Origin of the sequence: Ochrobactrum sp. A-1 (assembly GCF_022488005.1) — a bacterium.
GTDB lineage: Bacteria > Pseudomonadota > Alphaproteobacteria > Rhizobiales > Rhizobiaceae > Brucella.
Window position 1 is genome coordinate 280,291 of record NZ_JAKVQC010000003.1, and the last position, 457,295, is coordinate 737,585.

Genomic DNA, 457,295 nt, shown 5'->3' on the forward strand with positions numbered 1-457,295 from the left:
TCTGGTATTGCCGCCTTGACGGTTTCGCCGATGATGTGCGCGCGCATGCTCAAGCATGGCGACCAGACACGGTTCCAGAAGTTCATCGACCGGACCTTCTCGCGCTTCGAGAAGTGGTACCATCGCCGCGTTTCCAACTCGCTCAACTATCGCGGCATCACGCTGATGATCGTTATAGCGCTGATGGGGCTGACTGGATTCCTGTTCATGAACACGTCGAGCGAACTGGCACCGGAAGAAGATTCCGGCGCGCTGTTCTCAATGTTCCAGGCTCCACAATATGCAACCTCGGCCTATACAAACCTCTACGCCGAACAGATCGATGAACTGACCAAGGATCTTCCGGAACTGAAGACCCGCTTCCAGATCGTCGGCATGGACGGCGGCACGACATCGGGTATCGCGCTGTGGGTTCTGAAGGACTGGAACGAGCGTACCCGTTCGCAGAAGCAGATTCAGGAGGACCTGACTGCACGCATATCCAAGGTCGCAGGTGTCGAAGCCTTCATCTTCGCGCCTCCATCCCTGCCGGGAACAGGCGGCGGTCTGCCGATCTCGATTGCCCTGCAGTCGACTGGCCCGGCCGATCAGGTCTTCGCACTGGCTGAAGAAATCAAGAACGAAGCGCAGGCTTCGGGCCAGTACATCATCGTGCAGAACTCGCTCTCCTTCAACGCACCGCAGATCACGATCACAATCGACCGTGACCGCGCGGCGACGCTGGGCGTGCAGATCAGCGATATCGGTTCGACACTTGGTCTTCTGACCGGTGGCGCATCGGTCGCGAAGTTCGACCGCGATTCGAACAGCTATGACATCATCACGCAGGTGCCAGATAGCTATCGTTCGAACCCGGAAAAGCTCGGCGATTTCTATGTGCGCAGCGTATCCGGCTCGATGATACCGCTGTCTTCAGTCATCACGATCAGCCAGAACGCTTCGCCTGCGGCAATCGAGCAGTTCAATCAGCTGAATTCGGCAACGATTTCAGCATTGCCGTTGCCGGGCGTCACAACAGGGCAGGGCCTGCAAACTCTGGTCGATCTGGCCAAATCCAAGATGCCGGAAGGCTTCTTCCTGGATTATTCCGGTCAGTCACGTCTGGAAGTGGAGCAGGGCAACACGATCCTGATCGCCTTCGGCCTCGCCGTCATCGTGATCTATCTCGTGCTGGCGGCGCAGTTCGAAAGTTTCCGCGATCCGTTCATCATCATGATGTCGGTTCCACTGTCGATCTTCGGTGCTATTGTGCCGCTGAATATCGGTCTCGGTACGCTCAACATCTATACGCAGGTTGGTCTTATCACCCTTGTCGGGCTGATTACCAAGCACGGTATTCTGATGGTGGAATTCGCCAATCAGCAACGCCGTCTGCATGGTCTTTCCCGCCGGGACGCGATCATCGTCGCGGCTGAAACCCGCCTGCGCCCGATCTTGATGACCACGGCGGCAATGGCGCTTGGCGTTGTGCCGCTCATCATCGCAACGGGTGCTGGCGCAGCCGCTCGTTACTCGATGGGTCTCGTGATCTTCACCGGTATCGTGATCGGCACGATCTTCACGCTGTTCGTGGTGCCGATGTTCTACACCTTCATCGCCAAGAAGGATGTGGAAGGCGAATATGTTGCGTCGCCGGAAGAGGGCGGCGAACCGACCGAAGCGGTTTCGACCCAACATCACTGAAACTTGCGTTGAACCAATAACGAAGGGCGGCCTAGAAATGGGTCGCCCTTTATTATTTCCGACGTTGCAAACGCTGCGTTCCAACCCATATGAGCCAGTATGATACCCTTATCCGTTCTCGATCTTTCGCCCGTTCCCGAAGGTAGCGATGCAGCGCAATCGCTGCACAACACGCTGGAACTTGCGCAACATGCCGAACGGCTCGGCTTTCACCGTTACTGGCTTGCCGAACACCACAATATGCCGGGCATCGCCAGTGCCGCCACATCCGTGGTTATCGGCTACGTCGCCAACGGAACCTCGACCATTCGTGTCGGCGCTGGCGGCGTCATGCTGCCCAACCACGCCCCTCTGGTGATTGCAGAACAGTTCGGCACGCTGGCTTCCCTGTTTCCGGGGCGTATCGATCTCGGTCTTGGGCGCGCTCCAGGCACCGACCAGATTACCGCTCATGCGCTTCGTCGCAACCTCGACAGTGACGCGAATGCCTTTCCGCAGGATGTGGTCGAGTTGCTGAATTATTTCAAACCGGCGGAACCCGGCCAGCGTGTGCGCGCAGTGCCGGGCGAGGGGTTGAACGTGCCCGTCTGGATTCTCGGTTCCAGCCTGTTCGGCGCGCAGCTTGCCGCCATGCTGGGGCTGCCTTACGCATTCGCCTCGCACTTTGCGCCTGCGGAGATGGAACGCGCCATTGCGCTTTATCGCGAGCGGTTCGAGCCATCGGAATATATGCAGAAGCCTTATGTGATGCTGGGCCTCAATGTGATTGCAGCGGATACGGACGAAGAGGCGAACTATCTCTTCACGTCGCAGCTGCAGGCTTTCGTCAATCTGCGCAGCGGTCGCCCTGGCAAGCTGCCTGCGCCAGTCGAAGGCTATATGGAGCGGCTTGATCCAGCGGCACAGGCACTTGTTCGCCAGATGTTGTCATGCCGCGTGGTCGGTGGACCGGAGACTGTGGCGAAGGGCATCAGGACATTTGCAGAGAGCACTGGCGCCGATGAACTGATGTTGACCGGCATGATCCATGATCACAAGAAGCGCCTGCATTCATACGAGATTGCAAGCCGGTCAATCGGCTAGCCCGTCACCTGACCGGTTGCTCTCGCCTTTGATTTCGGTCAGCAGCCAGTCCCGGAATGCAGATACTGCCGGAGTGCTCGAACGAGCCTTCGGCGTTACAAAATAATAGCTGCTCGGACTTTTGACCGTATGCGGACAGGCAACGACAAGCTGGCCGCTTTCTATCTCAGCACGAATGAGGAACAGCGGCATCAGCGCCACACCGAGACCGGCTATGCAGGCTTGAGATACATTCGAGAACTGCTCGAAGCGCATTCCCGGAGAAACCGGGGCCGCGATGTCGAGGCTTTTGAACCAGTGATCCCATGCGCCGGGGCGTGACGCCATGTTGAACAAAGGGAGCGGCAGAAGATCGGTCGGAGCCTGAACCGGGTTTCGCTGGAGAAAAGCGGGGCTGCAGACAGGCGCAACCGTTTCATCCATCAGAAAGACGCTATCGGCGTTGGGCCAGTCCGGCTTTCCGATATGGATCGCCGCATCCAGCCCTTCGCGATCAAAATCGAACTGTCCGATACGCGTCGCAAAATTGAGAATAATATCCGGATACTTTGTCACGAAACGCGGTATGCGCGGTATCAGCCAGCGTGTCCCGAATGTCGGCAGAAACGCGAGATTGAGTGTGGTGCCGCGCATCTGCGACATGACTTGTAGCGAAGCGGCACGAATGGAAGCAAGCGCTGGCCCCACGGACTTCAGATAGGCGCGGCCAGCATCGGACAGAACCACATGACGGCTTGAGCGGTCGAACAGCGCGGTTCCAAGCTGTTCTTCCAGCGCTGCAATCTGTCGGCTCACGGCGCCTTGCGTTAGCGACAGTTCCTCGGCAGCCGCCGAAAAGCTTTCATGCCGCGCAACCGCATCGAAGGCGGCAAGCGCACTGGTGGAGGGAAGCAGGCGTCGCGATATCGAAGTCATGATCCATTACTAAATGGAATAGATCGATGAGTAAACGTCGATTGCACCGAACTTCGGCACGGTTCATATTTCCTGCAAATTTTCATTGAGGAGAATACACTGATGTCACGTGCGGCTTTTAGCTGGGAAGACCCGTTTCTGCTGGATGACCAGCTGACCGAAGACGAGCGCATGATCCGCGACTCGGCCAAGGCTTTCGCGACGGATGTTCTGCTGCCCCGTGTTGAAAAGGCCTATCTGGACGAGACGACCGATCCGGAACTGTTCCGCCTGATGGGGCAGTCTGGTCTTCTGGGCGTGACGCTTCCTGAAGAATATGGCGCGGCCAATGCGGGCTATGTTGCCTACGGTCTGGTGGCGCGTGAAGTCGAGCGCGTCGATTCCGGTTATCGTTCGATGATGAGCGTGCAGTCGTCGCTCGTGATGTATCCGATCTATGCCTATGGCTCGGACGAACAGCGCAAGAAATATCTTCCGGGCCTTGTTTCCGGCGAATTGATCGGCTGCTTCGGCCTGACCGAGCCGGATGCTGGCTCCGATCCGGCGGGCATGAAGACCCGCGCCGAAAAGATAGACGGCGGCTATCGCCTCAGCGGCTCGAAGATGTGGATTTCGAATTCGCCAATCGCGGATGTGTTCGTCGTCTGGGCAAAGTCAGCCGCGCATGACAACGCCATTCGCGGCTTCATCCTTGAAAAGGGTATGAAGGGCCTTTCTGCGCCGAAAATCGGCGGCAAGCTTTCGCTGCGCGCATCGATCACCGGCGAAATCGTCATGGATGGTGTCGAAGTTTCGGAAGATGCACTTCTGCCGAATGTCTCCGGTCTCAAGGGACCGTTCGGCTGCCTCAATCGCGCCCGTTATGGCATTTCCTGGGGCGTCCTCGGCGCTGCAGAAGATTGCTGGTTCCGTGCCCGTCAGTATGGCCTCGATCGCAAGCAGTTCGACAAGCCGCTGGCCGGTACGCAGCTTTACCAGAAGAAGCTGGCTGATATGCAGACCGAAATCGCTCTTGGCCTTCAGGCAAGCTTGCGCGTCGGCCGTCTGTTCGACGACGGCAGGATGGCTCCGGAAATGATCTCCATCGTCAAGCGCAACAATTGCGGCAAGGCGCTCGATATTGCCCGTCAAGCGCGTGATATGCACGGCGGCAACGGCATCCAGATCGAATACCATGTCATGCGCCACGCACAGAATCTGGAAACGGTAAATACCTATGAAGGCACGCATGACGTTCATGCGTTGATCTTGGGCCGTGCCCAGACCGGCATTCAGGCTTTCTTCTGATCGCTGTACCGCAAGCCTTCCATTCGGGCCCGTTCGCAGTTCGCGGGCGGGCCTCTTTATTTTTGTACGGGATTGCTGAAAATGCAGAATACACCGCTTGACGGTCTCAAGGTGGTAGAACTGGCGCGCATTCTTGCCGGGCCATGGGTAGGGCAGACGCTTTCTGATCTTGGAGCAGATGTCATCAAGGTGGAAAGCCCTGAAGGCGACGATACGCGCAAATGGGGCCCGCCATTTATCGATGTGGAAGGCGAACAATCAGCGGCCTATTTCCACGCCTGCAATCGCGGCAAGCGCTCGATCACGGCCGATTTCCGCACCGACGAGGGCAGGGAACTGGTGCGCCAGCTTGTGGCTGACGCCGATGTGGTCATCGAGAATTTCAAGCTGGGCGGTCTCGACAAATATGGCCTCGACTATGAGAGCCTGAAGGCTATCAATCCACGCCTGATCTATTGCTCGATCACCGGTTTCGGCCATACCGGGCCATATGCGGAGCGCGCAGGCTACGATTTCATGATTCAGGGCATGGGCGGCATCATGGATCTCACCGGCGAGCCTGACGGTGAGCCACAAAAGATCGGTGTGGCTTTCGCCGACATTTTTACAGGGCTTTACAGCGTGATTGCGATCCAGTCCGCACTCATCATGCGCGAGCGCACCGGCACCGGCCAGCATATCGATATGGCGCTGTTCGACTGCATGTCTGCGGTCCTTGCCAATCAGGCCATGAATTTTCTGGCATCCGGTGTTTCGCCAAAGCGAATGGGCAATGCGCATCCGAACATCGCGCCATATCAGACGCTCCCCGTTTCCGACGGCTATTTCATCATCGCCTGCGGCAATGACGGACAGTTCGGAAAACTGACATCGTTGCTTGGCATTGGTAACCTCGCCACCGACGAGCGTTTCGTTAGCAACTCGGCGCGCGTGGCCAATCGAGCTGCTCTGACAGCACTTCTGGAAGAAAAGACACGTGCTTGGAAGCGCGACGATCTTCTGGCCGAACTCGCTAGAATCGGCGTGCCAGCCGGTCCGATCAATACGGTAGCCGATGTATTCGCAGACCCGCAATTCGAGGCAAGGGCAATGAAGATTGATCCGCAAGGCGTTCCCGGCCTGAGAACGCCCATTCGTTTCTCCGATGCAGAATTGAAGCTCGACAAGCGTTCGCCGAAGCTTGGAGAACACAGCAACATCATTCTTTCAGAAATCGGTAAAAACTGATCGGGAATAGTGTCATCAGCCAGACGCGCTCTTCATCGAAGGGCGCGTTTTTTGTTTGTAATGCATCGATAGGAAGCGAATATCTCTAATCAAGAAATAGCTGTAACCCCTTGCGGGGAAAGCATTTTAAATTGTTCTTGAAAGAAGATGGTGCGGTCGAGAAGATTTGAAAAGTCGCCGCATAGCCCGGAAAAGGTGGGTTTAGGTGTCCCACGTGTAATTAATTTCACGCAATACGTTTCAATAAGATAGCATCCCGGTGTCCCACGGACGGTTGGTATTATCCACGGGTTTCTTCGGCTGTGGAAAAGCCAGAAAAGCAGACCGGTAAAACGCAAAAAATCCCCGCCACCTTTCGGCAGCGGGGCGTATCCTTGGGAGGATTAAGAGAATTGCAGTTTTCCTACGGAGGGGCGTGAAGGGCACGGCAGGCATAACCCGCCGTTTCCGTCATGGCCCTGGGCACGAGTTGTATTACAAGCTCCTCACGGGTCATGCTGATATCCTCGATCAGTCGAAACACCGGCCGGTGAACGAGAAAAGCGAGGAAGGCGATCAGCACCACCCACCCGAAGACCTTGTCGCCAATGCGTGAAGATTCCGCAGGTGTCGTCATTTTCCACCTCTGAGCGCGCGAATGAAATCGAGCATCGTATTGCCGTCAATGTTCGCGGTGAACCGTGTGAGCGCGTAGCCCATCATTGCAAAAAGTCCAGCGACGCCGTTGCGATACGTCCCCGGTTCGAGCTGCATGAAATCAATAAATGGATCCGCCAAGACCGTCGCGCAGAAGAGACCGGCAGCCACGCGCGTGATGGCGACCACGAACGAGTGACGCTCCGACGACATGACTGAGACGATCAGCCCCCCGGCAGTCGCCAGGATGAAGCCCATTTGCTCTTTGAAAAAATCGCCCATTATTCCCGCGCCCTTCTTACACCTTCGTCGAGCCGCTCCCACTCAGTCGCCAGTACATCGAGCTCCTTGGAGGGCACGGCCTTTTCAAGGTAGCTGAGTATTGCCTGTTGCCTCGGCAGCGGCGTCGGGGCAGGACACGCCCGCCCCAATGCCAATTCACCCTGCGGTCCCGATGCGGTCACGCAGCCTGCGAGCGACATCAGAAGCAGTGCCCCTATCGGCCATGTCATTTTCATGTTGCTCATCGGCTTTGCCCTGCAACTGCTTTGATATTTCGCTCACGGCGACGGCGGCGCCGAGATCCTTCAGACTTCGCTCATATCTCCAGTCCTTAAACAGATCTCGGATCAGCGAGGCGAGAGCCCCGGCCAGTACCGAAAGAACGGCCTCAAGCACCGGCAGCTCCTTCGCCCTTTGACTTCTCGTCATATGGCACCAACTCGCCGACGGCCGGGTAGACTTGCAGCTTCGCCTCAAGGAGATCACCCAGGCGCTCTGGCGTCAGCCCGAAGAACTTGACCGCATCCGGCACGGACTTGAGAACGTAGTCGATCCCGGCGGCGAGCACGGCGCTCTTAACATCGATGGACGCCTTGTCGGCTTTATCTTCGAGCTTATTGAGACCGAAGTTCACCGCATTTTTGAGCGCAGTCTGCAGGGCGTCTCGATGGCTTGCCTCGATACTCAGACCTGTAAGCTTGGTCCATTTCACGAGAAGCCAGCCCACTGCGGCCGCGATGAGAGCGTAGGCAGCTTCCATCAGATACGGCATGAAGATGTCGACGATGGAGGAGACGGGGACTGAGGTGGAAGCATCCTGCGCCAAGGCACCGGCGACGGCACCAACGAGGATAATTGCTGCCCCTGCCATCGCGATGATGACATAGGCGGACAGTGCTTTGATGGAATAGTTCAAGGGAGTTACTCCTAATTGAGCCGCCATGGCAGCTGATTGGTCAGGCGAGGTCAGCTTCCAGATCATCGAGAAGCTTGCGGATATCTGCGATTTTCTGTCGCTTCGGGTCTGGCTTTGCGCCGTTCTCGACAGCCGGGCCGTTGACAACTTGGAAGTCTGCCCGGCTTGCCCACACGAGGTATCCGGCTGGCGTCTCGATTTGGATGCTGTTGCCGTCGACAGCGATGACCTCGACGGTCGTGCCAGAAGGAAGGCTGCCGTTGGCCGCCTGTCCCTTCACGCTACTCGTCTTCGCCCCGGTCGAGGTGATGGCAATGGCTCCTACGGGGATCGGCACGAGGACCACTTCCGGGGGTGCGGACATTGCAGCCAAGACCTCAGATCGCATCTTGCTGCCTACAGCGGCAGCGCCTACGACCGACGGCTCGAACACCAGCCGGGTGACGTCCCACTTATTCTTCTGCGTAATGCCGAGATTGCCCTGCACTTCCGCATGAAACAGGATGGTCTTGTTCGTGACTGCGATCTTGTAGAAGGCAGCCAGCTCGGCGACGACCTTGATGAACGCCGCCCACTGTTCCTTCGTGATCGGATATGAGCCAGGCTTGAACGGAGACTCGACCGCACCGGCCATGGCGCACATGGAGACGCCGATGGAATCCGTATTGCAATTCAGGGTGTGCGCCGCATAGCCATCCTTGAGAGAGCCGGAGTTGTCGGCGATGGATGCATTGCCCTTGACGACGGTGCCATCGCCTTCAATCAGAAGGTGGTAGGCTTTCTTGTCGGTGGCGTTCGCCTTGTTTGTTCCAGCCGTCCAGTGACAGATGATGCGTTTCATCGAGACAGCCGGCATCCATTGCGCCGATACGAGCGACATCTTGAAATCTCCGATTATATGAAAAGGTTCCCCACCTGCTCCGGGTGGAAAGGGGAGCAGGCAGGGACACGTCAGCCCATGAGGACGACGATCAGTCCCACAGGGTCTTGAACGACTGAGCCTGTTCTTCCTGCGAGATGGTGGGGAGGATGATCCTCAGCCCGGCCGGAAGCACCGGGCCGTAAGCGAAAAGATCTGGGTTGGCTTCCAGCAAAGCCTCGGTGTTCTTACCGTGCTTGCCGTAATATTTGTAGGCGATGGCGTCGACCACATCGCCGTCGATGGTGATGTAGACCTTCTCGCCGGTGATGCTCGTCACGATACGGTTGAGCATTGCCGCCTCCTATCCAATGTTGGACCCGGTATCTCCGGTCAGGCTTGGCGCACCAGTTTCGAGACCGGATCTCGGTACTGCGCCAGCAGGGTTTGTTTTCGTGGACGACGAAGCAGACGAGGAGGAAGACTTGCCGGAGCTGGAGCCAGAGCCGCTATTGTCATTCGGCTTCGTGCAGGACAGCGACGTTGTGTATGCACCGCTGGCTGAGAAGTTGTGAGTGACTGTCTTGATCGACCAGACCCCGTCCACATTCGAGCGGCACCCGCTGACGACAGCGTTTGCTTCCGCCTGGGCGAAAGGCTCACCGTTAATCTCGAAGGTGGCGTCACCGCTGTCCCGGTTGAGCTTCTTAGCATGGGCCTTCGCAGAACGCTCAGCTTCATCCTTGTCCTGACGCGGTGTACGGATTGTGAACGTCGGCCCATCAAGCCCGGTCGATACTTCGACGGACTCTTTCTTGTTCTTCTTCCGATCGTAGTAAGATGCTTCCACCTTTGAATGCCGGGGCTCATCTTTCTCCGTGACGGAATATTTCAAGAGGTTTAAACCGCGCGCCACTACCACATTCGGAAGAGCCACACCGCTCGCTGCCTGACCCTCTCCGCGAGCAATAACCACGAGACGTCCAGCCTTAACCGAAACCGATGCATTCAGCTTGTCGCCAATGCGGGCCAAGAACTCCAGCGAGTTCTCCTCGGTCTGGGCCTCGTAGACGTTGACCGTCGCTTTGACGCTATCGGAGATCATAAGGGATAGTCCGACTCTCCCGGCCACGTCCGAGAATATATCGCCGTAGGTTGCGAAGTCTTTCTTCGGATACGCCTTCGGGTCTCGCTGTTTGGCGAGCTCTTTGGCGGCAACGGATTTCGCCTGAATCGTGATCTGCTGAGGCCAGCCAGAGAAGACGACAGAGTCCACAGAGAATTGGCCGAAGTCTCTCATCTTGCCTTCATAGCCACCGACTGGATTCAGGATCGCTCCCGTTTTCGGTGCGGCGACAGATCCGTCAACGTCTGAAATCACAATGGACAGTGTGTCCGACTTGGACCCGACGCCGTCCGTAATCGTCATGGTTACGCCAGATCCGGCGATCCGACCTGTGATATCCACGCCATTGGCGCTGATCGAGAATTTAGGAACCGGCATTAGAACCCAAGCCTCAGAGATGCGCTGAACGAACCGCTCGATCCGATGCCAAGGCTGAGTGAGATCCCGCCAGCCGCCAGAGACAGCGCCGCCATGCGCGCCGCTGACTGATCGTATCTCTTCAGCTTCAAGCTGACCGTCACGGTCTGCGGCGTGCCTGCATTGTCGAACGTCGTCTCCTCATTGCTGATCGACGTCGCCAGCCACATGCCGAAGATGTTCTGTCCAGCTCCGTTAACATGGACAAGGTGAAGAGGGAGCTGCGCATTGACAGCCTCTCTTACACCCGCGAGCTGACTCAGCCCCCGACCATTGAAATGCCGGGGGTGAAAGGTTGAGCTGAGGGTTATCTCCTCAGCGCCGGGACCAAGGCGATGCATAAGAGGAGCGGCGCCAATGATAGGCTGCTCCTCCATGCGCGGCGACAGGGACCGGCTGATCGTTTCGACCGAGTAGTTCGGTACGGTGAACCGGAACGGTCCCCATGCCATAAGCATCATGCATCTCCGTAAGCGAGGTTGCTCCAGGTCGTTTCAAGTGAGCGGGAAAGCTTTGCGTCAAGCTGAGCAAGAGCCTGTTCAACGCCTTGCTGGACTGCGGCCTTAACACTGGCAGCATCTGCACCAGCTCCCACGGTGATACCGCCGAGGTTGATCGGAGCATGAACAGTGACAGCGCCCCCACCGATCTTGTGGTTCGGGATGATCGTCCCGTCCGCACCCGGCGCGAAAAGTTCCTGCCCCTTCTCGTTGATCTGGTACAGGCCACCTGCCTTCACACGGCCGCCGCCAGCGCGCTTGCCGTCAAGCTTTGGATCAAGTGACCCACCCGACGAGGAAACCGCTGCAGAGCCACCGCGTGCCACCGTGGCGAACTGACGGGCCAGACCGAGGGCTCTTTCAAGCTGGCTCGTGTCTATCGTCAGGGCACCGTTGACGGTCAGCGCTTCCTTGATCTGCTCACCCGTGGCCTGAGCTTTCGCTTCGGCCTCGGCACCTCCGGTCATCAGCACGCCGATGTATTCCCGGATTCCTTGCTGAGCAGCAATCGGCCACTGTGCGGTCTGCTGCGAGATGTCGACCTCGAGAGCTTCCTGCGGTGTGCGCTTGCGACCAAGCTGAACGTTCGACGGGTTGATGCCAGTGTGCTTTTCCACCCATGCGTCAACGCCGCTCGTCAGTCCCCACAGGTTGCCCTCTGGGTCGGTCTGGTTAAGAGCCGTAGCCGTAAGCGCACCGGCACCAAGCGGACTGGCTATTGCCCGTCCGCCAAGTCTGAGGGCTCCTCTCAGGAGTCCGCCGCCAGCCGCTCCAGCGGCCGCGCCACCTGCCGTACCTACAGCACCTCCGCCGCCGCCAAGGATTCGAGCGAGTAACCCTCGACCCGCACTCATGGCAGCGTAGCCACCGGCAGCAAGGGCGAGGGCACCTAGTGCTTCAATAACCCGGCGCGTGGTGGTGCTTAACTGAGTGAACTCAGAAGCAAGCCAGTCAACCGACTTGAGGACGCTGCTGATCGGCTTTTCCCAATCGCTCACGATCTTGATGAGCGCCGTTTCCACGGCACCCGTCGCGCGAGTGTAGTCACCGTAGAGACCTTCGTTCGCCTTAACCCCGATCTTGTTGGTGATGCCTTCCGGCGTGTTCTGCATGAGCCCGATGGTCTGCTGAAACTCGGGGAAGCGGTCAGACAGAACGCCAGCACGAGCACCCTGCCTCTGCGTAAAGAACGCATTGAGCTGAGCGATCGTCGGGTCTGACTTCAGGATGTCCATGAGTAGGCGCTCGGAGTCGATGCTCTCGGCACTGAACTTGTGGAAATCGCCAAGCTTCTTGGCAACGTCCTTCTTGTCCTTTGCCGACATCTTTCCGAACAACGGTTCCAGGATTTCCATGATGCCGGAGGTAAACATGCCGCGGTCACTGCCGACCGGCATCTCTTCACCGAGATCTTCATTGAGGAATGTGCCCTCATCGATGTACTTGGTGATAGCATCCTGCATTTCTTTGTTGACCCGGACACCGAAGTTTTCCTGAATCATCTTTGCAATGCCGCCCACCTTGAAGGCTTCCGGCTGCGTCACGTAGTCATCGAAATTAAGGCCCATACTCTGGAGAGCGATACGGCCGGGGTTGGTTGGTGCGCCGAGCTTCGCCGCTGCGGTACGCGAGAACACACCAGCTTCATCACCCTTGTAACCTGCGCGGCGGAGGACAACGCCCATAGCGTTGGCAACAGGCTCCGACAATCCGACGCTCTTCATGGCGCCGCCGCCATAGCGAACATATTGCCGGACGTCGCTGTCGTCCATGCCGCCGTTCTTCGCCATCCATACGAGGTTGTCCACGTACTTCTGCACGGCCTTCAGGTCGTTCATCGGGATCTGGCGGATCTGCGTCGAGCTTCGGATGGTTTCCGTTGCTTCTTCCAGAGTGACATTCATCGCCAGAGCATAGTCAGTGATCGGGCCGAGCAGATTCATGATAGTATTCGCATCACGGATACCGCCCTGCAGCACACCCACCTGAGATTGAACGACGTCGGCATTCGTGAAGCGGGTTTCGTAACCGATCTTCTCGGCCTGCGCATTCATCCTTGCCTTGTCCGCGGCGCTGAAGATGTCGTAGCCAAGAGCGTCACGGTAGGCTGTCGCCTGATCGTAGGACACTGTGTCCATGAACGCATTGCGTGCCACACCGCCAGCACGGACAGCAGCATAGCCACCAGCTGCGCCAGCGATCGTGCCACCTACCGAGGGGCCAGAGCGTCCAGGTCGTGGCGGCTTGGCCGGAGGCTGCTTGCGGTTTTCCCGCTCCATCTCGCGCATCTTGCGGATGGTCTGGGCCAACTGATCGCGGATAGCGCGCTGAGACTGACCAATGCCGTTCTTGCTGTTGATGCTAAATGATCTCAGCGATTGCTCTGCCGAACGTGCGGCGGCTCGCTGTTCCTGGAATGCTGTCGTCGCTGCCTTGAGTGCAGAACGTGCCGACCGCATGTCGGCATTCAGCTTTGCCGTGGGCTTGGTCACCGACGCGAGCGCGGCTTCCAACTCCTTAACGCGGGTGCGAGCTGTCCGAAATTCGCCGAACGCTGCCGCTGTGCCGCGCCGCAGGTCCTTGAAGTTGCCGACTGCTGCAGCCTTCCGGCGCAAGTAGTCGAGCTGGCTGCCGAGGTTCTTGGCCCCGGCAACACCGTTCTTCCCAAGCTTGGCAATCGAGGACTCGAGCCCCTTGAGTGCTTCAGTTGACTTCTTGGATGGGCCGCTGACGGAATCGATCAGCTGAAGACGAAGAGTGGCTACCCGAGATGCCATGACTATCCACCTACGTTATCTGGATAGCCTCTTCCCAAAGCCCGACAAGCTGAGGAAACGTCATTTCCAGAATGGATTCAAACGTTACCCCGCCGCTGGTTTCACGCATCACCTTGAAGGAGATAGCCAGCCAAGCGTCTATTCTTGCGGGGATGGGGTCTCCGTAGCCTCCTCTCGGGGCAACGTTGACTGTGCGAAAAAACCTTCTTGCGCCGCCTCCACACGGGATGCGTCGACAAAGTCGAGGCTCTCGAGGACAACGGCCGGCGCGCTCACCCATGGCATGTCGACCTTTTCGTCGGCCCCCTTGCCATGTTCCTTCACAGCCTCGGCGCACTCCTGAAGGTAGTCTCGCCACTCCCTCATGATCGGGCGGCGGACAGTAATTTCGCGGTAGACGACACCTTCGTATTCGACAGGGAAGTCGAGAGACACGACCATCTCCCGTCGTGCGCCGTCACCGACAAAGCGAGGAGGCTGCTTTGCAACGGCCTCCTGCAATGTCTTGGCTTCTGCATTGCGAGCTTCCACCCTCGCGAGTTCCTCTCGGCTGAGAGACTTCGTGACCTGGTTCATAACCACTCTCCTGAAAAGAAAACGCCCGGCTTAGTAGCCGAGCGCCTGATTGAGTTCGGCGAGCTGGTTCACGCCGTTGATGATGCGTTTCGGAGGCCACGCCTGAAGCTCGTGGACAACGTCGATGCCGGTCTCGTAACGCATGTACTTGATGCTGTTCATCACGAACTCGACACCGCCCTTTTCGCCACGCTGCCAGCGATCACGGGAGCTGCCGTTGATCTGACCTTCGACGATGCAGACGTGCGCGTCGATCCCGCCGTCCAGCTCACGGAGCACACCGCCACGGAACGTGACACGAGTGGTCCGGCCCGGACGGAGCGCCATGCGCTTCATGATGTCGGGATTATGGCCCGCCATCTTCACGGTGACTTCGAGCGCTTCGATAGCCGACATCGCCTGAGAGACGCCAAGGTCCATACCGCCGCCGCGATAGTCCTGAGTCATCGGGCGGGGAAGAGGCAGGTCCACCTCTTCCGTGTCGATACCGAAGTCGAGGCCATCCAGGAACATGGTGAAGCCTTGCAAAATATGCCGCATTGGAATTTCTCCTTATCGCGCGGGAGGTTGTGTTACGCCGTCTGAAGGGCGGTGCCAGCCAGACGGGCGATCTCACGAGCGGCATTCTCGGCAAGGACCGTGTAGTAGCCGGTGTTGCGCGAGAACATGAACGTGATGTGCTCAATCGGAGCAGGGGCTTCAGCGTCGTAGCTGATGTAGAGGTGACCGGAGGCCCAGGTTTCCTTGGTGTTCAGGCTGGAATCCAACCACACACGACCGCCGAGCGTTGCGCCCATAGCCGCCCAACGACGCAGTGCCGAGTTCACGGTCTCCGCAATGTCGGTCAGGTTCTGGAGGCTGAACGGCTTGTCGATGAAGGCTTCCGAAGCGATCTCGACCGAGTCGATGATCGTGTCGTGTGCACGGCGCACCGACCAAAAGTTCTTCAACGAGTCCGACGAAGGCACCCGGCTACCCCACAGCTTGAAGCCACCGCTCGGTGCACGCACGATTGCGGCAATGGCGTTCTTATTGAGGAGCTGCGATTCAGCCGCCGGGTCGGTGATCGAATGGTCGATCGGCCGGGAGATACCGACGATGCCTTCCACAACGTGGTTCGACGGGGAAACCCAGAAGCCTTCGCTGTAGTCAACACGGGCTTGCAGGCCAGCCACACGGGCCGAAGCGGGCTCGTTCACAGCCGCCGCATCCTTGAACACCTTGACCATTGGTTCGACGATCAGAAGGCGGTCGGTGTCGTAATCCAGGCGATCCTGAATGGCAGCCGAAGTGTTGGTCGCCGTGGAATCCTTGATCACGCCAGCGCGGAAACGGTTCGCCAGAGTCAGTAGCTCGACCGTTACCGGGTTTGCCACAGTACCAACCGTCGCAGTTGCGGTTGAGGCTTCCGTTGCGCCGCCACCGGTCAGGGTGACCGTAGGTGCGGACGTGTAGCCGAAGCCCGGCTTGGTGATGACGATCTCGTCGACAACGCCGGTCGTCGAATTGATCGTTGCAACGGCCTCAGCGCCAGAGCCAGCGCCACCGGTGATCGTCACAGTCGGGGCCGAGGTATAACCCGTGCCGCCTTCCGTAACCGAGATGGTCGCGATGCCATCGGTCGGACGGGACGAGGTGAAGCCCGGTGCAATCAGCAGCTTCGGCTTCAGGCCGTGCTCACTCTGCGCAGTGCGCAGTGCGTGCATGCCCTTGTAAGTCGTCGAGTTGCCGATGATGTTCGACATGGTCTCGTTGATGTTCGCGCCGGGTTCAACGCGGACAACAAGGATCGTCTGCGAAACACGAGACGCCTGATCAAAGATGCCATCGATGGCATCCTTCAGCGTACCGGCAGCGCCGAGACCCTCGACTTCGCCATTTGCGCCGTAGATCGGGACGACGGTATCAAGCGGCCAGAGATCATCGGAGGCGTCAGGCGCCGTGCCAATCAGGCCGATGATGCCGGTGTCGATGGTTTCAACCGGGCGAGGGCCGTTGTTCTGCTCGACCGTTTCGACGCCGTGAAGATAGATGTCTGTCATTGGATCAGCTCCGTGGAAATGACAAAGCCCGGCGCGATGGCCGGGCTTGCGAATAATGAGGACGCCCCGCAGCGGGGTCGGTTAGGGCAAAGAAAAAGCCGCCCGGAGGCGGCTAATGCAGATGGCTAGCTTGTAGCTGTCGGGCGGCTTTAACCAGCCGTCCTTCGGGATGGGAAAGCTACCTCCAATTGCGCAGCAACCCGCTTACCAAACAAACGAGTAGGAGTTTCTACGAATTTATGAAGCAACCATGCCAACGCGAAAATTGAGGGCGTAACGATAAGGAGTGCAAGCCAAGGTTCCGCACCCAGATCGGACAATATTCGCAGCGCGACATAGCCCGTGATCCCGTGAACGACATACAGCGGGTAGGAAATACTTGCAAAAAAATCGCCGACCGCATTAGACCGGAAGACACGCGGGAACAGCATTGCAAAGCCAAATAGAGGAATTGCATAGGCATAGCTCCAGCTCACGATTGCAAACTCAGGCTTTGGCCCGAGGCGTATTCCATAAACGAAGCAAATAAATATAGCCGATATGATTACCAAGCCCACCGGGACACTCAATACCTTGCGATAAAGGAAGTTAAACACAACCCCGATAAACATATACACCAGATACGGAGCGCCCATTATTACCTCATAAGCAAGGTGATAAGTAATGTAAGCCGTATCTTTCCATTCGGCTAGTTTAAGAGACAGCAGAAAACCAAAGACAGCGAGGCATATTGGGAAGGCAAACACCCACAGCGACGACTTACGCAGCCACGGCAAGAGCAAAACACACACGACATAAAACTTAATTTCAGTCTCAAGCGTCCAGATTATCCAATCAATGTTAGGAACGCGAAAGACTTCTCTCAAGCCAGGTATAAAATGCGGTGCGATACCCCAACCAAAGGGCCAAGCCAATCCGAAATATCTCGTGGAGAGATAGATCGATGCCACAGTTATTCCAAACCCCGCGATATAGGTCGGGTAGATACGAAAAATTCTGCTGATTGCAAAAGTCAACCTGGTTTCTCGCGCCAATGAAAGCGGGATCACAAAGCCACTTATGATGAAGAAAAGCGCAACCCCGAATGAGCCGTAAATTATGGTCGGCAAAATCGACGGCAATTCGAGGTAGGCGGGGACCGGAACCTCTTGCGTTGACAGTATCGGAGCGTGGATCATTTCAGAAAGAAAGCCACGATCTCCGATATAAAATCCCGCGTAATGGTCAATCATTACGCTTAAGGCGGCAACGCCCCTCAACGTATTGGGAAAGTCAATTCTGCCTCCAGAAGTGAGGTTCTTTTCGCCCGCCATTGTGCCCCGCCAGATTTTGTTTCCGATGTAGGTTTATAGGCGAAGGCCAGAAGCAGTCTACTGAATTGATGCCGCAGCCTATTCCAACGCCGCCGCAGCTTCCCACATTGCATCAATGTCATCTGGGTTTTTCGCAATGGTAGGATCGCTGCCAATCAGATCAAACAGCGGGTCGGTGCGATAAAATTCCATCACGCTCGCCAGTTTATTTCGGCTTATTGTTCTGTTCGGTTCTGGCATTCCCTCAATGGCAGCGCCTATTTTCTCTCGAAGTCCCGGCTCTAAATCGATGACTGTGTCGACACGCCATTTTTGCAAAGGTGGCATTGCGGCACGCTTCTCGTCCGGTGTCAGGTCTGGGGCAGGGGTAGCCACCCACTCGCCTTCTTTCCATTCATGCGGGCCGTCTGGCTTTTTGGGAATTACAACAGCATCGGCAATTGTCGTGACGGATTGCTCGCTTTCGTCGACGAGTTTGAATGTCAACACGCCGTTTTCCAGCGAGACAAGCTCGGCGCCGTCTGGCGCGGTGGCTTCGAAGTAACCGGCAGTTTGACTGAAAAGTCCGATTTCCATTTTAGAACCTCTGTAGCCGAAGGCTGTAATTGGTTGTGCCGCTCGTACTCAAGAATCGGAAGAACCAGCCCGGAGGGATCATGATTGCAAAATTCGCTCTCGATCCGCCTGACGAAACTGCGCCCGCAATTTGCTCATATGCAGAGCCCTGAGCGCTGATTTCAGCTTGTGCGGCCCCGGCAGCGACAATGCTTCCGGTTATCATTACAGGTTTGCCAGTAGCGTTCTGCCATACATACCCCTGATCTGCGATTGTGGTGCTGAAGAAGCCCGCCGCCTGAAACGGAACCCAAGCTTGTGCGACGGCTTGAACGCGAGCTTCAATCATCTGTCCGCTGAACACTTTATATGAAGCATTCGAACCGGAAATATCGGCAACCGCGCCCCCTGGCAGGTTGCCAGTGTTCCACACGGTAGCCCCGTTTATAAGCAAGTCGTTGTAGCCGCCCCCCTTTATCACAAGGGAACCCCACACTGCACCGGCGAACGTATACGTCTCAATTCGCGCGAAGTTAGTGGTAGTGTCAGCGTAAAAAGTTGCTGCAATGCCGCCCGCCGCGTTTACCAAACGCATTTGCGGATAGCCGCCCCCCTTGATCTGAATCTGCGCGCCGAAATCATTCAAGCCGGTGAAATTATTGTTTGCCGTTAGACGCGGATAGATCAAGTCAAAGGCTGCTCTGAGTGCGGCCTTGAGGTTGCCCCATGTCGCTTTGAACATGGTCGAGCCGCCAGCCAGAACACCGCCGAAGAAGTCGCTATCGTCGGGAACTGCCTTGCCGTTGGCTCCGGCCATTGCCGCACCAACGGTAGCGGTGGTTGTCAGGGCTGGCAGTTGAGCGGGAGGCACTTTGCCACCGTCGTCGAGGCCAGCGATGCCATTCGGCTCTCCGACCTTGTTGTCGACTTGTTCCTTAGTGTAATAGTCAACGGCGCTCGTGGAAAGATACGCCTCGATGAAATAACGATCCCCCTCTACGGCATTGAGTACAGTGATCGTGGGACTGTCAGACGTGTAATGTGTATCTTCGTCCAACAGTGTGCCGTTGACAAAAACCAATGCAGCGGTAAAGCCGCCAGCCACATTAATCACGCCATCGGGGTTAACACCGAAGATACCTTTTTCGTACCGCCGTCCACCTATGGACACCGTGACGGTCGGAACAAAGCCAACCCCGGACTGATAAACGCGCGTGACTTCTCCGTCCCACCACAACTGCCCCTCAACAGGGTTTGTTGGAATCACTACGGGTGCCGCTACCGCTTTGCGCATATCGGCGTACACTTGCTCGGCCGACGTTTTTGCCGACACAGCACCAGACCGAGCGTTGATAGATTCATCGCGGGCTGTTTCAGTCGCGTTCTTGTCGGCGGCGGTGCCAGACTTGTCTGTCGCCACCTGGGCACGAAGCGCAACGGTTTGCTCGTAGTAATATTTTTGGAGCATCGTTGCTCCAGGCAAACTCGTGATCACCCAATCGGTGTAAGGCCCGCCCGTGCCTTCCACTTTTTCGAGGGTGACGCTGAGTAGGCCGGTGGTTCGGTTAAAGCTATTGACTTTCCCGATAGCCCAATTGTTAACGGTTGATGCACGAGATATTGCAACATAAGGGGTGGTGGCAAAAAACTCTCGGTCAGCCGGGTCCAAAACAAGCGTGGCGACCCCACCCAATACAAGATTTGATGAGCTCGTGGAAAAGGCAACGACGGTCCCGCCTGTGACCTTTTTCTCAAAACGGATAGTCTTAGCATCTAGGTCCGCCTGAGCTTGACCGAAATACTCTTCCGCATTGTTGACGATAGGCGTCAGTTCCTGTTCGATCACAGTGAGGCCGCGAGCAATAATAGCGTCGGTGACCTCACGCTGGATACCAAGATTTTCTTCGAGGGGCGCAAGTCTAGCCCCGATTGCCTCGATGAGGCCGTCCCAAAGTTGCGTGCTCCACGCATTGTTCTGGGTTGAGAGGAAGCTAGACAGGTCAGACATTTTAAACCGCCTCGTAATTCTTTACTGCGTCTTTGTCCTGATCGATCAGGACAGCCAGTGTGTCACCACGTATGCGCGTGCTGTTAGACGGGTTGATAATCAACCGGCCAATCTTCACGCTCTTCGCAAGGGCGACCTTGTAGAGCGTAGACGGATCGATCTGCGCTTTTGCCATGTTGCTCTCTCCTATATGAAAAGCCCGACGCAATGGCCGGGCTTGATGATGGTGTAGGTCGGGTGACGATTACGGGTAGGACACACTTGTCGCAGATGAGACAAGAAAGACAGCAAGTGCCGAACTTGTTCCATATGTCGTCTTGCGCTTCCATGAGGTAATCGCGGTGCCGAGAGTCCAAGTGGAAACCCGGCGGATCGAACCGTCGGCCTGTACTTCGTCGGTGACTGCCGTAGGTGGGGTCTCCGTGCCGTAACCAGCTCCTGTCAGGATCGAGCATGACAGGTCATGGTTGGTCTCATCGTAATGCTCGAGCACGAGGATCTCGATGATCTCCGTAACCGGCCCCGGCGCCACCCGTTCCTTCGTGATGTGCACGCCATTCGTCCGTGGACGAGAGACTGTGACGTTGGACTGCCCGAGGTTAATGCCCGGCATCAGCTCGGTGGTGCCCAGAAGGACCATGCGAGCGTTGATGTTGGCCGGCAGATTGAACAGCGGCGAGGCTCCACTCGCAACCGCTTCAATCGTATGCCAGACCGAGCCAATCTGGATTTCGTACGAGATCTCGCAACCATCCGGTACGACCTGCTTGGTGAGAAGGTCGATACCGCAGATGCCGCCTGACAGATTCCAAGCCGTCAGATTGACCGTCACACGAGGAGCGCTGAACTCTGCTACGAGAACCTCGAAGCAAGCGTCCAGAGAAATGCTGCCCTGTGACCAGAGGCCGTCCGTCGACACGAAGAACGAACCCTGTGCGTACTTGTTGTTTTCCGCCACTGCCAGCCAGTGGTTACCGGAGGTGATGACGAACCAGCCGTAACGCTTACCGCCTTCAAGGAAGATCGGCTCGATTGCAAACTTGGTCGCAATCGGGTGAATCTTCAGATCGGCTGCTGCGACTGTCGTAACTCCGAGACAGCTTGCGTAGTTCGGTGCACCGTTTTCGAACAGCTCGCACAGAGCCATGCGAACGTCACCGCCGCCAGCGTCTACACGACTGAAGTAAAGGTTCACACCTGTCACCCAACCTGAACGAGGCATCATGAAGGTGTTGCCTGCCACCTGACCGGTGTAAGATGCCTGAACAATTGTCGCTGCCCAATACGGCTCTTCATAACTGTCGTAGAAAATCTGCCGGGCGCGCATCATAAAGTGCGCGGGGTCCGTGCCCTGTACAAACTCGACGTTATATTGCGAGCCGTCGTTCTGGTAGAAGATTCCTTTCGTCTGGTCGTAACGGCCAGTCGCCCACCAAGCCGCATTCGTACAAACGAGAAACGGGTCACCATAACGAATGCGCGTCTTCGAGATCGTCTTCAGCGTGTACTCGATAGTCTGGGAGCCGCCGTTTGCAAGGGCGTGCTCCGTCGACTTCGACGTGATTGAGATCAGGTTGTTCTCTGCGTAGCGCGGAAGCACCATACCACCCGTCGATACCTGAATACTGGTGTCAGACGGAGTCAGAAGGCCGAGGGCGATCTGCGCCGAATTATCGTCAGCGAAGCGAATACCTTCTTCAACCTTCGTTACCGACTGCAGGTGTTCGAGGTCGCTGTCCGTTTGGTCGAGGAAGTAATCCGACTTCGAGTAGGACTTTCCGTCTGGCATGCCGGTCATTTCCGCTACGCGCGCGAGCTGCTCGAGGATGTAGACCTGCATCTGGCGCGACAGCTTGTCGGCGTTCGATGCGACCAGCTTGGATACATCGGTCTTGAGACCTTCGACGACAGGCTGAGTTTCATCCATCCATCCTTCGAGCACCTGCACGCGGGAGTCCAGCGAGCGCATCGTAGTGATGCGATTGTCTGTGCTCTGCTCGACCAGTACGATTTCCGTCGAAGAGAGAGTCACCCAGGCGATGACCGTATTGGCACTGTCGACCACCGGCTTCGACGGGGACGGCGCCTGATCGCCGAGCTGGATTGCCACGTTGACCTTGCGCCATTCAACCGTCGCTGTCGGCTGCGGGTCCACTTGAGGCGGATAGACCGAACCATTGACCACGAAATCGCGAGGCTCAGTCCCGTCATTCGCCGTCTGTGCCTGAAGCAGGATCGCAACAATGCGGCGGTTGCCGGAGGTTGGCATGTGCGCCAGGAGATTGAGAACCGTCGCGTTGTCGCCGCCCGTGAAGAGCTTCCCGTCTTTGAAAAGGATGACAGGCGTTTCAACCGTGACCTGCGTCGTTGCCGTCTTGGCGACCGTTGCGCCTGAGTAGCAAGCATCGAGTGCGCCGCTGACTGCTGCCGAGATCAAGGTATCCATCGCATCGCGAGGGAACTCAGCGAGGTTCTCAAAATCGCTGAGGGTCGCGTTCTGGTTGGCGGTAAAGCGGGCAATCTTCATAATGAAGTCCTCTCAATGGGAACCATGCCGTCCCATTTCTGGTCGGCTGTGAAACTTAGATCGGCAATACGCATGGGGCGGTAGGTCGCCGTGGTGAACCAGATTTGGTCACGCAGGGAACGCGACTTGTAGATCGCTTCCCCGACGTCCTTGATGCGCTCAGTCGCGAGACCGATATGGCACTTGCCGACGAAAGCGTGACCGACGTAACTCCACATTCCCTCTCTGCGGTAGGTAGCCTTGACCCTGAGCAGCGCGGTGTATGAAGTGAGGCCGATGTAGCTGTAGTTGATGAACGGCGAGAACAGGCCAGCCGCCTGTCCGATCCGCGCCTTGGTCTCATCCAGCAACCGCCAGCGGTCATAGATGTAAAGTGCAGATGCATCGGAATAGACATGCATGTGGTTGACGCTGGTCTTGCATCCCGACTCCAGAAAGGCTTCGAGGTAGCGAGCGCTATGCCGTTCGTAGATTCGCTCCGGCGCGATACTCAGCGGGGTCACGCTCTCGACGCCGTGCGGGATCTGTCCAGAGCCGAAGGTTCCGTCCTGACCGATGGTTATCAGCCGGCCACGGTTCTTGTCGGAGACGTAGGAAAGACCAACGTAGCAATTGTCCACGACGGTATCGATCGGGTTGTAGTCTGCCGGTATGGCAAACGTCGTGACGTCGACCGCCGCATCGCTGCCCCATGTGCCGAGCTGGTCGAATGACCGAATCTCGGTTTCCACCCCGTCCTCGACGATAGTGGCCCGACGCCCGTAGTACCGGGCAGCCTCGTTCTCCATAACGAAGAACCCGCCGACGTAACCCGGCACTGTGCGCAGTCCGTCACCGGCAGCGAAGGCCGGGCGTTCACCCGGTATGCTGTAGGGATACAGCCGAAGCTCGGCGAACTGTTCCCGCCACTTGTCGAGCGCATCAGCCGAATAGTCCGTCAGGTACATGCCGACAGGCGGGATGACCGCGTCGTAAATGCTGGCGTCCATATAGGACAGATACTTATTGATCCCCGGCAGTGTGCCCTTCAGGCCCTTCATGCCGTAGATCTCAGCCGTTATCCGGCGTTTCTTCCACTCCGGCCAGTTGTCTCTCCAGAGATCAACGCCGCGTCCCCATGCAAGGAATGGAAGGTGCGAGACCGATGTGAGATACGGGTCGCGCATTCTCTTGACGAGATAGACATCCACCCGATTGACGGAGAAGGCAGCGAGTCCTTCAAGCGCCTTCTCAAAATCAGTCGCGTTCAGTGGGAGCAAAGACTCTCCGCTATCCATCACGCCACCTCGACGATTACCTCTGGTACATAGACCGTTCCGTATTTGCCCGGATCGACATCAGCCGCTGGCTCGATGACCACCACGCTCTCCAGCGCATTGCCGTTATGAGCGGCGGCGATAATCCCATCTGCGCGCAGCACCGTGCCGATTGCAGATCGCGAGCTGGCATAATCCTGAATCGAAGCCTTGGCCTTGGCGACGGTTGTGGATACGTCTGGCCCCGTCTGCGCCGTGACCTTTACCCGGATAACCTGGCTCACAATCGTGGCTGAGCGCACGTAGACATTGTCGGTTAGCGGTCGCCGGGTCTTCGGAGACAGCGCGCCGTAGACCTTCGTGACCACGTCCTGGCTGACAGTGCCGTCGGCTTCACGCCCGAGGAGGATGACGTCGCACCGATTGTTTTCGCCCTTGATCGCCTTGACCTGCTTGATGCTGCCATCGGCGGACCATGCGTAATATCGATAGGCATCCTCTGGACCGGCTGCCGCGTATCCATCTGGCGCAAGGTTGCGGCGCTGCCGGAACTCCTCGTCGCTTTCATAGACCGGGTTGCCTGTAATGCTGTACCCGATGATGCGGCGCGTCATGCCGAAGTCAGCTGCGAAGTTATCGAGATCCGTCCCGGTCGCCGTCGCGAGCATTACAGCGCGAGCCACCTGATTGGCACGAGCGCGCCAGAGGAGTTCTCGGTATGCGAATGCTTCGATGACGATCTTGACCGGGTCCGTTTCGAGCATCTCGACGTTGTACGCCGGGAGCTCCGGTTTCATTTCCCGCACCTTGGCCCACCGCTCTTTGAAGTCGGCGACCATCTCATTCAGGATGGTTTCGTAATCGAGAGTTTCGATAACGTCCGGCAGCGGGACAAGTGTCAGGTCGATAGCCACGTTCTAATCCTCTCGAATGGGAAGGCGTCATACCGTGCCGACCAGAAGCTTCCCTTCGGATTCCGTAAGGGAGAGATAGGCCGCACGTTCGACAGGGTTGGAATAGTCACCGAGATGGCCGTTCTCGAAGAACACGCCGCTCACCTGGAGCCTAACAATGCCGGGGGTTTCAACATCGAGATTGGCGCGCAGAAGAACGAAGCCCGGTTCCCCGAGCTGTCTGCCTTCCTCGACACGGGCTTCAAGCGCCTGTGCCGTTGCGACATACAGGTCGACGATAGTGTCGACGTTCTGCGGCCTGTCGATGATGCTCGGAAGATTCGAGCCAAACCCGCGCAGCTGGACTCGTTCGCCGAGTTCCGTTGTCAGTATGGTGACTATGCTCTGCAGGCAGTGGTCCCATCCGAAGAGGCATCGACCGGTTTTAGCGTCAATGCCGACCCGAGCCATTAGCGCGTCTTCTTATCCAGAACGACCGGGGATGGCTCAGCCTTCGGAGACTCCGCCTTAACGCTGGCCTCGCCAACCAAGCCCGAAAGCACAAGGTACTTGGCTTCACGGTCGGTCAACTGGATGCGTGCGCCCTTGGTGCGGTGTGCACCGGCGATGAACCCTTCGGCATTCACGACGTAGGTTTTCTTGCTGCTCATTGATCTGCTCCTTAATTGGACGGAACGTCGGTATTGGCGCCGCCTGGAACGACCCCGCCGTGGATGTGTGAGCTGCCGACATTCTTGCCGTCATGCTCCTGCTTCCCACCGGTCTGGGTGAATCCCTCGCCAGTGAACTGATAGGTGGTGCCGCCGACCTCGATGAAGAGACCTTCGGCCGTATGGGTGATGGTCGCCCCGCCGATCACTACGCGCTTCTCAGCGCCCTTGTTGTGCGGCTGTGGCGTATCGTCGGTGAACCCGCCCTTGATGATAAAGGACTTGCTCAGCTCACCGTCCGGCGAGACCAACATGACGCGCTGACCAACCGATGGCGGTGTCCATTCATTGATGTCGCCCGCCTGTTCCGACCATGACGTTGGCGGGGAGTCGATGCCATGAGCCGTCACGATGACTGTGCCGTTCTCGTAGTCGACTTCCTTCACCACGCCTTCACGGAACATATTGTTCTGTCGGATAGACATGCGCCGGACGACCATCTCCATAGACTCGAGGCGCTCGATCAGCCTGTCGAAGAAAGTGAAAGGGGTCATGTCGAAATCCCTTGATGATGCCATACGATAGGCGTCGTCAGGAGATACTGCACACCTGTCGGGGAACCGAGTTTCTCTGCAAGGTCGCGGGTATATCCGAGCGTCTTCATTGCCCGGTCATTCGGCGTGTCCGCTGCATTGGCCGTGAGCATGGCGACAATGTCGTCAACCCGGTCGCTGTAATCGGGGAAGGTCTGCAGCCTGTCGAGAAAACGTTGGATGTCACCGGGAATAACGCCTGCGGCATTCTCCCGGATCGCCTTCATTTCCACCGTGACCTGTCGTGCTGCGAGACGCAGGCCGCCTTCAACGGACGCACCACGGCGGCTCACCACTGTCTGATAAGAAGGGCAGAGGTAGTTGAAAACGTCGCTTGCGATAGTGCCCTTGGTCAGCGCGCGGAACATCTGAAGCTCGAGAGCATCCAGCGTCGTTTCGATCTCGCTGTCCGTGGACGGGCACTCGAGGCTGTACGGCTCCATGGCTCCGTCCTCGTCCTTCTTCACTGTCTGCACCACCAGCATTTCAAAGGTGAGCGACATGAGACGGTCCTCGTGGACGCGCCCGGCCTTCGGCCATGGGTCTTTATCGTAGTCGGTGTAGACGACGACACAGGGGAAAACCCTGTCGATCTTCATGTCCTCAACCGGCTCGATCTTGGAATCGAAAATGTAAGGGCCAGCCAGCGTGGGCCACGGCTTTTCCAGATAATTGTTAAGCGCGCATACAGCGGCCATGCGGGTGAGGCTGCGATAAACACTCATGCCTGACCTCCGAGTTGCACAAGCATCAGGACAACGCGGGATAGGCCGTCACGCTGCGAGGAGATGACTTGGAAGTCCGGCAGCTCTGGCCGGGTAGGGAAGGTGACCAGATCGCCCTGCTTCGGCTCCTCAGCACCAACCGGGAAATATCGCCGGTCAATCGACAGCTGCGGATCTCTACCCGACTGGAGCGAACGCAGATCATTCGCCTCACGGTAGGATCGACGCACGCCGAGCTGCACGCCGTATTCGACTGAGATGTAGTCGAAGATGCCTTTGCCGTTGACGACCTTGCGGGCCGCGTCAGGGCCGGATCTCCCGTTCGGAGTCGACGCTTGTGGCGTAAACACGAACGGGATCGCATTGACCCGGTCGACCGTCTTGCTAATCACTTTGTCCATACGGTCGAACATTGCCATGGCGATACCTCTTTATTTCCCAGCCTTCTTGTCCGACGCGGGAGCGGTGACTGATTTTACCAGCTCAGCAACCTTGGCCTCGACGATCAGCCCGGCATCCCGGTAGCCCTTTGCATCTTCATCGGAGAGGGAGACGACGTCCTTCTCGTAGACCGGGCGGCCCTTGAGAATGGTGTCCAGCAAGACGATGTACTGCTTCATTTGAATCTCCATGCGGAGAGCGGCGGCCTGTTACCAAGCCACCGCGCGCCGGATTAGAAGTTGTTGTTCAGGCGAACGCGACCAACACCGGAAGGATTGGCAGCGGCTTCGACAGCAACACCGATCTTCGTATTGTCGGTGGAGACAGTCGTGGCGATGCCGTTGGCGTCAGCGTAAATCTCCGCACCGACTGCCCAAGCCTGAGCCGAGGTTTTCGGCAGTTCGTATACGCCGCCGAGGGCGAGCTCGAACTCTTCGCCGTTTGCTGCCGAGGTGGCGGCGATGCCGAAGATCTTACCGGCGACAACGAGCGAACCGGAGGCAACGGCGGCTGCCGCGACAATGGTGATAAAATTGCCGGGCTGAATGAAATTGCGCATGGGGATACTCCCTTGTTTCGCACAAACAGAAAAAGGCGCTGAGGGTTAGTCAGCGCCCTTTGGTGAGGTGACCGGAGCCAATTACTTGGCGGTGCCTGCGTTCTTGTACGCGAAGCGATAATCGGTCAGGCCAACACCGAAGTCGTGAGCCAGCGTGTATTCGACGCCTTCGACATCGAAGCCGAGACGCTCGTTCGTACGCGGAGCTTCCGAACCGAGAAGGTGCAGGTAGTGGATACCGCGACCCATGGTCGACACCGCATCAGCGAACAGGAACCAAGCCTTGGTGCTCAGAGAATCAATGCGATGCTCGTAAACCGGCTGGATCGAACGGATAACCTGCGGGACAACGTCATCCGTGGTTGTCGGAACGGTGATGCCGGTGATCAGCTTCTGGGCAACGGTTTCATTGTCAGCGCCGACAAAGAGGTACTTCGGCGTGACGTTGATGGATTCACCGTCGATGTTCTTCTGCTTACGGAAGTCCAGACGAGCCGCTTCAAGGGAAGCCTGATCGATCGCAGCGCCGGTGGCAGCAAGGTTCTTATGGTCCGCGTGGAACAGAGCCTTGCCGTCCTTCAGCTTCATGGCGTTGCTGAGGATCGCGCCCCAGACAATGTCACCTTCAAGCTTGGCAGCCTTGAGGCCCCAATTCGCGACGAGCTGCATGAAGGCGTTGAGCTGGTCGTTGATCAGCATTTCACGGGTGAACCCGATCTTGCGACCATACGACTGGAGCTTCATGCCTTCTTCGGATTCCTTCACCGTGCCGGATACGAACTCGCCGTGCTCGTTCTTCGGCAGCAGGTCAGGAGCCGAGCCGATGTCGAGCACCTTCGTTTCACGGAAGTCGGAGAGGACCGTCCGGGTTGCGAAGAGCTGGAAGGTGTTTTCGTACAAGCCATACGCATTGAGAAGCGTCTGGGTCGTGATGTCCTGCAGAATGATCGGGAAGTCCGACGTGCTATGCAGAGCGCGCTGTGCGACGTCGTGCATCGAACCACGAGTGGACTCACCGCGAGCACGCAGCAGTTCCTTGGCGATGTCCATGGTCGACATGGCACGCCATTCACGAGCGCCGTCTTCGAGCTTCGTGACGACGTTGTTGCGATGCAAGATCGCGTTTGCCACCATACGGCGCATGGTTTCCTGGGCATCCTGCATTCCGCGGGTCTCCACGACGGGGAAGGTTGGAGACTGGTTCTGGCGCTCGACCATCTTGTCGAACAGCGCGTTGCGGAATGCTTCCACATCCGTGCCGCCGTCAACAGCCGTGCGAACCATCTCGTCAGTGACTTCGAAGCCTGCCGTGCGGGCAAGGTCGTTGATGTCCTTGACGCGCTTGCGCTCAGCGGCAACGGCAGCGCGGGACTGCTCGGCAACTTCACTCTGACTGACACCGGCCGGCTGCGTGACCGGAGCTGGCTGCTGTGCAGTGCGGGTCTGGACGGCCTCGGCTGCAGCGCGGGCGGCCGCATCGTCAGCTTCCTTGCGCTGCTTGTCTTCCTCGTCGTAAGCGGCGATGAGGCGAGTGCGCAGAGCGTCGTCGGTCTCGCCTTCGTTGCGGGAAAGACCAGCGCCGAGGGCCAATGCGTCGAGCTTGTCACCGTTGTAGGACTTGGCTGCGTCACGCTTATTCATTGGTGTTTTCTCCGTGAGAGGTGCGGCCTCGGCCGCGTCATGATTTTCCTGGCGAACCAGAACTTTTTCGACGTCCTTGCCAGTCGGCTCGGATCGAGAGATGGCTTCGGCATCCGCCGGCACAGGGACGACGGACAGCTCCAGCGGTTCCCAATCGATGGCCCGGAGGATAGGCAACTGCCCGTCCGAACCTTCGGTCTTTTCGTAGCGGTGGATCTTGTAGCCGACCGAAATGGACAGGGGGTGCCCGTCCTTGAGATCCCGGAGGATCGTCTCGGCTTTCTCATTGCGGGAGAACTTGATCGTGGCGTAGCCTCGGCCGTTCTCGATCTTCACGCTGCCCGGAATGACTGTGCCGAGACGTGAGTCCATGGACCACTGTTCGTGGGTGTCGAGCAGGGACATGGCGTTAAAGCGGTCCATACGGATCGCCTTCTTGTCCACGGCCAGCTCTTCCATGTAGTACCCTTCATCCCAGGAATACCGCTTGACCTTGGCGCCGGTTGTCCAGCAAACCTCGACCGTGCGGTCTTCCTCGTTGAAGGAATCCGAACGCACCTCACACGCCGCGAAGGGCTTGGGGATGCGGATCTCTTTCTCAAGAGCATCTCTAATGACTTTTGGCATTGCTGCCTCCGGTATTGGAATCGCCTTCCTGGACCCATTGAGACTGGCCTTGCGATGTGACCTTGCGTGGATCACTATCGAAGACGACCTTGCTCACCGTCTTGTCCACGGCTTGGTTCCATTGATCGAATTCATTAAGGACAGTCATCGGATCGCGTCCGGTGGAGGCGATAACCTCTTGCGGTGAACGCTTACCAATGCGCATTTCAATGAGGTCTGCCCGTGCGTCATCTAGACGGGTGATGCTCGCCACTTCTGGCGGAACCCACTCGACCTCTTCATTCCACGTTTTCGGGATGGACCCGTCCAGAATTGCAGCCTGGATAAACCAGCCCCAGATCTTCTGAAGCACCATCGGAATGATGAAATGCCACTGAACGATCTCCACAAAATTCTGGTATGCCAGTAGGCCAAGCTTGCCAGAGGCGAAGTTGGCCTGACTGAAATCGCCGGTCATGATCTCATACGGCATACGAACGCCAGCTGCGATGCTGCGCTGACGTGTACGGATATAAGCTTCAACGCCTGCCGAGATGGCCGGGCTGTTGAACTTGATGTCCTTGCCGCCACGTAGCACGCCGAACATTCCCGGCTCCATTCTCTCAAATGGGAAGCCGTAAATGTCAGTGACGCCGACAGGGTCCGCCTTATCCGCTGTCTCGTCGAGGCCGATATTCGGATCGCTTTCGTCAACATCCTCGTCGCCGGGGATCACCATGCCGACCATGCAGGACTCAACCTTCTTGCGGATGTTCTCTGCAAGCTCGTAATCCTTAAGGTCGCGGATCTCGTTCATCACAGAGTGCAGCCAAGGTACACCGTGCACCTGATTGTTCTGCGGCTCGTACAGGTGAGCGATCTCGTTTTCTGGGATGAACTTGCTCACCACACTGTCGAGCCCGCCGGTCAAATATGACAGGCCCGATTTCGGGTGATCGTTGAACATCCAGTAGCCGCGGCGGTTGCCGACAGCATCGAACTCGACGCCCTGAATAATCCGGTTGCCGGGGTTGCCGGGCGGGACGCCCTGCTTGGTCCAGTCGCAATATTCAGATTCCAGGATCTGGAGCTGAAGAGGGACGGGGAACCCGTCGCCACGACTGCGGACACGACGGCGAACATAGACCTCACCGTCCTGAACCATCATCCGGGCAAGCAGATAAACACCGCCGTCGAAGTCAAGGCCAGTGCCGGAGAAGCAAACCTTCTTCCACTTATTGAACAGCGACATCACCTTCTCGTCTTTGACGCGAGGGGTAATGCCGAAGCCAACGAAGTAGTCGGCGTGCTTTCCTACGATCGTTGTCGCGAGCGGATTATTGCGGACAAGCTCTCGCGATCGATCCCGGAGAGTCTGACCTGCTTTTCGGATTTCAGCATCCGCCGTGCCCGATACAACGTTGATGCCTTTAGCAAGGCGTCCGGTTGACGCCCCCTCGTATGAACGAGCACCATCCAGGATCTCCATACGTCGTCTGTGAGCAGCGCGCGCCGCTCCAGCCCTCGGGTTAAAATACCCGATGGCCTTATCCAGAAGGTTCGCCATTAGTACCCCCTGCTGAACGTTGTCAGGATCGTGTGCTTCCTGCGCCGCTGCGGGGTTGCTTCGGCTTCGAGCTCATCGATGATGGCCTTCATGTCCGCACGACTGCGGTAGGAAACGTCACGTTCCCGGAACTTCACACGGGTGGCGCCGAGGTAATACGCTTCCTTTAGATCCCGGAGAAAAGCGAGCTTCTCTTCCGGCGTAAACGACAGTGCGTCGTTTTCAGGTTCTTCGGCCATCACCAGATGCTCCCTCTGCTACCCCAAACGCTCGATGGCCGCGCAGGCCGGTTAGGGGCTGGACGGGTCGGTGTTTCTGGCGGCTCGGTAGGTTGAACTTCACGAACGACGCGCCTCGAAGGGTTCACGTCGTCTCGTAGCTTGGACAGGTTCAGGATCATTGCGCAGGCGCCCTGCATGGATTCACAGTCGAGGAAGTGGTTTTCCTTCGACCGTTGCACCCACTTCACCTTGCCGCCGGGAGCGCGCATGCGGCTCTCGGAAACGATCTGGCGGGCGTAGTCCTCGCTGATGTCCTCGGGCAGATACCACGCCCCAGGCGCATCATCGGCCCAACGGATCTTCTGCTGCACCCACGACTTGAAGTAGTCGGTGTCCAGCCGGAGCAGATCCAAACCTTTTTTGATTTCCTTGCCGCCGATCTGGATGTCGATCTTGTTTGCCAAGAGCGGCTTGCGCATCGGGTTAGACGACCCCTTCGTCGCCCGCACAAGATGTGGGAATCGACGAGCGAAGGCGTAAACCCGGTGCTCGGGAACAAGGAACTTCTTGCCGGGCCGATAGCCGGAGTCGACCAGAGCGAGTCTGATAGGCAGGCCGTCATAGGTATCCGTCAGCACATTGGCGAACGTGTCCCAGACTTCCTCACCTTCGGTCATACCGTACAGCTCGCGGGCTTCGACCAGCCATGACGTACCGCCAGCACCCCACCCACGGATGACATAGATAAGGCGGTCCAGCTGCACGTCACAGGTCAGTGTCAGAACCTTGACGGCTCCAGGAACTTCGCCCATGACGTAGTCGTCGGTGCATTCCATGACCTCGCTCCACTCGGGAGCTGCGCCACCACCCGGCGAATAAAGCTCGCCGAAGCCTTGGTTCTTTACCGACTGAACTGCCCGAGGATTACCGGAGCGCACAGCTTCGACATACGCTGCAGCACGCTCTCCCCACGATTTGAATGGAGAGCAGAGGCCGGACACCCAATAGCTGAGGGTCCATGCGTCCGGCGGCATTCCGATAACGTTGCCTTCTAAGTCAACAGACTGACCGGGTGCGACATAGACACCGCGATCATTCATCCATTCCTTAGTGGTGCGGTTGCTTCCCCCCGGTGCCGGGTCGTTATCAAAGATGAGGCAACCATTCTTCGGGCACATAAGATGCGCCGTCCTCTGCGCCAATGCAGGAGTCGACGGCAGTTCTCGGCCAGCCTCAGACATCGGCTTGTCCCACGCAAGGCAGGCAAACCGAGGAATGAAATACTCGCCACAGTGAGGGCAGGGCCATGCCCAATGGTATCGAGTCCCTGTCAGCCACAAGCGCCACACCGTGGACTTGATCTCATCCGGGTCAACCTCAGACCAGAACTCAAGGCCGCTCTCAGGGTCGGTTTCCACTTCGGCCACCCCCTCGCTTGGCGTTGACGTGATGGCGTGGACGAAGGCCGGATAGGTATCACCGCGTGCGTCGATCAGGCCGACTGGATCGCCTTGACCATTGAGGTTTCCAGCCAACTCGTCCACTTCGTCCGTGAGCGCCAGACCGAACGGGTCCGACTTCATCGCCGTGGATGACCCACCATGCGCCAGTCTGAGCGGCACACCGTTGATCAGCTTCTTGGTTTTCTTCTGCTTGGACTTGGCAGCGACGACATCCTTGAGGCAGGTGCTGCGCATGAGTTCGTCAATGCGCGGTTCCCACTGGTTGATGATGAAGTCCTTCGACGGGCCAACATACAAGGTCGGAACCGGATGTGTATCAAGGCGCTCGCCGATCAGATCGAGAAACGTCTCCGACTTGCCAGACTGAGCAGACACCACCATGACCACACGCTTGTGCGTCCGGCCGTGAACGGCCATCGCAAAAGGGATCATGTACGGGGTCTTGTGCGGATTGCGTGGGCCCGGATGACCAGCCGTGTCGGGATACTCACGGTTGTCTTTCGCCCATTGGACAGGGTCAGTCCTCGGCCTCGGCGTCAGAAGTTTCCTCACCCGAGCGTAGATCCGCGATTTTTTTGGCAAGACGATCTGCCAATCGGAGCCTTCCCTTGTCGATGATGTCATTCAATCTCTGCCGCTCTCGCGGCGCTCCCGTGATCTCGGCTGGCAGGCCGTTGAGGTAGGAAAGGAATAGACCAGCCAGCTCGTCCGCTACGGACAAGGCTTCATCGAGCGTGATCAGCTCACGGTCTTTCCTCATGCGGTTCATGCGGAGGTCGAGCGCCTTTTCTTCCCGGACCTTGTCCAGGCTTTCGCTCCCGGTCTTCTTGACCGCGCCCTCCTTGAGATGATCGGCATATGCCCGGACGGTATCGCCTATGGCGTAGCCAACACCCGTCTTCGACAGCACACCATCCGTCGTCATGATGCGAAGGAACCGGTCGCTCACCCGAAGAATCCGGGACATCTCCTGCTGGTTCACCACCTGATCGGCGATGTACGACTTCGGAGTTGGTGCCACCGCAACCTTCTTCGGCGCTGCCGCTTTCTTTGCCGCAGGTTTCTTTTTTGCTGCCGTCGCCATCATCTCACCCTTGCAAGTTTCTTATCTCGCCGCCGTGCTCGGCGGTTTCCCTGTTCCATCCATGGGGCAGGGGCCGTCGGTACATCGGGAGATATGCGTTGCTCGCCAGACACGACGAGCAACATCAATGCGGCGACCGCGATCAGCATTAGAACCTCATGAGTTTTTCGATGCGCTTGCCTACGTGCAGCTCAAGCTGCTGCGGGCCGACCACCAAGAACGTGTTCAAGGACTCGTCCTCTGGGATTTCCTTCATCAGTGCGGGGCCGAACAGCCGGCGGATCTTGCCGTACTTCACCCCCGAGGAGGCGAACTTGCCGCCTGCGCCTCGCGGCTGATTAGGCTTCCGGCCAAAGGTCCAAAGCGCTTTCGGTGCGCGACTTGACGTCCCGGCGCTCGGTGGCAGCATCGCGTAGAAATTTCCGTCCGCAACAAACGAGCGTTTGAAGATGCGCGGATTGTTCCACACTCCAGACCGGACGGTTCCCCGATCCAGTCCCTTGCGGCCAACATTCAATCGGCTGGATGATTTCACCGATCGAAGTCCCCGATACTTCTCAATGTCCGTGCCGCCCTTCACACCGAAGATGTCGAAGGCGAGAATTGCTTTGCGAGAGACGCCCCTCGTACCGGCCACGACGTAGCCCTGATAGTTGCCGGGCTTCAGGTTCATCTGTTTGGTGACTGCCTTCTGCACCTTCACTTTGGTGCGACGGCCAGCGTCAACAACGCCACGATGAAGCTCATCTTTGAAGGTGCCTTTAGCCAGGCGCTCCGACAATCGAGTGAAGCTCTTCAGCGAATTGATGTTTGAAGTGCCGAGCTTGATCTGCATTTCAGCCTCCAAACGATAGCTTTGTTCTAACGATGCCCCGGTGTTTCCGTGGTCGTACGCAAAATTATTTCTATCGGAGCTAGTCACACCGTAGAATTTTTTTCTCGAAACTGAGTGCCAAGATCACCCGGACCAAGAGGCCGACCGTCACGGAATCGGAACGGTAGAAACAAAATCTTCAAAACCGCTCGAATACTGCGCTGCGCCCGACCCGCGGTGCCCCACCCCCCTGCCAGAAGAACCTAACCGGCCACGTGGTCTAACCCATTGATATGCAATGACATTTGATGGCGGCTCACGTGGGCGTGCATGAGGCGTGCACGTGGGCGCATGGGTAGGCGCGTGGGTGGCGTGCACGTGGGCACGGGCATAGCGCGCCATGAGCGGGCAGGCATGGGCAGGCGCTGGCATGGCGTGGGGCATGGCAGGTGCCTTCCGGCTTCGCCTTCGCTTCGCTCTGCTAGTCCTGTTAGCGTATGTGGATTGTGGTTATGTGCACCATGCGCGGCGTCCGGCGTCTGGGCCGTACCTTATCGCCGCTGGCAATAATGGCTTATGGGCATTTGTTTGACTCGCCGATTTGAGTCCACGCAAGGGGAAAAGTGAAAAGCCTATCCGCTTTTGCACCATTGCCAGCGCCTGCCGCCTACCGGCCGCATATGCGGTTGACGGCCTATGGCGCGGCCTTCCTGCCGTCATGGCATGGCCGGGCACGTGATACCTGGGTGATGGTTTTTTTTAACTGATAACAAGTAAATTCATAAAAAAATCAACGCATTAGTATCCGTCTGGCTTCATATCGAATTTTCCGGCGGTCAAAAATCATAACAGCTCAAACGGTTTTTGAGCGCGCTAACATATTGTTTTTGTTTTGTTATTGCATCGACGATCCATTGAAAAACCGGCTTGAAAATGGCCTGTTTTTTGGGAGCTGTGGCGGAAATGTAATTCGTTTCGTATAAATTTGTTTTGTTTGTTTTCAATACGTTAGATACAAAACGTATAATTTATTAAAAATAGCGCTTGCGTTTAATACGCTCTGAATTATTCTATGTGTATCGAAGCAACGGCAACGGGGCAACGATACGCCAGACCGGCAACGGGCAGGCGGGTTCTTTGAAAACAAGACAACGGCTTTTGCCCTGTTACTTGCTAGGCGGACGTAAATCGTGACTGACTTGTCAGTGTGGATTAGCGGGGTTGAATAGGTTCTAGGGATCAACAAAGGCGCGGTTGCGAATCGGTGATTGATGCGTGTGAAGTCTTACAAGCTTTGCCAGTCAATCGGGGCCTATGTTCCGGCCTGACTTAACAATAGGACATTTGCAAATATGCGCCGCTGGAAACAGGACGGGCGATAAAGCAAAGCACAATAGGCAATATGCGGTTCGGTTGGGATAGTCCGATATGAAGCTCTGAAAAAGCGCCGCTCTATAAGGCTAGTCCCCGGCAAGCGCCGGATGTTTCGAGATAAACCATTCAAAGAATTTTCAATGTGAAAAGGCCGGAATTGCTGAAAAAGCTTTCCGGCTTTTTCCGTTGCGATAGCTTGGCAGATAAGGCCGGGCTTTTTCAACGGAAAGGCAAGGCAATGGATTTTGAAACTGCTATGGAAAGTAACGTCTCAATCAATGCGGCAATAGCCGAATTGGCACGGCACGGACACAAGGCAATCGACTTTGACGATTGCGAACTATTCGATTGTGTATCCGGCGAAACAATCGCCGTTATCAACGGCGGATGCATTGCAGGCAATGCCGTTCTGGCATGGCTTGGCTACTGAATTGCAGCATAAAGGGCAGGGAAAGCCTGCCTTTTGTGAAGCTATTCGGCTTCGACCCCCGCAATTATGCGACAAATGGAAAAGGAAATTCATCATGGCAAATTTCAAGGTTCTCAAAGGTAACGCGCTAGGTAAAGCTATCGAAGGCCGTGGCGAAGCCATTGCCACGTTCACGGAAAAAGAGCACCAACTCGCTTATTCGGCTATCGCTCATCTGGATGAGCACAACGATGCGAAGTATGTGAACGCGCTTTATGCCGTCACGCCGGTTAACTACCGTGCCGGATTGCGTGCATGGGTAGGCGCTTTTGCAAAGGCGAAGTTTGAAAAGGAATCGCAGACGTTCGTCTATGCGAAGGGCAAGGAATCGAACCTTGAAAAGGCGCTGGAAATCGCGCCGGCGAACTATGCCAAGGAAGCCAATGCCGGCGCGGGCAAGGCTGCTAAGTCGCTTATGGAACGCGTGGAGTCTGCCGCGAAAAAGGTTATCGAGGATGAATCGGCAAGCCGTGACGACAAGGCTTTCGCTCGCGCCTTGAATAACTTCCTTGCCATGCACAAGCGTGCCCTGACGCAGCCAAAGGCGGAAAAGCCTGCGAAGCCTGCCCCGCGCCTTATCAAGGCGAAGCCGGAAGCAACGGCGGAAGCGAAGGCCGCTTAATCTGAAAAATCGACAGGGCCGGGTCCGAATAGGGCCCGGCTTTTCCGTGAACCCCTGCAAGGGCGCTTTCGCGCGCCTTTTCACGGCTTCACGCCGATCACGCAATCATGCGCTCATGGAGAAAATGTCATGCTTTCACGCCCGGAATCCGTCCGGCGGCAGGCTGATTATGCGCCTTTCCGCCACCCACATTTTGAGACTGCCAAGGCCGCACAACGTGCCGCCTTCCTGCGCGAGCTCGAAGAGTCGGTCAAGCGGTCTGACGCCATGCGCGCACGCCTTTCAACCGCTCGCGTCTTGGAGTCACTGCAATGAAAACCATTCTCGCCGCACTCGCCTTCCTGCCTGTTTCGCTCCCGCATGATACGGCGCCCATTCCGCGCCCTGACATGCCTACGCAATATGTCGTGGTCGCGTTCGACAAGGGCTTCACAAAGGCAACTGTCATCGAAGAATTTCGCGACATTGACGACCTTGAAGCATGTGTCGACGTCGCGCAGTCGTCCGGTGAAGGCCAGTGGACTTCATGCGTTCCCGTAACAGGCGAGGCGGAAGCGTATGCACTCGCCGAACCCACGGACTCCATGGCCTGCCTTTTGGCCGCAATCCAGCCCACTGACGCGAACCTCGAAGCGTGCACCGGCATTCCTGTAGCGGAGTCGATCAATGAATAGCGTTTCAACCTGTCATCTCCCACTCGCCGCGCCGGGACTTATCAGCTTCCGGTGCCGGTCGCCTTTTGGCTGGATCATGATCGGCGCGCACGACCCTGACGACGCCATGAACCAAGCCCGACGCTCCAGCGATTCCGCGAGCCGCGAGACGTTGCAAGTCTGGAATGGCTCCCGCTATGTGCCGGTGTAACGCCATGCCGCGCCATTGGGAAACACACCTATACACCTACGCCGTCGCCTACCAGCAAGGCGACAAGATCAAGCCTGAAAACCTTGCCGGTATGCGCCGCAAGGCGCTTTTGCACGGCCATACAGAAGGCCAATGCCTGCGAGTCGAGCAAGATCCCGGCCTTTACATTCGCACCGGACGCCTAAGCCCGGTCTAACCCGCACCCCGCACCCTGCAACTATGCACGAAAGGAAACGCGCCATGAGCAACCCCGCTCAAGCCGCCCTGTCACGCGCCGTCAACCGCGCAATCGCCAATGGCTCGCCTGTTGTCGTGAACGTCCCGCCGCGTATTGCGCCTGGATACCGCGCCTTTACCGGCCATGTTTTCACGGCAACGCAAGCGGCGGCTTACAACGCCGCGCTTGACCGATTCGAGCGGTCGCCGAATGAGGCGAACCAGAATGGCGCGCACAATCTTTTCTATTCCATCGCCTTGACCGGAAAGGAAGCATGACCGTGCGCAAACTGAAAGCATTTCTGCTTGGGATGCGGGAGTTCCGCCTGTCCATTACATGGGCTGACCCCGCTCGCACCGACGACTGCGACTATACCGGGCTTGACGAATCCTACGACAGAGGCCGGGAATTTGCGCACCGTCTGACCCTGCGCGCCTTCGACGGCTGACTACGCCTTTCACCACCCGCAAACATGCGAAAAGAGGAGATCCGCGCCATGAAAGCGCCCGTTGCATACACATACGTCATATTGAACGAACGTCGCCGCTCGACGGCCCGCTGGTCGCTGGCAATCCAGTTCCCAAACGGAATCCTTGAGCGCCTCACGACATACAAAAGTCGTTACCGCGCCGTGTCCGCCGCAAAGACTCTCGCCGTCGGCTCCTGCCGCATAGAGGTGCGCGCGTGAAAGATGCACTCCGCGAACTGGCTGACTTCCTTTGTTACGACGTCATGCCTGCCGTGGTCGTTACGGCCTTCATGCTTGTTTTCTGGGCTGTCGCGATAGCGATCCTGCCACAATAGTTTGGCCTCTGCCCCCGAGGCTGACTTCCGATCCCTCAAAACCGGAGGTGTCCCATGCGCCGGGCTTTTAAAGCCGGCTGACTCAACTCGGCGGGAAATCCGCGTGACCGCCCGCCCTCGTAACCGGCGCGCACCCCCTCGCAATCATGCAACAGAGAAAATTATGTCTTTTGAGACCGTCTTTATCGCCATCGGCTTGATTTATATCGCCGCTTCGCTCGTCGCCTACCGCCTTTTGTTGCGGAGCAGGTAACGCTTTCACCCGCAACCATGCATATGAGGAGATCAACATGAATGCCGCCCTGCCGCTCATTGTGAGCCTGAATTGCGGGTGTTTCTTCCGTGGCCGGTTCCTGATCGAGACGCCCGAATGCGAAGAGCATCGCAAGCTCGAATGCCTCGACGACATCGACGACGAACCCGCCGAGTTCAAGTTCGACCAGTTGTCCGACCGAGCGAAAGAACGCGCTCGCGACAATTATCGCGAAGGCTACCCCGATCATGAGTGGTGGGACTCCGTCTATGACGACGCGGTCACCATCGCCGAAATGATGGGCATAGAGATAGATGGCACCGCGCGGCAACCATCAATACAGTTCTCCGGCTTCTGGTCGCAAGGTGACGGCGCGTCGTTTTCAGGGCGCTGGACCCCATTAGCCGATCCGCTCGCCTCGCTCAACAAGGTGATGGAATACGCGCCACTGGACAAGGAACTGCATTCACTCGCCTTCGATCTGGCGTTGCTCTCCGAAGGATGCCGCGATCTCATTCCCGATGCCTATGTCCGCGTCACCAACTCTGGATATTATTCACACTCCGGCAGCACGCATTTCGACATTGGCCTGCCGCTCCCCGACAACATCGACGAGGACAACGAACTGCAAGTCATGGTCTATGAAGCCTTGCTCAAGGCTCGCGATCTGGACTTCGACTCATTCGAGGACCGCATCAAGGCAAGCCTGCGCGGATTCATGGACTGGATATACGACCAGCTCGAAGCTGAACATGAATACCTCACGTCCGACCAAGTGGTCGACGAGGCGCTCGCCGACTACAACTTCGATGAAGATGGAGAATTGCTATGATAGCCGAGTTCTCAATCTATCTGCGCATCTTTGACGTGCCCACGCTTGTCACCGACGCACAAGAACGAGCCAGAAACGAAGGCGTCGACGAGAATGACGTCAAAGAAATGTACAACGAGTCCAACTTGGACAATTGCCTCATCATGTTGCTCGATCCATCCACGCTTCCCGGTTGCGAAATCCTCGAAAGTAACGCCGAGATTGCCTGACACCCCGCCAACTATGGCACCACAACGGAGACTCCCGTGAATATCATGACAAATCCTCAATCCGTTTCCTCGGTCCTCGCCAGCCGCGCGATGATCGTCTCCCTGTCCATCTCGCAATGGTCAGGCCGTCGCCTTGACCGGCAGATCACCGACGAGGTCAACCAGAACCACGGCGCTGCCGCCGACGCTGGCCGGTACAACAAGCTGCTCCTCCCGAAGGAAGCATTGGCGGAAATCGTATCCATCGTCGGCGAAACCCGCTCGGACTTCCTCAAGCGCACATTGCCATGGATGGACAACGGCAGTCGCATCATGGCGAGCGATGCATACTTGCAGCATATGTCATGGGTGCGTGGTCAGGTCGCCAAGTTCGACCGGGCCGTCGACAAATTCCTCGCCGACTACCCGCAATATGTGGCCGATGCCCGTGTCCGCCTGAACGGCATGTTCAAGGACGACGACTACCCGGACGCTCACATCTTGCGCAGCAAGTTCGGCGTTGCCTGCAAGGTTCTTCCGGTCCCCACCTCGGAAGACTTCCGCGTCCAGATGTCTGAATCCCAGGCAGACCGCATCCGCGAGGAAATCGAGCAGCAAGTCTCCGACGCCACCACGGAAGCGGTGCGCGATGTTTACCGCCGCGTGGCAGACGTCACCGGCCGCATGGTCGAGCGTCTCAACGCCTACAAGCCAGCCGGTCGTCCGGGTGACAAGACGGAAGGCGTGTTTCGCGACAGCCTTGTCGAGAATGTGCGCGATCTGATTAGCATCCTGCCAGCATTGAACATCACTGGCGACCGTGAGCTTTCCGCCATGGTCGAACGGCTCAAGCCACTGGCCGAGCACGATGCCTCGACTCTGCGCGATAGGCCAGCGATCCGCCGCGACGTGGCCGATGAGGCTCAGAAGATCCTCGACAGCGTGTCGGACTTTCTCGCATGAGTGAACGCAATCACCCATCGCCTGTTCGATTTCTCCTCATCCCGGTACTCGGCGACATCAAAGAGGAACGGTTTACGGTTGCGCGCGCCACGGTAGTTCCCCGTGCCAAACTATTGGAGCATGTGCGGACGTTCTTCGACGAACCGATAGAGCGCGTGAACGTGCTCTATCGGGGCGAGTACCGCGATATGTTCGTCGGCGAGACCAGTTCGATCAACGACCGTCACATCCGAAACATCCGGGCGACCGAGATTTACCGCAACAATGTGTTGTCCAATGGGTGGGAACCGTCATTCTCGAACCTGCCATTTATATGCGGTCCCGCCGTTCTCTTCCCGGACTATCAGGTGTGGAAATAACCACCCGCAATCATGCGAGAAAGGAAATGCCATGTTCATCGTAGCTTGGTCCATCAATCACGGCGGCAACAACATCGAAGATCATTGGATCGTCGCCGAGACACGGAAACAGGCAGACGCCGAAGCAGCAAAGCTGCAAAAGATCGGCAACCTGCATTGTTGGGCGGTATCTGAAATCAAGGCAGGCTCCGAACCACATTGGATAAAGTGAACACATGCCGACCGGCGTAATGTACGGCCCGTATGCACGACAGATCACAGAATACCACCTGAAATTCTGGTTTGTTCTTGTCCTCGATGACGGTCTGGGAACTCGCCGTTACGAGCTGACCTTCGACCGCCCGCCGAACACTAGACCAAGAGCACGGTATCGCGGCTACTTCGGTGAAGTGGCTCCGAGATACCGGTCGAACTTCAACAACTACTTACCGCCCAACGACCTGTCGCCATACAACCTCACACCTTTCCCACGCTTTGAGCGTGACACGCTCGCTGATGCGATGGCCTCACTTCTGCAAGGTGAAGATCTTGCTGATGCGGTCAGGCTGTCACGCTTCGGTGGGCTTCCCAACCTCGCCAGATATGGCAAACACGGAGACCTTCTATGAACCTCAAGTCCGCAACGACTCTGCTCAACCACTTCATTGACGCCGACATCCCGGCATTCATGTGGGGCCCTCCCGGCGTCGGCAAGTCCGCTTCGCTGCGCCAGATTGTGACCGAGCGCAAATGGGGAATGGTAGACTTCCGCGCTTCGACCCGTGACTCGGTGGCGTTGATGGGCCTGCCTGATATTTCCGGCGAGACCACCCGCTGGAAAGTGCCGGACGAGTTCCCGCAGACCGAACGTGACGGTGAGGAAGGCATCTTGTTCCTCGACGAGCTGAACGCCGCACCACCTTCGATGATGGCGGCAATGTTCGGCCTGGTCCTTGACCGCAAGGTCGGCGACTACGTACTGCCCAAGGGCTGGCGCGTGGTTGCGGCTGGCAATCGTCAGGCTGACCGTGCTGCGGCACAGCGTATGCCTACCGCTCTCGCTAACCGCTTCGCTCACATCGACGTCGATGCAGATACGAGCGCCGGACATGACAATGTCCACGTCGAATACTTCAACGAGATCGGCGTTGATCCGCAGCTCATTGCCTTCCTTCGGTTCCGTCCGGCACTGATCCATTCGATGCCGAAGAATGATGAGCGTGCGTTCCCAACGCCCCGTTCGTGGGAACAGGCGGCGAAGATCCTGAATCTTCCGACGGCACTCCGCCTGCAGGGTGTATCCGCTATCGTCGGTGAAGGCGCTGCGGCTGAACTGGAAGGATTCCTTCGTGTTTACCAGAACTTGCCTTCGCTAGATCTGGTACTCGCCAATCCGAACAGCGCGCCTATCCCGGAAGACCCGGCGGCTCGCTTTGCAATCTCCGCTGGCCTTGCCCGTAAGGTTGATGAGCGGTCTTTCGACAACGGCATGGCTTACATGCAGCGCTTGCCTCGTGAGTTCGAGATTATGATGTGCGTCGATGCGGTGCGTCGTGAGAAGAAGCTCTCTCACACCCAAGCCTTCGTCGATTGGGCGCACCGTAATCAGGACTTGACCCTTGGCTAGGGGCGGCATTCATTGGATTGCCGGGCCTGTCTCCTACAATACGACGGATACAGGGATGCATCCTGACCGCACCTTCCAGACATTAAAGTGGGGTTTCATCGGAGGCGATGCCTCTGGTGAACTTCGCCGCTGGAATCTGCTCTTCAGCCTCGAGACAAGGAAGTTCTCGAGCACATCCCTGTCGATTCCTCAGTGGGAGAAGGCGCACGCAAAAGATCTGGCGGACTTCTACCGCCCGATCGCAATCCTCCGTCACATGCTTCCGAAAGGCAGCATTGCCCTAGCCATGAAGGCGATGCTGAAACAGGAGGACATCGCCGATGCCATTGCCCTTTCAATCACGGGAGGTCAGTCTCATGGCGATCATTCGTAAGGTTTTCGGTCCTTTCAACCCAGAGCACATCCATCCGGGCACGCAGGCTGAGGAACTGCGGTGGCATTTCATCGGCATCAAGGACGACAAGACGACAGCACACTGGACATTGGTCTTCGACCCTCGCAAGCGAACTTACCGGGTCAACAACAATACCAGCAGCGGCGGCTTGATTGGCCGCAGTCGAAAGGCATTGATCGCCCAGAAGATAGATCCGGGTGTCAAGGGTGAGACTGCTCACCCCGACGCCTGGCTCGACGACTCTCCAGTCATGGAGGGCACCATCACCAGCATCCTGAAATCGAAACTCTCACCAGAGGATATTGCCAGGGCGACCGCGCTGGTAATCGCAAGGAGATGAATCGTGCTGACTACCGACGTCATCATGAACAACTTCAGGAAGAGCGACCACGCTGACAATCGCTGGAGCTTTGCTCCGCTTCCCGAAACCGTTCTCAACACCCACCTTTACTACCTTTCGTTCATCAAGCAGGAGCGGCGGTTCATGCTGTCTCGAAAGCAGATCGTGCCCTTCATCCCGATCGAAGATGACGAACTCCTGCAGGCGTTCAAGGCGACACTGCATGCAGACGAAGTGGCTGCGTGCATGAGATCCACTCTCGATCAGGGCGTCGACCCGGATGACATTCCATTCTGATACACGGAGGCCAACATGAAAACCGAAGACAAGATCCTCGCCGCTCAGACGGCGCTGCTGTGGGACCACCCATTCTTTGGCGTCCTCATGCTCCAGCTCAAGAAGGTGCAGGTGGATGACCCGAAAAAGGTCGATACGATGGCGACAGACGGCCGTCATCTCTTCTACCACCCGCCCTTCGTCGATGAGCTGAAGAAGGACGAGCTGGTTTTCGTGCTGGCCCATGAGGTCATGCACAACGCCCTGGAGCATCACATCCGACGCCAGTCCCGTAAGCCCGGCCGCTGGAACGATGCCTGCGACTACGCCATTAACGGCGAGCTGGTCGAATGCAAGGTCGGCAAGATGCCAGAGCGCGGCCTGCTCGAGGCGCGCTTCACCGGTCTTTCAGCCGAGGAGATCTACCGTATCCTCGACGACGAGAACAACGGCGACGACTCCGCTGAAGGGCAGGGCGATACCGGTGGTTGCGGTGGAACGATGGATGGCTGCGCACAGCACGACGAGGCAGCCAAGGCCGAGCTGCGTGCCGAGATGCAAACGCAGATCAGGCAGGCTGCCATGACCGCCAAGGCTGCGCAGGCTGGTAAACTTCCGGCTGGCGTGCAGCGTATCATCGACGAGCTGCTCATGCCGAAGGTCGACTGGCGGGCTGTTCTCCGCCGCTTCATCGACGAGTCCAGCACCCGTGACTTTTCCTGGGCGAAGCCGAACCGTCGTCTTCTGCCTCTCGGTCTCGTTACGCCCGGCACTGTTGCTGATGGCGTCAGTCACATTGTGATTGCGGTCGACACTTCCGGCTCGATCGATGACGAGATACTCCGTGACTTCGCCGCAGAGATTAACGGGGCCTTCGGAGAGGGCGCAGTTGACCGGCTCACCGTCATCTATGCCGACGCCACAGTGAACCACGTCGAGGAGTTTGAGACCGGCGACGAGCTGGTTCTTCACCCCAAGGGCGGTGGCGGTACTGCCTTTAGCGATACGTTCCGCCTCATCAATGCAGAGTACCCGGACGCAAAGGCCACGATTTACCTCACTGATTTGTACGTCGGTGATTTCGGTGATGAGCCTCCGCACCCTGTTCTGTGGGGCGTTTACGGTCGCAACCGTGACTTCGGTTCGCTGTCGGCTCCCTTCGGTGAAGCCATAAATATTTCGGTGTGATGAGATGCCGTTCATTGATCTCACGCACCGCCGCTTCGGCAGACTCACGGCGCTCGCCATTCAACGCGGCGGGCGCCGATCTTATTGGACGTGCCAGTGTGATTGCGGGAACACCAAAGTCGTCAGCATCAGCAAGCTCACCTCCGGCAACACCAAGTCGTGCGGTTGCCTCCGTTCCGAATTGGTCACCGCAAAGAACATGAAGCATGGGCAAAAACGGCATCCTCTTTACTCCGTCTGGAGGAGCATGAAAAACCGCTGCTACAACCCCGAGTTCAATCAGTTCAAGGATTATGGCGGTCGCGGCATAAAGGTCTGTCCCGAGTGGCTCGATGATCCCGCTGCCTTCATTGCGTGGGGTGAGGCCAACGGTTACCGCAAAGGCCTGGACATAGACCGCGAAAACAACGGTTGGAACTACTCCCCACAGAACTGCCGGTTCGTCTCCAGAAAGACGAGCAACCGGAACAGAAGGAACTGCCGATACATCGACACCCCGGCCGGGCGGATGATGATAGCCGAGGCAGTCGAGGTGTCCGGCCTAAGCCGGTCGCTAATCTATTACCGCATCGGCAAGGGCTGGCCCACCGATAGACTTTTCGAACCCGCCACCTATGGCAACAAGGAGAAGCCATTGTGTTTACCGATTATCGCTTCGTGATAGACGCGCTTGATCTGACGACAGGGCAGTCGCGATGGGTGTTCACGTCTGCCGGATTGGCAGAAGCCAACGCTGCCTTCGACAGGCTAACTGCCGTTGATAGATACCTGATGGTCGAGCTGTCTGAACTTCGTGACGGTGGCAGCACCATCGGGCAATTCGTCGTCATTAAACAAGCAGAGAAGACCGTAGACGGCGCCGTTATTATCCGGTCCGAGCCCGAGGCCATCGTCAAGACACGCGGCGATGATGCACGTCTCAAACTCCTAGAGTTCGGCTTTGCCGCAGGGCACCGTTAGCCTGAAACCAACCGCCGCGCATGGCAATAAGGAGATGAAAGATGAAGTGCCCGAAATGGATGAAGCGAGCGGACTTTGTCCGTATTCGGGAAATGGACGTTGAGGACGCCGAGGCTGCGCTTGCGAAGCTTTACGACGCGGAAAGAGAGCGCAAACGAGCGTGGCGTTTAGCCAACAAGGAAAAGGCTGCGGAAATGGCCCGCAATTGGAGGAGGAATAATCCAAAGAAGGCGCGAGCCGGTTATAAGCGACAGCGAGAGGCCATTAAAGCCGACCCGGAACGCCGCGCCCATTACGCCGAGGTCCGTCAAGCGTGGCTAAAGCGCGGCGGTCAAAAGAGCTACCCAAAGCAGAGAGAGCGAGAACGGCAATACGATGCCGATCGCTATCAACGTGGCAAGACGAAAAGGCTTGCACAAAATAAGCCGGGCGAATTGCGGAAGCTCATACAGCAACGTTTGCCGGGGTACCTCATTCCAGCGGCCCGGATGGACATCATTAATTCGGTGATGGAACTCGCGCTCGCTAATCGAGTGCGACACGACAGACTTGCGGAACACGTCAAGGCGTGTGTCACGGCCTACAACCGCCAGTTCGACCATTTCAAGAACGTTTCTATCGACGCCCCGATCGCTGGCACGGACAGCCTTACACGAGCTGACCTGATCGATAGTGAAGCGTTCCATTTTTAAACACCACCCGGCATGAAAGGATAATTCCATGCCCCACACACAAGGACCGTGGGCGGTCGACGACTTCCCGCTCGACGTCGAACACGCCTGCACCATGCTCAAGGTCGACGCCAATACGCCACGAGAATGGGTGGGTATCTGCACCCCTCGCGATGCGGACGGCAACTACGAGCACGTTGCTTACTGCCACATATCGAATGCTCCGGTGATCGCAGCCTCCACAGTGATGCTGGATCTCCTGCGCCGCAATCTCAATGCGTGGGAAGACGAAGAGGATTCCGTGCAGGAAGAGCACGAGGAACTGATCGTCGATCTGCGCCAGTTTCTGAAGGACAAGTGACATGCCTAGCTATCTCGTCACATGGGAGATCGACATCGATGCCGAGACCGCGCACGACGCGGCTCGGCAGGCACATGAGATCGTCCGCCGGCCGGATACATCGGCCAATGTCTACAAGGTCATCGAGCACGATGGCAACGGCGAGGCGGTGACCGTCGACCTCGAGGAGGAGACCAATGTCGAGTAAGTCGATCGGTGAAGCCTTGCGCGATGAAGCGCATAGAACGCTCATGTCAAACTTCGTACTGAAGGATTGGCAACTAGAAAATCCAACATCTGAACTACTTGCCTTTGTTGAACCAACACGGGCAATGCGAATCGAAGTCGAAGAGTTTTACCCGATGGTCAGCCTCCGCAGTGTCCGCCGTATGATCAAGGCCGTCGAAATAAATGAGCAGTTTTCATCATCCGCTCAGATCTACATCGACTTCCACGATCATCGAGGCCGGGCGAGGTGGTATCTATTTTACAGCATTAGAGACAGAACCTTCGGCGGCGGCCTCCTCGATGGCGACGGAATGGGGATGCAGATTCCTCTCCCCGCCAAACTGAGACGGCATCTCATCAATCTTACTCCGCCTGAAATTATCGCTCATTGCACAGCCGCCTCGCTCGGCGTTGGACAATGCATAGACCTGATGGTGAAACGAGACCCGCCCCCTTGGGGCTAACACCCGCAATTATGCGAAAGGATGTGGCCATGACGCCCGAGAGACCCGACGAACTGTTCAATTGCTGCACTGATTACAAAGAGCCGGACTGGTCGCAGTTCACACACCTCGAACTGGCCGGCTGCGTGAACGAGAACGACCCGGAGGACAACGAAACCTACATCAATGGGAACCAGTCCGGCGGAGTCGCGCAGTTCTTCACGGTCTACGGCCGCGATAAGGAAGGGCTGGCCGAAGCCATCACCGACACAGACGACGCTCTGTATGCTCTTCGGGTTGCAGCGGCGCTCGCTTACCGGTCGAAGCTGGCATGCCATGTCGCACCGTCATTGATGTGATGCCATGCCGGATTTCATCGTTCAGATCAGCCTGAAGTGTGTCGTTGAAGCCGACAACCCTGGCCGCGCTGCATCAGACATGGCGGAGAGATTGCGAAAACTTCTTGAAACTCACGACCCTATGCTGTTGAGTTACATGAAACGGGAAGTGACCGCGTATCAGGTTATCCAATCCACCACGAAGTATTAGCGGGCAAGGGAGGCTCAAATGGAAGAAGGCTTTTTCCATTCACCATTCAACATCTTCGCTGTTGGAATCATTCTCTTCTTCTATTTCATGCCGACGATCTTTGCTTTTCGCCACAGACGACCAGACTCGTGGGCTATATTGATTATCAATACAGCTTTCGGGTGGACTCTTATCGGCTGGATTGGCTCGATGTTCTGGTCGTTGGCTCCTGTCCATCGGCAGTAATACACCCCTCATAAACCCACCAAAGGCCGGGTCATTCGCCCGGCCTTTTCTTTTCTACCCCCTCGCAATCATGCGACCCCACGGAGATCTATATCATGAGCAATATCGACAACGTCACCGCCACTGTTTCGACCGCTTCTCTGGACTACTCGGTTTTCAGGAAGGCTATTGAGAACGCCTGCAAGGTCGTCGAACGTCGCAACACCATCCCCGTTCTCGATACCGTCTTCATCAAGGCGACGACGAATGGCGTCTATGTTCTCGGCACTGACCTTGACATCTGCACCACGACCTTTGTGCCGGGCAATGTATCCAAGGACTTCACCGCTCTGGTCGACGCTCACAAGCTGAAGGCCACAATGGATAAGGTGAAGGATGCTCCGGCCATCAACTTCGCCATGTCGCAGAAGAAGCTCACCGCCAACATCGGGAAGCTGAACCTGACATTGAAGCAGGACATCCCGGTCGAAGACTTCCCCGAAAGCCACGCCTTCCGGGACCGATTGAACGAGTCAAACCATACGTTCACGCTGCCGTCAGCCACGCTGCTCAAAATTCTCAACAAGGTCCAGTTCGCTATCTCTGCAGAAGAGACGCGCTACTATCTCAACGGCGTTTACATGCACGTCATCGAGAACTCGCACCACATCACCTTCGTCGCCACGGACGGCCACCGGCTGGCTCGATATGAGATGCCTGCGCCAGAAGGTGCAAACGGTATCCCCGCTGTCATCATTCCTCGCAAGACAATTGTTGAATTGATGCGGCTCCTCAAGCGTAAGGGCTGCCCAGAAGAAACGATGGTCACGGTTTGCAAGACCGGCGTTCGGTTCACAGTTGGCGAAGACGAGACCGTGGATAGCAAGGTCATCGACGGTCAGTTCCCGGATTACACCCGCGTCATCCCTATGAACAACGATCACCACGCCACGATCTATCCGGCTTCCTTCATTGATGGCGTCAAGCAGGCCAGCGCGGTTCTCCCTGCAAAGGGCGGCTCGGTCTCGGTCAACTTCCTGCCGGGGATGGCCTCTCTCACCTGTCGTGATGTCGACTTCGGTGAAGCATCCGTCGATGTCTCGATTGAAAACGAGCAGTCGCTGGAGATCGGATTCAACGCCCAATACCTGATCGACATCCTTTCTCACGTCGATGGTGAAGCGAAGTTCATGCTCATGGGCGCCGGAGATCCGGTAGTCATCCGCAACTCGGACGATGATTGCCTGACCTTCGTTCAGGTGCCGACGCGCATCTAACCATCCCGCCGAAAATGGCAACCACGGAGACAAGATATGAACGCAATCGTTCCTCGCGACACGGTCGAGCAGATCGTCAAGTACCGCAACACCGCGCTGGATATGTTCAGCGAAGCCCACAAGATCATCACGGCGGCGCACGACGCTGAGAAGGAAGCCATTGACATGGCGCGTAGAGCCTTCCCCGGCACCAATGCCTACAATGCAGCGCATGAGACGGCATCGAAGATCGCTATGCACCCGATCGCCAAGCTTCCCTTCGACGATTATATGAAGGAGAAGCGCCGGGTCATCGACCTAAATGTGTGGGCGTGGATCATCGAGCGCACCGACCTTGAGCACCTGATGGACAAGGAGGCCAAGGAGCAGCTCAAGACCCAGATGGGCCACATCATCGAGGAGCCGACCGAGCCTGGGCAGATCATCAGCGAGGAAGAGGCTGCCAAGGGTATGCCTCCCGTCACTGTCGAGAATATCGTTGCCACGCTTGAGGGCTTCATGCTCAGCGCTGAGACGATCTTCCGGCGCGGCATGGCTAACGCCTTCGCCAAGCTCGACCGGCGCTTCCGCTCCCATGACGGCTTCAAAGTTGGCTCCCGCATGATTCTGTCCCGCTGTTTCAACGAATATGGCAGCTGGAACTGGAACCGGGACGAACGCTCCACGCTGATCGACATCGAGCGCACCTTTACCATCCTCGACGGCAAACTGGACGAGGTGAAGAAGCAGGACGCCGAGATAGCGGAGGCACGCCGCACCCACCGGCCGATTGTCCACTTCACCAAGACCATCGGCGAGATTGATCTCGCACGGGCAGGCTCCAGCGGCGCACGCCAGACTGAAGTCGAGACCGAATACTTCAAGGTCCGGATATTCAAGAACGGCAATGCCCACCTCTGGTTCACCCGCAAGGATCTGGTGGCGAAGGTAAACAAGCTGCTGGCCGAATATTATGGCGAAGTTCTCGCCGACAGCCAGGTCAAGGAAGACGACCCGCTGGAGAATGTGAAGACATCTCCGGCTCGCTACTACGGCTTCTTCCCCACGCCTCCCGAGGCTGCAGAAAAGATGATCGGGCAGCTCGACCTGCGTGCTGGCAAGGATGGCTCGCGCCTTCGCATCCTCGAGCCATCGGCCGGCACTGGCAACCTCGCCCGGATGGCATTTACCAAGCCAGAGCCGGGTGTCCGTGCGGAATGGGACCGCCAGCGCTATCGCTTCGACAACATCGTCGACTGCATAGAGATCCAGCCGCACCTTGCCAATGAGCTGAAAGCTTCCGGCCTGTACGGCAAGGTGATCTGCGAGGACTTCCTGCACATCGACCCTGTCACGACGGGGCTTTACGACTTCGTGATCATGAACCCGCCGTTTGATCGGGAACGGGACATCGACCACGTCGTCCACGCCCTGAAATTCCTAAAGCCTGACGGAAAGCTGGCCGCTATTATGTCGGCCGGGACGGAGTTCCGGCAAACAGCCAAGTCGATCGCGTTTCGCAAACTAATGGAAGACATGGGTGCGGACTGGAGAGATCTGCCACCCAATTCCTTCTCCTCCGTCGGCACTCATGTGAATACTGGCTTCATTGTGGTGCAGAAGAACCGCCGCAAGAAGGACCGATATGAATGGCCGACTTGGCCGCAGGTAGGATAACAGAGTAAGTGTGAGTTAGTAACAACGAGGGATTCCCATGTCGCAGAAACCATCATCCAAGCTTATCGCCAAGGCATTACCGAAGGGTGAACGCTTCACTGGCCAGTTTTCACTGCCCGGTCTAATCCCTGATCTGGTGCGGGGTAGGGATGGTAACGTCCAGCTTTTCGATACAGAACAGCAGGCGTACGTTGCGGCAATGGAAGCGGTGATCCGTCTCTACGACAGCCGGACTATCGATACCCGCAAGGCTGGCGGCTACCGTCGCCTCACCGGCGCCGAGCTTGCTGTATTGCTCGATGAGGTTGACATCACACCTACCTACTTTGCTGAGATCGTTGGCGTTCCTCAGCACCGGGTCATGAAATGGCTGGACGGAGAGCAGGACATCCCGCACTCCGCCCATGTGTTGGTCAAGCTTATGAAATTGAACGACAACAATTTCCGTATCGCAGAAGAAATCACAGAAGAATATCGAGAGAGCTCATGAAAACGGCAATCAATCACTTCCGAGTCTGGGTCATTCGTATGGGCTTCAATCAGAAGCAGATAACGGCAGCAGCGAACACGATTGGCATCCAGAACTCGGTCACGGCGAGCCTTACTTTCAATGGTAAGCGCGAGCTCACCTTGACCGAGCGCCTTGCGATGTCAGCAAGGCGAGCTGGTTTGCAGCCCTGGACTCCCGACTACGACGCCGAACTGACGGAGGCATCTCCGGTACGTCACGATGCCAGCGCTGTTTGAAAGCAGCGTTGTTCATATAGCCGAGCTGCTTCCCTACCTTATCCAGACCGTAATGCAGGGCGAGAATCGTCTTCAGTCTCTGCTTCCGCTTGGTCCCTCGCTTGTCTGCCTTCCGGCTTTCCGGCCATAGATCAAGCCATTCATCCATAACGACAACCGCCTCGAGCATCTGGTAAACCCACTCGTCACCGATGGCACTCTTCAGTCGTTGCAGGATCTTGCGACAGTCCACTTGATAACTGACGATGTCCGTCGGGCCGAAGCCTCCGCCGCCTGTTCCTTCAAGGTTGGCTGACTTCAGCACCTTGACCTGCGCTCCCTGAACGAGATCCCTAAAGCGAATGGCGGTGTGAAACCGCACACCGCCCATTCCATCTTCGTCCGGTCCCAATTCCATTTCCCCATTCGATACTAGAAATTCGATGGGGCTGGCCTGCGCATTAAGAATCGTAACGGCGTCTCTTACATCGAGGAATGACCGGCGCTCCGGCATAGTGGCGACGACGTCATCCCCTAGCGTGTCGGATGCCATCACCCTGCCAATCATTTCATACATCCGCGAGCGCTGCTCATCGAGCTCCTCGCCTCGACCATAGAAGGCGACCAGTGGAAGGACACCTGGCTTGAGCGTTTCGCTCGCTTGTTCCTTCGCTGCCTTCAGCCGGCCCATCAGTCTCTTGCTGGCAGTCATGTCCGACTCCTTGCGCCCTTCCTCTGCGAACCACGCAGCGGGATAATCTTCATTGGTATCCGGTCGAGAAGCCCGCCATCGGTAAGCGTTCCGTCGTCTTGCTCCCGGATCTCCAGCAACTCGCTCAGTGCTTTGCTTCGCTCTGAATCTGTCATGGCTGAGCGGTTGGCGTAAGGGGAGCGGGTGACCAATCCAGATATTTGTTTCGGCCTTTTCATCAGGACGGTGGCTATGCTCCGCTCCGACATTCCGATGACCCACAGCACCCACGCCACATAAACATCGCGATCGGAGTGCTTGATAATCTTCAAGGTTTCTTCTTTGCGCATCGCTTTGCCCGTCCTTTGTAGGTTACTGAAATCGTGCGGGTCTTGCCCTTCTGCCTCACCGATTCCTTGAACGCGCCTTCCGCTTTAGCCATCTCGGCTCCGGCTATTTCACCGAACCGGTGGAGATGGCCGTTGACGTAGCGGACAAGGTGCTTGTTCAATGCTTCGAGTGCGCTCTCCCTTGTCGGGAAGATCTGCGGCTTGCCTCCGACCCCGAGAATGGGCTTGGCTTCGCCGTCCATTGATGTCCGCAGGAAGGCTTTGAACCCGCCGCTGAACTGCTTCTGCGTGTACGTTTCAAACTGGTTCATGACTGACCTCACATCCCTGCCGTGTCTTCCCACAAGGTGGTCTGTGTGACCTGATCCTTGAACAGGGTAAGCTTCCCATCCCAATCGAAGATGTGCCTGTCGCGCGGCGTCCCAAAGCGGTCCTTCAGTTTGTAGATTTCAATCTTCCCTCTCGAAACCTCGAGGTCTGAGTCCCACTTCTCCCGGCCTTTTCCGTTGGAAGAGGGTGGGTTTTTCTTCAGCCAGTCGTATCGGTTGAAGTTGGCGAGCATGATGTCCGCGTGTTCTTCGAGCGACCCACCGTAGAAGTCTTCCATCTCAGGCTCCGGGTGCTCCTTCTGACGAGCTGCCTTGGTGAACTGGCAGAGGCCGATCACAACGCAGTTAAGATCCTTCGCCAATGCCTTGAGATCACGAGCGTTTTCATATGCGCGTTCGACCGGGTCCATGCGGTTCTTCGTTACACGATCGACCAGCTTCAAGTGATCGACGCAGAGAAGATCAAGGCCGAACTTACGCTTGTGAGCGAAGGCTCGGCTGCGGATCTGCTGGATGGTCATCTTCGACGGCGACACAATGGTCAGCTTGCGGTCTTGGAAAAACTTCTCCGCCTGCATGAGAGATTCCATCTGCTTCTCGTCGATGCCGCGCAGGATGTCGCGCATGGAGACGCCGGTCTGCCCGGCCACCGAGCGCGCGACCAGCGCCATGTTGTCCATCTCCAGCTCGAAGAGAGACGTTGGGTGGGAGACGGAAGAGAACAGCATTTGCTGCATCGCCGCTGCCGTCTTGCCCGAGCCGGGGTTACCGCCCCACAAAACCAGCGATCCCTGCGGGAAGAGCCCGACCATCTGTTCCAGCCCCTTGAGGCAAGGGCGCAATGCCATGCCGCTTCCGTGCTGTGTCGCAGATGTATAGATCTGTCGGATCGTGCTCGACACGCTGGCTTCATGCTCAATGGCGGCGTTGCGCGACATATCCGCAAGGCGTTCGGATGCGCGGTCGATGATCTGATCAGGGTCGAGGTTGATGTCGTTGGCCGACTTCAGGATTCCTTCGGCCAGTGCCTTGATCTTGCGGCGGCTGGCTGTCTTGCGCAGCTCATAGGCATAGTCTGAAAGAGGCAGCTCTTCTTCACGGCTGGCAACGTGCAGGAGCATGGACAGATAGGCGTCCGGGTCTTGATCGTTGCTCAGCGAGCCGAGACGGCCTGCCACGATGGGAACGCGCACGGCTCGACCATCACTTGCCAGCTCATAGATCACAGCGAAGATCTTCTGATGATCGTTCGATGCGAACATCTCCATGTTCATCAGCTCCTGGATGTTCCAGTAGTTGGCTTCGTCCAGGAGGATGGCGCCGAGGATAAGCTGCTCGATCTTGATGTTGCTATAGGTATTGGACGTTACGGATTCGTTGCTCATCGTTCTTCCTCAAGGTCCACACGTCGAGCCAGTCATCAGGCTCCGGGGACGCATAAATCACTGCTTCGAGGCCAGCCTCTCTGGCCCTCTTCTGAAGTTTCTTGGCCGCGGCTATGCCGGGTGGATCCACGATCTCTCCGGTCCTCTGGTGCAGGCGATGCCTGTCTCCATCCGCGTAGATCTCAAGGCGCTTGACGCCTTCTGGGATCTCCAACCCCATCATTCCCGAGGTGGACAACGCGGCCCACACAGAAGCTGGCTTGCTGGACAGGAGCGCTACCCCGAGACCTGTCTCGATGCCTTCCGTCAGCCGCAGCGTCTCCGTTACCGGCCCCAACCGCACGGCCCCGCCATTTGCAGGACCGAGACCGAGCTTCACCTTCCGGCCGTCCTCATTCACGAGGGCCTTGCCATTCGGCTGAAGGAAGATTCGCCAGATGGCGATCAGCTTGCGGTCCTTGTTCTGCACGCCGCCAATCAGGGCAGGGTGCTTTGATCCTTGAAGCGAAAGCCCCGGATGAAACCGGAGGCTTGGCATCCACTCTGTCCCTTCCGGGAAGTCTGCCAGCTCGATCGAACGAGACCGGAGGTATTCCTCAGCCAGTGTGCCGACTATCGGCTTTGCTTCTGCCCAGATGGAGCGAACCGTTTCCGTCTTCCTCTCCATGTCTTTCTGATCTTGTCGGGCGCGCTGCTCGTCGCGCCTTTTGCGGTCTTGTTCACGCTGGAATCGCTCGCGGCGTTCCTTCTCGGTCTCTTCCCTGCCGGGGAGATTAACCCCGGCGAGAGAGGCCACCATTTCCACCGCCCGAGGGAATGAAACGCCGTCCAATTCCATGAGGAACTTGAAATGGTTGCCGGTAACGCCGCAGCCGAAGCAATGGTAGCGGCCCTTGCGATCCTCACAGTGGAACGATGGGCGGTTTTCACCGTGGAAGGGGCAGCAGAACCAATAATCTCCACGGTTCGGCTTGCTCTTCTTGTTGTCGACGCTGGCGCGGGTCCGAATGACTTCCGATATTGGGATGCGTTCTCGCAGATCTTCGAGGAAGCTGTCGGTAAACCGGCCGCTACCTCTCTCACGCATTACCCTGTGCCCCCGCCATATACAGATCGAGATTGGCAAATATCGCTGCCACCGCAGTGGAACGACGAGCATCGGCTTCCGAGCGCACGTCCTTGCTGAGCGTGTCGTCGTACATATCGGCGAGAGCGCGGAAGTAATCCACCGCAGCAGTCGCATTAACTTCGGACAGCTCCTCGAGGAACGTGCTGACGCCGACCAGAACGAAAACCATCCCAGAGATGCCGGTCTCCGCGCAGGCGCGGTTCGTGGCGTGGACCAGATGTCGGTGAACCGCATCGCGGATCGCCTGTTCCTGCTCTGGAGTGACGCGCACCACCGGCTTGATTGGATTGCTCATAGGAAATTCTCCTGCTGGAAAGACCGTCCGCGATCAAAGGCGTGGTCCGGTTCATTCATGATGCGGAGGGCGTCGAGCATGCACAGCGCTTCCGCCTCATCCTCAGTCGAGTAAGACCAGCCGTTCTTGTCGCAGTACGTTTTCGCCTGCAGCTTGAACCACTTGGATCTTTCGGCCTGCTTGGCCTTCTTCATGGCGTCAGGCACACGGAGCTTGCCGTGTGTCTTCGAGCGCCATGTCGAGATCGCTATGAACTGCGGATCCCGCAGCCCCATCGTGTGACACAGAGTCTGTGCATGGGTAGGCCAGCCCGACGAGAAGATGACCTGCTGCGCATCGATGGCTGACTTGCCACCGGGGGTGCCGTGATCGACGATGGTCATCAGCTCTATGCCAACGAGCGGGTCGGGCAGGGCGCTCAGCGTGCGCTTCAGGTACTGAACGAAGGTGGCATATGCCTCTCCCGCGCTCTTCTGATTGAACTTCCAGGTGCCGTGGCGGATGTTCTCTCCACCGGCCAGACAATAAGCAAAGCCCATTGACCGGCCCGGATCGATAACAAGGTAGCTTCCGGGTGAATCGCTCATGCCGGTCGCTCCGCATAGAGAAGACGGGCCGGGGCAGGGAACAGAGGTTTCGGCCCCCAGACGTACCAAGCATGGTCTTCGGTCCCTGTCTGGCCGTTGCCTTCCCAGCTAATGCGATCGACGAGAACGATCTTTGCGAGGAAGCGTGGGTTGTCAGCGAACAAATGTTTGCGGGTCTTGCCGCTGTCGAACTTCGCTGTCAGGAGCAGCGCCACATTGCCAGCGCAACGCGCCAGCGCCTTCTCTGCAAACTTGACCGCAGTACGGTTCTGCTTGCCGTAAGGTGGGTTGGTGACGATGGAGTCGTAGACCTCGTAATCATCCCGGTCAGACAGGAAGTCGAAGATCTCGTCGTGTTCGCGGTAGTAAGTCTCGATGTCAGAGGTGTAGACCTCCGCCCCGTTGGCCCTCAGCACGTCAGCCATCTTGTGATTTCCGGCCGCTGATTCCCAAACGTTGTATCCGCGCACGGGAAAGTATTTGAGCAGGGCTTCTGTCGCCCACGCCTCTGTTTCGTAAAGCTCGTTCTTCTTCAGGTCATATCCAGATGCGGTGACGGTCATTCTTTCCTCCCGACGGCGCGCATCACGCGCTTTTCCATCAGTGCTATTCGTTTGTTGAGCTGTCTGGAGAACCAGACGAGGCGGTACTTGATGGGTTCGCCGGACCTCGGCTCGCTGATGAGCCGCATGAATTTTCCGTATGGCGTTGAACCCTTGAGGCGGTTGCAGGGAGCACACGCTGCCGCGATGTTGTCCTTGCTATCGAGACCTCCGGCCGACCGCGGCTTGATGTGCTCGCGGGTTACCTGTTTGACTGTCAGTGGATCGAGACAGTAGATGCACTTGCCGCCCTGCTTTTTCAGCGCCGACTCCCTGTCGGCTCGGGCAAATGCTGCGTCCAGTTTGGACTGCTGGAATTTCGAAAGACGCCCCTTAGCCATGGTCTCACCATGGAATCCGAGGTCGTCCGCGTGGTGACGAAACCATCGCGAGAACCTTTCAGTATGATTGGGTGAGGTGTCCGGTCTTGCCGGTGAGCCACGGCGCCGTAGCGCCGGGCTTATCTCTCAGGTGGCATTATTGCCGGGTTGTAGTGATGGATCAGGCAGCGCGAAGAGCGCTCTCTCCCCACCAGGATTCTACCTGACGGCCGTCGCCTGCCTTATAGCGAATGAGGTAACGCGGCTCGTCTGTGGTATATTGCGAACGGCCGATGATCTCGCCAGTCTCTCCGCTTTCAGCGAGCTTGACACGGTCACGGAGATTAAAAACCAAAGTGTTCATTTCATTTTCCTTCTGTTGGCATTATTGCCGGGTTGAATGCGGAAGGCGTTTACACTTCGCCCTTGCGGATGCTGTCGTAATGTCGGGCCATCGCCTCGTCGAAGCGTTCGCCTTCGGAACTCATGTCCGCAACTGCGCGAAGCGCCATTGCAGCAGCCTCATCCAGCCGGTTTTCACGACGGCCTTTCTTGAGGCGGTAGTCAGCAGCGATGCGTTGATCGATCGGGGTGGCGCAACAGGTGAGGATACGAACAGGCTCGGCTCGCCCTTTCTGACCAGTCGGCTTGCGATAGGCCACGGTGAGGAGAGTGCCATACATCTTCTCCACCAGTCGGAACGGGTCTTCGTCGGTAGCCTCGCGGTTCACCTTCGCCATATCGTTTACCCATCGAGCGGCTTGCTCAGCCCGTTTCGACGGGCAGTACAGAAACTGACCGGCTGGCTCCAGCACCTTCCCAGATGCCTCGATGTTTTCGATCATCGCGGCTGCGATTTGCGCGGACACATCTCGCGTAATCTGAAGACGCCTGTCGCCAATGACGCTGTGACGAGGACGTCCGACCGCAGGTCTTCCAAGATCCGCTACGATCGAGACGTTCTCCTTGAACTCATCTCTAAATTCGGAAAGCTTCATTGCCACTTTGGGTCGCAAGAAATTCATTTGGCATACTCCCTGATTAATTGTCCGAGTTTTTCATTCACGAAAATGACCGCTTCGTAGGTCCGCTTTCCGTGGGTGCTTTTCTTGCCGATCCTTTTCCAGAAATCTTCGGCACCGAAATTAAGCCCTTCCATGGCCCCGAGTGCCCCGGCAAAGGCACCCATTGCAGCCTCTGGATTTGAGTAATCGTCGTCGTCGTCCGCATTTGCGGCTGTCGCCTGTGCGAAGTCAGGGCGCACGACGTTCGTCTCGTCAGGCTTTGCAGGCTTTTCTTCGAGCTTCTTCCTGAGCTCATTCGCCTCCTTACGTGCGGCCACATTCGCTTCCGACAACTCAGCAATGCGGGCAGAGAGTCTGGCTTCGACCTCGGCTACTGCTTCGGCACGGATCGCTTCGACGTCGACCGGCTTGGCGGGCTTGGCCTTGACCTTCGTGGCGAGCTCGGTATTCCGTGTCGCCAGCGCTTCCGCCCCTTCCCGCGCAGCCTTGGCGTCAGCCTTGAGCCGCTTCACGTCCGCCGCCGTTACCTTCTGGCCGTCAACGATAAGCTCTTCGACCTGTTCGCGGACGGATTGCGGAGTGGACGGGGCGGCGAGTTCGTAAAGAGCCTTCGGTGGCAAAACTAACACCGTGTTAGCTTTCGAGCCGTAAACCTCAGCCACGTTCATGAACCGCGTGGCTGTCATATGGCTCATCTCAAACTCAGCTTCGATCCATGGCAGGAACATGCCGTGCGGCAAGCGTTCCTTCTGCCGCTTGAGCGCCAAGCCTACTGCGATGATGCTTTCGGCTGCGGATTTCATATGAGCCTTGATAATCGCGGCGTCTTCCTTGGCCGCGACTTCGTCTTCCCGGCTCAATGCCGCGTAGGAAAACAGGTCAACCGACGTGCCCGTGAAATCCTCTAGGTCTGTTTGCTGTGGCATGGCGTTCATTCCGGCGCCTCCTCGCTCACAGCTGAGGAGAGATCCTTGTTGGCAAGCTCGGTGCCGTCATTGAAACCCTTCTGCCAGTTCTGGAACTCCTGCGAGCCCGGCTGGTACGGGTTGGTCGCGCTCTTGCGACGGCGCCCGGCTGCGAAGCCTTCGTCGTAGGCCCGGTCTTCCTGCGGTGTCCGATCCTTGTCGAGGATGTCGAGCTGGCGGCCGAGCTGGTGACCGAACATGCGGGCGATACGGAGCTTGCGTTCGAAGTCGGCAATAACTTGCCCGACGTCCTTGTCCTCGAGGGACTTGGCAAAATCGTAGTCCTTCTTGGACCAGCCGAGATCCTTCAGCCGCTTGTATTCGGCGTTCATGTCGCCCTTGGTGCCGGCCATATCCGACTCCATGCTCTTCAGGTTTGCGAAGCCTTCGAGGAACTTCTGCTCTTCGTAGAGCTCCTGTTCAGTCTTGGTGTTGTGGTCTCTGGTCATCATCATGCACCTCTATTTAGGTTGCTTCTTAATTTTGAGACGCTTTCGCGCCTCGTCTATCGAGACCCCTGATTTCAGGAGGTCGTAGTAAGCCGCCTCCTGATGAGGAGGTACGTAAAATCCCCTGCGGGATGTCTTGTAACTCTGGATATGAGGAGGAGCCTCGAATACTTTTTCGCCTGCATTATCAGCAGTTAGCTCAAGCTTTTTGATGCGTCGGATAACCTGTATCCGGTGCAGACCAAGGAGGTTGGCTATAGTACGAGTAGGAGTATTTTTGCGTACGAGGGACCGAAGTTCTCGATCGAGTTCAGCGGTCCAAATCAGGTTGCCTGTGCCAACCATCGGGGCTCACTCCCCAACAGGATCACGCAAAGTCTCATCACTCGGAATGTCGAACCCGAGCTCCTCCGCTGCCGCAAGGCAGGTGAGGACAATGAGACCCGTGCAAAGTTTTCCGTCTTTTTCTTCTGCTCTGAAGACGGAAACCTGCGTGCTTCCAATACGCTTGGCGAATGCCATCTGGCTTTCACCAAGTTCATTGCGGACGAACTTTATCTGACGACCAGTCAGGGTAAGCTGCTCAACTTCCGCCATAACTTGTTTGTATCGGGTCAGGATGTCGTGAAATTTGGTAGTGTTATCTCGCATTGTTATTCACTCCGTGTTGGATATGTAATACAATGCGAATTGGCTATGGTAAATACGAAACGTATTTAATTTGTCAGGAGACTTCGTTATGCATCAAGAAGAGCCGTTCCATCGCCTCAAGGTGGCACGAGTAAACGCTGGGTATAAGTCGGCAACGGATGCCGCCCGTAGCATGGGCGTGAAGGTTGTCACATACACAGCGCATGAAAATGGCACACGCGGATTTGATAAGGACGCCCTCTTATACGCAAAGCATTACGGCGTTGACCCTGCGTGGCTGCTATTCGGGACCGCCCCATTGGCCGATCCAGCCGATGACGAAGGGCAGGCTGCTCGTTTGAAGGCGAAATCCAACGCGGCAGAACTTATCAAATCCACAAACCTCGATGAGTTTTGGGATATGCCGAAGGACTTCCTCGAAGTCGGTCTTGATATTCACAATGACTGCGCGCGCGTCATGGAGATTGTCGGCGATTATATGTACGATCCGTATAATCCGACCGCTCCTGGCTCACTCTTTCCGGGTGACCGCGTCATCATCGACACGAACGACACTCGTCCAACTCCTCCCGGAGCATTCGCTGTGTATGATGGTGATGCAGTTGCGATCAAGATGGTCGAAGTCCTTCCTTCTGAAGGAACTCCGCTCGTTCGAGTAACCGGTCGTAACCCTCGATATGAAGGCTATGAACGGAGTGCCTTGGACGTGCCGATTGTCGGACGGGTTAAGGCGAAGGTGACTATGCTGTGACGCGCCAGCTTTCGTTTTTCTTCGATTCGCCATGCATTTTTTTGGAATGACATTTTAGCAATAATATTAAAGGCTTGAGCACTCCATAGGCTCATACCCAGAAACCAATCTACTTTACGATTCTATATAGATTCACCGTCTATGCTCGATGGAGAGATCGTCGTGACTCCCACAGACCAAGAACCCCGCCATGAAGATCATGGAAGGGCTCCTGGTGTAGGAGGGGTAGTCCATGCCCGACCGAGCCGACCGCCGCTTATCCCACAGGTAACGGCGGGGTTGCTCGCCTTACCATCTTGGCCTCTTTTTCGTGAGCACTCACGCCGATCAGGGCAGACCACCAGCTTTCGCCGCCAGAAACCCTTTGAGCCAGATCGAATCCCGTTCCTTGCTCAATCATCTACTGCACGGCCGAACCGGTTTCCGTCATACCTTGCAGCAGACTGGACGGCTCATTCATTTTGTCTTGAGGAAATACGTGACGTATGATATTCAATCGTCACTGGATTTCCTCGTCGGCTAAACGAACAATCTCTCCAGTCGCGGCCCCGTGCATTTGCTAGATGCAGCGGGGCCTTTTCTTTTATGCTCCTTTTTTTTGCGCTTCGTCAATACGTTTCGTATTTTATTTGTTGACACATACGATGCGAATAGTATTATGCAATTCATAGCGTAGATTTCGAGCCGACGAAATGAACACCAACATTCTGAATGCAGCACAACGTGCGTCTGACCGACGCGCGCAGATGGAAGTCGCTATTCGCGCCTGGCATCAGGGCCTCCCGCTCACGACAGAGCAGAAGGATCTGATCCACGAGGCAGGAGTGGTTTCTCTCGCCCACGACATGCGGCTTCCCGATGAATGACGAGTGGGAAATTCAGGCTGGCTTCGAGCTCTACAAGCAGTTCATCCGCGGCGGTTACGGCTCCTGCATGGAGGTCACCGTCAAGGGGAAGAAGGTCCGGGAAACACCGGAACAGGCATGCGTCCGAAGATGGCGCCGCCTCAGAGACACCGTCCGCGAAGGGTTCATTGCGGAAGGCCGGAAGCAGCAAGAAACTTGAGGTTCATATAATGAAAGTCATCTCTTTTCAGGCCGAGAACATAAAGAAGCTCGTTGCCGTTGAGATTAAGCCAGAGGGCAACCTCGTTGAAATCACCGGGAAGAACGGGCAGGGCAAGACTTCTATCCTTGACGCCATCTGGTGGGCATTGGACGGCAACAAGGTCATCCAGTCCAAGCCAGTGCGCGAGGGATCTGAGGCTGGCTTCATTCGCCTCGACCTCGGAGACTATGTCGTCACCAAAAAATTCAAGGTGAAGGCTGACGGCGATTTAACGATCTCGCTCACCGTAGAAAACCGGGACGGAGCGAAGTTTGGCAGCCCGCAGGAGCTGCTCAACCGCTTCCTCGGCGACCTTACCTTCGACCCGCTCTCTTTTTCCCGTATGCGAGCGCAGGATCAGGTCAAGGCGCTCCGGTCTCTGGTCAAGGACTACGACTTCGATGCCGCTGACAAGGAATCCAAGGAGCTTTTCACCGAGCGCACGGACGTCAACCGTTCGATCCGCGACCTGAAGGCTCGTATCGAGTCCATCGTCATCCCTGAGTGCGGAGTCTCTGAAAAGGTCAGCGTTGAAGACCTCGTGCAGGATCTTCAGAAGGCCATGGACCACAACGCCGCCGTGACCGCCGCCGAAAGCAAGGCGCAGGCCATCAACGGCGACATCGAGCGCACCCGCAACTCCATCGCCAACAAGAAACAGGCGATCAACGACCTCCAGCATGCGCTTAATCAAGAAGAGCTGCGGATCGAGGAGCTTAACGACGAGCTTGATGGCATCGAGATCGCAGACCGCATCGATACCAACCCGATCCGCGAGAAGATTTCGGAAGCGGATGAGATCAATGGCGCTCTGACCCAAATCAAGGCCCGCGAAGAGCTCGTCGACCAGATGAAGGCTCTCCAGCAGAAGAGCGACGAGCTCACCAAGGGCATCGATGCCATCAACCAGGCATCCGCAAACGCCGTCGTCGCAGCTAACCTGCCCATTGCCGGCCTTCAGCTCACGGACGAGGCTGTCATCCTTAACGGCCAGCCGTTTGAGCAGGCAAGTGATGCCGAGCAGCTCCGCGCATCTATCGCGGTGGCGGCTGCGATGAATCCGACGCTCCGGGTTATCCGTGTACGTGACGGCTCACTGCTCGACGCGGACTCGATGGCCTTGCTGACCGAGTTTGCACAGGAAAACGACACGCAGGTGTGGATCGAGACGGTTTCGTCCGGCCGCGAGACGGCTGTGGTGATCGAAGACGGGCACGTCGCCTCTGGTTTGGAGGCAGCAGAATGAAAATCAAGATCATCGCTGGCGCAGAGCCTCACCGTGAAGGCGAGTATCCTTGGTCCTATATGGTCGGATGCGACGGGGTTACCGAGATCGTCGAGGAAGACCAAAACCTCGGCACGTACGGAATCACTTGGTTCGTCGTGAAGAGTGGCGATGCCGTTATCGCAAAGATGAACGCGCTCTACGTCGCTAATATCACGCTCTTTCCTGTGGAAGGCGGTGCGAAATGACCGACCTCAACTTCATCCCGAACGCGGACGGAACTTACACGCTACCGCCCGGCATTTACTTTGATCTGCCAGAGGCGGTTTACCATGCTGATACTTCGCTCGGCTCGACGTCCATCAAGGATCTGGCGTCCAAGCCATGCAAGTGGCAGTACGACCGGCTCCGTCCTCGTCGCGAAGTCGAGCAGGAATACCTGATCTGGGGCAGCGCATGGCACTGCCGCGTTCTGGAAGGCAAGGAAGAGTTCGATAAGCGGTATGCGAAGCCGCCGCGACCGCATGACTACCCGGAAGCGTTGAACACGACCGACCAGATCAAGGACTTCCTTCGCATGCACGGCCAAAAGCTCACCGGCACCAAGCCTGAGCTGACTGCAAGGGCGCGCGAGCTTGATGAATGCCCGCCATTCTTCGACGAGATCCTCGCACGCTGGCAGGCCGAGCATCCGAACCATGTCGAGCTGACTGACCGGCAGGTGGTCGAGATCGAGGATGCCGTCGCGAACATGGAGCGTGATCCTATCCTCACCTCCGTCATGACGGCCGGCTCTCTGGTCAATGGTGCTGCTGAAATGTCCATCTTCTGGGTGGATGACCGTGGAATCCGTCGCAAGTGCCGCCTTGACTACTCGCTTGCCCCCGCCGGTGAGCGCGTCAAGTCTCTGATCGTCGACCTGAAATCGTTCAACTCGTTCAAGGGCGGCTCGGACGAAGAGGCGGCCGTGCTCAAGGTGCATGAGATGGCCTACGACGTGCAGGTCGCCGCGTATCTGGAAGGGTATGTGGCCGCACGCAAGCTTCTCGAGCAGGGAATGATCTTCGGCACGCCACCGCGAGGGGAATACCTGCATTCGTTCCTGCACTCGCAGGGGATCGATTGGGTTTGGGTGATGATGCGCCGCGACAACGGCATGGTGCCTGTCACGCTGTCCGTCGACACCGAGGACAAGATGTTTGTCCATGCGAAGAACATCGTCGGGGACGCTCTCGATACCTACCGCTTCTATCTCGACCGCTACGGGCCGGACCAGCTGTGGACTCCGCCGCCGAAGGTTCCGCTGCGCCTGAACCACTCCGTCATGCCTACCTACAACCGAGGAATACAATATGAGCAACCTAATCACCGTTGAAGCCGGGAATGTCCTGGATAGCATGGCATCCGACATCGCGCCTTTGCTGCGTGAGAACGGGCAAAGCTTCGACCGTTTGCGTTCCGTGTTCCTGATTGCTGTCCTTCAAGAGCCGAAGATCCTGGAATGCACCCCCGACAGTCTGCGCCGCGAGATTTCAAAGTGCGCTGCGGATGGCCTCGTGCCTGACTCCAAGGAGGCCGTCCTTCTTCCTTATTGGGATAGCAAAGAGAGGGTCATGCTGGCTAACTACCAGCCGATGGTGCAGGGCATCATCAAGCGTGTGAAGGAACTCGGCGGTGTATTCTCTATCGTGTGCAAATTGGTCCACGAGAATGACGAGTTCGTGCTCAACGAAGCCGACCCGGACTCACTCGTTCACAAGTCGGACCCGTTTGCCAAGCCTGAACAGCGCGGACAAGTCACCGGCGGATACGCGGTTTTTCGAGATGATCAAAAGCGAGTGATGCACCTCGAGACCATGTCACTCGAGGACATGCAAAAAGTACGCGATGCATCCAAGGCTCCTAACAGCCCTGCTTGGAACAAGTGGACGAACGAAATGTACCGCAAGGCGGTACTGAGACGCGGCTCGAAATACGTCCCGATCAACAACGACAAGATCCGTGCGCTGCTCGAGCGTCAGGATGAAATGTTCGATTTCAGCCAGCCACGTCAGACCGAGCGTGTGAACCCATTCACTGGCGAAGTCATCGAGCATGATCAGACCAAGGCCGTCACTGACCAAAGCCAGACTGGCGTCAAGATGGACGCAGGGGCGGCTCAGGAGCGCGAGAAGGAACCGGCAAAGCAATCGCAGCCAAAGTCGGAGCAAAGCGCTGAGCGGGCCAGCCAGACCGGACAGGGCAGCAAGCCGAAGCAGGAGGCCAAGAAGGAGGAACCGTCTGGCCCTCCGTCCGCACCTGACGACATCATGATTCAGCGTAAGGACCACGACATCATCCTCGAAGGTTGCGAAAAGCTGCTCGGTATCGCGCTCGACATGGGTATCGACGCCCGCGATCGCCGAGGTGTGCTGAAGCAGGCGGCTCAACATTGGGCATCTGCAACGCCGGACTACGCGAAGCCACTCATGAAGGCATGCATCGACATGACCGATTGGGCAATCAAGCGAGACGCCGACAAGCTGGCATGGTCCGCCGAGCACGCGATGTTCGTCCACAAGGTGAAGAGTCTTCTCGGCGTCGAGAAGCTGAACGTCGGGAAATACCCGTGACCGCATAGATCGTGGCGCCGACCTCTCGGCGTCACCCACCCTTCAAGCATGAAGTACGTAGTGAAATTGAGGAACACACCATGAAGACTTTCGGTGCTGAGGCCCGTGACCTCTCATATGAAATCTCCGAACGGGAGCTTGAGCTCCAACTGCTGACCGAGTTCCAGGAGAAGGGAGGGCAGTTTCGCCTTTCCATTACCTGCGACCACCCTGACGACTACGTCAAGAACCTCATCCAGCGAAAGGCGCGCGACGAGTTCATGCTCAGGACCGTCATGAATTACATGGTCAAGCAGGCCAAGCTGGACTTGAACGAGGCCGTGCTGAAGCTTCGCGTTCATGCCTCGTCACACAACAAGGCGAACGAAAGCGAGGCTCAGCCATGAAGATCCGCTGCATCGATTTCGAAACCACAGGGAAGATTGAAGAGCGGGAGAAGGGGAAGCCAGTTGGCATCTGCGAGTTCGGGTTCGCCGACGTCGACGGCAGCACCGGCGCTGTAAGCAAGCCAGTGTCTTCGCTCATCAACTGCGGAATCGCCATGCCGCCCGAAGCGCGCGCCATCCACCATATTTCAGACGAGGATGTTTCTGAATCACCAACGCCGGACTTCGCGTTCAAGTCTTTGATGGACGGCATGGAACCGGGCGACGTCTTCTGCGCACACAACGCAGCGTTTGAGCAGGCGATCTTCACCGGCAGCACGTTCCCCTGGATCTGCACCATGCAGTCGGCAAAGCATCTGTGGGAAGACGCACCGGGCTACAGCAACCAGACGCTGCGCTACTGGCTTGGAGTGGATGCCGATTTCGAGTGGCCTCCTCTGGCGATGCCGCCACACCGCGCCGGGCCCGACGCCTACGTTACGGCTCACATCCTGTCACGGATGGTCAAGGAAAAGCATCCATCGGTCCTCATTCAGCTGACCAATACACCGGTTCTCCTGAAAACCGTGGGCTTCACAAAGGATCATTACGGCAAGCTCTGGTCCGACATGGACCGAGGATTCCTCGAGTGGTGCGTCGACCCTCGCAGGGACAACCTCAGCCCCGAGATACGGCACACCGCACGTCACTGGCTCAACAAATTGACGATGTCCGGCACTCCATTCGCATAGGCACATTCCGATGACTTACCAAGTTCTCGCCGTCTACCTGCACGGCACACATGCTGAAACCCAATATTACGTGGCAAAGGATTCCGTCACGGTGCAACAGATCCTGCGGGGCGACGATAGTGGTGTCGTCTGCCTCGTCCTTCAGCCCGAGAAGGCAGGGTTGATTGCTCACTTGCTGAACACTTCCGATGAGCAGCCCAAAGGTTCGTAAGCGGATTCCAGACCGGGTGAAGCTCGAGGCCGCGCTGCGAAGGTTCGGCCTCACGATCAAAGAAGTCGAGTTCGATCACAGCCCGGCTCTGGCGCTCAGACCAATCAATCCTCTGACCGGCGACACGATCCCGCCGGCCAACGACCCGGACCACATCGACATGCTTCTCATCGATGAACACCGGGTCAAGACATTCGGCCGAGGTGGAGAGAAGCGGATTACCACCGCCGATGGAGACATCGGAAAGATCAAGAAACTCCGCAGGCTCACGAAACAGCAAGAGGCATTCCGGCAACGCCTCATCGCGAAGGACGCTGGAGAAGAACCTGCCCCTCGCAAAAGCAAATGGCAAAGCCGCCCACTTGGGAAACGCAAAACAATTCAGAGGGATACATCCGAATGACGATGTTTCGCATTCACACCCGGTCATCTGGAACGTTCGACGTCGAAGCCAAAGACCCGAACCACGCCCGGAAGATCTTCCTGGCTGAGAACGAGAAGATGATCATCACCAAGATCAAAGTCGTGAAGGGATAATGAAATGAGACTGCCCGACTTTCTGCGCCGCTCCGACGATGCTTCCTTCGCAGAGGCAGAGCGCACTATAGCCAGCACACTCCTGACCGACCTCGACGTGCGGACACGCCTAGAACGAGAGCGTGACAATGCTGCGACCCGCCTGGACACGCTTCAGGCAGAGCGTCTGAGGATAGCCGAGCGGATCTCGTCCGCGACCACGGATCTCCGCGAGCTGGATCGCATCATCGCTGGCATGGAAGCGCACCTGCGCACCTTAGATGTACCGTCCATCGTTGAGTACGACCCTGATCAGATGGTCGCCGCGACCGCAATCTGTGCCGAGGAGGTGAGACAGTAATGTACGTTCTCGTCATTTGCGCTGGCATTTCAGCGATGGGCTGCGGGGTTTACGAGCGATCGGAACCGATGACTCAGACCGATTGTTACGGCGCTCTCGAAGCTCTGCGCTTTGATGTGGACGCCTCCGGGGACACCCGCCGCTCGGCTTACGCCCTTTGCAAGCCTGTCAATCCATCACCGGCACCGAAGGGAGAGGGCGAATGAGATCATTCACGACCTACGGCGTCACCCGCACTTTCGGCGGCACAACTTACCGCGTGGAGGGACTCTCGTCCCATGAGGAGGCCCTGATGCGCGTTCACAAGCGCGCTTTCGAGGATGGCAATTGGTCGCCTCCAAAGCTCCGGGAGAAGTGGTGGCAGTTCTGGCGACCGCGTGAGCACGACATAATCGAAGCGCACTTCGCTGCGCTGGAGGCATTGAACGGGGAGGGCGAATGATCATGAGAAGCCGTGTCCCACATTACGTGGCTCGCCGACTCCGCCAGCTCGTCAGTATCATTGAGGATGGCACCAGCCACAAAGCGGACGACCTCGCGGTCATCCTCGATACGTCACCTCGCACGATCTATCGGGACATTTCCCTTCTTCGTCGTCACGGCTGGAATATCCCCGGAGAAGCTGGCGTCGGTTACATCTTCAAAGGGAAGGGGTCTTTCGACGTCCTGTCCGCTGCGGGAGGCGTGTGACAATGGCCCAACTAGTCCCCGTCCCCACACGATAAATCTAAAGGAATCCAAGACATGAGCTCAAACAACGATGCCAGCCATACGGCCCTCGAGGTCTACGTCGTCGGAGACCGCACGATGGAGAAAGTGTTCAGACCTGCCGGGTTAACGAACGTCTCCGATCTGCAGGCAGTATTCGATGCGGTTGAGAAAGCTTTGACAGAGCCGGATCTACCGTTTCGCCACGACGATATCAAGCGCGGGCTGATCCTCTTCCGCACAAGCAACAACGCACACGGCTATACGAACTTCGTATCGTTGACGGCCAAGGTCGACGCTCTCCCGCAGATTGCAAAGGACGAACTGGCGGACCTGATGCGGAGTATTGCCAGTGGGTTGTCACCTGCGTCGGAGGGGGTGAAATGAGCAAGCTATTCAAGGTAAAAGACCCCGGACATTTTGGTGATTGTGTCGTCGGCAAATTCAAGACCATTGATGAAGCCATAAAGTGCGCCGAGGAAGTTCTCGCGGAGTACAGACAGGGTAGCCGCAACGATGGCGAATGGTCCACGGACACCGAAGAAATCAGAGTTGTTCTAGGCAAAACGGTCGTTGCTCGCGCTGTAGAATGCGATGTGATCGAGCGTCCAGACGATGTTGACGAAGACGGTTATTCGCCTTCCGAAGACCTATGGTTCAACAGCGTAGATCGGTACTGCGATTATAAGATCGAACGCGTTGCCACCCACCCATCAGGAGGCGACCGTCATGGCGAGTGAACACAGCTCGTTCGGGTGGACACCTGGAAACTATTGGTTTGTCTGTCGCGACTGTCGAAAGAAGCAATGTGTCGGTAGTAAGCACTCGTGGCGCTGTGAGGACTGCGCTAAAGTTGCTGCTGCGAAATGGAACGAACCGGACACCCGCCCCGCGCCTGCCGCTACAGATACGGGACTGGAGACGATCATCAAGAAAGCGGAGAAAGAACTCCTAGAGCGGGTTGCCGATACTTACGGGGATAGTATTGCTAATGACATAGCGGACTATCTAGGGCGTATTGGCGATGCTGCCCGCTCGCAGGCTGAGAAGCTATTGGCGGCGGAACGGGTAAAGAACGAAACGCAAGCCGAAACCATAGACAAACTGCACGGCATCATAACCAAGCTGAAAGCCGACAACGCGGCGCTGAGTGCGCGGGTGAAGGAGTTGGAGGCGCAGATACACGTACCCGGATCATGGCATTGTCCCAAATGCAAATTTACACTCCAGCAAATGGTAATGTCAGCACAAGATTGTTCGGTTGCGCCGCAGGATAAGCCCGGAGAACCCTGCCCAAACTGCCAATCACCACTATGGCGTGTGACTTGGAAACAAGACGCTATGGAAATGTCAGAGCGTTGTGAAGAACAAATAAACTACCGCAAAGCCCTCGAAACCCAACTCGCGGCGGCAAGGAAGGCGTTGGAGCCTTTTAGCAAATATTCAGGTGCTCTGTTTGAACGCAACTTCAACGACCACGATGTAGTTCATGAAGTCAGTGCAGCAGATGGCGGAGTTATTCAACTCACGGCTAATGACTTCTTTGAAGCCCGCGCCGTCTTGGAGGAAAAGCCATGACGGTCTGGTCACCTCAGCAGAATGAAGCACTGTCAACCGCCGGCGCTTGGCTGCGCATTCGGCATCAGCCAACGTTCTACCTTGCTGGTTTCGCCGGAGCCGGGAAGTCCACGCTCGCAATGCACCTCGCCAGTTATGCCAAGGGCGATGTTGCCTTTGCTGCTTTCACTGGCAAGGCGGCTCGGGTCATGCGCTCGAAAGGATGTCGTGGCGCCAAGACGATTCACGCATTGATCTATAACACAGAGGTCAACGAATCCACCGGCGAGGTTCGCGTCACCCTGAAAGATCCTGGCGCCCTCGATAAATACGGCCTCATCGTTATCGACGAGTGCTCGATGGTGAATGAGGAAATGGGCAAGGATCTTCTGTCGTTCGGCCGGCCGGTCCTCGTCCTCGGCGATCCTGCTCAGCTCCCGCCTGTCTCGGGCGGTGGTTACTTCACCGCACGCAAGCCGGACTACATGCTGACAGAGGTTCACCGACAGGCAGCTGAAAGCCCGATCCTCCGGCTTGCAACGGAAATCCGGGAAGGTCGGTACAAGGGAGACGAGATCAACGCCGACGGCTTGATTGTTACCAGCCGGAAGAACCTCGATGGTCAGCTCGTCACTGAAGCCGACGTAGTCATCGTCGGGCGCAATGATACCCGGCAGCAATACAACCGACGCCTGCGCGAGATTGCCGGGAAGACAGATCCGTTCCCGCTTACCGGCGAACCCCTGATCTGCCTGCGCAATGATCGGTTCGCCAAGATATTCAACGGCGACATCCTGACCGTCGGCAAAAAGAAGGTCGGCAAGAAGTCCGTCCAGCTCTGGATGGATGACCCGGAAGGCGAACGCCCAACCACGAAGGTTAGCGTGCGGAAGGAGTTCTTCGAGGACGATGTGGCTGCTGCCAAGCTTCCGTTCAAAGAGGTTCGAGGCACGCAGCAGTTCACCTTCGGCTACGCCATCACTTGCCACAAGAGTCAGGGCAGCCAGTGGGACAAGGTTTGCGTCTTCGACCAAAGCCACGCCTTCCGCGAGGATAGAGATCGCTGGTTATATACAGCCGCCACAAGGGCGTCAGAGCACCTGACGCTCGTCGTATGAAAGGATTAGGAAATGACGGTTTTATCAGCGCAATCAATTCGTAAGCGAAATATCTTCGAGCCGTTTCACGAGCGCACTGTGATGAACGGAATGACTTTCGGACTCGGCCCGGCAGGGTATGACGTCAGGATCGCTGAGGAGATCGTGCTTTACAATGGCAGGTCAGTTCTCGCCAGCACTGTCGAGCACTTCACCATGCCATTCGACTGCTTGGCTTACGTGAAGGACAAAAGCACATGGGCGCGGCGGTTCGTCCTCGTGCAGAACACAGTCATTGAGCCTGGCTGGCGTGGGTTTCTGACTCTTGAGATCACCTGCGACGGGGATCAGATGGTCACAATACCCGCCGGGTCACCCATCGCGCAGGTCGTTTTCCATAAACTGGATGAACCAACAGAAAGCCCATACGCAGGGAAATATCAGGACCAAGCAGCAGGGCCACAGCCGGCAAGACTTGAAGGGCTCTGACCCTTCGCTCCCTCCAAGTATGGAACCCACGGAAATGAAAACATCAAATTCAGCAACAGCGAATGAAAATCATGGCGGCTCTTCGGGCCGCCGCATCCGTCCGAGTGAGCACGCTCTTCGCATTGCCCTGCGCACAGCCAAGGCTGAAGGCATGGTTGTGGATAAGCTGTGCGTGACGGGTGGGTATATCGAAATCCATTTCGGAGGCGTTGAGGTCGAGTCGTCCGATGGAAATCATGGAGACCTCGATAAATGGTAGAGGCTGCTATGAAAGTAGAGTTCCCCGGTCTTCTGAAGGAAGCCATGGCGTCCGGGCATATCCGGTATCGCGTCCGCCCGAAAGGCGACAAGACAAAGCGCATACGAATATTCTGCGAGCCGGGTGACGACGACTTTCAACGGCAGTATCTGATCGCTCGCTCAGGGGACCAGCCCAAGCCACTGCAGAAAGCTTCCGAAGTCGCGAAGCCGAAGTCAATTGGATGGCTGGTCTCCAGCTATATGGAATATCTCGAAGCGAGGGTGGTCGCTGGAACTTCCAGCGGCAAGACCCTGAAAAAGAAACGCAATCTTCTCAACCGTCTGCTGACGAATCCTGATCGCGTGATGCTCATTCCGCAGGAAAAGTTATTCGAGATGCAGGACAAGATGGGATCGACGCCAGCCCAGGCCGACGCTTTCATTGAAGCCGTCGGTGTCATGTATGATTGGGCGAAGAAGCGGAAGCTCGTAAGCAGCAACCCGGCAAGGGGCATCGATAAGGTGTACGTCAAGGGAGACGGGGCTACTCCGTGGAAGGCGGCAGACGTGAAGGCATTCTTCGCCAAGCACAAGCCGGGCAGCAAGGCGCACGTTGCCATGTCGGTCCTACTGTGGACCGGTTGTCGCGTCGAGGATCTCACCGTTCTCGGCCGGAAGAACGAATGCGTCATCGAGGGCGTGGAGGCTGTGCGTTGGCAGCCGAGCAAGAAGGGATCTTCCGAAGTGACCGTCCCGCTTCTGCCTGCCCTGAAGACGGCCACCCGCGCGCCTACGGTTCAAGGCGGCACCTATGTTCTTGGTCGTGGCGGCAAGCCCTTTGCAAGCGGTGACAGTATGTCGGCGATGTTTAAGCGGTGGTGCAAGGATGCCGACCTGCCGACGCTGTCAGCTCACGGCGTTCGCAAGGGACTCGCTGAACTGTTGGCCGAGCAGGGCTGCAGCCAATATGAGATCATGGCTATCCTCGGCCATTCCGAAGCAAAAACATCCGAGGTTTATACCCGGAGAGTCGAGCGTTGGAAGCTGGCTCTTGGCGCCATGGAACGAGTAGATGTGTCCCACGCATGGTCTTGATGTGGGACACCTCAAAAACTAAGGTGTTGATTTCTTGGGAGAAAACCACTGCATAAGAGTGGTAAATGGTGCGGTCGAGAAGACTCGAACTTCCACGGGTTGCCCCACAGCGACCTCAACGCTGCGCGTCTACCAATTCCGCCACGACCGCCCGTGGTAGGAGCCGAACTCCGTCGGCGAGTGGGCATTTAGCAAATCACTTTGGGGTGCACAAGCCCCATCTGCATCTTCCGGCAATCTTTTTGAAAAAGAATGTGAAAAAGCTTGCGCTCAATCATCGATGACATGGTCAAAACCGCGATTTTCCGGGCTTTTTCAAAGACTTCCACAAATCGAAAAAAATTCCGAAAAACGTCATCGAGCGAGAGCGTTGCGAGGGAAGAGAGCACTGTGAGGGGCAATAAAGAGCGAATCCGGCGAATCCGATTCATTCGGATTCGCTTCCAACGACAAAAAAAATCAGCCGGCGATGCCCTGCAGGCGCTTGATATCCTCAAGGCGCTTCAATGTTTCTGCGTAACCGGCATCGATTGCCTCGGATGCGCGATGGAAATCGGCAAGCCCGATCTGTCCTACAATCGGCATGAGCGTAACATCCGGCGGATCCCCAGCCATGCGGGCGCGCGAGATTCGGTCCTGGATGATGTTGAAGGCTTCCATCATCACGCCGGTAATGCCGAGGCGTGCTTCTTTCTCGCCATGAATCGCGTCCGCAAGCCCTTCCTGGCGCGTTTGCGCATGTTTGATGACCGCAGCGCGACCATACTGGTCGTAATGCAGGTTCACGGCCAGAACCAGGCGTTGCTCATAAGCACGGCACACGGATACGGGGACGGGATTGACGAGTGCGCCATCGACCAGAACACGCTCCTGCCAGCGCACAGGCTCGAAAACGCCGGGCAGGGCATAGGAGGCGCGCATGGCATCGATAAGCGGGCCGGAAGACAGCCAGATTTCATGACCGGTGCGCAATTCCGTGCAGATGGCAACGAAGGGGCGATCCAGTTCCTCGATGCGCAAGCCGTCCAGATGCTCGCGCAGACGGCCATCCAGCTTCATCCCGCCGAACAGCCCGCTGCCGCGAAAGGTGATGTCGAGAAGATTGAACATGCGTCGCCGGGTGAGGCTACGGGCGAAATCTTCCAGTTCATCGAGTTTTCCAGCCAGATAACAGCCGCCTACAAGCGCGCCGATAGATGTCCCGGCAATCATCTCGATATCGATATTGGCTTCGTCCAGCGCCCGTAAAACGCCGATATGCGCCCAGCCGCGCGCAGCTCCACCACCCAGCGCCAAGGCTATCCGGCGCGGTTCACGCTTGATTTCAGGCTTCTCGACGATTTCTTCGGCTGGCGGTGCAAGGTCGTTATTTGCAGCCTTCCGCCTCTGCCCCCATGCAAGCATCACGATGGACACCTCTTCGTCTCGATTTGGAGCATTTCCGGCAATAGACTGAAGCGGCTTGCGTCAGGAAATGCGTAGAACAAATAGCTAAAGCGATTCCGACAGTTCCGTTTGACAAGAACCGCTTCAGATTAGCGAAACATAGTATCCAAAGAATAAATGCTGCGAATTGATGGCACGACTCATATTCGCGCCATCACATCCTTTTGACCAAGGTTAATGCTCGTGATCGCAGGCACCTTCAATGGCCAGCGATATATCGCCGTTCTCGGCAATAATCTGCCGATAAAAACAGGAGCGGCGACCCGTATGGCAGGTTGGCCCGTCGCCCGCGACACGCACTTTCAGCCAAAGCGCATCCTGATCGCAATCCGTGCGCAACTCGACAACACTTTGCAGATTGCCCGACGTCTCGCCCTTCTTCCAGAGTGTGGACCGCGAGCGTGACCAGTAATGCGCAATTCCCGTTTCGAGGGTAAGGCGCAGCGCTTCCTCGTTCATATGGGCAACCATCAGCAATGCGCCGTCACGCGCATCGGTTACGACGGCGGTGATGAGACCCGAAGCATCAAAGCGCGGCATGAATGCCGCGCCTTCTTCAATGGCCTTCTTGTCGGAAGGCTGTGCAGGAAAGAAGCTCATTGTCTGCCGTTTATCTGCGGGTCAAGGTCATGAAACGAACCTGTTCCTCCGCATTCACCTGCATTTCGCCGGTAAAGGTGGTGGTGATGGTCGTCGAACCCTGCTTGCGAATGCCGCGCATGGCCATGCACATATGTTCTGCCTCGATCATGACGGCGACGCCACGTGGCTTCAAAATGCGCTGGATGCTGTCGGCGATTTGCGCGGTGATGCTTTCCTGCGTCTGCAGGCGGCGCGCAAAAATATCCACGACGCGCGCAATCTTGGAAAGGCCCACCACTTTGTGATCAGGCAGATAGGCAACATGCGCCTTGCCAATGATCGGCACCATATGGTGCTCGCAATGCGAATGGAACGAAATGTCTTTCACCAGGACAAGATCATTATAGCCGCCGACTTCCTCGAACACCGTGCCGAGGACTTCTTCCGGGCTTTCCGTATAGCCTGCGAACAGTTCCTTATAGGCCTTGGCAACGCGCTTCGGCGTTTCCAGAAGACCTTCACGCTCCGGGTCGTCTCCGGCCCAAAGCAAAAGCGTGCGTACGGCTGCTTCTGCATCGGCCTGCGTCGGCTTGCCATGCAAAAGAGTTACATCTGCCTGCTTGTTCGGCAGGCCGGATTCGTCATCTTCTTTGAGGATGCGAGCGTCCATCAGTATTCTCCAGTAGTCTCCTTCAAGGAGGAGACGAGTTAAACGGACAATACAACGATGCGCTTTGCGAGCGGGCGATGTATTGATCCGGCGCTTGAGGCCACCGGACAGGTTTTCGTGCGACTGCCCCCGGGGTCTGTGCTAATGTTACCCATGGCGCAGACGCTACCTGCCTATTATATAGACAATAAATTGCAACTTCAAACCGCAGCCGGACGACAAATTTATGTTTTTCTCCGGCAGAGCGGAAGGTTCGCCTCCATGATCGATGATATTTATAACAAACGTATTCTGGAATTCGCCGGAAACATGGAGCGTCTGGGACGTCTTCCTGAACCAGATGCAGTTGCCAAGGTGCATTCCAAGCTGTGCGGGTCGACCGTTACCGTCTATCTTAAAATGGCTGACGGTATCGTGACGGATTTCGCGCATGAGGTGAAAGCCTGCGCGCTTGGGCAGGCTTCTTCCTCGGTCATGGCGCGCAACATCATCGGTGCTTCAGCGGAAGAACTGAAAGCGGTTCGCGATGAGATGTACAAAATGCTGAAGGAAGATGGCCCGGCGCCGGAAGGACGTTTCGCCGACCTGAAATATTTCGAGCCCGTTCGCGAATACAAAGCCCGCCACGCCTCCACATTGCTTACTTTCGACGCGGTTGTCGATTGCATCCGGCAGATCGAGGAAAAGGCCAAAGCTGCCTGATGTGTTCTTGCGGCAAGGATCACACCGGCGAGGGTGCGCGGAAGCGCTATAGCCGGAATTTCACCGCCCCCTGGCGCAAGACGCCGGGGAGGGTGATCGGCACTTCGTTCGTGCGATTCTATCAGGTGACATTGTCGTCTCTCATCGGCAATTCCTGCCGCCATCTGCCGACCTGTTCCGAATATGCCTATGAAGCCATTGCCCGCCATGGCCTTTGGAGCGGCGGATGGATGGGATTTTTTCGCGTCATGCGTTGCGGGCCTTTCGGAACCCACGGTTTCGATCCGGTGCCGCATGCACTCTCCAGCGATCTCAAATGGTATCTGCCCTGGCGGTATTGGCGCTGCTCAGCATCTTAGAGCGCAATGCGCTTTATCGAAAGCCGATTCCGGGTTTTCCGGGATATGCGCGGCTGTGAATTCTGACAGTTTTTTGTTAGCTGATTATAATTCATTAAGGATATCAACGTTTCATTGAGAATTGGAATTTAAGGCAGTGCTGTGGTCTTTTTCGGGCCGCAATTTGCCTGCATGTCCCCCCGGCGTCCTTATTCCTGTGAGCTGTTATGCTGAAATCATCGCCCCGCCTTTCGCGTCTTGTTGCATCCCTTGCGTTCGGTGCGAGTGTGCTTTGTACGTCTGCGGCGATGGCGAATACATCCTGGGTCGTTTTCGACGCCGATAGCGGGCGAATCCTTGGACAGGACGATGCCAATGTGCAGCGCGCACCGGCTTCTCTGGCCAAGATGATGACGCTCTATCTTGCATTCGAAGGCCTCAAGACCGGCACACTGCATTGGGATGATGCAATGCCTGTGTCAAAAAATGCGGCTGCAAAGGTTCGCATGAAGCTCTGGCTGAAGCCGGGGGAAACGATCACAGTCCGCGATGCGATCAATGGCATGATCATCGTTTCGGCCAATGATGCGGCGACGGTCATGGGCGAATATATCGCCGGATCGGAAGCGGCTTTTGGCCGATTGATGACGCAGCGTGCGCGCCAAATCGGCATGAAGAGCACTTTCTTTGTCAATCCGTCGGGGCTGACGGCGAAGTCAACGCAGCTTACGACTGCCCGCGACATGGCTGTGCTTGGCATGTCGTTGCGCCGTGATTTTCCGGATCAATATGCACTGTTTTCGCAACGCTCCTTCACCTTCCGTGACCGGGTTCGCAACGGCCACAACAATCTGATGTACCGCTATGGCGGCGTTGACGGCATCAAGACGGGTTATACGGATGTATCCGGTTATAACCTCGTTTCATCTGCCATCATCAACGACAAGCACCTCGTCGGCGTCGTTCTCGGCGCTGGATCGGCGCGGCAGCGCGACGACCAGATGGCGAAACTGCTCACACGGTTCGGCACGGAAGGCACTGAGGCCACGGGACAGCTCGTTGCAATGGCCAAACCACAGCCTGTCGCAAAGCAGGTAGCTCCGGCCCAGCCAAAGGCTGATGCAGTCGCCGACCTGATCGACGATTCTCGTATCGAGCAGGGCGATGGCGGCTTCCTGATTGCTTCTGTTGCCGCCGGTGCATCGGCCTGGACGATCCAGCTCGGTGCTCCTCCGACAGTTGCCGGAGCAAAGGAGCTGCTGGCCAAGTATCGTCCGGCGGTTGACAAGGTGGCGCCGGGTTTGAAGGCTGAAATTTCTCCTGCTGAAAAGCGCCGCAAGGTCTATCGCGCGCGTTTTTCCGGTTTCAAGGATTCGGCTTCCGCCGAAAAGGCATGCGCTCAGCTGAAGCAGCAGAAGATCGACTGTCTTCCGATCCGGAAATGATTCTATCCTTTTCCCGTCAACAGGCGCGACCTGACGCTGTCAGTCTGTTGCGCTTTACTGGCTGGGCAAAAAAGACTAGAACCCAACCTTCATTTTCATACGCATGAACCCACCCGCAATCGTTGGCGGGACTGGATAAGGATTATTAGAATGTCGAATACCGTTTCCATGCAATTTCCCGATGGCTCTGTGCGTGAATACGATGCGTCGATGACCGGCGCAGGCCTCGCGGAATCGATTTCCAAATCTCTCGCTAAAAAAGCTGTTGCCTATGCCGTCGATGGCACCGTGCGCGATCTTTCTGATCCTCTCGGCGCTTCCGGCAAGATTGAGATTCTGACCCGCGAAGACCCGCGCGCGCTCGAGCTCATTCGTCACGATACGGCGCACGTACTGGCAGAAGCCGTGCAGGAGCTCTTTCCGGGCACGCAGGTTACCATTGGTCCCGTCATCGAAAACGGCTTCTACTACGACTTTGCGCGCAATGAGCCATTCACGCCCGACGATCTTCCCGTGATCGAAAAGAAGATGCGCGAGATCATTCAGCGCAACAAGCCTTTTACCAAGGAAGTCTGGTCGCGTGAAAAGGCCAAGCAGGTTTTTGCTGACAAGGGCGAGAACTACAAGGTCGAGCTGGTGGAAGCTATTCCTGCCGGACAGGACCTCAAGATCTACTATCAGGGCGACTGGTTCGATTTGTGCCGTGGCCCGCACATGGCCTCAACGGGTCAGATCGGCAATTCCTTCAAGCTCATGAAGGTCGCCGGTGCTTACTGGCGCGGTGATTCCAACAATCCGATGTTGACCCGCATCTACGGCACAGCTTTCGCCAACGACAACGATCTTCAAGCCTATCTCCATATGCTTGAAGAAGCCGAAAAGCGCGATCACCGCCGCCTCGGTCGTGAAATGGATTTGTTCCATTTCCAGGAAGAGGGACCGGGCGTCGTGTTTTGGCACGCCAAGGGCTGGAAGATGTTCCAGAATCTGGTGAGCTATATGCGTCGCCGCCTCGACAGCCATGGCTATCAGGAAGTGAATGCGCCGCAGGTGCTGGACAAGTCGCTCTGGGAAACCTCGGGCCACTGGGGCTGGTATCGCGACAACATGTTCAAGGTGACTGTCGCCGGTGACGAAACCGACGATGATCGCGTGTTTGCGTTGAAGCCGATGAACTGCCCTGGCCATGTGATGATCTTCAAGCATGGCCTCAAGTCCTACCGCGATCTTCCGATCAAGCTTGCGGAATTTGGCAATGTTCACCGCTACGAGCCTTCGGGTGCATTGCATGGCTTGATGCGCGTGCGCGGCTTTACGCAGGACGATGCGCACATCTTCTGCACCGAAGAGCAGATGGCTGCGGAATGCCTGCGTATCAACGACCTGATCCTATCGGTCTACAAGGATTTCGGTTTCGAAGAGATCACCATCAAGCTATCGACCCGTCCTGAAAAGCGCGTCGGTTCGGATGAGCTCTGGGATCGTGCCGAAAGCGTGATGATGTCTGTGCTGGAAAAGATTCAGCAGCAGTCCAACAACATCAAGACCGGCATTTTGCCGGGCGAGGGTGCGTTCTACGGTCCGAAATTTGAATATACGCTGAGGGACGCTATCGGCCGTGAATGGCAGTGCGGCACCACGCAGGTGGACTTCAACCTGCCGGAACGCTTCGGCGCCTTCTATATCGACAAGGATTCGGAAAAGCGTCAGCCGGTGATGATCCACCGCGCAATCTGCGGCTCGATGGAGCGCTTCCTTGGTATCCTGATCGAAAACTTCGCCGGTCACATGCCGCTGTGGTTTGCTCCGGTGCAGGTCGTCGTTGCCACGATCACCTCGGATGCAGACGAATATGCAGCGGAGGCTGCAGCCAAGCTGAAAGCCGCTGGACTGCAGGTTGCGACCGATCTGCGCAACGAGAAGATCAACTACAAGGTTCGTGAGCATTCGTTGCAGAAGGTTCCGGTGATCCTCGTCTGCGGCAAGCGCGAAGCCGAAGAAAACACGGTCAATATGCGCCGTCTCGGTTCAAGGGATCAGGAATCCATGACGCTCGATGACGCCATCGCGCGGTTGGTGGAAGAGGCGACCCCGCCCGATCTGCTCCGCCTCAAGAATGGTGGCTAACAATAAAAAGGCCGCGCATTGCGCGGCCTTTTGCTTTTATCGCTGATTTTCAATCTTATACCAAAACTCGATGAACATGACTCATTGAGTTTTGGTCACGACCTTGCGGCGGTTGAACGTTTTCAAGGTCTGATACGTTAGAGCTTTTCGATCTGATTGGATCAGATCGAAAAGCTCTCTAACTCATTCTATTTAAAGCATAATCCCAGCACCTTGATATCACAGACAACCTAGCTGTAGCCACCAAGGCAACTTTGAATCCTTAACGCATTTGTTCAGGCAATGGAAAATGCCGTTGTCGTCCGCAAGGCATACAAATCCTGCGAAAGGAGCGGCTTCCTTAGAGTGCATATCCATAGCATTTGCAATGTTTGCACCTGAAAACATCGTGCTTGCGAGAAATAATAGACTAAACAATAATTTCATTGACACTCCTCCTCTAAGTGCCCGACTCAAAATTGCAACCTTGCGATACGGCGTGTCATACGCCTGATTGACGAGATGAACATCCATGCCTCTGACGAGGCGATAGAGGCTTCCCAATCTTTAGCCAACCGACGGCAACGATTAAGCCAGGCGAAGGTTCGCTCAACGATCCAGCGCCTGGGCAGAATTACAAAGCCTTTGGCCTGATCGGAGCGCTTAACGATTTCTATCGCCAGTGCTTCGATATGTGCCACAGCAGTTGTCAGCTTTTCGCCAGCATATCCGCCATCGGCAAAGAGTTTCCTCACCGTGGGGTGGTTTTGGCATGCGCGCTCGATCAGATCTGGCGCACCGTCGCGGTCCTGAACGTCAGCACCATGCACGATGCCTTCCAACATGTTGCCTACCATATCGGTTACGATATGGCGCTTGCGCCCTTTGATCTTTTTGCCTGCATCATAGCCGCGCGGACCACCAGCTTCTGTCGTCTTCACCGACTGGCTATCGATAATGGCTGCCGTCGGCTCCGCCTTGCGGCCTTCGGACAGCCGTGTCATCGCAACCAGAATTTCATTGATAAGATCAAGCAAGCCGCTGTCGCGCATCCGGTAGAAATGGTACTGCACTGTCGTGAACGGCGGGAATTCCTTCGGCAACTGCGCCCATTGGCAGCCCGTTGTCGCCATATACTGGATCGCATTCCACAACGTACGTGGATCATGCTCGCGCGGACGTCCGACCTTGCTCATAGGCTGCAAAAGCGGCGCGACAACAGCCCATTCATCATCAGTACAGTCGCTTGTATAGCGTAAGCCTCGTCTGGCATAGTCGCGACGGGCGGTTTCAGTCCAGGCCATGTGATCCTCCGTAGTCTTGGTAAACCACAGAGAATCATAAACTCCTGAAATCGCTCAACTTAATTTTCGGTTCGGCTCTAAGAAGGGGAAAGAGTATTATCTTTTTTATTATAACTAAATTACAACAACTGGCTGGCTAAAATAATGTTGCAGGTCATTCAATGGATTAATCCAGCGTGTCTTCGACAGATTCGGATTCGCCATTGGCAACGACTTCGACTTCCTCATTCTTGCCGGATGAAACCTTGAAATCTCGCTGATAGATGCGGTCCTTGTTCTTGGCGACAGCAACATAATCGCCTTCGATAAGTACCATCGATGAATAAGCGCCAGCGCTTTCGCGCACCACATCGCCGGAAGCATTCAGGATGGACCAGGACGTATCGGCAAGTGCTTCGCCGCCGCGCTCGCGTACAAGCTTCAACGTCACTTCCGCGGCGCGATGCTGGACAGTCGCTTCCGTCAGTTTTCCCGCTTCCACACGGATATCGGCCCGAATGGTGGCGTTCGCGGTGCCATAGTTCGAAACAACATGATAGGTGCCGCTGTTGAGGCGAATGACTGTGTTTGGCTTGACGTCGGGCACGATCAGCGAACGATCATTATTGTCTTCGTCGGCATAGATAGAAAAACGCAGGAGATCGTCATTGATCTTGCCGCCGTCCGGCAGAATCGCGCTGAGTTTCATGCCACCTGCATCGAGCATCATTATTTCATGACGGGTCGCATTGCCGACGGTAATGCGCTTGGTGGCTCCGGCGCGCCCATAGGCCACATGCACCAGATAGCTGCCCTCCGGCAGATTGAACACAGCGCTACCGCCCTGCGCGCTTGCGATCAACGGCAGTTGACCATCAGCTCCGACATCAGGCGAAAATACGCGCCATACGAGACCTGTCGGAATGTCACCGCCGCTTTCACTCAACCGCGCCTTGAGATCGAGTTCACGTGTCTGGACGAGCGGATTGTTCTCGGGGCTGGACGGGGAGGCGTAAGTGTTCAACGTGGGGAGATTGAGCGTCGGTTGCGGCAAGTCCGGCAGGCCGGTCGTGGTGGTCTGCAACTGTGGGATACTTGTCTGGGGATCAAGGCCCTGAGCCATTGAAGGCATTGCACTGACGGCGAGCAGAACCGCTGTCAAAAACGATCCTCCGCGTAGGGCATTTTTTCTCTTTGGATAAAACAGGTTCAAGCAATCCGACATGCTGTATTTTTGAGCCTATGCGGGTGGCGAATTCAAGGCCAAATCGCTTCCCGTGCTCGCATTTTTCCAACTTCCAGCATTTAATCCATTCCTGAATTTTAACTTTACAGTTCAGATGCAACGGGCGAGAAGAAGCAGCTCCGAATAAGTGGAGCAAGAGAAGCAGCATTTTAATAACGAGGTTAACCGTGGCCCATCCGGTGTTTGACTTTCTAGCGCAGCGCAGTTCCACCCCGATTTCGGTTATTTCCGAGCCAGCTCCCGAGGGTGAGGAACTTGCAGCCTTGCTGAAAGTTGCAGCACGCGTGCCTGACCACGGACGCCTGACGCCCTGGCGTTTCATCCTATATCGCGGCGATGCACGGCTGAAAGTCGGCGAGTATCTGGCTCAACGCGCCGAAGAAATTGAAGGCCCAATGCCGGAAGGACGGAAAGAAAAGGAGCTGACACGCTTTTCACGCGCGCCGCTCGTTGTCGGCGTGGTGTCATCGCCGGTTGCGCACGAACGCATTCCTGAATGGGAGCAGTTCCTTTCGGCAGGCGCTGTCGCGATGAACCTGTGCACTGCTGCCAGCGCGCTTGGATATGCCAGCAACTGGATTACAAACTGGTATTCAGATGACGCACCCGCCCGCGCTTTTCTGGGACTGGCGCCCAATGAACGTGTTGCGGGTTTCGTTCATATCGGAACGGCAGCAAACAAGATGCCGGAACGCCCAAGGGCCGATATGGACAAGATCGTGACTGAATATTCCGGCCCATGGACGCAAGCTTAGAGTCGACTCCAACAAGACTTGCTAATCAACGGATAAACATATGTTTTATGAACCAAGGGAAGGGCACCCGCTGCCCCATAATCCGTTCAAGGCAATTGTTGCCCCGCGCCCCATTGGCTGGATCGGGACGCAGTCGAAAGAGGGCGCGGTCAATCTCGCGCCCTACTCCTTCTTCAACGCGATCTGCGACACGCCGCCGATGGTTATGTTTTCATCGAGCGGCGCGAAGGACAGTGTTTCGTTCATCGAGGAAACCGGCGAGTTCACGGCAAATCTGGTGAGCGATCATTTGAGAACCCAGATGAATGCGTCATCCGTCAATGCGCCTCGCGGGATCAGCGAGTTTGAATATGCCGGGCTCACCAGGGCACCAAGCAGGCTTATAGCAGCGCCGCGCGTCAAGGAAGCTTATGCCGCGCTTGAATGTGTGGCGGTGGAAATCAAGCGATTGCAGGACAAAGAGGGCAGGCCGACCGACAATTACATGGTGATTGGTGAAGTCGTCGGTGTGCATATCGATGAACAGGTTCTGACTGATGGTCTCATCGATATTGCGAAAGCGAGACCGGTCAGCAGGCTCGGTTATATGGATTTCGCAACAACGGAAAGCGTCTATCAGATGTTCCGCCCAAAATGGGAAGATGAAAAATAAGGCGATTGAGCATTCCAGCAAAAGTGTGAAACGGTTTTGCGTCCGGAAATGCGTAAAAACAAATAGTTAGAGGCCTTTTTTCTTTGCTTCACCCCAGATTGCTTCCATTTCATCGAGGGTCGCGGCATCAAGATCGCTTCCGGTTTCATCGAGCGTCTTTTCGATGAAATGGAACCGCCGCTTGAATTTCTCATTGGCGGCGACGAGTGCAGTTTCTGCGTCGATCTCAAGATGGCGGCCAAGATTGACCATGGCAAACAGCAGGTCGCCATATTCCTCTTCGATATCCGCACGTTCCTTCGCCGCCATGGCTTCCTTAAGCTCTGCGGTTTCCTCGGCGATCTTGTCGAGGATCGGGGCTGCCTCAGACCAGTCGAAGCCAACTTTCGCGGCTTTCTGCTGGAGCTTCAGCGCACGAAGAAGGGCAGGGAAGGCCTGTGGAATATCGTCCAGAAAGCCGTTCTTTTCGATTGTTTCCAGCCCGAGTTTCGAGCGTCGTTCGGCTCTTTCGGCTTTTTCTTCGGCCTTGATGCGATTCCACGAGCCCTTGGCCATGCCTGCACTTCTGGCTTCAGCGTCGCCAAAGACATGCGGATGCCGCCTGATCATCTTATGCGTGATGGCTTCCACGACATCACCGAAAGCAAAGCTGCCCTGTTCTTCGGCCATGCGTGAATGGAACACCACTTGCAACAGCAGATCGCCAAGCTCTTCGCGCAGATCATCCATATCGTTGCGCTCTATGGCATCGAGGACTTCGTAAGTTTCCTCAAGCGTATAGGGCATGATAGATTCGAAACTCTGCTCTACATCCCACGGACAGCCAGTTTCAGGATCGCGGAGCGCTGCCATGATTTCCAGAAGGCGATCAATATTGCGGGATGGTTTCATCATCGCTCCGTCAAACTTGGCTGATCTACTGCAACCATTCAAGAGAATCGCACCGTGTGGCTTGAAGTCTGTTACTGATTTTGCATAGTCAGCCGGGGATCGCACATCGGGGCGGTATGTTCAACAAGCGGATACATAAACGATGACAATTCTTGTGACTGGCGGCGCTGGCTATATCGGCTCGCACACCTGCGTTCAGCTCATCGAGGCAGGCCACGACGTCGTTGTGGTCGATAATTTTGACAACAGCCACCCGGAAGCCCTGCATCGCATCGAAAAGATTACCGGGCGTCCGCCGCGCCGCGAAGCGGGTGACATCCGTGATCGCGCCTTTCTGGAACAGGTGATCCGGCATCATAAATGCACTGCCGTCATTCACTTTGCAGGTCTGAAAGCCGTTGGAGAATCGAGCGAAAAGCCGATGCTCTATTATGATTGCAATGTGGTGGGTACGCTCCGCCTGCTGCAAGCGATGGAAGCCACCGGCGTCAAGACACTGGTTTTCAGCTCGTCGGCCACGGTCTATGGCGATCCGCAAAAACTGCCGATTACCGAAGACCAGCCGCTAACGGCAACAAACCCCTATGGCCGTACCAAGCTGGTCATCGAAGACATGCTTCGCGATATTTATAACGGCGATAATAGCTGGAAGATTGCCATCCTGCGGTATTTCAACCCGGTTGGTGCGCATGAGAGCGGCCTGATCGGCGAAGATCCGAAAGGTATCCCGAACAATCTCATGCCGATCATCGCGCAGGTTGCCACCGGCCGTCGCGAGAAACTGAATGTCTGGGGCAATGATTATCCCACGCCTGATGGCACCGGCGTTCGCGACTATATCCATGTGGTGGATCTGGCTGCCGGTCACCTGAAAGCGCTCAAGAAGCTCGATGAGCCGCAGTGCTTCTCGGTCAATTTGGGTACGGGGCAGGGCTATAGCGTTCTCGATGTGGTCAAGGCATTCGAACATGTTTCGAATCGCGAGATCAATTACGAGATTGCACCACGCCGTCCGGGCGATGTGGCGGAATGCTACGCTGATCCGAGTTTTGCTCGCGATTTCCTGGGCTGGTCGGCAGAGAAGAACCTGCGCGAAATGTGCCAGGATATGTGGCATTGGCAATCGAAGAATCCCAACGGCTACGAGTGAACCAAATCGGGCCGAAATAACCGTATGAATGAAGCGGGCGCCGCGTTCCACGGTGCCTGCAAGATTGGACGATATGATGCGCTTCCTGCCTGATAAATTCACCAGCATGCTGATCGTGACCATTCTGATTGCGTCGGTGCTTCCCGTGCACGGTGAATTTGCAGATTGGTTCGCACTGGCGACGAAATTCGCAGTCGGGCTTTTGTTCTTCCTGCATGGCGCCCGGCTGTCTCGCGAGGCTGTAGTTGCAGGCATAACGCACTGGAGACTGCATCTGGCAGTCCTTTCGTCGACGTTCATCCTGTTTCCGATCCTCGGTCTGGTAGCAGGCTGGACCATTCCCGGCTTGTCACAGTCGGCTTTCTACACAGGAATCCTCTTTCTCTGTGTTCTGCCTTCGACGGTCCAGTCGTCCATCGCCTTCACATCAATTGCAGGCGGCAATGTCTCAGCCGCAATCGTATCGGCGTCAGCATCGAACATTTTCGGCATGTTTCTCACACCGCTCCTGGTTGGCCTGTTGTTCGCTGTCAAAGGCGGCGGCGGAATATCGATCGACGCGCTGGAATCCATTCTGTTGCAACTGCTCGCACCGTTCGTGCTCGGGCAGATTCTGCAGCCATGGATCGGCAATTTCATGCGCCGCCATAGCAAGGCGCTCGGCTTTGTTGATCGCGGCTCGATCCTGATGGTGGTTTATCTGGCTTTCAGCGAAGCCGTGGTCGAAGGGCTTTGGCGTACCGTTTCATGGGATGATCTCGGCATGATGGTCGGCGTCAATATTATCCTGCTGGTCGCTGTCCTGCTCGCCACCTGGTACGGCAGCAAATGGCTTGGGTTCAATCGTTCGGACCGCATTACGATCATGTTTTGCGGATCAAAGAAGAGCCTAGCCAGCGGTGCGCCGATGGCAAGCGCGATTTTTGCCGGCGCAAATGTTGGCAGCATTGTTCTGCCTTTGATGCTCTTTCACCAGATTCAGCTTATGGCCTGTGCCGTGATCGCGCGAAAGCTTGCGGACCATAAGGGGCATGACGAACGCGTCACGGCCGCTGCGGAATAGGCAACGTTTTTCGATATAAGCGGAACCGCTTGCGACGTTTGCCGGATAAGCGTAGGAAACGGGGAGGGATATTCTTCCTGCTCTACGCTTTCGAATGTCGTTTGAACTAAAAATTCTGATTTTACAAATAGTTACATGCCGTACCTAACAGGTGACGGACAGAAGAAGGGCCTATCTTCATGGCTGAAAACGACAAACCGGCTTTTGATCAGGAAGCGCTTGCAGAAGCCTATAATCGGGCACTCGCGTTGGAAAAAGCTGGGGATTTCGATGCGGCTGCCAAGGCCTATGAAGACGTTTTGCGTATCGATCCCGATGATCACGGAGGCGCTGCAGTGCGGCTTGCAAGCATGGGACGTGGAGCGGTTCCACTCAAGGCGCCGGATGCCTATGTGTCGACGCTTTTCGACCAGCATGCAGAGATGTTCGATACGATCCTCGTTGATCAGCTCGGTTACGACGTTCCGTTGCAGCTGCGCGAAATGCTCCTTGAGATGAATGAAGAGTTTTTCGCAGAACGTATGCTCGATCTGGGTTGCGGCACTGGTCTGTCCGCTGACGCGCTCGATGATATGGCTGAGCATAAAACCGGCGTCGATATTTCAGAGAACATGATCGAAGTGGCTTACGAGAAAGGTGATTATCAGGCACTGTTCGTTGGCGAGGCCGTGCGCTTCCTCGAAACTACCGATGAAACGGATTGGGACCTGATCATCGCCACTGATGTTCTTCCTTATATGGGCGAGCTCGACAAGTTCTTCGCAGGTGTTGCTGCGCATCTGTCGTCGGGTGGACATTTCGGATTTTCCAGCGAGACTCTCGACGATACGCGGCTGGCCGGGCGTGCATTCATGGTTGGAGACTATCAGCGCTTTGCACATGCACAATCCTATGTGCGTGCAATGCTCGACAATCACGGAATGGATTGTGTGCGTTGCGAAGATATTGTCGTGCGCAGCGAACAAGGATCACCAGTTCCAGGCCATCTCTATATCGCTCGGCGCCGCTAGGGCCTTTGGTTGACAACTCAGGGCTCGTATTGAGCCTTGAAGAAGCTCTGCTATTCACAAGGCTGCCAATTCAACGTCGGATTTATATCGGGTAGTTCCATAATCTATCTTATGTGATCAATACGTATAACAGCAACATACAGATGCGACAGATGGGCAAGATAGAGATGCGACATTTTTAGGTCGCGTGCCCTGTTCAGATCGAACGAGGAAAGGAAGACTGGGCGGCTCTTCACACGTATCCGTTTAGAGAGTTGCCATGTCTTGTTTGATTACGATGTCGCAGAAAGAACTCAATAGATTGGAAGTCATTCAGAAGATTCGAGATCGTCGTCTGACGGTTATCCAGGCGACTGCATTGCTGGATCTCAGCCGCAGCCAGATCCATCGTCTTTTACAGGCTTACGACAAGCTTGGGCATTCGGGTCTGATTTCGGGACGACGCGGACGCCCGAGCAATCGTCGTTACAGCGAGGATTTCCGGAATGCGGTGCTGGATCTGGTACGGGCTTATTATCGGGATTTTGGACCGACACTGGCCTGTGAGAAGCTTGCCGAACGCCACCGGCTTTCGGTCAGCAAGGAGACGCTGCGGCAATGGATGACGGTGGCGGGTTTGTGGACGTCACGGCGCGAACGCAAGCGACAACTGCATCAGCCGCGCGGTCGGCGTGATTGCTTTGGTGAGCTGGTACAGATCGATGGTTCGCATCATTGGTGGTTTGAGGAGCGGGGTCCCAAATGCGCCCTCCTCGTTTATATTGACGATGCCACGGGCAAGCTCCTGCATTTGCGCTTCGCTGGATCAGAGAACACGTTTGATTATTTTCATGCGACGAAGGCCTACCTGCAGCAATGGGGCAAGCCGCTGGCCTTTTACAGTGACAAACATGGTGTGTTTCGCACGACCCATGGTTCGCAGAAAGATCGCACGATCGGTCTGACCCAGTTTGGCCGGGCGCTTTATGAACTCAACATCGACATTATCTGTGCCAATACCCCGCAGGCCAAAGGCCGTGTCGAGCGGGCAAACAGAACTTTGCAGGATCGTTTGGTCAAGGAATTGCGACTGCGCGGCATTGATACGATCGAAGCAGCCAATGCTTATGCGCCGGAATATATTGCAGACTTCAATGCCCGTTTTGGAAAGGATCCGCGCAATCCCAAAGATATGCACCGACCGCTGGCCGCACATGAGAACATCGATGGTGCGATGTGCCGGAAGGAAGTGCGGACACTGTCGCAAACACTGACGCTGCGTTACGACAAGGTGCTGTTCATCCTGGAGCCGACGGAGCTTGCAAAGCGGCTGGCTCGACAAAAGGTGATTGTCTGCGACTATCCCGATGGTCGTCTGGAGATCATGCATGGTACGGACACCCTGCCCTATACAACGTTCGACAAGCTTCGTTCTGTTCACCGGTCGCCTGTTGTCGAGAACAAGCGACTGGATGACATGCTTTCGATTGTGGCCGAGATGCAGGCGGGCCGGGAATTGCAACGCAGCAAGAGCGGTCCCCGTCGCACAGGTCAGACGAACCATCTGTTTGGCGTGCCTGATGGCAGTGTCGGGAACGGGTATCAGAAGCGTGAGCGCAAATCGCGCACCGCTTACATGAACGATCCTGACGTTATCGCGCGCCGGGAGAAGGCACTGATGAGGCGGACAGCAGCCGAATAATGATCGTCAATGCACCTCAATGTCGCTTTGGGTATCCGATTCCAGCTGCAGGCAAGCTGCCCAGAGCGGCGAAGAAGCTTCAGCTGGCGGGTGATGTCGTGCATGACCCAAAGCGACGGAATGATTGTTACTAAGAAAGCTCACATGAGGATTTCGTCGTCAAGATCAATCATTGTTCCATAGCTTGTCCCCTTCGATTTTGTATCGAACCCATGGTCTGAGCCATCTTGCTTGACGCGGCACGTTTCCGTCACCGGTTCAAACTCACATACGGTCGCCGTTTTGTCCGGCAGCACCATCATCCCGCTTGCGTAGCGGCAAGGCTCAGGAGAACGGGACCAATCTAAAGCGCGGCATTTGAAGCCCGACTTTGAGGCGGTTCGCTCACCTGGATCCGCCAGGAGTGATCAGTCCTGGAAGATTTGTGTATTCGGTAATTTTTTGGTCGTCACGCAGTCTTCATGACAGCCCCCTCGATGACAACACCCGCAGTGACAAACTTCCACAGCGCGATAAGGAGTTTGCGCGCCAGGGCAACTATCGCGGCTTTCTTTAAGCGTCCACCATTCGACTGAACCCGATCCACAAACCAACGGCTGAGCGCTGATGCTGGCTGATTGCGTAGCCACAACCAAGACAGTTGAATCATCGTGGTGCGCAGCCGAGGGTTTCCTGCTTTTGAGACACCCTGTTCGTGATCGATGGTCCCGCTCATCCATGGGGTTGGTGTCAAACCGGCATAGGCGGCAATCTGCCGCCTATTATCAAAACGCCGGGACAGGGCTTCGGTCCAAAGGACGGCGGCAAACTCAGCGCCAATCCCCTTCAGGGACAGCAGCATCGCCGCGGGCGAAGTTGCCTCAACCGCTGGCTGCTCATACGTTGACAGGAGAGAATTCCGCTCGCTCTCCACTGCAGCAATCTGTTCCAGCAGCAAGTCGAGACGGTCGAGTTCGCGATTAATTTGAGCCTTCAGGTGTTTCGGTAACTCACGCCCATCTCCGGTCTGGAGCTCCTCCAGCCGCCGACGGCGATCTTTACGGAGCGGTTGATAGCCGCTGACGCCTTGAGCAAAGAGTAGCCCCTTAACGCGATTGACATGCCTGACCCGCTCAGCAATCAAAACTTTGCGTTCCCGGCATATCCGACGCCGATCTTCGTCCTTCGGATCTGGCGCTTTAACCATCGCACATACGCGTGGCTCGCCGCGCTTGAACGCAAGCAATGTGCGCGTCAGAGCCTCTCCATCAATCTTGTCGGTCTTGGCACGCCGACGTCGACGAGACGTCGCGATCGAAGCTGCGTCTACGACGTGACTCTCGATACCATTGGCCTCCAGCACCCGGTGTATCCAGAAGCCGTCCAATCCTGCCTCTTGGATTGTTACGATAGGAAACAACGTTCCTGTTCTCAACCGCGCTTTGTGCTGTAGCTGCTCAAATCGATCCAGCAGCTCTGCCACATTGCCACCGGCCACTACATGCTTCGACATCTTCTCGCCACTGCCCGGCGACAACGAAGTGATCAACCAAGTCGATCGGCTTAGTTCCAATGACACAAAAATTGCGCCAAGATCAGTGCGGACAGCGGTCGGATGAATGGATGCGGGTTCCATAAATTGCTCCTCCTGAGCGAGTGTTTTGATGCAACCTCACTCTGCCAGAGCGACGGCCGCTGTTCACTCCTCATGGGATCTAAAGCCGAAGGGCACCTATCGACCCGCCCCCATTCCTCGCTTGCAACCCTGACCAGCCACTCGGCATGGGGGCTGAACGTCAGCACCTGTCGCATCTCTAACTTGCTAAAAACGTCGCATCCCTAACTTGCCAAAACAATACGTATCATCGAGCATCAGCCGTTTATATCCTGCCCCTCATGTCAATTGGACCGTGCGGCAGCGTGCTTTGCATCGTTGATTTCAATCATTTCGAAGAATCGTACGACGTGAGAAATACACTCCGTATCAGGGCAATCTGTCTTGGTATCTAAGACCAAAGCATGCGTGTGCTGGCGGTTCATATGCGCTATTACCCGGGCGGCGGCGTATTTCGCAAATGGTCGGTAGCAGTATCTTGCTTTCGAGACGGCGAGCGCCATTTCCGGCTCAAGCCCGAATGGGAAGGACCGAATGGGAAGGCCCGATGGGAAGGAAGGTAGATTTAAAGATGTTGGAAGCACGTATTCGAAACACTTCGCTTCGAGACAAGATCATTACCGCGGAGCAAGCCGCAAGCCTTATCCAGGACGGCATGATCGTCGGCATGAGCGGGTTTACCCGCGCTGGCGACGCTAAGGCTGTGCCGGTTGCCATGGCCGCCCGTGCCGCAACTGACCCCTTCAAGATCACGCTGATTACTGGAGCATCGCTCGGTCACGATGTTGACAAGCTTCTCACCGAAGCCCACGTGCTCTCACGGCGTATGCCGTTTCAGGTCGACAGAACCCTGCGTGCCGCCATCAATCGCGGCGAAGTGATGTTCATAGACCAGCATCTTTCCGAAACTGTCGAGCAATTGCGCTCGAACCAGATCGGGCCCATCGATTACGCTGTCGTTGAGGCCCTTGCCATTACCGAAAGCGGAGGGATCATTCCCACGACATCGATCGGCAACTCGGCAAGTTTTGCCATTCTGGCTGAAAAGGTAATCGTTGAAGTAAATCTCAACCAGCCCATGGCCCTTGAAGGTCTGCACGACATCTATATTCCGACGAAGCGCCCTTCCCGCGATCCGATACCGGTCACGGCATGCGATAGCCGGGTCGGCCTGCCCTATATTCCGATCCCGCCGGAAAAGATCGCAGGCATCGTCATCACGCAAGAGAATGACAGCGCATCCACTGTGGAGCCGGCCGACGGCGAAACCATCGCAATTGCTGGCCATCTGATCGAATTTCTGATGCAGGAAGTGGCCGCCGGACGTCTCGACCTGACGCTGAACCCGCTTCAGGCCGGTATCGGCACCATTGCGAACGCCGTGTTGAATGGCTTTGGGGATAGCCCGTTCCATAATCTGCGCATGTATAGCGAAGTGCTGCAGGACAGCACTTTCGATCTCTTCGATGCCGGAAAGCTCGACTTTGCATCCGGATCGTCAATCACGCTCAGTCCCGCCTGTGGAGAGCGGGTCTTCAATAATATCGACCGTTACCGAGACAAGCTCATTCTGCGCCCGCAGGAAATCAGCAATCATCCAGAAGTCATCCGCCGTCTCGGCATTATCGGCATCAATACAGCGCTGGAATTCGACATTTACGGCAATGTGAACTCCACGCATGTCGATGGCACACATATGATGAACGGGATCGGCGGGTCCGGCGACTTTGCCCGTAACGCCTTCATTTCAATCTTCGTCACCAAGTCTGAAGCCAAGAACGGCGCCATATCCTCTGTCGTTCCCATGGTCACGCATGTCGACCATACGGAACATGACGTGGACATTCTGGTAACGGAACAGGGCCTTGCCGATCTACGCGGCCTCGCCCCGCGCGAACGCGCACGTGTCATCATCGACAATTGCGCACATCCGGATTATCGCCCGCAGCTCAACGATTATTTCGACCGTGCATGCACGCGTGGCGGGCATACACCTCATCTGATCGAAGAAGCCTTCAGCTGGCATCAGCGCCGCCGCGAGACGGGCAGTATGCGCAGCTGATTATCTGGAATGCCTTGCGTTGTTCGGCGTCAGCTTGATTTAAGTTCTTGCTTATAAAACGGAACCTTCTTTTTCTTGGGACGTTAACCGGCACATTGTTTTTGGATTGGAAACGATGTGCCGGCAGCAAGAGTCCTGCTCTTTCTTTCGGTTTGAACGGGCTCAATCAGACGGCGCGAAGGAACGGCCGTCGGTGAGCAACGCAACCCAAGTTCCGGGAAGGATCAGACCGCCTATGTCCATCCTCATCAGCCTTCTGATAACAATTCTTGTTATCTTCCTCGTGCTTTATCTCATCAACATGCTGCCTCTGGACGCCAAGGTCAAACAGATCGCTCAAGTTATCGTGATCATAATTGGTATAATTTCACTGCTGAAATATCTGGCGGTCTTCTGATTGAAGACAATAACAGTTAAGAATCCCGGAGTTTCGGGCAGCTCGCCGCTCCGGGATTTTTATAGTAGCCCGTTCAAGCTATTTCCGAGTTATATTAGAGACTTGCGATTTATGTCTCGTTGAGGCAATTCTTTTAAACATAGTTGTGCTTATTTAGGTTTTCTCGTAATATAAAACCGATATGCTACCTATGATTGTGTCATTAATGGCACGCATAAACAAAAAATTGTAGGAAGTGCATGGTGGTATCTTTCCCCTCACAGGCGTTCCTTTTATAAGGCCCGCAAAATAAAGCCCGTTCATCTGGGGTTCAGGCGGGGTCGTTGATCATCCTCACTCAGGGTTGGGAGTGCGAGGGCATGAAGAAGACTGCTCTTTTGAAAGCAGCACTGATAACGCTGTCTGTCGTGTTGTTCTCGATAGGAGCGACGTCGATTGTGGCTTATTCAGCTGGCGTAAGCCCGGGCGTCGTTGCGCTTACTCTAAGCGCAGGGATTCCTGCGGCTACAGCTTTCCCTTCCCTTGCATATATTTTTCATCAGCATGGCAAGCTGAAAGATGCCTATCTCCAGCTCGAAAAGGCGCATGTCGAACTGCAGGCGCGCTCGAGGATCGATCACATGACTGGCCTTCTCAACCGCGAAGCGCTGTTTGAATCCATGAAGATCAGCCGCTCCCGTATCGAGACCGGGACGTTGCTCGTCGTTGACGCAGATCACTTCAAGGCAATCAATGATACGTTCGGACACGGGGTGGGCGATCGCGCTTTGAAGCTGATTGCTTTCGCACTCCAGAATGTGACACGAAAAGGTGACCTCGTCGGTCGCATTGGCGGGGAAGAGTTTTGTGTTTTCCTGCCGGGGGCGAGCGGCGAAACCGGTATGCGTGTTGCACAACGTATTCGCGCGGAAGTAGAAAACACACCGTTTCATACGACCGAATATCAGGTCTATCCGTTGACGATCAGTATCGGCGTTGCCTCTGCACCGAAGAACGAGACGAATTCGCAGGTGCTCAGCCGCGCGGACCGCTGCCTCTACATGGCCAAGCAGCGCGGACGCAATTGTGTGGTCTTCGATGAGGAAAGCGGGCGCCTGGCCAGCGCGTCCGTCGTTTCTATAGCTAGTGCTCGTGAGGTGGCGCGCGGATAGCGCCACGGATCATTTCCAGGGTTCGATGACTTCTTCGGACCATCCCACAGGCACGAAACCCATTTTCTGGTAGAGCTGCAATGCACGCGGGCTGTCAAGCGTGTTGGTGTGGATCATCACCTTTTCCGGCCCATGCGCCCAGGCGGCGGAAATGGCTTCACCGAGGAAGAACTTGCCCAGTCCCCGCCCCTGAAAATCATTGATAAGGCCGAAATAGACAATCTCGGCGGCTTCCGGCAAGGCTGAGAGATCAAGCTCGACGAAACCTGCCGGGCAGCCATCCGCGTAAAGGACATGGATTTCAGTCGTATCGGCGTGAATTGCGGTTGCAACTTCCCCGTCTGTCTGTACACGCCGCATCATCCAGTGATGCTTGCGGCCGACCTGTTCATAGAGATAGCGGTAATAATGGACCGGCATGGTGCCCGCGCGCATGATCGCGAGGCGGATACCAGACGGCACTGGCACCTGAGTGGCCTGACGGGCAGACATTTCCAGATGGGTGATGCGGGCGGTCAGTTTTTCGGTCATACTTTTTCGGCTTCACCGGTGACAACGGGCGTATCCTGCCTGCTGCCCCACTCACTCCAAGAGCCATCGTAAAGACGATTATCCGTGTGACCGACCGACGCCAGCGCCAGCATGATGACCGCCGCCGTTACGCCGGAGCCACAGCTTGTAACCACCGGCTTGGAAAGATCGACCCCGGCTTCATCGAAAATCTTGCGCAGGCTCGCCAGATCCTTCAACTCACCGTTTTCAGACAAGGTGCCGACGGGAACGTTGCGCGCTCCGGGCATATGGCCGGAGCGCATGCCCGCACGTGGCTCGGCATCGCGTCCCGTGAAGCGACCGGCTGCGCGTGCATCGGCGATCTGCGAGCGTCGTTCGTCAACGATTTCTCGCATCTGTTTGAAATCAACGACTGCTGCCTCGTTGAACGATGGCGTGAACAGCGTTGGCGCAATCCTTGTCACTTCATCGGTGACCGGGTAACCGGCCTTTTTCCAGCCGTCGAAGCCGCCATCAAGCACATAGGCATTTTTCACACCCATGACACGGAACATCCACCAGACGCGCGGCGCTGAAAACATGCCAACTCCGTCATAGACCACAACGGTCTCATCAGCCGTGATTCCCATGGCTCCGACATGCTGCGCAAAAAGCTGTGGCGACGGCAGGGTGTGCGGCAGGCCGGATTCCTTGTCAGCAATCTTGTCCTGATCGAAGAATACGGCGCCCGGAATATGTCCTGCGTTGTATTCGCTCTCACCATTGCGTCCAGCAGCCGGGAGATACCAGGAGGCATCGACAATCGCGAGGCCGGGCTTGCCGAGCCGCTCTTTCAACCAGTCCCGTGAAACGACGAAGGCGCTTTTCTCTACCATGGGTCAACACTCCTCAAGCATGTTTCGCAAAACCGGAAACATGCGGAAAACAATGGGTTCAAGCCTCTGGCAGGGCGCCAAAACGAATTCGGAACCGGCGGTTTTCCTTGCCCTTTTTCTCGATCTTGCCGATGTGGATTTCACCCACTTCCTGCGTTTCGGAAACGTGCGTACCGCCGCAAGGTTGCGAATCCACCACACCGTTTTCGCCGATGAGAACAAGGCGTATCCGACCGAGCCCGACCGGCGGACGCACATTCTTCGACTTCACGATATCCGGATTTGCGAGGAATTCTTCATCGCTGATCCAGCGAATGGCAACCGCGTCATTGGCGTTCACCCGCTCCATAAGCTTTTCCGTCACGAATTCCTTGGTGTAGCTTGCGTCGGGAAGGTCGAAATCAACGCGACTTTCATCCTCGCCCACTGCAGCGCCAGTAATCGGGAACGGGCATACAACGGAAAGCAGGTGACAAGCCGTATGCATCCGCATCAGCTTGTAGCGACGCGGCCAGTCGACGTGTAGAACCAGCTTCTCACCGACTGTGGGCGAAGCTTGCCCTTCTGCTGGAACATGAATGATTTCGTTCTTGTTTTCGCCGGTAACAGTCGCGGTTATCTCGATACGAGAACCATCCGCGCGTTCAAAAAAACCGATATCCCCTGGCTGGCCACCAGAGGTCGCATAGAAATTCGTCTGGTCGAGAATGATCCCGCCGGTTTCGGTAATGGCGAGAACCGTGCCCTCCGCCGTTGAAAGATAGGAATCTTCGCGGAAAAGCGCTTCGGTCTCGTATGCCATGATTATCCCTCGAACGGTATGTCTATCTCGGTATTCTTCTCCAGCCATCCCGGTACGGGCAGTTTCTTGCCGCGCAGGAAAGCAGGATTGAACAGCTTGGACTGGTAACGATTACCATAGTCGCAAAGCACCGTCACAATTGTGTGGCCCGGCCCGAGATCTTTTGCAAGCCGGATTGCACCTGCAATATTGATACCCGAAGAACCGCCGAGGCAAAGCCCCTCATTTTCCACGAGGTCGAACACGATATCAAGCGCCTCCGCGTCCGACAGGCGATAGGAGAAATCGGGAGTGAACCCTTCAAGATTGGCAGTAATACGCCCCTGCCCTATGCCTTCTGTAATCGAGTCGCCTTCGGCTTTCAGTTCGCCTGTCGTATAGAAGGAATGAAGTGCGGCTCCATGTGGATCGGCAAGTGCTATCTTGATGTCGGGATTGTGGTCTTTCAGGCCGAATGCAGTGCCGACAAGCGTTCCACCCGATCCGACAGCGGCGACAAATCCATCGACCTTACCGTCAGTGTCGCGCCAGATTTCCTGTGCTGTCGTTTCGATATGGGCTTGCCGGTTGATCGGATTGTCGAACTGGTTAGCCCATACCGCACCGTTAGGCTCCGTCTTTGCCAGTTGTTCGGCCAAGCGTCCGGACAGGCGCACATAATTGTTCGGGTTTCGATAGGGGGCGGCTGGCACTTCGATCAGTTCCGCACCAAGCAGGCGCAGGGCGTCCTTCTTTTCCTGGCTTTGTGTTTCGGGAATAACGATCACGGTGCGATAGCCAAGCGCTTTTGCAACCATCGTGAGGCCAATGCCGGTATTGCCCGCCGTACCTTCAACGATGACCCCGCCGGGCTTCAAAAGTCCGCGTTTTTCGGCATCGCGAATAATATAGAGCGCTGCGCGGTCCTTTACCGACTGGCCGGGATTGAGAAATTCGGCCTTGCCATAAATTGCACAGCCGGTCAGTTCGGAAGCCTTCTTCAAATGGATCAATGGCGTATTGCCGATAGCGTCTAGCACTGATTGGAACATGGCTTCCGTCCTTCCTGTTTCGCAGAGGACGTTATGAGGAAGCGCCCTGCCCTTCAAGCAAGCATGGAATATTTTTCCAGCCTTTTACGCAAACTGAAACCGGTCTCGCGACCACAAATAGAAAAGCCGCCCGAAATGGGCGGCTTTTTGGAAAAATGTTTGAGGTATGTGACTTACGCTGCGCGCTGTCCGCCATTGCCGTTGGCATTGCGACGCTTGCGGCGGAACGGACGCTTCGCTTTCGGTGCAGCATCACCGCTCGCGTGAGCGCCTCCGCGATGTTCCCCAGCCTTCGGAGCGGCACGGCGCGGCTTCTGTGGCGTTCCGCCTTTACGATGCCCGGTCTTCTGCGGACGCTCGCCTGGAGTGGCAGCTCGCGGAGCTGGAGCCGGCGCAAGCTCCACAGGTGCATCCTTGATCGGAAGCTTGTTGCGCGTCACACGCTCGACCGCTCTCAGCTTGGATTCTTCCGCTGCTGGATCGTAGAGCGTGATTGACGCGCCACTGGCACCATTGCGACCCGTGCGGCCAATACGGTGGACATAGGTTTCCGGCTCATCCGGCAGATCGTAATTCACGACATGGCTGATGCCGGGCACATCGATGCCACGAGCAGCAATGTCGGTCGCGATCAAGATCCGCAACGATCCATCACGGAATCCGTTCAGCGCGCGCTGACGGGCATTCTGCGATTTGTTGCCGTGGATGGCGGCGACTTCATAGCCATCGCGTTCCAGATGACGGACCACCGCATCGGCACCGTGCTTCGTACGGGTGAAGACGATGACCGAGCGCATGGCCTTATCGCCCAGCAGCGCAGAAAGAAGACGACGCTTCTCCTTGGTGTGCACGGGATGCACGACCTGCGTGATTTCGGCAGCCGTCGTTCCCTGCGGAGCGACTTCGACACGAACCGGATCGCGCAGCAGGCTCCCGGCCAGCGATGCGATTTCCTTTGGCATTGTCGCCGAAAACAGCGCGGTCTGACGGTCGGAATGGGTTGCCTTTGCGATGCGCTTCACGTCGTTGATGAAGCCCATATCCAGCATACGGTCAGCCTCATCGAGAACGAGCCAGCGCGTCTGTGACAGGTCTACCAGACCGTCACGCATCAGGTCGGTCAGACGACCGGGCGTGGCGATCAGAACGTCGATGCCCGGCGCGATACGCTTGATCTGGGACAGCTTGGAAACGCCACCAAGAACCAGCGCTGTCGAGATATGCGCGTGTTTGGAAACATTGCGGATCGTCTGTTCAATCTGCACGGCGAGTTCCCGCGTCGGTGCGAGGATCAGTGCGCGTGCGGTCTTCGGACGGCGCTTGTCGCCGAGGCCGATGATTTTTTGCAGGATAGGCAGGCTGAAAGCCGCGGTCTTGCCGGAGCCGGTCTGGGCGATGCCCAGAATATCGCGACCTTCAAGCTGGTGCGGGATCGCCTGTAACTGGATAGGCTTCGGCTCGGTCATGCCAGCGGCTTCAACGCCCTTGAGCAAAATGCCGGTAACGCCAAGAGCGGCAAAACCGCCCGTAATTTCTTTTGTCAATTCAATCTCTTTCGGCGGCACCATGATTGTCACGGTCCGCATCCAAATGCCGGTCAAGCGCAACTTGCCGAACTCTATCTGTTCAATGATAACGACGGGACGCCGAAGCTTGTAAACTCCTGGCGACTTGCGCTGCCGTGCCCGAACATTTTCTCGGGTCTCCCCGCTTCCGGACCATTCCGGAAGACAGAGGCGAGACGCAACAAGTCCAATGCCGGGAAAGCCGACGAAAACGTCGGCCCATGCGCCTGACGCGGCATATGGGGTGTTTTCGCCGAAAAAGCAACTGATTTCGCTTAAGCCACCGAAATCAGATGATGAAATCAGCGAGCACCTGATTGTCCGTGATGTCCTGATAGGCCCAACCGGCTTCTGCAAATTTCTTTTCCAGAAGCTTGAAGTTTGATGCGTTCTTCGTTTCGATGCCGATCAGCACGGAACCGAAATTGCGCGCCGATTTCTTCAGATATTCGAAACGCGCAATATCATCTTCCGGTCCCAGAAGATCGAGGAATGAACGAAGCGCACCCGGCCTCTGCGGAAAGCGGAAGATGAAATATTTCTTCAAGCCTTCGAAGCGCAGTGCGCGCTCACGCACATCCGGCAGGCGTTCGAAATCGAAATTGCCGCCCGAGACAACAATGACGATGCGCTTGCCTTTGAGATCACTCTTCTTGAAATCCTTTAGCGCATCGATGCCGAGCGCGCCGGCAGGTTCAAGCACAACGCCCTCAATATTGAGCATTTCGATGATCGTTGCGCAAAGCCGGTTTTCCGGAACCGTTATGACAGTTTTCGGATCGAACCCTTTGAGAAGCTTAAAGTTTTCCTTGCCGATCTCAGCAACAGCCGCACCATCGACAAAATTGTCGACATGGGTGAGCTTGATACGCTTGCCTGCCTCAAGACTTCCTTTCAGGCTCGCTGCGCCCTGGGGCTCGATGAAGCGGAAATTCGTCTTCCAGCCCAGATCGGAAACATATTGCGTAACGCCACCGGATAGTCCGCCGCCGCCGACAGGCAGCAGGATGAAGTCGGGCTTCTTCCCCTCAGGCAGTTGCCGTTCGATCTCAAGCGCCACCGTAGCCTGCCCTTCGACGATACCGGGATGATCGAAAGGCGGTACCATCACGCCCTTTTGGCTTGCGGCAAATTCCTGTGAGGCAGCATAGCAAACATCGAAAATATCACCCACCAGCTTGATTTCGATGAACTCGCCACCAAAAGCGCGGGTCTTGTCGATTTTCTGCTGCGGCGTCGTAACAGGCATGAAAACCACGCCCTTGCGGCCAAAATGACGGCAGACGAATGCAAACCCTTGCGCATGATTACCTGCAGAGGCGCAAACGAACACCACATTCTTGTCTGTTGTTTCGACCGCTTTGGAAATGAAATTGAAGGCGCCGCGAATCTTGTAGGAGCGAACGGGAGTAAGGTCTTCGCGCTTGAGCCAAATCTCCGCACCGTACTTCAGGGACAAGTAATCGTTGAGCTGCAGCGGTGTTTCGGGAAACAACGCGCGCATTGCCTTTTCGGCCTCGGATACGGATTTGACGAAGGCAGTCATTATTCGACTTTCTGCATTTCCTACGGGTTTTAGCCCATCGCTACATGGGTTTGACAATGCAGACAAGGTTGAAGCTCGCCAGACCGTGAAATCAACGATTTAGAGTAAGCATATATTCGGCAATGCTAACTGTTGATGTTAGCAGGCTTTGTGGCTTGAATTCATGATATAAATCATGACATAGACAATGGCAATTGCTGCGGTCGTGGCGAAATTGGTATACGCAACGGACTTAAAATCCGTCGTCTTTTAGACTTGCGGGTTCAAGTCCCGCCGACCGCACCATTCTCCTTTTTTACTCTCTGTTTTTCCGTTATCCGTTACGGGCAACCTCGCCTTGACGGTTTGCTGCCCTATCCTCCTGTCTTCCCCTTATCGAAACAGATGCAGACGGAACAATGGAAGAGCAAGCCACACAGATTATCGCGAATACAAACGCATTCGTTCTCCAGATTTACGACCTTCTCATACGATATTCGGTCTCCACTCTCGGCGCGCTGATTATCCTTTGTGTCGGCTGGTTACTCGCCGGAATCCTTCAGAAATGGACGATACAGTCGTTATCGAAAATTCGCGGCTTCGATCAAACGCTTGTCGGCTTTTTCGGCGCTGTCGTCCGATACGGCATACTCGTCATCATTCTGGTTATGGTTCTTGGACAGTTTGGCGTCCAGACAGCTTCCATTCTCGCAGCCCTCGGTGCAATTGGTCTCGCAATTGGGCTAGCGCTTCAGGGCACGTTACAGAACATCGCTGCAGGCATCATGCTTCTGGTACTCCGACCGTTTCGCGTCGGGGAATATATCAGCGCCGGCACCATTGTCGGCACGGTACAGGACGTCGGCTTGTTCGCGACGGAGCTTAAAACCGGCGACGGGCTTTACGTACTGGCCCCCAACTCCTCGCTCTGGAATACGCCCGTCACCAATTACAGCCGCATGAAAACCCGCATGCACGATTTCAAGGTCGGGATTGGCTATGAAGACGATATCGATCAGGCATTCGCTATCATGAAAAGTGTCATTGAGGATCAGGAAGGTGTCCTATCTACACCTGTCCCAGCCTATTTCGTATCGCAGCTCGGCGACAACGCCGTCGTTCTCAGCGCCAACTACTGGGTAAACAGCGCAAAATATATACAGGTTTCCCGCCATACGATCAAAGCGGTGAAGGTCGAGTTCGACAAAGCAGGGATCAACATTCCCTACCCGCAAATGACTTATCATGTTGTTGAAAAAGACAATAAAACAGAAGGTACTAAATAAGTTTTCTAAATGATCACCTTGGGAAAAGCCGCAGACTGAATCTGCGGCCTTTCCATATCTCACATGGGCTTAGCTGTGCAGCTTGGCGGTGATTTCTGCAACACGTTTACCCTGAAACCTGGCTCCGTCCAATTCCTGATCTGAAGGCTGGCGAGAGCCGTCACCGTCCGCGGTCGTCGTCATCCCATAGGGAGCACCGCCGCGCACCACATCGTTCCCCATCTGCCCCTGATAGGCGTAGGAAAGTGGGACAATGATCATGCCATGATGCTGCATCTGCCACTGTGTGGAAATCAACGCCAGTTCCGCACCGCCATGCTGTGTGGCAGTTGAAACCATCACCGATCCGACCTTGTTAATGAGAGCGCCTTTCGCCCAAAGTCCGCCGGTCTGGTCGAGAAAATTCTTCATCTGGGCAGCCATCATGCCGTAGCGGGTAGCGGTACCGATAATGATGGCATCGTAATCGGCAAGCTCAGCCGGTGTGGCGATTGGCGCATCCTGATCGACCTTATAATGCGAGGCTTTCGCAACATCAGGTGGAACCAGTTCGGGCACCCGTTTGAGGGTAACCTCCGCACCGCCTTCCCGCGCCCCTTCTGCAGCTGCCTTGGCCATTTTTTCCATATGACCATAGGCCGAATAATACAGCACCAGCACTTTAACCATGTGACGTCTCCATATCCCGTTTTGTGAGGCCCCAACCTCGACAGGTTCAATTAGGGGAGCGGCCTTCTTTGGAAAGACGCAACTTCTCGCAAACGAAGGAAATGCTGAAATAAAGCAGTTGCAGCCTTGTCCTGCTGGCGCTTAACTGATGCCAGAAAATGGAGTCTGGATATGACCAACAATCCGCAGCAAGCCGTCAAGGCCGCCATGCTGGCAATTGGCGACGAGCTTCTCTCGGGCCGCACCAAGGACAAGAATATCGGACATCTTGCCGATGTCCTGACAGCGGCGGGCATTGATCTCAAGGAAGTACGGATTGTTCCGGACGAAGAAATAGCCATTGTAGCGGCTCTCAATGCGTTGCGACCGCATTTTGATTATATCTTTACGTCAGGCGGGATAGGCCCTACCCATGACGACATTACCGCTGATGCCGTTTCCACGGCCTTTGGCGTGCCGTGTATCTATGACGAGAAAGCCATGAAGCTGCTCGGCGACAATTATGCAAAGCGCGGACTGGAATTCACCGACTCACGCAAGCGCATGGCGCGCATGCCACAAGGTTCGGAGCATATCGCCAACCCAATCTCTGCTGCGCCGGGTTTTCATATCGGCAATGTCTATGTGATGGCGGGTGTGCCGTCTGTCTTTCAGGCGATGCTCGACAATGTTCTGCCTACCTTGAAGACGGGCCGCAAACTTCTGTCCAGATCAGTACTCTGTCCCTTTGGCGAAGGCGTAATCGGGGCTCCTCTGACGGAAATCCAGAAAGAAAACCCCGACACGATTATCGGTTCCTATCCGAAATTCGAAAATGGGCGTTTCAGTACAGAGTTGGTTGTACGTGGAAGCGATCCAGAAAAAATCGATACGGCAATCCATGCAATCGAAAAAATGATCTCGTCGCTCGAGACTGAAGGGGCAGCTTAATCCTCTGCAACCTTTTGCCCGCGCAACTCGTTGCACTATATGCTAAAATAGAAAAACAGCCGGAAGGAGTTCGGTCATGTCCTACAAGACGGTGGTTGCCTATTCTCGCAGTGAATCCGAGTTGAAACGGGTGGTGTCCGCCGTTGGACTTCTAAAGCAGAAAGTGCCTGATATTCATGTCATCGGGCTCTATTCCATTCCTTCTCCTATCGTCTATGCCGACCCGAACGGCTTCATCGATCCGGGAATGTTCGAATTGCATGATAAGCAGCACAAGGAGCTGTCCGAAAGACTGAAACATGTCTTCGAAGAGGAAATGCGCCGTCAGGGCATCAACTATGAGTATCGCATCACGCGTTCGGAAACGGGCACAGCCGCAGACGGCGTGCTGACGGCATGCCTGGGAGCGGAATTGCTGGTTGCCGGACAGCCCGACCCGGACGATCCCGCCACCAACGACGAAACCGCCGATACAATTGTTTTCAATTCGAGCTGCCCTGTTTTGCTGGTTCCCTATGCGCCGGTGCTGCAGATGGTGTCGCTCGACCGCATCGTCGTCGCCTTTAACGGCAAGCGGGAAGCTGCCAGGGCCGCATTCGACGCCCTGCCCTTGATGAAACATGCAGACAGAACGGAAATCGTTTGGGTCGATCCGCCGGAAATCGAAGGCGAGGATCAGGCTTTGGCGAGCCATGATATTGCAGAAGCATTGTCGCGGCACGGCATCAACGTAACCCCTACCGCCATTGCATCCAACGGACGCTATGCGCAGGATGCGTTGCGGGAACATATCATCGCGGAACGCGCCGATCTCCTGGTGATGGGGGCTTACAGTCATTCCCGGTTGCGAGAACTGGTCTTTGGCGGCGTAACGCGTTCCATGTTGAACGAGCTTCCCATTCTTACGCTTTTTTCCCGTTAGAAAAGCCTGTTTCAGCCATTTTTCTCGCCAACCGGCGTACAATGACACGACACGCTTGCAAGAACACCATTTTTGCGGTTATCAGCATCACCCGGCGCTGACTATGCCGGGTGGAGAGCCTTTTCCTCTCCCGCCGCCCGCCTGAAATGGGCGCGGATGAAGAAAAGCTGCAGATCCTGACAGTTACAGCGCTTGGCAATCCGTCACAGCGCATTTTTGGTTTTTAAAGGTCCGGAGAACGAACTCCGGATCGTTCCACGGAGCGTTTCGATGTCCTTGCCAGATAAAGCCTTTCCCGTTTCCTGGGATCAGTTCCACCGCGATGCCCGCGCCCTCGCCTGGCGCATTTCCGGCATGAATCGCGAATGGCACGCAATTGTCGCGATCACCCGTGGCGGTCTGGTTCCTGCTGCCATCGTTTGCCGTGAGCTGGGCATTCGGCTCATCGAAACCGTCTGCATCGCGTCCTATCATGATTACACCTCGCAGGGCGAAATGCAGATTCTCAAGGGCGTAAGCGAAACGCTTCTGGAAAATGGCGGCGAAGGCGTCATCGTCGTTGATGATCTGACCGACACCGGCAAAACCGCGGCCATCGTGCGCGAAATGATGCCGAAGGCCCATTTTGCAACGGTCTATGCCAAGCCTAAAGGCCGTCCGCTGATCGATACCTTTGTAACAGAGGTTTCTCAGGATACCTGGATCTACTTCCCCTGGGATATGGGCTTCACCTATCAGGAGCCGATCGCAGGCGACAAGCGCGGCTGACACGTTGCGCATCCGGTCAGAGAACCGGCGCGAACTCGATATCCGTTTTATAAAAACGCTATGAAACGAAAACAAATGAACGCGGTTGCGGTGATATTTCCGCCGCAATCGCACCTTATGGAAAGCGCTCCGAATAAAGCCGATTAAGGGCGGATAGCGTTTTCAAGGCTGCTATCCCTACCCCGAAGTTTAGTAATACCTTTAAAATAAAAGCTTTTTTCAAATATTTTCAAAGGTCTGTTGCCTAACTAACCAGTTGTTATTTTGGCGAATCGGATCATGCTATCAGCAAAAAGGGGATTTTCGCGGTGAAGTCGCAAGTAAAACAACTGATTGCAACCGAAAAGCGTATTCTGACGCCTTCCGGTCGTTTGCAGCAAGTTGCGGCGCTTGTTTATCGTCGCGATATGGGCTCCCTCAAAGTTCTCGTCATCACGAGCCGCGGAACAGGCCGCTGGATCATCCCCAAAGGCTGGCCGCAAGTCGGTCGCACGCTTGCGGAAACAGCACTTCGTGAAGCCTATGAAGAATCTGGCATTCGTGGTGAGGTTTCTCCCGTACCAATTGGCAGTTTCTGCTATTGCAAGACGGATCTTCCGCCTGAACGCATAAACCAGTTCACGGCAGCGGTATTCGCGGTGCAGTTTACTGGGCAGGAGAAAGACTGGCCTGAACGGGATCAACGTATATGCGAATGGGTGTCGCCGCAGGAGGCGGCCCATCGTGTCGAAGAAACCGAATTGAAGCAGATATTGAATCAGTTTGGTGATTCGGGGATCGCTGCGGCTGCCGAGTAACCAACTGGCGGCCTGCCTTGACAATATTTACTCTGGATAGCGGTCTTTCTGCGGGGATTTCCGCTTGCTTTAGCGCATTCTGCCTAAATTACCCTTCAAGTTGCCACTACAAGCGGCTTTTCTGGCTCCCAAAATCTTGTAGCCGGCTTGGTTCGCAAAAGTGTCGCTTCTCCCCGTTATCCACATTTGATCCGAGCTGTTACGCACAATATCTAGATGCTGGAGCGTTGCAGTAAACCATTGCTTGACGGTCGCAGCCGAGTCGTTTTTTATGGGGTTATCGTTGCGTAAGTAGCGTGATCGGATGTTGTAATCTGCCGGTCTTTTTTTCGGTCAAGTTGAGTATCGAACGGGCGTAGCGCTTTGAAGGTGCGATTTTCGCTCGGTGCTTTCTTGCGCCCAGAATCTGGGCGTGCCGGTCTCTGGAGAAGCAGATGCAGCGTCGAGCAGAAACAGCGTTAACACTAGATTTAGTATTTGCGCTCATGCTTCTTACAAGATAAGGTGTTTTTCGTTCCGCTGATTTTGAACTGCGATAGTGCCAGCAAGGTTGCAATTAAGCTCCCCTGAGGCGTTTTTTCGTGGCTTTAGATGAGGTGGAAGTGGATTTCCGGGAGTTTTCTCCCCAACAGCACGTTCTTCCCCGCAGAAGAGCTGTTTTGACAGAGACGCGATACAGACAGGCCGTGGCTGAAAACCGTCACTAGAGCTACTATATATAGAACGTTTGGATGGGACAGATGAAGATCGAACGCCGTTTCACGAGAGAGAATCAGTCGGCCTATGCGGACATCGCGTTCCGGACTGCGACCAGCGAGATCAAGAATCCCGATGGATCCATCGTATTCCGTCTCGAAAACATCAATGTGCCCGCGCAGTTCAGCCAGGTTGCCGCTGACATTCTCGCGCAGAAATATTTTCGCAAGGCTGGCGTTCCCGTACAGCTGAAGAAGGTCGAGGAAAACGACGTTCCTTCGTGGCTGTGGCGCTCTGTTGCCGATGAGGAAGCACTCGCCAAGCTGCCGGACAATGAACGCTATGGCTCCGAAATGGACGCCTGCCAGGTTTTTGACCGTCTCGCTGGCACCTGGACCTACTGGGGCTGGAAGGGTGGCTATTTCGCCTCCGAGGAAGATGCCCTCGCCTTCCGCGACGAGCTTGCATACATGCTCGCAACGCAGCGCGTGGCTCCAAACAGCCCGCAATGGTTCAACACTGGCCTGCATTGGGCCTATGGCATCGACGGTCCCGGTCAGGGCCATTTCTATGTTGACTGGCAAACCGGCAAGCTGACGAAGTCCAAGTCGGCCTACGAACATCCGCAGCCGCATGCCTGCTTCATCCAGTCCGTTGGCGACGACCTCGTCAATGAAGGCGGCATCATGGATCTGTGGGTCCGCGAGGCACGTCTGTTCAAGTATGGTTCCGGCACTGGTTCCAACTTTTCCTATCTGCGCGGCGAAGGTGAAAAACTGTCTGGCGGCGGCAAGTCTTCCGGCCTGATGAGCTTCCTCAAGATCGGCGATCGAGCTGCTGGCGCCATCAAGTCGGGTGGCACGACCCGCCGCGCTGCGAAGATGGTCGTGGTCGACATCGATCACCCGGATATCGAGGAGTATATTGATTGGAAGGTCAAGGAAGAGCAGAAGGTTGCTTCGCTCGTTACCGGCTCCAAGATTGTCAAGCAGCATCTAACCGCCATCATGAGGGCTTGCGTCAACTGCGAAGCCGACAATGATGATTGCTTCGATCCATCGAAGAACCCTGCCCTGAAGCGCGAAATCAAGGCTGCAAAGAAAAACCAGGTTCCGGAAAACTACGTCAAGCGCGTGATCCAGTTTGCGCGTCAGGGCTATACCGATATTCAGTTCAAGACCTATGACACGGACTGGGATTCGGAAGCTTATCTCACCGTATCAGGCCAGAACTCCAACAATTCCGTCTCGCTGAAGGACGAATTCCTGCGCGCTGTCGAAAACGACGGCGACTGGAACCTGACAGCTCGTCGCGACGGTCGCGTCATGAAGACGCTGAAGGCGCGCGATCTTTGGGAAAAGATCGGTTACGCCGCCTGGGCGTCCGCTGATCCGGGCCTGCACTACAACACGACCATGAATGACTGGCACACCTGCCCGACGGCTGGTCCGATCCGTGCTTCCAATCCTTGCTCGGAATATATGTTCCTTGACGACACGGCCTGCAATCTGGCGTCGATCAATCTGCTCACCTATCGCAACAAGGACGGTTCGTTCGATATTGCGGCTTACGAGCACACGGCACGCCTGTGGACCATCGTTCTCGAAATCTCGGTGATGATGGCGCAGTTCCCGTCGAAGGAAATCGCCCGCCTCTCCTATGAGTACCGTACGCTCGGCCTCGGCTATGCCAATATTGGTGGTCTGCTGATGACTTCCGGTATTCCTTATGACTCCGACGAAGGCCGTGCGATCTGCGGCGCGCTGACGGCGATCATGACCGGCGTGGCCTATGCCACCTCTGCTGAAATGGCAAAGGAACTCGGAACTTTCCCGAGCTATGAGCCAAATGCCGAGCACATGCTGCGCGTCATTCGCAACCACCGCCTCGCTGCCCATGGCGAGACCGAAGGTTATGAAGGCCTTGCCGTCAATCCAGTGGCGCTGATTGCCGAGGATTGCCCCGATCAGGACCTGATCACCCATGCACGCGCGGCCTGGGACAAGGCGCTGGAACTCGGCGAAAAGCACGGCTACCGCAACGCACAGTCCACTGTCATCGCGCCGACCGGCACGATCGGCCTCGTCATGGACTGCGACACGACCGGCATTGAACCGGACTTCGCATTGGTGAAGTTCAAGAAGCTGGCCGGTGGCGGTTACTTCAAGATTATCAACCGCGCCGTACCGGAAGCACTCCGCACGCTCGGTTATTCGGAAAGCCAGATCGCCGAAATCGAAGCCTATGCTGTCGGTCATGGCAATATCAATCAGGCACCGGGCGTCAATCCGTCGTCGCTGAAGTCCAAGGGCTTCACCGATGAGAAGATCGAAGCCCTGAATGCCGCTCTCAAGAGCGCCTTCGACATTAAGTTCGCTTTCAACAAGTGGACGCTGGGCGAAGACTTCTGCAAGGACGTGCTGAAACTCACCGACGAACAGCTCAACGATTTTTCGTTCGAAATGCTGCCGGCGCTGGGCTTTGCCAAGAAGGACATAGAAGCCGCCAACATCCATGTTTGCGGTGCAATGACCCTCGAAGGCGCACCTTTCCTCAAGGAAGAGCATTACGCCGTGTTCGATTGCGCCAATCCATGCGGCAAGATCGGCAAGCGCTATCTGTCAGTGGATAGCCACATCCGCATGATGGCTGCCGCGCAACCGTTCATTTCGGGTGCGATTTCCAAGACGATCAACATGCCGAACGATGCCACCGTCGAGGACTGCAAGAACGCCTATATGCTGTCCTGGAAGCTGGCCCTGAAGGCCAATGCGCTTTACCGTGACGGTTCCAAGCTTTCGCAACCGCTCAACGCTGCGCTGATCTCCGACGATGAGGACGAAGACGATGCAGTCGAGGCACTGATCGAAGCGCCAGCAGCCGCTCGTGCCGTTCAGGTGACGGAACGTATCGTCGAGAAGGTTGTCGAAAAGATCGTGCATGAGCGCGATAAGCTTCCGAACCGTCGTCAGGGATATACGCAGAAGGCGGTTGTTGGCGGACACAAGGTCTATCTGCGCACCGGCGAATTCGGTGACGGACGCCTTGGCGAAATCTTCATCGATATGCACAAGGAAGGTGCTGCCTTCCGTGCGATGATGAACAACTTCGCCATCGCGGTGTCGCTCGGCCTGCAATACGGTGTGCCGCTCGAAGAATATGTGGAAGCCTTCACTTTCACGAAGTTCGAACCGGCCGGTATGGTCATCGGTAACGATGCCATCAAGACCGCGACGTCGATCATCGACTATGTCTTCCGCGAACTGGCTGTATCCTATCTCGGTCGCAATGACCTCGCCCATGTCGACACAAGCGATTTCGGCAATACGGCGCTCGGAAAGGGCATCAAGGAAGGCAAGACCAATCTGGTTTCGACCGGCTGGACGCGCGGTTACAAGCCTACGCTGGTGACGAATTCGGGCAACGAAGCCAAGGGATCGACGAGCTCGGCACCGCAGGCTTCCAATGTCACAACCTTGAAGTCGTCGGCACCGGCGAGTAATCGCCCTGCAACTATCGGTCTGGTGACGGACGGTGCAACCGCCTTCAAGCGCGAGTTCGAGGAACAGCCTGCTCCGGCGCAACAGCAGGAAAGCTCATCGGCAACCGAACTTTTCTCGGATAAGGCTGCCGCAGATGCTGCCTCTGCCCGTGCAGAAAGTGCAAATGCTGCCAAGAAGCTGGAAGCTGATCGACGCATCAAGTCGATGATGCAGGGCTATACAGGCGATAGCTGCACCGAGTGTCAGAATTTCACCATGGTTCGCAATGGCACCTGCCTCAAATGCGATACTTGCGGAGCAACGAGCGGCTGCAGCTAAGATTAGATTGTATAAAAATAATAAGAAAAGCCCGCCTTGCGCGGGCTTTTCTGTATTCTTAACCTGTAGAAATAGAATGTGCACGCCGAATGTAATCATATAGCTACATGTAACAATTCAATTAATTTGGGAACGAACTGACTATTCCAACGTTCAGTCTAAGCAACCGAACGTATAAAGGAGATAGTTATGTTCAGAACTAAACTTCTGACGACGACGTGTGCATTGCTGATTGGCGGCGCAGCTTATGCTCAGACAACCGCGCCAGCGCCCGCCCCTGCCGAGCCCCCGGCAGCAGCAGAGGAAATGCCGGTTTCCTCCAAGGACATGTTTGGCAATCCCACATCGGGTGAGACCGACAAAGTCGGCTTTCTGGAGCCGAAAGAAGGCCAGCTTCTGGTCTCCTCTTTCATCGGGCAGAACGTTTATGAAAGTGACGCAGCTGACGCCCAGACCGTTGGTAAACTGAATGACCTTATCGCTAGCCCAGAAGGTGAGATTGAGGCCGCAGTGATCGGCGTGGGCGGCTTTCTTGGTATCGGTGAAAAGGATGTTGCCGTAAGCCCGGATCAGTTGCAGCTTGCAACCCGTAGCGACGGCAAAAAATGGCTGGTCATCAAGGCAACCAAACAACAGTTGACGGATGCACCAGCATTTGACCGCTCTAAGCTTTTTGCGGATGGCGTAGCCGACCCTTCAGCGGCAAACGAGACGAATGCTCCGGCAACTGATGCGCCAGCAAGCGACACGGCTCCCGCATCGCCACCTCCGGCACAGTAATATCGTTTCAATATTCAACACACAAGTCTACCCCGGCCTATTGGCCGGGGTTTTAATGAAAAATGGGTACTGCTCGCGGTTGAAATCTTCATACGACCGCCTTAATTCCCGGTAGAACACACTACAGTCACCGCAGCACAGCTTTTAAATCTCACCAGGTTAATCTCAGGAAAGTCTATTGTCGGAATTTTTTATTGCTCATCCTTGGGCGGAAACGCTTAGCGCGCTCGGGGGATTATTTCTTTCAGCTTTCATTGCGAACTTTCTGATCAAGGCAATTTTGCTCAAGCTACTTGATCGTATTGTCCAGAAAACATCGTTCGGGCAAGACGAAGAGCTCAAGAAACACGGTGTCATCAGCCGTCTTGCCAACATCGTTCCGGCCTTGATTATTTCATCTGGAATCATGGCGGTTCCGGGACTCCCCGAAGGCGTGATCACGGTCATCCGGAATGTGGCTATCGCCTTTATCATTCTGACGCTGGCTCTGGCGGTCAACGCCGTGTTCGGGCTTGTCGACACGCTCTATCATCGCCGTCCAGAGGCGAGATTCCGCCCCATGAAGGGCTATATTCAGGTCGCCAAGCTGGCGGTTTATATCATCGCGACCGTCCTCATCATCGCGACATTGCTGGACAAATCGCCGGTTATCCTTCTTTCGGGTGTCGGTGCCATGGCCGCCGTGCTTATCCTGGTCTTCCAAGATACGTTGCTTTCACTGGTCGCCAGTATGCAGATCGCCTCTTCCAATATGGTCCGTGTTGGCGACTGGATCGAAATGAAGAACCTCGATGCCAATGGCGATGTGACGGAAATCGCGCTCTACACCGTCAAGGTCCAGAACTTCGACAAGACGATCACTACCATTCCAATCCGCAAACTCATCACCGAGCCGATGAAGAACTATCGCGGCATGCAGGAATCAGGTGGGCGACGCATCAAGCGCGCGCTTTACATCGATCAGAACACTATTCGCTTTCTGTCGGATGAGGAACGAGCCAGACTTGGTACCGTTGACTGGCTGGCGGATTATCTACCGAAAAAGGCCAAGGAAATCGCCGAATGGAACCAGAAGTTAGGCGACCGCGCCAACAATCCGGTCAACAGGCGCCAGTTCACCAACATCGGTACGTTTCGCGTCTATGTGGACAATTATCTGCGCAATCATCCCGGTGTGCATAAAGGCATGACGTTACTGGTGCGCCAGATGGACCCTACGCCTGAAGGCCTGCCGCTTGAAATCTACTGTTTTACGAACACAACCGTCTGGGCATCCTTCGAACAGATCCAGTCGGATATTTTCGATCACCTTTATGCAGTTTTGCCAGAATTTGGCCTCAGCGCCTTCCAGAATCCGAGCGGCAATGATTTTCGCAAACTGACGATCAGTGCGCCTGTCGGACAGCCTCAATAATCTTGGCGTTTAGGTGCTGAACATTGTAGCGCGCACGTGATGGTGTCAGGCCAAGACGGACTACAGCAAGATGCATCGATGGAACGATCATCACGCTTTGCCCGTCATGCCCTGACATCCAGAAAGCATCTTCCGGAATGCCGTCCTCACCTGCCTTCACACCGCTAATCTGCAGCCAGACTTGTGCCGAACCATAGCGTCCTTCGGACTCTGGCCTGGGTTTGTGCATAAATGAAATAAAGTTCGCTGGCAGGACAGGCTTTCCGTACAGATTTCCGCCATCCGCGAGAAACGCGCCGAGCCGTGCCCAATCCCGGGCCGTAGCGTACATATAGGAAGAACCGGCAAAGACGCCCGATGCATCCGTTTCCAGAATGGCACTGCTCATGCCAAGCGGACCGAAAAGTGCCAGTCGTGGATAGGCCAGAGCCTCCTCGCGACTATTGAAACTGTCCATGAACAGCTCTGACAGAATATTGGCCGTTCCACTGGAATAATTGAATTTTGTCCCTGGCGCTGCCTCGAGCGGTAAAGACGCAGCAAAGCCAGCCATGTTCGGCTCCAGATAAAGCATGCGCGTGACATCGGTGACGGTGCCGTAATCTTCATCGAAGCGCAGGCCGCTATTCATCGCCATCAGGTTTGCGAGAGAAATCTTCGTCCGTTCATCGCTTTTCCATTCCGGCAAAAGCGCGTTACTTTCCAAACTCATGCGCCCTTCCGCAATGCGCATGCCAATCAATGTCGCAACGACGGACTTGGTCATGGACCAACCAAGCAAAGGCGTATCGGCGTTAAAACCCGGACCGTAATTCTCGGCGATCAGCTTGCCATCGCGGATGACCGCAATCGCGCGCATACCTGGACCAGCAAGTGCCTGATCCTCAATCACAGCCTGCACTCCTGGGTCGGCCTCAATCTGGATCGGCTCCGCCGGTACCTGCGGGTCTGCTGGAATTTCAACGCGCAAATCGTCTTTCAGGATATTCGCGCATCCAAGTGCAGGGCGATAGGTTGCGGTACTTGGCGCAAAAAAACCGAAAATACGCACCGTCACGCTGGTGTTATTCTTGTCGAGAGAGGCATTCAGAAATCGCAGAAGCGGGTTTCCCGGTGCCTGAACATCGTCTGCAAGGACGGCATCAGCATCCCGGTCCGTAATAAAAACATTCGAGCAGATGATCTTGGCGGCATAGCCGGTTCCGACACGCAAAAGTTCAGGCGGCTTGATGGCCAGCCAGAAAGTTACTCCAAGCACAATGGCAAGCAGAAGACCACCGACAAACTTCAAAATGCGCTTCATGCTGCCCCTCGCGAATAATCATATGTCGGATCATATCAGGCCGAGATAACTTGCCAACTCCCGCGCGGCGCTGCCGCCTGCCCTGTTTGCACCGATGGTCGAGGCAGACGGGCCATAACCAACAAGATGGATGCGAGGATCAGCGGCAACCTGTGTCGCCAAACGACCGGTCATGAGGATGCCACCTTCCGTATTACGTAATTGCAACGGGGCAAGATGGTCAAGCGAGCTACGAAATCCCGTGCACCACAGAATAACATCGAAGGATTGTTCGGTTCCGTCGTCCCACTGAACACCCGTTTCCGTGATCTCGCTGAACATTGGCAACCTGTTGAGCACACCCCGAGCACGGGCAGCTTCGATTGCCGGCGTCAACGGCAGGCCTGTCACTGAAACCACCGAGCCCGGCGGCAGGCCGCGGCGTACACGTTCTTCCACCAAAGCCACGGCAGCACGGCCAAGCTCCGGCGTAAACGGGCCTTCCCGGAAAGCAGGCTCCTTCCGCGTGACCCAAACAGTTTCCGTCACACGCGATATCTCATCCAGAAGTTGCACAGCAGAGATGCCCGCGCCGACAACCAGAACACGTTTGCCCTTGAAGACATCTGCTGTTTGATAGTCACGTGTGTGAAGCTGCAGGCCTTTGAACAGTTCTGCACCGGGATAAGGTGGAATATAGGGCGTTTCCCATGTACCAGTTGCGTTGATGATCCCGCGTGCCGAATAGTTGCCCCGATCGGTCTCCACACGAATCCGTTCTCCGCGGTCACAAACCACTTTGACCATGACGGGCCGGTGCACTGGAAGATCGAACTTTTCTTCATATGCGCGATAATATTGTGGGACAGCAACTGATGCGCGCACTTCGCCATTGGTCGTTTCGACGATATCCTCAAACTTCATGCCGGGGAGATCGTGAATCGCGTTCGCGGTTCTGAGCGTCAGCGAAGGCCAGCGGAATTGCCAGGCTCCGCCCGGCCCTGCAGCCTTGTCGAGAACCACGAATTGCCGCTCTCCTGCAAGCCCAAGCTTATTTAAATGAAAGGCCGATGAGAGCCCCGCCTGTCCGGCTCCAATGACCACGATATCGACCTTGCGGGCGACTTTCACATGGCCGTTATCGGCTGGCTGATGATCGACGGACTGTGTATCTGACATGATGCGCAACAAGCTTCCAAACATTATCGGTGTCCGTAGATAGGGATCAGACGACGGCACTGAAAGCCACGCCTATCCCACTGCCGCAGTGCCGCGCAGTCTTTTGTTGCGCCCCTCCCATACACTCACGACCAGCATGATAACCGTCGTCAATATGCCCATTTCCAACAGATTGGCCACATAACCGACCGGGATCGCAACCATCAGGGCCAGAACGCCGAAAAGGTGCGATATGGGAATGACACCATAGACGACCTTCTTGTAGATGGCGCTGCCAATCAGATAGATCGCCGGTCCTGCCACCAGAATGAGAACATAAGACGTTTTCAACGGATCGTGTGGGTGCTCCATCACCAGATCGTTTCCGACTGCCGTTGCGATAATACCTGCAACCAGAATGGCATGGACATAATGGAAATATGCGCCAATCCGCCCGGAATCGGTGGAATGGGTGATTGTTTCTGTTGCGTCCTTACTGGAAGTGCCAAAATACAGCCACCACATGGCAAGCGTACCGACAAAAGTTGCAAGCAGGGCCGACATGAGAGCCATGTTCCATTCTTCAGCACTGGAAAGGGACGCACCAGTAGCCAGCAACGTTTCGCCGAGCGCCACGATCACGAACAACTGGCATCGTTCTGCAAGATGTCCCCCCTCGATGGTCCAGTCGCTGGTATGGGAACGTCCGAGGCCCGGTAGCGCAAAGCCCAGCATCGGCGATAAGTATTCGCAAAGCACGGCAATCAACCACAAGGCCATACGAGCCTCATGCTCGACAAAACAACCGGCTATCCAGAAAACAGCTGAAATCACAAACCATCCGAGCATTCGCCGGTAATTGGCAGCAAGCGGATGGTTCTGTCCCAAAACAAACACGATATAGGCAGTCCGCCCAACCTGCATTGCCACATAAGTCAGTGCGAATATCCAGCCTTTGTCTGCAAAAGCGCCGGGGATGGACGATGCCATAATCAAACCAAGCAGCATGACGCAGAACAATAGGGTGCGTATCTGCGGCGTCTCCGGGTTGAACCAGTTTGTTACCCAGCAGGTATATTGCCAGCCGAGCCATACTGCGAACCAGAGGATCAACGTTTCCACAACGCCGGTCAGCGTCAGATTGTGCAAAAGCTCATGGCTCAATTGTGTAACTGCGAAAACATACACCAGATCGAAGAACAGTTCCTCGAAGGTAACACGGGCATGATGCCCGTCTCGTTGTCTCAAAAGCGGGTGTGCAGCGACGGTAGAAGCTGTATTCATGCGAATGTACCTTCCCCTCAGACGGCAAGCATTCAATGCTCCTGTCTGGCAGATTAGCCCGCAGTCGATCAGCCGTATATCCGAATGTGCTGATTTCCACTTAAAGAAGGTCGTGTCAGCTTATCTCTCGCGGAGCGTGTTGCCTGCCCTGAGCCATGCATCGATACCGTCCGCCGCCGCACGGCCCATCGCGAAACAGGCAGTCAGAAGATAACCGCCGGTTGGAGCCTCCCAGTCGATCATCTCTCCTGCAACAAAAATGCCAGGCAGCTTTGGCAGCATGTAGTTCTTGTCGATTTCGTGCCAACGAATACCGCCTGCCGACGAAATCACTTCATCCAGCGGGCGTGGACGGAGCAGCGGAATGGAAAGAGCCTTGATCGTGGCGGCCAGCGCTTTCGGGTTTCTGTCGCGGGTGAACTCCGTCACAAGAGCTGCCTTCACGCCGGTCAGACCTGCCGCCTTGCGCAGAAGATTGCCGAAGCTCAGCTTTGTATCGTGTCGGGAAATATCGGCTACCAGCCGTTCGAGAGTTCGTCCCGGAACAAGATCCAGCGTCAGAAATGCCGTTCCGCTTTCTTGCAGGCTGTCGCGCAGAGCAGCGGAATGCGCATAGACGAGGCTACCCTCGACCCCTCCGCGCGTAATGACAAACTCGCCCTGTGTCGTGCCTGCACCGGACGTCACAGTGACCGACTTCACCGGCTCACCGGCGAAGCGTTCGGCAAAAAAATCACTCCAGGCAACATCAAAACCGCAATTTGCAGGTTGAAACGGCACTATATCGATTAATTTGCGTCGAAACTCATCAATCCAGAGGCCATTGGAACCGAGTTTTGGCCAGCTTCCGCCACCAAAAGCAAAGAGCACAGCGTCACATGTAATCGTCTGAATACCATCCGGGTTCTCGATACGGAGACCATTGCCCTCGAAGCCAAGCCAGCGATGTCGAGTGAGAATGCGAACACCCTGATTTTCCAGACGTTTTCCCCACGCGCGCAGAAGCGGCGACGCCTTCATCGCTTCGGGAAAAACACGACCTGAGGAGCCGACAAAGGTGGCGGCACCCAGTTCATCGGCCCAAGCGCGCAACTCGCTCGAACCAAAAGCGGTCAAGGCCGGTAATATACGGTCACTGCTTGAGCCGAACCGCTTCGCGAAAGCTGTAAAATCTTCCGAATGCGTAATATTTAGACCAGACTTGCCAGCAAGCAGGAACTTGCGGCCAACCGTGGGCATCTGCTCGTAGACGGTCACACAATAGCCTCGCGCTGACAGTCTTTCGGCGGCCATCAGACCAGATGGCCCTCCTCCAAGTATAGCGATACTGCCTTCAGGCATCACGGTGTAAGCCTAGCCGAAGCATTAATCCTGCTTCTCCAGCATTTCCTTAACAGTTGTCGCCAACTGTTTGAGTGAGAATGGCTTTGGCAGGAAACCAAACTTGGCATCGGCTGGAAGATTGCGTGCAAATGCATCCTCCGCATAACCTGATACGAAGATGAACTTGATGTCGGGATAAGTCTTGCGCAGTTCGCGCAGCAGCGTCGGGCCATCCATTTCAGGCATAACTACGTCCGATACGACGATATCCACCTCACCGCCAAGTTCGGCCATGACCTCAAGCGCTTCGACACCGGACGCTGCTTCGTGAACGGTATATCCGCGCGACTGAAGTGCACGCACGCCGCCCATACGGACCGCATCCTCGTCTTCCACCAGAAGCACCGTTGCCGAACCGGAAAGATCAGTCGCTTTCTCGACCTTCTTTTCCTTCACAACGACTGGCGCATCATCAGCGCGTTTTTCTTCAATAAGACGCGGCAGGAAGATCTTGAACGTTGTGCCTTTTCCAACTTCGGAATCACAGTAGATGAAGCCACCGGTCTGCTTGATGATGCCATAGACCATCGACAGACCGAGCCCGGTGCCCTTACCCACTTCCTTCGTCGTAAAGAACGGCTCGAAAATCTTTTCAAGCACGTCCGCAGGAATACCCGTTCCGGTATCTTCCACTTCGAAGACCACATAATCCGCTTCCGGCAGATCACGATAATGAAGCTTTGCGGCTTCCTGCGTCGACACGTTACGCGTACGCAACGTGATTGCACCGCCTTCCGGCATGGCGTCGCGTGCATTGACTGCCAGATTGACGGCAACCTGCTCGAACTGTCCGAGATCGGCCTTTACAGGCCAGAGATCGCGTCCATGATCGATCTTCAGCTCGATATCCTTGCCGACGAGACGTGCCAGCAGCATCCGCAGGTCTGCCAGAACGTCGGTCAGATCGAGCACTTCCGGACGGAGCGTCTGACGACGCGAGAACGCCAGCAACTGACGCACAAGCGAGGCCGCGCGATTGGCATTCTGCTTGATGTTCATGATGTCCGGGAATGACGGATCGGATGCGCGATGGTTCGTCAGCAGCAGATCCGACGACATGATGATCGCTGTCAGAACATTGTTGAAGTCATGCGCAATGCCGCCGGCGAGCTGGCCGACGGCCTGCATCTTCTGGCTCTGTGCCATCTGGTTTTCGAGAGCTTTCTGCTCGGTCGTCTCGACGGCCGAAATAATCGCCGCCTCTTCGGCGCGTTCGCCACCAAGATCGGTTACCGGGCTCATGTAAAAGCGGATATGTCGCTCTTCATTACCCGGCAAAACCGTATCGACAGGCGAAATGCTCGCCTGCCCGGCGAAAGCGGCTGCAAGTGCCCTGTTGAAAGTCTCTCGGTCGCGCTCGTGCACGACGATCTCAAGCTTTGCATTGCCATCGATCGCATCACGATCGACAACCGGAGCGAAAATATCGAGGAAGCGCGCATTGGTGCGCAATATATGTCCAGCGGAATCAACCGCAGCGATGGCCATCGGAGCCGAGTTGAAGAAACGCGTGAAGCGTACTTCGGCGGAGCGCAGCGCCATCGATGAATCTTCACCCTCCGCACGATCCAGAACGATAGTACGGCTCGTACCGCGTGTTCCATCACGCGCGGCCTGAACACGGTGATAGAAGCGAACAGCGAGGCTCTGTCCATTCCGCTTGATAAGATCAAGATCAATGACAGTGTTACGGCTCGTGCCCGGCTCGGCTTTAACCGCCTTGATGAGCGCCATCCCGCTGCCCGCCACGATATCGTTGAGTGTCAACGATCCCGGCGTGAACTGGGTCAGATCGACGCCAAGCCATTCCGCAAGCGTCGCATTGAGATAGATGATCCGACCCGAAGGATCAGCGGAAAAGAAGCCCGCTGGTGCGTGGTCAAGGTGATTGATGGCTTCCTGCAGTTCCTGAAAGAAACGCTCCTGCTCCGCGCGCTCATCGGAAATATCGGCGATCTGCCAGGCAACGAGCGGGCTTTTGAATTCCTGCCCCGCCTCGATGGGACGTGCCTTGATGCGATACCAGACCGGAGCCAGCGAACCATGAGCTTCACGAGAAAGACCGCCGGAAAGCCGTACTTCCTCCTGTGCCGACAGACCATCGCGAACGGCATTCGTCAGGCGATAAATGGCATCGGACGCTGCCGGTTCAGCCGTCAACACATTATCAAGTGAGCGAACGCCTTCGGCATTAGCAACTCCGGTCATGGCAGCATAAGCCTGATTGGCATAAACAATCTGGCCGCGCGCATCGGAAATAACCGTTCCTTCCGGCTGGGAATCCATGAAGGAGTGCGCGAGATCCTGTTCGCCGTTCTTCTGACTGAATTGAATGAGGCCAGTTGCAGCACCGAAAAGATAGAAGACGCCGACCATCGACAGAATGCCCATGAGAACGAGGGCAAATCCGTCTCCCAACCGATCGCGAAACACAAAATAGGCAATTGCGGCGACGGTCAGCAAAATGCCAACGATCAACAGGCGAAGGGCACCACTGCGATTGCGCTTGGGCATTACGAGCGGTTTCGGGTAAGCGTTGTCCGTCTGTCGCGACATCAAGCCTGCTGCCCTTTCATGTTGCGTGGCTGGGTATCAACAGGCACCAGGATGCCATGTGCTTTTTCGATCAGCCAAGACGTCATTTCAATCATCCGCATATCCGATTTTCTCGAATGCATTTTCTGCGCAGTCTAGCCATCGCGTGGGTACGCGCAGCCAATATGTCAGGGTATATCCGATTCGCAGAATGCTTTAATCGGCGAGCAGTACAAGCATTGCTGCACTGAAACGGTGCAAATTGGACTTTTTTGCACTGTTTTGCCTGGGGATCATATATTTCCCGCATTTCCAAGAAACATTCCCAAGGCATAGAAATTCAATTACTGTACCAAACATGTGATGATGCGGAGTGTCGGGGGAAACGCAGTCTCCATTCGTCGCAGGTTTTTCGTTTATTGTATAAGAGGGTATCCGCATGAAGGAATGGCTCAGCGGCATCGTTGGAGAGAGCGCGGCTAATATTGTCGGCTTTATCCTAATATTTGCGATCATTCTTGGCGGAATTTTCGTTGTTCTCAGTATCATTCGTCGTTTCAGCGGCGGTACCTTCGTCTCCAACGGGCGCACACGGCAGCCCCGTCTTTCAGTGATGGATGCGGCGGCGGTGGACAGCCGACGCAAGCTTGTCCTTATCCGCCGTGACGATGTGGAACACCTGCTGCTCATCGGCGGACCAACCGACGTCGTGGTGGAACAGAATATAGTCATGGAATCGCGTGCCCACGCGCGCGTGCAAGCTTCACGCATAGAGCCAGAGCACATTGAACGCTTCAAACAGCACGAAGCAACACTGACCAATGAAAAGGCGGAGCGCCCTGCTCTTCCACTGCAAACACCACAGGCCGAAGAGAAGGACGAAGCGATCCAGATCACGTCCGCAATTGAAACACCGACTTATCGCAAGCCTGAGCCAGTACGAGAAGAGCCTGCTCAGCAGACTGTTGCGCCTGTACGTGTTCCGCCACAGGCTCCGACGGCCCCCATCCCGCCGCGTTCACCTGTTGAGCCGAAATCCGTTCAGCCGGTCCAGCCTCGACCGCAACAACCACGCCCGGCGCCCAACTATCCGCCACAACCCCGCACCGTATTGCCGCCCCGTCCCGCTCAAGCTCAACCGCAGTCAACCCGTGCCCACCCGGCCTATCCGTTGAGCCAGGTTTCACGCGGCGTTCTGAGTTCGACCTCTTCCGGAGCGACTGCCGCCGCCGGTGTTGCCATCGCATCGGTTGCTTCTGCAAATCTCGGCAGCATCGTTCCCGAGCGTGAAACAACGGTCACGGACAAATCTCCCTCGGTCGACGTGACCGAACCCACGGTCTCCTCGACTGCGGCACCTGCGTTCAGCACTCCTTCGGAACCGAAGCGCGTGGAGCCTGAAATCACGGTTGCCGAGCCAAAACCGGTAGAATCCGAAGCGGTTACAGCCGAAACGCCAGGCGATGATCTGGCCGACCTCGGCGACGCGTTACACAGCTCGATCACTGCGGACGTCAATTCGGAAAGCGTCGCAAGCGATGAAGCCAAGGATGCTATCTCGTTTGACGCAGAGTTCTTCGAAAATGAACTTCTGAGTTCACTTGATATTTCTGCTACGGACGATGCCGTTGAAGACAAAGCCAAGGATGATATCGAAGATGAAATGGAAAAACTTCTCGGTGAATTGACCAAGGATGAAATTCGCAGAAGCTGAGCTCCCAGCCAATGTACATCTCGATAAAAAATAGGCTGCGGAAACCGCAGCCTATAATTTTTTTAAACTGTCTTGAAACTTAGTCGTCGCGATAGACTTTTTCACGACGCTCATGACGTTCCTGCGCTTCGATAGATAGCGTAGCGATCGGACGCGCATCAAGCCGCTTCAAGCTGATAGGTTCTCCCGTTTCCTCGCAGAAGCCGTAGGTTCCTTCATCAATACGGCTCAGGGCCGCGTCGATTTTGGAGATCAGTTTGCGCTGTCTGTCGCGAGCACGTAGCTCAATTGCCCGATCCGTTTCGGAGGATGCCCTGTCCGCCAGGTCCGGGTGGTTTGCATTTTCCTGCTGTAGCGCTTCAAGCGTTTCACGCGCTTCTCGCAGAATATCATTCTTCCACGCGATCAGTTTCGCGCGGAAGTAAGACTTCTGCCGCTCATTCATGAACGGCTCGTCTTCAGTGGGCCTATAGTCAAGGTCAATCAATTCACTCATTCTGAATTACCCCACATCTAGGAGACGCGAGCGGTTATATAGTTCCATAGCAACAAGGACACAACATCAAACAACCGTATCCCACTACTTTTTAGTGCATCAATTTTGTATGATTTTGCATTAAAATTATGCAGTTTAAAAATGCATGGGAATAGTTGCTCTTTGAACTATCATAATAACTTCAATCTATTGCTAATAAAATGGGTACATTTTTCACTTACAGATACCATCAGCCTGCGGCAGCATAACGAGCCTATTAATTAGGCAGTCACCTACTGTAAATAATGCTGACAGACATCAAAAAATCGGGAGAATGGGCTTCTGGACTGCTCAATTGCGCTCCAATTATGGCCGGAAATGCTCTCTAAACACAGCTTGGAACGTTACAGATGAGTCGTTTACTTCTCCTAAGACATGCCAAAGCCGCATGGGCAAAACCCGGAATGAAGGACTTCGACCGCCCTCTAGATCAGGAAGGGAAAGCTTCGCTTGACCGGCTTGCAAGGACAATGAAGTCAATCAACCTATATCCTGATCGGGTGGTTCTTTCCGGTTCGTGTAGAACGAGAGAAACCGCGTTCGGTATTATTGAACGTTTGGGTGCAGAGGTCGAAACCATAATCGATGATACCATCTATAGCGGCGGGGCAGCTGACTATATGCGAGCCATACGTGAACATGGCGATGTGCCGACGCTGATGCTCGTGGGACACAATCCCAGCATAGAAGATCTGGCGCTGGCCTTATGTGGCGATGGTAATAGGGATGGTCTCTTGAAGCTCCGCGCAGGTTTTCCCACTGCCGCACTGGCAAATATTACGTTTCCTGCTTCACTGGGCGAAATCGAACGCGGCAGTGGTTATCTCGAAAGCTTTATGCTGCCTCAGTAGATTTTCCGTAAGTGCAGCAACATTCCTTGCCAAGACCGCAGACGCGCCCCTATCTATACCGCTGACAGATCAATGATTTCGACGAGGGTTAATTGGCTAAGCTGACAAGTATTGGCGACGAAACGAAGATCGCACTCGATACACTGGCAGATCGTGCGACCGGGCTTTTGTCTCCATCATTGCGGCTCGGCGTGACTGGTTTGTCACGTGCCGGCAAGACGGTCTTCATCACAGCCCTCGTTCACAACATGTTGCATGGCGGCAGGCTTCCGATGTTTGAAGCCTATAAATCGGGCCGCATTTCACGCGCGCTGCTTGAGCCGCAGCCCGATGATGCAGTCCCCCGCTTTCAGTATGAAGAGCACCTGTCGGCGTTGATCGATGAGCGTATCTGGCCGGACTCCACTCGCGCCATCTCGCAATTGCGCCTGACAATCGAATATGAATCCGCTTCTGCCTGGGGACGTTGGCTGTCGCCCGGCAAGCTGTCGGTTGATATCGTCGACTATCCCGGAGAATGGTTGCTGGATCTGCCTTTGCTTGGCAAATCCTATGCCGAATTCAGTGCGGATTCTTTTGCTCTGGCCCATGAACCGACGCATAGGGATTTGGCTCAGGAGTGGATCGCCGAAGCTTCTCTCGTCACACCTTCCGAGAAAGCAGACGAACTGACCGCACAGCGACTGGCAAAGAGCTTCACGGCTTATTTGCGTGCAGGAAAAGCCGATGAACGCGCTTTATCGACCTTGCCGCCGGGACGCTTTCTAATGCCGGGCGACCTCGAAGGGTCACCGGCACTGACATTCGCCCCGCTTCCCGACCTGAAACCGGACGATCTGAAGGCTGGCTCTCTGGGCGCAATGATGGAACGGCGCTACGAAGCCTATAAAACCTATGTCATCAAGCCATTCTTTCGCGAACATATTGCGCGGCTCGACCGGCAAATCGTGCTTATCGATGCCATGCAGGCAATGAATGCAGGTGGCGCAGTCGTCGCTGATTTGGAACGGGCACTCACCGATATCCTGTCCTGCTTCCGGCCGGGACGCTCAAACCTGCTGACTGGCCTGATCCAGCGCCGGATCGGGCGCATTCTTGTTGCAGCAACGAAAGCCGATCATTTGCATCATGAAAGTCATGACCGTCTGCAAGCCATCGTGCGCCGTCTCGTGGAGCGGGCTATAGAGCGCGCCGATTTTTCCGGCGCCGATATTGATGTTCTCGCAATGGCTGCAGTTCGGGCCACCCGTGAGGCAACCGTGACACAAGGTAAGGAAACTCTGCCTGTCATCGTTGGTACACCGCTGAAAGGCGAAAGGATCGACGGTGAAGTGTTCGATGGTGAAACCGAAACAGCTATATTTCCCGGTGATTTACCGAAGAATCCCAATGCGATCTTTGAAAAGTCTTTTGCGCAGGGTGATCCGGCCATCCGTTTTGTCCGTTTTCGTCCGCCCCGGCTAGAGCGTACCGCTGAAGGCATAACGCTTTCCCTGCCCCATATAAGACTGGATCGCGCCTTGCAGTTTTTGATTGGGGATCGTCTCGCATGATAGAGAAGGCACCACGCAAACCAGCATCATTTACGGTGAACCAGCCCTCAACTCGTCCTGAAACAGCGGAGGAGGCGCCGCGCCGTCCTCGTGCAGTGCGGGACCTCGACGCCGTTATCTCCCAACCGGATGTCTTCGCATTGAGCGAAGACGAGGCGGCAGAACTGGAAATCCTTGATCCGTCGTTTGAAGCGCCTGAACGCAAGGGCTGGTCGCTTAGCAGAATACTTTTCGGTGCGCTCGGCATACTTGTTTCTTTCGCCGTTGGCATCTGGACCGAAGACCTTATCCGGGCGCTATTTTCCCGTGCGGATTGGCTAGGCTGGACCGCATTGGGTGTTGCTATAATTGCGCTTACCGCCTTTATCGCCATCGTCGTTCGCGAACTTGTCGCATTGCGTCGCCTCGCGTCCGTGCAGCACCTTCGCAAAGACGCCGCAGATGCAGCAGAACGCGATGATATGGCGGCAGCCAGAAAAGCAGTGGACGCGTTGCGCTCGATTGCGGCGGGCTTGCCCGAGACAGCGCGCGGGCGGCAGCTTTTGGACGGTTTGACAAATGATATTATTGATGGGCGGAATCTGATCCAGCTTGCCGAAACGGAAATCCTTCGTCCTCTTGACCGTGAAGCGCGCGTACTCATTTTGAATGCTTCAAAACGCGTTTCGATTGTCACAGCAATCAGCCCGCGCGCGCTCGTCGATATCGGCTATGTCATTTTTGAATCAGCGCGGCTGATCCGTCGGCTTTCACAACTTTACGGCGGCCGCCCCGGAACACTTGGCTTTCTGAAGCTTGCACGCCGGGTTATCGCTCATCTGGCCGTAACCGGAACACTAGCCATGGGGGACAGCGTGATCCAGCAGTTGGTAGGACACGGTCTTGCCTCCCGGCTGTCGGCCAAGCTCGGTGAAGGTGTGGTCAACGGGCTCATGACGGCACGCATCGGGATTGCGGCCATGGATGTGGTGCGTCCATTTCCATTCAATGCGGAAAAGCGCCCCGGAATCGGAGACTTTATCGGCGACCTTGCGAGGATAAGTGGTGAACGAACCGATAAAAAGCGTCCTGGAAAATAGCGGTTTATTTCCGAAGCATTAACCATTCGCGACGATTATAAGTAGATAGAAAGCTGCGCCAGAATCGAGCGATCCGGTGTATTGGCACACTCCCCTGAAACGTGCCCTTCCCTTTTGATCGACTTCTGGCAGCGTCGGATAATCCGACGGTTTGCGAGGCGCGACCAGCTTTTGGTCGTGACATGCTTAAAAACAACAATTAGGAATGACGTCCGATCAAGGTCGTGAATCCGGGACAGAGCTGAATATGAAGAATTGCATCGCCGCCTGCCTGACGCTGCTGCCCGTGTCATTTTCTGCCGCGCCGGTTCTGGCCGCTGACAAGGACAAGCAGTTCTTTCAAACGATCGAAGGCCAATGGTCAGGTCCAGGCGAAATCGTCGCCGGAAAGTACAAAGGCACGAAATTCGTCTGTAATCTCGCCGGATCAACACCGGAAGAAGATGTTGGCATGACGCTTGACGGTACCTGCCGCGTTGGCGTCTTTTCGCAGCCTATGAAGGCTACCGTAACGCGCGTCGGCTCCGCTTATTCAGGCAAGTTCAACGACGGCGCAGCGGGCAAAGGCCTTGACGTGACGTCAGGTTCCGTCAGTGGCAACAAGGTTGTTTTCGGCCTGAACCGCAAACAGTTGAACGGTGCCATGCTGGCCCGCGTTTCCGATCCGAACACGATGAATGTGACGGTTTCCGTTCGCGTCGACAAGGAACTGGTACCGGTCATAGGCATGAGCCTGAAGCGTGTGGATAATATCGCAGTCGGCAGCATCGCGAAGAACTGACAAAAGCTCTGGAGCAGTTCTCGTTAGACTGCGTCTTCGGAACTGCTCTACTCTCGCCACCAGCTCGCATCCGTGCGGGCTTTTTCTATTCCGACTTGTTCTATCCCGGTATTCCAGTCCGCGATCGTCTTGCCTGCAATTTTGAGAGATGGCGCAATATCGTTCAAGGGCACGAGAACGAAAGCCCGCTCATGCATGCGGGGATGCGGAAGCTGGAGAGCTGTATCATTCATGACGACGGCTTTTCCCACCTCGTCCTGCATCGCCAGTAAATCGATATCGATGATACGCGGACCCCATCGCTCGATCCTCACGCGCTTCAATGAGCGCTCCACATCGAGACAGGTCGCAATCAGCTCTAATGGCTGCAACGTGGTTTCGATTTCTGCACATGCGTTGTGAAACCACGCCTGATCTGTCTTGCCCCATGGGGGCGTGCGATAGACAGCCGAGACAGCCACGATATTTGTGTCGGCCCTTTCGTCCAATAAGCGTAACGCTTTGCCCATAGACGCAACGGGATCATCGATATTTCCGCCAAGCCCCAGCCAGGCGCGATAATGGCTGCCTGCTTTCACTGCGGATAAACCACGGTCACTTCAACATGGTCCAGCACACCCGGAACAGGTGCGTTCGGCTTGCGGACCGTAATTTCTGCGCGCTTTACCTGCGGAAACCGGGCGGTCAGTGCCTTCGCCACGTCGAGAGCCAGCGTTTCGATCAGATAGCGCTGACGACCGGTGATGATGTCTTCAATGACAGCAAAGGCGATACCGTAATGCACAGTACCGTCGATATCATCATTCTCCAGCGCATTGCCCGGATCGACATCAAGAATAGCATCAACGTAGAAACGCTGACCGAGCTTGTGCTCTTCATCGAAAACGCCGTGGTGCGCGAAGAATGCGCAATTCATCATTCGGATCGTGTACACGGCTTTACTTTCTATTTTCACTGCGTCTGAATTGCAGGATATCATCTGCAACGGCAAGTGCATCTCTATTAAAAGCGACATTGTGAACACGGAAGATGTCGGCACCTGCCAAACGCAGTGCGACAGACGTTGCCGCAGTTCCTATGTCGCGGTCGAGCGGATTGTCCCTGCCCGTCATGCCGCCGATAAAACGTTTCCGCGACGTGCCGACGAGTAACGGGAATCCAAACTTCTGCAATTCATCTGCTCTGGCCAAAAGTGCAACATCCTCATCCTTATTCTTGCCGAAGCCAAAACCGGGATCGAGCACGATGCGGGATTCTTCAATGCCAGCCTTTATCGCTATATCCAGCGAAACATTCAGGAACGAGAACTGATCTTCGATGACATCGGCGAGAACGGGTCGATCCCTGCTGGTATGCATGATGACCAGTCCTGCGCCGGCTGTTTTGGCAATATCGGCGATTTCAGGCTCTCGTTGCAGCCCCCAGACATCATTGACGATATGAGCTCCGGCTTTGACCGCAGCCTGCGCAGTTACAGCACGGTAAGTGTCTATGGAGATGATGCAATCGTATTTCTTTACCAATGTTTCGATAACAGGAACAACGCGTTTGATTTCCGTTTCGGAGTCGATCGCAGCAGCTCCGGGGCGGGTCGATTCTCCGCCAACATCGATGATCGTCGCTCCATCGGCGAGCATTTGACCGGCTACTTCTATTGCCTTTTCCAGCTCATTGTGGTGGCCGCCGTCGGAAAAAGAGTCTGGCGTGATATTCAATATGCCCATGATCACGGACTTTTCCCCCAGGCGAAGGCTTCTTCCATGAGCAACGTGCCATTCTTTCGTCATAGCGAAATGTTCCTGTGCCATTTCCTGGGGGCATTTCCCTAGGCCATTTCATTGTGGCGAGGTTGCAACCAACCTCGCCTGAAGTCATTTTGTGAAGGGCGTTATAGTTCTCTTGACGATTGCATGCCATGCTCGCGGCAATAAAAAGCGAATTTCTTACTGGTTTTAGAAAGAGGTGCCAGGACATGAATTTGAGGAAGAAGGTTCTGGCTCTCAGTGCAGTTCTTGCCATCGTAGCTCCGCAAGCGGAAGCCGCCGCGATCTTTCGAGAATTCAACTATTATACCGTAAGTGGCAAAACGGCAGCAGACCTCGACAGGGCTCTTTCCCGTAATGGGCCCTTCCTCAAGAAGACTGGCCAGCACCACCCCGGCGCCGCCGAAATCCGTTTCGATGCCAAGGTACGTTATGGCCGCGCGCCTGGAAAAGCCTGCAAAGTGCAGGACGTTTACGTGAACGTTCACGCAAAGGTTTCCTTGCCTCGCTGGAAACAGCGCCGCAAGGCAACGCCGGAACTGGCGTTGATCTGGGATACGTTGTTGCAGGACATTCGCCGTCACGAAGAAAGCCACATCGTGATTGCGCGCAGCTTTGCAAGCCAGATGGAACGGGAAATACGTGGACTGCGCACCCGCACAGATTGTTCTGTGCTTCGCACTGACATCGACAAAGTCACTGCACGCCTTATGGAAGCGCATGACAAGGAACAGCAAAGGTTTGACCGGGTTGAGACGATCAATTTCGAAAACCGCTTTGCGCGCTTGCTGACCTATCGCATGGAACGCGCCCAGCAGGCTTCCAAATGAAGCAACGAGACTAGTGGTCTGATTCCGACATTTGCTCGGCGCTCATATCCGAGGGATGCAAATGTCGGAATCAGACCACTAGTGCAATTCTCGGCGTATAGCCTGCGTCATCAATGCGGCTTCATGAAACCCTGACAGAATGAGTTTCAGCTTGCCCGGATAGTGGCAGGCATCGCCGATAGCATAGACTTTCGGACTTGAAGTTCTGAAGGTCTCGGGGCTCACAGCCAGCATGTTACCCGTCTTAATGAAAGAAAGCTCGGCCAGCGAGTCTGGACGGATGACCTGTCCGTCTCCGTTGAACGCACCAAGACCGGATGCAATCACCACTGCGCGCGCTTTAAGCTTGTCACTGTTACGAATGCCAACGGCCACGCCGTCGTCATCGACTGCGATACTGGCCGCTATCTTGTTGAAATGAAAAACGGGATTATACGGCTCAATCTGCCTGAGAAGCCGTTCTACGAGTTCTCCGCCCATGATTTCGGGAAAACCGGGCACGTCGTAAATCGGCTTGTCGGCATAGAGCGCCGTACATTGGCCACCAGGCCGATCACTGGCATCAATGAGATGGCACCTGAACCCGAACAGCCCAAGCTGAAAAACGGAGAAAAGTGCGACAGGCCCGCAGCCGACAATGACAATATCATTATGCGGTTCTACGCCCATCGCATCACCATTTCTTCAACAATTTAGTTCTGGCGCTCAGGCACCTGCACGACGAGGCCTTCAAGGTCATCCGACACGCGGATCTGGCATGAAAGGCGCGAGGTAGGGCGAACTTCATAGGCGAAGTCCAGCATATCCTCTTCCATCGCGTCGGGGCCACCGACAGTGTCGCTCCAGTCTTCATCAACATAGACATGGCAGGTTGCGCAAGCGCAGGCACCGCCGCATTCCGCATCGATGCCCGGAATGCCATTGCGAATGGCTGCTTCCATCACACTTGACCCGTTATCGGCTTCGACCTCGGTCCGTGTCGCGCCATCAGCTGATACGAATACGATCTTCGTCATTTTCATTCCTTGAAACACGCAAATTCCGCGCGATCTTCATCTTTGGCGTTCGTCGCCGTCCCGGCTGAAAAACGCAAATAAACTCGGAATGGCAGATACGGCGTTCTGCAAATAGTTTCAACCTTGACCGCACCCAAGCAGGCAACTGCGCCAATATGCCGTGCATCAGTTGAGAGTTTGGGGCCCTGCCAAACCTGACAGTTGCGCCCGAAATCGGAAAACCCTTCCTTGTCGTCTGCGGAAAGTGCATCATATGATGTGATTGAGGGAGAATGAGGAATGACGGAAAGAATCCCGCGCCCAGCTCATACAACTAGTAAATGATAATTATGACTCCGGACACTCTATACGAGCGTTTTTGTTAATAAACTCGTAGAGTATTGTCGGATGATGGAAACAGCCTCGACCGATTTCCACAACTTGCTGGTAAATGTGGAAAGCCCGGAAATGTCGAATTTTCATGAATTGAGCCGCCTTCCGTTAACCTTGTATTTAAAGTTTTAGGTATCGGCAGAAGTCGCCTATTTCCTTAACAAGCCCGAGCCGATACGATGCAAAATGGCGGAGAAAGTTTTGTAACGGCCTTTTTATGGTCCGGCCGTCGCAGTAATGAGTACGAGGTAGGCAAACAATGGCTTCCAAATCCAAGGCACAGAAGCTCGACCTTGAGGTTGAAAAGGCACTGGAACAGGCACTCGATATCGATTTCGGTGACGATCTTGATATCGATATGGACTTGAGTGCATTCGATGATGGCTTCTCAGTCGACGATCTGGAAGAGCAGATTTCGCGTGCTGCTGAAGAGCTGGTTGCCGAACAGAAGACCAAAACAGTCGAACCGGCTGCCGTCTCCCCTGTTGAAACTGCTGCGAAAGTAGCCACCATCACCACTGCTTCAGTGATTGCAACGCCTGCAGCGCCTCCGGTCCCGCCGGTCGTAAAAGCTGCCGGGCCAGTTTCGCAAGCTACAGTCAGCGTTCAGCACAAGCCTGCCAACACATCGAAGGTCGCAACGCCTGCACCCGAACCAGTTGTTAGCAAGCCTGTTGCCGCTGCAACTGTTGCGACCGCCGCCAACGCTGCATCCCCTACCTTCACGCCGGCAAATGATGATTCCCGCAGTGAAAAAGCGATCATCGCCGCTCCGCGCCGCGCGACCGAAAACTCCTCGAAGCTGTTCTGGACCACAACTGCAATCAGCGTGCTGTGGGCCGCTGGCGGCGTTGCACTGAGCAAAGCCATCAATCCCGATGTCTTCTCGACCTTGCAGGCCACCAAGGACTTCTTCACTTCACCTGCCGGTCTCGGCGTCGTCGCAGGCATTGCACTGCCAGTCGCAATGTTCTGGGGTTTCGCGCAGCTCGTGAAGCGTGCGCAGGAAATGCATACGGCAGCACGCAGCATGTCGGAAGCTGCCATGCGGCTGCTCCAGCCGGAAGCTGTATCCGGTGATCGTGTTTCAACCCTTGGACAGGCTGTGCGCCGCGAAGTCGCCGCCATGAACGAAGGCATCGAACGCACTTTGGCGCGGGCCGTCGAGCTGGAAACGCTGGTTCAGTCGGAAGTCAATCAGCTTGAACGCGCCTATAGCGACAATGAAGTTCGTATCCGTTCGCTCGTCAGCGATCTCGGCAACGAACGCGAAGCTGTTGTCAGCCATGCCGAGCGTGTGCGTTCATCGATCTCTGGAGCGCATGAACAGCTTAAGGAAGAACTTTCGAGTGCTTCCAACATCATCCGCGACAACGTTCTCTCTGCATCTCAGCAGTTGAGCACCCTGCTCAGCGAATCTGGTGAGCGCCTGATCGGCAGCATTAATGATAGCGGCGGCGCTATTGCCGAAGCCATTGAAAGCCGTACGGGCGACATCGGTTCACGCATCACGACTTCGGGCGAAGCCTTCGCAAACCTGCTCGATACGCGCATTGCGACGCTCGATGAACAGTCGCGCACTGTATCGGACCGCCTGACGGAAGCTCTGGACGAACGCACAACCGGCATTGCCAATCTGCTGGGCGGCGCAACACAGTCCATGGTCAGTGAATTCGACACGCGTCTTGCCAACCTCGAAAGCACCCTTTCCGAGCGTGGCCGGTCGCTTCTATCCGAGTTCGAAGCGCGCGCGCATGCCCTCGACAGCAGCACTGAAAAGCTCAATGCAGCTCTCGAAACCCGTTCGCGCCAGATCAACGAAAACCTCATCGCTCGTACTCGTGAAATCGCGGAAACCTTCTCCAGCGGTCGTACGTCTCTGAGCACGATGATTGACGAAACCAAGACGAAGATCGGCGAAGATCTGACCTCTATCGGTGAAAGCGTTGGCAATATTCTCGGCGAAAAGGCCAATGCCTTTGCAGGCAAGCTTGCTGAAAGCCGCGACGTACTTGCTGCGTCACTGGAAGGCGAAACGGAACGCGTTTCCTCTGTCATCCGCGGCCATGCCGATACGCTTGCTGCACGCACGAGCGACATCGAAAATGCGGTCAATGCCAGTGCATCTGCCCTCAACTCGGTTGCCGACAATCATGCGGCAATTCTGGAAGAGCGGACCAACGCACTGCGCCAGACGATGGAAAGCCACTCAGCATTGCTCGATACGAGCTTTGCAGACCACGCCCGCTCTCTGGAAGAACGTGCAACCACGCTTCACGGCGTCATCGCTGGCAATCAGGCCATGCTTGCTCAACTGATGGATGAGCGCACTGCTGCAATGCGCGATAACTTCAATGAAAACCGTGAAGTTCTTGCCCGTACGTTCGATGAACGCGTGAATGCGCTGCAGGCGCTTATCGCTGATAACCAGGACACGCTCGCACGTATTCTCGACGAACGCGCAAGCAGCATGAATGAATCCATTGGTGCTGGTCGCGATGCATTCGTCGCCGCCCTTGGCGAACACGTCCGTCAGGTCGAAGAGCGTACAAGTGGCCTCCACACTGTCCTGAACGATCACAACAATGCCCTCTCCGGCATTCTGGACGGACACGAACGCACTATTGAAACCCGTGCTGCCGAAATTCGTTCGACGTTGAGCGACAGCACAGCATCACTGAGCCAGACGTTGCAGGATCACAGCGACATTCTGGAACAGCGCACAACCAACCTGCATAATGCAATCACCGACAGCAGCTCGACCATCAGCCGCGCGTTCGAAGGCCAGACCGGCATTATCGAAGAACGCACGCAGACGATGGAAAAGGCCCTCACCATCGGCGTCGACAATGTTCGTCGTGCACTTGAACAGAGCGCTGGCATCGTCGCTGGAACGCTGCGCGAGAAGATTGGCGAAGCCGCCAGCACGCTTTCGGCTGAAGCAGCCAAGGCTGGTGAAGCTCTGGACGGTTTCGGCGAAGCATTCAGTGCCCGCCTGATCGACAACCTGTCTGGTACCGAAGCTCGTCTCGGCGACCGCGCCGATGCGATTGCCGGTCGTCTTGGCGAGATCGAAAGCCGTCTCACCGGCGAACTTGGCTCGATTGAAGCCCGAATCGCGAACACGGCAAGTAGAACGAGTGAAACACTTGCTGGCCATAGCGAAGCCTTTGCTGCGAGCGTTGCCGACAATCTGGCTGGTACCGAAACCCGCCTCAATGAGCGCGCCAGCGCCATCGCCAGCGGTCTTGAAGCAATCGAAAGCCGCCTCACCGGCGAACTTAGCTCGATTGAAGCCCGGATCGCAGATACGGCATCCAAGACGAGCGAAACGCTTGCAGGTCATAGCGAGTCGTTCTCGGCCAGCGTTGCCGACAATCTCGCTGGTACCGAAACGCGTCTTGCAGAACGCGCTGATGCGATTGCAACGCGTCTGGGTGATATCGGTTCACGCATCACGATGGAACTCGGTTCTGTCGAGGCACGTATTGCACAGGTAACCGACACCACAGCCGTTACGCTGGAAGAGCGCACTCGCGAACTCAATGCCGTTCTCGCCGCCCGCTCGCAGGAAATCACCAAGATTCTCAACGATACGGCAGAACCGCTTGTACAGCGGCTGGCTGATAGCGGTCGTGGACTGGCACAGCAGCTTGAAGAAGCAACCCACGCTGCTACTGACAGACTTCGTTCGGAAAATGCCGCTCTGGTCAATGCACTTGCAAGCCGCACGGCAGAAACAATTGCCGCTGTTCAGCAGGCCAAGACCGGGCTCTCCGACAATGTTAGCGAGCTGATCGACCGCCTTGCTGCGTCGAACGGCGAACTGGGCAAGCTGATCGATGCCGCAACGCGCAATCTCACGGATATCGATGGTCGTCTCGTAGACACGACTTCCAGCTTCGTTGAGAACACCAATCGTGCGGCGCAGATGTTCCAGGCTTCCACCGGTCTGATCGACAACAATATCGGTACTTTGCGCGCACTCTCCGACAGTACGCTGTCGCAGATCGCAGACATTGCCGACCGCTTCGAAGAGCACGGAAAGGTTCTCTCCTCGGCTTCCGACATGATCAATACTGCCCAGAACGGCCTCGTCAGCACGCTTGAAGATCGCCATCAGGCGCTCGACAAACTGGCATCGGGCCTGGTCGAGAAGTCGGAAGGCGTCGAAAAGCTGATGCAGTCCTTCGAGGAGCTGGTGACTTCTGCTTTCCAGCGCGCCGAAGGCCAGACCCGTTCGTCTGCCGAGAAGATGCGCGAAAGCGTTTCGGAAATCGTCGAGCAGGCTGCACAGAAATTCTCCGCGGCAACAGACGATATCCGCCGTACCGCAAGCGAAATCCGCAACGAGCTCAACACGACCCGTGGCGAGTTGAAGCGCGGTGTTCTCGATATGCCTGCAGAAGCCAAAGAAACCACGTCTGCAATGCGCAAGGCCGTGAGCGAACAGATCAACGCGCTCAAGGAACTGGCTGAGATCGTCAACAAGTCCGGTCGTCTGGTGGATGTTGGCGAAAGCCGTGCAGATCGTCCGGTTTCGCGTCCGGCGCCGGTCGCACCTCGCCCGGCTCCAGTTCAGGCACCGGTGGCCCAGACAGATGTTGTAATACGTCAGCGCGCCTACGATGCGCCAAAGGCTCAACCTGCTCCGGCAGCCACGCAGCCGGAAAAACCGCGCGGATGGGTGTCCGATCTCCTTGCCCGCGCCTCCCGCGAGGAGGAAGAAGCAGCCCAGCCAAAGGCTCAGCCGACCGCGACGCCTCGTTCACCGAGCCACGTTGTTGAATCACTGAATTCGCTTTCGGTGGATATTGCTCGCGCTATCGACCACGAAGCTTCGGTGGAGCTTTGGGACCGTTACCGTCGCGGTGAACGGAATGTCTTTACCCGTCGTCTCTACACGCTGAAGGGTCAGCAGACCTTTGATGATATTAAGCGCAAGTATCAGACGGATGGTGAATTCCGCCGCGCTGTCGACCGCTATATGGACGACTTCCAGCGTCTGCTTGAAGATGTAGCCCGCAATGACCGTGATAACATGGTAACGCGGACTTATCTGACGTCAGATACGGGCAAGGTCTACACCATGCTTGCTCACGCAAGCGGTCGCCTTCGCTAAGACTATAATTCAAAAAACGCGGCCTGAGGGCCGCGTTTTTGTTCGTCCGGCAGAGATTACAACGGTTGGTTCCGTTCAAGAAAAAAGGTCGACGCAACACGCCGACCTTTTTTGTTGTTTTATCTTTGTCTCGGTTTAAAGCGCTGTCACTGTCCAGCTTACGATCTCGCTTGCAGTCCGCTCAAAAGCTGCATCGAGCGCTTTCACGTAGGCTGCATTCGTTGTCCCGTTTACCTGGATAGCCGTACGGAACACACGGGTTGCACGGACTTCACCATTCTTGTCGTTCATCAGCTTTACGGCCAGTTCAACCACGGCGAGCTTAGGCGACGCGTAAGCCTGAATTCCGAACATACGCAAATCGGTCAGTATCTGATAATTGATCGCCAGCCCATCTCCCGGACGACCAATTCCGCCAAACACGCCAGTATTTTCATAAGCCTGAACCAGACGTGACTGCACGATGTTCGTCAGCCTGTCGCCCCATTGGGCGCCCTTTAGATATTCAATGGAGCCAGGTGCGGAGCTGACGACAATATTCTCGCTATCGAGCGCCTTGAGAGCCGTTGGCGTCGGAACCAGCAACTGTGTGCTCTTACGGCTTGGCGAAGATATGCCAGGTTGCGGTGCCGACAGATTGAATGTGTCAAGCGGTGTTGTCGTCCCGCAGCCAGCAAGGAGCAGGCCAATAAGAACCGGAACTGTGCGACGAGCGGCGCGAGGTGATCTCATTTCAATATGACTGACTCTGGAAATCAATGGCGTGTCCTCCCGTCATATTTCGGTACATTCCCCTGACCGCCGAAGATCAGGCGCTGGGGATTGCGCTCAAGATCAGTAATTGCCTGTTCTATGCGCTGTATGGAACGACGGCTGTCCACGACGACGGATTGCACATCACGCAGCCCCTGTCCTGAAAAACGCTGGAGATTATCCGCAATCGGCCCCAACCGCTTGTCGAGATTGTCTGACGTTTGACGGATAGATTCTAGTGTTGCCTTCGCTTGTGCAACAACGCCATCCTTGTCGTCACTCGACAGAAGCTTGTCAGTCTTCGCCAGAATGTCATCCACACGCACGGAAGCAGCGTTCAAACGCGCCATCATATCCTTGGCGTCAGTGACGATCTGGTTGATGTTTCCGGTGTTCTCGCCAAGTTCTTCTATAATGTTGGCGTTCTTCGCCAGCGCGTCCGTGAAAGTCTTCGTGTTGTTGATTGTATCTGTCAGTGGTCCACGAGCATCCTTCACAAAGCCTTCCAGCTGACCGAGCACTGAATTTGCACGTGCGGCGATATCCTGCGCAGTAGCAAGGAGATTGTTGACGGCAGATGGATCGGCATCGATACGGGCAACCGTATCCTCCTTTGCGGCCTCGGTCAGAAGATTGGGTTCATCGAGGCGCCCACCCTTCAGTTCAATATAAGCCTGCCCCGTCAGCCCCTGAAAACCGAGAGTTGCTGCGGTTGAGCGGGTAATAGGCGTCGTCGCGTTGACGCGCGTTTTGACGATCACCATTTCCGGATTGGTCTCATCAAGATGCAGCGCCCGAACATCGCCAACCTTGATACCGTTAAACAGGACCTGACTTCCGATCGAGAGGCCGGTAACAGAACCCGGGATGCGAACATCGAGCTCCAGAGAATCGCGTGCTTCCCCGAAACGGGCGATCCAGAACACGAATGCGAAAGCCAACAGGCTGACGATCAGCGTAAACACACCCACCAGTACGTAATTGGCTTTAGTTTCCATATCTTATCCAGTCTGCAAGCGGCTGCCGGGCCGCCGTCTCGTTGGCGCTGATGGATCGATCTGGCGCGCACGCTTGCCCCGAAAATAGGATTTAACCCACGGATCGTCCACCGTCAGCATGTCTTCAATGGTGCCGCTGACGAGTACTTTCTTGTTTCCAAGAACGGCAATCCGGTCGCAAATTGCAAAAAGACTATCGAGATCATGGGTGACCATATAGACGGTCAGGCCCATCGTATCCCGCAGATTGGCAATCAGATCGTCAAACTCTGCAGCACCGATGGGATCGAGACCCGATGTCGGCTCATCCAGAAACAGAATATCTGGATCCAGGGCCAGCGCACGCGCAAGCGCGGCACGCTTGATCATGCCGCCGGACAATTCAGACGGAAATTTTTCTGCCGTGTCAGGCTTCAAACCGACAAGATCGATTTTAAGTCGCGCCAGCTCGTCCATCAGCTTCGGGGACAGATCGAGATATTCACGCATCGGAACCTGAATGTTTTCGAGAACATTCAATGCCGAGAATAATGCGCCGTGCTGGAACAGGACGCCCATACGCATGTCGATGGACATTTTTTCCAGTTCATTCAGCTGATCGATGTTGCGGCCGAGAATCTCGATCTCACCCGACTGTTTCTTGTTGAGACCGAGAATGGTCCGCATCAAAACGGATTTGCCCGATCCGGAAGGACCGATGAAGCCAAGAACCTCGCCCTGGTAAATCTCAAGCGACAGCTTGTCGAGCACTGTCTGTCGCCCGAACGAAACCGTCACGTCGCGCACCGAGATCATCGGCACGGCCGTCTGGCGATTGTCTTCGTCCTGCGGTTGCGACCGGTGGTCGATGCCGTTCTCCATAACCATTCTTTAACCGAGCTTGGCTTCGGACTGAACCGTTGAACATGATTGAAGGGTCAATTTTCTGTGCAACTGTGTCTCAAAGAACCCATTAAAAACAAAGAACATAAGTCGTTTCTAAAAATTAATTGCCGCATAGAACATCGCGAACATACCATCCACGACAATAACGACAAAAATGGCTTTAACAACAGAAGCCGTGACGCGGCGACCAAGCGATTCTGCACTGCCACCGACCTTCATGCCTTCTACTGAAGCGAGAATACCAATGATCATTGCCATGAACGGAGCTTTGATAAGTCCCGCAAAATAAGTGTTCAAAGCGACTGCATCGTGCAAACGGCTGATGAAAGCATCAGGTGAAATATTGGAATAGAACCATGCGACGCCGCCTGCCCCGATCAGCGCAGCCAGGTCGGAAATGATGGTGAGCAATGGCAGGACTATGACTAGTGCTACAAGACGGGGAAAAACCAGAACACCTACCGGATTGAGGCCGATAACCGTTAGAGCATCCGTTTCCTCACGCATTTTCATGGAGCCGATTTCGGCTGTGATCGCGCTACCTGAACGGCCGGCAATCATGATCGCTGTCAGTAGCACTCCGAGTTCGCGCAACACCAAAATACCGACCAGATCGACAACAAAGATTTCCGCACCGAAATAGCGCAACTGAAATGCACCCTGTTGGGCGATGATCGCGCCAACGATTGTCGACATCAGAATGATGATGGGAATCGCGCCGACGCCCATACGGTCCATCTGTGTAACGATGGCGGCAATGGGGATCCCGCTTCCGCGTCCGTATTTCAGCTGAGCTCCGCGGATGGTGGCACCCAGGATATGCATGGCCATCTTGAAGTCGTTACCCATCGAGATAACGCCACCGCCAAGCGCGGCCAAAAACGAAATGAAAAAGAAAGGCTTTTTCTGACGTGGAATATCCAGAGTGCGCTCTACAGCCTGCCCCACTTCCTCCATTAGAGGAAGCCAGGATTGACGCACCCCCTCAAGCTGCGCTTCCGCGTTCTTTGCAACTAGACGCTGCCGCAAGCGTTCAATTAGCCAAGCACCTGCTGTATCTAGACCGGTTATGGCAGAAACATCGATGATTGTTGCTTTGTGCTCGTCCGTTCTCTCAAGGTCGCGCATTTTGTCGTCAACAAGATTGACGCTCTGCGACACCCAACGACCGCTTAACCGGATATGGCGCGCACCGTCTTGCTCCGCCCAATCAATCTTTGGCGCAGGATTGTCGGTAACTCTTGCTTTGTCGGCAGTGTCGGTCAACATGGCCTACCTCATATACGAGTCGTTGAACGACCGAAATACTGGGTCCCAGAGGGCATCTATATGCACAATACCTTGAATATCATCATCGAACGCTATCCCATCGCCGGAAAATTCACAATCTCCAGAGGCTCCAAGACGGAAGCCGCTGTTGTTGTGTGCGTGATTGGCAACGGTCTCCATCAAGGGCGCGGCGAATGCGTTCCATATGCACGCTACGGCGAAAGCATTGAAAGCGTGAGTACCCAGATTGAAGCTGCTCGCTCTGCCATCGAAGCTGGTGCCACGCGGCAGGATATCCAGACTTTGATGCCAGCTGGCGCTGCTCGCAACGCGATTGATTGTGCTTTTTGGGATCTGGAAGCAAAGACGTCGGGCAGAAGCGTTGCTGAAATGCTCGGTATACCAACCCGTCCGCTTGAAACCGCTATCACCGTTTCGCTCGGCACGGCTACCGAAATGGCGGAATCGGCAGCGAAGGTCGCTCACTATCCACTCATCAAGGTCAAGATGGGCGGTGAAAACGATATTGAAAAAATCCACGCAGTCACCAGGGCAGCTCCGAATAGCCGCATCATCATCGATGCAAACGAAGGCTGGACGGCAGACAATATAGCAGAGAACATGCGTGCGGCAGCTGACGCAGGCGTGGTATTTATCGAACAACCGCTGCCGTCAGACAACGATCATATTCTCAGAAAAATTGAGCGTCCCGTCACCATTTGCGCCGACGAAAGCGTTCATACGGCGGTTGGCCTGGAGGAACTTGCCAGGCGTTATGACGCCATCAATGTAAAGCTTGATAAGGCTGGCGGGCTGACCGAGGGACTTGTCATGCGAGACAAAGCAATTAATCTCGGTCTTCAAATCATGGTCGGCTGTATGGTCGGCACGTCGCTCGGCATGGCACCTGCAGTTCTGCTTGCTCAGAAAGCTAATGTGGTTGACCTTGATGGCCCTTTGCTGCTCGCCCATGATCGCGAGCCAGGACTGCGCTATGACGGCGCAATGGTTTATCCACCGGAAGCCGCAGTCTGGGGCTGACCTGTACGCCGAAAGCCCTCGCTCGCAGTTTCGTGGATTGGAGCGAGAGCATCCTCAAAAATATCAGCACAAGCATCCCAGGTGAATTTTTTGAGAACTTGCCCGGGTTCAAATGGCTCCATTTGCAGAGCGGCAAGACATGCCTCCCCGAGATTTTCGGAGAGAACACCCGCACCGGTTGCGCCAACAACATCCCGCGATCCTGGGACCGGGTACGCCGCAACCGGTAAACCGGAGGCTATCGCTTCAAGCAAAACGAGACCAAAGGTGTCAGTACGGCTCGGGAAAACAAACACATCAGCCGCAGCATACGTTTTGGCCAACGCCTCGCCTTCACGTTTCCCAACAAACACTGCCTCTGGAAACCGCATCTGCAAGTCTTTGAGGGAGGGACCATCTCCGACGATCAGCTTTGTGCCGGGAAGATCAAGTTCCAAAAATGCCGGTAGGTTCTTTTCTGCGGCAACACGTCCGACGCAGATGAATACTGGTCGGGGCATATCCTTGGTTACCTCGGGTCGAGGATAAAATAATGTACGATCAACACCTCTTGTCCAGAGGTCCAGCCGTATAAAGCCTCGCGCTTTGAGATCATCGAGAATAGATTGGGTTGGTACCAGCGTGTGCTGAGCAGCATTATGAAAACGCTGCAAAAATGCATAGGTCCAGTGTGGCGGGATGGGAAAACGTTCTTCCAGATACTCTGGAAACCGCGTGTGAAAGCTTGTCGTGAAAGACCAATCCATTTTCAGGCAGGCACGTCGTGCCATGAACCCCAGCGGCCCCTCAGTTGCGATGTGCACAAAATCCGGGCTCAAAGTTGTCAAGCGCCGTCTTAAGGCACCTGGCGTCGTCAACGCGAGGCGGATCTCTGGATAAGTGGGACATGGAACCGATCTATAATCGAGCGGCGATATGACTGTGACGTCGTATCCGCGCTCAATCATCAGATCACGACATTTGGTCAGCGTGCGTACGACGCCGTTGACTTGAGGATGCCAAGCGTCGGTGACGATGACGATTTTCTTCATTAGCGGAAGGCCGCCAGTTCACGAGCTGGGCGGGGAAGCTGGATCACTCTGCCCTCGTCAGGCTCTTCGCCATCGGAGTTGACACTCCCTGTTGTCGAGCGGCGATCACGGCGTTCGGTCCACTTGATAAGTTCCATCCGACCATCGAAATGTTCGATCACGGCCGTACAGCTTTCCACCCAGTCGCCAGTATTGATGTACTCGACGCCATTCATACTTTCGATTGTAGCGTGATGGATATGGCCGCAGATTACACCATTGACCCCGATACGTTGAGCTTCTTCCGAAACCACATTTTCAAACTGACCGATGAAATTAACTGCTTTTTTGACGCGGAATTTTGCCCAAGCCGAAAATGACCAGTAGCGTAGACCGAACAGCGAGCGCACACGGCTCATAACCGTATTTATCCAGATCGCCGTATCGTAGGCCCAATCGCCCAGATAAGCGATAAAGCGTGCATTGCGCACCACCACGTCAAACTGATCGCCATGAATAACGAGAAACTTGCGGCCATCTGCTGTTTCGTGGATAGCCCGGTTCATGACTTCGATGCCGCCGAAGTGCGTCCCTTGGAAATTTCGCAGGAACTCGTCGTGATTACCCGCGATGTAGATGATATTGGCGCCCTTTCGGCTTTTGCGGAGCAGTTTCTGGACTACGTCATTGTGTTCTTGAGGCCAATGCCAGTTGCGCCGCAGACGCCAGCCATCGACAATATCCCCTACGAGATAAATCGTCTCAGCTTCATGATAACGGAGAAAATCCAAAAGTAATTCGGCCTGTGCGGCCTTGGAACCAAGATGGACATCCGAGATAAACAGGGTTCGGAGTTTTCTGGGTTGTGGAGCGTCCGTGCTCATTGGGTTGTCCCCTTCAATGGCAACCTGATCTGAGCGCAGAAAACCCGATTCATGTCACAGGGTTATGACGGTCTGTTTTGAGGCGCAGAGAGCAATGTCCGCGCCTCTCCGTGTTGTAAGCGCTAGGCAACGAGCCCTATAAGTGGACCAACATAACGTGACTGCGGGCGAATGAGCTTGTTGGCTGCCACCTGTTCACGACAATGAGCCACCCAGCCCATGGTTCTTCCCATGGCGAAAACACAGGTGAAAGCTTCGCGTGGGAAACCTAGCCGTTCAAGCAACAGAGCGGTATAAAACTCGACATTGGTTTCGAGAGAACGATCTGGCTTATGGCGTTTGAGAACCGCAATGGCGGCCTTTTCCACAGCTTCGGCCAGTTCTACGCGATGTTTTCCGCGCTCGTGTCCAACAATTTCCATGCGTTTCAATGCCCCCTTCAAAGCATCGGCGCGAGGATCGCGTACACGATAAACCCGGTGACCGAACCCCATCAATCGTTCTCCATTCGCGACAGCGGTTTCGAGCCATCGTTCGGCGTTGTCGGGACTCCCGATCGCGTCCAGCATATCGAGTACAGGTCCCGGAGCACCGCCGTGCAGCGGCCCTTTTAAGGCGCTGAGCGCAGCAAGCAGCGAAGATGTCAAACCGGCACGCGTCGATGCTACGACGCGTGCGGCAAAAGTTGATGCGTTCAATCCGTGGTCGGAAACCGTCATGAGATAAGTGTCTAGCGCGGCAACTTCTGCTTCATGGGGCATTCCAGCATTCATCATGCGGAGGATATCTGCGCTATGCGGAAGTGTCGGATCAGGACGAACAGGACGTCGTCCCTTGTGTGCACGCAGAATAGCAGTCGTGAAAACTGCCGGCGCAGCCATCAGATATAAGGCCGCAGTCAGATCGTCCACATCAGGAATGCGAGCCATCAATGCGCGGAGCGTTTCAACAGGTGATAGTTCCATCAACGTATCATCAAGCGCGTCCGTATGATTAAACATCTGCAAGCGCGCCTCACCGAGAGCTTTCTGTAATTCTGCACCTTGGGGTAGATTTTCGAAAAAACCATCCCACAAAAGCTCGATTCCGTCTTCAACGCTGCTTTGCGGAACCAGATCGTCCAGCGACCGACCGCGAATAACCAGCCGGCCTGCAAGCCCATCAACATCAGACAGCACGGTTTCAGCAGCAATCACATCTTCAAGTCCGCTATTCATGATCGTTCTCCTTGTTTGCCTTTCGACATTGAATCCAAGTATAGTTGACGTCAATCTTGATGAAATAGATCAATGTAGGGGGCAATATTGGACTGGCTAACAGCGGAAGAGGCCCTTGCCGTTCTTCAGACGAAGCCTCAGACCCTTTACGCGAATGTGAGCCGCGGCCGCATTCTGTCGAAGCCATTGCCTGATGATCCTAGACGCAGTCTCTATCGATCAGAGGATGTTCATCGTCTGGCTGGCAGACGCCCCGGTCGCAAGAGAGATAGTGTCGTTGCAGCCGACACTATTCGTTGGGGACTGCCAATCATGCGCTCGGGCATTTCAACCATCACGGATGGTCGGCTTCTCTATCGTGGGTTTGACGCTGCCGAACTATCTGAAACCGCTACATTGGAAGAAGTGGCGGCATTACTATGGCAGATGGATTTCGACAACATAACTAGCGGTGACAATGAAACGAATTTGGATGGCCACCAAATCGGCAGTACACCACTAGAACGGTTGTTTGCTGTTTTTGGCCTTCGCGCTGCAAATGATCTGCCGAGTTCAGGACGTTCAGCAGCAATTCTGCAGCAGGAAGCTTTCGATTTGCTGCGGCTGTTCCACAATACCGTTCTTGGTGTTTCTGCATCCAGTATGCCAATGCATGAGCGCATTGCGCTGGCCTGGAAAAAGCCGCAGGCAAGCGATGTTATCCGACGCATTCTTGTGCTTCTGGCGGATCATGAACTCAATGCGTCGGCATTCGCCACCCGCGTTGCCGCTTCAACAGGTGCGCCGCTTTCGGCGACAGTTCTCGCAGGATTATCAACATTGATCGGCCCTCGGCATGGCCGTGCCGCAGCCGCAGCGGCTGCGATAGTTATAAAGACCCGGCAGATCGGATCGGAAGCGGCGATCAAAGACAAACTCAGACAAGGCACGCAATTCCACTTCTTCGGTCATCCGCTCTATCGCGAAATGGGGGATGCTCGCGCCTCCGCATTGCTTGAACATCTGGAGCTACCTGCACCCTACCGCGATCTGGAACAAAGCGCAGCGAACATTCTTGGTGAGAAGCCGAATGTCGACTTCGCGCTTGCAGCCGCAACAGAAGTCTACGATCTGCCACCGGACGCGCCACTGCTTCTGTTTGCGCTTGCGCGTATCGTCGGCTGGCTGGCCCATGCCTTGGAACAGGTGGATAGCGGATCGCTGATACGACCAAGAGCGGAATTTACTCCGCCTCTTGAATAGAGAAGTTCACTAAATCTTGTTCGCAAGGCCAGTATTTTCCGCCTGTAAAAGGTGGACATATGCACCCATGAACCAGAATCCGGTTGATCGGACCGCTTGCTTGGTGGCATGTCTCTAAAACTTGAACAAAATGCGAGGATCGAGCTGTGGACTTGGGCCTGAAGGGTCGAAAAGCAATTGTGTGCGCTTCGAGCAAGGGGCTTGGACGGGCCTGCGCAGAGGCGCTTGCCGAAGCTGGATGTGATCTCGTTCTTAACGGACGAAATAAAGAAACCCTCACTACAACAGCGGAGAGAATTCGCCATATGTTTGGCGTGAAGGTTGAGGCGGTTGCTGCGGACGTATCTACTGCTGAAGGACAGGCGGAACTGCTTTCCGCCTGCCCTGCACCAGACATTCTCGTCAACAACAATGGTGGTCCGGCTTTCAAGGATTTCCGTCTTCTTGATCGCGACGCCATCCTTCAAGGTGTGACGCAAAATATGGTTACGCCCATAGAGCTGATCAAAGCGGTTATCAATGGGATGGTCGAGCGTCGTTTTGGCCGCATCGTCAACATCACATCGACATCCGTATACGCTCCTATTCCCGGACTGGATCTCTCATCGGGAGCCCGTGCTGGCTTGACGGCATTTCTTGCTGGTGTTGCCCGCACGGTCGCTGCCTCGAATGTGACGATCAACAATATCCTTCCTGGCGCCTTCGATACGGATCGTCTGCGCGGTGGTTTTGCATTCTCGGCCCAGAAAAATGGTACGACACCGGAGGCAGAGGCTGCGAAGCGGGCATCGGCGATTCCCGCAGGAAGAATCGGTCAGCCAAAAGAATTCGGTCAGGCCTGCGCTTTCCTTTGCTCGGAACATTCCGGGTTCATTACCGGGCAGAATCTCGTTATCGATGGCGGCGCGTATCAAAGTGCGTTTTAACAGCATCAAACGATAGATCTGCAAATTTGGAAAAACTCATTCTCGAAAACGGGCCTACTGAGATTTGAGCTAATGGACTAATAACAATAATGGCCCAGTGTGCGGAAGTCGTGTGCGGAACTTGTAAGCAAATACCACACCCGCCGAGTGCAAACGAGCTTTTGCCCTGCACAAAAGATTTTGGAAAGCGATGCGACCATGACCAAGAAAACACCTTCCACTTCCCGTTCGGATTTTGATGAAGCAGCTCTGTTCTTCCATCGTTATCCGAAGCCCGGGAAGCTGGAAATTCAGGCGACGAAGCCGCTTGGCAACCAGCGCGATCTGGCGCTGGCTTATTCGCCCGGCGTAGCCGCTCCCTGCCTCGCAATCCACGAAGATCCGGCAACTGCTGCTGAATACACTGCCCGCGGCAATCTCGTTGCTGTCGTATCAAACGGCACCGCGGTTCTTGGCCTTGGCAACATTGGCGCTCTCGCTTCCAAACCGGTGATGGAAGGCAAAGCCGTTCTCTTCAAGAAATTTGCTGACATCGACGTATTTGACATCGAAATCGATGCTCACGAAATCGATCGCATTGTTGACGTTGTGGCTGCTTTGGAGCCAACTTTCGGTGGGATCAATCTGGAGGATATCAAAGCGCCTGAGTGCTTCGAGGTTGAAGAACAGCTTCGCGCAAAGATGAACATTCCAGTCTTTCATGATGACCAACACGGCACGGCGATCATCGTCGCATCGGCGGTCTTGAATGGTCTCGAACTTGCCGGCAAGAAAATCAACGACGCCAAGATTGTTACGTCAGGCGCCGGCGCTGCGGCCCTTGCGTGTCTCAACCTTCTCGTCAATCTCGGCGCGAAGCGCGAAAACATCTGGGTCTGCGATCTTGAAGGCGTTGTCTACGAAGGCCGCAATACGTTGATGGATCGCTGGAAGGAAGTCTACGCACAGAAGACCGACGCGCGCGTTCTGGCCGATGTCATTGGCGGCGCTGACGTTTTCCTCGGTCTTTCGGCTGCCGGTGTGTTGAAGCCTGAACTTCTGAAGCAGATGGCTGAGAATCCGCTTATCATGGCGCTCGCCAATCCGAAGCCGGAAATCATGCCGGAAGAGGCTCGTGCGGCCCGCGCCGATGCCATGATTTGCACCGGACGTTCGGATTATCCGAACCAGGTCAACAACGTTCTCTGCTTCCCGTATATCTTCCGCGGCGCCCTCGATGTTGGTGCGACTGCAATTAACGAAGAGATGAAGCTGGCGGCTGTTCGCGCCATTGCTGCACTAGCCCGTGAGGAGCCATCTGACGTTGCAGCGCGCGCTTATTCCGGCGACACGCCAACTTTCGGGCCAGACTATATCATCCCATCGCCGTTTGATCAGCGCCTGATTCTCCGTATAGCCCCGGCAGTGGCCAAGGCGGCCATGGATACAGGCGTGGCCACACGTCCGATCGAAGACATGGAAGCCTATCTTGATCGTCTGAACCGCTTCGTCTTTCGCTCGGGCCTCATCATGAAGCCGGTTTTTGCCGCAGCCCGTGCGCAGGAAAAGCCGAAGCGTATTATTTATGCTGACGGTGAAGATGAACGCGTGCTCCGTGCTGCGCAGGTCGTGATCGAAGAGCGCATTGCGGCTCCGATTCTCGTTGGACGCCCGCAGGTCATTGAAACCCGGCTGCGTCGCTACGGCCTCAAGATTCGTCCGGGAACGGATTTTGAACTCATCAATCCTGAAGACGACCCGCGCTATCGCGATTATGTCGACCTGTACCTCTCATATACTGGCAGACAGGGCGTAACGCCGGAGGCGGCACGCACCATCGTCCGCACGAATTCCACTGCGATTGCAGCTCTTGCCGTTATGCGCGACGAGGCGGACGCCATGATCTGTGGTCTTGAAGGTCGCTTCGAACGCCATCTGCGTGTCGTGCGCCAGATTATCGGCAAGGTTCCCGGTATCCGTGACTATTCCGCTTTGAGCCTGCTCATTTCGCAACGTGGCGCCCTCTTCCTCACAGACACTTATGTAAACGTTGAACCGAGCGCAAACGAAGTGGCTGAAATGGCAATTCTCGCTGCAAAGGAAATCAGCCGCTTCGGCATCGAGCCAAAGGCAGCTTTGGTATCGCATTCGAATTTTGGGTCGAAAGAATCTGCTAGCGCAGAAAAGATGCGTGAAGCTGCGGCAATTCTCGCAGAAAAAGCGCCGGAACTCGAATCCGATGGTGAAATGCATGGTGATTCCGCTCTCTCGCAGGCGCTGCGTGATCGCGTGTTCCCGAATTCGCGATTGAAGGGCGAAGCCAATCTTCTTGTTTTCCCGAACCTTGATGCGGCAAACATCACGCTGAACGTGGTCAAGATGGTTACGGACGCCCTGCATGTGGGCCCAATTTTGCTTGGCGCGGCACGCCCCGCACACATTCTGACCCCTTCGGTCACTTCGCGTGGCGTCGTCAATATGACTGCGCTGGCGGTGGTAGAGGCCTTGCAGAAATCAGGCGAAACACTTCGGAAGAAAAGGTAACCTCAAATAAATTAAGTTAGTAATACCTAATATAAAATTCTTTCGGCGAGTATAGTTGAATATACTCGCCGTTAGCATTTAATTTACTATATTTTTCAAACATGATATCGCCAGCATCGATGTCGAGGTTATCATGTTTTTTATTTCAATTAATTCTAATAGAACGCTGTTTTATTCAACACTCTTGATATTATCTGGAGCCTTGGCTGGCTGTACGACTATACCGCCCGCAGAATTGTGCACGCCTGCAGAACAAAAACAGCTTAAGAAGCAACACCTCATCACCCAGTCAGCTCTTGATCGCAAGGAAGCGGAACTTTCTCGCTTGAAAAAGACCTCCGCACAGAATCGTTGCGTGGGCAGCTTGTTTACCCCTGCGGTCAAATCAGCGCAGTGCAAGGAATTGCTGACCAGAACAGATCGTGTGGTAACTGAATCCCAGACTTTGCGCGAGCGCCTCAATGAACTGAACATGGCGCTTGCTGGACGTCCGTCCCTATCCAAATATGTTAAATCGTGCAAAGCCTCCTGGGTCGCATCTCCTAAGAAACCTCAATCGAAAACTGTCCTCGTACGACGGCAGAAATTCAAAGCGACAGCCAGGCCGCACGATGAGATGGCCAGCACCATTGCAATGCCTGCCTATGAAACTCCTGCTTCTGCCGAAGTAGAGAAAGTGGATTACACGTCGTCTGCGACGGTGCAGACCTCGAATACTACACCGGCCTATGTTGCGCCTGTCAAATTAGCTCCACCTGTGGAACGCCCCTATACGTCGAACGCAAAAGTCAGGGTTGTCGGGTCAGAGTTCTTTCCGGACCAATCAGTACCAGCAAGTCAGCCAGTTCCGGACCATGCGCCTGCCCCGTAAGTGCCAGCCGCAAGGGCATGAAAAGGTTCTTGCCCTTGCGTCCCGTTGCAGCTTTCACTGTATCCGTCCAGAGCTTCCAGGTTTGATGGTCCCAGGGAGCAGGCGGCAGCAAGGCAAAAGCCTCTTTCAGGAAAGCACGATCCTCTTCCGGAAAATCCGGTATTTCTGGCAGGTCGTCATCAACGATAGACCACCAATGAGCCGCATCCTTGAAACGATCAAGATTTCCCCGTACCGCCAGCCAGAAGGGCTCAGCCTTGTCGCCAGAAATGCCCAATGTTGCCAAGCGTGGCTGAGCTTCTGAAAACGGCATCTCGTGCAGAAGAGCGCGATTGAGCGTATCCAGTTCGGCAGGATCGAATTTTGCCGATGATTTCGATATGGATGCTAGATCGAAGCGCTCTGCCAAGCTTTCCATATTGGATGCCGCCGATACACTTTCCGATGTGCCAATCAGGATCGCCAGTGATGCCACTGCCATGGGTTCGAAGCCAGCTTCGCGCAATGATCCGACGGACAGAGCACCGGTTCGTTTTGAAAGCCCCTCGCCCGAAATTGTCGTCAGCAGATTGTGGTGTCCGAAAATCGGAGCCTTGGCCCCCAGCGCCTCGAAAATCGCAATCTGTACGCCGGTATTGGTCACATGGTCGTCACCGCGGATGATGTGTGTAACACCAAGATCGATATCATCTACGACCGATGGCAGCGTATAGAGATAAGTGCCGTCTTCGCGCACGAGTACAGGGTCGGACATTGAGGCCAGATCCACAGTCTGCGGACCGCGAACCAGATCGTCCCAATGTATCTCTGTACGCGTAGATTTGAATGGATCGGCTTGGAAATTGGGTAACAGGAAACGCCAGTGTGGCTTGCGCCCCTCAGCCTCAAAAGCGGCCCTCTCATCTTCGGTCAGCTTCAGTCCTTCGCGGCCATATACCGGTGGCAAACGACGCGCGAGACGCAGCTTGCGACGGCGCTCCAACTCATCCGCCGTTTCATAACAGGCATAGAGCAACCCGGCCTGTTTGAGCTTCTCCACTGCCTTACTGTAAACATCGAAACGCTTCGACTGATATTCGATGCGATCAGGTTTTACACCGAGCCAGTCGAGATCGACTGCAATTGCCTGCGCATATTCTTCCCGGGAGCGTTCAACATCGGTGTCGTCATAGCGCAGAATGAACTTGCCACTATTCTTCTGAGCGAACAGCCAGTTTGAAAGTGCTGTGCGCGTATTGCCAATATGAATATAGCCCGTCGGCGACGGAGCAAAACGAACGGTTACGGTCATTTTATTGTCTTTCAGCGGTCGCGGAAGCGGTTCGTTATAGGGTAGCGGCGATCGCGTCCGAAATTCTTCTTGGTAATTTTGACACCCGGCGCCGATTGTCGGCGCTTGTATTCAGCCAGATAGAGCAGATGCTCGATCCGCTGAACGGTCTCAAGCGGATGCCCGCGTTTGGCAATCTCTGTATTGCTCATTTCATTTTCGACGAGGCATTCAAGAATATCGTCGAGAACCGGATAAGGCGGCAAGCTATCCTGATCCGTCTGATTTTCACGCAGTTCAGCGGATGGCGCCTTGGAAATGATATTATGTGGAATCACCTCAGCCGACGGGCCAAGCGCGCCGTTCGGTACATGGCTGTTACGCCACTCCGACATCGCGTAGACCTGCATCTTGTAGACATCCTTGATCGGATTGAACCCGCCATTCATGTCGCCATAAAGCGTCGCATAGCCGACCGACATTTCAGACTTGTTGCCGGTGGTGACAACCATCGAACCAAACTTGTTCGAAACGGCCATCAAAATCGTGCCGCGTGCACGGCTCTGCAAGTTTTCTTCCGTAACACCGCTCTCGGTTCCTTTGAAAAGCGGATGCAGTGCTTCAAGAAAGCCTTCAACTGGCGCAGAAATAGGAACAATATCGTAACGAACGCCGAGCGCCTTCGCACAATCAGCCGCGTCTTTCAGAGATTCATCGGATGTATAGCGGTAAGGCAGCATGATGCAGCGCACGCGATCCTTGCCCAATGCATCGACACCCAGAGCCGCACAGATTGCCGAGTCGATGCCGCCCGAAAGGCCGAGCACAACATCCTTGAAGCCGTTCTTGTTCACGTAATCCCGCAAGCCCAGCATGCAAGCGGAATAATCAGCTTCAAGCCCTTCTGGAAGAATGGCCTTCTCACCTTCTTCACAGCGCCAACCGTCATTCTCTCTGTGCCAGACGGTCAGCGTGATCTGCTCCGCGAATTGCGGCATTTGCAGGCAAAGCGACCGGTCAGCGTTGAATGCGAACGATCCACCATCGAAAACCAGCTCATCCTGCCCGCCAACCTGATTGGCATAAACCATGGGCAATTCGGTTTCGATCACCTGCTTCAGGACAACCTGATGGCGCCGGTCCATCTTTGCACGGTGATAGGGAGATCCGTTCGGTACAAGTAAAATCTCCGCGCCACTCTCGGCCAGCGTTTCCGCCACACCGAGTTCACCCCAAATGTCTTCACAGATTGGAATCCCAATGCGAACACCGCGGAAATTGATTGGTCCTGGCATTGGGCCTGCCTGAAATACGCGCTTCTCGTCGAACTCGCCATAATTCGGCAAGTCGACCTTGAACCGTTCGGCAATAATCTCGCCGCCATCCAGCACTGCAATGGAGTTATGCAGTCCACTTTCACGGCTGAGCGGTGTACCTATGATGACACCGGGACCGCCATCGGCGGTATCGCTAGCAAGTTCGCGCACGGCCTGTTCGCATGCCGCAAGGAAGGAAGGTTTCAGAACCAGATCTTCCGGCGGATAACCGGAGATGAACAACTCTGTAAACAGAATGAGATCGGCCTTCATCCTGGCGGCCTCAGCGCGTGCCGCGCGTGCCTTGGTCAGGTTTCCGGCGATATCGCCCATGACGGGATTAAGCTGCGCAACGGCAATACGGAGCATGGCAAGATTCTCGTGAGAGGCTAACATGCCCAAGCTTTAGCGCGCTTGGGTAAGCAAATGCAACGGATGCAATCAATCGACCGCTTTGTTTGTCAGACCAGATATGTCTTGATGAGGATATAGCCCCAGACCGCGGCGACGAACACGATGGAAATCAGAACAGCGAGCGACCCGCAATCCTTTGCAATCTGAATTTCCTTATGAAAATCCCGCGAGACGGCATCACAAGTCGCCTCGATGCCGGTGTTCAACACTTCCACGAGGATAAGAAACAGGATCGATCCGGTCATAAAAAGGAAAGCAAGCCCGGTCGGCGCAAGGAAAAAAGCCACTGGCAGAGACAGAAGAAAAAGCACCAGCTCCTGTTGAACTGCCTTTTCATGTCCTGCGAGGTACTTCAGTGCTCGCATGGAATTAAGAAAAGCCAGGAAAATCCGCTGCATCATTACCCTCAATCAAAATGGTTACAGCTTGGCCCGAAAATCAAAGTCGATTTTCAGAAAGCATAAAGCGTTCCTCGTGCATCCATTCGGACACATGCCGCTCCAAGGCAATCAATAGGTGAGTTTCCCCGAAATGCAACAGGGCGGAGATCGAAACCTCCGCCCTGCAAGTTCTGGAATGTTGGAAATCGTCAGGCGCTCGCGACGTGCTTGTCCGTACCGGCATCGCGTTCCTTCTTGAGGAGTTCGGCCAGCAGAAACGCCAATTCCAGCGCCTGATCGGCATTGAGACGTGGATCGCAATGCGTATGGTAGCGATCGTGCAGATCTTCTGCTGAAATCGCGCGCGCGCCGCCCGTGCATTCCGTCACGTTCTTGCCGGTCATTTCAACATGGATGCCACCTGGATGCGAGCCTTCGGCGCGATGAATCGCGAAGAAGGACTCCACTTCCTTGAGGATACGATCAAACGGACGCGTCTTGTAGCCACCGGCAGTGATCGTGTTGCCATGCATCGGATCACATGACCATACGACCTTGCGACCTTCCTTCTCGACGGCACGAATGAGCTGCGGCAGGTGATCGCCAACCTTGTCGTAGCCAAAGCGTGCAATCAGCGTCAGACGTCCTGCTTCGTTTTCCGGATTCAGAAGATCAATCAGGCGAATGAGATCATCCGGCTGCAGCGACGGCCCACACTTGAGACCGAGCGGATTCTTGATGCCGCGGCAGTACTCGATATGCGCATGGTCAGCCTGACGTGTGCGGTCACCGATCCAGATCATGTGGCCGGAGGTGCCGTACCAGTCGCCGGATGTCGAGTCCACGCGGGTCAGCGCTTCTTCATATCCAAGAAGCAACGCTTCATGGCTGGTGTAGAAATCGGTTTCACGCAGCGAATGATTGCTATCAGCCGTGATTCCGATTGCCCGCATGAAATTCATGGTTTCGGAAATACGCTGCGCCAAAGCTGCATATCGTTCTGCCTGCGGGCTCTTGCCGACAAAGCCGAGCATCCACTGGTGAACGTTCTCCAGATTAGCGTAGCCGCCCTGGGCGAATGCACGCAGCAGGTTAAGCGTCGCCGCCGACTGACGGTATGCCATGTCCTGGCGCTGCGGATCAGGAATGCGCGAGGCCGCGTCAAATTCGATCCCGTTGATGATGTCACCACGGTAGGACGGCAGTTCCACGCCATTTAGCGTTTCCATGTCCGATGAGCGCGGCTTGGCGAACTGACCGGCGATACGGCCAACTTTCACCACCGGCTTCGAAGCGCCAAATGTCAGCACGACGGCCATCTGAAGAAATACGCGGAAAAAGTCGCGGATGTTGTCCGCGCCATGTTCAGCAAAGCTTTCGGCACAATCACCGCCCTGGAGCAGAAATGCCTTGCCTTCCGCCACTTCGGCCAGTTGCTGCTTGAGCTTGCGCGCCTCACCTGCAAAAACCAGCGGCGGATAGGTGCGAAGACGGGCCTCAACGTCGTTCAGAGCCTGTGCGTCCGGATAAAACGGCACTTGCTTGATCGGTTTGTTTCTCCAGGAATGTGGGGTCCAGTTCTTCGTCATTTGTGCACCTGTTTGCTTCTATCCGCTCGATTTCTCTCGGATTATATCCTCCTTACACGAAAGCCGGAATCCCTTAACGGACAGCCCACATCTGACAATGATGGCAGCCTGCCCCGGAAAACCGGCGTGCGTGGTCGCGCTGATATAATGCAGGCTGAGACTTTATGCCAGCAATATTCGTTAACCGAAGAAACCAGTTGCGAAAGATTTAGCCGTCGACTTTCTCACCGTTCACGACACGATAGGTCGGCTTGTACATGGTGACCAGTTCTTCGGCCGCGGTCGGGTGGACCGCCATGGTGCGATCGAAGTCATCCTTGGTCGCACCAGCTTTAAGTGAAATACCCAGAAGTTGAGCCATTTCACCGGCATCCGGCCCCATGATGTGAGCGCCGACGACCCGACGGCTTGCAGCATCAACGATGAGCTTCATCAACATTTTCTCATTGCGGCCGGAAAGCGTGTTCTTCATCGGACGGAACAGCGCTCTGTAAACCTCGATTTCCGGATACTTCTTTGCAGCCTCATTCTCCGGCAAACCAACCGTGCCGATCTCCGGCTGCGAAAATACGGCGGTCGCGATCAATTCATGATCCGGCTTCGTCGGATTATCCTTAAAAGCAGTTTCGAGAAAGCACATGGCTTCATGGATTGCCACCGGCGTTAGCTGGACACGGTTTGTAACATCACCCACTGCCCAGATATTCGCGATATTGGTACGCGAATATTCATCGACCGGGATGGCACCAAGTTCGTCCATCTGCACACCAGCCCTTTCCAGACCGAGACCAGTCGTGTTGGCCTTGCGCCCAATAGCCATCATTGCCTGACCGACTTCCAATGTTTCGCCGTTGGTCAGCGAAATTTTCAGATTACTGTCGGACTGCTTCTCTATTTTCTCGAAAACCGCTTCACAAATGATGCGGATACCTTTTGCTTCCATCGTTTCATGCAAAAGATGTCGCAAATCCGGGTCGAAACGGGAGAGGATTTCCTTGCCTCGATAGACAAGTGTCGTTTCTACGCCAAGGCCATGGAATATGTTTGCGAATTCAACAGCAATATATCCGCCACCCGCAATGGCAATCGCTTTAGGCAGTTCAGCAAGATGGAACGCTTCATTGGAGCTGATGCAAAATTCATGTCCGGGCATAGTTTCCGGCATGCTCGGATGACCGCCGGTGGCGATCAGTATTTGATCTGCAGTGACGCGACGACCATCGGCCTTCAGTTCGATAGTATGCTCGTCAATCAATTCGGCACGGCTCGAAAAAATTTCAACTTTGGAATTCTGGAGACCCTTGGTGTAGAGCCCCTCAAGCCGGGTTATTTCCTTGTCCTTGGCATCGATCAGCTTTTTCCAGTCGAATGTTGATGCGCCAACATCCCAGCCGTAACCGGCCGCATCTTCGAAATGCTCAGGAAACTGCGAAGCATAGACGAAAAGTTTCTTTGGCACACAACCGCGAATAACGCAGGTCCCGCCCATGCGATATTCTTCCGCAAGACCGACCTTCTTACCCATCGCTCCGGCGAGACGAGCTGCCCGCACGCCGCCGGAACCGCCGCCGATAACAAATAGATCATAGTCGAAGCCGGTCATGGGATTCTCCAATAAAACATTACGTTGGCCGATATGTAGGCAAAAGAAAAAGCCCGGCCAAGAGACCGGGCTTTCAAATTCAGCGTTACCGCAACAAATTACTGCTGTGCAGGCTGTGCTGGAGCTGCTGTTGCCCCCGCCTGAGCGGCCAGAACTTCAGCCACGCTGGTTGCCAGGTCTCGAGCGATGCCGTTCTGCCAGATATTTGCGGCTTTTACGACTTCACGCGTTACAATCGGGCCTTCCGACAGAAGCTTCTTGCCTGCAGCCGACGTATAGAATGCTGCAATGGCCTTTAGTTCGTCTTCTGAAAAAGCCTTCGCATAGGCGCGCGCGGATTCGGTTTCGAGGTCCGCGCGGCGAGAAGCGAGAGCCAAAGCCTTGTCATCGACAGTCTTGGTGATCAACGCCTCCAGATTCGGGTCCTTCTGGATCAGCTCACCCTTCAGGGAGCGTGCTGCATTCGGCAGAATTTCGTCGAATTGCTCGGTAGCGTTAATTGCAGAAATAGCAGCACGAGCAGCTTCCAGGTGAGCTTCAGTGATTTCCTGTGCCGATGCTGCATGAATGCCCGACATCAGTACGAGCGCGGAAAACGGTGCAATCAGACGGCGAAAGCCAGTTGCCGGGATCATAAGGACAGTACTCCGTTCAATCAGTTCAAGACCGGTTCATGGTGCGGATGCCGTCGTTGCCGGCAATCACTGCCGCACGCGCCAGTCCGATGAAAAGTCCGTGCTCGACAACGCCTGGTATTGCGAAGAGAGCGTCAGATAGTGTCTTTGGATCGGGAATGCGGCCAAAAGATGCATCCACGATATAATGCCCACCATCTGTTACGAAGGGTGAGCCATCTTTTAAACGCAGTGCCAGCGGGCCCGCAAGCCCACACTTTGCAGCTGCCTCTTCAATTGCGCGTATGGTTGCGCCGAGACCGAAACGGTTGACCTCCACGGGCAGTGGAAAACGTCCTAGCGTCTCGACCACCTTTGAACCGTCGGCAATAACGATCATCGCATCCGACGCGGCAGCAACGATCTTTTCGCGAAGAAGAGCACCACCGCCGCCTTTAATGAGCGAAAGATCGGTGTCGACTTCATCGGCACCATCCACAGTAAGATCAAGATGAGGCGTTTCATCAAGCGTTGTAAGCGGGACCCCGAGTTCCTCGCAAAGTTTAGCGGTGCGTTCGGAGGTAGGCACCCCAATGATCTTGAAGCCATTGCTTACCTTGTCGGCAAGCAGACGTACGAATTCCTCGGCCGTTGAACCTGTACCAATCCCCAGATGCATTCCGTCCTTGACGTGTGTGAGAGCTTCTGCGGCGGCAGCGATTTTCAGCTTGCGAGCTTCGTCCATACTTGAATTCCCGATATTCCCCTGCGGATTCTAATTGTAGTCCGGTTCGCCTCTAGCACGCGGATGCGGCACAACAAAGCGCCTATTCGAACTAGGGCGCAGAATTTCGGTTTCTGGAGCGTTTACTGATCGCAAGGTTGAGCGGGAGGCGACAATCAGATAGGAATTTCATATTCCCCATTTCACACACGAGAAACTAATGTCTGCTGCCAATCCCAAACCCATCATCGTTTTTGATCTCGACGGAACTCTTGTTGATACAGCACCAGACCTTCTCGATAGCCTTAATCACTGCCTCGCAATATCCGGCCTGAAGACAGCCGACCGTGAATCGTTGCGGAGATTCGTGGGGCAAGGTGGTCGCGTCATGATCGAACGTGCTTTTGCCGCACAGCAAAAACAGGCCAACGAAACGCAGCTCGACAATCTGGTCGAAGAGTTCCGTGAGCATTATGCCGATAATATGCCGGGGCATTCATCCTTCTTCCCGGGTGTTCTGGAGGCAATGGACCGCTTTTCGGCAAGTGGTTACGAGTTGGCGGTTTGCACGAACAAATTCGAGGCCTTGTCCGTAAAGCTCTTGACTGCCATGGGCGAAGCTGGACGATTTGCTGCAATCTGCGGAGCCGATACATTTGCTTATCGCAAGCCTGACCCGCGCCATCTCACCGAAACCATCGCACGGGCTGGCGGAAACCGCGAACGGGCCATTATGGTCGGAGACAGCCGAACCGACATCGACACCGCAAAAGCGGCTGGCATTCCCGTTGTTGCCGTAGACTTCGGTTATACCGATCTTCCAGTGCAGCACTACGATCCAAGCCGCGTGATTTCGCATTTTGATGAGTTTACTCTCGAAATGGCTGGAGAACTCATCGATGCGGTCATCGATCCCGTGTAATGGGAGAATGGCATTTGATTATGCAGCGTTTTCTTATAGTTGGCTTAGCGTATTCAGCCATCGTATCAATAGCGTCTGCAAACGACGGATCGCCGGGCTTGCCCGGCGTACAGCCACAGAAACCTATCGTGTCCGCCCCACCCCCTGCTCCCGAACCGGATCAGAAGCCCAGTGGCAACTGGAAGAATTTTCGCGTCGGCAATACTGACGTGACTATCTCAGGCAGCATCACCGTTGATGTCGGCACCAAGAACAGCAGGACGTCGGGTCGCTAATTCCGATAGGACCGTGCCAGCGCCGACAAAACCGCGGGCAGTTGAGCAGGCAGATCTTCGGCGACAAGTCCATGACCGAAGCGACGCGCGGCATCGGCATGTATCCATACGGAAGCACAAGCCGCAGCGAACACGGGCATTCCCTGCGCAAGCAAGCCGCACATAATTCCCGTCAAGACGTCGCCTGATCCCGCTGTGGCGAGCAACGGCGTTCCATTGGAATTGACGATGGCCACGCCACCCGGTTCTGCGACCACGGTATCCGGGCCTTTATATATAATGACGGCATTGGCACGCTTTGCAGCTTCACGAGCCTTTCCGATCTTCGATACGGAACTCCGCGCAATGTCCGGAAACAGCCGTCGAAACTCTCCTTCATGCGGCGTCAGCACAAGCGCAGTCTTGGCGTTCTGCCGCCTATCGAACAGCTCATTTGGTTTATGTTCAAAAGCCGTAATCCCGTCGGCATCCAGAACCAGACCGTGAAATCCTTCCAGTTCGCTGCTTGCGAGAAACAAGGCGTGGTCACGCGCGAATACCCGATTTCCATATCCCGGCCCAAGTACTGCGGCTGCGACCTTGCGTTCGGCAAAGAACTGCTCAACATCCTTCAAACCGCGAGTTTCACGGAGTATGATACTGGTCAGATGTGTAGCATTGACCGCCATTGCATCGGGTGGAGACAGAAGCGTCACCGCTCCCGCTCCGCTGCGGGCCGCAGCGAGCGCTGACAGGCGAGCGGCACCGGTCGAATGAGCATTGCCGGAAAACACAGCAACATGACCGCGGCTATATTTATAAGCGTCAACGCCAAGTACCGGCAGGCTGCTTTCCCACAGGTCTGGAGCATTCTCGAAAACATGCGGTTCGATCGCGGCAAGTATGTGATCAGGAATACCGATATCTGCGACATGAAGAACACCGCAATGCGCCCTTCCCGGCTGTAGCAGATGACCGAGCTTCTTGCGAAAGAACGTAACTGTTGCGCGTGCTCGGATCGCCGTTCCGAGGATATCGCCGCTTTCGCCTGATATACCGCTTGGAAGATCAACTGCCACAACCGGCACATCAGAATTGTTGAGGGCGTCGATCGCGATGGCTTCTGCTCCACGAATGTCACGAGCCAGCCCTGCGCCGAATAAAGCATCTATTACACCGCCGAAACTTGCGACAGAGAATTCGCTGAAATTGGTAACGGACCCCTTGTAGAAAAGCGAGGCGCGCATGGCATCTGAACCTTTTTGCGGGGGAGCCGATGCGAAACATACGACTTCTAAGCCCGCTTCCAGTAGAAACTGCGCCGCGATGTAGCCATCACCACCATTGTTGCCGGGTCCGCATAGAACAGCGACGGGTGTATTGCGCGGAAACATCCGTTGCGCGACCTCTGCGACGGCACGCCCTGCCGCAAGCATCAGCGAGAAACCGTCCCTAACTCCTGTCTCAATTGTCTGGCGATCTGCTTCTGCCATTTCCTGCGGATTCAGCAACTCGTACATCGCATACCTTTTTCAACGTCGGTTCCCGGTGTGATTAAATACGCGGCACCGAACTTTATGCAAGTATGCTCTATTTTAAGGCGTAGTGACTAATTTTTAATCAGTGAAACTGGGGCTTTAAATCCTATTTCATGGTTCGCATGCAGAGACCTGCTTGCACAAGCATCGCTATTAGTGCCACTCTGCCTGCGGACGAATGAAATCGAAGAAAATTCATACACCACTTCAAACTGGCACACTTCATGCTTCTCTATTGGTGAAGCGGGCACAATGTCCATTTCCGAAGAAAAGCGGAGACCATTCTCTGATGAAAAAGATCGAAGCCATCATTAAGCCTTTCAAGCTAGATGAAGTGAAGGAAGCCCTTCAAGAAGTCGGCTTGCAGGGGATCACTGTCATCGAAGCCAAGGGCTTTGGACGACAGAAAGGTCACACCGAGCTTTACCGCGGCGCCGAATATGTCGTCGACTTTCTTCCCAAGGTGAAAGTTGAAGTCATCGTCGCAGACGAAACCGTGGACAGCGCCATCGAAGCCATCCGCAAGGCTGCCCAGACGGGACGCATCGGCGACGGCAAGATTTTCGTCTCTAACATCGAAGAAGTTATCCGTATCCGCACCGGTGAATCCGGCGTGGATGCCATCTGATAAGACCTGCGTACAATCCATCGTCGTGCAAACAGGGAATTAAAATGACGACTGCCAACGATATTCTCAAACAAATCAAAGACAACGACATCAAGTTCGTAGACCTTCGATTCACCGATCCGAAGGGCAAGCTGCAGCACGTTACGATGGATATCGGCCTCGTTGACGAAGACATGTTTGTTGACGGCGTGATGTTCGACGGCTCCTCTATCGCCGGCTGGAAGGCCATCAACGAATCCGACATGGTTCTGATGCCTGATCCGACGACAGCCCATATAGATCCATTCTTCGCTCAGTCGACACTGGTCGTTCTTTGCGATATTCTGGACCCGATCTCCGGTGAAGCTTACAGCCGTGATCCGCGCACGACCGCGAAGAAGGCCGAAGCCTACATGAAGTCGCTCGGCATCGGCGACACGGTCTATGTCGGTCCGGAAGCCGAATTCTTCGTCTTTGACGACGTGAAGTACAAGGCCGATCCGTACAATACCGGCTTCAAGCTCGACTCGACCGAACTGCCGTCGAATGATGATACTGATTATGAAACCGGCAATCTCGGCCACCGCCCGCGCGTCAAGGGCGGCTATTTCCCTGTTCCGCCGATCGACAGCGCACAGGACATGCGTTCCGAAATGCTCACTGTTCTGACGGAAATGGGCGTAACGGTTGAAAAGCACCACCATGAAGTGGCGGCGGCACAGCATGAACTCGGCGTCAAGTTCGACTCACTCGTTCGCAACGCCGACAAGATGCAGATATTCAAGTATGTCGTGCATCAGGTTGCCAACGCCTATGGCAAAACGGCAACCTTCATGCCAAAGCCGATTTTCGGCGACAATGGCTCGGGCATGCATGTTCACTTCTCGATCTGGAAAGACGGTAAGCCGACGTTTGCCGGCAATGAATATGCTGGCCTTTCTGAAAACTGCCTGTTCTTTATCGGCGGCGTCATCAAGCACGCCAAGGCTGTAAATGCATTCACCAACCCATCGACAAATTCGTACAAGCGTCTGGTGCCGGGCTATGAAGCTCCGGTTCTGCTTGCCTATTCGGCTCGCAACCGTTCGGCCTCCTGCCGTATTCCGTTCGGCAATTCGCCGAAGTCCAAGCGCCTGGAAGTTCGCTTCCCTGATCCGGCTGCGAACCCGTATCTGTGCTTTGCTGCCCTGCTGATGGCTGGTCTTGACGGCATCAAGAACAAGATTCATCCGGGCCAAGCCATGGATAAGGACCTTTACGATCTGCCTGCCAAGGAACTGAAGAAGATTCCGACCGTCTGTGGTTCGCTGCGTGAAGCCCTACAGTCGCTCGACAAGGATCGCGAGTTCCTGAAGGCTGGCGGCGTGTTCGACGACGATCAGATCGATAGCTTCATCGAACTCAAGATGGCCGAAGTTATGCGTTATGAAACGACGCCACATCCAGTCGAGTACGATATGTACTACTCGGTCTAAGAAAACTGCGCGGACGCCAATCCGTTCGCGCGATTTCTTTTGCTTTTACCGAGGGGAACGACGCGCAACATTTGATGATTGCGCGCGCAAAGAAACCCCGGAATTTCCGGGGTTTCTTCATCAGATAAAAGCGATAGTTTTGATATTTAAAGTGCTTGGAGCACGCGAGCGGCCATCATCATTTCGATTGCCCGCTTCTCCCGTCGTTCCACGGCTTCCGCGTCCGCCCCCCAATGCTCGATAGTCCAATCTTCATCGAGATGGGCCAGATTCCAGCCTTGTTCTGCGGTGACTTCGCCTTTCGCAATAGCAAGTGCAATAATCGCTGACCCGGTCAGCGTCGTCATCGTATGCAGTGACGCCAGCGCGATTGGATCTTTGTAGCCAGCCAGATGAACGCCGAATGCGGCTATGGCTTCCCGTGGTTGTTCGATATGCATCACACCTTCTGCAAGCGAAAACCTGGCGCCGAGGCCTTCCATCCAATCGATGAGGGGATCCCATAGCTTGGTCTGCCGAGAAACGAGTTCCTGCGGACTATCCGCACGATAGCAAAGCATATCCGTACCTGCGAAACGTAGAATATCCTCGAAAACCGCTTGTGGGTCCTGCGCAATTCCGTCGATCGCTGTGTTCACCAGGCGGGTCGCAGGCATCTTTCCCGGATCGATGACCTTTTCCTGAGCCGCGAATTCGTCCGCCACGATCAGGGCAGCTGCTTCGGTCGGCAATAGCAGAAGGTTGCGCGCCGGTGTCTTGACGGGGCGACCATCCAGATGGACGGCAAAGCCGCCTTCAACTTCTGCAACGTCTGCTTTTTCGTAGAAACGTTTTGGCAGCGGTGCCAGCATCTGCTTTTGGGCTCGCACAATCGGATTTTCATCCGAAAGCTGCTTTCCGGCTTCGAGATCGCTCAATATATCACGCATAGATTTATCCAGTTCTATATCGCTGGCTTGGTGGAGGCTCAACAATTAGAGAACCTGTTCATCCATAGCTTGCAGCAATGCATGGAGTTCGGATGGCGCTTCCAGAATGTGATGCGCGCCAGCATCTATCAATCCCTGCCTGTTATGATACCCCCAGGAGACGCCCGCCGCCATAGCGCCCGCCGAGCGAGCCATCTGCATATCATAAACGGCATCGCCGATAACAATCGTTCGGCTGGGTTCTATCCCCATTTCCAAACAGGATTCAAGCACCATTGCCGGATGTGGTTTTGACGGGCAATCGTCGGCGGTACGTGTCACCACAAAATGATGTCCGATACCATGACGCTCGAAAACAGACCGCACACCGCGCTGGGATTTTCCGGTCACAATGCCAAGCAGGAGGTCATCCCTCGCCCCAAGCTCGGTCAGAAGCGGTAGAATGCCATCGTAGAGCGGCTCTGCGAAATCGGGAGCCTGTCGCAACATCACAAAGTTTTCCTTGTAGCGTTGCGTCAGCCAATGCACCTGCTCGTCCGGTTCGCGCTTCAAAAGCTTCGCAATTGCCAGATGTAGCGACAGGCCGATAATCGAATGGGTCTCCTCGATTGCAGGAGGTTCCAGACCGGCATCGGCAAAACTCGTTGTCATGCATCTGTGAATGAAGTCACCGCTGTCGACCAGCGTACCGTCGCAATCAAAAAGGACCAGTTTCATCGGGCGTTGGAAACCTTTGCCGGTTTGTTGATAATTATCAGTCCGCAACCGATCAGTGCAAGAGCTGCGAATATTTTCCAGCTCAGAGGCTCGTTCAAGATGAGACCGCTCAATAACACGCCGAACGCAGGTGTGAGGAAAGCGAAATTCGAAAGTTTCGACGCGGGATACCGGCGCACCATCCAGAACCAGAGTGGATAGGTGAAAGCCACTACGAATATAGCCTGAAAAAGGAAAGCGGATATAGACAGTACATCCGGATTGCGAAGCAACGGACCGCTCAACGTGATGAACGGTAGAGGCACGAGGGTCGCGACCACCAGCTGATAGAGAAGCGTTTTTTCCGGAGCCGTATAGGCTAGCCGGGTTCGCTTGATGACCAGCGTGGTAAGTCCCCACAGCACGCCAGACACCAGTGCAAGCATATCGCCATAGATCGCATGCGGTCCTGGTCGGCTGACATGATCGGAGAAGACGAGAAACACACCCAAAAACGCGATGCACATGCCAATGAAAGCACGCACAGACATCTTCTCGCCGAGAAGGAAATGACTGCCAATAGCGACCCAGAATGGCATGACATTCATCATAAGCGTAACACGCCCCACGCTCGTCAGCTCCATCGCCAGAAAAATCAGAACGAATTCGCTTCCGAACAGCAGCCCGGCGGCAATTCCGGCCCAGAGCGTACCATCACGTTTGAAAAGAGGGATGTGACGCCAATAGCACCAGAGAAAAACGCATATACCGCCGAGCGCAGCCCGCCCCGCCGCCATCAACATGGGATTGAATCCTCGGTTGCCTATCTTGATGGCAACCTGATTGAGCCCCCAGCTGAACATGATGAACATGACCAGCATGATGGCCAGCCCATCGAACGAAACTCGTCCTTCGGACGATCCCCCCGCTTCGCCTGACATTTTTAATCTTCCGCACTTTCCTCATCGAAGCCAAGCAGGTTCCATGACTGCACCATATGTGGCGGCAATGGCGCCGTCACATCGATAATGCCGCCCGACGGGTTTGGGATGCGAATACGCCGCGCATGAAGATGCAGTCGTTTTTGTATCCCGCCCGGAAACTCCCAATTCTGGTCAGCTTCAAAATATTTTGGATCACCGATGATGGGATGACCGATATAGGCGGCATGAACGCGCAGCTGGTGCGTCCTGCCGGTATAAGGTTCCATCTCGAGCCAGGTCAGGTTGTTCCCGGCCTTCTCGATGATGCGATAATACGAAACAGCATGATCGGAATCCGGTTCGCCGTGCTGGCAGACCCGCATCTTGTCTCCGTCCGGCGTCTGTTCCCTAACCAGCCAAGTGGAAATCTTGTCCTCGCGCTTACGTGGAACGCCTTTAACCAAAGCCCAATATGTCTTCTTGGTATCACGTTCACGGAAGGCGGCAGTCAGGGCCTGTGCTGCGCCACGCGTGCGCGCTACAACCAGTACCCCTGAAGTGTCACGGTCGATACGATGCACAAGACGCGGCTTTTCGCCCTTCTTGTTGCGCCATGCCTCCAGCATTCCATCAACATGTCGCGTTACGCCTGAACCGCCCTGCACGGCGAGACCTGCGGGCTTGTTGAAAACGTACACTTTCGGGTCTTCATAGAGAAGCATCTGCGAAAGCACGTCGCCGTCCTGCTGGCTGCGGATTGTCCGCGCCGTAACCGGTCCGGTGGCTTTTTCATCAACGCCAAGAGGTGGAATACGAACCGTCTGCCCGGCTTGCACGCGCGTATCTGCCTTGGCCCTTGAGCCGTCGATACGAACCTGCCCCGACCGCAGAAGCTTCTGCAGATGGCCGAAACCCAGCCCCGGATAATGGACCTTGAACCAGCGATCGAGCCGCATTCCCGCCTCGCCTGTATCCACAATCTTCTGTTCAACGCCTGCCATGGAGAAACCCGATCAACTCTTGCAATTGCGGTGCGTACGCGCGCGCCGGTCATTTAGTCCTGTCAATAGACGCGAGTTCCGACGATTGCTAGGCAGAATTCCCGAAAACTGCAATTTGGCTACATTCGCGGAAAACAGCTCAGCTTTCACCAAAGAGTTCGATTCCAGCTGCTGAATCTTCACACTCGGTTACATGCGTTTTTAATTTATGGTCGATCTTGACACCCAATCGCCACTTCTTCCCGCCATCAGATATTGATAGAACAACGGGCCTATACCATTTAGTCCCGTGAAATAGAACGAGCGGGAGTGCGAAAGTGTCATTGCTCAAAATCTACTGGCGAGCCATGGAATACCTTGCTGTCGAGAAGACTGCAACGATTACCATGTGTGTTGCCAGCGTGCTGGTTGCCCTGGTTACCCTTGCTGAACCAATTCTGTTCGGCCGGGTCATTCAGGCTATCTCTGACAAGGGCGATATTTTCTCGCCTCTTGCGATGTGGGCTGCACTCGGCGGCTTCAACATCGTTGCCGCAGTCTTTGTGGCACGGGGAGCGGACCGTCTCGCACACCGTCGCCGTCTGGGCGTGATGATCGATTCCTATGAGCGTCTCATCACGATGCCGCTTTCGTGGCACCAGAAGCGCGGTACGTCCAACGCACTCCATACACTGATCCGTGCAACGGACTCACTTTTCACACTCTGGCTCGAATTCATGCGCCAGCATCTGACGACAATCGTTGCTCTGGCGACGCTTATCCCGGTTGCCATGAACATGGATATGCGCATGTCGCTGGTGCTTATCGTGCTCGGCGTCATTTATGTGATGATCGGCCAGCTCGTCATGCGCAAGACCAAGGACGGCCAGATGGCTGTCGAGAAGCATCACCATAAGCTGTTCGAACATGTCAGCGATACGATCAGCAATGTCTCGGTCGTGCAGAGCTACAACCGTATCGCTTCGGAAACCCAGTCCCTGCGCGATTATGCCAAGAATCTTGAGAAGGCGCAGTTCCCTGTCCTTAACTGGTGGGCGCTGGCCAGCGGCCTGAACCGCATGGCATCGACCTTCTCAATGGTGGTGGTTCTCGTTCTCGGTGCCTATTTCGTAACCAAGGGCCAGATGCGCGTCGGTGACGTGATTGCCTTTATCGGCTTTGCGCAGTTGATGATCGGTCGTCTCGACCAGATCAGCGCTTTCATCAACCAGACGGTTACGGCACGTGCCAAGCTTGAAGAATTCTTCCAGATGGAAGACGCCACGGCTGATCGTCAGGAACCACAGAACGTTTCGGACCTTACCGACGTCAAGGGCGACATCGTTTTCGACAATGTTACCTTCGAGTTTCCGAATTCCGGTCAGGGCGTCTACGACGTGTCCTTCGAGATCAAGCCGGGACAAACGGTAGCTATCGTCGGCCCAACCGGTGCGGGCAAGACCACGTTGATCAATCTACTGCAGCGTGTTTTCGATCCCGCAGCTGGCCGCATCACGATTGATGGAACGGATACGCGTACCGTCAGCCGTCGCTCGTTGCGTCATGCTATTGCAACCGTCTTCCAGGATGCGGGCCTGTTCAATCGTTCGGTTGAAGAGAATATTCGTGTCGGTCGCGAAAGCGCTACGCATGAGGAAGTGCATGCCGCAGCGCACGCGGCTGCAGCCCATGACTTCATTCTGGCCAAGAGCGCCGGCTACGATACCGTCGTCGGTGAACGCGGCTCGCAGCTTTCGGGTGGGGAACGCCAGCGTCTGGCAATCGCTCGAGCAATCCTGAAAGATTCACCGATCCTCGTTCTTGACGAAGCCACGAGTGCGCTCGATGTCGAAACCGAAGAAAAAGTGAAGCAGGCGGTTGATGATCTCAGCCACAACCGCACGACTTTCATCATTGCGCATCGTCTTTCAACGGTTCGCTCTGCTGACCTGGTTCTGTTCATGGATAAGGGACATTTGGTCGAGAGTGGCAGCTTCGATGAACTTGCCACACGCGGTGGGCGCTTTACCGACCTTCTCCGTGCAGGTGGTCTCAAGCTGGAAGACACCGCACCCAAGGCAGCTGAGGGTAGTAATGTGATGCCCTTCCCGTCTAAAGGTGCAGTTGGTTAAACTGTAAAACTATTAAAAACCCGCGATGATTTCATCGCGGGTTTTTCGTGTTCAGTATGAGGGCGGAAACTAGAAGTATGCTCTAATATATTGTTTTATTTATATATTGTGCGTTGACGTATCGAAAAGACTATAACAATTACGGCCTTTACCCTTCGCTTCATAGAGCGCAACGTCCGCATTGCGGGCCAGCGCTTCTGGCGTCGAACCGTCGCGGGGTGCGAGTACTGCGCCAACGCTTGCCGAAATACCCAGATTGACGCCGTGAATGACAAAGGGTTCACGGAAAGCTTTAACGACCCTTCCTGCCACCACCTCAATGATTTCGACGCAATCTTCATCAGGAAGAATGACAGCAAATTCGTCACCGCCCACACGTACAGGGATGTCGCTTTCTCGCAAGGCAGAACGCAAACGTTGCGCTGCTTCAATCAGAAGCGCGTCGCCCATCAGGTGGCCATAAGTGTCGTTGACTGCCTTGAACCGATCGAGATCGATCAGCAGCGCACCAATCGGCTTTCCCTCTCCTAAGGCTTTTTCGATCAGTGGAACGGCAAGCTCGGTAAGAGCCCCGCGATTATAAAGCTTGGTCAACCGATCGGTCAGCGCAAGGCGCTTGAGAGCGGTGGAATCATCGCTTAAAAATTTGTTGGCCCTTTGCAGGCGTAGCAGCCCGCTGGCAACGCGGGCGAAGTCCTCGAGCTTGGCTCGCTCTGCATCCGAGATTTTTCGTGGCTTGCTATCGACAATACATAGCGAGCCGACCGTCAATCCGGCATCGATAGACACCGGTGCTCCGCCATAGAAACGGAAACGAGGTTCCCCGGTCACATAGGGCATCGAACAGAAGAAATCGTTCTCAACCATATCTTCGATCACGAAGAACTTGCCGCTTTCCACGACGAAGGTGCATGCGGTCAGTTCGCGCGGACAACTGCTGACCTTTTCGCCAGCGTTGGCCGCGATGCGCTGCCAGTCCTCATCGATAATGTTGAGAGCAGACGTGCTGACGCCAAAGACCTCTTTCACAAGCGATACGAGCGTATCCAGTTCTGGCAGTCCGAGGCTGGAGACGGAAATGAGGCTGCGGACGCTTTCAAGTCGCTCGACTTCATTTGCAGGAACAGAAAAAGGCTTCTTGTCTGTCATCGAACTATAGGTATCCGCATTCATCATTTTCACCGTCATCCGCGCTCCCTTCCCAAGCTATAGATAGTGATGAGCATCTCGACAGCAAGCCAAGCTTGCCCGGACAGGCAGAGTTCGAACAGGTTTTCGTCAGGCGGAAGCATGAACGTGAAACAGGTGTTTCACTATAAAACACATAAAGGCGGCGACCGGATGGGTCGCCGCCTCTGTCGCTAGAAACATGGACTGGAGGTCATCATAGTTCTACGACAATGCGTGTGCCAAAACCGGCACTATCCGCCAGAATATTAGAACGAGCGCTGGAAGCGGATCTTGCCCTGCCAGGCGTCTTTGCCGTCCATGCTCGTGTTCTTGTCCTGCCACTTGGTGTAGGAAACTTCAGGCGTGATGGTGAAGCCGGGAACCAGCTGATAGGCAACGTTTGCCGTTGCAGCGAAGGTTTCGCTGTCGTCATAAGCGGCCTGTACGTTGAAGGTCGCCTTGCTGGTTGCCTTATAGGCTGCACCGCCCCAGACTGCCCAGTCACCGCCCCAGGTGCCATAGAACGAGTCAATGATACGAACGCGATAACCGCCCGACGTGCCGTAATGATCGTCGTTGGACTTGTAAGCGCCCTGCAGCCAGACCGAGAACTGATCGGTGATGTTGACATCGCCGCGAACCTTACCGGCCCATTCTTCGTTACGGGCGTCATAGGCGACGACACCGGCGAGCTTGCCCCAGCTCTGCTCGTATTTCAGGCCACCGACCACGTGCGGCATGTAATCCTTGATGGTGACATCTACGTTGGAGTCGGAATTGCCACCTTCTTCGAACGAGACAATGGCTGAGAAGCCGTTTCCGCCCTTGAAGGTATAGCTGATGAGGTTGGTGCGGTAACCGCCAGCGAGGATCACGTCATCGCTGATGACGTTGCCGAGATAGCCAGTGAAGGTGACGAAGGCCGATTCATCAAGACCAACGCGCAGGCCGCCGAGCTGGATATAGGCATAACGCAGCGAAGTGCTGGTAGAGCCGCCATTATAGTTGTCAGCCTTGCCATTGCCGTCACCCGTCTAGTCGTAACGCAGTTCGCTATAGGTCTTCAGCGTTCCGAGATCCGTTTCGGAAGCGGTCGAGAAACGCAGGCTGACGCGGGCCAGCTTGTTCCAGGTGTCGCGCTCCAGCTGGGCCGGGGTGCGAGCGTAGTTGTTGTCGCCGCCGCTTGCGTCATAGCGAACATAGCCATGAATACGCAGGCAGGTTTCCGTTCCCGGAATGTAGAAATAGCCAGCACCATATGCGTCGCATACGCGGACATATTCAACGGCTTCTGGCTCGGGCGCCACGATAGCATCGGCTGCTTGCGCGCCAGAAATCGCTACGAGCGATGCTGCCGAACCGAGAAGAATTTTTCTGATAATCATTCATGCGTCTCCAGTAGATGAGTTAGACGCTATCGTCTATATTTCTTCACGATAATTTGATCAATGTTTATTCTATGTATATTTTGTGAATTATTTATATATGATGTATGAGTTACTTCATATATATTTTATATTTACTTCATTAATCAGAAATTTGGCAAATAAAATCCCCTGATCGTCACAACATGCAACGAATCCACAACATCGGATATTTTCCTATTCTGCCCCTTATGCCCGTCCAGCCCGCACAAAAAGCGGACGCCCTCACCTATCCAGCAACGGTGAAGGTTTTATAACAGCAACAATAAATATACGTCGCAGCGCCGATGATTGCCGATATTTTCCAGTCGGACAGCGAACGCCGCAAAGCGCGACTCGTCAATTCAAATGCATGGAATGTTGATTCGTCATTGTGGACCTGACGAAGTGGTTTTCCTCGGTCATTCTCCCGCACAATAAAGAAAACGAAGGCAGCAGGGGTAATACAATGGTTCTATTCTCTATTGTCATAGGCGTGCTGACGTCTGCGGTGGTAATCGCCGCGTGCATCATGCTTTGGAGATATGAACGTCCCTGAATTTGCCACGAAGAAAGTGCGCAACGACCGGCCAACTTCAACGGTCAAATCCATAACAGCGCGGCCTGTTTCGCTACGCTGAAACATCTTTTATCAATTCGCTTCAAAATATTTTCATTTGCCTTCAGGCGTATTGCATTGCCAAGATTAGGCTCAAATCCAGTTCGCTGATATGTTCCGTCTGTTGCCAGACCTTCAGCCACTCCCTTTGCGAACATTTGTAGCTTTGCATTTTTCAATATTGGCTTATGCCCATCACCATAAGGATACTCTATGATGAGATCAGAAGACGCTCTGTTGCTGAATGCTATTAGCGCCCAGGCCGACCGGGCTGAATTGATTATGCCCAAGCCCCTCTCGCTGAATCCGATTGCCGAACGTCTACACGACGAATTCCCGCACCGATCCACTGCCGGAATAGAAACTCAGTGCCGGGTTGTCTGGCAGGATCGTTACCTGTTCTGGAATTGATATCGCCTTTACAACAGCTTTTGGTGCAGGCGCATCGCAATCGTTACCCCGCTTCGGCGGGGTTTTTGTTAAGACAATAAGGCAATGGCTGCGCGATAACGCGGATGCCTACGCCCCGCTTACTTCGTTCTTCTTTTTCTTTTTATCTTCGTCGTAATGCCACTTGATGGCGAAGAACATGGCGGCGCCCAACACAACGACCTTGAACGCTACGAAGAATACAGGAATCCATTCCATTTTTTGAATATTTCCATACCGCTATCTATCGAGTAGAGCATTACCCTAGAACGGCTGTTTCAGCATCTTCTTTTTACTTCAATGGTGCCAGGAAAATCAGGCCGTGCGGATTTGCCGCTGGACTGACTTGGCATCTGTGGCCGGATACAAGAACGACAACACCCGCGTAGCCAAAGCAGCAAAATAGGCGCCTATTTTCGCTCGCGTTGGCGTTCAACACAGGTTTTCGAATCTTTTCCAGGCGCGCATTCATCCTCCTCTGTTTTCTTTATGCGGTCCTGCTTCTGTGACTCAGGATTTAAAGGAACATGAACCGCATCTGGGTCAGAGGGCGGCTGATTGGGAGCCGGAGGTGGATTACCTGGCACCTCTGGCTCTTGCGTGCCGGACTGGGTTGGCATGCCCGACTCCTGAGCAACAGTAAAATTCGGGGCCATAAACAGTAGCGCAAAAACGATAATGCGTTTCATTTCTCTACTCCGAATTGAAATAGTGGAATTGTCTTGAATCCTCTCTCCAAAAAGAATGAAACGAACTTCGGCCCATCATGTTCCTTCACCTTGCCTGACTGGCAGCGCTTGCAGGGTGTCGAGAGCCGATGCGTTGCACCGACCGGTCATGCGTGGAAACGGTGTGGGAACAGGCGCTTGGACAGAGATAACATAGGCTAACCGTTATGGACACGTGGTCGCAATTGACGAGGCAAAACGTTCCCATCATTGCCAGGTTCAATGATGTGATAAATACGGAATAATGCTGAATTTAGATTGTTGAATGGTGGGCGTGACAGGGATTGAACCTGTGACCCTTCGCGTGTGAAGCGAATGCTCTCCCGCTGAGCTACACGCCCGATGAGCAAAGCTCGATCAAGGTGGTGCGGATATACTGGCCAGCGGCTGCATAAGTCAAGCGTCTCGCAAGCCTGTTTCCAAAGAGATTTCTATCTTTCCCTTGATAGCTCTCGCCCCAAAAAGAAAAACGGCAACCACCCATCGATGATTGCCGTTCTGTTTCGATGTGGAAAAGACTTCAGAGCGCTGCGAGACGCGAACCTGCCGTCTTGTCGAATGCTTTCTGCAGTCCCGAATCTCGGTCGTAGACATCGCCGTAGTAATGGACTTTCCCGTCCGCTTCCGGCCATGCAGTGAAATAGGAAATAAAGACAGGCACGGGTTCCTTGACCTTGATGCCGCGCTCATTCTTTCCGAAATATTTTTCGAGATCCGTCACCGATGTTCCAAGAACAGCCGCCGCCATGTCACGTGGACGCTCCAGACGGATGCAGCCATGGCTGAGGGCGCGCATGTCGCGGCTAAAATAGGATTTGGCCGGCGTGTCATGCATGTAGATATCATGCGTGTTCGGGAACAGAATCTTGAGTTCGCCCAGTGCGTTGTCGAGGCTCGGCTTCTGGCGGATACCGACATGGGCCTTGCCTGCGGCAACCGCGCTCCAGTTGACGGTGCTTGCCGAAACCTTCTTGCCGTCTGCGTAGACTTCATAGCCATTGCGGTCGAGATAACTCGTATCGCGCATGACCTTGGGCAGCATCTCGTTCAGGATGATCGAACGTGGCACGCCCCAGGACGGATTGAAAACGACTGTCTGGACCTTGTTGTAGAAGAAGTAGGTCTGATGGGTCGGCGAGCCGATAACCACATTCATGGCCAGCTTTTCTTTTCCGTCCTCGAAATATTCGGCACGGTAAGCCGGCTGATTGACCATCACGTAGCGCGTGCCAAAATCATGCGGCAGCCAGCGCAGACGTTCCATGGAATAAAGGATGCGGTCGCGCTTGATGGATGACTGCTCGCCCTGAAGGGCTGAAACCGTATTGCGGCCAATGATACCATCGGGTGTGCCACCGGAAAGCTTCTGGTAGTCCTTGATGGCTGCAACCAGTTCCGGATCGTAGACGTCGCCGCTCGCATGGGCATCCAGCACTTGCTTGTGCTGTGCCAGATAGCTGGCGGGCGCGTGTCTCGAAATCAGCGCAACCACCTTGCTGAGCTGGTCATTGATATCGCCCGGCTTGATGATGCCATTCAGCGAGATGCGGACTGGTTCGGCAGACGGCGGCTCGGTATTCGCCAACTCGCGCTTCAATGCTGCATATTGCTCATTGCTCGGCTGGAAACCATGCAGATAGGCAGCCGGATCGTTTTCCGATGCCAGCTTCTCGAGAACAGCATTCGGATCGACGCGGTTGCGTGGCAGATCGTGGAAGCCGCTGAGGCGGTCGGCGATGACACGTCCTTCGCCTGCATCAATGGCATAGCGCAGCGCGCGGGCAGACATGCGAATTTCAAACTCGGCAAGCTTCTGCTGGCGTTCAGCTTCCGCAGTAGTGTCGAAGCTGTCAGCCGGAATCGTGACTGCATATTCATCGGGATTGAGCCCGTCCTCATCGGCGCGAGCAAAGAAGGCCGCGACATTCTTGGCGCGGTCGAGCACCTTGTCATCGGCCGACCACATGAAGGAACGCTGACTTGAGTAATAATCGACGATTGCCTGAGCGATCTCTTTCTCGGCTTTGACATTGACGGATTTTAGATAATTCGCCGCCGCATCGAATGCCCGCTCGCCCGGTGTTTCTTCCCGAAGCTGCGGGCGGATCGGCGACATACCCGATGTCAGCGGGTCGACGGTGGTGGGTTCGGTGGCTGCAGTTACCTGCATATCGAGCGCGCTGAAATCGATATTGACCAGAGAATCCGGCTTATAGTCGTAAATCTGCGGTCCCTTCACGGTCACGCGCTGGACTGGCGGGAGGCTGCGCACAGCAGCACGAGGGGCAGAGACAGCATTCGGCGCTGCAGGAGCGCGGGGAGCGACTTGCGGCTGGACCGGCTGGGCTGGTTGCACCTGCTGTTGGCGACGTTGCTGGAAAAATTCCATCAGCGAATTTGCGGCCTGAGCCTGCGCCATCGGGAGAAACACCGAAGCTGCCAGAGCTATCGCGGCTGCGCGGCGGATATTTTGTCCGCGCGCGGCGTTGCTCATCTGATCCATCTGCGAGTGTCTGGAAAACTGCATTTCAAACCGCCAAAGTTGATGCGTTCGCTCAAAAGCGAATCCGTCCGAATCTCACCCGTAGAATTTACCAATCTCGTATAGAAACTTTTAACGCTATTGTTTCCTGAAGCAATTTTCTGATTTGCGTTTATCACAATTGTTTGAGGCATCTTCTCGGGAGGCAAATCCGGAATGCCTTAATGAACAATGTGACGCAGTGGCATCCACCCCGCATCGCGCTAAAAGCCCCACAGACTATGGTTCCTAAGCTCTTCTTCGGAACTTCGATCAACATATCGCGCGAGCCGGAAACAATGACGACCTCCGGCTGGCGTAGCTGGCAAGCAAGCGAGGTACCGCGATGGCAGAAGCAAGCGCCGCCGATCTTTTCCCTCTTGGTGAAGACGACACCCCTTACCGCAAGCTGACTTCCGATCATGTCTCTGTCGATACGTTCAAGGGACAGGAAGTCCTGACCGTCGATCCGGAAGGGCTTCGACTGCTTTCGGAAGCGGCCTTTGCCGATATCAATCATCTGCTGCGCCCCGGACACCTGCAGCAGCTCGCCCATATTCTCGAAGACCCCGAAGCAACGGACAATGACCGTTTCGTCGCCTACGATCTTCTGAAGAACGCCAATATTGCCGCTGGCGGTGTTCTGCCGATGTGTCAGGATACCGGAACGGCCATCATCATGGGCAAGAAGGGCCGTCGCGTCTGGACCGAAGGTGGTGACGCCGATGCGCTGGGCGCCGGTGTGCTGGACGCCTACAACAAGAAGAACCTGCGTTATTCGCAGCTGGCGCCGCTTTCTATGTTCGAGGAAAAAAACACCAAGAACAATCTGCCTGCGCAGATCGACATCTATGAAGAAGGCGAAGACGCCTACAAGTTCCTTTTCGTTGCCAAGGGCGGCGGTTCGGCGAACAAGACATTCCTCTATCAAGGAACACCTTCTCTTCTGACGCACGACCGCATGATCGACTTCCTCAAGGACAAGATCCTGAGCCTCGGCACAGCCGCCTGCCCGCCTTACCATCTGGCAATCGTCATCGGCGGCACTTCAGCTGAAATGAACCTGAAGACGGTCAAGCTCGCCTCGACGCGTTATCTGGACAGCCTGCCGACCGAGGGTTCCGAAACCGGACACGCTTTCCGTGACCTCGAAATGGAAGCTGAAATCCATAGACTGACGCAGTCTCTCGGCGTCGGCGCCCAGTTCGGCGGCAAATATTTCTGTCATGACGTCCGAGTCATTCGCTTGCCGCGCCATGGCGCTTCGCTGCCAATCGGCATCGGTGTTTCCTGTTCGGCGGATCGTCAGGCCAAGGGCAAGATCACCAAAGACGGCATTTTTCTGGAAAAGCTGGAAACCAACCCAGCCAAGTACATGCCGGATATCGACGAGGAAAAACTGTCGTCGCATGTGGTCAAGATCGACCTCAACCAGCCGATGCAGGACATTCTCAAGGAATTGTCGAAACATCCGGTCAAGACGCGCCTGTCGCTCTCCGGTCCAATCATCGTGGCGCGCGATCTGGCCCATGCCAAAATTCGCGAGAGGCTTGAAAACGGCGAAGCCATGCCGGATTATTTCAAGAACCACCCGATCTATTATGCAGGCCCGGCCAAGACGCCTGCCGGTTACGCCTCCGGCTCATTCGGACCTACTACGGCAGGCCGCATGGATTCCTATGTGGACCAATTCCAATCCTTCGGTGGCTCCATGGTGATGCTCGCCAAGGGCAACCGTTCGCGTCAGGTGCGCGAAGCCTGCGGTCAGCATGGCGGGTTCTATCTGGGTTCCATCGGCGGTCCGGCTGCCCGTCTGGCACAGGATTGCATCAAGAAGGTCGAGGTCGTCGAATATCCGGAACTCGGCATGGAAGCGATCTGGCGTATCGAAGTGGAAGATTTCCCGGCCTTCATCGTCATCGATGACAAGGGCAATGACTTCTTCAAGGAACTCAATCTGGGTTAAAGCATTTCCAGCAAAAGTGCGAAGCGGTTTTGCGTAGGATAATGCGACGAAACAAACACTTAGAGCGCAGATCTGATTGAATCAGATCTGCGCTCTAAGCAAATAAAAGGGCGGCGCAAGCCGCCCTTTCTGTTTCAGGCATTTGTGCCGCCATCAATGGTGAGCTTAGCTCCAGATACGAAACGCCCCTCGGGGCTGGCAAGCCAGGCCACCAGACTTGCAATATCATCAGGCGAACCGAAACTGCCGGTTGCGATAAGCTCGCGTTGCTGTTCGGCATGTTCCCCAGCCGCCGGATTCATATCCGTATCGGTGGAGCCGGGTTGAACGACATTGACCGTGACGCCCTTTGGGCCGAGGTCACGCGCCAGACCTTTCGTCAAACCGATCAGCGCCGCCTTGCTTGCCGCATAAAGGCTGATGCCCGGCCACGGCACGCTTTCGGCGAGGTTTGAGCCGATGGTGATGACGCGTCCGCCGGCGCCGAGGTGTGGTGTGGCCGCTGAAACGGCGGCAAAGACAGCCCGGAAGTTGACAGCCATAACCTCGTCGAAGTCGGCAAGCGTGACCTCTTCCAGCGGTGCTGCATGCCAGATACCAGCACTGTTGACCAATATATCCAGACGACCGAAATCCTTGACCGTTTTCTCGATTGCCGCCGTAATCTGGCTCGCGTCGCGATTGTCAGCCCTCAGCGCGAGAGCCTTGCCACCATTGGCTACGATTTCGGAAACCACGGCTTCGGCTTTTTCCTTGCCGTTCACATAAGTGATGACAACTGCCGCACCATTTTTCGCGAGACGGTGTGCAATCGCAGCACCGATGCCGCGACTGCCGCCGGTGACGAAGGCAACCTTTCCGTTCAAAGCTTCCGCTGACATACCATTTCCTTTCTGTATCGATTGATACATAATTGCTGACAGGCTTGCGCATAACCGTCAAGAGATTTATTTAGTGATCGATACAGAAAGGTTCAGACGTGGCGGAAAAAGGACGACCCCGCAGCTTCAACCGTGAAACAGCGCTTCGTGCTGCCATGCTTATATTCTGGGAAAAAGGCTTCGACGGATCGTCGTTGGCCGATCTGACGACGGCTATGCGCATCAATGCGCCAAGCCTTTATGCGGCATTCGGAAGCAAGGAAGAGCTCTATCTTCAAGCCCTCACTCTCTATGCTGGTGAAATCGGCGTTGAAATCTGGTCGGCATTGGATGAAACGCCGGATGTTCACGCGGCTTTCGAGCGCTTTCTGCTTGCCACGATAGATGCCTATTGTGAGGAATCCGTGCCCCGAGGCTGCATGATTGCGCTGGATGCGCTGCATCGGACGCAGTCAAGCGACAAGGTTTGCGGCGTGCTGCGCAATCACCGCCAAACTAATATCGAAACCCTGAAAAAGCGGCTCGAGCGCGGCATTCGTGATGGAGATATTCCCGCATCCGTCAATTGTGAAGCGGTCGCAACCTTTTACGCGACTGTCCAGAACGGCATGTCCATTCTCGCGCGTGATGGCGGAACGCGCGAAGATCTCACAGCAACGGCATTGGGCGCCATGGCTGCCTGGGAGAAACTGGTTTTCCCAAACGCATAATCACGCAACTAGCCTTAACCTCGGGGTATCATCAAGATAGTCCGCCACGAGCGATACCACTTCGGCGCTCGCGATGATGCGGCGATGCCCAAGGCCATCCGCCCAGTGCACCTTGACATGTGAGCCTGCCTTACCGGCCATTTCCGCGCAGATGGCGGGCACTTCCTTGTCATCATGGGCATGGATAACCAGCGTTGGAATGGTCATGCGCCGCAAATGAACATCGGTGTCGAAATCCGTGATCGGGCGCGCCGCCATATAACGGACTTGTTCCTTCATTGCGTTGCGCACATCACGACCGAGCCCAAGCACTTTGCCGAAACCGTCAAAGACGCCTGCCATGGAGTGCGGGGAAGCAATAGTCACCAGCTTTGCCGGGCGATGTGACTGGTAGCACCCGAGAGAACCCGCTGCGGCATTGACGATGACCGCACCGCCGAATGAGTGACCGATCATCGCATCGAACGGACCATACTGGCGCCACGCAACATCAACGGCGGCGATTGCCTGTAACATGTTGAGGGTGCGGCCTGCCGATGCGCCATGCCCCGGCAGGTCGATGGAAACAACTCGTTCGCCACGCGCAACAAGCTCGCGAATGATCGTCATCATATCCGCAGTGCGTGATCCCCAGCCATGGACGACGAGCGACGTTCTTCCCACGTAGGTGTCCGGTTCGAACAGATAGGTGGCGATAAGTCCGCGATCTATAATCAGATCGAGCCGCTTTGCCTGGTTGAGTTCATTGCTCGCCTGCTCAAGCCGCGCGGCATAGGCCTTGGTCTTCGGCTTGCGGCTTGGCGTTCGACAGAAAATCCTGAATGCTGCACGACCTGCCTTATCGGCATCAATGCGCCCGAGCACACCCAGGCCGAATCGCGTAACCTGCAAAGAAAACGACGTCATGACAGGGCCTCAATTATGTTCAATCCTGAACAAATAATTGTACAAGAATGAACAAAATGCAAGACAAGACTCAAAAATTGCCATGGGACAATCCGCGTTTCAAGAACTGGATTGCCGTTGCACGTGCCGGCAAGGCGGTGGAACGCGCCCTCGCCCAGGGGCTGTCGGCCTTCGACCTCAAGATCGCCGATCTCGATGTGCTGATGAATATTTACCGCCATCCCGGTGAATCCCAGCACGATCTTGCGCGGCGCATTCTCGTCGGGCGTTCGAACATTACCATGTTGCTGCCGAAGCTCGAAAAGCGCGGCTTGCTGGTGCGCGAGGGCGACCCGGCAGACAAGCGCGTGATGCGACTAACGCTAACCGCCAAGGGCGAAAAGCTTCTGGGACATGCGCTGACGATCTATACCGACCTGATCGACCGCGTCATGGCGCAATCGACGAACGCACAGTGCAACGCGATGGGCGATGTGATGCGACGCATATCGGAAATGCTGGAGAAAGAATGACCGGCAGGTGGGATCAACGATCCCGCTTCAGACCTTTTTCGGCAAGCTCATCGAGATAGGTTTGCCATAAGGTGTCCTTCTCCGTGCCGAGCTTGTGAAGATAGGTCCACGAAAACAGGCCGGTATCGTGCATATCGTCAAACGTTATGCGGACTGCGTAATTGCCGACTGGCTCCATCTTCATGATTTCGACATTTCGCTTGCCACCGACCGTTATGCGCTGTTCCGGCGAATGCCCCTGCACTTCTGCCGAAGGCGACAGAACACGCAACAGCTCGGCGGTCAGCTCGAATTTCTGGCCATCATCGAACACCACAGTCAGCAGTTTGCGATCGTACGAAACACGCAACTCAGTCGGCCAGACCTCACTCATCACCATTCTCCAGCTTGGTTCTTTGCCAGCTTTTGATAGGCCCCGCGTTAAAATATCGCAATAGTCGCGGGTATTATTGAAAGAGCTTCGCGCGCGTGAAACTGGACATTGAGGCTCGCAGATCCTATTTCTAGTCAGACGACGCGGATATTCCTCCGCATCCTGTGGAAACAACGGCTTAATGATGTACACAAACGAAGCCCGGCCACTTGTTTCCCCGACTGGACCCATGATTGATCCTTTCGGGCGTGCCATTACCTATCTTCGCGTTTCAGTGACGGATCGCTGTGATTTCCGCTGCACCTATTGCATGGCGGAACATATGACGTTCCTGCCCAAGAAGGACCTGCTGACGCTTGAGGAACTGGACCGGCTCTGCACCGCCTTTATCGAAAAGGGTGTCAGGAAACTGCGCCTGACCGGTGGCGAACCATTGGTGCGCAAGAATATCATGCACCTGATACGGCAGCTTTCGCGTCATCTGAAATCAGGTGCGCTGGATGAATTGACTCTCACCACGAACGGATCGCAGCTTTCGCGCTTTGCCGAAGAACTCGCGGGATGCGGGATACGGCGTATCAACGTCTCGTTGGATACGCTTGATCCTGAAAAATTTCATCAGATTACCCGCTGGGGCGACCTCGCTCGCGTTCTTGAGGGCATTGAAGCTGCGCAGCGCGCCGGTATCCACGTCAAGATCAATGCGGTCGCGTTGAAGGATTTCAATGACCGCGAAATTCCCGAGCTGATACGCTGGGCCCATGGTCGCGGCATGGACATGACCCTCATCGAGACAATGCCGATGGGTGAAATCGAGTTTGACCGCACCGATCAGTATCTGCCACTCTCGCAGGTGCGCGAGGACCTCTCGCAGCAATTCACGCTATCCGACATTCCTTACCGCACCGGTGGCCCTGCCCGCTATGTGACGATCGCCGAAACGGGTGGTCGGCTCGGTTTCATCACACCGATGACGCATAATTTCTGCGAAAGCTGCAACCGCGTCCGGCTTACCTGCACCGGCATGCTCTATATGTGCCTCGGCCAGAACGACGATGCAGATCTTCGCAAGGCCCTGCGGGAAAGCGAAAGCGATCTGCTGCTCACCCAGGCCATTGATGAAGCTATTTCGCGCAAGCCGAAAGGCCACGATTTCATCATTGACCGCGATCACAATCGCCCGGCAGTCGCTCGCCACATGAGTCTTACCGGCGGCTGAGCCGTTTATACTTAAAAAATCTAATGGACTGAAATAATTGTCGCGAGATCGACTTTAAAACGGTATGCAGTTGCAAGGCTTAGTGCCTAAACTGGATTCTGTATCGTGCCGCAGTCAGCAAATTTTCGCGCAAGTATTTTCATGCTTCTCGCCATGGGAACTTTTACCATCGGCGATACGATCACAAAATACCTCCTGACCGAGATGAACAGCGGACAGTACATGCTGATCCGAGGTATATTCGCAACGGTTCTGATCGGTTTGCTGGCCTGGCGCCATGGCGCATTGCGCAGTCTTTCGCTTGAAAAGATGACCGTCTTGCGCGTTGCTGGGGAAGTTGTGGCCACCGTCACCTATATTTATTCATTGGGCCATCTCTCACAGGCATTCTGTTCGGCTGTCTTTCAGGCAACACCGCTCGTCGTAACGCTGGGAGCTGCACTCTTCCTCAAGGAGAAAGTGGGCTGGCGCCGCTGGTCCTGTATTCTTGTCGGCCTTGTCGGGGTTCTCATCATCATCCGACCGGGAACAGATGGCGCTGCAAGCCTTGTTGCCATTGCAGTCCTTCTTGCCAGCGTAGGTTTTGCCGCCACGCGGGACATTGCCACCCGCCGGGTGCCCAAACATGTGCCTACGCTCTTTCTCTCCTCTGTGACGTCGATTGCCATAACGCTGACCGGCGGTGTACTGACGGCTCCTTTAGGCGGGTGGCAGCCTGTTGGAATAACCGTAATTGGTGCTGCAGCCGTAGCGGCAGTTCTCCTTCTCGTCGGATATCACTTCATCATTCTTGCCATGCGCGAGGGTGAGGTGTCGTTCGTGTCGCCGTTCCGCTATTCCAGCCTGCTATGGGCAATCGGCCTCAGCACGCTGGTTTTTGGCGAAGCGCCTGACATGTATACGATAGCAGGATCGATTCTGGTGGTCGGGAGCGGCGTCTATATGGTTTATCGCGAGAATGTGCTGAAGAAGCGGGAGCGCAACAAGAGTACGCTTGCGACGATCCCGACCGGCGTGGAACCATCATGATTGCAGGCACCATCATTGCTGGCGGACTTTCAAGCCGAATGCAGGAAGGCGGCGTTGCGGGTGACAAATTCCTTCAGCCGCTAGGCAGCACTGGCACCATCATTTCCCATGTCGTCAGAAGGATCAAACCGCAGGTCGACGCTCTAGTCATCAATGCGAATAGCGATGATCCCCGCTTGACTGATCTCTGCGTGCCGGTGATCAAGGACCTGCCAACGAAGCACGGCGGTCCGCTGGTCGGTATTCTGACTGCGCTGACGCAGGCGCAAGGAGCCCCGGTGCTGCTGACGACAGCTGCGGATACGCCATTCCTGCCCCATGATCTTGCTCGCCGCCTTCTTTCACGTCGGAACGAAACCGGAGCGCGCGTCGTTCTCGCCAGTTCCCGTAACCGGGTCCATCCAATTTTTGGCCTGTGGGAGACAGGGCTGGCCGACGAACTTGCAGCCTGGCTCGCTAGCACCAGCAGAGCCAGCGTCTTCGCATTTGCCGAGCAGATCGGGTTTGAGACGGTCGATTTTCCGCTTGCGTTCGTTGGCGATAGCCCGGAAACATATGATCCGTTCTTCAATATCAACCGGCCCGACGACCTCGTCGCCGCCCGAATACTGGCTGAGGTAATGGAATGAACCAGAAACTGTTCGGCATCACCGGCTGGAAAAACTCCGGCAAGACGACGATGACCGAACGTCTGGTCGCATGTCTTACGGCACGCGGATACCGCATCGCCACCATCAAGCACGCTCATCATAATTTCGATATCGACCATGAAGGCACCGATTCCTGGCGTCATAGAAAGGCCGGAGCAGCAGAGGTGGCTATCGTCTCGTCGCAACGCTACGCAATCATGCACGAAGGCTTGGGCGAGGAAGAGCCTTCCCTATGGGAGATTGCGGCCAAGCTGGCACCTTGCGATCTGATTCTTGTCGAAGGCTACAAGCGCGAGACGCACAAGAAAATCGAACTGCGTCGCGAGGGTGGCCATGCCGGACCACCTCTCTCGACCGACGATCCTGCTATTGTCGCCATTGCCAGCGACCAGCCGCAACCCGGCGAAAACGTGCCGGTGTTCGGCATTGACGATATCGAGCAAATAGTCGATTTCATCGAAGGTGAGATGGGCCTTTGAGAGACTCCCTATAATTACCCTATTTTACGACACAATTCCCCATACTCTGGCAAGTATCTGCTGAAAACGCCGAGAAATCCACCTTTGGGACACACAATTTAATTACGCAGACCATCTTGCCAATCGTCTCAAAATGGTGGGAATATCGTTGTCAGATTTGATGGTGGGGATGGAAGCGCGAAAAAATATTGCGCATGATCGGCTCAACCATCTATTGGTAGTGGCCGGGGGAAATCACTACCAAACGTGCAATTTAAAGTTTCACGGTCGTGACTACCCCTTAAGCGGCTGAACCAGAAGAAATAATCAGGGAACCAGCCAGAACAAAACGAGAGGACTAAAAATGCGCGTATTCAAGCGTATCGCCGCTGCGGCATCTGTTGCTGCGCTGGCAATCACAATCGGCAGCATGACTGCCGGTGTTGCAAATGCAGAAGAGCAACTCAAGCTCAAGATCGGCACCGAAGGCGCCTATCCTCCCTTCAACTTCATCAAGCCGGACGGCACCCTCTCGGGCTTCGACGTCGATATTGCCAAGGCGCTTTGCGATGAAATGAAGGCGCAGTGCGAATTCGTCACCCAGGAATGGGACGGCGCTATTCCCGCCCTTCAGGCCGGCAAGTTCGATGCCTTCATCGCCTCCATGTCCATCACGGACGAGCGCAAGAAGCAGGTCGACTTCTCCAACAAATATTACAACACGCCTCCCGGCATTGCCGCTCCGAAGGACACCGACATCAAGGGTGTGACCAAGGAAGACCTCGCTGGCAAGACCATTGGCGTTCAGGTTTCCACGACGCACGCCAACTACTCGGAAAAGACCTTTACCGACAGCACGATCAAGGCTTATCCGACCGCTGAGGAATACCGTCTCGATCTCGCCAATGGCCGTCTCGACGCCGTCAACGACGATAGCGTGACACTGGCCGAGTGGCTCAAGACGCCGGATGGCGCATGCTGCAAGATGGTCGGCACCTTCCCGCCAGTTATCGAAATCCATGGTCCGGGCGCTGGCGTTGCCTTCAAGAAGGGCCGCCCGGAGCTGGTTGAAAAGTTCAATGCAGCCATCAAGGCGATCCGCGCGAACGGCAAGTACAAGGAAGTCAACGACAAGTACTTTGACTTCGATGCCTACGGCGCCGAAAATTAATCAAAACTGACACCTATGCGCCGGTTTGCTTTCCCGCAAGTCGGCGCAAAACATTTGTACGGGCATGCCGCACAAAGCCTTGCCGGGCCGATCCTCGCAGGCGATAAAAACATAGGCAAATGCCTTTAGGAAAAAGAATAGGCGCATGGAACATTACGCCACTTTGTTGAGTTTCGGTCCCGACGGTTGGGGCGCAAGTATTGCGTGGGGCCTTTTGGTTACCGTCTCACTGGCTCTCGCAACACTTCCCGTCGGCCTTGCCTTGGGGTTTCTGGTCGCCATCGGCAAACAATCTAGCGAACCGTCGATACGGCTGGCCGCGAACATCTACACCACGATCTTCCGTGGCCTGCCTGAGCTTCTCACGCTCTTTCTTGTTTATTTCGGTGCTTCCCTTGGGTTGCAGCGGCTTTTGAGCCTGTTTGGCATCGAGGCCAACGTCGAAATCAATGCGTTCGGCGCAGGTATGGTTGCGCTGGGTTTCGTCTTCTCATCCTATTCGAGTGAAGTCTTCCTTTCGGCATTCCGCGCGATCCCGCGCGGGCAATATGAAGGCGGATATGCGGTTGGCCTGTCGCACTGGCAGACCATGCGCAAGGTCATCCTGCCCCAGCTGATCCGCATCGCCCTGCCCGGCCTTGCCAATCTGTGGCTGGTGCTGCTCAAGGATACGTCGCTGGTCTCGGTCATTACGTTGTCCGATATTCTGCGGCAGACCTCCATCGCGGCACGCGTAACCAAGGAGCCATTCCTATTTTTCGGCGTAGCCTGCCTGCTCTATCTGGTTCTCGCAATCATCTCCTCCTACTTCATCGATCGCATTGCCCGCTGGGCTGATGCCGGTGGCAACCGCTCGCGAGGTGCATGATATGAATCAGACGGTTTCCAATACTACAAATGACGTGATGGCTCCGCCGCCTGTGATAAAGCAATGGACGCGTATGCGCATCGCTGGCCATATCATCGTCGCTCTCTGGTTCCTTCTATTCGCTGGTCTTGCGATCTATCTCTACAATGCATGGCGTATCGATCTGTTTGAGACCTATGGGCCACGCTACTGGTCGGGGCTTCTGATAACACTGAAACTGGTTGCCGTATCGATTGTCATAGGCGCCCTGCTCTCGCTGCCGATCACGGCAGCGCGCATGTCCAACAATCGGTGGCTGCGCGGAATAGCTTTCGGCTATGTCTATTTCTTCCGCGGCACGCCGCTGCTGGCGCAGACATTCCTTATCTATTACGGCTTTGGTACTTTCCGTCCGTTTCTTGAAAGCATCGGGCTCTGGGTGTTTTTCCGCGATGCGTGGAATTGTGCCATTCTGGCGTTTTCACTCAACACGGCGGCTTATCAGGCTGAAATCCTGCGCGGCGCTATCCAAAGCGTGGCTCAGGGCCAATGGGAGGGCGCTGCGGCACTTGGTATTTCCAAGCGCGTAACCTTCTGGAAGGTTATTCTTCCGCAGGCACTTATCGTGGCATTGCGTCCTTACGGCAATGAAATCATCCTGATGATCAAGGGGTCAGCTATCGTGGCTATCATCACCGTGCTCGATCTTATGGGTGAAACACGCCGTGCTTATTCGCGGACATTCGACTTCCAGACTTATCTCTGGGCTGCGGTCATCTATTTGCTGATTGTTGAATGCCTGCGGCACATCTGGGACTTCCTTGAGCGACGCCTCACCCGGCATCTCGTTCGCTAGAAACCCCTGAACCGCAAAAACTCAAAATATCGCCCTCGGCAGCCTTGCGGCTTCCGGGGGCGATCTGTTTAGAATGCAGCTTCTAACAGTAATGTAACAGGTTGAGTCATGTTGAAAATCTGGGGTCGTATCAATTCCACAAATGTGAAAAAGGCGCTCTGGACAGCGCGCGAACTTAATCTCGACTATGAACAGATCAATCTCGGCGGCCAGTTTGGTGGATTGAAAGACCCGGCCTATCTCGCCCGCAATCCGAATGGGCTGATCCCCTTGCTGGAAGACGGCGACACGGTGCTGTGGGAATCCAACACCATCACGCGTTATCTTGCAGCGGCTTACGGTAAGGGGACGCTGTGGATCGAAAACCCGGCCAAGCGTGCGCAGGCTATAGCGCGACAATCAGAATGAGACGCTTGCGACGATCTGGATGAGATTCTTAGGTCGCGGTGGGGATCAAATTATCATGCTGATTGCCGGTGACAAGTTCTTCTTCGTTTTCTGATTGCCGCTGCGCGACAGACAGCGTTGAGGTCCTGATTGTCGCAAACGAGGCCGGTCGGCCCCGCTGGCGTTTTTCCTCAAGCGCGGTTCTGCGGCGATAACTTTCGACATTCATCTCGAAGATCGTGGCATGGTGCACAAGCCGGTCGACTGCTGCGAGTGTCATGGCAGGATCTGGAAAGACCCGGTTCCACTCTCCGAACGGCTGGTTGGCAGTGATCAAGATCGACCGGTGCTCGTATCGTGCCGAGATCAGCTCGAATAGCACGCTTGTTTCCGCCTGGTCCTTGGTGACGTAGGCGAGGTCATCGAGGATGAGCAAGTCGTACTTATTGAGTTTATCGATGGCAGACTCAAGCTGCAGTTCCCTGCGGGCGACCTGAAGCTTCTGCACAAGATCGGTAGTCCGGGTGAACAGGACCCGCCATCCGTTCTCGATCAGCGCAAGGCCGATAGCCGCAGCAAGATGGCTCTTTCCTCCGCCGGGCGGACCGAACATGAGGATGTTGGCTCCCTTGGCGAGCCAACTGTCGCCGGCGGTAATTGCCATGACCTGCGCCTTCGAGATCATGGGTACCGCGTCAAAGGCGAAGCTATCCAAGGTCTTTCCGGGCGGCAGGTGCGCTTCGGCGAGATGCCGTTCAATCCTGCGATTGGCACGCTCTGCCAGCTCGTGCTCGGCAATAGCCGACAGGAAGCGAGCTGCTGGCCATCCTTCCCGGTCCGCCTGCTCGGCAAATTGCGGCCACAGCGTTTTGATGGTCGGTAGCCGAAGTTCGTTGAGCATGATGGCGAGCCGTGCTTCGTCGATCACGTGGGCGTTCTTCATGCGGCTTCTCCTGTCCCGATCAGGGCCTCATAACCGTTGAGCGATGCGAGCTGCACATGAACGGTAGGCAGCTTGGCTGGATCCGGGCCGAAGAGCGTTCGCATGGCGGCCAGATCCGGTAAATCGCCCGCATCCAGGGTCCTGGCCAATTCTTTGGCAAGTTCGCGCTCGCAACCACGGTCATGCGCCAATGCCAGAAGCTCAACGGTGATCTTGCAAGCCTGCTTGTCGGGAAGATGCTCGATGAGGGCTTCGAAGGCCTTGCGATATTCCGGACGCGGGAAGAGTTTGTCGCGATAAACGAGGCCGCGGAGCGCCATCGGCTTCTTGCGCAGGGAATGGATGACGTGGTGGTAGTTGACGACCTGATCGTGTCGCCCGTCGGGGTGGCCGCGTCCGCGGCGCAACGTCATCAGATGCGTACCGCCGACGAAGACATCCAGCCGATCGTCGAACAGGCGAACTCGTAGCCTGTGGCCGATCAGGCGGGATGGCACGGTGTAGAAGACCTTGCGCAAGGTGAAGCCGCCCGTCCGGGACACCGTGACGACAATCTCTTCGAAGTCCGTGGTCCTGCGCTCGGGCAGCGCCTGCAGATGGGATCGCTCAGCATCGATACGCTTGCCATGGGCAGCATTGCGACGGCTGACGATCTCGTCGACAAAGGCGCGGTAAGAACCGAGATCGTCGAACTCCTTGGTCCCCCGCATCAGCAGGGCATCATGAACGGCGTTCTTGAGATGGCCATGGGAGCTTTCTATCGAGCCGTTCTCATGCGCGACGCCTTTGTTGTTGCGCGTCGGCGTCATTCTATAATGGGAGCAAAGCTGGTCGTATCGGTGCGTGAGATCGACCTTGGCATCGGCGTCGAGGTTGCGGAATGCCGCCGAAAGGCTGTCGCTTCGATGATAAAGCGGCGTACCACCCACGGACCATAGAGCATTTTGAAGCCCTTCGGCCAGCGCGACAAAGCTTTCTCCGCCGAGAATGACATGGGCATGTTCGAAGCCCGACCAGACAAGCCGGAAGTGATAGAACAGGTGATCAAGCGGCTGGCCGGCGATGGTCACACCAAGACCGCTGGCATCGGTAAAGTCCGAAAGGCCCAACCGGCCTGGCTCGTGCGTCTGGCGGAAGATAACCTCCTGCGCTTCGCCATGGACAGCACGCCACGACCGAATGCGTCGTTCAAGCGTGCGGCGGATACCTTCAGACAGTTCTGGATGTCGGCGCAGCATCTCGTTGTAGACAGCGACGGCACGGATGCCGGGTGCGGCCTTCAAGAGCGGGACGACTTCAGTCTCGAATATTGGCTCCAAGGGATCAGGGCGGCGGCGTCCACGCGGCGCTTTGCTCTGAGATGGTAGTTGCACCTCCTTGTCGAGGCGGTATGCCGTAGCTCGGCTGATCGACGCTTTTGCTGCGGCGACCTCTACGGAATGCGTTTGTCGGTACTTCATGAAGAGTCTCATCTGATGATCGGTTACATGGCAACCCGGCACAAACTGGTTCTCCAATCCAGAAAACCGCAAATGTACCGGACCGACCGCGATCTTGAGACGCCAAATTCTGCGCCGCGCCGGGGTATGACTACGATCGGGCTACGCCCTCACTCCGTCACACCCCGGCGCGAGTCTCATCCTGATTGACGCTGAATCTCACCTAGATTGCCGCTATGCACGCAGGCCGAAAAGTGGATGGATTGGGCGTCCTCATCCTTCTACACCAATTTCAGCAACGTGATGAAACACTTGATCCGGTTGCCAGAAGCCGAACGCGATCCAGTCCTTCTGGAACAAAGTCTCCAGGGCCTTGCGCAATCGATGCAGATTGCCAATGAGGGCTTGAAGGAAGCGTCGTGGTTTTCGGGCGAGAACTTCGGTATCGGTGATATTCCCACCGGATGCTACGCCTATGCCTGGTTTGCGTTTCCGATTGAGCGCCCTTCTCTTCCGCACCTTGAAGACTGGTATGGCCGTCTCAAGCAACGCCCGGCCTATCAGGCGGCCGTTATGACGCCTCTCACCTGATTTTAGAATTATCCAGAGGAATGAACGAATGACGACACCCGCTAAAGTCGCCTTTCTGGGCTTAGGTGTCATGGGTTATCCCATGGCAGCTCACCTCAAGAACAAGGGCGGTCACGATGTCACGGTTTATAACCGCACAACGGCAAAGGCCGAAAAATGGGCCAAGGAATTCGGTGGCAGCTTTGCCGCAACGCCTGCCGAAGCCGTGCGCGATGCAGACTTTGTTTTTGCCTGCGTTGGCAATGACGACGATCTCCGTTCCGTGACTATCGGCCCGGATGGCGCCTTCTCCACCATGAAGAAGGACGCAATTTTCATCGACAACACGACCGCATCTGCGGAAGTTGCTCGCGAACTGGATGCCGAAGCGCAAAAACTCGGTTTCCATTTCATCGACGCTCCCGTCTCCGGCGGGCAGGCTGGCGCTGAGAACGGTGTGCTGACCGTCATGGTCGGTGCGCCGGAGGCAGTTTTTGAGCGTGCCCGGCCAGTTATCGATGCTTATGCGCGCATGGTTGGCCTCATGGGGCCAGTCGGCTCAGGCCAGCTTTCCAAGATGGTCAACCAGATTTGCATTGCCGGTCTCGTTCAGGGTCTGGCCGAAGGTATCCACTTCGGCAAGAAGGCCGGTCTCGATATTGAAAAACTGATCTCGGTGATTTCGAAAGGCGCGGCTGGCTCGTGGCAGATGGAAAACCGGTCCGGCACCATGAATCAGGGCAAATATGATTTCGGCTTTGCCGTTGACTGGATGCGTAAGGACCTTGGTATCTGTCTTGAGGAAGCCGACCGGAATGGCGCGCTTTTGCCGGTTACGGCACTCGTGGACCAGTTCTACAAGGAAGTGCAGAAAATCGGCGGCAATCGCTGGGACACGTCTTCATTGCTTGCGCGGCTGGAACAGTCCTGAGACAGGCAGTTTCCAACAAAAAAGCCCGGCAGCGATTCCGGGCTTTTTTATTAGTATCCTGAGCTTAGAACTTCACTTTGGCAGTCAGTGAAAGCGCACCGACGAAATCGTTGCCGAATTCGCCCTTGGAACCGGTCGGGCTCGATTTACCAGCGACGACGGTGTCGTCGAGCTCACCCGAAGAAAGCCAGCCAGCAGCGCCAGCCAGACGTACCTCAAATTGATCGTTGGGCTTATAATTCGTGCCCAGACCAAAGAGCCAGATATCGGTCTGAGAAGTCAGGCCCGTGCTGGTGCCGCGATCCCAGGTAACAGTTGCAGCAGTCGACCATTGGTCATTGAACTTGTGCCCAACACCACCGCTAACTGTCCAACCATCTTGATAGTACAGGTTCAAGCTGGTGATTTTCGTCCCCTGCGGAGCGACTTTACTATCCGCGGAGACGAAGTCCACCGATTCAATGCTGGACCAATCAGTCCACTTTACCGAACCAAATGCGAGCCAGTCAGGAGCAATGCCGGTTTGAAACTTGAATTCCACCGATTGAGGTGTAGCGACGTCGCTTTCGACATTAATTGGTATTCCGCGACCCGTGAGCGGGTTGAGTGCGAGATTATCAATCGTGCCTTCGAGATCGTATTTGACCTTTGACTGATAGACGAGTGTGGCACGCATTGCATATTCAGGAATTTCATAGGCCGCACCAAGGCGCCAACCTACAGCCTCGTCTTCAACATCCAGCGACGCAATGCGAAACGAGCCGCCGAAAGCGGAGCCCGGAGGAACCATCTTGGTCTGCTCACCTTTGAGCTCCTGATAGCTCACACCGCCGAGGATGCGGAAGTAGCTCTTTTCACCGGCGGCAAAACGATACGAGCAATTCACACCGTAATCATTCGAAGAAATCTTCTGCTCGATAGCGGTGAACATACGAACGGTGCTAGTGCCAACGTCGGTTTCGATACCCCAAGGCTGACGATATTGCGCCGCGCAGGCAAGATCGTCGGTCAGGTCGAACTTTGCAGAAGCTTTAGGAACCCAGTAGCTTTTGGCCTCATCGACTTCTGTTTCATACGGCTGTCGGGTAACTGGATTAATCCCACCTGTGCCTCTGGGCGGAGGAGCATCTCCAATCGCTGAACCGTGGATGTTCTTCAGCTTGCGCTGTGGCGCTACGAAGGTACCGCCAGCTTCCACTGCATTGCCCTTTTCGAAAAGAATATCGAAGTCCTGCGAGCTACGCTCGAAGCCACCTGCATTGGCAGCAACCGCGCTTCCAAGGAGAGCTGCAACCATTCCTGCTATTTTCACGCGCTGTACACTCATTAATGTCCTCCCACACAGCAACGATATTAACGTTGACGAAAACGTAAATCAGGAAGGATTCAGGCCGCAAGTCGCATTAATTTGGATTAGCCCCATCGAATTTTCGATGCATCTGTCGAAATTGGCTAAAACATCAGTTACTTCATCGTTTCATAAGCTAAAATGGGTTGAGCACACGGCAAAATATGCGTAAATCGGCCAATTTTCGGCCGCTTTTTCGCCTTGTTGCGAAAGCGCAACATTGCTCAAAAACAATCGACACAGCAGTTCGATCAACTGTTCCGACGGTTGAAACGCTCCGAAATTCACCTATCGCGTAGAAAAACACCCGGCAGCGAAATGCACTGCCGGGTGTCTGATTCGAACGAGAATCGTTTTCTTACGTTAGGTCAATTCAGCCTGCATCACGGATGCGTGACTCTGCTGTCGCCACTCGCTGCGCGGCTTCCTTCAGCTCAACCAGCCGCTCGCGCTCTGCTTCAACGACTTCTTCGCGCGCATTCGCAACAAATTTCTCGTTGGAGAGCTTCTTCTCGATACGGTCCATTTCGGCGGCAATCTTGCCAGCTTCCTTGGCGAGGCGTGCAGCTTCAGCCTTGAGGTCGATCAGATTGCCGAGCGGAATGCAGATCGTCGCCTCGCCGAGCAGCATCTGTGCCGAACCCTTGGGCGCCTGTGCTTCAAACGAAACACTCTCGACGCGTGCAAGACGCTTGATCGCTGCGTCGTGACGAGCAAAACGATCAACGCTTGCCGCATTGGCATCCAGAACAACGACCGGGGCAATAGCGCCTGCTGGAACGTTCATTTCTGCACGAACCGAACGAATTCCGGTGACGAGATCAACCAGCCAATTGATATCCGCCGCTGCTTCCTCGTCCTCGAATGATAGTTCCGGCCAGGCTGCAAGCGCCAGCACCGTATCGCGCTTCAGCCCCTCGCCCGCGGTCAAGGTCCAGAGCTCTTCCGTCATGAAAGGCATGAAGGGATGCAGGAGCTTGTAGATCTGATCGAGGCAATAGGCTGCCGTAGCTTGAGCTTCAGCCTTCGCAGCTTCATCGTCGCCCATGAAAATCGGCTTCAAAAGTTCCAGATACCAGTCGCAGAACTGGTTCCAGACAAAGCGATAGGCAGCGCCTGCAGCTTCGTTGAAGCGATAGGCGTCGATGCCTTCCGTAACAGTGTGCGTTGCCTTGGTCAGCTCCGTCAGAATCCAGCGATTGACGGCAAGCTTGGCATTTTCCGGCTTGAAACCGGCGTCGAGCTTCACGCCGTTCATCTGGGCAAAGCGCGTCGCGTTCCAGAGCTTGGTGCCAAAATTGCGATAGCCCGCAATACGCGCCGGATCGAGCTTAACGTCACGGCCCTGAGCAGCCATGATTGCAAGGGTGAACCGTAGCGCGTCGGCACCATATTCATCCATCAGCTCCAGCGGATCGATGACATTGCCTTTCGACTTCGACATTTTCGCGCCGTGCTTGTCGCGAACCAGAGCATGCAGGTAGACCGTGTGGAACGGGATCTCCTTCATGAAATGGAGGCCCATCATCATCATGCGGGCAACCCAGAAGAACAGAATGTCGAACCCCGTAACCAGAACGCTGGTTGGATAATAGGTTGCGAGTTCCGGCGTCTTGTCCGGCCAGCCGAGCGTCGAAAACGGCCATAGTGCCGATGAGAACCATGTGTCCAGAACGTCGGTATCACGCTCCAGTACAACATCTTCGCCATAGTGAGCGCGTGCGGAAGCCTTTGCTTCCTCTTCGCTCTTCTCGACGAAGCATTTGCCGTCTGGGCCGTACCAGGCCGGAATCTGGTGTCCCCACCAGAGCTGACGCGAGACGCACCACGGCTGAATGTTTTCCATCCAGTCGAAATATGTCTTTTCCCAATTCTTCGGGACGATCTGCGTGGTGCCGTCGCGAACAGCCGCCATCGCAGGCTTGGCAAGTTCGGCAGCGTTTACGTACCACTGGTCGGTCAGATAAGGTTCGATCGGAACGCCGCCGCGATCACCATGCGGAACGGCATGCGTATGATCCTCGATCTTTTCCAAGTAGCCTCGTTCGTCCATCAATTCGACGATGCGCTTGCGAACAGCAAAGCGATCCTGACCGTCCAGCTCGGCGATAAGCGCCTTGAGCTCCGGCGTCAGCTGGAGACCTTCGAGGAAATCATTATTGTCCTTGAGGATAACTGCCGCCGCAGGCGTCAGAATATTGATGGCGCGCAGATCATTGCGCTTGCCGACCTCGAAATCGTTGAAGTCATGCGCAGGCGTGATCTTGACGGCGCCGGAACCGGCTTCCGGATCAGCATAATCGTCGGCAACAATTGGAATATGACGACCGACAAGCGGCAGCACGACGTCATTTCCAACCAGAGCGTGGTAGCGTTCATCCTTGGGATTGACCGCAACACCCGTATCGCCCAGCATGGTTTCCGGACGGGTCGTCGCAACGACGATATAGGTATGCGGGTTTTCCGGATCGAACGGCACATTCTCAAGCGGATAACGGAAATGCCAGAGATGGCCTTTCGTTTCACGCGACTCGACCTCGATGTCGGAAATCGCCGTCAGCAACTTCGGGTCCCAGTTGACCAAGCGCTTGTCGCGATAGATGAGATTCTGCTTGTAGAGCGAAACGAAAACTTCCAGAACCGCGCGCGACAGCCCTTCGTCCATGGTAAAGCGCTCGCGCGACCAGTCGCACGAGGCACCAAGACGGCGGAGCTGGTTGGAAATCATGCCGCCGGATTCGGCCTTCCACTGCCAGATCCGTTCGATGAACTTCTCGCGGCCCATGGCATGACGGTTTGGTTCCTGCCGTTCAGCCAGCTGGCGCTCGACAACCATCTGCGTTGCAATGCCCGCATGGTCCATGCCCGGCTGCCACAGCACGTTCTTGCCGCGCATGCGCTCGAAGCGAACCATGATGTCCTGAATCGTGTTGTTAAGCGCGTGGCCCATATGCAGCGATCCGGTAACGTTCGGCGGCGGAATGACCACAGCGAACGGATCAGCTCCCGGCTTCGCGCCCGCACCTGCCTTGAATGCACCCGCTTCTTCCCAGCGTTCAGCAATTTTCGGCTCTATCGCCGCGGCGTCATAGGTCTTCTCAAGCATGGAATTATCCGGTCTTTATGCGCGATGAATGGATTGAAGGCTCAATAGCAACTAACAGCTGACAAATCACTTTAAAAGTGATTGTGCCCCCTGCGGCCACTTTAAAAGTGAAAACCCGCCTGTTGCACAGACGGGTAACATTTCAACAGATCGGTTTATGCCGCTTATCGTTCGCCGCGAACCACGCGCTCGATTTCTTCCCGAACTAATCGCTCAACAAGCGTCGGCAGATTATTGTCGAGCCAGTCCTGCAACATCGGGCGCAAAAGTTCCGCTGCGATATCGTCAAACGAACGGCGCGGTTCGGCCCGAACTGCATGATTCAAGTCCTGAAATGCCGCTGCGACCTGACGTTCGGCGATCTGGGACAACATATGGGCAGCAGGCTGCATGTTTGCAACGGGCTCCGCAATCGGCGCTGCAGCCTCGGACTGAACCGAAGCCTCCGACTCGGCGGCAGCAGGTTCCAGTTCCATGTCTGCATCAAGTTCAGGTTCAAGCAGTTCGTCAACTGCTTCAGCAATCCCGGCTTCGACCGAAAGGTCGACTTCATCCAGCGATACATCCGCCTCATCTGACTGCTCCAGGAGTGAAGTAGCCTTGGCATGGGAATGATCGTCGTTCCCGGCATCCAGGATGACTTCGTCCTCGTCATCGGCTTCGATTTCCGGTTCAGGCGCTACCTGTGACGGCTCGCTGATGGGGCCGCGCAATATCGGCTCTTCCTGGAACACATTGCGCATCATTGCTGGCTTTTCAGGCTGGGCAACGGGCTGCTCGGTGACTGGGCGACGGAATTCCGCAACCTCTCCACGAACTGGAGATGCCGCCGCGACCGGTGCTGGCTGGCGGGTGACATCGCTATCTTCAATGATCCTGCGAATGGAAGCGAGAATCTCTTCCATCGACGGTTCACGTGCTGCGCTGGATGTCTGTGCCATGGCTACTATCCGCTTTCCTGTATTGCGACATTGTCTGCAAAAGACAGAGAATCAATGGATTAAGGGTAGCGGACGATCCCCCGTTTGAGAATCCCCGGCCAAGGTGCAACGGTTCAAACTCACAGCTTTATGGATTTGTTAAGAATTGGCAGTGCCAACAAGTGTCGAATCGACGGCAAAATAAAAGGCACCCGAAGGTGCCTTTTCAAGTCTCATACAACGGCGAACAATCAACGACCGTCCGGCGTGCGCAGGCCGAACCACTTGTCCTTGACGGCCTTGTAATGCTCTTCCGGCTTGTACTCGGCAACCTGCAAGCCCATCTGGCTGGCGGTCATGCGACCGGTGGCATTCAGAAGAGCGTAGCTGGCAACAACGACGTTACGTTCGGATTCGACCAGAGCGATCTGCGCCGTGATGAGATCGTTCTGTGCATTCAAGACGTCGAGTGTCGTGCGCTGTCCAACCTTGCGCTCTTCGATGACGCCATCGAGAGCAAGCTGTGCAGCGGAAATACCGTCGCGATTTGCCTTGACCGACGCGCGGGCAGCTTCGAGCTGCGACCAAGCCGATCCGATTGCCTGACGAACCTGATCGCGGACGACGTCGACTTCGATGCGGGCCTGACCGAGTTGTTCCTTGGACTGACGAACCTGAGCCGACGTGCGACCGCCAGTATAGATCGGAATGCTGACGCCAACGCCGATCGAAGCCGAGTTGCCGTCTGTCTGCGAACCGCCTTCACCGGAATAAGTATCGAGGCGGCTAGCGCTTGCTGTGAGACCGACGGACGGAAGCAATGCGCCTTCCTTGGCCTTCACGTTATATCCAGCGGCATTGACGGCGTACTGCGTGGCGAGAATGCCTGGATGCCCGGCCGTCGCAATAGAGAAGGCCTGATTAGGTGAGCTCGGCAGGTTCTTTGCTGCCGCTGCAGTTGCAAGCTTGTCCGGCTGAACGCCGATCACCTGCACATAGGTTGCTTCTGCCGATTTGACGTCAGCGCGAGCAGAATTCAGCGCAGCAACTGCGGTGGAACGGCTGGCATCTGCTTGTGCAACATCCGTACGGGTACCCTCACCCACATCGAGGCGAGCGCGAGCAGCACGAACCTGTTCATTCAGGGCTGCGAGGTTACGCTCACGCAGAACCGCGATCTGGCGAGACTGGTAGACATCCATATAAGCGGTTACCGCCTCGTAGAGTCGGTTCTGCTCTTCGTTGCGGAGGTTTTCACGCTGGGCGAAGACCTGCGTTTCTGCGGCGGCAACATTGTTCTTGGTTTGAAACCCATCGAACAACATCTGGTTCAGCTCGATGCCGAACGTGCCCGTCGTACGATACCCCCGACTTGAAGGTGTCTTGCCATGCCCTACGTTGTAAGAACCGGTAATCTGCGGACGATAACCCGACTTGGCGATGGCCACGCCTTCATCCGTAACGCGGACGCCAGCGCGGGAGTAGTTCAGGTTAGCATTGTTCTTGTAGGCCTTCACGAGAGCGCCGGTTAACGTCTCCGAGAACGCCGCCTGCCCCGTTAAAATGGTGCCAGACAACAATGCTGCGGCCGCTACCAGTCCTTTGCACGTTTTGAACACCGGGTACCTCATATTAAGAACAAACGAATCCAACTATCGAACCGATCGGTTCGGGCAAATCCTAATAACCTCTAAATTCGGTTATTTCTATTGCCCCCGCCAGAGCTTGCACAAACAAATTCCGCAGCGTTGCAGAATTGTATCATCCGCTAAAATTAAAATTCGAACTGCGCAACGCGCTCGAATCCCGGCAGCGGACGAACCGCAGTGTTGAACACACCGCGTCCCGATGCAACACCATTTTCTTTAACATAAATCCGCGCAACGCCAGCATTCCCGCGGCCCTCGACGGCGACCAAGCGTCCGCCATCCTTCAACTGGCCGAGAAGCGCGTCCGGAACGAAATCGACGGCGCCCTCAATGACGATCACATCATAGGGTGCTTCGGACGGATAGCCTGCCTGCAGTTCACCTGAAACGATCACAACATTGTCATAGCCCAATTCAGCGAGACGGGCCGTCGCAGCAGCCGACAATACGGAATCACTTTCCAGACCGATCACCGAACCAGAGAGCCTGGAAAGGATGGCTGCCGAATATCCGGTACCGCAGCCGACATCGAGAACCACGTCGGTATTCTTGATGCGCGCAAGCTGCACGAGCTTGGCGAAAGGCGAAGGTTCCATGATGTAGCGCTGCTGCTTGCCTTCGCTTTCAAGAAGCTGGTCTTCGTCGATATAGGCCAGAACCTGACGGGCGGCGGGAACGAAAGCCTCGCGCGGGACGGTCAGGAAAGCATCGATAACCGCCAGATCGGTTACGTCCGTCGTGCGGATCTGGTTGTCGACCATCTTTGTGCGAAGATCCTGGAAATCGGCTGCCATAGCCCTAAACCCTTCCTTGTCGCGGAATGCGATGTTTCATGCCATTGGAGCCCGCGCGTCTTTCTTGACGTACAAGGAGCACCATAAACGAGATTTGCCGTTGATGTGGCAAAAATCGCGGGTCCAGTCAATGAAACACAGCATTTGCGGCATTTATGCTCACTGATACCCGCTTCTTGTTACCAGCATCTGGATATGGAAATGCCGGAAAGCTTCCGCTTCCCGGCATCTCGGTGTCTGTTTTGACACAAGGCCTGCCCGAAACCGTTTTACGCTTTTCGGGATGGGCTCTATCGTTCGCAGCACTTTGAAACAAGCGCCCTTGAAATCACATTATTGAGCGTTCGATGCCGGATAACCGGCTGCAGCCAGTGCGGAAAGAACGGCGTCCTGCGAAACATTGCCGCCGAATTCGACCTCTTTCCTGTCGAGATCGATTTCGATTGGTGCCGTTGCATCAAGCTTGCGCAGCGCGACGGTGATGTTATCGGCACAACCGCCGCACTTCATCTTGGGAATGGAAAACTTCATCAACTCAGTCACTCCTTGTAGGACTGACCATAAGATGGGGCTTCCCATCGTGGTAAGGTCAAGAGCCAACCCGCCAATTCTTTTTATGGCGCTTCGCAAGTCTCCGGAACGCTCTTTTCCAGCTCCAGCGGCGACTTGGTCAACGATCCCGTCATAATCTGCATCGGCTTGAAAGGCGGTTCTTCCTGCATGCCGGGATTTGTGAGATGAATCGTGTAGCAGCCTGTAAAGACTTCCTTTTTGCCATCCGTCGTTTCAGATTCGATGGCCAGCGGCTGGCTCCAGTAGATCTGGCCAGCGCCGGGGTCCGGATCAGTCTTGCGCAGCGCGACCTTTACACTCTTGGTGTTCTCATAGCCCTTTACAAAGGTGTTGAAGTCGGGCTCCCGCCCCTCCTCGGAATAATAGCCATAGGCTCGGGTATATTCCTTGCGATTGATTGCATTGTAATAGGATTCGATCAGCGCCTGCGGTGTGGAGCGATCATCACGATAGTCCGGGACCGTCACACCTCCGGCTGCATCCTGCGTCTGCTCGGAAGGTTTCGTTTCCTCAACCGGCTTGGCAGCTTTATCGTGCTTCTCTTCAACGTTTCTGGGTGTTTCTTCGGGCGCGGCCTTCGGCGGATTTTGCGCCAGAGCAATTCCGGCCGAAAAGCCTGCCAGCCCCGTGCCCAGAATGCCGATCACAGCAGCCAGCATCAGAGGTTTCATCCGGTCATTCGACATTCGCTTCTCCTCTTCCTAGCAAACTTATTGTGGAACGCTTCAGTGGCGCTCCCGATTTGGTGTATTGCAGTAATGATGTTACAACACTAACTATAGTGAAAACGTGGCAGACGCAGAGGAAACTCAGCCTGTTGCGACATGATTGGACGATTCTTCGTCCATATTCCAGCACGATACCGGAAGAGAGAAAATGGGCCGTTTCGCAGTCATGACGCTAACTGACAAGGCAGCTGATCGCGTTCGCGAGATCATCGCATCACGGGACGGCGCTCTTGGTATCCGGGTGGGTGTAAAAAAAGGCGGTTGCGCAGGGATGGAATATACTATCGATCTCGTCACCGAAGCTAAAGCAGGCGACGATGTGATCGAAAAAGATGACGCGAAAGTCTTTATCGCGCCTGAAGCCGTTCTGTTCCTGCTCGGCACCCAGATGGATTTCGAAGTGACGACCTTACGCACGGGTTTTGTCTTCAACAATCCAAACCAGACGTCCGCATGCGGTTGCGGCGAATCCGTCGAGATCAAAGCCGCTTCGCCGGAAAGCCTTCGCCAGATGCAAGGTGCAGCCTGATCCAGGACAAGGTGTTCGCCGATGGATGACGAAGCTCTTCGCGATTTGTTGCAGGACTTCGGACCCATCAGCATCCGCCGCATGTTTGGCGGCAAGGGCATTTATCACCAGGGCCAGATCTTTGCACTCGTCGTCCGCGACGAGTTGCTCTTGAAAGCTGACGAAGTAACAATCCCGGATTTCATCGAAGCAGGCGCCACCCAATGGACCTATGAAGGTCGTAAGGGTGGCGATCCAATTGCCATGCCTTACTGGAGTGTGCCAAGCGAAGCTTTCGACGATCCGGAAGTAATGACGCACTGGGCGCGCCTTGCCTATGATGCAGCCCTGCGGAGCGAGAAAACAAAGCCAAAAAAGAAATCGGCTGCGAAGCGCTAGCCTGCAGCCGATTGATCCGTTTCCCTACTGCTTCCGTCAGATTCCCGTTGGAATCAACATGAAAGCAGGAATATCGTTGCCGAAACCTACAGGCGTCGGGCCGTCATCGTCACGATCACGGCGACGCTTCTGCTCATGCTGCGGCTTGCCGCGGCGCTCATCATTGGAAGCGCGGATCGCATCGCGGCGCTCGCTGGATTCGATGACTGGCTGCGGCTGTTCGGCAGGATCGAGAACTTCGACAGGCTTTGCCTTCGGCTTGTCTTTTGGCTTGTCCTTGCCCTTGGCATCCTTGCCTTTGCCGCGAGCATTCTTGCCCTTGCGCTGATCGTCTGCCTCGTCAACGGCAGGCAGCGTCGACAGATCACCGTCGAGCCATTCGATCTTTTCCCCGATCATATTCTCGATAGCTGCGAGATACTTCGTATCGGAGGGCGTCACGATCGTGAATGCCTTGCCGGAACGTCCAGCGCGACCGGTACGGCCAATGCGGTGAACATAATCTTCCGAATGAATCGGAATGTCGAAATTGAAAACGTGGCTCACATCGGGAATGTCGAGACCGCGTGCAGCAACATCGGACGCTACCAGCAACTGCAGCTTGCCTTCCTTGAAGTTTGCCAGCATGGTCATGCGCGCGCGCTGATCCATATCGCCATGCAAAGCACCGGCATTGAACTCGTGTCGCGTCAGCGAGCGGAACAGTTCGGATACGTCTTTCTTACGATTACAAAAAATAATCGCGTTCTTGAGCGTGTCGCCTTCCGCACGGATGAGATCGCGCAGAACCGCGCGCTTGTCCCAATCCTTCTTGCTGGATTTCACCAGACGCTGGGTCACGGTTTTGGCCGTGGAGGAAGCTTTTGCGACTTCGATGCGCGTTGGCGAATGCAGGAACTGTTCGGTCAGTTTCGTGATTTCCGGCGGCATGGTGGCCGAGAAGAAAAGCGTCTGACGCGTAAACGGAATGAGCTTGCAGATGCGCTCAATGTCGGGGATGAATCCCATGTCGAGCATACGGTCTGCCTCGTCGATGACGAGAATTTCAACACCAGTCAGGAGCAGCTTGCCGCGTTCGAAATGATCGAGCAGGCGACCGGGCGTTGCGATGAGAACATCGGCACCACGTTCCAGCTTGCGTTCCTGTTCATCGAACGACACGCCGCCAATCAAAAGGGCCACGTTCAACCGATGGTTCACACCGTACTTGACGAAATTTTCCTCGACCTGCGCTGCGAGTTCGCGGGTTGGCTCCAGAATGAGGGTACGCGGCATGCGCGCCCGCGCCCGGCCCTTTTCCAGAAGCGTGAGCATCGGAAGCACGAAAGACGCAGTCTTTCCGGTTCCCGTCTGCGCGATACCGAGAACGTCCTTGCGTTCAAGGGCTGGAGGAATGGCTCCTGCCTGAATAGGTGTGGGCGCAGAATATCCCGCCGCTTCTACAGCAGCGAGCACTTTCGGGGAAAGACCGAGTTCGGCAAATGTCGTCAATGGAGGCGCAGCTCTCTGGTTTGGAAATGATTTCCACCCATCCTGTCATTGCAGCCGCGTCATCGGGCGCAGGAACCAAGGCAGAATAAGGCGTCTGCAACGCATTATGCGTTTTCTTGCAGCATCGCGTACGTCCACAGCGTGCAAAAGTCAACTAAAATACCATCGAAAGATATCAAATTGCTTCGATTGTGCTGCAACAATCGAAATCAATGCGGAACTTGAACAAATTTATTCAAATTATCAAAAGCTAAAGAGCATTTGCGTAGCTGAACCGGTGCGCCACTTATCTGCCAAAACTAATGCCTGAACTGTTCTGTCAGGATGCGCTCGTCCCAGGAATGATTTCGGTCAAAAAGGATGGCGACCTGACTGTTCGGCGCCTCCCGCACGGTTACAGACTTCACCGACTTGACCTCGTTATTGTCAGCGACCGCATTGACCGGGCGTTTTTCGGTTTCCAGCAAATCCATGCGAACGGTCACGTGCTTTGGCAGAAGCGCACCGCCCCAGCGGCGCGGACGGAAGGGGCTTACCGGGGTCAACGCCAGAAGCGGCGCTTCAAGCGGCAGAATGGGGCCTTGCGCCGAAAGATTATAGGCAGTGGAACCCGCAGGCGTCGCGACCATAACGCCGTCGCAAACGAGTTCGTTCAACCGCACCTTGCCGTCAATCGTTATCCGGATCTTGGCGGCCTGATAGGACTGGCGGAAAAGGGAAACTTCGTTGATGGCCAAAGCCTCGAAAGATTGTCCTGATTCAGTTTCTGCGACCATGACAAGCGGGCGAATAGTTTCCATTTGGGCGGCAAGAATGCGCTTCGGCAGATCATCGACGCTGAACTCGTTCATAAGGAAGCCGACAGAGCCGCGATTCATGCCATAGATCGGAGTACCGCTGTTCATGAAGTCGCGAAGCGCCTGCAGCATGGTTCCATCGCCGCCAAGCGCGACGATGATATCGGCATCTTCGGCAGCCACATGGCCATATCGAGCGACAAGCTCTTTCTGGGCGACAAGTGATTCTTCGGTTCCCGATGACAGAAAATGAAGCGCGAGCGATTTATCTTCCATATTTACAGTCCCGAATCTGGCCCAACTCTGACAAGTTTGCCACTGTTTCCCCAACCAGCTATTGGCTATCACATGAAAAACCCGGTTGCCATGACCTGCATGCGATGAATTTTCGTTTTACACGCGCCGCATTTGTGCTAATCGGGCGCAAGTGCCCTTATAGCTCAGTTGGTAGAGCACCTGATTTGTAATCAGGGGGTCGGGAGTTCGAGTCTCTCTGGGGGCACCAAATATTCTCACTTTTTGAGACTATTTAGCGATTTAAAACAATCGCTTATTGCTTGAATGCGCTTCAACAATCCCCTCACCTAAAGACCCAAAACGCGGCATTGATTCTGTTTAACAATCCCGTTTCTGTTCCCTCACCTTTTCAGACCGATCCAACGCATCTCACCGTGATCGAATCAATATGGTTTCGAATCTCTGTTGACTCCCATTTCAGATGAGAACATTTTAGGAACATCGGAATGCGGCCCGATAACCTAACAGGCATGCTTGGTGGCGTGTGTGTCTGCTTCGCTGGAGCAGAACAATGAATGCAGTTGCGCAGGGAAATGAATATGACGACGAAATTGAATTGGTTCTCGCCTACCACAAGGGCGATGTGCGGGCTGCGATAGAATCACTGCTTAAGGACCGGGATTTTCTCGTCAAAGAGATCGAGTACGCCAGTCTGGCTATGTCGATGGGCTTTGCGCGAGGCTGGAAACCAACGGTGTTCGTGAAATGAGCGGAAGATCGCGTGGTGAACCGCCGAAGACGCTCATTAATAAGGAATACCCGTTTCAGGTCGTGCTGTTCCTGACTGATGAACTGCGCATAAGGCTTTTGGAAGTGATTGCGGACGAACACCGGCTCGGCGCTTATCCCTTGCATGGCTGCGTAAATCATAAAGGCCGTTACTTCTCGATTGTGAAATTCCCAACCAAGGAAGGCCAGCAAGAGTTCATCCAGCTATATGGCGGCGTACCCTACGACCCGACAGACAAGAAATCCAAGCCGTGGGAGACGTACTTTGACCGATGAAACAGCGTCCACCCTACCTGACCGAAATGCCGGTATCGACCCGGATCATGGACCTGTTCAAATGGTATGAGCTCTACGGGTTCTGTTGCCAATGCGGGCACATCGGCGCAGTCGATAGAGAGATGCTTCTACGCAAATACGGAACGCATACTTGGTTTGTCGACCTACACAGGCGCATGCGCTGCAAGGTCTGCACGACAAAAGGCTATGCGCAATTTGGAATTACGAAAATGCCGAGGTGATAAATGGCGGGATACAAGAACGACAACGCACACGTAGCTAAGGCTGGAAAGCTGTTCGAACACTGGTGCGATGCCGAAGGCTGCAAGGAATGGGGAACCTTTGGCTATAAATTGTCGAACGGCCAGCTTTGGCTTTGTCGTGCTCACAAGCAGGAAGGTGAGGATGCATTAGCTGGACGGCATAGATAATGACGGCCCTTCCAACCGTCGGCGCCATCCGCCATCGCGAATGGTACTTATCCCGTTTCCAGTAAGGTGTGAAACAATTGGCGCAATTCGTTCCGATGCTCAAATCCAATGCCAGGCCGATCAGACATATTGATCCGGCCATCCGCCACAACGGTATCGTCCGCAAGTCCACAAAGCGGCTGAAAGCTGGTAAGGTTCACCTCTGCGCCTCCGAGGCCTAGCGCAGCCACTACGTGCTGACAAAATTGATGCCCCCCATGCGGCCAAAATGCCTTTCTCGACCATCCTTGCTTGACGTAATGGTCGACAATTTCGAGATAGACAGGCAGGCCGTAACAGTGAACTGGATCAAACACTAAAACGTCGTGATCGGGCCTTAAACCACCGTGACGCGCCAACAGTTTGGCCTCTGGGAGAGAGAATAATGCTTCGCCAGCAGCAACCGGCGGCGCATAAATTTCGGCAACATAAGATTGGGTTTCGAAGTCCAATGGATCGCAGATATCTTCGAACCACCACAATTCTTTTTTCGAGAGCGCGGTAGCGGCCTGCATTGCACTTTCGTGGCTATAGGCATTCATTGCGTCCACAGCCAAGTTGGAATTGCCATATGGCAGTTCTCTTGCAGCTACCTCAATCCGCCGCAAGTCTTCCGATATTTCACCTTTACCGATCTTGATTTTCGCATGCGTGAAGCCTCGGTCAACAATCTTGCGCATTTCGGTACGCAATGAAAAATTGTCTTCGATCGGATAAGGATATCCGCCGGCAGCATAACATTTAATTTGAGTTTCAGTATCTGAATCATTGCCTAATGTTTTGGCGAGAAGCCTAAACAGCGGAACGTCTTCGATTTTTGCCGCGGCATCCCATATTGCCATGTCTAGTGCTCCGACCGCAACGCAGCGCTCACCATGGCCGCCTGCCTTTTCGTCAGTCATCATAAGCTTCCAAGCGCGAAACGGATCGATATTATCGTTTGCGGTATTGGAGAGTTGATCAGTATTGGCTGCAAGCAAGCGAGGAGCAAACCGTTCTCTGATCAATCCTGATTGAGCGAACCGACCGACAGAACCGAAACCATATCCGACGATAGGGATGCCGTTACGTAATACGTCAGTCACGACAGCGACAATACTCGTCGTTAGCCGAGACTGATGAATGGTCCGATCCGCGAAACGGCTGAGGTCTATTGACCTTTCTCTGATATCAACAATTCGCATAGCAAGATCCTAAATTGATCAGCCACAACATGAGATGCGTTCCGGCCTAACCACCGCAGCTTCGCATCATAGTCAGATTGAAAGCAACCAACTGGACGGCGGGAATGAAAGCCACAGCCGGAATGACTTTCGCGTTCATTTCTGCGGCCCACTGCTGACGAAACTGCCCCTTCTATCAAGTGCCTTATCTCGACAAACAGATGCGACGCGCTATCTGCGACCCAAAACAGTGAGAGGATCGCTATGTCCAATCCGGAAGAAACTGAACCAACGGCGGATGGACTAAAAGAAGTTCTCCCATCGAAATCAGCAGCAATACACGAGTTGATCCGGCGAGATGGGGAAAAGGAGATAAATCGCGAAGCAATGGCGCTGCTTTGGTCGGCCATCGCGGGCGGTATCTCAATGAGCACGTCGATGATCGCCCGAGGCATTCTGGAGACTTATCTTCCAGACGGCAATCTATTCTTTCTGGTTAGCTCAGCAGGATATACCGTCGGGTTCATCATCGTTATCATCGCTAATCAGCAACTGTTTACTGAAAATACTATCACGCCGGTTCTGCCGTTCATGGCGGAGCCAACACTATCTCACTTTCTAAAGATGATAAGGCTCTGGGCAATCGTGCTCTTTGGCAATTTAGTTGGAGGTGCCATTGCAGCTTACGTTATGGCCTCCATGCCTATTTTTTCAGCTGAAGTAACGAAAACATTTGTCGATATGGGAAAACATCTCATGGCCAACACCAGCAATGAGTTGTTTAGCAAGGGCATAATGTCAGGTTGGCTTATAGCGACATTGGTCTGGATGCTGCATAGTACCAAGCAAGGGCACATAGCGCTTATATTCCTCATCACCTACCTAATTGCGATCGGTGATTTAACGCACATCGTCGTTGGCTCAATAGAGGTGATGTTCCTTCTTATTATTGGGGAGGTTTCACCATTTGACAGCTTCTTTAAATTCGGCCTTCCAACGTTGTTCGGAAATGTTGTTGGAGGGACCTTCATCTTCGGACTAATTTCACACGCTCAGGTGCGTGCGGACGAATGATAAGCTGGTGAGGTAGAGCGCATGTGCAATTTGTATAATATCACCACGACACATGAGGCCATGCGCCGTCTATTTCCGAAGTTCGGTGATGTGACAAACCGGGTTGATCCTCAACTTGACGTGTACCCCGACTATCCAGCCCCGGTATTGCGAAATATCAAAGGCGACGAACCAGAACTGGCAATGCTCCGATGGGGCATGCCGACGCCTCCTGGTAAACTGAAATCAGAAGTCGATATTGGCGTAACGAACGTACGAAATTTGAAATCTTCACACTGGCGGCCGTGGTTTGGTGTCGAACACCGGTGCGTCGTGCCAGCCTCGTCGTTTTCCGAATACGGTGTAATCCGTGATCCCAAAACTGGTAGACTACCCATTCACTGGTTCGCTCTTAATGAAGAGAAGCCGCTGTTCGCATTCGCTGGCATCTGGACGAAATGGAGGGGTGTACGAAAGAAAAAGGAAGGTCCGGTTGAGGCCGATATCTTTGCGTTCCTCACCACCGAGGCAAACGCAGTGGTGAAGCCAATTCATCCGAAGGCAATGCCGGTCATTCTCCGCACCACGGAAGAAATCGATACCTGGCTACGCGCTCCATGGACTGAAGCCAAGGACATGCAGAAGCCTCTGCCGGATGCTGATCTGATCGACCTCACACCGAGCAATGACAATAAAGAAGAGCAGGCACGTTTGTTTTAGACGCCACTACAACCTCGTAAATAATGCCCTACCTTCAGATGATAATGAGGGAGGTTGTCATGCCCAATCGGTCCAGAAAAATTTCCGGCCCCGCATGCGAGGGAAAGTATCCTGACCGTAACATTGATTGCCAGAATGCGATCGCTTTGCGCGTCGTTGACCTCATTGAAGATGCTGAAAAATCAGGATGGTCAGCTGTTGAGGCGGCCAGAGCTATCAATGACGTGTCTCGCGGATTATTCGTGGGATATAGCGGCAAAGATCGAAATGAATAGGCGACCGGTCCAATATGGTCTCCGCATATTCTGAGAAACTTTCTGCGCTTTTATGCATTAACCATTATCAAACGAATTAACGATGCAACGGCTTTTACTTTGGTTCAGCACTGGAGGGAGGCTAGCTATGCCGTTCTTTAATGAAGCGAGCCGTATATATACGCTTGAAGAAGTCAATTTCATGAGGCGCATCTATTCAGATGCAGCGACCAAACTGGAAGAACGTGAACTGGACTATGCAGCAATGTGAGCGTCCGGTGAGTGGATTTTGCTGATGGAGGCTTTTGGGCGATGTTCTGGCATTAGAACCAGCATTAGTGCTGGCATTAATATCAGAACTTAGAGGTTGGCATGGCTCGCATGGAGATTATATCGGGCATTGAGCGAAGGCGGCGATGGTCTAAAGCAGCCAAGCTGGAGATATTGGCCGAAGCAGCTCAGCCAGGAGTGCGTATTGGGGATGTCGCCCGTCGCCATGATATCTATCCGGCCCAGATCCGCTTGTGGCGTAAATTGCTCAACCCGCTCGATACATCAGCATCGTTTCTCCCGGTGCAACTCCTCGATGAGGAAAACCCCGGACAGCCGTTTTCAGCTGTGGCAAGACCAGTTTTTATCGAGATCGTGCTACGCAACGGTCGTGGTCTGAAAGTTCCATCCGATATTGAACGAAAGATACTGGCATCGTTGATCGCCTGTGTGGAAGCATCATGATCGGGCCTTCAGGAAATGTGCGGGTCTATCTGGCTTGCGGGGTGACCGATATGCGGCGCGGAATTGATGGACTGTCTGCATTAGTCGAAGGAGTTATCAAGGAGGCACCGGGCTCTGGTGCGCTCTTCGGCTTTCGCGGAAGACGTGCCGACCGGATCAAGCTTTTATGGTGGGATGGTCAGGGCTTTTGCTTGTTCTACAAGGTCCTTGAGCGCGGATACTTCCCCTGGCCGACGGCGAAAGAAGGTGTTGCGCATCTGACGTATGCGCAGCTTTCGATGCTGGTAGAAGGGATTGACTGGCGTCGACCGGCGTGGACTTCCGCTCCTGACAGAATGGGGTAAAAGCTTCTGTTTTTACTAGGGAATCCCGCAAAGTTTCTAGTGCTTTCGACGCAAATCAGCTATGTTTGCGGGCATGGAAACAACGCCGTCGGACATTCAGGATGAGCTATTGGCATTGCGTGCGCTCGTCGCTGAACAAGCGGCGAAACTGAGTGCACAAGAAGCCGAAGTCACCAGGCGGGACACCATTATCGACCTTTTGCGTGCACAGCTGGAGCTGCTCCGGCATCGCCAGCATGGCGCTTCGTCAGAAAAGATAGACCGCAAGATCGAGCAATTCGAACTGATGCTGGAGGAGATCGAGGCTTCACGCGCTGAGGCTGAAGCCCATTCTGGAACAACGCCTTTACCGGAGCTGGATGACGCGTCCGAAAAGCCGAAGCGCAAACCATTGCCGGATGGTCTTCCAACTGAAGAGCGAATTTATCCAGCGCCCTGCAATTGTCCGGCCTGTGGCGGAACATCCTTCCTGAAGGCACCTGACAAGGTCGTACAGGTAATGGAGCACGTACCGGCATCCGTGAAGATTGTCCGGCATGTTGAAAAGCGGATGGTCTGTAAAGACTGCGATACAACAGTATCTGGCGAGATACCTTCCTTGCCGATTGAGCGCGGCAAGCCCGGACCGGGATTGCTCGCGCATATCATGGTCGCCAAGTTCGACGATCATATCCCCCTCTATCGTCTGTCCGAGATGTACGCCCGGCTGGGAATAGACATCTCGCGCTCCGTCATGGCGGATTGGGTTGGCCGCGTGTCAGTTCTGCTTACGCCGCTGATCTCGCTGATCAGAGCGCATATTGCAGCAGTCGACCGAATACATACGGATGATACCCCGGTCGATGTTCTCGACCCCGGGAGGGGAAAGACCAAAACAGGCAGGGTGTGGGTCTACGTGTTCGATGGCAGTGGCTATCAGGATGCCAATCCCGGAGCTGTCGCCTACTATTATAGTCCAGATCGCAAAGGCATACATCCGGCCGATCATCTCGCAAACTTCAGCGGGATAATGCATGCCGATGGCTATGGCGGTTATAAGAAGCTCTATGGCAATCAGATTATTGAGGCGGCCTGCATGGCGCATGTGCGCCGTAAGTTCCATGATGTGATCAAGCTGAAGCCATCACCGGTTGCCGAAGAGGCTTTGGCACGTATCGGTGCGCTCTATGATATTGAGGATCGTATCCGAGGCATGTTGCCCGCCGAGCGTCGTGCGCTGCGCCAGCAACACGCCAAACCTATCCTGGCCGATCTGAAGGTGTGGATCGAGGGCGTGCAGCAGACATTGCCGCAAAAGCAGAAACTGGCGGAAGCAATGCGTTATGCCCTGTCGCGGTGGGCGGCGCTGAGCGTTTACATTGATGACGGGCGTGTCGAGATCGACAACAATATAGCCGAGCGAGCCATGAGACCGCTCGGAATCGGAAGAAAAAACTGGTTATTCGCTGGCTCGGACAAGGGTGGTGAGCGTATCGCTAACATCCTGACCATTATCGAAACGGTCAAATTGCACGGTCATAATCCCGAAGCGTATCTCACAGATGTCCTGACCCGGATCCAGAGCCATCCAAAAGATCGACTTGAGGAACTGCTTCCGTGGCAATGGACGCCGGCGAAATACCTGCAGGAGGCTGCATGATGGCACGCTCAAGGTTCATCTATACGCTGAATGAAATCTCCGTCATGATCGGCGAGAACCTCGAATTAATCGAAGAGGTAACAGCCAATTCCGACAATATTGCCGAGGGCGAACTCGTTTATGTCCGCGACGGCAGCGAAGATGGTACAAAAGGCCTGACCGAAAATGGGATTGATGACCTTCAGAACCTCCTCGCAGATATAAGGACATGGGATGGTGGGATCCGCCAGCTCCTCCTCGATCAACTATGCGATCCCGAAATGATCGAGCGTGTCATGGCAGATGAGGCTAAGCGAAGCCCATAGATTGCATCTCTCGACCCAGCGAAAATCCTTTCGCCGGACGCTCACGCAGCAATTGATCTGTCTAGCACAATAATCATGCTCTACGAGAGCGGCCTTCGTGACCTTGGCTACATTACTGAACTAGCTGTTCGATTGGCCCACCAAAAGTTTCAGTTCCGTCATCCATACGACAATTTCCCGGCTGCTAATTCCAACATGGAGGCAGCGAACGAAGATTAGATTGCGATGGGAACAAATCTGCTTCGACGCAGTTTCACGTAATACATCGATACCACCTCGCGTCAGGACAATTCTCTCACCACTAGAAGCGTCGCTGATGCAGCCCTGCCTAGCTCGTCCCTCGGCGGGGCATCTTTTCTCTGGGAGGGAAGATGGCTTGGGGAAAACCAGTAGATGTCGAACTCTATGGAATAGGAAAATACCGCGTTGTACCGGATACATCGACGGCCGCACGCTGTCTGCTGAACGATTGGCCTAAAGATGCCCACGGTAAGGAATACGAGGAAGCCCTGCAGGCCTGCCTCGCAGATTTGAAAGGTCTGCCAAACACAGCACGAAGGTCATTTGTCAAAGCCGCCAAGGCCGCTGGAATGACAATCCGATCCAACCAATGGAATTGAGATCGTTCAGGTATTTCCGAGACTCCCTGAACGGTAGCGCATGGCAAGGACATGCACCTCATTTGCCAAGCGCGGCCCCGACGCCTGCCGAAAGCGTCGGGGCTTTACTGTTTATGAGAAAGCGCGGAGACTTTGGTTCCTCCATCGCTTTCAGATCAACTGGCTTAGTATAACGCAAGTGCTGACACTACAGACTGCAGCGAATGCCAGAAACTTCGGCAATGACATGCGTTCGATCCATCGAACTGTCCACAAACGCGGCTCATCGACTGTCTTTTTGCTGTACATTCTCCCCTCCCTTTTTTTCGCGGGGACTTTTTATCGTACAGTCAAAAAATTGTCACCTATATCTTAGGTTTATATCAATGTCTCAGCAGACCAGTTCTTGGGCCTTTACAAGCGCGAAGTCCTGAATAAAATAATTTTGTCCAGGTATATGACCTTCCTTAGCCCCGCGCCATTGAGCGGCGGGGTTCTTTTTGGTCAAACCTTTTTATCCTGTGCCAGCGCGGCCAGCACTTGATCGAGACGCTTGTTCGTCTCCTTCAGACCCTCGCGAGTTTCGTCTCGCATTTCTTTCATGCCTTCCCGCAGTTGCTTTACATGGTCATCAAGATCGACGCGGCGAACGTACTCGTCTCTGACCCGGTTCACTCGATCATGCAACTGGTCGTCGCCGTCTTTCTGTGACTTTGATAGAGAGCGAAAGGCTGCGATCAGTGCGCCGCTGAAGAAGACAATCAGCGTGACGGCTGTGCCCATGAGCCATTTCAAGTCTTCAGACATTACCAGCAGCCCCGCGATTTCCCAAAAGCATTGTGAGAAGCGATCCCCTGCCCAGCTAGGATATCGTTCTGCGCGATATAAACTGCCGTTGACGGCTCAAGGCTTATCTGCTTCCACCCGGCGCAGTTGCTCGCATTCGTCGCGCAACCCGCCAAGCTCAAGGCAGAGAGCAACAGCATCCATACCGATAATCTTTTCATCGATGTTCGCCCTTTTCTGAATTGCCTTGGCCGTCGCTTCTGCCGCCGCCACTGCTGCCCGTTGACGCTCTTTGATGGTTCCTGCAGCGTATCCGCCCGCCAGAAGTAGAAACGCCGCCACGAGGGCAGCGAGCGAGTATTTCAGCCAGTTTGGGATGAGCGCTAAGATCATGCTTCATTCCTCACCCGCTGGATGAAAAAGTAGAGACCAACACCGACAAGAGCGACCATTGCGACCGCAAGCGCCCACTGCATCGGGCCGGAGCCGGAAGCCATCGCGGATACACCGCTAATCAAGCCACCCAGAGGCCCCCAGCTTTCCGGCTTCTTCAACACCTCTTTCAGCGAAGTATCTGACTGCACGGCCTTTCCAGTCGGAATCTGCGGCACCGGAGACGGCACGGGCGCACCGTCACGCGAGAACGCCAGCGCACGCGACCGAACCCGTGATACACGAGATAACCAGCCCTTACCGAACTTTTTGAACGTGGTTAGTGTCTTCAACCACGCCGCCCGCTCATCGCAAAGAGCATTGATGACTTTATCGGCAGCCATCTTCCTAACCGCCGCCAATGTCTTAGTGCCCATCACGCCGTCGTCAGCTGTGCCTACGACACGTTGCAGGAATTTCACGGCACGTGCTGGCCCGGAGTTGATAGCGAAGTCCATCACGGCATAGTCAACGCCTACCGGTAGATCGTCACCGAATATCTTGTTCCAATAGTTCTCGTGATAGATTTCCGTTGCTTTTGCCTTGGTCAGGGCCTTCACTTCGGCTTTTGAAACACGGTGCCCTTCCCACGCTGACAGCGTCGCAATAGTGATACCCAGATTGGTTGCACCGCCCGGATCATCAACGTCATCCACATACCCGCCCTCTTCTGAGAAGACATGCGGCATCGCTTTGGCAAAGGTTCCCTTGGCCATGATAACTCCTTTCCGCAGATGGACTCTTCGCCTGTTGGAAGAGCCTTTGTCTGTTGGTGATCTTTTCCAGAAATTCGACTGTGAGGTTCTTGAAACCGCCTGTCCGGTCACTAAATCGACGTCGTCATTCCAACTTTTCGTTCGATCAGATGGAGGTTTCGATGAGCGACCGTTTGTTTGACAGTCCTGTTTTCGTTAAGGACGGCGAGTATTTAATCCAAGAGATTGCAAGCATCGAAGATGCTATTGATTTTCTTTATGAATTACCCAACGAACAGCGCGACGTCATATATGAGGTTACCTGGAAAACCTGTTGCGACGCACAGAATGGGCTTAAACCAATTCGCGTAGCGCGTGACGCCTTCGAAGGCTTCGCGAGAAAGCGCAATCTGCTTGAACAGCCGGAAGCGGCAATCCCATGGATGACTAGCAAAGTCTCGAGCGGCGGTAGAATTCCGATGTGAGGCGTGCCATGCACTGGTATTTTCTAATTGAGGGCACAATCCTCGTTGCGCTGCTCTGGGTCATATCAATGCTTTTCTGGGATACCAGACGAAAACAATGAACATAGACCCCGGCTCGTTCCGGGGTTTTTCTTGAGGATTTTGTCGTCAAAGGGTTGTCCGCAAAACTGGCAAGGGCCATTACCGCCTGATCTTCTCCAAGACAAAGGTAATTCACCAAATGTTAGTAAGATGGTCCGGTTTCGGAATGGTTTCGGTTTTCGTCCTGATCGCAGGGATGCTGGGAGCGACTTACCTATTGAGACCGTATTTCATGCAGAGCATGGCGCTTCATCCAGCGGCATATGTCGCAAACGGTATCGGTCTAGTTGTCGGCGCAGTCGCAAACCTCTTCGTGGCTGCAGTTTTCAAGAAGATTTCAGCGGACACGTATCACAGCTTTATGGGTATCAGCATGATTGGATGGTCTGTGATCGGCGCCATTGGTGGAGCTGCTCTCGCAGCTTACGGCTGGACACTGTGAATGCCGCGTCTCAACGATTGCATCTTTGCAAGTTTGTGAGATGATGAAGTGGTGCGGTTGAAGCCCCCGCTTCAACTACGCACAGCCTCGGCAAGCCCCCCGCCGAGGTTTTTTATTGGCAAAGAAAAAGCCGCCTTAGTGGGTGGCGCGGTGTGCCGAGTTATCGATATCGTTATTCGGGCCATTCAAACGCGGGCAATTCGGCAAGAAAGTCTCCCGAACTCGGTTGTTCGCGCTGTCCGCTCTTTACCTTTTCGAGTTCGCCAAGCGAGTAGGTCCATATCTGATCACGCCAGACGACGAACGCCTGTGCTTCAGCGGCCCATTCAGGAACAGTCGAGTTGACATAACTTGCGAGTGAGTTGCCGTCGTCATATTGCCGCTCGTTGGCCGTCCGGTCGATCATGGATTGGATCGCGGCGCGGTAGGAGTTAACAATCGCGGCTATCGCATCCGCCTGTTTCATTTCAGGCGTGATCACAAGTGATTTATTCAACGGCATGTTCTGCCTCCGTATTACGGGCTTCTGGCAGGGCAATGTTAGCCACAGTTTTGAATTTCAAATCACTTGCGCTTCATTTTTTGAGCGGCCACTTAGGTTCATAGAAACTGTTACAACCAAGGAGCCTGAAATGACTTACGAGACGCGAGAACAATTGTGCGAAGTTTTGAGCCTTATCCATGATATAGCCGCCGAAGCAGGTGTCCGACATCAGCGCCTTTGAGACAAAACTGGTTTAATTAAGAAGAGAGGATTTTTGGCTCATCATAGCTTTATCAAAGGACGCAAAGATGAGACAGAAACCCGTTCCCCAAACGTCTTCTGCGGAGAGGACGATCAAAGATATCCGTCGTGCCACGCGTAAACATTATTCGGCCGAGGATAAAATCCGTATTGTTCTGGAAGGTCTGCGCGGGGAAGACAGCATTGCTGCGATCTGCCGCCGTGAGGGGATCGCCGAGAGCCTTTATTATAGCTGGTCGAAAGAATTCCTCGAGGCAGGCAAGAAGCGTCTTGCAGGCGACACCGCCCGTTCTGCCACCAGCGACGAAGTAAAAGCGCTGCGTCGTGAAAGCCGTGACCTGAAGGAGGCGCTGGCCGACGTCACCCTGGAAAACCGCCTGCTCAAAAAAAGCATGATCGGGGATGGGGGCGACGACGAATGAGATATCCCGCCTCCGAAAAGCATGAGATCATCCGGCTTGTCGAGCAGTCGCATTTGTCAGCCAGGCAGACGCTGGAAAAGCTGGGCATTCCAAGGCCGACCTTCTATCGATGGTATGATCGCTTCCAGACCTACGGTGTCGAGGGGCTGGAAGACCGGACGTCCGCACCTTCGCGGGTGTGGAATCGTATCCCTGACGATATCCGGGATCGCATCATCGCACTGGCGCTCGATCATGCCGACCTGTCACCGCGTGAACTGGCGGTGAAGTTCACTGATACGGAAAGTTATTTTGTATCAGAGGCTTCGGTCTATCGCTTACTCAAGGCTCACGACCTGATCACGTCGCCAGCCTATATTGTCATCAAGGCCAATGACGAGTTCAAGGACAAGACCACGAGGCCGAACGAGATGTGGCAAACCGACTTCACCTACCTGAAGGTCATCGGCTGGGGATGGTTTTACCTATCGACCATCCTCGATGACTACTCCCGCTACATCATCGCCTGGAAGCTGTGCACCAGCATGAAGGTGGATGACGTCACCGATACACTCGATCTTGCATTGGCCGCCTCAGGCTGTGACAAGGTCAAGGTTGAGCACCGGCCGCGTCTGCTGTCGGACAACGGTTCGTGTTACGTCGCCTCCGATCTCGGCGAATGGCTGGAGAAATACAAGATCGACCAGGTTCACGGCGCTCCCGGCCACCCGCAGACGCAAGGGAAAATCGAACGCTGGCACCAGACGCTGAAGAACCGCATCCTGCTTGAAAACTACTTCTTCAAGGAGGACCTCGAAGCCCAGATTGCAGCCTTCGTTGAGCATTACAATCATCGCCGTTACCATGAGAGCCTCGACAATCTCACTCCCGCCGACGTCTACTTCGGACGCGGACAGACCATCCTGCTCGAACGCGAAAGGATCAAACGAGACACGATCAAAAAACGCCGCTTGAACCACCAAGCCAAAGCCGCTTAAATCAAACCCCAAACCGAGCCGGAAACTCCAATCTTCAAAAGCACAAATAGTCTCAAATCATTCGACGACGGACATTGACATAACTTGCGAGTGAGTTGCCGTCGTCATATTGCCGCTCGTTGGCCGTCCGGTCGATCATGGATTGGATCGCGGCGCGGTAGGAGTTAACAATCGCGGCTATCGCATCCGCCTGTTTCATTTCAGGCGTGATCACAAGTGATTTATTCAACGGCATGTTCTGCCTCCGTATTACGGGCTTCTGGCAGGGCAATGTTAGCCACAGTTTTGAATTTCAAATCACTTGCGCTTCATTTTTTGAGCGGCCACTTAGGTTCATAGAAACTGTTACAACCAAGGAGCCTGAAATGACTTACGAGACGCGAGAACAATTGTGCGAAGTTTTGAGCCTTATCCATGATATAGCCGCCGAAGCAGGGACACACGAAGGCATCCCTGCCAATGTTGACCAAGCTCTCGACAAGATCGCCTCATTGGCCCGATATGAGATGAACGTGATGAGCGAGAAATCACTGCCCACCAAATGAAAAAACCCCGCTCGATGGCGGGGCTGAATATTGATCGCTTATTTAGACAGATGCGCTATCCTGATGGAAACAGGAGGGCAGCAATGTATCAGATCAAGGTATTGGAACTTCTCGAAGACGGTACGTCACGGCCATATGAGTTCACCGAAATGGAAACCGCGCAAGAGTTCGTCCGACACGCCACCTTTGACCTGAAGGTCTGGATAGAAAGGTACGGAATATTCGACCGCGATGACTTCTTGAAGCTCCGGTCTATGCCGCAGGATGAAGCCATCCCGTTTTAGTTCCGCCGGCTCTCTCCAATGAAAAAGCCGCCACCCGAAGGCGACGGCTGAAGCATGCGCGGCACTCTCTCCACCCGTCACCAATTTACCGTAGGTTGCGGGCCGGTGGCCTTCCCTTGGCCCATGCACGGACTCGAACCGTGGGCTTCCGACTGCTCGTTGAGGCATTGCCTCGAATATTCAGGGCTGGGGCTTCCCCACTCCGCGCCGTAGACCGGTATGATGACCCGTTCCGCGCCCTGCTATCAGGCTTGTGACCCTCGGCATTCTGTAGAGGCGTCATTGCCTGCCGGCTATCGTTGTCCCTCGCACCCGATTTGCCGGAAACGGTATGGAGGTAAGCCGGGGCCGACCCCCAGCGCTGGAAACAGTCAGCTTTGATAAGGGAGATCAGGCAATTGCTCCCGGACGTATTTCGATGTTTCCATCCAGCATATCGACCCGCGCTGTTTTGGTGCCGACAGTAGGATTTGAACCCACAGCCTCCGGTTTACAAAACCATTGCCCTACCGTTGAGCTATATCGCCGTATTTGGCGCTGTGGGAGGATTTGCACCTCCCGGCAACCGGTTGGACATTCGGTCGCCTGCTACTTGCACCCGCATATTGGTGCCCATCCGCTATGCAGCGGGTTTCATTTTCTCATGAAGAGAAGGGATGTTCTTGGGCTTGGCGTCCGGCGCTCTCCAGTGTGTCGCGCACTTCTCGGACGATACCGTTTGTTGATGTGAGTTATCGTCGTTTTCGGACACGCTGTCTAGCTCGACTGTCAACCGAACTTGATACAATCGGTTGAGATTGTTCGCAATTACTTGGGTTAATTGATCAATTTTCCTTCTCATTTGTCGGTCATTCATCATATTTTCTAATGCAAATCGGCTAAGCTTCATGCCTTTTCGGGCTTTCACATATGCCCAGCCGTACAGAAGCTTGCGGTCTTCGGGATTGTAGGATTGCTTCAAGCTTGCTGTGGGAAACGGCCCCTGCATTATGCGAAGACGACAGGCTTTTAGAGCGCATCCCGAAAAGTGTGAAACCGTTTTCGGATGCGCGTTAGAACAAGTATTTAGAGCGTCGATCTGATCCAATCAGATCGAAACACGCACTAACGCGCTTCCCGTTGCGGAATCAAAAATGCGGCCCCGAAAGCCGCATTTTTGATACTTGTCAGATTTTAATACCAGCCGACGGCCACCTGAGCCTCTTCGGACATACGGTCTGGCGTCCATGGCGGATCGAATGTCATCGTGACTTCAACCATTGAAACGCCCTCAACTGCACTAACCGCGTTCTCGACCCAGCCTGGCATTTCACCTGCAACCGGGCAGCCAGGAGCTGTCAGCGTCATCTCGATCTTCACAGTGCGATCGTCTTCGATATCAATTTTGTAGACGAGGCCGAGTTCATAGATATCGGCCGGAATCTCCGGGTCATAAACCGTCTTCAAGGCCGCGATGATGTCGTCCGTCATGCGCAGGAGAACTTCCTGAGGAATGGCAGAAGCGGAGAATACCGAATTGCCTTCGGCCTTCTCGCTGCCCTCGACATGCGCGGTATCGGCTTTGTCCTGAACTTTCTGTTCCATATCGGTCATCCGAAAAATTTCCTTGCCTTTTCCAAGGCTTCCGCCAATGCATCCACTTCAGCACGGGTATTATACAGGGCGAAGGATGCACGGCATGTAGAGGTAACGCCGAAGCGTTTCAAGAGCGGCTGCGCGCAATGTGTTCCGGCTCGTACCGCAACCCCCGCCCGGTCGATCACCATCGATACGTCATGCGCGTGAATTCCTTCAAGCGCAAACGAAATGATGGCTCCCTTGTCCGGTGCATTGCCAAAAATACGCAATGAGTTGATCCGACCAAGCTGCTCATGAGCATAATCACGTAAATCCTCCTCATGAGCGAGGATCGCATGACGGCCGATCTTTTCCATATATTCAAGCGCAGCGCCAAGACCAATGGCTTGAACGATGGGCGGCGTACCCGCTTCGAAGCGATGAGGTGGGTGGTTGTAGGTGACGTTTTCTTCCGTCACTTCCTCAATCATTTCGCCGCCGCCTTGGAAAGGACGCATCTTCTCAAGCATTTCCGAACAACCATAGAGGACGCCGATGCCGGATGGTCCGTAAACCTTGTGGCCGGTAAAGACATACCAGTCGCAGCCGAGATCTTGCACGTCGACAGGCAGGTGCACAGCGCCCTGACTGCCATCAACCAAAACCGGAATGCCGCGTGCATGGGCTAGTTCCACGATCTTCTTGATCGGTGTAACGGTCCCGAGCGCATTCGACATATGCGTGATGGCGACGAGCTTGGTACGCTCAGTCAGACGTTTTTCAAATTCCTCGATATGGAAGATGCCTTCGTCATCCACCGGTGTGAAGACCAGTTTTGCACCCTGTCTTTCACGAATGAAATGCCACGGCACGATGTTGGAGTGATGCTCCATGATCGATAGCAGGATTTCATCACCCTCACCGATATTCGGCATGCCATAGCCATAGGCGACCGTGTTGATGGCTTCGGTCGCATTCTTCGTGAAGACAATTTCGTCCACCGAACCGGCATTCAGAAAGCGCCGTACCGTTTCGCGCGACTTTTCATAGGCATCCGTTGCCGCATTCGACAAAAAATGCAGGCCACGATGAACATTGGCATATTCGTTGGAATAAGCGTGCGTCACAGCGTCGATGACACTCTGAGGCTTTTGCGCCGATGCACCATTGTCGAGATAGATCAGTGGCTTGCCGTGTACTTCTCTCGAAAGGATCGGAAAGTCCCGGCGGATCGCCTCGACGTCATAGCGCGCTATAAGCGGATTCTTCTGGTCCATGATCGTTCCTCTTGCCGTTTCGGCAGGAAAAGGCAGAGCGTACACCTGCACACTCTGCCTTAATCAATCAGGCGTGGGTGGCGAGCCAGTTGGACAGCATTTCTTCCAGTGCCTCAACCAGCGTTTCGTCTTCCAGCTCTTCGATAATCTCGGCGATGAATGCCTTGATCAGCAGGCCACGTGCCTCGTTTTCCGGAATGCCGCGGGCCATCAGATAAAACAGATAGTCCCTCGACAATTCGGCAACCGTCGCACCGTGACCGCAGGCCACGTCATCGGCAAAGATTTCGAGTTCGGGCTTGGCATCGAACTCGCCATCATCCGAAAGCAGCAGCGTGTTGCAGGCCATGCGAGCGTCGGTCTTCTGGGCGATCTGCGCAACGCGGATCATGCCCTGGAAAACGCCACGCGCACGGTCCTTGACCACGTTGCGAATGATCTGGGTCGAACGCGTATTTTCCACCAGATGGCCAACCGTCATGGTGATATCGGTGTGCGTGTCGTCGGCCAGAAGATTAAGGCCGCGAAGCTCGAAGTCGGAGTCCTCACCCGTCACATTGACGTGCACTTCCTGACGAACCAGCTTGCCGCCCGCATTGACGATATAGAGCGTAAGCTTGGAGCCCTTGCCAATCGTTGCATTGAACTGCGAAAGCTGCGTTGCCTGACCAAAATCACGCAGGATGATCCAGAGGATTTCAGCGCCGTCGCCAACGGTTACGTGATTGACAGAGGTGGAGAAGGCATCGCTCTCGCCGCCATTCTGGCGCTCCACGATGGTGCCCTTGACGTTCGCACCGATGCGAACAGGGAAACGCGTGTGTCCCTGTCCGGCCCTCTGGATGTTCTGGAGCTCCAATGGCGCTTCCAGTTCGGTGTCATCGGCAATCGAAACCATCCAACCATCGCTGACATAGGCGGCATTGATCTGGCCGATCGTATCGTCGAAACCGCGCGACCGAAGCTGGGTGACGAGCGAACCGTCAGCCAACGCCTCGCGAACCGGGGTCAGCGACACGCCTTCAGGCGCTTTTGCGGTAAGAGCTACGCCATTGCTTGCGGCAGCGACGGACGACCCGGCAATGAGCGCAGGCAATGCTTGTGTTCCAGCAGCAGCGTCGAACGGCGCCACACCCTTCAGAAGCGTTCGGAAATCCGTATAATGCCAGCTTTCGACGCGGCGGGACGGAATGCCATTCTCCTTGAGTGTTTCAAGCGCCGCATCACGTGCAACGACAACATCACCATTGCCCGGCAGGTCACCCATGCGGTCGGCAAAACTGTCGATCAGCGCGCTTTCAGCGGGTGTTCTCGGCTTGGTAGCCGGGGCGGTCTGGATATTCATGATCCATTCCTCCTCAGGCTGCTTCGCCGATTACTTCGGCATAACCGTTTTCTTCCAGATGCAGTGCGAGGCTCTTGTCGCCGGACTTGATAACCTGCCCCTTGTAAAGCACGTGCACGCTATCGGGAACGATGTATTCGAGCAGACGCTGATAGTGGGTGATGACGATCACGGCACGATCTGGCGAACGCAGTGCGTTCACGCCTTCCGATACAATCTTCAGCGCGTCGATGTCGAGGCCGGAGTCGGTTTCGTCGAGCACGCAGAGACTTGGTTCCAGAAGCTGCATTTGAAGAATTTCAGCGCGCTTCTTTTCGCCGCCCGAAAAGCCGACATTGAGCGGACGTTTCAGCATGTTCATATCAATGCTGAGCTGGCCGGCGGCGTCCTTCACGCGCTTGATGAATTCCGGAATCTTCAGTTCCGGCTCGCCGCGCGCCTTGCGCTGACTGTTCATCGCAACCTTCAGGAATTCCATCGTAGCAACGCCCGGAATTTCCATCGGATACTGGAAAGCAAGGAAAATGCCCTTGGCGGCGCGTTCAGCCGGGTCGAGTTCGAGGATCGACTCGCCATTATAAAGAATGTCGCCTTCCGTCACTTCATAATCCTCGCGACCGGCGAGGATGTAGGAAAGCGTCGACTTGCCCGAACCGTTCGGACCCATGATCGCAGCAACTTCACCCTTGTTCACTGTGAGGTTCAGGCCACGGATGATCTCGGTATCCGTGTCGGCGATCTTTGCATGGAGGTTCTTGATCTCAAGCATGAATGTAAACCTTGTTCTAATGCCAGGAAAAGGCTGGCCAGAAAATCTGATGCGAGATGGAAGGAGCGCGTCGGTTAACCGACGCTGCCCTCAAGCGAAATGCCGATAAGCTTCTGGGCTTCGACGGCGAATTCCATCGGCAGTTCCTGAATGACTTCCTTCACGAAGCCATTGACGATGAGAGCAATTGCCTCCTCCTCCGGAATGCCGCGCTGCATCACATAGAACAGCTGATCTTCCGAAATCTTGGAGGTGGTTGCCTCGTGTTCGAACTGCGCCGTCGCGTTTTTCGCCTCGATATACGGCACCGTATGCGCGCCGCAATCGTTGCCGATCAGGAGCGAGTCGCACTGGGTGAAGTTACGGGCATTTTCGGCCTTGCGATGGGCAGAAACCTGTCCGCGATAGGTGTTGTTCGACTTGCCAGCCGAGATCCCCTTGGAGATGATGCGGCTCGACGTGTTCTTGCCGAGGTGCAGCATCTTGGTGCCCGAGTCGATCTGCTGATAACCGTTCGACACAGCAATCGAGTAGAACTCACCGCGTGAATTGTCGCCGCGCAGAATGCAGGACGGGTATTTCCAGGTGATGGCGGAGCCGGTTTCAACCTGTGTCCAGGAGATCTTGGAATTGTCGCCACGGCAATCGCCACGCTTGGTGACGAAGTTGTAGATACCGCCCTTGCCGCTGCTGTCGCCCGGATACCAGTTCTGGACCGTCGAGTATTTGATTTCGGCGTTTTCGAGCGCAATCAGCTCAACGACAGCCGCGTGCAGCTGATTTTCATCGCGCTGCGGTGCGGTGCAACCTTCCAGATAGGAAACATACGCGCCTTCATCAGCGATGATGAGCGTACGTTCGAACTGGCCGGTGTTCTTTTCGTTGATGCGGAAATAGGTCGAAAGCTCCATTGGGCAACGAACGCCCTTTGGAACATAGACAAACGAACCATCGGTGAAGACAGCCGAATTCAGCGTCGCGTAATAGTTGTCCGAAACAGGAACCACTGAAGCCAGATACTTCTGCACCAGTTCAGGATGTTCGCGGATCGCTTCCGAAATCGAACAGAAGATTACACCAGCTTTGGCAAGTTCTTCCTTGAAGGTCGTAACCACCGACACACTGTCGAACACGGCATCAACGGCAACGCGGCCGGACGCATAGACATTGTCGGAAGGATTTCCATCGATTTCGCTCGGCTCACCCTGCTTGCGGACGCCAGCAAGGATTTCCTGCTCGCGCAACGGAATGCCAAGCTTTTCGTATGTCTTCAGCAACTCCGGATCGACTTCATCAAGCGATTTCGGGCCGGACTGGTTTTTCGGCGCTGCATAATAATAGGCGTCCTGAAAATCGATCTTCGGATAATCGACGCGCGCCCATGTCGGCTCTTCCATGGTGAGCCAGCGTTCATAGGCTTTCAGACGCCATTCCAGCATCCATTCCGGCTCGTTCTTCTTGGCGGAAATGAAGCGAATGATATCTTCGTTGAGGCCCTTGGGAGCCTTCTCGGCTTCGATCATCGTCTCGAAGCCATACTTGTACTGGTCCACGTCAAGGCCGCGGACCTGATCAATGGTCTCCTGCACTGCAGGCATTGGCGTTCTCCATCCTCGTCGGGGTCAAGGCCCGACAGTTGCAAACGTCAAGGTGATATGTCTTGAACAATACCGCCTCAATATAGTGTGCGTGGCCCTTCTTTAAAACCTCTCTAAACTGAATTTCAAGCACCGGGTTCAAATTTGCCCTTAAAAATGCCGATTAAAACGATCAACTTAATGAAACAGCCCGGTGAAACGGCAATTGCAGGCGGCACATCCCGGCTTTGGTGCCTTGATTTCTTTTAAAAAATTGGAATTTCCGGACGAGCGATCAGAATCATACCTGCCCCTTGCCGTGTACATGTAGGAACATAGATAGCTAAAGGAAAGGGAGACCATGATGAGCACCCAAAATCTGCAGGACTATGTAAAATTTCTCGAACAGCAGGTGAATGATGAGGGCCGCACCATCGAGCAGCTGAAATTTTTTCAGGACGCCCACAACAAGTTCAATATTTCAAATGCCAGCGCTTCCGACGATATCGCAGCAGATATCGCCAAACGGGAAGAATTCAAAACGCGCTACGAGGGCTATATCGCTGCTGCAAAGCAGAAGCCCGGCCTCGATTTTTGAATTACAATCACACCTTCTTGGCGCGGCGCTCGATAATTTTGCGGAACACATTGAGAAACGCGTCGACTTGATCGGGCGTTGCTGTTGGCTCAAGCGACACGCGGATCGCTCCGAGACTGTCCCCATGTCCCATGGCTGACAGCACATGGCTGGGACCGACTTTTCCAGATGAGCAGGCCGAGCCTGCCGAGAGAGCAATTCCGCCGAGATCAAAGGCGATCTGCACGGTTTCCGCCTTTTGCTCCTCAAGGGAAAAGAACGTCGTATTGGGCAATCTGCCAACCGACTTTCCGTATATCACCGCATCCGGGGCTATGGCTTCAAGTCCGGCTTCCAACTTGTCCCGCATCGCCGGGGACCAGCCATCATCGTCCAGTCGCGCTTTGGCAATATCAGCCGCAGCACCGAAACCTGCAATCAGCGGCAGAGCCTCAGTTCCTGCTCTATGCCCCTTCTCCTGACCACCACCGCGAACAAGCGCGCGCGGCATCATGAGATCGGAAATAGCGATAATTGCACCGACACCTTTGGGCCCACCAATCTTGTGTGAGGAGATTATGAGGTAATCTCCACAATTATCTGAAATATCTAACTTAATGCGCCCTGCGGCCTGGACAGCATCGATGATATAAATGCCGCCTGCTGCCTTCACGATAGCGGCAATTTCCGCAATCGGCTGGATGATGCCGGTTTCATTATTGGCAGCCTGGATCGCCACGAGCGGCAGCCCCTGGCTTTTATCGTGACCGGCGAGAGCTGTTTTCAGGTCATCAAGTTTTATGATGCCATTTACGTCAACCGGCAAAACGGTGACATCCTGCACTGCAAACTGCCCCCCGGACAGCATGCAAGGGTGTTCCGTATCACTCACGTAAAGATGTGACAGGCGGACCGGTGAACGCCCCATCATGTAATTGGGTGTTAGCAGCGTCGATGCGGCTTCCGTTGCTCCAGATGTAAAGAAAACGTGGTCTGGCCTGGCATTGACGAGCGCTGCCACGCTGCGCCGTGCTGCTTCAACGAGGGCGCGCGCGGCGCGGCCCTCACGATGCACGGAGGATGGATTGCCAGGAATGCCAAGAGCATAGATGACTGCATCCCGTGCTTCATCAAGCAACGGAGCACTGGCATTATAATCCAGATAGAGCCTCTTGCCGCTCCCGCTCACCGTACCTATCTCCTAAACAAAATTCTGGAAGCGCAATTTTCTTGAATTTTCAATCAAGAAAAGCCTATTAAGCCCCCATAGGAACTGAAACTCGCTTTCAGTCTGTCGAAATTTCAAACCGGTTCTAGAAGCGGCGTCCAACAACGTCAAGTTTCGTCGCCCCAGTCCGGTCTTCCCGTTACGAGCGGAGTACACATGCCAGAAGTTATTTTCAACGGCCCTGCCGGACGCCTCGAAGGTCGCTATCAGCCTTCCAAAGAAAAGAATGCTCCGATCGCGCTTATCCTTCATCCCCATCCGCAGTTCGGCGGAACGATGAACAACAAGATCGTTTATGATCTTTTCTACATGTTCCAGCAGCGCGGCTTTACCACGCTGCGCTTCAATTTCCGCGGCATAGGCCGCAGCCAAGGTGAATTCGACCATGGCGCAGGTGAATTATCGGATGCTGCAAGTGCGCTCGACTGGGTGCAGGCGCTTCACCCTGACTCCAAGACGTGCTGGGTCGCCGGCTATTCGTTCGGTTCATGGATCGGGATGCAGTTGCTGATGCGTCGCCCGGAAATCGAAGGCTTCATTTCCGTTGCGCCGCAGCCGAACACCTACGATTTCTCCTTCTTGGCACCCTGCCCTTCGTCCGGTCTCATCATCCATGGCGATCAGGACAAGGTTGCTCCGCCGAAGGACGTGCAGGCTCTGGTGGACAAGCTGAAGACCCAGAAGGGTATCACAATCACCCAGACCACGATCCCCGGCGCGAACCACTTCTTCGCCGGACAGGGCGACGAACTCATTGAGGATTGCGCCGAATATCTTGATCGCCGTCTGGCTGGCGAACTGGTTGAAGCGCGTCCGAAGCGCCTGCGTTAAGCCTTTACAAGAATTTCGCAAGTCGTTTTCCAGATTTGCAGCGTCTCATCCGGCGGGCCTCCCGCCGGATTTTTCATGCGATGCTATCATCGCAATCCAATGATTCGTTTTCTTCAATCGATCTCATGAGCGTGACATGCCGGTTTATGCCATCCTCGCTATTGCCATCGTGTCCGAGGTCATCGGAACGCTCAGCCTCAAAGCATCAGAAGGTTTCACACGACTGGGGCCGTCCCTGATCGTTGTCGTCGCTTACGGTCTCGCCTTTTACTTTCTCTCCATGACACTGAAGAGCATCCCTGTCGGAATCGCCTATGCGGTCTGGTCCGGGATCGGGGTCACGCTCGTTGCGCTGATCGGCTGGCTGGTGTTCGGCCAGAAGCTTGATCTTGCCGCAGTGCTTGGCATGGGATTGATTATTGCCGGTGTCATTGTGCTCAATCTGTTTTCAAACACCGCACAACACTGAGACTAACCAACGCCGGCTGCTTCCAATCGATGAAGCCAAATTACTGGTTCGCAACCCTCCAATTCGGGAGTTTCCTTGTTATTGGCGGTTGATTGGTGCTAAAGGCGGACTTATCACAGGGATGTAAGCAACCGCTTGCGACCAGTTTCAACTTCGCCTTATCAGTCAGGGAAAAGGAATGTCCGGTTTCAAATCCGATTTTCTTCGCACGCTTTCCGAGCGTGGCTTCATTCATCAGATTTCCGATGAAAGTGGCCTCGACGAATTGTTGGCCAAGGAAACCGTGACGGCCTATATCGGCTTCGATCCTACGGCTCCGAGCCTTCACGCAGGCGGCCTGATCCAGATCATGATGCTGCACTGGCTCCAGCAGACCGGGCACAAGCCAGTTGCGCTGATGGGCGGTGGCACGGGCATGGTCGGCGATCCGTCCTTCAAGGACGAAGCCCGCAAGCTGATGACCGAAGATACGATTGCCGAAAACATTGCCGGTATCAAGCGTGTCTTCGCCAACTACCTCACCTTCGGTGACGGCGCGACCGATGCCCTCATGGTCAATAATGCCGACTGGTTGCGCAACATCAACTATCTGGAATTCCTGCGCGATGTAGGCCGTCATTTCTCGGTCAACCGTATGCTTTCGTTCGATTCGGTGAAGACGCGCCTCGATCGTGAGCAGTCGCTGTCATTCCTCGAATTCAATTACATGATCCTGCAGGCCTACGATTTCGTGGAACTGAGCAAGCTTTACGATCTGCGACTGCAGATGGGAGGCTCGGATCAGTGGGGCAACATCATCAACGGTATTGATCTCGGTCACCGTATGGGAACCCCGCAGCTTTATGCCCTCACCTCGCCGCTGCTGACGACAGCATCCGGCCAGAAGATGGGCAAGTCGCTTGGCGGTGCTATCTGGCTGAATGCGGATATGCTGAGCGCCTATGATTTCTGGCAGTACTGGCGCAACACGGAAGATGCCGATGTCGAGCGGTTCCTGAAGCTTTACACGACGCTTCCGCTGGACGAAGTCGCCAAGCTGGCCGCACTTGAAGGTGTCGAAATCAACGAAGCGAAGAAAATTCTCGCGACGGAAGTAACGGCTATGCTTCATGGTCGTGATGCAGCTGAGGAAGCCGCAGAAACGGCTCGCAAGACCTTTGAGGATGGCGAATTGTCGGAAAATCTGCCGACAATCGGCGTTCACAAGGCAACGCTGAACAGCGGCATCGGTGTGCTGGCATTGATGGTTCTGGCCGAACTTTGCACCACCAATGGCGAAGCCCGCCGTCATGTCGAAGGTGGCGCCGTGCGCATCAATGACGAACCCGTCAGCGATCCTCGTATGACCATCGATGCAACTGCGTTGAACGATCAGGGCGTCATCAAGCTGTCGCTGGGCAAGAAGCGCCACGTGCTGATCCGTCCTGCATAAGCTGGACGATAATTGAACAAACAAAGCCGGGCCTTGCGCCCGGCTTTTTTGTATCAAAATTCGAAGATTGAGCGGAATATGCCCGGCGCGATAACGGAGATTGGGTTGACGATTACCTGCGGCTGCTTGGCACTACCCGCAAGCTTGTAGGTAATTCCGATCAAGCCGCGATCACGCCCATTGCCGAGCAACGCACCGACGATGGGCAGTTCACCAAACAGCCGGTTAACGCCATATGCAGGCATGAATGTGCCGGTGATCGACATATTGCCCTGCTTGTCATAAAGCGTTCCCTGGAAGGTCGTGCCGACAGTCGGCCCGCGCACCACGCCCTTGGACAGGTTCAGATAGCCATTGCCCTTTTCAATCAGCGAAAAGCCCCGCTCGATATCAACGCGCGAAACGTCGATATCGCGCTTTACAGCCTGACTGAGACTTGTTCCGCCGTTCGATGGCGAACTGGAAACGATTTTCGCAAGACGCGGTTCGTTGATGATCGCAAAGTTACGGGCATCGATCTGGCCGCGTAACGGGCCGTTGCCCTGTGCCGCGAGACCAACCGTGATCTTGCCGCCGCGCATCTTATCGTAGAAATCGAAGAAGCGAAGAACCGCCCCCGCATCATTGGACTGCAACGAAATAGAGCGCGCATCGCCCTGATCGTTGTTCGTGGCCACAAAGGATTCACCGGACGACGTAACGGCATTGACCGAAACGCCCGAAACTTTGCTGCCCGCGCTTTCATAGGAAACAGCGACATTGCGCAGCGTTTCACTGTTAAAGCCGCTAACTTCATCAATCTGGGCACTCACCACCACGCGGGGATTGTTGGATTTACCTCCGGCACCGCCCTTCTCGCCAAGATCGGAAACCTGCTTGATCAGCGCTCGTGCATCGAACTGCGAACCACGCACATTGACCCGATAGCCGCCTCCACTTTTGGTCGCCTTGACTGCAAGATTATCGTTTCGGTTCAGACGTATCTCGCTGAAGTTCGCCGACTGGAAATCACCCTTTGCTATGGAAAGATCACCCTTCGCGCCAAAGGCGTCACCTGAAAAGACAAGATTACTGATGTCCATCTTGCTCTTGTCGTCCGCGCTCTGGGCCAGGTCGAACGTCGCTTTTGCCGGAATGCCTGCGCCCTTGCGCCAGCCGAGCCAGGGGAGATCGATCTGTGTTTTACCAAGATCGGCTGACACGTGGCGCTTGCCGCCATTCTCCATGCCGAGATCAACCGACATGGGACCGGAGAAGATGGAATTAAGACCTGGAAAGACCGCGTTGCGGGTTTTGTCGTCGATATCCAGCTTGACCTTCTGCTCGCGTTTGACCGGTCCGGAACGGTCTACCGGTTCGACCATACTGACCCTCGCAGGAACGCCATCCAGCTTCGCATCGGCAGTAATAATGGCGGCCGACTGATCCACCTTGATGCTGCCTGTCGCATCGCTGACGGACGATCCCGCTACCGGCTTTGAAATGTCCAGACCGGTGAAGCCGATATCAGCGTTCCAGCGAAGTGTGCCGGGCGGCGGGTCTTTGGAAACGGCAAAGTTCACCTTTACGCGCGATTTCACATCGCCCGTCACATCGCCCGGCAGAAACGGCACATTTTTCAGAACATCGATGGGCTTGTTTCCGGCAATTTCAGCAATAGCCGATGCCTCACCGGAGACACCCAGATCCAGTTCTGCAATCACGGGACGTTGCGGTCCCCAAGGAATTATCAGCGTACCGTCGGAAACGTCGACCTTACGATTGTTTGGCGTATAGGCCACGCCATCCAGAAGCTTGATGGTCGTATAGGCTCCACGGACCGATATTTCGCCATCGGCATCCCGCACAGGCGGCAGTTCACCAACGACATCGAAGCGCGTATCGAAAACCTTGAAATCGGCCTTGATTTCATCACCCGTTAACGGTGGAGGCAGACCCGGACCGTTGAAACGGCCACCTGCGAGCGAAATATCGATGCGGCTGTCCTTGAGGGTTCCGCCGAAAAGGTTCTTCAACACCCATTCGCGTGCACCGTCGGCAACATCGATCGGCCATAGATGCTTGGCATCAGCAACCGGCATTTTGGGAATGCGCAGCATGAAAATCATTTCCGGCGAACCGGCGCCGAATCCCATGCTTCCTTGACCGAACAACTCCCCGGTTTCCGTCTGCACATCAAGATTGGCAAACTGGATGCGTTGCTGATCCGCAAGGAAACGCCCGGCTATCCGCGTTGCGAAAGACAGTGGCGGATCGGTCGATTCCGCAGGCATACTTGTCGCCGATGTCGTCAGAACCTCGAATCGATATGTCGGTCCGCCAGTGTTGTTTTCGGTGTCCGGTTCCGGACCAAACGCACCGTTGAACTGTGCCTGCAATCCACCAAGTTGCAGCCGGGAAGACTTGATCTCGATCTTACGACTTCCCACCGTGTGTTCGAGATTGAGACGAATGCCACCCCGCACATCCTCCACTTTGCCGAGTTGCATATCTATGCCGTCAACGGCCAATTCAGTCGCGAGACGTTCGGGCTTGTCACCATCGGCAGCCGATCCCATCAGCGACAAGCGGGCTGATGCTTCCAGCTCAAAATGGGCTGGATTGACGCGATTGCCGTTTATGACAGGAGCGACTTCGGGTGGGGAACCCAATGCAACAGGAATATCGCGGATATTCAGTTCAAAGCCGGCAAGACTGTTATCACCTGCATGACGGTCGATCTTGCCGTCCAACGCAATTTTCTTGCCTTTCCAGATGACGCTACCGATAATTCCTATCTTCCCGCCATTTTCGACGAGGCGGGCTTGCTCGATGTCCAGAACCTGCTGCTCATCGCCGACCTTGAAAGCAATGGTACTGTTGAAAATACCGATGACATGCGTGTCCTGCGCGCGCAAAAGCTCCAGACTGCGACGCATGGCAGCGAAAAGCTCACCCGAAACCGCATCAAAATCGAGAATACCGTGTTCGTCGTAGGGCAAAGATTTCCAGAATCCCGGCCCTTTCGTTTCCGGCATTTCAAAGGAAACGCCGTCCACTTCAAGCTGGGCCACGCGCACCTTACCCGTCAAAAGAGGCAGTGGTGCCAGCCCCAGGCGCACGGATTTGATTCCGCTGATTTCAACGCCCTGCTTCGGATCGGCGATCGACACATCACGAGCTTCCAGCGCCACATGGCTATCCTGATCCAGCGACAGCGCCGCACTTCCGATGGAAGCGGATGCACCTTCACCGAGAATATGCGTCAGGCTTTTCTGTGCTTCATCTCGCAGAAGATTGCTGTCAACACCGCTGCGAAGGATGACAAAACCGGCACCAACGACAAGAACCAGAAGAATACAAATCGACAAAATCGCGTGGGAACAGCGCGATAGAAATGAACGGCTCGAACGTGCCGGGCCAAGCAAAAAGCCGTCCTCGCCATCGGCGGCGAGACGCTCGATTCTTTTCATCTCCCGCTTGCTAAAGCGGATCTTCTGCGGTTTCTCTGTCAACAACCCAGCCAGAAAAAGAGTGTCATTCCACACGACCCTTTAGAACTTGCTTCATTAAGTGATCGTAATTGCCTGTTTTATAATTACTTTCTACCTGTACCGCGCGCTTGAAGCGGCAGCCTTGCGCCTCTCAACTAGCATCGCAATGATGCCAGCATCAATGGTTGCACAAGCCCTGCCTGAATGCGATAGCTCAGACTGTAACAGGTGGTTTCCATCCTAATCCATAAAAGAAAGGCGCAGATATGGCTCATCCCCAAGTTGGCGATCCGGCACCGGATTTCACTCTGCCTTCGGATAACGGCGAAATCTCCCTTTCGTCTCTCAAAGGCAAGCCGGTCGTTATCTACTTTTACCCGAAAGACGATACTTCTGGCTGCACCAAGGAAGCGATTTCCTTCTCGCAACTGAAACCGGAGTTCGACAAAATCGGCGTTCGCATCATCGGCCTTTCTCCAGACAGCGCGACAAAACATGCGAAATTCCGCAAGAAGCACGACTTGACCGTCGATCTCGCTGCCGATGAAGATCGTGTAGTGCTCGAAACCTATGGCGTTTGGGTCGAGAAGAGCATGTATGGCCGCAAATATATGGGCGTGGAACGCACGACATTCCTGATCGATGCAGAAGGGCGCATTGCTCATATCTGGAACAAGGTCAAAGTCGACGGCCACGCTGAGGCAGTTCTGGAAGCTGCCCGCGCCCTTTGAACGATGACAAACAAGCCTTCATACGAGCAAACGCTGCGCGGCAATGCCATCCGCGCCATATCTGCCTGTGATCTGAACGAAAAAGTCAGTTTGACACGAGAGACCGCTCATCGCTGGTTCGGACGTACGCTTTCGGTGCGTAGCCCGCTTGATCCACCGTTGCCAGACCGTCCGGGACGCCCGGCCAAGCCGGAGCTTGTGCCGCCGCGCATGATGAAGAAGCGCTCGCTCCACACGGAACATGGGCGCATTGCGCTGATGCACGCGCTCGCCCATATCGAACTGAACGCCATCGATCTTGCACTCGACATCATTGCCCGGTTTGCCGCTAAACCCATACCGCGCAGTTTCTTCGATGGTTGGATGAAAGTCGCCGACGATGAAGCCCGCCATTTCACACTGTTGCGCGACCGTCTCAAGTCGCTCGGCGCAGACTATGGCGACATGCCTGCTCATGACGGGCTTTGGCAATCAGCGCACCAGACCCGCAACGATCTGGAGGCTCGTCTCGCTGTCGTGCCGCTTATACTTGAAGCCCGTGGGCTGGATGTCACGCCGTCGCTGCTCGAGAAGATGATCGAGACCGGCGACCGTGAGACCGCAGCAATTCTTGATGTCATCTACAATGACGAGAAAACCCATGTCGCTGTTGGCGCTAAATGGTTCCGTTTCTTCTGCGCCCGAAACAAAATCGATCCGGCAGCGAGATTTCGCGAACTGGTTCGCGCCAACTTCCGTGGCGAGCTCAAGCCACCCTTCAATGAGTTGGCGCGCGCCGAGGCTGGACTGACACCGTCCTTCTACCGCTCCTTGTCGCCGATCTCCATCTAGCCGTTTCAAAACTCTTCGGTAAAAACAAACCTCATCGTATGGCCCGCGCAAGCCTCGAATGTAAAGGTCTGTTAACCCTAATAAGTTGTAATCAAGCAAGGGAATCGAGAAGGGGCATGCGGCTGGCATGACTGGGAAGCAGGCGAAAACATCGACGAAAAAGGTGTTCGGAGAGCGCAAGGAGCCGCCCGTCCTGATTATTGCGCGTGGCGAAAAGATCAGCCATTTCACATTTCGTCCATGGATGGTCACTCTTGGAGGCGCTGCATTTCTGGCGCTTTCGGTGGGGTATCTTGGAGCAACAGCCTATCTGGTGCTTCGCGACGACCTGATGAGCGCCGGTATCGCACGCCATGCCCGTAACCAGCAGCTATATGAAGATCGCATTTCAGCCCTTCGTACGGAGGTTGACCGCATTACCAGCCGGCAGATGCTCGATCAGCAGGTGATGGAGAACAAGGTTGCCGAACTGATGCAACGCCAGCAAACGCTGAGTGCACGCGACGGGAAACTTGCACCTCTGCTGGAACGAGCTTCGCAATTGCAGCCGATGCCGGATATGCCGACGGAAAGCGCGCCGGACTTGGAACAGCATAGTCAGCTTATTCCCGATGAAGCGCTGGCGGGACGCGATTTTCCGGGTGTTGATCCAATCATTACCGGGCCTGTTCCTGGAAAATCTCCCGCAGGAAGGCCTGACCGCCGCGCCGACGCTGGTTCCATCGGGCTGCGTCTTTCGGGCGGCCTTTCGGGTGAATCGACACTTGAGACTTCCGACAAGATATTGGCCACCATCACCCAGAACCTTCATCGCATCGAAAGCGAGCAGAATGGCAAGGTGCGCGTTTTGGCTGACGCCGCCTATGAAAAGGCCGACAGCATTCTCGACACTTTGAACGCCGCCGGGCTGCGTATCGAAACGCCTCCCAACGCGGCTGTGGCCATGGGCGGACCGCTTATCCCGGTTTCGTCGCCCGGTATGGTCATCAATGATTTCGACATGCAATTGCGCAATCTCGACAGTGCGCTTGATCGGCTTGATCAGGTGCGCAAACGGGTAAACGCCCTGCCCCTTGCCAACCCGGCTCCGGGCAAGCCGGTTACGAGCCTGTTCGGCGTGCGCCGCGACCCATTCCTAGGTACGGCTGCCTTTCACTCCGGTATCGACTTTCGCGCGGCCTACGGCCAGTCGGTGAGGTCCACCGCAGCGGGTAAGGTCGTGAAAGCTGGTCGTTTCGGCGGATATGGCAACATGGTCGAAATCGATCACGGTAATGGATTCTCGACGCGGTTCGCCCATCTGAGCCGTGTGCTTGTACGCGACGGTCAACAGGTTGCCGCCGGAGCCATTGTCGGCGAGGCCGGAAGTTCGGGACGCTCGACCGGCAATCACCTGCACTATGAAGTCCGCGAAAACGGACGTGCGGTCAATCCGGTCAATTTCCTGAAAGCGGGTAAACAGATAGAGCCTTTGCTTTAAGTTCCTGAAACGGGAAAACCCGGCTGGAAGCCGGGTTTCATTCTTGGTGTCACACGTATCTGCGAATGATCAGTCGATATCGTCGATCATTTCGCCGCCACCCTGAATACGGTGGGCAAGTGCGGCTTCCATGAACGGCGTAACGGAGCCATCCAGCACTTCCTGCGGGTTGGTGCTTTCGACGCCGGTGCGCAAATCCTTGACGAGCTGATAAGGCTGCAGGACGTAGGAGCGAATCTGATGTCCCCAACCGATATCGGTCTTGGTGGCATTCGCCGCGTCCGTCGCCGCTTCGCGCTTTTTCAGTTCCTCTTCATAGAGGCGAGCGCGCAGCATCGACCATGCCTTTTCGCGGTTCTTATGCTGCGAGCGTTCCGCCTGACACTGCACCACAATCCCGGTTGCAATATGCGTGATACGCACTGCCGAATCGGTAGTGTTGACGTGCTGGCCACCGGCACCTGAAGCTCGGTAAGTATCGATGCGAACATCTGCTTCCGTCACCTGCACATCGATATTGTCGTCGATGACGGGATAGACCCAGATACTGGCAAAGGACGTATGACGGCGGGCGTTAGAATCGTAGGGCGAAATTCGCACCAGACGATGGACGCCCGATTCGGTCTTCATCATGCCATATGAGTTGTGCCCTTTGACGAGAATGGTCGCAGACTTGATGCCCGCTTCTTCGCCGTCATGCACTTCCATCACTTCGACCTTGCGGCCGCTACGTTCCGCCCAGCGCGTATACATGCGCAGGAGCATCGACGCCCAGTCTTGGCTTTCCGTACCACCTGCACCGGCATGCACTTCGACATAGGTGTCGTTCGCATCGGCTTCGCCCGACAGGAGCATATCGATCTGGCGACGGTCGATCTCTTCCTTCAGTTCGCGGATAGTTTTTTCCGCGTCCTGAATGATCGACTTGTCGTCTTCTTCTTCGCCCATGGCGATAAGTTCGATGCTGTCGTTCAGCGTCTGTGTCAGATGGTTGATGCCATTGATACTGTCTTCCAGCTGCTGGCGCTCGCGCATCAGCTTCTGGGCTTCCTGGGCATCATTCCAAAGTGTGGGATCTTCGGCTCTCTGGTTGAGATAGCCGAGACGTTTTATCGCCTGATCCCAGTCAAAGATGCCTCCTCAGCAGGCTTATGGCCTGCTGGATTTCGTCAACCAGCGTCTCGATTTCCGCGCGCATGGGCAAATCGTTCCTTCAATATTATTCTATTTAATTGAGAAGCTGAGCCGGTCGTTGAGAGGCCCAGACTTTCAGGCATGGACAGACAGTCCAAGCGCCGCGGACCATAGTGAGCACGCGGCGCGGTGTAAAGGGCAAAGCCCTGCTTTCCCGGTCAGTAAAGTCCGCCGGAACCCGAGTTGATCGCACGTGTTGCCTGAGGCGACTGCGGCGCAACCGGAGAACCTTCGCGGAAGGAATCCATACCAATAACCGAATAGCTGTCCGATGGACCCGTACCCGGCTTGAAAGCTTCCATGATGACGTTCGGATCGCCGGGATTTGCACGCATGCCGGTCTTGCGGTTGATCGCGATAACCGTCATGCCTTCCGGCACGCGGAAATCCACCTTCGGCGTACCAACCAGAGCCTGCTCCATGAAGGACTTGAACACAGGCGCTGCCAGACCACCACCGGTATTGCCGCGACCGAGCGGCGTCGGCGTATCGTATCCCATGAAGACACCGACCACGAGATCGGGGGTAAAGCCGACGAACCAGGCGTCCTTCTCATCGTTGGTCGTGCCGGTCTTACCGGCCATTGGACGGTCGAGGCTCTTCAAAATCTGCGCTGTACCGCGCTGAACGACGCCTTCCATCATCGAGGTGATCTGGTAGGCGGTCATAGGATCGAGCACCTGATCGCGATTGTCGATCAGCGTCGGCTCGTCCTGATTTGCCCAATCCTGCGCATTACAGCCCTCACACTGGCGGGCATCGTGTTTGAACACAGTCTTGCCGTAGCGATCCTGAATGCGGTCTATCATCGACGGGGTTATGCTCTGGCCGCCATTCGCCATGATGGAATATGCCGTAACCATACGCAGAACAGTGGTTTCGCCAGCGCCAAGCGCCATTGAAAGAACCGGCAGCATCTTGTCGTAGATACCGAAGCGTTCGGCATATTCAGCCACAAGCTTCATGCCCATGTCCTGCGCGAGACGCACAGTCATAACGTTACGCGATTGTTCGATACCGTAGCGCAGCGTAGAAGGGCCGGAGAACTTGCCCGAATAATTCTTCGGTGCCCAGACGCCCAAGGTGCCGCCCTGATTGACCTCCAGCGGACCATCGAGGACCACGGAAGCAGGCGTATAGCCATTATCGAGAGCCGCAGCGTAGACAAACGGCTTGAACGACGAGCCGGGCTGACGATAGGCCTGCGTTGCCCGGTTGAATTCCGATTCCGCATAGGAGAAACCGCCAACCATGGCCAGAACACGGCCTGTATGCGGGTCCATGGCAACCAATGCGCCTTCGAGCTTCGGCGGCTGCTGCAGACGGAAACGGGATTCGCCAGTCTTGGAGACGTAAACTATGTCACCAGCCTTCAGCACGCCTTCCGGCGATTTCGCACTGGTACGCTTGCCTCCGATATTCACGACGCGCATCGCCCACTTCATATCGTCGGCAGCGATGAATGCGCGCTTGCGTTCCTTGCTACGCGAGCCCGATGCCTCTAACGGCGGCTGCAGACCGATATCTGCGCCCGCGGCGGAAACGTTGAGCACGATAGCTAGCTGCCATTCCGGCACGTCCGCGTAGGATTGCATATCACCAAATGCCGTACCCCAGTCATTACCGAGTTCAACATTTTTCATCGGGCCACGCCAGCCGCGCGCCTCATCATAACGGAGCAGCGCCGCCTGCAAGGACTTGCGAGCTTCAACCTGCAGCGTCGGATTTAGCGTAGTGCGAACCGAAAGGCCGCCCTCGTAAAGTGCATCGACGCCGTATTTCTGGATGATCTGGCGGCGCACTTCCTCTGTGAAATATTCAGATGCAAACACATAATGGGCGTCCGAACGTTCCTTTACACCGAGCGGCTGCTTCTTGGCTTCCGTTGCTTCCTCGGTGGTGATGTAGCCATTTTCGCTCATCCGGTCGATCACCCAGTTGCGGCGCTCGATGGCGCGCTCAGGCTGACGGAAAGGATGATAATTGTTCGGGCCTTTCGGCAGGGCTGCGAGATATGCGCTCTCTGCGATGGACAGTTCACCGACCGACTTATCGAAATAGGTCAACGCCGCGCTGGCAATACCGTAGGAACCAAGACCGAAGAAGATTTCGTTTAGATAGAGCTCGAGAATACGGTCCTTCGAGTAGGCCTGCTCGATGCGCATCGCCAGAATGGCTTCCTTGATCTTGCGATCATAGGTCTGCTTCGACGTCAGAAGGAAGTTCTTCGCGACCTGCTGTGTGATCGTGGATGCACCAACTGGACGACGACCGGAGCCCATATTCTTGACGTTTGTTATCATGGCGCGAGCGAGACCCGCGAAATCGAGACCATGATGTTCGTAGAAGGTCTTGTCTTCAGCCGAAACGAAAGCCGCTTTCACGCGGTTCGGCACGGCCTGTATCGGCAGATACATACGGCGTTCCCGCGCGAATTCCGCCATCAGGCTACCATCCGAGGCGTGAACGCGCGTCATTACGGGCGGCTCGTATTTTGCGAGCACCTCGTAATCTGGCAAATCCTTCGTGAGACTTCCGACGTAAAGGGCGACGCCACCTGCCACGAGGAGCATCAGCACCGTTCCGATCCCGAAGAAATATCCGATAAGCCTTACCATAAATGCGGAATCCTGCCTTCAGATTATTCATATGATAAGGGTCAAAGCACAAACAGCCAACCCTTTAACCCAATTATGCCATATGGCAACCACTGGCTTAGTGACCAGCAAATGAGTCAAAGGCAAGATGGTTTACGTGTTTTTACCAATTTAACGCGGTCACTTTTGTCTGCACGACAAAAATCCGCAAAACTGTTGCATGCATGCATCTTATAAGCTGAAGCGCATGTAACTCCAAGTGGGGCATCACCACTTTTCAGGTCCCTACCCTTTGCTCATACTTGCAGGATGTTTCAATGTTTCGAATGCCTTGATCGCAATCGCCAGGCGATCAGCAAGCTTCTTGCGCCATTCGGGATTGCTTATCAGCTTTTCGTCCTCTGCGTTGGACAGATAACCGATTTCGATCAAAACAGACGGAACATCGGGCGCGCGCAGCACCTGAAAACCAGCGAAACGATGCGGATTATTGATGAGATTCACCTGCCCTTGCAGAGAATGAATCACCTTTTCGGCGAAGCTCAGCGAGAATGTATGCGTTTCGCGTCTCGTTAAATCGAGAAGAATGTCGGTGACCTCAGGCTGCTCTTCAGGTGCGGCTCCTGCTAGGCTATCCGACCTGTTTTCCCGTTCCGCCATAGCACGCGCAACAGAATCCGATGCCTTATCGGAGATCGTATAAACTGTCGCCCCGCGAATATCGTGCTGGTTGATCGTATCGGCATGGATGGAGATGAACAGGTCCGCCTCATGCTGGCGGGCAATCCGCACCCGTTCTGAAAGACGTAGGAAGGTGTCGTCGTCGCGGGTCATCAGCACTTTGATGTTCTTGTCCTGCGCCAGACGATCCCTCAGCTCCTGCCCGAAAGCGAGTGTCAGATCTTTTTCCTTGATACCACTCAGACTTTCCGCGCCGCTATCGATGCCGCCATGACCAGGATCAATCATGACTGTGAACGGACGAGCCGCTCCGTTCTGGGAGGATGCCTGAGCGGGCTTTTCACTGCGATCCGTTGAACTCGTAATTTCCTCACGGCCTTTCAGCTGCTCAGCAAATTCACGGTCCGAAGTCGCAACAATATCAGCCACGAGGCGATAGCCCGATGCGCTTTCATTTTTCAGAACACGCAAATCCGCGACCTTGAACGGGCCGCTTAGTGTCAGGATGAGGCGTGAACGCCCCTTGCCCACCAGTCCATAACGAACCCGAGATACCAGTCCCCGAGCTTCCAGACTCTTCTCATCAAAACCAAACCGTGTTTCAGGCAGGTCAACGACAAGACGATGCGGATTATCAAGAAGCAGGGTCGATAGCTTTGGCTCCCGATCGAACATCACAACGATGCGCGTTCGCAGATCGTCGCCAGCCATACGGAAAGTCAGCGCTGACAATGGTGCCGTCACCCGATCGGCAGCTGAAACGGATACAGCCTGCAACAGCAAAACCGACAAAAGAGCGAACAATGCCAGAGGACATCGCAAACTCGACAATCGTGTCATAGCGTTTTCAGCGCTTCGAAAATGCATCGGCTGCCACAATCAAGAATCTCATTGAATGACTGGTATCAAAAACCGCGATACCGGTACGCTCGCCCCTGCACCATCTCGCCCGAATACCCATTAAAACACTCGTACAGAACTATAATTAATGAAGGATTTCCAGCCGTATTTCGACCTTGAACAGGGCCTATACTCAGCTTTCGGCAAAATTGCGATGCGAATGTCAAATGATATTCGCACTTGTCATCGTTCAAACGACGCCATAAAAGCTATGAAAGGTTTTGGGTGAACTATCAGAATCGTTTGCCGGTTCTCAAAATGAACCGCAAGGAATGATAGTGAAAACAGCGGCATATTCATTCGCCGCCCCCGATAACCAGCACAGAATTCAGCGGAGATGTGGCTCCCCCGCCCTCCGTTTCTATCGGCCGACTGCGCATCATTACGCGCTGTCGCCAACGCTCGAAAAGAGCAATGAGGTCGGCCCGGCTTTTTCGGGTCATATATGAGGTCGTTTCGTTCGGAACAGCTATGGGTCAAGCAAGACTGACCACTGCAAGCCTGAAGACCGTGATCGCCACGAGGCCGTCGCGCGCGGAGGCAGCAGCTTTTATTCCGACGAACCCAGAACCATCCGGCAGATGCAGCGCAGTGAGCACGACAGCCCTCAGGGTTTCGTCCGGCGCACGCGTTTTGCGTCTTCGCGCCGGCAGGAAAGACAATAATGTCCAACAAAATGCTTATAGATGCCTCCCACCCGGAGGAGACCCGGGTTATCGTCACTCGGGGCAACAAGATTGAAGAGTTCGACTTTGAGTCGGAACACAAGAAGCAGCTGAAAGGCAATATCTATCTCGCACGCGTTACCCGCGTCGAACCTTCGCTTCAGGCTGCGTTCGTGGAATATGGCGGCAATCGCCATGGCTTCCTCGCTTTCTCGGAAATCCATCCTGACTACTACCAGATCCCGGTAGCAGATCGTCTTGCGCTGCTCGAAGCGGAAGCCAAAGCCGCACGCGCGGAAGACGAAGAAGACGAACCGCGCGCCAAGAGCGAGCGCAGCGACCGGAACGATCGTTCGCGCCGCAACCGTCGTCGCGGTCGCCGTGACGGCCAGAACGGCGACGCGCAGGCCAATGCAGCTGACAAGGGATTGCCAGCGGCTGAGCCTGTCGGCCCGGCTTTTGAAAATTACGTGCCCGGCACACCGGCCATTGCCCTTTCGCACAAAAGCGATGTGATCTCCGAAGCCGTCGACAACGGCGACGAGGACGACATCGAACATGAAGAAGACATGGTTGAATCTGTTGGTTCGGAAGATGCACTTGAAGAACTTCCGATGCCTGCACGCACCAATCGTCGCCAGTACAATATCCAGGAAGTGATCAAGCGTCGCCAGATTCTTCTGGTTCAGGTGGTCAAGGAAGAGCGCGGCAACAAGGGCGCAGCTCTTACGACCTATCTTTCGCTTGCCGGACGCTATTCGGTACTGATGCCGAACACGGCACGGGGCGGCGGCATTTCGCGCAAGATCACCAATCCGCAGGACCGCAAGCGCCTCAAGGAAATCGTCAAGGAGCTCGAAGTGCCGCAGGGCATGGGTGTGATCCTGCGCACGGCTGGCGCAAACCGCACCAAGGCGGAAGTCAAGCGCGACTATGAATATCTGATGCGTCTTTGGGAAAATGTGCGCTCGCTGACGCTACAATCGACGGCGCCTGCCCTCGTCTATGAAGAAGGCAGCCTGATCAAGCGGTCGATCCGTGACCTTTATAACAAGGACATCTCGGAGATCCTCGTTTCCGGTGAAAATGGTTACCGCGAAGCCAAAGACTTCATGCGCATGCTCATGCCGAGCCATGCGAAGGTCGTCCAGCCTTACCGCGAACAGGTCCCGATCTTCACGCGAAACGGCGTGGAAGCCCAGCTCGACCGCATGTTGCTGCCGCAGGTCACGCTCAAATCAGGTGGCTACCTGATCATCAACCAGACGGAAGCGCTTGTCGCCATCGACGTCAACTCTGGTCGTTCGACGCGCGAACATTCGATTGAGGACACGGCGCTTCAGACCAATCTGGAAGCTGCAGAAGAAGTCGCACGCCAGCTTCGCCTGCGCGACCTCGCCGGTCTGATCGTCGTCGACTTCATCGACATGGAAGAAAAGCGCAACAATCGCGCTGTCGAAAAGAAGATGAAGGACTGCCTGAAGGATGATCGCGCGCGCATTCAGGTGGGCCGAATCTCGCATTTCGGCCTTCTGGAAATGTCGCGCCAGCGTATCCGTGCATCCGTACTGGAAAGCACGATGCAGGTCTGCCCGCATTGCGGCGGCACCGGCCATATCCGCTCAGATTCCTCCATGGCGCTGCATATTATTCGCGGCATCGAGGACTATCTGCTGCGTCACTCCGGTTTCGACATTCATGTCCGCACACCGGCTGCTTCGGCGCTTTATGTTCTCAATCACAAGCGCCAGCTTCTCGCCGATCTGGAAGGACGTTTTGGTGTAGCGATCAGCATCGACGCCGACGAGAGCGTCGGTCACCAGCATTTCGTCATCGACAAGGGCGCTCCGTCGACACGGCCGATCACCCAGCCTCCGGTTCAGCCTATGGCCTATATCGAAGACGACATCGAAGATCCGGAAATCCCGGTCGATGAGGACGAAGCCGAAGAAGAAACAACGGCAGACGTTCAGGCTCGCGAAGATCGTGGTGACGAAGGTGATCGCAAGCGTCGTCGCCGTCGCCGCCGCCGCGGTGGTCGTGATCGCGAGAACCCGGAACAGGCCGCAAAGACCGATTCCGTTTCGGAAGATGCCTCCGACGAAGATGAAGACGCCGATGACGCGCAGGATTCATCTTCTAATGCTTCGCTGAGCGAAGAAGATCGCCGCAAGAAGCGTCGCCGCGGTCGCCGGGGCGGACGCAAGAACCGTCGTGACGACGAACCGCGTGCACGCAAAGTTCCTGATCCAGAGTTCGTCGGTTACACGCCGGTTCTGCCGGTTAAGGCCGAGGAAGCTGTTGTCGAAGCAGTGGCAGCGGTTGAACAAGCGGCCGAGGTCGCTGAAGCTGCGGTTCCGGTTACCGAAGCAGCAGTTGAGGAAAAGCCCGCCAAGCCTGTCCGTAAGCCCCGCGCTCGCAAGTCTGCGAAGACTGAAGAAGCGGCTGAGGACGTCGTCGCTGCTGAAGCCGAGGAAAAGCCTGCCAAGCCTGCTCGTAAGCCCCGTAGCCGCAAGAAGGCAGCCGAAGAAGTTCCTGCCGAGCCGGTAGTGGTCGCTGACGAACCTGAAGCGGAAACCGAGAAGCCGAAGCGGCGCACACGCAGAGCTGCTGCGAAACCGGTCGTTGAAGTCGAAGAGACGGTTGTAGTCGAAGCAGAAGTGGCCACGATTGCCGAGCCGCAGAAAAGCGCTGAGCCCGTTGTGACTTCAAGCGAGAGCGAAGACCAGAAGCCCAAGCGCGGGGGCTGGTGGCAGAAGAAGGGTTTCTTCTGAGAGCATCATAATTGAGATCAAAAAACCGGCGGAAACGCCGGTTTTTCTTTATCTTTTAATACTGTGAATGGTTTGAAGGAGCCGGCTCAGGCTTTCTGTTGTGGCAACCAGCCTTCCAGGCGGCGGACGGCTTCTTCCATTTCCTCGATCTTCCCGGCATAGGAAAAGCGCATCGTGCGATGCCCGTCCAGCGGGTCGAAATCGCGTCCCGGCGTTGCTGCAATATCGATTTCAGCAATCATCCGGCGGGCAAATTCCATGCTGTCATTGGTAAAGCGCGAAACGTCACAATAGGCATAGAATGCACCGTCCATCGGTGCGGCCAGGCTGAGACCGATGCGTGGAAGATGATCCAGCAGGATGCGCCGGTTCTTGCGATAGCGATCCTTTACCCGCTCAAGTTCCGCCGTTGCATGGAAGGCTTCGATGGCAGAGCGCTGCGAAAGCTCCGGCGCAGATATATAAAGGCTCTGGCTCAGTCGCTCGATTGCGCGGATATCGCTTTCAGGCAAAACCATCCAGCCAATACGCCAGCCAGTCATGCAGTAATATTTGGAGAATGAGTTGATGACCGTCACATCATCGGAAATCTCCAATGCCGTGACATCGTCCGTCTCATAGGAAAGCCGGTGATAGATTTCGTCCGAAATGACCCGGATGCCCAGATCACGGGCTGTTTCGATGATCGCTTTCAGTTCCGACTTGTCGATGACCGCCCCGGTCGGGTTGGCCGGGCTTGCAAACAATACCCCTTTCAGGGGCTTTTCGGCATGTGCCGCTGCAAGCGCCTCGGCAGTCAGTGACGCCGACGTTCCATTGCCTGTCGGTATTTCCACGACCTCAAGGCCCAGCGCCGTCAATATGTTGCGGTAGGCAGGATAGCCAGGACGGGTAATAGCAACTCTGTCACCTGGATCGAAATAGACCACAAACGCCAGATTGAAGGCTGCAGACGAGCCGGTCGTAACGGCAATACGTTCCGGCGAGACCGAAATACCGTAATGATCGGCATAATGCGCAGCAATGGCCTCTCGCAGTTCAATCAGTCCCAAGGCGTCGGTGTAACCGATGCGACCGTCCTTCAAGGCGCGTTCAGCAGCTTGTCGAACGACTTCCGGTGCCGGATCGGCAGGCTGACCTACCGCCATGGAAATGATTGGATGCCCGGCTGCGCGACGACGATTAGCCTCCGCCAGAACATCCATGGCGTGGAAGGGCTCGACCGCGCTGCGGCTGGAAAGAGTGACCAACTTTACCTCCAGAAAATTGCGAGTTTCGCATTCTACATCCGCCGTATAATCGCCGGATTGGTAAAGCAACAGCACCTTTCGAGAAAATACGACCAAATTCCGAGATGGAGATTATCTCTCGCCTGCCTATCGATGATTGAATGCAAAGGCTATAAGATTCGTACCGGTTTGAAGAAGGAAGAACAACACGATGGGGACGATGACTACACCATTCCCACCCAGAAGATTTTCTTTCCCTAGTTTGGTTCGCCGTTCGGTTGCTGTGGCAGCCGCGATGTCCATAGCAGTTACCAGTGCCCTGCCCGCATTCGCGCAGTCGCGCGGCGGTGGTGTCCCCATCGTGCGGGACGCCGAGATCGAGGCACTCGTCGCCGATTACGCTGCGCCTATCCTCAAGGCTGCAGGTCTGGGTGGTCGCGGCGTTCGCGTTATTCTGGTCAATTCGCAAAGCTTCAATGCCTTTGTCGATGGACGGCGTATTTTCATCAATACAGGCGCGATCATGCAGGCGGAAACGCCCAATGAAATCATTGGCGTGATCGCACACGAATCGGGACATCTAGCCGGCGGACATCAGGAGCGATTGCGCGAACAACTCAGCCGTGCCCGCAATATGGCAATCATCGGCATGTTGCTTGGTGTCGGCGCGGGTGTTGCAGGCGCCGCAAGCGGCAGCGGCAATGCAGCGGGCGCAGGCGCAGGCATTGCGATGGGCTCAAGCGAAGTGGCCATGCGCAGTGTGCTCAATTATCAGCGCACTGAAGAAATGACCGCCGATCGCCTGGCCGTAAACTATCTCAACGCCACCGGGCAGTCGACCAAGGGAATGCTCGATACATTTGAGCGCTTCGCATCGGCCTTGTCGCTTACCGGCACCCAGATCGACCAGTATCGTATCAGCCACCCTCTCCCGCGCGAGCGAATTGCCAATCTGGAAGAACTTGCGAGAAAGAGCCCGTATTTCAACAAAACCGATTCTCCTGCTTTGCAGATGCGCCACGATATGGCGCGTGCAAAAATTGCCGCCTATTCGGGCAATATGGGCGCGCTGCAGCGGATGTTCCGCAGCAATCCCGGCGGGCTCCCTGCCCGTTATGGCAATGCCATCACAACATTCCTGAATGGTTCGGCCCGCGCTGCACTGCCGAAGTTTGACGCACTCATCAAGGAACAGCCAAAGAACCCGTATTTCCAGGAAATGCGCGGCGAAGTCCTGCTGAAAGCCAATGACGCCGCGGGAGCAGCAAAGGCTTTCCAGAAGGCCGTTTCGCTCGATCCGCGCAAGTCGCCGTTGCTTCGCATGAGCTATGGGCGCGCCCTTATGCTCACCGGCGCCAAGGCGAATATGCCGACGGCGATCAAGGAGATCAAGGCGGGCATAGCCTCCGATCCCGAGTTTCCAGGGGGCTACGGTTATCTCGCGCAGGCTTATGGACAGCAAGGTGACATGGCGCTCGCCGACCTCGCAACTGCCGATATGAACTACTATTCTGGCAAGCTTCAGCAAGCCCAGATATTCGCCATCCGTGCGCAAAAGCAGATGAAGCCCCGTTCACCCGAATGGCTTCGCGCGCAGGACATTATTAATGCCAAGAAAAGCAAGTAAGGCAGCATTTTGCGCCTGAAACCGGTATTCTAGACAGATTGGAATTTGGAATGAAGAATGCAGTTTCCATAACAGTTGCCAGCGGCGTTGCAGGCATCGCCGCCCTTGCATTAGGTTATTATGCTGGCACGGCCCGACAGGTTCCAGCGGCCGTGGAAAGCCCTGCCGCTTCTGTGGCTCCTATGGCCCCTGTGGCGATGAACCAACAGGCCATTGAAAACGTTGTGCGCAACTATCTCATCCAGAATCCTGAACTGATGCTGGAAGTGCAAAGCGCGCTTGAAACCAAGCAGGCGCATGCGGCGCAGGAACAGATCAAGCAGGTGCTGACTGCCAATCGCGCCGCCCTTTACGATCCCAAGCATGATGCGGTCTTTGGTAATCCCAACGGCGATGTGACCGTCTATGAATTCTTCGATTACAATTGCGGCTATTGCAAGCGAGCGCTGCCGGACATGGAAGCGATTCTGAAAACCGACAAGAGTGTCCGGTTTGTCATGAAGGAGTTCCCGATTCTCGGTCCGGATTCGGCAAAAGCACATGTCGTGGCACAGGCATTCAGATCGTTGATGCCGGAAAAATACGCTGAATTTCACGAAGTGCTGCTGGGCGCGCAGGAGCGTGCAACGGAAGATTCTGCCATCGCCGATGCCGTAAAGCTAGGGGCCGATGAAGCACAGCTGCGCGAGAAGATGAAAGACCCGGCCATCACCGGTGCATTCCAGCAGACCTATCAGCTGGCGCAACAGCTCAACATTACGGGCACGCCATCCTACATCATAGGAGATGAACTGGTTCCCGGCGCGATCGGTGTTGATGGTCTGGTCGAGAGAATCGCGGCAGCGCGCGCTGCAGCAAAAAATTAAGCAAATCGGCTGTGGCTTGACTGATCACTTTTGTGAAACAGTTTATGCCGTGGCATCCAATGTTTATGTTGCGAAAACAGAAATTGCCGTATTGCCTGCTAATTTTGGAAAGAATAGCGGGAAAAACTCGTACGGCAAAACATCTGCAATGATTTAGAGGGTTTCGGCTTGCGTCCAAGCCCTCTATATGAAATGCGAAGTGTACCGAAATTTCGTGGTAACACGTTATCAGTCGCGGACGGATATGGCAAAAACGGTTTTTGTTTTGAACGGCCCCAATCTCAACCTTCTCGGCAAACGAGAACCGGGGATATATGGTGTTGCAACGCTCGAGAATATCGAGGCGGACTGCAAGCGTGAGGCCGAACAACTTGGACTTAATGTCGATTTTCGTCAGTCCAATTACGAAGGCGATCTGGTGACCTGGATTCAGGAGGCTGGCGACAAAAACGCCTATGTCCTCATTAATCCTGCCGCCTATAGCCACACTTCGGTTGCTATTCATGATGCAATCCGCTCGGCCAAAGTAACGGTCGTGGAAGTGCATCTTTCAAACATTCATGCGCGTGAGGCTTTCCGGCATCACTCCTATGTATCCGCAGTCGCCAAAGGCGTTATTTGCGGCTTTGGCGCGGAAGGATATCTGCTCGGTCTGCGCGCGCTTGCGGCAATTGCCAAAGAAGAAGAAAACAACGGGCAAAGCGTTAAAGGGGCCTGATATGTCCAGCAAAAATTCCGTCATCGACAAGGAAACGATCCGCGACCTGGCGGACATCCTCAACGAAACCGACCTGACCGATATCGAAGTGGAACACGGCGATCTGCGTATCCGCGTTTCGCGCAAGGTCACGGTTCAGGCCGCAGCGACAGTTATGCCTGCCGCAGCCCCTGTTGTTAATGCTGCTGCACCAGCTGCTGCAGCCGCCGAACCGACCAAGGCTGATCTTTCGAAGAACGCCGTTCCGTCGCCGATGGTTGGCACCGCCTATCTCGCTCCGGCTCCGGGCGCACGCAACTTCATCGAGGTTGGCGCACAGGTGAAGGAAGGTCAGACGCTTCTCATCATCGAAGCCATGAAGACCATGAACCAGATTCCGGCCCCGCGTGCTGGTACGGTCAAGGCCATCCTCATCGAAGACGCTCAGCCGGTTGAATTCGGTGAGCCGCTCGTCGTAATCGAATAAGACAACAGATTACGGCTTATTCAATGAACGGGCAGCAAAGCGCAATGTTTCAAAAGATACTCATAGCCAATCGTGGCGAAATCGCTCTTCGCGTGCTCAGGGCTTGTAAGGAACTGGGCATCAAGACCGTCGCCGTTCACTCCACGGCAGACGCCGACGCGATGCATGTGCGTCTGGCGGACGAAAGTGTCTGCATCGGACCGCCGCCATCGCGCGACAGCTATCTGAACATCCATCAGATCGTTGCTGCATGCGAGATCACCGGTGCTGACGCAATCCATCCGGGTTACGGATTCCTGTCGGAGAACGCCAAGTTCGCGGAAATTCTTGAAGCGCACGGCATCACCTTCATCGGCCCGACCGCTTCGCATATCCGCATCATGGGCGACAAGATCGAAGCCAAGCGCACCGCAAAGCGCCTTGGCATTCCAGTCGTTCCTGGTTCGGATGGCGGCGTGACGGATGACGTCGAAGCTGCACGCATCGCGAAGGAAATCGGTTATCCGGTCATCATCAAGGCTTCTGCCGGTGGCGGTGGCCGCGGCATGAAGGTTGCCCGCACCGAGGACGATCTTTCGGTAGCGCTGGCGACCGCTCGCACCGAAGCCGGTGCAGCCTTTGGTGACGACGCGGTCTATATCGAGAAATATCTCGAAAAGCCGCGCCACATCGAAGTTCAGGTCATGGGCGATGGTGCAGGCAATGCCATCCATCTGGGCGAACGCGACTGCTCCCTGCAGCGCCGCCACCAGAAGGTTTGGGAAGAAGCCAATTCACCGGCGCTCAATGCCGAAGCACGCGACAAGATCGGCATGGTTTGCGCCAACGCCTGTGCGGAACTGGGTTATCGCGGTGCGGGAACGATCGAATTCCTGTACGAAGACGGCGAGTTCTATTTCATCGAAATGAACACGCGCCTTCAGGTGGAACATCCGATTACGGAAGCCATCACGGGTATCGATCTCGTTCACGAGCAGATTCGCGTTGCAGCCGGTCTCGGCCTGTCGGTAAAGCAGAAGGATATCCGCTTCTCCGGCCATGCCATCGAATGCCGTATCAACGCTGAAGATCCGCTGACATTTGCGCCTTCGCCGGGCCTGATCACGCATTATCATACGCCAGGTGGCCTCGGCATCCGCGTGGATTCGGGCGTTTATTCCGGCTATCGCATTCCGCCTTACTACGACAGCCTTATCGGCAAGCTCATCGTGCATGGTCGCAATCGCGTCGAATGCATGATGCGTCTCCGCCGCGCGCTGGACGAATTCGTGGTCGATGGTGTGAAAACCACCCTCCCGCTTTTCCAGGACCTGATTGCAAATCAGGATATTGCCAACGGCGATTACGACATTCATTGGCTGGAAAAATATCTGGCCACGAAAACCAAGGGCGAAAGCGCCTGACGAAAATGACCGCAGGAGTGCCCCCGGACGACTATTCAATCGAACCGGAGTTGCTCCTGCGGGCCTATGCCACGGGAATATTTCCCATGGCCGAAGAAGCCGACGATCCCGAAGTCTTCTGGGTGCGTCCCGAGAAGCGCGGTGTTATCCCCCTCGATGGCTTCCACATGCCCAAAAGCCTCCTGAAGACCATTCGCCAGGGCATTTTTGACATAAAACTCGACAGCGATTTTGATGGCGTGATCGAAGGTTGTGCAAGCGGAACCGGTGAACGCGCGCGCACATGGATCAACGGGCCAATCCGCCAAGCCTATAAGGAATTGTTCGGGATCGGACATTGCCACACGGTCGAAGCTTGGCATGACGGACAGCTCGTCGGTGGACTTTATGGCGTCACACTCGGACGCGCCTTCTTTGGTGAGAGCATGTTCACTCGCAAACGAGATGCTTCAAAGGTCTGCCTTGCCTATCTGGTCCAGCATCTGGTCAGCCGAGGCTTCGTACTTCTCGACACGCAGTTCACCACGCCACATCTCGAAAGATTCGGCGCCGTGGAAGTTTCGCGGAAAAAATATGAGAAACTTCTGGAAAACGCGCTGGATGGAATCGCGCAATTCTGAGTAGCTGCCGTTAATTGCGCTGATCCGGCGGAGGCACTTCCGACTTCTGCTTGCAGTCCTTTAGCCAGACGTCATAGATCGGATGCTCGACTGCGTTGAGACCCGGACTATCGGCGAACATCCAGCCGGTAAAAATACGGCGAATCTTTCGGTCAAGCGTGATCTCTTCGACTTCAACGAAACCATCAGTGCGTGGTGCTTCGTTTTCTGTGCGCGAATAACAAACTTTCGGCGTTACCTGAAGGGCTCCGAACTGAACTGTCTCATTGATATAGACGTCGAACGTCGTGATGCGTCCGGTAATTTTATCCAGACCCGAGAACTCAGCAACCGGATTAGTAATGCGTTCGGCCATGGCGGTTTGAAAGCTGCTGGTGGTCGCCATGAGCGAAATCAGGGCAACCTGAACAGCCCTTTTGATCGGGTTTTTTCCGTTGCCAGCCGCGCCGTGAGATTGCTTCGTCAAAACGGAGATCCGCATCCAAAAAGGGTTTAAATTAAGCCGGAACAATTCCTAAGCATGAAATGTGACGATTCGTTGCCCAGTCGCAAGCCGCAATGCTGCCGTTGGTCTTAAGCGAGCCGTCTATCCTCAAACCTTTTCCGCTATAGCTTCAAAAGGCGGACACATAATAAATCCGGCGCGGATGAACGCGCCGGACAAAGATCAAAACCGATTATCAGTTGCCTGGTGTCCAGGCATCGTATTCTCCGGTCACGCGCGGACGTTCCGCAGGTTCCGTGCCCGGACGAGCAATAGCGCCCTTTGGGCGATATGCCAGCGGAGATCCGGTCAAGTTCTGCAGATGCGGCTTCTGCCAGTCACGCGGCTTGTAGTCTTCCTTGGTAGGCGGCGTGTCAACGCGATGATGCATCCAGCCATGCCAGCCGGGAGGAATAGCACTTGCTTCCGCATAGCCATTGAAGATTACCCAGCGACGTGTGCGACCTTCGGAGTCCTTGCCGCCCTGATAATAGATATTGCCGAACTCGTCTTCACCGACGCGCTCGCCCTTGCGCCACGTATGAAACCGCGTGCCGAGCGTCTGGCCGTTCCACCAGGTAAAAACTTGCGTAATAAATTTCTTCATGACCTATTCCAGATCCATTATTGCCACAGGTGACCGAAACCACCGGGTTTTCTTGCTTATGGCCCTATCGACCGGCCATGGCAAGGGTCAAGTTGCCGCTGTCACAAGAGTATGATGGGCCCAAAACGCTACGCGCTTCAGGCTTTTATATGCTCGCATGTCTTGATCCCCAAACCGGTCTCCACTTTGGGGGGACATGCTTTACATATTCCAGCTCTCGAGCGACTTTTCCATCACCAGCACCGGCTCCTTGCAATTGGGATCGCCCCAATCTTCATTGCGGCCGACTTTGGCATAGCCCTTACGCTCGTAGAAATTCACCGCTTTGGCGTTTTTCTCGATCACTTCAAGCTTCATCGTTCGAACGCCGGGAAAAGCCATCTCGATTTCAGCCAAAAGCATCGTCCCGATACCCTGAACCTGGGTGTCAGGGCGAACATAAAGCTGATGCAGCGAAGCCTTGTTTTCTTCGGACTGACTGGCAAAAGCCATTCCATCAATGCCACCATTGCCGTTATCGGCGACGATGAACTCCGAATAAGGCTTCTTCAGATTGGCCTTCAGAACAGTAATGCTGTGCCACTGGGCGGTAACGGCATCCACCATTTCCCGCCCGAGGATATCATCGAAGGTCGCGTGCCAGGTTGATACAAGCAGTTCATGCACTGCCTTGAGATCAGCCTCTGTCGCGCTTCTGACCCACATCACTCTTCAATCCCGAGCTTGGCCTTGACCAGTTCATTGACAGATTGCGGGTTGGCTTTGCCGCCGGTCGCCCTCATGACCTGACCGACAAACCAGCCAGCCAGCGTCGGCTTGGCTTTCGCCTGCTCAACCTTTTCCGGGTTGGCGGCAATGACATCGTCTACAGCCTTCTCAATGGCACCGGTGTCGGTGACCTGCTTCATGCCACGTTCTTCAACGAGCTTCTTCGGATCGCCACCCTCATTCCAGACGATCTCGAAAAGATCCTTGGCGATCTTGCCGGAAATCGTGCCTTCCTTGATGAGATCGATGACTGCACCAAGCTGTTCAGGGCTGACGGGTGATTCCTCAATGTCCTTGCCAGCCTTGTTCAGCGCACCAAGGAGGTCGTTGATGACCCAGTTTGCTGCGGCCTTGCCGTCACGACCGGCAGCAACGGCTTCATAATAATCAGCAATAGCCTTCTCGGTAACGAGAATCGATGCATCATAGATCGAGATACCCTGCTTCTCGACGAGGCGCTGCTTCTTGACGTCCGGCAGTTCCGGCAGATCCACTGCCAGCGCATCCACGAATGCCTGGTCGAACTCGAGCGGCAGAAGGTCTGGATCAGGGAAATAGCGATAGTCATGTGCTTCTTCCTTGGAGCGCATGGACCGGGTTTCCCCCTTTACCGGATCGAACAGGCGTGTTTCCTGATCGATGGAGCCACCGTCCTCGAGAATGGCGATCTGGCGGCGAGCCTCATATTCAATTGCCTGACCGACGAAGCGGATCGAATTGACGTTCTTGATTTCGCAACGTGTACCGAATTCACCGCCCGGACGGCGGACGGAGACATTTACGTCGGCGCGCATCGAGCCTTCATCCATATTGCCGTCGCACGTGCCGAGATAGCGGACAATCGTGCGCAGCTTGGTCAGATAAGCGCGTGCTTCATCGGAGGAGCGCAAGTCCGGTTTCGACACGATTTCCATCAACGCTACGCCAGAACGGTTCAGGTCCACATAGGACATGGTCGGATGCTGGTCGTGCATGGACTTGCCTGCATCCTGTTCCAGATGCAGGCGCTCGATGCCGATTTCCACGTCTTCGAACTGGCCCTTATTGTCCGGGCCGACCGAAATCATGATCTTGCCTTCGCCAACGATTGGCTGCTTGAACTGCGAAATCTGATAGCCCTGTGGCAGATCGGGATAGAAATAGTTCTTGCGGTCGAAAACAGACTTCAGATTAATCTGAGCGTTGAGCCCGATGCCCGTGCGAACCGCCTGCTTGACGCATTCCAGATTGATGACCGGCAGCATGCCCGGCATGGCAGCATCAACCAGAGAAACATTCGAATTCGGCTCCGCGCCAAACGAAGTGGAAGCGCCGGAGAACAGCTTCGATTCTGACGTGACCTGCGCATGGACTTCCATGCCGATGACGACTTCCCAGTCGCCGGTCGCGCCGGAGATAAAGCGTTTGGGTTCAGGTATACGCGTATCGATTAGGGACATTACTGGCTCGACAATACTGTGATTGGGCTGAAACTGATTGTTGTATTGGCTAGAGCAAAGCCCCACCGGATGCAAGCTTTTCAGCCACCATTTCCATGATCGCAAAACGAAAAGGCCGCGCTATGCGCGGCCTTTCCGAATTCATGCTGGAAGTGAAGATCAAGCCTCTTCGGACTTGCCTTCGTCTGCCTTCTTCTTAGGAGCGGCCTTCTTCTTGGGAGCAGCCTTCTTGGCAGGCTTTGCTTCCGAAGCTGCGTCTTCGTCTTCAGCCGTCAGCTCTTCCTTCGAGACCTTCTTGTCGGTCACGTTGATGTTGGCGAGCAGATGGTCAACGACCTTTTCTTCAAAGATCGGGGCGCGAAGGTTGGCAACGGCATCCGGCGTCTTGCGCAGGAATTCGTAGATTTCCTTTTCCTGACCCGGATAGCGACGAACCTGGTCGTAAACAGCGCGCTGCAGTTCTTCTTCAGAAACTTCAACGCCAGCCTTTTCGCCGATTTCCGACAGAACCAGACCGAGGCGTACGCGACGCTCAGCAAGCTTGCGATATTCTTCGCGAGCAGCTTCTTCTGTGGTTTCTTCGTCTTCGAACGTGCGGCCAGCCTGCTGCAGGTCGAAGTTGATCTGCTGCCAGATGTTGTTGAACTCGGCGTCAACAAGCTTCTGCGGCGTTTCGAACTGATAGTCGCCGTCCAGAGCGTCGAGAATCTGACGCTTTACCTTCTGGCGAGTGATCTGGCCGTACTGGCTTTCGATCTGTTCGCGAACAACCTGACGCAGACGCTCAAGCGATTCGATGCCGAGCTTCTTTGCGGTTTCGTCATCAAGGACGAGTTCGTTCGGCTTGGCAACTTCCTTGACCTTGATGTCGAAGGTAGCTTCCTTACCAGCCAGATGAGCGGCGCCGTACTCAGCAGGGAACGTTACGTTGATAACCTTCTCGTCACCAGCCTTGACGCCTACGAGCTGCTCTTCAAAGCCCGGAATGAACTGGCCCGAACCGAGAACGAGCTGTGCATCATTATCCGCACCGCCGTCGAAAGGCTCACCGTCGAGCTTGCCCAGATAATCGATCGTGACGCGATCTTCGTTTTCGGCCTTGCCCTTCTTGGTTTCGAAGGTGCGGGTCGACGAGGCGATGCGCTTGACCTGATCGTCAACTTCCTCATCGGAAATATCGACGACTTCACGGGTAACTGCGATCTTCGAGAAGTCCTTGACTTCGATTGCCGGCAGAACTTCGTAGTTCAGCGAGAAAACGAAATCGGCCTTGCCGTCGAGAACCTGTTCAGCCTCTTTTTCGTCTTCCGACATGATGACTTCCGGCTGCGTAGCCGACTTTTCGTTGCGTTCAGCGAGAAGCGAACGCGACGAGTCGTTGAGGATTTCGTTGACGATCTCCGCCATGAAGGACTTGCCATACATCTTGCGAAGGTGAGCCGCAGGCACCTTGCCCGGACGGAAACCGTTGATCTTGGCGCGGTCACGCGCAGTTTCCAGCCGCTCTGCGAGCTTGGCTTCGAGGTCCTTGGCCGGAACCACGACTTTGATCTCGCGCTTCAGCCCTTCATTGAGCGTTTCGGTAACCTGCATGTTCAAACCTTCACTTCTTGTCATTGTCCCGCCGTCACCGGCCTGTTTGCCTTGTCGCGGGAGAGAAATTCTTTTGCCTTATGGCAGTTGGTGCGGATGGAGGGACTCGAACCCCCACGGTCTCCCGCCAGAACCTAAATCTGGTGCGTCTACCAATTTCGCCACATCCGCTTCTGAACCGAAGTACATTCCTCAGAACGCACCATAATTCGTCTCAGATATTGAACCGCCCCTCGAAAGCGCGCGTCTCTATATCATCCAATTTTCCCGGTTCAAAGGAAAAAAGCCGCCTTCCTTGCATAGATTTACAAGGTTCGATCAGGCTGAGCTCTTCCTGCCCTTTCCGTCTCTATATAGCGATCCTGTCGCGTCAGCCAACCCTTTTGAAACAGGGCGTGATGACAGGATCAATAAAGAGGCTCCTGATAGAGCTGTCGTCCGTCTTCCTGCAGGGCTTTAATGACCGGCATTCCCTTCGGATCAACCGCCACAACGGCGGTAATCCGCCGCTCCCGCTGGCTATCTTCAATCGCGCGTCCCTGCCCCTCGGGCACATAATATCGCTCAATACCGAAATTGAGACGGATATTCGATTGCGGATCATCCGAGATGGAATAGACGGCTTCGCCGCGAATCTGCACCTCACCAGACGCAAGCTCCGAAAACGGGTGGAATGAGGCGCGTGAAAAACGAGCTATCCCATTTGAATCGGGCTTCACCGCCACATAGACGGTTCGCGAACCGGCAGGACGTTCGCCCTGAATATCCTTTCGGGACAGACTGGAAATCTCGTAACCCAGAACAACATAATCGCCGCGCATCAGGTCGCGCGGATCGAACGGTTCCGTCTGAAGCGTCACTTCCGTGCCTGAACGCAAGACAGAGGCGCGTTTTCCGATACCTGCATAAAGAACGCCTGTTTGCAGCAATGCAGTGATGGTTGCCCCGACATAAAGCCATTTGAACCGAATGGTCATGGGTGAACCTCCACGCTGCTTTTCCGTCCGAAACGGTTCTCCATACGTCGCACAAATGCAGCCAGCAGCAGCACGAGGATGCCCGCGGTCAGGAAGAATCCTGACGTTCCGATCATCGTACCGACCGTCTGAAAGGCCAGATAGAGGACTTCGATCGAAAATGCGGCATAGGCGATGGAGCGCAAGCCACCATTATTTCGACCAGCCACCGCAATCGCCCCGATCGCGAGCGCCAGTATGAAGATGCTATATACTATGTCCCGATCCAAACTTGCGGTAACGCTGGAATAGGAGAACATCTGGTTGAGCTGAAGCGTGACAAGCGCCAGCAGCGCAAGAGCCAGGCCGTATGCCGCAAGCGGATGAGCGAAGCGGGTCAGTCTCTCCAGCGTGGCATGGGCAAAGCCGTCAGCCAGTATCAGGCCGATTCCCACGAGCAGCATAAGCACCAATACCGTATTGCTCTCATGCTCGGCATAGACGAGCAAAGCCCAGCCGATGGAGAACATGGCCCATAGATGAGCCGCATGCCGCGAGCGCGTGAAAAGGGCTGCCATAGCGCCAAAGAGCAGAAGCAGCGGGCCGACCCAGCGATAGGTCATATCATCATAGGACGAGCCATCGAATACATAAGTCGAAAGATAGAAACAGGCGACACCCGCACCGAAAGCAGCCAATACCGGCGCCCGCAGAAGAAAGGCTGAAATCAGGACACCAACAGACCAGTAAATTGCGGCGGAATGGATATCGCCGGACAAATGATACATTTGCCCCACGAGCGCCAGCCCTGCCCCGAACGATGCAGCCCCTACAATATAGAGTACGCCGGGGAACATCTTGTCACCGCGAGACTGCCGCCAGGCGCCGCCAAGATAGCTCGCCCATATAAGAACGAATATGAGGCCAATGCGCATAAGGCGCGGCATTTCCTGCCAGTTGGCAGCAACCAGCATGATAACGGCTGCTCCAAGAAGCAGCCCGCCAAGCGTGGCCAGAACGGAACCGAGGCTGAAGACCGAAGCACGTTTTTCAAGATCGGCATTCAGCTTCGATGCTGTTTCTACATCAATCAGACCGTCTCGCTGCCATCTCTCGATCAGGCGTTCAACAGAAATGGAAAGTGACAAATTAGCTCCTGGTCAGTCTGTCAGTTGTGCTGTCGCAACTGTAAGCGGTTGAGAACATATAGGAAACCACGCTGTCGGCAAAGGGTTGGATCAAATCGCTTTGCGGCAATTTTGTGCCCTACCAGTCTAATCGATTTAACGTGTCGTGCAGAACCCGCAAAGCAGCTATGCAAACTCGGGTCTGCAACCTGCGAAAACAATAGCTTATATCATGGACAACAAACGAGATGAATTGAACAGAACTCCAGTTCCTCAACGATGAAGGAATAGCACGATGAACCTTATCCGCTCTTACAACAACTGGCGCCGTTACCGCGACACCGTCAATGAACTCAGCCAGCTCTCTACCCGTGAGCTGAACGATCTTGGCATCTCCCGCGCGGACATTCCGTTCGTGGCTCGCCAGACCAAGACCCGTTAAAGACCAGGGCTCGCTAATTTAACAAGCCTCACAGTTTCTCCCGATATGGGTTTCTCCAAGTCTGGCTCCTCCTCCCACCAGACTTGGTTCATCGCAGAACCATCCTCCTCCCAGGTTTTGCGATAACAAGACCGGTTCTCCTCCTCCCAATACCGGTCTTACCATAATGGCATCCGTCGCTCCTCCTCCCGCGACGGATGCCATTTCTTTTTGCGGCACGATTCCCGTCCTTAGCGAGCCTTCTCCATTGAAGGCGTTCAACAAAGGCGATAAGGGAATGGCCCATGTCAAACACATCCGATCTTTCTCCCGTTCACGTCGTCGGCGGCGGTCTTGCCGGTTCTGAAGCTGCATGGCAGCTCGCACAGGCGGGCGTGCCCGTCATACTGCACGAAATGCGTCCCGTGCGCGGCACCGATGCCCACAAGACCGAGCAGCTTGCCGAGCTCGTCTGTTCCAACTCTTTCCGCTCGGATGATGCCGAAACCAATGCCGTCGGCGTTCTTCATGCCGAAATGCGCCTTGCCGGTTCTCTCATCATGGCTTGTGCCGATGCACATCAGGTTCCGGCTGGTGGCGCATTGGCTGTCGACCGCGAAGGCTTTTCGCAGGCTGTCACTGCGAAGCTTGAAGCCCATCCCCTGATTACAATCGTTCGGGAAGAAGTCACTGGCCTTCCGCCAGAGGAATGGGGAACGAGCATCGTTGCCACCGGACCTCTCACCGCGCCTTCACTGGCTGAAGCCATCCAGGCGCAGACCGGTGCTGATGCTCTGGCCTTCTTCGATGCCATTGCTCCGATTATCCATTTTGATTCGATCAATATGGATGTCTGCTGGTTCCAGTCGCGCTATGACAAGGTTGGCCCCGGCGGCACCGGAAAGGACTATATCAACTGCCCCATGGACAAGGAGCAGTATGAGGCGTTCGTGGCCGCATTGGTCGAAGGCGACAAGACCGACTTCAAGGAATGGGAAGGCACACCCTATTTCGATGGCTGCCTGCCGATCGAAGTGATGGCCGAACGCGGACCGGAAACCTTGCGTCATGGGCCGATGAAGCCGATGGGCCTCACCAATGCCCATAATCCGACGGTGAAGGCTTATGCCGTCGTGCAGCTCCGTCAGGACAATGCGCTCGGCACGCTCTACAATATGGTCGGCTTCCAGACGAAGCTGAAATACGGTTCCCAGACCGGCATCTTCAAGATGATTCCGGGTCTGGAAAATGCGGAATTCGCCCGTCTTGGTGGCCTTCATCGCAATACCTATCTGAATTCTCCGGTGCTGCTCGATGCTACCCTTCGCTTGAAATCACGCGAGACATTGCGCTTTGCCGGTCAGGTGACAGGCTGTGAAGGCTATGTCGAATCATCAGCTATCGGCCTGCTGGCAGGTCGTTTCACTGCGGCAGAAAAGTTGGGGCAAACGCTGACGCCACCGCCGGGAACAACCGCATTCGGCGCCCTGCTCGGTCATATTACAGGTGGACACATCGTTGCCGACGATGAGCCGGGCAAGCGTTCGTTCCAGCCGATGAATGTAAATTTCGGCCTGTTCCCGCCGGTCGATGTTCCAAAGCCGGAAGGCAAGCGTCTGCGCGGCAAGGAAAAGACTGTTGCCAAGAAGCAAGCCCTTTCCGCACGTGCTCTGGCTGATTGCCGTCAATGGCTGGACTTGGGGCTGGGCTCGGGGCAAGGACTGGCTGAGTGATATTGCGATGGGATTCGTTCGATTGAATTGAAGCCCATCGGCTCTGGCTGCTCAGAAGTTGGCTCTAAACATGAGCCATTGCTTTCGGATGGCAGAAATGTCCGCCACCTTTTCCGCAGCCTGCCCGCCCAGGCGCTCGATTGCTCGCAGATAGGCTGGAGCAAGCGCCAAAGGCAGAAACGCCGGAGCGAGGCTCTTCGGCAGCTCTGATTTGTTCTTCTCGAAAATTGCCAGATGTTCACGCGCGAAAGCCAGCATGATGCTGATCACGCGCTCGACAGCAGCCTTGTCTTCGCCAGCGATAAATGCCTCGCGCGTCACGCCAACCGCCTGCAACATATCAGCAGGAACATAGAGCTGCCCGCGCTGCCGGTGAATAGGCATAAGGCGGAGCAAGCCTGTCACTGCCTGCGCCACGCCAGCATGGCCAGTTGTTTCCGTCTGCGCCTGCGCGGCATCCCTGTCCAGTATAAAGCCGGCTAACTGGATGATCGCCGATGCGGTTTCACCGCAATAACCTTCCAGATCGTTTCGGCTGGGCATCGGGTCATCATAAAGATCGAAGATGCGCGCTTCGCAGTAATTATCGAAGGCAGCTCGGGGCAGCTCATATTTTTCAATGGTGCCGATCAGTGCTGCGGCCACGGGATGCGCTTCGGCACTGCCCCTCGCCTCGCCGTTGATGAGGTCGCGCCACCATTGCAGCCGAACTTCACCCGGCAGCGGTTCGTGGACCAGATCACGGATACGCGCAACTTCCGCATTAAACGCATACAATGCAGCCAGACCGCCGCGACGATCCTCCGGTGCATAAAGCACTGAAAGATAGCGATCCCGGTCAGCTTCGCGAAGCAATGCCAGGCAATGTGCCTCATTCTCGTTCATGATGTCAGTCTACAGCAATCAGTGCCGCCGCAACCGCGCGATCTTCGGCCATAAGCACATTATAGGTTCGGACGGCTGCACCCGTGCTCATGGGATCGGAAGAAATGCGGTGTTCGCGCAGGATGGCGCGCACATCTTCTGGGATACGGCGCAAATCCATGCCCGTCCCCACCAGAAGAATTTCAATATCGGATGCCTGCTCAAGGATCATCTTGAGATCGGCTTTGCCAAGTATCGGCGGTGTCGCGGGTTCCCAGCCATGAATGCCCGAAGGCAGGCAAAGAATGGAGCCGCGATGCGACATTTCGGCAAAACGGAAGCCCCCGTCGCCGTAGGCATCAATGGGAGCACGGCCCGGAAAATGGGCCTCGCGTATCTCTATCCCTTTGGCCATTTTCAGCTTTCCAAATTCAGCGATTGTGCCAGTTCGTCATCCATTTGATCGCTGGATTCATCCGGCCCGCGTGGCTTGAGGCCGAACTGAACCAGCAATGGAGCAGCAATGAAGATCGATGAATAGCTTGCAACAATAATACCGACGCTCAGTGCCAGTGCAAAGCTGCGGATGTCCGCGCCACCGAAGGCATAGAGCGGGATGTGTGCGAGAAAGGTCACAAAGGACGTCAGTAAGGTGCGTGACAGCGTCTGGTTGATCGAGGCGTCGATGATGGCAGGCAACGGCGCGCTTTTATAGACGCGCAGATTCTCTCGCACACGGTCGTAAATCACGACCGTATCATTGAGCGAATACCCGATGATCGTCAGGATCGCCGCAACGCTCCACAGATTAAACTCCATGCGGAAAACAATGAACATACCCGCGAGGATAATAACGTCGTGCAAGGTCGACAGCACCGCGCCAAGCGCGAGTTGCCAGCGGAACCGGACCCATACGTAGATGAAGATGCCGATCAGCGACAAAATAACCGCCAGAATACCGGCGCGGGAAAGCTGTTCCGAAACTGTCGGGCCAACGACTTCAACGCGCTGGAACGAATAATCTTGTTCGAACTCTCCACGCAGCTTCACGGCGACGGTTTGTTCGGCATCGTCGCCAACTTCCTGACTGCCTATAATGACAAGGGCAGAGCGCGGGGACTTTGCCGGCAGGACACGGGCGCTGTCAATGTTGAGTTCGGTAAGACGCTCGGTGATGTCTTCAAGGTTGGCGTCGCCGCTGCGGGCCTGCAGTTCAACCATCGAGCCACCACGGAAATCAATGCCGTAATTGAAGCCGATATTGACGAACAGCGCGACCACGATGGCGCAGGCCAGCACCGAGATGCCGAGCGTCACGAATTGCAGACGCATGAACGGAATGTGCGTTACAGTCGGAACCAGTTTCAGACGGCGCTTCGGCACTTCCTTCGGCTTGGCCGTGCGTACCCATTGCGCGATCAGCAGACGGGTGAAGGTAAGCGTGGTGAAAAGCGTCGTACCGATACCAACCGCCACCGTCAGCGCGAAGCCATGAACTGTTCCCGATCCGAGCAGGAACAAAACGAGCGCTGCAATAAGTGTGGTGAGGTTCGCATCAATAATGGTCGAGAGAGCGCGATAGAATCCGGATTCCATAGCCTGAACGACGGAATAGCCCTTGCGGCGATCTTCGCGCACGCGCTCGTAAATCAGGATGTGGGCGTCAACGGCCAAGCCGATAGTCAGCACCAGACCGGCAATGCTGGCGAGACTGATCGAGGCGCCGATCAGCGATAATATGGCTGTCAGGATGATGATATTGACGGCCAATGCGACCATGGCGATCACGCCGAGGATACCGTAGGACAAGACCATGAACAGGCCGACGAGCAGTGCTGCAAGCAAGGCCGCCAACGCAGCCGCACTGGCATAGTCTTCGCCCAGAGCCGATGCGATTGTGCGTTCTTCCAGAACCGTGACATTCTGCGGCAGCGCACCGGAGCGCAGTACGACCGCCATGTTGTTGGCAGCCTGAAGATCGAAAGCACCTGAAATCTGTAGCTCGTTGGTATCGAGCTTCTCATCAACGGCGGGCGCTGAAACGATCTGGTTATCGACGACGATAGCAAAGCTACCACCAACCAGATGCGATGTTGCTTCGGCAAGGTTCTTGCGGCCTGCATCGTCCAACGTCAGCGTTATGAGAGGCTCGGTATCGTCGTCCGACAGTGTCGCCTTGGCATCGGTTACATTGGCGCCAGTCAAGATCGGCTGCTTCTTAACGAGATAGCCGACCGGCGGATCGTCATAGGAATAGATGATTTCACTGTCAGCCGGTGGCGTGCCACGAATGGCATCATCAGGCGACATGGTGCTGTCTACAGCGCGGAAAGAGAAGTCACCGCGAACGCTGAGAATGTCTTTCAGAAGCTGCGCGTCATAGACGCCGGGAACTTCGACCCGAATCTGATTGCGGTTTTCCTCTTCAACAAGAGGTTTACCATAACCGAGCTCCTCCAGGCGCTGCCGCATAATATTGGCCGTGCGCTCGAGTTCCCCTCGTCCAGCATTCTGCACTTGCAGAACCAGACGAGAGCCGCCGGAGAGATCTAGCCCGAGGGCGATCTGCTGCTTCGGCAGGAAATTTGGCAGTTTTGCCAGCGTTTCACGCGAGAAAAAGTTAGGGGATGCAATGATGAAACTCACGAGAACCGCAAGCCAGATCAGGGCAGATTTCCAGCGTGAAAAATAGAGCATAGAGCAGCAATTCCGTATCAGCTTGGATAGAGCATGCCGGAGTTCACCTGTTGCGAACCGCTCTCCGGCGTCGTGGCACGCGCATCGTATATTAGCGCTTACCGAATAATGCGCAGGCCCCGGTTATGGAAATCTTACCGGGGCCTGCGTGTCGTAAAAAGAATTATTTGTTCTTGTTGTCGGCGACGGGCTCGCCCTTGACGCGAACATCCATCAGCGTGCTGCGCATGACGCGGATGCGAACGCCTTCAGCGATTTCGACTTCAAGTTCGTTGTCATCAACAACCTTCTGAACCTTGCCGACAATGCCGCCGCCGGTCACCACGGTGTCGCCGCGACGAACCTGGGTCAGCATTTCCTGACGCTTCTTCATCTGGGTCCGCTGCGGGCGGATGATAAGGAAGTACATGATCACGAAGATCAGGATGAACGGCAGAATGCTCATGAGCATATCTGGTCCAACAGCGCCGCCGGATGCCTGAGCGAAAGCCGGTGTTACGAACATTAGGAACTCCTCTGAAGTCTCGAAGACAAATTATTATCGGCATTACAATGGTTAGCGCGCCAAATGCAACCGGCGATGATCCCGCCTGCGCCAAGGTCGCACACTTTTCGCCTCCGCTGTGACATGTTAAGCCGTTACCCCTATCATCAGGGGCATGAAATGACGACCGAAGACATACTCAGCCAGAAACTGGACCGTTTGATCGCCGCTCTGGAACGCATCGCGCCGCCGGAAGCCAAAACACCCGATCTTGATGCCGCAGACTGCTTCGTCTGGGCTCCCGAACGACTGACCCTGGATCCGGTCAAGCGTGTTAACCGAGTGGATATAGCACTGATCCGTGGCGTAGATTTGGTACGTGACCAGCTCGTAGACAATACCCGCCGCTTCGCAAAGGGATTTCCAGCCAATAATGTGCTGCTCTGGGGCGCGCGCGGCATGGGCAAATCCTCGCTCGTCAAGGCTGCGCAGGCAAGCGTGAATGCAGAAATGTCGGACCGCGCTCCGCTGAAGTTGATCGAAATTCATCGCGAGGATATCGATAGTCTTCCAACATTGATGAACCTCATCAAGGAAACGGACTATCGCTTCATCCTGTTCTGCGACGACCTTTCCTTCGATCATGACGATACGTCCTACAAATCGCTCAAGGCTGCCCTTGAAGGCGGCGTGGAAGGTCGTCCCGGTAATGTGATCTTCTATGCGACGTCGAACCGGCGCCATCTGATGCCGCGCGACATGATCGACAACGAGCGTTCGACGGCAATCAACCCTTCGGAAGCCATTGAGGAAAAAGTATCGCTTTCAGACCGTTTCGGTCTTTGGCTTGGCTTCCACAAATGCAGCCAAGACGATTATCTCGCCATGGTCGATGGCTATGCGGCCTATTTTAAGCTGGCTTACGATCCGGCCAAGATGCATGCCGAAGCGCTGGAATGGTCCACGACACGCGGAAACCGTTCGGGACGTGTTGCATGGCAATATATCCAGGATCTGGCAGGTCGCCTCGGGATTGCGATGTAAAACGATGAACCAACCATAAAAGAAAGGCGGGCTTCTGGCCCGCCTTCTTTCTTTAGCTGATCATTTTTTATCAGGATTCCAGATACTTGTTAGGATTGACCGGAGACGAATTCTTGCGCACTTCGAAATGCAGCTTCGGAGACTTCGCGTTGCCGCTCATACCCGACTTTGCAACTTCTTCGCCGCGACGCACCTTCTGCCCACGTTGAACCAGTATCTGGCTGTTGTGACCGTAAACAGTGACAAGGCCATTATCGTGGCGGATCAGAACCGTCTGGCCGAACTCCTTGAGACCGTCACCGGCATAGATGACGACGCCGTTTTCAGCAGCCTTCACCGATGTGCCTTCCGGAACCATGATGTCTATGCCGTCACTCACCGATGTACCGTCACGCTGGCCGAAACTTGCGAGAATACGGCCACGTACCGGCCAGCGCATCTGGGAAATGCCGGTTGAGGAAGGCGCTGCCGCCTGATCCTTTTCGGCGTCCTCGATCACCTTGTTGCTCGCCGTTGGCGGCGTGTAAGGCTTCACATCGGCATTGGCGGCTGGTGCCGTGGCAGCCTTGGCCGGATTTTCCGGCGGCTGCGAAACTGCAGCAACCTGCGTTGCATTGCCCGCTGCGGCAGAAGGAATGACGAGCGCCTGGCCGACCCGGATAGCGCCGTTCGACAGGCCGTTTGCCTTCTTCAACTGCTCGACAGGAACGTTATGCTTCTGCGCGATGGAGAAGAGCGAATCGCCACTCTTAACCGTGTAGGTACCGTTCGGCGCTGGCGGCGTCGTAGCGTTTGCGCCTGCCGAAGCCATATCGTTTGCCGAAGGCTTCTTGCCGTTGACGGCAGGTGCCTGCGGGACGACCGCGATATTGTTATCCGTTGGTCGTGGCATGGCCGGGTTCGCCGGAAGCTGGCCGAGAACCTTTTCCTGCGCACCGTTTACGGTGTTGCGCGTGGAGGTGGCCGCGCTGGCAACTTTGGTTTCAGCGGCATTGACCGTGTTGTTCACACGGTTTGCAGCCATATCCTGCGCCCGCCCTACCTGATTCTGAATGTTATTGGATGCCGCTGCAACCGGAGCCTGAACCGACTGCCGTGCCGCCGCCACAGGCGCTGCCATCGGCGCAGAAGACACAGGAGGCAGTGAATTGCGCTGAACGGAACCGCTCGAAGCGGGAGCTACGGGAGCCGCAGATGCATAAAGATCGCCAGCCGGCTGCTGTGCGACACGCTGACTGGACGTAGAGCCCGTACTGATACCATCAGTGAAGCGCATCGTATCGGCACTGCACCCGGCACCAAAACCGGCAATCAGAACGATCGCGACATTCCGCAGGAGACGTTCAGACGTGTGCTGCAAAATTTGTAAACGCATGTTCAACTCGCCCATACTCGAAACTCAGTAAGGTGATTAAAACGCGTTAATGTTACTCTCTGGTTAAGAACGGCATATCTTCGAAAAAATATTCACCAATTAAATACCATAAGCGCACAAAGCGCCCGAAAGCCCTCCCCGGCGCGGACGGAGAGAGCCTAAGAGCCATCATTTTGACGAATCGATACGCCGCCGTTCACAGAACGGACGAGACGCCCTCGATGAAAGGCTGGTAGCGGACCGCCATCAGGTCTTCCTGCTCGAATCGGCTCCCGACTTTGGCGATGCGGGTCATAACCTGCGGGCCATCACCTGGGCCGATCGGAGCGATCAGTACGCCATGCGTTGCCAGAAGATCAACGAAATGACGCGGCACGTCCTCGAAGGCGAGCCAGATCAGGATACGGTCGAAGGGACCACCCGGCATTCCGTGGCGACCATCGGCATGCTTGACCATGATGTTTTCGCGCTTCAGCGATACGAATTGCTGCAAGGCGTGGTCACAAAGCTTGCGATAACGCTCAACCGTCGTGACACGACCGACAAGCGAAGACATGACAGCCGCTGTAAAACCGGAACCGGTCCCTATCTCGAGTACACGATGACCAGTCTCTAGCTTGAGCGCGGCTATAGCCCGAATCTGATCATCGATGCCTTCCATATATTCGCCGCAGTCAAGCGGCGCTGTACGCGGACTATAGGCAAGATGAGACCATGACGACGCGAGAAAACTTTGGCGAGGTGTAGCTTCAACGGCCGCAAAAAGACGCGGATCGTCAATCCCGTATCCGCGCATCCGCATAACGAAGGATAAAAATCCTTCTCTGTCCGAAAGCCGTGGGCGCTCAGACGCTGCCTGCCTCATGCTTCAACCCCAAGTGCTGCGCTCAACTCCGCCCGAACCTTATGCGCGGTCAGATCAAGGTGCAACGGAGTGACTGAAATGCAGTCGGAACGAATGGCAGCGATATCGCTGTCGTCAGCCACCGGAGCCTTGCCCCGACCAAAATGCAACCAGAAATACGGGAAACCACGCCCATCCCGGCGCTCGTCGAGGCGCGCATCGTGGCTAAGCTTGCCCTGCGCCGTGACGCGCACACCCCTGACTTCTTCGGGACCGCAATTCGGGAAATTCAGGTTTAGAAGCACCCCTTCCGGCCAGCCTGCCTCCATCAGCTTTTTGATAAGGTCTGGAGCGTGGGCTTCAGCCGTTTCCCACGGCACAATGCGGCGATCACCCTCATATTCATATTCTTGCGACAGCGCGATGGCTCGCACACCGAGCAAGGTTCCTTCCATTGCACCGGCGACGGTGCCCGAATAGGTTACGTCGTCGGCCATGTTCGCCCCGGAATTGACGCCGGAGAGGACGAGATCAGGCGCCCCCGGCAAAACATGGCGAACACCCATGATGACGCAATCGGTCGGCGTGCCGCGCAATGCAAAATGGCGCTCATCGATCTGGCGAAGGCGGAGTGGTTCCGACAACGTCAGCGAATGTGCGAGGCCGCTCTGATCAGTTTCCGGAGCGACAACCCATACATCATCGGAGAGCTTGCGTGCGATCCGCTCCAGAACTGCGAGGCCTTCAGCGTGGATACCATCATCGTTCGTCAGCAGAATTCGCACGTCGTCACTCCTTCATTATGGCTATCAATAGCTGTGATTCACACAGCTTTCTCTATACGCGTGAGGCCGCCCATGTATGGCTGCAATGCTTCAGGAATATGAATGCTGCCATCTTCTTCCTGATAATTTTCCATAACAGCGATCAGCGCACGACCGACGGCAACGCCCGAACCGTTCAACGTGTGTACGAAACGGGTCGACTTCTCGCCTTCTGGACGATAGCGGGCATTCATACGACGCCCCTGGAAATCACCGCAGACCGAGCAGCTGGAGATTTCGCGATAGGTGTTCTGGCCGGGCAGCCATACTTCAATATCGTAGGTCTTCTGTGCGCCGAAGCCCATGTCGCCGGTGCAAAGCACCACAGTCCGGAAAGGCAGACCAAGGCGTTTCAGCACTTCTTCTGCACAGGCGGTCATGCGCTCATGCTCTTCAACTGAACTGTCGGCATCGGTGATCGACACCATTTCCACTTTCAGGAACTGGTGCTGGCGCAGCATACCGCGCGTGTCGCGACCGGCAGAACCCGCTTCCGAACGGAAGCATGGGGTCAGCGCCGTGTAGCGCTGGGGAAGCGATTTGGTATCGACGATTTCATCGGCAACCAGATTGGTCAGCGGAACTTCGGCGGTTGGAATCAGCCAGCGGCCGTCCGTGGTGCGGAACAGGTCTTCCGAGAATTTCGGTAGCTGGCCGGTGCCGTAGACAGCTTCGTCGCGCACCATCAGCGGTGGCATCGTTTCGGTATAGCCGTGTTCCATGGTGTGCAGGTCGAGCATGAACTGGCCAAGCGCACGTTCCAGACGCGCAAGCGGCCCCTTCAACACGGTGAAGCGCGAACCTGCGAGCTTTGCAGCGCGCTCGAAATCCATGTAGCCGAGCGCCTCGCCCAGCTCGAAATGTTCCTTCGGCTGAAAGGCAAAGTTGCGCTGGTTGCCGACGCGACGAACTTCGACATTGTCGCTTTCGTCCTTGCCGAGCGGCACGTCTTCAAGCGGAATATTGGGGATGGTCGACAGGGCGTCGTTCAGTTCCTTGGTCAGGCGACGTTCTTCATCCTCGGCCTGAGCAAGAAAATCCTTCAACTCGGCAACTTCGGCCTTCAGCTTGTCAGCCGTTGCTGCGTCCTTCGCAGCCATGGCCTTGCCGATTTCCTTCGAGGCGGCGTTGCGCCGCTCCTGCGCAGCCTGAACCTTGCCGACATATTCGCGGCGTTTTTCATCCAGCGCCATCAACTCGGACGACAGCGACTGAGCCCCACGCTTGGCGAGCGCTTTGTCGAGGGTTTCAGGGTTTTCGCGAATCCATTTGATGTCGAGCATGGGAAAAGCCGTTTCGTGAAATTGAACAGAAGTGAGGCCGCACAACCTGCGACCTCACAGAATTATAGTGACAAATCAGGACGATGAAGCGTTGTCTTCAGCGTCGGAAGCTTCCTGCGCCTCATCCCGCTTCTTCTCGATCATGCGAGCCACGATGATTGAAATCTCGTAGAGAAGGATCGTCGGCAAGGCAAGGCCGATCTGGCTCGCCGGATCGGGCGGCGTCAGGACTGCAGCGACGATGAAAGCGATGACAATTGCGTATTTGCGCTTGTCCTTCAGGCCAGCCGAGGTCACCAGACCAACGCGGGCCATGAGGCTCGTGACCACCGGTAGCTGGAAGACCAAACCGAAAGCGAAGATGAGCGTCATGATGAGGCTCAGATATTCCGACACCTTCGGCAGAAGCGATATCTGCACTTCACCGTTGCCGCCCGACTGTTGCATGGCAAGGAAGAACCACATCACCATCGGCGTGAAGAAGAAATAGACGAGCGCGCCGCCCAACAGGAACAAAATGGGCGATGCAATCAGGAACGGCAGGAACGCCATACGCTCGTGCTTGTAGAGCCCCGGCGCTACGAACTTGTAGACCTGCGCCGCAATCATGGGGAAAGCCAGAACGATGCCGCCGAACATCGCAACTTTCACCTGTGTAAAGAAGAATTCCTGCGGTGCAGTATAAATTAGCTCTGCCTTGGTACGATCCATCCCGGCCCAGTCGATAGCCCATTGATACGGAACCACAAGCAGATTGAACAGCTGCTTGGCATAGATAAAACACACCACAAATGCCACGAAAAATGCCAGAATTGCCCAGATCAGGCGGCGGCGTAGCTCGATCAGGTGCTCAAGCAGAGGCGCTGCGCTCTGTTCGATTTCGTCCTCGTCGCGTTTCACGCTTTGGTTCCTGTCTTTTTCGTGGTCTTCTTGGCAGATGCGGTCGCAGCAGCCTTGGCTGTTTCCACCTTAACTGCTGCGGGCTTTTTGGAAGCAGGCTTCGCGACGGAAGCTGTCTTCGGAGTAGCTTTCGTTTTGGCTGTCTTGGCTTCAGTCGCTTTATTCTCTGCCTTCGGTGCAGTCTTTCGGGTCGCCTTCTTGGACGCGGCGGCCTGTTCGGCCACCGGCTCCACAGCAGGCGGAACCGGTACGCCGCCGGCATCAACCGGCGTCGTTACTTCAGCGACTTTATCGGGTGTTGCCGGAGACATGGAAGACGTAGACTGAAGCCCGGCGCGCAAATCCTGGCCGGCACTTCGAATCGGATCGAATACCTGCGTGATTTTTGAGCGCGGATTGAGCTTGCGGGTCTCATCGATGATGTTCTTGACGTCGTCAAGTTCAGCCTCTTTCAAGGCTTCGTCGAACTGCTGCTTGAACTCATTGGCGGTCGCGCGCATGCGCGCAGTAGCCTTGCCGAATGCACGCAGCATTTTCGGCAAATCCTTGGGACCGACCACCACGATCATCACGATCGCAATAATCAGAAGTTCAGACCAACCGATGTCGAACATATTCTTGATACCCCGCGCAATTCGCGCGCGCGTCCCGTCTTTCGGCGGAAAACCGCACTTGTAAATGGCAAAATATGCTGCGTGCGTTATTCCGCACGCAGCATGCTTTATCCGTTAGATCAGGACTTGGTGGTTTTCTTGACGTCGTTGACGGTTTCGTCAGCCTTGGCGTCGATCGTACGACCCGAATCCCTGGCTTCATCCTTGGCGTCTTCGTCGGACATGCCCTGCTTGAAGTTCTTGATGCCCTTGGCAACATCACCCATCAGCTCGGGAATCTTGCCGCGGCCAAACAGAAGAAGGACAACCGCCAGGACGATCAGCCAGTGCCAGATGGAAAAGCTACCCATTTTATTCCTCTCATTGCCGCGAACGCGCGGCATGTTCCTGCAATGCCAGTTACGATTTAAGCGCTTTCAACAAATCTTTCAAACAGAAGTGTGACGGTGAACGGCTCTGCAGCAAATAAAATTCACTAGAAAGGCCAGACTGAGACTATTCACCGCGTGGCGCGAGCAAGCCAAGGCTTTCCAGATCGATATCTTCGAGCGGTTCTTCGTCTTCCGTCAGCTCATCCGGATCGATATTGGGCACCGGAACAGCAAAACTCGATGGCATACGTGCCGAGAGCAGTCCTGCTCCGCGCAGCTCTTCCAGTCCGGGCAGATCACGGATTTCAGGCAGGCCGAAATGGTCGAGAAACGAATCCGTCGTTCCATAGGTGACCGGTCGACCAGGCGTGCGGCGGCGACCGCGCAATTTGATCCAGCCGGTCTCCATCAGAACATCCAGTGTACCCTTTGAGGTCTCTACGCCACGGATGTCTTCCAGCTCGGCACGCGTGACCGGCTGGTGATAAGCGATGATGGCCAGCACTTCCATCGCAGCGCGGGACAGCTTGCGTTGCTGCACAGCTTCGCGGCTCATGAGAAAGGCGAGATCGGGAGCGGTGCGGAACGCCCATGCGCTACCGACCTGAACGAGATGCACACCCCGCGTTTCATATATTTTCTGCAAATGCTTCAAAACTGGTGCGACGTCCACATTGGCTGGCAGGCGTTCTGCCAATGCACGTTCGGAAACCGGCTCGGATGAGGCAAAAACAATGGCCTCGACAATGCGCGCGAGGTCAGCAAGTCCCTGTGTCGAGACAGAAACTTCTGTTTCGATCTGATCGTCGTCACTATCGATTTCAGCCAGATTTCGACGTTCCGCTTCAGACATCCTCGTCCTCATCCAATTCGCTGATATCTCCTGTCGCCCGTATGTAGATCGGCTCGAAAGGAGCATTTTGCCTGACTTCCAGCTTGCCTTCGCGCACAAGTTCAAGACTGGCGGCGAAGGAACTGGCAAGCGCCGAAGCCCTCTCGCGCGGCGAAAGCGCATAATCAATCAGGAAACGGTCGAGAGAAATCCAGTCCCCCACAGACCCCATCAAACGCACAAGCGCCACCCGCGCTTCCTTCAATGACCAGACCGCCCGCTTGGCAATCTGCACTTGCGAAACAGCCTGTCGCTGCCGCTGCGAAGCATAGGCGGTGAGAAGGTCATACAATGTCGCAGAAAACTGGCTGGTCCTGTCGACCATGACCATTTCCGGCATGCCACGCGCGAAAACATCCCGCCCCAGCCGGTTGCGGTTGACGAGTTTTGCCGCCGCATCGCGCATGGCTTCAAGTCTCTTCAAACGGTAATGCAACGAAGCAGCCAGTTCTTCACCGGTCGCTCCATCATCGCCCTGTTGCTTCGGGATCAGCAGTTTCGACTTGAGATAGGCAAGCCACGCCGCCATGACGAGATAGTCGGCGGCAAGTTCAAGGCGCAAGGCGCGTGCCTGCTCCACGAAAACCAGATACTGCTCTGCGAGCGCCAGAACGGAAATACGGGCGAGATCGACGCGCTGGCTCCGCGCAAGATGCAGCAGCAGGTCAAGCGGGCCTTCAAACCCCTGCACATCGATGAGAAGCGACGGCTCGCTTTCACTGCGCTCGGAATCGCCCTGCCACAGCGCATCCATCGGCACATGCGTGCCGTCTTTGCCGTCTGTGTCTGCTCCCGATGCCGCCAAACCCGTTTCCCTGCTGATAAGGTTCACCGGCAGATCAGTCCGCCGGTGAAGTCAGTTTACCAAGTTTTGACGATTACGCTATCAGTTCGAACATGGCGTTGAATTCTGCGCGCAGTTCATCCTCATCGGAAAGATCGGGATCGCCCGCATAGACTTCCGCCAGATCGGCACGGCGCTTCGCCTTACCTTCCAGAACCGGCACACGCGCTGCAACCTGCTTCAGTTCTTCCATCACGCCTGCGCAATAGAGAACCATATCGCAACCGGCACCGATGATGCCGTCCGCAATGTCACCGAGTCCGCCCGAAAGCGCCTTCATGGAAATGTCGTCGCTCATGACAAGACCATCGAACTGGATGACATCGCGAATGATCGTGTTGATGACAGTCGGCGACAATGTCGAAGGGCGCTGCGGATCGATGCAATCGAACACGACATGCGCCGTCATTGCCATTGGCAGGTCATTGAGCGCCTTGAACGGCACGAAATCATGCGCAACCAGCTCATTCAGGGGAACCGTGACACGCGCGAGTTCCTTGTGCGTGTCTGCAAACGCACGACCGTGCCCCGGCATATGCTTGACCACAGGTAGCAAACCGCCGGCAAGCAAGCCTTCAGCAGCAGCTCGCCCCATTTCGGCAACCGCGTGCGGATTCTTGGAGTATGCGCGGGCACCGATGACATCATGTGCGCCTTCGACGGGTACGTCCAAAACCGGCAGGCAGTCCACATTGACGCCAACCTTCAGCAAATCGAATGCATGCAGGCGAGCGTGCAGCCATGCAGCGCGCAGACCGGCTTCGCGATCACGCGCATAGATCGCACCGACTTCCGAGGCCGAAGGATAGTTTGGAACGAGCGGCGGGCGAAGGCGCTGAACGCGGCCACCTTCCTGATCGATGAAAACCGGTGTCTGGTCTCGGCCTGTCAGGTCGCGCATATGCGCCGTCAGCTCGGAAACCTGCTCCAAACTTTCGACATTGCGCGCAAAAAGAATAAAGCCCCATGGTCTTTCATCGCGGAAAAACGCGATTTCGTCCTGAGTAAGTTTCGTTCCCGACACACCGGCAATCCATGCCTTGCACTCTTTCATGCGCTCGTCCTTCAAATCGTCTGGAAATGCTGTACTCAAGTATCCCTGTTTCGGTTTAGCCGAAAAAATCCGGGCTTGGTAGTGGACCATGAAAAAGGGCGACCGAAGCCGCCCTTTCGATATTCAGTGTCTGATAAATCACTGCGTCACGAAGCAGCTACCACCCGCAGACTTGAGGCGTCCGCAAAGCGCGGATGCATCTTCCTTGGAGCCGCCCTGAACGCGGACACGATAGTAGGTGCCCTTGCCCGGAATGTCGGCACGCTTTATGTCGACACTGCGGCCACCGATCACGCTGCCATATTTCTGGGCCATATTGGCATAGGACTTCTGTGCCAGTTCGGCAGAGGGCTGTGACGCAATCTGGATGAAATAACCGCCTGCACCTGCTGCCGACGCAACCTGCGGCGCTGCCGGAGCCGGAGCAGGATTCGCTGCAACCGGAGCCTGCGTACGCTGCGGAACATTGCCGACGATGTTGACTGGCTGTTCAGCAGGCCGTGACGGCACCACCGGAGCACGAACAGGAAGGCGCGGCGCTTCCGCAGTCGGCTGAGGCTGTACCTGAGGAGCCGGTGCAGGTGTTTGCGCAGCCGGTTCTGCAGGTGCATTGCCAGCGGCCAGCGCAGCGATTTCATCGCCGCCGACAGGAGCCACCGGCTCAGCAGTATTATTTGCCGGAGGCAGTTGCGAAGCGGTTTCCTCCGGTGCCGGAGAAGGCTGGACGATGGAACCATCCGGGCGAACGATCATGGTTTCCACTTCGCGCGGCTGGACCAACGGTGCATTGTGGTTCGCGTTCTGATTCTCGACAGGCGCATTGTTCACTGCTGGCTGCTCGTCAGGCGTAGTGTCCGCCATATTCTCGCTGTCATCCGTGCCGGAAATGTCTACCGGCTCTTCACCGGAAGTAATCAGGGATTTTTGCTCCGGATTGTTCGGCAAGGTGCCGGCAACGCGGTCATAAACAGCTTTGTCCTGGTTCGGCACCGTGGCTCCGCCCGGATTTTCCGGCTGCATCTTGATCGGCTGATTGTCAGCACGAATCACGACCGGCTCGCCGGAACCGCTGCCTCCGAGGAAATGATAGCCAATCCCGCCAAGAAGTACCGCCGCACCAGCCACGCTGGCCAGAATGAGACCACGACGGCCACGAACCGGACGATTGCGATAGGCCTCGGCAGCGCTGCCAAGATCATCTTCCGCCTGCATTGCAGCGCGTTCGCCATAGTCGCCGCCTTCAAGGGTCTGTGCGCCCTGGGCTGCCCAATGATTGTAGAAGTCGTCTTCATTGCCCAATGGGTTGGAGGCTTTTGACTGCGCTGGCGCCTGGGCCGTTGCCTGCGAGCGGCCATATGCTCCCGCAGCTGCGGCAGCACCAACGCCCATAGCAGCGGCGCCGACAGCAGCACCAAGGCTGGCGCCAGAGTTTGGCAGATAGCTCGAAGCGCTTTCGCGGAATATGTCCTCAAAAGCCCTGTCAGCTTCGCTTTGCGCATCTGTTTTAGCCGTTTCATCCACGCCGACCGTATTGAAGACCTCGGCAAATTCGGCTTCGAGATCGGTAAGACCGGCGTTGAGCTCTTCTTCGCCGTAATTGATTTCCGGCAAATCGAGGGAGTGCGTCTGCTCGACCTTTTCTTCGGCCACGCTCAAGGTTTCAACTTCGGGCGCAGGCGCGCTGACCGCAGCTGCATGAGCACTGCCGAACTGCGAGAACGAAACCGGGGAAGAGAGGTAATCGTCGTCGGAGCGCACCGCATGTGCGTAGACTGTGGCTTCTTCTTCAGGTTCCGCGCTCAGATCGAGATCGTCTTCCGTGAAGAAATCATCTTCGCTGAAAGCATTCTCGTCCTGAACGCTCGAAACATCGCCGGACGTTTCAAAACCAAAATCATCTTCCGAAAGGCTGATTTCATCCAGCCCCGAAAGATCGTCTTCCGTGCCTTCGGCAGCGATTGCAGCTGCTGTTTCCTCAACATCGAACGAAAAATCGTCTTCGAAAGAGAAATCGCCTTCTTCATCAAGCGAAGGTGCGGAAACCGCAACAGGTGTATGATCGGCCTGCGGTGCAGTCGCTACCGCATCCTGCCCTGCAATACCCGATGAGAAATTGCTCCGCGTGTAGTACGGATATCCCGCAGGTATGGCCTGAGGCTGAATGGCGTAGGTTTCGACAGGAGCAGCCGTCTGTGGTGCAGAATCATAAGCCGGCTCATCAAGCTGCAAATCGTCGAAACGCAGATCTTCCAGCTCCTGCTCGTCCTGATATCCGATATTCTGCACGGGCACGACGTCGTGGTGGACGTAGGGTTCCTCTGCAGGCGCGACATGGGACGCGACTTGGGACGCGGCTTGGGAAAAGTGGACCTCGTCGTGAGACACTGGCTGCGGCTCGTCGCCGAACAGGAGATTTTCCAGTTCGTCCTCAAGCGAGACCGGCGCTGTGACGGCAGCATAGGATTGTTCTGCTGGCTCGACAGCCTGAACGTTCCAGTCACGATCGCGCGCAGGCTGGTAAGCCTCTTCATGCGGCTCAATGGCTGGCTGATAGATCGTCGGATCGTAATCGGTCTGATCGATATGAAGCGGTTCGACAGTTTCCCGGCGAGTGTAGACCGACGACGATGCGGCATAGCTCTCTTCGTTCGAATCGCGCGCAGCCGAATAATCGCTGTAATCGAATTGCGGCACCGGTTCGGTACGATCAGCTTCTTCAAACTCAAGCGCTTCGAATGAGGGCGCTTCCAATTCCGGCGCTTGCTCATCCTCATCCATCTGAAGATCAAGCTCGTCTTCCAGAGCCGAAGCAAGTTCTTCTTCGTGGATCAGAGGTTCATCCAACAGATGAGAATCATCGTGTGTGGGCGTCGCTGCGAACTGTGACTGGTCCGTAGGCTGAGAATAATCATTGAAGTCACCGAGCAATTCTCGCTCCAGATCCAGCGATGGATCGAAGCCCGGCTCTGTTCGGCTATCTTCAAAGTAACTAGGTCGGCGCTCATTCCAAGCGACGTTGTCATCAGCAGGCGTGCCGAAGTCCATGATCCGCGACAGTTCCATCAGTGGATCGTCTTCGTGCAACGGACGCTCGCCGTAATTACGGGGATTTGCACTGCTGTCCGTCATGGCGTGTTCCTAACTCAAACCCTGGACGTCGCAAGACGTCTCCATACATTGCTTTTTAGCGAGGCAATGTGGGCAAAAGTTGACGGAAGTTTCCTGCGCCAGAAGGAAGACCAATGACTTGCGTTCATTATGGCCTTCCACCTGTTCGACTTGCCAACTTTTGCCTTTAATCGGTCTTTCGACCTGAAAAGCTTCGTGACAGCCGCCTGATCTCCGAAGTCATCTCGAACCGCATAGTGCGGCCCGCACACTGCGGAGACCATTCTTCGAGTATAATCCGTCTCAAACGGTATTCACCTTCGAACTATACTCTAGCGCATTTCCGTTGGAGCATCCGCACCGATTATCGTCAATCCGGAAGTCAGCACATCGGAAACAACCTGTACCAGCCCTAGCCTGGCTAATGACAAGTCTGGATCGTTAACCTTAATAAAACGTAAGTCCGGGTTCTCTGTGCCTCTATTCCACTGAGAATGGAACGCGCTGGCGAGGTCATAAAGGTAGAAAGCAAGCCGATGCGGCTCCTGATGAGTGGCCGCAGCCTCGATCAGACGCGGATATTCGGCGAGCTTGCGAACGAGTGCAATTTCACTTTCGTCGGTCAGCTTGTCGAAATGCGCGGCCATGCCGACTCGGTCGAGATCGGCGAGACCAAGCTGGTCCGCAGCCTGACGGAAAACCGAATGGCAACGTGCGGAAGCATATTGCACGTAGAAGACCGGATTATCCTTGGACTGCTCCGTCACCTTGGCAAAATCGAAGTCAAGCGGCGCATCGTTCTTCCGGTAAAGCATCATGAAGCGAACCGGGTCACGACCGACTTCATCCACCACATCGCGCAGCGTGATAAACTCGCCTGACCGCTTCGACATACGCACAGGCTCGCCATCGCGGAAAAGCTTGACCAACTGGCAGAGCAGCACCGTCAGCTTGGCCTTGCCGTCGGAAACAGCCCTTGCGACCGCTTCCAGACGCTTGACGTAGCCGCCATGGTCGGCGCCCAGCACATAGATCATCTCGTTGAAGCCGCGGTCGTACTTGTCCTTGAAGTATGCCACGTCGCCCGCAAAATAAGTGAAAGAACCGTCAGACTTCATCAGCGGACGGTCGATATCGTCGCCCACTTCCGTTGAACGGAACAATGTCTGCTCGCGATCTTCCCAGTCTTCCGGAAGCTGGCCCTTCGGAGGCGGCAGCTTGCCCTTATAGACATGGCCCTTGAGCGTCAGATCGTTGATTGCATTGCGAATCGCCCGTGCGTGATCCACATGCAGCTTGCGTTCGGAAAAGAACACATCATGGTGCACGTTGAGCGCATCCAGATCGGCGCGGATCATCGCCATCATGGCATCAATCGTCCGATCCTTTACGAGAGCAAGTGCTTCGGCTTCCGGCATTTCCAGAAGCTTCGTGCCAAACTCCTTGGCAAGTTCCTGCCCGACCGGAACGAGATAGTCGCCGGGATAAAGACCAGACGGAATTTCGCCGATATTTTCGCCGAGTGCTTCGCGGTAGCGCAGCATGACGGACCGCGCCAGCACATCGATCTGCGCACCGGCGTCGTTGATGTAGTATTCCTTGACCACATCATAGCCCGCAAACTTGAGAAGATTGGCCAGAACGTCGCCGACAACGGCGCCACGGCAATGGCCTACATGCATGGGACCGGTCGGGTTGGCCGAGACATACTCGACGTTCACCTTCAAGCCAGAGCCAAGCTTCGAGCGGCCGAAATCCGTGCCTTCGTTCAGCATCGCGGAAAGTTCGCGCTGCCAGTAGGTAGCCTTCAGACGCAGATTGATGAAGCCCGGACCGGCGACATCGACAGTCTCGACATCTTCGTCTGCGGCAAGAGCCTCGGCGATACGACCGGCGAGCTCGCGCGGGTTCTGACCGACAGCCTTGGAGAGCACCATCGCAGCATTGGTGGCAATATCACCATGGGAAGCATCTCGCGGCGGTTCGACACCGATGCGCGAAAGATCAAGTTCGCCACCGTCTTTCGGTTTCAGATCAATATCTTGCAACGTCTTTTTGATACGTGCGTCGAAATCTGCAAAGATATTCATGGTCTGTCCTGTCAGGCTTACGCCGGGCTTTGTTTTGTCGCATTGTCCAACGCAAAACCGCTTCGCACTTTTGCTGGAAATGCTCTAATTTTTTGCGGAATCTGGTCCATTCGCCGATAGATGCCGCTTCGTTTGGCCCCCGATTAAGCTAAATCGGGTGTGTGGTCAAACAATCGTCGGTGTTCTCGCACGGCATAATTGTCAGTCATCCCCGCCAGATAGTCGGCAACCCGCCGTGCCCGCGCCGCCTCATCCAGCGTGTCGCAGCCCGATTGCCATTCTGGCGGCATGATCGACGGCTTGGCGAAACAGGCATCAAAAAGGTCCTGCAATATCTTGTCGGCGGCATGCCTGCGCACCACGACACTGTCGTGGAAATAGAGGTTCTTGAAGAGAAACCGCTTCAGCACTTTTTCGTCGCTGCGCATGGAATCAGAAAACGCCACGAGTGCATGCGACTGGCCGTGCACATCTTCCACGCCGTGCGGCTTTGCCGCTGCCAGACGACGTTGGGCCTCTTCGATCACGTCTTCCACCATGATGGTGATCTGCCTGCGCACCAGTTCGTGTCCAGTTCGCACGGGATCAAGGTCGGGATAACGCGTCCGCACGAGATCGAGCAGGCGTTTCGTCAGCGGCACCTCGTCAAGCGCATCAAGGCTCAAAAGCCCTGCCCGCAGACCGTCATCGATATCATGAGCGTTATATGCAATATCGTCGGCAATGGCCGCGCACTGCGCTTCCAAGCTGGCAAACCGCGTGAGTTCCAGATCATAGCGTTCATTGAAATCGAGAATCGGCAATGGAACAACAACATCGGGATGCGTCGCAAATGTGCCCAACAGAGGCCCGTTGTGCTTGACCAACCCCTCCAGCGTTTCCCAGGAGAGATTAAGTCCGTCGAAATCTGCATATCGATGTTCGAGCTTGGTCACGATCCTGAGCGACTGCGCATTGTGATCGAACCCACCAAAATCCTTCATGCGCTCGTTGAGCGCTTCCTCTCCGGTATGACCGAAGGGTGTGTGGCCAAAATCGTGGACAAGCGCCACCGCCTCGGCCAGATCTTCATCGAGCCGCAATGCGCGAGCCAAGGCACGCGCAATCTGTGCAACTTCTATCGTGTGCGTAAGACGTGTGCGGTGATGATCGCCTTCATGAGCGATGAAAACCTGCGTCTTATGTTTCAGACGACGAAATGCCGTCGAATGGATGATACGGTCACGGTCGCGCTGAAACGGTGTGCGGGTCGGGCTTTCCGGCTCCGGTACCAGGCGGCCACGGCTTCGTGCAGGATCACAGGCATAAGGCGCGCGTTCGCGATAACCAAAGCCTATTCCTTCCAGCGACATTGCGATGCATCCTTCACTGTAATATGATTACACAAAACTGGTGCGAATATTGACTTCCGCAGTTCGCGTTCATAGCTATCAGCTAATCATGAAGGCAAGTATGCGGCTATCGGAAATCTGGAAAAATCGTCTGGTTCGATATTCGTAATTGCAAACGGAACAAGGCAAATGACAGGCATTACCGTTTCAGATTCCGCGGCAAAGCGGATAGCCAAGATACTCGGATCGGAACCGGGAAAGACTGCCCTTCGCGTTTCAGTCGAAGGCGGCGGGTGTTCCGGTTTTTCCTACAAATACGATCTGGTTGATGAGCAGACCGACGACGACATCGTTATCGAGAAGCTCGGTGCCAAGGTGCTGATCGATTCCATTTCAGTTCCCTATATGGATGGTTCAGAAATCGATTTCGTCGATGATCTGATGGGACAATCGTTCCAGATCCGCAATCCGAACGCCACTTCGGCCTGCGGCTGCGGAACCAGCTTCGCCATCTGACCGGCACACGAATAGAATATTTAAAACCGGCTGCCATGTGGCGGCCGGTTTTTTCATGGCTTCCGAAAAACAACCAACCTCAAACCTTTACCGAAGCGACCGTCGCTTCGATATGGTCCACCAGGGCATCCGGCAGGCCGAGACGGCCAGCCAGCATATCCAGATATCCACGTTCAGCCCGGTTGTCCGGGTCTATTGCAAGACGGGAAGCCGTGTAAAGCTCGACTTTCTGTTCCTCAGTCTGCGCGGCTGAAACCAGAACATTGAGATCGACAGGATCGGCAAGTTCCTTCTCAAGGAAGGCTTCCGCTTCATCGTCGAGACCAGAAATCTTCACCTTCTCCATGATGCGAGCCCGCTCCGCATCATCAATATGACCATCGGCCTTGGCGGCGGCAATCATCGCCTGCACGAGTGTCAGCGCAAAACTGTTGCTCATGGCTGGAGATTGCGGGTGGAACGGAGAATCGGCCGGCGGTGGCGGAAGCAGTTCAGGCTCTTTCGCGATCGGCTGTTCAGCTTCCTGCGGTGCCTGACCGGACTTATAGTTCTTGTAGGCGAGGTATCCCAACCCGGCGATGGCAGCGATGCCACCCACTGTCGCCACATTGCCCGCGAGCTTGCGTCCGGTTTTCGTGCCAAGAATGGCTGCAGCGATGGCACCCGTTGCAAGCGGGTTCTTCTTTGCCAGGTCTGTTACCTGCCCGGCCTTGTCGCGGACACTTCCCGATGTACCGGGTACTTGTGATCCCAGAAACTGTTCGAGAAGTTTCTTGGCGTCGAACATTCGAATATCTCCTGTTTGGCTCCTGTCCAGAGCAAATAGGAATACAAAACAGCCAATACAAATGGTCTTGAGCCGAATTTTCCTCGGATATTGAAATTGTGGCCAATGAAAAGCTGTGGCGCGCGATTGCGCCCTGCTTGCCCTCACCTCCCCAAGCGCATAATCATAGCAATATGAAAATCGCGACCTGGAACATCAACGGCGTCAAAGCCCGTATCGAAAACCTCCAGCATTGGCTGAAGGAGTCCTCGCCCGATATCGCCTGTCTGCAGGAAATCAAGTCGGTCGATGACCAGTTTCCGCGTCTGGAGATTGAAGCGCTCGGCTATCATGTGGAAACACATGGCCAGAAGGGCTTCAACGGCGTCGCTCTTCTGTCCAAGAAATCACCGGATGAGGTCAATCGCGGTCTTCCCGGCGACGATGGCGATGAGCAGGCGCGTTTTATCGAAGGCGTCTACTCGACGGACAAAGGCGTTGTCCGCGTCGTTTCGCTTTACCTGCCGAACGGCAATCCGGTAGACACCGAAAAGTTTCCCTACAAGCTTTCGTGGATGCAGCGGCTTGAGCTGTGGGCGAAAGACCGCCTTGCCCTGGAAGAACCCCTGGTGCTTGCCGGTGACTACAACGTCATCCCCGAGCCGTACGACGCCAAAAATCCCGAGCAGTGGGTTGGCGATGCGCTTTTCAAGCCGCAATCGCGCCAGGCATTCCGCAGGCTTGAAAATCTGGGCTTTACCGATGCAATCCGTGCGTCAACCGACGACACCGGGATTTACTCGTTCTGGGATTATCAGGCCGGTGCCTGGCAGAAAAACAACGGCATCCGCATCGACCATCTGATGTTGTCGCCAGAGGCGGCCAATCGTTTCATATCGAGTGATGTGGAAAAGCACGTTCGCGCCTGGGAAAAGCCGTCCGACCATGTGCCGGTGACGATAACGCTTTCAGTTTGAGAACTGATGCTAATTCAAGACCAGAGCGTTTTCAGTTAAATCAGAAATCGCCTTTGGTGGCATAGTCACTGGAGAGTGCGATAGCATTCCGACGATCTGCTTCACCGGCAATCGAGAATGCTTGTTCCTGCATATCGCGTATCCATGGGCAATCCTCGGTCGGGCAGCGCTCGAATGCCGCCGTCATCATGGCAAGGCCGCGAACGGTCTTGCCTGCCTGAAACAGCATATTGCCGAGCATAGCCTGTGCACCGGCATTGCCTTTCTTGGCGGCAAGCTGGAACCAGCGTGCGGCCTGAACGGAATTGCGTTCCCCGCCGTCGCCATCAAGCAGCATCTTGCCAAGCTCGAACTGGGCCGCTGAATCGCCGAAATTCGATGCGGCCTGCACATAGAGATTGCGTGCCATACCCGGATTTGCATTGACCGGCGAGCCGGGTATGCCGCGCTTCACATAGCCAGCAAGCGCCACAAGAGCATCGGCCACATAGGAGTCGTTTTCCGACCCCGGTTCCGAGCCTTCACGAACGATCTTTTCGAAAATCTTGTAGGCTTCGTAGTCGTTCTCCGGCACGCCATCGCCATCGGCATACATGCGGGCCAGTTTCCACTTCGCGCCCTGATGGCCGCGATCCGCAGCATAGCGCAACGCCTTGATCGCCTCGTCCTTGTGACCGTTCTTGTACGCGGAGAAGCCGAACTTGAAGAGTTCGAACGGGCTTCTCGACTTTTCGGAATCGTCATTGAGGTCGAAAGCAAAGGCGCTGTTGCAGGCAATGGCCAAGCCGAGAGCCATAGCGAGGGCGCTAAATGAAAAACTGCGGATACGCATCACAACGCTGGTCTTTCACACTCAGTGGAGGAAACATTCATCGAGGACAGAATGCACGCTATTTTCGTCAAGACTGAGACCCGATCTTGACCGAAAAAAGCCTTACCATCATTGGAAAGAATAAGGGGTGCGTGAACAGGAATGATCCTGTTCCCAATCCGTTTGCTGTGCAACAACGCGCCCTTCGTCATTCCTGCCAATCCTGTTGAAGCTTACCGGCTTCGAATACTTTGACGGCTTCTGCCTTCCCATGAAGCGGTGACGCCTGTTTGTGGCGGGAAATGGGCAAAATGTGCCTGAGCTCTTTCTAACCTAAAGCAACGGTAAAGACTGTTGCTAATTGACAACAAACTGACTGTTGTTCTGATCAACAATCTGCTCTTGTTGACGCAAACGACACGAGCTCACAGTCTGTCGCATAACGAAGGATACCGAGGAGCCGGGAAGCCACCCATGAGCAAATACCGTCGTCCTTACAGACGCCCTTATCGGCCAGCCCGCAAAAGCAATAGCATAAGTTTCCGCAGCATCTTATTGACTATATTACTCTTTTCCGCTCTCTTCGTGCTTATCGCCTATTTACCGATCCCATCCGCTCCAAAAGAATCTTTGAACGGCTCGACCTATGTAATCGACGGCGATACTGTGATCCTTGGCAAGATACATATACGTCTCAAGGGGATCGACGCACCGGAGATGCAACAGCAATGTGTCCGGGCAGGAAGCGCTTACGATTGCGGCAAGGAAGCTCGCAACATTTTGCGATCCAGAATTGGCAGGTCCTCGATTCGGTGCGAAACGGAGGGGCAAGATCAGTATAACCGCGATCTGGCGCGCTGTTATCTCGGTGAAACCGATCTTAACCGCTGGATGGTCGAGCAGGGCTGGGCCGTTTCCTATGGAGATTATCAGCGCGAGGAAAGAGACGCCCGTAGCAACCGGCGCGGCATATGGGCTGGGCAGTTCGAGCAGCCGTCCCTTTGGCGCAAGGAACATCGCAATGAGGAAACTGCACAGCAATCCGACCGTAGACCGCTGCTGGCTGTAATCGGCGATGCCCTTACCTATATAAGGGAGCATATTCGGACCTTCCTTGAAATGATCCTGCCCCGAAACTGATGGAATTCGCTGATACAATTCATGGAAAAACTAGACGAGCTCAGTCACTCGATCCGGGCCTGCCGTATCTGTCGCGACACACCACAATTTCTGCCGCCCTTACCGCATGAGCCTAATCCCGTCTGCATCGTCTCTGATACAGCGAGAATTGCCATTTGCGGTCAGGCTCCCGGCATTCGTGTGCACAACACTTCCCTACCGTTCAACGATCCGTCCGGGGAGCGCCTGCGGCAATGGCTCGGCGTGTCGCGCGAGGAGTTTTATGATCCATCACGCTTTGCCATCGTCCCGATGGGCTTTTGCTTTCCCGGCTATGACAAGCATGGCGGTGACCTTCCGCCACGCCGCGAATGTCGACAAACCTGGCATGACCGTGTTTTCGCGGCAATGCCGCAACTGGAATTCGTGCTGGTCGTCGGACAATACGCCCTGGCGTATCACCTGCCCGGCTATCGGGGCCGCAATCTTACTGAAACCGTCAGGAACTGGCGGCATTTCATCGAAACACCCAATCAGGCAGGTCGAATCGCCCTACCCCTGCCGCATCCGTCCTGGCGCAACAGTGGGTGGCTCAAGAGAAATCCTTGGTTCGATGCTGAAGTTGTGCCTGTTCTTCAGGCAAAAGTGCGAGACCTCATCCAAGACGATAAATAATTTTTACTCCATTCGTTTTCATCAGAATATTTTTCCTGTAACTTCGGATCATTGCGAACCATAAGGTATGACGTTTCACCTATTCGCAAAGTTCGGGAAACGATTTCTAAAACCGGGAACGGAAACGCATGGACAGGCTCGACAGGAAGATACTGCGCTTATTGCAGGAAGACGCGACACTTGCGGTGGCAGACGTTGCCAAGAAAGTTGGCCTTTCCACGACGCCATGCTGGCGCCGCATCCAGAAACTCGAAGAAGATGGCGTCATCAAGCGCCGTGTCGCCATTCTTGACCCCATTCGCGTCAATGCGCGGGTGACGGTGTTCGTGTCGGTGCGCACAAGCTCCCACAGCCATGAATGGCTGAAGCGCTTCTCCGAAGTGGTTCAGGAATTCCCTGAAGTCATCGAATTCTACCGCATGAGCGGTGATGTGGATTACCTGCTTCGCGTGGCTGTGCCGGACATCGGCGCTTATGACGCTTTCTATAAGCGCCTCATCAGCAAGATCGAAATTCGCGACGTGTCTTCTTCTTTTGCCATGGAGCAAATCAAATACACAACCGAATTGCCGCTCGATTACATGGTGCTCGACAAAGATAACAACTAACGCTTTTAAGCTGTTGATTTAAAAAAAAAGCCCGCTCTAGAGCGGGCTTTTTTGATTGCGCTGGCGACCGTTATTTCGAGCCGGATATTCCAGCTTGTTCGAAGGTGGCCATGCCGCTATGGCAGAGCGCCGCAGCCTTGACGATACCTGCAGCCAGCGCCGCACCGGTTCCTTCGCCAAGGCGCATTCCCATATCGAGAAGCGGCTGCTTGCCCATCTTCTCCAGAAGCTTGCGGTGACCCGGCTCGGCGGAAACATGGCCGAACAGGCAATGGTCTATGGCTTCCGGATTGGCGGCAAAGAGAACAGCAGCGGCAGCACTTGCTACGAAGCCATCGACGATGACCGGAATTTTCTCCATGCGCGCGGCAAGGATTGCACCCGCCATGGCCGCAATTTCACGACCGCCGAGACGGCTCAACACTTCCAGCGGGTCCTTCAGATGTGCCTGATGGAAGGCAACGGCCTGGCGCACGGCCGCAAGCTTGCGTTCGAGCAATTCGCCCGTCGATCCCGTACCCGGCCCGACCCAATCTTCCGCCGTACCACCGAAGAGCGCCAGCGCGATAGCCGCGGCAATCGTGGTGTTACCGATACCCATTTCGCCGATGCACAAGAGATCGGTTCCACCGGCAATCGCTTCCATGCCGAAGGCCATGGTCGCAGCGCAGGTGCGCTCATCCATGGCCGGTTCTTCCGTAATGTCCCCTGTCGGGTGTTCGAGTGCCAGATCAAAAACCTTCAACCCAAGATCATTGGCGATGCAGATCTGGTTGATTGCTGCGCCACCGGCGGCAAAATTCTCGACCATCTGTGCCGTCACGCTTGGCGGAAACGGGGTGATATTCTTGGCCGTAACGCCGTGATTGCCGGCAAACACGGCCACCAGCGGGCGATTGATCTGCGGCATGCGCTTGCCGGTCCATGCGGCAAGCCATGCCACGATCTCTTCCATGCGTCCGAGCGAACCGGCAGGCTTGGTCAATGTCACCTCACGCTCCCGAACAGCCCTCTCAGCCCCCAGATCGGGACCCGGCAGATTTCGGATCAATTCTCGGAAATCGTCAAAAGGTAGGCCGCTGGCGCTCATAAGTTTAGTCCAATCAATGATGGGAGGTGTAAATTCGTTGGGCTCGTCCTATAAGCACTGACGCGAATTTTCAAATCACCTCTTTGAGTTGAAGCAACATTGAGGCGAATTATCGCGGGAATCCGTTTCGGGAAACAAAGTGGAACAGTCACTTGCAGCGAAATAGTCTCATTGGCGACACGATCCGGAGTCTGGGCTTTCTGAGCCGCCTGCCGCTTCCACAGAGCTGGTTCGAGAACGGTGATGATTCGTTGCCCCGCAATGCCCGCGCCTTTCCGCTCGCGGGAGCGGTGCTGGGCCTGCTGGCAGGCGCTGTGCTTTTCATGACCTATAAAATGAACCTCCCGCCCCTCGCCTGCGCGCTGCTCGCAATTGGCGCCCTGGCGGCGATGACCGGCGCACTCCATGAAGATGGCCTGGGCGATACTGCTGACGGCTTCTTCGGCGCATCTTCCGTGGATCGCCGGCTGGACATCATGAAAGATTCCCGCATCGGAACTTTCGCCGCGCTGACGCTGATTGTCTTTGTCGGTTTGAAGGCCGCTCTTTTGATGGCTATCATCGACCGTGCGGGTGCAGGATATGCAGCAATTGCGCTGATCGGCTGCGAAGCGGCAAGCCGCGCTGGCATGCTGGCATTCTGGCACGCCCTGCCCTCCGCACGACCCGGCGGACTTTCCGACAGCGTTGGCCAGCCGCAATGGGAAACTGTTGTTTGCGGTGTCGGGATCGGGCTGCTCTTTCTTGTCCTCACGCTCATACCAGCAGGCGGATTTCTCTCGCTCATCAATGCGCTTGTGCTGGTAACGGTTCTGCTTCTCGGCTTTGCCAGACTTTGCATCGCAAAAATCGGCGGGCAGACAGGCGATACACTGGGCGCGGCACAGCAGATCGGGTCGGTTGCCGTTCTCGCCGGGCTTGTCATGGCCCTTTGATGCAACCACATTGCATTCATGGACACGACAACTATCGAATCCCCGTGCATATTGGTTTGCACAATCGATACCGAAACCGGCTTCTGCCTTGGCTGTGCCCGGACGCTGGATGAGATCGCACGCTGGTCCAGCATGAGTGCGGAAGAGCGATTGGCCGTCTGGGCGCTTCTCGATGACAGGCACGAGATTATTGTAGAAAAGAGAATTGGCTGATGGGGCGCTTTTTCTGGCTCATTATTGCGGCAGTCGCGATTGTTGTCCTGCTGCTGATGTCCAACAATGACAGCGGCTCAACGCTTGGCATGGACAATGACGTGTTCGCCCGCGCAGCCTATCTCGGCATATGGGGTGTCGTGCTTGCCGCCGGTCTGCTCGGCTCCGGCATCAAGCTGACCGACTTTGCGCGTAACATGGCCATGTGGGCCGTGATTATTCTCGGTCTCGTTGCAGGCTACCAGTATCGTTATGAGTTGCAGGACGTCGCGAGCCGGGTCACGGCTGGGCTGATCCCCGGAAGCCCTATTTCCGGTCGCAATGCCGATGGCACCCTGACCGTCACGCTTGCAAAGGCTGCGAATGGCCATTTCGAGGTCAACGGACGCGTGAATGGCGAACGCGTTCACTTTCTGGTCGATACCGGCGCGTCCTCGGTCGTCCTGTCACAGCAAGATGCCGAGCGTGCAGGCATAGACACCGCCTCGCTCAACTATTCCGTTCCGATCACGACCGCCAACGGCATGGCGAGTGCAGCAGTCATCAACATTGCCACATTGCAGATTGGCGACATTGAGCGCCAGAATGTGCGCGCCATGGTGACCAAGGAAGGTCTGATGACAGGCAGCCTGCTTGGCATGAACTTCCTGCAAACGCTCGGCGGATTCACCGTTCGTGGCGATCAGCTTATTCTTATAGATTAAGCAGCCTCTGCTGCCGCTTCAGTCACAACGGCATAAGCCTGACGCAGAACGTCACTCGTCGCGCCCGGCTTGGTGGCATCCGTCGAAAGGATTTGTCGCCAGCGCCGTGCGCCCGGCTGTCCGGTAAAAAGCCCTACCATATGGCGGCTCACATGCGAAAGCCTGCCGCCTGACGCAATATGGCGATCAGTATAAGCGCACATGTCATCGATGATATCAGTGATCGAGGTATCTGCCTGTCCACCATCATAAAGGCGCGCATCCACCTCTGCCAGAAGTTCGGGGTTATGGTAAGCGGCGCGACCGAGCATCACCGCATCGACCTTCCGCAAATGCGTTTCGGCTTCATCAAGCGTGTTGATCCCGCCGTTGATGCCAACGAAAACGTCGCCAAGCCGTTCCTTGAGGCGATAGACGCGATCATAGTCGAGCGGCGGAATCTCGCGGTTCTCCTTGGGCGACAATCCTTTCAGCCAGGCCTTGCGGGCATGGACCCAAAGCGCATCCGCGCCAGCGTCGAGTGTCACGTCGGCCAAAGTGTCCAGTGCAACTTCCACGTCCTGATCGTCAACGCCGATACGGCATTTGACGGTAACGGGCACGGAAACGGCCTCTTTCATTGCTGAAACGCAACGCGCCACCACATCCGGGGTCTGCATGAGACAGGCTCCGAATGTACCGGACTGCACGCGATCCGACGGGCAACCGACATTGAGATTGATTTCATCATAGCCGTAATCGGCACCGATCTTCGCAGCTTCTTTCAGCTTCACCGGATCGGAACCACCGAGCTGCAGCGCCACAGGATGTTCGGCAGCGTCGAAACCCAGCAACCGGTCACGCGGGCCGTGAATGATAGCATCCGCCACCACCATTTCGGTGTAGAGCAATGCGTGCCTGGAAAAGAGCCGGTGAAAATACCGGCAATGCCTGTCCGACCAGTCGATCATAGGCGCAACGGCAAAGCGAACATCCGGATAGTTGCGTTTTTTTGATTTTATTTCAGTCATTTATACAACAATCCTGAGAATGCGATTCAGACGCAATCGGTGCTTTCGACATCTGTTTAAATTCGGAATGATGCCAAAAGCCACAATTGATCAAAATGATCAAGTTTCGCCACTCTTGCAGTCACCAGCGCTCAATATAGTGACCCAGGCAGAATTTTAATACCCGACACGAAAACTCTGGCCGCTCCAGAGAGTAGAATGCCCTGTCTTCTCGCCAATTACGCACTATGATTGAGTGCAGAAGCATTCTCCCGATTCTCATCTGCGCAATTCAAGGAAATTCGGTGTGACCTCCTTTTCCCCTTTCGGCAAATCATTCGATGCGTTTCTTTTCGACATGGACGGCACAATACTAAGTTCCATCGAAGCGACCGAACGCGTGTGGAGCGAATGGGCCATACGCCATGGCATCGATCCGGTCACGTTTCTCCCGACCATTCACGGTGTCAGGGCAGTCGAAACCGTCCGCCGGCTTGCGCTGCCGGGTGTGGACCCGATCCGCGAGGCGGAGATATTGCTTCAGGCCGAAATGGCGGATCTGGACGGCATTGCACCTATTGACGGCGCATATGACTTCCTCAGTTCATTGCCGCAGGATCGTTGGGCAATCGTGACCTCGGCACCACTTGAACTTGCTACCCGTCGCGTTGCCGCAGCAGGACTGCCGATGCCGCAGACCATCGTTTCCGCCGAAGACGTGGAGCGCGGCAAGCCGAGCCCTGAATGTTTCCAGCTTGGCGCAAAACGGCTTGGCTTCGATCCACGCAATTGCCTTGTGTTCGAGGATGCGCCAGCCGGTATCGTTGCAGGAGAAACTGCCGGTGCGAGCGTTGTCGTGGTGACGGCGACGCACCCGCATTCCCCGAAAACATCTCATCTGAGCATTGACAGCTATCGCTCTCTGCAGCTCGATATTCTGGATGATGGCAGACTGGCGCTGGAACCGACAAGCCCGGTCCCAGTGGGCTAAATAACCCGCCGCCCTTCCCGCCAGACGGTGCGGATGATCGGAACATAATCGGCAATCTGCACCCGAACCAGATCAGCTCGCTTGCCTGCGAGAATCTCGCCGCGATCCTCCAGCCCTACCGCTTTGGCAGGGTTGGCAGAAACCAGTCGAATAGCTTGAGGCAGCGAGATATTTTCGGCGACATCTGCGAGAAAGAACGCCGATTGCATCATGCTGGCCGGAATATAGTCCGACGATATGATGTCGAGATTTCCAGCTTCCGCCAACTCGCGCGCGGACACATTTCCCGAGTGCGAACCGCCGCGCACGACGTTCGGCGCTCCCATAAGCACCGACATCCCGGATTCTTTTGACGCTTTCGCAGCTGTGTGTGTCGTGGGAAATTCCGCGACGCGTATTCCCTGTGCCTGTGCTTCTGCGACATGCTCTGTCGTTGCGTCATCGTGGCTCGCCAGAACAACGCCGCGCTGGTGGCACAATTCGGCAATCGCCTTGCGTGTCGGCGCGGAATATTGCTGGGACTGCCCGATACGCCGCTCGCAATAGAGCCGGAACTCTTCTTCCGAGAATTTCAGCTTGCGGATGAAATAAGTCTTGTAGGTTTCGATATCCGTGAACTGGCGCTGCCCCGGTGCGTGATCCATCAGCGACACCAGCCTGACCAGCGCCTGATTGCCAAACTGTTCGAAGGCCGGAAGACAGTCAGGCGCCGAAACCTCGCAACGCAAATGCAGGAAATGGTCGGCGCGCAGACGGCCCGCATCGCGGCCTTCTGCAATTGCCGACGATAGCTTGCGCATATCGTCAATGCCCGTCTCGGCGTCGTCATCAAAGCCAATGCGCAATGCGTCGAAAACCGTGGTAATCCCTGAGGCGGCAATCTGGGCATCATGCGCCTGTACGGCGGCAATCGGGTTCCAGCGCACTTTCGGGCGCGGAGCATAGTGCCCTTCGAGATGATCCGTATGCAGCTCAACCAGTCCCGGCGTCAGGAAGTCGCCTTCCATATCCTCGCCGACACCGGATGCGCCGGCGGAAATATCGACGATCTTGCCGTCAACAAGCTTCAGGGAACCGAGAACGACATCGTCGGAGAGTACGATGCGGGCATTACGCAGAACCGTTTCATTTCCCATTGCTTACGGCCTCCCAACCGCTCGTGAGGCCCGAGCAGATGCAATCTTGCCACCTGTCAGAGGATGCAGCGAATGAATCTCGAAAGGAGCCCCTTTCTCAGGTTCCACGAACAGTGCGAGATTCGCAACCTCTACGGCGTCGTCCAGCAGTGGCGTGAAGAATTCGTCCAGCGTCCGTTCCACGCGAGCGCGGTCTTTCTCCTCAACCGGGCCGGTCAGCGTCATATGAAAGCGGAACTCATCGAAAACATAAGGATAACCCCAGCGCTCGATGTTGTGCCGCTGTGTCTCGCTGAGACGTTCCGGTCGCCGCTTTGCAATTTCCGCCTCGGTGAGCGGTGCGCGAAACCGGTCGAAGGCAACCACAACATCATTGGCGAGCTGGTTAAGCTCGGCAACTGACTCTTCCGGCACGAGAGCGAAGAACGGGCCAATTGCGTGCAGCTTCAGACGCGGAATGGTAACAGGTGAAGCCGATGATGCGAAATGCATCAATGCGGCCAACAGATCATTTTCGGTGTGTCCATCATCCAGACGGAATGGAGCCTTCATCGTCGCATGAAAGCCATAACGGCGCGGCTCTTCGGTCAGCTTGGCGATTTCATCGGTCGCAAGCGAGCGAATCGCAGGCATCTTGACCGGCTCGCCACTGAACGCGCTTCGTCCGAGCCAGTTTGCGGCAACTTTCAAAAGCGCATCGTTGGATGGCGGCGTGAAATAAATCGCATAACGCATGTCAAATCCTTGGCTGAGGTTCGCTACACGACGTCAGCGGAACTCCAAAATATCAGGTAATGCATCGTGCTTTTGAAAAGCTATCCCGATTTTGAGGGCGATGCAGTCGGGGGATGCTTACACAATGAATGTGGCAAGTCGATAAAGGCTGGATGACTACCGACAAAGCAATTTTACATAGCGGCAAATTAGTATAGGCGTTAGCGCCATTGGAAGTGAGGAGACTGACATGGGCGGATTTGCGTCTATCGGCGAATGCATGATCGAGCTTTCGGGCAATGAAGGCGATCAATGGCGCATGGGTTTTGCAGGCGATACGCTGAACACTGCCTGGTACATGCGGGCGCTGACAGAGAAATCCTACCCTGTCGAATATGTAACCGCTTTCGGTGAAGACAGCTTCTCCCAGAAGCAGCGTGTATTTCTAACATCGAACGGTATCGGAATCGCCCATAGCCCCGTTATCGACGGGCTTCATCCCGGTCTTTACGCAATCACGCTTAACGGTGCCGAGCGCTCGTTCACCTATTGGCGCAGCGATGCTGCTGCCCGGCGCCTCGCCAGTGATCGCAAGGCTTTGGAAAAAAGTCTGACTGGCCGCGACATTATCTATTTTTCGGGCATTTCAATCGCCATCATCCTGCCCGAGCATCGCGAGACGTTCTTCGATGTCTTACGGGAATGCCGTGCAGCCGGTTCGCGAATCGCATTCGACCCGAATTTCCGTCACCAGCTCTGGCCTGACCGGAAGGTTGCGCAGGAGATCATCAGCGAAGCCATGCGCATTGCCGATATTGCACTGCCCACGTTCCCCGATGAACAGGCGCTCTTTGGCGACAAGGATGCAGAAGCCTGTGCAGATCGCCTCGCCGCTCTTGGCGTGAAAGAAATCGTCGTCAAGGACGGTACGGAACCGGCTCTGGTCGTCTCTGGCAAAGAAAAAACGCTGGTTCCGTCCGTCGTGGCCAAAGCCGTTGACACCACGGGCGCTGGCGACAGCTTCAACGGTGCCTATCTTGCCGCAAGATTGAAAGGACTCGTCCCAGTGGACGCGGCACAGAAAGCCCATCTGGTTGCGGCACGTGTCGTCGAGATACGCGGCGCGCTCGCTCCGATGGAAACCGCACGCGCCGCTTTTGCGGATTGATTATTTTTCCCGCGTAAAACTGAAATGGCTGGTCTGGGCATAAACCTCGCCCGGACGCAATATCGCCTGCGGAAAATACGGGTATTCCAGCGATCCCGGCCAGACCTGTGGCTCCAGACAGAAGCCAGCATGTTTTCCGTAAGGCTTGCCCATTAGGCCGATGCAATCATTGGCCATGGTATTGCCCGCATAGAACTGAACGCCCGGCTCCGTCGTCGAAACATCGAGACGAATACCGGAACGAGCGCCCTTGACCGATGCACATGGGCGTAATGGTCCCCGCGCTGCGGTCATGCAGAAGTTGCTGTCGTATTGAACCTGGCTACCATTTTCCTCGAAGCGAATCGGACGGAACTCCCGGAAATCGAAAGGCGTTCCCCTGACAGGCAGAACGCGTCCGTCCGGAATCAGGGCATCATCGACCGGCATGTAGGCATCGGCCGCGATCTTCAGTTGGTGATCGAGGATGTCGCCCTCGCCACCGTCATCGAGATTGAAGTAGCTATGGTGTAGCAGATTGCAGACGGTCGGCTTGTCGGTCACGGCCTCCAAACGAACGATCAGCGTTCCGTCCCCATTGAGCATATATGTGCAGCTCACATTCAGATTGCCGGGAAAGCCCATCTCGCCATCGGCTGCTACAGTTGCCAGCGTCACGAAATCGGGACCTGTCCCAGTTATCTTCCAGACGCGATTGCCAAGCCCCTTACTGCCGCCGTGCAGATTATGAATACCCTGAAAATTGGGCTCCACTTCGTAAGTCGTTCCGTCCAGATCAAACCGGGCATTGCGAATACGATTGGCCGAACGCCCCGCAATCGCGCCCAGATGCGGTGAATGGGCGGGATAATCGTCAAAGTCGCGATAGCCGATCACGAGAGGAGCCGAATGGCCCTCCATGCGCAAATCCTGAATGGCAGCGCCCCAATTTATGATCTTGGCCGTCAACGGCCCGTTGGAGATGGTAAGCCGGTGAACCGCCTGCCCGTCCGGTGCATGTCCAAAGATTTCCGAATTCACGTTTGCCCGCCTGTAAATGATGCAGCAATGAGAAGCTCATGAAGCCGCATCAAAGCGTAGGAAGCAAGACACATCGTGATCAAATAGTGCTTTTGAACCAATCCTGGTTGAACGTGTCAACAAGTCATTCTGGCACTATTATCCTATTTAGAAAAGTTTATATTCTACTCAACAAATTACTGTTCTTCATTTTCAAATACTAAATTAGAGGCATACAAATGAAATCAAATTTCCAGAAAGTCATTCCTTATATTTTTAATGAAGAAGGCGGCTATGTAGACAACCCGTCTGACCCTGGTGGCGCGACTAATATGGGTATCACCATCGCAACCCTGTCTGCGTGGGAGGGCCACCAAGTATCGCCGGAAGATGTAAAGAAAATGACGCAGGCGACCGCCACTCAAATCTACCAAACACAATTTTGGAACAAGATCGACGGAGACAATCTGCCTTCCGGCATCGACTACGCCGTATTCGACTTCGCGGTCAATTCGGGGCCAGGGCGCGCCGCCAAAATGCTGCAAAGCGTTCTTGGGTTGCCCGAAGACGGAGTGATTGGAGCGCAGACGGTGACGGCAGCAAACACACGCCCCGCAGAGGAGGTCATCAATGCCTTGTGCGACGCACGTGCATCGTGGCTGGAAGGCTTGTCTACAGCAGCATCATTCGGGAGAGGCTGGCTCGCCCGTGTCGGCCGGGTACGTTCTCGCGCTCTGGCGCTTGCGGCCAATCCGCCGGTTGTCCAGCCCGCCGAACCTGTGACTGAGATTTCCCCCAAAGCCCGGCAGAGTGACACGGCTTTCACATCGGCATTGAAGCACCCGGAAGCCATAGGCACGATGGGGAGTGTGGCATCTGGACTTGCGGCAATTGCATCAGGAAATGGCCCTGTGCAATACGCATTGGCAATCGTCATGATAGCATGTGCTGCCGTAGGCCTCTGGTACTTTGTCAGGCGCGTGAGGAACGAACCCTAAACCTCCAAGATATAGTCGCAATAACTCAGTTTTGAGAATGTTTCCAAAATTAGAGTTTGCCTTTATGTTGCGCTTCGCATGTTGCGCGCCTTATATGCGCTTTTGAAAAGCTTGGTGGTTGTGAAAGTAATATGACTTTCCCTCTCACCGGAAAAACGCTAGACACGCGCAAACAGTCAGATGTGTGCCAACTGTGGCACCGCCATGAATAAAGGAATCGAAACTTGTCCTCTACTTTTGACAAAGTCGCCGACATCATCGCCGAAACCAGTGAAATCGACCGTGACACCATCACGCCAGATAGCCACACCATCGACGATCTGGGCATCGACAGCCTCGACTTCCTCGACATCGTTTTCGCTATCGACAAGGCTTTCGGCATCAAGATTCCGCTTGAGCAGTGGACTCAGGAAGTCAACGAAGGCAAGGTTCCAACCGAAGAATATTTCGTTCTCAAGAACCTCTGCGCAAAAATTGACGAGCTGGTTGCGGCCAAAAAAGGCTGATCTGGCACATAATATGGCGGTATTGAGGGGTGGACAGAAATGTTCGCCCTGATTCCGTTTCTGGTATCGCGAAACCTTCGCTTGTCAGAGCAGTCTCAGCATCGACGGACAAACGGGACCCATGCAGAACAATAAAGTCGTCATCACAGGTATCGGCATCATCTCCTCGCTCGGCGAAGGGGTCGATGTGCATTGGAATGCTTTCTCGAAGGCTGGCACTGAACCGCACCTCGAAAGGCACGCCTTTGCGCCCTACACTGTTCATCCATTGGGTGAAGTGGACTGGAGCCTGCAGATTCCAAAGCGTGGCGATCAGCGCCAGATGGAAACCTGGCAGCGCCTCGGCACCTACGCCGCAGGATTGGCGCTTCAGGACGCAGGCATGAAGGACGATGAAGCGCTTTGCGCAACCATGGATATGGTCGTGGGTGCCGGTGGCGGCGAACGCGATATCGCCGTCGATATGCAGATTCTGGATGAAGGCCGCACTCGCAACGACCGCGGCGTCATGCTGAATGAAAAACTCTCGACCGAATTGCGCCCGACGCTGTTTCTGGCCCAGCTCTCCAACCTGCTCGCAGGCAATATTTCGATCGTGCATAAGGTGACCGGTTCGTCGCGTACCTTCATGGGCGAAGAAGGCTCCGGTCTTTCGGCCATCGAAACCGCAGCGGCACGCATCCGCACCGGTCAGAGCACCCATGCACTGGTCGGCGGCTCCTACAATGCCGAACATTTCGACATGATTCTCGGTCACGAGCTTGGCGGATTGCTCAAGCATGACGGCTGGGCTTCGCTCTGGCAGCGTGAAGGTTCTGCAGGTGGCGGCATGATTTCCGGCTCCGGCGGAGTATTCCTTGTTCTGGAAAGCGCCGACCATGCGGCAAAGCGCGGCGCACGTGCTTATGCGGAAGTGAGAGGCATCGAAAGCGCGCAGATTCGACGCGAAAGTGCTGACCTCGCCAACACCATCCGCGAACTCATCCTTGCAGCCAATGGCGGCAAGGAACCGTCCTATGTTGTTTCGGGTGCTTCCGGCGCTCATGAAGCGACCGGCGCCGAGAAAACCGCACTGGACAGTCTGTCTGCTGCCTATCGCGGCATTTCCGGCCTGACCGGTCATATGCGTGAAGCGCAGTTCCCGCTGGCGCTGGCACTTGCAGCCATATCCGTCTGGAAAGGCGAGGCTTTTGCACCGCTGGATACATCCGAAAAGGATGCCAGTGGTCCAATCAGCGAAGCAATTGTCACCACGGTCGGCGCTACGCGTGCCGAAGGCGCAGCAAAGCTGGTGAGAGTATAAGATGACGAAATATACAGACCATCTCGGCCGTCCCATTGTAGCCATTACTGGCGCTGGCGTGGTTTCCTCGCTCGGTCAGGGCAAGGAAGACAATTGGGCTGCTTTGACCGGCGGGAAATCAGGCATCCATGCCATCACCCGCTTTCCAACCGACAATCTCAATACGCGCTTTTCCGGTACGGTGGATTTCCTAGCCGAAAGCAATGTGGGCGCATCAGCACTCTCCGAAGCGCTGGCCCGGCTCGCCGGTGAAGAAGCCCTCGCACAATCCGGCCTTTCGTCTACCGATTTCGGCGGCCCGCTTTTTCTGGCAGCCCCCCCGGTCGAACTGGACTGGAAAAGCCGGTTTGCGCTTGATGCGACAGTGAAGAATGAAGGCCCGGCAAGCTATCAGCTTCTGCTGGAAGCCTGCCGTCGTGCGCGTCAGGACGAGCTCTTCAACACAACCCAGTTCGGCTATATCGCCGAACGCCTGTCGGAATCTTTCGGCACACGCGGCCTGCCGATCACGCTTTCAACCGCATGTGCTTCGGGTGCGACTGCGATCCAGCTTGGTGTCGAAGCCATCCGTCGTGGCGAAAGCGATCGCGTTCTTTCCATCGGAACCGACGGTTCCGTCTCTGCCGAAGCCCTGATCCGTTTCTCGCTGCTATCCGCTCTATCCACCCAGAACGACAAGCCAGAAAAGGCTTCCAAGCCCTTCTCCAAAGACCGCGATGGCTTTGCCATGTCGGAAGGTTCCGGCGCGCTGGTGATGGAATCACTCGAAAGCGCCGTTGCACGTGGCGCCAAGGTTCTGGGCATCCTGGCTGGTTGTGGCGAGAAGGCCGATGATTTCCATCGCACGCGCTCCAAGCCGGATGCCTCGCCCGCTATCGGCACGGTGCGCGCCGCATTGGCCGATGCCGGTCTGACCGAAGAGCAAATTTCCTATATCAACGCGCACGGCACTTCGACGCCGGAAAACGACAAGATGGAGTATCTGGCGCTTTCGACCGTATTCGGCGACAAGCTTGCCTCCATCCCGGTTTCGTCCAACAAGTCGATGATCGGCCATACGCTGACCGCTGCGGGCGCCATCGAGGCAGTCTTCTCGCTTTTGACGATCCAGACAGGCACGCTGCCGCCGACCATCAATTACGACAATCCGGACCCGGCTATTCCGCTTGATGTCGTGCCGAATGTGAAGCGTCAGGCGGAGGTTTCTGCCGTGCTTTCCAACTCGTTCGGTTTCGGCGGACAGAATACGAGCCTTGTTTTGGCGGCAAATCCGAATTAATCGGTCCGGCAAATACGAATTTTCCCATGATCCCGGACGGTTCGCCGTTTCCGGGATTATGTCTTGAAAAGGATTACTTCATGCGCGCCTTGCAGCTTCTCGATGATCGCCGCCTTGAAATTACCGATATCGCACCGCCACCTGCCCCCGGCATTGGCGAGGTGACCGTACGTATCAAGGCCGTTGCGCTCAACCACATCGACGTGTGGGGCTGGCGGGGCATGGCGTTTGCCAAGCGCAAGATGCCGCTGGTTATCGGTGCGGAAGCTTCAGGCGTTGTGGATGCTGTCGGCCCTGGCGTTTCCAATCTCCTGCCCGGCCAGCTCGTCTCGATCTATGGTGCGCGTACCTGTGGTCTTTGCCGCGCCTGCCGCGAAGGCCGTGACAATCTGTGCGAGCATGTCGGCGGCGTGCATGGTTTCCATCTCGACGGCTTTGCCTGCGAGGCCGTGAACCTGCCTGCCCGCCTGCTCGTTCCGGCACCTCCCGGTGTGGATGCCATAGGTGCCGCCGTCGCGCCTGTAACCTTCGGTACGGTCGAGCATATGCTGTTCGACAACGCCAAGCTGGAGCCCGGTGAAACCGTACTCGTACAGGCTGGCGGTTCCGGCATCGGTTCGGCTGCAATCCAGCTTGCCAAGAAGATGGGCTGCACGGTCATCACGACAGTCGGTTCCGACGACAAGATCGAGAAAGCCAAGGCGCTCGGTGCCGATCACGTCATCAACTACCGTGTCGATCGCTTCGAAGGCGTGGTACGCAAGCTCACCAAGAAGAAGGGCGTCGATGTCGTCTTCGAGCACGTTGGTGCCGACACATGGGCAGGCTCGATGCTCTGCATGAGGCGCGGCGCACGTCTCGTCACCTGCGGATCGACCTCGGGTGTTTCCACGAACATGAACCTGATGCAGCTCTTCCAGCAGCAGCTCAAGATCCTGGGTTCCTTCGGCTGCCGCATGGAAAACATGGCCGATGCCATGCAGAAAATGGCGCGCGGCATCGTGCATCCGGTCATCGACACCGTGGTCGGCTTCAACGATATCGACACGGCGCTGAAGCGCATGGAAGGCCGCGACGTCTTCGGCAAGATCATTCTCGAGATCGACTGAGTCGCCTACGTCCATGATGTTCAAGCTGAAACTTCTGCTCTTCCGCTGGACCCGCAAGCTGAAGCAGTTCAACTACTGGCTCTGGGCGCAGGCCGTCTTTCTGCTGCTTGGCCTGCTACGCCTTTTTCCGGCGAAGGCAGCGATCAGCTTTTCGGCCAAGGTGGCCCGACTGGTCGGGCCACTGACGCCGCGCCACAAGGTTGCCATCGATAACCTGCGTCAGGCTTATCCTGAGAAAAGCGATGCGGAAATCGAAGACATCGCCCGCGAAATGTGGGATTCGATGGCGCGCCTCTTCGCGGAATATATCTTCCTCGACGCTGTTTTCGACTTCGATCCCTATTCCACGAAACCGGGACTGGTCGAAGTGGAAGGCATTCCGATTTTCGAACGCCTGCGCGACGAAAAGAAGCCGCATATCTTCTTCACCGCCCATACCGGCAATTTCGAGCTTCTGCCGATTTGCGCCGCCACCTTCGGCCTGAATGTTACGGCCCTCTTTCGTCCGCCAAACAATCCGTACATTGCCAATAAGGTATTGAAGGCGCGCCATACCAATATGGGCCATCTGGTGCCCTCCAAAGCAGGCGCAGCATGGGCCCTTGCGGGCATTCTGGGCGACGGCGGCAATGTCGGCATGCTGGTGGACCAGAAATTCCGTCGCGGCGTGCCTTCCACTTTCTTTAATCGCCCGGTGAAGACCAACCCGTTGTTAGCAAAGCTTGCGCGGCAATATGATTGCGACGTCTATCCGGCGCGCTGCATCCGCCTTCCCGGCGGACGCTATCGCCTCGAACTCTACGAGCGTATGGAACTGCCGCGGGACGACACAGGCCAGATCGACATCAATGCCACCGCGCAGCTTCTGAACGATACCGTCGAGACATGGGTGCGCGAATATCCGGGCCAGTGGATGTGGTTCCACAAGCGCTGGGGATAGGATTCGCCGCGTTCATGTGATACGGGCAAGCCACGCCGCTCTATCTTTTTGTTTCTACGCATTCTCCAAGGCAAAACGCTTCCCGCTTTTGCCGGAAATGCTTCAGGAGACCATCATGCGACCCATCGCTATCGCCCCTTCCATCCTTTCAGCCGATTTCGCTCGTCTTGGAGAAGAAGTCGATGCCGTGCTGGAAGCCGGTGCCGACTGGGTGCATATCGACGTCATGGATGGCCATTTTGTACCAAACATCACTTTCGGCCCGCAGGTGGTCAAGGCGATCCGCCCGCGCACCAAGGCATTCTTCGACGCGCATCTGATGATTGCGCCGTGTGATCCCTATCTGGCGCCGTTTGCCGATGCCGGTTGCGATCTTATCACGATTCATGCGGAAGCCGGTCCGCACACGCACCGTTCGCTGCAATCGATCCGCGCTCTGGGTAAGAAGGCCGGTCTGGCGCTCAACCCGGCAACGCCCGTCGAGGCGCTGACGAACGTTATCGAAGATGTCGATCTCGTCCTCGTCATGACCGTCAATCCCGGTTTTGGCGGCCAGAAGTTCATCGCGCCGATGCTCGACAAGATCAAGCGCGTCCGCGAAATGGTTGGCGACCGCCCTATCGACATTGAAGTCGATGGCGGCATCACGCCGGAAACGGCAGGCTCGGTCGTTGCCGCTGGCGCCAACATCCTCGTGGCCGGTTCTGCGGTTTACAAGGGCAACTCCGTCGAGAGCTACCGCGCCAATATTCAGGCGATCCGCGCCGCTGCCGAGGCCGCACGCAATCACTAAACTCCGTCCGTCTATTCCATTCTATAGGATGCACCCATGATCCCGCGCTATTCCCGGCCTGAAATGGTCGCCATCTGGTCGCCCGAAACGAAGTTTCGCATCTGGTTCGAAATCGAAGCCTATGCCTGCGAGGCGCTTGCGCAACTCGGCGTCATCCCGAAGGAAGCGGCAAAGACCATCTGGGAAAAGGGTAGCGTGGCAAAGTTCGACGTCGCCCGTATCGACGAAATCGAGGCCGTCACGAAGCATGACGTCATTGCCTTCCTGACGCATCTGGCCGAATTCATCGGCCCGGACAGCCGCTTCGTGCATCAGGGCATGACCTCATCGGACGTGCTCGACACCACGCTCAACGTTCAGCTCGTACGCGCAGCCGATCTGCTCCTTGCCGACATGGACCGCGTTCTGGAAGCCCTAAAGAAGCGTGCTTTTGAACACAAGGACACGGTGCGTATCGGCCGCAGCCACGGCATCCATGCCGAACCGACGACGATGGGCCTCACCTTTGCGCGCTTCTATGCCGAGATGGCGCGTGGCCGTGCCCGCCTCGTTGCGGCGCGCGAGGAAATCGCGACCGGCGCTATTTCCGGTGCAGTTGGCACGTTCGCCAATATCGACCCACGTGTGGAAGAATATGTCTGCGCCAAGCTCGGCCTCGAAGCAGAGCCGGTTTCGACGCAGGTGATCCCGCGCGACCGCCATGCAATGTTCTTTGCAACGCTCGGCGTTATTGCCTCTTCGATGGAAAATATCGCCATCGAAATCCGCCATATGCAGCGCACGGAAGTTCTGGAAGCCGAAGAATTCTTCTCGCCGGGCCAGAAAGGCTCGTCGGCCATGCCGCACAAGCGCAACCCCGTTCTGACCGAAAACCTGACTGGCCTCGCCCGTCTGGTGCGCATGTCGGTAACGCCCGCGATGGAAAACGTGGCTCTCTGGCACGAACGTGATATTTCGCATTCCAGCGTCGAACGCGCGATTGGCCCGGACACCACCATCACGCTCGACTTTGCGCTCAACCGTCTTGCTGGCGTGATCGAAAAGCTGGTCATCTACCCGGACAACATGCTGAAAAACATGAACAAGTTCCGTGGTCTGGTGCACTCCCAGCGTGTACTTCTGGCGCTGACGCAGGCAGGCGTGTCGCGTGAAGACGCTTATCGTCTGGTGCAGCGCAATGCCATGAAGGTCTGGGAACAGGGCGCCGATTTCCTTGAGGAACTGCTGGCCGACGCCGAAGTGCGCGCGGCTCTTTCCGAAGACCAAATTCGCGAAAAGTTCGACCTCGGCTATCACACCAAGCATGTAGACACGATTTTCAAGCGTGTCTTTGGTTGAGATTTCGGCTCTGACGGCCTGCAAATCGCGTCTTACTGCGCTTCCGGTGCTCACGTACCTCAGGTACGCTGCGCTCCGGTTCTCGCAAGCCACGATTTTCGGCACGTCATAACCAAAATCTGCGCCCCCCCTTTTAATTGGTTCATAATTTGAATCCGAAAAAGCCCCATGCTTATGAAAACATGGGGCTTTTTTATATTCCGGAGATGGGCTGGTTTACGCCTTGGTCTTGATCGTGTTGACCACGTTGCCCCATGGGTCCACGAAGGTGCTATTGTTGCCGCCACGCGTGTCTTCCAGCTCAACCCAGCCAAGGCCGGTCCGGTCCTCGTCGCGCTTGCCCGCACCGGCACTCTGCCAGGCATTGGCAGCGATATGGTGATGGTAGCGCCCGGTGGACATGAACACCGCCCGGTCACCATAGGTCTGAACGGTTTCGAGGCCGAGTTCATTGTGCCAGAAGGTTTCGGCTTCATGGGCATTGCCGACGCGCAGATGGACGTGACCAACCACAGTGTTCTGCGGTGCGCCGTCCCATTCTCCACCCTCGCGCTTGATGACATCGAGCAGATTTCCGACATCGAGCGGATCAGTGCTCATGGCAACGCGGTCGCCATTCCATTGCCACTCATTGTTCGGACGGTCTGAATAGATTTCGATGCCGTTACCCTCGGGGTCGGTCAGATAGATCGCTTCACTTACCTTGTGATCCGATGCACCGCTGACCGGCAATTGCTTGTCGATGGCGCGGCGCGACCAGCGTGCGAGATCGCCACGGGTCGGCAGCAGGAATGCGGTGTGATACAGACCGGCGCTGCGCGGATCGTCCGGTTTGGCAGCCGAGAACTGCTCAATTTCCATCAATTCGCGGTCGCCGGCACCGAGTACAATCGACGCGCCACGGCGGGCCATCTCGCGCAAGCCGACGACGTCGCGATAATATTCAGCCAATGTTTCGGCATCGCGTGCCCTCAGGCCAACGCGGGCCACACGCATAGGCGTGGTCATTGCGAATGGAAGCGGAGCAACCGGGCGTTCGGTTTCGATCGTGGTTGCTCTCAAATGCTGTGTCATGTCGCCCTCCTTCGACGGCATTTCTGCACGAACAGGAAGAATGTTGGCTATTGCAGCAGTCCCGGCAGCGCCGAGGATCTTACGTCTGCTGATTGCCATGTCATTCTCCGCCGCGTTTCAAATCTTGCCTAAACATCGCCATTTGGGGCGTGTTTCACAAGATCGCGATCAGCGAACAGGCTGTTCATCATTCGCATGCCTTCTTTGCAAAGCATACAACAAGCACGGCTTGAAGAAGTTACAAAGCCTCTCTAAATGGGAAGCCATGAAAGTCAAAGACGCAGATATCCTCATCATCCCCGGCTATACCAATTCCGGCCCCGATCACTGGCAGACCCGTTGGGAGAGCAAGCTCTCGACGGCGCGGCGCGTACAGCAGGCCGAGTGGAGCAAGCCAGTTCGCGAAGACTGGATCGGTGAAGTCGTAAAGGCCGCCCATGCCGCAACCAAACCGATTGTTCTGGTCGCGCATTCGCTCGGCGTCGCAGCTGCAGTTCATGCGTTGCCGCAGTTTCAGCACAAGGTGGCTGGAGCCTTCTTCGTGGCGCCCCCGGATGTTTCAAACGACAAGATCCGTCCCAAGCACTTGATGACGTTCGGCCCCTATCCGCGCGAACGCCTGCCGTTCCCGGCAATCACCGTTGTCAGCCGCAACGATCCTTTCTCCAGCTTCGAAGCTGCAGAGGATGTGGTCAAGGATTGGGGCGCAATGCTGATTGATGCAGGTGAATCTGGTCATATCAACTCGGAATCCGGCCACGGACCATGGCCGGAAGGCTCGATGGTATTCGCCGAGTTCATGACGCAGTTGCAGGCACCCAAACATCATTAATCGGAAGGGAAACTGGAATGGTAGGACCTGTTACCATTCTTCCCATCGTACTTCCAATCGGCCGCCCAAAGCTCGCACCCCACGGCTAATGGCCTTGAAGTTTGGATAGTTGCAGCGATAACCGCGCGTTTGAAAATATCGGCCGGTGCCAGCCTCGTCATCCAAATCCCGCATAATCCAATTTATTTCGTAACACCGACTCCTACACTGATCGAGTGAGAGAACGCCGGTAACCTTGTAGGGTTTCTTCTTCCGTCGATAATTATAGTAACGCGCTGCCGATTGGATTTTAGACCAGTCTATGCCAGGAAAAGCGTTACATATTTCTTCCCGGCTTGCTTCTGGATAGAGTTTCCGCAGTCTTTGTTTTGCCGACCATCCCCAACGCAATTTCTTGGGAACAAGACCTAATTTCTGACAACGTGCCTGTATTGCTTTTCTCGATCGGGTGTCGAGAACCTGGCAAATTGCAAAATAGTCAGGATAGAAAATCTGGCACACGCGGTCTTCGTCAACAGTCCATAATCGATGCCCACTGATCGTGAACCCCGAGCGCATTATCCTTGAACGTGCACGTTCCGCCGAGGCGGCATTTCGCGATAGATACTTGAGGTCCATTGTGAAAAAACCGACAAGCTAGTTTTTCTTCACCTTCATTACGCGGAAGGAATTGAACGTGTTGGCTTTGTCAGTGAAAGCATTCGCAATAACTTTAGGGAGGGCGTTCAACTCCCTCAACTGATAAGCAAGGTTTGCGAATTCCAGTTTCTTCCGGTCTATCTCTTGGCCCCTAACTTCCAGAATACGTGCTTCGATTTCCGCTTTCTGACGGAGAAGATCATCGAGTTCAGACATTCCAACCCCTCGAGTGAGCGTTCGGATAATAGCTTGTGATGAAATCGCGTTGCTAGCAGCTGATGCCAACTTATCGTTCCGTTCATCGGGCTTCCAGCTGCAATTGCTTGGGTCCAAATATTCCGATGAACCTGTAGTAAGAAAATAAAAAGGCGGGCCACGAGCCCGCCTTTTCTTATTCGCGTTTTACGGCGGAATTAATCGCGAACCGCTTTCGTCAGCGTTTCCGCTGCAAGCCGGATATAACCACCCTCATTGCTGAGTGTCAGGAAGCGGAAACCAAGCGGAATATAGCGACGCGCAAACTCCGGCGACGGCGAATAGATGCCTGCGATTTTTCCTGCCGCAGCGGCCTTGCGGGCAATATTGCCAATAGGTTCCACAATCGCATCCGAATTCGGATTGGCCTCACGCCCATTGCTCCATGCAATGGAGAAATCCGCTGGCCCCACGAAAACGCCATCTATCCCGCGAACGTCCAGAATGGCATCCAGCGCATCATAGGCATCGCGCGTTTCGATCATCGCGAAGGCAAGCGTGTCGTGATTTGCAGTCGTCAGATAGTCGTTGGAACCCAACGTACCATAATCAGAATTTGCTCGGAACACACCCCATGAGCGTTCGCCCACCGGCGGATATTTCATGGCGGCTGCAAACTTACGGGCGTCCTCAACGGAATTGATCATCGGAGCGATGACCGCCTGCGCGCCAAAATCGAGCGCACGGCTCGCCATGTCGAAGCGACCGACAGGAACGCGCACGACCGGCGGCTTTCCAGCATTCAGGATGAGACCGAGAGAGCGAAGAACACTCGCCTCGTCATGACCGCCGTGCTGCATGTCGAGCGTTACGGCATCGAAGGCGCTATGGGCGAGAATTTCGACCGTCAGGGGCTCAGGAAGGGAAGACCATGCGGAAAGCACTGTTTCCCCGGCGCGAAGGCGCGACGACAACGACATTCGAATTTCCTTCATTTCATAAGTTCAGGGCGGAAACGCCAGCGGCACGTCCGCCCTGAATTATTCATCAATCCTGCTTCACCTGACGAACGGCTTCCTCGAGGAACGCGAACATCTTTTCGCGGATTGCTTCGTCTGCAAGGCTTACGCCTGCAGCATCGAAATCAGCGCGAATTTTGCGGAAGACGTCCTCATCGCCGGCTTCCTCGAAGTCAGCCGCAACGACTTCCTTGGCATAGGCTTCAGCGTCCGCATCCTTCTTGCCAAGCTGGTCAGCAGCCCAGAGTCCCAGAAGCTTGTTGCGGCGTGCCTCTGCCTTGAAGCGCAGTTCCGCATCAAGCGCGAATTTCTTTTCAAAAGCGTCGCGGCGATCATCCATGCCAGTGGTCATTCATAAAGCTCCCAGACCTACAAGTTAGAAGAGAACGTCATCCGTTCTCTTGCCTAAAGCTGGCAAGGGGCGCAAGATTATACAAGTGCTAAAGACTACTTTCTTGCGACTCATGCATAAACTTGCATCAGAAACAGCGAAAACGGGGGAACGGGCACAAAGCAGGATTGTTAAAAGCCCACAATTGCTATAGGTAGCCCGCGAGAATAGCGGCTTAGAGCCGATCACCATAAATATGGAAATCCGAGAAAAGCCATGAACCGTCGCCGCCGTATTTACGAGGGCAAGGCCAAGATTCTTTATGAAGGCCCTGAACCCGGTACGCTCGTCCAATTTTTCAAAGATGATGCAACCGCTTTCAATGCAAAGAAGCATGAAGTCATCGACGGAAAAGGCGTGCTGAACAACCGCATTTCCGAGCATATTTTTACCCAGCTCAACCGCATTGGCATTCCAACGCACTTTATCCGCCGCCTCAACATGCGTGAGCAGCTGATCAAGGAAGTGGAAATCATTCCGCTTGAAGTGGTTGTGCGCAATGTCGCTGCCGGTTCGCTGGCCAAGCGTCTTGGCCTTGAAGAAGGCACCGTCCTGCCGCGCTCGATCATCGAGTTCTATTACAAGGCTGACGCACTCGACGACCCTATGGTCACCGAAGAGCATATCACGGCTTTCGGTTGGGCAAGCCCGCCGGAAATCGACGACATCATGGCGCTCGCCATTCGCGTCAACGACTTCCTGACCGGCCTGTTCCTCGGCATCGGCATCCAGCTTGTCGATTTCAAGATGGAATGCGGACGCCTGTGGGAAGGAGACATGATGCGCATCGTCGTCGCCGACGAAATCTCTCCAGATTCGGCACGCCTTTGGGATCTCAACACCAATGACAAGCTTGATAAGGACCGTTTCCGCCGCGACATGGGCGGACTGGTCGAGGCCTACCAGGAAGTGGCTCGCCGTCTCGGCATCATGAACGAGAACGATACGCCCCGTCCGGCTGGCCCTACGCTTGTAAAGTAAAATGATCCGCCCAGCCCGGAAGGGCATGATCCCGAAAAGTGGGAACCGGTTTTCGGGATCATGCCAAATTAAGCCTTCCGGGCTGTTTCATTCGTTCTAAAACTGCAGGAACTACAGAGTGATCAAGGCACGCGTCACCGTTACACTGAAAAACGGCGTTCTCGACCCGCAAGGCAAGGCAATCGTCGGCGCGCTCGGAAGCCTCGGTTTCGACGGCGTCAACTCCGCACGCCAGGGCAAGGTTTTCGACCTCGAACTGAATGGCTCCGACAAGAGCAAGGCTGAAGCCGACCTTAAGGCCATGTGCGAAAAGCTGCTCGCCAATACGGTGATCGAAGACTATTCCATCGCCATCGCCTGAGCCCAGCAAAGGAAGCAGACGCCATGAAATCCGCAGTCATTCTCCTTCCCGGTCTCAATCGTGATCGCGACATGATCGCAGCACTCACCAAGATCACCGGTCAGGCGCCGGTGACCGTCTGGCAGACCGATACGAGCATTCCCGACGATGTGGACCTGATCCTGATTCCGGGCGGCTTCTCCTATGGCGACTATCTGCGCTGCGGTGCGATTGCAGCCCGTATGCCGGTGATGCAGGCCGTTCGCGAGAAGGCCGACAAAGGCGTCATGGTCATGGGCGTTTGCAACGGTTTCCAGATACTCGTCGAAGCCGGACTTCTGCCGGGCGCATTGATGCGCAATGCTTCGCTGAAGTTCGTCTGCCGCGAAGTGAAGCTCGAAGTGACCAACGCCAACACGTCGTTCACGCGCGGCTACAAACCGGGCCAGATCATCCGCTGCCCGGTCGCGCATCATGACGGCAATTATTTCGCCGATGCCGAAACGCTGAAGCGTCTCGAAGGTGAAGGCCAGGTTGTGTTCCGCTATGCCGAAGGCACCAATCCGAACGGATCGGTCAACGACATCGCCGGTATCGTCAGTGCACGCGGCAATGTGCTTGGCATGATGCCGCATCCAGAAAACCTGATCGAATCCGCACATGGCGGCGATGACGGTCGGGCGCTTTTCGCAGGCGCGCTTGGCATCGCCGCTTAAGCTGGCAAAAAGATAAACGGAAAGGGCGGCTTCAATCGAGCCGCCTTTTTTGTTGTCTTGTTTCGCCGCAAAACTGCACTGGCAAAGCATCTATTTTCATGGCAGCTTGGCTTAGGGAGGGTTCCGGCTTGGAGCGTCGTGCGTTCTTAGGGACATACAAAAGACGCTCTAATCTATTGAATCGGCGCATCGTGCTTTCCGAAAATCGATTCCGATTTTCGGGCCGATGCCGAAGAGAAACGTCGGGATCGCCCCATATTTGTTTCACGCGCTTTCCAAGCAAGAGCGTTCACATTTTTGCTGGAAATGCCTCGCACATTTTAGCGATAACGAATCAGGGGAACTTCATTCATGCAGCTTTATTCACGCCCTCTTTCCCCTTACTCGGCCTTTGTACGCGGGGTTCTTTACCTGAAGGACCTGCAATTCAAGCCGATGAACCTGCCCTACCCGTTTCCGGCCGATTTCGGCAATGTCACACCGCTCCGCCGCGTGCCGGTACTGATTACCAGTTCCGGCGAGACGCTGTTCGAGGGAGCGGTGATCGCCGAATATCTTGAAGATCATTTTCCGGAAGTATCTGTACTGCCTGGCACGCCGCGCGAGCGCGCACTCGCACGACTGCTGGCCCGTATAACAGAACTGGAAGTGCTCGGCCCTGCCATGAAGCTGTTTGTGCTGCTGAGCAAGCCCGAGCGCGACAATGCCAGCATCGAGCGCCTGTTCGAGAAGATGCATACCGGCCTGAAAGTGGTCGAAAGCCGTCTTTCGGACATGGCTTATGCCACGGGAGACGAACCAACCCTTGCGGATTGCTGGCTCCTGCCGGTGCGTTTTCTGATGGAACCGTTGAAGAAGCTCTCTGGCAAAGCGGATTTGCTGGACGAGTTCCCGAAATTCGATGCATATGCCGCCAAGGCAAAACAGCATCCGGTTTTTGAGCGCATCTGGAACGAGATGAGCGACGGACTGAAGGCTTTCATGCCACAACTCGCCTGACATTACTTACCCCCGCCCACACCTCATGCGTGCCTTTTTGAAGGCACGCACTATCGGAGCCCCTCCTTGAAGACCAAGACTTTCGCTCTTCTGGCCCTCCCGGCCATTGCATTGCTTGCAGCCTGCACTTCCAGCAAGCCCACGGGGCCCATCGCCGTCGATGCCAGCAAGGCGGCGCTGCCAACAATGGAACGCATTGCGCTGGCAGCAAATAGCTGCTGGTTCAAATCCAAGGACAAGGATTTCCGCGGTTACTCGCTTGCGCCGGAACTGAATTCCTTTACCGGACGTCCGCGCATTCTGGTCGTGCCTGCCCGCAATCCGGCATCCCGTCCGCTGCTTGTGGTGCAGGCGCAAGGCAATCCGGCTCGCGTCGAGGCCTTCGGACCCATGATGCAGGAAAGCCGTGGCGGACGCATCGCCGCCGACGTCAACCGCTGGTCTTCGGGCCAGAGCGGTTGCCAGTAAAACCAGAGCATATCGCGGAAAAGTGGAGGCCAGTTTTCCGCGATATGGTTTAACGCAGATGAAAACGCACCTTGCGTGCTTCACGCTCAGCCTCATCGCGCTGCAGCCCAATGTCGCGCAACTGATCGTCTGTCAGCTCCCCCAAGGCGATCCGGCTACGTCGCAGCATCATTCGATAAGACACCCAGTCTATAAAACGGCTTATATATCCGACTTGTGGCTGGGAGGCCGTTGTCAGATTGACCTGTAATCCTTTTGGCAAGTCCGTAATGCTATCTGCTACGGGCACAGGAAGAATTGTATCTATTGTCTCGGTCTGCGGTCTGAAGTAGAACATTGGTTCGGTCCATTTCATTGCCAGTTGGGCCAGTTGGGAGCTGGGAAGCAGTCGAGGCAAACCGTATGTTTGGCTCGATGTCTGCATTGTCACCAAGCAGCGACGAATTGACTCTATAATTGACTTGGCAATAGGTACAATTTATAAGTTGTCACCATGACAAATTGGATTCCAGACCTTGCCGGCAAATCCGGCCCGTTTTACCTGCAGCTTGCCGATGCCATCGAAGAGGCTATCGGGAATGGCGGATTGCCAGCGGGCGCCAAGCTTCCGCCACAACGCAATCTGGCGTTCGACTTGAAGGTGACAATCGGCACAATCGGCCGAGCCTATGCCCTGGCCCATGAGCGTGGCCTAGTGACAGGTGAAGTCGGTCGCGGAACCTATGTTCTGGGCGAAGAACCTGCAGACAACGCGCTTACCGCCTCCGGTATCGCTGGCACAAAGCCTGCCGATGTTCCCTCGGGAAAAATACGTTTCGACACCACGGCAGCGCCGGATGTCGGCCAGCACGAAGTTCTGGCCAAAATCAACGCCGAAATTCATCGGGATTTTCCGCAGGATATTGCGAGCTATTCGCGTTATTTTCCGCAGCACTGGCTGGAAGCAGGGCAAAAATGGCTTTCGCGCGCAGGCTGGCGGCCAGATCTCGACAACATTGTCGTCACCAATGGTGCGCAGGCTGCGAGCATAGCAATCATCACAGCCTTCACGAATCCGGGCGATCGCATCCTGTTCGAGAATCTGACCTATGCGCAGATCAGCCGCTCCGTGCGCCTTCTCGGGCGCCGTACCATTCAGGCCGGTCTGGATGAATATGGTCTGATCCCGGAAGAATTCGAACGGGCCTGCCGCCAGCAGCATCCCACCCTCGCCTTTTTGATGCCAACGCTGCACAATCCGACATTATCCGTCATGCCTGAAGAACGGCGTCGCGCAATCGCTGACATCGCAAGGCGTTACAATGTCTGGCTTATTGAAGACGATATCTATGGCGTCATGTGTGACAGCCAGATACCGCCATTGGCAAATTTTGCGCCTGAACGCACATTTGTCGTCTCCGGCCTGTCGAAAGCCGTTGCGGCAGGCATACGCAGCGGCTGGGTCGCCTGCCCCGCGCATTGCGCGCAAAGGGTGAAGGTAACGCACAAGATGGTCACGGGCGGTGCGGCATTCCTGCTCGCCGAAACCGGTGCCCAGCTTGTGTTGTCCGGCGAGGCAGACGCCATTCACAGTAAATGCCGCGAGGAAACGGTTATTCGCGAAAAAATGGCAAGGGAAATCTTCGACGGGTTCGACTTCGTATCGAAACCATCTGTTCCGTTCCTGTGGATGGGACTGCCCGAGCCCTGGCTTTCAGGCACGTTCAAGGCGGCCGCCTATGAAAGTGGAATCCTGATCGATGACGAGGACGAGTTCAAGGCTGGACGCGTCGATCAGATTTATCACAGGGTCCGCGTTGCCTTCTCGTCTCCGGCTGATCGCAGTGTCGTCGAAAACTGTTTTCTGACGCTCCGTCGCCTGCTTGAAAACGAACAGGCGGGATATGAAGGGAGTGTCTGACGGGCTTGGTCTCTTTTTATCGTTATTGATATAGGATTGAGGCCGGGAAAGCGGTATTTTCCTGTCGCACTTCCAACAGAGTTAGGTTAAAGAGGCCCCTTGAAACCTTAGATGCCCAGCCTTCGGCGGAAGGTTTTCGGGTGCCACAGCCTGCGACGGGGTTGCCCATTTCCATGACTATTTCCAATAAGCGCGACATCACGCCGGAACTCATCGAATCCCATGGCCTCAAGCCGGACGAGTATCAGCGCATTCTTGAGCTAATCGGACGCGAGCCCACCTTCACAGAGCTTGGGATTTTCTCAGCCATGTGGAACGAGCACTGCTCCTACAAGTCTTCCAAGAAATGGCTTCGCACGCTTCCGACAACCGGACCGCGTGTTATTCAGGGCCCCGGCGAAAATGCAGGCGTAGTGGACATCGGTGATGGCGATTGCGTCGTCTTCAAGATGGAAAGCCATAATCACCCATCCTACATCGAACCCTATCAGGGTGCAGCGACCGGCGTTGGCGGCATTCTGCGCGACGTGTTCACCATGGGCGCGCGTCCCGTTGCGGCGATGAATGCGCTCCGCTTTGGCGAACCCGATCATCCGAAGACCCGTCACCTTGTCTCCGGCGTCGTTTCCGGCGTCGGCGGCTATGGCAATGCCTTTGGCGTGCCGACCGTTGGCGGCGAAGTGAACTTCGACAAGCGCTATAACGGCAATATCCTCGTCAATGCATTTGCTGCCGGTCTTGCCAAGCACGACGGAATCTTCCTGTCGGAAGCCAAGGGCGTCGGCCTGCCGGTCGTCTATCTGGGTGCCAAGACGGGCCGCGACGGTGTCGGCGGCGCGACCATGGCATCCGCTGAATTCGACGAGTCGATTGAAGAAAAGCGCCCTACCGTTCAGGTCGGCGATCCATTTACCGAAAAGTGCCTGCTCGAAGCCTGTCTTGAGCTGATGGCCTCCGGTGCGGTCATTGCCATTCAGGATATGGGGGCCGCCGGTCTTACCTGTTCGGCTGTCGAAATGGGCGCCAAGGGCGACCTCGGCATTGAACTCATTCTCGACCATGTTCCCGTCCGCGAAGAGAACATGACGGCCTATGAAATGATGCTTTCGGAAAGCCAGGAGCGCATGCTCATGGTTCTGAAGCCTGAAAAGGAAGCCGAAGCGCAGGCCATTTTCCGCAAATGGGGTCTCGACTTCGCCATCGTCGGCAAGACGACCGACGATCTTCGTTTCCGCGTCATTCATCAGGGCGAAGAAGTCGCCAACCTGCCGATCAAGGATTTGGGCGACGAAGCGCCGGAATATGATCGTCCGTGGATGGAGCCAGGCAAGCACGCACCGCTCCCTGCCAGCAATGTGCCGCAGGTGGAAGACTATTCGGCAGCCCTTCTCAAGCTGATCGGTTCGCCGGACCTTTCGTCCCGTCGCTGGGTCTATGAACAGTACGACACGCTCATTCAGGGCAATTCGCTGCAGGTTCCGGGCGGCGATGCCGGTGTGATCCGCGTTGAAGGCCATGAAACCAAGGCTCTCGCCTTCTCGTCGGACGTGACGCCGCGTTATTGCGAAGCGGACCCGTTTGAAGGCGGCAAGCAGGCCGTGGCCGAATGCTGGCGCAACATCACCGCGACCGGCGCGGAGCCGCTGGCATCGACCGACAACCTGAACTTCGGCAATCCTGAAAAGCCGGAAATCATGGGCCAGCTCGTCAAGGCCATCGAAGGCATCGGTGAAGCCTGCCGTGCGCTCGATTTCCCGATCGTTTCGGGCAATGTCTCGCTTTATAACGAAACCAACGGTCAAGCCATTTTACCGACCCCGACCATTGCCGGTGTTGGCCTCATTCCGGATTGGTCGCAAACAGCCAAGATCGGCGGCATGCAGGACGGTGACACGCTGGTTCTGCTTGGCGACGACGGCACACATCTCGGCCAGTCCATTTACCTGCGCGATCTGTTCGACCGTGCCGATGGTCCTGCCCCGACAGTCGACCTTGCGCTTGAAAAGCGTAACGGCGAGTTCGTCCGTTCGGCCATCCGCAACGGCCAGGTTACGGCCTGCCATGACCTCTCCGATGGCGGTCTGGCGATTGCCGTCGCAGAAATGGCGATCAAGTCCGGCAAGGGTGCAGAACTCGATGCGGGCGACGGTCTGCCGCACGCAGTCCTTTTCGGCGAAGATCAGGCGCGCTATGTCGTCGCGGCTACGGCGGAAATGGCAAAGCTCATAGCCCTCAATGCCGAAGGCGCGGGTGTTCCGTTCCGCGTGCTCGGTACAGTTGGCGGCGACCGCCTGAAGATTGGCGATCTGGTCGACGTCAGCATTGCCGATCTGACCGACGCCTTTGAAGGCTGGTTCCCCGGCTTTATGAGCGGCGAACCGGTCAGCGATAACTGACCTCGTTTAGCATCGTTAACGTCTTTTGCCGCCCGGATGGAAACCCCGTTCGGGCGGTTTGCTTGTCAGCTATTTAAGCGTTAGACAGATGTCAGTTGACGTTCCACGATGGTGCGTTACGATTCGATAAAACGATAAGAAGATGCCGGAAACGGCGGGAGATTTTGCATGGCTATGGACGCACATGAGATCGAAAAACTGATACGCGAGGGGATTCCCGACGCAAAGGTGACGATCCGCGACCTTGCCGGAGACGGAGACCATTATGCCGCCGAGGTTGTCGCGGAAAGTTTCCGTGGCAAGTCCCGTGTGCAGCAGCACCAGATGGTCTATGATGCGCTGAAGGGCAATATGGGCGGTGTGCTTCACGCACTCGCTTTGCAGACAAGCGTACCGGAATAACGGAAGGCCAATTTAGGGGAGCAAATCCTGCTGCGGCAAGATGCAGCTCCCCTCGTTACGGATTTCTCAAGCATTTGACTTGCTTTCGCCCAAACAGGGTGGTTACCAGCATTCAAATGACTATATTGGGAAAGACCTCCCAGTTTGCGTCGAAATTTGCCTCGACGTATTTGTTTAGCGCATGATCCTGTCCGAAAAGTCAGGCAACTTTTCGGGGTTATGCTTGGAAAGGACCGCAAATGACCGGCATCAACGATTTCATCGACAATGAAGTGAAGACCAACGACGTCGTGCTTTTCATGAAGGGCACGCCGGGTTTCCCGCAGTGCGGTTTCTCCGGTCAGGTCGTCCAGATCCTCGACTATCTCGGCGTGGACTACAAAGGCGTCAACGTCCTTTCCTCGGACGACCTGCGTCAGGGCATCAAGGAATATTCCAGCTGGCCAACCATTCCTCAGCTTTATGTGAAGGGTGAATTCGTCGGCGGTTGCGATATCGTGCGCGAAATGTTCCAATCGAGTGAGCTGCAGGCACTTTTTACCGATAAGGGTATTGCCACCAAGGCTGCTTGAGGGTTAATTGCCGGTTATACGGCTTAGCCTCACCTTTTTCCAAAGGCGCCGTTCAACGGCGCCTTTTGCGTTTGCTAGATGCTTCAATGGCGGAATTCCTTCTGTGTCCGCTTCTGCTTTCTAAATTTTGTCTTTCGCATCGTGTCTTTCAGACGCGAAGCGCTATTTTGCCAGGGAATGCCAGTCATGCCGCTCGACATCAAGAACGGTTCGCCGGACCAGAAGACCTCCATGCGTGGGCGCGGCGAATTCATTGCCCTCATTGCAGCGATCATGGCCATCAATGCGCTGGCCGTCGATATCATGCTGCCCGGCTTGCCGCAGATCGGTGCAAGCCTTGGCGTTCAATCCGAAAATCACGTCCAGTTCGTCATCACCGCCTATCTGCTCGGCTTCGGCGTTTCGCAGCTGTTCTATGGACCACTGAGCGACCGTTTCGGCCGCAGGCTGCCGCTGTTCGGCGGGCTCGTCATTTACATTCTGGCAGCTTTGGGAGCGGCTATCGTTACCGACTTCACGACGCTTATCATCCTGCGCGTATTGCAGGGGCTTGGTGCGGCTGCCACACGCGTGATCGCCGTATCCGTCGTTCGCGACAAGTTTGCCGGTCGTCAGATGGCGGAAGTCATGTCGCTTGTCATGATGGTTTTCATGATCCTGCCGGTCGTTGCGCCCGCAACTGGCCAGCTCATCATGCTTTTCGGCGAATGGCACCTGATTTTCCTGTCGATGGCCCTGATGGCGCTTATCGTCGGCATATGGGCCTTCCTTCGCCTGCCCGAAACCCTGCCCGCCACAAACCGACGTCCGCTCACGGTCAAGAGCGTGATGGGCGGCTTCGGGATCGTTCTCTCGAACCGCGTCGCCCTGTTCTACATGCTCGGCACGTCGTTCATTCTCGGGGCGCTGTTCGGCTATATCAATTCCGCGCAGCAGATTTTCGTCGATATTTACAAGCTCGGCGCTTTGTTCCCCCTAGCTTTCGCTGCCGTCGCCATGACGCTGGCGCTTGCCTCATTTTTGAACTCGCGTCTGGTCGGCCGCTACGGCATGCGGCGGATTTCACAGAGCATGCTGCTGGTTTTCACCAGCTTCAGCCTGTTGTGGATGGTTCTGTCTGTCACAATGGAAGGCCCGGTTCCCTTCCCGATCCTGATGGCGATCTACATGACCATCATGTTCTCGTTCAGCCTCGTGACCGCCAATTTCAACGCGCTGGCGATGGAGCCGCTCGGCGAAGTTGCCGGAACGGCCTCCTCTGTTCTGGGCTTTGCCCAGACGGTCATCGGTGCGGCATTGGGCGCAATTATCGGCCAGGCCTTTGATGGCACGACCACGCCGGTTGCAACCGGCTATTGCGTACTTGGATTTGTCGCCCTCGGCTGCGTTCTGATAGCCGAACGCGGCCGGTTGTTCAGGGTTCAAAACCCGCCCGCCGAACACGTGATCTGATCAATTTTGCCATGCAAAACAGGAAAGGCCCGCCGATGTAGCGGGCCTTTTCATATCGGACATTACTCCAACGGCGTTATTCTTCCCAGAGCGCCGCCTGAATGGACTGCCAGCTATCCCTGCTCGGTGCGGCCAGAATACCGCCGCCAGTGTGAGACGGCAGATAATCGCTTCCATCCCAGCGAGCGAGATAACCGCCAGCTTCCTGATGGATCAGGGCGCCCGGCAGATGGTCCCACGGCATCAGCTTGTTGTAGACCACAAAATGTGCGCCGCCGGTGGCGAGGATGCGATATTCATGCGCTGCATAGCGATAGCCGATCTGCGACAGAAACTTCGTATGGTTGCGTGCCAGACGCGACCGTACCGGTTCAGCCGTGTACTGCCACGATATAGCGCCGGTCATCTGGTCGATCGAGGCCGGTTCGGCAACGTTGACCTTGCTCACATCTCCATTGGCGTGGCGGATGTAGCTTCCTCCACCCTTTGAAGCCATGATCCAGTCATTGCCGACGGGGTCGTGAATGATACCGGCAACGGTTTCGCCTTTCGAGACCACGGCAAGCATCACGCCAAAGAGCGGAACGCCGGAGGCGAAGTTGAAAGTGCCATCGACCGGGTCGATGGTGAAGGCAAGCTCCGCATCATCAAGGCCGGTCAGCAATGCTGGATTGTCCGAGCAGGCTTCCTCACCGACGATAACCGCATCGGCAAAGCGTTCTTTAAGCTTGGCGGTGATAAACCGTTCAGCATTTACATCCGCTTCCGTTACCAGATCGGCGGGCGAGGTCTTCTGTCGGATATCGCCGACATCCAGCCTGCGGAAACGGGGCATGATTTCCTGACGCGCCGCATCTGCCAGCAAATCGGCCAGCCAGTCCATCTGTCCTTCGTCAAACCGCATGTTCGCCCTCTCCCTCACCATTCACCATCAGTCCCGCAAAATCGAACAGCTTGCGATCCATCAGATGGCTTGGACGAACATTCGTCATGGCGCGGATCATCGTGTCCTTGCGCCCCGGCATACGTTTCTCGATGTCGGTCAGCATTGCCTTCATTGCATTGCGCTGAAGGCCTTCCTGACTGCCGCACAGATCGCATGGAATGATCGGAAACTGCATTGCAGTGGCAAATTTTTCGAGATCGTCTTCCGCCGCATAAGCCAGCGGACGGAATACCATCAGGTCGCCTTCATCATTCAAAAGTTTTGGCGGCATCGCAGCCAGACGCCCGCCATGGAACAGGTTCATGAAGAAGGTTTCCAGAATATCTTCCCGGTGATGGCCAAGAACGATGGCCGAGCAACCCTCTTCACGCGCGATGCGATAGAGGTTCCCGCGACGCAACCGCGAGCAGAGCGAGCAATAGGTGCTGGTCTCAGGCAGCTTGTCGGTCACAATCGAATAGGTATCCTGATATTCGATACGATGCTCGATTTCGTACCGGTTCAGGAAATCCGGCAGAATGTGCTTCGGAAAATTCGGCTGGCCCTGATCCAGATTCACTGCCAGCAGCTCAACCGGCAGCAGGCCGCGCCATTTGAGATCGAGCAGCAGCGCGAGCAGGCCATAGGAGTCCTTGCCGCCTGACAGGCAGACCATCCAGCGCTCGCCGGGTTTCACCATCGAGAAATCCTCGATAGCCTGCCGCGTCAAACGCAAGAGCCGCTTCCGCAGCTTGTTGAACTCGACTGTGGTCGGCACTTCGCGGAACAGCGGGTGGCAGCCGTCGCTGCCTGCGTCTTCTGCGATATCTGGATCGAAAGCGTTCATGATGCTTCCCGAAAAACAATTGAAGATGTTGAAGGCTTAATAGCGAAAACTGGCGGCAGGGAAAACCGCGAAACAACATTTGTTTGCGAAAGACGCAAAACCGCTTCGCACTTTTGCTGGAAAAGAAAAAGCCGCGCTGCATGAACAGCGCGGCTTTTCGATTTCGGCATATATCCAGCGCGCCAGAGCGCGCCTGAAATTAACGCGAATAGAATTCGACGACGAGGTTCGGTTCCATCTGGACGGCGTAAGGCACATCCGAAAGGGTTGGAACGCGGGAATACGTCGCAACCAGCTTGTTGTGGTCGACTTCGATATATTCTGGAACATCACGTTCTGCGAGCTGAACAGCTTCGAGAACGATAACCAGCTGCTTCGACTTTTCGCGAACTTCAACAACGTCACCGGCCTTCAGGCGGTAGGACTGAACGTTGACGCGGCGACCGTTCACATTCACGTGGCCGTGGTTGATGAACTGGCGGGCAGCGAAGATCGTCGGAACGAACTTGGCGCGGTACACAACTGCGTCGAGACGCGATTCCAGCAGACCGATCAGGTTTTCACCGGTGTCGCCCTTGCGGCGAGCGGCTTCTTCGTAGGTCTTGCGGAACTGCTTTTCGGAGATGTCGCCGTAGAAGCCCTTGAGCTTCTGCTTTGCGCGGAGCTGTACACCGAAGTCCGACAGCTTGCCCTTGCGGCGCTGGCCGTGCTGGCCCGGGCCATATTCACGACGGTTTACCGGGGACTTCGGACGGCCCCAGATGTTTTCGCCAAGACGGCGATCAATTTTGTACTTAGCGGATTCGCGCTTGCTCATCGCATTTCCTTCAAAAGGTTATAGCGCCCGGAGGCGCTGGAGGAAACGCGCCCTCCTCTGCCCTCCGTTTTAGAGGACTGACAGGATGAAGCGCGCGAGCGCAATCTTCATCCACGGGACACGTCAAATGAAACGCCGGCACGAAACGCGCCAGCGCTGGGCGGCTTTTAGTCATGCAGCTGTTATCTTGTCAAGCTCAAGCAGCCGAAAAAGCCTGAAAAACCGGTCTGCAAGACCTGTTTCCTACCATTTGCTACGACCTGCCATCAAGCGTGAAGGAACGTCATCGCCTGTTTCGACATTAGGCAAGACGGATCGCAATTCATGAGGCGTCAATGGCTTTGTCTTTTTCCCTGCCCGGCAAGGGCGCATCTACGGCTCTCATTGCGATAGGCCTTCTGGCGACTTCCTGTTTTTCGGGCATCGGCTCCGGTCAGGCACAGGCGCAAACTTTCATCGAACGCATCCTGAAGCAGGACGCCCAAAAGGCAAAGCAGCACCGCAAACGCCCTGCGGTGAAACGTACTCAGAAGAAATCGCCTCCAAAGCAACAATCCACAAAACAGGCGGAAAGCGCCCCGGCAAAGACCGAAGCAAAACCCGGTCCCGGCCTCACCATACCCGGTCCCGGCCTCACCATACCCGTTCCGACGCCCGCTCCTCGCGCGGAGGAAGCAGCAACCAAAACACCGGAACCGGAAACGCCGCCTGTTCCAAAGGAAAAGCCGGAAGCAGAACCCAGGCAGCCGCCGCAGCCAACCCCGAACGCTCAAACCGCACCAGCTCCAGCAGAGCCACCAAAACCGACTGAGAACCCGAAACCGGCGGACGAAAAACCGCAAGAGGCGAAACCCGGCCCTGATCAGCAGCCAAAGCCGCAAAAGGACGAGCGCGTCTATCAGGTGTCCTGCCCAGCTCTGAATTCCGGCGAAGTCGAGGGCAAGTTGTTGCCTCCGATCAAGGATGGAGAACAATGTGGAGTGCACTCCCCGTTGTCCCTGATCGCTATCGGTAAGGACCAACCACTGAAATTCACCAATGCCGTAACAACTAATTGCGCAATGGCCGTCACGCTGGCGCAATGGAGCAGTGAGGTAACGAAAGCCGCCAAGGATGTTTACGGTCCGGATTCGAAAATTTCGGAAATTGGCACCGGCTCGGATTACCAGTGCCGGAAAGTAAACGGCGCTTCGTCAGGACGGGTTTCCGAACATGCCTTTGCTAATGCGCTCGACATCATGTCGTTCAAGTTTTCGGATGGCAGCAAGACGGAACTGGAGAGCGGCTGGAACGGCTCGGATAAGGAAAAGGCGTTCTGGCGCGCCGTGCACAGCGCCAGCTGCAAGCTTTTCATGACAGTCATCGGTCCCGACGGCGATGCGGCACATCTCACCAACATGCACCTCGATCAAGGTTGCCACGGCAAATCCTGTCTTGCGCGCATCTGCCAGTAGGATATCGTCGTAAGCGTAGGTAATTCATAAAAAAATCAGAATCGCATTTGTAATCTACACTGCGTTATCGATTCAGTTCCGCCGCTACCACCGAGCGACGGTTTTTCCAGAAGGACGTGGGGCATGAAATCGACCAAATTCATAATTTCCGCAATTTTCGCACTTGGCTTTTCCGCGGCCGCCCATGCGGATTCCGTTCCGAAGAGAACGAAGGATTTTAGGGGCAATTACCAAACTCTGGTGAAGGATCAGCAGGCAGCTCCACAGATCGCTGATTGCATTGCCAGTGCCTATGATTATGTCAAAAAAAGCAAGAAATATGATCGCCTTGGCTTCACCAAGGATGACATCTCATCGGCTCAAACCAATGATAAGTCTTCAAAATTCAGCACCAGTGACCCGCGGAAGGTTTCTGCAGTGATTTCGGTTCCAGGCGAAGCGCGCAACAAAGGCGCTTCAACGACATGGGATAGCATCACGCTGCGCTGTGGCATTACGGATGGCAAGCTCAAAGCAATCGAACTGGCCCCAAACAAAGCGGGCAAGTAGCCATCTGACAGTTGCGGCGAGCGTCTGATAACGCTCGCCATTTTATCTTGAGCGCCAATCTGATGGATGCTCAAAACTCTCTTGGTTCAAGCAGAATCGAGCCGATCCTCATTTCCCTCCGGTCGACTGTGGTTAGGGTCAGGACCTGTTGATTTGGTGAAAATGGTGTGAGGCCATCCGTTTGGATATGAGGAGAAAAGGCGAAGGAAATGTGATTCATTTCCGAGCTTTTTCGATGAAGTAGCCGGGCGGATGGACCACATCCTCTGGACACCGAAATAACTCGCGTTCCGCTGCGTCGAACCGCTCAGCCGGGGAAACCACCCCGTTCTTCGCGTCTCTTCTAACAGCTCCCGTCATTTCAGGTGCCATTTCCATCAAATTGATCGGTCCTGACCCTAGTGCTTCTTCTTGTCGTCTACGTGTTCGGGCAAGCCCTTGCGCCTGGTTTCGGCAAACTCTTCCAGTTCCTTTTCGGTCATCGATTCGTACATTTCTTTCGACGCACCGAAGAGTTCGCTTTTCTTGATTTCACCGCGTTTGGCGGCAAGTGCGGCACCGGCTGCCTTCTGTTGGGCCTGGGATTTTGCGGGCATTGGACTTCTCCTGTTTGCAAGACAAACGCAAACGGAGTGAGACCGGTTCCTTTTTATTCAACGCTTCCGTCAAAGCGCGAGCGTGCATCGCGAAGTAAAGCCCTATTTTTGACGGCCCATTGGCCAAGAACGTCAATGGGAACGGCCAGAGAATGTCCAAGTTCGGTCAGCGAATATTCCACCTCGGGTGGAGATGTCGGGCGAACATGACGAGACACAAGGCCATCCCGCTCCAGCGACCGCAACGTAACCGTCAACATGCGCTGTGATATCCCCTCAATGGCACGTCGCAATGCATTGAAACGCATCGAACCTTCCTGAAGATTGAAAATGACGAGAATGCTCCATGTGTCGCCTACCCGGTCCAGCACTTCACGGATCGGGCAGGAACCGTCACCATCGGTTTTGAAAGCAGGTGTTGACGAGAGCAAAGGCGTCTTGCCGTCTGGGCGTGTCGGTATCGTCATCTTGTTTCTCCGGAAAACCCGGTGGCAGACCGGTGTTCTTCCTCATCATCGAAGCTGGCGCATTTCCAGCAGAATCGTGAAGCGGTTTGGGGCAAATAGCGCCTGAAAACAAACCTTTATATCGGTTTTATGATTCCGGTTTTAACACGCATCATTCTCGGCACTTGCCTTTGAGGCGGTTACTTCCATGTATCCTGACCATGTAAAAGTGCGTTCTTCACAAGCCTGTCGGCATCGCCTATGTGGTTATCAGAAATAACCTGATTATGAAACATACCTTAATTCGTTCGATAAGAGAAGGTCGAAAAGGAGACTGCCATGACTAAGATCGCACTGATCGGCGCAACGGGTTTCGTAGGCGCTGCAATCCTCAAGGAAGCTGCTGCGCGCGGCGACCAGGTTACCGCACTTGTTCGCCACCCGGAGAAAGTCGAAAAACTGCCCAATGTGACGGCGGTAAAGGCCGACGTGTTTGATACCGACGCGCTCGCAAGACAGCTTGCAGGACATGACGTCGTGATTTCCGCCTACAATCCAGGCTGGAGTGATCCAGAAATTCGCGAGAAGCATATCAAAGGCAGCCGTTCCATCACCGAAGCGACCAAGAAGGCAGGCATCAAGCGCCTTATTGCAGTCGGCGGTGCAGGCAGCCTTTCGATCAATGGCAACCAGTTGGTTGACTCGCCCGAGTTCCCAGCTGAATGGAAGGAAGGCGCGCTCGGTGCCCGTCAGGCGCTCGAAGACCTGCGCGGCGAGAAAGAATTGGAATGGTCATTCGTATCACCGGCGATCATTCTTCAGCCAGGCGAACGCACTGGCAAGTACCGGCTTGGCGGCGACGAACCGGTTTTCGACGACAAGGGTGAAAGCAAGATTTCAGTTGCCGATCTGGCGGTCGCAATTCTGGACGAAGCTGAAAAAGGCCAGCACATTCGCGAGCGTTTCACAGCCGCCTATTGATGCCAAACACAAAAACGCCATATTTTTGACAGGCGTTCGCCGCAAAATCGGTGGTGAAATTCGCACATCACCGCCGATTTTTCGCGCAAAACGAATGCAAAACAGGACCGCCCCTGTTTTGCCCAAGTTATCCTAAACCAGTTCCACGTCCACGACGCCCTGAATGGCTTTCATGGCGCTGGCGATCTGCGGACTGACACGATAGCGATGCGGCAGCTCGATTTCGACTTCCCGCTGGCCGTTATCCTTGATGACGATGAAGCTCACCTGCCCGTCGCCGCGCGTGTTCAAATGCGGCGCGATATGCCGGACCGCATCGGCTGAACGCAAATAGAGCCGCATCGCTTTTTGCATGCGGCAGGCCTCGTCTTCAAGCGACTGCACCGTCTGGATACGCAAGCCGATACCTTCGGGGCGGTTCTCCGCCTGAACCGTGATCACCACCGACTTGCCGCTCTCCAGAAGGTCGCGATACTGCGCCAACCCTTCGGAAAACAGCACCGCTTCGAACTGGCCGCTGGCATCGGACAATTGCACGATACCCATCTTGTTGCCGGTGCGGGTCTTGCGTTCCTGCCGAGCGGTCACGGTTCCTGCCAGACGACCGGCATTGGCGCCACGTTTCACGGCTGCGGAAAAATCCGCCCAGCTTTGAACACGCATGCGGTTCAGCACATCACGATACTCATCGAGGGGATGGGCTGACAGATAGAAGCCAACCGCCTGAAACTCGCGGTGCAGCATTTCCGATGGCAACCAGGGAGCTGCCTGCGGCAGGATAAGCGTTTCCTTCGGCGCACCTGACAGGCCGAAAATATCGGACTGGCCGCTTGCGGCATTTTCCTGCGTACGCTGGGCAAAGCCCATGATGCGATCCATGCCGGCACTCATGGCCGGGCGCTCGCGACCGAAACAATCCATCGCACCGGCATTGATGAGACTTTCCAGCACGCGCCGGTTGACGATGCGCGGATCGACCCGCTCGCAAAAATCCTCAAGGCTTTCAAAAGGCTTCTCGGCACGCACATCGACAATATGATCGACCGCAGCCTCGCCCACGCCCTTGATGGCAGCGAGCGAATAGAAAATCTGCTTCTCACCGACTTCGAACGGGCGGAAGGAAGTCATCACCGAAGGCGGCACGACCTCAATGCCCAGACGGTTCGCCTCGCGGCGGAAATCGTTGAGCTTGTCGGTGTTCGACATATCGTAGGTCATCGACGCGGCGAGGAACTCGACCGGATAATGCGCCTTCATATAGGCCGTCTGGTAGGAGACGATGGCATAGGCGGCGGCGTGCGACTTGTTGAAGCCGTAATCAGCGAACTTGGCCAGCAGGTCGAAGATCATGTTGGCCTGCGCCTTGTCGACACCGCCCTCGATCGCGCCATCCACGAAGCGGACACGCTGCTTGTCCATTTCCTCGCGGATCTTCTTGCCCATGGCGCGGCGCAGAAGATCAGCTTCACCGAGCGAATAGCCGGAAAGCACCTGCGCGATCTGCATCACCTGTTCCTGATAGACGATAACGCCCTGCGTTTCCTTGATCAGGTGATCGATCTTCGGGTGAATGGAGGCGATCTCCTCCTCACCATTCTTGCGCGCATTATAAGTCGGGATGTTCTCCATCGGACCGGGACGATAAAGCGCCACAAGCGCAATGATGTCTTCAATCCGGTCCGGGCGCATGCCGAGCAGCGCCTTGCGCATGCCCGCACTTTCAACCTGGAACACGCCGACGGTTTCGCCGCGCGACAGCATTTCATAGGTGAGCGGATCATCGAGCGGCACATGGGACAGATCAATCTCGATGCCCTTGCGCGCCACCAGTTTGACCGCCGTTTCAAGAACGGTCAGCGTCTTGAGACCAAGAAAGTCGAACTTGACCAGTCCTGCCTGCTCGACCCATTTCATGTTGAACTGGGTGACCGGCATGTCGGAACGCGGATCGCGATACATGGGGACCAGTTCCGACAGCGGACGATCACCGATCACGATACCGGCGGCATGGGTCGAGGCGTGACGGTAAAGCCCTTCGAGCTTGAGCGCCATATCGAGCAGTCGTCCGACCACCGGCTCCTTCTCGCGCTCCTCATTGATCTTCGGTTCGGTGTCGATGGCCTGCGCCAATGATACCGGGTTGGCCGGGTTCTGCGGCACCAGCTTGCAGAGACGATCAACCTGCCCATAAGGCATTTCCAGAACGCGACCGACATCGCGCAGCACAGCGCGCGCCTGCAGGGTTCCGAAGGTGATGATCTGGGCTACCTGATCGCGCCCGTACTTTCCCTGCACATAGCGGATCACCTCTTCACGGCGGTCCTGACAGAAATCGATATCAAAGTCGGGCATCGAAACGCGATCCGGGTTGAGGAAGCGTTCGAAAAGCAGCGAGAAACGCAACGGATCGACGTCGGTAATCGTCAGCGCATAGGCGACGAGCGAACCGGCACCCGAGCCACGGCCCGGCCCGACCGGAATGCCATGGGCTTTTGCCCATTTGATAAAGTCGGCAACGATCAGGAAGTAACCGGGGAACTTCATGCGGGTGATGATGCCGATCTCATATTCGAGGCGTTCGGCATATTGTTCTGTTGTGTAGCCTTCTGCGAGACCGATGGTCTCCAGGCGCATCTTCAGGCCGTCGCGCGCCTGCCGGGCAAGCTCATCAGCTTCTTCCTGAACGGCGGCTTCCGGATCATCGGATTCGCCGGTAAACCGTGGCAGGATCGGCGCACGGGTCTGCGTGTACCAGCTGCAGCGCTCAGCAATTTCGACCGTGTTGTCGAGCGCTTCCGGCAGATCGGCAAAGAGTGCCGCCATTTCCGCACGGCTTTTCAGATGATGGTCCGGTGTCAGACGGCGGCGGTCATCGTTTGAGAGAATCTGGCCTTCCGCAATGGCAAGAAGCGCATCGTGAGCCTCGAAATCTTCCGCCTTGAGAAAGAAAGCCTCATTGGTGGCCACCAGAGGGAGATCCATTTCATAAGCAAGGGCAACCGTCTTGGCTTCCAGCGCACGGTCGTAACCTGCCTGACGCTGCAATTCGACATAAAGCCGGTCACCAAAGACCTCCCGCAGGAAGGCAAGCCGCGCCTCTGCCCTGTCGGGGCGGTCGGCAGCAAAAGCGCGGCCGATTGGTCCCAGTGCGCCACCGGAAAGAATAATGACGTCTTTCGACAATGGTGGTAGCCAGCTGGCTTCGACATGCACCGGATCGCCCGCGGGCGTCTCCATAAAGGCGCGGCTGACGAGCCGCACGATATTCGCATAGCCCTCTTCCGTTGCCGCGAGCAGCACGATCGGAGCAAGGTCCAGCGCAACCCGACGATTGACGCTGCGGCCATTATCGTTGTGATCACCGAAGGCAATATCGACCTGACAACCGATGATGGGTTGTAGCCCGTCTTTCGATGCCTTCTGCGCAAATTCGAGCGCACCAAACAGATTGTTTGTGTCGGTGACCGCGATAGCCGGCGCCTCGTCGGCAATCGCCTGTTTGATGATCTTGCCAAGCGGCAATGCGCCTTCCAGCAACGAATAGGCCGAGTGTACCCGCAGATGCACAAAACGTGGCGTCAAAGCACCGTCTTTTGCTGCATTGCCTGCTGCTGCATCACTCATTCCATCGACCCCGATCATCTGCCGAGCCGCCCGGATGGACATACATCCGACGCTCCAAATCCATGCATCGCGCTTTCCGAAAACCGATTCCGATCTTCGGGCCGATGCACTAGCCGCCTGATAGCACATTGCTTGCAGGATGAACCACACATGGTTCAATGCGGCTGGCGACTCTGTCGCCTGATAGCATCAGTTTCGGGGAATGATATGGCGATGTCCAGTAAGACTATCACCACCTTGCAGCGGGTTCACAGGAACCAGCCAAAGCATTTCCAGTTTTTCCGGATCACCGGAAATGCCTTATCATTTTTAGGCATGTCTTTGTCCCCAAAAACTGGTTTCCACTTTTGGGAGACATGCTCTATTTCCTTCAGATCGCACTCACCCAGATGGCGAAAGTTGCAATAAACAGGCTTACCGAAATGAAAGACAGAACGTCGTGGACGAGATCGGTCATGTTGGAAACTCCTCTGTGTTCACGTATGTTTATTTTTTGTTCTATTTTTGTTCCAAAGTCAACACCCGTTCTACAACAGCATTCATTTTAGGGTTTACGAATAGTGAATACACAACCGCAGGCAGGAGCCGCGAGAGAACAGAACACAAAAAGGTGCTAAAGCGTGTTGCGTCTTACTATATTCAGGGAACACGCTTTAAGCTTTTGTTTTCAAGCATGTCTTTATCCCAAAACCGGTTCCCACTTTTGGGAGACATGCTTTAGTCGCGTCACAAGGCGACGCTACGAGGCTGGGAACGAGAGCCCCGTTCAGGCGGAACCGCACCTCGCCCTTCGGGACGCCGCCTGCGCCAACTCCTCGGGATGAGGTTCTACTGTGACTTGGGAGCTTTAGAGATCGACGACCTTGCCGTCCTTGAGCGTCACGCGACGGTCCATGCGGCGGGCAAGCTCATGATTATGGGTCGCGATCAGGGCCGCAAGCCCCGACTGACGCACGAGGGCCTCCAGAGCGCCGAAGACGTAGGACGATGTCGTCGGGTCGAGATTGCCGGTCGGTTCGTCCGCCAGAAGAACGAGCGGCGCGTTGGCAACGGCGCGGGCAATGGCGACGCGCTGTTGCTCGCCGCCGGAAAGTTCCGACGGGCGATGCGAGGCACGCTTGCCGATCTTCATATACTCAAGAAGCTGCTGCGCCCGCTCTGCCGCGGCTTTCCTGGACAGGCCGCGGATCATCTGCGGCATCATCACATTTTCCAGCGCGGAAAATTCCGGCAGGAGATGATGGAACTGATAGACGAAACCGACATCGTTGCGGCGGACCGCCGTGCGCTCGTCATCGGACAATTTGCTGCAGGAGCGCCCGTCAAGAAATACGTCCCCATTGTCGGGACGTTCCAGAAGGCCCGCCGTGTGCAGTAATGTCGACTTGCCCGCGCCGGATGGCGCAACAAGCGCAACCATTTCGCCGCGACGAAGCGTGAAATCGGCATCCTTCAGAATGACCAGTTCGCGGTCGGCTTCCTTATAGGCGCGGCCGACACGCTCCAGCCGCATGATGACTTCAGCCGCCATTTATTCGTACCTCAATGCTTCGACCGGATCGAGCTTGGCAGCGCGCCAGGCCGGGAAAATGGTGGCAATGAATGAAAGCACCAGAGCCATGACGATAACGGATATCGTTTCGCCGGGGTCCATCTTGGCTGGAAGCTGGCTCAGGAAGTAAAGTTCCGGGTTGAAGAGCGTGGTTCCCGAGAGCCACGAGAAGAACTCCCGCAGACGCTCGACATTGAGGCAGACGACAACACCCAGAACAACACCGGCTACCGTGCCGGTGACGCCGATGGCGGCACCCGTCATCAGGAATATGCGCATCACCGCGCCACGGGTTGCCCCCATGGTTCGCAGGATCGCGATATCGTGCCCCTTGTCCTTCACCAGCATGATAAGGCCGGAAATGATGTTCAGCGCCGCTACGAGCACGATCAGCGTCAGGATCATGAACATGACATTGCGCTCGACTTCCAGCGCCGAGAAGAAAGTCTGGTTGCGCTGGCGCCAGTCGACAAGCGAGAGCTGGCGTCCCGCTGCCTCTTCCACAGGCGCGCGCATCGCATCCACCTTGTCGGGATTATCGACAAAGATTTCCAGCGATTGCACCTTGCCTTCCTGATTGAAGAAGAGCTGCGCCTCGGAAAGCGGCATCATGACAATTGATGAGTCATATTCCGACATGCCGATCTCGAAGATCGCGACAATCGGATAGGCCTTCACGCGCGGATTGACGCCAAACGGGGTCACATCGCCATCCGGCGAAATCACCCGCAGCGTATCACCGATGGAAAGGCCAAGATTTTCCGCCATACGGGTTCCGATGGCGACGCCGCCACCCTGATCGAAACCTTTCAGCGTACCCTGACGAATATTGCCGGAAACAAGCTTGAGCTTGTCGAGATCCTCTTCACGAAGACCGCGCACCAATGCACCCGTTCCAGCGCCGATATTCCCCTGAACAAGCGCCTGCCCTTCCACCACGGGAATGGCGAACTTGATGCCCGAAATACCGTCGATCCGCTTGATAAGGCTGGCATAATCATCCAGCGGACGATCAATCGGCTGCATGATGAGATGGCCGTTAATGCCCAGAATTCGCGAAAGAAGCTCGGCACGGAAGCCGTTCATCACCGCCATGACGATGATGAGGGTCGCCACGCCCAGCATGATACCGGTGAAAGAAAAACCGGCAATGACCGAGATGAAAGTCTCGCGGCGGCGCGCTCGCAGATATCGCCAAGCGATCATCCGCTCATAGGCCGAAAATGGACCGGACTTCGGCGCCTTTTGGGCACCCTTTGCCTGATCCCCGGATTTTGCTGCCGCCGCGTTGCTCATGCTTCTGCCGTCAACAGGTTGATCGCCGCTTCAACGCTCAGGTTCTGGCGTTCGCCGGTCTTGCGATCCTTGATTTCGACTTCACCGGCGGCAACGCCGCGCGGGCCAACGATCACCTGCGTCGGCAGGCCGATCAGGTCCATCGTGGCAAACTTTGCACCCGGACGGTCATCCGTGTCATCGAGCAGAGGATCGACGCCTGCATTGGTCAGCGCTTCATAAATCTTCTCGCTTACAGCGTCGCAGCCTTCATCGCCCGGCTTCATGTTGACGATACCGGCACCGAACGGTGCGATGGCCTTCGGCCAGATGATGCCTGCGTCATCGTGGAAGGCTTCGATGGCTGCCGCGACAAGGCGCGACGGACCGATACCGTAGGAACCCATCGACACCAGATGTTCCTTGCCATCCGGGCCCTGCACTTTCGCGCCCATCGGTTCGGAATATTTCGTGCCGAAATGGAAGATGTGGCCCACTTCGATGCCGCGCGCCGAAACCTGATCCTCCGGCTTCACCTTGGCCCAGTCGGCCTCGTCATGCATTTCGTCGGTCGCCGCATAAGGCGTCGTCCAGCGCTTGACGATATCGGTCAGTTGCGCATCGTTGCGGAAATCTGTGTCCGCGCCCGGCACGGCGAGATCAAGATAAGCCTTGTCGCAGAAAACCTGGCTTTCACCGGTTTCGGCCAGAATGATGAATTCGTGGCTGAGGTCGCCGCCAATCGGTCCCGTATCGGCGCGCATCGGGATGGCCTGCAAGCCAACCCGCGCAAAAGTGCGCAGATAGGACACGAACATGCGGTAATACGCCATTTTCGCGCCCTCATAGTCGAGGTCGAACGAATAGGCGTCCTTCATCAGGAACTCACGCGAACGCATGACGCCGAAACGCGGGCGCACTTCGTCGCGGAACTTCCACTGGATGTGATAGAGATTGAGCGGCAGATCCTTGTAGGAGCGCACATAGGAGCGGAAAATGTCGGTGACCATTTCCTCATTGGTCGGGCCGAAGAGCATATCGCGCTCCTGACGGTCCTGAATGCGCAGCATTTCCTTGCCATAGGCATCGTAGCGACCGCTTTCGCGCCACAGATCGGCGGACTGGATGGTCGGCATCAGAATTTCATTGGCGCCCGCGCGGTTCTGCTCTTCACGAATGATAGCGCAAACCTTGTTGAGAACCTTCAGGCCGAGCGGCAGCCAGGCATAGATGCCCGCTGACTGTTGACGGATCATGCCCGAACGCAGCATCAGCCTGTGGGAGACGATTTCCGCCTCCTTGGGGTTTTCCTTCAGAATAGGCAAAAAATACCGCGACAGACGCATCGTAACCACCAATCAAGAGGGACTGCCTGAGTGCTTCAAGAATCAGGCAAAAATTAAGCATATTCGTCGGTTTCTTACCGGGTTATACACCGGTTGGAAACCCGCCTGGAAAAGCTTTCACGGCAGCGGATTTCCCCATCCACAGCCATAATGGCCCGCCGAAAGAACCAGAGGCGCGAAATACAGCCTCCAGATTCACATTCATTTTCAATATATTACAGATATATCACTCTCACTGAGGAAAATTTACGAAAGAAATATGACGCCACAGAAGATTTTTCGTGACAAAAGCTGTGCAGTTCGCTATTTTTTTCAGCATAAGAGCAACAACGGAATAAAACCGTTGGTTTCACGCGGTCAAAGTCTTGGGAGGATGGATCCAGGCGCGACTTTCGCAGCCGCCAGTCAAATGGAAACGGATCGAACGCGTATTTGATTAGCAAGGCGAAAGCCTTGCTTTTTTTTTGCACTTGCAGAACCTCCATGCTTTCCGCATTTCCTCTATTTTATAGGCTGCAATAACACATTGATTTTGTGGGATTTATCGCAGTGCCCTCTGCGCATCCAAGTATTAAATTTCGTTTAAGTATAAATCGATTTATATGAAGAACATTGCATACGCAAAGGCATCACTGTCACAAATGACGCCGGGTTGTGCCGCGTCGGAAATTCAATACGTTACGCGAATTGGCTCAATATCCGGCACAACCCATGATAGGCATGTCCACTTTTCTTTGTACAAAAGAAAGGCTGCCTATTTTTTAGGCAGCCTCAAAATTCACATTAAACGGGGTCTGAAATTTCAGGTCAGATCCGGGAAGAAATGCGGAATATCGTCGAGGCCGAAACCGCTGATCTGCGTCATATAATAATAGAGCAGGAAGATGAGTGTTGCGACGATGGTTGTCCGCAGAAATGCCCGACCGATGCGCGGCTTGGCCGGAGCGCTGGCCACTGTGCCCAAAGTCACTTCATTTTCTTCGGCCTGCGTGCGCAAGCCGACAGGCAAGAGAGCAAACAGTGTCGTCCACCAGATGATGAAATAAATCGCGATTCCTGAAACCAGCGACATGATTACACCTCTTCCAGTTCGATCAGCGTGCCGTTGAAATCCTTGGGATGCAGGAACAGAACCGGCTTGCCGTGGGCACCGGTCTTCGGCTCGCCATCCCCAAGGATACGCGCGCCTTCCGCCTTGAGGCGATCGCGAGCGGCAATAATGTCCGCAACCTCGTAGCAGAGATGATGCATCCCGCCGGAGGGGTTCTTTTCCAGAAATGCCGTGATGGGAGAACCCTCACCCAAAGGTTCCAGCAATTCGATCTTGGTGTTGCCGACGTCGATGAAAACCACGGTTACGCCATGTTCGGGCAACGCCTGTGGCTCGGTGACTTTTGCACCGAGCTTGCCGCGATAAAGCGCTGCCGCGGCATCAATATCCGGAACGGCAATCGCCACGTGGTTCAAGCGTTCGAGCATCAGCACCTCCCATGCCAGTCATTCCGCAACCTGTCTGCAATCCGTATGACTACCGTATCCTATTCACGAACACGGTCACCACGGGCTTTTTGCCCCATGCTTCATTTGCCGCAGCGCGAACGGCACGGCGAACGGATTCCCGAACAAGCTCGATGTCCTTGCGGCGAACGCGCGGAATGCTGTCGATGGCCTCGATGGCCGCATCCAGCAGAATATCTTCCAACAGGTCGCCCTGCGCGTTTTCTTCCGGTACGCCGAAAGTCACGAGATCGGGTTCATCGATGATTTTGTGTTCACGGTCCAGCAATACCGAAACGGCGACATGACCGACATAGGCAAGCTTGCGACGCTCGACCATGCCGATCTCTTCCTCGTCACCGATCAGCTTGCCGTCCTTGTAGATGCGGCCAACCGGCGCTTCGTCGATAATCTCGGCCTTGCCCGGCGCCAGACGCAGCATGTCGCCATCACGCACCTGCGCGACCTGCTCGATGCCTTCCATCGCGCCAAGCGAGCCTTGAGCAACCAGATGGGCGGCTTCGCCATGCACCGGCACCAGAATCTGCGGACGAACCCAGGAATACATGCGGCGCAATTCGCTGCGCCGTGGATGGCCCGAGACATGGACCAGTGCATCCTCATCACCGATGATCTTGATGCCGCGATCGATCAGGCGGTTCTTGATGTCGAGAATGGATTTTTCATTGCCCGGAATGGCACGCGACGAGTAGATGACCGTATCGCCCGCCGTCAGCGCGAGGCTGCGCATTTCGTCACGTGCCAGCTTGGCGAGCGCCGCGCGCGGTTCGCCCTGGCTTCCGGTGAGGATCATCACCACGTTTTCGCGTGGAATATAGCCGTAATCCTCTTCGCTGAGATATTCCGGCAAGCCTTCCATATAGCCAAGTTCAGTTGCAACCGAGATGGCGCGTTTCATCGAACGACCGACCACCAGCACCTGACGGCCAGCATCGCGTGCTGCTTCGGTAATCGACCGGATACGACCGACATTGGAAGAGAAAGTGGTGATGGCCACGCGGCCACGCGCATTTTCAATCAGTTCGCGCAGGCTTTCACCCACCTGGCGCTCCGAAGGAGATTCACCCTCGCGCAACGCATTGGTGGAGTCGCAGATCAGCGCTAGAACGCCCGCATCGCCGATTGCACGGAAACGCGCCTCGTCGATAACCGGTCCGAGCGACGGTTCAGGATCCATCTTCCAGTCGCCCGTGTGCACGACCGTGCCAAGCGGCGTCGTGATAGCCAGAGAAACCGGCTCGGGAATTGAGTGGGTTACCGCAACAGCCTCGATCTTGAAGGGGCCAACCTCGAATTTCTCGCCTGCCTTGTAGATCGTGATCGGAATTTCAGGCGCGCCATGTTCTGACTGTCGCTTCGCTTCGAGCAGACCGGCAGTGAATGGCGTCGCATAGACCGGAACCTTCAGGCGCGGCCACAGATCGAGCAATGCGCCGAAATGGTCTTCATGCGCATGCGTGATAACGATGCCGCGCAGATTATGTTTTTCAGCTTCAAGATAGCGGATATCCGGCAGGATGAGATCAGCGCCCGGCTGTTCAGGCCCCGCAAAGCTCACGCCCATATCCACGACCAGCCATTCACGGTTATCCGCAGGACCGAAGCCGTACATGGCCAAATTCATGCCGATTTCGCCCACGCCGCCAAGCGGCAGAAAGACGAGTTCAGTAGTATTGGATCGGGCCATGAAATTTCCTCTGTGATTAATCCCGCCTTGCGGCTTCAACTGGACCTAAAGTTGTCCAGTTGCAACCCTAGCAAGACAAAACAAAGCAATTATTTGCGTATTGTTGCAGCAGTTCCGAAATAGACATCGCCAGCTGTTACTGCAACCCGCGAACCGTCGTCTTCGCGAATAACAAAACGGCATGCCTCATCGATTGTCTCAAAACGACCTTCGATAATGCGACCTTCGACCTGCATGGTTACATTCTGGCCCAGACCATGCGCGCGCTGCAGCCAGCGCTTGCGAATATCGTCTAGACCGCGTCCCTCGTTCCAGACGCGGTAATTGACCGACCACGCATCCGACAAAGCTGCAAACAATGTCTCGGCATCGCATTTGCTGCCGAGAGCCTGCAGGCATGTCGCTGCATAAGGCAGGTCATCTGGAAAGGCGACCACATTGGTCCCGATACCGACGGCAACAGCGAACAAATTCTTCGCCAGAATGGAAGATTCGAGCAGGATGCCCGTCAGTTTGGCGCCGTTGACCAGTACATCGTTCGGCCATTTGAGACCGATTGTCGGCGGCACGGCAGGCCCGGTTGCCGCGAATACGGCATCGAGCGCATCGGCGAGCGACAAGCCTGCAACGAAACCAAGCGTTGCCGCCGTCTTCATTTCATAGGATTCAACAAGAAGCAGCGTGGAGGCAAGATTGCCTTCAGGCGTAGACCAGGCACGGCCCCTTCTTCCGCGGCCGCTTTCCTGTCTCTTCGTAACAAGCCAGAGCTTGCCCGGATCACCGCTAGCCGCCCTTTCCAGAGCAACCGCATTGGTGGAGCCTACCGTCTCGAAAGTTTCGAGACGGTAGCCCTCATTTGCCGCAACAGGCGAAAGCGCAAAACTCATCTCAGCTTCCGCCCTGTGCGTTGATTAAAAGAACGTCTTGGCTGCGGCTTCGGCAAATCCGCCAATCGGACCAGCAAGGAAGACATAGAAGAGCACGAAGGCACCCGTTACGCCGAGGACAAGACGAAGCTCGCCTGCGACCGGAACGAAACCACCCGTCGGCTCATCGAACCACATGATCTTGATCATGCGCAGGTAGTAGAACGCGCCCACGACCGAAGCCACGATACCGATGATGGCAAGCGGATAGAGACCCGCTTCAACGGCGGCAAGAAAGGTGTACCATTTGCCGAAGAAGCCAGCGAGCGGCGGGATGCCAGCAAGCGAGAACAGGAAGATGGTCATGATCGTTGCCAGCACCGGATTGGTGCGGGACAGACCAGCCAGATCCTCAATGCTCTCAACATTGCCGTCCTTGGTGCGCATTGCGAGAATGAACGCGAAGGTTCCGAGCGTCATGGCAAGGTAGATCGCCATGTAGATCATCACGCCCTTCACGCCGATCACCGTTCCGGCGGCCAGACCAACAAGCGCATAGCCCATATGGCTGATCGAGGAATAAGCCATCAGGCGCTTGATGTTGCGCTGGCCGATAGCGGCAAAGGCGCCGAGGACCATCGAGGCAAGCGCGATGAAGATCACGACCTGCTGCCAGTCATGGGTGACCGGAGCGAAGGCTTCCGAGACGACGCGGATGATGAGCGCCATGGCAGCCATCTTCGGGGCGGCGGCAAAGAATGCCGTTACCGGGGTCGGCGCGCCTTCATAGACGTCCGGCGTCCACATGTGGAACGGAACGGCAGAAATCTTGAATGCCAGACCGGCCAGAATGAAGACGAGACCGAACACCAGACCGAGTTCACGCTGGCCACCGGAGACGGCCTGAGCGATTTCGGTAAAGCCGATATGGCCGGTGTAACCGTAGACGAGCGAAATGCCATAAAGCAGCATGCCCGAGGAAAGCGAACCGAGAACGAAGTATTTCAGGCCAGCTTCCGTCGAACGGACGCTATCGCGGTTGAACGCTGCCAGAACGTAAAGCGCCAGCGATTGCAGTTCGAGACCGAGATAAAGCGACAGCATGTTGGATGCTGAAACCATCAGCAGCATGCCGAGCGTGGAAATCACGATCAGGACCGGGAACTCGAACTTGTCGAACTTCTCCGCCTTGGCGAAGCCAACCGACATGATCAGCGTCACGATGGAGCCGATCAGTGTCAGCACCTTCATGAAGCGGCTGAAGCTGTCAGTGACGATGGCACCACCGAATGCGGCACCGTTCGTTGGAAAAAGGACCACCAGTGCCAGCGCCGCAATAAGCACCGCAACGGATAATCCGTTGACGAGCGTGGCCGCCCGTTCGCCGGAGAACACGCCAATCATGAGCAGTGCCAAGGCGCCTACAGCAAGGAGAACCTCCGGTGCTGCAAGGGTCAGATGAGCTATGAGATCAGTCTGCATGACCTACGCCTTTATTTCTTACTGTGCCAGCACGGCGCTCGCGGTGCCCGCGAGTGCTGCGTCGTAATGTTGGACCAGGGCGTTCACGGCACCGGCGGTCACATTGAAGACCGGGGTCGGATACACACCGAAGAAGATGGTGAGCGCCACAAGCGGGTAGAGAATGATCTTCTCACGCGGGCTCAAGTCGAGGAGCGCCTTCAGGCTTTCCTTGGTCAATGCGCCGAAGACTACCTGACGGTAGAGCCAGAGCGCATAAGCCGCCGAGAGGATGACGCCCGTGGTTGCGAACAGTGCTACCCAGGTATTGACCCGGAACACACCGAACAGCGTCAGGAATTCACCGATGAAGCCCGAAGTACCCGGCAGGCCGACATTCGCCATCGTGAAGATCATGAACGCGACCGCATATTTCGGCATGTTGTTCACCAGACCGCCGAATGCCGCGATTTCACGGGTATGCATGCGGTCATAGATCACGCCGACGCAGAGGAAGAGCGCGCCCGACACGATGCCGTGCGAGAGCATCTGGAAGATAGCGCCCTGCAGGCCCTGCTCATTGGCTGCGAAAATACCCATGGTCACATAGGCCATGTGGGCAACCGACGAATAGGCGATCAGCTTCTTCATGTCTTCCTGCACCATCGCAACGAGCGAGGTGTAGATGATGGCGATGACCGACAGCGCGAAGATAAACGGAGCAAAGTCGGCAGAAGCCAGCGGGAACATCGGCAGCGAGAAGCGGATGAAACCGTAGCCGCCGAGCTTCAGGAGAATACCGGCCAGAATGACCGAGCCTGCCGTCGGTGCTTCAACGTGCGCATCCGGCAACCAGGTATGGACCGGCCACATCGGCATCTTCACCGCGAAGGACGCGAAGAAAGCGAGCCATAGCCATGTCTGCATCCCCGCCGGGAAGTCGTACTTCAGCAGCTCGACGATATTCATCGTACCAGCCTGCCAGTACATGGCCATGATGGCGATGAGCATCAGCACGGAGCCCAGAAGCGTATAAAGGAAGAACTTCAAGCTTGCATAGACGCGACGCTTGCCGCCCCACACGCCGATGATGATGAACATCGGGATAAGGCTTGCTTCGAAGAACACGTAGAACAGGAACAGGTCGAGCGCGCAGAACACGCCGATCATCAGCGTTTCCAGAATGAGGAACGCGATCATGTATTCCTTGACGCGCTTTTCCACCGACACCCAGCTTGCGAGAATGCAGAAGGGCATGAGGAAAGCGGAAAGCACCACGAACAGGACGGAGATACCGTCCACGCCCATATGATAGCTGATGCCACCGCCCATCCAGTCGACCTGCTCGACCATCTGGAAGCCAGCGTTCGAATTATCGAACCCTGCCCAGACGACGAGCGACAGGATGAAGACGAATATCGTCGTCAGCAGCGCGACGTTGCGGATATTGCGACGCGAAGCCTCGCTGTCGTCCTTGATCAGAAGGATCAGTAACGCGCCGACGAGCGGCAGAAACGTGACCGTTGAGAGAATTGGCCAGTCGGTCATCAGAAAGAGCTCCCGAGCATCATCCAAGTGACGAGCGCGGCGACGCCGATCAGCATCGCGAATGCGTAGTGATAAAGGTATCCGGACTGCATCTTGACGACGCGGTTGGTGACATCGAGCACACGAGCCGAGATGCCATCCGGGCCGAAGCCGTCAATAAGCCAGCCGTCGCCACCCTTCCAGAACAAGCGGCCAAGCCAACGAGCCGGACGTACGAAGAGGAAATCGTACAATTCGTCGAAGTACCACTTGTTGAGAAGGAACTGGTACAGGCCACGGTGACGGGCTGCCAGCGCCTTCGGCGTTTCGGGCGAGCGGATGTAGAAGATCCAGGCGACGATGAAGCCGAGAACCATCGAAATGAACGGCGACAGCTTAACCCACAGAGGAACATGGTGGTATTCCTCAAGGATCTGGTTGGCAGCCGAAGTGAACAGCGCGCCCTTCCAGAACTCGGCATATTCGTGGCCGAAGAAGAGTTCCTTGAACACGACACCGGCGAAAAGTGCACCGACGCCGAGGATCAGCAGCGGAACGAACATGACAGCCGGCGATTCATGGACGTGATGCATGACTTCGGCCGACGCACGCGGCTTGCCGTAGAAGGTCATGAAAATCAGGCGCCATGAATAGAAGCTCGTGAAGAGTGCGGCAATGATGAGAAGCGTCGAAGCGTAGCCGCTGGCAGCACTGTGCGAAGCGAAGACGGATTCGATGATCGCATCCTTGGAGAAGAAACCGGCGGTGCCGATGATCGTGCCCGGAATACCGAGGCCCGTAATGGCGACCGTACCGATGACCATCATCCAGTAGGTGATAGGGATCAGCTTGCGCAGGCCGCCCATGCGGCGCATGTCCTGCTCTTCCGAAACGGCATGGATAACCGAACCGGCGCAAAGGAACAGAAGCGCCTTGAAGAAAGCGTGCGTGAACAGGTGGAACACGGCGGCGCCATAGGCACCCACACCAAGCGCTGCGAACATATAGCCGAGCTGCGAACAGGTCGAATAGGCGATCACGCGCTTGATGTCGTTCTGCACCAGGGCGACCGTTGCCGCGAAGAAGGCAGTGGTGGCGCCGATGATTGTCACGACCAGAAGAGCGGTCTGCGACAGTTCGAAGATCGGCGACATGCGGGCGACCATGAACACGCCCGCGGTAACCATGGTAGCGGCGTGAATGAGAGCCGAAACCGGGGTCGGGCCTTCCATGGCGTCCGGAAGCCAGGTGTGCAGCAGGAACTGCGCCGACTTGCCCATCGCGCCCATGAAGAGCAGCAGGCAGGTGATCGTGATCGCGCCCTGCTTGTCGAGCTGATAGCCGAGGAAGTTCAGAACGACCTGATTGGCATCGGCAGCGCCTTCAGCCGGAAGATAATTGGCTGCGGCAGCGAAGATCGTGTTGTAGTCGACAGACTGGAACAGCGCGAACACACCGAAGATGCCGAGCAGGAAGCCGAAGTCACCGACGCGGTTGACAACGAACGCCTTCATCGCGGCGGCATTGGCCGAAGGCTTCTGGAACCAGAAACCGATCAGGAGGTACGAGGCCAGACCCACGCCTTCCCAGCCGAAGAACATCTGGACCAGATTGTCCGACGTGACCAGCATGAGCATGGCGAAGGTGAAGAGCGACAGATAGGCGAAGAAGCGCGGACGATGCGGATCATGGTGCATATATCCAATGGAATAGATGTGCACGAGAGCCGACACCGAGTTCACAACCACCAGCATGACGCCGGTGAGCGTATCAATGCGCAACGACCAGTCGAAAGAAAGCGTGCCCGACGTCACCCAGTGAAGAACCGGGATGCGGACGGTTTCCGCGTCGTGGCCAAGCGGAATCTGGAAGAACACGACCCAGGACAGGATCGCGACGACGACCATGAAACCGGAAGTGATGTATTCGCTCGCCTTGGCTCCGATCTGATTGCCGAAGAGACCGGCAATCAGGAAGCCGAGAAGCGGAAGGAAGACGATCGCGTAATAGAGCATTTGCCCGTCAACCTTTCATAACATTGACGTCTTCCACCGCGATGGAGCCGCGATTACGGAAGAAAACAACGAGAATTGCCAGACCGATGGCCGCTTCAGCAGCCGCAACAGTCAGAACGAAAAGGGCGAAGACCTGCCCGACCATGTCGCCGAGCTGGCTGGAGAACGCCACGAAATTGAGATTGACCGAAAGAAGGATCAATTCGATCGACATCAGGATAACGATGACATTCTTGCGGTTCAAAAAGATGCCGAAGACGCCAAGCGTAAACAGGATGGCCGAAACGGTGAGATAGTGGGCGATACCGATTTCCATATGCTTATCCTCAGATGCCTTTGCCCGTTTCGACCTTCTTGATCTCGATCGCCGTTTCCGGCGTGCGAGCAACCTGGGTCGGAATGGACTGGCGCTTGACATTCGGCTTGTGCCGCAGCGTCAGAACGATGGCGCCGATCATCGCGACCAGAAGGACGAGACCAGCAACCTGGAAGTAGAAGACGAAGTCGGTGTAGAGAATGTCGCCCAGAGCAGCGGTATTGCTCCGCTCGGCGATATTCGGGATCGGCACGGCACCCTGCCCCAGCTTCGGCGCAAACATGTTGCTTGCGAACACGAAGATCAGTTCGCCGAGCAAGATGAGGCCAACCAAAGCGCCGACCGGCGCATATTGCAGCGCACCGCGCTTCAGTTCCGAGAAATCCACATCCAGCATCATGACGACGAAGAGGAAGAGCACCGCCACTGCGCCGACGTAAACGACGAGCAGGATCATGGCGAGGAACTCGGCCCCCGTCAGCAGGAACAGAGCTGCCGCATTGAAGAATGTGAGGATCAGAAACAGCACCGAATGCACGGGGTTGCGTGCCGCAATCACCATGAACGCGCTGGCGATCATGATGAAAGCGAACAGATAGAAAAACGCTGCCGCAATACCTGTCAGCATGGGGATCCCCCAACACCTTTCCGTGAGCAAAGCCTTATTGCCTCGCTCGCTTTAGTCTTTGTTTGCCGCGAATATTCGCGAAACTTAATTTCCAGCAACAAGATGGGCCGCCCCTTCCTGTTGCCGCTTTTCAAACCGGATGCCGAAACGAGGTTTCAGCAAAACCAATCAGCGATATGGCGCATCCATCGCGATATTACGCGCGATTTCGCGTTCCCAACGGTCGCCATTAGCAAGGAGCTTGTCCTTGTCGTAGTAGAGTTCTTCGCGGGTTTCGGTCGCGAATTCGAAATTCGGACCTTCCACGATGGCATCCACCGGGCATGCTTCCTGGCAGAAACCGCAATAGATGCACTTCACCATATCGATGTCGTAACGCACCGTGCGGCGGGTGCCGTCATTGCGGCGCGGACCGGCCTCGATGGTGATGGCCTGCGCCGGGCAGATCGCTTCGCAAAGCTTGCAGGCGATGCAGCGTTCTTCACCATTCGGGTAACGACGCAGCGCATGCTCTCCACGGAAACGCGGAGAAACCGGACCTTTTTCATGCGGGTAGTTCAACGTCGCCTTGGGCGCGAAGAACTGGCGCATGGAAAGAAAGAACGCGCCGACGAATTCCTTGAGCAGGAGCGATTTGGCTGCTTGAGCGAATGAAGCCATTGTTATTACTCCTTACGCCAGACCGAAGACTTTGAGGAAGGTCGCGGTTGCGACAACCATGAAGAGCGAGATCGGCAGGAACACTTTCCAGCCAAGGCGCATCAGCTGGTCGTAGCGATAACGCGGAACGAAAGCCTTCACCATTGCGAAGAGGAAGAAGCAGAAGCAGAGCTTCAGCATGAACCAGATGATGCCCGGAACCCAGTTGAGGAACCACACGTCCACCGGAGGCAGCCAGCCGCCGAGGAACAGAACAGTCATCAGGGCACACATCAGCGTGATCGCCACATATTCGCCAAGGAAGAAGAGAAGGAACGGCGTGGACGAGTATTCGATCATATGACCGGCCACGAGTTCGGATTCAGCTTCGACAAGGTCGAATGGCGGACGATTTGTTTCAGCAAGTGCCGAAATGAAGAAGATCACGAACATCGGGAACAGAGCCAGCCAGTTCCAGTCAAGGAACGAGCCCGGAAGGCCAAGCATGGTGCCGAGACCGGTATTCTGCGAAAGCACGATGTCGGTGAGGTTGAGCGAGCCAACCGTCAGCAGAACCGTGACGATCACAAAACCGATGGAGACTTCGTAGGAAACCATCTGCGCAGCGGAGCGAAGCGCGCCGAGGAACGGATACTTCGAGTTCGATGCCCAACCGCCCATGATCACGCCGTATACTTCAAGCGAAGAAATGGCGAAGATATAAAGAATGCCGACATTGATGTTGGCGATGGCCCAGCCTTCGCTGACCGGAATAACCGCCCAGGTTGCCATTGCGAGAACGGCGGAGACGAAAGGCGCAAGGAGGAAGACACCCTTGTTTGCGCCAGACGGGATGATTGGTTCCTTGAAGACGAACTTCAACAAGTCGGCAAAGGCCTGGAACAGACCCCAGGGACCGACAACGTTCGGGCCGCGACGAAGCTGTACCGCTGCCCAGATCTTGCGATCTGCGTAAAGCAGGTAAGCGACGACGATCAGCAATACGACGAGCAGAACGACCGACTTCAGCGCTATGATCAGCGCGGGCAAGACGTAAGCTGCAAAAATACCTTCCATTGTTCCGTCTCTCTCTCGCTTACTCGGCAGCCTGCTGGAAGCCGCCAGCCGCGAGCGCCGAGCATTCGGCCATGACGGCGGAAGCGCGCGCAATTGGGTTCGTCAGGTAGAAGTCCTTGACCGGAGAGACGAACGCAGCGCCGCCGCCCAGGTTGGATGCTTTCGCTGCCAGCGCGACGAGATCGTCGGCGGAAGCAGGCGTGATGGTGTCGATAGCCAGCATATGCGGATAATCGGCATAGAGCTTGGCGCGAAGCTGCTGCAACGAATCGAACGGCAAACGCTTGCCAAGGCTGTCCGAAAGAGCGCGCAGGATTGCCCAGTCTTCCTTTGCCTCGCCCGGCGCGAAACCGGCGCGGCTGCCAAGCTGCACCCGACCTTCGGTGTTGAGCCAGGTGCCCGACTTTTCCGTATAGGCGGCGCCCGGCAGGATAACGTCAGCGGCATGTGCGCCGGCATCGCCGTGCGTGCCGATGTAAACGACGAAGCTCGAACCCTTTTTGGTCATGTCGAGTTCGTCTGCGCCGAGCAGGAACACGACATCGAGATTGCCCAGCATGTCGCCAGCCGCCTTGCCGCCCTCGCCCGGCACGAAGCCGAGATCCAGTGCGCCAACGCGCGAAGCGGCAGTGTGCAGAACGGAGAAGCCGTTCCACTCGTCCTTGATCGCACCGACGTCCTGAGCGAGCTTGGCGGCGGTCGACAGAACTGCAGAACCGTTTTCGCCAGTGAGCGCGCCCTGACCGATGATGATCAGCGGGCGTTCAGCCTTGGCCAGCACATCGCGGAATGCGTTCTTGCCGGCAGCAACGGCAGCGAGCGTATCTGCGCCTGCGCCCAGATATTCATAATTGTAGCGCAGCTCAGCCTGTTCGCCGATCAGGGCGACCGGGAAATGGCCCATGCGCTGACGCTTGCGGATGCGTGCATTCAGAACAGCAGCTTCAACGCGAGGATTGGAACCGATGATGAGCAAAGCATCAGCGTTTTCAATGCCTTCAATCGTTGAGTTGAAGAGATAGGTTGCGCGCCCCAGAGCCGGATCGAGAGCAGCGCCATCCTGGCGGCTGTCGATATTGGCGGTGCCGAGCGAAGCCATCAAGCCCTTCAGCGCATAGATTTCTTCAACCGAAGCCAGATCGCCAGCGACTGCGCCGATTTTGTCGGCGGAAGCTGCGGAAACCTTGGCGGCAATAGCGGCAAAAGCTTCCGGCCAGGTTGCGGCAACCAGACGGCCATCCTTGCGAACATATGGGCGGTCGAGGCGCTGAGTGCGCAGGCCATCCCAGATGAAGCGCGTCTTGTCGGAAATCCACTCTTCGTTCACCGCTTCGTTGACACGCGGCATGACGCGCATCACTTCGCGGCCACGGGTATCGACGCGGATGTTCGAACCGACCGCATCCATCACGTCGATGGTTTCAGTCTTGTTCAGCTCCCACGGACGCGCCTGGAACGCGTAAGGACGCGAGGTCAGAGCGCCAACCGGGCAAAGATCGATGACATTGCCCTGCAGTTCCGACGTCATGGCGCGTTCGAGATAGGTGGTGATCTCGGCGTCTTCGCCACGGCCGATGAGGCCGAGCTCGGAAATGCCTGCAACTTCCGTCGTAAAGCGGACGCAGCGCGTGCAGTGAATGCAACGCGTCATCACCGTCTTGACGAGTGGGCCGATATATTTGTTTTCAACCGCACGCTTGTTCTCGCGATAGCGCGAACCGTCGGTGCCGAAGGCCATTGCCTGATCCTGCAGATCGCACTCGCCGCCCTGATCGCAGATCGGGCAATCCAGCGGGTGGTTGATGAGCAGGAATTCCATCACGCCTTCGCGGGCCTTCTTGACCATCGGCGTGTTGGTGAAGATTTCAGGCGCTTCGCCATTCGGGCCGGGACGCAGATCGCGCACGCCCATGGCACAGGATGCCGCCGGCTTCGGCGGTCCACCCTTCACTTCAACCAGACACATACGGCAGTTTCCGGCGATGGAAAGCCGTTCGTGGAAACAGAAACGCGGCACTTCGGCGCCCGCGGCTTCGGCAGCCTGAAGGAGCGTATAGTGATCGGGTACTTCGATCTCTGTGCCGTCAACCTTGATCTTTGCCATCGTTTATCCAAACCTGCGGCTTAAGCCGCATTTTCCAGATCTCAAACTCGCGCCTGCCTTTGTATTGGCATGGCCTTTTTCCGAAAACCGCTAGGCACTTTTCGGGGCCATGCCCTGTCGGGCAGGCTCACACAACTTATTCAGCCGCTTCCAGACGGATATTGCGGCTCTGAACGGCGTTGCGGGTATAATCGTCAATGCGCTTTTCAATTTCCGGACGGAAATTGCGGATCAGGCCCTGAATTGGCCATGCAGCAGCATCACCAAGAGCGCAGATCGTATGACCTTCAATCTGCTTGGTGACATCGAACAGCATGTCGATCTCGCGCTTCTGCGCGTTACCCTTGACCATGCGTTCCATCACGCGCCACATCCAGCCGGTGCCTTCGCGGCAAGGCGTGCACTGGCCGCAGCTCTCATGCTTGAAGAACGCTGCCAGACGAGCAATCGCCTTGATGATGTCGGTGGACTTGTCCATGACGATCAGGCCGCCGGTGCCGAACGACGATTTCTTGTCGCGCATGCCGTCAAAGTCCATGATGGCATCCATCATGTCCTCAGCCTTGATGACAGGGCACGATGCACCGCCGGGAATGACCGCAAGCAGATTGTCCCAGCCGCCACGAATGCCGCCTGCGTGCTTTTCGATCAGATCGCGGAACGGAATGCCAAGGCCTTCCTCCACGACGCAAGGCGTGTTCACGTGACCCGAAATCTGGAACAGCTTGGTGCCGACATTGTTCGGGCGTCCGATGGACGAGAACCAGGCCGCACCACGACGCAGGATCGTCGGCGCAACGGCAATCGATTCCACGTTGTTCACGGTCGTCGGGCAGCCATAAAGGCCCATATTTGCCGGAAATGGAGGCTTGAGACGCGGCTGGCCCTTCTTGCCTTCAAGGCTTTCAAGCAGAGCCGTTTCTTCGCCGCAGATGTAAGCGCCAGCGCCGTGGGACACGAGAACATCCATATCCCAGCCGCACTTGTTGCCCTTGCCCAGCAGACCGGCTTCGTAGCACTCGTCGATTGCAGCCTGCAGGGCTTCACGCTCACGCATGAACTCGCCGCGAATATAAATATAGGCGGTGTGTGAGCCCATGGCGCAACCGGCGATCAGGCAGCCTTCGATCAGCGTATGCGGATCGTGGCGCAGAATTTCGCGGTCCTTGCAGGTGCCCGGTTCGGATTCGTCGGCATTGACGACCAGATAATGCGGGCGGCCGTCGTTCTGCTTGGGCATGAACGACCACTTGAGACCCGTCGGGAAGCCAGCGCCGCCACGGCCACGCAGTCCCGATGCCTTCATCTCGTCGATGATCCAGTCACGGCCCTTTTCGACCAAGCCCTTGGTGTTATCCCAATGGCCGCGCGCCATGGCACCCTTCAGGGACTGATCCTTGAAGCCGTAAATATTGGTGAAGATGCGATCTTTATCAGCCAGCATGTCTCACCTGTTTCCGTTCGTGTTTGCCAATATCGAAGTCATCATACCGGCTTCTTTCCGAATACCTTGATGTATTCCTCGACGCCGCCCTTGGCCAAAGCCTTAGCCTGCTTTACCCAGTCTTCGCGATCAATGCGACCGTGGAAGCTAAGGTAACCGTCGACCCATTCGCGCTCGGCCTTCTTCCAGGAAGCGACCTGCTTGAAGGTGAAGATACCCAGCTCATGCAGGGTTTCCTCGATCTTCGGGCCAACGCCGGAGATCAGCTTCAGATCGTCAACCGCTTCCGGGCGCTCGATAGCAACCGGACGATTGGTATCATCGAGCTTGAAAGCCTGCTTGCTATCGACCGATGCTGCCTTTTCCGCAGCCTTCGACACTTTGACGTCCGAAGGCGTCTTGAGCGCCGGATCGGTTTCAGGTGCGTTGGTCACAGGCTTTGCAGCGTTGGACGGAGCGACGTTCTTCGCTTCCTCGGCAGCTTTCGCAGCAGCTTCCGCCTTTGCCTTCTCCTCAGCTTCGGCCTTCGCCTTGGCTGCGGCGGCATCGGATGCCTTGCGGGTTTCAAGACCGACTTTCTTGTAGTCGAGATCTTCGGTCAGAGCGGTGAGGCCGTTGAGCGGCTCGGACGTCACACGGTCGATCTGCGGGCCCGGCTTGACGGTATCGCCCTTGCCAGCTTCGAAAGCATCGATGATCTCGGCAAGACGTTCCGGCGTCAGATCTTCATAGGCGTCCTTGAAGATCATGACCATCGGTGCGTTGGCGCAAGCGCCCTGGCATTCTACTTCTTCCCACGACAGCGTTCCGTCGGCATTGAGCTCGAACGGGTCGTGGTTGATCTTGTGACGGCAGACATCCATCAGCGCTTCCGAGCCACGCAGCATGCATGGCGTGGTGCCGCAAACCTGAATGTGAGCGCGCGTGCCAACCGGCTTCAGCTGGAACTGCGTATAGAAAGTCGCGACTTCCAGAACGCGGATCAGCGGCATTTCGAGCATGCCTGCGACATGCTCAATAGCTGCCTTCGTGACCCAGCCGTCCTGCTCCTGCGCACGCATGAGCAACGGAATAACAGCCGACTGCTGGCGGCCTTCGGGGAATTTTGCGATCGTCTTGTGCGCCCAAGCCTGATTTTCCGCGTTGAACGCGAAAGCGGCTGGCTGGACGGCATCATCTGCGAGACGGCGAACGGACATCAGCGGTCAACCTCACCAAACACGATATCGAGCGAGCCAAGAATTGCCGACACGTCAGCCAGCATATGGCCGCGGCACAGGAAATCCATGGCTTGAAGATGGGCAAAGCCCGGAGCGCGCAGCTTGCAGCGATAAGGCTTGTTGGAGCCGTCCGACACGAGGAAGACGCCAAATTCGCCCTTCGGCGCTTCGACTGCTGCGTAAACTTCACCGGCAGGCACATGGTAGCCTTCCGTGTAAAGCTTGAAGTGATGGATAAGCGCTTCCATCGAGCGCTTCATCTCGCCGCGCTTCGGCGGCACGATCTTGTTGTCGGCATTGGAAACCGGACCGACGCGCTCCTTGCCGAGCAGAAGATCGACGCACTGGCGCATGATACGTGCCGACTGGCGCATTTCTTCCATGCGGATCAGGTAGCGATCATAGCAGTCGCCGTTCTTGCCGACCGGAATGTCGAATTCCATCTCGTTGTAGCACTCGTAAGGCTGCGACTTGCGCAGATCCCATGCAGCGCCCGAACCACGAACCATGACGCCCGAGAAGCCCCATGCCCATGCGTCTTCCAGCTTCACGACGCCGATATCGACGTTACGCTGCTTGAAAATACGGTTCGGCGTAATGAGGTCATCAAGATTTTTGAGCGTCGTGAAGAACGGATCGATCCATTTGCCGATGTCTTCAACGAGCTGATCCGGCAAGTCCTGATGGACGCCGCCCGGACGGAAATAAGCTGCGTGCATACGCGCGCCACAAGCGCGCTCGTAGAACACCATCAGCTTTTCGCGCTCTTCGAAGCCCCAGAGCGGCGGCGTCAACGCGCCAACGTCCATGGCCTGCGTAGTCACGTTGAGAAGATGGTTCAGGATACGACCTATTTCCGAATAAAGAACGCGGATCAACTGGCCGCGCTTCGGCACATCGATGCCCAGAAGGCGTTCGACGGCAAGCGCATAGGCGTGCTCCTGGTTCATCGGCGCCACATAATCGAGGCGATCAAGATAAGGCAGAGCCTGAAGATAGGTCTTGGCTTCCATCAGCTTTTCGGTGCCGCGATGCAGCAGACCGATATGCGGATCGACGCGTTCGACGACTTCGCCGTCGAGCTCAAGCACCAGACGCAGCACGCCGTGCGCGGCAGGGTGCTGCGGACCGAAGTTGATATTAAAATTGCGGACCTGAGTCTCAGCCATGTTCAGCTTCCTGTTTGGCTGCAAGAGCCGCCAAGAACTCCTCGCCGGTCATCCGGTGAGTGTCATTGGCAAAATCGTAATTCGCAGGCTTGTTATCGATGAAGATTTCTTCGGCGAAATGGAACCGCTCCGGCTCGGCGAAAGCCTGCATCGAAACGACTGTCATTCCGTCGTGGATGCCGCGCCAGAACAGCGAAGAACCGCACTTCGAGCAGAAACGGCGCTCACCCCATTCCGAAGAGGAGTAGGTCGTAAGAGCAGCTTCGTCCTCAATCTCGACCGAGGTGCCGCAATTGACGGCCATGAATGCGCCGCCCGACCACTGCCGGCACATGCTGCAATGGCAAACATCCATTTCCAACTTTACCGGAGCAGCGGTGAACTTCACCGCTCCGCAAAGACATTGACCGTTCAATCTTTCGCCTGCGCCCATGAGTATATCCTCAGTTCGCCTTAGCTTTCTCGTCGCCCGGCAGAACGTAGTCCGTTCCTTCCCACGGCGAGAGGAAGTCGAAGTTGCGGAATTCCTGGCGCAGCTGCACGGGCTCGTACGCGACGCGCTTCAGCTCGTCGTTGTAACGAACTTCCACGAAACCGGTAAGCGGGAAGTCCTTGCGCAGCGGATGGCCTTCAAAACCGTAGTCGGTCAGGATGCGGCGCAAATCCGGATGGCCGGAAAACAGAACGCCGTACATGTCGTAGGTTTCACGCTCGAACCATTCGGCGCCAACGAAGACCGGCACTGCGGAAGGCACCAGCGTATCTTCGTCAGCCTGAACCTTGACGCGGATGCGCTGGTTCTGGCGCGGAGACATCAGCTGGTAAACAACATCAAAGCGCATGGCACGCTGCGGATAGTCGACACCCGAAATATCCGTCAGGTTGACGAACTGGCACTGCACATCGTCACGCAGGAAGGTCAGAACGTTGATAATGCTCGCGGCCGGAACCGAAAGCGTCAACTCGCCATAAGCAAGCTTCGCCTCTTCGATCGTATCGCCGAGGCGTTCCTTGATATAGCCGGAAAGTTCACCGAGAGCTTCTTCGCTCATTTTCCTAACTTCCTTCTTTAGAGCGCGTTTCGATCTGATTGAATCAGATCGGCGCTCCAACTGTTTGTTTTACGCATGTCTTTATCCCGAAACCGGTTCCCACTTTCGGGGGACATGCTCTAGAACCCACACCGCGCTTGCCCTTGGGAGACCCTTTTGGGGATGGCAGGCAGTCGAACCCTAACAAAACTCATCTGCACGAACCGGTCGATGACCGGATCAGCGCTCAATCGTACCCGTGCGACGGATTTTCTTTTGCAGCATAAGAATACCGTAAAGCAGGGCTTCAGCGGTTGGCGGGCAACCCGGAACATAGATGTCGACCGGGACCACGCGATCGCAGCCACGCACCACCGAATAGGAATAGTGGTAGTAGCCGCCGCCATTAGCACAGGAACCCATCGAGATAACGTAACGCGGCTCCGGCATCTGGTCATAGACCTTGCGCAGGGCGGGTGCCATCTTGTTGGTCAGCGTGCCGGCAACGATCATCACGTCGGACTGACGCGGTGATGCGCGCGGGGCGATACCGAAACGTTCTGCGTCGTAGCGCGGCATGGAAATGTGCATCATTTCCACAGCACAGCATGCCAGACCGAAGGTCATCCACATCAGCGAGCCGGTACGCGCCCAGGTAATCAGAGCATCAGCGGACGTGACGATGAATCCCTTGTCGGAAAGCTCGCTGTTCAGATCGTTGAAGAATGCATCGTCGGAACCGACAGGCTTGCCCGTGCGCGGGTCAAGAATGCCCTTCGGCTGCGGAGCCACGAGCGTTGTGTTGGCTGTGGTCAATCCCATTCCAGCGCTCCCTTCTTCCATTCATAAATGAAGCCGATGGTCAGAACGCCAAGGAACACCATCATCGATGCAAAGCCGAACCAGCCGATTTCACCAAAGGACACGGCCCATGGGAAAAGGAAGGCGACTTCCAGATCGAAGATGATGAAGAGAATCGACACCAGATAGAAACGGATGTCGAACTTCATACGGGCGTCATCGAAGGCATTGAAGCCGCACTCGTAAGCAGAAAGCTTTTCGGGGTCGGGCTGTCTGTAAGCGACAAGAAACGGCGCAACCAGAAGGGCTACACCAATTACCATCGCAATGCCGAGAAAGATGACGATCGGCAGGTAGGAACTTAAAAGCTCGTTCATGGTCCTTTATCCGGCTTGAATACGAGGCTGCGCCGCCTGTCATAAGCTTTTTGGAGCTGACGACCATGCGACACATTGCATCTGTGCAACCTCGTCGCCCCAAGCAGCTTCAAAAGGCATGCCGTGCGAACTAAGCGCTTTTCGCCGGGACGGTTATCGCAGCGCGTGCGCAAGCGCAACCCCTCCGGCACGATCTATTGGGCAAAGACGAGCCAAGATGCTTAACAAGCCATGGCATCAAGCCCGCTTATCCCACTGAAAACCCGTATAACATGAAAAGATCATAATTTCGTGAGGAAAAGTCGCACGCCGCTCTCTGCTTGGCAATCGCAGGGAGAATCAATTGCCTGCAACTTGGGAATGAAAGTTGGGGGTTTCAGCACTCGCTTTGAAATGAATTCATGGAGCAGCGGAAGCCGCTGCCCCGACCAGCCTGCCCGGCAGATAAAGTACAAGCGATGCAGCTCCCTTGATTGCAGAAGCGCCGTCTGCCAGCACCGCCTGTCCTGTCGTCTGGTTTTCCCGCCCGTTCAAAGCGCCCAGCGAAAGAGTACCATCGCTAACCAAAGCCATGAGCGATGGCGAGGACGCAAAGACATTGTGTGCACCGCCGTCCACATCGGTCGCGTCTATCACCGCGATTCCATATTTCTGGAGGGTTGAAATACTGGTGCCGTCCCCTACCCGCGCATGGCCGCCGGTGATGAATGATGAGACACCGAGCGCGCGATCGCTGCGCGATGTCAGCACCGCCGTCGGATGTGGCATGGGATCGATATCCTTGATCTGCTTTTCAAAGACATCGAGGTCTATGTCGGGCGCTGCGAGCAACAGCGCACTGATGCGGCGCAGCACGTTCTTTTCGCCACGCAGGGACAAGGTTCTCAAAGCCTCCATGGTGACGAAGCTGCCCATGGAGTGTCCTAACAGGACGATGCGTTCAGCATTGCTGCGGGCCACAAGTTCCAGCAAGCGCGCCAGACCGTCCCGTGCGAAGTCCGCGCTATCGCGATCATAGACATAAAGACCCAGATCGCCGCCTGATGGCCACGCATATTCGACAGCTACCGATTTCATCCTGTAGTCATGGACGAATTGCGCCAGACGAAATGTGCTGTCGGCAAAATTATTGTTGTAGCCGTGCACGAAGATCAGGATTTCCTTATCCTTCGGTCCCTGCTTCGCAAGGGCGGCATTCAATTGAGCGAGAAACTGTTCTGCATTGTCATACGGCTGAAATGCCGTGGCAGCGAAATTTTTGGCGGGATCAGGCTTGTAGCCAGTCGACTCGACCTGCCCTTTGACATGGGCCGCCGGAATACCGACATCGACCTGCGCAAAATTCAGCGTTTCGGAGCGCCTGGAATTGTAGGGCTGCGAAAAATTGCCCGAACGCTGACGGCTGGTCGCAACATAGATGGGAACCACCGCAGCCGGTTTCGCAGGCTTGACGATGGCGGCTTCGGCCGCAGCCACCGATTGCGGGCTTGAATTCGGTCCGTGCCACAGCACGGCGCGGGGTGAGCCACATCCGGCGAGAATCAAAAACGTTGCAAGCACACCAAGAAAAGCGTGTCGGGTCATCGTCGCAGCGATCCGTCCGTGTCATCCGATTCCACGTGATTGAAAACAGGAAATTCGCTTCATGGCAATGCATTGGCGAAGCCGCTGACTTTTGGCCATGCAAACCACCTCGGAAAACCAGTAGTCCGCAGGTGAAAAATTCCGTTCGCATTTACCGGTAAAGTTGGAACGGAAACGCTCCAAATGCCGAAAGCTTTGCGAAGCCATGCCTTCAGATCGCGTTCACCCCGGCTATCATGAAACATATTGTCGGCCAAAGCATCGCAAGGAGGTCACGCATGAGCCATTATCTGCTCGCCAGCGGCGATCTTCTCGTCATTGCAGCGATCATCCTGTCGGTCGCCTATCTGTCCTGGAAGCAATTTTCCAAATAGCAGACATACGGTTGGCGAAGCGGCTGCGCCCCGGCAATTCCCACGAAGGTTTTTTGAAGAGAAGATAGTCCCGGAAGACAGGCGGTGGCGCCACTTTCGTGTCAACGTTCAATCTATCGATTTGTTGAGAGGAAAGTGGCGCGAGTGACGGGGCTCGAACCCGCGACCTCCGGCGTGACAGGCCGGCACTCTAACCAACTGAGCTACACCCGCGCATTTCTCGGCAACCTTGCGGCTGCGTCGCACCGGCGTTTCCGTCCGGTGTGAGCGGTCGTTTAAGGGGTTCTCGAACAAGTGTCAAGCACGTGTTTGGAGAAGAATTGCGATATTGCAAAAATCATTCACAGGGCATTTCAATGCCCGTTCACGATCAGCAATTCCAGCGCATTTCCAGTTCAAATTGAATCATTGGAAACGCTCGATCCCTTTTTTGACGCATTATCCTACGCAAAACCGCTTCGCACTTTTGCTGGAAATGCTCGATCTCTTTTTTGAGGCATTATCCTGCGCAAAACCGCTTCGCACTTTTGCTGGAAATGCTCTGGCTTGAGAAAAAGTAAAAATGGCGGTGGGCGCCACTTTCGTGTCAACGTTCAATCTATCGATTTGTTGAGAGGAAAGTGGCGCGAGTGACGGGGCTCGAACCCGCGACCTCCGGCGTGACAGGCCGGCACTCTAACCAACTGAGCTACACCCGCGCATTTCTCGGCAACCTTGCGGCTGCGTCGCACCGGCGTTTCCGTCCGGTGTGAGCGGTCGTTTAAGGGGTTCTCGAACAAGTGTCAAGCAAGGGTCACGAAGAAAGAATAAGAATTTTCGATTTTGCTGTAGAACGCCTGATTTCCGGGCTTTTTCAATGACATCAAACTTATCCACAAACTCACTCAGGCCCTCGAATCCCAACCTGTTTTAAGAATCATCCCCGTCGCACTTCCCGCCAGCCCCTCCTTTCAGCAATTAACAAACTTCAATTGCCTGCTTGATTTGATACCAACCAGTTGGTATTGTTTTAATCAGGAGCAAGATCATGGCACGCAAACAAAACCCGTTGACCCGGTTCAACCTGCTTGATGCAGCGTTGAGCGTTATTCGCACCAAGGGTTACACCGCAACGACGGTCGATGACATCTGCACGAAGGCATCCCTGTCAAAAGGCGCTTTCTTTCATCATTTTTCCAGCAAGGAAGATCTGGCGGTTGCCGCCGCGAACTACTGGTCGGAAACGACAGGGGCGCTCTTTGCCGACGCCGCCTATCATGCTCCTGAAGACCCGCTTGAGCGCGTGCTGGCCTATGTCGAGTTGCGGAAGCAGTTGATTCAAGGCGACCTGCCTGACTTCACCTGCCTCGTCGGCACCATGACGCAGGAAATTTACGAGACCAATTCCGTGATCCGGGATGCCTGCTGGAACAGCATATCGAGCCATGCGGACACGCTAGTCCCGGATATCGCAGCCGCCATGGAGCGCTATCCGGTTGCGGGTGATTTCACCGCTGAAAGCCTTGCTCTTCATACACAGGCCGTTATCCAGGGCGCTTTCATCATAGCCAAGGCAAGCGGCGACCCGCTGCGTGCTGTCGAAAGCGTCGACCATCTCAAGCGATATATAAGCCTAGTCTTTCAACAACCCGCCAACATCCACTGAACAGAAAACCCACAAGGGGAGGAAACCATGCCCAGCACTATTCGTCTGCACCGTGTCTTCGCCACCAAGCCGGAGAAGGTTTATCGCGCATTCGTCGAGCCGGATGCCGTAGCCAGCTGGCTACCGCCATATGGCTTCACCTGCACCGTCCACGAGTTGGACGCAAAGGTCGGCGGTAAACACAGAATGTCGTTCCGGAATTTCACAACGGGCGAAGGCCACTCCTTTGGCGGCACATATCTCGAACTCGTTCCGGGGGAACGGCTAGTCTATACGGACAGCTTCGACGACCCGAACCTGCCAGGTGAAATGAAGGTCACGATCACGCTGAAAGCGGTTTCGGTCGGAACCGAAATCAACATCGAGCAGCAAGGCGTGCCCGATATCATTCCCACTGAGGCCTGCTATCTCGGCTGGCAGGAATCTCTGGAGAAGTTGAAGAAGCTCGTTGAGCCTGAAATCAATCAGTAATGTTGTTTTGACAATGAAGCGCGGGGCTGAGCAACGGAAGATGCCACCCCCGCGTCGTTGATTGAATGAATATCTGCCAGAAATTCCCGATCTTCTTTGAGATACAACAAATCCGGTTTGCGCCTGTCACTCTAGAATGGCTCGAATGACGATGCGGCTGTCATCGTCATGCTTCGAAGCCTGACAGCCACGGAACAATATGATGTCGGCAGAACCTGTCTCACTATCCCCCGTAATCGATGTCCGCACCATTCCGCCAATTTCGCGGCATGCGACGATCTTCTCGATGATCGATTCGCTTGAACCCGGCGAAGCGCTGGAAATCGTCAACGATCACGATCCGGTGCCGCTGCGCCACCAACTTGAAACCCGTAATCCGGGCGTATTCTCGTGGGTCTACAAGGAAACTGGTCCGCTGTGGCGGGTCGAGATCGGTCGCCGGAAAGGCCATCATGGCGCTGACCATGAGTGTACCTGCGGCAATCACTGAAGTCTTATAGGCACAACGTCCGGGACGAATTGAGATGATCGGCGCGACACTTTCCCGTTGGACCCTCTCCTACTTTGCCGCTTCGCTGGCTTTCCTCGTCTTTGGACTTGCCCTGATGGCAGGTGGTTTCGGCTTTCCGGGTCATGGAATTCGCGCGGCTGAAACACTTATAATCGTGCACGCCATCTGTATTGGATGGCTTGCACTGCTCATGAGTGGCGCACTCCTGCAATTCGTGCCGGTTCTGGTGAACAGATCCCTGTGGGGAAGCCGTGCAGGTCTTCCCGCCTTGCTTCTACTGGTGGCGGGCCTTTCTGGTCTGCTCGTTGCCTTTGCAGGCATGGCCGGGCTGACGGAAAGTCCGACATGGTTGCTCCCGGTCTCCGGCATCCTGTTGACCTGCGGATTTGCCATCATTTTCGCAATACTGGGCATGACGCTCTGGCTCGCTCGCCCGATCGCCCTGCCCGCATGGTTCGTTGCAGCAGGCATCTGCTGTCTTCTGATAACCGCTCTGCTTGGCAGTATTTTCACCTTCGCGCTTTCCGGCTTCACCGAGCAAGCCGTTCTGCTCGATATTGCGGGTGCAGCATTGCCGGTTCACGCTGCGCTTGGCCTTGGCGGCTGGATGACTTTCACGGCTATGGGCGTGAGCTACAGACTGCTGACAATGTTCATGCTGTCCCCCGATGCTGCGCGGCAGACAACCAGAATCATCTGGTGGGAAGGCGCTGCTGCCCTGACCATCCTCACTGCCGGAATAATCGTTGTCACCCTGGAAATGGGATCAATCGAGATAGCCGTGACAGCGGCCCTCATTCCCGGCATTGCGTGCATCGCACTCTATATCGTCGATATCCAGACGATCTACCGGCAGCGCAAACGCAAGACGATAGAATTGAACAGCGCCGCCAGTGTTCCAGCCTTCATTGCGCTTGGGTTTTCGCTTCTTCTGGCAATTACCCTGTTCTGGACGGGTGCTACCGATGCGATGATTGCCGGAGTTGTCTATCTGTTCACCTTCGGTTGGCTGACCGGCCTCAGTCTTGCCCAGCTCTACAAGATCGTACCGTTTCTGACCTGGCTCGAATGCTATGGCCCTGTCATGGGACGTGCACCGACCCCGCGCGTGCAGGATATGGTCAGCGAGCGCCGCGCACGACAATGGTTCGCTCTTTATTATACGGGCGTTGCAGTCGCGACGCTGGCTTTGATTGCCGAATATCCAACCGTATTTCGTTTGGCCATTATGCTGAATCTCATGGCGATCCTTGCATTGATCGTGCACTTCTTCCGCGCCCGGCGACTTCTCGATGTACCGCATGGCCTACGCCTGCCAAAAGGGGCAACCCTCCCGCATCTCATCTATGCCGGTGAACCAATTCTCAGGAGATCGAAATGACACTCTCAGTTCAGGACATCACGCACCATGTGCTGGACGTACGCCCGCTGATCAAGGGCGGCGTGGAACCGTTCAATGCCATCATGGAAGCGGTCGCCAGTCTTTCGGCGGGACAAAGCCTCCTGCTGATCGCACCATTCAAACCGGCACCGCTTTTCAGTGTCATGGAGCGAAAAGGCTTTACTGCAAAGGCAGAACCTCTGGATAATGGTGACTGGCAAGTCCTGTTCAGCCCGGCGATGGATGCCACGCCGGAACTGCGGTTCTCCGACAATGTCGTATCGCCGGATGTATGGCCTGAACCATCGCGTTATCTGGATTGTTCGGACATGCAGCCACCGGAACCGATGGTACGCATCCTTGCAGAAGTGGAAGACATGCCTGCCGGTGCGGTTCTGTTCGCCCTGCTGCACCGCGAGCCGTTGTTCCTCTTTCCCGAACTCGAAAATCGCGGTCACGAATGGGTCGGTAACTTCGACGAGACCGGCGCCGCCTATCGTATCATGATCCGCGTTGGAGACGCGAGGTAGTTGTCATGCAACACGAAACACATGCCCATATGGAAAAGCAAATTATCGAAAGTCTCCGCCTGGTTCTTGATCCTGAACTCGGATTCAACCTTGTTGATCTCGGCATGATCTACAGCATCGACATTGGTGATGGCGGGAATGTCGATATCAGCATGACGACGACAACACCCGGCTGCCCGGCCGCTGGCTATCTGACCGATGCCGTTCGTGCGAGCGCCGAATCTGTTGAAGGTGTTCGTACGGTGAATGTCGAACTGACCTACGAACCGGAGTGGATTCCAGAAATGGCGATGCCTGAAGTGCAAGCGCGGTTCGCACTCTAAGCGTCCTATACGCTAATCACCAAAGCCAGCGAACGGAACTGATCTGTTCGCTGGCTTCACTTTTGATCGAACCTCTTCGTTTCAACCTTTGTTCCAGCGCAAATAAAGCAGAACATATATCAAGAAACGACTTTAACTAATTGATATTTAACAATTAATATTACTGAACTTTCCGCATTACCTTGATCGCAGTCAAGGACCATCGAAGCGTCGCCTTCTATAGTCGGCATGACAGAGCAGGAAATGCTCGGTCCTATCGTAAAGGAGAGTATCGATGGTCGACCAGATGCAAATCAGCCGCCGTAGCATATTGGCAGGAGCCGCCCTCGCCGGGGCGCTTGCGCCGGTTCTGGCAACCACATCCGCCTGGGGACAAGGCGCGGTGAGGAAGGCAAGTGCGGCAGAAATAGCGGCACTCCCGCGCCAGAAAGTGGAGTTGGTGGACCCTCCCTTCGTTCATGCCCACAGCCAGGTTGCAGAAGGCGGACCAAAGGTGGTCGAATTCACCATGGTGATCGAGGAAAAGAAGATCGTCATTGATGATGCAGGGACCGAAGTTCACGCCATGGCATTCAATGGCACCGTTCCGGGACCGCTCATGGTCGTGCATCAGGATGATTATGTCGAACTGACACTCATCAACCCCGAAACCAACACGCTGATGCACAATATCGATTTCCATGCGGCAACGGGTGCGTTGGGCGGCGGCGGGCTGACCGAAATCAATCCGGGTGAGAAGACCATTCTGCGCTTCAAGGCGACCAAGCCCGGCGTCTTCGTCTACCACTGCGCACCTCCCGGAATGGTTCCATGGCACGTCGTATCGGGCATGAATGGCGCCATCATGGTGTTGCCACGCGAGGGATTGCATGATGGCAAGGGAAAAGCCCTGACCTATGACAAGATCTATTATGTCGGCGAGCAGGATTTCTATGTACCGCGCGACGAGGACGGGAAGTTCAAGAAATATGATGCGCCTGGTGACGCTTATGAAGACACGGTCAAGGTCATGCGCACCCTCACCCCAACCCATGTCGTGTTCAACGGCGCTGTTGGTGCACTGACCGGCGACAAGGCCATGACGGCAGCGGTCGGCGAGAAAGTCCTGATCGTCCATTCGCAGGCCAACCGCGATACGAGACCGCATCTGATCGGGGGTCACGGGGATTATGTCTGGGCAACCGGCAAGTTCAACACACCGCCGGATGTCGATCAGGAAACCTGGTTCATTCCGGGCGGCGCGGCCGGAGCAGCTTTCTATACGTTCCAGCAGCCCGGAATCTATGCCTATGTGAACCATAATCTGATCGAGGCTTTTGAACTCGGCGCCGCTGCCCATTTCAAGGTCACCGGTGAATGGAACGACGACCTGATGACATCGGTTCTCGCGCCATCCGGCACGTAAAGCAAATGCTTGAAGGCGCCTCAACTCCCAGGGTGCCTTCGGCAAACCTTCCCTGAATCGTGCTTTACGAAGAAAGGCTTGGGCTGCATCCATCTGCCTCCCGGATGGATGCACTCCCTCGATATCCGATGAACGAAGGTAGAGGAAAAAAGCGCCTGCGTGAGCTTGCCGTAGCCGTTCCGGCGGTTGTGCTGGCAGTCGTCGCGGGGTTGTTTGTCGTTGACGCCGTCGGGCGTCCGGACCACCCAATGCCGGGCGTATCGCCTGTCGGTCCCGAAACGATTGTCATCGCGCCACGCACCATGACTTATCGGGCGGATGGCGATTTTCAGAAGAACAATTATCCTGTCGATGCCCCATTGACGACCCGCAAGCTGCAGCGGGCATTCGAGATCATGAAGTATCAGGTCAGCACGACCGATTACGCGCACTGCGTCGCCGATGGCGACTGCCAGCCTGCCGAGACCTTGCCACACAATCACGATGCATCCGGTGCAGATGGCCCGATCGTCGGCGTCAGCTATGATGATGCACAGGCCTATGCCGACTGGCTTTCACGCAAAACCGGCGAAAACTGGCACCTGCCAACAGACGAGCAGTGGGCATTCGCCGCCGGCTCGCGCTTTCCCGACGATGCGCTCGGCATCGAGGACGATGCTGCAACCAATCCGGCACTGCGCTGGCTGAGGGATTATGAAAAACAAAGTGCCCGCAAGCTGGACAGGAACCCTGCCAGACGCCCTGCCGGTGCTTTCGGTGTCAACGAACTGGGTGTAGCCGACATTGCTGGCAATGTGTGGGAATGGACCCAGACCTGCCACCGCCGCGTCAATATCGATGCCTACGGCAAGCAGGTTGCCGAAACGCCATCGTGCGGCGTTTATGTCGTTAACGGCAAGCACCGCGCGGCGATGAGCTCGTTCATACGCAACCCGAAAACCGGAGGATGCAGCGTCGGTGTTCCGCCCGACAATCTCGGTTTCCGGCTGGTTCGCGACAACCGCTGGTATGCTGTGGTGTGGAAGCGCATCCAGAACATCGGCGCATGAGGGATTAGCTGTGAATGCCCGATCCCCGGCCCCGAAAACAATTCCAAGCCCGCATTGCTGTGCTAAGGTAGATGCAGGATTTTGGAGTGTGAGAAACGCAATGTCCATGATAGATCGCGGACTTGTCAGGAAACTGTCCTTGTTCGCCAAAATGAGTGATGGCGAACTCGACAAGCTTGTTTCCTATGCAACTACAAAGCGTGTTCCACCGGGAGAGGCCATCTTCGAACAAGGCGACGATGCGGTTCTTTTCTACCTCCTCCTGCACGGTCGACTGAAGGTCAATCAGGTGACACCGGACGGACAGCAGATCATTGTCCGCATGGTGCATCCCGGAGATCTTTTCGGGTTCGCCAGAGCCTTGCAGAGAAGCGATTATCCCGGCACTGCGATCGCCGTCGCTGAAAGCATTGTACTGGCCTGGCCGACAGAGCTTTGGGATTACTTTGTCGAGCAGAATCCCGGTCTGGCAATGAATGCAATCCAGACAATCGGCAAAAGGCTGGAAGAAGCCCACACGCGTATTCGTGAAATGTCGACGGAAGAAGTAGAGCGGCGTGTCGCACACACCGTTCTGCGCCTTGCGCGTCACGCAGGCCGGAAAGAAGACGACGGCATCCGAATCGATTTTCCGATTACGAAGCAGGATATTGCCGAAATGACCGGAACAACGCTGCATACAGTGTCACGCATTCTCACCGGCTGGGAAGCGCTAGGGTTTGTTCGTGGCGGACGCCAGAAACTGACCGTCCTCAATATGTCGGGTGTGAGACGGCTTGCCGACGGCGAGCAATAAAACAGCAGGAAAGCATAAAATACCGAACAGAAACGGCTCGGTATATAATAGCTAAAATACAATAAAAACAGTTAGTTGAAAAACACTCTTCTCAAAGAGATTCGCGGCACGTTTTTCGTGTCATCCGAAAACTTCCCGTTCTTCGGATTTCGCTGCCAGCAATGCTTCTATCATCAGCTTTTCCGACAGAATATGACGACGCACGCTCTCCATAAAGCCGCGGAGCATGTATGAGATCGTGTCGCGAGCGAGACTGCAACGACCTTCTGCAATCGCCATCAATGTCTGCGACAATTCCTCGGCGGCCAGCCGGTCACAACGATGTTCCGCCTTCAATCGTTCGATGATGGCAGTGGCAAAATGGGAATGAGCCTGTCGGCTGAAATCGGGGAACAGAACCTCTTCTTCCAGCGCATGGGTTTCACCCACAAGGCGGGGAATGAGCATGGCGATCCGCCGATATTCCTGCGTTGAAGCACCGGTTTCGAGATCATCGGCGATTTCCTCCAACTGCAGGCATAGTTCCAGCAGATCATGATGGTGGGCTTCAAGGCGGCTGATATCAGCGGCATGCAATACTGGTGGCACGTCCATTGCTCTCTTCCCAACCTATTGCCCCAGAAAAAGAACGGCTGCAATCACGATGGATGCAGCAACGGCGGATAGCGTGCCCGCACCCTGCAACGCCCCCATGCGATAGAGAACCAGTGAGAATCCGATAATCGCCGGTGTCGCGACCATGAGCCCGATCTGTGCATCCGTCATTGAAATTTCCTTTGCTGTTGCCACGATACAATGTCGTCGTCAGTGCATTTCTTCTTTGCCAAAACGCAAAGAAGGCCTGAACTGCGGGCGCTAGGCATGTGCCATGTCTGGAACCGAAGATTTGGCCATAACTGCATTGAATTCGGAGGATCGCGCAGAAGACGATCTTCTGCTCTGGATTCTCGTGTGGAGCGAACTCGTTGCCTTCGCGATCCTGCTGATCGCGTTCATGGTGATGTCGATCATCAATGTGGAAGGCGTTGCGCAGTTGCGTGCGCATCTGAGCCCCGGCCTCGCTGCAACCAACACCGTCGTGCTGCTAATGAGCGGCTGGCAGGCAGCAATAGCCGTGCGCAGGCGCAACGATATAAATCAGGCTCGCCGCCCGCTTTTATATGCCGCCTTTTTCGGCCTCGTGTTTGTTGCGATCAAGCTCATCGAATATTCGCATGAAATCCAGTTTGCGGGCGATGAAAGCGCAGGCTCGTTCTTCGAACTTTATTTTCTCCTGACCGGTTTTCACCTGATGCATGTGGCTTTCGGCTCTGTCGTGCTGGCACTTGTCGCATGGCGACCGACACGCTCCAATATTCTGCTGATTACGACGCTCTGGCACGCCATCGACCTCGTATGGCTGGTGATGTTCCCCGTTCTCTATCTCGCTTGAGGCCCGCAGTGTCCGATCACAACTACCCTCCGCTGACCCGCACATTTGTCATTCTGATTCTCCTCGCTCTAAGCGGTGCATTTATCGCAGGTACCAGCGACGGAATGCTTGCAGCCATCGTCATCGTATTGATTCTGGCTTTTGCAAAAGGCTGGTTCGTCATTCTCGATTTCATGGAAATGCGCGGAACCAGCGGCACATTGAAGCCAGCCCTGCTGGTCTGGCCTGCCCTTCTGCTGGCGCTTGCTCTGGCGCGTTCCATCCTCGTGCGCGTTCTCCTTTGAACAACACGCTATCTCTTTGTTTTTACGCATTATCCAACGCAAAACCGCTTCGCACTTTTGCTGGAAATGCTCCAGTATTTGCCAAATCGCAAAGAAGGCTTTCCCCTGACCGATAGAACAGTCCTGTCCCGTGATGCTGGCGAGGGGATTGACCAGCCGCATTATCGACGGGGGGATTTGTTGCCGGGGCTTTGTCCCTCGGCCGATGAAAGGACGAAGGGATGGCAGAACGCCTAACCAAGACCGGCGCACGAAACGTCTTCTACGGCGGGTCTATTTTCTTTTTCGCGATCTTCGTGGGGCTGACGGCGCACAGTCACTACTACATGAAAACGACTTCCACGGATGAATCCACGCTGACGGCCTCGGTCGCCCGCGGAAAGCACATCTGGGAGAAAAACTCCTGCATCAACTGCCACACGCTGCTTGGCGAAGGGGCTTATTTTGCACCCGAGCTTGGCAATGTCTGGAAGCGCTGGGGCGGGGAAGAAGACCCCGAAGGCGCACGCGAGACGATGAAAGCCTGGATGCAGGCACAACCTACCGGGATCGCAGGGCGTCGCCAGATGCCCCAGTTCAACCTGAGCGAACAGGAACTCAACGATCTGGCTGATTTCCTCGAATGGACCAGCCGCATCAAGACGCAGGACTGGCCGCCCAACGAGGCTGGCTGAGCGCGGGATGAACGGAGTTACACACTATGAAATATGAAAGCCAAAAGGTCGCGATGCTCTATTTCTATGGAGCGCTCGTGCTGTTCATCGCGCAGGTCGCATTCGGCGTTCTCGCTGGCACGATCTATGTTCTGCCCAATACGCTCTCCGAGCTCCTGCCCTTCAACATCGTTCGCATGATCCACACCAATGCGCTGGTCGTCTGGCTGCTGATGGGCTTCATGGGTTCGACCTATTATCTGCTGCCGGAAGAGACTGAAACCGAGCTTTACAGCACCAAACTCGCCGTCATCCAGTTCTGGCTGTTTTTCGTGGCGGCTGGTATCGCTGTTGTCGGCTATCTGTTCCATATTCACGAGGGGCGTGAATTTCTCGAACAGCCATTCATCATCAAGGTCGGCATCGTCATCGTCTGCCTGATTTTTCTGTTCAACATCACGCTGACGGCACTCAAGGGCCGCAAGACGACCGTGACCAACATCCTTCTGTTCGGTCTGTGGGGGCTGGCGCTGTTCTTCCTGTTTGCCTTCTACAATCCGATCAATCTCGCGCTCGACAAGCTTTACTGGTGGTATGTCATCCATCTGTGGGTTGAAGGCGTGTGGGAACTCATCATGGCGTCGATCCTCGCCTTCCTGATGATAAAGCTCAACGGCATCGACCGTGAAGTCGTCGAAAAATGGCTCTACGTCATCGTCGGCCTGGCGCTGTTCTCCGGCATTCTTGGAACAGGTCACCATTATTACTGGATCGGTGCGCCGGGCTACTGGCAGTGGATCGGTTCGTTGTTCTCGACACTGGAAGTCGCTCCGTTCTTCACCATGGTCATCTTTACCTTCGTGATGACATGGAAGGCCGGTCGCAAACATCCAAACCGTGCTGCCCTTCTCTGGTCCATCGGTTGTTCGGTGATGGCCTTCTTCGGTGCGGGCGTATGGGGCTTCCTGCACACGCTGTCGTCTGTCAACTACTACACCCATGGCACTCAGCTTACCGCCGCCCACGGGCACCTCGCCTTCTTCGGCGCCTATGTCATGCTTAACCTTGCCGTCATGGCCTATGCGATCCCCGAACTCCGCGGACGGGCGCCTTACAACCAGATGCTCTCCATGGTGAGCTTCTGGGCAATGTGTACGGCAATGTCCGTGATGACCTTTGCACTCACTTTCGCGGGCGTGGTGCAGACCCATCTGCAACGTGTTCTGGGTGAGAGCTTCATGGTCGTGCAGGACCAGTTGGCGCTGTTCTACTGGATACGCCTCGGCTCCGGCGTCGTGGTGGTGATTTCGGCCTTCATGTTCATCTGGGCCGTCTTGCTTCCAGGCAAGGAACGCCGCGAAAACACCTCCGGCTTCGTACAACCCGTTGAATGATCGACACCAAGCCCCGCCTCATGGCGGGGCTTCATTGCCTGATACAAAGGAAAACGGCCATGAACCCCATTCTCAGAAATGTAGAAAATGCCGATGTCTCGATCCCACCATACAGCCCGTCCGGTAATGAATGCGCGCTCTTTGAAATGGCCTGGACGCGTAAGCTGCCATTGCTTCTCAAAGGACCGACCGGTTGCGGCAAGACGCGGTTTGTAAGCCATATGGCCGCAAAACTCGGCCTGCCACTCTCGACGGTTTCCTGCCATGACGATCTGGCGGCTGCTGATCTGACCGGGCGCTATCTGCTGAAAGGTGGCGATACAATCTGGGTCGACGGTCCGCTGACCCGCGCCGTGCGCGAAGGCGGCATTTGCTATCTCGACGAGATCGTCGAGGCGCGCAAGGACGTGGCCGTGGTTCTGCATCCGCTGACCGACGACCGCCGCCTTCTGCCATTGGAACGCACTGGCGAACTGCTCGAAGCGCCAGACGGCTTCATGCTCGTCGTATCCTATAATCCGGGTTATCAGAACTTGTTGAAATCCCTGAAGCCAAGCACGCGCCAGCGCTTTGTCGCCATCGAGTTTGATTTCCTGCCCAAAGAACAGGAAATCGCAGTGGTGAGCGAAGAAAGCGGCCTCGCGGCTCAAAAGGTTGTGCCACTGGTGGCACTGGCTCACCGACTGCGCGGACTGAAAGGCCACGATCTGGAGGAAGGCGTTTCAACCCGTCTGCTGGTCTACTGTGCCACGCTGATCGACGCCGGCATGTCACAACGCGAAGCCGCACGCGCCGCTATGATCGAGCCGCTGACCGATGAGCCGGATGTCAAAGCCGCCTTGATTGAAGTTGCCGATGCAATGCTGAAATAGGCGGGCACACAATGCTGGATTTTCTGGAACTGGAGGAAACCGTTGGCCGGGCCTGGCACCGCCTGATTGGCAAGACCGGATCGTGGCCGCATTATCCCCAGCACGCCGTGCAACTTGGCGATATTCGCCAGAAGCTCGCCATTTGCTTTCGTGGTTTTGGTGGCGATGTCGCCGTGCAGATTGCCCCGGCCCGTGCCCGAACCTCCGGGCACAGGCTGGGATTGCGGCAGCGCATGGCTTTGGGCGAAGAGAAGCTTAGCCAGCCGTTGCGGGATGAAGCGACATTGATGCTGCCGCCGGAGATCGCGCTTTTTCCCGATCGCACGCTCAATTACGATCTCTATGTCTGGCTTGCGGGTTATATGGCAGTCATGCCGACCGAAGTGAACGAACTTCCCGGCGACCCTTTGCGCCGCAATCTTGCAGCCCTTGCACTGGCATCGGATACCGTTGCGAAGACTTGCCGGGTATTTCCCGGCTTTCAGAAACGTTATGCGCGCCTGTGCGATGCGATGCTGGCTGTACGTCCCAAACGTTCGCTCTATGGTCTTGAACAACAAGTGGAAGAGCGCATTCTGGCGCTTTTGAAACAGGGCGCAGGACTGCCGGATAACAGTCTTGCTACAATCTTCCCGCATTGCGCCCCCGCAGGCTATCTGCCCGCCCTGCCCGTCCCGCTTTGGCCGGAATTGATAAGGCGCGAGGAAACTGCACCACGCGACAGCGACGACCAGCCGGTACTCAACAGCAAGGCTGAAGGTGTCGAAACCGGACGGCAGATCGCAAACCGCGAGAAGCAGGACCCGAGACTGGCCGACAGAAGCCCGTTTATTCTCAATCGCTTTGAGAAAATCCTTGCCATGGCAGAAATGGTAAGCGTCGACCGGCCAACGGACGATAGCGACGAACAGAATGCAAAGTCTGCCGATGAACTTGACGATCTGACATTGGGCGAGCGCAAAGGCAGACCTGCAGCCCGTTTCCGTTTCGATCTCGACCTGCCACCCGAAGCCGTCGATCGAACGGCTCTCGCCGCCAAACTGACCTATCCGGAATGGGATTACCGGAAAGGTGTTTATCTTCCCGACCATTGCAGTGTTCTGGCAGGACCAGCACAGGGCCGTGAAGAAGCTATGGAACTGGATGACGAAGCGCAAAGCCTTGTGCGCCGGGTGCGCCGCCAGTTCGAGATCTTGCGGCCAGGGCGCGAATTGATGCGGGCACAGCTCGATGGCAACGATCTCGACCTTGATGCCGTGGTGCGTTCACGGTGCGACTTCGCCGCCGGTGGACAGGGCAGCGACCATGTGCACCTGATGAGCCGACCCAAGGCAAACGACCTCGCCGTCACAATTCTGGTCGATGTCTCGCTATCCACCGATGCATGGATCGACAATCGGCGTGTGCTGGATGTGGAAAAGGAGGCGCTTCTGGTTCTGGCCAACGGCATTGCCGCATGTGGCGACCGCTGTTCCATCCAGACATTCACCTCACGCCGCCGCTCATGGGTGCGGGTCGAAACCGTGAAGGACTTCGACGAGACCTTCGGCCCTGCCGTAGAACACCGGATTGCGGCGCTGAAGCCGGGCTTCTACACACGTATGGGAGCCGCCATTCGCCATTCAACGGCAAAGCTTGCCGAACAGCCGAACCGAAAGAAGCTTCTGCTGGTTCTGACAGACGGCAAGCCGAACGATGTCGATCATTATGAGGGCCGGTTCGCGCTTGAGGACAGCCGCAGGGCCGTCAGCGAAGCGCGCGCCACAGGCGTCAACGTCTTTGCCGTGACTGTTGATCGCGAGGCGAGCGCTTATCTCCCGGCGCTTTTCGGCCGCAGAAACTACGCTCTCGTTGCCAAGCTGTCGAAACTGCCAGTTGCTCTACCGGCGATCTATCGAATGATGACCGGGTGAGCCGGACAGGCTACAGCACCTGTCCGACCGGATTACAAACAGCGCAACGGCCTCTAAGCAATTTGAGGCTGTCGCACTGACGAGAGATGGCGAACCACAACCGGCACCAGCAACACCAGTCCCAGAAGCGACGAATAAATCTCTGGAGCAACCAGCAGGATCGCGGCGACGATCATCAGGATGTTTTCCCAGGCTTTCGTACGCACCAGGAAAAAGCCCGACAATGCAGCGCCTAGTGCTGTGATGCCGATGGCACAACCGAGGAATGCCACGAAGAAATCCGGCCAATTGAAGTCAGATGTGACCAGCAGAAGCGACGGAGAGAATACGAAGACAAATGGTACAAGCACCTTGCCGAGACCGAGCCGGAAGGCTGTATTGCCGGTCTTGAACGGATCGGCGCCCGCCATACCCGCCGCCGCATAGGCCGCGAGCGCGACAGGCGGCGTGATATCTGCCAGCACCCCGTAATAGAAGACGAAGAAGTGAGCCACGATCGGCTCAACCCCCAACAGCCCCAGCGCCGGCGCGGCGATTGTCGCCATGATGATGTAGTTGGCGGTCGTCGGAATGCCACAACCCATCAGAATGCAGACGATCCCCGTCATGATGAGCGTGAACAGCAGCGTCAGTGTTTGCGGGCCAAACCATGCGGCAGGCAGAATGGTGCCGAAATAGGTCGCGAGCTGCCCTGCTGTCGACGTCACGATATAGGAAATCTTGAAGCCGACGCCTGTGAGCGTCACCACGCCGACGATGATGCCGACAGTCGCCGCAGCAGCGCCCACGGCAAGCGCGTATTTAGCGCCATCGCGCAGTCCGTCAAAAATCTCGCCTATAGACATGCGCTTGCGCGGATTGAGCAATCCCACTGCGATACAGAGCGTAATGCCCCAGAATGCAGCCAGATAAGGCGTATAGCCCGACAGTAGAACGCCGATCAGCACAATCAATGGAATGACGGTCGGCCAGTCACGCTTGAAAGCTTCCTCCAGGTCAGGCAGTTCTTCCTTCGTCATGCCGCGCAAGCCATTGCGCTTGGCTTCGAAATGGACCTGCATAAGAACGCCAAAGAAGTGCATGAAGGCTGGCACGATAGCCGCCAGAATGATGGTTGTGTAAGGCAGGTTCAGGAATTCGATCATCAGGAACGCGGCTGCGCCCATGATCGGCGGCGTGATCTGCCCGCCTGTCGACGATGCCGATTCCACGGCGGCGGCGAAGTGGCGCTTATAACCCAGACGGATCATCGCCGGGATGGTCAGCGAACCGACGGTCACCGTATTGGCGACCGAAGAGCCTGAAATCATGCCGAACAGTGCGGAGCCGAAAATGGAGACCTTTGCCGGACCGCCTGCAAAACGGCCTGCTACCCAGGCCGCACAGTCCAGAAACAGCTGACCGAGGCCGATGCGGGTTGCAAAAACCCCAAACAACACGAAATGGAAAACATACGTTGCCACCACACCAAGAGCGATGCCGTAGATGCCTTGTGTCGTTAGATAAAGATGATCGACAAGCTGGCTGACGGTCGCACCGGGATGGACGAGAATGCCCGGCATATGCTGCCCGAAAATGGCATAGAGCATGAACAGGATGGATATGATCGGCAGTGGCCAGCCGACCGACCGTCGTGTCGCTTCCAGAAGAACCAGAATGAGAAGACCACCGAGGACAACATCTGTCGTCGTCGGGTTACCAACGCGAAAGGCCAGATCATCGAGCGGTATCATCGGGACATGGGCGACGGATACGACCGCTATGATCGCCAGCGCCCAGTCGATGATGGAAATGCCAAGCGGCCTCAGCCACGACGATGTGGTGGGCTGGTCGTAACCCTTGCGAGAGAACGGAAAAACAAGAAACACCAGGCCCAGCACGAAGGAAAGGTGAATACCGCGATGCACCATTTCCGAGAGAAGACCAAAGCCCGCGGTGTAATAGTGGAAAATGGAAAGTATGATCAGCAGCGCGCCGACGATGCGTGCCGCGAGCGGCCCTAGTGGGCGAAAGCGAATCTCGGAGTCGAACTTTTCCTCAAGCTCGCGCGCCTTGGCTTCGTCCAGTTCCATGGGCGATGTTTTCGCCTCTTGCTCGCTCACCATAGGGTTCTCTCCATTCAGAGCAAAGCTGATTCCTTTGAATCAGATAACTGCTCTAACCATTTGTTTTAACAAAGTTATATATCTGAAAGATGCTTTATGCTGGCTGGAAGCAAATGCACGGAGTTCTGGTGAAGCTCCGTGCATTTTTTCATCCGAACCGGAATGGCGACTTACTTCAGAACACCAGCTTCCTTGTAGAAGCGTTCTGCACCGGGATGCAGCGGAATGCCAAGGCTGGTCGTCGCCGTGTCAAGCTTGATGAGCTTGCCTTTTGCGTGCCCAGCGTCGAGCGCCTTCCGGCTATCCTCGTTAAACAGGGTCTTGGTGATGTTGTAGACGAGTTCATCCGGCTGCTTGGCGTTCGTCACCCACTGTGCCGCAACTGCAAGCGTTTCGGTTTCACCAACATCCTTATAGGTGTCGGCTGGCACGGCATCTTTCGAGAAGAATGAATATTTTTCGAGAATCTTCTGCGCTTCAGGACCGGAAATCGGAACCAGCGAAATACCGTTCGATGTGGCCAGCTCCGAGATCGCACCGGTCGGATAACCACCGACGAAGAAATAGGCGTCAAGTGCACCATCCTTCAGACGTTCGCCTGCCGGACCGGGCTTCAGATGTTCGGCCTTGATGTCGCCTTCGCTCAGTCCATATGCTTCCAGAACGATACGAGCGTCCACGATTGTACCTGATCCCGGCTCATCAATGGAAACGCGTTTCCCCTTGAGATCGGCAACGGATTTAATATCTGCACCCTTACGAGCGACCAGATGAATGGTTTCAGGATAAAGGGTAGCAATCAGGCGCAAATCCTCGACCTTGCCCTTGCCTTCATAAAGACCGGTGCCCGTATGTGCCCAATAGGCTACGTCCGACTGAGTGAAGCCTGATTCCAGCGATCCTGACTGGATAGCATTGATATTAGCCACCGAACCGTTCGACGAAACCGCCGTAGCTACCAGACCGGGAACGCCCTTATCCCCCGCTCCAGAAATCGCGTTGGCGATCAACCCGCCAATCGGGTAATAGGTCCCCGCTGTTCCTCCGGTACCGATGCGGAAGAAGGCTGGAGCCTGCGCAAAGGCAATGCTGGCCCCGACAGCAACAATCCCTGCAAATGCAGCGACCACACCGCGCCGGGTGAACTTTCCCATTGTCATATCTGCTCTCCGTTCCCTGAATAATTTTGTTCAAATTGTGTCGCCGAGCATGGAAAGCCCGACGCGGCTTGTCAAGCGCCTCCCCCAACATTGGGCCCATTCACTGATTTCCGATAGAAAATACAGAATATTACAAATAATAATTCAGACGATTATTGCATGGATAAATCATAGTAATTATATAATCTGATAAATCTGAATAACGTCACCATACAACAACAATGAATTGCAAATTATAATCAAACACGGGTAGTGCGACGCATTTCCATTTAGTAATCGCATTGCAATTCCATAATGTGACTTGAAACCGCAGAATTTGTCGCTATCTTGGCTGCATGGCGTGTGCTGCGTGCGCCCAGGGACTGCCCTGAATACGGAGACTGTTTTAACTGTTTCTGTCAGGGAGCTGCCATGGCTGGTCGCATTCAAAATACTATACGCAATTTTCTTGATAGCGAGTCTTCAGGCGGCTTGCTGCTTATAGCGTCAGCTATAGCGGCATTGCTGGTGGCTAATTCTCAGCTTTCAGGGGCTTATTTCGGCGCCCTTCATGCCTATCTTGGACCGCTTTCTGTCCAGCATTGGGTCAACGATGCGCTGATGGCGATATTCTTCCTGATGGTCGGACTGGAGATCAAGCGCGAAATGGTCGATGGCCATCTGTCGTCCTGGCCGCGCCGTATTTTGCCGGGCGTAGCCGCTGCAGCAGGCATGGCGGTGCCAGCTCTGGTCTATCTCTCCTTCAATCTCAATAGTGGAGCTTCGCACGGTTGGGCTATCCCGGCTGCGACCGATATCGCTTTTGCGCTTGGCGTCATCTCCTTGTTGGGGCCAAGGGTTCCGACCTCGCTGAAAGTGTTTCTCGCTGCCCTTGCCATCATTGATGACCTTGGCGCGGTGATCGTTATCGGACTGTTTTATACAACCGGTGTTTCCCTGATGGATCTGGGTCTGGCTGCGGCGGTCGTCGCTGCCCTGGTCGGCTTGAATCTTGGCCGCGTGAAACGCCTGACGCCTTATCTGCTGCTCGGTCTTGTACTGTGGTTCTTCACCTATCGCTCCGGTGTTCACGCAACCATTGCAGGTGTCCTGCTGGCGCTCACCATCCCGATCAAGCGCACCCCTGCAAAGCCTGAAGCAACCGTCTCCGACAGCCCATTGCATCTGCTTGAGCACAGCCTGATCAAGCCGGTTTCGTTCATCATCGTGCCCATATTTGGCTTTGCAAATGCAGGCGTCAGCTTTTCCGGCCTCGGCACGGAAGCCCTTTTCGCGCCGGTGACCTTGGGCGTAGCCGCCGGTCTGGCGATAGGCAAGCTTGTTGGAATCTTTGGGGCCGTATTGCTGCTGGTAAAAGGCGGAATCGTCGATTTGCCTGCTGGCGCGAGCTGGACTCAAATGCTGGGGACAACGCTTCTGTGCGGCATCGGCTTCACGATGAGCCTGTTCATTTCGCTTCTGGCTTTCGACGAGGTCCTACTGCAGAACGAAGCAAAGATCGGGATATTGATCGGCTCGCTTATTGCCGGACTAGCGGGTTTCACCGTCCTGCGCTTTGCAAAACGCGCAGACGGGCGAAACTTCAGTCGATAAACCGGATACGTAATGTGCCCGAATGTCTCGCATTTGGGCACATCAGCGCCCTACGGGGCCAGCAACATTCGCTCGCCTGAGCGTTTTTGCGCAACCACGGACATCTCCGACTGGCCGCGGATCGTTGCCTTTATCTGAGTTTCATCCATCAGACTGAATGCCGTAGCCCAGGCATCCGCTCTCGCTGCATCGCGGGCAACTACCGTCAACCGGCGATAAAGTGCCGCCGAAAACCCTGTCTTTGGATTGAGCAAATGGTTGAAGCGTCCGGATTCCTCGAACTGGAACCCGGCGAAACTGGACGTTGCTAGTGCCTGATTGCGTATATCAGCATGCTCTTCGGCTGCAGTTCCGGCTTCCAGATCGGCAATGCCAATTCGCCATGCCGTACCGTCCGGCCTTGAACCAAGCGCGCGATATTCCCCCATATCGACCAGTGCATGTTTCACCCCCTCCCTTTGCAACAATGCCGTCACACGGTCGGTAACGTAGCCCTGCGCAATACCGTTTAATGTCAGAGCCATTGACGGCTTGGAGAACGCAACGCGGTTCTCATCAAATAGAACGTGGTCGAACCCTACCTTTGCAAGCGCCTCGTCCCAAAGCAGCCGCGACGGTCCGTCGGGAGAAGGATTCTCTTGCGAAAAGTGCTTCTTCAGGCAGTTCCAAAGAGGCTGAACCGTCGGATCGAAAAGGCCACTGCTAGCCTGCCAGCATTCACGGCAGATGCGCAAGACCTCGACCAGATCAGGCGAAGGCGATGCCAGCGCCCCGTCACGATTAAGTTTGGCCAGCTCTGAATCTGCGCGATAAAGGCTGAAGATGTTCTCCAGCCTTTCTGCCTCTTGAGCAGCTTCACGTAGCAACCGTTCGGCAATCGAATGATCAGGATAATAAAGTATGATCTTGGCAGGTGCTCCCATCGCCTGACCGCGCCAGAAGGTCGGCTCGGGAAGGTCGAGCGAAGCTGCCTGTTTCGGAATAGCGCAGAGCATCACGCCAGCCGCACCTCCTGCGAGCACAAGCCTGCGACTGACACGCTGTCTGCCGTCAATGGGCATGGCTCTCGGCTCCAAGATCGGTGGTCCGTACGGACTGGTCGCCGAGAATGTAATCCTCCGGCATTTCAGAGAAAGTACTGATACGCCCGCCCTTTTGCGCGACGAACTTCTCCGCTGCTTCCCGTGTCGAAAACGGTACGGCCTCCTGTGCCCCCATTCCGCCAACTGCAGCGCTTTCGATCACGAAAAAAGCCTTGCGCGCATCGACCCAGTTTTCAGCTCCCGGCTCTTCCCAACTTGGCGCTTTCGCCATGTCCGAAACGTAGATCGCTGCGATCCCCTTCGGCTCCTCGGGCAACATCGTGAAAGCGAGCGCATCGCGAGCGGAAGAGAACCATACCGCCTCGTTTGCCGGTTCGAGAATAATCTGGCCCTTGGGGCCTGGGTGTTCCAGAACATTCATCCCGCAATAGCGGCCCATTGCGCTTTCCGTCAGCGCGAATGGCGCCATGACCGTATCTTTCTTTTCGTCCGGAGAACATCCGGCAAGCAGAACCAGAAACAGGGGGGTAAGAAACAGAGCGCGTTTCATAATTCTTTCCTCGAGAAAACCAGCATCGCAAGGGACAGCGGCAGCATGACCCAGAGACCGAGCGCCAGTGTCAGGGCTGGAGCAGACAGCGTGGCGTTACCAGCTATGCCGCCCATGCCGGTCAGAGTACCGGCCTGCCCCAGACCGAAATTGAGAAGCCGGTAGGAATCGGCAGGGTTGAGCAGAAGCAGGCCGTTGAGCATGCCACCGCCCACGATGCGGCCCTGATCGAAAACCAGCAGGGCGAGAAGCGCTGCGTCATAGATCAGCACGAAGAACAGCCAGACGCCGATGGCGATCCCTGCTGCCGTGCTCCGCTCGCGCACCAACGTGCTAGCGAGAAAACCGATGGCGATGAACACCGCGCCCAGCAGGATCGACGAGACAATGAGTTTCGATAGCGACAACCAGCTTCCCGCATCCACGCCAGATCCAGTCACGATCAGCGCCACAGCCGCCGCGCCATATCCGAACAATGTCGCGAAGGCGAGAATGGCAAGCTGACCTATAAACTTCCCGAAAACCAACTGGACCCGGCTTATCGGGTAACTCAGAAGCAGAAGCATCGTGCCGCGTTCCATTTCACCGACGATAGCGTCATGCGAAATGAGAAGTGCAATAAGAGGAATCAGGAAGATGGTCAGGCTGGAGAGGCTGACGATCACAACGTCCAGCTTGCTTGCGGCAACCGAACTGCCCGTGGGCGCGCTGCCGAGAAAAGTCATGCTCAAAGCCAGTGCCGCAAGCAGCAATGTGATCGCCAGAACCCAGCGATTACGCAAGCCTTCCTGTATTTCCTTGGAAGCGATGATGAGAATATTGTTCATTCCGCTGCCTCCGCGCGAGCCGCTTCTCCGGCATTGAGAAAATGGGCGTAAAGCTCGTCAAGCGTCGGTGGAACGAGATCGAGCTCCATGAGATTGTCGTTCATGGCCACAATATCGCGGACAAGCGCCATCTTGCCTTCCACCGGCGCTTCCGTTTCGAAGATATCCGGGCCGAGACGATGCCAGCGCAACGCAGCATTTGCGGCTGTCGAAGGCAGCCGGGAGACGTCTGGCGTCTGCACCCGTATGCGAAGTGGCAGTTGTGAAATTCGGCGCAACGCATCGATGGAGCCATCGGCAATGATCTTGCCCTTGTTCGCGATGATGACGCGCTCGACTTTGGTTTCCAGTTCGGTCAATGCATGGGACGACATGAGGATTGTCGTGCCTTTACTCCGCAGTTCTTCGAGAACTTCATAGAAGCTCTGGCGCAATGCCGGATCAAGACCGGTTGTCGGTTCATCGAGCAGTAGAACGGATGGTTGCCCGAGCAATGCCTGAGCAAGCCCCAGTCGTTGGCGCATCCCTTTCGAATAGGTGCCAACCCGCCTGTTCGCGGCATGGGCAAGGCCGACGCGTTCGAGCAGCTCCACAGTCTGGGCGACAGGTATTCTCTTGAGCCGCGCATAGAAGCCGAGCGTTTCCGCTCCCGTCAGCGCCAGATTGAAGGAGACGTGTTCAGGCAGATAGCCAAGTCTTAATCTGGCGGCAAAGGCACCCGTCGCCGGGTCCTCGCCCAGCACGCGAACTGTGCCCTTGGTCGGACGGATCAGCCCGAGCATGAGCTTTATCATCGTGGTTTTGCCGGCACCGTTATGGCCGACCAGCGCAATGCTTTCTCCGGCGCGAAGGCTGAAACTTGCCTCGCTGATGGCGTTGAAACCGCCATAGGACTTTGTGACCTGATCAAGAATGACAGTCTCAGTCATTTGGTTTTCCTTTCGCCGCATCGGCCGGATACGGCGGCTTCATAAGGGGATGGCTGTCGACAACACCGCCCGGCAGAAGCGCTGGAAACTGGGTCTGGGCCCAGCGGATTGTCTCGATTGCCGGACTATTGATGAGAATTTTTGACTGTGGCGCGGTCCACAGAACCTTGTCGATCAAATCATTGGGTCTGTAAGGGCTGTCTGCGATACCGTCGCCGTTCAGATCGAAGGCCGGATTGTCGCTCCAGTAATTGCCGCGTCCATTGACTGACCAGTCGAGGTTGCGCGTGCCGACATATTTCACCTGATTGCGGTTGTTGATGAAGGCGTTGCCGCTCATGGCGTTGCCCTCGGAACCGGCAGTGAAGTGAATGCCTATGCTGCAGTTTTCGAAACTGTTCCCGGTGAATTTGTTCTTGTTGGCGTTATAGATGAAGACGCATTTTTCCGGACCGAGCCGCGCGGTCTCGCCCGCCAGCGTCTCGGTTTTATCTTCTGTCGGCAGACCATGCTCAGCCTTCTGAACACCGGCATCCAGCCAGCGATCTATCGGTTGCATACGTCCGATCACGCGATTGCCGGAAATGACCGAGCTGTTTGCATAATTGAGCAACAAGCCATGATCCCGGTCGCCGTCGGACACGTTATCCAGCACCTTGAGACGGTTGGTGTACATAATCGCGAAGCCAACGGAATTGTTGCGCGAAACATTGCCGATGACCTGGCTGTCGTCCGTGTACATGTAATGAACGGCGAACCTGACATCCTCCATCACATTGTCGCGGAAGATATTCTTGCGGCTGGCATTGGTATAGATGCCGTCGCGTCCGTAACGGATGGCGTTGCCGACAACCTGCGCGCCAGGCGCATTCCAGACGGAAACGCCACTGCCGGTCTGTGCCATGCGCACGCCTCGACGACCAATGATCTCATTGCCGCTTGCGATGGAATTTGCAGCGCCGTGCAGGTAAATTCCATAAAGGTTATCGATAAGGCGATTGTTCTCGACACGCGCGCCCGTGGCGGTTTTGGCCACGAAAATTCCGGAATTAAGGTCCGGCATGCTTTCGCCCGAACCGCGCACTTCCAGTCCGCGCACGATAGCGTCCGGTGCGTTGACCGTTATGGCATTGCCCGAGCCCAATCCGTCCAGAACGGCACCGGACTCACCAATCAGTTCAATGGCGCGATCGATCGTAACCGCGCCATTGTGTTTGCCTTTCAGAAGCCGGACGATATCGCCCGGCTCCGCTTTGTCGATGGCCGCCTGTACGCCTTCGCCTGCCACGACATCAATCTGCCGTGCCTGCAAACCGTCGCAAAAAACGACGGTCAGCAGCATTGCGGCGCTCAAGGACTGAAACCGGCGGGGGAACATCATGGCAGTCAGGCCTTCTTCGGTTCCACGAGCATCCGGCCCTTCATTTCCATGTGCATGGCGTGGCAGAACCACGAGCAGTAATACCACCACACACCTGGCTTGTTGGCCGTGAAGGTGACGGACGCGGTCGCCTGCGGCCCCACCTCCATGTTGACGCCGTAGTTAATGATGGCGAAGCCGTGCGTAAGGTCTTCGATTTCATCGATATTGGTGACATACACTGTCACTTCATCGCCCTGCTGGACGGTGAACTCGGTGAGACCGAAGGCTGGCGCGGCGGACGTCATATAAACGCGTACCTTGTTGCCATCCCGGATCACCTCATTGGCGTCCATCAGGTCGAGGCCATCGGCTTTCGCCTGAGTGACAGCATCGGCGAAAAATGGGTCCTCTCGGCTCCAGAAATTGACAGGGTTGATCTTCGAGCGATGAACGATGGTCGCATCGTGCGGCTCGGCAAAACTTGGCCCGTCATGGACAATCGCCATCTTCTCACCGGAAATGTCGATGAGCTGGTCATTTTCAGGCTTGAGCGGCCCGACATTGAGATAGCGGTCCTTGGAGAACTTGTTGAGCGAGATCAGCCACTGACCATCGGCGTCCTTGGTCTGCCCCATGGACGTGTGGTTGTGACCGGGCTGATAATGCACGTCGAGCTTCTGCCGGATCGGATCGACTTTCTCGCCCTTGAAGGCGCGCTTGGCGTCCTCGATGTTCCATTTGCAGATCTGGCTGTCGATGAAGAGCGTCGTATAGGCATTGCCCTTGCCGTCGTAAGCCGTATGCAATGGCCCAAGTCCGAGTTCCGGTTCCGCAACCACCGCATCGCGGGGCTGGATCTTGTCGTCGAAAAGCTCGTCGAACTTGCGGACGTCGAACACCGTAACGGTCGGCGACAGCTTGCCGTTGGCGACCACATGGATACCGTCTGGTGCGGTGTTGATGCCATGCGGGCTGTTCGGCACAGGAATGTAACGGGTATATTTGGAACCATGGCGTCCATCGATAACCGGAACGCCGTTGATTTCCTTGAAATCACCCTTGGCAACGGCCTCTTCGATGCGCTTCAGGTTGAAGATGACGATCCAGTCCTGCTCACTCGACATCATTTCGGCGAGGGTCGTGCCTTCCTCCGAATTGTAGCAGGTGGCAAAAGCGTACTTGCCCTGATAATCGCAGTCGACATTGTCGAGATTGCCGTCAACCATGATCTGCCAGGCAACCTTCATGGTCTCGCCGTCAACGGCCGTGAAGATCGCGTGATATTGCTTGGTGTCGGTCAGAATACTGCCATCGTTCGGGATTGGTGCACGATCCTCACCATTACAGAAGACATAGCCGGTTTTCGGATATTTCTGCACGCGCAAGCCATGCACGGTATGCTGGTTCGGAAGCTGAATGATCTTGTCGCATTTCATCACATCCAGACGGATGCGGCAGACACGCGTATTGGCCTTGTCGTTGGCATAGAGATAACGCCCGTCATAGGTGCCTTCTGTGAAGGACGGATGCGGGTGATGTAAGTCACCATTCAGGAATATGCCGCCGCGATCTTTCAGGAACTCTTGGTCCTGCGGCAGAAGGCCTTCGGTCAGCACCTTCAGGCTTTCGTTTGTCTGGCCCCAGCCGGTCGCGCTATCGCGATTGAACACTGGGATGCGCATCAGTTCGCGCATCGATGGCAGGCCGACGATGCGGACCTCGCCGCTCTGGCCACTGGAAAAGAAGACGTAATATTCGTCCAGTTCTCCAGGCTTCACCTCTGCGCTATGACCAGCGCCTTTTGCACCACCGGCAGCCAATGCCGGTTCGGTTGAACCTGCAAGCAGAGCCCCGCCAAGACCGCTTGCACCGGCGGCAGCCACAAAGGCCGACGTACCGAGCAGCTGTCTTCGACTGAGCTGTGTTTTCTTGGTTTCTTCAGACATGCTTCTCTCCTTTAGAAAAGTCAGGCAGCAGGACCGGTATCGGCAGCGCCTTCAACCGGTTTTCCTTTGACTGAGATGACGGGTCTGGCCGGTCCACCGCCGCGTTCGGCAGCCGCTGCGATGGGGGCATTGCGGGCTGCGAATTTTTCACGCTTCACACGCACCTGGATCATGTGCGGGCAGCGCTGGTCGTCGTGATAGAGTTCCTGACAATGCATGCAGTAGATGCATTCATTGACATTGATCTGGCCTTCGGGATGGATCGCCTCAACCGGGCACTCCTTGGCGCACCGATGGCAGGGCGAGCCGCATTCCGGCCAACGCTTCAGCCATTCGAACATGCGGATGCGTCCGGGAATGGCGAGTGCGGCACCGAGCGGACACAGATAGCGGCAATAGAAGCGCTCTATGAACAGGCCGATGCTCAAAAGTGTCAGGGCGTATATGACGAACGGCCATTCACGAGCGAATTTGAGAATTATCGAAGTCTTGAACGGCTCGACCTCGGCGAAAACTTCAGCCAGCGCCACCGAGTAGAGCGACAAACCAAACAGGCCGAGGAAAATTATATATTTGAGCGGCCAGAGGCGTTCGTGCAGTCCCCATGGCAACTTGACTTGCGGTACCTTCAGCCATTGGGCAAAATTGTTGGTAAGCTCCTGCAGGGCGCCAAACGGGCACAACCAGCCGCAGAACGGTCCACGGCCCCAGAACAACAGCCCCGCCGCCACCGACGCCCACAAAATGAAGATCAGCGGCGATGTCAGGAAGAATTCCCAGTTGAAGCCGGTAATCAGGGAGTTGATGAAGGTCAGGACGTTGACGACCGACAATTGCGCATTGTTGTAGAAGCCAAGCCAGACGAGAATGAACAGAAGATAGCTACGCCGCAGCCAGGTGAAGAAGCGCGGATGCCTGACCAGACTGTTCTGGAAGAAGAAGATGCCGACGAGAACCGTGATGGCGAAAGCAGTGATGATCACATTGACACGATTCATCTCCCACATCCGAACCCAGAGCGGATTGCCCTCGCCCAGAATGTCGGCAGCATTTGCTTCGCCGACCGGCTGCGGCTGACGCGGCGCATCGGCAGTTGGTGCGGATTGCGCTGGAGCAGGTTCCGGCAGCTTCACCAGATATTTTTCCGGCAAATTGTAACCTAGATCATAGCTGATATTGGCTTTGTCCCGCGCCCCGAAGCCACGCTGCACCAAAAGCTGCAGATCCCACGGTTCCGTCACGTCGAAGGCAAACCCGTCCGGCACCTGAAACAGGGCAATCTCGCGCAGGCGCGGCGCACCGTCGGCCATGATGTCGCCGATGCGGGTATGGTTCTTGTCGCGGAAGCGTACGCCCTGCCCGTCCTGCATCAATTCGATGCGGTCAAAGATGCCACCGCGCACATAGCCGGACCCCTTGAAGGAATAGGCTCCGTCGCCCGCGACCAGGATCGCCTGATGCCCCGGCTTCAGCCGCTTTTGCAGACGCTCGAAACCATCCTTGCCAAGTAGACTGATGCCGATCGTCGGCACGGAAACCGGCGCAACGTAAAGCTCGATGAACTCATCTTCGGGATTGGCTGTTTCGGGATTCTCGGCGGCGCGATCATGCTTCGCGTCACGGAATGCCTGTGTGACATCGCCAACCGACAGTTTCAGGCTGCGAACCGAGCCGTCGCCGATCAGTGTCTGCCAGTCTTGTTCGTCACGAAGCTGTAAATCGACGGCGCGCTGCACGTTGGCTGTGACAGCCTGCACAGGCGCATTGCCGAGCCGCCCGCTACGGATAAGTCCAACGGCCGAACGAACGACGCTATCTCCCATGACGAGCACAGTAACCGTGGCACCGCTGACAATTTCCACCTGCGGAGGCTTGCTCTGGCCAGCGGCAACGGCGTTCATGTCGCTGTCGACCAGCGAGTTCAGTGCAGCCACAACCTTGGCTTCGGGAATACCGATCAGTACAATCGGCTCTTTGTGATCTACCAGCTTTATGCCGCGTATGACGCCTTTGGTATCAATGCCGACGACGATATGGATCGGCTTGCCGGAATAACCGATGGAACTGGTGAAATCTGAATTCAGGTAAGCATAACCGACCACTTCGCCATGCTTCATAAGTGGTGCGATTGGCGGCTCGCCTTGTGGCGCGCCTATAGCATCGGCGTCTTTGAAAAGCTCACTTGCCTCAACCTTGGGAAGGTATTTTTCCAGATCAGCGGCGGATGCCGTGGTCTGCCAGCAAAGAACCAGAACCATCGCTGCCAGTGCGACGGTCCTGATAATTTCGAACAAAAAGGAAAATGGCTGGCTGACGCTTGGAAAACGCTGCTCCTGAAATCGATAACCCGGAGCAACCACACGGCCCAATAATGCTATTTTCACGTCCAACCTGCGCCTGCTCAGCGAATAATTGCGAGCATATCTTTCGGTTGGAAAATAGCGGATCAGACACAGCGTTCATTGATATGGAACAAATATAATAAGAAATCACCCCACATTATCAACGTCCATCAATCGAGCGCCGCAGCTTTCTATCCGCGCTGCGCATTGTGCGTCTCGTCAGACGGCCTCCAGATTCTATAACGGATTTCGAGGCCATCTTTCGCATAGATGACAATCGGAAGCCGACTGTTGTAGCGGAGCATGAAATTCTCGCCCCGAACCGGCACGAATGCAGTCCGCTTGCTTTCCGGTGGACAAGCCATCAACGTGCCTGACATACGGTCGCTTGCCGTGAGAGTGAAATAGTCGAAACCCCAGCCCTCGATGGTACTCGGGGTTAGGCTTCCGCCGAACCAGCTGATATTGCAGTCCACGGTTGCGTTGCGGCCTGCAATAATTTCAACTTTTGCATCCTGTTCCTTTTCGAGCGGAGGAAGATGGATGACATAACGGTAAGAGCCCGATTGCGCTGCCGGGAAAGCTGCAAGGTTCTTTTCAGATTCGGTTTTGTCCTGAGCGCTCGCGCCATGTGGGACGCCGAAGCTCGCGGCGACCAGCGCCATCTGTAGGAAATGTCTGACTTTCATTTTCATGCTCTCGTTTATTGCTGGTTTCGTAGCGCTTATTCGGCCAAGCCGCCGGTTCCGGTCGCAGATGCGCTATCAAATAGGAGGAAGACGATTGGCATGCCCGGCTCGCATGTGGCATCCGTTCGCCTTGCACCGACCTTCCCTGTTACAGGCGCAGAATATTCAGCTACGACCTCACCGAATGTATTTCTCTGGGTAGCCACTTTTTGACCTGCCTGCACCTCTTCATTCAATTCCACATGAAGTTCGACGAAGCCGCCATGCGTCGTGATAACCGGCGCAGCTCCATCGGCTATGAATATACCGGAATCCTTACCGGTTCTTCCTAGATCACCCTCAATAATCTTGTGATATTTGAGAACATTCATTGTCCCTTCGACGAAAAGAGCAATCTTCGCGTGATCGAAAACACGCGGTCGGCCTATTTCCGGCGTAAAGGCCGGGATACCAGCGTCGATCAGCGCGTTCGGGAGAAGGCCGTGTTCGCCGAAATTGTCGAAAATCTGATCTATGGGATAAAGTTCAGCCATCGCCCGCACTTCCGGCTGATCCATTCGTGCCAGATGGAATGCAGTCATATCCATGCCCGTTGCCGCAGTATGAAAATCGATCGCGTAATCGAGATTGGGGCGCAACAAGCGATTGAACACCAGCCCGGCATGTCGCGCTGCCGCTTCCGGCGCGTTCTCGTTACCCGGAAACAGCCGGTTGATATCGACCAGGTCTACCCCTCGTCCCGAGCTTGGCCATCGTCTGGCCATAGCCTCGAGCGCAGGGCGCGACACATCGAAAACGGCCACCACGGAGCCGGACATTTTTTGCGGATCGAGCTGGTTCACGATAGTCTGCAAAGTGTGCACCGGGCTCATTTCGTCACCATGCACACCACTGATCAATCCAAGCCGTTTGCCTGGGGATTTGCCTTTCATCACCGTGACCGAGACATGCCAGTACTGGCCCGTCGGCATCTGCACGCCCTGGAAGTAAAAATTGTGCCTCTTGCCCGCTTCCAGATCGGAAATATCGAGGGAGGAGATCACCGGCTTACCGTCGATGACATCGCCAGTATACATCGTCCCCGAGCCCTTGTTGCCGGGCTCTGGCTTTGAATCGGCTGTTTGAGCCTGCGCCTGTCCTGTTGCGAGTGCTGCGGAACCGGCCGCAGCAATCGACGCAAGCATGAAATCGCGCCGGTCAATGCTCTGTGATTTTGTCTCGGTCATTACGGTCCCCAGCATCAGATAATGGATCGAAGGCCCTGCAGCCTTCAGTCCTGCAAAGTTTCAGAAGCCGCGTCCTTTTTTTCCTCGGTTCGTCTGCCCAGACGCTCGGTCATGCGCTGAATGACGAAATAGAGACCAGGGGTGAGAAGCAACCCAATCGTAGTCGCGGCCACCATCCCGCCGAAGATCGTCACACCAACGGCCTGACGTGCGCCGGCGCCCGCACCGGAAGACAGGATAAGAGGAAGAATGCCAAGGATGAACGATACTGCCGTCATCATGACGGCGCGGAAAAGAATGCGGCTTAAGCCGCGTTTGTGATGCCAGGGTGGAAGGTAAAGACATACCGTTCCTTGCCGGATACTTTTTGAATTCGCACTTATTGTGCGTTGTCAGGAGATATACAGAACCAGCAAAAATCATATCGTAAGGGGCAATGTCGACCTCAGTCTGTGCGCACGTGGTTCGTACGCGAACAAGTGACACTTGCGTGGCGATGTGCATGGCAAATCTATCGCATCAGCGTCTGCGAGCGTCGGAGCAAAAGACTGCGGCCTCGTTGGCCACAAGACGGCTTCACAATTACCCGACGAAGTCATCGCCTCTTAGCGTAACCGGTCTTGGTCGGAGCTGTACGACATAAAGTGGTGGTCTCTATAAATCGCGGGGAGCTTTTGCCCAGATCGATAAGGACGTAATCCGCGCCACTGACGAAGATTGAGTTTTGCCTTAAGATTAATAATATTGCTTAAAATAACAGCAAAAAGAAATAGCTTGACGGAATTGCGCTAAATTCAGTAATTTCCGGACTAAATTCGTATTTGGCATTTGGGCCCTTCTCGGAATCTGAAAATTCCGGAGGGGTTTTTGTGTTTGGCTTTTCGCATGTCTCAAAGCAACAAAAAAGACATTCCTGTCGGCGTCCTGTTTTCGCACTCTGGTCCCTATCAAAAACTGGGCTACGAGGGCTATTGCGGAGCTATGGCTGCGATCAAGGCCGTCAATGATCGGGACCTTCCGTTCAATCTCGTTCCACTAATTGCCGACCCGAGCGGCAACCCCGACCGTTATGCGCCGCTGAGTGAAGAACTGATTTCGCAACAGGGCGTTAAACACATCGTCGGCTGCACCACATCCTGGAGCCGCAAGGAAGTCATTCCCGTTGTCGAAAAGCGCGATGCACTGCTCTGGTATCCCTGCGTCTATGAAGGCTTTGAAGCGAGCGACCGCGTCGTTTATGCGGCGGCCTGCGCCAACCAGCATCTTGTCCCGCTGATCGACTTTATTGTGCCCCGCTTCGGCAATCGCGCCATATTGCTCGGTTCGAACTATATCTGGGGCTGGGAAACCAATCGCCTCGCCCGCGAAATGCTGAATGCGGCTGGCGGCGAAGTTCTCGGCGAGCGCGCCATTGCCATCGGTGACACGGATATCGACCATCTCATCCGGGAAATCGAAAGCAAGAAGCCCGACTTCATCCTCAACAATCTGATCGGTGAATCGTCTTATACGTTCCTGCGCGCCTATGCGGAACTGGGCCGCAGAAACAGCGATTTCCGCACCGATGTCAGGCCCGTTCTGAGCTGCAATCTCTATGAAAGCGAACTGGAGCATGTTGGCAATGCCGCCGAAGGCAATTACAGCGTAAGCTGCTATTTCCGTACGCTGCCGGGCGAAACCAATCGCGCCTTTCTGGAAGCCGTCAGAAATAATGGCTTCGACGGCAGCCTTTCGGCCATATTCGCCCAAGCCTATTCCAGTGTTCTGATGATCGCCGCCGGTATCGAACGGGCAGGCACCGACGATGTCGAAAAAGTGCTTTCCGCAGTCCAGACGCACGCCACAAGCACACCGCTCGGCGATGTGCTGGTCGAACCGCGGACAAACCATATCGCCCTCCCCGCCCATATCGGACGGGCCAGACAAGATTGCAGCTTTGAAATCGTGCATGAGGCCGAGGTTGCCATTGAGCCGGACCCGTTCATGGCGCGAACGCATCTTCAAACATCCGCCAATCTGGGCCAGCAGCCCGGCTTTCTGAGGCTCGTCAAATGACCATGACAGACCCGGCCTTCACCGTCGCCAGTTGGGGCGCATTCGAAAACTGGACCGCGCTGATCGTTCATCGCCGCCACACCAATGTCGATGCGATTGTGCAGCAGTTGCGCCGCATCGGCGTGGACGCCGTGGAATGCTGGCCGGATCTGCCTGAGCATGCCGACATCTCCCGGTTCAACGTCGTCTTCTTCGATGTCGATATGGGATATGACGAGCAGTTTCCGTGGCCGCCGCAGCAAGCCCCTGTGCCCACAGTCGCCCTGATCGGCTCGGAAGCACCGGGCCGGATCGGCTGGGCGCTCAATCAGGGCGCGGATGCACAGCTTTTGAAGCCAATCGGCAATGCGGGCGTTTATAGCGCTCTGGTCATCGCCATGCACAATTTCCAGCGTCGCCATGCGCTGGCAACCGAAATCGGCGAACTGCGCGAAAGCCTTGCGGGGCGCGAAGCCATTGCACAGGCAACCGCGATCCTGATGTTCGCAGACAATATTTCCGCCAAACAGGCCTATCAGAAACTGCGCCTTGCCGCGATGGCAGAGCGCATCAGTGTCGAGGCTTTTGCCCGGCGCTTTCTGAACGAAAAGCAGACAGGGAACGATCGTGAGCGCGCTTGACACTCTTCCGGTCGGCCAGAAAAAAGCCGAACGCGGCGTTCTTGGCCGCATCATCCGCCGACCGCTGGCCGCATTTGGCCTTGTGGTTATCGTCGTCACTGTCGCAGCCGCGCTCTTCGCGCCGTGGATCGTTCCCTTCGATCCGAACGAACAGTTCTTCGACGGCCTGACGCTGGAAGGCGCGCCGCTCGCGCCCAACCTGAAATTCTGGTTCGGCACCGATCTCGTCGGGCGCGATCTGTTCTCCCGCCTGATCTACGGCGCGCAGACATCGCTGATCATCGGCGTGGTAGCCAACGGTATTGCGGTGCTCATCGGCTCGACTGTCGGCATTTGCGCCGGATATTTCCGTGGCTGGGTAGAAACCGTGCTGATGCGGTTCACCGATCTGATGATGGCCTTTCCCGCCTTGCTGCTGGCGATTGTGCTCGCCGCAATCTTCAAGCCGAGCCTCTGGATTGTCGCGATGGTGATCGCCATGGTCAACTGGGTTCAGATTGCGCGCGTGCTCTATACGGAAACCCGGTCTCTTTCGGAACGCGATTTCATCGAAGCTGAGCGCGCCATGGGTGCGGGTGCGCCCCGCATCATCTTGAAGCATATCCTGCCGCATCTCTTTTCCACGATGATCGTCTGGGCCACGCTTGGCATCGCCACCACCGTTCTTCTGGAGGCGACGCTGTCCTTCCTCGGCATTGGTGTACAACCGCCGACGGCCTCCTGGGGCAATATCATCTTCGAAAACCAGACCTATTTCACGAGCGCACCCTGGCTCGTCTTCATTCCGGGCGCGGCAATCCTGTTGCTGGCGCTCGCCTTCAACCTCGTCGGTGATGCCTTGCGCGATGTGCTCGACCCAACCCAGCAGGGACACCACTAATGCTCGCCTATATCGCCCGCCGCCTCATCCAGACTGTAATGATCCTGATCGGCATCAGCTTCGTGACCTTCATTCTGCTTTATCTGGTGCCAGCCGATCCGGCGCGCCAGATTGCCGGACGCAGCGCGACAGCACAGACGGTCGAGAATATTCGCGAACAGCTTGGCCTCAACCTGCCCTTCTATGAGCAATATCTGCGCTATCTGAAGGGGCTTGTTCAGGGCGATCTCGGACGCTCCTATCTTCAGAAAACCGAAGTGGCGGCGCTGATCTGGTCGCGTCTGCCTGCCAGCCTGCTGCTGATGGCCGGAGCCATCTTCTCGGAACTCGCCATCGGTCTTACCATGGGCGTCATCGCGGCCACCCGGCGCGGCAGCCGCACCGACAATGCCTTGATGATCTTTTCATTCGTCGGCGTTTCGGCCCCGCAATTCGTCATCGGCATTCTGATGCTCTACGTGTTTGCGGTTAAGCTCGGCTGGTTCCCGATTGGCGGCTACGGAACGTTCATGCATCTCGTCCTGCCTTCGCTGACGCTCGGCCTTCTGGGCGCAGGCTGGTATTCGCGCATGATGCGCTCCTCGCTGCTCGACGTTCTTCGTCAGGATTATATCCGCACCGCGCGCGCCAAGGGGCTGGCACGCTGGAAAATCCTGCTGCGTCACGCCATGCCCAACGCCATCCTGCCGATCATCGCCATGATCGGCATCGACATCGGCCTGTTCATGTCAGGCATTGTCGTCGTTGAAAGCGTGTTTGGCTGGCCCGGCATCGGTCAGCTTGCCTGGCAGGCGATCCAGCGCGTCGACATACCCATCATCATGGGCGTCACGATTGTCTCCGCTTTCGCCATCGTTCTCGGCAATCTCATCGCCGACCTCATCACTCCACTGATCGATCCGCGCATCAAGCTGCGGTGAAACCAAAAGACTCCAGAGAAAGGGACACCAATGAAAAAGACTTTTCTATCCGGCATATCGGCGCTGGCGCTCGGCCTCGCCATCTCGTTCGGCGCGCAGGCCGCCGACATCAAGCAGGGTGGCTCGATGACCGTCACCTATAAGGATGACGTCTCGACGCTCGATCCTGCCATCGGCTATGACTGGCAGAACTGGTCGATGATCAAATCGCTGTTCGACGGCCTGATGGACTACGAGCCGGGCACCACCAATCTGCGCAAGGAAATTGCGGAAGATTACACAATCTCCGACGACGGCAAGACCTTCACCTTCAAGTTGCGCAAGGGCGTGAAGTTCCACAACGGTCGCGAACTGAACGCCGATGACGTCAAATATTCCATCGAACGCGTCGTTAATCCAAAGACCCAGAGCCCCGGCGCTGGCTTCTTCGGCTCCATCGTTGGCTTTGAAGATGCATCCGCAGGCAAGGCCGAGGCGCTTTCCGGCATCACCGTGGTTGACCCCTACACCATCAAGTTCGAACTGAGCCGTCCGGACGCGACCTTCCTGCATGTGCTGGCGCTGAATTTCGCCCATATCGTGCCCAAGGAAGAAGTCGAGAAATACGGCGCAGATTTCGGCAAGCATCCGGTCGGTTCCGGCGCTTTCAAGATGACCGAATGGACGCTCGGCCAGCGCATCGTCTTCGAGCGTTTCAAGGACTATTACAATCCGTCGCTGCCGAAGCTTGACCAGATCACCTTCGAGGTCGGTCAGGAGCCGGTCGTTGCCCTTCTGCGTTTGCAGAACGGCGAAGTCGACATTCCGGGTGACGGCATTCCGCCTGCGAAATTCATCGAAGTCACCAAGGATCCGAAGTTCAAGGAACTGATCATTCAGGGCGGCCAGTTGCACACCGGCTACGTGACCATGAACGTCAAGATCAAGCCTTTCGACAATGTGAAGGTGCGTCAGGCCGTCAACATGGCCATCAACAAGGACCGTATCGTCCGCATCATCAACGGTCGCGCTGTTCCGGCCAATCAGCCGCTGCCGCCGTCGATGCCGGGCTATGCCAAGGACTATAAGGGCTATCCTTACGATCCTGAAAAGGCAAAGGCGCTGCTGGCCGAAGCCGGTGTGGCTGATGGTTTCGAAACCGAGCTGTTCGTCGCCAATACCGATCCGCAGCCGCGCATTGCACAGGCCATCCAGCAGGATCTGGCCGCTATCGGCATCAAGGCCTCGATCAAATCGCTGGCGCAGGCCAATGTCATCGCAGCAGGCGGCGAGCCTGACGGCGCGCCGATGGTCTGGTCCGGCGGCATGGGCTGGATTGCCGACTTCCCTGATCCGTCCAATTTCTACGGCCCGATCCTGGGTTGCAGCGGCGCGGTACAGGGCGGCTGGAACTGGTCGTGGTACTGCAATGCAGAGCTGGACAAGAAGGCGCAGGAAGCTGACGCCATCGTTGACCCGGCTCGCAGGCAAGAGCGCGAAGCCATGTGGCGCGATATCTATCTGAAGATCATGGACGATGCGCCATGGGCGCCGATCTTCAACGAGGAGCGCTTCTCGGTTCGCTCCGAACGTCTGGGCGGTCCCGACGCGATCTTCGTCGATCCTGTCCACATCCCGGTCAATTACGACGAGGTTTATGCAAAAGATGTGCAATAATTGCCATTACACCATTCACGGTCGGCATCATCATTTCGGCTGGGACAACTCGTTCCAGCCGGCGGAAACGGTCGCGCCCGGCTCGACCCTGAAATTCGAATGCCTGGATAGCGGCGCAGGCCACTATCATCGCGGCAGCACGGTCGCCGATGTGTCGACGATGGACTTTTCCAAGGTCAATCCGGTTACCGGCCCCATCTTCGTCGATGGAGCCAAGCCGGGCGATGTCCTGAAAATCACCATTCACCAGTTTGAGCCTTCAGGCTTCGGCTGGACGGCAAATATTCCGGGCTTCGGTCTTCTCGCCGACGACTTCAAGGAACCGGCGCTGGCATTGTGGAACTACAATCCCACAACACTGGAGCCAGCACTTTTCGGAGAACATGCCCGTGTTCCGCTGAAGCCATTCGCCGGAACCATCGGCGTCGCACCGGCGGAAAAGGGCCTGCATTCGGTTGTGCCGCCGCGTCGTGTCGGCGGCAATCTCGACATTCGCGATCTTGCAGCCGGAACCACGCTCTATCTGCCGATCGAAGTCGAAGGCGCTTTATTCTCCATTGGTGACACCCATGCGGCACAGGGCGACGGCGAAGTTTGCGGCACAGCCATCGAAAGCGCGATGAATGTCGCTCTGACGCTGGATCTCATCAAGGATACGCCACTGAAGATGCCCCGGTTCACCACGCCGGGGCCAGTGACGCGGCATCTCGATACCAAGGGTTACGAAGTCACCACCGGTATCGGGTCCGATCTGTGGGAAGGCGCGAAAGCCGCCCTCTCCAACATGATCGACCTTCTTTGCCAGACGCAGAACCTCAACCCGGTGGATGCCTATATGCTCTGCTCGGCTTGTGGTGATCTGCGCATCAGCGAAATCGTCGATCAGCCGAACTGGGTCGTATCGTTCTACTTCCCGCGTTCCGTTTTCGAATAAGGCATAAGGGGGCGGTCTTGGCCGCCCTCTTCCATCACTCAGCGAGCACAAATATGAACACGCCTTCTCCGCTTCTGCAGGTAAGAGATCTGGTGACGCAGGTTGCGACGCCCGATGGTGCACGCACTGTCGTCGACCGACTTTCCTTCGATCTGCAATCCGGGGAAACCTTGTGTATTGCAGGCGAAAGCGGTTCAGGCAAATCCATGACCGTGCTCTCGCTGATGCAGCTTTTGCCCAAATCATTGGCACGCGTCACCGGCGGCACCGCCATGATGAACGGGCGCGACATTCTCAAGCTCAACGAAAACCAGATGCGCAGTGTGCGCGGGCGTCATATCGGGATGATCTTTCAGGAACCCATGACCTCGCTGAACCCGGTTCTGACCGTTGGGCGACAATTGGCGGAAGCTGTCGCCAATGAAGCTGGCCCGAATGGCGGCCTGTCCGGCGCGGCGCTGAAACAGCGCTGCAAAGACCTGCTCGATCAGGTTCAGATTTCCGATTCCAGCCGCCGCCTGTTGCAATATCCCTACGAACTCTCCGGCGGCATGCGCCAGCGCGTCATGATCGCCATGGCGCTTGCCCAAAAGCCCGAAATCCTCATCGCCGACGAGCCGACGACCGCGCTCGACGTGACGGTTCAGTCGCAGATACTTGCGCTCATTCGCAAGCTCCAGGCCGAGAACGGCATCTCGGTCATCCTCATCACCCATGACATGGGCGTCGTCGCCGAAATGGCAGACCATGTTCTCGTGATGAACAAGGGCAGGCAAGTCGAGCAAGGCCCACTGCGCGATGTCTTCCACCACCCTCGTGACGAATATACGCAGCGATTGCTTGCCGCTGTACCACGGCTCGGTGAAATGACTGGCACCGATAAGCCGAAGCGCGCGCCAGCGGAACCGAAGGCTGAGCCAGCGCCCGAACCTTCTCGTCCCATCCTCGAAGTTAAAAATCTTGTTGTCCGCTTCGATATAAAGGGCGGCATATTGCAGCGCCCTGTTCGGCGCGTTCATGCTGTGGAGGGCGTATCCTTTACTGTCAATCGCGGTGAGACACTGTCACTGGTTGGCGAATCCGGCTGCGGCAAGTCCACCACCGGCAAAGCTCTGCTCAATCTGGTTCCATGGAGCGGCGATATCCGCATTGACGGCAAGAGCACAAAGGATCTGAGCCGCACAGCGATGCGACCGGTGTTGCGTGACATTCAGATGATCTTTCAGGACCCCTATGCTTCGCTCGATCCGCGCATGCGGGTTGGCGACCTTGTGGGCGAACCACTGACGATCCATGGTCTGGCATCAGGCAGTGAACTGAAAGACCGTGTCGAATATCTCTTCCGTCGCGTCGGCATGTCTGCCGACCAGATGAAGCGCTATCCGCACGAATTCTCCGGCGGCCAGCGGCAGCGCATCTGCATTGCGCGTGCTTTGTCATTGTCACCGAAGCTGATTGTAGCGGACGAAAGCGTTGCAGCTTTGGACGTGTCGATACAGGCGCAGGTTCTGGATCTTTTGCAGGACATCCAGAACGAGACCGGCGTGTCCTATCTGTTCATCAGCCATGACATGGCGGTTGTTGAGCAGATCAGCCACCGTGTGGCGGTTATGTATGCGGGCCGTTTTGTTGAGACTGGAACGCGTGCGCAGGTGTTTGAGAACCCGCAGCATGCCTACACGCGTCGTTTGATGTCAGCGGTTCCCGTAGCTGATCCGGACCGCGAGCGTCGGTTGTTTGTGGCCAATGAGGGCGAGCTTCCAAGCCCGGTGAAGTCGCTAGATTATGTAGCGCCGCATCTCGAACATGTGGCGCTTGGCGACGGACATTCTGTCTGGCATGAGGCTGGTGTCTAGGCTCAGGACTTAGCTAACAGGGCAGTTTCCCATGACGTATGCCAATTTTCCCAACGTCTGGCCCAATATGCGACGGTGACGAATAATCTGTCGCTCCCTGATCAAAAGAGGGCAGCAACGCCTCGCTGGAGGCCGCGGCGGTCAGATCTCTTATTGCGTTGTCGAGATCTATGATGAGGATTACTTGTTAGTCGACGCCAATCCCGGTATGCCGACCAATGAAATACGCCGCCATTTGCGAGATTGGCTGATCGCCTTATGGCATTATCGATTGATTCGTAGCAACTAAGGGCGAACCGGGATTTTCCAGGACATCATGTCCCAAAATTCGAGCACATATCCGATATCATTCCAAATTTAATTGAATGATGCCCCAGGAACTTTAGGGAGTTTTGAGGAAGAATGCTCGCGCCGTCGCGCTAGGGGGTTGCCGTAGCTTACAGCAATAGAGTTGCTAGGCAAAAAAAACAACCGCCAATCTATTCGTTCAAAATTTACAAGCAATTTCAAGGAGATAAGTGGTGGGCGATGAGAGACTCGAACTCCCGACATCTTCGGTGTAAACGAGCGGCTTTCGTTGTAAGTTATTGTTTTGTATTGGCTTTTTTCTCTGTTGGTGCCCGTTGATTCCCGCTATTTCCCGTTCATTCGGTGGCAGATGGTGGCGGTATTAGCCTCATCTGCCTTTGTCATTCATCTATCCGAAATCCCAAAAATGAATGACAAATCACCGCTCGTATATCACGGGGGCCAGCGTCACGCCATCTGGACAATCCCCATCTTCAGATGGTCGAAATTCGGTGCCGCCGCAACCGAGACAGCGATACATATCGAGACTGGCACGCGTATGGCGAAGTTGCTCATCCGCAGGTAAGCTGTCGATCCACGCGTTAGATTCAGCAACTTGTTGCTCAGCTTCTGATCGGGTTTTTGCGCGGCTAACACGCCCACATCTGACACACGTGACGTCGAGAGGATGGGCTTCGGTCGGATTTCCAGTGAAAACTGAAAGGTGTGGTTTTCTCATAGAATCGCTTCCCATTTACCTGACCGAGCCGCCCGTTTGATTTTCTCACGAAGCATACCGAGTTCTTCATCGGAGGCTTTCTCGACAACAGGAATTAGCTCCAGCGGGCCGTCTGAGATGTCAATGATATCGATGATAGACTTGCGTCTTTCAGCCGCTAAATCGACATCCGATGACACGTCCACGGGTGCTACAGGAACTACGACTTTATTCGGATTCCTTGACTGAATTCGACCTGCTTTGCCTGAGGTAAAGCTGGCATCAATGGCCACCTGGTGATCTGGGTGATGATGCCCGTAGTGCTTTTTCAGCGTTCTCTCGTCGATGGAAAGGAAGCCAGCGATATCACTTGTGTTTTCGCCTGACATCATCAGCCAAGTCGCGGCGGTGTGCTTCGTAGAATGTCGATTCAGACCCTTGCGTTCGAGTTCATTGGGTATGACGTCTTTCAGCATGCGGAAGAATGCCGAGGCCGTACCAACTGGCTTACCATTCCATTCCACCAGATATCGAGCACCATTACGATGCCACCGGCGCATATGAGCTAGCAATCGCTGTGGAATACGGATCGGATCTGCGCGCTTGTTATCTGGCACCAGCTCGCCTTCCCAAGCGCGGTAAAAGATACCTCGTTCGAGGTCGATCCAAGGCCTGCCATCTTCTTTCACAAAACTGGCTTGCTCGATGCGCTCCGTGCGTGTGCCTGTATAGCAAGCAGTGATGAAAAATCGGGCGATATGGCGTTTAGGTCTGGCTTTCGTGAAGATAGTCTGACCGCGATGTTCAGCTTTTGCACGCTTTCCAGTGAATGAATATGTGCCCTTTTCGCGGTAAGCCGCCCAGATAATCTTGGCTGCCTGTTCTCGTGTATAAAAGCGATATCGTGCCTTCTGAGGAGCAGGAAGCTTAAAATTGATACGGGTGTCGGCCATCAGCTCGTCAGCAATAGCCAGCTCTACGGCTGCTCGCAGGTCTTCAAGATACCGTCTAGCTGTCGATTGCGCGTGCTTTTCAGCAAATTCCACGCACGAGCGCTTATTAATGTCGGAAACAAATTTGTCGCCCCAGAACGCGAGCAGCGCTTCCATGCGCTTCACGAAATCGCGTTTCTGCTTGGGCTTGGCTTCAAATCTTGGGCCAATATCAGCGATATAATGATTAATCACATCAGCCACCGGTACTTCATGCGCCTGTAGCTTTTGCGGAACACCCTTCAGGATTTCGTGCGCGTGCTTTTTCGTGAGGTAGTCGTTGAGCTGCTTTTCAGCGCCGACAAGGTCATCTCTGCCGCATCCAGTGCCAATTTTGAGGTCGCCGTCTTTGATGATGTAGACGGCGTTGTGCGTGAGTTTTCCATTCTTGTCGTACCGCTCGCGGCGGAGGAAGAGATGCGCGGATTTTCTTGGTCGAGACAACTAGCTAGCCACTCCTTCACGGCTCTACGGGTTACGTACAAGTTCTTTTCATTTGGTCGTAAAACGGCCAAATGGCCGTCTGCGATGGCTTTCCGAAGCGTCTTTATAGACAAAGATTCAGACTGTGTCCGGAACTCTGGATTGACAGAAAAATAACCCTGAAGCTCTGGCAGACAGATAGCTTGTTCAAGCTTCAAAGGAGCGCCATCGTGGATATCGGCAGGAGATCTCCCTTGCAGATAATCATCGAGTTCATCAAGTACCGCAAACGCCTGATCTTCTTGGACTTTCTGTGCTTCGAGCGTGCGAATGCCGTCTTTTAGAAGATCGAGGATGTCGACTTCCTCTTTTTCAGATTCATTGGTCATCAGTCGCCAATCATCCCATATTCGTACATATAGCTATATTTTTTACATACTTTCTTATTTAGCCGACCCTCATACAGATTTATCTGCGCAAGTTGAGGCCAGTGGCGAACGTAAACACCATCCTTGCCAATTCGGCCAGAATACTGCTGTTCGACTGCTGTCGAAGTGTCTTCTTTCTTTGCGATAATTTTCGTCGAACATAGTATTTTATTTGCATTCATCCTGTCAGCTACTACATGTCTGATTTCTAGTGCATTCTTTTTGTCTTTGACTTCGATCCAGCATTGCGTTTTTTCGCTATTTGAACACGTTCCGCTGCTTGCATAGTGTCCTGACAAATCACCAGCCTGCGCGGTTGTACTCAGTGACAACAATGCAACCGTCAATATTGCAACATTCTTCATTCTCAAGCCCCTTCTATTGCCCGTTATTCTTATCTTGCAGATGCCCAAAAATGTCATCTGCAAGAATCTGCGTCATAGTGCGCGGATCGTCCGCGAGGCTGTTGTTCATATACCAGCTGTCAGTACGTCCGCACGTAGGACACTTTTCTGGCTTCCAGCCACAACCCTCTGTTTCACACTCGACGCAAAGCCATCGCCAATTTTGATCAAGCGCACTCATAGTAAACCTCTTGAAATTCAAATAATTCTTCCGGTTTCTGCATGCTTTTGAGCAGTCGAAGTCGAACTTTTGGCTTCAGAAGCTGGGAGATTTCATCACCCGTTAGCCGACCTTTTTCAATAAGTGAGTTCGCAAGTTTCCGCACATCATCGCGACGTCGCTCGATGATGGTTTTGACTTCCGACATGCACTCTTGAAGCAATGTTTCGACCTTTTTCTGAATGTCGGGGCGTGCCTTAAGCGCCGAAATAACTGGCTCGACTTCAGTTTCAGCTAGGAAAATCAATTGGTCTTGCTGACCAGTCGACAGCCACATTCTAGCACACCAAAAAGTTGCTTCTTTCAAGTCAGACCAGCCGCCATCACCTTTGTCGCCGAACACGATTTCTTCAGCCGCGAGACCGCCGAGTAGATGACGAACCATCGTCAAAACTTGGCTTTTTGTCCGAAGATAAATCTCTGATGGTGGTCTGATGATTGCTACGCAACCACCGTTAAATTCACCTGAATCTGACAATACTTCGCGGCAAACTTCCGCGTAATCGATCTCTTTCTCATACTCAATTGCAATTATTGCGTGTCCGGCTTCGTGAACTGCGGATCTTGCAAGCGCTTCAGCAGGCATTTGCGCGCGAGCTGGAAGTGCTGCCATCAGATCCTCGATTTTCAGTTCTCGACGCGCACGTCGAGCTGTCCGTCGAGCATTTCGCACAAGCGCTTCAAGCCAAGCGCCTGCCATGCCCTGACTTCGTGAAACAATAGGTTCTAGATCAACGCCATCGAGATCATTTTTCAGATGATATCGCAGGATGCCAGTACGCGCTTCGGCGTCTGGAAGCGGGATTTCAATGGCTTTGTCTAGACGACCTGGACGTCGAAGTGCAGCATCAACCTTGTCGACATTGTTTGTAGCGCCGACGACGACAACACCATTTCTCCCAGCCGCCCCATCTAAGCATTCGAGAAGCCCGTTAATTGCTTTCGTATCGTAGCTCTCATTGCCCGACGCGCCTGAATCTCGATCTCCAGCGCTGTCAAATTCATCGATAAATAAGATGCAAGGCGCTTTTTTTCGGGCTTCGTCAAAGCTTGCACGCATAGCTTTCAATAAATCTCCGAGGTGGCCTTTTGACTGCCATTGAGCATACGAAGCGACGACAAGTTCGACGCCGCATGTGCGTGCAAGAGCGGCCGCAAACGTGGTTTTTCCGGTGCCAGGAGCGCCATGTAATAGAATACCTCTGTCGACTTCTGACCATGAAATTTCTCCAGCTTTCCAATCTGAAAGGTCGATTGCAAGGTCGCGACCCCAATCGCCCGCAGCGCCTAAACCAAACAGGTCATCGAGCGTTGGGCCATCGTTTTTAGGACGATAATCACCCTTGGTTCTCGCGATTTTACCCTTATTCTTGTCGTCGGCTTGCAAGTATGCGCGCGCCATCAAAATGCTCTGACCAGTGCTCCGACCTTTAACAAAAATCGACAACAGCTGAAAAATCGGCATTTGCATAAGCTCGATGCCGAGCTGTGCAGGCAAGAAAAAAGTCGGGTCGACGTACTTCTTTACAGCGCGTTCAAGAGCCGCTGTCGAAAGTCTGAGATAGATGTTTGCATCGATAAAGCCGTGGATTTCTTCATAAATCTTGTGTTCTAGCGTCGAAAAAATGAAGGTACGCTTATTGTCGAACAGTCTCGACAAGAGATCTGTGATAGTCTTGTTGCTGTCACTAGCATACACTTCATAGTTAATTGTTGCCGAGTTTTCAGGTCTATTCCCGTGAAATCGCTGAGAGAGATGTCCTTCTAAAATTTCTTCGAGCGCAATAGCGAAGAGATCGAGTTCATCATTATTATTACAGCGCAGAACAAACGTACAAGCTTGTCCGACGTTGAAAAAACTTTTACGAGCTTCTGCTGAATGCGAGCGAACACATTCGACAAAACATTCGTAAATTAGGCCGTCTTTGAAATTATCAATGACTGGATCAAAAAAGTTGCTCGGTTTCTTCTTTTCATAATCCGCGTCACCGCCGTTCATCCATTCAAGTTCATCGAGGCCTTGGATGTCATGATGTTGGTCTTTCGCGTCCAATTCACGTGCTACTTCTGCTCCGTAGCGCGGCTTATCATTATTATTGTTGCTCATGTTCATCTCCTTGTTTGAGCGCTCGACCTGAAAAAATCAGGGAGCTGGCATGCGCATGCGTAGTCCGTGGAATTGTTTCGACGGCCGAACTCAGGCCGTGACGTAGGTCTTCAAACCGGGAAGACTGGCTTTCAAATGCTGGAAAGTACGGGGTGTAAAAGCGACATCAGGAAGGTCGCATCCGACATCACGAGACATACCTGCGGCGTCGAGTTTGCCATGGCTGTGTCCGTAGAAATGCACAGAACCACGATTGCTCGATGGCCACACTCGATGAGCATAGTGAGACAAGAAAACTCGTTCTCCGCCGTCTGTCGTCGTGAGCGCGTGAACAGGTTCCTGATCCCATTCTAGGTCTTTTAGATGCTGAAGGGCATTGCCATCGCGATCAACATCGTGATTACCCAAAACAAGGATCTTGCGGCCATTTAGACGTCGAAAAATGGCCTTTGCGTGCGCAGAGCCGCCGAAGCTGAAGTCGCCCAAATGATAGACAATATCGTTTGACCGGACGACGCTATTCCAAGCGTCAACGAGGAAGTCGTCCATATCTCGAATGTTGTTGAAAGGCCGATTGCAGAGTCCGATGATTGCTTCGTGTCCGAAGTGGGTATCAGCCATATAAAACTTTTGAACGTAACTCATGTTAGGTTCCTTTCGAATACGTTTATGCAATGAAAACAGGAGGTTAGCCTGTGGTCGTTCATGCAGATATACGTATTGAGAGAAGGAACCTCATTTGCTTACGCCTCGGACTGTGACACCAATGCCTGCATTGCGCAGACAACGATGTCGTGATGTTGGTCGCGTATACTAGGATCTCATTCCTATTTCAAGATCAATAATTCATTGTGCTTGAATCGTTGTCGCTTTCAGTTTCGATAAAGACGTTTTTATTTCCCTCATAGTTAAGGACACGCTGGCAGCTATCTATTACTCCCTGAGGATTTCCGCGCATCAGACACACGCCGAAGGACTTCCACCACGTCGGAAAATGGGGATTTTCAGATACGACGGACATCACATTTTTTATCAAACCGCCGATGGATTCATCCGCACGAGCAATGTGTGACCAGGAATCTAGCTTTTCAACATAGTATTTTCGAACCCACTCTCTATCTGATGAAGGAAAAATACGGTTCAAAGCTTCGTAAAACTGCTTGGCTTGATCCTTAAAGCCTTCGGTACACATAAAACGCAGGTGTTCGTGTACTGTATTGATATCGACTGGATTTATACCGGGGTCTTTTTCACCGATGCGTGGCTTTGAAGGTGGTGTTGGCTTCGACACTGATATGCAATCGAAATCGTGTTTTAAAAGCCAGCCAGAATAGTCTTCTCCATGCAATTCCTTGAAATGTTTATTAATTTCTGTAATCAGTCGAATGTCGGCAGGAATTTTGATATTAGTCGGACAATTAAATGGAAATTGCTTGTTCTTGCTCGCGAAGACGATTTCATACAAATCGCCTGACGCAACATGCATATCATTAAAATCCTTTATGATCTGGCGAATATCATTTTTTTGTAAATCACACCAGTCGTGCAAAACTGCGCAATTGTATTCAAGAACAAGCGCTTTTTCGACGATGTATTTTGGCTGCTCTAAAGCTTCTTTTTGAGAGTCAGCCGATTTATAAGTCGTCATTCTGTAAAGCAATCTTCCGTCGAGTGCGCTCTTCTCTACTGTCGAACCATCTTCATCAATATATGTGATACGTGGTTCTGAAAATTCATTGGTCATCGTATATACTCCACCTCTTTTAAAGTCTCATGCAATACACGTTCGTTATCAAGTCTTTGGGTAATCTCATCAATATCTCTCTCAGACATCGGAAGAACACCGAATGTTGATTCAACTACGGAACCCCAGTTCCACCATCGAATCGTCAACTTTATACGATGTGTGTGATCATGTTCATCATAATAATAATTCTGCAGGATTGGAAAAACCTGATCTTTGACTTCTTCTTCATTAAGCTCGTCATCCGCCGTCCAAATAATTTCTTTTACGCCGTCGAGCTTTGAAACAGTTGCTTTTTCTTCTTCATCGGCGATTAGCTCACTCAAAAATTGTGCAGCGGTGTCATCTATGCCGAAATCGTCTTCCTGATCTTCAATTACGGTTTCGATTACATCATCAACAGGGGCTTCGATTACTGACTTTTTGAAAACCTGTGGTTCATCATCGGATATCAAATCGTTGAGCAACTCGGCATCCGTGTCGCTTATGTCGATGTCTCCCGTTGTTTCGATAAATGAAACCTGTTCAGCTGGCTTGCTGAATGCTGGTCGTGAGAAGCCGCTTGTAGTGAATGGAACTGCCGTTTTCTGGGCGTTACGTTCACTTTCAGATTCATCCGCTGCTGGCTCTTTAGATGTATGAGAAGACACCTGGACGTGTTTTGATGCTTCGATGCGGGATTTACGTGCATCTTCGGCGTCTTCATGAGCGACCGTTAACAACGGCGAGTTGTGTTCAAGAATGTCTGGATTTGCGACTTCTTCGGCGCAAAACTTAAACGCTGCTTCATCAGCTCCGAGTTTTTCAATAGCATTGAGCAAGCGCTGGCCTCGATATTCTCTTCTCGTATATCCTGGCGACACAGAAGCCTCATCCAATGCTTCCAGAAGCGCTACCTGCCAAGCCTTGAAATAGACATCGTGCTGGCGCTTCTGGATACGCCAGAATTCGTTTTGGACTTTGACCCAGATGTTTGAATTCACTCGAAATTCTGGCTTATCGACGCCGCCGATGCCGCGTTTGTTATGTTCACCAGGTTCAAAAGTCGCACGCGTCATGTGATGACTTGGTGCACGCAAATTCAAATGGAAATCGACGCGTTCAAGCGGACGGCCACGGCCTTCTTTTCTGATTTCTTCAATACGCAGGCCGAAGCGGCGAACCGTTGCCAGTTCTTTGTCCAAATCAGCAAGCACACGCTGCCGAAATTTGCCGAAGCTCATTGCGCCGTCTTTATCAGCTGGAAATCCAGTCCATTGAAACAGGTCTTCAAGGCTGGCCGAGACGGTTACTCGGTTATCGCCGTTAGGTGTCCACTTCTCACGAGCAGCGGCAGCGGCGAGTACTCTGTATAAGCGCACAGAATATTTGGATTTCATCTGTGAGATTGGTGCAAGTTCGAGATACGCATAAGCTGGCATCTCACGCATGAGTATGCGGATCGGCTCTGGAAGGCTGTAGCGGATGATGTCTTCTTTTTCCGTGCTTTCGAGCCAGCTAAACAAAAGAGGCACGTTTTCAAAGCGTCGTGTCTTCTTTGTGCCGTAACTGACGGTTGTCGACATCAAACGTCTCATAGAGATTTTCAGAGCGTCACGACGAGCGTGATCTCCGATGAATTTAAGAGCCGTTGATACTGGTAGAGATGTGAATTCAGAAGACATGCCTTTATCGGCTTCATAAGCTGCCGATATCAGCAGTTCATGAAGTGCGGCGTCGTCGGCGGTTAGTATGTCTGCAGAAGTTATTTCTACGGCATCCAGCATTTCGAGCGGACGTGGGCTTTCGGGTGCTATCTTTGTCAGTGATCTCGTAGAGACTGCTTCTAATATATTGCCGCGTGTAGCTGGCTGAATTGATTTCGTAGTCATTTTATTGTTCTCAGGGCTTATGTATTAAGTATGATTTCGTCGGCGCAAATAAGTCAATATGTTTAAATGACATGATTTGAAAACGTGTCATCTAGACGATTTTGTTTAAATGACATACTTGAGAATCGTGTCATATAGACATGGGTTTTGTTTAGATGACGTGATTTTGAATTGTGTCATTTAAACATATTTTGCGTTTACCTGTGTTTAAATGACACATTTTTGAAGTATGTCATTTAGTCGTGTCGTTGTTTAGATGACGAGGTTGGGAATCATGTCATTTAAACATTTTTGGCGTCTATATGACGTGTTTTTCAGTCGTGTCATTTAAACGCAATCCGGGATTCTTGTCATAAAAACAATGTTGACGAGAGTAGGCCGTCCAATGGTTTTGGGTCGAAAGTGTCAACACTGATTTTGACGATTCTAAATAGAGAGTTTCGAGGTCGATTTTTTCAGTTTTTGAATCTTAACCGTGCATGCTCCGCATGGGGTGCTTCGCACGGGTCTGGTAGAGCCTTTTTCTTCGTCCGTAGATAGTGTGATTGAGCGGAGCATGCTCCCGCCGAGATCGGCCGTTTGACGTCTTACGGGTTCACTCCCGTTTCACAGTTTCATCGGCGGATTATCGTCCGTTAGTTTCTTGCAAGCGGTCACGCGACACTCATCTCGTAGAGACAGAAGGAGATTGTGATGCCGAGACCAGAGAACACGAGTGCTGCGGGTATTGCTAAGGCGATGCGTCAAGCGAAGTATCGTTCTAAGCTACAACAGCTTGGAGAGCCTGAGGCCGACCGCGTCGACACGGCTATTGCTCAAGCGTGCGTTGGGCTTTTAGCTCACGTAGATGCCGAGCGCATAGAACCCCTTAAACCTGCGCTGCATGCGCTTATAAAGGGTGTTCTTGATCTTTTAGAGAGTGATGGGTTTGAACGTGGTGCTGCGGGCAAAGTTTTACGCAGAAGAATGTCGTCGCTTGCTCGTCCAGAAATCTCGCAGTTTGTCGAAAAAGGTCAGTTTCATAAGCGTCTCAAAAATTACAAATAATAAGTAGTCCCCCCATTACTCCGCATTTAAACAACAAGATTCTAGTGATGCTCAACGAGACGTACGGAATAGAAATATAGATAGATTCTTGCAGAGTTAATGCGGACGCTGTTCTTCAAATAAGGAGAATAGAAATGGAAAAATCGGCACATCCTGCACATATAGCAGCGCGGTTGAATAATCTTGAACAAAAGTTTGATGAAGTTCAAAGCGCGGATTTCCTTGAAGCTTTAAATTTTTTGTATAATCGCGCGTTACTCGGATCAGAGAAAAACTCTGGTTCGGGATTGAGCGATAAATTTTGGAAAAATCCGAGTCTCTTTGATGATTTTTCTCTTTCAATGGCCGTTTTTGGTTTAGGATTAGAAAATTTTCAGATTTACGAAGCGCAGAAAACGCTGAACTTTTACAATAGAGTATTTGGCAGCGCTGTTAATTTTGAAAATGCTGGTAGTGTACTTCCTTTATCTCACGCTCTTTTTCTAAATGTTGGAAAATCCTTCACTTATGAATGGAACGATAAATCATTAACGGAAACGATATTTGGAAGTGACGTTAATATTTCATACTTGCATGAGACCGGTAGTCTTTTTGATAAATTGATCGGCAATGGTAGTGAGTATTTACGAAATGAAGTAAGTCTTTTTGATTTTGTGTTTGGAGAAGGAGCAGAATATTTGAACGGTGAAGCAAGTTTTTTTTATAAAGTTTTCGGAACTAGATTTACAATTGATGAAAAAATGGATGAAATTAGCGGTGATGACAATCCACAAAGCTTTTTAGATGCTGTAAGACAATTCCGAAGGGATTTCGACTACTTTGAAATGCTCTTTGAGATATACAAAGAAAATGTCGAACAGCGATTAGTCAGCCTTTCACAGAGAGTATCGAATTTAGAGAGTAAAATATAATCCAAAATAATTAATTTTATCTCTTGCAACTTACATTTCACGCGAGCACTATTAAATACACAGCAGATGTTTCCTTTCCGTCTGCTGTACATTGGTAGTAGTAGTTGAAGCACCGCCCACAAAGAGTTTCAGGGTTTCTCTTTGTGGGCATTATTTTAAGTCGAGACATTTAAATGAGGCTAGATTTTCAATTCGACGAACGCGCATTGCAAAAATCCCTGAACCAGATTCAAAAAGACGTCTTCCCGAAAGCCGCTGCTGGATTCCTGAATTCTTTGGCGTTCGAAGCCCAAAAGGTGCTTAAGTCGCACGTGAAAGAAGCATTTGATGGCAGCGTGCCATTCACCGAACGCGGCTTCAAAGTCGAAAAAGCGAAGCCACAGGCGAACCTTTCAAACATGTTTTCTGAGGTACGTATCCAGCCTGCGCAAGCAGCCTATCTGAAATTCCAAATTGACGGCGGCGTTCGGAAAACCGGAGATGCAGGTTCTGGGCCATTCGACCTCTTTGTTTTCGGTGCCAAGAAAAATCGAGCAGGCAACATCCGTTGGGGCTATCCTAAGCAGCTCTCTAAACAATACCGCGAAGAGAAATCAAAGCGAGCATCCCTACGCGCACAGAGAGAATCCGCACGTGCGCAAGGTCAAGACACTTCACCATATGCATACTTCAGAGCTGTACGAAATCGGCCTGGAATTTTCTTCGGCGAAGTCGGCGGCGTGAAGGGCTATTGGCAAAGACCGAAGCGTTCAAAAGCGGCACGCAAACGCATTCCAGGTGTGATTTCCGTGCGTCCGACTGAGCAATTGAAGCCGCTGCTATCCGTCGCTGATCAGGCTCGCTACAAGCCGAGATATCAATACCAAGCGCAGATCGCTAAAGCTTTGCGTGTGAAAGCGACACAGCAGTCTTTCGCACACGAGCTGAATCGCGAGATGTCTAAAATACGTAGATAATTCAACGGATTAATTATTTTTCAGAAAAATCGCAGATAGGTATTGCCGCCGATAAAAATTTCGGTCACGCTATTTTGGTAAGCAGCATACTGAAAGGAAATATTATGACTGTAAACGCTGAATATTTTGACGATATCGTAGCGACGTTCGGCCAGTTTTACCGTGAAAACGGCGACAACTGGGGTGCTTTCTCGAATCTTTTTAAAGAAGCAAAATTCGATGACGAAGCTATCAGCAATTTGGTGAAAAAAGGCCGTGACGAAGGCAACCCAAACTTGATTGGTCTCGCAAGCATCATCACGAAGCTTTCAAAAGCTCAGAAATCGCAACTCGAAGCGAAGGCTCTCGAATACGTAAAAGCGACAGTGAAAGCGTAAGTAGAACATCACATTGAAAACCAAAGCCTCCTTTCGGGGGCTTTTTTTATGGATTTGCCGCCGGCAACATCACGACCAATAATTGATATCAAACCAATTTTTAGGAGCAAAAATATGATCCCTTCAGTATCCGAACAGCCAAAAGTCGACCTCACGCTTTGGCATATTCTGAAGATCGCAGGCAGTTATCATATCGTCGGCGAACCGCTGAATTCGGCAGACGGAAGGCCACGTATTACGTCACCAGTTGCCGAATTTGACGCGACCGCAGGCTGGGCAAGGACATCGTCAGGTCGCGAGTATCGGCTATTCGAAGGTGCTACGGTGCCGTTTGAGCAATTAAAATCGGGCTTTCTGCGCGGATATTGTGCGCGGTATTGGCTTGATCTTGATGATGTCGAAGTCGTGGATGTTCAGGAAGTCGAGTTGGCGTTGACTCCGGCTGTAAACAAGATGGGGGCATGAAATGTTTACGTTGATTCATCAATCTAAAAACGGCTGCGTCGTCAATCCATTTGAAATCGAGGGCATGACTGTCGCAGACTGGAAGGAATGGGTTGGGTTTGCAGAGACAATACTCATTGCAGACGGTAAACTTGGTTTATCATTAGAGACATACGAAGAATTCAATGAGAAACCTGAAGTCTAAGCTAGACCGCCGACAAAACCTGACATCTCATAGAGGCGTACCATCGCCAGACGCATGTGTCCGTTGCATCCACGTGCTTTGCATCTGGCCTTCTTCTATATCTCATCGAGATACAGTTGATGACGTTCCTGAGGGATTTCGCATTTCGGCACCACTCGCACACGACCGCACTTTTTGCACGTCATTTCCAATTTCTGATGGTCGCCCAGGTCAGAGACTTTGATGCTTTCCTTCCAACTGGGCATCACCAAAAATCCTCCGCAGATGGAATGCGCGTATAGGAAATCTTTCCACCCGCATGGCCTCCAGCAGGTGGCTTCCAGTCTCCTAGAGACACCACGGTGCCGCTGTATCGTGTATTCAGAGCGTCGACGGCGTTATTCGCCCGCTCCCATTTCTGCCGAACGACGTCGTCATTGTTCAGCATATCTAGCTGGCGCTCGGTCGCCGAGCTGAGGTCGTAAAGGGTCACTCCAACCCGAAAAATGGTTAGGCCTCGTGGATATGTGCGCAGCACTTCACCCCACAGCTCAGTCAACGCCGACAAAATGGCGTGGTCGTCTTGCACAACGGGAAGATGCCGTTTTCCGAGCCACGAGCCATCTCGTATAGATAACCAGAGCCACAGACCTCCAGCATAATAGCCTTCGCGCCTGAGCCGTCGAGCGGCCTTCACGAGCAGTAATCGGCTGATGTCGCGGGCACCAGCAACCGTGCGCATGTCTGGCGGCAAAACGCGGCCGTGGCCGAACATACCCCTTTGTTGCTCCGGTGCTTGGATGTCGTATCCGTGGAGAGCGTACCATAGACGTTCGCCATTTACCGAGTTCCAGAGCTTACGCATGTGTTTCGGCTGAAGTCGATAAAGCTGTTCAGTCGAGAAAACACCAACACGGTATAGCCGTTTGGCCATGCTAGACCCGATGCCTGGAATATCTTCCAGCTCGACCTTCAGGAGCGGCTCCGGCATCTCTATAGGCCACCAAATCGCCAACCCATCCCCGTATCGTCCCTGCGATTTCTTGCCTGCCTTGCATGCCATTTTCGCCAATTGGCGGTTTGCCGCATAGCCGATAGAACAGGTGATGTAAGAGCCAATATTTTCCGAAAGCGCACGTTTGATGCGTTGTGTCAGAAGCTCGGGATCGCGACGTCCATTTTCATCAAGTTTGCACGTCAGCTCGTCGATGCTCTTTGCTGTATCGATGGGGATGACACTTTCGATCTCACACAGGAGCGCATTGTGCGCACGGCGATAAAGATCTGGTTTTTGCGGCACCAGCACGATGTCCGGGCAGAGTTTCCGAGCCTCGGCGACATCCATAACATTCTTCACGCCATAAATCTTAGCTTCGCGAGAACACGCAATAACGCAAGTCCTGTCGGTGCCTTCGAACGGAACGACACCGACAGGCCGTCCCCTCAGGCGACGGTCTGCTTGCTGTTCGACGCTTGCGAAAAAGCCATCGAAATCCAAATATAAACGTTCAATAGTCTCGGGACGGCGCACGTCGTCGTTCTCCCAACACAGGAGTTAAAGGAACAGATTGTCAGAAGGTCGCCGCCGCCAAGCGGCCTACATGTTCTCTATCTGTTCTCTTTTCGCGCAGCCGTCAAGTAGGAATGATTTCCTCCCCGCTATTCACATTAATTCACAGCTATCCCCAGCCCATATCCTTCTCGTATCCAGCCGCGTCCATAGGCTGGAAAGCGGCTCTTTGTTTTAAAAGAGACGCATAGCAAATAGGAAATCTTTCCGGAGCCCCAAAAATTCCATGTAATCTCATTTGCGGCCGACAGTTTTATACTGCAAGATATGTGTAAACAAATATGAGAAATAAATATGGACTTTTCAGCTTACGAACAACCTTACATCGATTTAAAGCTATGGTATTTCATTAAGATTGATGGATATTATCATATCATCGGAGAGCCAATTAACGTTTACAATTTTCCGGACGCTACTATACAAGAAGATAACAAAGTAGACTATAAGCCTAGAATTTCGTCCTACATTTTGGATTTCTGCACTGATAAAGGGGTAGCTATTACAAAAACTGGAAGAGTGTATCGATTGTTTGAGTGTAAACTTGATGAGAAACCAACATTTGATAAGGTAAAAGAATTATTGTTAAATGATTACTGTAAAAAGTTTAATATTGATATGTCGGATGTTTCACTTGTCGGGAAATTTGAAATACCGACAATTTTGTATCGAGTTTGTAAGACTTAACTTTGTTAACAACATCATTTGAGGTCTCATCAAAAAAACATCGATGGGACCCTGAGATTCCTCAACGCAATGCGGGTAATTGGCGACCGCACCCCATCTCTCTTTCCAAAAATATTTTTTAGCATTCATCATCACCACCCCATCGCCATTTCAAATCTCACCTAGAATCTTGCAGGCGCGTGAAGTCCAATATTTCCAAGGAGTTTTGGAAAACTTGGAGCAGAAATGGCGAGAAAAAAAGTAGCTGACGCGGTGCTGAAATCCGCCGATGAGAATTCTGAAAGCGTCAGCACGGATGACAATTTTAGAAATATTTCAGCATCGAGCCGTGACGCCGTCAAAGACAGACTCGTATCTCTCAAAGAGCTTTCAACATTATTGCATCGCGACCGAAATACAGTTTCGGGCTGGCTCAGTCACGGGCTTCCATACGTCGAAAAAGCCGACCGCGATCTCGGAAAAGCGTGGTCTTTCGATACAGCTGAGGTTGTCAGATGGCTAGAAAAGCGCGCAGCAGATTCAGCAGTTGAGAAACTTGGTGTTCTTGGTAGCGACGGCAAAACTTCAGAAGAAGAAGCAAAGCGTAGGCGCGCAGTGGCCGCTGCCATAATCACGGAGCTAGAAGCGGCCGAAGCCGTCAAAACAGTGGTGCGTGTTTCGCATGTCGTAGACCGAATTTCATCAGATTACTCAGAAATACGAAGCCGCCTCATGTCTCTTCCAGACGCAATTTCGGGGCGCGTAGAGACAAAAGTCGCACAGAAAGTCCGAGAAATCGCCGACGAGCAGGTTCGGTCTACACTCAAGGCTCTCCGTGTAGATCGGGATTATCAGCAAGCTGAAGGATAATCGGCATGTTGGATGAAGCCTTATTTGATCAGCTAGATTTGTCGGAAGGTGCCATCATTTTTGATGATGCGCTCGACGGCTTGCGCAATGACGTCTTGCAAGTGCCGCCGTTCAAAGATCCCGTTGAGTGGATTTACGACAGCATAGAGCTGCCAAAACAAGCCACTTTTCGACCAGGTAACATGCGCCTGAATGGCTTTCAACGCCCCGTTGCGCTCGATGCCCTAGACCCAGAAGTTGATCAGATAACTGTACTCAAGGGCGTTCAGGTGGGTTGGTCAAGCTTCCTGAAGGCAATGCTGTTCTATGGCATAAGCTACCTTGCGCTGAAAGCCATCTTGACCCAGCCCACAGATGACGACGCAAAAGGGTATTACAAAGATCAAATCGAACCCCATTTTTCGGATGTCCTATCCGGTATCCGACGCACACCTGGACGTGGCGAGGTGCAGGATACTTGGGATGAGCATCGCTTCAACAATGGCGCACAATTATATTTTAGAGGCGCTGCGAGTGACGATGCCTTCCGCCGCATCAGCGCCCAATGGCAAATGGCCGACGAAGTGGACGCTGAAGCATGGCAATCGAAGGGCGAGAAATCTCAGGCCGATAAGCTTGCCCTTTACCGCGACCGTGGTACCGCCTTCATCGATTCAAAACTTTGGGTCGGTTCGACACCGCTATCGAGAGAAACATCGCTAGTCTGGCGCGAATGGCTCTTATCTGATCAACGACGTCTGCATGTTGCTTGCCCGCACTGCGGAGCCAGTCAATATCTGAAGTGGGGCACAGCGAAGACTGACTACGGCTTCCGCTGGAAAACGAACGGGCATGGCCATGTCGTTGAATCGTGGTACCAGTGCGAGGCTGAAGGCTGTCGCATCGATGAGCATCACAAAGAAGACATGGTGGAAGGAGGTGAATTCGTTCCGACCGCCATTCCTAACCGTCCTGGACATAGAGGATATCATTGGCCAGCATGGCATTCGTCGGCTCCGAAGGCACGGTGGACGATTCTTGCACAGCAATGGCTAGATGCTCAAGGCGACACCGAGCTTTTAAAGCGCTTCATAAACAACGTTTTAGCCGAGCCTTGGGACGACCTCGGTGGTGAAGCAATCGACACCGACAGCCTCAAATCTCTGCGCATTCCATATCGGGCCGAAGTTCCAGACGACGTGGTCGCTCTGACCCTTGGCAGTGATACCCAGACAAATAAAGAAGGGCTGAAGGGCGGCGACCACGACCAGATCGCATCGCGAGAGGTGTCTGTTGTAGGGTGGAATAAGAAGCGCATGCCTCGTCTAATCCTGCACAAAGTGATCGTCGGGGAGCCTGGCGATGCGGATGCCGACGCCGAACTGGACGAGATTATCAACCGTCGTTTCAGAAAAGCAGACGGCACCGAGATAAAGATTTCTGCATCCGCCATCGACCTCGGCGGATCTTATGGCGACCAGGTCAAGGCCTTTGCGAAATCGCGGTCTGCAAAACGTGTCTGGGCAATCAAGGGCAATAATATCGCAAAGGGGAAGCGCTCGTCGTCCGTTTGGCCGAGAAAAGTTTCCCGCTCTACGCGAAATGGTAGCTCTTGGTACATGATCGACACCCAGCTCGCTAAGGATGCAATTGGTCGAATGCTCGCGATCCGTGGCCCCGGCGCGGCGACATTTCCTTCCAGCTTTCCAGATACATATTTCGACGGCCTGACTGCCGAAAAATTGCATATCGACAAGAATGGGTTGCGACATTGGCAACGCAAAAAGTCGAGTCAGACTGGCGAAGAATGGGACTGCCTTGTCTACGCCTACGCCGCGCTCTGCGGCCTCCAAGCATCTGTAAAAGAATATCGCGACTTGAATCTTGCAGCGCGTCGCCTCGGAATTGAGGATACGTTACCTCCACACGATCCGGAAACCGGAGAGATTTTGGATGACGTGCCTGCGGACTTATCCACAAGCTCTAAATTATTGAGAACAAAGGATAATCAGAAGGAGAACGAACCGCCTCGGCATGGTGCCGAAATGAAACAGGAAGAGGTGCCAGTGGTGGCTCCAAAGCCTGTTCTAAAGCGGAAAAAGCAAGGTGGACGAGTTGTCAGCTCGACCGCCAGACGTTGGTAATTTTGGATATATTTTGGAGATTTTGGAAAATGAGATTGTTTAAATTATGGACGCGACAGCAATGCACGGATGCGATCCTCGCACTTGAAGAAGGTTTGGCATCTGGCGCGCAGTCGATTTCTTATCCCGCAGGCGGCTCCCTTTCTTACACAAATTTTGAAAATGCTGAGAAGCTTCTCGCACACTTATATGCGCGACTAGATGATCTCGACGGCAAGCGTCGGAAGCCAGCAGTCAAACTGATCCCCTTCGTCGTAAAAAGGGGGTACTAAGACATGTCTCAGCAAGCACAAACACGCACTTCCGCACCGAAATCCAGACGCATCAGCACACATGCTCGGTCTGTAAGGTCATCCATTTTTTCCAATATTTTTAATTCCGCTAAACACTTCTTCGAAGCCGCTTCAAATTCGAAAACCATAGAACAGTCGGTCGACGTCGGCCCGAATGGTTACAACTCCGAGATTGAAAAAGTCAGACGTCGAAGCCGTTGGATGTATGCCAATGATTCATTTTATAGGCAGGCCTGCAGACAGGTCGCAAACAACTGCGTACACTACGGTATAAAGCCCATCGTAAAAGACGAGGCGCTCTTGAAGCTTTGGAATCGATGGCAGAAAGAAGCCGACGTACGCGGCCGAATGGACTTTTACGGACTTCAGTATATCTCAGGTTTTGTCATACCTCGTGACGGCGAAGCCCTGTTACGCTTTAGAGAACGCCGTCCAGGCGACATGCGCAGCGGCATCAATTTTCAGCTCCAGATGCTGGAAGCCGACCATCTGCCACTCGACTACACACAGCAGGCCCCGAACGGAAACTGGATTGTTTCTGGTGTCGAGCGCGACGGCATCGAGCGGCCATCAGGCTATTGGCTCTACGACCACCATCCCAAAGATTGGCAGGGCACGGGTCAGCAGTCGCTCATTCCGAAACGAGTGCCTGCCGAAGATGTCCTTCACATCTATATGCCCGAGCGGCTCTCGGATTCACGTGGGTATCCATGGGGGGCATCGGCGCTCAACATCACCGAGCGCATCCGAACTAGCGATGAAGCCCAGGTCGAGAAGCAGCTCACGCAAGCGGGATTTGCTGGCGCATTCAAGAAGCCCCGCCTGTCAACCGATGAACCCTCTGAGAAATTTGAGGCTGAAACTGACGAGAGTGGCAACGACTTCGTAGCTGTCGAACGCGGGTCATTTGCCGTGGTGCCCGAGGATTGGGATGTCGAATTCGCGCCCCAAACACAGTCAGACGCAAACTATGGCGTCTTCAGACGTGAACATTTGAGTGGCCTTGCGGTAGCTATGGGATTGGCCGTCGAACATATTACCATGAATTTTGAAAAGCTAAATGACCGCACCTACAGAGCTGTCATGCTTGAATGCCAGCGTTTTATTGAATCCATTCAATACCATCTGTTAGTCAACCAATTCTGCAAACCTGTCTGGTGCAGATTTGTTGACAGGGTCATTTTAGATGACCTCTGGAAACTTCCGGAAGGTATGGAAGTTGAAGATCTTTATGAGATCGAATGGATGCCTCCTGCACGCGGCCACATAAATCCAGTTCAAGAAATCGAAGCATTTGTTAAAGCTGTCGAAAATGGCTTCACCAGTCGTAAGAGAGTGGCGGCAAGCTTCGGTGAAGATGCCGAGGATATCGATGCAGAAAATGCCGAAGACATGAGGCGTGCTCGCGATGTGGATATCGCTTATCCACTGTATCCAGCTGTCGTGAAAGACGATCTGACCTCATCCGTCGAACAATACGGCGTTGCCGTTCGTGCTGGCGCGATCACTCCGCAGAGCGAAGATGAAGCCGCATTCCGTGAAGCGTTCGGCTTGCCTGGAATGTCCACTGCTGTTGATGAATTCTGGAAATCGACGGGCGGTATTAAACAGCCTATTACTCTGGCGTCGGAAACTGCCGCGACGTCTTCGGACGACATGCCGACGCAAGTTCAATGATCTGCCGAAAAACTAATTCGGCTGCCGAAAAACTCATAATTCGGCAGCCGTAATGTCGAGCAATTAATAATTTATATCGTCTCAACAACCAGATAATCAGCATCAAAAAGAACTACTTCAGCTTCCTGACGATCATTGAATGCCATGGCGATATCTCTCTTATATACCGTAGCTTTCAACACATATGGAGTTCCAACCGTATGACCTCGTATACCGTTGCTTGCGAATTTTTTAGCTACGTCAAGATCAGTAGTCCAAGCAAGACCTGATACTCTATCTCGTCCTACATACTCATCATTCTGACCCCGATAAATTACAATAGGTTCATCATCTGGCAACGCCTTCAATGCTTGTTTGCATTCTTTTGAAAGACACTTTTCGAAGTACGGCATATCACTCATCATCGTCTGAATAGCATAGTGATCAATGCAATCGAATGACGACCAAAATGTCGACAAGTCCATCCAGAAATTTTTTGGAATGAAGTTTTCAGACTCATTGTAATATTCTATAAATCTAGAGCATCTATTTTCGCTATCGCAATTGTATAGATTTAGTTTGTCGGCCATTTTTTAATTCTCTGTATTGATTATTAATACAATTATTATTATCGGCGATTAAATAAACAATAGGTTTTTAGAAAATTTAAAAATATCGAAGTAGAATCTTGCAGAAGCGGCATTCATCATCATCTCAGATAACAATTTCTGGGACGATGAATGCCGAAGAAACTTCAGCAAAATCAGGGACAACTGCGCACACGAGCCTTTGCTCGCGTGCCAGCTTCCGTTGATGTCGACAAGAAATCTTTTGGCATCGTCATCAGCACGGAGACGCCTGTCAGGACAAGCATCAGAAATCCAGGTCAGCCGAAAATCGATGCAGCTGATGCATATATAGAAGTCGACGAGATCCTTCTCGCTTCAGGTCTGGATTTCAGCCGCACAGTCGGCATGCCACTGGTAGATTGTCACGACACATTTTCGGGCGTGAATACGATCCTGGGCAAAGTTGACGACGTTCGTTCGGTCGGCACCGAAGTCCACGGAACGGCCATCCTGAATTCCCGCAACGCTGATCTCATCGGCGATATTGTTGACGGCCATTACAATCAAATTTCGGCCGGATATGGCGTTAACAGCTACGAAATCGAACACCGCGAAGGCGACGTACCCGTTGCTTATGCGACCTCGTGGACACTGTATGAGGCATCGCTCGTAGCTGTTGGCGCTGATCCGAATGCGAGCGTCAGGTCAGCAGGTCGAACCATTCCGACACCCCAAATTACCTTCCGCAACAAGCCCATTTCAAAGGCAAAGCCGAAGGCCAATTCCACCCGAAAACATAGAAAATTGGAGAAAAGAAAAATGGACGAATCCACATTAGAAGACCTGATCACGACTGCAGAAGACGCAGTTGCGGCAGTAGAAGAAGCCGTTGTTGCTGTTGAGGACGCTGTAGCCGAACTCGGCGATGAAGCTCCTGAAGAACTTGTTGAACGCGCTCGCAAACTTCGTGCAGATGATGACGAAGACCAAGAACAGCGCAAGCGTAAGAAGCGCAATGACGACGACGAGGATGAGCCGAAGGACGAGCGCAAGAAGCGTGCTGATGACGACGAAGACGAAGAGCAAGAAGAACAGGAAATCCGTTCTATCAGATCCGTCGCGAAGTCTTACGGCCTCGGCCAGCTTGTCACCGATTTAGCAAAGCTCGGAACGCGATCCTCGAAGATCCGTAAAGCGGTCGGCGATGCCATCGCGGCTCGTTCTGCGACTTCGGATTTTGGCACTAAGACGTCCGACATCGAGCCGCGCAAGCGTTCGGTTGCTCCGACACTCGACACATCAGCAATCTACGCACGCAGGAACGGCCTCTCTAAGTAAGGGGCCTTTCCTGATCATTTAACGCAATCAATTTGGAGAAATTATAATGCCTGAATTAATTATGACGCCGAGAGATGAGGCTTTTCTTCTCACCGAAGCCAACGGTTTTCGTAGCCGCGATGCCATCACTTTGAAGCAGTCCACCGCCGTCTATCAGCCAGGTTCTGTAGTTGTCCTGCTCGCTGGAAAATATGAGCTAGCGACCGCGACGAACCTCGATGATGGATCCGATGGATTGGCTGGCGACCTCGCAATCGTGGCTCGTTTCACCGATGCAACCCTCGGCGATGCCGACGCTGCTGCCATCACTGGCGATGCCGAGGTCAAGGATTCCGAACTAGTGTTCGACGCTTCAATCGACGTCGATGACGTTGTTCCGCTTTTGGCAGCCAAAGGCATTAAGGTTCGCGGCACCATTTAATAATTAAACAAAAACAGATACTTGGAGAAATTTTATGAGTAATCTCGCAAACATTTTTAACAGCGACCTCTTCAGCTTCACGTCTTTGACGTCTGCTGTGAACATGATCCCTGAAAAGCCGCACCAGCTCGGACAGTGGTTCAACTGGAATGGTCAGGGTGTGAATACGACTTCGATCATTGTCGAAGAACTTGAAGGCAGACTTGCTGTTATTCCCTCTGCTCCACGAGGTACCATCGGTAAAGCGCAGGCAAATCCAAAGCGTAAGGCCAGATCTTTCGTGATCCCTCACTATCCTCATTACGATATGATCAAAGCGACAGAAGTCCAAGGCGTGCGCGCTTTCGGTTCTTCGTCTGAATTCGAGACCGTCGAAGCGAAGCTTGCTGAAAAGTACGCCAGCATGCGTGACAATCACGACGTGACCGAGGAATTCGCTAAAGCTGGTGCAATCTCGGGTATCCTGCGCGACTATGATGGCTCAGTCATTTACGATTGGCATCAGGAATTTAAGGTATCGCGCAATACTCACGATATCGATTTCACTGATGTGTCTATCAATCTTCGTGATGAACTCATTGCGGCAAAACGCAAGGGTGAAAAAGCCATCGGCGGAACGCTACTTTATAGCGGATGGAAGCTGGTCTGCACGCCGACCATTTTCTCTGCAATCACCAGCCATCCAAGCATTGTAGCAGCCTATGAACGTTGGCAGGATGGGGCATTCTTGCGCGCTGATAATCGCAAAGGCTTCATGATCGCCGACGATATTGAGGTCGTCAGCTATCATAATAATACGGTGGGCGATGTTGAATTTATCGCAGAAGGCGAAAGCTATCTTGTACCGAATTCGCAGAATTTATTCCAGAGCCGTTTTGCTCCCGCAGACACTATGGAAGCCGCAAATACGATTGGTCTTCCTCTCTATATGATGTCCGAGCCAATGCCTTACGGCCGTGGTGTCGATCTGGCTACCGAGCAGAACGCGATCTATTACGCTGTTCTTCCGAAGGCCATCGTACGCATCAAGCAGAAGTAATCTGCCATTCCCTGCGCTTTCTACTCCTTCAGCGCGGGCATCAGCCGGGGATGGATGGCTCCTTTCCATCCTCGGCTTCGTCATTTTCGGAGCCGATATTTTTAGGAGATTTTTTGATGACGATCCCAGTTGTAAAGACCGCTATTGCGCCGAAAGATGGTATGCCAGCTCATCCTGCGCCGAATGCTAAATATTTCAAATATACGCATTCGAGCGGCGATACTGTCATGCCGAACACCCAGAAAATTACGGTTATGGCGGATATCGTTAACTCTTCACCAGTGTCGATGAACACTTCGCTGATCCAAATTTTCACGCCTGAGGATGTTCTGTTCTTGGCCAACCTAGATTGGCAGCTTCCGCAGGAACAATTGAACAACTACATCACCTGGAACGGCATGCCGCTGCGCGCTGGCGGATACTATAGTTTTAGCGTTGATCCCGGTACCATGTTGTTCTTCAAGTCCGTAACCACCGACACCGAAATCACTGTGCTGGAGGGCTAATCGATGATGAATCCTATACTTCCTCAAGCCTCTGGTGGCGGAGCTGATCCCTTGCTCGAAGGCCGTGTCGCGCTTTTGGAAACCGATGTTGGCAATCTTCAGAATGTAAAGCAGGCACTCGTCGAAGAAAATAAATCAGGTTTTTCGACCGTCACGGCAATAGGTGCGACATACGATGTCTACCTCATGCCGTACACAACGATGTCAAAGCTCGGCGTTCTTGATGGGGCTTACGATTTTACCATCAATGACCAAGCGGTTTCTGTTGACGTACTCGCGACAGACACAGTCGATGATGTATTGGTAAAAGCCTACAATATTGGCTTCCCAATGAATGTGTATTTCTCGATGCAAGTGTTTGGCGGACAAATACAAATACAGGTTATGAATGGGGATAAAATCGAATTTCCTAACAATACCCTATGGAACAGACTGGGATTGACCTATGTTGCTGCACAGTCAAGCCCGATATCTGCTGCTTATGCACTTTCAGCTTTCGATGTGTACGATTCTTTAGGAAATAAAATTGCCGATTCTAATATGGAGTTTCAGCAACAGCTTGGTGTGCTTGCATCGGGAGTTGCTCGCGCAAACGGCTTGGAACTACGGCAGCAACAGATCAGTCGAAATATCGCGTCTATTTTTGGCGACCGATACGATCTTTTGGAAACAACAGATTTGTCGCCATATGTGTCCGAAACGGACGTTATTGAATTCACGTTGAACGGCAGTTCAATCCTTGTTGAAGCGGGCGCGGACAGGACTGTATCTGGACTGCTCAATGCCATAAATGTCGGGCTTCAAGCTCATACTTTCGGCATCTATGCCCGGCTGTTCGCCGGTGCAATTCGGTTCGATTTTTATGATCAAGATGCTGAATTTTCTATCGTCGGTGGCTCGTTCGCGACAACTCTAGGTTTTTATTTTGGAGCCTCACTATCATTTAAAGCGGCGACGACTTTTCCAGTATCTCTGGATGCTTCGGGCATAATAGATGCTTTCAACGGCATGAGCACCGTCAGCGATCTGATCTACGTCCTGAGAACCGAAAATAATGTTCTCAGCAATCGACTACAGCACCTCACGAGCGAGGTCGAGCAACTGAAAGCGGGTGTCTGATGTCTAAACACCCCGCTTTTCGCACGCTCGCACGCACAGCTAACCGCATTTTTCGCGAACGCGGAAACCACTTTTGGCATCAGCACGATGCGGAAAATCCGCAGCCGATTCAGCTAATTTTCAATGACACATATGCGCCAATTGATGCCGCAGGTGTGCAGGTTGAGGAAGCTCAGCCCACGGCTTTTATACTCATTGATGATGCAAAAAAGTTGGCTCCTGAACGTGCATCTGGGCCGCTGGATTTGATGTTTTCCAACCGCGACGAATTGGAGATCAACGGTCGTAGATACGAAGTAGAATCTTGCAAATCAGACGGTTACGCTCAGTTAGAGATCAAGTTAATCGCTGAGAAAAATCGCTAATGACGCATGTGAAAACGCAGATAAGAAATGGGGTTATCGAAGCGCTGAAGGCGCTTCCTGACTTCGCGTCTGCTCATTCTGCCAGCCGCATGCTTCGCAAATTTCAAAGTACAGATTTTCCCCTCGCAATCGTGTCAGTCTCTGAAAATGTTGCTTTATCTGGCGCAAACGGAACACCGGGACATCGCCAGCTCCAGCGCGACATGCAGATTTCGGTGACCCTTGGCATTCACGAAGAAACTTCTGACGCCGAGGACACGCTTGATGAGCTGTCGGTGTTGGTCGAGAAGACGCTTACAAAGCCTTCATCTCTCGGCGTCGGAAAGCTCCTGTTCTGGAGATATAACGGCAGTGCGGAGCCGACTGGTCAGCCGACCGAAGACGGACTCATGCTTATCCAGACGCTCAATTTTTCATGCTCTGTCAGAACGACTGACACAGATCCGACAACCATTATTTGATTTATTTGGAGAACAAAATGGCAACAATGGCATTCCAACCTATCCTTTCTAAGCAGCGAGTAAGTGGCGGACAGCTCGTATTCCGTAAGCAAGGCACGCAGAAATATGTGAACCTCGGCGCTTTAGCGTCCATGGAATTCACCCCAAATCTGACCGAGATCGAGTCATACACTCAGGAATTTGGCGACCGTCGTCTCATCAAAAAGTATGTCACGACCAAAGATGGCCAGATTTCTTTCACCTGCGAGAGCTGGACTGATATCGGATATGAAATCCTGTTCATGGCAAATAGACGTCTGCTTACTCAGGCAGCAGTGACAAATGGAGCTTTTACGATTCCAGATGCCAAAGTCGGCGATGCGATTAAGATTCCTGGCTTTAAACCTGTTGTAACTGGTGTTTCTGACGGCGACGCGAATGAGCTAATTGAAGATGTGCACTACACCGTTCATCGGGCTGGATATTTGCAGATAGTCGCACTTCCTGAAGGATTCACAGGCGATTTAATCGGCGAGTATACACAGCCAGCTATCACAGAATCTGAAGGCCTTTTGGATCTCGATTTGATGTCGACCGCAGGCGTGCGTGGAGAACTAGTGTTCATCGGCGTAACCAGTGAAAGCGGCGACGGCGAAGAATTCGAACAGACGTACCACGACGTCGAACTTCGTCCGTCTGGTGCAGTACCAGCTTTTGCGACGGAACAGCTGAGTCAGTTTACTGTTCAAGGGTCAGTTTATGCGACTTCAAACAAGAATTCATACGGTACGATCCGTTCAATTCCGAAAGACTAAATCATTGAAAAGACGGCAGTTAATTAGACTTCCGTCTAAAAGTTAATAATAATTAAATATTACAAGGAGTTATATTTATGAATGCACTAGTAAAACAAGATATAAAGTCAATAGATGATTTGTTGACAGCAGTAGACCATTCTTATCAAGAAGTTGAAATTCTAGGAATGACTACGAGACTACGCCCTGTCACCATTTTGGAATGCCTTCGGCTTATTAAACGTTTTCCAAAACTCATCGATATTTTTGAGATGAAGGTCGACAAAGATGGCAATCTTCTGCCCGAAGAAATGCAGCCCTCTCTCATCAGTGTTGTTATGGATTCAGGTATAGCGGCGGCGGCGGCTTTTATAGCATGTGCTGCGGATCGTGAGGGCAACACTGAATTTGAAAACACTGTTGTGAAAAAGCCAGACGAATTCACTCTCGCACTCTTTTCTGAATCCGTAAAAGTGACATTGGGCGACGGCGACCTAAACGATTTTTTTATGAAGATAACGGCGGCGTTGAACGGAATATTTCCGAAAAAGCAAGCCCCTTACGTCCCAGACGAAAAGGCGGCCTGAACTTAAACGGGCCGTTCGTGAACCTCGTTAAGAACGCCATAAGTTACGAAAATCAGACTGGAATTTCGGGCTTAAATCTTTCACCGCGAGCGTTGATAATGAGATTAAAGGTTCTTCGAAGAGACCAAAAACGTCAGCAAATACAAATGGCTGAAGCGTTTTTGGTAGCTCAAAGCGGAGATAAGAAAATTTGGGATGAGTTTGTGAAGTGAGCAGTGTAGCGCCGGAAATCAAGACAAGATTCAGTCTCGGAGGAATGTCCGAGACGGTTTCTGGCTTTCGAAAATTTCAGCAGTCTGCACGTGATTCAATTAATAATATTCGTCAGTCAGGTGCACGCGCTCTTGAGCCATTTCAAAAAGACATTGAGAAGAGCAAGCGCTCTCTGGCGACATTAAAATCAGCCAGCTTGTCTGTCGGAAAGGTTGGCTTTGGCGGCCTGAAAACTGGAGCTGAAACAGCTTTCAAAACCATTTCCATCGGTGCCGCCAGTGCTGTCGCGGCGCTCGCATCTGTCAGTGTCGCTGCCATAAAAATGAGTAAAGATACGGCTGGCGAATGGGATAAGATTTCCAAGCAATCTCGCTCTCTCGGTGTGTCGCCAGAAGACTTATCGGTACTGGGCTTTGCTGGTGCAGGTGAAGGCGTGCCAGGCGATGAGATCGTGAAAGGCCTTGCTAAAATCGGCAATGAATTTCTGGGAATTCGACAGAAGATTTCGGAAGCAAATGATGAATTTTCGGCGTTCAAAACTAACGCTCGCAAAGATGCAATTTTCTCACTTCGCGCAGGCGATATCGGCGGTCTAACGTCGGCAGGTGATGCCGTGGGACAAGCCAGAATGTCGTCTTTGGCGGGCATACAAGAACGCAAAGTCCAGCTTGAAAATTACATCGCCAGAGCCGCACCGTATGAGAATAGCAACCTTCAGACGCAGACGTTTGTACATGGTTTGCGCCAACAGCTGGCAGAGCTAGAAAAAGCCGAGCGCACTCTGAAGAAATCCTTTGGGCCAGTCGGTGAAGCGCTTTTTGGCCTCGAAAAATATGGCCTCGATGTCGAAAAGGCGAGCAAGGGCGGCATGGAAGGCTTGCTTGCGCTGTCTGATGCGATGAAAAAAGTCGACGATCCGACACAGCGTCTGCGTTTCGCTATCCAGCTCTTCGGTGAAGACGCGGGTGCAAAAATGGTTCCGCTCTTAGAAGGCGGTCGGACAGCTATTGAAAATTATCGCAATGAATTGGAGCGCCTCGGCGGCGTAGTCAGCAAGAAAGACACGCAAATAGGCGAAGCGTACGAAGCTTCTGCTGAGAATTTCCGCAGGTCTATAAGCGGCGTGAAGATGGCAGTCGCTCGTGAAGTCCTGCCACTTCTCACGGAATCCACAGATGCGATGACTGAATTTATGGTGAGCTACCGTCAGCGAATTGCTGGGATTTTGAAGGATGGTTTTGTCTACGCGAGGAACCTCGTTTCAGACATCATTGGCGTTTTTCAAGGACAACGCACGGGCTTCAAAACGCCGTGGCTTGATACGCTTTTTGAGAAGCTTGAGACGGCCAGAGCCTTTATCTCGGACATGTATAAAGAACTCAGAAAGCTCTGGGACGGTGAAAATTCGCGTTTTGAATGGCTGAATAAGATCCGTGATGGCATCCAAGTCGCTATTAGATTTGTGAAGGATTTATATGCCGTTTTAACAGGTCAGGATGCGTCTGAATTTAAATGGTTGAACGACCTTCGAGATCAGGCGAAGGCCTTCGGTCAAGATTTCATGCAGGCATTGGAAATGGTGAAAACCGTCCTGACTGCGATACATTCTTTGATTCAGCCTATTGCCGATATGTTCGGAATTGACGTGACAACCATGTTGTTATTCGTCGGCATGCTTAAATTTATAGGTCTTTTTGGACTTGCAAAAACTGCCGCTGGACAGCTCATGAAAGCCCTCGGAACTCTCTTTGCGATGGGCGGCGGTGGCGCTTTGGCAAAGAGTATCGCAGGAATTGCAACAGCGGCAACTGGAGCTTCGGCGGTAGGTGGCGTGGGTTCAGTTGCCGGAGCTGGCGCTGCTGGTGCTTTGGGTATTGGAGCAAAAGCAGGCATCCTTGGTGCGGCCGCAGTCGGAGGCGGCTTGATAGGTTGGTACGGCGGCAAAAAAGCTTACGAGTGGTCTGGGATGAAGGCCTCTGATGAAGCTCGTCAGTCTGAAGTGCAGAAGAATCTGACTAAAAAATACGACGCCGATTTTTATAAAGAATATGTGAAATATGACCCCAAACGACAAGGCGATATTCTGCGGTCGATGGGCATCAATACGCAGATGGGCCTTCCGAATCCCAACATGTTGCCCGGCGGCGTGCTCGATGTTTGGCAAAATCCAATTTCGGATTCAGATCGCGATTTCATTAAATATCTGAAAGAAGAGAATGATAAATCAAAGGGTTCTACCGAAACGGTAAACGTAAATCTCACTCTGAACGACCGCAGTCTCGGCACGCTTCAAGCAGACCCCTTAACAGCAAGAAAGATGAATCAAACCCTTTATTCTATGCAACAGAAAGGAGGGTATTGATGACCGATTTTCCAATAACTACGACACTTATATCTGATGATTTGGCGGTCGGCTGGCAAACAGCTTTTGGCCTTACTATCGATTTTTCACCCATCGAAGATTCAGGACACATCGTCAGATCATGGAACGGCCAAGCCAGAAACCTTGCAGCTGACGAATTCAAGCTTTTCAAATGCACGATATCCTCAACTGACGATATGCGACCGCCTGCGCTTTCTCACATGTGGCCTGGTGCAACTTTCACCATCATTCCACCTTGCGAATTTTCGGATGCAATTCAGCCAGGTGCGCAGTCACGCACGCTGATCAGGTATCCCTATAAAGTCGATGAAACTGGCTATACGTCGATCCGCTGTCTGACTAAAAATTTCGAACCCGTGGCTTTTACGGTTTGGAATAAGGTGATCACTCTCGCCGCGCCAGCAACCGAGACTGTAAGAATATTTTACAGACCCTGGATCGACCTATTTGTAACGGAACCTTGGTCATCGAGCTCACATGAGCAGAACGCAACTGTTCAATGGAGCCTGACGGCCGAGGAAATAGGTGGCCCCGATTGGCAGGGAGATAACTAATGTTATTCTTGTCCTGGCTCCCTTCATACGACACACCTTTTGATCCCGTCGCTCACGCTCGCGAAGACGAATTCTGCATACGCGGGTCGATATATGAGCAAGAAGAAGGCGACATCATCAACAGCGGCTTCGAAGTCGAGATCCCGAATCCGGGGCTTGGATTGCTTGGCATCGGTCGTAGTGAAAGGTATGCTGTACTAAGCGAAAAGCTAGCTTCCGATAATATGCCCGTGGAACTCGCACGTGGCCGAGTTATCGCAGTGCCGTCCGAACTTGGTCAACAGACTTTGACTCTCCGATTCCAGTGCGTTCCACCCGACGAAGACGTTGTTTTAAAAGCTGCGGCTAATGCTTTGCGCACTGGTGAGCTTTCTGGATACGACCCTTATGGCTCAATAGCAGAACGCATTCCTTTCGAATCTTATGATGCACTTTTTCACAGCCGAGATGCTTCCGATGACCCAATGAGTGCGTTGGCTGGAAGATTGGAATTCTGGCGGTGGGACAGAAAAACGTTAGCAATTGAACGTGTGAGCATGATCAACGGAAGCACTTGGTTTGCTGTTGACCAGGATGGTTTTGAGAAATCTTTGACGGTAAATTTGCGGAATCCACCGCGTGCGAAAACACGCCTGCGTGTCGTAGCAAGCTGGACGCAGGAAGCTAAAGGTGTTCAGAGCTTACCTGCTGTCTGGGAACCTGTAGAAACCTATAGCTGGCAAGACCTGATCCAATCCCTGCCTCAGCCCGGCACGCCTGTCGGCGAAAGTACAGGATGGCATGTCGCAGAATCCACTATTCAGTATCTCGTGCCGAACAGCATATTAGATACCTTCGATGTCGGCTTGGAAAAATATGCGTTGAATGATGAAAAAGTCATTGGTTGCCAAGTTCTTATGCAGTCTGCGACAGTCGGCGTGCAGATACGGCTTGGTTACGATTTTCAGCAACAGCGCGAAGAGCATTTGACGATTTCAATGCCTGTGGCTCAGCAAGAAATTTTGGGTGATGACAAAGCCGAGGTCGCGGATGTCATCCATTTAGCTCCTCTAAATCTCGATCCAAGCACGCCGCTCTGGACATCCGAGAATCCAGATACGCTTGAGCCGAAGCAGTATGCTGTTGGTGATGAAGTGATCTACAATAGTCATAAATGGCGGTGCATCACTGCGCATACGGCTAGCTCGCTCTTCGCATTTTCAAATTTCGTGCAAGTTGCGAAAAGTGCACCCATCACGGCTACTGCTGCGCGATATTTCGATTCAACGCGCGGCACCCGGAGCGTCAGATACGCCGCGAGAATGCTTCAGCGTCGTGTCGTGGCACGCGCTCGGTGCCTCGAAATTTCCTTCCAATGTGAATGGGCGATGGCACGTGAGATGACAACAAGAGATTCATGTCGCGTCGAAAATCGTAAAATCGGTAGCGTGCTAGCCAAAATCTCCAGTATCAAACTGGTTGCGGATGGCGCAAAACGGTATGCCGAAATCACGCTTCTCGCGTGTCTTGGCGACGGTTCTCCTCCTCCTTTTCCGACGAGGGACGAAGAGCAAACAGGCGACAATGGGGAAATCGTTTATTCAATTTCAAAGCCAGCTCCCTCTCAGCCGACGAATGCCGATGGCCTGCGCAGTCGGGTGCATTTTGTTGACGTCATCAATGATTACGCTGATCAGAAATCAGCAGCACTCTACGAAGCCGATCCTGTCGCTATCATTGAGGGCATGCCGACACGCATAGAACTCGACGTCGATCCGATACGTGAAGAAGACCTTTTAACACGTAATCTTACAGTGACTTGTAAACCGATTTGGCTGCAGAGAAATGCAGTTATCGGAAGTTAGAGGAGGATGACTATGGACATAGAAATCGAAAATTCGAGCGAACTTTTCACCGTGATGAATTCCATGAGGTTTCAAGCTCAAGAGCAAGCGCGTCGAGATCGTATGTATCAGCCTACGCGTGGCTCTATACGCGATAGCAGCGCGCGTAGGCGCGATAGTTATTCGACGACAATGGTCATCGGCTCGACAGAAAAATGTGATCTGTCGAGCGCTATAATTGCGACAAATGTCGTGAGAACGAGTTAAAGATTAAAGTGGGCTTGGATGAGCCGTTTCGTAGATTGCATCTCTTACATCATTTTTTATAATATACATATTGCAATTACGAATTAGAATATCTATGTATTTTCTGTTCTTTATGTTCTTCTCTATAAGTGATCTTGATTTACCGAAAACATCTTCATCCCAGCTATCATTATCATTCCATAATATTCTAGACGCAATAATGAGTTCTCTATTGATATCAGGCAAATTACGTACTACTTTGCGTGGTATATTATTTGTGCTTACACGTCCGTATATATAAGAACACTCGAAAAGTCGCCTTCCGATTCCTTTATAGTAATTATTGTCGGAGTTATAATATTTATCGATAATATTCTCTACATTAGATGCAAGTTGTTTTCCGCTGACTTCCGCTGATAAGCTACTTGTCACAGACAACAACAATACAGAAATAGAAATTGTTGCGATCTTCTTCATTCTTCCCTCGTTTTTTTATTTTATGGAATCTCGATAGGTACAAGTCTCGTCGTCGCGTAATCAGACATCAGACGAATTTTATCAATAAGATTCGCAACGACTTCAGGATTGTCACCTTCGTTTTCAAGCTTTTCGGCGATTGCAATCAGCATGTCTTGTCCGGAAATCATGTCATTTGCATTTACGGTTCCGAGACGGACGGCTTGCTCGATTGCAGAAAGAAGATAAAGACCGTCTTCAGGCAACGATGTGATTTCTGACTGCTCTTTTAGTGCTGCAGATTCTTCGGCACTGATGTTCACTTTTACGATGTCAATGTTGCTCATATGCGGCTTCCTTTTTTCTGAAGCCGCATATACAAGGATCTTGCAGTTTTGTCCGGATAAAAATTGATTTAAATATAGAATCTTGCACTTCGCCGTGGTCTCGTAAAGCCAGTAAACATTTTCACGAGATTATATTTTATGACGACCGATTTTCCATCAAAAGAGCTTCTAGAAGTCATCCGAGGCCAAGCCAGGATGGAAGAAAAATTAGACGCATTTATTAAAAGTACGACATCCATGCAGGCCGAAATAGCTACTATAAAAGCCGATGTCGCGGAGCTAAAAGCAAAGCGCCGTGAAGACAAAGCTTATATAGCAGCTCTGTCGGCGGTTTTCTCCGTAGCATTTGCCATTATTTTACCTGCCGCCAAAAAATTTTTTGGAATTTAATTTCTCTATTTTCCGCTCATGCCATATAGAAATGTCAACATAGTTTGCGACAAGTTATTGATTTAATTGAAAAAAGTGTTTGTATTGATCATGAATACGCCGAATAATTTACTTGTCAACTTGAGCGAAAGGAAATCAAAATGACAAGTAGAAAAGAAATAAAGCATCATGTAAACCGTGAACTCGACAATCAAATAGACATTGAAAAATACATAGAGAAGCAAGTTAACTCTGGCAATAAAGAAGACAAAGCTAAGAAACTATTTAATTTAGGCGCATCTATACGAGATGTTGCTGAACAATGTGAACTTACTTTCTACGCATCTCGCAAAATCTGGTTGTCCATAAACAAACCTTCCTCACCAAAATCCGGCACAGAAGCCGTCGAAAAACTTTGGCCTTCGGAAGCACCTGAAGCCCCTTCAGAAGACGAAAAACCAGCCAAAAAGCATAAGCCCCGCATCAGTGAATTGCCGACCATTGATGCCAATCTAGAACCTGGCATCGTGCATCGTTTCCTGATTTCTGCGGCGCAGGATGACACCCCAGTGCATCAGGAATTCCTCCGAAATATGGAAGCCTATGCGCAATATATTGGCGCTCATATTGTCATCGGGGGTCACACGTATCAGCTCGGTCTGTTCGAAGATCATTCAGCGCAGGCTAATGTTTATGACCCGCTACTGCTTCCGTATCTGTGTCACGACCGAGTGCAATTGACGCCGGATGTGCTCTATTTGGGCAGTGCAAATGTCTTGCCGACGACAGCAAATCCATTAAACGGCTGGCTTACTCAGAACCATGGTGGTCATGTCATTGTTCCACATAGCCGTATAGCTCTTCAGTCGATTCCGCGTTTGCAGGGACAAGATCCAAGGTTCGCAGTGTCTACGGGTACCGTCACAATGCCTAACTACACGGCTCGCGCTGCGGGTCAAAAGTCGATTTTTCATCATACTTTCGGATTTACCGTTGTTGAGATCGACGTCGATGGAGAAGTGTTTTTACGGCCTATTTCAGCTTCCGACGACGGTACTTTTCAAGATCTGAATACTTTTGTCATGGACGGCGAATGTTTCGGAGATCAGCGCGTGAGGGCAATAAGCTGGGGAGATATCCATCATGAGCAACTCGATGACACAATAGCGGCCACAAGCTTCGGATATGACAGGAAAACCAAACAGCGGCTTGATAATATAAACATTCTTGATGGCCTCCAACCAGAGGTTCAATTTTTCCACGATACGCTTGATTTCCGACGTCGAAATCATCACAACTTGCATGACCCACATGTGATGGCTCTCGTGTCTGCAGGCGGTTCTGAAAATGTTGAGGCCGAGGTTCAGGAAGCCAGCAATTTCATAGCAGCTTGCACACGTGATTTCTGTAAAACCGTTGTTGTTGAATCAAATCATGACAATGCCTTGGCTAGATGGCTCAAGAATGTGGACGGGGCTGGAGACGTCAAAAATGCTTATTATTGGCATGATCTCAATGCGGCCTGGCATAAAGCAATTCGAGCTGGCAACGACAGCTTTAATGTTGTCGAATACGGTCTACGTCGCGCAAACCTGCCGGATTCCGTAGAATTTGTGGGAGCTGGGCAGGGATATCAGGTAGACGGCATCGAGTGTGGTCTACACGGAGATCTCGGCATAAGCGGATCACGAGGTTCCCCAAATCAATTTAAACGCTTTGGCGTCCGCACGAGCACCGGACACACGCACACGCCTTCTATTTCCGAAGGTGCATATGTTTCCGGTGTCTCTGCGAAACTAGACCAGGGATATAACAGGGGTCCAACGACGTGGGCACATGCGCATATTGTTCAATATCACAATGGAAAACGGACAATATTGTTGATGAGCGCAGACGGCCGCTGTCAAGCAATGGGCGACCGCGCGCAACTGCAGATGGCTGCGTAATATAATATCTTGCAACTTACATTGCCAAAGAACATAATGGGAACATTAATCTAGAGTTCCCATTTTAATGCGAAATATCAATACTTTAGTAGTTCACTGCACAGCGACACCAGAAGGCAGAGACGTCGATGTAAAAACCATTCGTATGTGGCATACACGCGATAACGGATGGAAAGACATCGGATATCATTTCGTCGTCTACCGCGACGGCTCGGTACACACTGGTCGTCCAATTGATCAGGTCGGTGCTCACGTAGCTGGACACAATTCGGGTTCTATTGGCGTTGTTTATGTCGGCGGTGTCGACGCAAATATGAAGCCCAAGGACACACGCACAGATGCGCAAAAAGTTGCGCTGCGCAAACTCCTCGGAGAGCTCGTCCAGAAATATAAGATCACGACACTTTGCGGCCATCGCGATTTCGATAAAGGCAAGGCTTGTCCGTCATTCAATGCAAAATCTGAATACGCTGACATTCTAAAAGGAGGGTCGAAATAATGGCTCGACCTATCTCTCCATTCTCATACAGATGTGCAAGTTTCAGGAATCTTCAGGACGATCTGGTCGTCGCACTAGAAAACCATATCAGGACAAATAATTTATCGGCTGCGGAAATTGCTCAACGATATCCGTCCGTACGCGACGGACACATACGCAAAATTCGCACAGGAAATGGCCATGAGCTGGGCATGAAGATGCTACTGTCGATAGCCGAGGCATCTGGTCTGCAAGCAAGACTGCAGGTGTCCGCATGAACACCGAAAAAGAGATCACTCGCCGATTTAGCAAGAAGATCACTATCGCATCGTTGACGGCGTTCTTCGGCATAGCGGCGGTTGGCCTGCTCATTCGCAATCCAGATACCGCTGCCATAGTTGACGCCCTCGGCCCCTGGGTTGTTGCTCTTCTGGCCATATACATGGGCGTGGGCCACATGGATTTCCGAACAAGCAAGGGCTTTCCAAGTTTCTTTACGGACATACTTGGGCTGGCTTTCAAGAGACGTCGAGATGACAAGTCGGAAAACAAGGGAGAGAATTAATGCCAATCCTCTCTAACCTCCGCCTCATCCTCGGCCTTGCGCTCGCAGCCATCCTGGTCGCTGGCTGGCTCTATATTGGCCACCTGAAATCCAGACTGGCCGAATCCGACGCCCAACTCGCCCTTGCGAATGCTCAGCTTAAGCTCACCGTTGACGTCGCAAATGCCAACGCGGAGGCCATCCGTCAGGCCGATGCCGAGCATAAGAGAACGCTTGATCTGCTAAATGAAGTCCAGACATCGCTTAACGAGACCAGCATTTTGAATCGAGAATTGGAGCGCGAAATCGCATCGACGGCACCCGAAAACGATGGGCCAGTTGCACCTGTTCTTGAAAACCTTCGGAAGCGAAAATTCGCTGGAGGTGTCCAGTGATCAGGATGTTTGTCGCCGGTGGCATTCTATTGATGATTTCTGGGTGCGCTCATAAGCCGACACCGCAGGTCGTGACTAAGATCGAGACACGCCAGGTTGCGGTGCCTGAAGCGCTGCTCACTTGCATGCCTGAGCCGCTAGCACGCGAAGTCTGGAAGAGCCAGAAAGACGTCGCTTTGTATTTGATGCATGTCTCTGAAGCTGGAGAAGATTGCAGGCAGAAATTGGACGGCGTGAGGAAAATATTGGATCAGAAATGACAAAACCCTCGGAAATCCGAGGGTTGGTGGCTTGTAATTGATGAGAATTCAGTAGCTGAAGCACCGTTCTTCTTCTTCCAAAAGCTCATCTTTATGACGTTCGATATATTGAATGGCTTCAGATGGAGAATCCAGATACCGCTGCGGGTTCAACGTTGGAATTTTAATGCTTTGCTCTTCGCGGTAATCATTCATCCAGTCAATTATGATATTGTTTTTATTGACATAAATTTCAAAGTAGCTCGCGATATCGAGCATGCATCTGCCGTGTCCGGTAAGCCAAACAATTGCTCTGCGGTCACCGTCGAAGTCAACAGATTTTACCAAAGGTGAATATTTATTGCTCATTTTCAGGGTTCCTCTCATTATTGTTGTTTTTTGTAAAAAGGCCCCGTTTTCCAAGGCCTTTTTTCTTTTAATGGTTTCCGTTATGCGGCTTCTTCTCTGAGATCTTCAAGTCTGTTCTCGATGGCCTCAATCACATTTTCTGGATTCCCAAGTATGTATTCGATACTGCTCTCATCGTCCGAATTTTCGAATGCTATTCCCACATACTGCTGTCCGAAGCTTTTATCAGTCCATTCAACATCTACGCTTCCGCGACTTATGCTAATTTCATAAGAGGATGTGTTTAAAGCTTGTTGACCAGCTTTATTAAGCCAGACAATAACGCTAAAGCTTTCAGGAAAGTGTGCTGTGTCATCGATATATTTGTGTGTATTATTCATTTTATTTTCCTTCTATGAGCTAGACCGGGTTGTTTGTTTGATGCTCATATAAAAAGGATGGTGCGTATTTACGATCAATACAAGCTATTATTTTAATTATTTTTACTTCCTCAGCAAAATTCGTTGTCCGACATTGATTAATACAGGTAAAATAATTGAAATTATTTATTGACAACTTCGATTTTCGTCGGCCGTTTTTCTTAAATTATATCCGCCGATAGATTTTTATATGAGAAATCCTTTGCGATAAATTTCAAGGAACGGCGGATTTTGTCACAATTTTCGCCGTCAATTTCTACAAGTGTGCAATCTAAGTCGAGTTCGAGCGCAGCTAAAGCCGTAGTTCCTGATCCGGCAAATGGATCTACAACGGATTCTATGTCGAAACTGCCGAGCAAATCCGTCCAAGACGCCAGATTTTTGGCCATTCCATGCTCATCATTTCGATTTCGTGGAGCTCGCAAAACGGTCGGCCAAAAGCCGTTGTTGTCGAAAGTATCGGATCTCTGTCGGCGCCTTCTGTCGAACGCCGATTTCACTCCGCTTTTTAGCATGTAGACCCCGGTTTGGTGCGTGAAATTTGGTTGATGAATACTTTTGGATTTCTTCGGCATGACGGCATCAAGGACGAAGTCAAAGGAAAACTTCCAGTCGCTATTCGCCGAAAATTCGAGCAGCTGTTTCATAGTCGTGATGAGTAATAGGTGTTGAGCGTCTAAGCTTTCCAAAATGTATGCCAGCTGCTTTCCGGGCATGTCATATGGAGGATCAGTCATTATGAGATCGGCCGCCCCTTGGTATGCTCGCGCATCTCCATGAATTAGTTCAATTTTTGCCATTGCCGCATCTCCTTAATGCATTTGTTTGAGCGCTGTGCGGCGACATCTGCGAGCGTGAACCGATCTACCCAGAAGTCGAGTTTGGAAGCATCTCCGCGTAAAAATTCGTTGATTTGTGAAATTGAATATTTCGGCTGAACCGAATTCGAAAACCATTGAATTATTTCACCAGCAGCTTGTCCTAAAGCCCCAGTGCCGACCACAAAATTCGGCAAGATGATTTCATTTTCCTCCCGCCATTGTTTTTCGACGCGTAGGCGTTCGCGTTCGACAAGATTGACATCCAGATATTGCAAGGCATCGCGGTCTGCATGCGTGCCAAGTCTTTCAGGCGTTGGATGTCCACATTCTGGGCATTTCCGTAACCAGGCTTTGTAAGTCGCGTTGCACTCTTCGCACGCTATAAGATTACTTTTCTTCGGCTGAATCTGGTGTTCAAGAGACCAGTCCACGTGTTCGTCTGGCATGCCATGCGACAAAACATTAGCAACATGATCTATTAAAATAGCTCGATTTTTGCCCGGTTCCGGTCGCATAGATCGGCCAACCCATTGCCTGAAATTTCCAAAAGACGCCGTTTTTCGAAGCATGATGATGGCCTCAATAGCGGGAACATCGACGCCTTCACCAATCATGTCGACGTGACATAGAATCTGGATAACCTTCATTCTGAAGAGATAAAGTATGCGCGCTTGTTCAACCGGAGACATATCCGACGAAATACAAGCAGCCGTGTATCCGGCTTCTCTGAAGCGTTTGGCAGTCAGCTCGGCAATTTTGATGCTTATGCAGAAAACTACTGTTTGCAGGCCTTCTGCTAGTCGACGATAGTGCTCGATGGCGCTGCCAGCAAAAGTGTATGCAGATCCGTCATATACGCCGAGAAGCGATTTGTGCGTATATTCTCCGTCGCGTCCGACGACCAGTTTTGATGTGTCGACATCGGTGGGTTCAGGGATAGAGTAGACGACAAAATCGCTTAGATATCCCCACGAGATGAGCTTGCGGACACTGTTCTCACGAAGCTCCTCGGCTTGAATCAGGATATCAAAAACGCCGCCTTGTCCTCGTTTGAGGCTCTTTCCATCACCACGACATGGCGTAGCTGTGAAGCCGACGATCTGCGCATTCGGGAATATTCTTTGTAAAGTTCCCCATTTGTTCTCATCAATCATGTGATGCGCTTCGTCGACGATAATCCTCCAAGGTAACATAACGTCGATTTTCAGAAGCCCGCGACGATGAAGTGAGAGAAGTCGGTCAATGGATGAGACATACCGCTTAGACCGCTGCTTCAGGTATTCCTTGCCAACAATCTTGCGGTGTTCGAGCAGGCTCATGCGCCTAGTATGCTCAGAACATATAGAAGAATGAGAAATCGCATGTTTCGCGAGTACGAGAGATGCCTGTCTAATGAGAATATTGCGATGAGCTACGACGAGAACTAACTCGGAGCTTTTGATCACATCCGCAATAATATGCGTTTTGCCTGCTCCGGTATCAGCCTGAGCGAGAATATTTAGGCTAGCGTCAGCAGACAAAATCTGCTGACTTATATCGCTCTGATATGATCTGAGCTTGCTCATCACATCACACTCAGAAAATTGCCTGAGTTAATAGCCTTGCGATTTTCAATCCAAAACTTTGAGTGCTGATATTTCGGATCTGTTAGCAGCTTCTGAGCAATTTCTGGAGTTGCACGTTTAATCGCTTGTGCGCGGATTTCTTCAGCCCAGGCTTTCTGCGATGCAGTACCCTTCAAAGCTTTACCGCCCAAAACTCCAGCAGCCTTTCTCTTCTCTGCCGTCTCCTTGGCTTTTTTCGCTTTAGCTGCTTTTTCGAGTGCTTTTTGCTCTTTCAGATATTCGTCGTGGCTTTCACGGAAATCCTCAGGCTTTACAACGGTCACATAGTGACCACCGTCATTGAAATATTTCTGTACTTTTCCAACGAATTTCGTCTTGTAGTATCCAGCAACAACGATCACATCATCGCCAACATCGAGCGGCATTGGCTTATCATTTGGTACATAAAGCTGCTGTCCGAATTCAAAGCTCGATACAACAATTTTATATACTTCTCCCGTTTCTTTAAGCTCTTCTTTTATTTTAACGGTCTCACGCTCGGCCTTCTCTTCAGCTGTTTCTACCACTAAACGACCACCATAAATTACATCGTCAATGTCAAATTGGTATAAAGTGACACCCGTTTTAGCTACTTTAAAGACACTTACCGAGTATTCTTTTCCATCAATTTCATAAAGAGATACACCAGCAAAATTCTTATTCCCGCTATACGCAGGGAAGAAAGAGCCTTCCTGAAATTCGATATCATTTGATTCAGAAGCTTTAATCCTTGAAATGAGTTCGTTTAATATAGACATTTTATTTCCTCTCATGAGACAGTCAGGTTGTTTGTTTGCTGCTCATATAAAAATGATGATGTGTATTTATAATCAATACAAGTGTCTTTTTTAATTATTTTTACATAAACTGCAAAATTTGTTGTCCAACATTGATGAATACAGGTGAATTATTTGTAATTATTTATTGACATCTACCATTTTCATCGGCCGATTTCCTTAAATGCATTTCCGCCGACGAAAAAATCGGCGCTTTTTAGACGCCGATTGCTCTTTCCAGATTGTCTACCCACGCCGCAGTCGGCGGAATTCCCCATTTGCAGGCATGAAGACCAACTCGGCCTACATCGTACTTCGATAGACCCGTTGCTGACATGAGCTGCTCTCGGGATGCCTGTTTCGCGGCCTGAAACCATCTCATCATCAGGGCTTCATCATTCGTGAGTTCGTCCGCGTGCTTATTGTGAACGCCGGGTACCACTGCTTCACCCGTCAGAGCCGCTCTATACAACGCACGAGTACGCGATTTCGTCGTCAAATCGCCGACTGTCCAGGTGTCTCGCTCGCGGCCGAAAGGATCATGATATCCGTCGACTAAAGCGACGATTTCCTGAGCGGCTTCTTGACGAAGTACGTCCAATGAATCGGCGGGTATCTGTCGATATCCTGCGCTTTCGAGCTTATGTCCATACTGATACCAGGATTGACGAGGGATTCCGAGAAGACCTGTGAAATCCTCGGTTTTCCAACCTTTTCGTACGAGCATCCATTTCACATGCATGAAAGCATCACGGACTTGCTCGGCCGTCGTGTGTGATGTGTGGATCGGATGCGGATTCAATTTCTTTGCGCTTACATAAACCATTGTTTTTCTGCCTTTTTCTCTGCTCGAATGATAAGCCTTTCTTCGATGTCTTCGTCTGTCAGTTGCTCGACAAATTCGCCGAACGAATTTTCAATGAATGACGGTGCATAAATTCCGTATTCTGCTAGCGCTTTTACATGCTCGACGGCATCAAGCGTTTCATCGACATACAGCGTCATCCGATGCCCATTCATTGTATCGACCGTCACCAGATCGAAACCGTGGTTCCATTCCGTCACGTCGACGATTCTTGCAAATCGAGCGATTGCGTTTTCAAATTCTCGTAGTGACATAGCTACTCCTGTTTATTATGTATAACTACCGTATAAAAATGATGGGGCGTATTGATGTATAATACAAGAGTGAATTACGCCGACAGAAATACGAATCTATATTTCCACAATACACTCAATGAAACGATGTATTGAGTGCATTGTGGAAAATTACGATTATTCAGCATGTTGAAGAGTTTTTTGTAACTTGCGTGATGCGACGCGAGAATGGTTTTCTACGATGAACTAAGGAGAAAACCCATGTTTACAAGACACATTGCCGCACCATTTCATATGACAGCTAAAGCTCTGATATGGCTTGAAAAAATGATAGTTGCAGTGCTAAATTCTATATTGAAAATCTTCGGTATGAAGCCGATGCCAATGCCTGCGCGAGAAATTCCGCAGCTATCGATAAAGCCGGAAGATATATTATCGGAAGCTAGAAAACATAATGCAGAGGTAGGCAGTATAGCGTCTGAAAAGCTTCTAAAGCCGACTACAGACGCAGGACACACTCTTTACAGATACGCATGCGCACAGTCGCCGAATGAGCGTTCCACAATCGACCTCTCGGCACTCTCCGATGATCAGCAATATTGGTTGTACCAGCTATCCGATGCTGATCTCGCGAGGCTTTCGAAAGCTGGGATAGACGCGTGTACTAGAGCGATGGACGGCAAGAAATGTGGCGTGGGTGGACTGCCGAAATTCGAAAGCAAGCAGACGGCTGAAGCGACCAAAATGACGTCGCCGTTGGCAGAGCGTATTTATGCTTACAGAGGAACTCCAGCGTTCGCTTAAGCTTTACGCATACGCTCTAACAAAGCCTGACGCTGTTCCAAAAGACGCGTTAGGCTTTCATTTTTTTCGCGTTCAGCTGCCAGCTCCTGAGCCAATCGCATAGCAAGCTTACCCATCTCCTCGGCATCGCGAACGATCTCATTCACAGCCGCATCATAGCGAGCATCGTCTTCAGCTTGTCGAGCAGCGCGAACAGCAGCCATACCACGCTGATGAGCATCGTAAGCTCCCGACGCTAGAAAAGCGATAGTAGCGGCCGATCCGTATACAATGTTGTTGCCTTCGCTGGACATGTTGATCTCCTGAGTTGAGGCGCTTGTATCAGGATCTCAGTAGCTTGTCCGGGCATTTTTTGAATTATTTTCAAGCAACATCGGTTAACTAGATAAGATTTTATCTAGTTTCGTCAACATATTGTATTGATTACGCGATTTGCGCCGATGAATATTCGGGTGCACGATTCCTTTCTAGTCAGCTGGAAAGGAAATCACGATGACTTATACCGGGAAAATAGGACTATTTAAATTTAGACAGAAGTACTCAAATTCTGATCGATACACATCGGTGTCGAAAGGCTGCTTACATCTACAGCCAGAAGCTATTAATGCTATCGCACTAAAAGTAGGTGACAAATATACAGTAGAAAAAGGCGATGAAGACGGAACAATTATTATCCGCCATTCAAAATCGCCGACCGCACCAGTCCTCAAAGAACCTGAAAACATCCGATTTCAAGAGACATACGTCTTGGAATTCCTCGGAAATAACGCACGCATAAGCGCCCAGGATTTACCGCTCACAGATATCACTTTTGAAGTGGCTGGCGACAGGCTTATCGGACGACTTCCAGATACAGTGCAGACATCAGCACTCCAAGCACGAAAACAGCAAGTTGTTGAAGGTGGTGACTTCCGTGAGATCATACGCGGATATCGCGGCGCGGCGGCGGCTATAGTACTTGAAGCTCATCGGTACGGAATGAAAGATATCCCCGTTGCAATTGATCAGATGGTATTCCTGCTCAGAGAAGAAGGGCATCGTATTTCGCAGGTCAATGAACGCCTTTGGCGTCTGGATGATTGCACGGCGACATTGGGCGACTTGATTCAGCTAGCGAGAAAATACGAAGACGGATTAGTGCTGGTGGCGGCGTAAGCAGAAAAGCATTGCATTCGCACAGCAGGATTCCATTGTAATCCGACATTATAAAACAGGCTTCTTCGGAGGCCTTTTTGTTGTCTGCCGTTGTAACCTAAAGGTTACAAACTCAAATCATCTGAAATTGAAATGGATTGCCGTCGATGCGTATTCCCGCTCGGTAATTTGGAGGCATTTCGACGTCGGATATTACCGAGAAGGAATATGGGCCATGACCGATATTCCTGATGAATTATGTCTTTTACGACATAAAGCCAAATATGTTGTCAGGAACATAAACCGTCTGTGTTAATCATTTTGGTGGCGGTTTTGGTGGCGGTAAAAATAAAGGCCGCCGTGGCGACCATCTAAGTAATTGATATTATTATGAAAAACTGGTGGGCGATGAGAGACTCGAACTCCCGACATCTTCGGTGTAAACGAAGCGCTCTACCAACTGAGCTAATCGCCCGACTGTTACGCCAAATGTCTGGCCAGCCGCTGTGAGAGCCGTTTAGGCAATTCGCGCGACAAGCGCAAGTGCAAAAATCAGCATTCAGCTTCTTTCTTGTATTTTTCTACAGTCTCCATCATTGCTTCTGCCGATAGAGCAGCCACAGGAAGAAAGGTCCCCCAAAAAGCGCTGCCAGAAGGCCTGGCGACATCGGCCACGGATAAGCCAGATTGCGCCCCGCCCAGTCGGCGAAGACCAGTAGCGAAGCGCCGACAATCGCCGAAGAAGCTATACGCATCAATGCGTTACGAAACCCCAGCATCGTCACAAGATGCGGCACCATGAGCCCTATGAAGCTGATCGGGCCAATGGTCAGGGTCGCTGCTGTGGTGGCCACACCGGCAACGGCAAGAAGCACCGCGCGGCTGCCCGAAACCTTGATGCCGATGGAACGCGCCGTCGTATCGCCCAGCGGAAAAATATCGAGCGGACGTTTGAGAAATATAGCCGCGACAAGAACAGCCAAGGCGCAGGAACAGACAAGCACCGCATCATTCCAGCCGATATTGCCCATTGACCCTGAGAACCAGTTCAAAAGCCCAGCGACGCGGGGATTTCCGCTGGCGAGCAACAGGATCATCAAAGCGTGAAACATGCTTCCCAGCCCAATCCCGACCAGCAGAACGCGCTCCGGCTGGAAGGCCATGCGCCAGCCGATCAGGGAGATTGCGGTCAGGACGACGAACGCACCGATGGAAGCGACGACGAGTTTCGACATGCCGCCGGCATCGGGCAAAAACAGCACCGCAATGGCGAGGCCGAAGCCCGCGCCATAGCCGATTCCAAGCAGATCGGGGCTTGCCATCGGGTTGCGCAGCGTGCCCTGGAGGATCAATCCGGCAACCGCCAGGCATATGCCAGCGCCCGCCGCCGCAAAAATGCGCGGAAATCGCCATGTCGTCGCCACAAAGTCCGGGACGTTTAACGACATGAAAGGGGTGTTTTTTGCCACTAAAACCGACAACACCACGCAAATCACGAAAATGCCTAAAAGTTTGCAGAGCGCCAGACCGGGTTTTTTGATGCTTCTCGTTTCAGGTGTCGGTTCGTGAGCCGAAGGGGTGCTCGGCAGCCGTACCCGGCTCGCCAGAATGACGAGAATCGGACCGGTGAAAAGTCCAGCGGCGGCACCGGATGGAATATTGCCGATGAATGGGGTGACCGCCCGCAGGATCTGATCGATGCCGACAAGAAGCAACGCCCCGAGGACAGTTGACCAGACGAGACGGCGCCCATCCTGTCCCGGTGCAAACGCGCGGGCGAGATTTGGCGCAGCCAATCCGATCATGCCGATCAGCCCGAGACTGCTGGTGATGACGGCGGCCATGGCAGCGCCGGCGGCAAGAAGCACCAGCCGCATGAAGGCGGGAGAAACACCGAGCCCCCTCGCCTGATTGTCGCCCAGCGACAGGAGATTGAGCGGTCGTTGCAAAAGGAATATGAGGATCGCCAGCGGCAACAGGCGCGGCAGGAGATAGAGGAAAACCTCCCACCCGCCCTGCTGAAGCGAACCGGCCTGCCAGGTCAGAAGATTGATGAGATAGTCATGGTTGAAAAGAACCAGCAGGCTGAAGATCGCGTTACAGTATAGGCCGACCATCAGACCGGCCAGCACAACCGTCGTCGATGAGAACCGCCCGGCGGAAGCAATCAGCAGCGAAAGCCCGAGCGCAACGGCAGCGCCGGCAAGCGCGATGGCCTCGCTGCCGCCAGTCCACAGGCCCGGCGCGAGGATCAAAGCCAGAGCGAGCGCAATCTGCGCGCCGGAGGCGACGCCGAGCAGGCCGGGTTCTGCCAGCGGATTGCGCAGGACGGTCTGGAACACCGCGCCGCCCAGACCGAGCGCAGCGCCGACCAGCACGGCAACGGCGAGACGCGGCAGAAAACTGTAATAGCCGATGACATGCCGCGGATCGGCCAGATCGGGCGCCGTAACAATCCGGAGCCATTCGCCCGGAGCGGCAATGGTCAGGAAGCCCTGAACCACCAGCAACAGGACCAGCGCGACCGAGACGCCAAGCACAAGCCAGCGCAGTGAGAAGCGGCGATCTCCACGCTCTTTTCCAGATGAAACCGAACCGATGCTCATCGGGCCTCCCTCACGCCATGGTTTTCAGCGCCGACGCAACCAGATCAGCCAGATGCGCTGCAGAAGGCACGCCCCCGAAAGGATGGAACTGGTTCAGCCATGCAACCCGCCCGTTGCGGACAGGACCGAGAAGTTTCCACATGGTGTTCTGTTGTAGCGAACGCTCCGTCTGGAGTTTTTGCGACGGGATTTCCACCACCAGAAACGCAGCATCGTGGTTGGCCATCAACTGGTCGAGCCCGGCACGTGCCATGCCGGTTCCGTTCACCGGCCCGGTCCATAGATTGTCGAGACCGAGCTTGCGCAGGACTGCATCGGGAAGTGTACCCTTCCCGTACATGGTCATTTCCCGCCCGCCAATATCGGGCAGCATGATGCCGACGGGATATCGATGCCCTTTTATAGCTGACCTTGCCGCAGCAAACCGCTGTTCAGCCGCTTCGGCAACCGATGCCGCCAACGCGCGCGGCTGGCCGCACAGATCCGCCACCCGGTTCAGGATATCGACCGCCAGTTGATAGCGCTCTACATTGGGCGTCGTGATGCTGGGAACAAGTTCTATACGCGCCACATCCGCTATGCGCGGTGTCATCACCAGATTGTAATCGGTTGCGATGACGAAGTCGGGCTTCAGCGCCGCAAGCGCCTCCAGATTGATTTCCCAGAACGGCCCGACATCGGCAACGCCGTCCGGCAGAACGGGTGAAGCCATGCGCTGGCGGTAGAAGCCGGTATCTGAAAGACCGACCGGAACGATGCCGAAGGAAAGCATGGCCTCGGCAGCCGCCCAATCGATGGCGACGACACGCGGCATGGATGCGGCGCGCACCGGAAAGCCGGAAAGCCCCGCGCCAAGCGCGAGGCCCGGACCGGCTGACAAGCCAAGCAATATGTGGCGACGCGTCAGCAAACCCGTTCGCCCGTCAGAAACTGACTTTCACGCGGCCAATGACCGACCGGCGGTCGCCCTCATAGCAGCTGAAAGTGTCTTCGCAGGTCGTGAAATACTTCTTGTCGAAGAGATTGGTCGCGTTGAGCTGGAAGGTCATATCCTTGTATTTGTAGCTCATGCCCGCATCGACCAGCGTGCGGCCATCGACCTTGACCGTATTGGCCTTGTCGCCATAGCTGGACCCGACATATCGCACGCCGCTGCCAAGGCTGAGACCTTCTAGAACGCCGCTGCCGACGGTATAGTTGAGCCATGCCGAAGCCTGATGATCCGGCACCATGGTCGACTGGTTGCCGATGAACTGCGGCGCGTCCTCGGTCACTTCCGTCTTGGTATAGGTGTAGGAACCGATGAAGTCCCAGCCATAGGTCAGATTGACCTTGCCTTCGAGTTCGAGACCGCGCGAGCGCACCTCGCCTGTCGCCTGTGGCCCATCGACATAGCTGTAGGAAGCCACATTCGATTTCACGATGTCGAACCAGGCGAGCGTGAACAGGCCGTCGAAATCCTTCGGCTGATACTTTACGCCGACTTCCCACTGGCGTCCTTCGGACGGATCGAAAGTGTTGCCGCTGTTATCCGTGCCCAGATTGGGAACGAAGGATTCCGAATAGCTGACATAGGGCGCAATGCCCCATGGCGTGACATAGGTAAGACCGGCGCGGCCGCTGAACTTGCCGATATCCTGATCCGTGTCGCTATTATCCAGCCGATTGCGATTATCGAGACTCAGCCAGTCATAACGACCGCCGAGCGTCACGATCCAGCTCTCATTCAGCTTGATCTGGTCCTGCGCGTAAACACCCGTCTGATTGTATTTCTGACGATAGCTCTGCGTCATCGTGGTCGGCACCGTGATCGGAATGCCATAGGACGGATTGAAAGGATTGAGGCTTGGAGCCGGATCACGATACTGCGTCACGTCGGAATCCGAATAGGAATAATCGAGGCCGAACAGCGCCTGATGCGCAATGTTTCCGGTTTCAAATTCTGCAATCGCCTGATTGTCGACGACGAAACCGCTCATGTTTTCATCGAAACGGCGCGCCTGACGGGTGATGCCCGTCGGCCCAAGGCCAAGCGCAAGCACATTGTCCAGCAGGAAACTGACCTGACCGTAGCGCAGGTTCTGCTTCAACGTCCATGTGTCGTTGACGTGATGTTCGAACTCATAGCCGATGCTGCCCTGCTTCTGGACGCTGCGGTTGAAATCCGGGTCGCCCACCAGAATATCCGGCAGTCCCGGATAGAGATTGCTGATGGTGGCGGGCAGCACGCTGCCGCCGCTGTCGTCACGCAGGAGCTGGCCGGAAACCGTCAGTGTCGTGTCGGCATCGGGCGCCCAGGTCAGCGACGGGGCGATCATGTAGCGATCGTCCTTCACCTTGTCGCCATTGGAATATTCGAACTGCGTATCGCTTTTCCGCACCACACCGATCAGGCGATAAAGCAGGGTCTTGTCTTCATTGACGGGACCGGTCAGATCGACGCCGAACTGCTTGCGGTTGAAGCTGCCATATTCAACGGAGGCTTCGTGGAATGCCTCGGCCTGCGGTTTCTTGGTGATGCGATTGACGAGGCCACCAGCATCGCTCTGGCCATAAAGCGACGATACGGGACCGCGCAGGACCTCGACGGAATCCAGTTCATAGGGATCGTTGCGGAAGAAGGTGTAGCTGTTGGAGAGTTGGCGCAACCCGTCCTGATAGGAACTGGTAGACTGCGCGTTGAAGCCGCGCATGAGAATCCAGTCATAACCCTTCGGATCGGGGCCATAGGTTTCGATGGTGACCCCCAGCACATAGCGCAGCATTTCCGTCACGCTCTGGGCATTCTGGGTTTCAATCTGCTTGCGGCTGACCACCGATACCGACTGCGGCACCTCGATCAGGGGTGTGTCGGTCTTGGTGCCACCGCTGGACCTGTCGACCACGACGCTCGCCGACGTATCCCCGCTATTGTTACCCTGAAATGTGATCGTATCCAGCAGCAGCGAACCGTCGGCGGCGACCGTGCCGCCCTCACCCGCCTGCTGCGCCGCGATGGTGACGGTGTTGCCGCGGATGCGATAGGACAGGCCCGAGCCGGACAGGATGCGGCCCAGCGCTTCCGACCGCGTCAGGCTACCCTGCGCACCGTCAGAATTCTTGCCGCGCACGATGTTCGCATCGTAGAAAAGCTGAACGCCGGTCTTGCTGGAATATTGCACCAGAGCTTTTGAAAGCGGCTGTGCCGCAATATCGAATGAAACGCGCTGGACCTGCGCAGCCCCTGCCGTCTGGGCCAGAACCGGGTTTGGCGCAAGCGCTGCCACGGCAATGAGCGCACTGGCAGCGAGCAATTTTACGGGCAATCCGGATTTGAGAAGAGCTACGCGTTTCTGATTGTTTCCGGTCTGAATTTCGCTCTTCCTATCGACGCGCATGCTCTAATCCCCGATATCTGACACCCCTGCCATAAGCAGGATTTTCCCGTTCTATGCTGGCTGCAAAACAGCCCTTCAGAGAGTCAGACACCTCGGAAACGCAAACTAATGATCGGTCAGAAAAAATTTTTGACTTTTTTTATCCACTTATGGTCTGCACATGAAAAGATCCAACTATTGGATGCTTATCTGCGCGTCACGACAGTCATCCATCCGGAAGCATTCAGAACTTTGACTGGAAGGGTTTCGGCAATGGTGGTGAGTGCGGCTTCCGCATCGCGCGTGTCGAAAATTGCCGTCACCGGCATGTTGCCGATTTCGGCATCGGTCAGGAAAATACGGCCACGCCGGTAGCGCTCCAGCTCGCTCAGGACACGGCGCAGCGGAACATCCTCAAAGATGACGCGGTCATTGCGCCAAGCTTCCACGATCTGCGTATCGGCACGATGCGGCATGGCGATCTCGTCCCCGCCATAGGTAACCTGCCATCCTTCATCGAGACGGATTGGATCAGCAACACCGAAAGCCACAGAGACGGCATGCTCGACCACCGAGACCGTCACGGCATCGTCCACCAGCTTGATGTCAAACGCCGTTCCAAGTGCGGTAATCGTGCCGCCGCTGGCATTGACGACAAAGGGGCGCGCCGGATCGGCTGCGACCTGAAAGAACCCCTGCCCTTGATGAAGCACGAGATTGCGCCGACTGTCCGAAAAATCGACCGAAAGCGCTGAATAGCTGCCAAGTTCCACCGTGCTGCCGTCGGCAAGGGTGAAACTGCGACGCTCGCCGACATCGGTTCGGTATGTGGCGAACAATCCCGGACGCGACAGCATGTAAGCGCCGGGCGCAAGGATCGCAGCGGCAAGCACTCCCAGTACAACGCCCCGACGATTGACGCGGCTGGACCGGCGGTAACGATCATATTCCGGCTTCACCGCATCAAAACGCTGCCAGAGCGTCTGCGCGCGTTCATAAGCCACACGATGCGCCGGATCGGAGGCCATCCAGACCGAAAAGGCGCGCCGGTCCTCGGCGCTGGCGGTTTTGTCCTGCAAGAGAACAAACCATTCCAGCGCTTTCATGAAAACCGGATCGGTCTCGAAATCCTTCATGCGTGTTCGAACGTTCCCATTATCGGCTTTGGTTAGAGTGCGTTTCGATCCGGCTAAATCAGATCGGCGCGCCAGGTAATTGTTTCTTCTGCATTATCCTACACAAAACCGCTTCGCACTTTTCGGGATGCGCTCTATTCCGCAAGCCGCCTGTCTAGTTCGGCAAGTGCAGCCACGATCTGCGTTATAACCGTATTGCGGGAAATTCCCATACGCTCCGCGACCTCGTCATAGGTCAGCCCCTCGATCCTGTTGAGAACGAAGGCCTCGCGACGGCGCGGTGGCAGAAGCGCAATGGCCTGCAGAAGCTGGCGCAGTTCGCTACGATAAAGCGCCGTCATTTCCGGCGACGGACGGCTATCGGCAAAACGCTCCGGTGCATCGTCCTGAACTTCGACGTCGCTGCGGCGGCGCGTATCGCGCAAATGATTGAGCGCGAGGTTGCGCGCGGCGCGTTTCACATAAGCAGGCCCCGGCGCTTGCATCCCATCGTCGGGTCTGGCCAGCAGGTTGAGAAAGGCTTGTTGCACGACATCTTCCGCCGTGGTCGAGTTTCCGACGATACGCCGCACGAAAGCGCGCAGGCTCGAGCGCTCGCTTTCATAGAGTTCTGTCAGATCCCACAACCGGGAAGTCATTCGCGTCCGCTCTCCAGGCTTGCATATGTACAGGCCTGCGCAAACCGTGCGAGCCCTGCATCATGCCATAACCGCCTGAAAAATATCGCGCAATCACAGTGATTTAGAAGGATTCCAAGTGCTGCATATAAACATGCGTATTATACTCATGTTTTATCCAGTCAAAACATGAGCTTCGGTGTATTCTTATCGGAAAACCCAGTGAAACCGTGCGGGCAATTTCTGCACAACATATTGCAAAAATACAACAAACTTATAGAGGGGGCGACCAATGCCGCCCCTCGTCTTCATCCAGCCAGTCGTTCGGGCGAACGCAGGATGGAGGCGCCACCAGCCGCCTGTACGGCGAGGCTTCCATATTCGATACCGGCTGCAAGTGCCAGGTGCGCGTCGTGACCTTCGAGCCATGCATCGATAAAGCCCGCATTAAAAGCGTCACCCGCTCCGGTCGTATCGATGACCGGTACGTCCTTTGCCGCCATGTGAAGGTCCGCTTCGGCTGTACGCAGCCAGGCCCCTTCGCCGCCGCCCTTGAGAGCCACGACCGGGAAGTGCCCGGCAAGTGCGTCGAGCGCCGCAGCCGGATCGTCATGGCCGGTTATGGCCTGCGCTTCCTCGCGATTGGGAAGGAAGATGTCGACGCCTTCGCAGGCAGCCAGCAGGCAGGGGTCGTAGATCAGGGTTTCATCCCAGCTCGGATCGAGCGAGACGGAAAGACCTGCTGCCTTTGCCTGCTGCACGAGATCAGGGATTTCGTGCAGCGTGGCGAATTCTGCAATATGCAGATGCCCCGCATCTTTCCATTGCAATGCGGCTTCCAGCGTCGAGGGAAGTGCCGAACCGGCGCGACGCGACAGGAATGCGCGGTCATTGCCGATCACGCTTGCCACTGTCACCTGCGGCCCGGCATCGTCGGCCCGTTCCAGAAAGCGCAGATCGACACCGTCGATCTTCAGGTCCGGCTCCAGCCCGCGTGACAGGCCATCGAAGCCGAGCCGTGCGACCAGCGCGACCGCCCTTCCCGCATGAGCCAAATGCGCAGCCGAAATGAACGCCCCGCCACCTGCCGCCATCTTCATGTTCTCGGCAAAGACCTCGCGTCCGGGCTGCGGCAGCGATTGCAGCCCGGTGAAGATGAGGTCGCAATAGATCCGCCCTATGCTGAGAACTGCCGGACGCCTGAATTGTTGCGGCATCATAGGCGGCCCAGACTTTTCTCGGTCTTGGCGTCGAAGAGATAGAGGCTTCCCGCCGGTGCGGACACGGAAAGCGTGCCACCCGTTGCGGGAATGACCTTGCCCGGAGCCGTTGCAATCACCGAAACGCCGTTGACGTCGAGATGCACCAGCGTCTCCGCGCCAAGCGGCTCTACCGCCGTCACTGTACCGGTGAGCGATAAGCCGCTGGCTGTCCCGTCCTCGACTTTCAGGTCATGCGGGCGAACTCCAACCAGAATGTCCCCATCCGGCGCAAGTTCCACACCAGATCCATTGCGGCGCCCCGCAATCAGGTTCATCGACGGACTGCCGATGAAGCGCGCCGTAAACACGTCGGTCGGATTTTCATAAAGCTCGGTCGGCGTACCGGTCTGGAGAATACGACCGTCTCGCATGACAACGATGCGGTCGGCCATGGTCATGGCTTCAACCTGGTCATGGGTCACGTAAACGGTCGTCGTCTTGAGACGCTGATGCAGGCGCTTGATTTCGATGCGCATCTGCGCGCGGAGCTGGGCGTCGAGGTTCGACAGCGGCTCATCGAAAAGGAAGGCTGACGGATTGCGCACCATGGCGCGACCGATGGCGACGCGCTGGCGCTGGCCACCGGACAGTGCCGCCGGGCGACGGTCGAGATAGGGTTCCAGCCCGAGCGCCTTGCCGGTTTCCTCGATGCGCTTGTCCTTCTCGGCCTTGGACAGTTTCGACGTATAAAGCCCGAAGCCGATATTCTGGCGCACGGTCATATGCGGATAGATCGCATAATTCTGGAACACCATGGCGATGTTGCGCTGCTTCGGATCGCGTTCGTTGACAACTTCGCCGCCGATCTTCAGATGACCGCCGGAAATGTCTTCAAGCCCGGCGATCATGCGCAAGGTCGTGGACTTGCCACAGCCCGAAGGGCCGACAAAAACGACGAACTCGCCATCCTTGATCTGGAGATCGATTGCCCGGACCGCCTCGACCTTGCCATAACGCTTGACCAGCTTTTCAAGTTCGATGGTTGCCATCAGCGTGCCTCCACAAGTGCACTGAATTTTTCATTAAGTTCGCGAGCAGCCTTTGCTTCGGCGGCCGCATGGTCGAAAGCGATTGCCTTGAAGCGGTCCGCTTCCGCCTTGTGCCGCGCGAGTGCCGCGTTCATCGCGGTTGGTGCCGGACCGCCAAGACGGTCGCGCACGGCTACGAAATGCTGCGGCGAAACCAGTTCCTCGAACTTCTCGCGCCCGAAGGATGGCTCGCGCCCGGCGGACTCGCGGAAGGCTTCAAGGAAAGGTTCAAAACCGTCCTTCTCCAGACCGCCGCCCATCGCGACAACAGCGCGCGCAACCTTGGCCGCAATTTCATGCGCCTGACGGAACGAAAGACCTTCGATGCGCACCAGCGAATCCGCCAGTTCGGTGATCGTGATGCAGGAGCGGCGGATATTTTCCGCCACGCGGGCCGGGTCGATCCGGATCGCGCCGATGAATGCGGCCAGAAGATCGAGCACGCGACCAGCGGAGGCGAATGCCTCATAGCCCATCGCTTGGGTCTCGCCCTCACTGTCATTCATGTCGGTGAAAGGTGTGTTGTGCATCACGTCGAGGACGGTGCGGGCGCGGCCCATGGTCTGGCTTGCCAGGTGGCGCATATGTTCGATTGGAACGGGATTGCGCTTCTGCGGCATGATCGACGAAATCTGCACGAAGGCGTTCGGCACGTAAATCTGGCCGACCTCGAAACTGGTCCAGAACTGGAAGTCCTGAATGAGGCGCCCCAGATGCACGAACATCAGCTCCAGAGCCGAATAGGTGGAGGTTATGTAGTCTACCGCCGCAATGCAGCTATAGGAATTGGATAAGGGGGCAGCAAAGCCCAACAGGCTCGCTACTCGTGCGCGATCGATCGGGAAGCCCGAGGTGGTGATGGCCGCCGCCCCCATGGGTGACAGGTTGACGATGGCACGTGCGGCTTCCATCCGTTCCATATCCCGGATGAGAACCTCGATTGCCGCCGAAAGATAGTGACCGAAGGTCGATGGCTGTGCAGGCTGGCCATGCGTATAGGCGACGATCAGCGTCTCCTTTTCACGCTCGGCAGCCGCTATCATGACATCGAGTACATTGCGCGCCTGCGTCATCAGCGTATCGATATGATCCTTGAGGCCAAGCTTGAACAGCGTGTGGTCAATATCGTTGCGCGAGCGCGCCGTGTGAAGGCGACCGGCAGTATCGGCACCAATGCGCGCCTTCAGCTCCTTCTCGATGAGGAAGAAGAAGTCCTCCACTTCACCCGTATAGGTGAGCTTCGCAGGATCGATTTCCTTGTCGATGGCTTCCAGTGCACCCGCAATGGCTGCGGCCTGTTCGCGGTCGAGAATGCCGGTTTCGGTCAGCATGACGAGATGAGCGCGGTCGATGCGGCGAAAGCCGTCGACGTGATGGGTCTTGGCGCCGTCAAAAAGCGGGCGAAGCACGGTTTCCTTGTAAACCGGATCGGGGAAGACGCTTTTATCGGACAGCCGTGGATCGAGATCGGACATGGTTCAACCCTTGAGGCCAGCAAGCATGACACCGCGCACGATGTAACGCTGGAGAAGAAGAAAGACGACGAGCGTGGGAAGCGTGGCGATTGCCGCGCCGGTCATGATCATTTCCCACTGGATGGATTGCTCGACGGCGAAGCTCGAAAGCCCGACCGGCAGCGTATAAAGCTCCGGGCTGGTTGCAACGATCAGCGGCCAGAAGAAAGCGGTCCAGTTGCCGAGGAAGGTGAAGATCGCAAGCGCCGAGAGCGCAGGCGTCACCAGCGGCATGGCAACTTTCCACCAGATCTGGAATTCGTTGAGGCCGTCGACGCGGGCCGCCTCCAGAAAGTCGTTGGGAACGCCTTCGAAGAACTGCTTCATGAGAAACGTGCCAAAGGCCGTCATCATGCCGGGGAACATGATGCCCCAGTAGCTGTCCAGCCAGCCGAGCTTGCTCGACATCAGATACCACGGGATCACCAGCATTTCGGTGGGGATCATCAGCGTGGACAGGATGGCGAGGAAAATGAAATAGCGCCCGCGGAACTGGAATTTCGCCAGCGTATAACCGACGAGGCTGTCGAAGAAGACATTTGACAGCGTAACCACGACCGCGACGATCATGGAATTCAGGAACCAGCGCAGGAAGCGGCCATCGGCAAGAATGGTGACATAGTTCTGCAGTGTCGGCTCTGCCGGGATCAGGCGCAGGTCATAGACCTGTCCTGCCGTCTTGAGCGAGGTGGAGAACATGAAGGCCAACGGCGTGACCATGATGAGGCCACCGATGAGCAGCAGCGTCCATGTCAGGATGCGACCGGGCCGCAGATTCTGGAAAGGGAGCGGTTTGTTTTGAGCGGACGCTGTCATTTCTTTTCCCTCAGGATCCAGAGCTGCAACAGCGAGACGCAAAGCAGGATGGTGAACAGAACGACGGTTTGCGCAGCCGCATAACCCATCGCATAGGAGGAGAAGGCCGTCTGATAGATCATCAGCACCAGCGGCTTGGTGGAGCCGAGCGGTCCGCCGGGATCGTTCGTGGTCATGTTGTAGACCTGATCGAAGATGCGCAGGAAACCGATGGACGAGAAGACGACGAGGAACACCGTGGTGGGCTTCAGAAGCGGGATCGTGATCTTGCGCAGGATCGCCCACTCACCGAGGCCATCGATGCGTGCGGCTTCATAGAAAGTGTTGGGAACAGCGCGCAGGCCTGCCATGAAGATAATGATCTGGAAGCCGAGACCGGCCCAGATGGACGTCGCCATGATCGCATAGAGACCCTGATCGACCGAGCGCAGAAAGCCCTGCTGCGGAAGCCCCACCGCATTGAGAATATTATTGATGAAGCCTATGGGAGCGGGCTGATAGAACCAGCGCCAGACCCATGCCATGGCGGCAGCCGTGGTGAGATAGGGCAGGAAATAGAGCGCGCGGATAAAGCCGTGCATGATGCGCACGCGATCCAGAAAATAGGCGATCGTGAACGCCACCACGAGGCTGATCGGCGTGCCGACCAGCAGATAGGTGAAAGTGTTCTTGAACACTTTCCAGAATTCCGGATCGGCAAAGAGCTTCTGGTAATTGGCAAAGCCGATGAACTTTGGCGGGTTCATCAGGTCCCAGTCCGTGAGTGACAGCCAGAAGGCCTCTATCGTCGGGTAAAAGCGGATGACCGAATAGAACAGGATCGGGAGAGCGAGGAAGCTCCACACCCAGATCAACCGTCTTGTGCGCATGGAAAGGCGATCCGCCAGGCGATTGCCCGAAGGCCCGTTCGCTCTGCCGCCTGTTTCTGCAGTCATTGTCATGTTTCAAGATCCTTCGGCTACGGATGAGCCGTGCCGCGAGAAGAGCGGCGAGGCCCTGCCCCGCCGCATTTCAAGCCTGTTACTTGGCCGCGTCGAGCACATCCTGCTCGGCCTTGGCTGCCTGGTCGAGAGATTCCTTGACCGGCTGCTTTTCGAGAATGACGCGGTTAGCCATATCGACAGCGATCTGACGCTGCTTCAGCTCATCCACGAACATGGTCGTGTGCGCATATTCCAGACCTTTGAGGAACGGGCCGTAGATCGGATCGGCAAGGTTCGCTTCCGTCAGGGCTGCCGAACGGCGCGCAGGCAGTTCACCCACATCCTTCAACCAGATTTCCATGGCTTCCGGCGAGGAGATGTAGTTCAGGAACTTCTTGGCGGCTTCGAGTTTCTCGCCGCTTGCCTTGGCGCTGATGCCGTTGGCGAAGTAGCTCGCATAGTTGGAGCGCACGCCTTCCGCATTGGCGGGCAGCTCTGTCACGCCCCATTCGAAGTCCTTGATGGTGCGGAACGAACCGAGGCGGAAGGTGCCGTCGATGGTCATGGCAGCCATGCCAGCGCGGAAAGCAGCCTGGCCTTCATCCATGAACTTGACTTCGCCGACCTTATGTTCGGTCTGGAGACCGGTATAGAAGGCAAGCGCCTTTTCACCGGCAGCGTCGTTATAGGCGACCTTGCGGTCATTGTCGGTATAGGGCTGACCGCCGAACTGGCGCACCAGAACCTCACGCCACCAATGCTGGTCCTGTCCCGGCATGTCGAGCGTGATGCCTTCGGCCAGAAGATTGCCGGAAGCGTCGCGCTTCGTCGTCTTCTTGGCGGCTTCGACCATTTCATCCAGCGTCTTTGGCGGATTGTTCGGATCAAGGCCGGCGTCGGTGAACAGCTTCTTGTTGTAGAACAGGGCCAGCGAACGCACAGCGGTCGGCAGACCGTAATATTCATCGCCGCGCTTCATCGCCGAAACAATCGGGAAGAATTCGCTCTCGATCTTGTCATGCGGGAACGTGTCCTGCGGCAGCGGCTGCAGAATGCCGCCAGCGACGAACTTGTCCAGCCAGCCATAGAAAAGCTGCATCACGTCCGGGCTCTTGCCCGCCATCTTCGCTGCGATCACGCGCGTCTGATAGTCGTCGTAAGGGAACGTGACCTGCTTGACCTTGATGTCCGGATTGGCCTTCTCGAAATTCTCGATCAGCTTGTCCATCGCCTTGACACGTGTCTCGAAGACATATTGCCAATATTCGATTTCGACAGCCTGAGCGGCATTGATCGCAAAGGTGCTGAGCCCTGCAACCAGACCTGCCAATAACAGCTTACGCATTTAAACCTCCCTAATGCCCCGCCCACCGGTTCGAATGCGGTCGCCAGGCACGGCTGCGGCAGTGCCTCGCACAATCCGCATATTCCACCACATGCCGCGCAGATCGTGCGCGGCGCCCATTTTCACTCATGCGGAAACCCACTTCCCCGTCATGAGGCCGGACGGTCTTCACCACCCTGCCTTTACGGTTCAACGTTGCGGGCATTTTGTCAATAAGATAATTTAGTTGAATTAATATATTGCTGTTAAAAGCGCCTCGCGTTATCTCTTTTGACGGGAGACAGGAGGGACCATGACATCGAAATCAGACGGACACTCTGAAGACGGATCGCTCATCGCGCCTGCTAGTGCACAGGGCGGCTCGCTTGCGGTCACCCTTGGCAAGAATCCCGAGCGAATTCGCGATCATAACCGGCGCGTGGTGCTTGATGTCGTTCGCCGCCACGGTCCTCTGGGCCGGATGCATATCGCCCGCCTCACCCATCTGACCGCACAGGCCATCGCCAATATCGTCGATGAGCTGGTTTCAGAGAATCTGCTCATGCAGCTTGGACGGCTGAAAACGGGACGCGGCCAGCCGCCGATCCAGTTTGCCGTCAATCCCGACGGTGCGATGACCATCGGTGTCGAAATGGGTTCGACGCATATGGTGACGACAGTGCTTGATCTGTCCGGCAAGCCGCGCATGCAGCATGTGCGCCCCATTCAGGATGTCAGCCCCGACAAGCTCTCCGCACAATTGCGAAAAGAAGTCGATGCCATGAAGGCTTCGTTTCCCGCGCGCCTGCTCGGCATAGGTGTCGTGATGCCGGGCCCGTTCGACATTGAAGGCATGAGTTCGGTCGGCCCGACCACTCTGCCCGGCTGGTCCGGGATCGATGCAGCAGCGGTCCTGAGTGAAGCCTGCGGCGAATCCGTTCTGGTCGAAAACGACGCCAACGCCGCCGCCGTCGGCGAACGCCTGTTTGGTGCAGGACATGCGATTTCCAATTTCGCCATGATTTATTTCGGTGCCGGTATCGGGCTTGGCATGATTCAGGACGGCGCGCCGTTTCGCGGCGCTTTCGGCAATGCCGGTGAAATCGGCCATATCGTCATCACGCCCAATGGACGCAGTTGCGCCTGCGGCCAGAAAGGCTGTCTTGAAACCTATGCCTCACTTCATACCTTGCGCGAAAAGCTTCACGCCGCGGGGGTCAAGGACACCGATTTCGATGCGCTGGAAAAGCTGCATGAAGACCGCAACCCGGTTCTGATGGGCTGGGTGCAGGAAGCCGCCGACCATCTGGCGCCAATGATTGCCATGATCGAAAACATTCTCGATCCCGAGACAATCATTCTGGGCGGCATGGTGCCCGATGCGATCATCGACGACCTGATCTGGCATATGGGTGGCCTGCCGATTTCGGTTGCGAGCCGACGCGCCCGCGCATTGCCGCGCGTCATTCGTGGGCAGACGGGGCAGTTCACCGCTGCTTTGGGCGCCGCATCCCTGCCGATGTTCGAGGCCATGACGCCGAAACTCGATACTAATTCGGAAATCTGACCATGCTCACCGCCCTTCAGCGCATCGAGCGCCAGAAGTCATCCCCGGCCCTTGTCCGGCTGCACCGGGCACTGAGCAGGCTGCGCTCGACAGTCACGCTGATGCATACGGGTGCGCATCCTGACGACGAGCAAAGCGGCCTGATGGCCTATATGCGCTTCGGGCTTGGCATGCGGGTGGTGATTGCCTGTTCGACACGCGGCGAAGGCGGGCAAAATGCACTCGGCCCCGAACGTGGCGGTGCGCTTGGCGTCATCCGCAGCCGCGAGATGGAGGAAGCAGCGCGCATTCTGGATTGCGACGTGCATTGGCTTGGGCATGGTCCCGACGATTCGGTCCACGATTTCGGCTTCTCCAAGGATGGTGACGGCACATTCGCCCATTGGGGCGAGGAGAAAACCGTCGAGCGGCTGGTCCGCGCTTATCGCACCGAGCGTCCGGATATTGTGCTGCCGACCTTTCTCGATGTTCCCGGCCAACATGGCCACCACCGCGCCATGACACGGGCGGCGGAAACGGCCATACGGCTCGCTGCCGACCCCACCGCCTTTCCAGAACATTTTTCCGAAGGGCTAATGCCGTGGCAGGTGGCGAAATTCTATCTCCCCGCCTGGTCGGGCGGCGGCGATACCTATGATGAC

The 457,295-nt window shown here is 55.0% G+C and carries 469 protein-coding genes, 9 tRNA genes and 3 pseudogenes (2 of these 481 only partly in view); 234 read left to right on the plus strand and 247 right to left on the minus strand.

All coding sequences use genetic code 11. From position 1 onward, the window contains the following. Together MKS82_RS02935 and MKS82_RS02940 are read left to right on the plus strand one after the other, a co-directional pair. Positions 1–1,683 carry the 3' portion of an efflux RND transporter permease subunit gene (locus MKS82_RS02935; RefSeq protein ID WP_109987845.1) on the plus strand. The gene continues 1,416 nt to the left of window position 1, outside the view, so the window shows 1,683 of its 3,099 coding nt (coding positions 1,417–3,099); its start codon lies off the left edge, out of view; the stop codon is at positions 1,681–1,683. 99 nt (positions 1,684–1,782) lie between these two features. Continuing rightward, on the plus strand, positions 1,783–2,766 hold the full coding sequence (locus MKS82_RS02940) for an LLM class flavin-dependent oxidoreductase (RefSeq protein WP_109987846.1): 984 nt from the start codon (positions 1,783–1,785) through the stop codon (positions 2,764–2,766). Here the strand turns inward: MKS82_RS02940 and MKS82_RS02945 are convergent. After that, positions 2,755–3,681, minus strand: a complete 927-nt coding sequence (locus tag MKS82_RS02945) for a LysR family transcriptional regulator (protein ID WP_109987847.1) — start codon at positions 3,679–3,681, stop codon at positions 2,755–2,757. The two genes, MKS82_RS02940 and MKS82_RS02945, sit on opposite strands and share 12 nt — an antisense overlap. Positions 3,682–3,783: 102 nt before the next feature. Between MKS82_RS02945 and MKS82_RS02950 the strand changes: the two genes are divergently transcribed. Both MKS82_RS02950 and MKS82_RS02955 read left to right on the plus strand, forming a co-directional pair. Next, positions 3,784–4,968 (plus strand): acyl-CoA dehydrogenase, encoded by a 1,185-nt coding sequence (locus tag MKS82_RS02950; RefSeq protein WP_167522189.1) that lies wholly within the window; start codon positions 3,784–3,786, stop codon positions 4,966–4,968. Between the two features lie 81 nt (positions 4,969–5,049). Then, complete coding sequence (locus MKS82_RS02955) at positions 5,050–6,195, plus strand: CaiB/BaiF CoA transferase family protein (RefSeq protein WP_109987849.1); 1,146 nt, start codon at positions 5,050–5,052, stop codon at positions 6,193–6,195. A 403-nt stretch (positions 6,196–6,598) separates the two neighbouring features. On the opposite strand, the gene MKS82_RS02960 is transcribed toward MKS82_RS02955, so the two are convergent. From MKS82_RS02960 to MKS82_RS03115, 32 genes are all read right to left on the minus strand, one after another. Next, positions 6,599–6,811 (minus strand): hypothetical protein, encoded by a 213-nt coding sequence (locus MKS82_RS02960; RefSeq protein ID WP_140019466.1) that lies wholly within the window; start codon positions 6,809–6,811, stop codon positions 6,599–6,601. After that, a complete protein-coding gene (locus MKS82_RS02965; RefSeq protein WP_140019465.1) occupies positions 6,808–7,113 on the minus strand; it encodes a hypothetical protein in 306 nt (101 codons plus the stop codon). Before MKS82_RS02965 ends, MKS82_RS02960 begins: the two co-directional genes overlap by 4 nt. Further along, complete coding sequence (locus MKS82_RS02970; RefSeq protein WP_171380116.1) at positions 7,113–7,358, minus strand: hypothetical protein; 246 nt, start codon at positions 7,356–7,358, stop codon at positions 7,113–7,115. Before MKS82_RS02970 ends, MKS82_RS02965 begins: the two co-directional genes overlap by 1 nt. Before the next feature lie 143 nt (positions 7,359–7,501). Continuing rightward, a complete protein-coding gene (locus MKS82_RS02975) occupies positions 7,502–8,029 on the minus strand; it encodes a hypothetical protein (RefSeq protein ID WP_171380115.1) in 528 nt (175 codons plus the stop codon). 40 nt (positions 8,030–8,069) lie between these two features. Next, the gene (locus MKS82_RS02980) at positions 8,070–8,909 is read right to left on the minus strand and encodes an N-acetylmuramoyl-L-alanine amidase (protein WP_240578310.1); all 840 of its coding nucleotides are present in this window, start codon (positions 8,907–8,909) and stop codon (positions 8,070–8,072) included. Between the two features lie 91 nt (positions 8,910–9,000). Then, entirely contained in the window at positions 9,001–9,243 is a 243-nt protein-coding gene (locus MKS82_RS02985) for a tail protein X (protein WP_240578311.1), read from the minus strand. A 9-nt stretch (positions 9,244–9,252) separates the two neighbouring features. Next, positions 9,253–10,392 (minus strand): phage late control D family protein, encoded by a 1,140-nt coding sequence (locus MKS82_RS02990; protein WP_240578312.1) that lies wholly within the window; start codon positions 10,390–10,392, stop codon positions 9,253–9,255. Next, positions 10,392–10,892 carry a phage tail protein gene (locus MKS82_RS02995; protein ID WP_240578313.1) on the minus strand — a complete coding sequence of 167 codons (501 nt, stop codon included), beginning with the start codon at positions 10,890–10,892 and terminating at the stop codon, positions 10,392–10,394. Before MKS82_RS02995 ends, MKS82_RS02990 begins: the two co-directional genes overlap by 1 nt. Further along, the gene (locus MKS82_RS03000) at positions 10,889–13,708 is read right to left on the minus strand and encodes a phage tail tape measure protein (RefSeq protein WP_240578314.1); all 2,820 of its coding nucleotides are present in this window, start codon (positions 13,706–13,708) and stop codon (positions 10,889–10,891) included. Before MKS82_RS03000 ends, MKS82_RS02995 begins: the two co-directional genes overlap by 4 nt. Positions 13,709–13,846: 138 nt before the next feature. Further along, positions 13,847–14,284 carry a hypothetical protein gene (locus tag MKS82_RS03005; protein ID WP_240578315.1) on the minus strand — a complete coding sequence of 146 codons (438 nt, stop codon included), beginning with the start codon at positions 14,282–14,284 and terminating at the stop codon, positions 13,847–13,849. Positions 14,285–14,314: 30 nt separating this feature from the next. Beyond that, a complete protein-coding gene (locus MKS82_RS03010; protein ID WP_240578316.1) occupies positions 14,315–14,824 on the minus strand; it encodes a phage major tail tube protein in 510 nt (169 codons plus the stop codon). Between the two features lie 32 nt (positions 14,825–14,856). After that, complete coding sequence (locus MKS82_RS03015; RefSeq protein ID WP_240578317.1) at positions 14,857–16,326, minus strand: phage tail sheath subtilisin-like domain-containing protein; 1,470 nt, start codon at positions 16,324–16,326, stop codon at positions 14,857–14,859. 149 nt (positions 16,327–16,475) lie between these two features. Further along, positions 16,476–17,639, minus strand: coding sequence for an acyltransferase family protein (locus tag MKS82_RS03020; RefSeq protein ID WP_240578318.1), 1,164 nt, complete (start codon positions 17,637–17,639; stop codon positions 16,476–16,478). A gap of 78 nt (positions 17,640–17,717) precedes the next feature. Beyond that, entirely contained in the window at positions 17,718–18,215 is a 498-nt protein-coding gene (locus MKS82_RS03025; protein ID WP_240578319.1) for a hypothetical protein, read from the minus strand. A 1-nt stretch (position 18,216) separates the two neighbouring features. Then, positions 18,217–20,202, minus strand: coding sequence for a hypothetical protein (locus MKS82_RS03030; protein WP_240578320.1), 1,986 nt, complete (start codon positions 20,200–20,202; stop codon positions 18,217–18,219). 1 nt (position 20,203) lies between these two features. Then, positions 20,204–20,377 (minus strand): hypothetical protein, encoded by a 174-nt coding sequence (locus MKS82_RS03035; protein ID WP_240578321.1) that lies wholly within the window; start codon positions 20,375–20,377, stop codon positions 20,204–20,206. Positions 20,378–20,446: 69 nt separating this feature from the next. Beyond that, positions 20,447–22,729, minus strand: a complete 2,283-nt coding sequence (locus tag MKS82_RS03040) for a hypothetical protein (protein ID WP_240578322.1) — start codon at positions 22,727–22,729, stop codon at positions 20,447–20,449. Further along, positions 22,726–23,988 carry a phage tail protein I gene (locus MKS82_RS03045; RefSeq protein ID WP_240578323.1) on the minus strand — a complete coding sequence of 421 codons (1,263 nt, stop codon included), beginning with the start codon at positions 23,986–23,988 and terminating at the stop codon, positions 22,726–22,728. Before MKS82_RS03045 ends, MKS82_RS03040 begins: the two co-directional genes overlap by 4 nt. 17 nt (positions 23,989–24,005) lie before the next feature. Then, positions 24,006–24,899 (minus strand): baseplate J/gp47 family protein, encoded by an 894-nt coding sequence (locus MKS82_RS03050; protein WP_240578324.1) that lies wholly within the window; start codon positions 24,897–24,899, stop codon positions 24,006–24,008. 27 nt (positions 24,900–24,926) lie between these two features. Beyond that, positions 24,927–25,349 carry a GPW/gp25 family protein gene (locus MKS82_RS03055; RefSeq protein ID WP_240578325.1) on the minus strand — a complete coding sequence of 141 codons (423 nt, stop codon included), beginning with the start codon at positions 25,347–25,349 and terminating at the stop codon, positions 24,927–24,929. Beyond that, positions 25,349–25,549 (minus strand): hypothetical protein, encoded by a 201-nt coding sequence (locus tag MKS82_RS03060; protein ID WP_240578326.1) that lies wholly within the window; start codon positions 25,547–25,549, stop codon positions 25,349–25,351. Before MKS82_RS03060 ends, MKS82_RS03055 begins: the two co-directional genes overlap by 1 nt. Before the next feature lie 11 nt (positions 25,550–25,560). Next, complete coding sequence (locus tag MKS82_RS03065) at positions 25,561–26,103, minus strand: hypothetical protein (RefSeq protein WP_240578327.1); 543 nt, start codon at positions 26,101–26,103, stop codon at positions 25,561–25,563. Continuing rightward, positions 26,100–26,867 (minus strand): hypothetical protein, encoded by a 768-nt coding sequence (locus MKS82_RS03070; RefSeq protein WP_240578328.1) that lies wholly within the window; start codon positions 26,865–26,867, stop codon positions 26,100–26,102. The genes MKS82_RS03065 and MKS82_RS03070 overlap by 4 nt, the downstream gene beginning before the upstream one ends. Then, positions 26,864–27,286 carry a hypothetical protein gene (locus MKS82_RS03075; RefSeq protein ID WP_240578329.1) on the minus strand — a complete coding sequence of 141 codons (423 nt, stop codon included), beginning with the start codon at positions 27,284–27,286 and terminating at the stop codon, positions 26,864–26,866. The genes MKS82_RS03070 and MKS82_RS03075 overlap by 4 nt, the downstream gene beginning before the upstream one ends. A gap of 12 nt (positions 27,287–27,298) precedes the next feature. Next, the gene (locus tag MKS82_RS03080) at positions 27,299–27,487 is read right to left on the minus strand and encodes a hypothetical protein (RefSeq protein ID WP_240578330.1); all 189 of its coding nucleotides are present in this window, start codon (positions 27,485–27,487) and stop codon (positions 27,299–27,301) included. Positions 27,488–27,540: 53 nt separating this feature from the next. After that, the gene (locus tag MKS82_RS03085) at positions 27,541–27,867 is read right to left on the minus strand and encodes a DUF2190 family protein (protein WP_240578331.1); all 327 of its coding nucleotides are present in this window, start codon (positions 27,865–27,867) and stop codon (positions 27,541–27,543) included. 81 nt (positions 27,868–27,948) lie between these two features. Continuing rightward, on the minus strand, positions 27,949–30,135 hold the full coding sequence (locus MKS82_RS03090) for a prohead protease/major capsid protein fusion protein (RefSeq protein ID WP_240578332.1): 2,187 nt from the start codon (positions 30,133–30,135) through the stop codon (positions 27,949–27,951). Beyond that, a complete protein-coding gene (locus MKS82_RS03095; protein ID WP_240578333.1) occupies positions 30,119–31,681 on the minus strand; it encodes a phage portal protein in 1,563 nt (520 codons plus the stop codon). Before MKS82_RS03095 ends, MKS82_RS03090 begins: the two co-directional genes overlap by 17 nt. Next, positions 31,681–31,920, minus strand: coding sequence for a phage head-tail joining protein (locus MKS82_RS03100; protein ID WP_109369010.1), 240 nt, complete (start codon positions 31,918–31,920; stop codon positions 31,681–31,683). Before MKS82_RS03100 ends, MKS82_RS03095 begins: the two co-directional genes overlap by 1 nt. Continuing rightward, complete coding sequence (locus MKS82_RS03105; RefSeq protein WP_276313241.1) at positions 31,920–33,989, minus strand: terminase gpA endonuclease subunit; 2,070 nt, start codon at positions 33,987–33,989, stop codon at positions 31,920–31,922. Before MKS82_RS03105 ends, MKS82_RS03100 begins: the two co-directional genes overlap by 1 nt. Next, positions 33,883–34,449, minus strand: coding sequence for a hypothetical protein (locus tag MKS82_RS03110; protein ID WP_240578335.1), 567 nt, complete (start codon positions 34,447–34,449; stop codon positions 33,883–33,885). Before MKS82_RS03110 ends, MKS82_RS03105 begins: the two co-directional genes overlap by 107 nt. Before the next feature lie 148 nt (positions 34,450–34,597). Then, positions 34,598–35,284 carry a hypothetical protein gene (locus tag MKS82_RS03115; protein ID WP_109369013.1) on the minus strand — a complete coding sequence of 229 codons (687 nt, stop codon included), beginning with the start codon at positions 35,282–35,284 and terminating at the stop codon, positions 34,598–34,600. Between the two features lie 1,591 nt (positions 35,285–36,875). Between MKS82_RS03115 and MKS82_RS03120 the strand changes: the two genes are divergently transcribed. The 31 genes from MKS82_RS03120 (at position 36,876) to MKS82_RS03270 (ending at position 52,830) form a co-directional block, all read left to right on the plus strand. After that, positions 36,876–37,067, plus strand: a complete 192-nt coding sequence (locus tag MKS82_RS03120; protein WP_151677565.1) for a hypothetical protein — start codon at positions 36,876–36,878, stop codon at positions 37,065–37,067. 94 nt (positions 37,068–37,161) lie between these two features. After that, positions 37,162–37,728, plus strand: a complete 567-nt coding sequence (locus tag MKS82_RS03125) for a hypothetical protein (RefSeq protein WP_240578336.1) — start codon at positions 37,162–37,164, stop codon at positions 37,726–37,728. Between the two features lie 129 nt (positions 37,729–37,857). Then, positions 37,858–38,043 (plus strand): hypothetical protein, encoded by a 186-nt coding sequence (locus MKS82_RS03130; RefSeq protein ID WP_109369016.1) that lies wholly within the window; start codon positions 37,858–37,860, stop codon positions 38,041–38,043. After that, a complete protein-coding gene (locus MKS82_RS03135; protein ID WP_240578337.1) occupies positions 38,040–38,402 on the plus strand; it encodes a hypothetical protein in 363 nt (120 codons plus the stop codon). Before MKS82_RS03130 ends, MKS82_RS03135 begins: the two co-directional genes overlap by 4 nt. Further along, positions 38,395–38,592, plus strand: coding sequence for a hypothetical protein (locus MKS82_RS03140; RefSeq protein ID WP_240578338.1), 198 nt, complete (start codon positions 38,395–38,397; stop codon positions 38,590–38,592). Before MKS82_RS03135 ends, MKS82_RS03140 begins: the two co-directional genes overlap by 8 nt. Before the next feature lie 4 nt (positions 38,593–38,596). Then, positions 38,597–38,788, plus strand: a complete 192-nt coding sequence (locus MKS82_RS03145) for a hypothetical protein (protein WP_109369019.1) — start codon at positions 38,597–38,599, stop codon at positions 38,786–38,788. Between the two features lie 44 nt (positions 38,789–38,832). Next, on the plus strand, positions 38,833–39,087 hold the full coding sequence (locus MKS82_RS03150) for a DUF2478 domain-containing protein (protein ID WP_109369020.1): 255 nt from the start codon (positions 38,833–38,835) through the stop codon (positions 39,085–39,087). Further along, positions 39,084–39,257 carry a hypothetical protein gene (locus MKS82_RS03155; protein ID WP_167522194.1) on the plus strand — a complete coding sequence of 58 codons (174 nt, stop codon included), beginning with the start codon at positions 39,084–39,086 and terminating at the stop codon, positions 39,255–39,257. Before MKS82_RS03150 ends, MKS82_RS03155 begins: the two co-directional genes overlap by 4 nt. A gap of 48 nt (positions 39,258–39,305) precedes the next feature. Beyond that, on the plus strand, positions 39,306–39,497 hold the full coding sequence (locus tag MKS82_RS03160; RefSeq protein ID WP_109369021.1) for a hypothetical protein: 192 nt from the start codon (positions 39,306–39,308) through the stop codon (positions 39,495–39,497). A 406-nt stretch (positions 39,498–39,903) separates the two neighbouring features. After that, positions 39,904–40,698 (plus strand): hypothetical protein, encoded by a 795-nt coding sequence (locus MKS82_RS03165; protein ID WP_240578339.1) that lies wholly within the window; start codon positions 39,904–39,906, stop codon positions 40,696–40,698. Beyond that, positions 40,695–40,907, plus strand: coding sequence for a hypothetical protein (locus MKS82_RS03170; RefSeq protein WP_240578340.1), 213 nt, complete (start codon positions 40,695–40,697; stop codon positions 40,905–40,907). Before MKS82_RS03165 ends, MKS82_RS03170 begins: the two co-directional genes overlap by 4 nt. Positions 40,908–40,943: 36 nt before the next feature. Next, on the plus strand, positions 40,944–41,849 hold the full coding sequence (locus MKS82_RS03175; protein WP_140019429.1) for a hypothetical protein: 906 nt from the start codon (positions 40,944–40,946) through the stop codon (positions 41,847–41,849). Further along, the gene (locus MKS82_RS03180) at positions 41,846–42,208 is read left to right on the plus strand and encodes a hypothetical protein (protein ID WP_140019428.1); all 363 of its coding nucleotides are present in this window, start codon (positions 41,846–41,848) and stop codon (positions 42,206–42,208) included. The genes MKS82_RS03175 and MKS82_RS03180 overlap by 4 nt, the downstream gene beginning before the upstream one ends. Positions 42,209–42,239: 31 nt before the next feature. Beyond that, on the plus strand, positions 42,240–42,419 hold the full coding sequence (locus MKS82_RS03185) for a hypothetical protein (protein WP_240578341.1): 180 nt from the start codon (positions 42,240–42,242) through the stop codon (positions 42,417–42,419). A gap of 4 nt (positions 42,420–42,423) precedes the next feature. Further along, positions 42,424–42,816, plus strand: coding sequence for a hypothetical protein (locus tag MKS82_RS03190; protein ID WP_151589698.1), 393 nt, complete (start codon positions 42,424–42,426; stop codon positions 42,814–42,816). Next, complete coding sequence (locus MKS82_RS03195; RefSeq protein ID WP_240578342.1) at positions 42,813–43,814, plus strand: AAA family ATPase; 1,002 nt, start codon at positions 42,813–42,815, stop codon at positions 43,812–43,814. Before MKS82_RS03190 ends, MKS82_RS03195 begins: the two co-directional genes overlap by 4 nt. Positions 43,815–43,869: 55 nt before the next feature. After that, positions 43,870–44,187, plus strand: coding sequence for a hypothetical protein (locus MKS82_RS03200; RefSeq protein WP_240578343.1), 318 nt, complete (start codon positions 43,870–43,872; stop codon positions 44,185–44,187). After that, entirely contained in the window at positions 44,171–44,548 is a 378-nt protein-coding gene (locus tag MKS82_RS03205; protein ID WP_240578344.1) for a hypothetical protein, read from the plus strand. Before MKS82_RS03200 ends, MKS82_RS03205 begins: the two co-directional genes overlap by 17 nt. 3 nt (positions 44,549–44,551) lie before the next feature. Beyond that, the gene (locus tag MKS82_RS03210; protein WP_109369032.1) at positions 44,552–44,845 is read left to right on the plus strand and encodes a hypothetical protein; all 294 of its coding nucleotides are present in this window, start codon (positions 44,552–44,554) and stop codon (positions 44,843–44,845) included. Between the two features lie 15 nt (positions 44,846–44,860). Further along, positions 44,861–46,012 carry a DUF2201 family putative metallopeptidase gene (locus tag MKS82_RS03215; RefSeq protein ID WP_240578345.1) on the plus strand — a complete coding sequence of 384 codons (1,152 nt, stop codon included), beginning with the start codon at positions 44,861–44,863 and terminating at the stop codon, positions 46,010–46,012. Between the two features lie 4 nt (positions 46,013–46,016). Beyond that, a complete protein-coding gene (locus MKS82_RS03220) occupies positions 46,017–46,673 on the plus strand; it encodes a hypothetical protein (RefSeq protein ID WP_240578346.1) in 657 nt (218 codons plus the stop codon). Then, positions 46,649–46,972: a hypothetical protein gene (locus MKS82_RS03225; protein ID WP_240578347.1), complete on the plus strand. Its 324-nt coding sequence runs from the start codon at positions 46,649–46,651 to the stop codon at positions 46,970–46,972. Before MKS82_RS03220 ends, MKS82_RS03225 begins: the two co-directional genes overlap by 25 nt. A gap of 41 nt (positions 46,973–47,013) precedes the next feature. Beyond that, the gene (locus MKS82_RS03230; protein ID WP_240578348.1) at positions 47,014–47,664 is read left to right on the plus strand and encodes a hypothetical protein; all 651 of its coding nucleotides are present in this window, start codon (positions 47,014–47,016) and stop codon (positions 47,662–47,664) included. 28 nt (positions 47,665–47,692) lie between these two features. Continuing rightward, entirely contained in the window at positions 47,693–48,004 is a 312-nt protein-coding gene (locus MKS82_RS03235; protein WP_240578349.1) for a hypothetical protein, read from the plus strand. A 1-nt stretch (position 48,005) separates the two neighbouring features. After that, positions 48,006–48,191, plus strand: a complete 186-nt coding sequence (locus MKS82_RS03240) for a hypothetical protein (protein ID WP_240578350.1) — start codon at positions 48,006–48,008, stop codon at positions 48,189–48,191. Next, positions 48,181–48,675, plus strand: a complete 495-nt coding sequence (locus tag MKS82_RS03245; protein ID WP_240578351.1) for a hypothetical protein — start codon at positions 48,181–48,183, stop codon at positions 48,673–48,675. The genes MKS82_RS03240 and MKS82_RS03245 overlap by 11 nt, the downstream gene beginning before the upstream one ends. A gap of 29 nt (positions 48,676–48,704) precedes the next feature. After that, a complete protein-coding gene (locus tag MKS82_RS03250) occupies positions 48,705–49,013 on the plus strand; it encodes a hypothetical protein (protein ID WP_240578352.1) in 309 nt (102 codons plus the stop codon). Between the two features lie 208 nt (positions 49,014–49,221). After that, a complete protein-coding gene (locus MKS82_RS03255) occupies positions 49,222–49,428 on the plus strand; it encodes a superinfection immunity protein (RefSeq protein WP_240578353.1) in 207 nt (68 codons plus the stop codon). A gap of 95 nt (positions 49,429–49,523) precedes the next feature. Then, entirely contained in the window at positions 49,524–50,684 is a 1,161-nt protein-coding gene (gene dnaN / locus MKS82_RS03260; RefSeq protein ID WP_240578354.1) for a DNA polymerase III subunit beta, read from the plus strand. 36 nt (positions 50,685–50,720) lie between these two features. Beyond that, positions 50,721–52,340: a DUF4942 domain-containing protein gene (locus tag MKS82_RS03265; RefSeq protein ID WP_240578355.1), complete on the plus strand. Its 1,620-nt coding sequence runs from the start codon at positions 50,721–50,723 to the stop codon at positions 52,338–52,340. 37 nt (positions 52,341–52,377) lie between these two features. Beyond that, positions 52,378–52,830 carry a hypothetical protein gene (locus tag MKS82_RS03270; protein WP_240578356.1) on the plus strand — a complete coding sequence of 151 codons (453 nt, stop codon included), beginning with the start codon at positions 52,378–52,380 and terminating at the stop codon, positions 52,828–52,830. A 135-nt stretch (positions 52,831–52,965) separates the two neighbouring features. Here the strand turns inward: MKS82_RS03270 and MKS82_RS03275 are convergent, their stop codons facing one another. The 15 genes and pseudogenes from MKS82_RS03275 to MKS82_RS03345 all read right to left on the minus strand — a co-directional run bounded on the left by MKS82_RS03275 (position 52,966) and on the right by MKS82_RS03345 (position 61,844). Continuing rightward, entirely contained in the window at positions 52,966–53,778 is an 813-nt protein-coding gene (locus MKS82_RS03275) for a hypothetical protein (RefSeq protein WP_109369045.1), read from the minus strand. Then, entirely contained in the window at positions 53,775–54,107 is a 333-nt protein-coding gene (locus MKS82_RS03280; protein WP_109369046.1) for a hypothetical protein, read from the minus strand. The genes MKS82_RS03275 and MKS82_RS03280 overlap by 4 nt, the downstream gene beginning before the upstream one ends. Then, complete coding sequence (locus MKS82_RS03285) at positions 54,086–54,418, minus strand: hypothetical protein (protein WP_109369047.1); 333 nt, start codon at positions 54,416–54,418, stop codon at positions 54,086–54,088. The genes MKS82_RS03280 and MKS82_RS03285 overlap by 22 nt, the downstream gene beginning before the upstream one ends. Positions 54,419–54,426: 8 nt before the next feature. After that, positions 54,427–55,821, minus strand: a complete 1,395-nt coding sequence (locus tag MKS82_RS03290; protein ID WP_109369048.1) for a DnaB-like helicase C-terminal domain-containing protein — start codon at positions 55,819–55,821, stop codon at positions 54,427–54,429. Further along, positions 55,787–56,488 carry a DUF7146 domain-containing protein gene (locus MKS82_RS03295; RefSeq protein WP_445558064.1) on the minus strand — a complete coding sequence of 234 codons (702 nt, stop codon included), beginning with the start codon at positions 56,486–56,488 and terminating at the stop codon, positions 55,787–55,789. The genes MKS82_RS03290 and MKS82_RS03295 overlap by 35 nt, the downstream gene beginning before the upstream one ends. 66 nt (positions 56,489–56,554) lie before the next feature. After that, a pseudogene (locus tag MKS82_RS03300) lies at positions 56,555–56,908 on the minus strand (CHC2 zinc finger domain-containing protein); the annotation flags it as partial. Beyond that, the gene (locus tag MKS82_RS03305) at positions 56,901–57,245 is read right to left on the minus strand and encodes a hypothetical protein (RefSeq protein ID WP_109369050.1); all 345 of its coding nucleotides are present in this window, start codon (positions 57,243–57,245) and stop codon (positions 56,901–56,903) included. The pseudogene MKS82_RS03300 and the gene MKS82_RS03305, both read right to left, overlap by 8 nt. Next, positions 57,242–57,832, minus strand: coding sequence for a hypothetical protein (locus MKS82_RS03310; protein WP_109369051.1), 591 nt, complete (start codon positions 57,830–57,832; stop codon positions 57,242–57,244). The genes MKS82_RS03305 and MKS82_RS03310 overlap by 4 nt, the downstream gene beginning before the upstream one ends. Further along, the gene (locus MKS82_RS03315; protein WP_109369052.1) at positions 57,829–58,395 is read right to left on the minus strand and encodes a hypothetical protein; all 567 of its coding nucleotides are present in this window, start codon (positions 58,393–58,395) and stop codon (positions 57,829–57,831) included. The genes MKS82_RS03310 and MKS82_RS03315 overlap by 4 nt, the downstream gene beginning before the upstream one ends. Beyond that, positions 58,392–58,775 carry an HNH endonuclease gene (locus MKS82_RS03320; protein ID WP_109369053.1) on the minus strand — a complete coding sequence of 128 codons (384 nt, stop codon included), beginning with the start codon at positions 58,773–58,775 and terminating at the stop codon, positions 58,392–58,394. Before MKS82_RS03320 ends, MKS82_RS03315 begins: the two co-directional genes overlap by 4 nt. A gap of 160 nt (positions 58,776–58,935) precedes the next feature. Next, positions 58,936–59,118: a hypothetical protein gene (locus tag MKS82_RS03325; RefSeq protein WP_240578357.1), complete on the minus strand. Its 183-nt coding sequence runs from the start codon at positions 59,116–59,118 to the stop codon at positions 58,936–58,938. A 49-nt stretch (positions 59,119–59,167) separates the two neighbouring features. Beyond that, the gene (locus MKS82_RS03330; RefSeq protein ID WP_240578358.1) at positions 59,168–59,779 is read right to left on the minus strand and encodes a hypothetical protein; all 612 of its coding nucleotides are present in this window, start codon (positions 59,777–59,779) and stop codon (positions 59,168–59,170) included. Beyond that, a complete protein-coding gene (locus tag MKS82_RS03335; protein WP_240578359.1) occupies positions 59,776–60,714 on the minus strand; it encodes a DUF3102 domain-containing protein in 939 nt (312 codons plus the stop codon). The genes MKS82_RS03330 and MKS82_RS03335 overlap by 4 nt, the downstream gene beginning before the upstream one ends. Continuing rightward, positions 60,711–61,196: a hypothetical protein gene (locus MKS82_RS03340; protein ID WP_240578360.1), complete on the minus strand. Its 486-nt coding sequence runs from the start codon at positions 61,194–61,196 to the stop codon at positions 60,711–60,713. The genes MKS82_RS03335 and MKS82_RS03340 overlap by 4 nt, the downstream gene beginning before the upstream one ends. 348 nt (positions 61,197–61,544) lie before the next feature. Beyond that, on the minus strand, positions 61,545–61,844 hold the full coding sequence (locus MKS82_RS03345; protein WP_140019407.1) for a hypothetical protein: 300 nt from the start codon (positions 61,842–61,844) through the stop codon (positions 61,545–61,547). 88 nt (positions 61,845–61,932) lie between these two features. On the opposite strand from MKS82_RS03345, the gene MKS82_RS03350 reads away from it, so the two are divergent. The 23 genes from MKS82_RS03350 to MKS82_RS03460 all read left to right on the plus strand — a co-directional run bounded on the left by MKS82_RS03350 (position 61,933) and on the right by MKS82_RS03460 (position 74,930). Then, on the plus strand, positions 61,933–62,595 hold the full coding sequence (locus tag MKS82_RS03350) for a LexA family transcriptional regulator (protein ID WP_140019406.1): 663 nt from the start codon (positions 61,933–61,935) through the stop codon (positions 62,593–62,595). 692 nt (positions 62,596–63,287) lie between these two features. After that, complete coding sequence (locus MKS82_RS03355; protein ID WP_171380063.1) at positions 63,288–63,461, plus strand: hypothetical protein; 174 nt, start codon at positions 63,288–63,290, stop codon at positions 63,459–63,461. After that, entirely contained in the window at positions 63,454–63,660 is a 207-nt protein-coding gene (locus MKS82_RS03360; protein WP_158295680.1) for a hypothetical protein, read from the plus strand. Before MKS82_RS03355 ends, MKS82_RS03360 begins: the two co-directional genes overlap by 8 nt. 10 nt (positions 63,661–63,670) lie before the next feature. Beyond that, the gene (locus MKS82_RS03365; RefSeq protein ID WP_240578361.1) at positions 63,671–64,948 is read left to right on the plus strand and encodes an AAA family ATPase; all 1,278 of its coding nucleotides are present in this window, start codon (positions 63,671–63,673) and stop codon (positions 64,946–64,948) included. Beyond that, entirely contained in the window at positions 64,945–65,175 is a 231-nt protein-coding gene (locus tag MKS82_RS03370; RefSeq protein ID WP_109369061.1) for a hypothetical protein, read from the plus strand. The genes MKS82_RS03365 and MKS82_RS03370 overlap by 4 nt, the downstream gene beginning before the upstream one ends. Then, positions 65,172–66,302: a PD-(D/E)XK nuclease-like domain-containing protein gene (locus MKS82_RS03375; protein ID WP_240578362.1), complete on the plus strand. Its 1,131-nt coding sequence runs from the start codon at positions 65,172–65,174 to the stop codon at positions 66,300–66,302. Before MKS82_RS03370 ends, MKS82_RS03375 begins: the two co-directional genes overlap by 4 nt. Then, positions 66,280–67,539, plus strand: a complete 1,260-nt coding sequence (locus MKS82_RS03380; RefSeq protein ID WP_240578363.1) for a recombinase RecT — start codon at positions 66,280–66,282, stop codon at positions 67,537–67,539. The genes MKS82_RS03375 and MKS82_RS03380 overlap by 23 nt, the downstream gene beginning before the upstream one ends. 80 nt (positions 67,540–67,619) lie before the next feature. Beyond that, positions 67,620–67,925 carry a hypothetical protein gene (locus tag MKS82_RS03385; RefSeq protein ID WP_109369064.1) on the plus strand — a complete coding sequence of 102 codons (306 nt, stop codon included), beginning with the start codon at positions 67,620–67,622 and terminating at the stop codon, positions 67,923–67,925. Next, positions 67,922–68,656, plus strand: a complete 735-nt coding sequence (locus MKS82_RS03390; RefSeq protein WP_240578364.1) for an exonuclease domain-containing protein — start codon at positions 67,922–67,924, stop codon at positions 68,654–68,656. Before MKS82_RS03385 ends, MKS82_RS03390 begins: the two co-directional genes overlap by 4 nt. Before the next feature lie 10 nt (positions 68,657–68,666). Further along, the gene (locus tag MKS82_RS03395; protein WP_109369066.1) at positions 68,667–68,867 is read left to right on the plus strand and encodes a hypothetical protein; all 201 of its coding nucleotides are present in this window, start codon (positions 68,667–68,669) and stop codon (positions 68,865–68,867) included. A gap of 16 nt (positions 68,868–68,883) precedes the next feature. Beyond that, entirely contained in the window at positions 68,884–69,270 is a 387-nt protein-coding gene (locus MKS82_RS03400) for a hypothetical protein (RefSeq protein ID WP_240578365.1), read from the plus strand. Continuing rightward, a complete protein-coding gene (locus MKS82_RS03405) occupies positions 69,267–69,404 on the plus strand; it encodes a hypothetical protein (RefSeq protein WP_158295707.1) in 138 nt (45 codons plus the stop codon). The genes MKS82_RS03400 and MKS82_RS03405 overlap by 4 nt, the downstream gene beginning before the upstream one ends. 4 nt (positions 69,405–69,408) lie before the next feature. Continuing rightward, a complete protein-coding gene (locus MKS82_RS03410; protein WP_109369067.1) occupies positions 69,409–69,744 on the plus strand; it encodes a hypothetical protein in 336 nt (111 codons plus the stop codon). Then, positions 69,744–69,950, plus strand: a complete 207-nt coding sequence (locus MKS82_RS03415) for a hypothetical protein (protein ID WP_109369068.1) — start codon at positions 69,744–69,746, stop codon at positions 69,948–69,950. The genes MKS82_RS03410 and MKS82_RS03415 overlap by 1 nt, the downstream gene beginning before the upstream one ends. Further along, positions 69,947–70,186 (plus strand): hypothetical protein, encoded by a 240-nt coding sequence (locus MKS82_RS03420; protein WP_109369069.1) that lies wholly within the window; start codon positions 69,947–69,949, stop codon positions 70,184–70,186. Before MKS82_RS03415 ends, MKS82_RS03420 begins: the two co-directional genes overlap by 4 nt. A gap of 2 nt (positions 70,187–70,188) precedes the next feature. Then, positions 70,189–70,434 carry an HTH domain-containing protein gene (locus MKS82_RS29490; RefSeq protein ID WP_158295708.1) on the plus strand — a complete coding sequence of 82 codons (246 nt, stop codon included), beginning with the start codon at positions 70,189–70,191 and terminating at the stop codon, positions 70,432–70,434. Positions 70,435–70,488: 54 nt separating this feature from the next. Further along, a complete protein-coding gene (locus MKS82_RS03430) occupies positions 70,489–70,839 on the plus strand; it encodes a hypothetical protein (RefSeq protein ID WP_140021256.1) in 351 nt (116 codons plus the stop codon). Next, positions 70,836–71,192, plus strand: coding sequence for a hypothetical protein (locus tag MKS82_RS03435; RefSeq protein ID WP_109369072.1), 357 nt, complete (start codon positions 70,836–70,838; stop codon positions 71,190–71,192). The genes MKS82_RS03430 and MKS82_RS03435 overlap by 4 nt, the downstream gene beginning before the upstream one ends. Beyond that, the gene (locus MKS82_RS03440; RefSeq protein ID WP_240578366.1) at positions 71,182–72,030 is read left to right on the plus strand and encodes a hypothetical protein; all 849 of its coding nucleotides are present in this window, start codon (positions 71,182–71,184) and stop codon (positions 72,028–72,030) included. Before MKS82_RS03435 ends, MKS82_RS03440 begins: the two co-directional genes overlap by 11 nt. Next, a complete protein-coding gene (locus MKS82_RS03445) occupies positions 72,027–73,127 on the plus strand; it encodes an ATP-dependent DNA helicase (RefSeq protein ID WP_109369074.1) in 1,101 nt (366 codons plus the stop codon). Before MKS82_RS03440 ends, MKS82_RS03445 begins: the two co-directional genes overlap by 4 nt. 12 nt (positions 73,128–73,139) lie before the next feature. Continuing rightward, entirely contained in the window at positions 73,140–73,595 is a 456-nt protein-coding gene (locus MKS82_RS03450) for a dCTP deaminase (RefSeq protein WP_109369075.1), read from the plus strand. A gap of 34 nt (positions 73,596–73,629) precedes the next feature. Continuing rightward, positions 73,630–73,854 (plus strand): hypothetical protein, encoded by a 225-nt coding sequence (locus MKS82_RS03455; protein WP_146200208.1) that lies wholly within the window; start codon positions 73,630–73,632, stop codon positions 73,852–73,854. Beyond that, positions 73,848–74,930, plus strand: coding sequence for a tyrosine-type recombinase/integrase (locus MKS82_RS03460; protein ID WP_167522196.1), 1,083 nt, complete (start codon positions 73,848–73,850; stop codon positions 74,928–74,930). Before MKS82_RS03455 ends, MKS82_RS03460 begins: the two co-directional genes overlap by 7 nt. Before the next feature lie 66 nt (positions 74,931–74,996). Here the strand turns inward: MKS82_RS03460 and MKS82_RS03465 are convergent. The 5 genes from MKS82_RS03465 to folE form a co-directional block, all read right to left on the minus strand. Next, positions 74,997–75,081, minus strand: a tRNA-Leu gene (locus MKS82_RS03465). 37 nt (positions 75,082–75,118) lie between these two features. After that, positions 75,119–75,361 (minus strand): hypothetical protein, encoded by a 243-nt coding sequence (locus tag MKS82_RS03470; RefSeq protein WP_109987850.1) that lies wholly within the window; start codon positions 75,359–75,361, stop codon positions 75,119–75,121. Positions 75,362–75,389: 28 nt separating this feature from the next. Then, on the minus strand, positions 75,390–76,337 hold the full coding sequence (locus MKS82_RS03475) for a patatin family protein (protein WP_109987876.1): 948 nt from the start codon (positions 76,335–76,337) through the stop codon (positions 75,390–75,392). A 213-nt stretch (positions 76,338–76,550) separates the two neighbouring features. Continuing rightward, positions 76,551–76,976 (minus strand): phosphoribosyl-AMP cyclohydrolase, encoded by a 426-nt coding sequence (hisI, locus tag MKS82_RS03480; protein WP_109987851.1) that lies wholly within the window; start codon positions 76,974–76,976, stop codon positions 76,551–76,553. Between the two features lie 10 nt (positions 76,977–76,986). Then, a complete protein-coding gene (folE, locus tag MKS82_RS03485; RefSeq protein ID WP_006466810.1) occupies positions 76,987–77,628 on the minus strand; it encodes a GTP cyclohydrolase I FolE in 642 nt (213 codons plus the stop codon). 261 nt (positions 77,629–77,889) lie between these two features. On the opposite strand from folE, the gene MKS82_RS03490 reads away from it, so the two are divergent. From MKS82_RS03490 to thrS, 4 genes are all read left to right on the plus strand, one after another. Beyond that, entirely contained in the window at positions 77,890–78,330 is a 441-nt protein-coding gene (locus MKS82_RS03490; protein ID WP_109987852.1) for an iron-sulfur cluster assembly scaffold protein, read from the plus strand. Next, the gene (gene yidD / locus MKS82_RS03495) at positions 78,330–78,689 is read left to right on the plus strand and encodes a membrane protein insertion efficiency factor YidD (protein WP_109987853.1); all 360 of its coding nucleotides are present in this window, start codon (positions 78,330–78,332) and stop codon (positions 78,687–78,689) included. The genes MKS82_RS03490 and yidD overlap by 1 nt, the downstream gene beginning before the upstream one ends. A 206-nt stretch (positions 78,690–78,895) precedes the next feature. Beyond that, positions 78,896–80,113 (plus strand): D-alanyl-D-alanine carboxypeptidase, encoded by a 1,218-nt coding sequence (locus tag MKS82_RS03500; RefSeq protein ID WP_109987854.1) that lies wholly within the window; start codon positions 78,896–78,898, stop codon positions 80,111–80,113. 150 nt (positions 80,114–80,263) lie between these two features. Then, a complete protein-coding gene (thrS, locus tag MKS82_RS03505; protein ID WP_109987855.1) occupies positions 80,264–82,240 on the plus strand; it encodes a threonine--tRNA ligase in 1,977 nt (658 codons plus the stop codon). 452 nt (positions 82,241–82,692) lie between these two features. Here the strand turns inward: thrS and MKS82_RS03510 are convergent, their stop codons facing one another. Together MKS82_RS03510 and MKS82_RS03515 are read right to left on the minus strand one after the other, a co-directional pair. Beyond that, positions 82,693–83,523: an IS5 family transposase gene (locus MKS82_RS03510; RefSeq protein ID WP_024899975.1), complete on the minus strand. Its 831-nt coding sequence runs from the start codon at positions 83,521–83,523 to the stop codon at positions 82,693–82,695. Between the two features lie 166 nt (positions 83,524–83,689). Beyond that, entirely contained in the window at positions 83,690–84,634 is a 945-nt protein-coding gene (locus MKS82_RS03515; RefSeq protein ID WP_445558065.1) for a hypothetical protein, read from the minus strand. Positions 84,635–84,915: 281 nt separating this feature from the next. Here MKS82_RS03515 and MKS82_RS03520 point away from each other — a divergent pair, with 281 nt between their 5' ends. Together MKS82_RS03520 and MKS82_RS03525 are read left to right on the plus strand one after the other, a co-directional pair. After that, a complete protein-coding gene (locus MKS82_RS03520) occupies positions 84,916–85,503 on the plus strand; it encodes a nitroreductase family protein (RefSeq protein WP_109987858.1) in 588 nt (195 codons plus the stop codon). A gap of 40 nt (positions 85,504–85,543) precedes the next feature. Continuing rightward, on the plus strand, positions 85,544–86,155 hold the full coding sequence (locus tag MKS82_RS03525; protein WP_109987859.1) for a flavin reductase family protein: 612 nt from the start codon (positions 85,544–85,546) through the stop codon (positions 86,153–86,155). Between the two features lie 66 nt (positions 86,156–86,221). On the opposite strand, the gene mazG is transcribed toward MKS82_RS03525, so the two are convergent. After that, positions 86,222–87,046, minus strand: a complete 825-nt coding sequence (gene mazG / locus MKS82_RS03530) for a nucleoside triphosphate pyrophosphohydrolase (protein WP_109987860.1) — start codon at positions 87,044–87,046, stop codon at positions 86,222–86,224. A gap of 142 nt (positions 87,047–87,188) precedes the next feature. Here mazG and galE point away from each other — a divergent pair, with 142 nt between their 5' ends. The 4 genes from galE (at position 87,189) to MKS82_RS03550 (ending at position 91,950) form a co-directional block, all read left to right on the plus strand. Then, complete coding sequence (gene galE, locus MKS82_RS03535; RefSeq protein ID WP_109987861.1) at positions 87,189–88,196, plus strand: UDP-glucose 4-epimerase GalE; 1,008 nt, start codon at positions 87,189–87,191, stop codon at positions 88,194–88,196. Positions 88,197–88,272: 76 nt separating this feature from the next. Next, positions 88,273–89,259, plus strand: coding sequence for a bile acid:sodium symporter family protein (locus tag MKS82_RS03540; protein ID WP_109987877.1), 987 nt, complete (start codon positions 88,273–88,275; stop codon positions 89,257–89,259). 179 nt (positions 89,260–89,438) lie between these two features. Next, on the plus strand, positions 89,439–90,269 hold the full coding sequence (locus MKS82_RS03545; RefSeq protein WP_109987862.1) for a class I SAM-dependent DNA methyltransferase: 831 nt from the start codon (positions 89,439–89,441) through the stop codon (positions 90,267–90,269). Between the two features lie 259 nt (positions 90,270–90,528). Beyond that, a complete protein-coding gene (locus MKS82_RS03550; RefSeq protein ID WP_240578367.1) occupies positions 90,529–91,950 on the plus strand; it encodes an ISNCY family transposase in 1,422 nt (473 codons plus the stop codon). Positions 91,951–92,398: 448 nt separating this feature from the next. On the opposite strand, the gene MKS82_RS03555 is transcribed toward MKS82_RS03550, so the two are convergent. Continuing rightward, complete coding sequence (locus tag MKS82_RS03555) at positions 92,399–93,565, minus strand: IS110 family transposase (protein ID WP_240578266.1); 1,167 nt, start codon at positions 93,563–93,565, stop codon at positions 92,399–92,401. A 550-nt stretch (positions 93,566–94,115) separates the two neighbouring features. Between MKS82_RS03555 and MKS82_RS03560 the strand changes: the two genes are divergently transcribed. From MKS82_RS03560 to MKS82_RS03570, 3 genes are all read left to right on the plus strand, one after another. Then, entirely contained in the window at positions 94,116–95,606 is a 1,491-nt protein-coding gene (locus tag MKS82_RS03560) for an acetyl-CoA hydrolase/transferase family protein (RefSeq protein WP_109988134.1), read from the plus strand. Between the two features lie 235 nt (positions 95,607–95,841). Next, positions 95,842–96,003: a Thivi_2564 family membrane protein gene (locus tag MKS82_RS03565; RefSeq protein ID WP_010660091.1), complete on the plus strand. Its 162-nt coding sequence runs from the start codon at positions 95,842–95,844 to the stop codon at positions 96,001–96,003. Positions 96,004–96,362: 359 nt separating this feature from the next. Continuing rightward, on the plus strand, positions 96,363–97,154 hold the full coding sequence (locus tag MKS82_RS03570; protein ID WP_109988135.1) for a GGDEF domain-containing protein: 792 nt from the start codon (positions 96,363–96,365) through the stop codon (positions 97,152–97,154). Positions 97,155–97,163: 9 nt separating this feature from the next. Here MKS82_RS03570 and MKS82_RS03575 read toward each other — a convergent pair whose 3' ends face one another. From MKS82_RS03575 to ilvA, 6 genes are all read right to left on the minus strand, one after another. Beyond that, entirely contained in the window at positions 97,164–97,685 is a 522-nt protein-coding gene (locus MKS82_RS03575; protein WP_109988136.1) for a GNAT family N-acetyltransferase, read from the minus strand. Beyond that, positions 97,682–98,542 (minus strand): 3-mercaptopyruvate sulfurtransferase, encoded by an 861-nt coding sequence (gene sseA, locus MKS82_RS03580; protein WP_109988137.1) that lies wholly within the window; start codon positions 98,540–98,542, stop codon positions 97,682–97,684. Before sseA ends, MKS82_RS03575 begins: the two co-directional genes overlap by 4 nt. A gap of 58 nt (positions 98,543–98,600) precedes the next feature. Beyond that, on the minus strand, positions 98,601–99,344 hold the full coding sequence (locus MKS82_RS03585; RefSeq protein ID WP_109988138.1) for an alanyl-tRNA editing protein: 744 nt from the start codon (positions 99,342–99,344) through the stop codon (positions 98,601–98,603). A 2-nt stretch (positions 99,345–99,346) separates the two neighbouring features. After that, the gene (locus MKS82_RS03590; protein WP_109988139.1) at positions 99,347–100,375 is read right to left on the minus strand and encodes a cysteine synthase A; all 1,029 of its coding nucleotides are present in this window, start codon (positions 100,373–100,375) and stop codon (positions 99,347–99,349) included. A 173-nt stretch (positions 100,376–100,548) separates the two neighbouring features. Next, the gene (locus MKS82_RS03595; protein ID WP_109988220.1) at positions 100,549–101,943 is read right to left on the minus strand and encodes a DEAD/DEAH box helicase; all 1,395 of its coding nucleotides are present in this window, start codon (positions 101,941–101,943) and stop codon (positions 100,549–100,551) included. Positions 101,944–102,229: 286 nt separating this feature from the next. Next, positions 102,230–103,489 carry a threonine ammonia-lyase IlvA gene (gene ilvA, locus MKS82_RS03600; protein ID WP_181394295.1) on the minus strand — a complete coding sequence of 420 codons (1,260 nt, stop codon included), beginning with the start codon at positions 103,487–103,489 and terminating at the stop codon, positions 102,230–102,232. A 196-nt stretch (positions 103,490–103,685) separates the two neighbouring features. Here ilvA and MKS82_RS03605 point away from each other — a divergent pair. Both MKS82_RS03605 and MKS82_RS03610 read left to right on the plus strand, forming a co-directional pair. After that, positions 103,686–103,771 (plus strand) — tRNA-Leu (locus MKS82_RS03605). 113 nt (positions 103,772–103,884) lie between these two features. Beyond that, entirely contained in the window at positions 103,885–104,751 is an 867-nt protein-coding gene (locus MKS82_RS03610; protein ID WP_109988141.1) for a mechanosensitive ion channel family protein, read from the plus strand. 69 nt (positions 104,752–104,820) lie between these two features. Here MKS82_RS03610 and wrbA read toward each other — a convergent pair whose 3' ends face one another. Further along, positions 104,821–105,420, minus strand: a complete 600-nt coding sequence (gene wrbA / locus MKS82_RS03615; protein ID WP_109988142.1) for an NAD(P)H:quinone oxidoreductase type IV — start codon at positions 105,418–105,420, stop codon at positions 104,821–104,823. A 171-nt stretch (positions 105,421–105,591) separates the two neighbouring features. On the opposite strand from wrbA, the gene MKS82_RS03620 reads away from it, so the two are divergent. The 7 genes from MKS82_RS03620 (at position 105,592) to MKS82_RS03650 (ending at position 115,548) form a co-directional block, all read left to right on the plus strand. Then, positions 105,592–106,350 (plus strand): competence/damage-inducible protein A, encoded by a 759-nt coding sequence (locus MKS82_RS03620; protein ID WP_109988143.1) that lies wholly within the window; start codon positions 105,592–105,594, stop codon positions 106,348–106,350. Positions 106,351–106,426: 76 nt separating this feature from the next. Beyond that, on the plus strand, positions 106,427–107,272 hold the full coding sequence (locus MKS82_RS03625) for a universal stress protein (protein WP_109988144.1): 846 nt from the start codon (positions 106,427–106,429) through the stop codon (positions 107,270–107,272). Between the two features lie 270 nt (positions 107,273–107,542). After that, positions 107,543–108,040, plus strand: a complete 498-nt coding sequence (gpt, locus tag MKS82_RS03630) for a xanthine phosphoribosyltransferase (RefSeq protein ID WP_109988145.1) — start codon at positions 107,543–107,545, stop codon at positions 108,038–108,040. Positions 108,041–108,348: 308 nt separating this feature from the next. Further along, positions 108,349–108,837: an NUDIX hydrolase gene (locus MKS82_RS03635; RefSeq protein WP_109988146.1), complete on the plus strand. Its 489-nt coding sequence runs from the start codon at positions 108,349–108,351 to the stop codon at positions 108,835–108,837. A 740-nt stretch (positions 108,838–109,577) separates the two neighbouring features. Continuing rightward, the gene (locus MKS82_RS03640) at positions 109,578–113,354 is read left to right on the plus strand and encodes a vitamin B12-dependent ribonucleotide reductase (protein ID WP_109988221.1); all 3,777 of its coding nucleotides are present in this window, start codon (positions 109,578–109,580) and stop codon (positions 113,352–113,354) included. Positions 113,355–113,543: 189 nt separating this feature from the next. Next, entirely contained in the window at positions 113,544–114,134 is a 591-nt protein-coding gene (locus MKS82_RS03645) for a PRC-barrel domain-containing protein (protein ID WP_109988147.1), read from the plus strand. Positions 114,135–114,312: 178 nt separating this feature from the next. Further along, a complete protein-coding gene (locus tag MKS82_RS03650; RefSeq protein WP_109988148.1) occupies positions 114,313–115,548 on the plus strand; it encodes a mechanosensitive ion channel family protein in 1,236 nt (411 codons plus the stop codon). Here the strand turns inward: MKS82_RS03650 and MKS82_RS03655 are convergent. From MKS82_RS03655 to cckA, 5 genes are all read right to left on the minus strand, one after another. Further along, positions 115,520–116,851: a serine hydrolase domain-containing protein gene (locus tag MKS82_RS03655; protein ID WP_109988149.1), complete on the minus strand. Its 1,332-nt coding sequence runs from the start codon at positions 116,849–116,851 to the stop codon at positions 115,520–115,522. The two genes, MKS82_RS03650 and MKS82_RS03655, sit on opposite strands and share 29 nt — an antisense overlap. 30 nt (positions 116,852–116,881) lie before the next feature. Beyond that, entirely contained in the window at positions 116,882–118,009 is a 1,128-nt protein-coding gene (locus tag MKS82_RS03660; RefSeq protein WP_109988222.1) for an NAD(P)-binding domain-containing protein, read from the minus strand. 72 nt (positions 118,010–118,081) lie between these two features. Next, on the minus strand, positions 118,082–119,272 hold the full coding sequence (locus tag MKS82_RS03665; RefSeq protein WP_109988150.1) for a low temperature requirement protein A: 1,191 nt from the start codon (positions 119,270–119,272) through the stop codon (positions 118,082–118,084). 120 nt (positions 119,273–119,392) lie between these two features. Then, positions 119,393–120,613: a TIGR03862 family flavoprotein gene (locus MKS82_RS03670; RefSeq protein ID WP_109988151.1), complete on the minus strand. Its 1,221-nt coding sequence runs from the start codon at positions 120,611–120,613 to the stop codon at positions 119,393–119,395. 24 nt (positions 120,614–120,637) lie between these two features. Beyond that, a complete protein-coding gene (gene cckA / locus MKS82_RS03675; protein WP_109988152.1) occupies positions 120,638–123,211 on the minus strand; it encodes a cell cycle histidine kinase CckA in 2,574 nt (857 codons plus the stop codon). Between the two features lie 418 nt (positions 123,212–123,629). Between cckA and MKS82_RS03680 the strand changes: the two genes are divergently transcribed. Continuing rightward, a complete protein-coding gene (locus MKS82_RS03680; protein WP_109988153.1) occupies positions 123,630–124,904 on the plus strand; it encodes a flagellar biosynthetic protein FliO in 1,275 nt (424 codons plus the stop codon). Between the two features lie 79 nt (positions 124,905–124,983). On the opposite strand, the gene dksA is transcribed toward MKS82_RS03680, so the two are convergent. Then, a complete protein-coding gene (dksA, locus tag MKS82_RS03685) occupies positions 124,984–125,400 on the minus strand; it encodes an RNA polymerase-binding protein DksA (protein WP_006466858.1) in 417 nt (138 codons plus the stop codon). 389 nt (positions 125,401–125,789) lie between these two features. On the opposite strand from dksA, the gene MKS82_RS03690 reads away from it, so the two are divergent. The 4 genes from MKS82_RS03690 (at position 125,790) to MKS82_RS03705 (ending at position 129,703) form a co-directional block, all read left to right on the plus strand. Further along, entirely contained in the window at positions 125,790–126,290 is a 501-nt protein-coding gene (locus tag MKS82_RS03690) for a SixA phosphatase family protein (RefSeq protein ID WP_109988154.1), read from the plus strand. Between the two features lie 92 nt (positions 126,291–126,382). Beyond that, positions 126,383–127,843, plus strand: coding sequence for a YcjX family protein (locus MKS82_RS03695; protein WP_240578368.1), 1,461 nt, complete (start codon positions 126,383–126,385; stop codon positions 127,841–127,843). Then, positions 127,840–128,922: a YcjF family protein gene (locus MKS82_RS03700; protein WP_109988156.1), complete on the plus strand. Its 1,083-nt coding sequence runs from the start codon at positions 127,840–127,842 to the stop codon at positions 128,920–128,922. Before MKS82_RS03695 ends, MKS82_RS03700 begins: the two co-directional genes overlap by 4 nt. A gap of 247 nt (positions 128,923–129,169) precedes the next feature. Next, positions 129,170–129,703, plus strand: a complete 534-nt coding sequence (locus MKS82_RS03705) for a hypothetical protein (protein ID WP_109988223.1) — start codon at positions 129,170–129,172, stop codon at positions 129,701–129,703. 47 nt (positions 129,704–129,750) lie between these two features. Here the strand turns inward: MKS82_RS03705 and folK are convergent, their stop codons facing one another. From folK to folP, 3 genes are all read right to left on the minus strand, one after another. After that, entirely contained in the window at positions 129,751–130,212 is a 462-nt protein-coding gene (folK, locus tag MKS82_RS03710; RefSeq protein WP_240578650.1) for a 2-amino-4-hydroxy-6-hydroxymethyldihydropteridine diphosphokinase, read from the minus strand. A gap of 65 nt (positions 130,213–130,277) precedes the next feature. Beyond that, entirely contained in the window at positions 130,278–130,637 is a 360-nt protein-coding gene (folB, locus tag MKS82_RS03715) for a dihydroneopterin aldolase (protein WP_061346273.1), read from the minus strand. 4 nt (positions 130,638–130,641) lie between these two features. Further along, a complete protein-coding gene (gene folP / locus MKS82_RS03720) occupies positions 130,642–131,490 on the minus strand; it encodes a dihydropteroate synthase (protein WP_109988224.1) in 849 nt (282 codons plus the stop codon). Positions 131,491–131,675: 185 nt separating this feature from the next. Here folP and MKS82_RS03725 point away from each other — a divergent pair, with 185 nt between their 5' ends. Beyond that, entirely contained in the window at positions 131,676–132,296 is a 621-nt protein-coding gene (locus MKS82_RS03725; protein ID WP_109988158.1) for a DUF922 domain-containing Zn-dependent protease, read from the plus strand. A 78-nt stretch (positions 132,297–132,374) separates the two neighbouring features. On the opposite strand, the gene MKS82_RS03730 is transcribed toward MKS82_RS03725, so the two are convergent. Both MKS82_RS03730 and MKS82_RS03735 read right to left on the minus strand, forming a co-directional pair. Next, complete coding sequence (locus tag MKS82_RS03730) at positions 132,375–132,965, minus strand: FAD-dependent oxidoreductase (protein WP_109988159.1); 591 nt, start codon at positions 132,963–132,965, stop codon at positions 132,375–132,377. Between the two features lie 23 nt (positions 132,966–132,988). Beyond that, positions 132,989–133,312: a 2Fe-2S iron-sulfur cluster-binding protein gene (locus MKS82_RS03735; RefSeq protein ID WP_061346270.1), complete on the minus strand. Its 324-nt coding sequence runs from the start codon at positions 133,310–133,312 to the stop codon at positions 132,989–132,991. Positions 133,313–134,810: 1,498 nt separating this feature from the next. Between MKS82_RS03735 and MKS82_RS03740 the strand changes: the two genes are divergently transcribed. Further along, entirely contained in the window at positions 134,811–138,806 is a 3,996-nt protein-coding gene (locus MKS82_RS03740) for an apolipoprotein A-IV repeat region-like domain-containing protein (protein ID WP_445558066.1), read from the plus strand. A gap of 135 nt (positions 138,807–138,941) precedes the next feature. Here MKS82_RS03740 and MKS82_RS03745 read toward each other — a convergent pair whose 3' ends face one another. The 4 genes from MKS82_RS03745 to MKS82_RS03760 form a co-directional block, all read right to left on the minus strand. After that, on the minus strand, positions 138,942–139,538 hold the full coding sequence (locus tag MKS82_RS03745; protein WP_419190841.1) for an ABC-type transport auxiliary lipoprotein family protein: 597 nt from the start codon (positions 139,536–139,538) through the stop codon (positions 138,942–138,944). A gap of 23 nt (positions 139,539–139,561) precedes the next feature. Next, the gene (locus MKS82_RS03750; protein ID WP_109988162.1) at positions 139,562–140,557 is read right to left on the minus strand and encodes an MlaD family protein; all 996 of its coding nucleotides are present in this window, start codon (positions 140,555–140,557) and stop codon (positions 139,562–139,564) included. Positions 140,558–140,560: 3 nt separating this feature from the next. Next, on the minus strand, positions 140,561–141,424 hold the full coding sequence (locus tag MKS82_RS03755) for an ABC transporter ATP-binding protein (RefSeq protein ID WP_109988163.1): 864 nt from the start codon (positions 141,422–141,424) through the stop codon (positions 140,561–140,563). A gap of 111 nt (positions 141,425–141,535) precedes the next feature. Then, complete coding sequence (locus tag MKS82_RS03760; protein ID WP_109988164.1) at positions 141,536–142,711, minus strand: ABC transporter permease; 1,176 nt, start codon at positions 142,709–142,711, stop codon at positions 141,536–141,538. A 60-nt stretch (positions 142,712–142,771) separates the two neighbouring features. On the opposite strand from MKS82_RS03760, the gene dgcA reads away from it, so the two are divergent. Further along, positions 142,772–143,752, plus strand: a complete 981-nt coding sequence (gene dgcA, locus MKS82_RS03765) for an N-acetyl-D-Glu racemase DgcA (RefSeq protein WP_109988165.1) — start codon at positions 142,772–142,774, stop codon at positions 143,750–143,752. Here the strand turns inward: dgcA and MKS82_RS03770 are convergent. The 3 genes from MKS82_RS03770 to MKS82_RS03780 all read right to left on the minus strand — a co-directional run bounded on the left by MKS82_RS03770 (position 143,722) and on the right by MKS82_RS03780 (position 146,863). Continuing rightward, positions 143,722–144,783: a glycosyltransferase family 4 protein gene (locus MKS82_RS03770; RefSeq protein WP_109988166.1), complete on the minus strand. Its 1,062-nt coding sequence runs from the start codon at positions 144,781–144,783 to the stop codon at positions 143,722–143,724. The genes dgcA and MKS82_RS03770 overlap by 31 nt on opposite strands. Beyond that, the gene (locus MKS82_RS03775; RefSeq protein WP_109988167.1) at positions 144,783–145,646 is read right to left on the minus strand and encodes a UDP-2,3-diacylglucosamine diphosphatase; all 864 of its coding nucleotides are present in this window, start codon (positions 145,644–145,646) and stop codon (positions 144,783–144,785) included. Before MKS82_RS03775 ends, MKS82_RS03770 begins: the two co-directional genes overlap by 1 nt. Positions 145,647–145,768: 122 nt before the next feature. Next, positions 145,769–146,863: a citrate synthase/methylcitrate synthase gene (locus MKS82_RS03780; protein WP_109988168.1), complete on the minus strand. Its 1,095-nt coding sequence runs from the start codon at positions 146,861–146,863 to the stop codon at positions 145,769–145,771. A gap of 87 nt (positions 146,864–146,950) precedes the next feature. Here MKS82_RS03780 and MKS82_RS03785 point away from each other — a divergent pair, with 87 nt between their 5' ends. From MKS82_RS03785 to MKS82_RS03800, 4 genes are all read left to right on the plus strand, one after another. After that, positions 146,951–148,105, plus strand: a complete 1,155-nt coding sequence (locus tag MKS82_RS03785; protein WP_109988169.1) for a citrate synthase — start codon at positions 146,951–146,953, stop codon at positions 148,103–148,105. 146 nt (positions 148,106–148,251) lie between these two features. Further along, positions 148,252–149,031 carry an SDR family oxidoreductase gene (locus tag MKS82_RS03790; RefSeq protein ID WP_109988170.1) on the plus strand — a complete coding sequence of 260 codons (780 nt, stop codon included), beginning with the start codon at positions 148,252–148,254 and terminating at the stop codon, positions 149,029–149,031. Between the two features lie 198 nt (positions 149,032–149,229). After that, complete coding sequence (locus MKS82_RS03795) at positions 149,230–151,554, plus strand: NADP-dependent malic enzyme (RefSeq protein WP_109988171.1); 2,325 nt, start codon at positions 149,230–149,232, stop codon at positions 151,552–151,554. A gap of 133 nt (positions 151,555–151,687) precedes the next feature. Further along, the gene (locus MKS82_RS03800; protein WP_109988172.1) at positions 151,688–152,425 is read left to right on the plus strand and encodes a hypothetical protein; all 738 of its coding nucleotides are present in this window, start codon (positions 151,688–151,690) and stop codon (positions 152,423–152,425) included. Here MKS82_RS03800 and gltX read toward each other — a convergent pair. The 7 genes from gltX to rpiA form a co-directional block, all read right to left on the minus strand. Next, entirely contained in the window at positions 152,343–153,716 is a 1,374-nt protein-coding gene (gene gltX / locus MKS82_RS03805) for a glutamate--tRNA ligase (protein WP_109988173.1), read from the minus strand. The two genes, MKS82_RS03800 and gltX, sit on opposite strands and share 83 nt — an antisense overlap. Positions 153,717–153,727: 11 nt before the next feature. Next, positions 153,728–155,407, minus strand: a complete 1,680-nt coding sequence (locus MKS82_RS03810; protein WP_109988174.1) for an NAD+ synthase — start codon at positions 155,405–155,407, stop codon at positions 153,728–153,730. Between the two features lie 65 nt (positions 155,408–155,472). Continuing rightward, positions 155,473–155,823, minus strand: a complete 351-nt coding sequence (locus MKS82_RS03815; RefSeq protein ID WP_109988175.1) for a diacylglycerol kinase — start codon at positions 155,821–155,823, stop codon at positions 155,473–155,475. Between the two features lie 191 nt (positions 155,824–156,014). Beyond that, positions 156,015–157,394 carry a class II 3-deoxy-7-phosphoheptulonate synthase gene (locus tag MKS82_RS03820; protein ID WP_109988176.1) on the minus strand — a complete coding sequence of 460 codons (1,380 nt, stop codon included), beginning with the start codon at positions 157,392–157,394 and terminating at the stop codon, positions 156,015–156,017. Between the two features lie 208 nt (positions 157,395–157,602). Further along, positions 157,603–158,997, minus strand: a complete 1,395-nt coding sequence (gene gor, locus MKS82_RS03825) for a glutathione-disulfide reductase (RefSeq protein ID WP_109988177.1) — start codon at positions 158,995–158,997, stop codon at positions 157,603–157,605. Positions 158,998–159,095: 98 nt separating this feature from the next. Further along, positions 159,096–159,632: a DUF2059 domain-containing protein gene (locus MKS82_RS03830; RefSeq protein ID WP_109988178.1), complete on the minus strand. Its 537-nt coding sequence runs from the start codon at positions 159,630–159,632 to the stop codon at positions 159,096–159,098. Positions 159,633–159,657: 25 nt separating this feature from the next. Further along, complete coding sequence (gene rpiA / locus MKS82_RS03835) at positions 159,658–160,356, minus strand: ribose-5-phosphate isomerase RpiA (protein ID WP_109988179.1); 699 nt, start codon at positions 160,354–160,356, stop codon at positions 159,658–159,660. 199 nt (positions 160,357–160,555) lie between these two features. Between rpiA and MKS82_RS03840 the strand changes: the two genes are divergently transcribed. Next, positions 160,556–161,257, plus strand: a complete 702-nt coding sequence (locus MKS82_RS03840) for an HAD family hydrolase (RefSeq protein WP_109988180.1) — start codon at positions 160,556–160,558, stop codon at positions 161,255–161,257. Next, entirely contained in the window at positions 161,257–161,532 is a 276-nt protein-coding gene (locus MKS82_RS29640) for a hypothetical protein (RefSeq protein WP_306461007.1), read from the plus strand. The genes MKS82_RS03840 and MKS82_RS29640 overlap by 1 nt, the downstream gene beginning before the upstream one ends. On the opposite strand, the gene MKS82_RS03850 is transcribed toward MKS82_RS29640, so the two are convergent. Next, positions 161,529–163,031, minus strand: a complete 1,503-nt coding sequence (locus tag MKS82_RS03850; protein WP_109988181.1) for an NAD(P)H-hydrate dehydratase — start codon at positions 163,029–163,031, stop codon at positions 161,529–161,531. The genes MKS82_RS29640 and MKS82_RS03850 overlap by 4 nt on opposite strands. Positions 163,032–163,338: 307 nt before the next feature. Between MKS82_RS03850 and MKS82_RS03855 the strand changes: the two genes are divergently transcribed. Both MKS82_RS03855 and glnA read left to right on the plus strand, forming a co-directional pair. Continuing rightward, positions 163,339–163,677 carry a P-II family nitrogen regulator gene (locus MKS82_RS03855; RefSeq protein ID WP_002964122.1) on the plus strand — a complete coding sequence of 113 codons (339 nt, stop codon included), beginning with the start codon at positions 163,339–163,341 and terminating at the stop codon, positions 163,675–163,677. Positions 163,678–163,721: 44 nt separating this feature from the next. Then, entirely contained in the window at positions 163,722–165,131 is a 1,410-nt protein-coding gene (gene glnA / locus MKS82_RS03860) for a type I glutamate--ammonia ligase (RefSeq protein WP_109988182.1), read from the plus strand. Positions 165,132–165,277: 146 nt separating this feature from the next. Here glnA and MKS82_RS03865 read toward each other — a convergent pair whose 3' ends face one another. Genes MKS82_RS03865 through MKS82_RS03880 form a run of 4 tightly spaced genes read right to left on the minus strand, consistent with a single transcriptional unit; the run spans position 165,278 to position 168,680 of the window. Next, positions 165,278–166,060, minus strand: coding sequence for an ATP12 family chaperone protein (locus MKS82_RS03865; RefSeq protein WP_109988183.1), 783 nt, complete (start codon positions 166,058–166,060; stop codon positions 165,278–165,280). A 45-nt stretch (positions 166,061–166,105) separates the two neighbouring features. Further along, positions 166,106–166,777: an HAD-IA family hydrolase gene (locus MKS82_RS03870; protein ID WP_109988184.1), complete on the minus strand. Its 672-nt coding sequence runs from the start codon at positions 166,775–166,777 to the stop codon at positions 166,106–166,108. After that, positions 166,774–167,697, minus strand: a complete 924-nt coding sequence (locus tag MKS82_RS03875; protein WP_109988185.1) for a DMT family transporter — start codon at positions 167,695–167,697, stop codon at positions 166,774–166,776. Before MKS82_RS03875 ends, MKS82_RS03870 begins: the two co-directional genes overlap by 4 nt. A gap of 2 nt (positions 167,698–167,699) precedes the next feature. Then, positions 167,700–168,680, minus strand: a complete 981-nt coding sequence (locus tag MKS82_RS03880) for an RluA family pseudouridine synthase (RefSeq protein ID WP_061346245.1) — start codon at positions 168,678–168,680, stop codon at positions 167,700–167,702. Positions 168,681–168,997: 317 nt separating this feature from the next. Here MKS82_RS03880 and MKS82_RS03885 point away from each other — a divergent pair, with 317 nt between their 5' ends. Then, positions 168,998–170,791, plus strand: a complete 1,794-nt coding sequence (locus MKS82_RS03885; RefSeq protein WP_109988186.1) for a glucan ABC transporter ATP-binding protein/ permease — start codon at positions 168,998–169,000, stop codon at positions 170,789–170,791. A gap of 99 nt (positions 170,792–170,890) precedes the next feature. Here MKS82_RS03885 and MKS82_RS03890 read toward each other — a convergent pair whose 3' ends face one another. The 7 genes and pseudogenes from MKS82_RS03890 to MKS82_RS03915 form a co-directional block, all read right to left on the minus strand. Next, positions 170,891–171,979 carry a sensor domain-containing diguanylate cyclase gene (locus tag MKS82_RS03890; protein WP_109988187.1) on the minus strand — a complete coding sequence of 363 codons (1,089 nt, stop codon included), beginning with the start codon at positions 171,977–171,979 and terminating at the stop codon, positions 170,891–170,893. Between the two features lie 248 nt (positions 171,980–172,227). After that, positions 172,228–173,346, minus strand: a pseudogene (locus tag MKS82_RS03895) (porin). Positions 173,347–173,967: 621 nt separating this feature from the next. Then, entirely contained in the window at positions 173,968–174,273 is a 306-nt protein-coding gene (locus tag MKS82_RS03900) for a hypothetical protein (protein ID WP_146206486.1), read from the minus strand. Positions 174,274–174,502: 229 nt separating this feature from the next. Next, on the minus strand, positions 174,503–174,631 hold the full coding sequence (locus MKS82_RS29495; RefSeq protein WP_268904578.1) for a hypothetical protein: 129 nt from the start codon (positions 174,629–174,631) through the stop codon (positions 174,503–174,505). 191 nt (positions 174,632–174,822) lie between these two features. After that, a complete protein-coding gene (locus tag MKS82_RS03905) occupies positions 174,823–175,101 on the minus strand; it encodes a hypothetical protein (RefSeq protein ID WP_109988189.1) in 279 nt (92 codons plus the stop codon). 305 nt (positions 175,102–175,406) lie between these two features. Further along, positions 175,407–175,481 (minus strand) — tRNA-Val (locus tag MKS82_RS03910). 179 nt (positions 175,482–175,660) lie between these two features. Further along, positions 175,661–177,643, minus strand: coding sequence for a L,D-transpeptidase family protein (locus MKS82_RS03915; RefSeq protein ID WP_235969100.1), 1,983 nt, complete (start codon positions 177,641–177,643; stop codon positions 175,661–175,663). A 364-nt stretch (positions 177,644–178,007) separates the two neighbouring features. Here MKS82_RS03915 and MKS82_RS03920 point away from each other — a divergent pair, with 364 nt between their 5' ends. Next, complete coding sequence (locus MKS82_RS03920) at positions 178,008–179,627, plus strand: fumarate hydratase (protein ID WP_109988191.1); 1,620 nt, start codon at positions 178,008–178,010, stop codon at positions 179,625–179,627. Positions 179,628–179,761: 134 nt separating this feature from the next. On the opposite strand, the gene MKS82_RS03925 is transcribed toward MKS82_RS03920, so the two are convergent. Continuing rightward, positions 179,762–180,508, minus strand: a complete 747-nt coding sequence (locus tag MKS82_RS03925) for a 3-oxoacyl-ACP reductase family protein (protein WP_109988192.1) — start codon at positions 180,506–180,508, stop codon at positions 179,762–179,764. Positions 180,509–180,606: 98 nt separating this feature from the next. Here MKS82_RS03925 and MKS82_RS03930 point away from each other — a divergent pair, with 98 nt between their 5' ends. Beyond that, entirely contained in the window at positions 180,607–181,218 is a 612-nt protein-coding gene (locus MKS82_RS03930; protein ID WP_109988193.1) for a TetR/AcrR family transcriptional regulator, read from the plus strand. Here the strand turns inward: MKS82_RS03930 and MKS82_RS03935 are convergent, their stop codons facing one another. After that, a complete protein-coding gene (locus MKS82_RS03935; protein WP_109988194.1) occupies positions 181,219–182,124 on the minus strand; it encodes an alpha/beta fold hydrolase in 906 nt (301 codons plus the stop codon). Between the two features lie 47 nt (positions 182,125–182,171). On the opposite strand from MKS82_RS03935, the gene MKS82_RS03940 reads away from it, so the two are divergent. Next, the gene (locus MKS82_RS03940; RefSeq protein ID WP_061346363.1) at positions 182,172–182,636 is read left to right on the plus strand and encodes a MarR family winged helix-turn-helix transcriptional regulator; all 465 of its coding nucleotides are present in this window, start codon (positions 182,172–182,174) and stop codon (positions 182,634–182,636) included. A 13-nt stretch (positions 182,637–182,649) separates the two neighbouring features. Here the strand turns inward: MKS82_RS03940 and MKS82_RS03945 are convergent, their stop codons facing one another. Next, entirely contained in the window at positions 182,650–183,009 is a 360-nt protein-coding gene (locus tag MKS82_RS03945; protein ID WP_109988195.1) for a gamma-butyrobetaine hydroxylase-like domain-containing protein, read from the minus strand. A 229-nt stretch (positions 183,010–183,238) separates the two neighbouring features. Between MKS82_RS03945 and moaA the strand changes: the two genes are divergently transcribed. The 8 genes and pseudogenes from moaA to MKS82_RS03985 all read left to right on the plus strand — a co-directional run. After that, positions 183,239–184,228, plus strand: coding sequence for a GTP 3',8-cyclase MoaA (gene moaA, locus MKS82_RS03950; RefSeq protein WP_235969097.1), 990 nt, complete (start codon positions 183,239–183,241; stop codon positions 184,226–184,228). Positions 184,229–184,369: 141 nt separating this feature from the next. Continuing rightward, positions 184,370–185,257, plus strand: coding sequence for a DMT family transporter (locus MKS82_RS03955; protein ID WP_109988197.1), 888 nt, complete (start codon positions 184,370–184,372; stop codon positions 185,255–185,257). Further along, positions 185,254–185,886 carry a molybdenum cofactor guanylyltransferase gene (mobA, locus tag MKS82_RS03960; protein ID WP_109988198.1) on the plus strand — a complete coding sequence of 211 codons (633 nt, stop codon included), beginning with the start codon at positions 185,254–185,256 and terminating at the stop codon, positions 185,884–185,886. The genes MKS82_RS03955 and mobA overlap by 4 nt, the downstream gene beginning before the upstream one ends. Beyond that, positions 185,883–186,386: a molybdopterin-guanine dinucleotide biosynthesis protein B gene (gene mobB, locus MKS82_RS03965; protein ID WP_109988199.1), complete on the plus strand. Its 504-nt coding sequence runs from the start codon at positions 185,883–185,885 to the stop codon at positions 186,384–186,386. The genes mobA and mobB overlap by 4 nt, the downstream gene beginning before the upstream one ends. Positions 186,387–186,729: 343 nt before the next feature. Next, positions 186,730–187,536: an ABC transporter substrate-binding protein gene (locus MKS82_RS03970; protein WP_109988200.1), complete on the plus strand. Its 807-nt coding sequence runs from the start codon at positions 186,730–186,732 to the stop codon at positions 187,534–187,536. A gap of 145 nt (positions 187,537–187,681) precedes the next feature. Further along, positions 187,682–188,404, plus strand: coding sequence for an ABC transporter permease (locus tag MKS82_RS03975; protein WP_109988201.1), 723 nt, complete (start codon positions 187,682–187,684; stop codon positions 188,402–188,404). Position 188,405: 1 nt separating this feature from the next. Beyond that, positions 188,406–189,239, plus strand: coding sequence for an ABC transporter permease (locus MKS82_RS03980; RefSeq protein ID WP_109988202.1), 834 nt, complete (start codon positions 188,406–188,408; stop codon positions 189,237–189,239). A gap of 108 nt (positions 189,240–189,347) precedes the next feature. Continuing rightward, a pseudogene (locus MKS82_RS03985) lies at positions 189,348–189,626 on the plus strand (glutathione S-transferase N-terminal domain-containing protein); the annotation flags it as partial. 49 nt (positions 189,627–189,675) lie between these two features. Here the strand turns inward: MKS82_RS03985 and istB are convergent. Together istB and istA are read right to left on the minus strand one after the other, a co-directional pair. Beyond that, complete coding sequence (istB, locus tag MKS82_RS03990) at positions 189,676–190,569, minus strand: IS21-like element ISRel5 family helper ATPase IstB (protein WP_071634643.1); 894 nt, start codon at positions 190,567–190,569, stop codon at positions 189,676–189,678. Next, on the minus strand, positions 190,566–192,071 hold the full coding sequence (gene istA / locus MKS82_RS03995) for an IS21 family transposase (RefSeq protein WP_105529096.1): 1,506 nt from the start codon (positions 192,069–192,071) through the stop codon (positions 190,566–190,568). The genes istB and istA overlap by 4 nt, the downstream gene beginning before the upstream one ends. Before the next feature lie 240 nt (positions 192,072–192,311). On the opposite strand from istA, the gene MKS82_RS04000 reads away from it, so the two are divergent. Together MKS82_RS04000 and MKS82_RS04005 are read left to right on the plus strand one after the other, a co-directional pair. Further along, entirely contained in the window at positions 192,312–192,599 is a 288-nt protein-coding gene (locus tag MKS82_RS04000) for a glutathione S-transferase (protein ID WP_240578369.1), read from the plus strand. Between the two features lie 28 nt (positions 192,600–192,627). Further along, on the plus strand, positions 192,628–193,509 hold the full coding sequence (locus MKS82_RS04005) for an NAD(P)-dependent oxidoreductase (RefSeq protein ID WP_109988204.1): 882 nt from the start codon (positions 192,628–192,630) through the stop codon (positions 193,507–193,509). Positions 193,510–193,573: 64 nt separating this feature from the next. On the opposite strand, the gene MKS82_RS04010 is transcribed toward MKS82_RS04005, so the two are convergent. The 7 genes from MKS82_RS04010 to MKS82_RS04040 form a co-directional block, all read right to left on the minus strand. Beyond that, complete coding sequence (locus MKS82_RS04010) at positions 193,574–194,836, minus strand: OmpP1/FadL family transporter (RefSeq protein WP_306461008.1); 1,263 nt, start codon at positions 194,834–194,836, stop codon at positions 193,574–193,576. A 394-nt stretch (positions 194,837–195,230) separates the two neighbouring features. Continuing rightward, entirely contained in the window at positions 195,231–197,963 is a 2,733-nt protein-coding gene (locus MKS82_RS04015) for a valine--tRNA ligase (RefSeq protein ID WP_109988205.1), read from the minus strand. 164 nt (positions 197,964–198,127) lie between these two features. Beyond that, entirely contained in the window at positions 198,128–198,904 is a 777-nt protein-coding gene (locus MKS82_RS04020; RefSeq protein WP_109988206.1) for a PopZ family protein, read from the minus strand. Positions 198,905–199,134: 230 nt separating this feature from the next. Next, the gene (locus MKS82_RS04025) at positions 199,135–200,514 is read right to left on the minus strand and encodes a TolC family outer membrane protein (protein WP_061346376.1); all 1,380 of its coding nucleotides are present in this window, start codon (positions 200,512–200,514) and stop codon (positions 199,135–199,137) included. A gap of 143 nt (positions 200,515–200,657) precedes the next feature. After that, the gene (locus MKS82_RS04030; RefSeq protein WP_109988207.1) at positions 200,658–201,326 is read right to left on the minus strand and encodes a protein-L-isoaspartate O-methyltransferase family protein; all 669 of its coding nucleotides are present in this window, start codon (positions 201,324–201,326) and stop codon (positions 200,658–200,660) included. Positions 201,327–201,659: 333 nt separating this feature from the next. Then, positions 201,660–201,860: a heavy-metal-associated domain-containing protein gene (locus MKS82_RS04035; protein WP_109988208.1), complete on the minus strand. Its 201-nt coding sequence runs from the start codon at positions 201,858–201,860 to the stop codon at positions 201,660–201,662. 80 nt (positions 201,861–201,940) lie between these two features. Then, on the minus strand, positions 201,941–202,585 hold the full coding sequence (locus MKS82_RS04040) for a hypothetical protein (protein ID WP_109988209.1): 645 nt from the start codon (positions 202,583–202,585) through the stop codon (positions 201,941–201,943). Between the two features lie 190 nt (positions 202,586–202,775). Between MKS82_RS04040 and sufA the strand changes: the two genes are divergently transcribed. After that, positions 202,776–203,156, plus strand: a complete 381-nt coding sequence (sufA, locus tag MKS82_RS04045; protein WP_109988210.1) for a Fe-S cluster assembly scaffold SufA — start codon at positions 202,776–202,778, stop codon at positions 203,154–203,156. Between the two features lie 21 nt (positions 203,157–203,177). Beyond that, positions 203,178–203,534 carry a TfoX/Sxy family protein gene (locus MKS82_RS04050; protein ID WP_109988211.1) on the plus strand — a complete coding sequence of 119 codons (357 nt, stop codon included), beginning with the start codon at positions 203,178–203,180 and terminating at the stop codon, positions 203,532–203,534. A 36-nt stretch (positions 203,535–203,570) separates the two neighbouring features. Here MKS82_RS04050 and MKS82_RS04055 read toward each other — a convergent pair whose 3' ends face one another. Together MKS82_RS04055 and MKS82_RS04060 are read right to left on the minus strand one after the other, a co-directional pair. Further along, on the minus strand, positions 203,571–205,025 hold the full coding sequence (locus tag MKS82_RS04055; protein WP_176037299.1) for a DEAD/DEAH box helicase: 1,455 nt from the start codon (positions 205,023–205,025) through the stop codon (positions 203,571–203,573). A 299-nt stretch (positions 205,026–205,324) separates the two neighbouring features. Next, the gene (locus tag MKS82_RS04060) at positions 205,325–206,098 is read right to left on the minus strand and encodes an NAD kinase (protein ID WP_109988213.1); all 774 of its coding nucleotides are present in this window, start codon (positions 206,096–206,098) and stop codon (positions 205,325–205,327) included. Between the two features lie 153 nt (positions 206,099–206,251). Here MKS82_RS04060 and MKS82_RS04065 point away from each other — a divergent pair. From MKS82_RS04065 to MKS82_RS04075, 3 genes are all read left to right on the plus strand, one after another. After that, a tRNA-Thr gene (locus MKS82_RS04065) sits at positions 206,252–206,327 on the plus strand. A 303-nt stretch (positions 206,328–206,630) separates the two neighbouring features. After that, a complete protein-coding gene (locus MKS82_RS04070; protein ID WP_109988214.1) occupies positions 206,631–206,828 on the plus strand; it encodes a CUE domain-containing protein in 198 nt (65 codons plus the stop codon). Next, positions 206,825–207,124, plus strand: a complete 300-nt coding sequence (locus tag MKS82_RS04075; protein WP_109988215.1) for a hypothetical protein — start codon at positions 206,825–206,827, stop codon at positions 207,122–207,124. The genes MKS82_RS04070 and MKS82_RS04075 overlap by 4 nt, the downstream gene beginning before the upstream one ends. 478 nt (positions 207,125–207,602) lie before the next feature. Here the strand turns inward: MKS82_RS04075 and MKS82_RS04080 are convergent, their stop codons facing one another. Next, positions 207,603–208,778: an enolase C-terminal domain-like protein gene (locus MKS82_RS04080; RefSeq protein WP_109988217.1), complete on the minus strand. Its 1,176-nt coding sequence runs from the start codon at positions 208,776–208,778 to the stop codon at positions 207,603–207,605. A 243-nt stretch (positions 208,779–209,021) separates the two neighbouring features. Between MKS82_RS04080 and MKS82_RS04085 the strand changes: the two genes are divergently transcribed. The 9 genes from MKS82_RS04085 to MKS82_RS04120 all read left to right on the plus strand — a co-directional run bounded on the left by MKS82_RS04085 (position 209,022) and on the right by MKS82_RS04120 (position 214,427). Continuing rightward, the gene (locus MKS82_RS04085) at positions 209,022–209,831 is read left to right on the plus strand and encodes a formate/nitrite transporter family protein (protein WP_109988218.1); all 810 of its coding nucleotides are present in this window, start codon (positions 209,022–209,024) and stop codon (positions 209,829–209,831) included. Between the two features lie 21 nt (positions 209,832–209,852). Continuing rightward, positions 209,853–210,530, plus strand: coding sequence for an SOS response-associated peptidase (locus MKS82_RS04090; protein ID WP_109988219.1), 678 nt, complete (start codon positions 209,853–209,855; stop codon positions 210,528–210,530). Positions 210,531–210,589: 59 nt separating this feature from the next. After that, positions 210,590–210,805 carry a hypothetical protein gene (locus tag MKS82_RS04095; RefSeq protein ID WP_235969192.1) on the plus strand — a complete coding sequence of 72 codons (216 nt, stop codon included), beginning with the start codon at positions 210,590–210,592 and terminating at the stop codon, positions 210,803–210,805. Positions 210,806–210,932: 127 nt separating this feature from the next. Then, positions 210,933–211,055: a hypothetical protein gene (locus tag MKS82_RS29500; protein WP_276313243.1), complete on the plus strand. Its 123-nt coding sequence runs from the start codon at positions 210,933–210,935 to the stop codon at positions 211,053–211,055. Positions 211,056–211,156: 101 nt separating this feature from the next. Next, positions 211,157–211,519: an IS66-like element accessory protein TnpA gene (gene tnpA / locus MKS82_RS04100; RefSeq protein ID WP_151679051.1), complete on the plus strand. Its 363-nt coding sequence runs from the start codon at positions 211,157–211,159 to the stop codon at positions 211,517–211,519. Next, on the plus strand, positions 211,516–211,863 hold the full coding sequence (tnpB, locus tag MKS82_RS04105; protein WP_240578370.1) for an IS66 family insertion sequence element accessory protein TnpB: 348 nt from the start codon (positions 211,516–211,518) through the stop codon (positions 211,861–211,863). Before tnpA ends, tnpB begins: the two co-directional genes overlap by 4 nt. A gap of 73 nt (positions 211,864–211,936) precedes the next feature. Next, positions 211,937–213,502 carry an IS66 family transposase gene (gene tnpC, locus MKS82_RS04110; protein WP_240578371.1) on the plus strand — a complete coding sequence of 522 codons (1,566 nt, stop codon included), beginning with the start codon at positions 211,937–211,939 and terminating at the stop codon, positions 213,500–213,502. Continuing rightward, positions 213,502–213,807, plus strand: coding sequence for a hypothetical protein (locus MKS82_RS04115; RefSeq protein WP_151679054.1), 306 nt, complete (start codon positions 213,502–213,504; stop codon positions 213,805–213,807). The genes tnpC and MKS82_RS04115 overlap by 1 nt, the downstream gene beginning before the upstream one ends. A 371-nt stretch (positions 213,808–214,178) precedes the next feature. After that, positions 214,179–214,427: a DUF982 domain-containing protein gene (locus tag MKS82_RS04120; protein ID WP_109989917.1), complete on the plus strand. Its 249-nt coding sequence runs from the start codon at positions 214,179–214,181 to the stop codon at positions 214,425–214,427. Positions 214,428–214,910: 483 nt separating this feature from the next. On the opposite strand, the gene MKS82_RS04125 is transcribed toward MKS82_RS04120, so the two are convergent. The 3 genes from MKS82_RS04125 to MKS82_RS04135 all read right to left on the minus strand — a co-directional run bounded on the left by MKS82_RS04125 (position 214,911) and on the right by MKS82_RS04135 (position 216,340). Beyond that, entirely contained in the window at positions 214,911–215,189 is a 279-nt protein-coding gene (locus tag MKS82_RS04125; RefSeq protein WP_240578372.1) for a hypothetical protein, read from the minus strand. A gap of 120 nt (positions 215,190–215,309) precedes the next feature. Then, on the minus strand, positions 215,310–215,585 hold the full coding sequence (locus MKS82_RS04130; RefSeq protein ID WP_109989916.1) for a hypothetical protein: 276 nt from the start codon (positions 215,583–215,585) through the stop codon (positions 215,310–215,312). After that, complete coding sequence (locus tag MKS82_RS04135) at positions 215,582–216,340, minus strand: glycoside hydrolase family 108 protein (protein ID WP_109989915.1); 759 nt, start codon at positions 216,338–216,340, stop codon at positions 215,582–215,584. Before MKS82_RS04135 ends, MKS82_RS04130 begins: the two co-directional genes overlap by 4 nt. A gap of 161 nt (positions 216,341–216,501) precedes the next feature. On the opposite strand from MKS82_RS04135, the gene MKS82_RS04140 reads away from it, so the two are divergent. Together MKS82_RS04140 and MKS82_RS04145 are read left to right on the plus strand one after the other, a co-directional pair. Further along, entirely contained in the window at positions 216,502–216,804 is a 303-nt protein-coding gene (locus MKS82_RS04140; protein WP_109989914.1) for a DUF982 domain-containing protein, read from the plus strand. Positions 216,805–217,024: 220 nt separating this feature from the next. Continuing rightward, entirely contained in the window at positions 217,025–217,327 is a 303-nt protein-coding gene (locus tag MKS82_RS04145; protein WP_235969159.1) for a hypothetical protein, read from the plus strand. Positions 217,328–217,499: 172 nt separating this feature from the next. Here the strand turns inward: MKS82_RS04145 and MKS82_RS04150 are convergent, their stop codons facing one another. Further along, positions 217,500–217,829: a hypothetical protein gene (locus MKS82_RS04150; RefSeq protein ID WP_109989912.1), complete on the minus strand. Its 330-nt coding sequence runs from the start codon at positions 217,827–217,829 to the stop codon at positions 217,500–217,502. A gap of 290 nt (positions 217,830–218,119) precedes the next feature. Between MKS82_RS04150 and MKS82_RS04155 the strand changes: the two genes are divergently transcribed. Next, positions 218,120–219,471, plus strand: a protein-coding gene (locus MKS82_RS04155) for an IS3 family transposase (protein WP_151616775.1) whose coding sequence is annotated in 2 segments (ribosomal slippage) — positions 218,120–218,456 and positions 218,456–219,471 — 1,353 coding nt in all. Because the reading frame shifts where the segments join, the coding sequence is not laid out codon by codon here. Positions 219,472–219,523: 52 nt separating this feature from the next. On the opposite strand, the gene MKS82_RS04160 is transcribed toward MKS82_RS04155, so the two are convergent. Further along, positions 219,524–219,706: a hypothetical protein gene (locus MKS82_RS04160; RefSeq protein WP_240578373.1), complete on the minus strand. Its 183-nt coding sequence runs from the start codon at positions 219,704–219,706 to the stop codon at positions 219,524–219,526. 130 nt (positions 219,707–219,836) lie between these two features. Between MKS82_RS04160 and MKS82_RS04165 the strand changes: the two genes are divergently transcribed. Continuing rightward, entirely contained in the window at positions 219,837–220,016 is a 180-nt protein-coding gene (locus MKS82_RS04165) for a hypothetical protein (RefSeq protein ID WP_176038500.1), read from the plus strand. 83 nt (positions 220,017–220,099) lie between these two features. Continuing rightward, positions 220,100–220,300: a hypothetical protein gene (locus MKS82_RS04170; RefSeq protein ID WP_146206480.1), complete on the plus strand. Its 201-nt coding sequence runs from the start codon at positions 220,100–220,102 to the stop codon at positions 220,298–220,300. 452 nt (positions 220,301–220,752) lie between these two features. Here MKS82_RS04170 and MKS82_RS04175 read toward each other — a convergent pair. The 6 genes from MKS82_RS04175 to sufB form a co-directional block, all read right to left on the minus strand. After that, positions 220,753–220,827, minus strand: a tRNA-Thr gene (locus MKS82_RS04175). Positions 220,828–221,473: 646 nt separating this feature from the next. Beyond that, positions 221,474–221,893: an SUF system Fe-S cluster assembly protein gene (locus tag MKS82_RS04180; protein ID WP_109987705.1), complete on the minus strand. Its 420-nt coding sequence runs from the start codon at positions 221,891–221,893 to the stop codon at positions 221,474–221,476. Further along, on the minus strand, positions 221,890–223,134 hold the full coding sequence (locus MKS82_RS04185) for a cysteine desulfurase (RefSeq protein ID WP_109987704.1): 1,245 nt from the start codon (positions 223,132–223,134) through the stop codon (positions 221,890–221,892). The genes MKS82_RS04180 and MKS82_RS04185 overlap by 4 nt, the downstream gene beginning before the upstream one ends. A 67-nt stretch (positions 223,135–223,201) precedes the next feature. Further along, positions 223,202–224,479, minus strand: coding sequence for a Fe-S cluster assembly protein SufD (gene sufD, locus MKS82_RS04190; RefSeq protein WP_109987703.1), 1,278 nt, complete (start codon positions 224,477–224,479; stop codon positions 223,202–223,204). A gap of 13 nt (positions 224,480–224,492) precedes the next feature. Next, the gene (gene sufC, locus MKS82_RS04195) at positions 224,493–225,248 is read right to left on the minus strand and encodes a Fe-S cluster assembly ATPase SufC (protein WP_109987702.1); all 756 of its coding nucleotides are present in this window, start codon (positions 225,246–225,248) and stop codon (positions 224,493–224,495) included. Positions 225,249–225,322: 74 nt separating this feature from the next. Beyond that, complete coding sequence (gene sufB / locus MKS82_RS04200; protein WP_176038501.1) at positions 225,323–226,846, minus strand: Fe-S cluster assembly protein SufB; 1,524 nt, start codon at positions 226,844–226,846, stop codon at positions 225,323–225,325. Between the two features lie 340 nt (positions 226,847–227,186). Between sufB and MKS82_RS04205 the strand changes: the two genes are divergently transcribed. Then, positions 227,187–227,423 (plus strand): hypothetical protein, encoded by a 237-nt coding sequence (locus MKS82_RS04205; RefSeq protein WP_240578374.1) that lies wholly within the window; start codon positions 227,187–227,189, stop codon positions 227,421–227,423. 7 nt (positions 227,424–227,430) lie between these two features. On the opposite strand, the gene MKS82_RS04210 is transcribed toward MKS82_RS04205, so the two are convergent. Continuing rightward, the gene (locus MKS82_RS04210; RefSeq protein WP_109987700.1) at positions 227,431–228,591 is read right to left on the minus strand and encodes a cysteine desulfurase family protein; all 1,161 of its coding nucleotides are present in this window, start codon (positions 228,589–228,591) and stop codon (positions 227,431–227,433) included. Positions 228,592–228,786: 195 nt separating this feature from the next. On the opposite strand from MKS82_RS04210, the gene MKS82_RS04215 reads away from it, so the two are divergent. The 3 genes from MKS82_RS04215 (at position 228,787) to tyrS (ending at position 231,362) form a co-directional block, all read left to right on the plus strand. Then, a complete protein-coding gene (locus MKS82_RS04215; protein ID WP_061346388.1) occupies positions 228,787–229,461 on the plus strand; it encodes an alpha/beta hydrolase in 675 nt (224 codons plus the stop codon). A gap of 136 nt (positions 229,462–229,597) precedes the next feature. After that, positions 229,598–229,930: a DMT family transporter gene (locus tag MKS82_RS04220; RefSeq protein ID WP_010661279.1), complete on the plus strand. Its 333-nt coding sequence runs from the start codon at positions 229,598–229,600 to the stop codon at positions 229,928–229,930. A gap of 178 nt (positions 229,931–230,108) precedes the next feature. Further along, on the plus strand, positions 230,109–231,362 hold the full coding sequence (tyrS, locus tag MKS82_RS04225) for a tyrosine--tRNA ligase (RefSeq protein ID WP_109987699.1): 1,254 nt from the start codon (positions 230,109–230,111) through the stop codon (positions 231,360–231,362). Between the two features lie 53 nt (positions 231,363–231,415). Here the strand turns inward: tyrS and MKS82_RS04230 are convergent, their stop codons facing one another. Further along, positions 231,416–234,814 carry an AsmA family protein gene (locus MKS82_RS04230; RefSeq protein ID WP_240578375.1) on the minus strand — a complete coding sequence of 1,133 codons (3,399 nt, stop codon included), beginning with the start codon at positions 234,812–234,814 and terminating at the stop codon, positions 231,416–231,418. 287 nt (positions 234,815–235,101) lie between these two features. Between MKS82_RS04230 and bcp the strand changes: the two genes are divergently transcribed. From bcp to MKS82_RS04245, 3 genes are all read left to right on the plus strand, one after another. Next, entirely contained in the window at positions 235,102–235,566 is a 465-nt protein-coding gene (bcp, locus tag MKS82_RS04235; RefSeq protein ID WP_109987697.1) for a thioredoxin-dependent thiol peroxidase, read from the plus strand. A 3-nt stretch (positions 235,567–235,569) separates the two neighbouring features. Beyond that, positions 235,570–236,397 carry a ferritin-like domain-containing protein gene (locus MKS82_RS04240; RefSeq protein ID WP_109987696.1) on the plus strand — a complete coding sequence of 276 codons (828 nt, stop codon included), beginning with the start codon at positions 235,570–235,572 and terminating at the stop codon, positions 236,395–236,397. 127 nt (positions 236,398–236,524) lie between these two features. Then, on the plus strand, positions 236,525–237,877 hold the full coding sequence (locus tag MKS82_RS04245; RefSeq protein ID WP_109987695.1) for a M23 family metallopeptidase: 1,353 nt from the start codon (positions 236,525–236,527) through the stop codon (positions 237,875–237,877). 69 nt (positions 237,878–237,946) lie between these two features. On the opposite strand, the gene prfB is transcribed toward MKS82_RS04245, so the two are convergent. From prfB to MKS82_RS04265, 4 genes are all read right to left on the minus strand, one after another. Further along, positions 237,947–239,075, minus strand: a protein-coding gene (gene prfB / locus MKS82_RS04250) for a peptide chain release factor 2 (protein ID WP_109987694.1) whose coding sequence is annotated in 2 segments (ribosomal slippage) — positions 237,947–239,005 and positions 239,007–239,075 — 1,128 coding nt in all. Because the reading frame shifts where the segments join, the coding sequence is not laid out codon by codon here. A gap of 154 nt (positions 239,076–239,229) precedes the next feature. Beyond that, positions 239,230–241,689, minus strand: coding sequence for a penicillin-binding protein 1A (locus MKS82_RS04255; protein WP_109987693.1), 2,460 nt, complete (start codon positions 241,687–241,689; stop codon positions 239,230–239,232). A 264-nt stretch (positions 241,690–241,953) separates the two neighbouring features. After that, a complete protein-coding gene (locus MKS82_RS04260; RefSeq protein ID WP_445558067.1) occupies positions 241,954–243,171 on the minus strand; it encodes an N-acetylmuramoyl-L-alanine amidase in 1,218 nt (405 codons plus the stop codon). Between the two features lie 554 nt (positions 243,172–243,725). Then, on the minus strand, positions 243,726–243,911 hold the full coding sequence (locus MKS82_RS04265) for a hypothetical protein (RefSeq protein WP_061346398.1): 186 nt from the start codon (positions 243,909–243,911) through the stop codon (positions 243,726–243,728). A gap of 2 nt (positions 243,912–243,913) precedes the next feature. Here MKS82_RS04265 and MKS82_RS04270 point away from each other — a divergent pair, with 2 nt between their 5' ends. Further along, positions 243,914–246,688 carry an Rne/Rng family ribonuclease gene (locus tag MKS82_RS04270; protein WP_109987691.1) on the plus strand — a complete coding sequence of 925 codons (2,775 nt, stop codon included), beginning with the start codon at positions 243,914–243,916 and terminating at the stop codon, positions 246,686–246,688. Between the two features lie 86 nt (positions 246,689–246,774). Here the strand turns inward: MKS82_RS04270 and MKS82_RS04275 are convergent, their stop codons facing one another. After that, the gene (locus MKS82_RS04275; RefSeq protein WP_240578376.1) at positions 246,775–247,938 is read right to left on the minus strand and encodes an aminotransferase class I/II-fold pyridoxal phosphate-dependent enzyme; all 1,164 of its coding nucleotides are present in this window, start codon (positions 247,936–247,938) and stop codon (positions 246,775–246,777) included. 190 nt (positions 247,939–248,128) lie between these two features. Here MKS82_RS04275 and MKS82_RS04280 point away from each other — a divergent pair, with 190 nt between their 5' ends. The 6 genes from MKS82_RS04280 to aat all read left to right on the plus strand — a co-directional run bounded on the left by MKS82_RS04280 (position 248,129) and on the right by aat (position 253,617). After that, on the plus strand, positions 248,129–249,544 hold the full coding sequence (locus tag MKS82_RS04280; RefSeq protein ID WP_109987690.1) for a M48 family metalloprotease: 1,416 nt from the start codon (positions 248,129–248,131) through the stop codon (positions 249,542–249,544). A 50-nt stretch (positions 249,545–249,594) separates the two neighbouring features. Next, complete coding sequence (locus MKS82_RS04285; protein ID WP_109987689.1) at positions 249,595–250,410, plus strand: DsbA family protein; 816 nt, start codon at positions 249,595–249,597, stop codon at positions 250,408–250,410. Positions 250,411–250,654: 244 nt separating this feature from the next. Then, positions 250,655–251,128: a type II 3-dehydroquinate dehydratase gene (gene aroQ, locus MKS82_RS04290; RefSeq protein WP_109987718.1), complete on the plus strand. Its 474-nt coding sequence runs from the start codon at positions 250,655–250,657 to the stop codon at positions 251,126–251,128. 1 nt (position 251,129) lies between these two features. Next, positions 251,130–251,594 (plus strand): acetyl-CoA carboxylase biotin carboxyl carrier protein, encoded by a 465-nt coding sequence (gene accB, locus MKS82_RS04295; protein ID WP_109987687.1) that lies wholly within the window; start codon positions 251,130–251,132, stop codon positions 251,592–251,594. Between the two features lie 44 nt (positions 251,595–251,638). Then, complete coding sequence (accC, locus tag MKS82_RS04300) at positions 251,639–252,997, plus strand: acetyl-CoA carboxylase biotin carboxylase subunit (protein WP_109987686.1); 1,359 nt, start codon at positions 251,639–251,641, stop codon at positions 252,995–252,997. A 5-nt stretch (positions 252,998–253,002) separates the two neighbouring features. Beyond that, on the plus strand, positions 253,003–253,617 hold the full coding sequence (gene aat / locus MKS82_RS04305; RefSeq protein ID WP_181394277.1) for a leucyl/phenylalanyl-tRNA--protein transferase: 615 nt from the start codon (positions 253,003–253,005) through the stop codon (positions 253,615–253,617). Positions 253,618–253,627: 10 nt separating this feature from the next. On the opposite strand, the gene MKS82_RS04310 is transcribed toward aat, so the two are convergent. The 8 genes from MKS82_RS04310 to MKS82_RS04345 form a co-directional block, all read right to left on the minus strand. Further along, entirely contained in the window at positions 253,628–254,098 is a 471-nt protein-coding gene (locus tag MKS82_RS04310; RefSeq protein WP_109987685.1) for a DUF2155 domain-containing protein, read from the minus strand. 199 nt (positions 254,099–254,297) lie between these two features. Continuing rightward, complete coding sequence (locus tag MKS82_RS04315) at positions 254,298–254,708, minus strand: NADH:ubiquinone oxidoreductase subunit NDUFA12 (protein ID WP_010661260.1); 411 nt, start codon at positions 254,706–254,708, stop codon at positions 254,298–254,300. Between the two features lie 201 nt (positions 254,709–254,909). Beyond that, entirely contained in the window at positions 254,910–255,413 is a 504-nt protein-coding gene (locus MKS82_RS04320; RefSeq protein WP_109987684.1) for a GNAT family N-acetyltransferase, read from the minus strand. Further along, the gene (gatB, locus tag MKS82_RS04325; protein WP_109987683.1) at positions 255,413–256,915 is read right to left on the minus strand and encodes an Asp-tRNA(Asn)/Glu-tRNA(Gln) amidotransferase subunit GatB; all 1,503 of its coding nucleotides are present in this window, start codon (positions 256,913–256,915) and stop codon (positions 255,413–255,415) included. Before gatB ends, MKS82_RS04320 begins: the two co-directional genes overlap by 1 nt. A gap of 159 nt (positions 256,916–257,074) precedes the next feature. Further along, the gene (gene tig / locus MKS82_RS04330) at positions 257,075–258,508 is read right to left on the minus strand and encodes a trigger factor (RefSeq protein WP_276313275.1); all 1,434 of its coding nucleotides are present in this window, start codon (positions 258,506–258,508) and stop codon (positions 257,075–257,077) included. Between the two features lie 88 nt (positions 258,509–258,596). Continuing rightward, positions 258,597–258,679 (minus strand) — tRNA-Leu (locus MKS82_RS04335). Between the two features lie 236 nt (positions 258,680–258,915). Beyond that, positions 258,916–259,485 carry a GDYXXLXY domain-containing protein gene (locus MKS82_RS04340; RefSeq protein ID WP_109987681.1) on the minus strand — a complete coding sequence of 190 codons (570 nt, stop codon included), beginning with the start codon at positions 259,483–259,485 and terminating at the stop codon, positions 258,916–258,918. Next, entirely contained in the window at positions 259,482–260,612 is a 1,131-nt protein-coding gene (locus MKS82_RS04345) for a DUF2157 domain-containing protein (protein ID WP_109987680.1), read from the minus strand. Before MKS82_RS04345 ends, MKS82_RS04340 begins: the two co-directional genes overlap by 4 nt. A gap of 274 nt (positions 260,613–260,886) precedes the next feature. On the opposite strand from MKS82_RS04345, the gene MKS82_RS04350 reads away from it, so the two are divergent. Together MKS82_RS04350 and trmFO are read left to right on the plus strand one after the other, a co-directional pair. Then, a complete protein-coding gene (locus MKS82_RS04350; protein ID WP_104757279.1) occupies positions 260,887–261,033 on the plus strand; it encodes a DUF1127 domain-containing protein in 147 nt (48 codons plus the stop codon). 284 nt (positions 261,034–261,317) lie between these two features. After that, positions 261,318–262,745, plus strand: coding sequence for a methylenetetrahydrofolate--tRNA-(uracil(54)-C(5))-methyltransferase (FADH(2)-oxidizing) TrmFO (trmFO, locus tag MKS82_RS04355; protein ID WP_109987679.1), 1,428 nt, complete (start codon positions 261,318–261,320; stop codon positions 262,743–262,745). 51 nt (positions 262,746–262,796) lie between these two features. On the opposite strand, the gene MKS82_RS04360 is transcribed toward trmFO, so the two are convergent. The 4 genes from MKS82_RS04360 to yajC form a co-directional block, all read right to left on the minus strand. Continuing rightward, the gene (locus tag MKS82_RS04360; RefSeq protein WP_109987678.1) at positions 262,797–263,630 is read right to left on the minus strand and encodes a phytoene/squalene synthase family protein; all 834 of its coding nucleotides are present in this window, start codon (positions 263,628–263,630) and stop codon (positions 262,797–262,799) included. A 4-nt stretch (positions 263,631–263,634) separates the two neighbouring features. After that, positions 263,635–264,024 (minus strand): Mth938-like domain-containing protein, encoded by a 390-nt coding sequence (locus tag MKS82_RS04365; RefSeq protein ID WP_109987677.1) that lies wholly within the window; start codon positions 264,022–264,024, stop codon positions 263,635–263,637. 2 nt (positions 264,025–264,026) lie between these two features. Further along, a complete protein-coding gene (secDF, locus tag MKS82_RS04370; RefSeq protein WP_240578377.1) occupies positions 264,027–266,306 on the minus strand; it encodes a protein translocase subunit SecDF in 2,280 nt (759 codons plus the stop codon). 163 nt (positions 266,307–266,469) lie between these two features. Beyond that, the gene (yajC, locus tag MKS82_RS04375; protein WP_010661250.1) at positions 266,470–266,811 is read right to left on the minus strand and encodes a preprotein translocase subunit YajC; all 342 of its coding nucleotides are present in this window, start codon (positions 266,809–266,811) and stop codon (positions 266,470–266,472) included. A 159-nt stretch (positions 266,812–266,970) separates the two neighbouring features. Between yajC and MKS82_RS04380 the strand changes: the two genes are divergently transcribed. Continuing rightward, on the plus strand, positions 266,971–267,834 hold the full coding sequence (locus MKS82_RS04380; protein ID WP_109987675.1) for an ATP-binding protein: 864 nt from the start codon (positions 266,971–266,973) through the stop codon (positions 267,832–267,834). Between the two features lie 70 nt (positions 267,835–267,904). Here MKS82_RS04380 and dipM read toward each other — a convergent pair whose 3' ends face one another. The 13 genes from dipM to MKS82_RS04445 form a co-directional block, all read right to left on the minus strand. Further along, the gene (dipM, locus tag MKS82_RS04385) at positions 267,905–269,224 is read right to left on the minus strand and encodes a cell division endopeptidase DipM (protein ID WP_109987674.1); all 1,320 of its coding nucleotides are present in this window, start codon (positions 269,222–269,224) and stop codon (positions 267,905–267,907) included. 181 nt (positions 269,225–269,405) lie between these two features. Then, on the minus strand, positions 269,406–270,074 hold the full coding sequence (locus tag MKS82_RS04390) for a protein-L-isoaspartate(D-aspartate) O-methyltransferase (RefSeq protein WP_109987673.1): 669 nt from the start codon (positions 270,072–270,074) through the stop codon (positions 269,406–269,408). Continuing rightward, the gene (gene surE / locus MKS82_RS04395) at positions 270,071–270,838 is read right to left on the minus strand and encodes a 5'/3'-nucleotidase SurE (protein WP_109987672.1); all 768 of its coding nucleotides are present in this window, start codon (positions 270,836–270,838) and stop codon (positions 270,071–270,073) included. The genes MKS82_RS04390 and surE overlap by 4 nt, the downstream gene beginning before the upstream one ends. A 38-nt stretch (positions 270,839–270,876) precedes the next feature. Beyond that, entirely contained in the window at positions 270,877–272,160 is a 1,284-nt protein-coding gene (serS, locus tag MKS82_RS04400; RefSeq protein ID WP_109987671.1) for a serine--tRNA ligase, read from the minus strand. A 75-nt stretch (positions 272,161–272,235) separates the two neighbouring features. Next, positions 272,236–273,060, minus strand: a complete 825-nt coding sequence (gene tatC, locus MKS82_RS04405) for a twin-arginine translocase subunit TatC (RefSeq protein ID WP_109987670.1) — start codon at positions 273,058–273,060, stop codon at positions 272,236–272,238. Then, positions 273,057–273,674: a Sec-independent protein translocase protein TatB gene (gene tatB, locus MKS82_RS04410; protein ID WP_109987669.1), complete on the minus strand. Its 618-nt coding sequence runs from the start codon at positions 273,672–273,674 to the stop codon at positions 273,057–273,059. Before tatB ends, tatC begins: the two co-directional genes overlap by 4 nt. Before the next feature lie 119 nt (positions 273,675–273,793). Then, positions 273,794–274,024 carry a twin-arginine translocase TatA/TatE family subunit gene (locus tag MKS82_RS04415; protein ID WP_006466664.1) on the minus strand — a complete coding sequence of 77 codons (231 nt, stop codon included), beginning with the start codon at positions 274,022–274,024 and terminating at the stop codon, positions 273,794–273,796. A 145-nt stretch (positions 274,025–274,169) separates the two neighbouring features. Continuing rightward, positions 274,170–274,898, minus strand: coding sequence for an SMC-Scp complex subunit ScpB (gene scpB, locus MKS82_RS04420; protein WP_061346422.1), 729 nt, complete (start codon positions 274,896–274,898; stop codon positions 274,170–274,172). Further along, positions 274,891–275,742 (minus strand): segregation and condensation protein A, encoded by an 852-nt coding sequence (locus MKS82_RS04425; protein WP_109987668.1) that lies wholly within the window; start codon positions 275,740–275,742, stop codon positions 274,891–274,893. Before MKS82_RS04425 ends, scpB begins: the two co-directional genes overlap by 8 nt. A 73-nt stretch (positions 275,743–275,815) precedes the next feature. Beyond that, the gene (nagZ, locus tag MKS82_RS04430) at positions 275,816–276,835 is read right to left on the minus strand and encodes a beta-N-acetylhexosaminidase (protein ID WP_109987667.1); all 1,020 of its coding nucleotides are present in this window, start codon (positions 276,833–276,835) and stop codon (positions 275,816–275,818) included. Positions 276,836–276,973: 138 nt separating this feature from the next. Next, positions 276,974–279,964 carry an SPOR domain-containing protein gene (locus MKS82_RS04435; RefSeq protein ID WP_109987666.1) on the minus strand — a complete coding sequence of 997 codons (2,991 nt, stop codon included), beginning with the start codon at positions 279,962–279,964 and terminating at the stop codon, positions 276,974–276,976. 311 nt (positions 279,965–280,275) lie between these two features. Beyond that, on the minus strand, positions 280,276–282,033 hold the full coding sequence (gene argS, locus MKS82_RS04440; RefSeq protein WP_109987665.1) for an arginine--tRNA ligase: 1,758 nt from the start codon (positions 282,031–282,033) through the stop codon (positions 280,276–280,278). A gap of 143 nt (positions 282,034–282,176) precedes the next feature. After that, on the minus strand, positions 282,177–283,385 hold the full coding sequence (locus MKS82_RS04445; RefSeq protein WP_109987664.1) for a deoxyguanosinetriphosphate triphosphohydrolase: 1,209 nt from the start codon (positions 283,383–283,385) through the stop codon (positions 282,177–282,179). 168 nt (positions 283,386–283,553) lie between these two features. Between MKS82_RS04445 and erpA the strand changes: the two genes are divergently transcribed. Further along, positions 283,554–283,880 (plus strand): iron-sulfur cluster insertion protein ErpA, encoded by a 327-nt coding sequence (gene erpA, locus MKS82_RS04450; protein ID WP_006471759.1) that lies wholly within the window; start codon positions 283,554–283,556, stop codon positions 283,878–283,880. Between the two features lie 79 nt (positions 283,881–283,959). On the opposite strand, the gene MKS82_RS04455 is transcribed toward erpA, so the two are convergent. Then, the gene (locus MKS82_RS04455) at positions 283,960–284,667 is read right to left on the minus strand and encodes a tellurite resistance TerB family protein (RefSeq protein ID WP_109987663.1); all 708 of its coding nucleotides are present in this window, start codon (positions 284,665–284,667) and stop codon (positions 283,960–283,962) included. 173 nt (positions 284,668–284,840) lie between these two features. Between MKS82_RS04455 and xth the strand changes: the two genes are divergently transcribed. Beyond that, a complete protein-coding gene (gene xth / locus MKS82_RS04460) occupies positions 284,841–285,623 on the plus strand; it encodes an exodeoxyribonuclease III (RefSeq protein WP_061346429.1) in 783 nt (260 codons plus the stop codon). A gap of 40 nt (positions 285,624–285,663) precedes the next feature. Here xth and MKS82_RS04465 read toward each other — a convergent pair whose 3' ends face one another. Beyond that, positions 285,664–286,455, minus strand: a complete 792-nt coding sequence (locus MKS82_RS04465; RefSeq protein ID WP_240578378.1) for a tetratricopeptide repeat protein — start codon at positions 286,453–286,455, stop codon at positions 285,664–285,666. Between the two features lie 453 nt (positions 286,456–286,908). Here MKS82_RS04465 and MKS82_RS04470 point away from each other — a divergent pair, with 453 nt between their 5' ends. From MKS82_RS04470 to MKS82_RS04480, 3 genes are all read left to right on the plus strand, one after another. Further along, positions 286,909–287,574 carry a thermonuclease family protein gene (locus tag MKS82_RS04470; protein ID WP_109987662.1) on the plus strand — a complete coding sequence of 222 codons (666 nt, stop codon included), beginning with the start codon at positions 286,909–286,911 and terminating at the stop codon, positions 287,572–287,574. Between the two features lie 12 nt (positions 287,575–287,586). Continuing rightward, positions 287,587–288,228 (plus strand): uracil-DNA glycosylase family protein, encoded by a 642-nt coding sequence (locus MKS82_RS04475; protein WP_109987661.1) that lies wholly within the window; start codon positions 287,587–287,589, stop codon positions 288,226–288,228. Between the two features lie 128 nt (positions 288,229–288,356). Further along, positions 288,357–288,836 (plus strand): Lrp/AsnC family transcriptional regulator, encoded by a 480-nt coding sequence (locus tag MKS82_RS04480; protein ID WP_010661230.1) that lies wholly within the window; start codon positions 288,357–288,359, stop codon positions 288,834–288,836. A gap of 70 nt (positions 288,837–288,906) precedes the next feature. Here the strand turns inward: MKS82_RS04480 and cobT are convergent, their stop codons facing one another. After that, entirely contained in the window at positions 288,907–289,926 is a 1,020-nt protein-coding gene (gene cobT, locus MKS82_RS04485; RefSeq protein WP_109987660.1) for a nicotinate-nucleotide--dimethylbenzimidazole phosphoribosyltransferase, read from the minus strand. 152 nt (positions 289,927–290,078) lie between these two features. Here cobT and MKS82_RS04490 point away from each other — a divergent pair, with 152 nt between their 5' ends. Genes MKS82_RS04490 through MKS82_RS04500 form a run of 3 tightly spaced genes read left to right on the plus strand, consistent with a single transcriptional unit; the run spans position 290,079 to position 291,778 of the window. Next, on the plus strand, positions 290,079–290,861 hold the full coding sequence (locus MKS82_RS04490) for an adenosylcobinamide-GDP ribazoletransferase (protein ID WP_109987659.1): 783 nt from the start codon (positions 290,079–290,081) through the stop codon (positions 290,859–290,861). Positions 290,862–290,879: 18 nt separating this feature from the next. Next, positions 290,880–291,074, plus strand: a complete 195-nt coding sequence (locus MKS82_RS04495) for a DUF1289 domain-containing protein (RefSeq protein WP_109987658.1) — start codon at positions 290,880–290,882, stop codon at positions 291,072–291,074. After that, positions 291,074–291,778 carry a TIGR02281 family clan AA aspartic protease gene (locus MKS82_RS04500; protein ID WP_109987657.1) on the plus strand — a complete coding sequence of 235 codons (705 nt, stop codon included), beginning with the start codon at positions 291,074–291,076 and terminating at the stop codon, positions 291,776–291,778. The genes MKS82_RS04495 and MKS82_RS04500 overlap by 1 nt, the downstream gene beginning before the upstream one ends. Here the strand turns inward: MKS82_RS04500 and dusA are convergent. Next, positions 291,775–292,788, minus strand: a complete 1,014-nt coding sequence (gene dusA / locus MKS82_RS04505) for a tRNA dihydrouridine(20/20a) synthase DusA (RefSeq protein ID WP_109987656.1) — start codon at positions 292,786–292,788, stop codon at positions 291,775–291,777. The genes MKS82_RS04500 and dusA overlap by 4 nt on opposite strands. A 286-nt stretch (positions 292,789–293,074) precedes the next feature. Here dusA and MKS82_RS04510 point away from each other — a divergent pair, with 286 nt between their 5' ends. Then, positions 293,075–293,758, plus strand: a complete 684-nt coding sequence (locus MKS82_RS04510; protein WP_109987655.1) for an HAD family hydrolase — start codon at positions 293,075–293,077, stop codon at positions 293,756–293,758. Here MKS82_RS04510 and MKS82_RS04515 read toward each other — a convergent pair. Both MKS82_RS04515 and MKS82_RS04520 read right to left on the minus strand, forming a co-directional pair. Continuing rightward, entirely contained in the window at positions 293,755–294,894 is a 1,140-nt protein-coding gene (locus MKS82_RS04515) for an alpha-D-ribose 1-methylphosphonate 5-triphosphate diphosphatase (RefSeq protein WP_109987654.1), read from the minus strand. The two genes, MKS82_RS04510 and MKS82_RS04515, sit on opposite strands and share 4 nt — an antisense overlap. Before the next feature lie 3 nt (positions 294,895–294,897). Further along, positions 294,898–295,629, minus strand: a complete 732-nt coding sequence (locus MKS82_RS04520) for a DUF1045 domain-containing protein (RefSeq protein ID WP_109987653.1) — start codon at positions 295,627–295,629, stop codon at positions 294,898–294,900. 229 nt (positions 295,630–295,858) lie between these two features. On the opposite strand from MKS82_RS04520, the gene MKS82_RS04525 reads away from it, so the two are divergent. Continuing rightward, entirely contained in the window at positions 295,859–296,776 is a 918-nt protein-coding gene (locus MKS82_RS04525; RefSeq protein ID WP_109987652.1) for a sugar kinase, read from the plus strand. Here MKS82_RS04525 and MKS82_RS04530 read toward each other — a convergent pair whose 3' ends face one another. Next, complete coding sequence (locus MKS82_RS04530; protein WP_109987651.1) at positions 296,777–297,796, minus strand: aldose epimerase family protein; 1,020 nt, start codon at positions 297,794–297,796, stop codon at positions 296,777–296,779. A gap of 218 nt (positions 297,797–298,014) precedes the next feature. Between MKS82_RS04530 and MKS82_RS04535 the strand changes: the two genes are divergently transcribed. The 8 genes from MKS82_RS04535 to purB all read left to right on the plus strand — a co-directional run bounded on the left by MKS82_RS04535 (position 298,015) and on the right by purB (position 306,041). Beyond that, positions 298,015–298,773: a glycoside hydrolase family 108 protein gene (locus MKS82_RS04535; protein WP_109987650.1), complete on the plus strand. Its 759-nt coding sequence runs from the start codon at positions 298,015–298,017 to the stop codon at positions 298,771–298,773. A gap of 224 nt (positions 298,774–298,997) precedes the next feature. Beyond that, complete coding sequence (locus MKS82_RS04540; RefSeq protein WP_006466638.1) at positions 298,998–299,279, plus strand: acyl carrier protein; 282 nt, start codon at positions 298,998–299,000, stop codon at positions 299,277–299,279. A 121-nt stretch (positions 299,280–299,400) separates the two neighbouring features. After that, the gene (locus MKS82_RS04545) at positions 299,401–300,582 is read left to right on the plus strand and encodes a beta-ketoacyl-ACP synthase (RefSeq protein ID WP_240578379.1); all 1,182 of its coding nucleotides are present in this window, start codon (positions 299,401–299,403) and stop codon (positions 300,580–300,582) included. A 1-nt stretch (position 300,583) separates the two neighbouring features. After that, the gene (locus MKS82_RS04550) at positions 300,584–301,861 is read left to right on the plus strand and encodes a beta-ketoacyl-ACP synthase (protein ID WP_109987648.1); all 1,278 of its coding nucleotides are present in this window, start codon (positions 300,584–300,586) and stop codon (positions 301,859–301,861) included. An 80-nt stretch (positions 301,862–301,941) separates the two neighbouring features. Next, positions 301,942–302,970 carry a zinc-binding dehydrogenase gene (locus MKS82_RS04555; protein WP_109987716.1) on the plus strand — a complete coding sequence of 343 codons (1,029 nt, stop codon included), beginning with the start codon at positions 301,942–301,944 and terminating at the stop codon, positions 302,968–302,970. Between the two features lie 13 nt (positions 302,971–302,983). After that, entirely contained in the window at positions 302,984–303,910 is a 927-nt protein-coding gene (locus MKS82_RS04560; RefSeq protein WP_109987647.1) for a lipid A biosynthesis lauroyl acyltransferase, read from the plus strand. Positions 303,911–304,025: 115 nt separating this feature from the next. Next, positions 304,026–304,703 carry a ribulose-phosphate 3-epimerase gene (gene rpe, locus MKS82_RS04565; RefSeq protein WP_240578380.1) on the plus strand — a complete coding sequence of 226 codons (678 nt, stop codon included), beginning with the start codon at positions 304,026–304,028 and terminating at the stop codon, positions 304,701–304,703. Between the two features lie 36 nt (positions 304,704–304,739). Continuing rightward, positions 304,740–306,041, plus strand: a complete 1,302-nt coding sequence (gene purB, locus MKS82_RS04570) for an adenylosuccinate lyase (protein ID WP_109987646.1) — start codon at positions 304,740–304,742, stop codon at positions 306,039–306,041. A gap of 216 nt (positions 306,042–306,257) precedes the next feature. Here the strand turns inward: purB and MKS82_RS04575 are convergent, their stop codons facing one another. Further along, positions 306,258–307,214, minus strand: coding sequence for a VOC family protein (locus tag MKS82_RS04575; RefSeq protein ID WP_445558055.1), 957 nt, complete (start codon positions 307,212–307,214; stop codon positions 306,258–306,260). Positions 307,215–307,380: 166 nt separating this feature from the next. On the opposite strand from MKS82_RS04575, the gene MKS82_RS04580 reads away from it, so the two are divergent. Further along, positions 307,381–307,947: an alpha/beta hydrolase gene (locus MKS82_RS04580; protein WP_109987645.1), complete on the plus strand. Its 567-nt coding sequence runs from the start codon at positions 307,381–307,383 to the stop codon at positions 307,945–307,947. Between the two features lie 636 nt (positions 307,948–308,583). Here the strand turns inward: MKS82_RS04580 and MKS82_RS04585 are convergent. The 3 genes from MKS82_RS04585 to MKS82_RS04595 all read right to left on the minus strand — a co-directional run bounded on the left by MKS82_RS04585 (position 308,584) and on the right by MKS82_RS04595 (position 310,152). Then, entirely contained in the window at positions 308,584–308,802 is a 219-nt protein-coding gene (locus tag MKS82_RS04585) for a hypothetical protein (protein WP_240578381.1), read from the minus strand. A 197-nt stretch (positions 308,803–308,999) separates the two neighbouring features. After that, positions 309,000–309,767 (minus strand): HpcH/HpaI aldolase family protein, encoded by a 768-nt coding sequence (locus MKS82_RS04590; protein WP_240578652.1) that lies wholly within the window; start codon positions 309,765–309,767, stop codon positions 309,000–309,002. Between the two features lie 61 nt (positions 309,768–309,828). Beyond that, positions 309,829–310,152 carry a DUF1476 domain-containing protein gene (locus tag MKS82_RS04595; RefSeq protein WP_240578382.1) on the minus strand — a complete coding sequence of 108 codons (324 nt, stop codon included), beginning with the start codon at positions 310,150–310,152 and terminating at the stop codon, positions 309,829–309,831. Positions 310,153–310,407: 255 nt separating this feature from the next. Between MKS82_RS04595 and purC the strand changes: the two genes are divergently transcribed. The 5 genes from purC to MKS82_RS04620 all read left to right on the plus strand — a co-directional run bounded on the left by purC (position 310,408) and on the right by MKS82_RS04620 (position 313,695). Beyond that, positions 310,408–311,172: a phosphoribosylaminoimidazolesuccinocarboxamide synthase gene (gene purC / locus MKS82_RS04600; protein ID WP_109987642.1), complete on the plus strand. Its 765-nt coding sequence runs from the start codon at positions 310,408–310,410 to the stop codon at positions 311,170–311,172. 118 nt (positions 311,173–311,290) lie between these two features. Next, positions 311,291–311,533, plus strand: coding sequence for a phosphoribosylformylglycinamidine synthase subunit PurS (gene purS / locus MKS82_RS04605; protein WP_061345423.1), 243 nt, complete (start codon positions 311,291–311,293; stop codon positions 311,531–311,533). A 23-nt stretch (positions 311,534–311,556) separates the two neighbouring features. Then, complete coding sequence (gene purQ / locus MKS82_RS04610) at positions 311,557–312,228, plus strand: phosphoribosylformylglycinamidine synthase subunit PurQ (protein WP_109987641.1); 672 nt, start codon at positions 311,557–311,559, stop codon at positions 312,226–312,228. A gap of 351 nt (positions 312,229–312,579) precedes the next feature. Continuing rightward, positions 312,580–313,227 (plus strand): glutathione S-transferase family protein, encoded by a 648-nt coding sequence (locus MKS82_RS04615; protein ID WP_240578383.1) that lies wholly within the window; start codon positions 312,580–312,582, stop codon positions 313,225–313,227. 66 nt (positions 313,228–313,293) lie between these two features. Next, positions 313,294–313,695, plus strand: a complete 402-nt coding sequence (locus tag MKS82_RS04620) for a hypothetical protein (RefSeq protein ID WP_240578384.1) — start codon at positions 313,294–313,296, stop codon at positions 313,693–313,695. A 49-nt stretch (positions 313,696–313,744) separates the two neighbouring features. Here MKS82_RS04620 and MKS82_RS29505 read toward each other — a convergent pair whose 3' ends face one another. After that, positions 313,745–314,119 (minus strand): DUF1127 domain-containing protein, encoded by a 375-nt coding sequence (locus MKS82_RS29505; RefSeq protein WP_445558056.1) that lies wholly within the window; start codon positions 314,117–314,119, stop codon positions 313,745–313,747. Positions 314,120–314,188: 69 nt separating this feature from the next. On the opposite strand from MKS82_RS29505, the gene MKS82_RS04630 reads away from it, so the two are divergent. The 5 genes from MKS82_RS04630 to MKS82_RS04650 all read left to right on the plus strand — a co-directional run bounded on the left by MKS82_RS04630 (position 314,189) and on the right by MKS82_RS04650 (position 320,417). Further along, positions 314,189–315,595 carry an aminotransferase-like domain-containing protein gene (locus MKS82_RS04630; protein WP_109987638.1) on the plus strand — a complete coding sequence of 469 codons (1,407 nt, stop codon included), beginning with the start codon at positions 314,189–314,191 and terminating at the stop codon, positions 315,593–315,595. Positions 315,596–315,768: 173 nt separating this feature from the next. Next, a complete protein-coding gene (gene purL, locus MKS82_RS04635; RefSeq protein WP_240578386.1) occupies positions 315,769–317,991 on the plus strand; it encodes a phosphoribosylformylglycinamidine synthase subunit PurL in 2,223 nt (740 codons plus the stop codon). 168 nt (positions 317,992–318,159) lie between these two features. Next, positions 318,160–318,393, plus strand: coding sequence for a BolA/IbaG family iron-sulfur metabolism protein (locus MKS82_RS04640; RefSeq protein ID WP_006466620.1), 234 nt, complete (start codon positions 318,160–318,162; stop codon positions 318,391–318,393). Between the two features lie 239 nt (positions 318,394–318,632). Then, a complete protein-coding gene (gene grxD / locus MKS82_RS04645) occupies positions 318,633–318,965 on the plus strand; it encodes a Grx4 family monothiol glutaredoxin (RefSeq protein ID WP_109987636.1) in 333 nt (110 codons plus the stop codon). A 186-nt stretch (positions 318,966–319,151) separates the two neighbouring features. Further along, positions 319,152–320,417 carry a multidrug effflux MFS transporter gene (locus MKS82_RS04650; RefSeq protein ID WP_109987635.1) on the plus strand — a complete coding sequence of 422 codons (1,266 nt, stop codon included), beginning with the start codon at positions 319,152–319,154 and terminating at the stop codon, positions 320,415–320,417. A gap of 76 nt (positions 320,418–320,493) precedes the next feature. Here MKS82_RS04650 and MKS82_RS04655 read toward each other — a convergent pair whose 3' ends face one another. The 3 genes from MKS82_RS04655 to rpsD form a co-directional block, all read right to left on the minus strand. Further along, positions 320,494–321,321 carry an inositol monophosphatase family protein gene (locus tag MKS82_RS04655; RefSeq protein WP_240578387.1) on the minus strand — a complete coding sequence of 276 codons (828 nt, stop codon included), beginning with the start codon at positions 321,319–321,321 and terminating at the stop codon, positions 320,494–320,496. Next, positions 321,311–322,189, minus strand: coding sequence for a tRNA 2-thiocytidine(32) synthetase TtcA (gene ttcA / locus MKS82_RS04660; protein ID WP_240578388.1), 879 nt, complete (start codon positions 322,187–322,189; stop codon positions 321,311–321,313). Before ttcA ends, MKS82_RS04655 begins: the two co-directional genes overlap by 11 nt. Positions 322,190–322,388: 199 nt before the next feature. Further along, positions 322,389–323,006: a 30S ribosomal protein S4 gene (gene rpsD, locus MKS82_RS04665; RefSeq protein ID WP_109987632.1), complete on the minus strand. Its 618-nt coding sequence runs from the start codon at positions 323,004–323,006 to the stop codon at positions 322,389–322,391. Between the two features lie 335 nt (positions 323,007–323,341). On the opposite strand from rpsD, the gene MKS82_RS04670 reads away from it, so the two are divergent. Further along, a complete protein-coding gene (locus MKS82_RS04670; protein ID WP_109987631.1) occupies positions 323,342–324,460 on the plus strand; it encodes an extensin-like domain-containing protein in 1,119 nt (372 codons plus the stop codon). Between the two features lie 123 nt (positions 324,461–324,583). Then, positions 324,584–325,009 carry a type IV secretion system effector BspC gene (gene bspC / locus MKS82_RS04675; RefSeq protein ID WP_109987630.1) on the plus strand — a complete coding sequence of 142 codons (426 nt, stop codon included), beginning with the start codon at positions 324,584–324,586 and terminating at the stop codon, positions 325,007–325,009. A 398-nt stretch (positions 325,010–325,407) separates the two neighbouring features. Here the strand turns inward: bspC and MKS82_RS04680 are convergent, their stop codons facing one another. Continuing rightward, the gene (locus tag MKS82_RS04680) at positions 325,408–325,605 is read right to left on the minus strand and encodes a DUF3008 family protein (RefSeq protein ID WP_109987629.1); all 198 of its coding nucleotides are present in this window, start codon (positions 325,603–325,605) and stop codon (positions 325,408–325,410) included. Positions 325,606–325,658: 53 nt separating this feature from the next. Beyond that, positions 325,659–326,072 carry a winged helix-turn-helix transcriptional regulator gene (locus MKS82_RS04685; RefSeq protein WP_109987628.1) on the minus strand — a complete coding sequence of 138 codons (414 nt, stop codon included), beginning with the start codon at positions 326,070–326,072 and terminating at the stop codon, positions 325,659–325,661. A gap of 318 nt (positions 326,073–326,390) precedes the next feature. Here MKS82_RS04685 and MKS82_RS04690 point away from each other — a divergent pair, with 318 nt between their 5' ends. After that, positions 326,391–327,032 carry an NAD(P)-dependent oxidoreductase gene (locus MKS82_RS04690; protein WP_109987627.1) on the plus strand — a complete coding sequence of 214 codons (642 nt, stop codon included), beginning with the start codon at positions 326,391–326,393 and terminating at the stop codon, positions 327,030–327,032. Positions 327,033–327,164: 132 nt separating this feature from the next. On the opposite strand, the gene dnaE is transcribed toward MKS82_RS04690, so the two are convergent. The 26 genes from dnaE to MKS82_RS04820 all read right to left on the minus strand — a co-directional run bounded on the left by dnaE (position 327,165) and on the right by MKS82_RS04820 (position 357,365). Beyond that, entirely contained in the window at positions 327,165–330,656 is a 3,492-nt protein-coding gene (gene dnaE / locus MKS82_RS04695; RefSeq protein ID WP_240578653.1) for a DNA polymerase III subunit alpha, read from the minus strand. A gap of 847 nt (positions 330,657–331,503) precedes the next feature. Beyond that, on the minus strand, positions 331,504–332,187 hold the full coding sequence (locus tag MKS82_RS04700) for an ABC transporter ATP-binding protein (protein ID WP_109987626.1): 684 nt from the start codon (positions 332,185–332,187) through the stop codon (positions 331,504–331,506). Then, positions 332,188–333,504, minus strand: coding sequence for a lipoprotein-releasing ABC transporter permease subunit (locus tag MKS82_RS04705; RefSeq protein WP_109987625.1), 1,317 nt, complete (start codon positions 333,502–333,504; stop codon positions 332,188–332,190). Beyond that, positions 333,501–334,829 carry a proline--tRNA ligase gene (gene proS / locus MKS82_RS04710; RefSeq protein WP_109987624.1) on the minus strand — a complete coding sequence of 443 codons (1,329 nt, stop codon included), beginning with the start codon at positions 334,827–334,829 and terminating at the stop codon, positions 333,501–333,503. The genes MKS82_RS04705 and proS overlap by 4 nt, the downstream gene beginning before the upstream one ends. A gap of 802 nt (positions 334,830–335,631) precedes the next feature. Beyond that, positions 335,632–335,901, minus strand: coding sequence for a DUF1467 family protein (locus tag MKS82_RS04715; protein WP_061345442.1), 270 nt, complete (start codon positions 335,899–335,901; stop codon positions 335,632–335,634). A 2-nt stretch (positions 335,902–335,903) separates the two neighbouring features. Next, positions 335,904–336,308 (minus strand): methylmalonyl-CoA epimerase, encoded by a 405-nt coding sequence (mce, locus tag MKS82_RS04720; RefSeq protein WP_109987623.1) that lies wholly within the window; start codon positions 336,306–336,308, stop codon positions 335,904–335,906. Positions 336,309–336,357: 49 nt separating this feature from the next. Next, positions 336,358–338,034, minus strand: a complete 1,677-nt coding sequence (locus MKS82_RS04725) for a ribonuclease J (RefSeq protein ID WP_109987622.1) — start codon at positions 338,032–338,034, stop codon at positions 336,358–336,360. 89 nt (positions 338,035–338,123) lie between these two features. Next, positions 338,124–338,921, minus strand: a complete 798-nt coding sequence (locus MKS82_RS04730; protein ID WP_240578389.1) for a biotin--[acetyl-CoA-carboxylase] ligase — start codon at positions 338,919–338,921, stop codon at positions 338,124–338,126. Positions 338,922–338,945: 24 nt separating this feature from the next. After that, positions 338,946–340,382: an NADH-quinone oxidoreductase subunit NuoN gene (gene nuoN, locus MKS82_RS04735; protein WP_109987620.1), complete on the minus strand. Its 1,437-nt coding sequence runs from the start codon at positions 340,380–340,382 to the stop codon at positions 338,946–338,948. 18 nt (positions 340,383–340,400) lie between these two features. After that, positions 340,401–341,909, minus strand: a complete 1,509-nt coding sequence (locus MKS82_RS04740; RefSeq protein ID WP_109987619.1) for an NADH-quinone oxidoreductase subunit M — start codon at positions 341,907–341,909, stop codon at positions 340,401–340,403. Then, complete coding sequence (gene nuoL / locus MKS82_RS04745; RefSeq protein WP_109987618.1) at positions 341,909–343,903, minus strand: NADH-quinone oxidoreductase subunit L; 1,995 nt, start codon at positions 343,901–343,903, stop codon at positions 341,909–341,911. The genes MKS82_RS04740 and nuoL overlap by 1 nt, the downstream gene beginning before the upstream one ends. A gap of 7 nt (positions 343,904–343,910) precedes the next feature. Then, a complete protein-coding gene (nuoK, locus tag MKS82_RS04750; protein ID WP_006466598.1) occupies positions 343,911–344,219 on the minus strand; it encodes an NADH-quinone oxidoreductase subunit NuoK in 309 nt (102 codons plus the stop codon). Positions 344,220–344,229: 10 nt separating this feature from the next. Beyond that, entirely contained in the window at positions 344,230–344,847 is a 618-nt protein-coding gene (locus MKS82_RS04755) for an NADH-quinone oxidoreductase subunit J (RefSeq protein WP_012092259.1), read from the minus strand. Between the two features lie 168 nt (positions 344,848–345,015). Continuing rightward, positions 345,016–345,507 carry an NADH-quinone oxidoreductase subunit NuoI gene (nuoI, locus tag MKS82_RS04760; RefSeq protein ID WP_007874549.1) on the minus strand — a complete coding sequence of 164 codons (492 nt, stop codon included), beginning with the start codon at positions 345,505–345,507 and terminating at the stop codon, positions 345,016–345,018. Positions 345,508–345,519: 12 nt separating this feature from the next. Next, the gene (nuoH, locus tag MKS82_RS04765; RefSeq protein WP_109987617.1) at positions 345,520–346,563 is read right to left on the minus strand and encodes an NADH-quinone oxidoreductase subunit NuoH; all 1,044 of its coding nucleotides are present in this window, start codon (positions 346,561–346,563) and stop codon (positions 345,520–345,522) included. 19 nt (positions 346,564–346,582) lie between these two features. Continuing rightward, the gene (nuoG, locus tag MKS82_RS04770; protein WP_109987616.1) at positions 346,583–348,667 is read right to left on the minus strand and encodes an NADH-quinone oxidoreductase subunit NuoG; all 2,085 of its coding nucleotides are present in this window, start codon (positions 348,665–348,667) and stop codon (positions 346,583–346,585) included. Positions 348,668–348,803: 136 nt separating this feature from the next. Continuing rightward, the gene (nuoF, locus tag MKS82_RS04775; protein WP_109987615.1) at positions 348,804–350,111 is read right to left on the minus strand and encodes an NADH-quinone oxidoreductase subunit NuoF; all 1,308 of its coding nucleotides are present in this window, start codon (positions 350,109–350,111) and stop codon (positions 348,804–348,806) included. A gap of 41 nt (positions 350,112–350,152) precedes the next feature. Continuing rightward, on the minus strand, positions 350,153–351,310 hold the full coding sequence (locus MKS82_RS04780) for an NADH-quinone oxidoreductase subunit E (RefSeq protein ID WP_109987614.1): 1,158 nt from the start codon (positions 351,308–351,310) through the stop codon (positions 350,153–350,155). Continuing rightward, the gene (locus MKS82_RS04785; RefSeq protein WP_109987613.1) at positions 351,310–352,500 is read right to left on the minus strand and encodes an NADH-quinone oxidoreductase subunit D; all 1,191 of its coding nucleotides are present in this window, start codon (positions 352,498–352,500) and stop codon (positions 351,310–351,312) included. Before MKS82_RS04785 ends, MKS82_RS04780 begins: the two co-directional genes overlap by 1 nt. Beyond that, positions 352,493–352,933, minus strand: a complete 441-nt coding sequence (locus MKS82_RS04790; protein WP_240578390.1) for a GFA family protein — start codon at positions 352,931–352,933, stop codon at positions 352,493–352,495. Before MKS82_RS04790 ends, MKS82_RS04785 begins: the two co-directional genes overlap by 8 nt. 10 nt (positions 352,934–352,943) lie before the next feature. Next, the gene (locus MKS82_RS04795) at positions 352,944–353,552 is read right to left on the minus strand and encodes an NADH-quinone oxidoreductase subunit C (RefSeq protein ID WP_109987611.1); all 609 of its coding nucleotides are present in this window, start codon (positions 353,550–353,552) and stop codon (positions 352,944–352,946) included. A 219-nt stretch (positions 353,553–353,771) separates the two neighbouring features. Beyond that, positions 353,772–354,353, minus strand: a complete 582-nt coding sequence (locus MKS82_RS04800) for a NuoB/complex I 20 kDa subunit family protein (RefSeq protein WP_010661172.1) — start codon at positions 354,351–354,353, stop codon at positions 353,772–353,774. Further along, on the minus strand, positions 354,344–354,709 hold the full coding sequence (locus tag MKS82_RS04805) for an NADH-quinone oxidoreductase subunit A (RefSeq protein WP_006466588.1): 366 nt from the start codon (positions 354,707–354,709) through the stop codon (positions 354,344–354,346). Before MKS82_RS04805 ends, MKS82_RS04800 begins: the two co-directional genes overlap by 10 nt. 399 nt (positions 354,710–355,108) lie before the next feature. After that, the gene (locus MKS82_RS04810; RefSeq protein ID WP_109987610.1) at positions 355,109–356,293 is read right to left on the minus strand and encodes an alpha/beta hydrolase; all 1,185 of its coding nucleotides are present in this window, start codon (positions 356,291–356,293) and stop codon (positions 355,109–355,111) included. Positions 356,294–356,803: 510 nt separating this feature from the next. After that, positions 356,804–356,880, minus strand: a tRNA-Asp gene (locus tag MKS82_RS04815). A 408-nt stretch (positions 356,881–357,288) separates the two neighbouring features. After that, positions 357,289–357,365: transfer RNA gene (locus tag MKS82_RS04820), tRNA-Asp, on the minus strand. Between the two features lie 329 nt (positions 357,366–357,694). Between MKS82_RS04820 and MKS82_RS04825 the strand changes: the two genes are divergently transcribed. The 9 genes from MKS82_RS04825 to MKS82_RS04865 all read left to right on the plus strand — a co-directional run bounded on the left by MKS82_RS04825 (position 357,695) and on the right by MKS82_RS04865 (position 364,778). Further along, a complete protein-coding gene (locus MKS82_RS04825) occupies positions 357,695–358,312 on the plus strand; it encodes a TetR/AcrR family transcriptional regulator (RefSeq protein ID WP_240578391.1) in 618 nt (205 codons plus the stop codon). A gap of 27 nt (positions 358,313–358,339) precedes the next feature. After that, on the plus strand, positions 358,340–358,783 hold the full coding sequence (locus MKS82_RS04830; RefSeq protein ID WP_240578392.1) for an SRPBCC family protein: 444 nt from the start codon (positions 358,340–358,342) through the stop codon (positions 358,781–358,783). Positions 358,784–358,985: 202 nt separating this feature from the next. Beyond that, entirely contained in the window at positions 358,986–359,273 is a 288-nt protein-coding gene (locus MKS82_RS04835) for a DUF2249 domain-containing protein (RefSeq protein ID WP_109987607.1), read from the plus strand. Positions 359,274–359,307: 34 nt separating this feature from the next. After that, entirely contained in the window at positions 359,308–360,675 is a 1,368-nt protein-coding gene (locus MKS82_RS04840) for a hypothetical protein (RefSeq protein WP_109987606.1), read from the plus strand. Further along, positions 360,672–361,205: a DUF2249 domain-containing protein gene (locus tag MKS82_RS04845; protein WP_109987605.1), complete on the plus strand. Its 534-nt coding sequence runs from the start codon at positions 360,672–360,674 to the stop codon at positions 361,203–361,205. The genes MKS82_RS04840 and MKS82_RS04845 overlap by 4 nt, the downstream gene beginning before the upstream one ends. 5 nt (positions 361,206–361,210) lie before the next feature. Beyond that, the gene (locus tag MKS82_RS04850; protein ID WP_109987604.1) at positions 361,211–361,528 is read left to right on the plus strand and encodes a metal-sulfur cluster assembly factor; all 318 of its coding nucleotides are present in this window, start codon (positions 361,211–361,213) and stop codon (positions 361,526–361,528) included. Positions 361,529–361,802: 274 nt separating this feature from the next. Then, positions 361,803–362,933: a copper-containing nitrite reductase gene (nirK, locus tag MKS82_RS04855; RefSeq protein ID WP_109987603.1), complete on the plus strand. Its 1,131-nt coding sequence runs from the start codon at positions 361,803–361,805 to the stop codon at positions 362,931–362,933. 128 nt (positions 362,934–363,061) lie between these two features. Next, complete coding sequence (locus MKS82_RS04860; protein ID WP_109987602.1) at positions 363,062–363,982, plus strand: SUMF1/EgtB/PvdO family nonheme iron enzyme; 921 nt, start codon at positions 363,062–363,064, stop codon at positions 363,980–363,982. A 100-nt stretch (positions 363,983–364,082) separates the two neighbouring features. Next, positions 364,083–364,778, plus strand: coding sequence for a Crp/Fnr family transcriptional regulator (locus MKS82_RS04865; RefSeq protein ID WP_109987601.1), 696 nt, complete (start codon positions 364,083–364,085; stop codon positions 364,776–364,778). A 120-nt stretch (positions 364,779–364,898) separates the two neighbouring features. Here MKS82_RS04865 and MKS82_RS04870 read toward each other — a convergent pair whose 3' ends face one another. Both MKS82_RS04870 and MKS82_RS04875 read right to left on the minus strand, forming a co-directional pair. Beyond that, positions 364,899–365,372, minus strand: a complete 474-nt coding sequence (locus MKS82_RS04870) for a hemerythrin domain-containing protein (protein ID WP_240578393.1) — start codon at positions 365,370–365,372, stop codon at positions 364,899–364,901. A 15-nt stretch (positions 365,373–365,387) separates the two neighbouring features. After that, positions 365,388–365,543 (minus strand): hypothetical protein, encoded by a 156-nt coding sequence (locus MKS82_RS04875; RefSeq protein ID WP_010660610.1) that lies wholly within the window; start codon positions 365,541–365,543, stop codon positions 365,388–365,390. Positions 365,544–365,646: 103 nt separating this feature from the next. Between MKS82_RS04875 and MKS82_RS04880 the strand changes: the two genes are divergently transcribed. The 6 genes from MKS82_RS04880 (at position 365,647) to MKS82_RS04905 (ending at position 371,326) form a co-directional block, all read left to right on the plus strand. Continuing rightward, entirely contained in the window at positions 365,647–366,210 is a 564-nt protein-coding gene (locus MKS82_RS04880; RefSeq protein ID WP_109987599.1) for a cytochrome c oxidase subunit 3 family protein, read from the plus strand. 8 nt (positions 366,211–366,218) lie between these two features. Continuing rightward, the gene (locus MKS82_RS04885) at positions 366,219–366,494 is read left to right on the plus strand and encodes a cytochrome C oxidase subunit IV family protein (protein WP_240578394.1); all 276 of its coding nucleotides are present in this window, start codon (positions 366,219–366,221) and stop codon (positions 366,492–366,494) included. Between the two features lie 221 nt (positions 366,495–366,715). Next, positions 366,716–367,168 carry a c-type cytochrome gene (locus MKS82_RS04890; RefSeq protein WP_240578395.1) on the plus strand — a complete coding sequence of 151 codons (453 nt, stop codon included), beginning with the start codon at positions 366,716–366,718 and terminating at the stop codon, positions 367,166–367,168. A gap of 26 nt (positions 367,169–367,194) precedes the next feature. Continuing rightward, positions 367,195–368,541, plus strand: coding sequence for a cbb3-type cytochrome c oxidase subunit I (locus tag MKS82_RS04895; protein ID WP_240578396.1), 1,347 nt, complete (start codon positions 367,195–367,197; stop codon positions 368,539–368,541). 59 nt (positions 368,542–368,600) lie between these two features. Next, positions 368,601–369,413 (plus strand): CbbQ/NirQ/NorQ/GpvN family protein, encoded by an 813-nt coding sequence (locus MKS82_RS04900; protein WP_109987595.1) that lies wholly within the window; start codon positions 368,601–368,603, stop codon positions 369,411–369,413. A gap of 11 nt (positions 369,414–369,424) precedes the next feature. Further along, complete coding sequence (locus MKS82_RS04905) at positions 369,425–371,326, plus strand: nitric oxide reductase activation protein NorD (protein ID WP_109987594.1); 1,902 nt, start codon at positions 369,425–369,427, stop codon at positions 371,324–371,326. 53 nt (positions 371,327–371,379) lie between these two features. On the opposite strand, the gene MKS82_RS04910 is transcribed toward MKS82_RS04905, so the two are convergent. Together MKS82_RS04910 and MKS82_RS04915 are read right to left on the minus strand one after the other, a co-directional pair. Continuing rightward, positions 371,380–373,431: a TRAP transporter permease gene (locus MKS82_RS04910; RefSeq protein ID WP_109987593.1), complete on the minus strand. Its 2,052-nt coding sequence runs from the start codon at positions 373,429–373,431 to the stop codon at positions 371,380–371,382. A 170-nt stretch (positions 373,432–373,601) separates the two neighbouring features. Further along, entirely contained in the window at positions 373,602–374,591 is a 990-nt protein-coding gene (locus tag MKS82_RS04915; RefSeq protein ID WP_109987592.1) for a TAXI family TRAP transporter solute-binding subunit, read from the minus strand. A gap of 411 nt (positions 374,592–375,002) precedes the next feature. Between MKS82_RS04915 and nhaA the strand changes: the two genes are divergently transcribed. Then, on the plus strand, positions 375,003–376,184 hold the full coding sequence (gene nhaA, locus MKS82_RS04920) for a Na+/H+ antiporter NhaA (RefSeq protein ID WP_240578397.1): 1,182 nt from the start codon (positions 375,003–375,005) through the stop codon (positions 376,182–376,184). Between the two features lie 50 nt (positions 376,185–376,234). Here nhaA and MKS82_RS04925 read toward each other — a convergent pair whose 3' ends face one another. The 10 genes from MKS82_RS04925 to MKS82_RS04970 all read right to left on the minus strand — a co-directional run bounded on the left by MKS82_RS04925 (position 376,235) and on the right by MKS82_RS04970 (position 387,380). After that, on the minus strand, positions 376,235–377,245 hold the full coding sequence (locus MKS82_RS04925) for an FAD:protein FMN transferase (RefSeq protein ID WP_109987590.1): 1,011 nt from the start codon (positions 377,243–377,245) through the stop codon (positions 376,235–376,237). Continuing rightward, positions 377,235–377,777, minus strand: coding sequence for a nitrous oxide reductase accessory protein NosL (locus MKS82_RS04930; RefSeq protein ID WP_240578398.1), 543 nt, complete (start codon positions 377,775–377,777; stop codon positions 377,235–377,237). The genes MKS82_RS04925 and MKS82_RS04930 overlap by 11 nt, the downstream gene beginning before the upstream one ends. Continuing rightward, on the minus strand, positions 377,774–378,604 hold the full coding sequence (locus MKS82_RS04935; RefSeq protein ID WP_109987588.1) for an ABC transporter permease subunit: 831 nt from the start codon (positions 378,602–378,604) through the stop codon (positions 377,774–377,776). Before MKS82_RS04935 ends, MKS82_RS04930 begins: the two co-directional genes overlap by 4 nt. Continuing rightward, a complete protein-coding gene (locus MKS82_RS04940) occupies positions 378,601–379,533 on the minus strand; it encodes an ABC transporter ATP-binding protein (protein ID WP_109987587.1) in 933 nt (310 codons plus the stop codon). The genes MKS82_RS04935 and MKS82_RS04940 overlap by 4 nt, the downstream gene beginning before the upstream one ends. Further along, positions 379,526–380,914, minus strand: coding sequence for a nitrous oxide reductase family maturation protein NosD (locus MKS82_RS04945; protein WP_109987586.1), 1,389 nt, complete (start codon positions 380,912–380,914; stop codon positions 379,526–379,528). Before MKS82_RS04945 ends, MKS82_RS04940 begins: the two co-directional genes overlap by 8 nt. Positions 380,915–380,919: 5 nt before the next feature. Then, positions 380,920–382,842: a TAT-dependent nitrous-oxide reductase gene (gene nosZ, locus MKS82_RS04950; protein ID WP_240578399.1), complete on the minus strand. Its 1,923-nt coding sequence runs from the start codon at positions 382,840–382,842 to the stop codon at positions 380,920–380,922. A gap of 20 nt (positions 382,843–382,862) precedes the next feature. Continuing rightward, positions 382,863–385,100 (minus strand): regulatory protein NosR, encoded by a 2,238-nt coding sequence (locus MKS82_RS04955; RefSeq protein ID WP_109987711.1) that lies wholly within the window; start codon positions 385,098–385,100, stop codon positions 382,863–382,865. A 275-nt stretch (positions 385,101–385,375) separates the two neighbouring features. After that, a complete protein-coding gene (gene eco, locus MKS82_RS04960) occupies positions 385,376–385,873 on the minus strand; it encodes a serine protease inhibitor ecotin (protein WP_240578400.1) in 498 nt (165 codons plus the stop codon). A gap of 35 nt (positions 385,874–385,908) precedes the next feature. Continuing rightward, on the minus strand, positions 385,909–387,099 hold the full coding sequence (locus MKS82_RS04965) for a M14 family metallopeptidase (protein WP_109987710.1): 1,191 nt from the start codon (positions 387,097–387,099) through the stop codon (positions 385,909–385,911). Between the two features lie 44 nt (positions 387,100–387,143). Next, the gene (locus MKS82_RS04970; protein ID WP_240578401.1) at positions 387,144–387,380 is read right to left on the minus strand and encodes an efflux RND transporter permease subunit; all 237 of its coding nucleotides are present in this window, start codon (positions 387,378–387,380) and stop codon (positions 387,144–387,146) included. Between the two features lie 604 nt (positions 387,381–387,984). Here MKS82_RS04970 and MKS82_RS04975 point away from each other — a divergent pair. From MKS82_RS04975 to MKS82_RS05005, 7 genes are read left to right on the plus strand one after another with little or no spacing between them, the layout of a single operon-like run. Beyond that, positions 387,985–389,154: a transporter substrate-binding domain-containing protein gene (locus tag MKS82_RS04975; protein ID WP_240578402.1), complete on the plus strand. Its 1,170-nt coding sequence runs from the start codon at positions 387,985–387,987 to the stop codon at positions 389,152–389,154. A gap of 2 nt (positions 389,155–389,156) precedes the next feature. Continuing rightward, positions 389,157–389,774, plus strand: a complete 618-nt coding sequence (locus MKS82_RS04980) for an ANTAR domain-containing response regulator (protein WP_445558068.1) — start codon at positions 389,157–389,159, stop codon at positions 389,772–389,774. A 49-nt stretch (positions 389,775–389,823) separates the two neighbouring features. Continuing rightward, on the plus strand, positions 389,824–390,654 hold the full coding sequence (locus MKS82_RS04985) for an ABC transporter permease (RefSeq protein ID WP_371830809.1): 831 nt from the start codon (positions 389,824–389,826) through the stop codon (positions 390,652–390,654). Continuing rightward, a complete protein-coding gene (locus MKS82_RS04990; RefSeq protein ID WP_109987582.1) occupies positions 390,654–391,574 on the plus strand; it encodes an ABC transporter permease in 921 nt (306 codons plus the stop codon). The genes MKS82_RS04985 and MKS82_RS04990 overlap by 1 nt, the downstream gene beginning before the upstream one ends. 30 nt (positions 391,575–391,604) lie before the next feature. Continuing rightward, a complete protein-coding gene (locus MKS82_RS04995) occupies positions 391,605–393,230 on the plus strand; it encodes an ABC transporter substrate-binding protein (RefSeq protein ID WP_240578404.1) in 1,626 nt (541 codons plus the stop codon). Further along, positions 393,220–394,164 (plus strand): acetamidase/formamidase family protein, encoded by a 945-nt coding sequence (locus MKS82_RS05000; protein WP_112592762.1) that lies wholly within the window; start codon positions 393,220–393,222, stop codon positions 394,162–394,164. The genes MKS82_RS04995 and MKS82_RS05000 overlap by 11 nt, the downstream gene beginning before the upstream one ends. Positions 394,165–394,217: 53 nt before the next feature. Beyond that, positions 394,218–396,020: an ABC transporter ATP-binding protein gene (locus MKS82_RS05005; RefSeq protein ID WP_109987579.1), complete on the plus strand. Its 1,803-nt coding sequence runs from the start codon at positions 394,218–394,220 to the stop codon at positions 396,018–396,020. 1,023 nt (positions 396,021–397,043) lie between these two features. Here the strand turns inward: MKS82_RS05005 and MKS82_RS05010 are convergent. From MKS82_RS05010 to MKS82_RS05040, 7 genes are all read right to left on the minus strand, one after another. Then, entirely contained in the window at positions 397,044–398,222 is a 1,179-nt protein-coding gene (locus tag MKS82_RS05010; protein ID WP_240578405.1) for an integrase, read from the minus strand. Between the two features lie 38 nt (positions 398,223–398,260). Then, on the minus strand, positions 398,261–398,830 hold the full coding sequence (locus tag MKS82_RS05015) for a hypothetical protein (protein ID WP_240578406.1): 570 nt from the start codon (positions 398,828–398,830) through the stop codon (positions 398,261–398,263). Further along, a complete protein-coding gene (locus tag MKS82_RS05020) occupies positions 398,830–399,234 on the minus strand; it encodes a hypothetical protein (protein ID WP_240578407.1) in 405 nt (134 codons plus the stop codon). Before MKS82_RS05020 ends, MKS82_RS05015 begins: the two co-directional genes overlap by 1 nt. A 206-nt stretch (positions 399,235–399,440) precedes the next feature. Next, the gene (locus MKS82_RS05025) at positions 399,441–401,600 is read right to left on the minus strand and encodes an AAA family ATPase (protein ID WP_240578408.1); all 2,160 of its coding nucleotides are present in this window, start codon (positions 401,598–401,600) and stop codon (positions 399,441–399,443) included. Between the two features lie 90 nt (positions 401,601–401,690). Continuing rightward, entirely contained in the window at positions 401,691–402,245 is a 555-nt protein-coding gene (locus MKS82_RS05030; protein WP_240578409.1) for a metallophosphoesterase family protein, read from the minus strand. A gap of 193 nt (positions 402,246–402,438) precedes the next feature. Further along, complete coding sequence (locus MKS82_RS05035; RefSeq protein ID WP_240578410.1) at positions 402,439–403,344, minus strand: hypothetical protein; 906 nt, start codon at positions 403,342–403,344, stop codon at positions 402,439–402,441. Next, positions 403,341–405,215, minus strand: a complete 1,875-nt coding sequence (locus tag MKS82_RS05040; protein ID WP_240578411.1) for a replication initiation protein — start codon at positions 405,213–405,215, stop codon at positions 403,341–403,343. The genes MKS82_RS05035 and MKS82_RS05040 overlap by 4 nt, the downstream gene beginning before the upstream one ends. A 693-nt stretch (positions 405,216–405,908) precedes the next feature. Between MKS82_RS05040 and MKS82_RS05045 the strand changes: the two genes are divergently transcribed. The 6 genes from MKS82_RS05045 to MKS82_RS05070 all read left to right on the plus strand — a co-directional run bounded on the left by MKS82_RS05045 (position 405,909) and on the right by MKS82_RS05070 (position 409,155). Then, the gene (locus tag MKS82_RS05045; RefSeq protein ID WP_240578412.1) at positions 405,909–406,262 is read left to right on the plus strand and encodes a hypothetical protein; all 354 of its coding nucleotides are present in this window, start codon (positions 405,909–405,911) and stop codon (positions 406,260–406,262) included. Between the two features lie 134 nt (positions 406,263–406,396). Next, entirely contained in the window at positions 406,397–407,173 is a 777-nt protein-coding gene (locus MKS82_RS05050) for a hypothetical protein (RefSeq protein WP_240578413.1), read from the plus strand. A gap of 173 nt (positions 407,174–407,346) precedes the next feature. After that, positions 407,347–408,129 (plus strand): hypothetical protein, encoded by a 783-nt coding sequence (locus MKS82_RS05055; RefSeq protein ID WP_240578414.1) that lies wholly within the window; start codon positions 407,347–407,349, stop codon positions 408,127–408,129. A gap of 104 nt (positions 408,130–408,233) precedes the next feature. Next, on the plus strand, positions 408,234–408,506 hold the full coding sequence (locus MKS82_RS05060) for a hypothetical protein (protein WP_240578415.1): 273 nt from the start codon (positions 408,234–408,236) through the stop codon (positions 408,504–408,506). Between the two features lie 114 nt (positions 408,507–408,620). Then, positions 408,621–408,971 carry a hypothetical protein gene (locus MKS82_RS05065; protein WP_240578416.1) on the plus strand — a complete coding sequence of 117 codons (351 nt, stop codon included), beginning with the start codon at positions 408,621–408,623 and terminating at the stop codon, positions 408,969–408,971. A gap of 1 nt (position 408,972) precedes the next feature. Continuing rightward, positions 408,973–409,155: a hypothetical protein gene (locus tag MKS82_RS05070; RefSeq protein WP_240578417.1), complete on the plus strand. Its 183-nt coding sequence runs from the start codon at positions 408,973–408,975 to the stop codon at positions 409,153–409,155. Positions 409,156–409,399: 244 nt separating this feature from the next. Here MKS82_RS05070 and MKS82_RS05075 read toward each other — a convergent pair whose 3' ends face one another. Continuing rightward, the gene (locus MKS82_RS05075; RefSeq protein WP_240578418.1) at positions 409,400–410,665 is read right to left on the minus strand and encodes a Y-family DNA polymerase; all 1,266 of its coding nucleotides are present in this window, start codon (positions 410,663–410,665) and stop codon (positions 409,400–409,402) included. Positions 410,666–410,998: 333 nt separating this feature from the next. Here MKS82_RS05075 and MKS82_RS05080 point away from each other — a divergent pair, with 333 nt between their 5' ends. From MKS82_RS05080 to MKS82_RS05100, 5 genes are all read left to right on the plus strand, one after another. Continuing rightward, on the plus strand, positions 410,999–411,388 hold the full coding sequence (locus MKS82_RS05080; RefSeq protein WP_240578419.1) for a hypothetical protein: 390 nt from the start codon (positions 410,999–411,001) through the stop codon (positions 411,386–411,388). 225 nt (positions 411,389–411,613) lie between these two features. Next, entirely contained in the window at positions 411,614–412,237 is a 624-nt protein-coding gene (locus tag MKS82_RS05085; RefSeq protein WP_240578420.1) for a terminase small subunit, read from the plus strand. Between the two features lie 5 nt (positions 412,238–412,242). Continuing rightward, positions 412,243–414,360, plus strand: a complete 2,118-nt coding sequence (locus tag MKS82_RS05090; protein WP_240578421.1) for a terminase gpA endonuclease subunit — start codon at positions 412,243–412,245, stop codon at positions 414,358–414,360. A gap of 29 nt (positions 414,361–414,389) precedes the next feature. Then, positions 414,390–414,632 carry a hypothetical protein gene (locus MKS82_RS05095; RefSeq protein WP_240578422.1) on the plus strand — a complete coding sequence of 81 codons (243 nt, stop codon included), beginning with the start codon at positions 414,390–414,392 and terminating at the stop codon, positions 414,630–414,632. 3 nt (positions 414,633–414,635) lie between these two features. Next, positions 414,636–416,330, plus strand: a complete 1,695-nt coding sequence (locus MKS82_RS05100; RefSeq protein WP_240578423.1) for a phage portal protein — start codon at positions 414,636–414,638, stop codon at positions 416,328–416,330. 71 nt (positions 416,331–416,401) lie between these two features. On the opposite strand, the gene MKS82_RS05105 is transcribed toward MKS82_RS05100, so the two are convergent. Beyond that, positions 416,402–416,899, minus strand: a complete 498-nt coding sequence (locus MKS82_RS05105) for a hypothetical protein (RefSeq protein WP_240578424.1) — start codon at positions 416,897–416,899, stop codon at positions 416,402–416,404. 150 nt (positions 416,900–417,049) lie between these two features. Between MKS82_RS05105 and MKS82_RS05110 the strand changes: the two genes are divergently transcribed. The 12 genes from MKS82_RS05110 (at position 417,050) to MKS82_RS05165 (ending at position 428,481) form a co-directional block, all read left to right on the plus strand. After that, positions 417,050–418,216 (plus strand): hypothetical protein, encoded by a 1,167-nt coding sequence (locus MKS82_RS05110; protein ID WP_240578425.1) that lies wholly within the window; start codon positions 417,050–417,052, stop codon positions 418,214–418,216. A 46-nt stretch (positions 418,217–418,262) separates the two neighbouring features. Continuing rightward, positions 418,263–418,637 (plus strand): head decoration protein, encoded by a 375-nt coding sequence (locus tag MKS82_RS05115; protein ID WP_240578426.1) that lies wholly within the window; start codon positions 418,263–418,265, stop codon positions 418,635–418,637. Between the two features lie 34 nt (positions 418,638–418,671). Next, complete coding sequence (locus MKS82_RS05120) at positions 418,672–419,676, plus strand: major capsid protein (protein ID WP_276313249.1); 1,005 nt, start codon at positions 418,672–418,674, stop codon at positions 419,674–419,676. A 116-nt stretch (positions 419,677–419,792) separates the two neighbouring features. Continuing rightward, positions 419,793–420,182: a hypothetical protein gene (locus MKS82_RS05125; RefSeq protein ID WP_240578428.1), complete on the plus strand. Its 390-nt coding sequence runs from the start codon at positions 419,793–419,795 to the stop codon at positions 420,180–420,182. A gap of 3 nt (positions 420,183–420,185) precedes the next feature. Next, positions 420,186–421,301 (plus strand): hypothetical protein, encoded by a 1,116-nt coding sequence (locus MKS82_RS05130; RefSeq protein ID WP_240578429.1) that lies wholly within the window; start codon positions 420,186–420,188, stop codon positions 421,299–421,301. Then, positions 421,301–421,666, plus strand: coding sequence for a head-tail joining protein (locus MKS82_RS05135; RefSeq protein WP_240578430.1), 366 nt, complete (start codon positions 421,301–421,303; stop codon positions 421,664–421,666). Before MKS82_RS05130 ends, MKS82_RS05135 begins: the two co-directional genes overlap by 1 nt. Then, positions 421,666–422,127: a hypothetical protein gene (locus MKS82_RS05140; protein WP_240578431.1), complete on the plus strand. Its 462-nt coding sequence runs from the start codon at positions 421,666–421,668 to the stop codon at positions 422,125–422,127. Before MKS82_RS05135 ends, MKS82_RS05140 begins: the two co-directional genes overlap by 1 nt. Positions 422,128–422,144: 17 nt before the next feature. After that, positions 422,145–422,921, plus strand: a complete 777-nt coding sequence (locus tag MKS82_RS05145; protein WP_240578432.1) for a hypothetical protein — start codon at positions 422,145–422,147, stop codon at positions 422,919–422,921. 77 nt (positions 422,922–422,998) lie between these two features. Then, positions 422,999–423,487: a hypothetical protein gene (locus MKS82_RS05150; RefSeq protein WP_240578433.1), complete on the plus strand. Its 489-nt coding sequence runs from the start codon at positions 422,999–423,001 to the stop codon at positions 423,485–423,487. A 256-nt stretch (positions 423,488–423,743) separates the two neighbouring features. Further along, entirely contained in the window at positions 423,744–426,062 is a 2,319-nt protein-coding gene (locus tag MKS82_RS05155) for a hypothetical protein (protein ID WP_240578434.1), read from the plus strand. After that, on the plus strand, positions 426,062–426,637 hold the full coding sequence (locus MKS82_RS05160; protein ID WP_240578435.1) for a hypothetical protein: 576 nt from the start codon (positions 426,062–426,064) through the stop codon (positions 426,635–426,637). Before MKS82_RS05155 ends, MKS82_RS05160 begins: the two co-directional genes overlap by 1 nt. After that, positions 426,637–428,481: a carbohydrate-binding protein gene (locus MKS82_RS05165; RefSeq protein WP_240578436.1), complete on the plus strand. Its 1,845-nt coding sequence runs from the start codon at positions 426,637–426,639 to the stop codon at positions 428,479–428,481. Before MKS82_RS05160 ends, MKS82_RS05165 begins: the two co-directional genes overlap by 1 nt. A 249-nt stretch (positions 428,482–428,730) precedes the next feature. Here MKS82_RS05165 and MKS82_RS05170 read toward each other — a convergent pair whose 3' ends face one another. Together MKS82_RS05170 and MKS82_RS05175 are read right to left on the minus strand one after the other, a co-directional pair. After that, positions 428,731–429,183 carry a hypothetical protein gene (locus MKS82_RS05170; protein ID WP_240578437.1) on the minus strand — a complete coding sequence of 151 codons (453 nt, stop codon included), beginning with the start codon at positions 429,181–429,183 and terminating at the stop codon, positions 428,731–428,733. Positions 429,184–429,203: 20 nt separating this feature from the next. Next, positions 429,204–429,509, minus strand: coding sequence for a hypothetical protein (locus MKS82_RS05175; RefSeq protein ID WP_240578438.1), 306 nt, complete (start codon positions 429,507–429,509; stop codon positions 429,204–429,206). A 138-nt stretch (positions 429,510–429,647) separates the two neighbouring features. On the opposite strand from MKS82_RS05175, the gene MKS82_RS05180 reads away from it, so the two are divergent. From MKS82_RS05180 to MKS82_RS05205, 6 genes are all read left to right on the plus strand, one after another. Further along, on the plus strand, positions 429,648–429,899 hold the full coding sequence (locus MKS82_RS05180) for a hypothetical protein (protein ID WP_240578439.1): 252 nt from the start codon (positions 429,648–429,650) through the stop codon (positions 429,897–429,899). Between the two features lie 140 nt (positions 429,900–430,039). Further along, positions 430,040–431,824, plus strand: coding sequence for a hypothetical protein (locus MKS82_RS05185; protein WP_240578440.1), 1,785 nt, complete (start codon positions 430,040–430,042; stop codon positions 431,822–431,824). Between the two features lie 67 nt (positions 431,825–431,891). After that, positions 431,892–432,323, plus strand: a complete 432-nt coding sequence (locus MKS82_RS05190; RefSeq protein ID WP_240578441.1) for an N-acetylmuramoyl-L-alanine amidase — start codon at positions 431,892–431,894, stop codon at positions 432,321–432,323. Positions 432,324–432,576: 253 nt separating this feature from the next. After that, positions 432,577–432,867, plus strand: a complete 291-nt coding sequence (locus MKS82_RS05195) for a hypothetical protein (RefSeq protein ID WP_240578442.1) — start codon at positions 432,577–432,579, stop codon at positions 432,865–432,867. Further along, positions 432,867–433,241 (plus strand): hypothetical protein, encoded by a 375-nt coding sequence (locus MKS82_RS05200; protein ID WP_240578443.1) that lies wholly within the window; start codon positions 432,867–432,869, stop codon positions 433,239–433,241. Before MKS82_RS05195 ends, MKS82_RS05200 begins: the two co-directional genes overlap by 1 nt. Next, a complete protein-coding gene (locus MKS82_RS05205; protein ID WP_240578444.1) occupies positions 433,238–433,501 on the plus strand; it encodes a hypothetical protein in 264 nt (87 codons plus the stop codon). The genes MKS82_RS05200 and MKS82_RS05205 overlap by 4 nt, the downstream gene beginning before the upstream one ends. A 48-nt stretch (positions 433,502–433,549) precedes the next feature. Here MKS82_RS05205 and MKS82_RS05210 read toward each other — a convergent pair whose 3' ends face one another. From MKS82_RS05210 to MKS82_RS05240, 7 genes are all read right to left on the minus strand, one after another. Then, positions 433,550–433,849: a hypothetical protein gene (locus MKS82_RS05210; protein WP_240578445.1), complete on the minus strand. Its 300-nt coding sequence runs from the start codon at positions 433,847–433,849 to the stop codon at positions 433,550–433,552. Between the two features lie 80 nt (positions 433,850–433,929). Continuing rightward, a complete protein-coding gene (locus MKS82_RS05215) occupies positions 433,930–434,229 on the minus strand; it encodes a hypothetical protein (protein ID WP_240578446.1) in 300 nt (99 codons plus the stop codon). Positions 434,230–434,429: 200 nt separating this feature from the next. Continuing rightward, positions 434,430–435,068, minus strand: a complete 639-nt coding sequence (locus tag MKS82_RS05220) for a DNA methyltransferase (RefSeq protein ID WP_240578447.1) — start codon at positions 435,066–435,068, stop codon at positions 434,430–434,432. Further along, the gene (locus tag MKS82_RS05225) at positions 435,050–436,654 is read right to left on the minus strand and encodes a DEAD/DEAH box helicase family protein (RefSeq protein WP_240578448.1); all 1,605 of its coding nucleotides are present in this window, start codon (positions 436,652–436,654) and stop codon (positions 435,050–435,052) included. Before MKS82_RS05225 ends, MKS82_RS05220 begins: the two co-directional genes overlap by 19 nt. Beyond that, entirely contained in the window at positions 436,654–437,451 is a 798-nt protein-coding gene (locus MKS82_RS05230; protein ID WP_240578449.1) for a hypothetical protein, read from the minus strand. The genes MKS82_RS05225 and MKS82_RS05230 overlap by 1 nt, the downstream gene beginning before the upstream one ends. A gap of 235 nt (positions 437,452–437,686) precedes the next feature. Beyond that, positions 437,687–438,295: a hypothetical protein gene (locus MKS82_RS05235; protein ID WP_240578450.1), complete on the minus strand. Its 609-nt coding sequence runs from the start codon at positions 438,293–438,295 to the stop codon at positions 437,687–437,689. Beyond that, positions 438,283–438,588, minus strand: a complete 306-nt coding sequence (locus tag MKS82_RS05240) for a hypothetical protein (protein WP_240578451.1) — start codon at positions 438,586–438,588, stop codon at positions 438,283–438,285. Before MKS82_RS05240 ends, MKS82_RS05235 begins: the two co-directional genes overlap by 13 nt. 240 nt (positions 438,589–438,828) lie before the next feature. Here MKS82_RS05240 and MKS82_RS05245 point away from each other — a divergent pair, with 240 nt between their 5' ends. Continuing rightward, entirely contained in the window at positions 438,829–439,371 is a 543-nt protein-coding gene (locus MKS82_RS05245) for a hypothetical protein (protein WP_240578452.1), read from the plus strand. Here MKS82_RS05245 and MKS82_RS05250 read toward each other — a convergent pair. After that, entirely contained in the window at positions 439,368–439,664 is a 297-nt protein-coding gene (locus tag MKS82_RS05250; RefSeq protein WP_240578453.1) for a hypothetical protein, read from the minus strand. The genes MKS82_RS05245 and MKS82_RS05250 overlap by 4 nt on opposite strands. Before the next feature lie 199 nt (positions 439,665–439,863). Here MKS82_RS05250 and MKS82_RS05255 point away from each other — a divergent pair, with 199 nt between their 5' ends. Continuing rightward, positions 439,864–440,526 (plus strand): hypothetical protein, encoded by a 663-nt coding sequence (locus tag MKS82_RS05255; RefSeq protein ID WP_240578454.1) that lies wholly within the window; start codon positions 439,864–439,866, stop codon positions 440,524–440,526. A 378-nt stretch (positions 440,527–440,904) separates the two neighbouring features. Here MKS82_RS05255 and MKS82_RS05260 read toward each other — a convergent pair. The 12 genes from MKS82_RS05260 to MKS82_RS05315 form a co-directional block, all read right to left on the minus strand. Beyond that, positions 440,905–440,980: transfer RNA gene (locus MKS82_RS05260), tRNA-Val, on the minus strand. Between the two features lie 118 nt (positions 440,981–441,098). Continuing rightward, complete coding sequence (gene fhuB, locus MKS82_RS05265; RefSeq protein ID WP_109987578.1) at positions 441,099–443,111, minus strand: Fe(3+)-hydroxamate ABC transporter permease FhuB; 2,013 nt, start codon at positions 443,109–443,111, stop codon at positions 441,099–441,101. A 10-nt stretch (positions 443,112–443,121) separates the two neighbouring features. Next, positions 443,122–444,021 carry an ABC transporter substrate-binding protein gene (locus MKS82_RS05270; protein WP_240578455.1) on the minus strand — a complete coding sequence of 300 codons (900 nt, stop codon included), beginning with the start codon at positions 444,019–444,021 and terminating at the stop codon, positions 443,122–443,124. Between the two features lie 13 nt (positions 444,022–444,034). Then, positions 444,035–446,488 carry a TonB-dependent siderophore receptor gene (locus MKS82_RS05275; RefSeq protein WP_109987577.1) on the minus strand — a complete coding sequence of 818 codons (2,454 nt, stop codon included), beginning with the start codon at positions 446,486–446,488 and terminating at the stop codon, positions 444,035–444,037. Positions 446,489–446,673: 185 nt separating this feature from the next. After that, positions 446,674–447,603, minus strand: a complete 930-nt coding sequence (locus tag MKS82_RS05280; protein ID WP_109987576.1) for a FecR family protein — start codon at positions 447,601–447,603, stop codon at positions 446,674–446,676. Positions 447,604–447,737: 134 nt separating this feature from the next. Continuing rightward, the gene (locus MKS82_RS05285) at positions 447,738–448,241 is read right to left on the minus strand and encodes an RNA polymerase sigma factor (RefSeq protein ID WP_109987575.1); all 504 of its coding nucleotides are present in this window, start codon (positions 448,239–448,241) and stop codon (positions 447,738–447,740) included. A 287-nt stretch (positions 448,242–448,528) separates the two neighbouring features. Beyond that, entirely contained in the window at positions 448,529–449,440 is a 912-nt protein-coding gene (locus tag MKS82_RS05290) for a carbohydrate kinase family protein (RefSeq protein ID WP_109987574.1), read from the minus strand. After that, positions 449,437–450,471 (minus strand): ABC transporter ATP-binding protein, encoded by a 1,035-nt coding sequence (locus tag MKS82_RS05295; protein WP_109987573.1) that lies wholly within the window; start codon positions 450,469–450,471, stop codon positions 449,437–449,439. The genes MKS82_RS05290 and MKS82_RS05295 overlap by 4 nt, the downstream gene beginning before the upstream one ends. Then, positions 450,471–451,985 (minus strand): argininosuccinate lyase, encoded by a 1,515-nt coding sequence (gene argH / locus MKS82_RS05300; protein ID WP_109987572.1) that lies wholly within the window; start codon positions 451,983–451,985, stop codon positions 450,471–450,473. Before argH ends, MKS82_RS05295 begins: the two co-directional genes overlap by 1 nt. A gap of 3 nt (positions 451,986–451,988) precedes the next feature. Beyond that, complete coding sequence (locus MKS82_RS05305; protein WP_010661134.1) at positions 451,989–452,840, minus strand: carbohydrate ABC transporter permease; 852 nt, start codon at positions 452,838–452,840, stop codon at positions 451,989–451,991. Beyond that, on the minus strand, positions 452,837–453,781 hold the full coding sequence (locus MKS82_RS05310) for a carbohydrate ABC transporter permease (RefSeq protein ID WP_445558057.1): 945 nt from the start codon (positions 453,779–453,781) through the stop codon (positions 452,837–452,839). The genes MKS82_RS05305 and MKS82_RS05310 overlap by 4 nt, the downstream gene beginning before the upstream one ends. 79 nt (positions 453,782–453,860) lie before the next feature. Beyond that, positions 453,861–455,108 carry an extracellular solute-binding protein gene (locus MKS82_RS05315; RefSeq protein ID WP_109987570.1) on the minus strand — a complete coding sequence of 416 codons (1,248 nt, stop codon included), beginning with the start codon at positions 455,106–455,108 and terminating at the stop codon, positions 453,861–453,863. Positions 455,109–455,400: 292 nt separating this feature from the next. Here MKS82_RS05315 and MKS82_RS05320 point away from each other — a divergent pair, with 292 nt between their 5' ends. Further along, positions 455,401–456,654 (plus strand): ROK family protein, encoded by a 1,254-nt coding sequence (locus tag MKS82_RS05320; RefSeq protein ID WP_109987569.1) that lies wholly within the window; start codon positions 455,401–455,403, stop codon positions 456,652–456,654. A gap of 2 nt (positions 456,655–456,656) precedes the next feature. Continuing rightward, on the plus strand, positions 456,657–457,295 hold the beginning of the coding sequence (locus MKS82_RS05325; RefSeq protein WP_240578456.1) for a PIG-L family deacetylase. 1,755 nt of this gene lie beyond the right edge of the window; the window shows 639 of its 2,394 coding nt (coding positions 1–639); its start codon is at positions 456,657–456,659; its stop codon lies beyond the right edge, outside the window.

Bases quoted from the DNA above. Each gene is read 5' to 3' on its own strand.
- MKS82_RS03200 (WP_240578343.1), top strand. From the start codon at position 43,870: ATGCATCCTGACCGCACCTTCCAGACATTAAAGTGGGGTTTCATCGGA.
- MKS82_RS03005 (WP_240578315.1), bottom strand. From the start codon at position 14,284: ATGAACCAGGTCACGAAGTCTCTCAGCCGAGAGGAACTCGCGAGGGTG.
- mobB (WP_109988199.1), top strand. From the start codon at position 185,883: ATGAACCAGAAACTGTTCGGCATCACCGGCTGGAAAAACTCCGGCAAG.
- MKS82_RS05170 (WP_240578437.1), bottom strand. From the start codon at position 429,183: ATGAAGAAGATCGCAACAATTTCTATTTCTGTATTGTTGTTGTCTGTG.
- MKS82_RS03195 (WP_240578342.1), top strand. From the start codon at position 42,813: ATGAACCTCAAGTCCGCAACGACTCTGCTCAACCACTTCATTGACGCC.
- MKS82_RS04680 (WP_109987629.1), bottom strand. From the start codon at position 325,605: ATGCCCGCAAAATCCCAGGCCCAACAGAAGGCAGCCGGTGCCGCACTT.
- glnA (WP_109988182.1), top strand. From the start codon at position 163,722: ATGACGACTGCCAACGATATTCTCAAACAAATCAAAGACAACGACATC.
- MKS82_RS05215 (WP_240578446.1), bottom strand. From the start codon at position 434,229: ATGAATAATACACACAAATATATCGATGACACAGCACACTTTCCTGAA.
- MKS82_RS03205 (WP_240578344.1), top strand. From the start codon at position 44,171: ATGGCGATCATTCGTAAGGTTTTCGGTCCTTTCAACCCAGAGCACATC.
- MKS82_RS05090 (WP_240578421.1), top strand. From the start codon at position 412,243: ATGTTGGATGAAGCCTTATTTGATCAGCTAGATTTGTCGGAAGGTGCC.
- gltX (WP_109988173.1), bottom strand. From the start codon at position 153,716: ATGACCGTAACCGTTCGTTTTGCTCCGTCGCCGACGGGCTATATTCAT.
- MKS82_RS03245 (WP_240578351.1), top strand. From the start codon at position 48,181: ATGTCGAGTAAGTCGATCGGTGAAGCCTTGCGCGATGAAGCGCATAGA.
- MKS82_RS03540 (WP_109987877.1), top strand. From the start codon at position 88,273: ATGCGCTTCCTGCCTGATAAATTCACCAGCATGCTGATCGTGACCATT.
- MKS82_RS04165 (WP_176038500.1), top strand. From the start codon at position 219,837: ATGACTTACGAGACGCGAGAACAATTGTGCGAAGTTTTGAGCCTTATC.
- MKS82_RS05080 (WP_240578419.1), top strand. From the start codon at position 410,999: ATGGACTTTTCAGCTTACGAACAACCTTACATCGATTTAAAGCTATGG.
- dnaE (WP_240578653.1), bottom strand. From the start codon at position 330,656: ATGAGTGATGCAGCAGCAGGCAATGCAGCAAAAGACGGTGCTTTGACG.
- MKS82_RS03305 (WP_109369050.1), bottom strand. From the start codon at position 57,245: ATGAGCAATCCAATCAAGCCGGTGGTGCGCGTCACTCCAGAGCAGGAA.
- MKS82_RS05160 (WP_240578435.1), top strand. From the start codon at position 426,062: ATGACCGATTTTCCAATAACTACGACACTTATATCTGATGATTTGGCG.
- moaA (WP_235969097.1), top strand. From the start codon at position 183,239: ATGATTGATCCTTTCGGGCGTGCCATTACCTATCTTCGCGTTTCAGTG.
- MKS82_RS03830 (WP_109988178.1), bottom strand. From the start codon at position 159,632: ATGATCCCGGCAACTGGCTTTCGCCGTCTGATTGCACCGTTTTCCGCG.
- MKS82_RS04010 (WP_306461008.1), bottom strand. From the start codon at position 194,836: ATGAGTGTACAGCGCGTGAAAATAGCAGGAATGGTTGCAGCTCTCCTT.
- MKS82_RS05000 (WP_112592762.1), top strand. From the start codon at position 393,220: ATGTGCAATAATTGCCATTACACCATTCACGGTCGGCATCATCATTTC.
- purC (WP_109987642.1), top strand. From the start codon at position 310,408: ATGAACCGTCGCCGCCGTATTTACGAGGGCAAGGCCAAGATTCTTTAT.
- MKS82_RS04000 (WP_240578369.1), top strand. From the start codon at position 192,312: ATGAAACACTTGATCCGGTTGCCAGAAGCCGAACGCGATCCAGTCCTT.
- MKS82_RS04730 (WP_240578389.1), bottom strand. From the start codon at position 338,921: ATGAGTTTTGCGCTTTCGCCTGTTGCGGCAAATGAGGGCTACCGTCTC.
- MKS82_RS03255 (WP_240578353.1), top strand. From the start codon at position 49,222: ATGGAAGAAGGCTTTTTCCATTCACCATTCAACATCTTCGCTGTTGGA.
- nuoK (WP_006466598.1), bottom strand. From the start codon at position 344,219: ATGGAAATCGGTATCGCCCACTATCTCACCGTTTCGGCCATCCTGTTT.
- MKS82_RS04340 (WP_109987681.1), bottom strand. From the start codon at position 259,485: ATGACCATTCGGTTCAAATGGCTTTATGTCGGGGCAACCATCACTGCA.
- MKS82_RS04785 (WP_109987613.1), bottom strand. From the start codon at position 352,500: ATGGCTGAGACTCAGGTCCGCAATTTTAATATCAACTTCGGTCCGCAG.
- MKS82_RS29640 (WP_306461007.1), top strand. From the start codon at position 161,257: ATGGGAGAATGGCATTTGATTATGCAGCGTTTTCTTATAGTTGGCTTA.
- MKS82_RS03120 (WP_151677565.1), top strand. From the start codon at position 36,876: ATGGATTTTGAAACTGCTATGGAAAGTAACGTCTCAATCAATGCGGCA.
- MKS82_RS04500 (WP_109987657.1), top strand. From the start codon at position 291,074: ATGGGGCGCTTTTTCTGGCTCATTATTGCGGCAGTCGCGATTGTTGTC.
- MKS82_RS04525 (WP_109987652.1), top strand. From the start codon at position 295,859: ATGGGCGGATTTGCGTCTATCGGCGAATGCATGATCGAGCTTTCGGGC.
- eco (WP_240578400.1), bottom strand. From the start codon at position 385,873: ATGAAAGTCAGACATTTCCTACAGATGGCGCTGGTCGCCGCGAGCTTC.
- MKS82_RS03105 (WP_276313241.1), bottom strand. From the start codon at position 33,989: ATGACATCATCGACAAGGGAAGGCTCCGATTGGCAGATCGTCTTGCCA.
- MKS82_RS04595 (WP_240578382.1), bottom strand. From the start codon at position 310,152: ATGACCACTGGCATGGATGATCGCCGCGACGCTTTTGAAAAGAAATTC.
- MKS82_RS04435 (WP_109987666.1), bottom strand. From the start codon at position 279,964: ATGACGGACAGCAGTGCAAATCCCCGTAATTACGGCGAGCGTCCGTTG.
- yajC (WP_010661250.1), bottom strand. From the start codon at position 266,811: ATGTTCGTAACACCGGCTTTCGCTCAGGCATCCGGCGGCGCTGTTGGA.
- MKS82_RS03155 (WP_167522194.1), top strand. From the start codon at position 39,084: ATGACCGTGCGCAAACTGAAAGCATTTCTGCTTGGGATGCGGGAGTTC.
- MKS82_RS29505 (WP_445558056.1), bottom strand. From the start codon at position 314,119: ATGCAGACATCGAGCCAAACATACGGTTTGCCTCGACTGCTTCCCAGC.
- MKS82_RS04390 (WP_109987673.1), bottom strand. From the start codon at position 270,074: ATGAGGCAGGCAGCGTCTGAGCGCCCACGGCTTTCGGACAGAGAAGGA.
- MKS82_RS03850 (WP_109988181.1), bottom strand. From the start codon at position 163,031: ATGTACGAGTTGCTGAATCCGCAGGAAATGGCAGAAGCAGATCGCCAG.
- MKS82_RS03170 (WP_240578340.1), top strand. From the start codon at position 40,695: ATGATAGCCGAGTTCTCAATCTATCTGCGCATCTTTGACGTGCCCACG.
- MKS82_RS04445 (WP_109987664.1), bottom strand. From the start codon at position 283,385: ATGTCGCTGGAAGGAATAGGCTTTGGTTATCGCGAACGCGCGCCTTAT.
- MKS82_RS04740 (WP_109987619.1), bottom strand. From the start codon at position 341,909: ATGACCGACTGGCCAATTCTCTCAACGGTCACGTTTCTGCCGCTCGTC.
- gpt (WP_109988145.1), top strand. From the start codon at position 107,543: ATGTCCTTGCCAGATAAAGCCTTTCCCGTTTCCTGGGATCAGTTCCAC.
- MKS82_RS05095 (WP_240578422.1), top strand. From the start codon at position 414,390: ATGAGATTGTTTAAATTATGGACGCGACAGCAATGCACGGATGCGATC.
- MKS82_RS05015 (WP_240578406.1), bottom strand. From the start codon at position 398,830: ATGACCAATGAATCTGAAAAAGAGGAAGTCGACATCCTCGATCTTCTA.
- MKS82_RS05315 (WP_109987570.1), bottom strand. From the start codon at position 455,108: ATGCGTAAGCTGTTATTGGCAGGTCTGGTTGCAGGGCTCAGCACCTTT.
- serS (WP_109987671.1), bottom strand. From the start codon at position 272,160: ATGCTCGACATCAAATGGATTCGCGAAAACCCTGAAACCCTCGACAAA.
- mce (WP_109987623.1), bottom strand. From the start codon at position 336,308: ATGCTCGAACGCTTGAACCACGTGGCGATTGCCGTTCCGGATATTGAT.
- MKS82_RS04030 (WP_109988207.1), bottom strand. From the start codon at position 201,326: ATGGCAGCCGATTTCCAGGATCTTCGCACAAAGATGGTCGACAACCAG.
- MKS82_RS04550 (WP_109987648.1), top strand. From the start codon at position 300,584: ATGACGAAATATACAGACCATCTCGGCCGTCCCATTGTAGCCATTACT.
- MKS82_RS04170 (WP_146206480.1), top strand. From the start codon at position 220,100: ATGTATCAGATCAAGGTATTGGAACTTCTCGAAGACGGTACGTCACGG.
- MKS82_RS05145 (WP_240578432.1), top strand. From the start codon at position 422,145: ATGGCAACAATGGCATTCCAACCTATCCTTTCTAAGCAGCGAGTAAGT.
- MKS82_RS05190 (WP_240578441.1), top strand. From the start codon at position 431,892: ATGCGAAATATCAATACTTTAGTAGTTCACTGCACAGCGACACCAGAA.
- MKS82_RS03160 (WP_109369021.1), top strand. From the start codon at position 39,306: ATGAAAGCGCCCGTTGCATACACATACGTCATATTGAACGAACGTCGC.
- MKS82_RS04805 (WP_006466588.1), bottom strand. From the start codon at position 354,709: ATGAACGAGCTTTTAAGTTCCTACCTGCCGATCGTCATCTTTCTCGGC.
- MKS82_RS03570 (WP_109988135.1), top strand. From the start codon at position 96,363: ATGAAGAAGACTGCTCTTTTGAAAGCAGCACTGATAACGCTGTCTGTC.
- MKS82_RS03780 (WP_109988168.1), bottom strand. From the start codon at position 146,863: ATGAATAGCGGACTTGAAGATGTGATTGCTGCTGAAACCGTGCTGTCT.
- MKS82_RS04360 (WP_109987678.1), bottom strand. From the start codon at position 263,630: ATGAACGAGAATGAGGCACATTGCCTGGCATTGCTTCGCGAAGCTGAC.
- MKS82_RS03220 (WP_240578346.1), top strand. From the start codon at position 46,017: ATGCCGTTCATTGATCTCACGCACCGCCGCTTCGGCAGACTCACGGCG.
- MKS82_RS03760 (WP_109988164.1), bottom strand. From the start codon at position 142,711: ATGTTGACCGACACTGCCGACAAAGCAAGAGTTACCGACAATCCTGCG.
- MKS82_RS04515 (WP_109987654.1), bottom strand. From the start codon at position 294,894: ATGGGAAATGAAACGGTTCTGCGTAATGCCCGCATCGTACTCTCCGAC.
- MKS82_RS03875 (WP_109988185.1), bottom strand. From the start codon at position 167,697: ATGTCAGGCGAAGCGGGGGGATCGTCCGAAGGACGAGTTTCGTTCGAT.
- MKS82_RS05180 (WP_240578439.1), top strand. From the start codon at position 429,648: ATGACGACCGATTTTCCATCAAAAGAGCTTCTAGAAGTCATCCGAGGC.
- MKS82_RS05125 (WP_240578428.1), top strand. From the start codon at position 419,793: ATGACGATCCCAGTTGTAAAGACCGCTATTGCGCCGAAAGATGGTATG.
- MKS82_RS03935 (WP_109988194.1), bottom strand. From the start codon at position 182,124: ATGACGTCGTTTTCTTTGCAGGTTACGCGATTCGGCCTGGGTGTGCTC.
- MKS82_RS02940 (WP_109987846.1), top strand. From the start codon at position 1,783: ATGATACCCTTATCCGTTCTCGATCTTTCGCCCGTTCCCGAAGGTAGC.
- MKS82_RS05225 (WP_240578448.1), bottom strand. From the start codon at position 436,654: ATGAGCAAGCTCAGATCATATCAGAGCGATATAAGTCAGCAGATTTTG.
- MKS82_RS03095 (WP_240578333.1), bottom strand. From the start codon at position 31,681: ATGGCGAACCTTCTGGATAAGGCCATCGGGTATTTTAACCCGAGGGCT.
- thrS (WP_109987855.1), top strand. From the start codon at position 80,264: ATGTCGAATACCGTTTCCATGCAATTTCCCGATGGCTCTGTGCGTGAA.
- MKS82_RS04955 (WP_109987711.1), bottom strand. From the start codon at position 385,100: ATGGTTCTGGTTCTTTGCTGGCAGACCACGGCATCCGCCGCTGATCTG.
- MKS82_RS03550 (WP_240578367.1), top strand. From the start codon at position 90,529: ATGTCTTGTTTGATTACGATGTCGCAGAAAGAACTCAATAGATTGGAA.
- MKS82_RS04220 (WP_010661279.1), top strand. From the start codon at position 229,598: ATGCCGGTTTATGCCATCCTCGCTATTGCCATCGTGTCCGAGGTCATC.
- MKS82_RS03070 (WP_240578328.1), bottom strand. From the start codon at position 26,867: ATGAGTGTTTATCGCAGCCTCACCCGCATGGCCGCTGTATGCGCGCTT.
- MKS82_RS04245 (WP_109987695.1), top strand. From the start codon at position 236,525: ATGACTGGGAAGCAGGCGAAAACATCGACGAAAAAGGTGTTCGGAGAG.
- MKS82_RS03420 (WP_109369069.1), top strand. From the start codon at position 69,947: ATGAGATCATTCACGACCTACGGCGTCACCCGCACTTTCGGCGGCACA.
- MKS82_RS04130 (WP_109989916.1), bottom strand. From the start codon at position 215,585: ATGATCTTAGCGCTCATCCCAAACTGGCTGAAATACTCGCTCGCTGCC.
- MKS82_RS03150 (WP_109369020.1), top strand. From the start codon at position 38,833: ATGAGCAACCCCGCTCAAGCCGCCCTGTCACGCGCCGTCAACCGCGCA.
- MKS82_RS04050 (WP_109988211.1), top strand. From the start codon at position 203,178: ATGGATGACGAAGCTCTTCGCGATTTGTTGCAGGACTTCGGACCCATC.
- MKS82_RS04320 (WP_109987684.1), bottom strand. From the start codon at position 255,413: ATGTGGGTCAGAAGCGCGACAGAGGCTGATCTCAAGGCAGTGCATGAA.
- folE (WP_006466810.1), bottom strand. From the start codon at position 77,628: ATGGACGCTCGCATCCTCAAAGAAGATGACGAATCCGGCCTGCCGAAC.
- MKS82_RS04085 (WP_109988218.1), top strand. From the start codon at position 209,022: ATGTCCAATCCGGAAGAAACTGAACCAACGGCGGATGGACTAAAAGAA.
- MKS82_RS03690 (WP_109988154.1), top strand. From the start codon at position 125,790: ATGAGTCGTTTACTTCTCCTAAGACATGCCAAAGCCGCATGGGCAAAA.
- MKS82_RS03515 (WP_445558065.1), bottom strand. From the start codon at position 84,634: ATGCCTTCAATGGCTCAGGGCCTTGATCCCCAGACAAGTATCCCACAG.
- tnpA (WP_151679051.1), top strand. From the start codon at position 211,157: ATGGCTCGCATGGAGATTATATCGGGCATTGAGCGAAGGCGGCGATGG.
- MKS82_RS05210 (WP_240578445.1), bottom strand. From the start codon at position 433,849: ATGAGCAATAAATATTCACCTTTGGTAAAATCTGTTGACTTCGACGGT.
- MKS82_RS04585 (WP_240578381.1), bottom strand. From the start codon at position 308,802: ATGTCTGAACTCGATGATCTTCTCCGTCAGAAAGCGGAAATCGAAGCA.
- MKS82_RS05310 (WP_445558057.1), bottom strand. From the start codon at position 453,781: ATGACAATGACTGCAGAAACAGGCGGCAGAGCGAACGGGCCTTCGGGC.
- MKS82_RS04060 (WP_109988213.1), bottom strand. From the start codon at position 206,098: ATGGAAGATAAATCGCTCGCGCTTCATTTTCTGTCATCGGGAACCGAA.
- MKS82_RS03735 (WP_061346270.1), bottom strand. From the start codon at position 133,312: ATGACGAAGATCGTATTCGTATCAGCTGATGGCGCGACACGGACCGAG.
- MKS82_RS04120 (WP_109989917.1), top strand. From the start codon at position 214,179: ATGGCTTGGGGAAAACCAGTAGATGTCGAACTCTATGGAATAGGAAAA.
- MKS82_RS05175 (WP_240578438.1), bottom strand. From the start codon at position 429,509: ATGAGCAACATTGACATCGTAAAAGTGAACATCAGTGCCGAAGAATCT.
- rpe (WP_240578380.1), top strand. From the start codon at position 304,026: ATGCGACCCATCGCTATCGCCCCTTCCATCCTTTCAGCCGATTTCGCT.
- MKS82_RS03380 (WP_240578363.1), top strand. From the start codon at position 66,280: ATGAGCAACCTAATCACCGTTGAAGCCGGGAATGTCCTGGATAGCATG.
- MKS82_RS05285 (WP_109987575.1), bottom strand. From the start codon at position 448,241: ATGACTTCCCGGTTGTGGGATCTGACAGAACTCTATGAAAGCGAGCGC.
- dgcA (WP_109988165.1), top strand. From the start codon at position 142,772: ATGCACAATACCTTGAATATCATCATCGAACGCTATCCCATCGCCGGA.
- bspC (WP_109987630.1), top strand. From the start codon at position 324,584: ATGAAATCGACCAAATTCATAATTTCCGCAATTTTCGCACTTGGCTTT.
- MKS82_RS03285 (WP_109369047.1), bottom strand. From the start codon at position 54,418: ATGAACCAGTTTGAAACGTACACGCAGAAGCAGTTCAGCGGCGGGTTC.
- MKS82_RS04495 (WP_109987658.1), top strand. From the start codon at position 290,880: ATGGACACGACAACTATCGAATCCCCGTGCATATTGGTTTGCACAATC.
- scpB (WP_061346422.1), bottom strand. From the start codon at position 274,898: ATGTCTGAAGCGGAACGTCGAAATCTGGCTGAAATCGATAGTGACGAC.
- MKS82_RS03010 (WP_240578316.1), bottom strand. From the start codon at position 14,824: ATGCGGCATATTTTGCAAGGCTTCACCATGTTCCTGGATGGCCTCGAC.
- tatB (WP_109987669.1), bottom strand. From the start codon at position 273,674: ATGTTCGACATCGGTTGGTCTGAACTTCTGATTATTGCGATCGTGATG.
- MKS82_RS05115 (WP_240578426.1), top strand. From the start codon at position 418,263: ATGCCTGAATTAATTATGACGCCGAGAGATGAGGCTTTTCTTCTCACC.
- MKS82_RS03130 (WP_109369016.1), top strand. From the start codon at position 37,858: ATGCTTTCACGCCCGGAATCCGTCCGGCGGCAGGCTGATTATGCGCCT.
- MKS82_RS05150 (WP_240578433.1), top strand. From the start codon at position 422,999: ATGAATGCACTAGTAAAACAAGATATAAAGTCAATAGATGATTTGTTG.
- MKS82_RS03265 (WP_240578355.1), top strand. From the start codon at position 50,721: ATGAACGCAATCGTTCCTCGCGACACGGTCGAGCAGATCGTCAAGTAC.
- MKS82_RS05055 (WP_240578414.1), top strand. From the start codon at position 407,347: ATGAGGCTAGATTTTCAATTCGACGAACGCGCATTGCAAAAATCCCTG.
- nuoI (WP_007874549.1), bottom strand. From the start codon at position 345,507: ATGGCTTCATTCGCTCAAGCAGCCAAATCGCTCCTGCTCAAGGAATTC.
- MKS82_RS05110 (WP_240578425.1), top strand. From the start codon at position 417,050: ATGCCGAAGAAACTTCAGCAAAATCAGGGACAACTGCGCACACGAGCC.
- MKS82_RS03230 (WP_240578348.1), top strand. From the start codon at position 47,014: ATGAAGTGCCCGAAATGGATGAAGCGAGCGGACTTTGTCCGTATTCGG.
- MKS82_RS04115 (WP_151679054.1), top strand. From the start codon at position 213,502: ATGGCACGCTCAAGGTTCATCTATACGCTGAATGAAATCTCCGTCATG.
- MKS82_RS04180 (WP_109987705.1), bottom strand. From the start codon at position 221,893: ATGACCGATATGGAACAGAAAGTTCAGGACAAAGCCGATACCGCGCAT.
- MKS82_RS03820 (WP_109988176.1), bottom strand. From the start codon at position 157,394: ATGACGAAGAACTGGACCCCACATTCCTGGAGAAACAAACCGATCAAG.
- MKS82_RS03800 (WP_109988172.1), top strand. From the start codon at position 151,688: ATGTTTTTTATTTCAATTAATTCTAATAGAACGCTGTTTTATTCAACA.
- MKS82_RS04560 (WP_109987647.1), top strand. From the start codon at position 302,984: ATGATGTTCAAGCTGAAACTTCTGCTCTTCCGCTGGACCCGCAAGCTG.
- MKS82_RS03075 (WP_240578329.1), bottom strand. From the start codon at position 27,286: ATGGCAATGTTCGACCGTATGGACAAAGTGATTAGCAAGACGGTCGAC.
- trmFO (WP_109987679.1), top strand. From the start codon at position 261,318: ATGTCAAACACATCCGATCTTTCTCCCGTTCACGTCGTCGGCGGCGGT.
- MKS82_RS04640 (WP_006466620.1), top strand. From the start codon at position 318,160: ATGGCTATGGACGCACATGAGATCGAAAAACTGATACGCGAGGGGATT.
- MKS82_RS02960 (WP_140019466.1), bottom strand. From the start codon at position 6,811: ATGACGACACCTGCGGAATCTTCACGCATTGGCGACAAGGTCTTCGGG.
- MKS82_RS03030 (WP_240578320.1), bottom strand. From the start codon at position 20,202: ATGTCTGACCTGTCTAGCTTCCTCTCAACCCAGAACAATGCGTGGAGC.
- MKS82_RS03655 (WP_109988149.1), bottom strand. From the start codon at position 116,851: ATGAAGCGCATTTTGAAGTTTGTCGGTGGTCTTCTGCTTGCCATTGTG.
- MKS82_RS04015 (WP_109988205.1), bottom strand. From the start codon at position 197,963: ATGCTTGAGAAGACCTATGACGCCGCGGCGATAGAGCCGAAAATTGCT.
- MKS82_RS04415 (WP_006466664.1), bottom strand. From the start codon at position 274,024: ATGGGTAGCTTTTCCATCTGGCACTGGCTGATCGTCCTGGCGGTTGTC.
- MKS82_RS03375 (WP_240578362.1), top strand. From the start codon at position 65,172: ATGACCGACCTCAACTTCATCCCGAACGCGGACGGAACTTACACGCTA.
- MKS82_RS03145 (WP_109369019.1), top strand. From the start codon at position 38,597: ATGCCGCGCCATTGGGAAACACACCTATACACCTACGCCGTCGCCTAC.
- MKS82_RS05050 (WP_240578413.1), top strand. From the start codon at position 406,397: ATGGAAAAATCGGCACATCCTGCACATATAGCAGCGCGGTTGAATAAT.
- MKS82_RS04095 (WP_235969192.1), top strand. From the start codon at position 210,590: ATGCCCAATCGGTCCAGAAAAATTTCCGGCCCCGCATGCGAGGGAAAG.
- MKS82_RS03775 (WP_109988167.1), bottom strand. From the start codon at position 145,646: ATGAGCACGGACGCTCCACAACCCAGAAAACTCCGAACCCTGTTTATC.
- rpsD (WP_109987632.1), bottom strand. From the start codon at position 323,006: ATGAGCAAGCGCGAATCCGCTAAGTACAAAATTGATCGCCGTCTTGGC.
- MKS82_RS03315 (WP_109369052.1), bottom strand. From the start codon at position 58,395: ATGACCGTCACCGCATCTGGATATGACCTGAAGAAGAACGAGCTTTAC.
- MKS82_RS03455 (WP_146200208.1), top strand. From the start codon at position 73,630: ATGAAAACATCAAATTCAGCAACAGCGAATGAAAATCATGGCGGCTCT.
- MKS82_RS04925 (WP_109987590.1), bottom strand. From the start codon at position 377,245: ATGCCCATTGACGGCAGACAGCGTGTCAGTCGCAGGCTTGTGCTCGCA.
- nirK (WP_109987603.1), top strand. From the start codon at position 361,803: ATGGTCGACCAGATGCAAATCAGCCGCCGTAGCATATTGGCAGGAGCC.
- MKS82_RS03870 (WP_109988184.1), bottom strand. From the start codon at position 166,777: ATGAAACTGGTCCTTTTTGATTGCGACGGTACGCTGGTCGACAGCGGT.
- MKS82_RS03430 (WP_140021256.1), top strand. From the start codon at position 70,489: ATGAGCTCAAACAACGATGCCAGCCATACGGCCCTCGAGGTCTACGTC.
- MKS82_RS04380 (WP_109987675.1), top strand. From the start codon at position 266,971: ATGACGACCGAAGACATACTCAGCCAGAAACTGGACCGTTTGATCGCC.
- MKS82_RS04630 (WP_109987638.1), top strand. From the start codon at position 314,189: ATGACAAATTGGATTCCAGACCTTGCCGGCAAATCCGGCCCGTTTTAC.
- MKS82_RS03945 (WP_109988195.1), bottom strand. From the start codon at position 183,009: ATGAGTGAGGTCTGGCCGACTGAGTTGCGTGTTTCGTACGATCGCAAA.
- MKS82_RS04280 (WP_109987690.1), top strand. From the start codon at position 248,129: ATGGGGACGATGACTACACCATTCCCACCCAGAAGATTTTCTTTCCCT.
- ttcA (WP_240578388.1), bottom strand. From the start codon at position 322,189: ATGAACGCTTTCGATCCAGATATCGCAGAAGACGCAGGCAGCGACGGC.
- nuoN (WP_109987620.1), bottom strand. From the start codon at position 340,382: ATGCAGACTGATCTCATAGCTCATCTGACCCTTGCAGCACCGGAGGTT.
- galE (WP_109987861.1), top strand. From the start codon at position 87,189: ATGACAATTCTTGTGACTGGCGGCGCTGGCTATATCGGCTCGCACACC.
- MKS82_RS05085 (WP_240578420.1), top strand. From the start codon at position 411,614: ATGGCGAGAAAAAAAGTAGCTGACGCGGTGCTGAAATCCGCCGATGAG.
- MKS82_RS05100 (WP_240578423.1), top strand. From the start codon at position 414,636: ATGTCTCAGCAAGCACAAACACGCACTTCCGCACCGAAATCCAGACGC.
- MKS82_RS05255 (WP_240578454.1), top strand. From the start codon at position 439,864: ATGACTTATACCGGGAAAATAGGACTATTTAAATTTAGACAGAAGTAC.
- sufB (WP_176038501.1), bottom strand. From the start codon at position 226,846: ATGCCTGCAGTGCAGGAGACCATTGATCAGGTCCGCGGCCTTGACGTG.
- MKS82_RS04975 (WP_240578402.1), top strand. From the start codon at position 387,985: ATGTCTCAAAGCAACAAAAAAGACATTCCTGTCGGCGTCCTGTTTTCG.
- MKS82_RS04860 (WP_109987602.1), top strand. From the start codon at position 363,062: ATGAACGAAGGTAGAGGAAAAAAGCGCCTGCGTGAGCTTGCCGTAGCC.
- nagZ (WP_109987667.1), bottom strand. From the start codon at position 276,835: ATGAAAGAGTGCAAGGCATGGATTGCCGGTGTGTCGGGAACGAAACTT.
- MKS82_RS03385 (WP_109369064.1), top strand. From the start codon at position 67,620: ATGAAGACTTTCGGTGCTGAGGCCCGTGACCTCTCATATGAAATCTCC.
- gor (WP_109988177.1), bottom strand. From the start codon at position 158,997: ATGACCGGCTTCGACTATGATCTATTTGTTATCGGCGGCGGTTCCGGC.
- MKS82_RS05245 (WP_240578452.1), top strand. From the start codon at position 438,829: ATGTTTACAAGACACATTGCCGCACCATTTCATATGACAGCTAAAGCT.
- MKS82_RS05135 (WP_240578430.1), top strand. From the start codon at position 421,301: ATGTCTAAACACCCCGCTTTTCGCACGCTCGCACGCACAGCTAACCGC.
- MKS82_RS03110 (WP_240578335.1), bottom strand. From the start codon at position 34,449: ATGGCGACGGCAGCAAAAAAGAAACCTGCGGCAAAGAAAGCGGCAGCG.
- MKS82_RS04040 (WP_109988209.1), bottom strand. From the start codon at position 202,585: ATGTCGAATGACCGGATGAAACCTCTGATGCTGGCTGCTGTGATCGGC.
- MKS82_RS03325 (WP_240578357.1), bottom strand. From the start codon at position 59,118: ATGAACACTTTGGTTTTTAATCTCCGTGACCGTGTCAAGCTCGCTGAA.
- MKS82_RS03065 (WP_240578327.1), bottom strand. From the start codon at position 26,103: ATGACCCCTTTCACTTTCTTCGACAGGCTGATCGAGCGCCTCGAGTCT.
- MKS82_RS04755 (WP_012092259.1), bottom strand. From the start codon at position 344,847: ATGCTGACAGGTATTGCGGCAGCGTTTTTCTATCTGTTCGCTTTCATC.
- secDF (WP_240578377.1), bottom strand. From the start codon at position 266,306: ATGCTCTATTTTTCACGCTGGAAATCTGCCCTGATCTGGCTTGCGGTT.
- MKS82_RS04910 (WP_109987593.1), bottom strand. From the start codon at position 373,431: ATGGTGAGCGAGCAAGAGGCGAAAACATCGCCCATGGAACTGGACGAA.
- MKS82_RS04480 (WP_010661230.1), top strand. From the start codon at position 288,357: ATGGACAGGCTCGACAGGAAGATACTGCGCTTATTGCAGGAAGACGCG.
- MKS82_RS03335 (WP_240578359.1), bottom strand. From the start codon at position 60,714: ATGAACGCCATGCCACAGCAAACAGACCTAGAGGATTTCACGGGCACG.
- MKS82_RS04125 (WP_240578372.1), bottom strand. From the start codon at position 215,189: ATGGGCACAGCCGTCACGCTGATTGTCTTCTTCAGCGGCGCACTGATC.
- aat (WP_181394277.1), top strand. From the start codon at position 253,003: ATGACCGCAGGAGTGCCCCCGGACGACTATTCAATCGAACCGGAGTTG.
- MKS82_RS04825 (WP_240578391.1), top strand. From the start codon at position 357,695: ATGGCACGCAAACAAAACCCGTTGACCCGGTTCAACCTGCTTGATGCA.
- MKS82_RS04285 (WP_109987689.1), top strand. From the start codon at position 249,595: ATGAAGAATGCAGTTTCCATAACAGTTGCCAGCGGCGTTGCAGGCATC.
- MKS82_RS05025 (WP_240578408.1), bottom strand. From the start codon at position 401,600: ATGAGCAACAATAATAATGATAAGCCGCGCTACGGAGCAGAAGTAGCA.
- MKS82_RS03125 (WP_240578336.1), top strand. From the start codon at position 37,162: ATGGCAAATTTCAAGGTTCTCAAAGGTAACGCGCTAGGTAAAGCTATC.
- MKS82_RS04830 (WP_240578392.1), top strand. From the start codon at position 358,340: ATGCCCAGCACTATTCGTCTGCACCGTGTCTTCGCCACCAAGCCGGAG.
- accC (WP_109987686.1), top strand. From the start codon at position 251,639: ATGTTTCAAAAGATACTCATAGCCAATCGTGGCGAAATCGCTCTTCGC.
- MKS82_RS03415 (WP_109369068.1), top strand. From the start codon at position 69,744: ATGTACGTTCTCGTCATTTGCGCTGGCATTTCAGCGATGGGCTGCGGG.
- MKS82_RS04705 (WP_109987625.1), bottom strand. From the start codon at position 333,504: ATGAGCAACGCGGCGGCAGCAAAATCCGGGGATCAGGCAAAGGGTGCC.
- grxD (WP_109987636.1), top strand. From the start codon at position 318,633: ATGACCGGCATCAACGATTTCATCGACAATGAAGTGAAGACCAACGAC.
- dipM (WP_109987674.1), bottom strand. From the start codon at position 269,224: ATGGGCGAGTTGAACATGCGTTTACAAATTTTGCAGCACACGTCTGAA.
- cckA (WP_109988152.1), bottom strand. From the start codon at position 123,211: ATGTCGCGACAGACGGACAACGCTTACCCGAAACCGCTCGTAATGCCC.
- MKS82_RS03640 (WP_109988221.1), top strand. From the start codon at position 109,578: ATGAAGATCGAACGCCGTTTCACGAGAGAGAATCAGTCGGCCTATGCG.
- MKS82_RS04315 (WP_010661260.1), bottom strand. From the start codon at position 254,708: ATGAAGAAATTTATTACGCAAGTTTTTACCTGGTGGAACGGCCAGACG.
- MKS82_RS03330 (WP_240578358.1), bottom strand. From the start codon at position 59,779: ATGAATTTCTTGCGACCCAAAGTGGCAATGAAGCTTTCCGAATTTAGA.
- MKS82_RS03610 (WP_109988141.1), top strand. From the start codon at position 103,885: ATGGAAGAGCAAGCCACACAGATTATCGCGAATACAAACGCATTCGTT.
- MKS82_RS03745 (WP_419190841.1), bottom strand. From the start codon at position 139,538: ATGAGATCACCTCGCGCCGCTCGTCGCACAGTTCCGGTTCTTATTGGC.
- MKS82_RS04905 (WP_109987594.1), top strand. From the start codon at position 369,425: ATGCTGGATTTTCTGGAACTGGAGGAAACCGTTGGCCGGGCCTGGCAC.
- MKS82_RS04900 (WP_109987595.1), top strand. From the start codon at position 368,601: ATGAACCCCATTCTCAGAAATGTAGAAAATGCCGATGTCTCGATCCCA.
- purL (WP_240578386.1), top strand. From the start codon at position 315,769: ATGACTATTTCCAATAAGCGCGACATCACGCCGGAACTCATCGAATCC.
- dnaN (WP_240578354.1), top strand. From the start codon at position 49,524: ATGAGCAATATCGACAACGTCACCGCCACTGTTTCGACCGCTTCTCTG.
- MKS82_RS03435 (WP_109369072.1), top strand. From the start codon at position 70,836: ATGAGCAAGCTATTCAAGGTAAAAGACCCCGGACATTTTGGTGATTGT.
- MKS82_RS04070 (WP_109988214.1), top strand. From the start codon at position 206,631: ATGAATGCAGTTGCGCAGGGAAATGAATATGACGACGAAATTGAATTG.
- MKS82_RS03270 (WP_240578356.1), top strand. From the start codon at position 52,378: ATGTCGCAGAAACCATCATCCAAGCTTATCGCCAAGGCATTACCGAAG.
- MKS82_RS03115 (WP_109369013.1), bottom strand. From the start codon at position 35,284: ATGCAGATCAAGCTCGGCACTTCAAACATCAATTCGCTGAAGAGCTTC.
- MKS82_RS04915 (WP_109987592.1), bottom strand. From the start codon at position 374,591: ATGACAATGGGAAAGTTCACCCGGCGCGGTGTGGTCGCTGCATTTGCA.
- MKS82_RS03340 (WP_240578360.1), bottom strand. From the start codon at position 61,196: ATGATGACCAGAGACCACAACACCAAGACTGAACAGGAGCTCTACGAA.
- MKS82_RS29490 (WP_158295708.1), top strand. From the start codon at position 70,189: ATGAGAAGCCGTGTCCCACATTACGTGGCTCGCCGACTCCGCCAGCTC.
- xth (WP_061346429.1), top strand. From the start codon at position 284,841: ATGAAAATCGCGACCTGGAACATCAACGGCGTCAAAGCCCGTATCGAA.
- MKS82_RS03290 (WP_109369048.1), bottom strand. From the start codon at position 55,821: ATGAGCAACGAATCCGTAACGTCCAATACCTATAGCAACATCAAGATC.
- MKS82_RS04965 (WP_109987710.1), bottom strand. From the start codon at position 387,099: ATGACCGAGACAAAATCACAGAGCATTGACCGGCGCGATTTCATGCTT.
- hisI (WP_109987851.1), bottom strand. From the start codon at position 76,976: ATGAGCTTCTTTCCTGCACAGCCTTCCGACAAGAAGGCCATTGAAGAA.
- MKS82_RS05305 (WP_010661134.1), bottom strand. From the start codon at position 452,840: ATGACAGCGTCCGCTCAAAACAAACCGCTCCCTTTCCAGAATCTGCGG.
- MKS82_RS03620 (WP_109988143.1), top strand. From the start codon at position 105,592: ATGACCAACAATCCGCAGCAAGCCGTCAAGGCCGCCATGCTGGCAATT.
- MKS82_RS04690 (WP_109987627.1), top strand. From the start codon at position 326,391: ATGACTAAGATCGCACTGATCGGCGCAACGGGTTTCGTAGGCGCTGCA.
- dusA (WP_109987656.1), bottom strand. From the start codon at position 292,788: ATGACTGAAATAAAATCAAAAAAACGCAACTATCCGGATGTTCGCTTT.
- MKS82_RS05165 (WP_240578436.1), top strand. From the start codon at position 426,637: ATGTTATTCTTGTCCTGGCTCCCTTCATACGACACACCTTTTGATCCC.
- MKS82_RS04670 (WP_109987631.1), top strand. From the start codon at position 323,342: ATGGCTTTGTCTTTTTCCCTGCCCGGCAAGGGCGCATCTACGGCTCTC.
- MKS82_RS03025 (WP_240578319.1), bottom strand. From the start codon at position 18,215: ATGGAAATCGGACTTTTCAGTCAAACTGCCGGTTACTTCGAAGCCACC.
- gatB (WP_109987683.1), bottom strand. From the start codon at position 256,915: ATGTCCCTAATCGATACGCGTATACCTGAACCCAAACGCTTTATCTCC.
- MKS82_RS04580 (WP_109987645.1), top strand. From the start codon at position 307,381: ATGAAAGTCAAAGACGCAGATATCCTCATCATCCCCGGCTATACCAAT.
- MKS82_RS04880 (WP_109987599.1), top strand. From the start codon at position 365,647: ATGTCTGGAACCGAAGATTTGGCCATAACTGCATTGAATTCGGAGGAT.
- MKS82_RS05070 (WP_240578417.1), top strand. From the start codon at position 408,973: ATGTTTACGTTGATTCATCAATCTAAAAACGGCTGCGTCGTCAATCCA.
- MKS82_RS04270 (WP_109987691.1), top strand. From the start codon at position 243,914: ATGTCCAACAAAATGCTTATAGATGCCTCCCACCCGGAGGAGACCCGG.
- MKS82_RS03235 (WP_240578349.1), top strand. From the start codon at position 47,693: ATGCCCCACACACAAGGACCGTGGGCGGTCGACGACTTCCCGCTCGAC.
- MKS82_RS03310 (WP_109369051.1), bottom strand. From the start codon at position 57,832: ATGAGCGATTCACCCGGAAGCTACCTTGTTATCGATCCGGGCCGGTCA.
- MKS82_RS04875 (WP_010660610.1), bottom strand. From the start codon at position 365,543: ATGACGGATGCACAGATCGGGCTCATGGTCGCGACACCGGCGATTATC.
- MKS82_RS03880 (WP_061346245.1), bottom strand. From the start codon at position 168,680: ATGGCAGGCGTTGAACAGAAGATTGTGGATACAGGCGAGGCGGGAATG.
- MKS82_RS04845 (WP_109987605.1), top strand. From the start codon at position 360,672: ATGACACTCTCAGTTCAGGACATCACGCACCATGTGCTGGACGTACGC.
- MKS82_RS05140 (WP_240578431.1), top strand. From the start codon at position 421,666: ATGACGCATGTGAAAACGCAGATAAGAAATGGGGTTATCGAAGCGCTG.
- MKS82_RS03660 (WP_109988222.1), bottom strand. From the start codon at position 118,009: ATGTCAGATACACAGTCCGTCGATCATCAGCCAGCCGATAACGGCCAT.
- MKS82_RS03460 (WP_167522196.1), top strand. From the start codon at position 73,848: ATGGTAGAGGCTGCTATGAAAGTAGAGTTCCCCGGTCTTCTGAAGGAA.
- MKS82_RS03395 (WP_109369066.1), top strand. From the start codon at position 68,667: ATGACTTACCAAGTTCTCGCCGTCTACCTGCACGGCACACATGCTGAA.
- MKS82_RS03085 (WP_240578331.1), bottom strand. From the start codon at position 27,867: ATGCGCAATTTCATTCAGCCCGGCAATTTTATCACCATTGTCGCGGCA.
- MKS82_RS04140 (WP_109989914.1), top strand. From the start codon at position 216,502: ATGAGCGACCGTTTGTTTGACAGTCCTGTTTTCGTTAAGGACGGCGAG.
- MKS82_RS03250 (WP_240578352.1), top strand. From the start codon at position 48,705: ATGACGCCCGAGAGACCCGACGAACTGTTCAATTGCTGCACTGATTAC.
- MKS82_RS03590 (WP_109988139.1), bottom strand. From the start codon at position 100,375: ATGTTCCAATCAGTGCTAGACGCTATCGGCAATACGCCATTGATCCAT.
- MKS82_RS03970 (WP_109988200.1), top strand. From the start codon at position 186,730: ATGCGCGTATTCAAGCGTATCGCCGCTGCGGCATCTGTTGCTGCGCTG.
- MKS82_RS03865 (WP_109988183.1), bottom strand. From the start codon at position 166,060: ATGCGTGATATATTGAGCGATCTCGAAGCCGGAAAGCAGCTTTCGGAT.
- MKS82_RS02950 (WP_167522189.1), top strand. From the start codon at position 3,784: ATGTCACGTGCGGCTTTTAGCTGGGAAGACCCGTTTCTGCTGGATGAC.
- MKS82_RS03320 (WP_109369053.1), bottom strand. From the start codon at position 58,775: ATGGCTAAGGGGCGTCTTTCGAAATTCCAGCAGTCCAAACTGGACGCA.
- MKS82_RS03595 (WP_109988220.1), bottom strand. From the start codon at position 101,943: ATGGTGCCGCCGAAAGAGATTGAATTGACAAAAGAAATTACGGGCGGT.
- MKS82_RS02945 (WP_109987847.1), bottom strand. From the start codon at position 3,681: ATGACTTCGATATCGCGACGCCTGCTTCCCTCCACCAGTGCGCTTGCC.
- MKS82_RS03955 (WP_109988197.1), top strand. From the start codon at position 184,370: ATGCTTCTCGCCATGGGAACTTTTACCATCGGCGATACGATCACAAAA.
- MKS82_RS04615 (WP_240578383.1), top strand. From the start codon at position 312,580: ATGCAGCTTTATTCACGCCCTCTTTCCCCTTACTCGGCCTTTGTACGC.
- aroQ (WP_109987718.1), top strand. From the start codon at position 250,655: ATGGCAAAAACGGTTTTTGTTTTGAACGGCCCCAATCTCAACCTTCTC.
- MKS82_RS03770 (WP_109988166.1), bottom strand. From the start codon at position 144,783: ATGAAGAAAATCGTCATCGTCACCGACGCTTGGCATCCTCAAGTCAAC.
- nhaA (WP_240578397.1), top strand. From the start codon at position 375,003: ATGGCTGGTCGCATTCAAAATACTATACGCAATTTTCTTGATAGCGAG.
- MKS82_RS04185 (WP_109987704.1), bottom strand. From the start codon at position 223,134: ATGGACCAGAAGAATCCGCTTATAGCGCGCTATGACGTCGAGGCGATC.
- MKS82_RS03140 (WP_240578338.1), top strand. From the start codon at position 38,395: ATGAATAGCGTTTCAACCTGTCATCTCCCACTCGCCGCGCCGGGACTT.
- nosZ (WP_240578399.1), bottom strand. From the start codon at position 382,842: ATGTCTGAAGAAACCAAGAAAACACAGCTCAGTCGAAGACAGCTGCTC.
- MKS82_RS03190 (WP_151589698.1), top strand. From the start codon at position 42,424: ATGCCGACCGGCGTAATGTACGGCCCGTATGCACGACAGATCACAGAA.
- MKS82_RS03165 (WP_240578339.1), top strand. From the start codon at position 39,904: ATGAATGCCGCCCTGCCGCTCATTGTGAGCCTGAATTGCGGGTGTTTC.
- nuoL (WP_109987618.1), bottom strand. From the start codon at position 343,903: ATGCTCTATTACGCGATCGTCTTCCTTCCGCTTCTCGGCTTCCTGATT.
- MKS82_RS03555 (WP_240578266.1), bottom strand. From the start codon at position 93,565: ATGGAACCCGCATCCATTCATCCGACCGCTGTCCGCACTGATCTTGGC.
- MKS82_RS03080 (WP_240578330.1), bottom strand. From the start codon at position 27,487: ATGAAGCAGTACATCGTCTTGCTGGACACCATTCTCAAGGGCCGCCCG.
- MKS82_RS04945 (WP_109987586.1), bottom strand. From the start codon at position 380,914: ATGATGTTCCCCCGCCGGTTTCAGTCCTTGAGCGCCGCAATGCTGCTG.
- MKS82_RS03370 (WP_109369061.1), top strand. From the start codon at position 64,945: ATGAAAATCAAGATCATCGCTGGCGCAGAGCCTCACCGTGAAGGCGAG.
- MKS82_RS04685 (WP_109987628.1), bottom strand. From the start codon at position 326,072: ATGACGATACCGACACGCCCAGACGGCAAGACGCCTTTGCTCTCGTCA.
- MKS82_RS04970 (WP_240578401.1), bottom strand. From the start codon at position 387,380: ATGATGACGGCAGTATCGTTCATCCTTGGCATTCTTCCTCTTATCCTG.
- MKS82_RS03545 (WP_109987862.1), top strand. From the start codon at position 89,439: ATGGCTGAAAACGACAAACCGGCTTTTGATCAGGAAGCGCTTGCAGAA.
- MKS82_RS04080 (WP_109988217.1), bottom strand. From the start codon at position 208,778: ATGCGAATTGTTGATATCAGAGAAAGGTCAATAGACCTCAGCCGTTTC.
- purB (WP_109987646.1), top strand. From the start codon at position 304,740: ATGATCCCGCGCTATTCCCGGCCTGAAATGGTCGCCATCTGGTCGCCC.
- MKS82_RS05220 (WP_240578447.1), bottom strand. From the start codon at position 435,068: ATGGCAAAAATTGAACTAATTCATGGAGATGCGCGAGCATACCAAGGG.
- MKS82_RS04980 (WP_445558068.1), top strand. From the start codon at position 389,157: ATGACAGACCCGGCCTTCACCGTCGCCAGTTGGGGCGCATTCGAAAAC.
- MKS82_RS29500 (WP_276313243.1), top strand. From the start codon at position 210,933: ATGCCGTTCTTTAATGAAGCGAGCCGTATATATACGCTTGAAGAAGTC.
- MKS82_RS04535 (WP_109987650.1), top strand. From the start codon at position 298,015: ATGAAATCAAATTTCCAGAAAGTCATTCCTTATATTTTTAATGAAGAA.
- MKS82_RS03295 (WP_445558064.1), bottom strand. From the start codon at position 56,488: ATGGAGAGGAAGACGGAAACGGTTCGCTCCATCTGGGCAGAAGCAAAG.
- MKS82_RS04075 (WP_109988215.1), top strand. From the start codon at position 206,825: ATGAGCGGAAGATCGCGTGGTGAACCGCCGAAGACGCTCATTAATAAG.
- nuoF (WP_109987615.1), bottom strand. From the start codon at position 350,111: ATGCTGGCTGATAAAGATCGCATCTTCACCAATATTTACGGCTTCAAG.
- MKS82_RS03585 (WP_109988138.1), bottom strand. From the start codon at position 99,344: ATGGCATACGAGACCGAAGCGCTTTTCCGCGAAGATTCCTATCTTTCA.
- proS (WP_109987624.1), bottom strand. From the start codon at position 334,829: ATGCGTCTGTCGCGGTATTTTTTGCCTATTCTGAAGGAAAACCCCAAG.
- MKS82_RS02970 (WP_171380116.1), bottom strand. From the start codon at position 7,358: ATGAGCAACATGAAAATGACATGGCCGATAGGGGCACTGCTTCTGATG.
- nuoH (WP_109987617.1), bottom strand. From the start codon at position 346,563: ATGGAAGGTATTTTTGCAGCTTACGTCTTGCCCGCGCTGATCATAGCG.
- MKS82_RS03665 (WP_109988150.1), bottom strand. From the start codon at position 119,272: ATGAATACAGCTTCTACCGTCGCTGCACACCCGCTTTTGAGACAACGA.
- sseA (WP_109988137.1), bottom strand. From the start codon at position 98,542: ATGGTAGAGAAAAGCGCCTTCGTCGTTTCACGGGACTGGTTGAAAGAG.
- MKS82_RS04990 (WP_109987582.1), top strand. From the start codon at position 390,654: ATGCTCGCCTATATCGCCCGCCGCCTCATCCAGACTGTAATGATCCTG.
- MKS82_RS02990 (WP_240578312.1), bottom strand. From the start codon at position 10,392: ATGCCGGTTCCTAAATTCTCGATCAGCGCCAATGGCGTGGATATCACA.
- MKS82_RS02980 (WP_240578310.1), bottom strand. From the start codon at position 8,909: ATGTCGCTCGTATCGGCGCAATGGATGCCGGCTGTCTCGATGAAACGC.
- MKS82_RS04725 (WP_109987622.1), bottom strand. From the start codon at position 338,034: ATGGCCCGATCCAATACTACTGAACTCGTCTTTCTGCCGCTTGGCGGC.
- MKS82_RS04790 (WP_240578390.1), bottom strand. From the start codon at position 352,933: ATGGGCGCAGGCGAAAGATTGAACGGTCAATGTCTTTGCGGAGCGGTG.
- MKS82_RS03440 (WP_240578366.1), top strand. From the start codon at position 71,182: ATGGCGAGTGAACACAGCTCGTTCGGGTGGACACCTGGAAACTATTGG.
- MKS82_RS05320 (WP_109987569.1), top strand. From the start codon at position 455,401: ATGACATCGAAATCAGACGGACACTCTGAAGACGGATCGCTCATCGCG.
- MKS82_RS03705 (WP_109988223.1), top strand. From the start codon at position 129,170: ATGAAGAATTGCATCGCCGCCTGCCTGACGCTGCTGCCCGTGTCATTT.
- MKS82_RS03510 (WP_024899975.1), bottom strand. From the start codon at position 83,523: ATGGCCTGGACTGAAACCGCCCGTCGCGACTATGCCAGACGAGGCTTA.
- MKS82_RS04135 (WP_109989915.1), bottom strand. From the start codon at position 216,340: ATGGCCAAGGGAACCTTTGCCAAAGCGATGCCGCATGTCTTCTCAGAA.
- cobT (WP_109987660.1), bottom strand. From the start codon at position 289,926: ATGAGCGCCAGCGGCCTACCTTTTGACGATTTCCGAGAATTGATCCGA.
- MKS82_RS03730 (WP_109988159.1), bottom strand. From the start codon at position 132,965: ATGGGCGTAGAACCGCATAATGATATTGTCATTGTCGGCTGCGGGCCT.
- MKS82_RS04940 (WP_109987587.1), bottom strand. From the start codon at position 379,533: ATGACTGAGACTGTCATTCTTGATCAGGTCACAAAGTCCTATGGCGGT.
- argH (WP_109987572.1), bottom strand. From the start codon at position 451,985: ATGTCCGATCTCGATCCACGGCTGTCCGATAAAAGCGTCTTCCCCGAT.
- MKS82_RS03470 (WP_109987850.1), bottom strand. From the start codon at position 75,361: ATGAATCGGATTCGCCGGATTCGCTCTTTATTGCCCCTCACAGTGCTC.
- MKS82_RS03280 (WP_109369046.1), bottom strand. From the start codon at position 54,107: ATGCGCAAAGAAGAAACCTTGAAGATTATCAAGCACTCCGATCGCGAT.
- bcp (WP_109987697.1), top strand. From the start codon at position 235,102: ATGGCTCATCCCCAAGTTGGCGATCCGGCACCGGATTTCACTCTGCCT.
- MKS82_RS04575 (WP_445558055.1), bottom strand. From the start codon at position 307,214: ATGGCAATCAGCAGACGTAAGATCCTCGGCGCTGCCGGGACTGCTGCA.
- tig (WP_276313275.1), bottom strand. From the start codon at position 258,508: ATGCAGGTTACCGAAACGCTCAATGAAGGGCTGAAGCGCGAGATCAAA.
- MKS82_RS04205 (WP_240578374.1), top strand. From the start codon at position 227,187: ATGATGAGCACCCAAAATCTGCAGGACTATGTAAAATTTCTCGAACAG.
- mazG (WP_109987860.1), bottom strand. From the start codon at position 87,046: ATGAAACCATCCCGCAATATTGATCGCCTTCTGGAAATCATGGCAGCG.
- MKS82_RS04930 (WP_240578398.1), bottom strand. From the start codon at position 377,777: ATGAAACGCGCTCTGTTTCTTACCCCCCTGTTTCTGGTTCTGCTTGCC.
- MKS82_RS04890 (WP_240578395.1), top strand. From the start codon at position 366,716: ATGGCAGAACGCCTAACCAAGACCGGCGCACGAAACGTCTTCTACGGC.
- MKS82_RS03360 (WP_158295680.1), top strand. From the start codon at position 63,454: ATGAATGACGAGTGGGAAATTCAGGCTGGCTTCGAGCTCTACAAGCAG.
- MKS82_RS03920 (WP_109988191.1), top strand. From the start codon at position 178,008: ATGGCAGAAGCAAGCGCCGCCGATCTTTTCCCTCTTGGTGAAGACGAC.
- MKS82_RS04935 (WP_109987588.1), bottom strand. From the start codon at position 378,604: ATGAACAATATTCTCATCATCGCTTCCAAGGAAATACAGGAAGGCTTG.
- MKS82_RS05040 (WP_240578411.1), bottom strand. From the start codon at position 405,215: ATGACTACGAAATCAATTCAGCCAGCTACACGCGGCAATATATTAGAA.
- nuoG (WP_109987616.1), bottom strand. From the start codon at position 348,667: ATGGCAAAGATCAAGGTTGACGGCACAGAGATCGAAGTACCCGATCAC.
- purQ (WP_109987641.1), top strand. From the start codon at position 311,557: ATGAAATCCGCAGTCATTCTCCTTCCCGGTCTCAATCGTGATCGCGAC.
- MKS82_RS03000 (WP_240578314.1), bottom strand. From the start codon at position 13,708: ATGGCATCTCGGGTAGCCACTCTTCGTCTTCAGCTGATCGATTCCGTC.
- MKS82_RS03855 (WP_002964122.1), top strand. From the start codon at position 163,339: ATGAAAAAGATCGAAGCCATCATTAAGCCTTTCAAGCTAGATGAAGTG.
- MKS82_RS05005 (WP_109987579.1), top strand. From the start codon at position 394,218: ATGAACACGCCTTCTCCGCTTCTGCAGGTAAGAGATCTGGTGACGCAG.
- MKS82_RS03185 (WP_240578341.1), top strand. From the start codon at position 42,240: ATGTTCATCGTAGCTTGGTCCATCAATCACGGCGGCAACAACATCGAA.
- MKS82_RS03135 (WP_240578337.1), top strand. From the start codon at position 38,040: ATGAAAACCATTCTCGCCGCACTCGCCTTCCTGCCTGTTTCGCTCCCG.
- wrbA (WP_109988142.1), bottom strand. From the start codon at position 105,420: ATGGTTAAAGTGCTGGTGCTGTATTATTCGGCCTATGGTCATATGGAA.
- MKS82_RS04150 (WP_109989912.1), bottom strand. From the start codon at position 217,829: ATGCCGTTGAATAAATCACTTGTGATCACGCCTGAAATGAAACAGGCG.
- MKS82_RS04835 (WP_109987607.1), top strand. From the start codon at position 358,986: ATGTCGGCAGAACCTGTCTCACTATCCCCCGTAATCGATGTCCGCACC.
- MKS82_RS03500 (WP_109987854.1), top strand. From the start codon at position 78,896: ATGCTGAAATCATCGCCCCGCCTTTCGCGTCTTGTTGCATCCCTTGCG.
- MKS82_RS03840 (WP_109988180.1), top strand. From the start codon at position 160,556: ATGTCTGCTGCCAATCCCAAACCCATCATCGTTTTTGATCTCGACGGA.
- MKS82_RS03560 (WP_109988134.1), top strand. From the start codon at position 94,116: ATGTTGGAAGCACGTATTCGAAACACTTCGCTTCGAGACAAGATCATT.
- MKS82_RS03905 (WP_109988189.1), bottom strand. From the start codon at position 175,101: ATGAAACGCATTATCGTTTTTGCGCTACTGTTTATGGCCCCGAATTTT.
- MKS82_RS04555 (WP_109987716.1), top strand. From the start codon at position 301,942: ATGCGCGCCTTGCAGCTTCTCGATGATCGCCGCCTTGAAATTACCGAT.
- MKS82_RS03890 (WP_109988187.1), bottom strand. From the start codon at position 171,979: ATGACGGTGAAAATGATGAATGCGGATACCTATAGTTCGATGACAGAC.
- MKS82_RS05045 (WP_240578412.1), top strand. From the start codon at position 405,909: ATGCCGAGACCAGAGAACACGAGTGCTGCGGGTATTGCTAAGGCGATG.
- MKS82_RS05240 (WP_240578451.1), bottom strand. From the start codon at position 438,588: ATGTCACTACGAGAATTTGAAAACGCAATCGCTCGATTTGCAAGAATC.
- MKS82_RS03815 (WP_109988175.1), bottom strand. From the start codon at position 155,823: ATGCAGCGGATTTTCCTGGCTTTTCTTAATTCCATGCGAGCACTGAAG.
- MKS82_RS05250 (WP_240578453.1), bottom strand. From the start codon at position 439,664: ATGTCCAGCGAAGGCAACAACATTGTATACGGATCGGCCGCTACTATC.
- MKS82_RS05230 (WP_240578449.1), bottom strand. From the start codon at position 437,451: ATGTCTATATTAAACGAACTCATTTCAAGGATTAAAGCTTCTGAATCA.
- MKS82_RS03350 (WP_140019406.1), top strand. From the start codon at position 61,933: ATGCATCAAGAAGAGCCGTTCCATCGCCTCAAGGTGGCACGAGTAAAC.
- MKS82_RS05060 (WP_240578415.1), top strand. From the start codon at position 408,234: ATGACTGTAAACGCTGAATATTTTGACGATATCGTAGCGACGTTCGGC.
- MKS82_RS04795 (WP_109987611.1), bottom strand. From the start codon at position 353,552: ATGAGCGAAGAAGCTCTCGGTGAACTTTCCGGCTATATCAAGGAACGC.
- sufD (WP_109987703.1), bottom strand. From the start codon at position 224,479: ATGAATATCCAGACCGCCCCGGCTACCAAGCCGAGAACACCCGCTGAA.
- rpiA (WP_109988179.1), bottom strand. From the start codon at position 160,356: ATGGACGAAGCTCGCAAGCTGAAAATCGCTGCCGCCGCAGAAGCTCTC.
- MKS82_RS04090 (WP_109988219.1), top strand. From the start codon at position 209,853: ATGTGCAATTTGTATAATATCACCACGACACATGAGGCCATGCGCCGT.
- erpA (WP_006471759.1), top strand. From the start codon at position 283,554: ATGACAGGCATTACCGTTTCAGATTCCGCGGCAAAGCGGATAGCCAAG.
- MKS82_RS02995 (WP_240578313.1), bottom strand. From the start codon at position 10,892: ATGATGCTTATGGCATGGGGACCGTTCCGGTTCACCGTACCGAACTAC.
- MKS82_RS04455 (WP_109987663.1), bottom strand. From the start codon at position 284,667: ATGTTCGACGCCAAGAAACTTCTCGAACAGTTTCTGGGATCACAAGTA.
- MKS82_RS03355 (WP_171380063.1), top strand. From the start codon at position 63,288: ATGAACACCAACATTCTGAATGCAGCACAACGTGCGTCTGACCGACGC.
- MKS82_RS05105 (WP_240578424.1), bottom strand. From the start codon at position 416,899: ATGGCCGACAAACTAAATCTATACAATTGCGATAGCGAAAATAGATGC.
- MKS82_RS03100 (WP_109369010.1), bottom strand. From the start codon at position 31,920: ATGGCCGAAGAACCTGAAAACGACGCACTGTCGTTTACGCCGGAAGAG.
- MKS82_RS05295 (WP_109987573.1), bottom strand. From the start codon at position 450,471: ATGGCAACCATCGAACTTGAAAAGCTGGTCAAGCGTTATGGCAAGGTC.
- MKS82_RS03180 (WP_140019428.1), top strand. From the start codon at position 41,846: ATGAGTGAACGCAATCACCCATCGCCTGTTCGATTTCTCCTCATCCCG.
- MKS82_RS05035 (WP_240578410.1), bottom strand. From the start codon at position 403,344: ATGACCAATGAATTTTCAGAACCACGTATCACATATATTGATGAAGAT.
- MKS82_RS04470 (WP_109987662.1), top strand. From the start codon at position 286,909: ATGAGCAAATACCGTCGTCCTTACAGACGCCCTTATCGGCCAGCCCGC.
- MKS82_RS04700 (WP_109987626.1), bottom strand. From the start codon at position 332,187: ATGGCGGCTGAAGTCATCATGCGGCTGGAGCGTGTCGGCCGCGCCTAT.
- MKS82_RS03090 (WP_240578332.1), bottom strand. From the start codon at position 30,135: ATGCCAAAAGTCATTAGAGATGCTCTTGAGAAAGAGATCCGCATCCCC.
- folP (WP_109988224.1), bottom strand. From the start codon at position 131,490: ATGACGAAAGAATGGCACGTTGCTCATGGAAGAAGCCTTCGCCTGGGG.
- MKS82_RS04895 (WP_240578396.1), top strand. From the start codon at position 367,195: ATGAAATATGAAAGCCAAAAGGTCGCGATGCTCTATTTCTATGGAGCG.
- MKS82_RS03740 (WP_445558066.1), top strand. From the start codon at position 134,811: ATGAACGAAGGCATCGAACGCACTTTGGCGCGGGCCGTCGAGCTGGAA.
- MKS82_RS03755 (WP_109988163.1), bottom strand. From the start codon at position 141,424: ATGGTTATGGAGAACGGCATCGACCACCGGTCGCAACCGCAGGACGAA.
- MKS82_RS02965 (WP_140019465.1), bottom strand. From the start codon at position 7,113: ATGGGCGATTTTTTCAAAGAGCAAATGGGCTTCATCCTGGCGACTGCC.
- MKS82_RS03645 (WP_109988147.1), top strand. From the start codon at position 113,544: ATGTTCAGAACTAAACTTCTGACGACGACGTGTGCATTGCTGATTGGC.
- MKS82_RS04240 (WP_109987696.1), top strand. From the start codon at position 235,570: ATGACAAACAAGCCTTCATACGAGCAAACGCTGCGCGGCAATGCCATC.
- MKS82_RS04655 (WP_240578387.1), bottom strand. From the start codon at position 321,321: ATGCGGTTTGACGAAGGACAGATGGACTGGCTGGCCGATTTGCTGGCA.
- MKS82_RS03445 (WP_109369074.1), top strand. From the start codon at position 72,027: ATGACGGTCTGGTCACCTCAGCAGAATGAAGCACTGTCAACCGCCGGC.
- MKS82_RS03725 (WP_109988158.1), top strand. From the start codon at position 131,676: ATGAATTTGAGGAAGAAGGTTCTGGCTCTCAGTGCAGTTCTTGCCATC.
- MKS82_RS05275 (WP_109987577.1), bottom strand. From the start codon at position 446,488: ATGCGCGTCGATAGGAAGAGCGAAATTCAGACCGGAAACAATCAGAAA.
- MKS82_RS04145 (WP_235969159.1), top strand. From the start codon at position 217,025: ATGTTAGTAAGATGGTCCGGTTTCGGAATGGTTTCGGTTTTCGTCCTG.
- MKS82_RS29495 (WP_268904578.1), bottom strand. From the start codon at position 174,631: ATGGAATGGATTCCTGTATTCTTCGTAGCGTTCAAGGTCGTTGTGTTG.
- MKS82_RS03795 (WP_109988171.1), top strand. From the start codon at position 149,230: ATGACCAAGAAAACACCTTCCACTTCCCGTTCGGATTTTGATGAAGCA.
- MKS82_RS03490 (WP_109987852.1), top strand. From the start codon at position 77,890: ATGATCGATGATATTTATAACAAACGTATTCTGGAATTCGCCGGAAAC.
- MKS82_RS03940 (WP_061346363.1), top strand. From the start codon at position 182,172: ATGAACAAAATGCAAGACAAGACTCAAAAATTGCCATGGGACAATCCG.
- MKS82_RS05155 (WP_240578434.1), top strand. From the start codon at position 423,744: ATGTCCGAGACGGTTTCTGGCTTTCGAAAATTTCAGCAGTCTGCACGT.
- dksA (WP_006466858.1), bottom strand. From the start codon at position 125,400: ATGAGTGAATTGATTGACCTTGACTATAGGCCCACTGAAGACGAGCCG.
- fhuB (WP_109987578.1), bottom strand. From the start codon at position 443,111: ATGAGCATCGGTTCGGTTTCATCTGGAAAAGAGCGTGGAGATCGCCGC.
- MKS82_RS04995 (WP_240578404.1), top strand. From the start codon at position 391,605: ATGAAAAAGACTTTTCTATCCGGCATATCGGCGCTGGCGCTCGGCCTC.
- MKS82_RS04310 (WP_109987685.1), bottom strand. From the start codon at position 254,098: ATGCGGATCTCCGTTTTGACGAAGCAATCTCACGGCGCGGCTGGCAAC.
- MKS82_RS04780 (WP_109987614.1), bottom strand. From the start codon at position 351,310: ATGTCCGTTCGCCGTCTCGCAGATGATGCCGTCCAGCCAGCCGCTTTC.
- MKS82_RS05200 (WP_240578443.1), top strand. From the start codon at position 432,867: ATGCCAATCCTCTCTAACCTCCGCCTCATCCTCGGCCTTGCGCTCGCA.
- MKS82_RS03390 (WP_240578364.1), top strand. From the start codon at position 67,922: ATGAAGATCCGCTGCATCGATTTCGAAACCACAGGGAAGATTGAAGAG.
- MKS82_RS05280 (WP_109987576.1), bottom strand. From the start codon at position 447,603: ATGAAGGATTTCGAGACCGATCCGGTTTTCATGAAAGCGCTGGAATGG.
- MKS82_RS03670 (WP_109988151.1), bottom strand. From the start codon at position 120,613: ATGCCTGAAGGCAGTATCGCTATACTTGGAGGAGGGCCATCTGGTCTG.
- istB (WP_071634643.1), bottom strand. From the start codon at position 190,569: ATGAAGAACGCCCACGTGATCGACGAAGCACGGCTCGCCATCATGCTC.
- MKS82_RS04160 (WP_240578373.1), bottom strand. From the start codon at position 219,706: ATGCCGTTGAATAAATCACTTGTGATCACGCCTGAAATGAAACAGGCG.
- MKS82_RS04230 (WP_240578375.1), bottom strand. From the start codon at position 234,814: ATGAAAAGAATCGAGCGTCTCGCCGCCGATGGCGAGGACGGCTTTTTG.
- MKS82_RS04800 (WP_010661172.1), bottom strand. From the start codon at position 354,353: ATGGGATTGACCACAGCCAACACAACGCTCGTGGCTCCGCAGCCGAAG.
- MKS82_RS04350 (WP_104757279.1), top strand. From the start codon at position 260,887: ATGAACCTTATCCGCTCTTACAACAACTGGCGCCGTTACCGCGACACC.
- accB (WP_109987687.1), top strand. From the start codon at position 251,130: ATGTCCAGCAAAAATTCCGTCATCGACAAGGAAACGATCCGCGACCTG.
- MKS82_RS05195 (WP_240578442.1), top strand. From the start codon at position 432,577: ATGAACACCGAAAAAGAGATCACTCGCCGATTTAGCAAGAAGATCACT.
- folK (WP_240578650.1), bottom strand. From the start codon at position 130,212: ATGGGCAAAGCGTTACGCTTATTGGACGAAAGGGCCGACACAAATATC.
- MKS82_RS04020 (WP_109988206.1), bottom strand. From the start codon at position 198,904: ATGGCACAGACATCCAGCGCAGCACGTGAACCGTCGATGGAAGAGATT.
- MKS82_RS03625 (WP_109988144.1), top strand. From the start codon at position 106,427: ATGTCCTACAAGACGGTGGTTGCCTATTCTCGCAGTGAATCCGAGTTG.
- MKS82_RS03565 (WP_010660091.1), top strand. From the start codon at position 95,842: ATGTCCATCCTCATCAGCCTTCTGATAACAATTCTTGTTATCTTCCTC.
- MKS82_RS04850 (WP_109987604.1), top strand. From the start codon at position 361,211: ATGCAACACGAAACACATGCCCATATGGAAAAGCAAATTATCGAAAGT.
- tyrS (WP_109987699.1), top strand. From the start codon at position 230,109: ATGTCCGGTTTCAAATCCGATTTTCTTCGCACGCTTTCCGAGCGTGGC.
- MKS82_RS03035 (WP_240578321.1), bottom strand. From the start codon at position 20,377: ATGGCAAAAGCGCAGATCGATCCGTCTACGCTCTACAAGGTCGCCCTT.
- MKS82_RS03020 (WP_240578318.1), bottom strand. From the start codon at position 17,639: ATGGCGGGCGAAAAGAACCTCACTTCTGGAGGCAGAATTGACTTTCCC.
- MKS82_RS05120 (WP_276313249.1), top strand. From the start codon at position 418,672: ATGAGTAATCTCGCAAACATTTTTAACAGCGACCTCTTCAGCTTCACG.
- MKS82_RS03525 (WP_109987859.1), top strand. From the start codon at position 85,544: ATGTTTTATGAACCAAGGGAAGGGCACCCGCTGCCCCATAATCCGTTC.
- MKS82_RS02985 (WP_240578311.1), bottom strand. From the start codon at position 9,243: ATGCTCAACCGTATCGTGACGAGCATCACCGGCGAGAAGGTCTACATC.
- MKS82_RS03450 (WP_109369075.1), top strand. From the start codon at position 73,140: ATGACGGTTTTATCAGCGCAATCAATTCGTAAGCGAAATATCTTCGAG.
- MKS82_RS03975 (WP_109988201.1), top strand. From the start codon at position 187,682: ATGGAACATTACGCCACTTTGTTGAGTTTCGGTCCCGACGGTTGGGGC.
- argS (WP_109987665.1), bottom strand. From the start codon at position 282,033: ATGAATATCTTTGCAGATTTCGACGCACGTATCAAAAAGACGTTGCAA.
- MKS82_RS03015 (WP_240578317.1), bottom strand. From the start codon at position 16,326: ATGACAGACATCTATCTTCACGGCGTCGAAACGGTCGAGCAGAACAAC.
- MKS82_RS03215 (WP_240578345.1), top strand. From the start codon at position 44,861: ATGAAAACCGAAGACAAGATCCTCGCCGCTCAGACGGCGCTGCTGTGG.
- MKS82_RS04465 (WP_240578378.1), bottom strand. From the start codon at position 286,455: ATGCGTATCCGCAGTTTTTCATTTAGCGCCCTCGCTATGGCTCTCGGC.
- MKS82_RS04365 (WP_109987677.1), bottom strand. From the start codon at position 264,024: ATGGCCAAAGGGATAGAGATACGCGAGGCCCATTTTCCGGGCCGTGCT.
- MKS82_RS03410 (WP_109369067.1), top strand. From the start codon at position 69,409: ATGAGACTGCCCGACTTTCTGCGCCGCTCCGACGATGCTTCCTTCGCA.
- MKS82_RS03700 (WP_109988156.1), top strand. From the start codon at position 127,840: ATGATAGAGAAGGCACCACGCAAACCAGCATCATTTACGGTGAACCAG.
- MKS82_RS03275 (WP_109369045.1), bottom strand. From the start codon at position 53,778: ATGACTGCCAGCAAGAGACTGATGGGCCGGCTGAAGGCAGCGAAGGAA.
- MKS82_RS03980 (WP_109988202.1), top strand. From the start codon at position 188,406: ATGAATCAGACGGTTTCCAATACTACAAATGACGTGATGGCTCCGCCG.
- MKS82_RS04865 (WP_109987601.1), top strand. From the start codon at position 364,083: ATGTCCATGATAGATCGCGGACTTGTCAGGAAACTGTCCTTGTTCGCC.
- MKS82_RS04545 (WP_240578379.1), top strand. From the start codon at position 299,401: ATGCAGAACAATAAAGTCGTCATCACAGGTATCGGCATCATCTCCTCG.
- MKS82_RS05130 (WP_240578429.1), top strand. From the start codon at position 420,186: ATGATGAATCCTATACTTCCTCAAGCCTCTGGTGGCGGAGCTGATCCC.
- MKS82_RS03365 (WP_240578361.1), top strand. From the start codon at position 63,671: ATGAAAGTCATCTCTTTTCAGGCCGAGAACATAAAGAAGCTCGTTGCC.
- MKS82_RS05290 (WP_109987574.1), bottom strand. From the start codon at position 449,440: ATGATGCCGCAACAATTCAGGCGTCCGGCAGTTCTCAGCATAGGGCGG.
- MKS82_RS03345 (WP_140019407.1), bottom strand. From the start codon at position 61,844: ATGCGAGATAACACTACCAAATTTCACGACATCCTGACCCGATACAAA.
- sufC (WP_109987702.1), bottom strand. From the start codon at position 225,248: ATGCTTGAGATCAAGAACCTCCATGCAAAGATCGCCGACACGGATACC.
- MKS82_RS03405 (WP_158295707.1), top strand. From the start codon at position 69,267: ATGACGATGTTTCGCATTCACACCCGGTCATCTGGAACGTTCGACGTC.
- MKS82_RS05020 (WP_240578407.1), bottom strand. From the start codon at position 399,234: ATGAAGAATGTTGCAATATTGACGGTTGCATTGTTGTCACTGAGTACA.
- mobA (WP_109988198.1), top strand. From the start codon at position 185,254: ATGATTGCAGGCACCATCATTGCTGGCGGACTTTCAAGCCGAATGCAG.
- sufA (WP_109988210.1), top strand. From the start codon at position 202,776: ATGGGCCGTTTCGCAGTCATGACGCTAACTGACAAGGCAGCTGATCGC.
- MKS82_RS04810 (WP_109987610.1), bottom strand. From the start codon at position 356,293: ATGACCCGACACGCTTTTCTTGGTGTGCTTGCAACGTTTTTGATTCTC.
- MKS82_RS03680 (WP_109988153.1), top strand. From the start codon at position 123,630: ATGAAGGAATGGCTCAGCGGCATCGTTGGAGAGAGCGCGGCTAATATT.
- MKS82_RS05235 (WP_240578450.1), bottom strand. From the start codon at position 438,295: ATGGTTTATGTAAGCGCAAAGAAATTGAATCCGCATCCGATCCACACA.
- MKS82_RS05030 (WP_240578409.1), bottom strand. From the start codon at position 402,245: ATGAGTTACGTTCAAAAGTTTTATATGGCTGATACCCACTTCGGACAC.
- MKS82_RS04650 (WP_109987635.1), top strand. From the start codon at position 319,152: ATGCCGCTCGACATCAAGAACGGTTCGCCGGACCAGAAGACCTCCATG.
- MKS82_RS04715 (WP_061345442.1), bottom strand. From the start codon at position 335,901: ATGTCGCTGGTTTCAGGAATCGCGATTTATTTCATCATCTGGTGGACG.
- MKS82_RS04215 (WP_061346388.1), top strand. From the start codon at position 228,787: ATGCCAGAAGTTATTTTCAACGGCCCTGCCGGACGCCTCGAAGGTCGC.
- MKS82_RS03060 (WP_240578326.1), bottom strand. From the start codon at position 25,549: ATGAGCAGCAAGAAAACCTACGTCGTGAATGCCGAAGGGTTCATCGCC.
- tnpC (WP_240578371.1), top strand. From the start codon at position 211,937: ATGGAAACAACGCCGTCGGACATTCAGGATGAGCTATTGGCATTGCGT.
- MKS82_RS04255 (WP_109987693.1), bottom strand. From the start codon at position 241,689: ATGGTAAGGCTTATCGGATATTTCTTCGGGATCGGAACGGTGCTGATG.
- MKS82_RS04025 (WP_061346376.1), bottom strand. From the start codon at position 200,514: ATGAGGTACCCGGTGTTCAAAACGTGCAAAGGACTGGTAGCGGCCGCA.
- MKS82_RS05065 (WP_240578416.1), top strand. From the start codon at position 408,621: ATGATCCCTTCAGTATCCGAACAGCCAAAAGTCGACCTCACGCTTTGG.
- MKS82_RS05185 (WP_240578440.1), top strand. From the start codon at position 430,040: ATGACAAGTAGAAAAGAAATAAAGCATCATGTAAACCGTGAACTCGAC.
- MKS82_RS03240 (WP_240578350.1), top strand. From the start codon at position 48,006: ATGCCTAGCTATCTCGTCACATGGGAGATCGACATCGATGCCGAGACC.
- tnpB (WP_240578370.1), top strand. From the start codon at position 211,516: ATGATCGGGCCTTCAGGAAATGTGCGGGTCTATCTGGCTTGCGGGGTG.
- MKS82_RS02955 (WP_109987849.1), top strand. From the start codon at position 5,050: ATGCAGAATACACCGCTTGACGGTCTCAAGGTGGTAGAACTGGCGCGC.
- MKS82_RS04005 (WP_109988204.1), top strand. From the start codon at position 192,628: ATGACGACACCCGCTAAAGTCGCCTTTCTGGGCTTAGGTGTCATGGGT.
- MKS82_RS03055 (WP_240578325.1), bottom strand. From the start codon at position 25,349: ATGGCTCGGGTCGGCATTGACGCTAAAACCGGTCGATGCCTCTTCGGA.
- MKS82_RS03575 (WP_109988136.1), bottom strand. From the start codon at position 97,685: ATGACCGAAAAACTGACCGCCCGCATCACCCATCTGGAAATGTCTGCC.
- MKS82_RS03915 (WP_235969100.1), bottom strand. From the start codon at position 177,643: ATGGATCAGATGAGCAACGCCGCGCGCGGACAAAATATCCGCCGCGCA.
- MKS82_RS03040 (WP_240578322.1), bottom strand. From the start codon at position 22,729: ATGAAGATTGCCCGCTTTACCGCCAACCAGAACGCGACCCTCAGCGAT.
- MKS82_RS03750 (WP_109988162.1), bottom strand. From the start codon at position 140,557: ATGGAAACTAAAGCCAATTACGTACTGGTGGGTGTGTTTACGCTGATC.
- MKS82_RS03925 (WP_109988192.1), bottom strand. From the start codon at position 180,508: ATGTCAGCGGAAGCTTTGAACGGAAAGGTTGCCTTCGTCACCGGCGGC.
- yidD (WP_109987853.1), top strand. From the start codon at position 78,330: ATGTGTTCTTGCGGCAAGGATCACACCGGCGAGGGTGCGCGGAAGCGC.
- MKS82_RS04840 (WP_109987606.1), top strand. From the start codon at position 359,308: ATGATCGGCGCGACACTTTCCCGTTGGACCCTCTCCTACTTTGCCGCT.
- MKS82_RS04520 (WP_109987653.1), bottom strand. From the start codon at position 295,629: ATGCGTTATGCGATTTATTTCACGCCGCCATCCAACGATGCGCTTTTG.
- MKS82_RS04870 (WP_240578393.1), bottom strand. From the start codon at position 365,372: ATGGACGTGCCACCAGTATTGCATGCCGCTGATATCAGCCGCCTTGAA.
- MKS82_RS03810 (WP_109988174.1), bottom strand. From the start codon at position 155,407: ATGTTAGCCTCTCACGAGAATCTTGCCATGCTCCGTATTGCCGTTGCG.